The organism is Caballeronia sp. INML3B (assembly GCF_023631305.1).
GTDB lineage: Bacteria > Pseudomonadota > Gammaproteobacteria > Burkholderiales > Burkholderiaceae > Caballeronia > Caballeronia turbans.
The window spans coordinates 337794-776223 of record NZ_JALQDI010000040.1 but is presented as its reverse complement, the minus strand read 5'-3'; the positions used below and the strand labels follow the sequence as shown (position 1 = coordinate 776223).

At 63.6% G+C, this 438430-nt stretch carries 446 protein-coding genes, 1 tRNA gene and 3 riboswitches (1 of these 450 running past the window's edge); of the genes, 217 read left to right on the top strand and 230 right to left on the bottom strand.

The features are described 5' to 3' along the window. Window positions 1–123: 123 nt before the first annotated feature. The 4 genes from folE to NCS58_RS19405 form a co-directional block, all read right to left on the bottom strand. Window positions 124–774 carry a GTP cyclohydrolase I FolE gene (folE, locus tag NCS58_RS19420; protein ID WP_061118026.1) on the bottom strand — a complete coding sequence of 217 codons (651 nt, stop codon included), beginning with the start codon at window positions 772–774 and terminating at the stop codon, window positions 124–126. Window positions 775–855: 81 nt separating this feature from the next. Then, window positions 856–1059: a hypothetical protein gene (locus NCS58_RS19415; protein ID WP_250477459.1), complete on the bottom strand. Its 204-nt coding sequence runs from the start codon at window positions 1057–1059 to the stop codon at window positions 856–858. A gap of 72 nt (window positions 1060–1131) precedes the next feature. Beyond that, window positions 1132–1575 carry a VOC family protein gene (locus NCS58_RS19410; RefSeq protein ID WP_061118028.1) on the bottom strand — a complete coding sequence of 148 codons (444 nt, stop codon included), beginning with the start codon at window positions 1573–1575 and terminating at the stop codon, window positions 1132–1134. A 14-nt stretch (window positions 1576–1589) separates the two neighbouring features. Beyond that, window positions 1590–2021, bottom strand: a complete 432-nt coding sequence (locus NCS58_RS19405; RefSeq protein ID WP_061118141.1) for a nuclear transport factor 2 family protein — start codon at window positions 2019–2021, stop codon at window positions 1590–1592. Window positions 2022–2189: 168 nt separating this feature from the next. Here NCS58_RS19405 and NCS58_RS19400 point away from each other — a divergent pair, with 168 nt between their 5' ends. Beyond that, window positions 2190–2825 (top strand): TetR/AcrR family transcriptional regulator, encoded by a 636-nt coding sequence (locus NCS58_RS19400; RefSeq protein WP_061118029.1) that lies wholly within the window; start codon window positions 2190–2192, stop codon window positions 2823–2825. Window positions 2826–2886: 61 nt separating this feature from the next. Here the strand turns inward: NCS58_RS19400 and NCS58_RS19395 are convergent, their stop codons facing one another. Continuing rightward, entirely contained in the window at window positions 2887–4269 is a 1383-nt protein-coding gene (locus NCS58_RS19395; protein ID WP_061118030.1) for an MFS transporter, read from the bottom strand. Window positions 4270–4598: 329 nt separating this feature from the next. On the opposite strand from NCS58_RS19395, the gene NCS58_RS19390 reads away from it, so the two are divergent. Together NCS58_RS19390 and NCS58_RS19385 are read left to right on the top strand one after the other, a co-directional pair. After that, window positions 4599–5552, top strand: coding sequence for a 2-hydroxyacid dehydrogenase (locus NCS58_RS19390; RefSeq protein ID WP_061118142.1), 954 nt, complete (start codon window positions 4599–4601; stop codon window positions 5550–5552). Window positions 5553–5619: 67 nt separating this feature from the next. Further along, window positions 5620–6516 carry a LysR family transcriptional regulator gene (locus tag NCS58_RS19385; protein ID WP_061118031.1) on the top strand — a complete coding sequence of 299 codons (897 nt, stop codon included), beginning with the start codon at window positions 5620–5622 and terminating at the stop codon, window positions 6514–6516. Here NCS58_RS19385 and NCS58_RS19380 read toward each other — a convergent pair. Both NCS58_RS19380 and NCS58_RS19375 read right to left on the bottom strand, forming a co-directional pair. Then, the gene (locus tag NCS58_RS19380; protein WP_061118032.1) at window positions 6500–7876 is read right to left on the bottom strand and encodes an aspartate aminotransferase family protein; all 1377 of its coding nucleotides are present in this window, start codon (window positions 7874–7876) and stop codon (window positions 6500–6502) included. The two genes, NCS58_RS19385 and NCS58_RS19380, sit on opposite strands and share 17 nt — an antisense overlap. 13 nt (window positions 7877–7889) lie before the next feature. Next, entirely contained in the window at window positions 7890–9224 is a 1335-nt protein-coding gene (locus NCS58_RS19375; protein WP_061118033.1) for a glutamine synthetase family protein, read from the bottom strand. 549 nt (window positions 9225–9773) lie between these two features. Between NCS58_RS19375 and NCS58_RS19365 the strand changes: the two genes are divergently transcribed. From NCS58_RS19365 to NCS58_RS19350, 4 genes are read left to right on the top strand one after another with little or no spacing between them, the layout of a single operon-like run. Beyond that, complete coding sequence (locus NCS58_RS19365) at window positions 9774–11654, top strand: ABC transporter permease (RefSeq protein ID WP_061118035.1); 1881 nt, start codon at window positions 9774–9776, stop codon at window positions 11652–11654. Continuing rightward, window positions 11651–12436 carry an ABC transporter ATP-binding protein gene (locus NCS58_RS19360; RefSeq protein WP_061118036.1) on the top strand — a complete coding sequence of 262 codons (786 nt, stop codon included), beginning with the start codon at window positions 11651–11653 and terminating at the stop codon, window positions 12434–12436. The genes NCS58_RS19365 and NCS58_RS19360 overlap by 4 nt, the downstream gene beginning before the upstream one ends. Then, complete coding sequence (locus NCS58_RS19355; protein WP_061118037.1) at window positions 12433–13140, top strand: ABC transporter ATP-binding protein; 708 nt, start codon at window positions 12433–12435, stop codon at window positions 13138–13140. Before NCS58_RS19360 ends, NCS58_RS19355 begins: the two co-directional genes overlap by 4 nt. 34 nt (window positions 13141–13174) lie before the next feature. Continuing rightward, complete coding sequence (locus NCS58_RS19350; RefSeq protein WP_061118038.1) at window positions 13175–14365, top strand: ABC transporter substrate-binding protein; 1191 nt, start codon at window positions 13175–13177, stop codon at window positions 14363–14365. A gap of 4 nt (window positions 14366–14369) precedes the next feature. Here NCS58_RS19350 and NCS58_RS19345 read toward each other — a convergent pair whose 3' ends face one another. Then, window positions 14370–14942: a DNA-3-methyladenine glycosylase gene (locus NCS58_RS19345; RefSeq protein WP_061118039.1), complete on the bottom strand. Its 573-nt coding sequence runs from the start codon at window positions 14940–14942 to the stop codon at window positions 14370–14372. Window positions 14943–15002: 60 nt separating this feature from the next. Between NCS58_RS19345 and NCS58_RS19340 the strand changes: the two genes are divergently transcribed. Beyond that, complete coding sequence (locus NCS58_RS19340) at window positions 15003–15425, top strand: low affinity iron permease family protein (RefSeq protein WP_061118040.1); 423 nt, start codon at window positions 15003–15005, stop codon at window positions 15423–15425. A 3-nt stretch (window positions 15426–15428) separates the two neighbouring features. Here NCS58_RS19340 and NCS58_RS19335 read toward each other — a convergent pair whose 3' ends face one another. The 14 genes from NCS58_RS19335 to NCS58_RS19270 form a co-directional block, all read right to left on the bottom strand. Beyond that, window positions 15429–17267, bottom strand: coding sequence for a VWA domain-containing protein (locus tag NCS58_RS19335; RefSeq protein WP_250477458.1), 1839 nt, complete (start codon window positions 17265–17267; stop codon window positions 15429–15431). 25 nt (window positions 17268–17292) lie between these two features. After that, on the bottom strand, window positions 17293–17952 hold the full coding sequence (locus NCS58_RS19330) for a TadE/TadG family type IV pilus assembly protein (protein ID WP_250477457.1): 660 nt from the start codon (window positions 17950–17952) through the stop codon (window positions 17293–17295). Continuing rightward, window positions 17949–18458, bottom strand: coding sequence for a TadE/TadG family type IV pilus assembly protein (locus tag NCS58_RS19325; RefSeq protein ID WP_061118041.1), 510 nt, complete (start codon window positions 18456–18458; stop codon window positions 17949–17951). The genes NCS58_RS19330 and NCS58_RS19325 overlap by 4 nt, the downstream gene beginning before the upstream one ends. Further along, window positions 18455–19318 (bottom strand): lipopolysaccharide assembly protein LapB, encoded by an 864-nt coding sequence (locus tag NCS58_RS19320; RefSeq protein ID WP_250477456.1) that lies wholly within the window; start codon window positions 19316–19318, stop codon window positions 18455–18457. Before NCS58_RS19320 ends, NCS58_RS19325 begins: the two co-directional genes overlap by 4 nt. A gap of 11 nt (window positions 19319–19329) precedes the next feature. Beyond that, a complete protein-coding gene (locus NCS58_RS19315; RefSeq protein WP_061118042.1) occupies window positions 19330–20289 on the bottom strand; it encodes a type II secretion system F family protein in 960 nt (319 codons plus the stop codon). Continuing rightward, on the bottom strand, window positions 20286–21260 hold the full coding sequence (locus tag NCS58_RS19310; RefSeq protein ID WP_061118043.1) for a type II secretion system F family protein: 975 nt from the start codon (window positions 21258–21260) through the stop codon (window positions 20286–20288). The genes NCS58_RS19315 and NCS58_RS19310 overlap by 4 nt, the downstream gene beginning before the upstream one ends. Continuing rightward, the gene (locus tag NCS58_RS19305) at window positions 21257–22654 is read right to left on the bottom strand and encodes a CpaF family protein (protein WP_061118044.1); all 1398 of its coding nucleotides are present in this window, start codon (window positions 22652–22654) and stop codon (window positions 21257–21259) included. Before NCS58_RS19305 ends, NCS58_RS19310 begins: the two co-directional genes overlap by 4 nt. Further along, on the bottom strand, window positions 22654–23871 hold the full coding sequence (locus NCS58_RS19300; RefSeq protein ID WP_061118045.1) for an AAA family ATPase: 1218 nt from the start codon (window positions 23869–23871) through the stop codon (window positions 22654–22656). Before NCS58_RS19300 ends, NCS58_RS19305 begins: the two co-directional genes overlap by 1 nt. A 37-nt stretch (window positions 23872–23908) precedes the next feature. Then, complete coding sequence (locus NCS58_RS19295; RefSeq protein ID WP_061118046.1) at window positions 23909–24283, bottom strand: CpaD family pilus assembly lipoprotein; 375 nt, start codon at window positions 24281–24283, stop codon at window positions 23909–23911. A 7-nt stretch (window positions 24284–24290) separates the two neighbouring features. Beyond that, complete coding sequence (locus tag NCS58_RS19290) at window positions 24291–25691, bottom strand: type II and III secretion system protein family protein (RefSeq protein ID WP_061118146.1); 1401 nt, start codon at window positions 25689–25691, stop codon at window positions 24291–24293. A gap of 169 nt (window positions 25692–25860) precedes the next feature. Then, the gene (cpaB, locus tag NCS58_RS19285) at window positions 25861–26811 is read right to left on the bottom strand and encodes a Flp pilus assembly protein CpaB (RefSeq protein ID WP_061118047.1); all 951 of its coding nucleotides are present in this window, start codon (window positions 26809–26811) and stop codon (window positions 25861–25863) included. A gap of 12 nt (window positions 26812–26823) precedes the next feature. Further along, window positions 26824–27333, bottom strand: coding sequence for a prepilin peptidase (locus NCS58_RS19280; RefSeq protein ID WP_061118048.1), 510 nt, complete (start codon window positions 27331–27333; stop codon window positions 26824–26826). Between the two features lie 70 nt (window positions 27334–27403). Further along, window positions 27404–27583 (bottom strand): Flp family type IVb pilin, encoded by a 180-nt coding sequence (locus tag NCS58_RS19275; RefSeq protein WP_061118049.1) that lies wholly within the window; start codon window positions 27581–27583, stop codon window positions 27404–27406. A gap of 115 nt (window positions 27584–27698) precedes the next feature. Beyond that, window positions 27699–27911 carry a hypothetical protein gene (locus NCS58_RS19270; protein ID WP_143756327.1) on the bottom strand — a complete coding sequence of 71 codons (213 nt, stop codon included), beginning with the start codon at window positions 27909–27911 and terminating at the stop codon, window positions 27699–27701. A 46-nt stretch (window positions 27912–27957) separates the two neighbouring features. Here NCS58_RS19270 and NCS58_RS19265 point away from each other — a divergent pair, with 46 nt between their 5' ends. Continuing rightward, a complete protein-coding gene (locus NCS58_RS19265; protein WP_061118050.1) occupies window positions 27958–28455 on the top strand; it encodes a DUF6496 domain-containing protein in 498 nt (165 codons plus the stop codon). On the opposite strand, the gene NCS58_RS19260 is transcribed toward NCS58_RS19265, so the two are convergent. Beyond that, on the bottom strand, window positions 28440–29357 hold the full coding sequence (locus NCS58_RS19260; protein ID WP_250490483.1) for a LysR family transcriptional regulator: 918 nt from the start codon (window positions 29355–29357) through the stop codon (window positions 28440–28442). The genes NCS58_RS19265 and NCS58_RS19260 overlap by 16 nt on opposite strands. A 121-nt stretch (window positions 29358–29478) precedes the next feature. Between NCS58_RS19260 and NCS58_RS19255 the strand changes: the two genes are divergently transcribed. From NCS58_RS19255 to NCS58_RS19215, 9 genes are all read left to right on the top strand, one after another. Beyond that, entirely contained in the window at window positions 29479–30249 is a 771-nt protein-coding gene (locus NCS58_RS19255) for a transporter substrate-binding domain-containing protein (protein WP_061118052.1), read from the top strand. A 10-nt stretch (window positions 30250–30259) separates the two neighbouring features. Next, on the top strand, window positions 30260–31387 hold the full coding sequence (locus tag NCS58_RS19250; RefSeq protein ID WP_061118053.1) for a succinylglutamate desuccinylase/aspartoacylase family protein: 1128 nt from the start codon (window positions 30260–30262) through the stop codon (window positions 31385–31387). Between the two features lie 98 nt (window positions 31388–31485). Beyond that, complete coding sequence (locus tag NCS58_RS19245; RefSeq protein ID WP_250477455.1) at window positions 31486–32376, top strand: alpha/beta fold hydrolase; 891 nt, start codon at window positions 31486–31488, stop codon at window positions 32374–32376. Between the two features lie 176 nt (window positions 32377–32552). Continuing rightward, a complete protein-coding gene (gene uvrA, locus NCS58_RS19240; RefSeq protein WP_250477454.1) occupies window positions 32553–38375 on the top strand; it encodes an excinuclease ABC subunit UvrA in 5823 nt (1940 codons plus the stop codon). Beyond that, entirely contained in the window at window positions 38365–38784 is a 420-nt protein-coding gene (locus NCS58_RS19235) for an ACT domain-containing protein (protein ID WP_061118056.1), read from the top strand. Before uvrA ends, NCS58_RS19235 begins: the two co-directional genes overlap by 11 nt. Before the next feature lie 11 nt (window positions 38785–38795). Further along, window positions 38796–40088 carry a DUF445 domain-containing protein gene (locus NCS58_RS19230; RefSeq protein ID WP_061118057.1) on the top strand — a complete coding sequence of 431 codons (1293 nt, stop codon included), beginning with the start codon at window positions 38796–38798 and terminating at the stop codon, window positions 40086–40088. 711 nt (window positions 40089–40799) lie between these two features. After that, window positions 40800–41279: a nuclear transport factor 2 family protein gene (locus NCS58_RS19225; RefSeq protein ID WP_061118058.1), complete on the top strand. Its 480-nt coding sequence runs from the start codon at window positions 40800–40802 to the stop codon at window positions 41277–41279. Then, window positions 41276–43192 (top strand): amylo-alpha-1,6-glucosidase, encoded by a 1917-nt coding sequence (locus tag NCS58_RS19220; RefSeq protein WP_061118059.1) that lies wholly within the window; start codon window positions 41276–41278, stop codon window positions 43190–43192. The genes NCS58_RS19225 and NCS58_RS19220 overlap by 4 nt, the downstream gene beginning before the upstream one ends. Before the next feature lie 85 nt (window positions 43193–43277). Beyond that, window positions 43278–46016 carry an MGH1-like glycoside hydrolase domain-containing protein gene (locus NCS58_RS19215; RefSeq protein WP_061118060.1) on the top strand — a complete coding sequence of 913 codons (2739 nt, stop codon included), beginning with the start codon at window positions 43278–43280 and terminating at the stop codon, window positions 46014–46016. A 184-nt stretch (window positions 46017–46200) separates the two neighbouring features. Here the strand turns inward: NCS58_RS19215 and NCS58_RS19210 are convergent, their stop codons facing one another. Continuing rightward, on the bottom strand, window positions 46201–46452 hold the full coding sequence (locus NCS58_RS19210) for a hypothetical protein (protein ID WP_061118061.1): 252 nt from the start codon (window positions 46450–46452) through the stop codon (window positions 46201–46203). Window positions 46453–46483: 31 nt separating this feature from the next. Further along, window positions 46484–48796: an FdhF/YdeP family oxidoreductase gene (locus NCS58_RS19205; RefSeq protein ID WP_061118062.1), complete on the bottom strand. Its 2313-nt coding sequence runs from the start codon at window positions 48794–48796 to the stop codon at window positions 46484–46486. Between the two features lie 158 nt (window positions 48797–48954). On the opposite strand from NCS58_RS19205, the gene NCS58_RS19200 reads away from it, so the two are divergent. From NCS58_RS19200 to NCS58_RS19190, 3 genes are all read left to right on the top strand, one after another. Continuing rightward, window positions 48955–50406 carry a PLP-dependent aminotransferase family protein gene (locus NCS58_RS19200; RefSeq protein WP_061118063.1) on the top strand — a complete coding sequence of 484 codons (1452 nt, stop codon included), beginning with the start codon at window positions 48955–48957 and terminating at the stop codon, window positions 50404–50406. Continuing rightward, window positions 50403–50660: a helix-turn-helix domain-containing protein gene (locus NCS58_RS19195; protein ID WP_061118064.1), complete on the top strand. Its 258-nt coding sequence runs from the start codon at window positions 50403–50405 to the stop codon at window positions 50658–50660. The genes NCS58_RS19200 and NCS58_RS19195 overlap by 4 nt, the downstream gene beginning before the upstream one ends. Window positions 50661–50757: 97 nt before the next feature. Further along, window positions 50758–52209, top strand: a complete 1452-nt coding sequence (locus NCS58_RS19190; protein ID WP_061118065.1) for a PLP-dependent aminotransferase family protein — start codon at window positions 50758–50760, stop codon at window positions 52207–52209. 10 nt (window positions 52210–52219) lie between these two features. Here NCS58_RS19190 and NCS58_RS19185 read toward each other — a convergent pair whose 3' ends face one another. The 3 genes from NCS58_RS19185 to NCS58_RS19175 form a co-directional block, all read right to left on the bottom strand. Beyond that, entirely contained in the window at window positions 52220–53356 is a 1137-nt protein-coding gene (locus NCS58_RS19185) for a TAXI family TRAP transporter solute-binding subunit (protein WP_086961029.1), read from the bottom strand. A gap of 192 nt (window positions 53357–53548) precedes the next feature. Beyond that, window positions 53549–55522 carry a zinc ribbon domain-containing protein gene (locus NCS58_RS19180; RefSeq protein ID WP_250538854.1) on the bottom strand — a complete coding sequence of 658 codons (1974 nt, stop codon included), beginning with the start codon at window positions 55520–55522 and terminating at the stop codon, window positions 53549–53551. Window positions 55523–56143: 621 nt separating this feature from the next. After that, window positions 56144–57727 (bottom strand): aldehyde dehydrogenase (NADP(+)), encoded by a 1584-nt coding sequence (locus NCS58_RS19175; RefSeq protein WP_061118067.1) that lies wholly within the window; start codon window positions 57725–57727, stop codon window positions 56144–56146. Window positions 57728–57883: 156 nt separating this feature from the next. Here NCS58_RS19175 and NCS58_RS19170 point away from each other — a divergent pair, with 156 nt between their 5' ends. Further along, window positions 57884–58819 (top strand): LysR family transcriptional regulator, encoded by a 936-nt coding sequence (locus tag NCS58_RS19170; protein ID WP_061118068.1) that lies wholly within the window; start codon window positions 57884–57886, stop codon window positions 58817–58819. A 3-nt stretch (window positions 58820–58822) separates the two neighbouring features. Here the strand turns inward: NCS58_RS19170 and tam are convergent, their stop codons facing one another. Then, window positions 58823–59602, bottom strand: coding sequence for a trans-aconitate 2-methyltransferase (tam, locus tag NCS58_RS19165; protein WP_061118069.1), 780 nt, complete (start codon window positions 59600–59602; stop codon window positions 58823–58825). Window positions 59603–59917: 315 nt separating this feature from the next. Here tam and NCS58_RS19160 point away from each other — a divergent pair, with 315 nt between their 5' ends. After that, on the top strand, window positions 59918–61144 hold the full coding sequence (locus NCS58_RS19160) for a sensor histidine kinase (protein WP_061118070.1): 1227 nt from the start codon (window positions 59918–59920) through the stop codon (window positions 61142–61144). 55 nt (window positions 61145–61199) lie between these two features. Here the strand turns inward: NCS58_RS19160 and ahpF are convergent, their stop codons facing one another. Together ahpF and ahpC are read right to left on the bottom strand one after the other, a co-directional pair. After that, window positions 61200–62786 (bottom strand): alkyl hydroperoxide reductase subunit F, encoded by a 1587-nt coding sequence (ahpF, locus tag NCS58_RS19155; RefSeq protein WP_061118071.1) that lies wholly within the window; start codon window positions 62784–62786, stop codon window positions 61200–61202. Window positions 62787–62933: 147 nt separating this feature from the next. Continuing rightward, window positions 62934–63497 (bottom strand): alkyl hydroperoxide reductase subunit C, encoded by a 564-nt coding sequence (ahpC, locus tag NCS58_RS19150; RefSeq protein ID WP_061118072.1) that lies wholly within the window; start codon window positions 63495–63497, stop codon window positions 62934–62936. 212 nt (window positions 63498–63709) lie between these two features. Between ahpC and NCS58_RS19145 the strand changes: the two genes are divergently transcribed. Then, a complete protein-coding gene (locus NCS58_RS19145) occupies window positions 63710–64405 on the top strand; it encodes an NADPH-dependent F420 reductase (protein ID WP_061118073.1) in 696 nt (231 codons plus the stop codon). A 195-nt stretch (window positions 64406–64600) separates the two neighbouring features. Beyond that, complete coding sequence (gene ribA / locus NCS58_RS19140; protein ID WP_061118074.1) at window positions 64601–65269, top strand: GTP cyclohydrolase II; 669 nt, start codon at window positions 64601–64603, stop codon at window positions 65267–65269. Between the two features lie 9 nt (window positions 65270–65278). On the opposite strand, the gene NCS58_RS19135 is transcribed toward ribA, so the two are convergent. The 4 genes from NCS58_RS19135 to NCS58_RS19120 form a co-directional block, all read right to left on the bottom strand. Further along, the gene (locus NCS58_RS19135; protein WP_061118075.1) at window positions 65279–66013 is read right to left on the bottom strand and encodes a 2OG-Fe(II) oxygenase; all 735 of its coding nucleotides are present in this window, start codon (window positions 66011–66013) and stop codon (window positions 65279–65281) included. A gap of 97 nt (window positions 66014–66110) precedes the next feature. Further along, a complete protein-coding gene (locus NCS58_RS19130; protein WP_061118076.1) occupies window positions 66111–66605 on the bottom strand; it encodes a hemerythrin domain-containing protein in 495 nt (164 codons plus the stop codon). A 120-nt stretch (window positions 66606–66725) separates the two neighbouring features. Further along, window positions 66726–69047 carry an ATP-dependent DNA helicase gene (locus NCS58_RS19125; protein ID WP_061118077.1) on the bottom strand — a complete coding sequence of 774 codons (2322 nt, stop codon included), beginning with the start codon at window positions 69045–69047 and terminating at the stop codon, window positions 66726–66728. 41 nt (window positions 69048–69088) lie between these two features. After that, window positions 69089–70498 (bottom strand): PLP-dependent aminotransferase family protein, encoded by a 1410-nt coding sequence (locus NCS58_RS19120; RefSeq protein ID WP_061118078.1) that lies wholly within the window; start codon window positions 70496–70498, stop codon window positions 69089–69091. A 154-nt stretch (window positions 70499–70652) separates the two neighbouring features. Between NCS58_RS19120 and NCS58_RS34190 the strand changes: the two genes are divergently transcribed. The 4 genes from NCS58_RS34190 to NCS58_RS19105 are packed head-to-tail and all read left to right on the top strand — an operon-like array spanning window position 70653 to window position 73146. Then, window positions 70653–70781, top strand: a complete 129-nt coding sequence (locus NCS58_RS34190) for a hypothetical protein (protein WP_284502295.1) — start codon at window positions 70653–70655, stop codon at window positions 70779–70781. Beyond that, window positions 70778–72355 carry an FAD-binding oxidoreductase gene (locus tag NCS58_RS19115; protein ID WP_086961006.1) on the top strand — a complete coding sequence of 526 codons (1578 nt, stop codon included), beginning with the start codon at window positions 70778–70780 and terminating at the stop codon, window positions 72353–72355. Before NCS58_RS34190 ends, NCS58_RS19115 begins: the two co-directional genes overlap by 4 nt. Further along, the gene (locus tag NCS58_RS19110) at window positions 72352–72723 is read left to right on the top strand and encodes a hypothetical protein (RefSeq protein ID WP_061118079.1); all 372 of its coding nucleotides are present in this window, start codon (window positions 72352–72354) and stop codon (window positions 72721–72723) included. The genes NCS58_RS19115 and NCS58_RS19110 overlap by 4 nt, the downstream gene beginning before the upstream one ends. Window positions 72724–72777: 54 nt before the next feature. Continuing rightward, window positions 72778–73146 carry a DOPA 4,5-dioxygenase family protein gene (locus NCS58_RS19105; protein WP_061118149.1) on the top strand — a complete coding sequence of 123 codons (369 nt, stop codon included), beginning with the start codon at window positions 72778–72780 and terminating at the stop codon, window positions 73144–73146. 56 nt (window positions 73147–73202) lie between these two features. On the opposite strand, the gene NCS58_RS19100 is transcribed toward NCS58_RS19105, so the two are convergent. After that, entirely contained in the window at window positions 73203–73769 is a 567-nt protein-coding gene (locus tag NCS58_RS19100; protein ID WP_061118080.1) for a phasin family protein, read from the bottom strand. A 626-nt stretch (window positions 73770–74395) separates the two neighbouring features. On the opposite strand from NCS58_RS19100, the gene NCS58_RS19095 reads away from it, so the two are divergent. Beyond that, complete coding sequence (locus NCS58_RS19095; RefSeq protein WP_086961010.1) at window positions 74396–74611, top strand: helix-turn-helix transcriptional regulator; 216 nt, start codon at window positions 74396–74398, stop codon at window positions 74609–74611. 43 nt (window positions 74612–74654) lie between these two features. Here the strand turns inward: NCS58_RS19095 and NCS58_RS19090 are convergent, their stop codons facing one another. Beyond that, complete coding sequence (locus NCS58_RS19090; protein WP_061118150.1) at window positions 74655–75593, bottom strand: DMT family transporter; 939 nt, start codon at window positions 75591–75593, stop codon at window positions 74655–74657. Window positions 75594–76151: 558 nt separating this feature from the next. Between NCS58_RS19090 and NCS58_RS19085 the strand changes: the two genes are divergently transcribed. Then, complete coding sequence (locus NCS58_RS19085; protein ID WP_061118082.1) at window positions 76152–76358, top strand: hypothetical protein; 207 nt, start codon at window positions 76152–76154, stop codon at window positions 76356–76358. An 11-nt stretch (window positions 76359–76369) separates the two neighbouring features. Here the strand turns inward: NCS58_RS19085 and NCS58_RS19080 are convergent, their stop codons facing one another. Continuing rightward, window positions 76370–76804, bottom strand: coding sequence for a hypothetical protein (locus tag NCS58_RS19080; RefSeq protein WP_061118083.1), 435 nt, complete (start codon window positions 76802–76804; stop codon window positions 76370–76372). A 293-nt stretch (window positions 76805–77097) separates the two neighbouring features. On the opposite strand from NCS58_RS19080, the gene NCS58_RS19075 reads away from it, so the two are divergent. Further along, window positions 77098–77460 carry a hypothetical protein gene (locus NCS58_RS19075; RefSeq protein WP_250477453.1) on the top strand — a complete coding sequence of 121 codons (363 nt, stop codon included), beginning with the start codon at window positions 77098–77100 and terminating at the stop codon, window positions 77458–77460. Window positions 77461–77512: 52 nt separating this feature from the next. On the opposite strand, the gene NCS58_RS19070 is transcribed toward NCS58_RS19075, so the two are convergent. Further along, entirely contained in the window at window positions 77513–77686 is a 174-nt protein-coding gene (locus NCS58_RS19070; protein ID WP_250490470.1) for a hypothetical protein, read from the bottom strand. Between the two features lie 281 nt (window positions 77687–77967). Here NCS58_RS19070 and NCS58_RS19065 point away from each other — a divergent pair, with 281 nt between their 5' ends. After that, a complete protein-coding gene (locus tag NCS58_RS19065; protein ID WP_061118085.1) occupies window positions 77968–78258 on the top strand; it encodes a hypothetical protein in 291 nt (96 codons plus the stop codon). A gap of 54 nt (window positions 78259–78312) precedes the next feature. Here NCS58_RS19065 and NCS58_RS19060 read toward each other — a convergent pair whose 3' ends face one another. The 3 genes from NCS58_RS19060 to NCS58_RS19050 are packed head-to-tail and all read right to left on the bottom strand — an operon-like array spanning window position 78313 to window position 81557. Continuing rightward, window positions 78313–79341 carry a S1C family serine protease gene (locus NCS58_RS19060; protein ID WP_061118086.1) on the bottom strand — a complete coding sequence of 343 codons (1029 nt, stop codon included), beginning with the start codon at window positions 79339–79341 and terminating at the stop codon, window positions 78313–78315. A gap of 54 nt (window positions 79342–79395) precedes the next feature. After that, entirely contained in the window at window positions 79396–80271 is an 876-nt protein-coding gene (locus NCS58_RS19055; protein ID WP_061118087.1) for a phosphorylase, read from the bottom strand. Next, on the bottom strand, window positions 80259–81557 hold the full coding sequence (locus NCS58_RS19050) for an L-fuconate dehydratase (protein ID WP_250477451.1): 1299 nt from the start codon (window positions 81555–81557) through the stop codon (window positions 80259–80261). The genes NCS58_RS19055 and NCS58_RS19050 overlap by 13 nt, the downstream gene beginning before the upstream one ends. A 160-nt stretch (window positions 81558–81717) precedes the next feature. Between NCS58_RS19050 and NCS58_RS19045 the strand changes: the two genes are divergently transcribed. The 9 genes from NCS58_RS19045 (at window position 81718) to NCS58_RS19005 (ending at window position 90810) form a co-directional block, all read left to right on the top strand. After that, window positions 81718–82446 (top strand): GntR family transcriptional regulator, encoded by a 729-nt coding sequence (locus tag NCS58_RS19045; protein WP_250477450.1) that lies wholly within the window; start codon window positions 81718–81720, stop codon window positions 82444–82446. A 54-nt stretch (window positions 82447–82500) separates the two neighbouring features. Further along, complete coding sequence (locus tag NCS58_RS19040; protein WP_061118089.1) at window positions 82501–83979, top strand: extracellular solute-binding protein; 1479 nt, start codon at window positions 82501–82503, stop codon at window positions 83977–83979. Between the two features lie 54 nt (window positions 83980–84033). Further along, window positions 84034–85182: a carbohydrate ABC transporter permease gene (locus NCS58_RS19035; RefSeq protein WP_061118090.1), complete on the top strand. Its 1149-nt coding sequence runs from the start codon at window positions 84034–84036 to the stop codon at window positions 85180–85182. Next, window positions 85182–86219 (top strand): carbohydrate ABC transporter permease, encoded by a 1038-nt coding sequence (locus tag NCS58_RS19030; protein ID WP_061118091.1) that lies wholly within the window; start codon window positions 85182–85184, stop codon window positions 86217–86219. The genes NCS58_RS19035 and NCS58_RS19030 overlap by 1 nt, the downstream gene beginning before the upstream one ends. A gap of 5 nt (window positions 86220–86224) precedes the next feature. Beyond that, window positions 86225–87343, top strand: a complete 1119-nt coding sequence (locus NCS58_RS19025; protein ID WP_284502293.1) for an ABC transporter ATP-binding protein — start codon at window positions 86225–86227, stop codon at window positions 87341–87343. Between the two features lie 87 nt (window positions 87344–87430). Next, window positions 87431–87940, top strand: coding sequence for a hypothetical protein (locus NCS58_RS19020; RefSeq protein ID WP_061118092.1), 510 nt, complete (start codon window positions 87431–87433; stop codon window positions 87938–87940). Window positions 87941–88245: 305 nt separating this feature from the next. Continuing rightward, complete coding sequence (locus NCS58_RS19015; protein ID WP_061118153.1) at window positions 88246–89010, top strand: ParA family protein; 765 nt, start codon at window positions 88246–88248, stop codon at window positions 89008–89010. Window positions 89011–89035: 25 nt separating this feature from the next. Beyond that, window positions 89036–89719, top strand: a complete 684-nt coding sequence (locus NCS58_RS19010; RefSeq protein ID WP_061118093.1) for an isoprenylcysteine carboxylmethyltransferase family protein — start codon at window positions 89036–89038, stop codon at window positions 89717–89719. 188 nt (window positions 89720–89907) lie between these two features. Then, window positions 89908–90810 carry a LysR family transcriptional regulator gene (locus tag NCS58_RS19005; RefSeq protein WP_250477449.1) on the top strand — a complete coding sequence of 301 codons (903 nt, stop codon included), beginning with the start codon at window positions 89908–89910 and terminating at the stop codon, window positions 90808–90810. Window positions 90811–90813: 3 nt separating this feature from the next. On the opposite strand, the gene NCS58_RS19000 is transcribed toward NCS58_RS19005, so the two are convergent. Both NCS58_RS19000 and NCS58_RS18995 read right to left on the bottom strand, forming a co-directional pair. Further along, window positions 90814–90978, bottom strand: a complete 165-nt coding sequence (locus NCS58_RS19000; RefSeq protein WP_061118154.1) for an FmdB family zinc ribbon protein — start codon at window positions 90976–90978, stop codon at window positions 90814–90816. A gap of 138 nt (window positions 90979–91116) precedes the next feature. After that, window positions 91117–91647, bottom strand: coding sequence for an Lrp/AsnC family transcriptional regulator (locus NCS58_RS18995; protein WP_061118095.1), 531 nt, complete (start codon window positions 91645–91647; stop codon window positions 91117–91119). 138 nt (window positions 91648–91785) lie between these two features. On the opposite strand from NCS58_RS18995, the gene mdeB reads away from it, so the two are divergent. Beyond that, complete coding sequence (mdeB, locus tag NCS58_RS18990; RefSeq protein ID WP_061118096.1) at window positions 91786–94497, top strand: alpha-ketoglutarate dehydrogenase; 2712 nt, start codon at window positions 91786–91788, stop codon at window positions 94495–94497. Here mdeB and NCS58_RS18985 read toward each other — a convergent pair. Together NCS58_RS18985 and NCS58_RS18980 are read right to left on the bottom strand one after the other, a co-directional pair. Further along, window positions 94494–95144, bottom strand: coding sequence for a phosphoribosyltransferase (locus NCS58_RS18985; RefSeq protein WP_061118097.1), 651 nt, complete (start codon window positions 95142–95144; stop codon window positions 94494–94496). The two genes, mdeB and NCS58_RS18985, sit on opposite strands and share 4 nt — an antisense overlap. After that, a complete protein-coding gene (locus tag NCS58_RS18980; protein ID WP_061118098.1) occupies window positions 95141–95953 on the bottom strand; it encodes a crotonase/enoyl-CoA hydratase family protein in 813 nt (270 codons plus the stop codon). The genes NCS58_RS18985 and NCS58_RS18980 overlap by 4 nt, the downstream gene beginning before the upstream one ends. Before the next feature lie 314 nt (window positions 95954–96267). Between NCS58_RS18980 and NCS58_RS18975 the strand changes: the two genes are divergently transcribed. Both NCS58_RS18975 and NCS58_RS18970 read left to right on the top strand, forming a co-directional pair. Beyond that, window positions 96268–97470 (top strand): ammonium transporter, encoded by a 1203-nt coding sequence (locus NCS58_RS18975; RefSeq protein ID WP_061118099.1) that lies wholly within the window; start codon window positions 96268–96270, stop codon window positions 97468–97470. Between the two features lie 217 nt (window positions 97471–97687). Next, a complete protein-coding gene (locus NCS58_RS18970; protein ID WP_061118100.1) occupies window positions 97688–99883 on the top strand; it encodes a hybrid sensor histidine kinase/response regulator in 2196 nt (731 codons plus the stop codon). 6 nt (window positions 99884–99889) lie between these two features. Here the strand turns inward: NCS58_RS18970 and NCS58_RS18965 are convergent, their stop codons facing one another. The 10 genes from NCS58_RS18965 to ehuB form a co-directional block, all read right to left on the bottom strand. Next, window positions 99890–100366 carry a hypothetical protein gene (locus tag NCS58_RS18965; RefSeq protein ID WP_061118101.1) on the bottom strand — a complete coding sequence of 159 codons (477 nt, stop codon included), beginning with the start codon at window positions 100364–100366 and terminating at the stop codon, window positions 99890–99892. Beyond that, window positions 100367–101674, bottom strand: a complete 1308-nt coding sequence (locus tag NCS58_RS18960) for a sorbosone dehydrogenase family protein (RefSeq protein WP_086961014.1) — start codon at window positions 101672–101674, stop codon at window positions 100367–100369. A gap of 55 nt (window positions 101675–101729) precedes the next feature. Next, window positions 101730–101897: a hypothetical protein gene (locus NCS58_RS18955; RefSeq protein ID WP_250477448.1), complete on the bottom strand. Its 168-nt coding sequence runs from the start codon at window positions 101895–101897 to the stop codon at window positions 101730–101732. A gap of 515 nt (window positions 101898–102412) precedes the next feature. Further along, window positions 102413–102790, bottom strand: a complete 378-nt coding sequence (locus NCS58_RS18950; protein WP_061118102.1) for a DUF3175 domain-containing protein — start codon at window positions 102788–102790, stop codon at window positions 102413–102415. Window positions 102791–102799: 9 nt separating this feature from the next. Further along, on the bottom strand, window positions 102800–103423 hold the full coding sequence (locus NCS58_RS18945) for a UdgX family uracil-DNA binding protein (protein ID WP_061118103.1): 624 nt from the start codon (window positions 103421–103423) through the stop codon (window positions 102800–102802). A 9-nt stretch (window positions 103424–103432) separates the two neighbouring features. Next, the gene (locus NCS58_RS18940) at window positions 103433–104992 is read right to left on the bottom strand and encodes an FAD-dependent oxidoreductase (protein WP_061118104.1); all 1560 of its coding nucleotides are present in this window, start codon (window positions 104990–104992) and stop codon (window positions 103433–103435) included. Window positions 104993–105068: 76 nt separating this feature from the next. Then, window positions 105069–105893: an ectoine/hydroxyectoine ABC transporter ATP-binding protein EhuA gene (gene ehuA / locus NCS58_RS18935; protein WP_061118156.1), complete on the bottom strand. Its 825-nt coding sequence runs from the start codon at window positions 105891–105893 to the stop codon at window positions 105069–105071. A 73-nt stretch (window positions 105894–105966) separates the two neighbouring features. Continuing rightward, entirely contained in the window at window positions 105967–106635 is a 669-nt protein-coding gene (gene ehuD, locus NCS58_RS18930; protein WP_061118105.1) for an ectoine/hydroxyectoine ABC transporter permease subunit EhuD, read from the bottom strand. After that, entirely contained in the window at window positions 106632–107315 is a 684-nt protein-coding gene (gene ehuC / locus NCS58_RS18925; protein ID WP_250477446.1) for an ectoine/hydroxyectoine ABC transporter permease subunit EhuC, read from the bottom strand. The genes ehuD and ehuC overlap by 4 nt, the downstream gene beginning before the upstream one ends. A gap of 50 nt (window positions 107316–107365) precedes the next feature. Beyond that, on the bottom strand, window positions 107366–108220 hold the full coding sequence (ehuB, locus tag NCS58_RS18920) for an ectoine/hydroxyectoine ABC transporter substrate-binding protein EhuB (protein WP_061118106.1): 855 nt from the start codon (window positions 108218–108220) through the stop codon (window positions 107366–107368). Window positions 108221–108454: 234 nt separating this feature from the next. Here ehuB and NCS58_RS18915 point away from each other — a divergent pair, with 234 nt between their 5' ends. The 9 genes from NCS58_RS18915 (at window position 108455) to NCS58_RS18875 (ending at window position 118209) form a co-directional block, all read left to right on the top strand. Next, complete coding sequence (locus NCS58_RS18915; RefSeq protein WP_061118107.1) at window positions 108455–109852, top strand: PLP-dependent aminotransferase family protein; 1398 nt, start codon at window positions 108455–108457, stop codon at window positions 109850–109852. An 80-nt stretch (window positions 109853–109932) separates the two neighbouring features. Beyond that, entirely contained in the window at window positions 109933–110898 is a 966-nt protein-coding gene (gene eutB, locus NCS58_RS18910; protein WP_061118108.1) for a hydroxyectoine utilization dehydratase EutB, read from the top strand. Window positions 110899–110902: 4 nt separating this feature from the next. Further along, entirely contained in the window at window positions 110903–111907 is a 1005-nt protein-coding gene (locus tag NCS58_RS18905; protein WP_061118109.1) for a cyclodeaminase, read from the top strand. A gap of 11 nt (window positions 111908–111918) precedes the next feature. After that, entirely contained in the window at window positions 111919–113145 is a 1227-nt protein-coding gene (doeA, locus tag NCS58_RS18900) for an ectoine hydrolase DoeA (RefSeq protein ID WP_061118110.1), read from the top strand. 4 nt (window positions 113146–113149) lie between these two features. Further along, window positions 113150–114172, top strand: coding sequence for a N(2)-acetyl-L-2,4-diaminobutanoate deacetylase DoeB (doeB, locus tag NCS58_RS18895; RefSeq protein ID WP_061118111.1), 1023 nt, complete (start codon window positions 113150–113152; stop codon window positions 114170–114172). Between the two features lies 1 nt (window position 114173). Then, window positions 114174–114656: an Lrp/AsnC family transcriptional regulator gene (locus NCS58_RS18890; RefSeq protein ID WP_061118112.1), complete on the top strand. Its 483-nt coding sequence runs from the start codon at window positions 114174–114176 to the stop codon at window positions 114654–114656. A 256-nt stretch (window positions 114657–114912) separates the two neighbouring features. Next, window positions 114913–116391, top strand: coding sequence for an NAD-dependent succinate-semialdehyde dehydrogenase (locus NCS58_RS18885; RefSeq protein ID WP_061118158.1), 1479 nt, complete (start codon window positions 114913–114915; stop codon window positions 116389–116391). 46 nt (window positions 116392–116437) lie between these two features. Beyond that, complete coding sequence (locus NCS58_RS18880; RefSeq protein WP_061118113.1) at window positions 116438–117856, top strand: aspartate aminotransferase family protein; 1419 nt, start codon at window positions 116438–116440, stop codon at window positions 117854–117856. A gap of 119 nt (window positions 117857–117975) precedes the next feature. Then, on the top strand, window positions 117976–118209 hold the full coding sequence (locus NCS58_RS18875; protein WP_250477444.1) for a hypothetical protein: 234 nt from the start codon (window positions 117976–117978) through the stop codon (window positions 118207–118209). Window positions 118210–118271: 62 nt separating this feature from the next. Here NCS58_RS18875 and pqqA read toward each other — a convergent pair whose 3' ends face one another. Next, on the bottom strand, window positions 118272–118346 hold the full coding sequence (pqqA, locus tag NCS58_RS18870) for a pyrroloquinoline quinone precursor peptide PqqA (RefSeq protein ID WP_008353049.1): 75 nt from the start codon (window positions 118344–118346) through the stop codon (window positions 118272–118274). A 317-nt stretch (window positions 118347–118663) separates the two neighbouring features. Continuing rightward, window positions 118664–118897, bottom strand: coding sequence for a DUF2795 domain-containing protein (locus NCS58_RS18865; RefSeq protein WP_061118114.1), 234 nt, complete (start codon window positions 118895–118897; stop codon window positions 118664–118666). A gap of 118 nt (window positions 118898–119015) precedes the next feature. Between NCS58_RS18865 and NCS58_RS18860 the strand changes: the two genes are divergently transcribed. Next, on the top strand, window positions 119016–119252 hold the full coding sequence (locus NCS58_RS18860) for a hypothetical protein (RefSeq protein WP_061118115.1): 237 nt from the start codon (window positions 119016–119018) through the stop codon (window positions 119250–119252). 12 nt (window positions 119253–119264) lie between these two features. Here the strand turns inward: NCS58_RS18860 and NCS58_RS18855 are convergent, their stop codons facing one another. Beyond that, the gene (locus NCS58_RS18855; protein ID WP_061118116.1) at window positions 119265–122186 is read right to left on the bottom strand and encodes an EAL domain-containing protein; all 2922 of its coding nucleotides are present in this window, start codon (window positions 122184–122186) and stop codon (window positions 119265–119267) included. A 174-nt stretch (window positions 122187–122360) separates the two neighbouring features. Further along, window positions 122361–123419 (bottom strand): GlxA family transcriptional regulator, encoded by a 1059-nt coding sequence (locus NCS58_RS18850; protein ID WP_061118117.1) that lies wholly within the window; start codon window positions 123417–123419, stop codon window positions 122361–122363. Between the two features lie 59 nt (window positions 123420–123478). On the opposite strand from NCS58_RS18850, the gene NCS58_RS18845 reads away from it, so the two are divergent. Continuing rightward, window positions 123479–124168 carry a DJ-1/PfpI family protein gene (locus NCS58_RS18845; RefSeq protein ID WP_061118118.1) on the top strand — a complete coding sequence of 230 codons (690 nt, stop codon included), beginning with the start codon at window positions 123479–123481 and terminating at the stop codon, window positions 124166–124168. A 57-nt stretch (window positions 124169–124225) separates the two neighbouring features. Here the strand turns inward: NCS58_RS18845 and NCS58_RS18840 are convergent, their stop codons facing one another. Both NCS58_RS18840 and NCS58_RS18835 read right to left on the bottom strand, forming a co-directional pair. Beyond that, complete coding sequence (locus NCS58_RS18840; protein ID WP_061118119.1) at window positions 124226–124648, bottom strand: N-acetyltransferase; 423 nt, start codon at window positions 124646–124648, stop codon at window positions 124226–124228. Window positions 124649–124658: 10 nt separating this feature from the next. Then, the gene (locus NCS58_RS18835; RefSeq protein WP_061118120.1) at window positions 124659–125396 is read right to left on the bottom strand and encodes an ABC transporter substrate-binding protein; all 738 of its coding nucleotides are present in this window, start codon (window positions 125394–125396) and stop codon (window positions 124659–124661) included. Window positions 125397–125485: 89 nt separating this feature from the next. Between NCS58_RS18835 and NCS58_RS18830 the strand changes: the two genes are divergently transcribed. From NCS58_RS18830 to NCS58_RS18815, 4 genes are all read left to right on the top strand, one after another. Further along, on the top strand, window positions 125486–125995 hold the full coding sequence (locus NCS58_RS18830) for a cupin domain-containing protein (protein ID WP_250477443.1): 510 nt from the start codon (window positions 125486–125488) through the stop codon (window positions 125993–125995). A gap of 49 nt (window positions 125996–126044) precedes the next feature. After that, entirely contained in the window at window positions 126045–126827 is a 783-nt protein-coding gene (locus NCS58_RS18825) for an IclR family transcriptional regulator (RefSeq protein ID WP_061118122.1), read from the top strand. A gap of 608 nt (window positions 126828–127435) precedes the next feature. Then, complete coding sequence (locus tag NCS58_RS18820) at window positions 127436–129115, top strand: FAD-dependent oxidoreductase (protein ID WP_061115629.1); 1680 nt, start codon at window positions 127436–127438, stop codon at window positions 129113–129115. Beyond that, complete coding sequence (locus NCS58_RS18815; protein WP_061116044.1) at window positions 129115–129324, top strand: DUF2783 domain-containing protein; 210 nt, start codon at window positions 129115–129117, stop codon at window positions 129322–129324. Before NCS58_RS18820 ends, NCS58_RS18815 begins: the two co-directional genes overlap by 1 nt. Here NCS58_RS18815 and mobB read toward each other — a convergent pair. Continuing rightward, window positions 129303–129845, bottom strand: coding sequence for a molybdopterin-guanine dinucleotide biosynthesis protein B (gene mobB, locus NCS58_RS18810; RefSeq protein ID WP_061115630.1), 543 nt, complete (start codon window positions 129843–129845; stop codon window positions 129303–129305). The two genes, NCS58_RS18815 and mobB, sit on opposite strands and share 22 nt — an antisense overlap. Before the next feature lie 173 nt (window positions 129846–130018). Here mobB and NCS58_RS18805 point away from each other — a divergent pair, with 173 nt between their 5' ends. Then, on the top strand, window positions 130019–132541 hold the full coding sequence (locus NCS58_RS18805; RefSeq protein WP_061115631.1) for an adenosylcobalamin-dependent ribonucleoside-diphosphate reductase: 2523 nt from the start codon (window positions 130019–130021) through the stop codon (window positions 132539–132541). A gap of 48 nt (window positions 132542–132589) precedes the next feature. Here the strand turns inward: NCS58_RS18805 and NCS58_RS18800 are convergent, their stop codons facing one another. The 3 genes from NCS58_RS18800 to NCS58_RS18790 form a co-directional block, all read right to left on the bottom strand. Continuing rightward, window positions 132590–132739 carry a hypothetical protein gene (locus tag NCS58_RS18800; protein ID WP_250477442.1) on the bottom strand — a complete coding sequence of 50 codons (150 nt, stop codon included), beginning with the start codon at window positions 132737–132739 and terminating at the stop codon, window positions 132590–132592. Window positions 132740–132771: 32 nt separating this feature from the next. Beyond that, window positions 132772–133143 carry a DUF4148 domain-containing protein gene (locus NCS58_RS18795; protein WP_061116045.1) on the bottom strand — a complete coding sequence of 124 codons (372 nt, stop codon included), beginning with the start codon at window positions 133141–133143 and terminating at the stop codon, window positions 132772–132774. 204 nt (window positions 133144–133347) lie between these two features. Beyond that, window positions 133348–134358, bottom strand: coding sequence for a LysR family transcriptional regulator (locus NCS58_RS18790; protein ID WP_061115632.1), 1011 nt, complete (start codon window positions 134356–134358; stop codon window positions 133348–133350). 218 nt (window positions 134359–134576) lie between these two features. Here NCS58_RS18790 and NCS58_RS18785 point away from each other — a divergent pair, with 218 nt between their 5' ends. From NCS58_RS18785 to NCS58_RS18765, 5 genes are all read left to right on the top strand, one after another. Then, window positions 134577–135395 carry an alpha/beta hydrolase fold domain-containing protein gene (locus NCS58_RS18785; RefSeq protein ID WP_061115633.1) on the top strand — a complete coding sequence of 273 codons (819 nt, stop codon included), beginning with the start codon at window positions 134577–134579 and terminating at the stop codon, window positions 135393–135395. A 79-nt stretch (window positions 135396–135474) separates the two neighbouring features. Beyond that, window positions 135475–136677: an efflux RND transporter periplasmic adaptor subunit gene (locus NCS58_RS18780; protein WP_061115634.1), complete on the top strand. Its 1203-nt coding sequence runs from the start codon at window positions 135475–135477 to the stop codon at window positions 136675–136677. Window positions 136678–136708: 31 nt separating this feature from the next. Beyond that, complete coding sequence (locus tag NCS58_RS18775) at window positions 136709–139909, top strand: efflux RND transporter permease subunit (protein ID WP_061115635.1); 3201 nt, start codon at window positions 136709–136711, stop codon at window positions 139907–139909. Between the two features lie 5 nt (window positions 139910–139914). Beyond that, a complete protein-coding gene (locus NCS58_RS18770) occupies window positions 139915–141414 on the top strand; it encodes an efflux transporter outer membrane subunit (RefSeq protein WP_409241826.1) in 1500 nt (499 codons plus the stop codon). 172 nt (window positions 141415–141586) lie between these two features. Continuing rightward, entirely contained in the window at window positions 141587–141811 is a 225-nt protein-coding gene (locus NCS58_RS18765; protein ID WP_061116046.1) for a hypothetical protein, read from the top strand. A 21-nt stretch (window positions 141812–141832) separates the two neighbouring features. Here NCS58_RS18765 and ppk2 read toward each other — a convergent pair whose 3' ends face one another. Next, window positions 141833–142729 (bottom strand): polyphosphate kinase 2, encoded by an 897-nt coding sequence (gene ppk2 / locus NCS58_RS18760; RefSeq protein WP_061116047.1) that lies wholly within the window; start codon window positions 142727–142729, stop codon window positions 141833–141835. Window positions 142730–142988: 259 nt separating this feature from the next. Between ppk2 and lhpI the strand changes: the two genes are divergently transcribed. Both lhpI and NCS58_RS18750 read left to right on the top strand, forming a co-directional pair. Next, window positions 142989–143921, top strand: a complete 933-nt coding sequence (gene lhpI, locus NCS58_RS18755) for a bifunctional Delta(1)-pyrroline-2-carboxylate/Delta(1)-piperideine-2-carboxylate reductase (protein WP_086960595.1) — start codon at window positions 142989–142991, stop codon at window positions 143919–143921. Between the two features lie 129 nt (window positions 143922–144050). Beyond that, window positions 144051–144362: a hypothetical protein gene (locus tag NCS58_RS18750; RefSeq protein ID WP_061115638.1), complete on the top strand. Its 312-nt coding sequence runs from the start codon at window positions 144051–144053 to the stop codon at window positions 144360–144362. A gap of 94 nt (window positions 144363–144456) precedes the next feature. Here NCS58_RS18750 and NCS58_RS18745 read toward each other — a convergent pair whose 3' ends face one another. From NCS58_RS18745 to NCS58_RS18735, 3 genes are all read right to left on the bottom strand, one after another. Beyond that, on the bottom strand, window positions 144457–144771 hold the full coding sequence (locus NCS58_RS18745) for an antibiotic biosynthesis monooxygenase (protein ID WP_061115639.1): 315 nt from the start codon (window positions 144769–144771) through the stop codon (window positions 144457–144459). Window positions 144772–144811: 40 nt separating this feature from the next. Beyond that, window positions 144812–145183: a DUF1428 domain-containing protein gene (locus NCS58_RS18740; RefSeq protein ID WP_061115640.1), complete on the bottom strand. Its 372-nt coding sequence runs from the start codon at window positions 145181–145183 to the stop codon at window positions 144812–144814. Window positions 145184–145262: 79 nt separating this feature from the next. Beyond that, window positions 145263–145844: a histidine phosphatase family protein gene (locus tag NCS58_RS18735; RefSeq protein ID WP_061115641.1), complete on the bottom strand. Its 582-nt coding sequence runs from the start codon at window positions 145842–145844 to the stop codon at window positions 145263–145265. Window positions 145845–145892: 48 nt separating this feature from the next. Further along, a riboswitch (cobalamin riboswitch) is annotated at window positions 145893–146019 on the top strand. A 28-nt stretch (window positions 146020–146047) separates the two neighbouring features. On the opposite strand from NCS58_RS18735, the gene NCS58_RS18730 reads away from it, so the two are divergent. Further along, entirely contained in the window at window positions 146048–146281 is a 234-nt protein-coding gene (locus NCS58_RS18730; RefSeq protein ID WP_061115642.1) for a CbtB-domain containing protein, read from the top strand. Window positions 146282–146290: 9 nt separating this feature from the next. Then, window positions 146291–147067, top strand: coding sequence for a CbtA family protein (locus tag NCS58_RS18725; RefSeq protein WP_061115643.1), 777 nt, complete (start codon window positions 146291–146293; stop codon window positions 147065–147067). Between the two features lie 54 nt (window positions 147068–147121). Here NCS58_RS18725 and NCS58_RS18720 read toward each other — a convergent pair whose 3' ends face one another. The 4 genes from NCS58_RS18720 to NCS58_RS18705 form a co-directional block, all read right to left on the bottom strand. After that, window positions 147122–147364, bottom strand: a complete 243-nt coding sequence (locus tag NCS58_RS18720) for a DUF1289 domain-containing protein (RefSeq protein ID WP_061115644.1) — start codon at window positions 147362–147364, stop codon at window positions 147122–147124. After that, window positions 147361–148659: a cobyrinate a,c-diamide synthase gene (locus NCS58_RS18715; protein ID WP_061115645.1), complete on the bottom strand. Its 1299-nt coding sequence runs from the start codon at window positions 148657–148659 to the stop codon at window positions 147361–147363. The genes NCS58_RS18720 and NCS58_RS18715 overlap by 4 nt, the downstream gene beginning before the upstream one ends. Before the next feature lie 5 nt (window positions 148660–148664). Next, a complete protein-coding gene (cobO, locus tag NCS58_RS18710) occupies window positions 148665–149267 on the bottom strand; it encodes a cob(I)yrinic acid a,c-diamide adenosyltransferase (protein ID WP_061115646.1) in 603 nt (200 codons plus the stop codon). A 290-nt stretch (window positions 149268–149557) separates the two neighbouring features. Beyond that, entirely contained in the window at window positions 149558–149962 is a 405-nt protein-coding gene (locus NCS58_RS18705; protein ID WP_250477441.1) for a cobalamin biosynthesis protein, read from the bottom strand. Window positions 149963–150070: 108 nt separating this feature from the next. Continuing rightward, window positions 150071–150329, top strand: a riboswitch (cobalamin riboswitch). Window positions 150330–150450: 121 nt separating this feature from the next. On the opposite strand from NCS58_RS18705, the gene cobW reads away from it, so the two are divergent. The 4 genes from cobW to NCS58_RS18685 all read left to right on the top strand — a co-directional run bounded on the left by cobW (window position 150451) and on the right by NCS58_RS18685 (window position 157017). Beyond that, a complete protein-coding gene (cobW, locus tag NCS58_RS18700; protein WP_061115648.1) occupies window positions 150451–151536 on the top strand; it encodes a cobalamin biosynthesis protein CobW in 1086 nt (361 codons plus the stop codon). 5 nt (window positions 151537–151541) lie between these two features. Further along, on the top strand, window positions 151542–155318 hold the full coding sequence (gene cobN, locus NCS58_RS18695) for a cobaltochelatase subunit CobN (protein WP_250477440.1): 3777 nt from the start codon (window positions 151542–151544) through the stop codon (window positions 155316–155318). Beyond that, window positions 155315–156310 carry an ATP-binding protein gene (locus NCS58_RS18690; protein ID WP_061115650.1) on the top strand — a complete coding sequence of 332 codons (996 nt, stop codon included), beginning with the start codon at window positions 155315–155317 and terminating at the stop codon, window positions 156308–156310. Before cobN ends, NCS58_RS18690 begins: the two co-directional genes overlap by 4 nt. 146 nt (window positions 156311–156456) lie before the next feature. Next, complete coding sequence (locus NCS58_RS18685) at window positions 156457–157017, top strand: VWA domain-containing protein (protein WP_086960656.1); 561 nt, start codon at window positions 156457–156459, stop codon at window positions 157015–157017. Here the strand turns inward: NCS58_RS18685 and cobJ are convergent. From cobJ to cobG, 4 genes are read right to left on the bottom strand one after another with little or no spacing between them, the layout of a single operon-like run. Continuing rightward, on the bottom strand, window positions 156993–158645 hold the full coding sequence (cobJ, locus tag NCS58_RS18680; RefSeq protein ID WP_061115652.1) for a precorrin-3B C(17)-methyltransferase: 1653 nt from the start codon (window positions 158643–158645) through the stop codon (window positions 156993–156995). The two genes, NCS58_RS18685 and cobJ, sit on opposite strands and share 25 nt — an antisense overlap. Continuing rightward, entirely contained in the window at window positions 158633–159361 is a 729-nt protein-coding gene (locus tag NCS58_RS18675; protein WP_061115653.1) for a precorrin-2 C(20)-methyltransferase, read from the bottom strand. Before NCS58_RS18675 ends, cobJ begins: the two co-directional genes overlap by 13 nt. Continuing rightward, window positions 159358–159984, bottom strand: coding sequence for a precorrin-8X methylmutase (locus NCS58_RS18670; RefSeq protein ID WP_061116048.1), 627 nt, complete (start codon window positions 159982–159984; stop codon window positions 159358–159360). The genes NCS58_RS18675 and NCS58_RS18670 overlap by 4 nt, the downstream gene beginning before the upstream one ends. Beyond that, complete coding sequence (gene cobG / locus NCS58_RS18665) at window positions 159977–161272, bottom strand: precorrin-3B synthase (RefSeq protein ID WP_250477439.1); 1296 nt, start codon at window positions 161270–161272, stop codon at window positions 159977–159979. The genes NCS58_RS18670 and cobG overlap by 8 nt, the downstream gene beginning before the upstream one ends. 33 nt (window positions 161273–161305) lie before the next feature. Then, window positions 161306–161495, bottom strand: a riboswitch (cobalamin riboswitch). A 76-nt stretch (window positions 161496–161571) separates the two neighbouring features. Between cobG and NCS58_RS18660 the strand changes: the two genes are divergently transcribed. Genes NCS58_RS18660 through NCS58_RS18645 form a run of 4 tightly spaced genes read left to right on the top strand, consistent with a single transcriptional unit; the run spans window position 161572 to window position 164694 of the window. Further along, complete coding sequence (locus tag NCS58_RS18660) at window positions 161572–162783, top strand: bifunctional cobalt-precorrin-7 (C(5))-methyltransferase/cobalt-precorrin-6B (C(15))-methyltransferase (protein WP_061115654.1); 1212 nt, start codon at window positions 161572–161574, stop codon at window positions 162781–162783. A gap of 18 nt (window positions 162784–162801) precedes the next feature. Then, window positions 162802–163560 (top strand): cobalt-precorrin-6A reductase, encoded by a 759-nt coding sequence (locus tag NCS58_RS18655; protein WP_061116050.1) that lies wholly within the window; start codon window positions 162802–162804, stop codon window positions 163558–163560. Next, a complete protein-coding gene (cobM, locus tag NCS58_RS18650) occupies window positions 163557–164282 on the top strand; it encodes a precorrin-4 C(11)-methyltransferase (protein ID WP_061115655.1) in 726 nt (241 codons plus the stop codon). Before NCS58_RS18655 ends, cobM begins: the two co-directional genes overlap by 4 nt. 7 nt (window positions 164283–164289) lie before the next feature. Further along, window positions 164290–164694 (top strand): DUF4186 domain-containing protein, encoded by a 405-nt coding sequence (locus NCS58_RS18645; RefSeq protein WP_061115656.1) that lies wholly within the window; start codon window positions 164290–164292, stop codon window positions 164692–164694. 107 nt (window positions 164695–164801) lie between these two features. Here the strand turns inward: NCS58_RS18645 and NCS58_RS18640 are convergent, their stop codons facing one another. Next, on the bottom strand, window positions 164802–165551 hold the full coding sequence (locus NCS58_RS18640) for a TerC family protein (protein ID WP_061115657.1): 750 nt from the start codon (window positions 165549–165551) through the stop codon (window positions 164802–164804). 291 nt (window positions 165552–165842) lie between these two features. On the opposite strand from NCS58_RS18640, the gene NCS58_RS18635 reads away from it, so the two are divergent. From NCS58_RS18635 to NCS58_RS18625, 3 genes are all read left to right on the top strand, one after another. Further along, a complete protein-coding gene (locus NCS58_RS18635; RefSeq protein ID WP_061115658.1) occupies window positions 165843–167000 on the top strand; it encodes an OpgC domain-containing protein in 1158 nt (385 codons plus the stop codon). A gap of 157 nt (window positions 167001–167157) precedes the next feature. Beyond that, window positions 167158–167331, top strand: coding sequence for a DUF1328 family protein (locus NCS58_RS18630; protein ID WP_086960659.1), 174 nt, complete (start codon window positions 167158–167160; stop codon window positions 167329–167331). 127 nt (window positions 167332–167458) lie between these two features. Then, window positions 167459–169321, top strand: a complete 1863-nt coding sequence (locus tag NCS58_RS18625) for a sigma-54-dependent Fis family transcriptional regulator (protein ID WP_250538852.1) — start codon at window positions 167459–167461, stop codon at window positions 169319–169321. 155 nt (window positions 169322–169476) lie between these two features. Here NCS58_RS18625 and eutC read toward each other — a convergent pair whose 3' ends face one another. After that, on the bottom strand, window positions 169477–170247 hold the full coding sequence (gene eutC / locus NCS58_RS18620; RefSeq protein ID WP_061116052.1) for an ethanolamine ammonia-lyase subunit EutC: 771 nt from the start codon (window positions 170245–170247) through the stop codon (window positions 169477–169479). After that, window positions 170244–171620 (bottom strand): ethanolamine ammonia-lyase subunit EutB, encoded by a 1377-nt coding sequence (locus NCS58_RS18615; protein WP_061116051.1) that lies wholly within the window; start codon window positions 171618–171620, stop codon window positions 170244–170246. The genes eutC and NCS58_RS18615 overlap by 4 nt, the downstream gene beginning before the upstream one ends. Window positions 171621–171760: 140 nt before the next feature. Here NCS58_RS18615 and mnmH point away from each other — a divergent pair, with 140 nt between their 5' ends. Further along, entirely contained in the window at window positions 171761–172828 is a 1068-nt protein-coding gene (gene mnmH, locus NCS58_RS18610) for a tRNA 2-selenouridine(34) synthase MnmH (RefSeq protein ID WP_061115661.1), read from the top strand. Between the two features lie 26 nt (window positions 172829–172854). After that, entirely contained in the window at window positions 172855–173907 is a 1053-nt protein-coding gene (locus NCS58_RS18605) for a permease (RefSeq protein ID WP_061115662.1), read from the top strand. An 18-nt stretch (window positions 173908–173925) separates the two neighbouring features. On the opposite strand, the gene NCS58_RS18600 is transcribed toward NCS58_RS18605, so the two are convergent. The 3 genes from NCS58_RS18600 to NCS58_RS18590 are packed head-to-tail and all read right to left on the bottom strand — an operon-like array spanning window position 173926 to window position 176444. Continuing rightward, the gene (locus NCS58_RS18600) at window positions 173926–174063 is read right to left on the bottom strand and encodes a hypothetical protein (RefSeq protein WP_250477438.1); all 138 of its coding nucleotides are present in this window, start codon (window positions 174061–174063) and stop codon (window positions 173926–173928) included. Further along, window positions 174041–175042: a cytochrome d ubiquinol oxidase subunit II gene (cydB, locus tag NCS58_RS18595; RefSeq protein ID WP_061115663.1), complete on the bottom strand. Its 1002-nt coding sequence runs from the start codon at window positions 175040–175042 to the stop codon at window positions 174041–174043. Before cydB ends, NCS58_RS18600 begins: the two co-directional genes overlap by 23 nt. 4 nt (window positions 175043–175046) lie before the next feature. Continuing rightward, the gene (locus NCS58_RS18590; RefSeq protein ID WP_061115664.1) at window positions 175047–176444 is read right to left on the bottom strand and encodes a cytochrome ubiquinol oxidase subunit I; all 1398 of its coding nucleotides are present in this window, start codon (window positions 176442–176444) and stop codon (window positions 175047–175049) included. A 348-nt stretch (window positions 176445–176792) separates the two neighbouring features. On the opposite strand from NCS58_RS18590, the gene NCS58_RS18585 reads away from it, so the two are divergent. The 3 genes from NCS58_RS18585 (at window position 176793) to NCS58_RS18575 (ending at window position 179946) form a co-directional block, all read left to right on the top strand. After that, entirely contained in the window at window positions 176793–177665 is an 873-nt protein-coding gene (locus tag NCS58_RS18585) for a neutral zinc metallopeptidase (protein WP_061115665.1), read from the top strand. Window positions 177666–177855: 190 nt separating this feature from the next. Next, the gene (gene waaC, locus NCS58_RS18580) at window positions 177856–178869 is read left to right on the top strand and encodes a lipopolysaccharide heptosyltransferase I (protein WP_061115666.1); all 1014 of its coding nucleotides are present in this window, start codon (window positions 177856–177858) and stop codon (window positions 178867–178869) included. A 174-nt stretch (window positions 178870–179043) separates the two neighbouring features. Then, a complete protein-coding gene (locus NCS58_RS18575) occupies window positions 179044–179946 on the top strand; it encodes a flagellar brake protein (protein WP_061115667.1) in 903 nt (300 codons plus the stop codon). A gap of 29 nt (window positions 179947–179975) precedes the next feature. On the opposite strand, the gene NCS58_RS18570 is transcribed toward NCS58_RS18575, so the two are convergent. Both NCS58_RS18570 and NCS58_RS18565 read right to left on the bottom strand, forming a co-directional pair. Then, a complete protein-coding gene (locus NCS58_RS18570; RefSeq protein ID WP_250477437.1) occupies window positions 179976–180629 on the bottom strand; it encodes a DsbA family protein in 654 nt (217 codons plus the stop codon). Window positions 180630–180757: 128 nt separating this feature from the next. Next, window positions 180758–182098: an FAD-binding oxidoreductase gene (locus NCS58_RS18565; protein ID WP_250538851.1), complete on the bottom strand. Its 1341-nt coding sequence runs from the start codon at window positions 182096–182098 to the stop codon at window positions 180758–180760. Between the two features lie 346 nt (window positions 182099–182444). Here NCS58_RS18565 and NCS58_RS18560 point away from each other — a divergent pair, with 346 nt between their 5' ends. Continuing rightward, window positions 182445–182876 carry an OsmC family protein gene (locus tag NCS58_RS18560; RefSeq protein WP_061116053.1) on the top strand — a complete coding sequence of 144 codons (432 nt, stop codon included), beginning with the start codon at window positions 182445–182447 and terminating at the stop codon, window positions 182874–182876. Window positions 182877–182921: 45 nt separating this feature from the next. Here the strand turns inward: NCS58_RS18560 and NCS58_RS18555 are convergent, their stop codons facing one another. Continuing rightward, window positions 182922–183860: a LysR family transcriptional regulator gene (locus NCS58_RS18555; protein WP_061115670.1), complete on the bottom strand. Its 939-nt coding sequence runs from the start codon at window positions 183858–183860 to the stop codon at window positions 182922–182924. 132 nt (window positions 183861–183992) lie between these two features. Between NCS58_RS18555 and NCS58_RS18550 the strand changes: the two genes are divergently transcribed. The 10 genes from NCS58_RS18550 (at window position 183993) to NCS58_RS18505 (ending at window position 191877) form a co-directional block, all read left to right on the top strand. Continuing rightward, on the top strand, window positions 183993–184838 hold the full coding sequence (locus tag NCS58_RS18550; RefSeq protein WP_250538849.1) for a fumarylacetoacetate hydrolase family protein: 846 nt from the start codon (window positions 183993–183995) through the stop codon (window positions 184836–184838). Further along, on the top strand, window positions 184835–185578 hold the full coding sequence (locus NCS58_RS18545; RefSeq protein WP_061115672.1) for an SDR family NAD(P)-dependent oxidoreductase: 744 nt from the start codon (window positions 184835–184837) through the stop codon (window positions 185576–185578). Before NCS58_RS18550 ends, NCS58_RS18545 begins: the two co-directional genes overlap by 4 nt. A 519-nt stretch (window positions 185579–186097) precedes the next feature. Next, a complete protein-coding gene (locus NCS58_RS18540; RefSeq protein ID WP_061115673.1) occupies window positions 186098–187192 on the top strand; it encodes a calcium:proton antiporter in 1095 nt (364 codons plus the stop codon). Window positions 187193–187295: 103 nt separating this feature from the next. After that, window positions 187296–188084, top strand: a complete 789-nt coding sequence (locus NCS58_RS18535; protein ID WP_061115674.1) for an ABC transporter substrate-binding protein — start codon at window positions 187296–187298, stop codon at window positions 188082–188084. Window positions 188085–188158: 74 nt separating this feature from the next. Further along, complete coding sequence (locus tag NCS58_RS18530; RefSeq protein WP_061115675.1) at window positions 188159–189280, top strand: succinylglutamate desuccinylase/aspartoacylase family protein; 1122 nt, start codon at window positions 188159–188161, stop codon at window positions 189278–189280. A 59-nt stretch (window positions 189281–189339) separates the two neighbouring features. Next, a complete protein-coding gene (locus tag NCS58_RS18525; protein ID WP_061115676.1) occupies window positions 189340–189801 on the top strand; it encodes an RbsD/FucU family protein in 462 nt (153 codons plus the stop codon). 114 nt (window positions 189802–189915) lie between these two features. After that, window positions 189916–190065, top strand: a complete 150-nt coding sequence (locus NCS58_RS18520; RefSeq protein ID WP_160147434.1) for a hypothetical protein — start codon at window positions 189916–189918, stop codon at window positions 190063–190065. A gap of 140 nt (window positions 190066–190205) precedes the next feature. After that, complete coding sequence (locus NCS58_RS18515) at window positions 190206–190529, top strand: helix-turn-helix transcriptional regulator (protein ID WP_250477435.1); 324 nt, start codon at window positions 190206–190208, stop codon at window positions 190527–190529. Beyond that, a complete protein-coding gene (locus NCS58_RS18510) occupies window positions 190522–190959 on the top strand; it encodes an SRPBCC family protein (protein ID WP_061115677.1) in 438 nt (145 codons plus the stop codon). The genes NCS58_RS18515 and NCS58_RS18510 overlap by 8 nt, the downstream gene beginning before the upstream one ends. 195 nt (window positions 190960–191154) lie before the next feature. Beyond that, window positions 191155–191877: a hypothetical protein gene (locus NCS58_RS18505; RefSeq protein ID WP_250477434.1), complete on the top strand. Its 723-nt coding sequence runs from the start codon at window positions 191155–191157 to the stop codon at window positions 191875–191877. 84 nt (window positions 191878–191961) lie between these two features. Here NCS58_RS18505 and NCS58_RS18500 read toward each other — a convergent pair whose 3' ends face one another. The 3 genes from NCS58_RS18500 to NCS58_RS18490 all read right to left on the bottom strand — a co-directional run bounded on the left by NCS58_RS18500 (window position 191962) and on the right by NCS58_RS18490 (window position 196272). Further along, window positions 191962–193368 (bottom strand): NCS2 family permease, encoded by a 1407-nt coding sequence (locus NCS58_RS18500; RefSeq protein WP_061115679.1) that lies wholly within the window; start codon window positions 193366–193368, stop codon window positions 191962–191964. A gap of 333 nt (window positions 193369–193701) precedes the next feature. Beyond that, window positions 193702–195369 carry a gamma-glutamyltransferase gene (ggt, locus tag NCS58_RS18495; protein ID WP_409219296.1) on the bottom strand — a complete coding sequence of 556 codons (1668 nt, stop codon included), beginning with the start codon at window positions 195367–195369 and terminating at the stop codon, window positions 193702–193704. Window positions 195370–195510: 141 nt separating this feature from the next. Further along, window positions 195511–196272, bottom strand: coding sequence for an SDR family NAD(P)-dependent oxidoreductase (locus NCS58_RS18490; RefSeq protein WP_061115681.1), 762 nt, complete (start codon window positions 196270–196272; stop codon window positions 195511–195513). A gap of 206 nt (window positions 196273–196478) precedes the next feature. Between NCS58_RS18490 and NCS58_RS18485 the strand changes: the two genes are divergently transcribed. Next, window positions 196479–196946 (top strand): VOC family protein, encoded by a 468-nt coding sequence (locus NCS58_RS18485; RefSeq protein ID WP_061115682.1) that lies wholly within the window; start codon window positions 196479–196481, stop codon window positions 196944–196946. A gap of 15 nt (window positions 196947–196961) precedes the next feature. Here NCS58_RS18485 and NCS58_RS18480 read toward each other — a convergent pair whose 3' ends face one another. Beyond that, window positions 196962–197972, bottom strand: a complete 1011-nt coding sequence (locus tag NCS58_RS18480; protein WP_250490466.1) for a LysR substrate-binding domain-containing protein — start codon at window positions 197970–197972, stop codon at window positions 196962–196964. A gap of 438 nt (window positions 197973–198410) precedes the next feature. On the opposite strand from NCS58_RS18480, the gene NCS58_RS18475 reads away from it, so the two are divergent. The 7 genes from NCS58_RS18475 (at window position 198411) to oxlT (ending at window position 207156) form a co-directional block, all read left to right on the top strand. Then, window positions 198411–200048, top strand: coding sequence for a peptide ABC transporter substrate-binding protein (locus NCS58_RS18475; protein ID WP_250538848.1), 1638 nt, complete (start codon window positions 198411–198413; stop codon window positions 200046–200048). Between the two features lie 39 nt (window positions 200049–200087). Next, complete coding sequence (gene oppB / locus NCS58_RS18470) at window positions 200088–201008, top strand: oligopeptide ABC transporter permease OppB (protein WP_061115683.1); 921 nt, start codon at window positions 200088–200090, stop codon at window positions 201006–201008. 11 nt (window positions 201009–201019) lie between these two features. After that, a complete protein-coding gene (locus tag NCS58_RS18465; protein ID WP_061115684.1) occupies window positions 201020–201910 on the top strand; it encodes an ABC transporter permease subunit in 891 nt (296 codons plus the stop codon). A 3-nt stretch (window positions 201911–201913) separates the two neighbouring features. Further along, window positions 201914–202900, top strand: coding sequence for an ABC transporter ATP-binding protein (locus tag NCS58_RS18460; protein WP_250477432.1), 987 nt, complete (start codon window positions 201914–201916; stop codon window positions 202898–202900). Further along, entirely contained in the window at window positions 202893–203876 is a 984-nt protein-coding gene (gene oppF, locus NCS58_RS18455; RefSeq protein WP_061115686.1) for a murein tripeptide/oligopeptide ABC transporter ATP binding protein OppF, read from the top strand. Before NCS58_RS18460 ends, oppF begins: the two co-directional genes overlap by 8 nt. A gap of 273 nt (window positions 203877–204149) precedes the next feature. Then, complete coding sequence (locus tag NCS58_RS18450; RefSeq protein WP_250477431.1) at window positions 204150–205496, top strand: OprD family outer membrane porin; 1347 nt, start codon at window positions 204150–204152, stop codon at window positions 205494–205496. 346 nt (window positions 205497–205842) lie between these two features. Beyond that, window positions 205843–207156 (top strand): oxalate/formate MFS antiporter, encoded by a 1314-nt coding sequence (oxlT, locus tag NCS58_RS18445; RefSeq protein ID WP_250477430.1) that lies wholly within the window; start codon window positions 205843–205845, stop codon window positions 207154–207156. A gap of 222 nt (window positions 207157–207378) precedes the next feature. Here oxlT and NCS58_RS18440 read toward each other — a convergent pair whose 3' ends face one another. The 6 genes from NCS58_RS18440 to hmpA all read right to left on the bottom strand — a co-directional run bounded on the left by NCS58_RS18440 (window position 207379) and on the right by hmpA (window position 211667). After that, window positions 207379–207555: a hypothetical protein gene (locus tag NCS58_RS18440; RefSeq protein WP_250477429.1), complete on the bottom strand. Its 177-nt coding sequence runs from the start codon at window positions 207553–207555 to the stop codon at window positions 207379–207381. A 158-nt stretch (window positions 207556–207713) separates the two neighbouring features. After that, on the bottom strand, window positions 207714–207854 hold the full coding sequence (locus NCS58_RS18435; protein ID WP_250477428.1) for a hypothetical protein: 141 nt from the start codon (window positions 207852–207854) through the stop codon (window positions 207714–207716). Between the two features lie 75 nt (window positions 207855–207929). Further along, window positions 207930–209159 (bottom strand): NnrS family protein, encoded by a 1230-nt coding sequence (locus NCS58_RS18430; protein ID WP_061116059.1) that lies wholly within the window; start codon window positions 209157–209159, stop codon window positions 207930–207932. Between the two features lie 255 nt (window positions 209160–209414). Then, window positions 209415–209819, bottom strand: coding sequence for a cupin domain-containing protein (locus NCS58_RS18425; RefSeq protein ID WP_086960666.1), 405 nt, complete (start codon window positions 209817–209819; stop codon window positions 209415–209417). Window positions 209820–209835: 16 nt separating this feature from the next. Continuing rightward, window positions 209836–210273 (bottom strand): carboxymuconolactone decarboxylase family protein, encoded by a 438-nt coding sequence (locus tag NCS58_RS18420; protein ID WP_061115741.1) that lies wholly within the window; start codon window positions 210271–210273, stop codon window positions 209836–209838. A 212-nt stretch (window positions 210274–210485) separates the two neighbouring features. Beyond that, window positions 210486–211667 carry an NO-inducible flavohemoprotein gene (gene hmpA / locus NCS58_RS18415; protein ID WP_250477427.1) on the bottom strand — a complete coding sequence of 394 codons (1182 nt, stop codon included), beginning with the start codon at window positions 211665–211667 and terminating at the stop codon, window positions 210486–210488. Between the two features lie 122 nt (window positions 211668–211789). On the opposite strand from hmpA, the gene norR reads away from it, so the two are divergent. From norR to NCS58_RS18370, 9 genes are all read left to right on the top strand, one after another. Next, the gene (norR, locus tag NCS58_RS18410; protein WP_061115743.1) at window positions 211790–213391 is read left to right on the top strand and encodes a nitric oxide reductase transcriptional regulator NorR; all 1602 of its coding nucleotides are present in this window, start codon (window positions 211790–211792) and stop codon (window positions 213389–213391) included. A gap of 457 nt (window positions 213392–213848) precedes the next feature. After that, the gene (locus NCS58_RS18405; RefSeq protein WP_250477494.1) at window positions 213849–214460 is read left to right on the top strand and encodes a c-type cytochrome; all 612 of its coding nucleotides are present in this window, start codon (window positions 213849–213851) and stop codon (window positions 214458–214460) included. 58 nt (window positions 214461–214518) lie between these two features. Next, entirely contained in the window at window positions 214519–215736 is a 1218-nt protein-coding gene (locus NCS58_RS18400) for a cytochrome c (RefSeq protein ID WP_061116061.1), read from the top strand. 14 nt (window positions 215737–215750) lie between these two features. Further along, the gene (locus NCS58_RS18395) at window positions 215751–215921 is read left to right on the top strand and encodes a hypothetical protein (protein ID WP_086960614.1); all 171 of its coding nucleotides are present in this window, start codon (window positions 215751–215753) and stop codon (window positions 215919–215921) included. Between the two features lie 45 nt (window positions 215922–215966). Next, window positions 215967–216533, top strand: coding sequence for a cupredoxin domain-containing protein (locus NCS58_RS18390; RefSeq protein WP_061115744.1), 567 nt, complete (start codon window positions 215967–215969; stop codon window positions 216531–216533). Further along, complete coding sequence (locus NCS58_RS18385; protein WP_061115745.1) at window positions 216523–218148, top strand: b(o/a)3-type cytochrome-c oxidase subunit 1; 1626 nt, start codon at window positions 216523–216525, stop codon at window positions 218146–218148. Before NCS58_RS18390 ends, NCS58_RS18385 begins: the two co-directional genes overlap by 11 nt. Then, window positions 218145–218954, top strand: a complete 810-nt coding sequence (locus tag NCS58_RS18380) for a cytochrome c (protein ID WP_061115746.1) — start codon at window positions 218145–218147, stop codon at window positions 218952–218954. The genes NCS58_RS18385 and NCS58_RS18380 overlap by 4 nt, the downstream gene beginning before the upstream one ends. Window positions 218955–219724: 770 nt before the next feature. After that, on the top strand, window positions 219725–220777 hold the full coding sequence (locus tag NCS58_RS18375; RefSeq protein WP_250538846.1) for an NAD(P)/FAD-dependent oxidoreductase: 1053 nt from the start codon (window positions 219725–219727) through the stop codon (window positions 220775–220777). 9 nt (window positions 220778–220786) lie between these two features. Further along, a complete protein-coding gene (locus NCS58_RS18370) occupies window positions 220787–221497 on the top strand; it encodes an extensin family protein (protein WP_061115748.1) in 711 nt (236 codons plus the stop codon). Between the two features lies 1 nt (window position 221498). Here NCS58_RS18370 and NCS58_RS18365 read toward each other — a convergent pair whose 3' ends face one another. Then, on the bottom strand, window positions 221499–222188 hold the full coding sequence (locus NCS58_RS18365) for an HD domain-containing protein (protein WP_061116063.1): 690 nt from the start codon (window positions 222186–222188) through the stop codon (window positions 221499–221501). Window positions 222189–222374: 186 nt separating this feature from the next. On the opposite strand from NCS58_RS18365, the gene NCS58_RS18360 reads away from it, so the two are divergent. Both NCS58_RS18360 and NCS58_RS18355 read left to right on the top strand, forming a co-directional pair. Then, the gene (locus NCS58_RS18360) at window positions 222375–223343 is read left to right on the top strand and encodes a GlxA family transcriptional regulator (RefSeq protein ID WP_061115749.1); all 969 of its coding nucleotides are present in this window, start codon (window positions 222375–222377) and stop codon (window positions 223341–223343) included. A gap of 116 nt (window positions 223344–223459) precedes the next feature. Continuing rightward, complete coding sequence (locus NCS58_RS18355) at window positions 223460–223981, top strand: hypothetical protein (protein WP_061116064.1); 522 nt, start codon at window positions 223460–223462, stop codon at window positions 223979–223981. Window positions 223982–223988: 7 nt separating this feature from the next. Here NCS58_RS18355 and NCS58_RS18350 read toward each other — a convergent pair whose 3' ends face one another. Further along, window positions 223989–224282, bottom strand: a complete 294-nt coding sequence (locus NCS58_RS18350) for a hypothetical protein (protein WP_061115750.1) — start codon at window positions 224280–224282, stop codon at window positions 223989–223991. A 221-nt stretch (window positions 224283–224503) separates the two neighbouring features. Between NCS58_RS18350 and NCS58_RS18345 the strand changes: the two genes are divergently transcribed. From NCS58_RS18345 to NCS58_RS18335, 3 genes are all read left to right on the top strand, one after another. Then, the gene (locus NCS58_RS18345) at window positions 224504–225121 is read left to right on the top strand and encodes an OmpW family protein (protein ID WP_061116065.1); all 618 of its coding nucleotides are present in this window, start codon (window positions 224504–224506) and stop codon (window positions 225119–225121) included. A 203-nt stretch (window positions 225122–225324) separates the two neighbouring features. Continuing rightward, on the top strand, window positions 225325–225885 hold the full coding sequence (locus NCS58_RS18340) for a hypothetical protein (RefSeq protein ID WP_061115751.1): 561 nt from the start codon (window positions 225325–225327) through the stop codon (window positions 225883–225885). A gap of 58 nt (window positions 225886–225943) precedes the next feature. Then, window positions 225944–226342, top strand: a complete 399-nt coding sequence (locus tag NCS58_RS18335) for a GFA family protein (RefSeq protein ID WP_061115752.1) — start codon at window positions 225944–225946, stop codon at window positions 226340–226342. Between the two features lie 8 nt (window positions 226343–226350). Here the strand turns inward: NCS58_RS18335 and NCS58_RS18330 are convergent, their stop codons facing one another. Then, window positions 226351–227361: a zinc-binding alcohol dehydrogenase family protein gene (locus tag NCS58_RS18330; protein WP_061115753.1), complete on the bottom strand. Its 1011-nt coding sequence runs from the start codon at window positions 227359–227361 to the stop codon at window positions 226351–226353. A gap of 183 nt (window positions 227362–227544) precedes the next feature. Here NCS58_RS18330 and NCS58_RS18325 point away from each other — a divergent pair, with 183 nt between their 5' ends. Continuing rightward, entirely contained in the window at window positions 227545–228375 is an 831-nt protein-coding gene (locus NCS58_RS18325) for an NAD-dependent protein deacetylase (RefSeq protein WP_061115754.1), read from the top strand. Window positions 228376–228378: 3 nt separating this feature from the next. On the opposite strand, the gene NCS58_RS18320 is transcribed toward NCS58_RS18325, so the two are convergent. Beyond that, complete coding sequence (locus tag NCS58_RS18320; protein WP_061115755.1) at window positions 228379–229635, bottom strand: aminotransferase class V-fold PLP-dependent enzyme; 1257 nt, start codon at window positions 229633–229635, stop codon at window positions 228379–228381. A 257-nt stretch (window positions 229636–229892) separates the two neighbouring features. Here NCS58_RS18320 and NCS58_RS18315 point away from each other — a divergent pair, with 257 nt between their 5' ends. Continuing rightward, the gene (locus NCS58_RS18315) at window positions 229893–231587 is read left to right on the top strand and encodes a methyl-accepting chemotaxis protein (RefSeq protein WP_061115756.1); all 1695 of its coding nucleotides are present in this window, start codon (window positions 229893–229895) and stop codon (window positions 231585–231587) included. Window positions 231588–231594: 7 nt separating this feature from the next. On the opposite strand, the gene NCS58_RS18310 is transcribed toward NCS58_RS18315, so the two are convergent. The 5 genes from NCS58_RS18310 to NCS58_RS18290 form a co-directional block, all read right to left on the bottom strand. Next, window positions 231595–232590 (bottom strand): MDR family oxidoreductase, encoded by a 996-nt coding sequence (locus NCS58_RS18310; RefSeq protein ID WP_061116066.1) that lies wholly within the window; start codon window positions 232588–232590, stop codon window positions 231595–231597. Window positions 232591–232649: 59 nt separating this feature from the next. Next, window positions 232650–233087, bottom strand: coding sequence for a PRC-barrel domain-containing protein (locus NCS58_RS18305; protein ID WP_061115757.1), 438 nt, complete (start codon window positions 233085–233087; stop codon window positions 232650–232652). A gap of 178 nt (window positions 233088–233265) precedes the next feature. Beyond that, the gene (locus NCS58_RS18300) at window positions 233266–233481 is read right to left on the bottom strand and encodes a DUF2945 domain-containing protein (RefSeq protein ID WP_061115758.1); all 216 of its coding nucleotides are present in this window, start codon (window positions 233479–233481) and stop codon (window positions 233266–233268) included. 56 nt (window positions 233482–233537) lie between these two features. Then, complete coding sequence (locus NCS58_RS18295) at window positions 233538–233960, bottom strand: DUF1810 domain-containing protein (RefSeq protein ID WP_061115759.1); 423 nt, start codon at window positions 233958–233960, stop codon at window positions 233538–233540. Between the two features lie 10 nt (window positions 233961–233970). Next, window positions 233971–234876 carry an aldo/keto reductase gene (locus NCS58_RS18290; RefSeq protein WP_061115760.1) on the bottom strand — a complete coding sequence of 302 codons (906 nt, stop codon included), beginning with the start codon at window positions 234874–234876 and terminating at the stop codon, window positions 233971–233973. 261 nt (window positions 234877–235137) lie between these two features. Between NCS58_RS18290 and NCS58_RS18285 the strand changes: the two genes are divergently transcribed. Next, a complete protein-coding gene (locus NCS58_RS18285; protein ID WP_250477426.1) occupies window positions 235138–236376 on the top strand; it encodes a glycosyltransferase family 9 protein in 1239 nt (412 codons plus the stop codon). Here NCS58_RS18285 and NCS58_RS18280 read toward each other — a convergent pair. From NCS58_RS18280 to NCS58_RS18270, 3 genes are read right to left on the bottom strand one after another with little or no spacing between them, the layout of a single operon-like run. Next, the gene (locus NCS58_RS18280) at window positions 236336–238105 is read right to left on the bottom strand and encodes a chloride channel protein (RefSeq protein ID WP_061115762.1); all 1770 of its coding nucleotides are present in this window, start codon (window positions 238103–238105) and stop codon (window positions 236336–236338) included. The two genes, NCS58_RS18285 and NCS58_RS18280, sit on opposite strands and share 41 nt — an antisense overlap. Before the next feature lie 19 nt (window positions 238106–238124). After that, a complete protein-coding gene (locus NCS58_RS18275) occupies window positions 238125–238535 on the bottom strand; it encodes a MarR family winged helix-turn-helix transcriptional regulator (protein ID WP_061115763.1) in 411 nt (136 codons plus the stop codon). Between the two features lie 25 nt (window positions 238536–238560). Beyond that, the gene (locus NCS58_RS18270) at window positions 238561–239715 is read right to left on the bottom strand and encodes an HPP family protein (protein WP_061115764.1); all 1155 of its coding nucleotides are present in this window, start codon (window positions 239713–239715) and stop codon (window positions 238561–238563) included. Window positions 239716–239915: 200 nt separating this feature from the next. Here NCS58_RS18270 and NCS58_RS18265 point away from each other — a divergent pair, with 200 nt between their 5' ends. After that, window positions 239916–241787 (top strand): DUF3857 and transglutaminase domain-containing protein, encoded by a 1872-nt coding sequence (locus NCS58_RS18265; RefSeq protein WP_250477425.1) that lies wholly within the window; start codon window positions 239916–239918, stop codon window positions 241785–241787. Between the two features lie 3 nt (window positions 241788–241790). Here NCS58_RS18265 and NCS58_RS18260 read toward each other — a convergent pair whose 3' ends face one another. Beyond that, window positions 241791–243737: an SUMF1/EgtB/PvdO family nonheme iron enzyme gene (locus NCS58_RS18260; protein WP_061115765.1), complete on the bottom strand. Its 1947-nt coding sequence runs from the start codon at window positions 243735–243737 to the stop codon at window positions 241791–241793. A 316-nt stretch (window positions 243738–244053) separates the two neighbouring features. Here NCS58_RS18260 and NCS58_RS18255 point away from each other — a divergent pair, with 316 nt between their 5' ends. From NCS58_RS18255 to NCS58_RS18215, 9 genes are all read left to right on the top strand, one after another. Then, on the top strand, window positions 244054–244494 hold the full coding sequence (locus tag NCS58_RS18255) for a DUF4399 domain-containing protein (RefSeq protein ID WP_061115766.1): 441 nt from the start codon (window positions 244054–244056) through the stop codon (window positions 244492–244494). A 27-nt stretch (window positions 244495–244521) separates the two neighbouring features. Continuing rightward, entirely contained in the window at window positions 244522–244980 is a 459-nt protein-coding gene (locus tag NCS58_RS18250) for a DUF4399 domain-containing protein (RefSeq protein WP_061116068.1), read from the top strand. A 340-nt stretch (window positions 244981–245320) separates the two neighbouring features. Next, complete coding sequence (locus tag NCS58_RS18245; protein ID WP_061116069.1) at window positions 245321–245620, top strand: hypothetical protein; 300 nt, start codon at window positions 245321–245323, stop codon at window positions 245618–245620. Window positions 245621–245937: 317 nt separating this feature from the next. Further along, window positions 245938–247386 carry an efflux transporter outer membrane subunit gene (locus NCS58_RS18240; protein WP_061116070.1) on the top strand — a complete coding sequence of 483 codons (1449 nt, stop codon included), beginning with the start codon at window positions 245938–245940 and terminating at the stop codon, window positions 247384–247386. 249 nt (window positions 247387–247635) lie between these two features. After that, window positions 247636–250161 (top strand): FHA domain-containing protein, encoded by a 2526-nt coding sequence (locus NCS58_RS18235; RefSeq protein WP_061116071.1) that lies wholly within the window; start codon window positions 247636–247638, stop codon window positions 250159–250161. Then, window positions 250139–251512 carry an HlyD family efflux transporter periplasmic adaptor subunit gene (locus tag NCS58_RS18230; RefSeq protein WP_061115767.1) on the top strand — a complete coding sequence of 458 codons (1374 nt, stop codon included), beginning with the start codon at window positions 250139–250141 and terminating at the stop codon, window positions 251510–251512. Before NCS58_RS18235 ends, NCS58_RS18230 begins: the two co-directional genes overlap by 23 nt. 73 nt (window positions 251513–251585) lie before the next feature. Then, window positions 251586–252338 (top strand): peptidylprolyl isomerase, encoded by a 753-nt coding sequence (locus NCS58_RS18225; RefSeq protein ID WP_061115768.1) that lies wholly within the window; start codon window positions 251586–251588, stop codon window positions 252336–252338. Window positions 252339–252358: 20 nt separating this feature from the next. Further along, window positions 252359–255418 (top strand): peptidase domain-containing ABC transporter, encoded by a 3060-nt coding sequence (locus NCS58_RS18220; RefSeq protein ID WP_061115769.1) that lies wholly within the window; start codon window positions 252359–252361, stop codon window positions 255416–255418. Further along, window positions 255415–256728: a sigma-54-dependent Fis family transcriptional regulator gene (locus NCS58_RS18215; RefSeq protein ID WP_061115770.1), complete on the top strand. Its 1314-nt coding sequence runs from the start codon at window positions 255415–255417 to the stop codon at window positions 256726–256728. The genes NCS58_RS18220 and NCS58_RS18215 overlap by 4 nt, the downstream gene beginning before the upstream one ends. Before the next feature lie 152 nt (window positions 256729–256880). Here the strand turns inward: NCS58_RS18215 and NCS58_RS18210 are convergent, their stop codons facing one another. Both NCS58_RS18210 and NCS58_RS18205 read right to left on the bottom strand, forming a co-directional pair. Then, complete coding sequence (locus tag NCS58_RS18210) at window positions 256881–257651, bottom strand: PP2C family serine/threonine-protein phosphatase (protein WP_061116072.1); 771 nt, start codon at window positions 257649–257651, stop codon at window positions 256881–256883. A 105-nt stretch (window positions 257652–257756) separates the two neighbouring features. Further along, a complete protein-coding gene (locus NCS58_RS18205) occupies window positions 257757–258086 on the bottom strand; it encodes a hypothetical protein (protein WP_061115771.1) in 330 nt (109 codons plus the stop codon). A 448-nt stretch (window positions 258087–258534) separates the two neighbouring features. On the opposite strand from NCS58_RS18205, the gene NCS58_RS18200 reads away from it, so the two are divergent. The 3 genes from NCS58_RS18200 to NCS58_RS18190 all read left to right on the top strand — a co-directional run bounded on the left by NCS58_RS18200 (window position 258535) and on the right by NCS58_RS18190 (window position 260604). After that, a complete protein-coding gene (locus NCS58_RS18200) occupies window positions 258535–259035 on the top strand; it encodes a lecithin retinol acyltransferase family protein (RefSeq protein WP_061115772.1) in 501 nt (166 codons plus the stop codon). 36 nt (window positions 259036–259071) lie between these two features. Beyond that, window positions 259072–259320 (top strand): hypothetical protein, encoded by a 249-nt coding sequence (locus NCS58_RS18195; RefSeq protein WP_061115773.1) that lies wholly within the window; start codon window positions 259072–259074, stop codon window positions 259318–259320. A 177-nt stretch (window positions 259321–259497) separates the two neighbouring features. Then, on the top strand, window positions 259498–260604 hold the full coding sequence (locus NCS58_RS18190) for a 4-hydroxyphenylpyruvate dioxygenase family protein (protein WP_061115774.1): 1107 nt from the start codon (window positions 259498–259500) through the stop codon (window positions 260602–260604). 33 nt (window positions 260605–260637) lie between these two features. Here NCS58_RS18190 and NCS58_RS18185 read toward each other — a convergent pair whose 3' ends face one another. Next, window positions 260638–261051, bottom strand: coding sequence for a cupredoxin family copper-binding protein (locus NCS58_RS18185; RefSeq protein WP_061115775.1), 414 nt, complete (start codon window positions 261049–261051; stop codon window positions 260638–260640). Continuing rightward, window positions 261048–262037, bottom strand: coding sequence for a metallophosphoesterase (locus NCS58_RS18180; RefSeq protein ID WP_061115776.1), 990 nt, complete (start codon window positions 262035–262037; stop codon window positions 261048–261050). The genes NCS58_RS18185 and NCS58_RS18180 overlap by 4 nt, the downstream gene beginning before the upstream one ends. A gap of 306 nt (window positions 262038–262343) precedes the next feature. On the opposite strand from NCS58_RS18180, the gene NCS58_RS18175 reads away from it, so the two are divergent. The 9 genes from NCS58_RS18175 to NCS58_RS18135 all read left to right on the top strand — a co-directional run bounded on the left by NCS58_RS18175 (window position 262344) and on the right by NCS58_RS18135 (window position 274629). Continuing rightward, the gene (locus NCS58_RS18175; protein ID WP_061115777.1) at window positions 262344–263015 is read left to right on the top strand and encodes an RNA polymerase sigma factor; all 672 of its coding nucleotides are present in this window, start codon (window positions 262344–262346) and stop codon (window positions 263013–263015) included. Beyond that, window positions 263005–263745 carry an anti-sigma factor gene (locus tag NCS58_RS18170; RefSeq protein ID WP_061115778.1) on the top strand — a complete coding sequence of 247 codons (741 nt, stop codon included), beginning with the start codon at window positions 263005–263007 and terminating at the stop codon, window positions 263743–263745. The genes NCS58_RS18175 and NCS58_RS18170 overlap by 11 nt, the downstream gene beginning before the upstream one ends. A gap of 407 nt (window positions 263746–264152) precedes the next feature. Further along, window positions 264153–265364: an ABC transporter substrate-binding protein gene (locus tag NCS58_RS18165; RefSeq protein WP_409219295.1), complete on the top strand. Its 1212-nt coding sequence runs from the start codon at window positions 264153–264155 to the stop codon at window positions 265362–265364. A 464-nt stretch (window positions 265365–265828) separates the two neighbouring features. Next, window positions 265829–266701 (top strand): branched-chain amino acid ABC transporter permease, encoded by an 873-nt coding sequence (locus tag NCS58_RS18160; protein ID WP_061115780.1) that lies wholly within the window; start codon window positions 265829–265831, stop codon window positions 266699–266701. A 7-nt stretch (window positions 266702–266708) separates the two neighbouring features. Next, window positions 266709–268652: an ABC transporter permease subunit gene (locus NCS58_RS18155; protein ID WP_250538845.1), complete on the top strand. Its 1944-nt coding sequence runs from the start codon at window positions 266709–266711 to the stop codon at window positions 268650–268652. Between the two features lie 143 nt (window positions 268653–268795). Continuing rightward, window positions 268796–269530: an ABC transporter ATP-binding protein gene (locus tag NCS58_RS18150; RefSeq protein ID WP_061115782.1), complete on the top strand. Its 735-nt coding sequence runs from the start codon at window positions 268796–268798 to the stop codon at window positions 269528–269530. Between the two features lie 99 nt (window positions 269531–269629). Then, window positions 269630–270466: a shikimate dehydrogenase gene (locus NCS58_RS18145; protein ID WP_061115783.1), complete on the top strand. Its 837-nt coding sequence runs from the start codon at window positions 269630–269632 to the stop codon at window positions 270464–270466. Window positions 270467–270604: 138 nt separating this feature from the next. After that, window positions 270605–272530: a potassium transporter Kup gene (locus NCS58_RS18140; RefSeq protein WP_250477424.1), complete on the top strand. Its 1926-nt coding sequence runs from the start codon at window positions 270605–270607 to the stop codon at window positions 272528–272530. Window positions 272531–272625: 95 nt separating this feature from the next. Beyond that, window positions 272626–274629: an acyl CoA:acetate/3-ketoacid CoA transferase gene (locus NCS58_RS18135; RefSeq protein WP_061115785.1), complete on the top strand. Its 2004-nt coding sequence runs from the start codon at window positions 272626–272628 to the stop codon at window positions 274627–274629. Window positions 274630–274663: 34 nt separating this feature from the next. Here NCS58_RS18135 and NCS58_RS18130 read toward each other — a convergent pair whose 3' ends face one another. Next, entirely contained in the window at window positions 274664–276172 is a 1509-nt protein-coding gene (locus NCS58_RS18130; RefSeq protein ID WP_061116073.1) for an amino acid permease, read from the bottom strand. A gap of 442 nt (window positions 276173–276614) precedes the next feature. Here NCS58_RS18130 and NCS58_RS18125 point away from each other — a divergent pair, with 442 nt between their 5' ends. Next, the gene (locus tag NCS58_RS18125; RefSeq protein WP_061115786.1) at window positions 276615–277271 is read left to right on the top strand and encodes a peroxiredoxin; all 657 of its coding nucleotides are present in this window, start codon (window positions 276615–276617) and stop codon (window positions 277269–277271) included. A 61-nt stretch (window positions 277272–277332) separates the two neighbouring features. Here NCS58_RS18125 and NCS58_RS18120 read toward each other — a convergent pair whose 3' ends face one another. Next, window positions 277333–277806, bottom strand: a complete 474-nt coding sequence (locus tag NCS58_RS18120; RefSeq protein ID WP_061115787.1) for a bacterioferritin — start codon at window positions 277804–277806, stop codon at window positions 277333–277335. Window positions 277807–278019: 213 nt separating this feature from the next. Beyond that, complete coding sequence (locus NCS58_RS18115) at window positions 278020–278730, bottom strand: FadR/GntR family transcriptional regulator (RefSeq protein ID WP_061115788.1); 711 nt, start codon at window positions 278728–278730, stop codon at window positions 278020–278022. 488 nt (window positions 278731–279218) lie between these two features. Here NCS58_RS18115 and NCS58_RS18110 point away from each other — a divergent pair, with 488 nt between their 5' ends. From NCS58_RS18110 to NCS58_RS18100, 3 genes are all read left to right on the top strand, one after another. Then, window positions 279219–280112, top strand: coding sequence for a ketopantoate reductase family protein (locus tag NCS58_RS18110; protein WP_061116074.1), 894 nt, complete (start codon window positions 279219–279221; stop codon window positions 280110–280112). A gap of 102 nt (window positions 280113–280214) precedes the next feature. Then, entirely contained in the window at window positions 280215–280529 is a 315-nt protein-coding gene (locus NCS58_RS18105) for a DUF4148 domain-containing protein (RefSeq protein ID WP_061115789.1), read from the top strand. Between the two features lie 97 nt (window positions 280530–280626). Beyond that, window positions 280627–281004 (top strand): DUF427 domain-containing protein, encoded by a 378-nt coding sequence (locus NCS58_RS18100; protein ID WP_061115790.1) that lies wholly within the window; start codon window positions 280627–280629, stop codon window positions 281002–281004. A 3-nt stretch (window positions 281005–281007) separates the two neighbouring features. Here the strand turns inward: NCS58_RS18100 and NCS58_RS18095 are convergent, their stop codons facing one another. Then, window positions 281008–281901: a LysR family transcriptional regulator ArgP gene (locus tag NCS58_RS18095; protein ID WP_250538844.1), complete on the bottom strand. Its 894-nt coding sequence runs from the start codon at window positions 281899–281901 to the stop codon at window positions 281008–281010. Window positions 281902–281995: 94 nt separating this feature from the next. Between NCS58_RS18095 and NCS58_RS18090 the strand changes: the two genes are divergently transcribed. Then, window positions 281996–283123: an aminotransferase class I/II-fold pyridoxal phosphate-dependent enzyme gene (locus NCS58_RS18090; protein WP_061115792.1), complete on the top strand. Its 1128-nt coding sequence runs from the start codon at window positions 281996–281998 to the stop codon at window positions 283121–283123. Here NCS58_RS18090 and msrA read toward each other — a convergent pair. The 3 genes from msrA to msrB are packed head-to-tail and all read right to left on the bottom strand — an operon-like array spanning window position 283087 to window position 286191. Then, the gene (gene msrA, locus NCS58_RS18085; RefSeq protein ID WP_061115793.1) at window positions 283087–283800 is read right to left on the bottom strand and encodes a peptide-methionine (S)-S-oxide reductase MsrA; all 714 of its coding nucleotides are present in this window, start codon (window positions 283798–283800) and stop codon (window positions 283087–283089) included. The genes NCS58_RS18090 and msrA overlap by 37 nt on opposite strands. A gap of 23 nt (window positions 283801–283823) precedes the next feature. Next, window positions 283824–285635, bottom strand: a complete 1812-nt coding sequence (locus tag NCS58_RS18080; protein ID WP_061115794.1) for a cytochrome c biogenesis protein DipZ — start codon at window positions 285633–285635, stop codon at window positions 283824–283826. Between the two features lie 40 nt (window positions 285636–285675). Beyond that, complete coding sequence (gene msrB / locus NCS58_RS18075; protein ID WP_061115795.1) at window positions 285676–286191, bottom strand: peptide-methionine (R)-S-oxide reductase MsrB; 516 nt, start codon at window positions 286189–286191, stop codon at window positions 285676–285678. 174 nt (window positions 286192–286365) lie between these two features. Between msrB and NCS58_RS18070 the strand changes: the two genes are divergently transcribed. The 5 genes from NCS58_RS18070 to NCS58_RS18050 all read left to right on the top strand — a co-directional run bounded on the left by NCS58_RS18070 (window position 286366) and on the right by NCS58_RS18050 (window position 292520). Next, window positions 286366–287097 (top strand): response regulator transcription factor, encoded by a 732-nt coding sequence (locus tag NCS58_RS18070; protein ID WP_061115796.1) that lies wholly within the window; start codon window positions 286366–286368, stop codon window positions 287095–287097. Further along, window positions 287094–288629, top strand: coding sequence for a HAMP domain-containing sensor histidine kinase (locus tag NCS58_RS18065; protein WP_061115797.1), 1536 nt, complete (start codon window positions 287094–287096; stop codon window positions 288627–288629). Before NCS58_RS18070 ends, NCS58_RS18065 begins: the two co-directional genes overlap by 4 nt. A gap of 819 nt (window positions 288630–289448) precedes the next feature. Then, entirely contained in the window at window positions 289449–289844 is a 396-nt protein-coding gene (locus NCS58_RS18060; RefSeq protein ID WP_061115798.1) for a hypothetical protein, read from the top strand. Window positions 289845–290102: 258 nt separating this feature from the next. Further along, window positions 290103–291908 (top strand): alpha/beta fold hydrolase, encoded by a 1806-nt coding sequence (locus NCS58_RS18055; RefSeq protein WP_086960622.1) that lies wholly within the window; start codon window positions 290103–290105, stop codon window positions 291906–291908. 186 nt (window positions 291909–292094) lie between these two features. After that, window positions 292095–292520 (top strand): organic hydroperoxide resistance protein, encoded by a 426-nt coding sequence (locus tag NCS58_RS18050; RefSeq protein WP_061116076.1) that lies wholly within the window; start codon window positions 292095–292097, stop codon window positions 292518–292520. 48 nt (window positions 292521–292568) lie between these two features. Here NCS58_RS18050 and NCS58_RS18045 read toward each other — a convergent pair whose 3' ends face one another. After that, window positions 292569–294005: an aldehyde dehydrogenase family protein gene (locus NCS58_RS18045; protein WP_250477423.1), complete on the bottom strand. Its 1437-nt coding sequence runs from the start codon at window positions 294003–294005 to the stop codon at window positions 292569–292571. 162 nt (window positions 294006–294167) lie between these two features. Between NCS58_RS18045 and NCS58_RS18040 the strand changes: the two genes are divergently transcribed. Further along, window positions 294168–294569 carry a VOC family protein gene (locus NCS58_RS18040; RefSeq protein ID WP_061115800.1) on the top strand — a complete coding sequence of 134 codons (402 nt, stop codon included), beginning with the start codon at window positions 294168–294170 and terminating at the stop codon, window positions 294567–294569. 62 nt (window positions 294570–294631) lie between these two features. Here NCS58_RS18040 and NCS58_RS18035 read toward each other — a convergent pair whose 3' ends face one another. The 4 genes from NCS58_RS18035 to NCS58_RS18020 all read right to left on the bottom strand — a co-directional run bounded on the left by NCS58_RS18035 (window position 294632) and on the right by NCS58_RS18020 (window position 297729). Next, window positions 294632–295129, bottom strand: a complete 498-nt coding sequence (locus NCS58_RS18035; RefSeq protein WP_061115801.1) for an H-NS family nucleoid-associated regulatory protein — start codon at window positions 295127–295129, stop codon at window positions 294632–294634. Window positions 295130–295482: 353 nt separating this feature from the next. Further along, complete coding sequence (gene uraH, locus NCS58_RS18030) at window positions 295483–295821, bottom strand: hydroxyisourate hydrolase (protein WP_061115802.1); 339 nt, start codon at window positions 295819–295821, stop codon at window positions 295483–295485. A 41-nt stretch (window positions 295822–295862) separates the two neighbouring features. Further along, on the bottom strand, window positions 295863–296387 hold the full coding sequence (locus NCS58_RS18025; RefSeq protein WP_061116077.1) for a hydroxyisourate hydrolase: 525 nt from the start codon (window positions 296385–296387) through the stop codon (window positions 295863–295865). Between the two features lies 1 nt (window position 296388). Next, a complete protein-coding gene (locus NCS58_RS18020; RefSeq protein ID WP_061116078.1) occupies window positions 296389–297729 on the bottom strand; it encodes an MFS transporter in 1341 nt (446 codons plus the stop codon). Window positions 297730–298014: 285 nt separating this feature from the next. Here NCS58_RS18020 and NCS58_RS18015 point away from each other — a divergent pair, with 285 nt between their 5' ends. Further along, window positions 298015–298962 carry a LysR family transcriptional regulator gene (locus NCS58_RS18015; RefSeq protein WP_061115803.1) on the top strand — a complete coding sequence of 316 codons (948 nt, stop codon included), beginning with the start codon at window positions 298015–298017 and terminating at the stop codon, window positions 298960–298962. A gap of 110 nt (window positions 298963–299072) precedes the next feature. Continuing rightward, window positions 299073–299597, top strand: coding sequence for a 2-oxo-4-hydroxy-4-carboxy-5-ureidoimidazoline decarboxylase (uraD, locus tag NCS58_RS18010; protein WP_061115804.1), 525 nt, complete (start codon window positions 299073–299075; stop codon window positions 299595–299597). A 47-nt stretch (window positions 299598–299644) separates the two neighbouring features. On the opposite strand, the gene NCS58_RS18005 is transcribed toward uraD, so the two are convergent. Together NCS58_RS18005 and hpaC are read right to left on the bottom strand one after the other, a co-directional pair. Beyond that, window positions 299645–300181 carry an SgcJ/EcaC family oxidoreductase gene (locus tag NCS58_RS18005; RefSeq protein ID WP_250477422.1) on the bottom strand — a complete coding sequence of 179 codons (537 nt, stop codon included), beginning with the start codon at window positions 300179–300181 and terminating at the stop codon, window positions 299645–299647. A gap of 90 nt (window positions 300182–300271) precedes the next feature. Then, window positions 300272–300808 (bottom strand): 4-hydroxyphenylacetate 3-monooxygenase, reductase component, encoded by a 537-nt coding sequence (hpaC, locus tag NCS58_RS18000; protein WP_061115805.1) that lies wholly within the window; start codon window positions 300806–300808, stop codon window positions 300272–300274. 429 nt (window positions 300809–301237) lie between these two features. Between hpaC and NCS58_RS17995 the strand changes: the two genes are divergently transcribed. The 9 genes from NCS58_RS17995 (at window position 301238) to NCS58_RS17955 (ending at window position 309020) form a co-directional block, all read left to right on the top strand. Further along, a complete protein-coding gene (locus NCS58_RS17995; protein WP_250538843.1) occupies window positions 301238–302179 on the top strand; it encodes a helix-turn-helix domain-containing protein in 942 nt (313 codons plus the stop codon). Between the two features lie 262 nt (window positions 302180–302441). Next, entirely contained in the window at window positions 302442–303572 is a 1131-nt protein-coding gene (locus NCS58_RS17990) for an amine dehydrogenase large subunit (protein WP_061116080.1), read from the top strand. A gap of 9 nt (window positions 303573–303581) precedes the next feature. Then, window positions 303582–304139, top strand: a complete 558-nt coding sequence (locus NCS58_RS17985; RefSeq protein WP_061115807.1) for a MauE/DoxX family redox-associated membrane protein — start codon at window positions 303582–303584, stop codon at window positions 304137–304139. Next, window positions 304136–304780, top strand: coding sequence for a methylamine dehydrogenase accessory protein MauD (gene mauD / locus NCS58_RS17980; protein WP_061115808.1), 645 nt, complete (start codon window positions 304136–304138; stop codon window positions 304778–304780). Before NCS58_RS17985 ends, mauD begins: the two co-directional genes overlap by 4 nt. A 39-nt stretch (window positions 304781–304819) precedes the next feature. After that, window positions 304820–305341: a methylamine dehydrogenase light chain gene (locus tag NCS58_RS17975; protein ID WP_061115809.1), complete on the top strand. Its 522-nt coding sequence runs from the start codon at window positions 304820–304822 to the stop codon at window positions 305339–305341. Continuing rightward, window positions 305338–305823 (top strand): cytochrome c, encoded by a 486-nt coding sequence (locus tag NCS58_RS17970; RefSeq protein WP_061115810.1) that lies wholly within the window; start codon window positions 305338–305340, stop codon window positions 305821–305823. The genes NCS58_RS17975 and NCS58_RS17970 overlap by 4 nt, the downstream gene beginning before the upstream one ends. Next, entirely contained in the window at window positions 305820–306278 is a 459-nt protein-coding gene (locus NCS58_RS17965; protein ID WP_086960624.1) for a cytochrome c, read from the top strand. The genes NCS58_RS17970 and NCS58_RS17965 overlap by 4 nt, the downstream gene beginning before the upstream one ends. 11 nt (window positions 306279–306289) lie before the next feature. Continuing rightward, the gene (locus NCS58_RS17960) at window positions 306290–307795 is read left to right on the top strand and encodes an aldehyde dehydrogenase family protein (protein WP_061115811.1); all 1506 of its coding nucleotides are present in this window, start codon (window positions 306290–306292) and stop codon (window positions 307793–307795) included. Between the two features lie 10 nt (window positions 307796–307805). After that, window positions 307806–309020 carry a porin gene (locus tag NCS58_RS17955; RefSeq protein ID WP_086960626.1) on the top strand — a complete coding sequence of 405 codons (1215 nt, stop codon included), beginning with the start codon at window positions 307806–307808 and terminating at the stop codon, window positions 309018–309020. Between the two features lie 125 nt (window positions 309021–309145). Here the strand turns inward: NCS58_RS17955 and NCS58_RS17950 are convergent, their stop codons facing one another. Further along, window positions 309146–309637: a nucleoside deaminase gene (locus NCS58_RS17950; RefSeq protein ID WP_061116083.1), complete on the bottom strand. Its 492-nt coding sequence runs from the start codon at window positions 309635–309637 to the stop codon at window positions 309146–309148. A gap of 171 nt (window positions 309638–309808) precedes the next feature. On the opposite strand from NCS58_RS17950, the gene NCS58_RS17945 reads away from it, so the two are divergent. After that, on the top strand, window positions 309809–310027 hold the full coding sequence (locus tag NCS58_RS17945; protein WP_061115812.1) for a hypothetical protein: 219 nt from the start codon (window positions 309809–309811) through the stop codon (window positions 310025–310027). 103 nt (window positions 310028–310130) lie between these two features. Here NCS58_RS17945 and NCS58_RS17940 read toward each other — a convergent pair. From NCS58_RS17940 to NCS58_RS17920, 5 genes are all read right to left on the bottom strand, one after another. Next, window positions 310131–310207, bottom strand: a tRNA-Val gene (locus tag NCS58_RS17940). Between the two features lie 306 nt (window positions 310208–310513). Then, the gene (dhaK, locus tag NCS58_RS17935) at window positions 310514–311503 is read right to left on the bottom strand and encodes a dihydroxyacetone kinase subunit DhaK (protein ID WP_061116084.1); all 990 of its coding nucleotides are present in this window, start codon (window positions 311501–311503) and stop codon (window positions 310514–310516) included. A gap of 22 nt (window positions 311504–311525) precedes the next feature. After that, window positions 311526–312155, bottom strand: coding sequence for a dihydroxyacetone kinase subunit DhaL (gene dhaL, locus NCS58_RS17930; protein ID WP_061115813.1), 630 nt, complete (start codon window positions 312153–312155; stop codon window positions 311526–311528). Window positions 312156–312224: 69 nt separating this feature from the next. After that, on the bottom strand, window positions 312225–314066 hold the full coding sequence (locus NCS58_RS17925; RefSeq protein WP_061115814.1) for a glycoside hydrolase family 15 protein: 1842 nt from the start codon (window positions 314064–314066) through the stop codon (window positions 312225–312227). Window positions 314067–314175: 109 nt separating this feature from the next. Further along, window positions 314176–314400, bottom strand: coding sequence for a hypothetical protein (locus NCS58_RS17920; RefSeq protein WP_061115815.1), 225 nt, complete (start codon window positions 314398–314400; stop codon window positions 314176–314178). A gap of 137 nt (window positions 314401–314537) precedes the next feature. Between NCS58_RS17920 and NCS58_RS17915 the strand changes: the two genes are divergently transcribed. Further along, window positions 314538–316148, top strand: a complete 1611-nt coding sequence (locus NCS58_RS17915; protein ID WP_061115816.1) for a Na+/H+ antiporter — start codon at window positions 314538–314540, stop codon at window positions 316146–316148. 5 nt (window positions 316149–316153) lie between these two features. Here NCS58_RS17915 and NCS58_RS17910 read toward each other — a convergent pair whose 3' ends face one another. After that, the gene (locus NCS58_RS17910; protein WP_250477421.1) at window positions 316154–317677 is read right to left on the bottom strand and encodes a hypothetical protein; all 1524 of its coding nucleotides are present in this window, start codon (window positions 317675–317677) and stop codon (window positions 316154–316156) included. Between the two features lie 399 nt (window positions 317678–318076). Continuing rightward, window positions 318077–318865, bottom strand: a complete 789-nt coding sequence (locus NCS58_RS17905) for a TerC family protein (protein ID WP_061116085.1) — start codon at window positions 318863–318865, stop codon at window positions 318077–318079. 142 nt (window positions 318866–319007) lie between these two features. Here NCS58_RS17905 and NCS58_RS17900 point away from each other — a divergent pair, with 142 nt between their 5' ends. Together NCS58_RS17900 and NCS58_RS17895 are read left to right on the top strand one after the other, a co-directional pair. Next, on the top strand, window positions 319008–319889 hold the full coding sequence (locus NCS58_RS17900; protein WP_061116086.1) for a LysR family transcriptional regulator: 882 nt from the start codon (window positions 319008–319010) through the stop codon (window positions 319887–319889). Between the two features lie 94 nt (window positions 319890–319983). Then, window positions 319984–320394 (top strand): HPF/RaiA family ribosome-associated protein, encoded by a 411-nt coding sequence (locus NCS58_RS17895; RefSeq protein ID WP_250477420.1) that lies wholly within the window; start codon window positions 319984–319986, stop codon window positions 320392–320394. A 10-nt stretch (window positions 320395–320404) separates the two neighbouring features. Here NCS58_RS17895 and NCS58_RS17890 read toward each other — a convergent pair whose 3' ends face one another. The 3 genes from NCS58_RS17890 to NCS58_RS17880 all read right to left on the bottom strand — a co-directional run bounded on the left by NCS58_RS17890 (window position 320405) and on the right by NCS58_RS17880 (window position 322785). Continuing rightward, window positions 320405–321814 carry a hypothetical protein gene (locus NCS58_RS17890; protein WP_086960628.1) on the bottom strand — a complete coding sequence of 470 codons (1410 nt, stop codon included), beginning with the start codon at window positions 321812–321814 and terminating at the stop codon, window positions 320405–320407. A 226-nt stretch (window positions 321815–322040) separates the two neighbouring features. Further along, window positions 322041–322385, bottom strand: coding sequence for a DUF3574 domain-containing protein (locus NCS58_RS17885; RefSeq protein ID WP_250477419.1), 345 nt, complete (start codon window positions 322383–322385; stop codon window positions 322041–322043). 160 nt (window positions 322386–322545) lie between these two features. Continuing rightward, entirely contained in the window at window positions 322546–322785 is a 240-nt protein-coding gene (locus NCS58_RS17880) for a hypothetical protein (protein ID WP_061115818.1), read from the bottom strand. Window positions 322786–323053: 268 nt separating this feature from the next. Here NCS58_RS17880 and NCS58_RS17875 point away from each other — a divergent pair, with 268 nt between their 5' ends. Next, window positions 323054–324061, top strand: a complete 1008-nt coding sequence (locus NCS58_RS17875; protein WP_250538842.1) for a hypothetical protein — start codon at window positions 323054–323056, stop codon at window positions 324059–324061. A gap of 1 nt (window position 324062) precedes the next feature. Here NCS58_RS17875 and NCS58_RS17870 read toward each other — a convergent pair whose 3' ends face one another. From NCS58_RS17870 to NCS58_RS17835, 8 genes are all read right to left on the bottom strand, one after another. Continuing rightward, window positions 324063–326459, bottom strand: coding sequence for a DNA polymerase II (locus NCS58_RS17870; protein ID WP_250477418.1), 2397 nt, complete (start codon window positions 326457–326459; stop codon window positions 324063–324065). A 163-nt stretch (window positions 326460–326622) separates the two neighbouring features. Beyond that, a complete protein-coding gene (gene flhC / locus NCS58_RS17865; RefSeq protein ID WP_061115820.1) occupies window positions 326623–327285 on the bottom strand; it encodes a flagellar transcriptional regulator FlhC in 663 nt (220 codons plus the stop codon). A gap of 18 nt (window positions 327286–327303) precedes the next feature. After that, entirely contained in the window at window positions 327304–327621 is a 318-nt protein-coding gene (gene flhD / locus NCS58_RS17860; protein WP_061115821.1) for a flagellar transcriptional regulator FlhD, read from the bottom strand. 525 nt (window positions 327622–328146) lie between these two features. Then, on the bottom strand, window positions 328147–329235 hold the full coding sequence (locus NCS58_RS17855; RefSeq protein WP_061116089.1) for a purine nucleoside permease: 1089 nt from the start codon (window positions 329233–329235) through the stop codon (window positions 328147–328149). A gap of 95 nt (window positions 329236–329330) precedes the next feature. Beyond that, window positions 329331–331898, bottom strand: a complete 2568-nt coding sequence (locus tag NCS58_RS17850; RefSeq protein WP_061115822.1) for a mechanosensitive ion channel domain-containing protein — start codon at window positions 331896–331898, stop codon at window positions 329331–329333. 153 nt (window positions 331899–332051) lie between these two features. Then, window positions 332052–332975 (bottom strand): cation diffusion facilitator family transporter, encoded by a 924-nt coding sequence (locus tag NCS58_RS17845; protein ID WP_061115823.1) that lies wholly within the window; start codon window positions 332973–332975, stop codon window positions 332052–332054. Between the two features lie 18 nt (window positions 332976–332993). Beyond that, a complete protein-coding gene (gene selD / locus NCS58_RS17840) occupies window positions 332994–334040 on the bottom strand; it encodes a selenide, water dikinase SelD (protein ID WP_061116090.1) in 1047 nt (348 codons plus the stop codon). 40 nt (window positions 334041–334080) lie between these two features. Then, a complete protein-coding gene (locus NCS58_RS17835; protein WP_061115824.1) occupies window positions 334081–334641 on the bottom strand; it encodes a putative glycolipid-binding domain-containing protein in 561 nt (186 codons plus the stop codon). Between the two features lie 219 nt (window positions 334642–334860). Between NCS58_RS17835 and NCS58_RS17830 the strand changes: the two genes are divergently transcribed. Then, the gene (locus NCS58_RS17830) at window positions 334861–335283 is read left to right on the top strand and encodes a BspC domain-containing protein (RefSeq protein ID WP_061115825.1); all 423 of its coding nucleotides are present in this window, start codon (window positions 334861–334863) and stop codon (window positions 335281–335283) included. 5 nt (window positions 335284–335288) lie between these two features. Here NCS58_RS17830 and NCS58_RS17825 read toward each other — a convergent pair whose 3' ends face one another. After that, window positions 335289–335813 (bottom strand): Rrf2 family transcriptional regulator, encoded by a 525-nt coding sequence (locus NCS58_RS17825; RefSeq protein WP_061116091.1) that lies wholly within the window; start codon window positions 335811–335813, stop codon window positions 335289–335291. 408 nt (window positions 335814–336221) lie between these two features. On the opposite strand from NCS58_RS17825, the gene NCS58_RS17820 reads away from it, so the two are divergent. Then, on the top strand, window positions 336222–336440 hold the full coding sequence (locus tag NCS58_RS17820; RefSeq protein WP_061116092.1) for a hypothetical protein: 219 nt from the start codon (window positions 336222–336224) through the stop codon (window positions 336438–336440). Between the two features lie 70 nt (window positions 336441–336510). Here NCS58_RS17820 and NCS58_RS17815 read toward each other — a convergent pair whose 3' ends face one another. The 5 genes from NCS58_RS17815 to NCS58_RS17795 all read right to left on the bottom strand — a co-directional run bounded on the left by NCS58_RS17815 (window position 336511) and on the right by NCS58_RS17795 (window position 339677). Next, on the bottom strand, window positions 336511–337263 hold the full coding sequence (locus NCS58_RS17815; protein ID WP_061115826.1) for an anti-sigma factor: 753 nt from the start codon (window positions 337261–337263) through the stop codon (window positions 336511–336513). Window positions 337264–337298: 35 nt separating this feature from the next. Continuing rightward, window positions 337299–337823, bottom strand: a complete 525-nt coding sequence (locus NCS58_RS17810) for an RNA polymerase sigma factor (RefSeq protein WP_061116093.1) — start codon at window positions 337821–337823, stop codon at window positions 337299–337301. 46 nt (window positions 337824–337869) lie between these two features. Further along, a complete protein-coding gene (locus NCS58_RS17805) occupies window positions 337870–338010 on the bottom strand; it encodes a hypothetical protein (RefSeq protein ID WP_250477417.1) in 141 nt (46 codons plus the stop codon). A 102-nt stretch (window positions 338011–338112) separates the two neighbouring features. Continuing rightward, window positions 338113–338493, bottom strand: a complete 381-nt coding sequence (locus NCS58_RS17800) for a hypothetical protein (RefSeq protein WP_061115827.1) — start codon at window positions 338491–338493, stop codon at window positions 338113–338115. A 185-nt stretch (window positions 338494–338678) separates the two neighbouring features. After that, window positions 338679–339677, bottom strand: a complete 999-nt coding sequence (locus NCS58_RS17795; RefSeq protein ID WP_250477416.1) for an AraC family transcriptional regulator — start codon at window positions 339675–339677, stop codon at window positions 338679–338681. Window positions 339678–339894: 217 nt separating this feature from the next. Here NCS58_RS17795 and NCS58_RS17790 point away from each other — a divergent pair, with 217 nt between their 5' ends. Together NCS58_RS17790 and NCS58_RS17785 are read left to right on the top strand one after the other, a co-directional pair. Beyond that, complete coding sequence (locus tag NCS58_RS17790; RefSeq protein WP_061115828.1) at window positions 339895–340947, top strand: aldo/keto reductase; 1053 nt, start codon at window positions 339895–339897, stop codon at window positions 340945–340947. 195 nt (window positions 340948–341142) lie between these two features. Then, window positions 341143–342324: a 4-hydroxybenzoate 3-monooxygenase gene (locus tag NCS58_RS17785; protein ID WP_061115829.1), complete on the top strand. Its 1182-nt coding sequence runs from the start codon at window positions 341143–341145 to the stop codon at window positions 342322–342324. Window positions 342325–342372: 48 nt separating this feature from the next. Here NCS58_RS17785 and NCS58_RS17780 read toward each other — a convergent pair whose 3' ends face one another. Continuing rightward, the gene (locus NCS58_RS17780) at window positions 342373–344625 is read right to left on the bottom strand and encodes an amylo-alpha-1,6-glucosidase (protein ID WP_061115830.1); all 2253 of its coding nucleotides are present in this window, start codon (window positions 344623–344625) and stop codon (window positions 342373–342375) included. Window positions 344626–345173: 548 nt separating this feature from the next. Between NCS58_RS17780 and NCS58_RS17775 the strand changes: the two genes are divergently transcribed. Next, a complete protein-coding gene (locus NCS58_RS17775; RefSeq protein ID WP_250538841.1) occupies window positions 345174–345731 on the top strand; it encodes a hypothetical protein in 558 nt (185 codons plus the stop codon). A 21-nt stretch (window positions 345732–345752) separates the two neighbouring features. Here NCS58_RS17775 and NCS58_RS17770 read toward each other — a convergent pair whose 3' ends face one another. The 16 genes from NCS58_RS17770 to NCS58_RS17695 form a co-directional block, all read right to left on the bottom strand. Then, window positions 345753–346145, bottom strand: a complete 393-nt coding sequence (locus tag NCS58_RS17770; RefSeq protein ID WP_250538840.1) for a DUF1353 domain-containing protein — start codon at window positions 346143–346145, stop codon at window positions 345753–345755. Beyond that, window positions 346142–346579, bottom strand: coding sequence for a hypothetical protein (locus NCS58_RS17765; RefSeq protein WP_250538839.1), 438 nt, complete (start codon window positions 346577–346579; stop codon window positions 346142–346144). Before NCS58_RS17765 ends, NCS58_RS17770 begins: the two co-directional genes overlap by 4 nt. A 25-nt stretch (window positions 346580–346604) precedes the next feature. After that, window positions 346605–346814 (bottom strand): hypothetical protein, encoded by a 210-nt coding sequence (locus NCS58_RS17760; protein WP_250538838.1) that lies wholly within the window; start codon window positions 346812–346814, stop codon window positions 346605–346607. Beyond that, window positions 346811–347239: a hypothetical protein gene (locus NCS58_RS17755; protein ID WP_250538837.1), complete on the bottom strand. Its 429-nt coding sequence runs from the start codon at window positions 347237–347239 to the stop codon at window positions 346811–346813. The genes NCS58_RS17760 and NCS58_RS17755 overlap by 4 nt, the downstream gene beginning before the upstream one ends. 59 nt (window positions 347240–347298) lie before the next feature. Beyond that, window positions 347299–347610, bottom strand: coding sequence for a hypothetical protein (locus NCS58_RS17750; protein WP_250538836.1), 312 nt, complete (start codon window positions 347608–347610; stop codon window positions 347299–347301). Between the two features lie 8 nt (window positions 347611–347618). Next, complete coding sequence (locus tag NCS58_RS17745; RefSeq protein WP_250538835.1) at window positions 347619–349088, bottom strand: hypothetical protein; 1470 nt, start codon at window positions 349086–349088, stop codon at window positions 347619–347621. A 9-nt stretch (window positions 349089–349097) separates the two neighbouring features. Further along, entirely contained in the window at window positions 349098–349493 is a 396-nt protein-coding gene (locus NCS58_RS17740) for a hypothetical protein (protein WP_250538834.1), read from the bottom strand. A gap of 15 nt (window positions 349494–349508) precedes the next feature. Beyond that, on the bottom strand, window positions 349509–350066 hold the full coding sequence (locus tag NCS58_RS17735; protein WP_250538833.1) for a glycoside hydrolase family 19 protein: 558 nt from the start codon (window positions 350064–350066) through the stop codon (window positions 349509–349511). Window position 350067: 1 nt separating this feature from the next. Next, on the bottom strand, window positions 350068–350445 hold the full coding sequence (locus tag NCS58_RS17730) for a hypothetical protein (RefSeq protein ID WP_250538832.1): 378 nt from the start codon (window positions 350443–350445) through the stop codon (window positions 350068–350070). Window positions 350446–350537: 92 nt separating this feature from the next. Further along, window positions 350538–351425 (bottom strand): FkbM family methyltransferase, encoded by an 888-nt coding sequence (locus tag NCS58_RS17725; protein ID WP_250538831.1) that lies wholly within the window; start codon window positions 351423–351425, stop codon window positions 350538–350540. A gap of 61 nt (window positions 351426–351486) precedes the next feature. After that, window positions 351487–352026: a tail fiber assembly protein gene (locus NCS58_RS17720; RefSeq protein WP_250538830.1), complete on the bottom strand. Its 540-nt coding sequence runs from the start codon at window positions 352024–352026 to the stop codon at window positions 351487–351489. Window positions 352027–352028: 2 nt separating this feature from the next. Next, window positions 352029–353117, bottom strand: a complete 1089-nt coding sequence (locus NCS58_RS17715; protein ID WP_250538828.1) for a phage tail protein — start codon at window positions 353115–353117, stop codon at window positions 352029–352031. A 16-nt stretch (window positions 353118–353133) separates the two neighbouring features. Next, complete coding sequence (locus tag NCS58_RS17710) at window positions 353134–353796, bottom strand: DUF2612 domain-containing protein (RefSeq protein WP_250538825.1); 663 nt, start codon at window positions 353794–353796, stop codon at window positions 353134–353136. A 3-nt stretch (window positions 353797–353799) separates the two neighbouring features. After that, on the bottom strand, window positions 353800–354987 hold the full coding sequence (locus tag NCS58_RS17705; RefSeq protein ID WP_250538822.1) for a baseplate J/gp47 family protein: 1188 nt from the start codon (window positions 354985–354987) through the stop codon (window positions 353800–353802). Next, window positions 354987–355340, bottom strand: a complete 354-nt coding sequence (locus NCS58_RS17700) for a hypothetical protein (protein WP_250538821.1) — start codon at window positions 355338–355340, stop codon at window positions 354987–354989. The genes NCS58_RS17705 and NCS58_RS17700 overlap by 1 nt, the downstream gene beginning before the upstream one ends. Before the next feature lie 2 nt (window positions 355341–355342). Beyond that, window positions 355343–356050 carry a Gp138 family membrane-puncturing spike protein gene (locus NCS58_RS17695; protein ID WP_250538820.1) on the bottom strand — a complete coding sequence of 236 codons (708 nt, stop codon included), beginning with the start codon at window positions 356048–356050 and terminating at the stop codon, window positions 355343–355345. Between the two features lie 5 nt (window positions 356051–356055). Between NCS58_RS17695 and NCS58_RS17690 the strand changes: the two genes are divergently transcribed. After that, complete coding sequence (locus tag NCS58_RS17690) at window positions 356056–356361, top strand: hypothetical protein (protein ID WP_250538819.1); 306 nt, start codon at window positions 356056–356058, stop codon at window positions 356359–356361. A gap of 5 nt (window positions 356362–356366) precedes the next feature. Here NCS58_RS17690 and NCS58_RS17685 read toward each other — a convergent pair whose 3' ends face one another. The 21 genes from NCS58_RS17685 to NCS58_RS17585 form a co-directional block, all read right to left on the bottom strand. Further along, the gene (locus tag NCS58_RS17685) at window positions 356367–357356 is read right to left on the bottom strand and encodes a phage protein (RefSeq protein WP_250538818.1); all 990 of its coding nucleotides are present in this window, start codon (window positions 357354–357356) and stop codon (window positions 356367–356369) included. Next, a complete protein-coding gene (locus NCS58_RS17680; protein WP_250538817.1) occupies window positions 357353–357661 on the bottom strand; it encodes a phage baseplate plug protein in 309 nt (102 codons plus the stop codon). Before NCS58_RS17680 ends, NCS58_RS17685 begins: the two co-directional genes overlap by 4 nt. Beyond that, complete coding sequence (locus NCS58_RS17675) at window positions 357658–358341, bottom strand: phage baseplate protein (RefSeq protein ID WP_250538816.1); 684 nt, start codon at window positions 358339–358341, stop codon at window positions 357658–357660. Before NCS58_RS17675 ends, NCS58_RS17680 begins: the two co-directional genes overlap by 4 nt. Then, a complete protein-coding gene (locus NCS58_RS17670; protein WP_250538815.1) occupies window positions 358338–359948 on the bottom strand; it encodes a hypothetical protein in 1611 nt (536 codons plus the stop codon). The genes NCS58_RS17675 and NCS58_RS17670 overlap by 4 nt, the downstream gene beginning before the upstream one ends. Next, window positions 359945–360085: a DUF6889 family protein gene (locus tag NCS58_RS17665; RefSeq protein WP_250538814.1), complete on the bottom strand. Its 141-nt coding sequence runs from the start codon at window positions 360083–360085 to the stop codon at window positions 359945–359947. Before NCS58_RS17665 ends, NCS58_RS17670 begins: the two co-directional genes overlap by 4 nt. 56 nt (window positions 360086–360141) lie before the next feature. Then, window positions 360142–360540 (bottom strand): phage tail assembly chaperone, encoded by a 399-nt coding sequence (locus NCS58_RS17660; protein WP_250538813.1) that lies wholly within the window; start codon window positions 360538–360540, stop codon window positions 360142–360144. A 2-nt stretch (window positions 360541–360542) separates the two neighbouring features. After that, window positions 360543–360989 carry a phage protein gene (locus NCS58_RS17655; protein ID WP_250538812.1) on the bottom strand — a complete coding sequence of 149 codons (447 nt, stop codon included), beginning with the start codon at window positions 360987–360989 and terminating at the stop codon, window positions 360543–360545. 9 nt (window positions 360990–360998) lie between these two features. After that, complete coding sequence (locus NCS58_RS17650) at window positions 360999–362483, bottom strand: DUF3383 domain-containing protein (RefSeq protein WP_250538811.1); 1485 nt, start codon at window positions 362481–362483, stop codon at window positions 360999–361001. Window positions 362484–362545: 62 nt separating this feature from the next. Next, complete coding sequence (locus NCS58_RS17645) at window positions 362546–363127, bottom strand: LIC_12616 family protein (RefSeq protein WP_250538810.1); 582 nt, start codon at window positions 363125–363127, stop codon at window positions 362546–362548. A gap of 1 nt (window position 363128) precedes the next feature. Continuing rightward, window positions 363129–363503, bottom strand: coding sequence for a hypothetical protein (locus tag NCS58_RS17640; RefSeq protein ID WP_250538809.1), 375 nt, complete (start codon window positions 363501–363503; stop codon window positions 363129–363131). A 2-nt stretch (window positions 363504–363505) separates the two neighbouring features. Continuing rightward, on the bottom strand, window positions 363506–363985 hold the full coding sequence (locus tag NCS58_RS17635) for a hypothetical protein (protein ID WP_250538808.1): 480 nt from the start codon (window positions 363983–363985) through the stop codon (window positions 363506–363508). Continuing rightward, window positions 363982–364365 (bottom strand): DUF4054 domain-containing protein, encoded by a 384-nt coding sequence (locus NCS58_RS17630; protein WP_250538807.1) that lies wholly within the window; start codon window positions 364363–364365, stop codon window positions 363982–363984. Before NCS58_RS17630 ends, NCS58_RS17635 begins: the two co-directional genes overlap by 4 nt. Window positions 364366–364375: 10 nt before the next feature. Next, window positions 364376–364558 (bottom strand): hypothetical protein, encoded by a 183-nt coding sequence (locus tag NCS58_RS17625; RefSeq protein WP_250538806.1) that lies wholly within the window; start codon window positions 364556–364558, stop codon window positions 364376–364378. Window positions 364559–364568: 10 nt separating this feature from the next. Beyond that, window positions 364569–365603 (bottom strand): DUF2184 domain-containing protein, encoded by a 1035-nt coding sequence (locus NCS58_RS17620; protein WP_250538805.1) that lies wholly within the window; start codon window positions 365601–365603, stop codon window positions 364569–364571. A gap of 14 nt (window positions 365604–365617) precedes the next feature. Next, window positions 365618–366109, bottom strand: a complete 492-nt coding sequence (locus tag NCS58_RS17615) for a hypothetical protein (RefSeq protein ID WP_250538804.1) — start codon at window positions 366107–366109, stop codon at window positions 365618–365620. Between the two features lie 12 nt (window positions 366110–366121). Further along, window positions 366122–367435: a DUF2213 domain-containing protein gene (locus NCS58_RS17610; RefSeq protein ID WP_250538803.1), complete on the bottom strand. Its 1314-nt coding sequence runs from the start codon at window positions 367433–367435 to the stop codon at window positions 366122–366124. A gap of 18 nt (window positions 367436–367453) precedes the next feature. Further along, window positions 367454–367633, bottom strand: coding sequence for a hypothetical protein (locus NCS58_RS17605; protein ID WP_250538802.1), 180 nt, complete (start codon window positions 367631–367633; stop codon window positions 367454–367456). A 1-nt stretch (window position 367634) separates the two neighbouring features. Then, window positions 367635–368384 (bottom strand): phage minor head protein, encoded by a 750-nt coding sequence (locus NCS58_RS17600; RefSeq protein ID WP_250538801.1) that lies wholly within the window; start codon window positions 368382–368384, stop codon window positions 367635–367637. Beyond that, window positions 368323–369771, bottom strand: coding sequence for a DUF1073 domain-containing protein (locus NCS58_RS17595; RefSeq protein ID WP_250538800.1), 1449 nt, complete (start codon window positions 369769–369771; stop codon window positions 368323–368325). Before NCS58_RS17595 ends, NCS58_RS17600 begins: the two co-directional genes overlap by 62 nt. A gap of 43 nt (window positions 369772–369814) precedes the next feature. After that, window positions 369815–371224: a PBSX family phage terminase large subunit gene (locus NCS58_RS17590; RefSeq protein WP_250538797.1), complete on the bottom strand. Its 1410-nt coding sequence runs from the start codon at window positions 371222–371224 to the stop codon at window positions 369815–369817. Further along, window positions 371193–371825, bottom strand: a complete 633-nt coding sequence (locus tag NCS58_RS17585) for a hypothetical protein (protein ID WP_250538796.1) — start codon at window positions 371823–371825, stop codon at window positions 371193–371195. Before NCS58_RS17585 ends, NCS58_RS17590 begins: the two co-directional genes overlap by 32 nt. 79 nt (window positions 371826–371904) lie before the next feature. Here NCS58_RS17585 and NCS58_RS17580 point away from each other — a divergent pair, with 79 nt between their 5' ends. Continuing rightward, complete coding sequence (locus NCS58_RS17580; RefSeq protein ID WP_250538795.1) at window positions 371905–372189, top strand: hypothetical protein; 285 nt, start codon at window positions 371905–371907, stop codon at window positions 372187–372189. A 74-nt stretch (window positions 372190–372263) separates the two neighbouring features. Here NCS58_RS17580 and NCS58_RS17575 read toward each other — a convergent pair whose 3' ends face one another. The 13 genes from NCS58_RS17575 to NCS58_RS17515 all read right to left on the bottom strand — a co-directional run bounded on the left by NCS58_RS17575 (window position 372264) and on the right by NCS58_RS17515 (window position 378468). Further along, entirely contained in the window at window positions 372264–372575 is a 312-nt protein-coding gene (locus NCS58_RS17575; RefSeq protein ID WP_250538792.1) for a hypothetical protein, read from the bottom strand. Window positions 372576–372577: 2 nt separating this feature from the next. After that, window positions 372578–372754, bottom strand: a complete 177-nt coding sequence (locus NCS58_RS17570) for a hypothetical protein (RefSeq protein ID WP_250538790.1) — start codon at window positions 372752–372754, stop codon at window positions 372578–372580. Between the two features lie 176 nt (window positions 372755–372930). Beyond that, window positions 372931–373494 carry a hypothetical protein gene (locus NCS58_RS17565; protein WP_250538789.1) on the bottom strand — a complete coding sequence of 188 codons (564 nt, stop codon included), beginning with the start codon at window positions 373492–373494 and terminating at the stop codon, window positions 372931–372933. A gap of 178 nt (window positions 373495–373672) precedes the next feature. Then, window positions 373673–373990, bottom strand: a complete 318-nt coding sequence (locus NCS58_RS17560) for a hypothetical protein (RefSeq protein WP_250538786.1) — start codon at window positions 373988–373990, stop codon at window positions 373673–373675. Then, window positions 373987–374406: a recombination protein NinB gene (locus NCS58_RS17555; RefSeq protein ID WP_250538784.1), complete on the bottom strand. Its 420-nt coding sequence runs from the start codon at window positions 374404–374406 to the stop codon at window positions 373987–373989. The genes NCS58_RS17560 and NCS58_RS17555 overlap by 4 nt, the downstream gene beginning before the upstream one ends. Continuing rightward, entirely contained in the window at window positions 374403–374606 is a 204-nt protein-coding gene (locus NCS58_RS17550) for a hypothetical protein (RefSeq protein ID WP_250538783.1), read from the bottom strand. Before NCS58_RS17550 ends, NCS58_RS17555 begins: the two co-directional genes overlap by 4 nt. A gap of 192 nt (window positions 374607–374798) precedes the next feature. Beyond that, window positions 374799–375344, bottom strand: a complete 546-nt coding sequence (locus NCS58_RS17545; RefSeq protein WP_250538782.1) for a hypothetical protein — start codon at window positions 375342–375344, stop codon at window positions 374799–374801. A 284-nt stretch (window positions 375345–375628) separates the two neighbouring features. Further along, on the bottom strand, window positions 375629–376270 hold the full coding sequence (locus NCS58_RS17540) for a DUF6475 domain-containing protein (protein ID WP_250538781.1): 642 nt from the start codon (window positions 376268–376270) through the stop codon (window positions 375629–375631). Then, window positions 376257–377099 (bottom strand): hypothetical protein, encoded by an 843-nt coding sequence (locus tag NCS58_RS17535; protein WP_250538780.1) that lies wholly within the window; start codon window positions 377097–377099, stop codon window positions 376257–376259. The genes NCS58_RS17540 and NCS58_RS17535 overlap by 14 nt, the downstream gene beginning before the upstream one ends. A 2-nt stretch (window positions 377100–377101) precedes the next feature. Then, window positions 377102–377404 (bottom strand): hypothetical protein, encoded by a 303-nt coding sequence (locus NCS58_RS17530; RefSeq protein WP_250538779.1) that lies wholly within the window; start codon window positions 377402–377404, stop codon window positions 377102–377104. Window positions 377405–377512: 108 nt separating this feature from the next. After that, entirely contained in the window at window positions 377513–377695 is a 183-nt protein-coding gene (locus tag NCS58_RS17525; RefSeq protein WP_250538778.1) for a hypothetical protein, read from the bottom strand. A 1-nt stretch (window position 377696) separates the two neighbouring features. Next, complete coding sequence (locus tag NCS58_RS17520) at window positions 377697–378080, bottom strand: XRE family transcriptional regulator (protein WP_250538777.1); 384 nt, start codon at window positions 378078–378080, stop codon at window positions 377697–377699. Between the two features lie 154 nt (window positions 378081–378234). Then, a complete protein-coding gene (locus NCS58_RS17515; RefSeq protein ID WP_250538776.1) occupies window positions 378235–378468 on the bottom strand; it encodes a YdaS family helix-turn-helix protein in 234 nt (77 codons plus the stop codon). Window positions 378469–378471: 3 nt separating this feature from the next. On the opposite strand from NCS58_RS17515, the gene NCS58_RS17510 reads away from it, so the two are divergent. The 21 genes from NCS58_RS17510 (at window position 378472) to NCS58_RS17410 (ending at window position 389304) form a co-directional block, all read left to right on the top strand. Beyond that, window positions 378472–379293 (top strand): XRE family transcriptional regulator, encoded by an 822-nt coding sequence (locus NCS58_RS17510; protein WP_250538775.1) that lies wholly within the window; start codon window positions 378472–378474, stop codon window positions 379291–379293. Between the two features lie 374 nt (window positions 379294–379667). Beyond that, window positions 379668–379808 (top strand): hypothetical protein, encoded by a 141-nt coding sequence (locus tag NCS58_RS17505; protein WP_250538774.1) that lies wholly within the window; start codon window positions 379668–379670, stop codon window positions 379806–379808. Between the two features lies 1 nt (window position 379809). Continuing rightward, window positions 379810–380151: a hypothetical protein gene (locus NCS58_RS17500; protein ID WP_250538773.1), complete on the top strand. Its 342-nt coding sequence runs from the start codon at window positions 379810–379812 to the stop codon at window positions 380149–380151. A gap of 123 nt (window positions 380152–380274) precedes the next feature. Next, window positions 380275–381075: a phage recombination protein Bet gene (bet, locus tag NCS58_RS34370; protein WP_409241825.1), complete on the top strand. Its 801-nt coding sequence runs from the start codon at window positions 380275–380277 to the stop codon at window positions 381073–381075. 1 nt (window position 381076) lies between these two features. Then, window positions 381077–381706 (top strand): lambda exonuclease family protein, encoded by a 630-nt coding sequence (locus NCS58_RS17490; protein WP_250538772.1) that lies wholly within the window; start codon window positions 381077–381079, stop codon window positions 381704–381706. Continuing rightward, window positions 381703–382005, top strand: coding sequence for a hypothetical protein (locus NCS58_RS17485; protein ID WP_250538768.1), 303 nt, complete (start codon window positions 381703–381705; stop codon window positions 382003–382005). Before NCS58_RS17490 ends, NCS58_RS17485 begins: the two co-directional genes overlap by 4 nt. 109 nt (window positions 382006–382114) lie before the next feature. After that, the gene (locus NCS58_RS17480; RefSeq protein ID WP_250538767.1) at window positions 382115–382315 is read left to right on the top strand and encodes a hypothetical protein; all 201 of its coding nucleotides are present in this window, start codon (window positions 382115–382117) and stop codon (window positions 382313–382315) included. Between the two features lie 20 nt (window positions 382316–382335). Further along, window positions 382336–382482: a hypothetical protein gene (locus NCS58_RS17475; protein ID WP_250538766.1), complete on the top strand. Its 147-nt coding sequence runs from the start codon at window positions 382336–382338 to the stop codon at window positions 382480–382482. 67 nt (window positions 382483–382549) lie between these two features. Beyond that, window positions 382550–383092 (top strand): hypothetical protein, encoded by a 543-nt coding sequence (locus NCS58_RS17470; protein WP_250538765.1) that lies wholly within the window; start codon window positions 382550–382552, stop codon window positions 383090–383092. Further along, a complete protein-coding gene (locus NCS58_RS17465; protein ID WP_250538764.1) occupies window positions 383089–384078 on the top strand; it encodes a phage Gp37/Gp68 family protein in 990 nt (329 codons plus the stop codon). Before NCS58_RS17470 ends, NCS58_RS17465 begins: the two co-directional genes overlap by 4 nt. Then, a complete protein-coding gene (locus NCS58_RS17460) occupies window positions 384078–384299 on the top strand; it encodes a hypothetical protein (RefSeq protein WP_250538763.1) in 222 nt (73 codons plus the stop codon). The genes NCS58_RS17465 and NCS58_RS17460 overlap by 1 nt, the downstream gene beginning before the upstream one ends. A gap of 93 nt (window positions 384300–384392) precedes the next feature. Continuing rightward, window positions 384393–385142 carry a site-specific DNA-methyltransferase gene (locus tag NCS58_RS17455; protein ID WP_250538762.1) on the top strand — a complete coding sequence of 250 codons (750 nt, stop codon included), beginning with the start codon at window positions 384393–384395 and terminating at the stop codon, window positions 385140–385142. Further along, entirely contained in the window at window positions 385139–385333 is a 195-nt protein-coding gene (locus tag NCS58_RS17450) for a prefoldin domain-containing protein (protein WP_250538761.1), read from the top strand. The genes NCS58_RS17455 and NCS58_RS17450 overlap by 4 nt, the downstream gene beginning before the upstream one ends. A gap of 9 nt (window positions 385334–385342) precedes the next feature. Beyond that, window positions 385343–386575 (top strand): phosphoadenosine phosphosulfate reductase family protein, encoded by a 1233-nt coding sequence (locus NCS58_RS17445; protein ID WP_250538760.1) that lies wholly within the window; start codon window positions 385343–385345, stop codon window positions 386573–386575. After that, window positions 386572–386859, top strand: coding sequence for a hypothetical protein (locus tag NCS58_RS17440; protein ID WP_250538759.1), 288 nt, complete (start codon window positions 386572–386574; stop codon window positions 386857–386859). The genes NCS58_RS17445 and NCS58_RS17440 overlap by 4 nt, the downstream gene beginning before the upstream one ends. A 16-nt stretch (window positions 386860–386875) precedes the next feature. Further along, window positions 386876–387517 carry a hypothetical protein gene (locus NCS58_RS17435; RefSeq protein WP_250538758.1) on the top strand — a complete coding sequence of 214 codons (642 nt, stop codon included), beginning with the start codon at window positions 386876–386878 and terminating at the stop codon, window positions 387515–387517. A gap of 10 nt (window positions 387518–387527) precedes the next feature. Continuing rightward, a complete protein-coding gene (locus NCS58_RS17430) occupies window positions 387528–387698 on the top strand; it encodes a hypothetical protein (protein WP_250538757.1) in 171 nt (56 codons plus the stop codon). Window positions 387699–387700: 2 nt separating this feature from the next. After that, window positions 387701–388300, top strand: coding sequence for a hypothetical protein (locus NCS58_RS17425; RefSeq protein WP_250538756.1), 600 nt, complete (start codon window positions 387701–387703; stop codon window positions 388298–388300). Beyond that, complete coding sequence (locus tag NCS58_RS17420) at window positions 388297–388809, top strand: hypothetical protein (protein WP_250538755.1); 513 nt, start codon at window positions 388297–388299, stop codon at window positions 388807–388809. The genes NCS58_RS17425 and NCS58_RS17420 overlap by 4 nt, the downstream gene beginning before the upstream one ends. Continuing rightward, window positions 388806–389069, top strand: coding sequence for a hypothetical protein (locus tag NCS58_RS17415; protein WP_250538754.1), 264 nt, complete (start codon window positions 388806–388808; stop codon window positions 389067–389069). The genes NCS58_RS17420 and NCS58_RS17415 overlap by 4 nt, the downstream gene beginning before the upstream one ends. After that, window positions 389062–389304 carry a hypothetical protein gene (locus NCS58_RS17410; RefSeq protein ID WP_250538753.1) on the top strand — a complete coding sequence of 81 codons (243 nt, stop codon included), beginning with the start codon at window positions 389062–389064 and terminating at the stop codon, window positions 389302–389304. Before NCS58_RS17415 ends, NCS58_RS17410 begins: the two co-directional genes overlap by 8 nt. A gap of 32 nt (window positions 389305–389336) precedes the next feature. Here the strand turns inward: NCS58_RS17410 and NCS58_RS17405 are convergent, their stop codons facing one another. Both NCS58_RS17405 and NCS58_RS17400 read right to left on the bottom strand, forming a co-directional pair. Next, window positions 389337–389945, bottom strand: a complete 609-nt coding sequence (locus NCS58_RS17405) for a DNA ligase (protein ID WP_250538752.1) — start codon at window positions 389943–389945, stop codon at window positions 389337–389339. 4 nt (window positions 389946–389949) lie between these two features. Then, entirely contained in the window at window positions 389950–390174 is a 225-nt protein-coding gene (locus tag NCS58_RS17400) for a hypothetical protein (RefSeq protein ID WP_250489936.1), read from the bottom strand. 107 nt (window positions 390175–390281) lie between these two features. Here NCS58_RS17400 and NCS58_RS17395 point away from each other — a divergent pair, with 107 nt between their 5' ends. The 4 genes from NCS58_RS17395 (at window position 390282) to NCS58_RS17380 (ending at window position 394391) form a co-directional block, all read left to right on the top strand. Further along, window positions 390282–390479: an excisionase gene (locus tag NCS58_RS17395; RefSeq protein ID WP_250538751.1), complete on the top strand. Its 198-nt coding sequence runs from the start codon at window positions 390282–390284 to the stop codon at window positions 390477–390479. A 31-nt stretch (window positions 390480–390510) separates the two neighbouring features. Then, entirely contained in the window at window positions 390511–391599 is a 1089-nt protein-coding gene (locus NCS58_RS17390; RefSeq protein ID WP_250538750.1) for a site-specific integrase, read from the top strand. Window positions 391600–391642: 43 nt separating this feature from the next. Further along, complete coding sequence (locus NCS58_RS17385) at window positions 391643–392437, top strand: sulfite exporter TauE/SafE family protein (protein ID WP_061115831.1); 795 nt, start codon at window positions 391643–391645, stop codon at window positions 392435–392437. A gap of 256 nt (window positions 392438–392693) precedes the next feature. Beyond that, window positions 392694–394391, top strand: a complete 1698-nt coding sequence (locus NCS58_RS17380) for an acid phosphatase (protein WP_061115832.1) — start codon at window positions 392694–392696, stop codon at window positions 394389–394391. Window positions 394392–394394: 3 nt separating this feature from the next. Here NCS58_RS17380 and NCS58_RS17375 read toward each other — a convergent pair whose 3' ends face one another. After that, window positions 394395–394787: a RidA family protein gene (locus NCS58_RS17375; RefSeq protein ID WP_061115833.1), complete on the bottom strand. Its 393-nt coding sequence runs from the start codon at window positions 394785–394787 to the stop codon at window positions 394395–394397. A gap of 156 nt (window positions 394788–394943) precedes the next feature. Here NCS58_RS17375 and NCS58_RS17370 point away from each other — a divergent pair, with 156 nt between their 5' ends. Then, window positions 394944–395840, top strand: coding sequence for an NAD-dependent epimerase/dehydratase family protein (locus tag NCS58_RS17370; protein ID WP_061115834.1), 897 nt, complete (start codon window positions 394944–394946; stop codon window positions 395838–395840). A gap of 57 nt (window positions 395841–395897) precedes the next feature. On the opposite strand, the gene NCS58_RS17365 is transcribed toward NCS58_RS17370, so the two are convergent. The 3 genes from NCS58_RS17365 to NCS58_RS17355 all read right to left on the bottom strand — a co-directional run bounded on the left by NCS58_RS17365 (window position 395898) and on the right by NCS58_RS17355 (window position 401201). Then, the gene (locus NCS58_RS17365; RefSeq protein ID WP_061115835.1) at window positions 395898–397007 is read right to left on the bottom strand and encodes a malate/lactate/ureidoglycolate dehydrogenase; all 1110 of its coding nucleotides are present in this window, start codon (window positions 397005–397007) and stop codon (window positions 395898–395900) included. Window positions 397008–397188: 181 nt separating this feature from the next. After that, window positions 397189–398658, bottom strand: a complete 1470-nt coding sequence (locus NCS58_RS17360; protein WP_061115836.1) for a M20 family metallopeptidase — start codon at window positions 398656–398658, stop codon at window positions 397189–397191. A 98-nt stretch (window positions 398659–398756) separates the two neighbouring features. After that, window positions 398757–401201 (bottom strand): penicillin acylase family protein, encoded by a 2445-nt coding sequence (locus NCS58_RS17355; RefSeq protein WP_061115837.1) that lies wholly within the window; start codon window positions 401199–401201, stop codon window positions 398757–398759. A gap of 141 nt (window positions 401202–401342) precedes the next feature. Between NCS58_RS17355 and NCS58_RS17350 the strand changes: the two genes are divergently transcribed. Next, window positions 401343–401519, top strand: coding sequence for an oxidoreductase-like domain-containing protein (locus NCS58_RS17350; protein ID WP_409219292.1), 177 nt, complete (start codon window positions 401343–401345; stop codon window positions 401517–401519). Window positions 401520–401612: 93 nt separating this feature from the next. Then, window positions 401613–402122 (top strand): DUF1993 family protein, encoded by a 510-nt coding sequence (locus NCS58_RS17345; protein WP_061115838.1) that lies wholly within the window; start codon window positions 401613–401615, stop codon window positions 402120–402122. Between the two features lie 75 nt (window positions 402123–402197). On the opposite strand, the gene NCS58_RS17340 is transcribed toward NCS58_RS17345, so the two are convergent. Continuing rightward, window positions 402198–403490: a virulence factor family protein gene (locus NCS58_RS17340; RefSeq protein ID WP_061115839.1), complete on the bottom strand. Its 1293-nt coding sequence runs from the start codon at window positions 403488–403490 to the stop codon at window positions 402198–402200. Beyond that, window positions 403487–406081 (bottom strand): bifunctional lysylphosphatidylglycerol flippase/synthetase MprF, encoded by a 2595-nt coding sequence (mprF, locus tag NCS58_RS17335; RefSeq protein WP_061115840.1) that lies wholly within the window; start codon window positions 406079–406081, stop codon window positions 403487–403489. Before mprF ends, NCS58_RS17340 begins: the two co-directional genes overlap by 4 nt. A 400-nt stretch (window positions 406082–406481) precedes the next feature. On the opposite strand from mprF, the gene NCS58_RS17330 reads away from it, so the two are divergent. Next, the gene (locus NCS58_RS17330; RefSeq protein ID WP_061115841.1) at window positions 406482–406838 is read left to right on the top strand and encodes a hypothetical protein; all 357 of its coding nucleotides are present in this window, start codon (window positions 406482–406484) and stop codon (window positions 406836–406838) included. Between the two features lie 16 nt (window positions 406839–406854). Here NCS58_RS17330 and NCS58_RS17325 read toward each other — a convergent pair whose 3' ends face one another. Then, window positions 406855–407373, bottom strand: coding sequence for a hypothetical protein (locus tag NCS58_RS17325; protein WP_250477415.1), 519 nt, complete (start codon window positions 407371–407373; stop codon window positions 406855–406857). 159 nt (window positions 407374–407532) lie between these two features. Next, on the bottom strand, window positions 407533–408228 hold the full coding sequence (locus tag NCS58_RS17320) for a response regulator transcription factor (RefSeq protein ID WP_061115843.1): 696 nt from the start codon (window positions 408226–408228) through the stop codon (window positions 407533–407535). A gap of 196 nt (window positions 408229–408424) precedes the next feature. Between NCS58_RS17320 and NCS58_RS17315 the strand changes: the two genes are divergently transcribed. Beyond that, window positions 408425–408877: a response regulator transcription factor gene (locus NCS58_RS17315; RefSeq protein WP_061116096.1), complete on the top strand. Its 453-nt coding sequence runs from the start codon at window positions 408425–408427 to the stop codon at window positions 408875–408877. Between the two features lie 120 nt (window positions 408878–408997). Here NCS58_RS17315 and NCS58_RS17310 read toward each other — a convergent pair whose 3' ends face one another. The 11 genes from NCS58_RS17310 to NCS58_RS17250 all read right to left on the bottom strand — a co-directional run bounded on the left by NCS58_RS17310 (window position 408998) and on the right by NCS58_RS17250 (window position 423367). Then, window positions 408998–409933, bottom strand: a complete 936-nt coding sequence (locus NCS58_RS17310; RefSeq protein WP_061115844.1) for an aldose epimerase — start codon at window positions 409931–409933, stop codon at window positions 408998–409000. 49 nt (window positions 409934–409982) lie between these two features. Further along, window positions 409983–410822 carry an ABC transporter permease gene (locus tag NCS58_RS17305; RefSeq protein WP_404989840.1) on the bottom strand — a complete coding sequence of 280 codons (840 nt, stop codon included), beginning with the start codon at window positions 410820–410822 and terminating at the stop codon, window positions 409983–409985. A gap of 77 nt (window positions 410823–410899) precedes the next feature. Further along, the gene (locus NCS58_RS17300) at window positions 410900–411766 is read right to left on the bottom strand and encodes an ABC transporter permease (RefSeq protein WP_061115846.1); all 867 of its coding nucleotides are present in this window, start codon (window positions 411764–411766) and stop codon (window positions 410900–410902) included. After that, on the bottom strand, window positions 411763–412839 hold the full coding sequence (locus NCS58_RS17295; RefSeq protein WP_061115847.1) for an ABC transporter ATP-binding protein: 1077 nt from the start codon (window positions 412837–412839) through the stop codon (window positions 411763–411765). Before NCS58_RS17295 ends, NCS58_RS17300 begins: the two co-directional genes overlap by 4 nt. An 81-nt stretch (window positions 412840–412920) precedes the next feature. Then, the gene (locus NCS58_RS17290; protein ID WP_409219294.1) at window positions 412921–414024 is read right to left on the bottom strand and encodes an ABC transporter substrate-binding protein; all 1104 of its coding nucleotides are present in this window, start codon (window positions 414022–414024) and stop codon (window positions 412921–412923) included. A 1033-nt stretch (window positions 414025–415057) separates the two neighbouring features. Beyond that, complete coding sequence (locus NCS58_RS17285; RefSeq protein ID WP_061115850.1) at window positions 415058–415750, bottom strand: FadR/GntR family transcriptional regulator; 693 nt, start codon at window positions 415748–415750, stop codon at window positions 415058–415060. Window positions 415751–415903: 153 nt separating this feature from the next. Then, window positions 415904–416854, bottom strand: a complete 951-nt coding sequence (locus NCS58_RS17280; RefSeq protein WP_250538749.1) for a YadA family autotransporter adhesin — start codon at window positions 416852–416854, stop codon at window positions 415904–415906. An 83-nt stretch (window positions 416855–416937) separates the two neighbouring features. Then, window positions 416938–420768 carry an ESPR-type extended signal peptide-containing protein gene (locus NCS58_RS34485; RefSeq protein ID WP_409241827.1) on the bottom strand — a complete coding sequence of 1277 codons (3831 nt, stop codon included), beginning with the start codon at window positions 420766–420768 and terminating at the stop codon, window positions 416938–416940. A gap of 739 nt (window positions 420769–421507) precedes the next feature. Further along, on the bottom strand, window positions 421508–422344 hold the full coding sequence (locus NCS58_RS17260) for a 3-keto-5-aminohexanoate cleavage protein (RefSeq protein ID WP_061115858.1): 837 nt from the start codon (window positions 422342–422344) through the stop codon (window positions 421508–421510). A gap of 183 nt (window positions 422345–422527) precedes the next feature. Beyond that, a complete protein-coding gene (locus NCS58_RS17255; protein ID WP_061115859.1) occupies window positions 422528–422809 on the bottom strand; it encodes a DUF3303 domain-containing protein in 282 nt (93 codons plus the stop codon). 222 nt (window positions 422810–423031) lie between these two features. Next, window positions 423032–423367 carry a hypothetical protein gene (locus tag NCS58_RS17250; RefSeq protein WP_250477414.1) on the bottom strand — a complete coding sequence of 112 codons (336 nt, stop codon included), beginning with the start codon at window positions 423365–423367 and terminating at the stop codon, window positions 423032–423034. Window positions 423368–423625: 258 nt separating this feature from the next. On the opposite strand from NCS58_RS17250, the gene NCS58_RS17245 reads away from it, so the two are divergent. Genes NCS58_RS17245 through NCS58_RS17235 form a run of 3 tightly spaced genes read left to right on the top strand, consistent with a single transcriptional unit; the run spans window position 423626 to window position 426004 of the window. Next, window positions 423626–423916, top strand: a complete 291-nt coding sequence (locus NCS58_RS17245; protein ID WP_061115861.1) for an EF-hand domain-containing protein — start codon at window positions 423626–423628, stop codon at window positions 423914–423916. 13 nt (window positions 423917–423929) lie between these two features. Continuing rightward, window positions 423930–424643 carry a response regulator gene (locus NCS58_RS17240; protein WP_061115862.1) on the top strand — a complete coding sequence of 238 codons (714 nt, stop codon included), beginning with the start codon at window positions 423930–423932 and terminating at the stop codon, window positions 424641–424643. Then, a complete protein-coding gene (locus NCS58_RS17235; RefSeq protein ID WP_061115863.1) occupies window positions 424640–426004 on the top strand; it encodes an ATP-binding protein in 1365 nt (454 codons plus the stop codon). The genes NCS58_RS17240 and NCS58_RS17235 overlap by 4 nt, the downstream gene beginning before the upstream one ends. A gap of 2 nt (window positions 426005–426006) precedes the next feature. On the opposite strand, the gene NCS58_RS17230 is transcribed toward NCS58_RS17235, so the two are convergent. Beyond that, entirely contained in the window at window positions 426007–427398 is a 1392-nt protein-coding gene (locus NCS58_RS17230; protein WP_061115864.1) for a polyhydroxyalkanoate depolymerase, read from the bottom strand. A 209-nt stretch (window positions 427399–427607) separates the two neighbouring features. Between NCS58_RS17230 and NCS58_RS17225 the strand changes: the two genes are divergently transcribed. Then, the gene (locus tag NCS58_RS17225; RefSeq protein WP_061116097.1) at window positions 427608–428261 is read left to right on the top strand and encodes a glutathione S-transferase family protein; all 654 of its coding nucleotides are present in this window, start codon (window positions 427608–427610) and stop codon (window positions 428259–428261) included. Window positions 428262–428338: 77 nt separating this feature from the next. Beyond that, complete coding sequence (locus NCS58_RS17220; protein WP_061115865.1) at window positions 428339–429046, top strand: Crp/Fnr family transcriptional regulator; 708 nt, start codon at window positions 428339–428341, stop codon at window positions 429044–429046. Window positions 429047–429070: 24 nt separating this feature from the next. Here the strand turns inward: NCS58_RS17220 and NCS58_RS17215 are convergent, their stop codons facing one another. Further along, complete coding sequence (locus NCS58_RS17215) at window positions 429071–430060, bottom strand: zinc-dependent alcohol dehydrogenase family protein (RefSeq protein ID WP_061115866.1); 990 nt, start codon at window positions 430058–430060, stop codon at window positions 429071–429073. A gap of 583 nt (window positions 430061–430643) precedes the next feature. Here NCS58_RS17215 and NCS58_RS17210 point away from each other — a divergent pair. Beyond that, entirely contained in the window at window positions 430644–431018 is a 375-nt protein-coding gene (locus tag NCS58_RS17210) for a DUF3564 family protein (protein ID WP_061116098.1), read from the top strand. 15 nt (window positions 431019–431033) lie between these two features. Here the strand turns inward: NCS58_RS17210 and NCS58_RS17205 are convergent, their stop codons facing one another. Next, window positions 431034–431225 (bottom strand): DUF2964 family protein, encoded by a 192-nt coding sequence (locus NCS58_RS17205; RefSeq protein ID WP_061115867.1) that lies wholly within the window; start codon window positions 431223–431225, stop codon window positions 431034–431036. A gap of 269 nt (window positions 431226–431494) precedes the next feature. Here NCS58_RS17205 and NCS58_RS17200 point away from each other — a divergent pair, with 269 nt between their 5' ends. After that, window positions 431495–431992 (top strand): phasin family protein, encoded by a 498-nt coding sequence (locus NCS58_RS17200; protein WP_250477413.1) that lies wholly within the window; start codon window positions 431495–431497, stop codon window positions 431990–431992. A 71-nt stretch (window positions 431993–432063) separates the two neighbouring features. Further along, a complete protein-coding gene (locus tag NCS58_RS17195; protein WP_061116099.1) occupies window positions 432064–432876 on the top strand; it encodes a class I SAM-dependent methyltransferase in 813 nt (270 codons plus the stop codon). Window positions 432877–432883: 7 nt separating this feature from the next. On the opposite strand, the gene NCS58_RS17190 is transcribed toward NCS58_RS17195, so the two are convergent. Continuing rightward, the gene (locus tag NCS58_RS17190) at window positions 432884–435028 is read right to left on the bottom strand and encodes a serine/threonine protein kinase (protein WP_061115869.1); all 2145 of its coding nucleotides are present in this window, start codon (window positions 435026–435028) and stop codon (window positions 432884–432886) included. 456 nt (window positions 435029–435484) lie between these two features. Between NCS58_RS17190 and NCS58_RS17185 the strand changes: the two genes are divergently transcribed. After that, entirely contained in the window at window positions 435485–435706 is a 222-nt protein-coding gene (locus tag NCS58_RS17185; protein ID WP_061115870.1) for a hypothetical protein, read from the top strand. A gap of 36 nt (window positions 435707–435742) precedes the next feature. On the opposite strand, the gene NCS58_RS17180 is transcribed toward NCS58_RS17185, so the two are convergent. Continuing rightward, window positions 435743–438430, bottom strand: partial view of a DEAD/DEAH box helicase gene (locus NCS58_RS17180; protein WP_061115871.1) — the 3' portion only. Its footprint extends 1692 nt past the window's final position; the window shows 2688 of its 4380 coding nt (coding positions 1693–4380); its start codon lies off the right edge, out of view; the stop codon is at window positions 435743–435745.

The following is a 438430-nucleotide window of genomic DNA, read 5'->3' as shown; positions in this document are numbered from 1 at the left end:
GCGACCGGGTCGTCAAATCCCGCCCTAAACGGTACACCGTTCGTTATCTAAGAAAAGACCTTAACTGAACGGCATTAGCCGCGAGGCCCTTTTCTTTTTGCGTGTCCGTTTTGGCTGGCGGCCTTATGTATTCGACACGCTGAACGCGCTCTGATCGCTGACGATGGAAAGAAATTCGCGCCGCGTCGATGGATCGTCGCGAAACGATCCGAGCATGCGCGACGTGACCATCGACACGCCCGCCTTGTGCACGCCGCGCGTCGACATGCACTGATGCGCGGCTTCGAGAATCACGCCGACGCCGAGCGGCTGCAGCACTTCGTTGAGCGTATCCGCGATCTGCGCGGTCATCTTCTCCTGAATCTGCAGACGCTTCGCGAAGGCATCGACGAGACGCGCGAGCTTCGAAATGCCGACAACGCGCTTGTTGGGCAGATACGCAACGTGCGCGCGCCCGATGATCGGCACCATGTGATGCTCGCAATAGCTTTCGAAACGAATGTCCTTCAGGACGATCATCTCGTCATAGCCCTGCACTTCGGAAAACGTACGCGCGAGAATATCGTGCGGATTTTGCGTATAACCCGCGAAGAACTCTTCATACGCGCGCACGACGCGGCCTGGTGTGTCGAGCAGGCCTTCACGCCTCGGGTCGTCGCCGGCCCAGCGCAACAGAACACGCACGGCGGCTTCGGCTTCCTCGCGGGTCGGACGATCGGCTGGGTCAGCTGGCATGTCCGAGCCTGAAAGATGGTTTTTGCGCGGGGCGCTCATCGAAAGCTCCTGTCATCAAGGTGCAATTAGTGCATCTGGCACCCCGCCATTGTTCCACGTTTCCGAAGGTCGATATACGTGTCAGGTTTTTCCGCCTCCATCGATGCCTGAACCCGTGCGCCATGCCTGCTTGCCTTCCTCTGACAACTGGCCGCTGCTGTGATCCTTGTCGGGTTCCGTGCCGGGCTCGGCCATGGGCCCGCCCGGCTGTTCCTGCGAAGTTGGCTGCTTGCCCTTGCGCTGCGCGATGCGGTCTTCCTGAGAACGTCCGGCATAGTTGCTCATGTCACGGCTCCTTTCGAATTGATGCGGTGAAAGGCGCGCAAGACCCGTTCCAGACGGTGCTACAGTTGACGATCACGCGGGCTTGCCTTCCACGCCGCCGAGCACCATCCATGAAACGCCGAACTTGTCGGCCACCATGCCGAAGCGCTTGGCGAAGAACGTTTGGGTCATCGGCATTTGCACCTGCCCGCCGTTGGACAGCGCGTTGAAGTATTTCTCCGCCTGCTGTTCGTCGTTTGCCGTGAGCGAGAGCGATACGCCCTTGAAGTCCGGCTTGCCGCTGCACATGCCGTCGGAACCCATCAGCATGGAATCGCCGATGGTGAACGCCGAGTGCATGATCTTGTTTTCCGATCCCGGCGGAATGCCGCAGCCGCTGGCCGTCTCAGCCTTGCCGGCTTCCGGGTTTTCGCTGTAGCGCATCATCATGACGACTTGCGCGCCCAGACTCTCGCGATAGAACGTGATCGCCTCTTCGCAGCGGCCTTCGAAAAACAAATAGGGTTGCACTTGCATGTCTGCTCCTTGAGTTATGACTTCTCGTCAGGGTCCATATCCATCGTGAGCGGCACTGATGCGTGCTCGTGCACGACGCGCCAGTCACCGTCGATCTTTCTGAAGCACACGGTGGCGCGCACGATGTCCTCCTGCTCGCCCACGGCGACCCGGTTGACGGAGTGCGCATAAGCCAGATCGCCGCTCGCGGCCACTTCCACTTCCCGCATCTCGAACGCAAGCGGGCCTTTCATGCTGTCGAACCAGCGCTGCCAGTTCTCGCGATAGTGCGCGATGCCCTGGATAGACGCGGGCGGCACGACATCGAACACGACGACATCCGGCGCGTAGTGGCTCACGAGTGCCTCGACGTCTTTCGCGAGCACCGCCTGTCGCCACGCTTCGATCAGTTCGCGAATGCGCGCGACATTTTCATCCGACTGCGCACGATCGTTCGGCTTTGTCATGGCTGCCTCCTTCCGTATGACGACCCACATCGCACACGATGCCGCCGCGTCGTGACAATGCAACGGCAAGCACCGAAGCGGAATTATTTTTCTCGTTGTGGACACCGTCCACAAAAAGTAGCAGAGATAATGGACAGTGTCCACATATGGAAAGCCCAACGAATCGAAATGACAAATGGCAAGCCGCGCAGTACTTACCGGCATGGGGATTTGCGACGCGCGCTGATCGAAGCGGGCATCGAACTGGCGCGCGAAGGCGGGCCGGATGCGATCGTCCTGCGCGAGGCGACGCGTCGGGCAGGCGTCGTTCCGAACGCGGCCTATCGTCACTTCGAGAGCCGTCAGGAATTGCTATCGGCGGTGCGCTCGGCGGCGCTGTCGTTCGTCGCGCAGGCAATGGAAGAGGAACTGGCCGCGCGCCCAAAAAAGCGCCGCCGCGCCGATGCGGCGCGCGCGGGATTGCGGGCTATCGGCACGGGTTATCTGCGTTTTGCGCAGACGGAGACGGGTCTTTTTCGTACGGCCTTCGCAGCGCCGCAAGCGGAATGGGCGGAACATGATGAGCCGTATGGCGCAGGGCCGAGCGGACTCGATCCCTTTCAGTTGCTCAGCCGGGCGCTGGATGACATGGTGGACGCGGGCGCACTCGATGCGAAGCGCAGGCCCGAAGCGGAATATCTCGCGTGGAGCGCGGTGCATGGTTTCGCGCTGCTCGTGATCGAAGGCCCGTTGCAGGGATTGAAGCGCGCGCAGATCGAGCCGCTTGCCGGGCGCTTGCTCGATATGGTCGAGAACGGACTTTGAATGCGAGTCTGAGATACGAATCGCGCCGTATCAAGCGGCGCGATTCGTGTGATCGATACGATTACTTCGCGGACTGCGTCTCGCCGGCTATCGGCTCGACCACGCTGAAGAGCAACAACAGGCATAGCGTCGACGTCCCGACCATGTAGAGAAAAACGGCGGTCCAGCTATAGCTGTCGAGCAGCAGGCCGACCGCGAGCGGGGCGCATGCGCCGCCGATCTGCCCCAGCGAGTTCACGATACCGAACGCCGTCGGGTACGTTGCTTTGGTCGCGAGACCCATCGGATATGCGGAGTAACCCGCGAAGCCGATGCCTAGCATGAGGCCCGCCAGCATGAGGGCTGCACCGAGATAAGCGACGCTATCGGGCGCATCTATCAACAGGAACGTCATGATCATCGTGCCGAGCGCGCCGAGCATCATCATGGGCTTGCGGCGGCCGCCGAGCAGGCGGTCCGAGATGATGCCGCCAAGCATGTTGCCCGCGACCGCGCCGATGAAAGGCGCCGAGGCGAGAAAGCCCATCTTCACTGAAGCGAAGCCTTTCACGGTGACGAGATACGTGGGAATCCACGAGATGAAAATATTGCTGATGCCGATCATGCAGCCATAACCGAGCGCGATGCCGAAGATGTTCCACGAGCCGAAGACCTGGCGAATCGTCTCGAGTTGCGGCACGCGCTTCGTGCGATTGATCGCGTCGAGCCGGGGCATCGGCGTCATGTGCGCGCGGGACAGCGACTTGCCGCTATTGCCGCCGACGATTGTTTCATCGGCGATGTAACGGCGCTCGGCGGGCGAGCAGAAACGGTTCTCGCCGGGCGAGTTGGTGACGAAGAACATCCACACCACGGCGAGCAGAATCCCCGGCACCGCGAACACATAGAAGATCTCCCGCCATCCCCACAACTGAATCACGATGATGCATACCGAAGGCACGATCAGCGGCCCGAGCTTCGATGCCGCGATCCACAGGCCGGTGGCCGTGCCTTTTTCCTTCGCGGGAAACCAGCGATTGATGACGTTCGTGCAGCCGATGCCGAGCGGCCCTTCCGACAAGCCGAGCCCCACGCGATACGTCATCAGCAAGATTACCGACGACGTGGTGCCCATCAATCCGGTGAACACGGAAGTGAGGATCATGAAGACCGAGAACAGCAAGCCCGTCGTTTTGTTGCCGAGTCGCTTGTAAAGCAGTCCAACGGGAATCTGCACGAAGCCATACGCGAACGAAAACAGGCTGACGATCAGACCGGCTTCGGTATTGGTGATGTGATATTCCTTCTTCAGATACGGCAGCGCGATGCCGAAGTTGGCGCGGTCCGCACATGCGATGGCCCAGATGCAGAAGATCAGTCCCATCACGACCCAACGGTGTTTCGTGGGCTTCTCCGCGAAAGGTTCCGCCTTCGAGGGCGCAATGATGCCGTCAGCGTTGTTCATCGCGACGCCTCCCGTGGTGCATGCGCTGCGGCTTGAAGGAGGCGAATGAATGGGAAGCGGGTAGGGCGCAGGCTCACGCTGTTGTCTCCGATGTCATTTTCAAGGCTTTATTGTCGATATGCCTTCTTATGCTTCGAATTGTGGGGATGGTGCGCAAGAGCGTCCAATCTTTTATTGCTATTACCTGATTCCCGAATTGAATCGATAAGAACACTGCCGGTCATGCGTCGATACGTGGATCAATTGATAGCCTTTTGGGATTGGACGTGTCCGGCAAAAGCAGACATCATGCGCTCCACATCGGAAACGAACATCATGGAGCACGCGAATTGAAGCCGAGCATTCTGCAACTGAACCCGATCCTCGTACCGGCCATCAACGAAAAGCTGGATGCGCTCTATACGATGCATCGCCTCTTCGAAAAGGAGGATAAGGACGCGTATATCCGTGAGCATGGCGCCTCGATTCGCGGCGTGATCACCGGCGGGCATACGGGCATCTCGAACGATCTCATCGAGCGCTTGCCCGCGTTGCAGGTGATCGCGGTGAACGGTGTCGGCACCGATGCGGTCGATCTCGAATTCGCACGCTCGCGCGGCCTTCCAGTGACGGGCACGTTCGGCGCGCTGACCGAAGATGTCGCCGATCTCGCGATTGGTTTGATCCTCGCCGTGCTGCGCGAGATCTGCCCCGGCAACGATTTCGTGAAGACCGGCAAATGGGTGAAGAACCCGAACCCCGGCGCGATCCCGCTGTCGCGCCGTTTCAGCGGCAAGCGCGTGGGAATCGTGGGCCTCGGCAAAGTGGGTCGCGCGATCGCGCAGCGCGCAGCCGCATTCAACTGCCCGATCGCTTATACCGATATGCGCCGCATGGACGATAGCGACTATCGCTTCGTGCCGGATCTGCTCTCGCTCGCACGCGAAAGCGACATTCTCGTGCTGGCCGCCGCGGCCGATAAGGCCAAAGGCATCGTGAACGCAGCGGTGCTCGATGCATTGGGCAAGGAGGGTTATCTCATCAACATTGCGCGCGGCAAGCTCGTCGTGGAAAGCGACCTCGTCGAAGCGCTGTCGCGTGGCACGATCGCGGGCGCGGGCCTCGACGTGTTCGTCGATGAACCGAACGTGCCGGCCGAACTGTTCGATATGGACCGCGTCGTGCTGCAGGCGCATCGCGCGAGCGCGACGGTGGAATCGCGCACGGCGATGGGCGAGATGGTGCTCGCGAGTCTCGCGCAAGGTCTCGCGGGTCAGCGTCCCGATGGCAGCCTCACGACCTGACGCGTGCGCATGAAGCCGTCCGGGGCGAACATATAATGATCGGCTATCACTTCAACGTCGATTACGAATGCTCGATCTCGGACAAGTGCGTTGCTTCGTCGCTGCCGCGACGGAGCTGAACTTCCGGCGCGCGGCCGCATTGCTCAACATGACACAGCCGCCGCTTTCCAGGCAGATTCATCTGCTCGAAGAAAATCTCGGCGTGAAGCTGTTCGAGCGCGTCGGGCGCACGGTCAGGCTGACCACGGAAGGGCGCGTGTTTCTCGCGGATGCGACGCGCCTGCTCAATCTCTCCGAGCAGGCCGAAAGCACGGTGCGTCGTGCGAGCAAAGGCAAGACCGGGCGCGTGCGCATCGGCTTCACGGGCGCCGCGGGCTATGAGTTGATACCCGAATTGCTCGTCGCGGCGAAGCGGGATTTGCCGGATATCGACGTCGTCCTGCTCGAAATGATTTCCGTCGCGCAGATCGAGGCTTTCGAGGCAAACGCAATCGATCTGGGCTTCATGCGGCCGCTGCCGTCGCGGCAGAAAGTGCAGTTCCTTCTCGTCGACCGTGAGCCGATGATCGTCGCGCTGCCGGCGGGACACGCGTTGTGCCGCTTCGATCGACTCGAACTCGCGCAGTTGAACGAGCAGGCCTTCATCATGCATTCACCCACGCACGGCAAATACTTTCATGACCGCATCGTGAGCATGCTCGTGGCCGATGAAGTGAAGCCGCATTTCACGCAATACATCGATCAGACGCCGACCATTCTGTCGCTCGTTCGGGCGGGATTGGGCGTTTCGATCCTGCCCGCGTCATCGCAACGATTTCACTACGACAATGTCGAGTTCAGGGAAATCGCCGGCAATACCGTGCAGGCCGAAATGAGCATGGCGTGGCGTTCCGATCAGGACAATCCCGCCGTCACGGCCTTCAGGCACATGGCGGCGGACCACTTCGCTACGCGGCGTTCCTGATTTGACGCGCCGTTGCGTCGATCGCGGCTCTGGCTTTGTCGACTATCTCGTCTATCTCGTCGTGCGTGACGACGAGCGGCGGCGACAACAACATCCGATCGTGACTCGCGCGCATCACGAGATTGCCCGCGAAACAGAAGTCACGGCATATCGTGCCGATATCGTCGCCATTCAAAAAGCGCTTCCTCGTCGCACGATCTTCGGCAAGCTGAATCCCCGCAACGAGACCCGCGCCCGCAATCTCGCCGACGATCGGATGATCGCCTAACGCCTCACGCAGGCGCTTCTGGAAATACGGCCCCGCATGGTGCTTGACGTGCGCGACGATGCCTTCGTCGCGCAACAGCTTCAGATTGGCCACCGCGACCGCGGCCGCAACCGGATGCCCCGAATACGTGAAGCCGTGATTGAACTCGCCGCTGTTCACGATGGCATCCGCGATGCGATCCGACAGCCCGACCGCGCCCATCGGCACATAGCCGCTCGTGAGGCCTTTGGCCATCGTGATGACATCCGGCTCGAAACCGAAATGCTCGTGCGCGAACCATTCGCCCGTGCGCCCGAATCCGCCGATAACCTCATCAGCGATCAGCAGCACATCATGCTTGCGGCAGATGCGTTCGATTTCAGGCCAGTAGCTCGATGGCGGAAAGATGACGCCGCCCGCGCCTTGAAACGGCTCGCCGATGAACGCTGCGACGTTCGCCGCGCCCAGTTCGAGGATCTTTTCTTCGAGCTGACGCGCACGCGCGATGCCGAACGCTTCCGCACTCATTGCGCCGCCTTCGCCGAACCAGTAAGGCTGACCGATATGCGCGACATGCTCCATCTTCGAGGGCATCTGCTCGTGCATGTAATTCATGCCACCGAGCGTCGCGCCCGCGATGGTCGAGCCGTGATACGCATTCGTGCGCGCAATGACATGACGCTTCATCGGCCGGCCTTGCACGGCCCAATAGCGATGCACCGCGCGGAGCGCGGTATCGTTGGCTTCCGAGCCGCTGTTGCAGTAGAGAAAGCGATTGAACTTCGCAGGCGTGAGCGCCGCGAGCAGCGCGGACAATTCGATCACCGGCGGATGCGTCGTCTTGAAGAAGGTGTTGTAGTAGGGCAGTTCCTGCATCTGCTTCATCGCGGCGTCGGCGAGTTCGCGTCGTCCATAGCCCACGTTCACACACCACAATCCGGCCATGCCATCGATGATGCGATTGCCCTCCGAGTCCCGGAGATACACGCCCTCGGCCTGTACGATCACGCGGCTGCCCGTTCGATTGAGGGCGCTCATATCGGAGAAAGGATGCAGATGATGCGCGGCATCGAGCGCGCGGTAATGTGCCGTCGAATCGATTCGATCGTTCATGTCGTCGTCTCCTTCAAACGTGCAGCAGCAGATGCTTGCGTTCCCACGAACTGATCACGCGGAAGAACGCTTCGTATTCGGTCTCCTTCAACGCGAGATAGGCGCGCACGAACTTCTCGCCGAACATGTCGGCGAGCGGCTCGCATGCACCCATCAACGTGAGACCCTCATCGAGATTGCGCGGCAACTGATACGGCTGGCGATAGCCGTCGCTCGCGAGCGGCTCGGTCGGCTCCAGATGCTGCGTCATGCCGAGATAACCCGCGGCCAGTGTCGCCGCGATCGCGAGATAAGGATTGCAGTCCACGCCCGGTATGCGATTCTCGATGCGCCGCGCCTGCGGCGACGCATGCGGCACGCGAAATCCCACGGTGCGGTTGTCGTAGCCCCATTGCACGTTGATGGGCGCGGCCATGAAGCGCGATAGCCTGCGATACGAATTGATGTAAGGCGCGAAAATCGGCATGAGCGCGGGCGTGTATTTCTGCAGGCCCGCGACGTAGCTATAGAAGAGGCCCGTCGGTTCGCCTTCTCGATTCGTGAAGAGATTGCGTCCGGTGTCTTCATCGACCACGCTCTGATGAACATGCATCGCCGAGCCGGGCTCGTTCTCCATCGGCTTCGCCATGAAGGTCGCATACATCTTGTGACGCAGCGCCGCCTCGCGCACCGTGCGCTTGAAGAGAAACACACGGTCCGCGAGATTGAGCGCATCGCCATGCATGAAGTTGATTTCCATCTGCGCCGCACCCACTTCGTGAATCAGCGTATCCACTTCGAGTTCCTGCACTTCGCAATACGCGTAGATGTCTTCGAAGAGCGGATCGAACTCGTTGACCGCATCGATCGAGTACGCCTGACGTCCCGTTTCCGCGCGCCCGGTTCTGCCCACGGGCGGCTGCAAGGGCAGATCGGGATCGCGGTTCATATCGACGAGAAAGAATTCCAGTTCCGGCCCGACGACAGGACGCCAGCCTTTCGCGGCGAATTTCCGCAGCACTTCACGCAACACGCGTCGCGGCGAAATTGCGACGGGCGTGCCGTCGAAATGCACGCAATCGTGGATGACTTGCGCCGTGGGATCGACGGCCCACGGAATCAGGCGGATCGTCGCGGGATCGGGCACGCACACCATGTCGGGATCGGTGACGCCGGTGAAGCTGCCATCGACGGGATAGTCGCCCGTCACCGTCTGGATCATCACGGCTTGCGGCAGGCGCATCGATTCGCCCGATTCGAACTTGCTGCGCGGAATGATCTTCCCGCGCGCGGTGCCCGCCATGTCGGGAATGATGGCTTCAACTTCAGTGATGTGATGCTTTCGAAGAAATTCGTCGATGCGTTCCATTGTCGTTCTCGTGTTTTAAAGGCGCGCATGCTTCCACGGCCTTCGCGATGCATCGCAAAGGCGCAAAGAAGGAAGGCGCGCGCATTCACGCGTGCAGACGCACGCGCGCGGACCCGTCAGTCAGGAAGGGAAGAACGGAAGAGGCGCTACGGCAGCAGCGAAGCGGCGCCGACGCAATGGACGGCGATGAACGCGCGAGCGGAAACGGCGTTGCGACGCCGCACGCAGCGGCGCGAGAGGACAGTCAGAACCGACAGGAAGCGGCGATCGGGAAGCTTGCCGCAGCGATCGGCGCAGGAGCCGCGGCTCCGACGTGCCAGAGGGCTTTGGACTTTCACGATAAGACTCGTTTGGCGAGTTGATTTGCAGAGCGATTGCAGATGCCGACAATTGCCCTTCAATGAGCATATACAAGACATAAACGCCGTCAATACGTTTTTTCCATTGGGCGCACATGTGGCGATTTTGCCGAGAAGGGAGCATGTTGCCCAATTCATCGATAATGTCGGCTCTTTCAGCCGATACGCCCACAGCGGCCCACAGAGCCCGATGCTCTCCAACCTGCTCGTCCAACTCGTCAACGGCCTCGCCGATGCCTGCGCGCTCTTTCTTGTCGCGTCGGGTCTCTCCCTGATCTTCGGGGTCACGCGCATCGTCAACTTCGCGCATGGCTCGCTCTACATGCTCGGCGTGTATGTCGCGTATAGCCTGACGAGCCGCTTCGGCGAAAGCGTCGCGGGCTTCTGGGCGTCGGTGCTGGGCGCTGCGCTTGTCGTCGGCGGGATCGGCGCGGCGATCGAAGTGAGCGTGCTCAGGCGCATCTATCGCGCGCCCGAACTGTTTCATCTGCTGGCCACATTCGCGCTGGTGCTGATCATTCGCGATGCGGCGCTCTATCTGTGGGGACCGGAAGATCTGTTCGGCCCGCGCGCGCCGCATCTGGAAGGGGCGGTGCAGATGCTCGATCATGCGCTGCCCGCTTACGATCTCGCGTTGATCGTCATCGGGCCGCTCGTGCTGCTCGCGCTGTGGTATGCGCTCACGCGCACGCGCTGGGGCACGCTCGTGCGCGCGGCCAGCGCGGATCGTGAAATGCTCGGGGCGCTCGGCGTCAATCAGGCGTGGCTCTTCACTGGCGTGTTTTTCGTGGGCGCGATGCTCGCTGGGCTCGGCGGCGCGCTGCAGGTGCCCCGCATGTCGGCGAATCTGTCGCTGGATATCGAAACCATCGGCAATGCGTTCGTCGTCGTCGTGGTCGGCGGCATGGGTTCGATTCCGGGCGCGTTCGTCGCGGCGCTATTGATCGCCGAGATCAAGGCGATGTGCATCGGCATCGGGCATGTGTCGATCGCGGGCATCGACTTTTCGTTGTCGAAGTTCACGCTCGTCGCGGAGTTCGTCGTGATGGCCGTCGTGCTCGTGCTGCGTCCGTGGGGACTTTTCGGCCGCGCACAGGCGATCGCACGAACTGCCGCGCCCGCGGACCGGCCTTTGCGTCCCGCCACGCGCAACATGAATATCGCCGCGGCTGTCGCTGTAACCGCGCTTGCGCTGGCGCCGCTCGCCGCCGATGCTTTCCCGTACATGCCCGTGCTGTTCGTCGAGATCATGATCGCGGTGCTGTTCGCGGCGAGCCTGCACTTCATCATGGGGCCGGGCGGCATGCACTCGTTCGGTCACGCGGCGTACTTCGGTCTCGGTGCATACGGCGCGGCACTGTTTCTCAAAGTATTCGCGCTGCCGATGGAAGCCGCGCTCGTGCTCGGTCCGTTGATCGCGGGCATCGGCGCGATCGTGTTCGGCTGGTTCTGCGTGCGCCTCTCGGGTGTCTATCTCGCGATGCTCACGCTCGCGTTCGCGCAAATCGTCTGGTCCGTCGTCTATCAATGGGACGCCGTGACGGGCGGGAGCAACGGCATACTGGGCATCTGGCCGTCGCCGTGGCTTGCGTCGCCTGTCGCGTTCTATTACCTCACGCTCGTGTTCGCGGTGATCGGCGTGTGGCTGCTGCGCCGCATGATCTTCTCGCCGCTCGGCCTCGCGATGCGCGCGGGTCGCGATTCGCCGTTGCGCGCCGAAGCGATCGGCATCGATGTCGCGCGCGTGCAATGGGCCGCGTTCGTCGTCGCCGCTCTCATCTGCGGACTCGCGGGCTCGCTTTACGCGTTCTCGAAAGGCAACATCTCGCCCGAAGCGATCAGCGTGGGCCGTTCCGTCGATGGCCTCGTGATGGTCCTGCTCGGCGGCATCCAGACGCTCACGGGCCCGATCGTCGGCGCGAGCGTGTTCACCTGGCTGCAGGATAGCGTCGCGCGTCAGACCGACTACTGGCAGGCGCTGCTCGGTGCCACGATCCTCGTGCTCGTCATCGCGTTTCCGCAGGGCATCGCAGGCTTCGTGCGCGAGCGCTTCTTCCCGGAGGCGCAATGACGCTGCTTTCGATCGCGCATCTGTCGAAGTCGTTCGACGGCGTGCAGGCCGTCGACGACGTATCGTTCGACCTTCAGGCAGGGCAGTTGCTCGCGCTGATCGGCCCGAACGGCGCGGGCAAGTCGACGTGCTTCAACATGATCAACGGTCAGCTCAAGCCGGGCGCGGGCGCGATTCGTTTCGACGGCCGCGATATCGCGGGCATGCGTCCGCGCGATATCTGGCGTCTCGGCGTGGGCCGCACATTCCAGATCGCCGCGACCTTCAATTCCATGACCGTGCTCGAAAACGTGCAGATGGCGTTGCTGTCGCGCGAGCGGCGCATCTATCGTCTTTTCGGGCGCGTCGCGTCATTCAGCGAAACCGAAGCGATGGCCTTGCTCGATCTCGTCGGCATGACGGCGCACGCGCAGCGCAGTTGCGCGGTGCTTGCATACGGCGACGTGAAGCGCGTCGAACTGGCGATCGCGCTTGCGAATCGTCCAAAGCTGCTTCTGATGGACGAACCGACCGCGGGCATGGCGCCGCAGGAACGCAATGAACTGATGGCGCTCACCGCGCGCCTCGCGAAAGAGCGCGACATCGGCGTGCTGTTCACCGAGCACAGCATGGACGTGGTGTTTTCGCATGCGGACAAGCTCATCGTGCTCGCGCGCGGCCGCCTCATCGCAGAAGGCGATGCCGAAGCCATCCGCAACGACGCGCGCGTGCGTGAGGTCTATCTCGGCACGGGTGCATCGTTCGCGCCGCGCACGGCGTTGAAGACGGGGGCAGCCACATGACGCTGCTGAAAGTCGACGCGCTCAACGCGTTCTATGGCCGCGCGCAGATCCTGTTCGACGTCGGCTTCGAAGTCGGTCGCGGCGAAGTGGTCGCGTTGATGGGCCGAAACGGCGCGGGTAAATCCACGACGATGAAAGCGGTGATGGGACTCCTGCCGCGCGTATCGGGCACGGTGTCGTTCATGGGCGAGAGCATCGCGGGCATGGCGCCTTATCGCATCGCGCGACGGGGCTTGGGGTATGTGCCGGAAGACCGGCGCGTTTTCGGCGAGCTGACCGTGATGGAGAATCTCGACACAGGCCGCCAGCCGCCGCGCGACGATGCGCCCTTGTGGACGCCAGAAAAGCTCTTTCGCGTGTTCCCGAATCTCGGCGAAATGCGCGGCCGCCGCGCGAGCCGCATGAGCGGCGGTGAGCAGCAGATGCTTACGGTATCGCGCACGCTGATGGGCAATCCGCGCCTCGTGTTGCTCGACGAGCCCTCGGAGGGTGTCGCGCCCGTCATCGTGGAACAGATGGCCGATATGATTCTCGAACTGAAGCGCGAAGGGCTCGCGATTCTTTTGTCGGAACAGAACCTGCACTTCGCGGAACTCGTCAGCGACCGCGTATATGTGCTGGAAAGAGGCCAGATACGCCATGAAGGCGCGATGAACGCATTCGCCCGCGACGATGCCGCGCGCCGCGAATTCCTTGGCGTATGAACGAATCGAATCTAAACAGAGAGGACAGAACCCGATGACGCCACTGCGCTTAACCCTCGCCGCCATTGCAGCGAGTCTCGCATTCGCCGCGCACGCCGACACCATCAAGATCGGCGAGATCAATAGCTACAAGGCACAGCCTGCATTTCTTCTGCCGTACAAGAACGGCTGGAATCTGGCGCTCGACGAGATCAACGCGGCGGGCGGCATCAATGGCAACAAGCTCGAAGTCGTCTCGCGCGATGACAACGGCAATCCCGGCGATACGGTTCGGGTCGCGCAAGAACTCGTCGCGCGCGAGCAGGTGAAGTTGTTGTTCGGCGGTTATCTGTCGAATACGGGCCTCGCGCTTGCGGACTTTGCGAAGCAACGGCGCATCTTCTTCCTCGCGGCCGAGCCGCTCACCGACAAGATCGTCTGGCAGGACGGCAACAAGTACACGTATCGTCTGCGCCCGTCGACGTACATGCAGGTCGCGATGCTCGTGCCCGAAGCCGCGAAGCTCAGGAAGAAGCGCTGGGCGCTCGTCTATCCGAACTACGAGTACGGCCAGTCGGCTGTGGCCACGTTCAAGCGCCTGCTGAAGGCGGCGCAGCCGGATGTGGAATTCGTCGCGGAGCAGGCGACCCCGCTCGGCAACGTCGATGCGGGCGCGGTGACGCAAGCGCTCGCCGATGCAAAGCCCGACGCCATCTTCAACGTGCTGTTCAGCGCCGACCTCGGCAAGTTCGTCCGCGAGGGCAACACGCGCGGACTCTTCAAGGATCGCGCGGTCGTGTCGCTGCTGACGGGCGAGCCGGATTATCTCGATCCGCTCGGCAAGGAAGCGCCGGTCGGCTGGATCGTCACGGGCTATCCGTGGTATTCGATCGATACCCCGGAGAACAAGAAATTCGTCGCCGCCTACGAGGCGAAGTATCACGACTATCCGCGCCTGGGCTCGGTCGTGGGCTATACCGCGATGATGTCGATCGCCAACGGCCTGAAGAAAGCCGGCTCACCCGATGCCGACAAGCTCGCCGCCGCATTCAAGGGCTTGCCCGTCGATACGCCGTTCGGCCCGATCACGTACCGCAAGCAGGACAATCAATCGACGATGGGCGCGTATGTCGGTGTGACGGGCCTGAAGGACGGCAAGGGCGTGATGACGTCGTTCCGTTATGTCGATGGCGCGAGCGTGCAGCCATCGGATGAAGAAGTGAAGAAACTGCGTCCGGCGGACTGACGCATCACGCCTTGGGAAAGGGCTTGCTGACGAACTTCGAACCGGCAAGCCCGAAACGCCAGGGTACGTCCATCGCCTTGGTGATGCCGATGCGCGGTCCGTGCACGATCGGGAAGTCTTCCTCGGGCGGCTCGATATGAAACGGCGCTTCGAGCAGCGACATGCCGTTGTTCCGGTGCGTGATGCCGAGCGCCTGCGCGGCGCGGCCCGGCCCCGAGCATAGAAGCTTGAGCGGCTCCAGTCCGCGCCGCGCACGCATTTCGTCGATGCCGACGAGCGGCTCGATCGCGCGAATCAGCACCCCGGCGCCGTGGCCGGCCTCGCGGCACACGAAATTCAGGCACCAGTGAATGCCGTAGGAACGGTAGACATAGGCATGGGCGGGCGGCCCGAACATGACCGCGTTGCGCGGCGTCGGCCCGGAGAAGCTGTGCGAGGCGGGATCTTCCCGGTCATAGGCTTCCGTTTCGACGATGCGGCCGCCGACACCGTCGACGGTCACGATCGCGCCGATGAGGCGTTGCGCGACGATCTCGGACGGCGCGTGAAAATCGACGGGTTTGGGCTTCTTGTTCACAAGCGGTATTCTAGCCGCGGCCGTGCCACCGCATTCAACCCGACCATCAGGAGACGCCGAATGAAGACTTCTTGGTTCCTCAAGTTCTCGAATGGGCTCGCGCAAGTGGCGGGGCACGCATCGACCTTCGTGACCGCGGTGGTGCTCGTCATCGTCTGGGCCGCATCGGGGCCGCTCTTTCATTTCAGCGACACATGGCAGCTCGTCATCAATACGTCCACGACGATCGTCACGTTCCTCATGGTCTTCCTGATTCAGAACACGCAGAACCGCGACACCGCCGCGATGCAGATCAAGCTCGATGAGCTCATTCGCGCGATCGACAAGGCGCATAACGCGCTGCTCGATCTCGAAGAGCTCGACGAAAAGGAACTCACCGTTTTTCGCAAGCGTTATGAAAAGCTCGCGCAGGAGGCGCGCGATGACTTGCGTTCGGCGAGCAAGGACATCGAGATGCCTTCATTCGACGAAGCGAAGCGGTAGCTGTCATTTCGTGAGACGCAGCACGCCCAGATTGCCGGCGATCTGCTGAAAGATGTTGTCGAGCGTCGTATTGTCCGGCGCGTGGTAATAGTTGCCCGGGCTCGCGCAGTTCTGCATCGTGACCTGTGCGCTCGAGCTGGATGCCGATGCGCCGAACGTAATCGAATAGATCGTGATGCCGCGCGCCTTGATTGCCGTGCAGATCGCCTGCTGGTAGGAGTTGGCGTCGTCGGGATAACCCGCGTTGTTGCCGCTCGAAGCGTCGATGGGACTGCCGCCGTGCAGCTCCGACGAGTCCGTGAGCGCGTTCGACATCGTGGTGCCGTCGGCCCGGATCACGGTCGGCGCCGACAGGCTGTTGGTGCCCACGCCCGAAAGGCCGTTGAAATACAGCGTGTTGGGAATCGAGCCCGCCGCGCCGATCTGGTTGAGGCCGTCGGTGAGGACGATCATCACGCGTTGAAGATTCTGCACGGAGCCGTCGGTGGGCTTCGGCAGACTCGGGTCGGACGAAATCCAGCCGTTCTTCGTGCCGGCTACGTTCTGCGACCACGACGGCTCCAGCATGCGCCAGCCCCACAGAAGGCCGACCGGAATGATCGTCGAGCCCGACGGCGTCATCTTGCTGACGGCCGTGGTGAGCGTGGTGGCGTTCTGCGTGAGGAAGGTCATCGAGGTGGCGAGGCAGCCGGAGTTCTGCGTCAGGTTCTGCCCGGTCGTGTTGGTCTCGTCGAACTGGGTGCCGATGCCGGTGCCCGTGCCGCCGCTCGGGCTGTTGCACTTGTTCGCCGACCCCGACGAGCCGATGGTGAATGGCACGTTCGAGACGGTCGACGACGAACTGCCCGACGTATTGCACGCGCTGTACCGCGTCGACGAACTATAGGTGACCACCTTGAGCTTGCTCGTCGGCACGTTGTAGTAGTAACGCTGGAACTTGCGCGTGTCGAGCGGCGAGTACGCCTCGGGCGAGAGATTGCCGCTGGTGCGCGGCTCGATCGGGCAGCCGCTCCACGCGCCCGTCGTCACGCCGCTCGTGTTGTAGCTCGGCAGCGTCGCGCTGAGCCAGCTGCCGCCGGACGGCAGGGCGCCCGTGGTGTTGACGGTGCTCGCGAACGGCACCAGGCCGATGAAGTTCTTGCTGGTGGAAGTGCTTCCGCCCGGCAGCAGGTCGCCGATCAGCGAGTTGGCCGCAGCCTGCAGTCCGCTCATCTTGGTCGCGCCGGACTTGCCGTTCGCGGGGTCTCTCATGGAGCCGGTGTTGTCGAGCACCATGACGAGTTCGAGCGTGCTCTGCGGCAGCCGCAGGGCTGTGTTGTTTGCCGATACCGTCGAAGTATCCGGCGGTGCCGTTCCGCCGCCGGAACCCGTGCCGGAGTCGCCACCGGATGTCTTGCTGAGAATCTTCGGCGCAAGCAAGGGCAGCGATCCCGACGCCGACAGCGCGATGGTCTGTCCGGTAGCGGGCGCGCCCGATACGGTCGCGGAAAACTGCCCGTCGGGCATGGTGAAGCCCATCATGCCGGAAGGACTGTTCGCGTCGTAGTACGCACGCGCGTCCTTCTGCCAGTTGGAGAGGCTCGTGCCGGTCGGCGTGTTGCCATAGCGCTGGAGATCGACGCCCGCCGACAACGTGGCGGCATCGAGCGCCATCTGCATGCGGCCCTGCGTCATCACGTAGTCGATCGCATCGAGCGCCACGCACATGGACCCGATCATGGTGCTCGCGCACATCGCGAACATCATCGCGACGCTGCCCCCTGCGCTTTGCGGCAGCCGGCTGCATGCGCGCAGCGTCGACGAAATCGTCATGAGCCTGAACCCTTTGCGTTTGAATTCCATGTGGACGTCCGTGACCACGCGAACGTCAGAAGAACGCTCTCGGCGCACGCGGCCGCACATACACGCGGCGGTACACGGTCTGCTGGCCCGGCAGCCCCGAGATCAATTTGGAGCTCATGGTGAACGGGTTGTACGACATGAATACTTCCACGATGATCGCCGAATCTCCCGTGCGAAAAGGCCACGAAGCGGGCAACGGACTCGTGCCCGAAATCCTCGACGCCATGCCCGAGCTCTTGCTGTTGGTCCATGAAGGCGGAGATGCCGACCACTGGACCTTCGGCGTGACGGTCGTCATGGAGTTATCCATGTCCTTGCATTTGCCGCTGGAATCCGGATCGCACACGAAGGTCACGTAGACCATGCCGTTGTCCTTCAACTGATACGGTGCGGCGAGCAGCAACGCGTCCTGCCACAGCGAGGCGTAGCTGTTCGCATCGGCGGTATCGTTGTTGTCGGCGATGATCGAGGTCATCTGACCGATGGTATTGGCGAGCGTGAAGGCCGTACGATCGACCGCGCTGACCGCGCGCATGTACAAGTAGACCTCGGTGAAGCCGAGCATCACGAGCAGCATGAGCGGCACGATGATGACGAACTCGATGGACACGCTGCCGCGATCCGAGCGCAGCACGCGGGTGAGCTTCCGGCAGATCGATCGCACCGTTTCGCTGGTCGTTCTCATTTTTCGTTCTGCACGATGAAATTGCGCTCGAAGATCAGTTCGTTCACGCCGAACATCGCCGGTATGCCGGTGATGCCGGGCATCCTGAGCTGTATGTTGTAGGCGACCACGTCGCCGTATCCGCCCATGTCCTGCGTCGGCGTGTAGGTCGAGCTAGCGACATTGCCGTAGCCGTAGCTGCCGTAGTTCAGTTCGGTGACCGTGATGGTCGCGTTTGCGTTCCTCCATCCACCCAGGATCGTCTCGACGATCCTCTGCGCCTCCTGGGCGCGGCTACCCGTGCTCGGCGCGGTCGTTGTCAGGCCCACACGAGACGCCGCCTGCGCGGCCGCCTGCACCGATGCATCGACGATCATTTCCAGCGCGATCTCGATCGTGCCGATGATGAGGATGACCGCGATAACGGCGACGAACGCGAATTCGATCGACGCGATGCCGCGCTCGTCGCGCAGGATCCGCGTCGCGACGCCCGGCGGTCGTGGAAGGCGGCGCGCGGCGGCTTTCATTTGAGGCGCGTCGTCTGCATCTGGGCCGTCGGAATCGCGGACGGCGCCGCGGGCTGCGCGGACGTGGGCCGGGACATCAGTTCGCGCTGAATGTCGTAGTAACGGAGATTGTCCTCGACCGATGCCTTCGGCAGATCGCGCGACAGGATTTCTGCGGCCGCTTCGCGGTTACCGAGCAGCCCGTAGGCGAGCGCGAGGTCCTGGCGCGCCTGCGGCGGCGCGGCGGGAAAGCGCGTCACGTCGAGCAGCACGTTTGCGCCTTCGCGCGGATCGCCGGAGAGCGTCAGCGACAGGCCAAGATTCACGGAGAGCAGCGGATCCCCGACATTCTTCCTGAGCGCCTCGCGCAGCACGGCCTGCGCGCCCGTGTGATCGCCGCTCAGGTCGAGCGCGGCGCCGAGCCCGGCCGAGGCGAGCGGGTCGTCGGGCGTCAGCGCGAGCAGACGCCGGTAGGTCGAGATGGCGTCGTCGAAGCGGCGCTGACGCATGGCGACGCGCGCGAGTCCGATGAGCGGCGCGGTCGCGTTCGCGTCGGCCTTGCTGGCGCGATCGTAGTAGACGCCCGCGCGCGTGAAGTCGCCGACCGTGTAGAGCGTGTTGCCGAGACCCGTGAGGCCCGCGACCGAGTGCGGGTCCGCCTGCACGGCTTTTTCATAGAGCGAGGTGGCAAGTTCGACATTGCCCGAATCGAGCGCGGTGTCGGCGATGCGCAGCTCGCTCATCGTGCTGGGCGCGGAATTGCGCATGACGGGACGGCTGTCGACGCTCTGGCGGGTGGTCGTCGTGCATGCGCCGAGGGCGATCACGAGCGTCGCACAGCACGCCGCGAGGCCGAGGCGGCGCATGCCGGGAAGTGACATCTGCGTTGTCTTCATTGCTTTGCAAAGACGCTCATGAGTTGTATGACGGCCGGGCCTGCGGCGATCAGCATCACCGCGGGAAGAATGAAGATCATCATCGGCACGGCCATCTTGGGTGCGAGCTTGGCCGCCTTTTCTTCGAGCGACACGATGTGCGCAAGCCGTTCGGTATGCGACAGCGTGCGCAGCGCCTGCGTGATCGGCGTGCCGTAGCGCATCGATTGCGTGAGCGTGGAGATCAGTGCGCGGATCGACGGCAGATCGATGCGATCGGCGAGCGCCTGCAACGCGCGCGTGCTGTCGCCGGACAGCTTCAGTTCGTCGGCGGTCAGCGAAAACTCGCCGGAAAGCGGCGGGCAGATGGACTTCAACTCGTCGGCAACGCGCCGGATCGAGACGCCGAGGCTGTTGCCCGCGTTCGTGCAGATGACGAGCAGATCGAGCGCATCGGGCAGGCACGACGCCATGGCCTTGCGCCGCCGCGCTGCGAAGAAGGCGATCACGTATTCCGGCAGGATCATGCCGACCACGAACACCAGCAGCATCATGATGCCCCGCACCGCCGGATAGCCGCCGACCACGGGAATGTGCGAGCCGAGCATCACCGCGAACGCGGCGCAGATGAGCCCGACGACGAACTTGATCGCAAGCAGCACGGACACCGCCGACTGGCTGCGATAGCCGCTGCGGACCATCTGCGTGCGCAGCTTCGCGCGGTATTTGGCATCGAAGAGCGGCAGCCGGTCGCCCAGGCGCGCGAGGCGCTGCGTGAGGCGCGCCACGGTGCCTTCGTCGTCGTCTTCTTCGGCGAGCGCGCTTTCATTGCGCTGCACGACGGCGGCCTGCCGCGTGCGCTCGGCGATGCGGCCGCGCGTCCCGCCATGCTTGGTCGCCCACCACAGCACGATCGCGACGACGAGCGCGAGCAGCATCAGCAGGTTGATGAGTGTTTCGAGTCTGTCCTGACTCATCGCGCGGTATCCAGTTTCGACATCTTGTGAACGAGGCTCAGTCCCACCGTGAGCGAAATCGCGGCGCACGTCAGCACTTTCTGGCCCGGGGGCGTTTTGAACAGCACCATCAGATACGGGCGGTTGAGCATGAACATGCTGCCCAGAATGAAGAAAGGCACCGCCGCGAGAATCTTGGTCGTGATGCGCGCCTCGCCCGTCAGCGCCTTGGTTTTCTGACGGATCTCGCGGCGCTTGCGCACGATGCCCGCGAGATTCTCGAGCGTTTCGCCGAGCTGCCCGCCGGTCTCGCGCTGCAGCAGCAGGCAGACGCAGAAGAAGGAGAAGTCCGCGATGCCGATGCGCGTGACCGCGGTGGCGAGCACCTCTTCCAGGTCGAGCCCCACCTTGATTCCGTCGCCCATCAACCGGAATTCGCTCCTGAGCGGCTCCGGGCATTCGCTCGACGCGACGCCCATCACGTGTGTCACCGGGACGCCCGCGCGCACGGCGCGCACGATCAGGTCGATGAGATCGGGAAAACCGTCCAGAAAACGGCGCTTGAATCGTTCGACGAGAAACCGGTACGCCTGGATCGCGCCGAGCACGGGCAGGCCGATCAGGAGCACCGGCGTTGCGAGCGCGGGCAGCGGCAGCAGCTTCGACATCACCAGCGCAAGGACCTCGGAAATGACCGCCGTGATGATCACCGCGCGCAGTCCGCTTGCGCCGGCCACCGTTTTGAGGCGCGCGATCTTCGGCGCGAACCAGCGGCTCACGACGTTGTCGTTGCGGCTGAAGGTGAAAAGGTCGGAGTGGTCATGACGGGTCTCGCGTCCGTTCGGGCCGGCCGCGGGGAAGGCGGCCTGCACCCGCGCCTGGATGCGCGCATCGGGGCGCTGTCTGCGCATGTCCTGCACCACGAGCAGCATGATGCCGAGCAGCAGGACGATGGCGAACGCGCAGAAGGTGATCAGATCGACGGAGCTCATGGCCGCATCGCCTCCAGCAGCGCATCTTCGAGACCGTAATAAGCGGCGCGCGCGGCGAAGGCCGGCCGCACGGCGCCCGTTTCGAACACGCCTTTGACTTCCTCGCTGTACGCGCTCGCATCGTAGCGGAAGGTGAAGAGATCCTGAGTGATGATGACGTCGCCTTCCATGCCCACCAGCTCGGTGATGCGCGTGACGCGCCGCATGCCGTCGCGCATGCGCTCGATCTGCACGATCATGTGCACCGCGCTCGCGATCTGCCGGCGGATCGACAGCAGCGGCAGGTTGCCGTTCGCCATCATCACCATCGATTCCAGACGCGTGATGCCGTCGCGCGGCGTGTTCGCGTGGATGGTGGTCATCGAGCCGTCGTGGCCCGTGTTCATCGCCTGCAGCACGTCGAAGGCTTCGGGGCCGCGCGTTTCGCCGAGAATGATGCGGTCGGGGCGCATCCGCAACGCGTTGCGCACGAGATCGCGCTGCGTGACGGCGCCGAGCCCTTCGGCATTTTCGGGGCGCGTTTCCAGACTGACGACGTGCGGCTGCACGAGCTGCAACTCGGCTGCATCCTCGATCGTCACGGTGCGCTCGCCGTGCCCGATGAAGTGCGACAGCGCATTGAGCAGCGTCGTCTTGCCCGAGCCCGTACCGCCCGAGACGATCACGTTCAGCCGGCACGTGCTCGCGAGCTTGAGCACGGTGGCCATCGCGGCCGACATGTTGCCCTGCTGCGACATGCGGTGCAGCGTGATGTTGCGCTTCGAGAATTTACGAATCGAGATCGACGCGCCGTTGATGGCGAGCGGCGGCAGCACGACGTTCACGCGGCTGCCGTCGGCGAGACGCGCATCGACCATCGGGCTGCTTTCGTCGACACGCCGCCCGACGCCCGCCGCGATGCGTTGCGCGACGTTGGTCACGTGCGTGTTGTCGCGGAACTTGCAGTTGGTGAGTTCGAGCCGCCCGTGCCGCTCGACATAGACCTGATCGGGACCGTTGACGAGCACGTCGGTGATGCTGTCGTCGGCGAGCAGCGGTTCGATCGGACCGAGGCCGAACATGTCGTTCAGCAACTCGCCGACGATCTGCCCCTGCTCCGCGATCGTGATGTTCAGCCGCTCGCGCTCCGCCACGTCCAGCACGAGCTGCTCGACGCCCGGCTTCATCTGCTCGCGTGTCTTGCCGACGGCGGCCGAGGGGTTCATCGCCGCGAACACGCCGTTGCGGATCACCTTGAATAGGTCCGAGCGCACCAGCACTTCACCGCCCTCGGGCGCGTGCGCGCGCGGGGCCGGCGCGACCGGGGGCGGCGCCTCGGCTGCCGCCGCGGCTTCGGCGCCGGGCGCCGCGTCCGGATCGGGCGCGGGGCGGGGAACCTGCTTCTGTCCGAACATCAGCCTCTCCTGAGCCTGAGCTTCTGGAAGAACGAGCGCTCGGCGTTCATCTGCTGACCGGTGAGGTCGCCGCCGATGCGCGTGATCATCTGATTGAAGCCGTTCACCGCTTTTTCTTTAGGCGCTTCGCCGAGGTTCTCGGCGGTCGCGAGCGCCTTTGCTTCGAACGGGATTTCGTACAGCACGTTGCGGCCGATTGCCGTCATGAAGTCGTTCGCCTGCACCTTGCCGCCCGTCACGGCGTTCGGGTTGTTGAGCAGCAGCGAGGTCGGCGGATTGTTGTCGCGGTCCTCGATGTGGCGCAGCAGGCGGATCGTCTCCCGTGTGGAATGCACCGAGCGGTCCGCGACCAGATAGACCCGCGCGGCGTGATCGAAGGCTTCCTGCGCGAGCGGGTCCGTCACCGTGCCGATGTCCAGAATCACGTAGTGGAAGCTGTCGCACAGCAGCTCGAGCACGCGCGGCAACGCGCCCGGGCCGAACGGACGCGCGGCGCCGTAATCGTGTTCCGCCGACAGCATGAAGAGCCGGCTGCCCTTGGCGACGAGCGTGCGCTCCACGTATTGCGGATCGAGGCGGTGCACGTTCTGCAGCACGTCGATGAGCCCGTTGTTGCTCTGCAGACCGAGCATCGAATTGGCTGCGCCGCCGTGCAGGTTCAGATCGACATAGGCGACGCGCCGATGCGTGTCTTCCGACAGATGGCGCGCGACGTTGAGCGCGAGCGTCGTCACCCCGACGCCGCCGCGCGAGCCCGTGAACGCAATCGTCTTGCCGGCGCGCGCGAGCATCACCGGGCTCACCTTGCCCTCGGAGACGTTGACCGTGCGCTTGAGCAGCTCGACCGTGATGGGCTTGACGAGGTAATCTCGCACGCCGATCTTGAGCAGGCTGCGAAACAGGCCGACGTCGTTGCGCTCGCCGAGCGCCACGACCTGCACCGACGGCTCGCACACTTCGGCGAGGCGGCCGAGGTCTGACAGCGGCATCACGGAGTCCTGCAGGTCGACGAGCAGGAAGAGCGGCGAGCGGTCGACGCGGGCGAGATACGCGATCGCGTCGTCGACGCTGCCGACGACGATATGCGCGTGCGGCATCGCCTGCTCGAGCACGAAGCTCTTGACGATCTGCTCGGTCTTGCGATCGGACACGAAGGCGATGAAATCCGCGTTGCGCGTGCCGGACTTGCTCTTCGAGAAGGAGAACTCTGTGCTCATGGCTGGCCTTATGTGCTTCTGGCTGTGTTGCGTCGCATCACTTGCTGTCGCGCGAGGTCGATCTGTCGAGCGGAATCACGCGGCCGGTCTCGTAGCGCCGCACCGCGCTCGCCGCCACCGCCGCGTTCGCCGGGCCGAGCGTCTGCGGATGCACGGCGTCTTCGGGGTGGGCGAGTTGCGCGGCGAGATTCGTGTAGGTCGCGCAGCCCCATTGCATGCTCGGGCGGCGGATGCCGGCGTCAGTCAGCAGCGACGGGCGCGCGAGGCTGTCGCAATCGGGCGGCACGGCCGACGTGCCGTCGTAGCCGATCACCGTTTCGTTCGGCATGTTGCGCGGCGGCTTGAAGCAGCCGCCGGCGGCGACGGCGAACGAGCCGGCGAGAAGGAGCGAAAGCAGTCGTGTGTGTTTCATCGCGGGCTCAATAGACGTAGCCGGCCGCGCCGACGAGACGCGGCTGTCCGGCCTGAGCCGGCGCTCCGCCGTTCTGGCGCCGGAAGCTGTATTCGACATCGCTCGACGGCGAGATCAGCGAATCGAGCGGCGTGCGCAGTTTCGACGGATCGGTCGGCTCGACGAGATACGGCGTGACCATGATCACGAGCTCCGTCTTGTTGTTCTGGTAGTTCGTCGACGAGAACAGCTTGCCGAGGATCGGAATCGAGCCCAGGCCCGGCACCTGCGAAACGACGTCGCTCGTATTGCTCTGCAGGAGCCCCCCGATCGCGAAGCTCTGGCCGCTCGCGAGCTCCACGGTCGTGTCCGCGCGACGAACGGAGAGTCCCGGCACGGTGACGCCGCCGGTCGTCACGCTCGCGGTCGTGTCGATCTGGCTGACTTCCGGGCGCACCTTCAGGCTGATGCGCCGGTCCGAGAGCACGGTCGGCGTGAAATCGAGCTTGACGCCGAACTGCTTGAACTCGACGGTGATCGCGCCGTTGGTCTGCGAAACGGGAATCGGAAATTCGCCGCCCGCGAGAAAGCTCGCCGTCTGCCCCGACAGCGCGACGAGATTCGGCTCGGCGAGCACCGTCAGCAGGCCTTCCTGATTCAGCGCGTCGACGAGCGCGCGGATGTCCACGTTGTTCGTCCTGAAGGCGCCGAGGATCGAATAGGCGTTGTTGGTCGGCAGATTGACCGGATAGGTCACGGCGCCGTTGGCGCCGGTGAGCGGCTGGCTCAGGTTGTAGATCGGGCGGCCGCTGAAGATGCCGCCATAAAAGTTGCCGACCGCGTTGCCCATCGCCTGCCAGTTGATGCCGAGCTGCTGCGTGATGTTGCGATCCACTTCGGTGATGCGCACGCGCAACTGCACTTGCAGCGGGCGGTCGATCGTCATGCGGTTGACGAGCACTTCCTTGTCGGCGAGATAGGGCGTCACCGCCTGGACGACGGCGTCGGCATCCGCCGGCGTCGCCGCCTGGCCGCTCAGCATCAGCGAGCCTTGTCCCGTCGCGACCTGCACGTTCGTGTTCGGAAAGCGCGCGGCGAGCATGGCGCGCAAGGTGATCATGTCGCGCGACACGACGATCGTGCGCTGCACGAGCGGACGGTTGTTGGCGCCGAGCACGTAGAGCGTCGTCGTGCCGGTTTTCTTGCCGAGCACGAAAACCGCCCTGGGCGAGGGCACGTGCACGTCCGCGACGGCGGGATCGGCGACGAAGACCGAGACGGCGTTTTCGTTCAGTGGCAACACCGTGCCCTTGCCCGCGTCGAGCACGAGCGCGCCTTGGGCACCGGCGGGCGCCATCGCGTCCGTCATGCCGCCGCGCGCGACGTTCGCGGCGCGCACGGCCGAGGGCGCGCCGGCGTAGGGCGGCATGTTCGCCGGCTCCGCGGCATGCGCGGCGGCGCACCCGACGAGCGACACGCACGCCAGAAGCACGGCGACTGGCGCGCTATCCGCGCGACCCGCGGTGCGAGTCGGACTGAACTGCGTCTTCATGAATGTGAATCCTGGCGATGGCACGCTTTCGAACGGGGGCACGGTGTCAACGCTCCGCGGGCACGGAGGGCAGCGGCGGGACGCCCTGGCCCGAACCGCCCGCCTGGGCAACGCTCGACGTCTCCGACTTCTCGGAGCCGCGGTAGATGGTCACGGTGCGCGGCATGGCCGGCGCGGCGCTCGGCGCGCCCGACTGAGCGGGGCGCGTGCGCGGCAGCTCGCGCACGGCGCGGGAGATGTCGCCGGCCCAGAGAGGCTTGCGCTCGTCGGCGGAAGCGCCGGCGGCCGCCGCCGGTTCGCGGCTGACGGTCGCGAAGCTGCGCAGCGCGAGCGACAGGCTGCCGAGCCGCGCCGCGACCGCCACGACTTCGCCCATGCGCGGCGTGACTTCGAGCGTCACGGTGCGGGCGCGGACCACGGCGACGTCGGCGTCGCCGTCGTTTTTCGGCCGCTTGATTTCGGAACCGACGGCGAGCACGCGCACGTGCTCGACCACCGTCTCGCTCGATACCGCGAGATCCGGGGATTCGGTGCGCCGGTCCATTTGCTGCGTGAGGAGCAGGTCGACGTAATCGCCCGGCTGGATCAGCCCGGCGTTGCCGGACACGTCGTCGACGGCGACCGAGACCGCGCGCATGTCGGGCTTGAGCGTCGCGGCGAGGAAGCCGGGGGCGCTCGGCAGAAAGACGTCGTCGGATACGAGGACGGTGCCGCTCGCGACCGGATGGCGCAGCAGCGCGCCCTTCAGGTCGGGCGCACCCGCGACGCCCGCGACGATGGCGCTGGACGGAATGTCCGCCTTGGGAATGTCCTTCCAGGCGAGGTCCTCGTCGCGCAGCAACAGGCCTTGCGGCAGGTTCGCCGCGCTCACCAGCACTTTCTCGCTCGTCACGACGGGCTTTGCCGTGCGCGACGCGCTCGCAAGGACGACGCGCACGATCAGCGCGACCAGGAGTGCGCCGAGCAGCAGCACGGCAAACTTGATGATGTTGGACATGAGGACGTCGTCCTATCGCGTCGAGATGAGGTGCAGCAGGGCAGGCAGCACGATGACGAGACCGCCGCCGAAGGCGAGCGCCACGCCGTACGGAACGCCGCGCGCCGCGGAGAACATCGCGAGCGCGCGCAGCGGCACGAAGCGCTGAGACGGATTCATGTTGCGGGTGGCGAGACTCACGAGCGACACCACGGTCCCGATCACGGAGATGAGCGTCAGCGTGGCGAGCGAAAGACCGAATCCCACCCAGAGAAAGATGACGGAAGCGAGCTTGGCGTCGCCACCGCCGAGCATCCGCGCGACGAACAGGACCGCGCAGGCCAGAAACACGACGACTGCAAGCAGCAGATGCGAGATCACATCGTCGAGCGACATGCCGGCGATGAGCGCATCGACGAAAAAGAGTGCACCGATCGAGAGGACGATGCTCGTCGGCAGACGTCGGGTGCGTACGTCGATGACAGCGAGCCAGAGTAGGGCGCCCAGCACGACAAGACGAATGACGAGAGACGGTACGGTCACGATGGACTCGATTCGGTTAGGCGATACAGGGGTCCGGGCGTTTGACGGCCCGGACCTGATGCTCGACTGCTTAGGCGCCTGCCGCGCTCTTAACCTTGGTGGTCAGGTTGGTGAAAATGTCCGAGAGGTTGGTGCTGAAGGTCGAGCCGACCAAGGTCAGTGCGACCACGACGATGCCGGCGAGGATGGCGTATTCCATGGCGCTGACGCCACGTTCGTCGCGCACGAAGGCTTTCAGAAGTTTTTGCATATTGCTTCCTTGATGAGTGAGAGTCGGGTTTGCAGTGCCAGGGGGAAGTGCTTACCGTTTGGATCATATCCATGGCCGCCCAGGCCAAACGCGAGAACAAAAGGCAGAACAGGCCTCAATTTGAAACGACCTGGGTGATATGGATAAGCGCGTTAACGGCAAGGGCTTGACGGGCTTTAATCGATTCGAACAAATGCGCCCCGAACCGGACGATTTCGCGGAAAAAGCGCACTGTTTGTCCACCCGCAAGCGATTGCGCGGCATCCCAGACAGCGATGCGACCGGTGCACTCGCTGTTGCGCGCACAGGCCGCGATGTGGGCACGCACGTTGCTCGCGCGTCAAGGGCCAGTCCACTTCATATGGAGGTCCGACATGCCCGAAAAGAAAACCCTCGAGCGCGCAGCGAAGGCGAAGCGCGCAGGCAAGTCCCCGAGCACGCAGGCGGGTGCGTTCGTGAAGGAGCAGATCGATCACATTCGCGAAGGCAAGCACGGCGCGAAGTCGGCGAAGCAGGCCATCGCGATCGGGCTGTCCGAAGCGCGTCGCTCGGGCGTGAAGACGAAGGCGCCGAAGAAGGGCACGACGTCCGAGGCCACGCGCAAGAAGGCCGCGCAGGACACGAAGGCCGCGCATCGCACGAAGCGAAGCCCGAGCACCGAGTCGAAGGCGAAGCGTTCAGCCGTGTCCACGCGCGTGCTCAAACGCGAAAGCACCAAGGCCGCTTCGCACAAGTCCCTGTCGCGTCAATCGCACGCGGCTGCGAGCCGGCGCTCGGCGGCGGATCGGTCAGCGGCGGCGAAGAAAGGCTGGGCGACGCGACGCGCCCGTGCCGCCGGTGCATCGAAGGGCACGCGTCACGCGTCGCGTTGAGCGGGAAGCATCCGCGCGAACGAAACGGCCATCGTTGCCAGTTCTTGCGCCGCGGGCGTGAGAGGGACGCCCGCGCGCCGCAGCAGACATACCGGCGTTTTCGCGGCGCGCTCGGCGATAGGCACGATCTCGACGTGCTCCCGGAAGAACGGATGCCCGGCGAGGCTCGCGGGTTCCAGACCGATATAGTCGCTCGACGCAATGCAGTGCAGGGTGTCGAACACGGCTTCGGTCGTCGCGGCGATGCGCGGCGGCGCGAGCTTCGCGTGCTCGAAGAGCGCCGACAGCTTGTTGCCCAGCGCACCGCCGCCGCGTTGCCGCGTGCTGACCCATTCCGCGTCCTGGAGGGCGCGCAGCGAGCGCGCACGCCCGAGCGGATGCCCGCGCCGCGCGATCACCGCGACTTCGGTGTCGAAGAGCGGGGTGGCGTCCATGTCGTGGATGTCGGCATCGGGGGAGATCAGGGCGAGCGCGAAGTCGAGGCTGCCGTCGCGAACCCATGAAGTCAGCATCCGCGACGTCGCGCTCGTCAGATGCACGTCGATGCGCGGACAGCGCTCGCGATAGCTCGCGAGCAGCGCGGGAAAGAGGCGCATCGTCGCTTCCGCGGCGAGGCCGAGCGCAACGCGGCCCGTCAGTTCGCCGCGCAACTGGCGCATTTCTTCTTCGGTCTTTCTGCACTCGCCGAGAATCAGGTCGGCGCGCAGACGCAATCGCTCACCGACCGGCGTCAGGCGCGCGCCGCGCACGTCCCGCTCGAACAGCGGCCCGCCCGCGAGCGTCTCGAGCTTCTGCAATTGCTGGGTGATGCCGCTTTGCGCGACATCGAGCCGCCGCGCGGCCGCACGCACGCTGCCCGCCTCGGCAACGGCGACGAACATGCGCAATTGCGTCAGAGTCATATCCACGCTCGGCGTCTCCGTCGGGTGATCTCGAAAAGTGATCATGATAAGCAAAATGCGTCTTTTTGAGAGCGTCTTGCGCTCGTACCATCGGTGGCACCAAAACGGAGACGCCGCCTTCATGTACAGACTCAGCTCACTCTTCCTGGCCGCCGCGCTCGTCGCGGCCGCGCCGCTTCAGGCGAAAGATGCCGACGCCCTGCGCCTTGGCATCGATCCCGGCTATCCCCCGATGGACGTGAAGACGCCCGACGGCCACGTCGCGGGTTTCGACGTCGATCTCGGCGATGAAATCTGCCGCCGCATCGCGATGCGCTGCCAGTGGGTGGAACTCGAATTCTCGGGGATGATTCCCGCGCTGCAGGCACGCAAGATCGACGGAATCATGTCGTCGATGGCGATCACCGACAAGCGCATGAAGCAGATCGCGTTTTCCACCAAGCTCTTTCAGTTCCGCTCGCGCCTGATCGCGAAGCAGGGCACGCCGCTCACGGCGAGCGCGCAGGGCTTGCGGGGCAAGCGCATCGGCGTGCAGAGCGGCAGCCAGTTCGAAACCTACGCGCTGAAAAACTGGCAGCCGGGCGGCGTCGAGGTGGTGTCGTATCAGAGCATGGAAGGCGTGCTGAACGACCTGAGCGCGGGACGCATCGACGCCGCGCTGCTCGGTTCGGTGGAAGCGGAGCACGGGTTCCTGAAGACGCCGCGCGGCGCGGGCTTCTCGTTCGTCGGCGAGCCGCTTTCGATGGGCGATCACGGCGTCGGCATGGGCCTGCGCCAGGACGATACGGCGCTCAAGGCGAAAGTCGACAAGGCCGTGAACGACATGCGCGCCGACGGCACGTATCAGAAGATCGCGCGCAAGTACTTCGACTTCGACGTGTACGGCGACTGAGGATTTCTCGATGCAAACCAGACGCCATTCACTCGTTTCCACGACGCTCGGCACCTCGCGCGAGCTCGTCAGCTTTCATTTCGGCGACGCGAAGCGCGACGGCGAGAAGGTCTACATTCAGGCGTCGTTGCACGCCGACGAAACGCCCGCGATGCTCACCGCATGGACGTTGAAGAAGCGGCTCGCCGCGCTCGACGCCGAAGGCCGCGTGCGCGGTGAAATCGTGCTCGTGCCGGTGGCGAATCCGATCGGTCTGTCGCAGCATGTGCTCGGGCAATTTCTCGGGCGCTTCGAGGCGAACAGCGGCCACAACTTCAACCGCAGCTTTCCGATGCCGCCCGCCGCGGCGTTGATCGAGCGCGTGGGCGCGCATTTATCGTCCGCGGATGCCGCGCACAACGCGCGCCTTGTGCGCGGCGCGCTCGTCGAGATGCTCGGCGAAATGACCGCGAAGAACGAATTCGAATCGCTGCGGCTCGCGCTGCTGACGCTGGCGTCACGAGCCGATATCGTGCTCGATCTGCATTGCTCGCTCGAAGCGACGATGCACGTTTATACGAGCCCCGCGAGCTGGCCCGCGATCGAGCCGCTCGCGCGCCATCTCGGCGCGAACGGCGTGCTGCTCGCCACCGATTCCGGCGGGCAGTCTTTCGACGAAGTTCACGCGCTGCTGTGGAACGAACTGCGCGAGCGCCTCGGCGAGAGGACGCCGCTCGGCGCGCCGAATATCGCGGCGACGATCGAACATCGCGGGCAGCGTGATGTCGATTACGACACCGCCGCGCATGATGCCGATGCCATCGTCGATTATCTGATCGCGCGTGGCGTGATCGAGGGCGATGTGAAGGACGCGCCGCCGCTTGCGCAACCCGCGACGCCGCTTGCGGGCAGCCAGCAGTTGATCGCGCCGGTGAGCGGGATCGTCGTGTATCGGGCGACGGTGGGCGCACTGCTCAGAGCGGGCGATCCGGTGTTCGATATCGTCGATCCGGTCACCGATGCGGTGACCACCATCGCCACGGATAACGACGGCGTCTTCTACATGCGCCGCGCGATCCGCTTCGTGTATGCGGGCGCGCCGATGGGGCGCGTGACGGGGAAGAAGGCGATCAGGAGCGGGGTGCTGATCGGGGCGTGAGGGTCCGGCGAGCCGCATCGCCAGCGTGTCGAGCGCGCGCTTGCCTTGCTCGCTAGAATGACTGCTCCCTTCCGCGTTCCCCTTCGAGGAGTCTCGCCATGCTGGACTTCGAACGCCACGCCCGCACGCCGACGCTCGATATCGCCTACGCCGATTCCGGTCCCGCCGATGGCCCCGTCGTCCTCCTGATTCACGGCTGGCCCGACGCGGCCCGCGCCTGGAACGCGGTCGCCGCACGGCTCAACGAAGGCGGCTATCGCACCATCGTTCCGGAACTGCGCGGCGCGGGCGGCACGCGTTTTCTATCCGCCGACACCGTGCGCGACGGCTCGGGGGTCGCGCTCGCGCAAGATGCCATCGATCTCGCCGATGCGCTCGGCATCGCGCAATTCGATGTCGTCGGCCACGACTGGGGCGCGCGCGCCGCGTACACCCTCTCCGCGCTGTTTCCCGAGCGCGTGCGCCGCATGGCCGCGCTCGCGCTCGCGTATCAGCCGCGCGGCGTCTTCAAACTGCCGGATTTCTCTCAGGCGCGGCGCTTCTGGTACCAATGGTTCATGTCGCTCGATGGCGGCCCGGACGCCGTCGCCGCCGATCCCAAAGGCTTCGCGCGCATCCAGTGGGACACGTGGTCGCCGCCCGGCTGGTTCGACGAAGCAGAATTCGCGGCGACGGCGCGCGCCTTCGAGAACCCGGATTGGGTGCCGATCACGCTGAACGCGTACCGGCGTCGCTGGCGCAGCGACCAGCCGTCCGATCCGGCGCTCGCGAAACTGTATGCGCGGCTCGCGACGATCGAGCGCATCGGCGTACCCGCGCTGATGATCCAAGGCGGCGACGATTCCTGCGATGAACCGGCGAGCTCGGAAGGACAGGACGTGTATTTTCCGGCGGGATACCGGCGCGTGATCGTCGATGGCGCGGGGCATTTTCCGCTGCGTGAAGCGTCGGACGCCGTTGCGGATGCCGTCATCGCGCATCTGACGTGACGGCGGATCAGGCGAGCGTCTTGCGCACGGATGCGGACACTCGTAGCACGTTTGGCGACAACTACTGTATGCGTGTACAGTACTGTTCGCTATGGCGGGCGCGCACATCCGAACACTCGTGCGACCTCGCCCACGGCTTTCAGCGAGCCGCCTAACCTATTGAACCGGTTGAAAAATTGGCATCGAACAACGCAATCCGCATTCGCGGCGCACGTCAGCATAACCTCAAGAATCTCGATCTCGACCTGCACACCGGCCAGATGACGGTCGTGACCGGGCCTTCCGGCTCGGGCAAGTCGAGCCTCGTATTCGATACGCTCTACGCGGAAGGCCAGCGCCGCTACGTCGAGACTTTCAGCGCGTACGCGCGCCAGTTTCTCGACCGGATGGACCGTCCGCAGGTCGATCGCGTGGACGGCGTGCCGCCCGCGATCGCCATCGACCAGACGAATCCGGTGCGCAGTTCGCGCTCGACCGTCGGCACGATGACCGAGCTCAACGATCACCTGAAGCTGTTCTACGCTCGGGCCGCCGAACTGTTCGACAGGAAGACGTCGCAGCGCGTGCGCCACGACACGCCCGAAACGATCTACGCCGAGCTGCTCGAACGCACGCGCGCCGACGATCCGCGTCTCGCGATCACGTTTCCGGTCGAATTGCCGGATACCGCGAGCGATGAAGAAGTCGAGCAATGGCTGTCCGCGAGCGGCTACACGCGCGTGCAGGCGAAGCGCCACGTACAGACGGAATCCGGCGCACGGCAGATGCTCGATGTCGTCGCGGATCGCTTTCGCCTGCAGAACACGGAGCGCTCGCGTGCGCTCGAGGCGATCGAAAGCGCGTTGCTGCGCGGCACCGGCCGCGTCGACATTTACGTGCTGAAGGACGAAGGCGAGCCGGAAATCTGGCGCTTCTCCACCGGCTTGCACAGCCCGGAAAGCGATCTGCGCTACGCGGACCCGCAGCCCGCGCTGTTCTCGTTCAATTCGGCGTACGGCGCGTGCGAAACGTGCCGCGGCTTTGGCCGCGTGATCGGCGTCGATTACGGGCTCGTCATTCCGGACGACAAGAAGACGCTGCGCGAAGGCGCCGTCAAGACGCTGCAAACGCCCGCGTGGAAAGAGAACCAGGACGATCTCGTGAAGTACGGCGCGAAGGCGGGCATCCGTCTCGGCGTGCCGTGGAAGGATCTCACGCAGGAAGAGCGCGACTGGGTCATCAAGGGTTCGCCCGACTGGACCGGCAAGTGGCAGAACCAGTGGTACGGCGTGCAGCGCTTCTTCGACTATCTGGAGTCGAAGGCGTACAAGATGCACATCCGCGTGCTGCTGTCGAAATATCGCAGCTATACGACGTGCCCGGTGTGCGCCGGCGCGCGCCTGAAAACCGAATCGCTGCTGTGGCGTCTGGGCACGAAGGAACAGGCCGATGCGGTGCTGTCGCCGTCGGATCGCTTCATGCCGGAAGGCGTCGACTGGACGCGCGCGCAACTCGAGGCGCTGCCGGGCCTCACGGTTCACGATCTGATGCTGATGCCGATCGAACGCATCCGCCGCTTCTTCGATTCGCTGACGCTGCCTTCGACGCTGCTCGACGAAGCGCTCAAGCTGCTGCACGCGGAAGTGCGCACGCGCCTCAAATATCTCTGCGATGTCGGGCTCGGCTATCTGACGCTCGATCGCCAGAGCCGCACGCTCTCGGGCGGCGAAGTGCAGCGCATCAACCTGACGACCGCGCTCGGCACGTCGCTCGTGAATACGCTCTTCGTGCTCGATGAGCCGAGCATCGGCCTGCATCCGCGCGATCTGAACCGCATTGTCGAGGCGATGCACCGGCTGCGCGACGCGGGCAATACGCTCGTCGTCGTGGAGCACGATCCGTCGGTGATGCTCGCGGCGGATCGTCTCATCGACATGGGACCGGGACCGGGCGAGCGCGGCGGTCAGATCGTCTACGACGGCGCCCCCGACGACATTCAAACCACCGACACCCTGACGGGCGCGTATCTCGGCGGCCGCAAGCATGTCGCGCATGCGTCGAACTGGAACCGGCGCGCCGTCGATGCGAACACGCCGCATCTCACGCTCGAAGGCGCGAGCGACCACAACCTGCGGGACGTGACGGTCGATATTCCGCTGCAACGTCTCGTCTGCGTGACGGGCGTATCCGGCTCGGGCAAATCGACGCTGATTCAGGACGTGCTCGCGCCCGCGCTGATGCGTCATTTCGGCAAGGCTACGGAAACGCCCGGCGCGTTTCGCGCATTGAAGGGCGCGGAGCATCTGAGCGATGTCGTTTTCGTCGATCAGTCGCCGATCGGGCGCACGGCGCGCTCGAATCCGGCGAGCTACGTCGGCGCGTTCGATGAAATCCGCAAGCTCTATGCGAAGGCGCCGCTCGCGTTGCAACGCGGCTACAGCGCGAGCATGTTCAGCTTCAATTCGGGGGACGGACGCTGCCCGACATGCGGCGGCTCGGGCTTCGAGCACGTCGAGATGCAGTTCCTGAGCGATGTCTATCTGCGTTGCCCGGATTGCGATGGACGGCGTTATCGCGCTGAAATTCTCGAAGTGAAGATCGAGCGCGGCGGCCGTCAATTAAGCGTCGCCGACGTGCTCGAACTGACCGTGAGCGAAGCCGTCGATCTCTTCGCCGGCGACAAGGAAGTGCTGCGCGTGCTGCAGCCGATCGTCGATGTGGGTCTCGAATACGTGAAGCTCGGTCAGCCGGTACCGACGCTGTCGGGCGGCGAGGCGCAGCGACTCAAGCTCGCGGGTTATCTCGCGGAAACGTCGCAAAGCAAAGGCAGCGAACGCCGCCTCTTCATGTTCGACGAGCCGACCACCGGTCTGCATTTCGACGACATCGCCAAGCTGATGCAGGCGCTGCGGCGATTGCTCGAGCGCGGGCATTCGCTGATCGTCATCGAACATAACCTCGATGTGATTCGCGCGGCCGACTGGATCATCGATCTCGGTCCCGAAGGCGGCGATGGCGGCGGTCAGGTCGTGTGCATCGGCACGCCCGACGACGTGGCCGCGTGCGAGCAGTCGCATACGGGCCGCGCCTTGCTCGATTACGAAGACGCGATGGCGCCCGGCGCGGCGCAAAAGCGCGCGGGCGTGCCGCTGCAACTCGCGGCGGAAGTCGCGAGCGCGCGCCGCGCGTTGCAGGGCGAGGACGTCGTGCGCATCGTCAACGCGCGCGAGCACAACCTGAAGTCGCTCGACGTCGATATCCCGCACAACAAGTTCAACGTCGTGACGGGCGTGTCCGGCTCGGGCAAGTCGACGCTCGCGTTCGACATCCTCTTTCACGAAGGCCAGCGACGTTATCTCGAATCGCTCAATGCGTATGCGCGTTCCATCGTGCAGCCCGCGGGACGTCCCGAAGTCGATGCCGTGTACGGCATTCCGCCGACCGTCGCAATCGAACAGCGTCTGTCGCGCGGCGGGCGCAAGTCGACCGTCGCGACGACGTCGGAAGTCTGGCACTTCCTGCGTCTTTTGTACGTGAAGCTCGGCATCCAGCATTGCATCCACGACGGCACGCCGGTGCAGTCGCAAAGCTCGGAATCGATCGCCGCGCAGATCATGCGCGATTTCAAGGGACAACATGTCGGCCTGCTCGCGCCGCTCGTCGTGAACCGCAAGGGTGTGTACACCGATCTCGCGAAATGGGCGAAGGCGCGCGGCAACACGCATCTGCGCGTGGACGGCGAATTTCTGCCGGTGAGCCCGTGGCCCAAGCTCGACCGGTTCCGCGAGCATACGATCGAATTGCCGGTCGCGGATCTCGTCGTCTCGGCGGATAACGAAGCCGATCTGCGCCGTCTGCTCGACGAAACGCTGGAGATCGGCAAGGGCGTGATGCACCTGTGCGCGCCGCTCGACGATCTGCATGGCTCGTGGCAGGACGGCGCGCGCCGGGGCAAGGAAGAAACCCGCGTGTTTTCGACGAAGCGCGCATGTCCTGTCTGCGGCACGAGCTATCCCGAGCTCGATCCGCGCATGTTCTCGTACAACAGCAAGCACGGCTGGTGCAATACCTGCGTCGGCACGGGCGTGAAGCTCACGCGCGAGCAGCGCGCCGCGTTCGATGACACATTGTTCGCGCAGGACGATCGCGGGCGCGAGCAGAGCATCGGCTCGGTGGAGCAGGAACCGGACGATATCGTCGATCAGCCGTGTCCGGACTGCGAAGGCACGCGTCTGAACGAGGTCGCCCGTGCCGTGACCTTCGGCAACTACCCGATCACGGAAGTCGGGCGCTGGACCGTGAGCGATACGCGTGAGTGGATCTCCACGCTCAGGCTGAAGGGCCGCGATGCGGATATCGCGCGCGACGTGATCAGCGAAATCGAAGGCCGTCTGCAGTTTCTCGAAGAAGTCGGGCTCGGCTATCTGAGCCTCGACCGCGCCGCGCCGACGCTTTCCGGCGGCGAAGCGCAACGCATTCGTCTCGCCGCGCAACTCGGCAGCAATCTGCAAGGCGTGTGCTACGTGCTCGATGAACCGACCATCGGTTTGCATCCGCGCGACAACCTCATCCTGCTTGCAGCGCTGAAGAAGCTGAACGACAAGGGCAATACGCTCGTCGTCGTCGAGCATGACGAGGACACGATTCGCCGCGCGGATCACATCATCGATATCGGGCCGGGCGCGGGCAAGCGCGGCGGCACGGTGGTCGCGCAGGGCAACGTGACGGACCTCGCGGCGCACAAGGCGTCGCTGACGGGGCAGTTCCTCGCGAACCCGATCGTGCATCCGTTGCAGCCGCGCCGCGAAGTGCGTGCCGGGACCGCGAAACGTCCGGCGACGCCCGGGCAATGGCTCACGGTCGAAGGCGCGACGCTGCACAACCTGCGCAACGTGACGGCGAGCGTGCCATTGAATCGCCTCGTCGCGATCACGGGCGTGTCCGGCTCGGGCAAGTCGACCCTGGCGCGCGACGTGCTGATGACCAACCTGCTCGATGCCGTCGGCCGCTCGGTGCTGTCGTCGCCCGCGGTGCGGCGCGCGCGCAAGGCGGCGCAGGCCTCGGACACCGGCAAGCCCGCCGCGAGATCGCGCGCCAGCGTGCTCGCGCGCGAAGCGCCGCGCCCGACGTTCGACGTCACGCACGCGTGGCAGGGCTGCAGCGGCCTGACCGGTTTCGAGACCATCGACCGCGTGCTCGAAGTCGATCAGACGCCGATCGGCAAGACGCCGCGCTCGTGTCCGGCGACGTACATCGGCATGTGGGACACCATCCGCAAGCTGTTCGCCGATACGCTCGAAGCCCGCGCGCGCGGCTATACGCCGTCGCGCTTTTCGTTCAACACGGGCGAAGGACGTTGCCCGGCGTGCGAAGGCCAGGGCGTGCGCACCATCGCGATGAGCTTTTTGCCCGACGTGAAAGTACCGTGCGACGTATGCCATGGACAGCGCTTCAATCCGGAGACGCTCGCGGTGACGTGGCGCGGCAAGAACATCGGCGAAGTACTGACGATGGAGATCGACGAGGCCGTCGAATTTTTTGCTTCGATGCAGAGCATCGCGCATCCGTTGCAGTTGCTGTGCGATGTCGGTCTCGGCTATCTGACCCTCGGCCAGCCTTCGCCGACGCTGTCGGGCGGCGAGGCGCAGCGCATCAAGCTCGTGACCGAGTTGTCCAAAGTGCGCGACGACATCACGCGGCGCGGCCAGAAGCCGCCGCATACGCTCTACGTGCTGGATGAACCGACCGTCGGCCTTCACATGGCGGATGTCGCGAAGCTGATCCGCGTGCTGCATCGGCTGGTGGACGGCGGGCATAGCGTGATCGTCATCGAACACGATCTCGACGTGATCGCCGAAGCCGACTGGGTGCTCGATCTCGGACCGGAAGGCGGCGTGAACGGCGGCACGATCGTCGCGGCGACGGACCCGGACACGCTCGCGACGCATCCGCGCAGCCATACGGGCGCGGCGCTGCGGCCGGTTCTGGGACGCTCGCGGGAGGCCGAGAATGCTGCGTGATCTCGATACGCTGATTGCGTCGATGCAGCCCGAGTTGCAGTCGGGCGTCTACGTGTTCGCTTCGCTGCCGCACGATGCGCTGACGAGCGGCGCGGGCATCGTCGCGACGTTTCGCGAGCGCGAAGGACTGACGGTCGTGATGGAGGAAAGCGCGGCGCAGGCGGCAGGCATCGCGCCGCTGTTTCGCGCGGCGTGGATCACCCTGACCGTCCATTCGGACCTGAACGCGGTCGGTCTGACGGCGGCGTTCGCGCGTGCGCTCGGCGAGGCGGGCATCAGTTGCAATGTGATCGCGGCGGCCTGGCACGATCACATCTTCGTGCCGGTGGACGATGCGGCGCGCGCCATGGATGCGTTATCCGCGCTGCAACGCACTGCTGGTAAGCTTTCGGCCTCTCCAAAACCATGATCACAACATAGATGGAAACGCAGGAAAAAGCGCAGGACAAAGCCGTTGCGCTCAGAAGAATGAAATGGTTCGCCGCTGCGTTGCTCGTCGCGGCGGGTTGCCTTTTTGCGCTCGCGAAGAGCCAGCACGACGCGGGTGTGTGGGCATGGGTATCGTCGTTCGCGGAAGCCGCGATGGTCGGCGCGCTCGCGGACTGGTTCGCGGTCGTCGCGCTGTTTCGCCATCCGCTCGGCGTGCCGATTCCGCACACGGCGATCCTGCCGGCGAACAAGGCGCGCGTCGCGGACAATCTCGCCGTGTTCGTGCGCGACCGGTTTCTCGGCACCGATGCGCTCGTCGCGCGCGTGAATGCGTTCGATCCGGCGAGCCGCCTGTCGATGTGGCTCGCGGAACCGAAGAACTCGGAGCTGCTCGGCCGGAAGGCGGTGACGGCGGTCGGCCAGTTGCTGTCTTTCGTCGACGATGAACGCGTCAAGACCATGCTCTACGACACGCTGCGCCGCCGCGCGGACGCATTCGATCTCGCGAGCGCGGCGGGCAGCGTGCTGTCGACGCTGACGTCCGACCGTCGTCATCAGTTGCTGCTCGATGAAGGCCTGAAGCAGATGGCTGCATGGCTCGACAAGCCCGAGGTTCAGGAGATGCTGGCGACGCGCATCGTCGCGGTGGCGGGCGAGGAGTATCCGAAGCTCATCGGCATGCTGGGTTTCGTCGGGCTGAACGCCGAGGATCTCGGCAACAAGTTCGCGGCTGGTCTGGTGCGCGGTGCGAATCAATGGCTGCACGACGTGAGCAGCGATCCGGAGCACGAGCGCCGCAAGGCCTTCGATGCGGCCGTGGAGCGATTCGTCGGGCGGCTGAAGACGGATGCTTCGTTCAAGGCGCGCATCGACGAACACAAGCGCGAATGGCTCGAGCGGCCCGAATTGCGCGGCTATGTGAACGGGCTGTGGGACGAGTTCATCGCATGGCTCGATGCGGACATCAGGCGGCCGGATTCATCGCTGCACGCGAAGGTCGTGGCGATGGCGGGCGGTTTTGCCGAAGCGCTCGGGAGCGATCCGGCGTTGCGCGATTCGATCAACGAGCATATGCGCGATGCGTTGAAGGCGCTTGCGCCGGAGTTGCGTGACGGGATCGCGAAGCATATCGCCGCAACCGTCAAGCAATGGGACGATGCGACGCTCGTCAGGGACGTCGAGCTCAATATCGGGCGGGATTTGCAGTTCATTCGCGTGAATGGGACGTTGGTGGGTGGGGCGGTTGGAGTGCTTATTCATGCTGTGATGGTTTGGGTGGGGTGAGGTTTTTTCTCTCGCCGGATCCCGTGTTCGTGTCGGTTTATTAGCACTGCCCCTGTGCGGGGCGGCAGTCACTTTCTTTGCTGCTGCAAAGAAAGTGACCAAAGAAAGCAGCTCGTTAAGCCCGCGGTCACACGCAGTTTGGCCACGCGTGCCATGTGATCGTGGGCTGCCTAAGTGTCGCCCTCACAAGACTAATCGGCTTGGCTCGCGCACGGTCTGTCGCCTCGCGCCGCATAGCGAATTGGTTCAGCACCAAAAGGCTCCGGCCCGCTTCGCGGCCGACGGGTCCATCGGGGCGGCGCACGGAGATTGAAACGTTTCTCGCGGTGGTAGAGGATCGCGAAGACGATTAGCCGCCTATCTCACTGCATTTGCCGCACGTCTGTTTCCCTCGCATGCCGGGCGGCAGCGCGTAGCGCTGTGCCGGATGTATGATTGCTGAGCCCACGTGGCAAAGTACTAGCTCGACAGACCGGGCGCGGTTCAAGCCCGGTTGGGCCTCTGAGGGCACTCGCTACCCAGCCCGCGATGGGCTGGCAAGCATGGCCGCTGCGTGTGGCCGCGCGCGTATCAAGCTGCTTTCTCCGGTTACTTTCTTTGCTGATCAAAGAAAGTAACTGCCGCCCCGCACAGGGGCAGTGCCGATAGACCGACACGAATCAGAATTCCACGACGCCAGGCACAAGAGGCCCGACAAGCAAAAAAAAGCACATGCCCAACGCCAACACCGACCTGATCGAACGCTTCTACAAAGCGTTCCAGAACCGCGACGCCGAATCGATGTCCGCCTGCTACGCCCCCGACATCCAGTTCCAGGATCCGGCCTTCGGCGTGCTTCGCGGCAAGGAAGCCGCCGACATGTGGCGCATGCTCCTCGGCCGCGCCGCCGATTTCACGCTCACCTACGACAACATCGCTTCGGTCGGCCAGACGGCAAGCGCGAAAGCCGTCGCGCGTTATACCTATTCGGCGACCGGTCGCCGCGTCGTCAACGAAATCGAGTCGCGCTTCGCGATCCGCGACGGCTTCATCGTCGAGCATACGGACGTCTTCGATCTCTGGCGCTGGAGCCGTCAGGCGCTCGGCGTGAGCGGCTGGCTGTTCGGCTGGACGCCGCCGATGCAGCGCGCGATCCAGCGCAAGGCGCGCAAGGCACTCAGGGACTATCGCCTGAAGGGGTCGACGGCATGACCCGAATCGATCGCCCCGACCAAAGCAATCTCGAAGACGAATGGCTCGAAGCCGATGCATACGGCGGCTTCGCCTCGGGCACCGTCGGCACCATGCGCACGCGGCGCTATCAGGCGCTGCTGCTCACCGCGACGCAGCCGCCCGCGGGACGCGTCGTGCTCGTCAACGGCATCGAAGCATGGCTCGACCTGGACGGCAGGCGCTTCCCTCTGACGATGCAGCGCTACGCACCCGATGTGCTCTACCCGGACGCATCCGCGAGCCTGCTGTCCTTCGACACCCAACCGTGGCCCACCTGGCGATATCGCATCGACGCGGACTCGGTCGTCGTGGCGGAAGTGTTCGTCGCGAAGGAGAGCCGCGAAACCGTGCTGCGCTGGCGTCTCGAGGGGGCATCGAGCGCGGCGAAGCTCGAAGTGCGTCCGCTTCTTTCCGGCCGCGATTATCACGCGCTGCATCACGAGAATCCGAATTTTTCATTCGATGCAACGCTCGAAGGCGAGCGCGTGCAATGGTTGCCGTACGGCGATCTGCCCACGATCTGCGCGACATCCAACGGCGCGTATAAGCACGCGCCCGACTGGTATCGCGATTTCTGCTATGCGCGCGAACGCGAGCGCGGGCTCGATTTCACCGAAGACCTCGCGACGCCCGGCGTGTTCACTTTCGACTTCACGCGCGGCGACGCCGTGATGATCCTGCACGCGCACGCGGGCCGCGAGAAGCCGTTCGAAGACAGCGCGATCGCGCATGCATCGCGTCTGGCGTCGCGGGAAGCGCAGCGCCGCGCGGCGTCCGGCTCGCGGCTCGCGCGCTCCGCGGACGCGTATGTCGTGAATCGCAACGTCGGGCGCACGATCATCGCGGGCTTTCCGTGGTTCACCGACTGGGGCCGCGATACCTTCATCTCGATGCGCGGCCTCCTGCTCGCGTGCGGCCGTCACCAGGAAGCGGAATCGATCCTGCTCGAATGGGCCGACACGATCTCCGAAGGCATGGTGCCGAACCGCTTTCCGGACAGCGGCGGTCTGCCGGAGTACAACGCCGTCGATGCATCGCTGTGGTTCATCGTCGCCGTGCACGACTTTCTCGCGACTGGTTTCGCCCACGCCGCCACGACGAGCCGCCTGCAGCGCGCCGCCGACGCAATCCTGCAGGGCTATTCGTCCGGCACGCGCTTCAACATCGCCGCCGATACGGACGGCCTGCTGCGCGCGGGCACGCCCGGCGTGCAACTCACGTGGATGGACGCGAAGGCGGGCGACTGGGTCGTGACGCCGCGCATCGGCAAGCCGGTCGAGGTGCAGGCGCTATGGATCAACGCGCTTCGGATCGCAAGCGCGTGGAATCCGCGCTGGCAGGCGTTGCGCGATCAGGCGCTGTCGTCGTTCGCCGCACGTTTCGTCGATCCGGACACACACACGCTCTTCGATGTCGTCGACGCCGATCACGAGCCCGGCAAGCTCGATCGCTCGATTCGCCCGAATCAGATCTTCGCGGTCGGCGGGCTGCCGTTTCAACTCGTCGATGGCGATATCGCACGCGCCGTCGTCGCGCAGGCCGAAACTGAGCTTCTCACGCCGCTCGGCCTGCGCACGCTCGCGCCGTCCGACCCCGCATACAAGCCGCACTATGCGGGCGATGTGCTGGGGCGCGACGGTGCGTATCACCAGGGCACCGTGTGGCCGTGGCTGATCGGTCCGTTCGTGGACGCGTGGGTGCGCGTGCACGGCGCGGCGGGCGCGCGCGAGCGCTTTCTGTCGCCGCTCTACGCGCATCTGGACCGCTTTGGCCTCGATCACATCAGCGAGGTCGCCGACGGCGACGCGCCTCACGCGCCCGGCGGCACGCCTTTCCAGGCGTGGTCGCTCGCGGAGCTTCTGCGCATCGAAAAACTGCTCGGCGCGCAGTAGGCGCGCCGCGCGCGGGCCGCCGCCAAAACGCGCTAAATTACGAGTCTTGCCCGCGGCTTCGCACGCCGCCAACGAGGAGAGGCCCATGCCGAAATCGCGCCCCGTCAATCAGATCGATACCGTCGAGGGTTCGAGGCTCCATTCGCAGGAATGCCCGCGCTGGCAGCGCTGGGGGCCGTATCTGAGCGAGCGCCAGTGGGGCACGGTGCGCGAGGACTACAGCGAGTTCGGCACCGCGTGGGAATACTTTCCGCACGATCATGCGCGCAGCCGCACGTATCGCTGGGGCGAGGACGGTCTCGCCGGCTTCGGCGACGACAAGCTCAACTGGTGTATTTCGCTCGCGCTCTGGAACGGCTGCGATCCGATCATCAAGGAGCGGCTCTTCGGTCTGACGAACCAGGAGGGCAATCACGGCGAGGACGTGAAGGAGCTGTACTTCTACATCGACGGCACGCCGACGCATTCCTACATGCGCATGCTCTACAAGTATCCGCATGCGGCGTTTCCATACGCCGATCTCGTCGATGAAAACGCGCGGCGCGGCGCCGACATGCCCGAGTACGAAGTGCTCGACACCGGCGTATTCGACGACGGGCGTTACTTCGACGTGCAGGTCGAATACGCCAAACACACGACCGACGACATCCTGATGCGCGTGACGATCGAGAATCGCGGCGACGTCTCCGCTGCGCTCGACGTGCTGCCGCAGATCTGGGCGCGCAATACGTGGTCGTGGAAGCCGACGCCGGTCAGGCCGTCGCTGAAAGTGGAAACGGTGCCGGGCGAGGGCACGTACGTGCTCGCGCAACAGGGCAATCACGAGCCGATGGTCGTCACCGCATGGTCGCCGGATGCCGCGGACATCGAATGGCTCTTCTGCGAAAACGAGACCAACGTCAGGCGTCTTTTTCACATGGCAGGCGAGGGGCCGTTCAAGGACGGCTTCAACGATTACATCGTGCAAGGCGACGAAGGCGCGATTCGCCGCGACACCGGCACGCGCGCCGCCGCGCATGCTCATCTCGAACTGGAGCCGCACGGCACCGCCGTGGTGTATATGCGCTGGCGCCCCGAGTCGGCTCCGGACGCCGTGCCGCTCGACGTCGAAGGACTCTTCGCGCGCCGCCTCGCGGAAGCGGACGAATTCTACGGCGCGCTGCAACACGATATCGCCGATGCCGATCAGCGGCTCGTGCAGCGCCAGGCGCTCGCGGGCATGCTGTGGTCGAAGCAGTACTATCAATTCGACGTGACGCGCTGGCTCGACGGCGATCCGCTCCAGCCGAAGCCGCCGAAGCAGCGCCGCTCGGGACGCAATGCGGACTGGCGGCATCTGTGCAACGCGGACATCGTGTCGATGCCGGACAAATGGGAATACCCCTGGTACGCGTCGTGGGACCTTGCGTTTCATGCCGCCGCGTTCGCGCTGATCGATCCGGAGTTCGCGAAACGCCAGTTGCTCCTGCTCGTGAAGGACCGCTATCAGCATCCGAACGGCCAGTTGCCCGCCTACGAATGGGCTTTCAGCGACGCGAACCCGCCCGTGCATGCCTGGGCGACGTGGCGCGTCTACGAGATCGACCGCGCGATCACCGGCCGTGGCGACCGCGATTTTCTGGAACTCGTGTTCCACAAGCTGCTGCTGAACTTCTCGTGGTGGGTCAACCGCAAGGACGCCGAGGGCAAGAACGTCTTTCAAGGCGGCTTTCTCGGGCTGGACAACGTGGGCATCTTCGATCGCTCGTCGCCGCTGCCGACGGGCGGCCACATCGATCAGGCCGACGGCACCGCTTGGATGGCCGCGTATGCGCTCGACCTCATGCGCATCGCGCTGGAACTCGCGTATGCAAACAAGGTGTTCGTCGATATCGCGGTGAAGTTCTTCGAGCACTTCCTGTATATCGCGGAGGCGGTGAGCTGCGAGGACAACTGCGATACCGGTCTCTGGGACAGCGAAGACGAGTTCTTCTACGACAAGCTGCGTCTGCCGGACGGGTCCGCCGTGCCGATGCGCATCCGCTCGATCGTCGGGCTGATTCCGCTCTTCGCCGTGCACGTGCTGGAGCCGAAGGTGTATCGCTCGCTGCCCGAGTTGCGCGAGCGGCTGCACTGGTTCCTCGAACATCGCACCGACCTCGCGCGGCTCGTGTCGCGCTGGAACGTCGCCGGGCAGGGCAACAGTGTGCTGCTCTCGCTGTTGCGCGGGCATCGCATGAAGGCGTTGCTCCGACGTATGCTCGACGAAACCGAGTTTCTCTCCGATCACGGTGTGCGCGCGCTGTCGCGCGTGCATCTCGACAACCCGTTCGTCTTCTATCACAACAGCGAGAGCTTCAGCATCCGCTATCTGCCGGCGGAATCGGACTCGCGGGTGTTCGGCGGCAATTCGAACTGGCGCGGTCCGGTGTGGATGCCGGTGAACTATCTGCTGATCGAATCGATCCACGAGTTCCATCGCTATTACGGCGACGATTTCCGCGTCGAGTATCCGACGGGCTCGGGTCAGAAGTTCTCCCTCGCGCAGATCGCCGATGAACTCGCGCGCCGCGTGACCACGCTCTTTTTGCTCGACAGGAACAGCGAACGTCCCGTGATGGCCGCGTATCCGTTGCTTCAGGCCGATCCGCGCTCACGCGATCTCGTGCTCTTTCACGAATATTTTCACGGTGACAACGGGCGCGGCGTGGGCGCATCGCATCAGACAGGCTGGAGCGGACTGGTCGCGCTGCTGTTGCAGCCGCATGCGACGGGGCCGTCCGGCGTCGTGCCGCTCGCGGGCGAAGCCGATGCCGACATTCAGGAGTTCGCCGGGGCGAAGTAGCGCGCCGCCGCGTTTTCCGCGTTTTCACGAAAGTCAATCACGTGGAACGCTGCAACAGAGGTTCGGAGTAATCTGGTGTTGTAGATCTCTCCGACTGCGTAGATTGGTGCAAACACTAATCGACGACAGTTCGGACATCGGAATGAATCACTCCATCGGCGCGTATTCCTTGAGCGGCTACCAGTTAGGCATGGGAGCCTGCAACAGCTCCCATATCGAACACGAGCATTGTCCGCCGCTCATGCTGGTCATGCTGGTCTTCGCCGCCGCCATGCTGGGCGGCGCATGGTTCAGCCACCAGTTCGAGAGTTTCGCCGCCGGATGGATTGCGTGGGTCGCGATCCTTGCCATGCTGGGCGCATTCGTCGATCGCCGGTTCAGCGGCGCGGCCGCGCTCGAACGTCGCATCCGTCATCGTCAGAAGGCGCGTCTTCACGCGCTCTGCAACATGTCGCCCGCGAGCAGTTTCAGGCAGCAATGGCCCGACTGGCGGACGTCAGCAACACGGGAATGGACTTCGACGTCGGCGTACCGGCGCCATCCGCGACCGATGACAACGGCACGAGCGGGTTGGTCTCCGGATAGTACGCACCGAGGCAACCGCGCGGAATGTCGTATTCCACGAGTGTGAAGCCGTTTACGCGGCGCTCGACGCCGTCGTCCCAGACGCTCGTGATATCCACGAGTTCGCCCGGCTCGAAGCCGAGCATGTCGATGTCGTCGCGGTTGGCAAACAGCACGTGCCGCTGTCCGTACACGCCGCGATACCGGTCGTCGAGGCCGTAGATCGTCGTGTTGTATTGATCGTGGGAGCGCGTCGTCATGAGTGTCATCAGGCGCTCGCCGTACAGCGCACGGGCACGGTGGATCGGCGTGTCGAATGCAATCTCGTGCACGATGAACTGGGCCTTGCCGCTCGGCGTGTTCCAGACGCGGTCCCGCGAGGCCACGCCCAGATGGAAGCCGCCGGGCTGCTTCAGACGTTCGTTGTAACGCTCGAAGCCATCGAGCACTTTCTCGATGCCGTCGCGGATCAACGCATAGTCGGCTGCATGCGCGCGCCAGTCGACCTTCTCCGAGCCGAGCGCCGCATGCGCCATGCGCGCGACGATCGCCACTTCGGAAAGCAGATTCTGCGAGGCCGGCTTGTTCATGCCGTATGAGATGTGCACCATGCTCATCGAATCCTCGACGCTCACGCCTTGCGGCACGCCGTTCTGAAGATCGATTTCCGTCCGGCCGAGCGTCGGCAGAATGAGCGCGTCGCGGCCGTGCACGAGATGGCTGCGGTTGAGCTTCGTCGTGATGTGCACGGTGAGATCGCACGAGCGCATCGCTTCCCAGGTGCGCGGCGTGTCGGGCGTCGCGATGGAGAAATTCCCGCCCAGTCCGATGAACACCTTCACCTTGCCTTCGAGCATCGCGTGAATAGTTTCGACGACGTCGTAGCCGTGCTCGCGCGGCGGTTCGAAATCGTAGGCGGCGCCGAGCCGGTCGAGAAACGCCTGCGTCGGCTTTTCCTCGATGCCCACGGTGCGGTCGCCCTGCACGTTCGAATGGCCGCGCACCGGGCATAGCCCCGCGCCGCGCCGGCCGATGTTCCCGCGCATCATCATGAGGTTCGAGAGCAGTTGAATCGTCGGCACGGAGTTCTTGTGCTGCGTGAGGCCCATGCCCCACGTCGCGATGACGGCGCGGCCTTTCCCGTAGATATCGGCGAGCTTGAGCAGATCGTCCATTTGCACGCCGGATTCTTCGAGGATTGCGTCCCAGCGCTCGGCGCGCAGGTCGTCGGCGAACGCGTCGAAGCCGACCGTGTGCTGCGCGATGAAATCGACATCGAGCACGCGTTCGCCGCCGCTCGCGCGGGCCTCGTCGTCCAGTTCGATCACGCGCTTCGCGACGCCCTTGATGAGCGCGAAGTCGCCGCCGACTTTCGGTCGGATGAACACCGAGCTGATCTTCACGCCCTTCGGCGAGAGCATGTCGAGCGTGTGCTGCGGACTCGCGAAGCGTTCGAGGCCGCGCTCCTTCAGCGGGTTGATCGACACGATGGTCGCGCCGCGTTTCGCGCAGTCGCGCAACTCGCCGAGCATGCGCGGATGATTCGTCGCCGGGTTCTGGCCGAAGAGCAGGAGCGTGTCGGCGTGCTCGAAGTCGTCGAGCGTGACGGTGCCCTTGCCGATGCCCACGGTATGCGGCAAGCCGCGGCTCGTCGCTTCGTGGCACATGTTCGAGCAATCGGGGAAGTTGTTGGTGCCGTACATGCGCACGAACAATTGATACAGAAACGCGGCTTCATTGCTCGCGCGGCCCGACGTGTAGAACGCGGCGCGGTCCGGATCGTCGAGCTTTTTCAGGTGCGAGGCGATCAGTTCGAACGCGTCGTCCCATTCGATCGGCACGTAGCGATCGCGCTTTGCGTCATAGACGAGCGGGTCCGTGAGCCGGCCGTGCTGCTCCAGCTCGTAATCGGATTGCGCCATCAGCGCGGAGACGGTGTGCGCCTCAAAAAAGGCCGGCGTCACGCGCTTGCTCGTCGCTTCGGCTGCGACGGCCTTGACGCCGTTCTCGCAGAATTCGAAGGTCGAGCCGTGCTCGCGGTCCGGCCACGCGCAGCCGGGGCAATCGAAACCGTCGGGCTGATTCTGCTTGAAGAGCGTCCGATAGTTTCCGCCCGCCACCTTCTCCTTGACGAGGTTAATGGCGACCTGCTTCAACGCGCCCCAGCCTGCGGCGGGATGCGTGTACGGTTCAATGCGTGGTTCCGGCTTCTTCATGGCGTTCGTTTTCGATCAGGCAAGCGACGACACCAAGATTACTGTGGCCCGAACCGCGCGCGGCGCACAGAAAATATGAAATACGAGGAGTACAGTTGCGGCGTTTTGACCTAGACTGCACGTCACATCCGAAATAAAACGAAAAGGGAGCGCGCGCGTTGAAGCTCTACGAGAAGCTCGCCGATGAAATCGAGGAAGCCGTTCGCCGCGGCGTATTCACGCCGGGCGAGAAGATCGCGTCCGTACGGCAGGCGAGCCAGCAGCACGGCGTGAGCATCAAGACGGTGCTGCACGCCTACGCCATTCTCGAAAGCCGCGGCATTCTGGAGACGCGCCCGCAGTCAGGCTACTTCGTGCGCGCGAAGCCGCAGGCGGGCGCGGCGCACAGCCAGCCGAAGCGCGTGATCGCAACGGCATCCGAAGTCGATGTCAGCCGGCTCGTGCTCTCGACACTGCGCAGCATCGGCGCCCACGACGCCGTGCCGTTCGGCTCGCCGTATCCCGATCCCGCGCCGTTTCCGTGGCGACGCATCAACCAGTACGCGAACGCGATCGCGCGTCGGCATTCGAGCTGGAATCTCATCGACGATCTGCCGCCGGGCAATCCGGAACTGATCCGCCAGATCGCGCGGCGTTACGCGGAAAATGGCGTGCCGGTCGATCCGGACGAAATCGTCATTACCGTCGGCGCGACGGAGGCGATCAACCTGAGCCTGCAGGCCGTCGCGAAGCCGGGCGACACGGTGGCGGTGGAGTCCCCGACTTATTACGCGATGCTGCACGCGATCGAGCGTCTCGGCATGCGCGCGATTGAAGTGCCCACGCATCCGGCCGATGGCATCGACATCGAAGCACTCTCGCAGATCATCGGGCGCGGCAAGATCGCCGCGTGCATGGTGATGCCCAACTTCCAGAATCCGCTCGGCTTCCAGATGCCCGACGAACGCAAACGTCAACTGGTCGATCTGCTGTCGGCGCACGAGATTCCAGTTATCGAAAACGACGTGTATCACGAGCTGTATTACGGCGATGCACGCCCGTCGACGCTGAAGAATTTCGATACCAAAGGCCTCGTGCTGCATTGCGCATCGTTTTCGAAGAGCCTGACGGCGTCGTACCGCATCGGCTGGGCGATGCCGGGCCGGTATCGGGCGCAGGTCGAAAAGCTCAAGTTCCTCAACACGCTGACGACGCCCTCCGTGCCGCAGGTCGCGATCGCGGATTATTTGCGGCAGGACGGCTACGACCGGCATCTGCGACGCGTGCGCAGGCTGTATCGGCAGCAGTCGCGCATCATGAGCGCGATGGTCGAGCGCTTCTTTCCGCCGGGCACGCGGACGTCCGCGCCGCAGGGCGGCTACGTGCTGTGGGTCGAATTGCCGGAACGCGTCGATTCGATGGTGCTGTATCGCGCGGCGCTCGACTGCGGCATCACGGTCGGGCCGGGTTATATGTTCTCGACGCGCAACGCCTTCAGTCACTTCATCCGGCTCAACTACAGTTATCCGTGGACCGCGCAGAGCGAGGCCGCCTTGCAGCGGCTCGGCGAGCTCGTCGGCGAGATCGGCGCGCGCGCGGGCAGGCATAGGAACATGGGAGAACGCGCATGAGCGATGACATCGATCCGGCGCTCGTCGCCGTGCTGGCGCAGTTGTGGCGTGCGCGCACGGAAACGCCCGGGCGCGCGTGGTCGTTCGCCAAGCTCGCGAAACAGGCGGGCTTGCCGATGAGCACGTTGCGGCGGCAGTTGACGGGGCTCGCGGAAAGCGGCCTCGTCGATATGCAGGTAAGCGAGGAAGGGACGGGAAGCGCCTCGCTGAGCGCGGAGGGCGAGTCTTTGTGTCAGACGGTATTCGGAAGCTAGGCGAACTGTCAAAAGGCGCTACGCTTAAGCACTTCCCGCCCGATGATCCGGGCGTACGGGTGCCAATCAACTGTAGTCATGTCGGTCGCTGCTGCCCTTGGACATTCACATCACCCTGCACGGCCGTCGCGATCTCACCGGCCAGATCTACGGCCAACTGCGCGCGGGCATCGTCGAAGGCCGGCTGGCCGCGAACACGCGGTTGCCGTCCACGCGCGATCTCGCCGTGCAGCTCGGCGTTTCGCGCAAGACCACGCTCGACGTCTTCGAGCGGCTCATCGCCGAAGGTTATCTGCGCACGCGCGCGGGCGACGGCACGTTTGTCGCCGATGGTCTCACGCGCCTGCCCTCCGCGCAGGCCGAACCGGTCTCGGCCCGCGCCCGTGCGACCGGCATCTGGCGCAAGATGCCCGAACGCATGGCGATGCCGATGCCGCCCGCCCACGAAACGCTCGACTGCGATTTCAAGGGCGGCGTGACCGACAAATCGCTCTTTCCCTACGAGGCGTGGCGGCGCTGCCTCTATCAGGCTTTGCGCACGCAGGCGCGCGCGGACGGCGGCGTGGCGGGCTATCGCGACCCGGGCGGTGAACAGGAACTGCGGCTCGGCATCGCGCGTTATCTCGGGTTCAGCCGCGCGGTCGCGTGCAACTGGCAGGACGTGATCGTCACGCAGGGCGCGCAGCAGGCGCTCGATCTGCTCGCGCGCGTCACGATCCAGCCGGGCGATGTCGTCGCGCTCGAGGAACCCGGCTATCCGCCGGCGCGTGCGCTGTTCGCGGCGCTCGGCGCACGGATCGCGCATGTGCCGGTCGATGGCGAGGGCATCGTCGTGAAAAAGCTGCCGCGCAATACCCGGCTCGTCTACGTGACACCGTCGCACCAGTTTCCGCTCGGCATGCCGATGAGTCTCGACCGGCGCGTCGAATTGCTCGAGTGGGCCGCGAAGCGCGGCGCGGTGATCGTCGAGGACGACTACGACGGCGAGTTCCGCTTCGAGGGCAGGCCGGTGGAATCGCTGAAAAGTCTGGATCGGGCGGGACTGGTCGCGTATGTGGGCACGTTTTCGAAGACGCTCTTTCCCGATTTGCGGCTCGGCTACGTCGTGCCGCCCGCGACGCTGTCCGAACCGATCTGGAACGCGAAGCAAACCTGCGACTGGCACAGCTGCATGCTGACGCAAACGGCGCTCGGCGCGTTCATGCTCGACGGCGAATACGCGAAGCACCTGCGCCGCATGCACAAGGCGTACGCACAACGCCGCGCGATCCTGATCGACAGCCTGAGCGACGAGCTTGCGCCCTGGTTCGAGCCGCTGCCGTCGACGGCGGGCATCCATCTCGTCGCGCGGCTTGCCGGATCGCTGCGAGAGGACGATGTGGTCGCGGCGGCGCGCGCGGTGTCGGTCGGGCTGTATGGAATCCGCGCGTTCTACGCGGGCGAGCCGGCGCAACAAGGCGTGCTGCTCGGCTATGGCGGAACGGACGCCGCGGCGATCGAACGCGGCATGAAGCGCCTCGCCGCGCTCATGCCGACGCTCGCCCGCTAGCTTCGCGGCATCACTGATCGCACAGCAGCAAGAGCTTTTCCTGTGCGCTGCAACTCGCCTTCTTGGGCTTCTGCGCGGCCGCTTCCGCGTCGCGCGCGGCGACCCTGCGCGCCGGCGCCTGCGATTGCTCCGCCGCCGTGCGCTGCGCGATGCACGCGCGCAGGTGCTTCTCCATCGGCGGATAGTACTTCCAGCCGCGCGTGAGCGGCGGCAGTTCGAGGTGCACCTGTTTCCACTTCGGATGGCCGTTGGCCTGCAGCGTGTCGAAGTTCGTGCACAGCGAATCCGCGAATTTCGACAGCGCGCCGACCGTGCCGCGCAAGCCATAGTCGTAGGTCACGAGGAAGGCCTTCACGGTGAGCGTCGGCGTGTCTTCCTGAATCCAGTTCGGATAGCTCGACGTGCGGATCGTCGCGGGGAAATAGGTCTGCTTCGCGCGCGCGGTTTCGGGCGCGCTGGAATCGAGGCGCAGCAGCTTGATCTGTTTCAGCAGTTCGGGATTCATGTCCTGAAAGAGCTTCGCCGGCTGGCCCGCGACGATCACCGCCACGTCGATCTTGCCGACGATCAGCCGCGCGAGCGAATCCTCGTTGTTGAGATGCTGCTCGTTCGCATCGGCGATCGGCTCGCCGAACATCAGCCGATACAGCGTCTCGGCCGATTGCGCCGTGCCGCTGCCGATCGGCCCGACGCTGATGTTCTTGCCCTTGATCTCGTGGATGAACTTCATCGGCGAGTCCGCGCGCGTCACGAAGTAAATCTCCTCGTCATAGAGCGGCATGATGAGCCGCAACGGCTTGATGATCTTGCCCGCGTCTGCATTGCCGGAGGTCGCCATGTCCATGTACGCCTGATACACGTCCGACTGCACGAGCGCGAACTTCACGCCGGGCTCGTAGCGCATGCGCTGCACGTTTTCAGCCGATCCCTTCGACGGCAGCACTTCCAGCTCGATGCCCGCCGGTTCGGCCACATACTTCGACAAGTCCTGGCCGATCTGGATATACGTGCCGCGTTCCTGACCCGTCGTGATCTTGTAGGGGATCGGATCGGCGGCGAAGCTCGACCCCGCGCCGATCAGCCCGGCGATGGCAAGGAGCGCGAGCGCACCCCGTGCGGCGTTGCGCATGCTTTTTGTGGTGAACATGATTGACCCTTGATCGTAGTTGGACGGGTGCTTTTGAAACTCGCGCGACGCGGATCTCGTCAGCGAAGCGCGCAATTCGCTCATGCCCGGTCACTCACATGCGGCTCGGCGCAAAGGTGCGGGTCCGCGTGCTTGCCGTGCGTGGTTGTTGTCTCTGCGTGTTCTTGTACTTGGGTCGTTCTTTCGGTTTTTTCAGCGCGACGGCTTCGAAGCCGGGTCGCCGCCGCTCCAGCCGTATTGCTTGATGGCGCGCTCGAGCTCCTCGGACTTGTCGGAGTCCAGACGCGAACCCGCCGGCGCGGTGGCGAACTGGGGCGACGCGCTGGCGCTCGCCTGCGTGCCGCGCGGCGACGCGTTCGTCTGCGCGACGGGCTGGCCCACGGCCGGCAGGACGCGCTGCACCGCCGGAGTCTGCGTGACGGGTTGCGCTGCTGCGGCCGCGGGCGGGCGCGGCACGGCGGCTTGCATCGTTGCCGCGGAAGGCGGCAGCGCGCTGCTCTGGTTGCCGGATTGCGGCGGCCGCGGCACGGCGGCCCGCGCGGCCGGCGCCGAAGGTTGCGGCGGATCTTCACCGAGGTAATACGCGCCACGCGGATTGGCCGGGCGAGCGGCCTGCGCGGGCGGCTCATCGCCGAGATAGTAGGGCGCGCGCGGATTTGCGGAACGCGGGCTCGCCGCGGCGGACGGCTGCGCGTCTTCGTCGCCGAGATAGTAGGGCGTGCGCGCCGCCTGCGTGACGGGAGCCGGAGCGGTTCTCGCCGCCGGCTGCGATGGCGCGGGCGCAGCGGCCTGCGTCGTCGCCTGCGCCGAGGGCGCGGGCGCGGCCGCCTGCGTGGGCGCTTGCGCGGCGGGCGCGGGCTTTGTCATCGTCGTGGCGACGGTAGGCGCGGCGGGCGGTGCGATCGTCATCGCGGTGATCGCGGCGGTGGCCGCCTGAGCACGCGCGATCTTCTCGGCACGGGATTCGTAGGCGGCTTCGTCGTCGGTCTGGCGCGCGGCGGCGCTGCGTTGACCCGCACGCCGCTCCACGGGGGGGCGCTGCGCGAAGATGTTCGGCTTCGTCGTTGGCGCGCCCGCTGCAACGTTTGCCTGTGCGGGAAGCGGCGCGGGCGGGGCGGCGGCCGCTGCCGTGTTCGTCGCGTCGGGCGTATTCGCGGCGGCCGGCGGTGGCGTCGTGCCCGGCACCTTTTTGGCGAGCGCCGCCGCTGCCGTCGGCGCGAGCCATCCCGCGTGGGAGACCACGCGTTCGAGCATGGTCTGGGATTCCATGTTGCTGCCGTCGAGCGCGAGTGCCTCGCCCGCGTTCTGCTGCACGCAGGCCCACGCCGAGGTCCGCTCGCAGGCGCGTGCGAGCTGCAACGCGGCGTCACGCTGCGCTTCACGCTTGACCAGTTCGTCTTTCAGGCTTTCGTAGTCCGCACGCGCCTGTTGCTGCGCCGGAAGAACTCTGAGGCGCGCGCGGGCGGTAGCGAGATCGTGTTGATCCAGCGCGGCGCGTACGCCTTGCAGCGTATCGCCGGAGGTGAGTGCGCGCGCATCGGCCAGGACGCGATGTTCGGCGGCAGCCGGCGCGTCCGTCGCGCCGCGCATGAGCGAACCGACCTTGGAGTCGATCGCGCCCGAGACGCTGTGATCGGCTGACGGCGTGCCGCCGCCGTCGGAATCGCCGAGCTGGTAATAGAACATGGCGCCGAGCAGCAGTACGAGCCCGCATGCGCTCGCAATGACCGTCTTCTTCGTGTTCCAGCGCTCGGAGCCGGGCAGGGCATCGGGATCGTTGCCGGAGTCGGCATAGGCGTTGCGTGCCGACTCCTCGGCGCGGCGCGCGCGATATTCCGCCGCCTTCTGAGCGATGCGCTCGCTCGCGCGCTCGGTCCAGCGAGGGCGCAGGCCCGGCTCGACACGCTCGGTGCCATCGGAGCCGATCGCAGAAGACGCCGATGCCGATGCCGATGCCGATGCCGATGCCGATGCGAGCGGCGCGGCCGCTTCTTCGAAAACATTCTTGCGCGGCTTGCCCGAGGCGGTCTCGCGCTGCTGGCCGAACGCGGCGTTGCGGTCGGCGCCGCAATTGGGGCAACTGTCGGCGTTTTTGCGCACCGTGCTGCCGCACCGCTGGCAGACGACGGAGAACATGGATGCGGGGAACGTCAGACGCGTGGTCATGCTGGAGCCCTCGAAGGACATGTGCGTGAGGTTGCCAAAATCGCGTGGCCGCCAATGCGCGCCGGGTCGTCGCGCCTGTACGCAGGAACGCAGTCCCGCAACAGCAATCCTTCGTATTCTCTCACCGCGCGCCATGCGCGCCGGCGGGAACGAATTCCGACTATGGTTCAAGCGCTATCGGACGTCAATTGCCTTTCGCACCTATTTCCGGCCCCCACGACTTAAGCGACTACACCATTGTGTCGTGCCTCGTAGGCCGTCTGGCGCATGCGACGCCTGACCGGGCCGCGCAAAGCGTCTCGCTTCTCTCGCTCACGATATTTCTGACATTTTGGGATCGCGCCGGCGGTTTTGAACCGCCAATCCTTAGCCGTTAGCCGACAAGGCCGCGCGATGGCCGGATAACCCACTGATGCCAAAGCGTTTCCCGCGCTCGCCGAAGCGTTGTTCCGCGCCCACGCCGGGCGTTTAAACACGATTTGATCGAATCGACGGATGCCGATAAGCCATTGATAAGCGATCCGAAGTATTGCGAAAAAATCCGCAGAGTCCGCAAACGACGAAGGCCGCGACGCGAATGTCGCGCCGCGGCCCTCGTCAGGCTGACCGGAAGCCGAAGCCTTACTCGGCCAGTTGCAGCTTGCCGTCGATGCGGCGGTTCAGGCCGAGCGGATTGTCCGTCTTCAATGCGTCGGGCAGGAGCGCGTCAGGCAGATCCTGATAGCTCACCGGACGCAGGAAGCGGTTGATCGCGAGGCTGCCGACGGAGGTCGAGCGGCCATCGGCCGTGGACGGGAACGGGCCGCCGTGAACCATCGCGTGGCCGACTTCCACGCCGGTGCCGAAGCCGTTCACCAGCAGACGGCCGGTGCGGCGTTCGAGCGCGGGCAGGACGCGCTTTGCATCGGCGTAGTCCGCCTCGTCGATGTGCAGCGCCGAGGTCAACTGGCCTTCCAGCGATTCGACCAGATCCAGCATGGTTGCGAGATCCGGGCAACGCACGACGAGGGACGACGCGCCGAAGATCTCTTCCTGCAGTTCGTGGCTTGCGCGGAACGCGTCGGCGGTGGTGACGAACAGCGCCGACTGGCCCTGATTCTCGCCTTTCGCCTCGACGCCGCGCGCGGCGGTCGTCACGCCCGCATGTTCGGCGGCGCGCTCGACGGCGCCCTGATAGGTCTTGCAGATGCCCGGCGTGAGCATCGTCTGCGCGGCGGTTTCCGAAAGCGCTGCTGACGCCGCCGCGATGAACTTGTCGAGATCCGGACCGTCGACGGCAAGCACCAGGCCTGGATTCGTGCAGAACTGGCCCGCGCCGAGCACGAGCGAACCCACGAACGCCTTGGCAATGGCTTCGCCGCGGTTCTTGAGCGCCGCCGGGAACAGCAGAACCGGGTTGATGCTGCTCATTTCCGCGTAGACGGGAATCGGCTCGGTGCGGGCTGCCGCGAGTTTCATCAGCGCCGTGCCGCCGCCGCGCGAGCCGGTGAAGCCGGCCGCCTTGATGCGGTTGTCCTTGACGAGGCCCTGGCCGACGTCACGGCCGCTGTCGAACAGGAGCGAGAACGTGCCTTCGGGCATGCCGCAATCTTTCACCGCTTTTTGCACCGCGCGGCCGACCAGCTCCGCCGTGCCAGGATGCGCCGAGTGCGCCTTGACGATGACGGGGCAGCCGGCTGCGAGTGCCGAAGCCGTATCGCCGCCCGCGACCGAGAATGCGAGCGGGAAGTTGCTCGCGCCGAACACGGCGACCGGGCCGACGCCGATGTGGCGCAGGCGCAGATCGACGCGCGGCAGCGGCTTGCGCTCGGGCTGCGCGGGATCGATGCGCACGCCGAGGAAGTCGCCGTTGCGGACCACGTCCGCGAACATGCGCAACTGGCCGACCGTGCGGCCGCGCTCGCCTTCGAGGCGCGCACGCGGCAGGCCGCTTTCGATCATGCAGCGCTCGATCAGGTCGTCGCCGATCTCGAGGATGTTCTGCGCGATCGTTTCAAGAAACTTCGCGCGCGCCTCGGGCGCGGTTTCGCGATAAACGTCGAACGCGGCCCATGCGAGGGCGCACGCGCGGTCGAGATCGGCGAGCGTCGCGCCGCCGAAAGCCGGTTCGATGGCCGCGCCGGTCGACGCGTTGACGGCCTTGATCGAGCCGTTCGAGCCGAAAACCGATTGCTGACCGATGAGCAGGTTGCCAGTGAGTTGCATGTTGTCTCGTCCTTCCTTTGAATGATCGTGGCGGCCAGTTGTACGATGACTGCCTCATGCCCGACTATACGGCGTTGCGCGTGGCTCGTATACTGAAACCTCTCCATCGCTTGATCGCTTTTAGGAATCACCTCGCGCGCTCCCGCAGGCCGACGAATGAAGAACACGCTCGATGTATTGATGTCGCGGCTGCGCATGAAGCAGTTGCAGTTGCTGATCGCGCTGGACGACCACAAATCGCTGCACAAGGCGTCGAGCGCAATGGCGATGACGCAATCCGCCGCGAGCAAGGCGCTCGCCGAACTCGAATCGATGCTGGAGGCGCCGCTCTTCGAGCGCGCGAAGAGCGGACTGATTCCGAATCCGTTCGGCCGCTGCGTGGTGCGCTACGCGCGCGTGCTGGCCGCCGATCTGAACGCGCTGTGCCAGGAAGTCGCGCAAATCCGCGCGGGCACGGGCGGGCGCCTGACGGTCGGCACGATCATGGGCGCGGTGCCGGGCGTCGTCGCGCCGATCGTCAATGAGATGCACGCGAGGCACCCCGATCTCGCCATCGAGATCGTCGAGGATACAAGTGCGCGCATGCTGCCGATGCTCGACGACGGCCGCGTCGATCTCGTGATCGGCAGGTCGAGCGTGTCGGATCAGCCGTCGAAATATCACTATCAGCCGCTCGCGGACGAGCCGCTTTGCATCGTCGTCGGCCACGCTCACGAGCGCACGGGCGAAGAGGACGTCCGTTTCGCGGATCTCGCCCGTTACCGCTGGGTCACCTATCCGAGCTACATGCCGATGAGCGCGCTGCTCGAGCGCGAGCTCGATCTCGCCGGCCTGCCGATGCCGTCAAACCCGATTTCTACCGCCTCGCCGCTCATGACCGTGACGCTGCTGCAGGAGAGCCCGGAACTCGTGTCGATCCTGCCGGCAAGCGTCGCGAAGGTTTTCGAGCGTCACGGCATGCTGCGCATCCTCCCGGTGCGCATGAAATCGAAGTCGCAGACCTACGGCATCGTCACGCGCAAGGGCGGGGAACTCTCGCCGGCCGCGCGCCAGTTCGTGCAGATGCTGCGCGAGCAGAGCCGGCCGCATTGAGATTCAGCGCGTCGCGACGATGAAGATGCGCGGGAAGGGCAGCAGCACCGTGCCGTCGTCGAGCACCGCGTAGGCCGCTTCCAGCCCGGCGCGATAGCGCTCGAGGAACGCGGTCGTTTCCTGTGCATCGAGCTTTGCGAGGAACGGCCGCAGCCCGCTGCCCTTGAACCATTCGATGACAGCATCGACGCCGCCCGCGAGCGGGTGATGGTACGTGGTGCGCCACACGTCGACGCCCGCGCAATGCGGTTTGAGCAGCGAGTAATACGCATCCGCCCGATAGCGCGCGGTGCGTTCCACGCCTTTCAGCTTGTCGCGCCACGGACCGTCGGCGGCGGTTTCGCGCATCAGCCGATGCGCGGGCTCGTCGAGGTTGTCCGGCATCTGCACGGCCAACTGGCCGCCCTTCGACAATTTGCCGACGAGCGATGGAAACACCGTCTCGTGATCGGGCACCCACTGCAGCGACGCGTTCGCGAGGATCAGATCGAACGGGCCTTCGCCCTGCCACGCGGAAATATCGGCGAGTTCGAATTCGACGTCCCGGAGGCGCTTTCTCGCCGACTCGATCATGTCGCTGGAATTATCGACGCCGACGACGCGCGCGTGCGGCGCGTAGTCGACAAGCGTTTCGGTCGAGTTGCCGGGGCCGCAGCCGAGATCCACCGCCGTGCGCGCCGCCTTTGCCTGCGTCGCGTTCAGGAGGTCCCGCACGGGGCGCGTGCGCTCCGCTTCGAAGAGCGTGTACTGGCGGGCCTGCCAGTCGGCCGAGGATGTCGTCATATCGGGCTCCGGTCGATTGTGTGAAGGGAACAGGCGCAATTCTGCACGTTCCAGCCGATCTGTCGATCGTATGCGTGCCGAAACCTCGTGGCGGAATTTGAAAGGAACACTGAATCCAGTGCCCGATCGAGGCTTCAGGGAAAGTCTCGGAAAGTTCAAGGGAAGACTGGGATATGCACCATCGGCGCGGGCATCGCGCCTATACTGGCGAAGCATTCGCGTGCGGCCGCGGGCGACACCGGGACGTGCTTTCGACTGCATATCACGATCACCGCGCGCCGTCCTCCGGCGCCTTAAGCAATCGGGGGCTCGCAGATGAACGACACGTCGGTCGGCTTGAAGGGTCTCGTTGCCGCGCTGCGCGAGCAACAACACGCACTCACCGAGCGATGGATGAAGCTCGTGTTCGGCGATCAGGAAGTCGAACATTCCGATCAACTCACCTACCGGCAGCTCGCGGATCATCTGCCGAGCATCTTCGAGGAAATCTGCGTCGTGCTGGAATCGCGCAATCTGCGCGACCAGGAAGGCGCGATCGAGCGCGACGCGCGCCAGCACGGGCAATGGCGCTGGCAGCAGGGCTATCGTGTGGACGAACTCGTGCGCGAGCTCGATCTGTTCCGTCAGGCGCTGCTGCTCGCGATCGGCGAGTACGCCAGCACGCACGAGGATTTGTCCCGCGCCGACGAGGAGCACGCGCGCCTCATGACCGACGAGGTGGTGAGCTTCGTCACGCTCGCGTCGATACGCGAGGCGATTGGCGAGCGCGATCGCAAGATCGACGAATACACCGGCATGCTGGAGCGCGCGAACTACGAACTGACGCTGCGGCAGAAACTCATCGGCGATCTCTATGAGACGCGCATGCAGATCGCGCGGCGCGTCGCGCACGATCTGCGCAACTTCCTGAACGTGTTTTCGACGGCGCTGCAGCTCGCCGGGCGCTCGCCCGCGAAGCGCGATACGGCGCTCGGTCTCGCGAACCGGCAGGTCGCCGACATGGCGACGCTCGTCGACGAAATGGTCGAATATTCGAAAGTGCTCGGCGACGATTCGCTGTTCACGGTCGAGCCGTTCGATCTCGTCGGCCTGTTCGACGAACTGATGCAGGCGTGCCGCGTCTCGACCGAGGCGAAGGGGCTCAAGCTCATCGGCCAGTTCGATCCGGCGCTCGGCGCGGTGACGTCGAACCGGCTGAAGGTCAAGCAGGTCGCGCTGAATCTGCTGACGAACGCGATCAAGTACACGTCGTCGGGCGAGATCGTCCTGGCGATCGCGGCGGCGCCCGATGAGCAATGGAAGCTGCGCGTCGCCGACACGGGCGTGGGCATCGGCGCGGCGGATCAGGAGCGCGTGTTCCAGGAATTCGAGCGCGCCGCCGATGACGACATTCCCGGCGCGGGACTCGGGCTTGCGATCGTCAAGGAATTGTCGCGCACACTGGAAGGCGAGTTGCGGTTCCAGTCGGCGAAAGGCCACGGCAGCGTGTTCGAGGTGACGTTCCCGATGGTGCTGAAGCCGAAGCCCGCGCAAACCAGATAAAAAAGGCGAACGGGTTGCCCCGTCCGCCTTCCGGTCACTACGACGCCCGCTACGCTCAGGCCGCCGCTTCTTCTTCGACCACTGCCTCGTCTTCCACCGACGCGCGGATCAGATGATCGAACGCCGACAGCGATGCCTTCGCGCCGTCGCCGGCCGCGATCACGATTTGCTTGTACGGCACCGTCGTCACGTCGCCGGCGGCGAACACGCCCGGCAGCGAGGTCGCGCCCTTCGCGTCGACGACGATCTCGCCGTGCTTCGACAGTTCCACCGTGCCCTTCAGCCATTCGGTGTTCGGCACGAGGCCGATCTGCACGAACACGCCTTCCAGCTCGACATGCTGGCTCACACCTGTCGCGCGCTCCGTGTACGTGATGCCGTTCACTTTCTTGCCGTCGCCGGTGATTTCGGTCGTCTGCGCCTGCGTGACGATGGTCACGTTCGACAGGCTGCGCAGCTTCTTCTGCAGCACTGCATCGGCGCGCAGCTCGTTGCCGAACTCGATCAGCGTGACCGCCGAGACGATGCCCGCGAGATCGATCGCCGCTTCCACGCCGGAATTCCCGCCGCCCACCACCGCGACGCGCTTGCCCTTGAAGAGCGGGCCGTCGCAGTGCGGGCAGTACGCCACGCCGCGGCCGCGATACTCGCGCTCGCCCGGCACGTTGATCTCACGCCAGCGCGCACCGGTCGACAGAATCACCGTCTTCGCCTTCAGCACCGCGCCGCTCGCCAGATGGATCTCGTTGATGCGGCCCGGCACGAGCTTTTCGGCGCGCTGCACGTCCATCACGTCGACTTCATAGCTTTTCACGTGCTCTTCGAGCGCGGTCGCGAACTTCGGTCCTTCGGTCTCTTTCACGGAGACGAAGTTTTCGATCGCCATCGTGTCGAGCACCTGGCCGCCGAAGCGCTCCGCGACGACGCCCGTCGCGATGCCCTTGCGCGCCGAATAAATCGCCGCCGCCGCGCCTGCGGGACCGCCGCCGACGATCAGCGTGTCGAAAACCGGCTTGTTTTCCAGTTCCTTCGCCGCGCGCGCCGATGCACCCGTGTCCAGTTTCGCCAAGATTTCCTTTACGCCCATGCGGCCTGAACCGAAGCTGTCGCCGTTGACGAACATCATCGGCACGGACATGACCTGGCGGTCTTCCACTTCCTTCTGGAACAGCGCGCCGTCGATCGCGACGTGCTTGATGCGCGGGTTGATGATCGCCATCACGTTCAGCGCCTGCACCACTTCCGGGCAGTTCTGGCACGACAGCGAGAAATACGTCTCGAACGCGTAGTCGCCGTCGAGATTGCGAATCTGCTCGATGGTGGCGTCGTCGAGCTTGATCGGGTGGCCGCCGGCTTGCAGAAGCGCAAGCACGAGCGACGTGAATTCATGGCCCATCGGAATGCCGGCGAACCGGATGCCCGCGGGCTTGCCCGCCTCGCCGATGGTGAAGGACGGACGACGCACGCTGGCGTCCTCTTTCTCGACGACGCTGATCTGGTGCGACAGCGAGGCGATTTCGCCGAGCAGGCTTTTCAGCTCGCGCGATTTGTCGCCGTCGTCGAGGAAGGCGACGAGTTCGATCGGCCGGGTGACTTTTTCCAGATACGCTTTTAATTGATTCTTGAGATTGGCGTCGAGCATGGCGATGTCCGTTCCTTGACTTTGGGTGGTGCAGACGCACCTCGCCGCGACGCTGCGTTTATCGCAGCGCCGGACGAAGGCGTCTTTAGGGGTGAACCTGCCGCTGAACCGCGGCAGATCCGATGCAGCGCTCGTAAAAAACGAGACTTAGATCTTGCCGATCAGGTCCAGCGACGGGGTCAGCGTTTCAGCGCCCGGCGTCCACTTGGCGGGGCACACCTGGCCCGGGTTCTTCGCGATGTACTGAGCAGCCTGAACCTTGCGGAGCAGTTCGCCGGCGTCACGGCCGATGCCGTTGTCGTGCACTTCGCACAGCTTGATCTCGCCTTCCGGATTGATCACGAACGTGCCGCGCAGCGCCAGGCCTTCTTCCTCGATCAGCACGTCGAAGTTGCGCGAGATCGCGAGCGTCGGGTCGGCCACCATCGGGTACTTGATCTTCTGGATCGTGTCCGACGTGTCGTGCCATGCCTTGTGCGTGAAGTGCGTGTCGGTCGAGACCGAGTAGATTTCCACGCCCAGCTTCTTGAATTCTTCGTAGCGGTCAGCCAGGTCGCCCAGTTCCGTCGGGCACACGAACGTGAAGTCGGCCGGGTAGAACACGAACACCGACCACTTGCCCTTCAGGCTCTCATCGGTGACGGTCACGAATTCGCCATTGTGATAGGCGGTTGCTTTGAACGGCTTGACTTGGCTGTTGATGATAGGCATTACCAGGTTCCTTTTGGAGTGGTGTTGAAGAAGTAGGTGAACTATACAGGAAAACTATCGCTCCTGCGAAGTGGATTGATTTTATTGTCGGGATAGCTCGGAGCTATCGGCGCCATATTTGTCGTTTTCCCGCATGAGGCATTCTGATTGCGCGCGTCCCTTGCAGGTTCCTCGAGGGCACTTCGTCGCTTCACTTTTATCCAGGAGGCAGTATGAAAATCGGAATTATCGGCGCCGGGAATATCGGTTCCGTGCTCGCGCTGCGGTTCAGCGAGAACGGCCACGACGTGCGCATCGCCAATTCGCGCGGACCGGCGTCGCTCGCGGACATCGAACGCGAGACCGGTGCGACGGCCGTGCAAGCGCGCGACGCGGTGAAGGATGCGGACGTCGTCGTCGTGACGATTCCGCAGGCAAAAGTGCCGAATCTGCCGAAAGACCTGTTTGCGGGCGTGCCGGCGAGCGTCGTCGTCATCGACACGGGCAACTATTATCCGCAGCAGCGCGACGGTCGTATCGATGGCATCGAGAAGGGCACACCGGAAAGCCGCTGGGTCGAGCAGCAGATCGGGCGGCCGGTCGTGAAGGCCTTCAACAATATCTACGCGGATCATCTGCGCAATCGCGGCAAGCCTCCGGGTACGCCCGGGCGCATCGCGCTGCCGGTCGCGGGCGACGACGCGAAGGCGAAAGCCGTCGTGATGAAGCTCGTCGATGAAATCGGCTTCGATCCCGTCGATGCAGGCGAAATCGACGATTCATGGCGACAGCAGCCCGCAACGCCCGTCTATACCGGCGATTTCGACGCAGCCGGCGTGCGCGCTGCGCTGCAAAAGGCCGACCCGGTGCGCAAGCCCGAATGGCGCGCGACGGATAGAAGTCCCGGCAATTTCGAGAATCCGGCGTGACAGAGGGCGTGAGAGCGGGAGTGAGAGAACGCGTTCGATAAGCGGAACGCCCGTACGGGAAAGCGGGGGAAGCGGCGCGTGCCGTGAGACAATCTGCAAACTTTCCCGATGGGCTTTAACATGACCAGCCGGGCTGGCGCGATGAGCACGATCCATCGGGCCCGCGTCCGGCGTCGTGGACTCGCAGATTGACCTATGAAAACCGCTTCTCCCCCGCAGGACGTGCAGGACCCGCAACACCGCTTCGGCGAGTGCGACGAGTGCGCGGATGTCGAACTCGTGGCGACCGCCACCATTCCGACGCGCTACGGCACCTTCGATTCCTACGTCTATCGCGTGAAGCACACGGATGTCGAACACATCGCGTTCGTGATGGGCGACGTGAGCAACGGCGAATCGGTGCTGACGCGCCTGCATTCCGAATGCGTGACCGGCGATGTGTTCGGCTCGTACCGCTGCGATTGCGGGGAGCAACTCGATCTGGCGCTGCGTTATATCGCCGCCGAGGATCGCGGCATCCTGCTGTATCTGCGCGGCCATGAAGGGCGCGGCATCGGCCTCGCAAACAAGATCCGCGCGTATGCGCTGCAGGAGCAGGGGCTCGATACCGTCGATGCGAACCTGCATCTCGGCCTGCCCGACGACGCCCGCGAATACGATTCCGCCGCCGCGATCCTGCGCTCGATGAACGTGAAGTCGGTGCGCCTCATGAGCAACAATCCGTCGAAGTTCGACACGCTGCTCAAGCACGATATTCCCGTGTCCGAACGCGTCGCGCTCGCCATCCCGATGCGCGAGGAAAACGAGCGCTACATCAAGACGAAGCAGGCGCGCTTCGGGCATTACTTCGACGAAAACGAATAACGCCTGCGCTCACTGCGCGTCGTGAAAGATCACGCCGAGCATATGCCGCCGCCCCGATCTCAGGCGGCTCACGCCGTGCTTCATGTTCACCCGGTACGGCCCGCGCGTGCCCTGCACCGGCCGATGATGCACCGCGAAAAACACCGCATCGCCTTGTGAAAGAGGCACGGCTTCTACACGTGACTGCATTCTCGGACGCTGCTCCGTCATCACGAACTCGCCGCCGGTGAAATCCCGGCCGGGCGCGGAAAGCAGGACCGCCATCTGAATTGGAAAGACGTGCTCGCCGTAGAGATCCTGATGCAGGCAGTTGAAATCGCCGGGCACGTAACGTAGCAGGAGCGGCGTCGGCCGTGTCTGCCCCGCGCGGTGACAGCGCTCGATGAACGCGGCGTGCTCGCGCGGATAGCGCGTTTCGACGCCCATCACCTCATTCCAGCGATTGGCGATCGGCGCAAGATGCGGATAGACCGCGCGGCGCGCGCGCTCCAGCGTTTCGGGCAGCGGATAGGCGAAGTACTTGTATTCGCCGCGCCCGAAGCCGTGGCGTTCCATCACGACGCGGCTGCGAAAGATGCCGTCGCGATCGTATAGCGCGGCGAGCGCCTCGCATTCGTCGCGCGAAAAGAGCGCGGGCGCGGTGGCGCAGCCGAAGCTATCGAGTTGCGCTTCGAGATCGGCCCAGTCGAGCGCGTCGATGCGTTCGCCGATATCGTCTGCCGTCGCGCGTTCGAGCACCTTCATGTCGTTTCTCCGGATGGGCGTTAATTGCCTGCAGTGTGCGCCACGCGCGCTGCGCACGCACTCCGGGTCTTGCTGCGCAATTCGGAACGACGCGCCTTCAATGCGCCGTCGCGGTCTCCGCGATGCGCTCCTTCAACGCGGCCTTGCGCGCCGCCATCCTCGCGCCGAGCGCGACGAGATCCATTTGCGTCCTGCGCACTTCGGGGAACAGCGTCGTTTCCTCTTCCTCGATGTGATGCGTCGCGTTCTCCTTGAGTACCTTGAAAGTCGCATCGAAACCGTCGTCGCCCGCCTTCAGGCTCGCGAACCGTTCGATCAGCGTCTTGACCAGAAAATGCTCGACGTAGGCTTCGTCCACATCGATGCGCTGATCTGCGCCGAGCGCCTCCTGGGCGGCGGGATACAGCATTTCTTCTTCGACGATCGCGTGGATCGTGAGCAATTCGCACGCGCGCTGGGCGAGCGTGTTCTTGCGTTCGAAATCGTTGCGTTCCGCGCGCTCGAACGCATCGAACAGTTGTTCGATGGCGCGGTGATCGGCTTCGAGCACGTCGAGCGCATCGATGGGTCGCGGGGTATGAGCGGCAGACATGTGGGTTCTCCTTTAATGGGCTCTCTCGACCCTGCCGGGACATCTTCGTGTCCCTGAGGCGCCTGAGAGCAGCAAGACGAATGCCCGCGATAGACCCGTTAACGGCGGCACCGTGCGCGTCTAGATAGTCGGATTTCCCGATACGCCCAGGTCACGTTGCCGCAGCACTTTCACCTGCCACCACGCGGGTAGCAGGCGCCGGACTTCCGCGCGCGCGAAGCGGTCGTCGATCAGATAGAGCACGCCGCGATCGAGCGGCCCGCGGATCACACGCCCGGCCGCCTGCACGACTTTCTGCAAGCCGGGAAAAAGATACGTGTATGCGTAGCCCTCGCCGAACGCCTCGTGCATGCGCGCTTTCATTTGCTGATTGACAGGATTGAGCTGCGGCAGACCGAGCGTCGCAACGAACGCGCCGATGAGCCGCGTGCCGGGCAGATCGATCGCTTCGCCGAACGCGCCGCCGAGCACCGCGAAACCGACGCCGCGCCCGCCGGCCACGAAACGCGCGAGAAACTCGCGTTGCGCCGCTTCGCTCATCGCGCGGGATTGCTGCCAGCATGGAATCGACGGATGACGGAGCGCGAGCGCCGCCGCGACTTGCGTCAGATACTCGAAGCTGCTGAAGAAGCTCAGGTAGTTGCCCTCGGCGCTTTCGAGCTGCGCGGCGATGAGGTCGGCGATACGGTCCACCGAGCGCGCGCGGTCGCGATAGCGCGTGGACAGGTCGGCGATTGCGCGCACGTCGAGTTGTTCGGCGCAGAAGGGCGATTCGACGTCGATGCGTACGCTCGACTCCGGCAGGCCGAGCGTATCCGCGTAGAAGTGCGCGGGCGTGAGCGTCGCGGAAAAAAGCGCGACGCTGTGGGCGCGCGCCAGACGCGGCGTGAGATGCGGCGCGGGAATCACGTTGCGCAGGCACAGCACGGCATTGCGTTTTTTGGCGTTTGCACCCACCCGGCCAAGCGTGATGTCGAAGATCGAATGCGAACCGAAGCGTTCCGCGATGCGCGTGAAATGCATGGCATCGAAATAGAAGCGCAAGATTTCGGGCGTGAAGACGTCGGGCTGCTCGCCGAGCGTTTCCGTCATCAGCGAGACGGCTTGCCCCAGCGCCGTGAGCAGGCGCGCGGGCGGTTCCGCATGTGCCGCGTATTCGATGTTCGCCGCGTCCTGTTCACGCGTCACTTCGCTCCAGCTTCGCGCGACGCGGCCGAGCGCCTGCTTCAGCAAAACGGGCGCGCCGCGACGCATCGCATTGAAGGCGGCCTGATCGAGCGTCGCGGAATACATGCCGCGCGCCCGTTCGACGAGGTTATGCGCTTCGTCGACGAGCACCGACACGCGCCAGCGATTCGCCTCCGCGAGCGCGAAGAGCATGGCGCTCGTATCGAAGTAATAGTTGTAGTCGCCGACGATCACGTCGCCCCAGCGCGACAGTTCCTGGCTCAGATAGTACGGACAGACTTCGTGCTCTCGTGCGACCTCGGCAACCGACGCGCGGTCGAGCTGCGCGCAGTCGAGGGCGGCGGCACGCGCCCCGGGCAGGCGATCGTAGAAGCCCCGCGCGAGCGGACACGACTCGCCGTGGCACGCGCGATCGGGGTATTCGCAAGCCTTGTCGCGCGCAACGAGTTCGACGACGCGTAACGGCCTGGCGGCGAGCGTCGTCAGCGCATCGAGCGCGAGCTGCCGTCCCGCGCTCTTCGCCGTGAGAAAGAAGATCTTGTCGAGCCGCTGGCCCGGCCACGCCTTCAGCAGCGGAAAGAGCGTGCCGACCGTTTTGCCGATGCCGGTCGGCGCCTGCGCCGCGAGACAGCGGCCGGACACCGCCGAGCGATACACCGCTTCCGCGAGTGCGCGCTGGCCGGGCCGAAAATCCGCGTGAGGAAACACGAGTGCTCTGAGCGCGTCATCGCGCGCCGCGCCGTGCGCCAGCTCCTGTTCTGCCCACGCGATGAAGCGCTCGCACTGCGCCGCGAAATGCGTCGCGAGCGCTTCGGCGGTCTGCGTTTCGACGAGCACGCTCTCGGTCTGATCGACGATATCGAAATACACGAGCGCGACCTCGATGGCGTCGAGCCCGAGCTTGCGGCACATCAGATGCGCATAGACACGCGCCTGCGCCCAATGCAGATGACGATGATTCTGCGGCATCGATTCGAGCTTGCCGCGATGCGTCTTGATCTCTTCGAGACGGTTGAGCGCGGGATCGTACCCGTCGGCGCGGCCGCGCACGAAGAGCGGCCCGTAGGTTTCCGAAAGCGATATTTCCTTCTGATATCCGGCCGGCCGGCGGCTCGTCACCGCGACGTGGCCCGCGACGCCTTCCTGCGCGCTTGGCGTGGGCGTGAAGCGCAGATCGAGGTCGCCCTGTTTCGCGGTGAACTCGCAGAGCGCGCGCACGGCGACGGTGTAGGCGGGCTCGGATACTGTATGCATGTACAGCAGTCTAGCATGGGCGAATCGGCCGCAAAGGCCTTCTACGACGCGGCGCGCAGAAGTTCTCCGAGCGTTTTCACGGCGCCCTCGACCTGCGGCGACCACGGATGGCCGAAGTTGATGCGCACGTAATTCCCGAACGCGTGACGCGCGGAGAAGATCGGTCCGGGTGTCACGTTGATGCCATGTTCGAGTCCGCGCTTGTGCAACTGCATCGCGTCGACATGCTCGGCCAGTCGCAGCCAGAGGAAATAGCCGCCCTCCGGCTGCTGATGCGCGACCTCCGGCGGCAGCCAGCGCGCGATGGCGTGTTCCATCGCACCGCGCTGCGTGAGAAGCGCGCCGCGCAGCTTGCGCAGGTGTTTGTCGAAGCCGCCGTGCTGAAGATAGTCGGCGATGCCCGCCTGAACCGGGATGCTGGTCGAGATGCTCGTCATCAGCTTGAGCCGGCGGATCGCGTCGGCGAAGCGGCCCGCCGCGACCCAGCCGAGCCGGTAACCCGGCGCGAGCGTCTTCGACAGCGACGCGCAATGCATCACGAGACCTGTCGTATCGAAGGCTTTCGCGGGCGGCGGACGATCCGGCGCGAAATGCAGCTCGCCGTAGACATCGTCCTCGATGAGCGGAACGTCATGCTTCGTGAGCAAGCCGACCAGCGCGCGCTTTTTCTCGACGGAGAGCGTCACGCCCGTCGGATTCTGAAAGTTGGTCATGAACCAGCAGGCGCGCACCGGATGCTTGACGAGCGCTTCGGCGAGCACGTCGAGATCGAGCCCTTCTCGCGGATCGACGGGAATCTCGACCGCGCGCAGGCCCAGATGCTCGACCGCCTGCAACGCCGCGTAGAAGCAGGGCGATTCGATGGCGACGACATCGCCCGGCTTGGTGACGGCCATGAGGCTGAGCGTGAGCGCTTCCATCGCGCCGTTCGTGACGATGAGTTCCTCGACCGGCTGCGCGATGCCCATGCCGATGTAACGCAGTGCGATCTGCCGCCGCAGTTGCTCGTTGCCCGGTGGCATGTCGACGACCGTGCTCCACGGATCGAGCATGCGCGCCGCGTGGCCGAGCGACTTCGCAAGACGTGCCAGCGGAAAGAGTTTCGGCGACGGAAACGCGGAGCCGAGCGGCGCGACGTCCGGACGCTTGACCGCATCGAGCACGGAGAAGACGAGGCTGCTCACGTCGATGGCCGCGGGCTCCGCGAGCGGCGTGGGCGAAGTAGCTTGCGTCGCTACCTTCGCGCCCGGTGCGACGTAATAGCCGGAACGTTCGCGCGCGCGAATCAAGCCCCATTCTTCGAGCAGGTAATACGCGCGAAAGACCGTCGACTGGCCGACGCCGTATTGCGTCGTCAGATGCCGCACCGACGGCAGGCGCGTGCCGACGGGCAGCCGGCCCGCGCGAATCTCGGCGGCCATCGTGTCGGCAAGGGCTTGGTAGCGCTTCATCGCGTGACGTGGGTGAAAGTGCGCGCGAGGGCTTTGCGCGGCGCGAAATTGTCTCATACGGCCTCGCGAAGGAATATCGGCACACCGCCGCGCGTTTAATGGACAAGCGGCTTAATCGCCGTGTCCGCTTTTCAAACCTTTCGGAGGTGCTTCCATGAAGCTCGCCAGAATCGCAACAGTCGTGCTCGCTCTGCTCGCCGGTTTGCTCGCGGGATGTCAGACCGATGGCAGTTCGACATCATCCGGCACGACGTCCGGCAGCGGCAGCAGCGGCGGATATTGAGCGCGACGCCGCTGCCGCCGGGCTTGTCGGCGGCGCAGTTCCGGGCGGCGCTCGCGGCCTTCGCGGCGGCGCTCGGCAGCGACGCGGTGTCGTACGATCCGGCTTCGTATCTTGATCCATTCGCACCCGGCGATGCACTCGCGCACGCGCCGTCCGCTGTCGTGCTGCCGAAGGATGTCGAAGGCGTGCGCGCGGCGCTGGCTGTGGCGAACCGGTATCAGGTGCCGCTCTGGACCGTATCGACCGGACGCAACTTCGCCTACGGCGGCGCCGCGCCGCGCATGCGCGGCTGTGTCGTGCTCGATTTGCGCCGGATGAACCGCATCATCGAGATCGACGAAACGCTGGGTTATGCGCTGGTCGAGCCGGGCGTGACGTATTACGAGCTGCATCGTGCGCTCGGGACACCACGGCGGTTCTGGCTCGATCCGCCTGCGGCCGGCTGGGGCAGCGTGATCGGCAACACGCTCGAACGCGGCTATGGCACGACGCCGTACGGGGACCACGCGGCGCATCAGTGCGGCATGGAGGTCGTGCTTGCAAACGGCGATGTCGTGCGCACCGGCATGGGCGCGATGACGTCGAGCCGTGACTGGCAGGTTTTCAGGAGCGGCTTCGGGCCGTCTTACGACGACATGTTCAAGCAGTCGAACTTCGGCGTCGTCACGAAGCTCGGCATCCGGCTCATGCCCGCGCCCGAGGGCTACATGATCTGCCGCTACGCGTTCGCGCGCGAAGACGATCTCGAACGCGTCGTCGATACGCTGCGTCCGCTCAGAATGGACGGCACGATTCAAAGCAACGCGGTCATCGAAAGCGCGGTGCGCTGGGCCGCGGGCGTATCGACGCGGAAAACCTGGTACGACGGCGAAGGCGCGATGCCCGACGACGCCATCGACGCCATGACGCGCAAGATCGGCATCGGGCGCTGGAATCTGCGCTTCTGTTTATATGGACCGCCGTCGCTCGTGAAGGCGCGGCGCGATATCGTGCGGGCGCGTTTTCAGCCGATCGCGGGCGCGACGCTCTTCGAGATGCCGTATCGCGATGCATCCCTCGAACCCGAGGGCGGCGGCGATCGTGCGCAAGTCGGCATTCCCGGACTCGAAGCGTTCAATCTGCTGAACTGGCGCGGCGGCACAGGCGCGCATATCGATTTTTCGCCGATCTGCCCGCCGATCGGACGCGATGCCGTCAAGCAGGTCCGCATGGTTCGCGAGCGCGCCGCGCAATTCGGCTTCGATTACTACGGCGGTTTCACGGCGGGCGAGCGCGCGATGCATCACATCTTCGCGGCGATTTTCGATCGCGACGATCCGAAGCAATCGCACGCTGCCGGCGCGCTGATCGAAACGCTGATCCGCGAGGCGGGCGCGGCCGGCTACGGGCAATATCGGACGCATCTCTCGTATATGGATCTGGCCGCCGCGCAATACGACTTCAACGATCACGCGCTGATGCGACTGTCCGGCACGATCAAGACGGCGCTCGATCCGAACGGGATTCTGTCGCCGGGCAAACAGGGCATCTGGCCCGCGAAGCGTTCGGACGTCGCAAAAGGAGAAGGGCGATGACCACGACGCGGCGCGCGTTTCTCATCGCGGCGGGCACATCGGGATTGCCGTGGATTGCTTTTGGCGGCGCGACGCGGACATCGGCGCGCATCTGGGTCGTCGATGAAGCGTTGCCGCAAAGCCGCGTCCTCGTGCGGCGGGCGCGTCTGACGAACGGGCGCGTCCAATCCCTGTCGGGCGATGCGGGCTGGCTGTGGATCGAGCGCTTGTCTGAAGAAGCGATCTCGTCGCCGCACCCGATCGGCGGATTGACGCGCTTCGCCGACGCGTTCGTGTTGTCGCGACTCGGCGCGGGGATCGGCATGCGCACAACGCACCATCGCGCGTTCGATGACGGCGCCGTGCTCTGGACGCTCGAACGTTGCTGAAACGCGTTCGGTAGAATGAGACGTGTCTCAATATTGCCGCGCACGGATGAAACGATGAACGCCACGGACACCCGCACGATCGCCGACTGGCACGCGCACGTGTATTTCGACGCCGCGAGCCGCGACGCGGCGTGGCAGCTTCGGCTCGTCATCGAGCAACAGTTTGCGACGGAATTGCAAAGCGGCGCATTGCGCCTGGGACGCTTTCACGAACGTCCGGTCGGACCGCATCCGATGTGGTCTTTCCAGTTGGGTTTCGGCGGCGAACTGCTCGCGCCGATGCTCGCCTGGCTCACCCTCCATCACGGCACGCTCGATGTTTTCATGCATCCGAATACGGGCAATGCGCTCGTCGATCATCGCGACTCGGCGGTGTGGATCGGCCGCTCGCATGAACTGGTGCTGAAGAGTCTCGCCGCCTGACACGGGAAAAGAAAAAGGCGGAACGTGTCCGCCTTTCTTCCCGGCATTCGCGAGATTTACTTCTTCGCGCTCGCCGGTTTCGAGGCTACGGTGCGCACGGCCGTCTGGCCCGCGATGGTGGCGTCGTTCTGCGCCGCTTCGACCACTTGTTTCGCAGCCTTTTTGGCGGCTTCGTAAGCCGAATTCGCCGATTGCGTCGCGGCATCGATCGCGTTCTTCCACGCCGAAACGACCGCTTCGCTGCCGACGGGCGCGTTGCTCACGAGGCTTTCAAAGAATGCCTGCACATTACGCTGCGATTTCTCGAGCTGATCCTGCGCCGCTTCCATGTAGCCGCCGCGCACGCCTGTCGTGATCTCATAGACGCTCTGCCAGTACGCCTGCACCCGCTGGGCGCTGTTTTGCAGATGCTGGTTCTGGAGGGCGAATAATTCCTGCGGATCGCGCACGGAAAGCGCTTTGGCGACGAGTGCCTGTTGCTCGTCAAGTGCCGTCCTGGCGGTGCGCACGTTCAGGTCGATCAACTTTTCGAAGCCCCCCACGGCTTGTGCGGCGAGACCGAAAGTCGTGTCGACCCCCGCCTTCTGTGACGCGACTACATTTTCCGGCGCAAGACTGCTCATTCTGGACTCCATTGGGAAGTTGCCAATTGATTTTGCAATTGATTGTGCAGTGCAGCGATTGGTCTATTTTAAGGAAAGCGTGTGGAGTGTCAATTACGTTTTCCCCGCTTGACTTTAAACCATATCGCCCATCATTCAAAAATCAGAGTGGCAATAAGTAAATAAGCAGGCTCATTTAATCCGACAACCTGATCACACATCACATCATACGAACGGTCATTTAGTTTTCGCTGACGGTATTGCGGCAAGCGCATAGATCCCGATCAGGACTGTTATTTTCCATAAGATGAAAGCGCTCGCGGGTGCGCTGTCATTACGACCTATCGTAAACACCTAAGCCAAAACTTGGCTTATGCGTTGTTTCCCCACTTGACGCCTTGATGCGTCAATTGAAAGAATGTCGCACTGCAACACGCGCGACGGAGCACCCAGCGGGGCGAGAACGTAGTCGGTATTTTTGTCACTGCTCCGTCATCGTAAATCCGTAGGATTCACTTTCGCGCGAATGAGCCGGCGCTGAACGGCATAAAGATATAAATCTGAGAGAATTGAAGAAAATGGGGCGACATTCCCAAACCCTTGGCCATCTTGAACGCAGTCACGAAGACAACGCCTTGCGGCGCGCCATGGCCGCACGACTCGACCGCGCCTTGCAAAAGGCGAACGTCAGTTCCGCAAAAGCCGCTGGCTGGCTCGACGTGAGCGAGCACGACGTGCAATTCTGGCGGCGCGGTATCACGGTTCCACCATTCGCGGCATTCAACCGCATCGCGCGGGTGCTGGACATTGATCCGCACTGGCTCTGTACCGGCCAGGCGCTGCACGCGCATTCCGCCAACTGATCGCGGGCGCTTCGGGCGCCCGTTTGTCGCGCTTCCCTGTAAGTCAGACTTCGGTCGATACGGCCGGTGCCGTCTTGCGTCCATGCAGGAGCACGGTGCCGATGCCGCTCGCCGCGATCACGCACATGCCGATCGCCATCCAGACGTCAGGCGCCTGCCCGAACAGCAGCCAGCTGAAGAGCGCCGCGAACGCGAGCTGGCCATAGGAAAACGGCGTCAGCACGGAAAGCGGGGCGCGTTTCAACGCCTGAAGCATGAACCCGTGCCCGACGGTTGCCATCGTCGCCATGAAGACGACGAGCAGCCAGCTCGCCGCCCGCACCTGTGCGAGCGCGGGCAAGGTTTCGGCCTGATCCATCCATACGAGCACGCATAACAGGATGGTGGCGACGAGCGCCGTGAGGAAGTTGGTTGTGATTGCATCGTCGACGCGCGAGAGATGGCTCGACACCACCTGGAAGCACGCGAAGGACGTCGCGGCGCCGATCGGAAAGATAACGGTCCAGCTGAACTGGCTGCCACCCGGGCGCACGACCAGCAACATGCCGATGAAACCGAGGACGACCATCGCCCATTTGCTGCGCGGCACCTCGTCCTTGAGCACGAGCGCGGCGAGCAGCGTGGAGATGAGCGGCGCGAGCATCGCAAGCGACGTCGTGACCGGCAGCGGCAGATGGCGCAAGCCCGCGAACGTGCAAGCGGAGTTGATGAGCAGCAGCACCGCGCGCACGACCTGGAGCCTCACGCTGCCGGAACGGAAGAGACCGAATGCGCGGCGCCGGACTTGCCAGATCCCCATCACGATCATCTGAAACAGATAGCGCACCCAGAGTAGCGCCAGTAGAGGGACTGCGTTGCCGATCAGCTTGACGGTGGAATCGCTTGCCGCGAAGGTCGCTGTCGTCAGGATCATGATCGCGATACCGGCGCCGGTGTTATCGGTATCAATCCGGTATCGCGCCTTGCCCTCTAAGGTTGCCATCGAGTTCTCGTGATGCGCCGTCGCGTGCAGCAAACCGTTGCCCGGCGTTCATGCTGACGGCATGTGTGAAGGAACGGCTTGCAGGCCGTTGCTTCGATTCTCCCGGCATCGCAGACCGCTGGCAAGGCGACAGTAAAGTTCTTTTCCGCCGTGTTGTGCACAGGTCACGATGCGGCAAATGTACTAGACGGTTCGGATAATCGCGTGCGGCTGCGATCGGCACGATCGGTCGGGCGTGCTTTTCGGCGTCATCGCGTCTTCCGAATTAAGACGCAGTTTAAGTTCTTTATTCTCGCCGCCGCCGTCATGTGCGTTGTCGGTCAGCAGTGCCTCTGCGGCGAGGTCCGCGTTATGCCAACGGAATATGAAGCGGCAAGTTGGTGTTGACAAACGAAGCAGTGACAAGAAACCCGGACATCTGCGCAAGCAGTCGCCCGGCTTCAAATGCGCGCAAATAAGGGAAAGCCTGCAAGCCATTATTTCGTGCGAACGCCTTGCGCCTGAGGATTTGCCGCCTACACTTAAAGTAGTTTCTCAACTGCTTCGAGGGAGGCAACAATGAGAACGAGAACTCGCGAAGTCGTGCGCATGCTCGCGGCATTCCGCCATTCGGCGCAGTGTCGAAGGCTGCGCGCCGCGGCGGCGGCGCAGGAAGCACGCGATCTGGCGGATGAGGCGTCCTCCGACGACACGCCCGAAGACGACGAGCGTGCCGAGGCTGAAGCGCATCCCGCCACGCGCAAGCCGCATCCCGGCCTGCACTGACTTGTGCGCGTTCAGACGCCTGCCGGATTTCGGAACGGCGAAAAGCGCCAGTGTCCGCTCGCGTCTTTCACGGCGATCGCGCCATGCTCGTGCAGCACTTCGCCGATGGCGCCAGGTTTGATGTCGTCAGAGATGCGAATGACGAGCAACGTGCGCTGCGGCGTCGTGTCGTCGCTGGACGGCGGTGCCGATGGTCGCTGCGGCAAAGGATCTTGCGGCACGAAACGGTTGCGGGCGCCGATCACGCCCTGATGTTCGCCATGCGCGACGTACTCCGCGTCGTCTTCGTCGTGCGTGGGTGGCAGGAGCGCATCGATGTCGATTTCGCCGCGTCCCGCGCGATACAGATGCGCATCGTCGCGTCGCAAGCCCGCGAGCTGCAATGCGCGAAGCGCGTCATGCCCGTCCCTATAGCAGCCGAACACTCCAACTATGACCTGATTCATCGTCGCCCCCTCTGTCGGCCCGCATCGTTTCACGAACCAAGCAACAGATGTATTCGTGCGCGGTTTTCGATCCATCTCTCGCGCTGTTCGATTCGTCAGATGATCATCAGCAACACGCGTTCCCGCATGAATGTTTTGAAAGGAAGCTTGGCAAACACGGTCTTGCGCAGGTTGCGACCCCAACCCGTATCACCTAAAGTAGCTGAACTTATTTGCCGGATTCGCGCGTCACGCAACGCGCTCTTCGCGAGGTCCGAATGATTGCGAAAGCCTGTGCTTGGGTACTGGTACTGATGGCAGGCTCCGCAGCGGCGGCGCCTTGCTACAACGACGGCGATGTCGTCACGCTCGAAGGCACGGCGACGCGCCAGGCCGCGCACGAGGGAGATGCATCCGCGAAATCCGCGTGGGTGCTGTCGCTGCCAGGCCCCATCTGCGTGCTGAGCGCGAATACCGGCCAAGGCGCGGGCCAAGGCGCGGGCCAGGGCGGGCGGCAGCAGTCGAACGTGTCGGCGGTGCAGATCATCGATGCGACGCCAACCGAGAACGCGCGTATACAGGTAACCGGCAAGCTCGTCACCGGCAATGTCAGCGGCTACTACGCAGTGCCGACTGCGATCTGGGTGCTCAAGCAGCGGGTGCTTTCGGGACAATAGCGCTCCGCGACCCGCACAGGCGAGCGTAAAAACCAGCGAGAAGGACGAACGATCAGGCCGCTTTCGCGTGCGCCTGATAGCGCCAGTATTCGGCGACGACGATATGCAGCGGTTGATCGTCGAGCTTGCGTTCCTCAGCGAATCGCAATATGGCGTCAAGTTGTGCGCCAGTGCAACGGAACGCTCCGCGGCGCGAGGCCGTCTGTTTATTCTTGTGCGTGGTCATGGCAATCCTTTTTAGGACCTTCCCCGACAGGGCAGGATCGTTCGACGGGGCGGCCCATGCGCGCGAACACTGCCTGCTGCTTTCACATTAAGCCGGAGCCGCACAAGCGGCACCGGCTGTTAGCGCACATAGCCGTCAAGACGTGACAGATAGCGCAAGGCGCGGACCCGAATATGTGCTCGGGTTTTCCCTTCGCCGCTGGAATAAACCTTTCGGTCTTGCCGTTTAGCATGTGTGAACCCGCGCGGGAATCCAGATGCGGGACGAGGGAGGAGACGCCTGTGAGCGCCGATCAACATGCGCAAGAGGAACTCGCACACATTGGGCGGATGATCGCGGAACTGGAGCGTGTCGCGACGGAAGGGCACGGCGAACCCATGCGGCATGCCGTCATGCGGCCCGAGTACTGGCAGCGGCGCATCGATGCATTGATCGTCGCGTCGACGAACGAGCCGTTGCGGCGCGATGCGGCTGCGCTGCGCGAGCGCCTGGCGGAGCTGTTCGCCAATGCGCCCGAACGGGACACGGGGCACGCGGGAGAAGCGGCGCGGGAGACCGGCAGCAGAAAATGAAGCGAAGCGACGCGCGTGGCGGCGCGTGTGACGATCACATGCGCCGCCGCAGCGTCAACCCGTCTGCTCGACGGGCGTCACGTCGATATCGAGCTTCTGCGTGCCGCGCAGCACCGCGATCTTCACGGGCTTGTCGATGCGCGATGCATCGAGCGTGCGCTGCAAGCCATCGACGCTGTCGACGGCGATACCATCCACCGCGACGATACGATCGCCCGTGCGCAATCCGCCGAGCGCGGCCGGACTGCCTTTGACGATCTCCATCACATGCACGCCGCTCGCCGAGGCGAGCTCGAAGAAGCGCTGCACGCGCCGCGAGATCGGCGTCGTCGTGCCCGCCACGCCGATATACGCGCGCCGCACGCGCCCGTACGCGAAGATCTGCATGATGACCCACTTGGCCGTATCGATCGCGGTGGCGAAGGAGATGGCCTGCGCGCCGGAAATGATGGCGGTGTTCACCCCGATGACGTGCCCCGCCGAGTTGATGAGCGGCCCGCCCGAGTTGCCGGGATTGAGCGCGGCGTCGGTCTGGATCACGTCGTAGATCATGCGGCCGGAAGTAGAACGCAGCGAGCGGCCAAGCGCGGACACGACGCCTGTCGTCACGGTCTGCGCAAGCCCGAGCGGATTGCCCACCGCGATCGCGATCTGCCCCACGCGCAGACTGCCCGAATCGCCCAGTTCGACATGCGGCAGCGGCTCCGGTGAACCGATGCGCAGCACCGCGAGATCACTCGCAGGATCGTCGCCGACGAGATCGGCATCGAAGCGCGCGCCGTCGGCGAGCGTGACGACGATATGCGTCGCGCCATGCACCACATGGCTATTGGTCAGCAGATAGCCATCCGGCGTAAAGATGAATCCCGAGCCCGTGCCGCCGACGTTACGGCGCGTGCCGCGCGCGTCGGCGAGCTGGCGCTCGACAGAGATGAACACCACGGCTTGCTGCACGCGCTCGAGCGCGCCGATGACCGTGCGCGAATAGGCGTCGAGCAAGGCGGTATCGTCGAGCGGGACGGAGGGCGCGGCGTCCTGCGCCCCGCGCGCAAGATCGTCGATGAATTGAGGCCGGCTTCCCATGTTCGTTGGACTCCCGATGTCTGGATGCGGACATGCGGGGCGCTGCCGTGGTTTTCAAGAGATAGTTGCGTCTGCCAGTAGTTTCATCGGCCCGAGTGTTTCGACGACGTTGCGCTGTGCATCGTCGCGCACGAACAGCGAGCCGGCGAAGCCGAGCGCATTCACCGCGACGCCTTCGACATGCGAGACGCTGCGCGGCACCGCGAGCATCCAGCGGCGCGTGACGAGCAGGTTGTAAGGCGCGCTCTGGTGCGCGACACCGGCGACGTCGAACGGCTGCACGCCGATCGCGTTCATCAGTTGCAGATAAGTTGCGTGCAGGTTTGCGGCGGCATCGTCATCGAGCCATGCTGCCGCGTGCGCGAACGCGAGTTGCGGCGCGCGAAAAACGCCTCTCGTATGCGCGGCTTCGATGAACGGTTCGACGGGTAACGCGTGTCCATCGAGCGGCAGCGGCACGATTTGCAGATGCTTGTGCGGCTGGCTCGATCCGGCGACCGTGCCGCCGTTGTAGAAGCCGAGACCATCGAAGCGGTCGAGGCAGGAGAAGAGCGCGGCGAAGTCATCCTCGCCGACAAGCGAATCCTGCGGCTCGAAGTCCTTCGTCACGATCAGCAGATGATGCGCGAGCACGTTGAACTTGTTGAGCAACAGGAAGTGCCGCTCGCCGATATCGCCCACACGCAACGCTTCTTCGCACGGCGAGAACGGATCGCGCCATGCGCTCGCCGCATCGGCCGCGGACTTGGCCGCGAGCTTCGACGCTTCCTCCTTTCGTGCGAGGTTCGCCGCTTGCCGCACGAGGAAGGGCACGCCGCCGTCTTCGATCACGCTTTGCACGGTATCGAACGAACGCAGCGCACCGCATGCGAGCGCGCGTTCCGTTTGCGTGACGACGTCCTGCCACGAAGGGGCGTTCATTCGCGCCATGCTTCTCCTTTGCCGAACTCGTATCGATCGAGCGATGCCGCGTGCATTTCGATGCTGTAGCCGGGTGCTTGGGGTGGCATATAGCGTCCGCTTCTAATGACGACGGGATCGAGAAAATGCTCGTGAAGATGATCGACGTATTCGAGCACACGACGATCGAGCGAACCCGACACGCAGATGTAATCGAACAGCGAAATATGCTGCACATACTCGCACAAGCCGACGCCGCCCGCATGCGGACACACCGGCACGCCGAACTTCGCAGCCATCAGAAGAACGATGAGCACTTCGTTGAGGCCGCCGAGACGGCAGCTATCGATCTGACAGAAGTCGATCGCTTCCGCTTGCAGCAACTGCTTGAAGATCACGCGGTTCTGGCAATGCTCGCCGGTCGCAACGCCGATCATCGGCGCAAGGCGCCGGCGGATCGCGGCGTGGCCGAGCACGTCGTCGGGACTCGTGGGTTCTTCGATCCACCATGGATCGAACTCCGCGAGACGGCGCATGTTCGCGATGGCTTCATCGACTTCCCAGACCTGGTTCGCATCCATCATCAGCTTGCGGTCGGGGCCGATTTCCTCCCGTAGAATGCGCGCGCGCCGGATGTCTTCGTCGAGATTCCCGCCGACCTTCTGCTTGAAATGCGTCCAGCCCGCGGCGACGCCTTCACGCGCGAGCCGGCGAATCTTGTCGTCGTCATAGCCCAGCCAGCCGGCGGATGTCGTGTATGCGGGAAAGCCCTGAGCGAGCATTTCCTTTTCCCGTTCGCCGCGTGTCGCATGCAGGCGATTCAACAAGGCGAGCGCTTCGGATGGCGTAATGGCATCGGTCACATAGCGGAAGTCGAGGCAGCGCACGAGCTGTTCCGGACTCATATCGACGAGCAGCTTCCACACGGGCTTCTTCTCGCTCTTGGCCCAGAGATCCCACACGGCGTTGACGACCGCCGCCGTCGCGAGATGAATCGCGCCTTTCTCCGGGCCGATCCAGCGCAACTGACTATCCGATGTGAACGCGCGCCAGAAGCCGCCCATGTCGGCGGCGATATCTTCGATAGTCCTGCCGACGACGAGCGGCGCAAGCGCCTCCACCGCCGCGACGACGACTTCAGTGCCGCGTCCGATGGTGAAGGTGAGGCCGTGTCCCGCGAGTCCGGGCGCATCGGTTTCGAGTATCACGTAGGCGGCGGAATAGTCGGGCGCGGCGTTCATCGCGTCCGAGCCGTCGAGCGAACGCGAAGTGGGAAAACGGATATCGCGCACGGAGAGCTTCGTGATGCTGGTCATGTTCATCTCCTCGAAAGGTGGCGTGACGGCGATGCTCAGGGTTTGAACGGAGGCTTTTATACAGGCCTGAATATGCTGCGATGCACGCAAGCGAACGACATTGACAACGCGTGTTCGACCTCCTAGCCTGCTAGCATGTTAGTGCGAAATCAAGGGCGGCGTGAGCTCATCGACGAATGAAAACAGTCTTGCCGCCGACCCTTACCGCGCGTTGCCCCGATTGCACGGTTCAGAGCGCGGCAGCCTCACCGACGCAGTCGAGGAGGCACTGCGCGCGGCCATCGTCAACCTGGCGATGGAGCCCGGCATGATGATCGACAAGCTCGCGGTATGCGAGCGCATGGGCGTGTCGCGCTTCCCGGTTTCGTCGGCACTGGCCAAGCTCGCGGCTGTGGGGCTCGTCGAAGTCTTGCCGCAGCGCGGCACACGCGTCATGCCCATCGTCATGCACGACATACGTCAGCATCTCTTCATTCGCAGCGCGCTCGAAGTGGAAACCGTGCGCACGCTGGCCGCCGCATGTGATGCAGCCACCCTCGATGCGCTCGACGCCAACCTCGAGCGCGAGGCCGACGCAGTGCAGCAAGGCCTGCGGCGCGAGTTCCATTTGCTTGATCTCGCATTTCATGAACTGCTGCTCGATGCGATCAACTTGCCGCGCGTGAAAGAGATCGTGGCGGCGTCGCGCAATGCGCTCGATCGTGCGCGCCGTCTGATGGCGAGTCCCGAGCGCCACGCGCATACGCTCGCCGAGCATACACGCATCGCCGGCGCGATTCGCGCACGCGATGGCGATGCCGCCGCGCGCGCGATGCACGATCACCTGGATGAAGTCGTCGCGGAATTGCGGCGCTTTTCCGCTGAAAGACCGGACCTGTTCAGGGAGTAGGAGACAAGAAAGACAAGCGACACATGTGGTCAACCGCAATGGAGGAGACACACAATGAACCTGTTCAAGCAAGTGGGCGCCGTGGCGGCGCTCGCGGCGGCGTGCCTGGGTGCATCACCGGCAATGGCGGCCGAGGACTTCAAGGGCGTGACCGTCAACGTGATGACGTTCGTCGGTCCGCAGATCGCCGAGCCGCTGCAACGCCGCGCGCCCGAGTTCGAGAAGCTGACGGGTGCGAAGGTGAACGTGTTGACGGTGCCGTTCTCTGATCTTTATCAGAAGCTTTTGACGGATTGGGCCTCGGGCACGAATTCTGTCGATGCGGCGGTCTTCGCGCCGCAATGGATGGTCGATTACACGAAAGGCGCCTTCCTCGAAGACCTCACGCAGCGTGTCGCGAATGACAAGGCATTGAAGGAAGACGACGTGATGCCGTTCTTCGTCGACTTCTCGCAGAAGTACAACGGCAAGACCTATCTCGTCGCGCTCGATGGCGACTTCCAGATGGTCTACTACCGCACGGACATTCTTCAGCAGCTCGGCAAGCAGCCGCCGAAAACCTGGGACGATTACCTCGATATAGCAAAAGCCGCGAACGGCAAGGTCTTCGGCGGCGACGGCAAGCCGGTCGCGGGTTCGTGCATCTCCAAGAAACGTAACGCGCAAGCGTATTGGGCGATCATCTCCATCGCGGGCGGTTATCTGCAATCGAAGGGCACCGCGCAAGGCGCGTTCTTCGATCCGCGCAACTTCAAGTCGCTCGTGAACAACGACGGCTTCAAGGAAGCATTGCGCATCTACAAGGAATCGACGACTTACGGACCGCCCAACGAAATCAACCTCGATGTCGGCGACACGCGCAGCGCGTTCATCTCCGGACATTGCGCATTGACGCTCGACTGGGGCGACATCGGCGTGCTGGCGATCGATCCGAAGCAGTCGAAGGTGATCGACAAGGTCGGCGCGGTGATTCTGCCCGGCTCGCGCAAGGTGGTCGATCGCGATACCGGCAAACTCGTGCCGTGCGACAAGACCACATGTCCCTATGCGATCGACGGCGTGAATCATGCACCGTTTGCGGCTTTCGGCGGCTGGTCGGGCGGCATCAACGCAAAGGCGAAGCCGAAGGTGAAGGACGCCGCTTATGCGTTCCTGTCGTTCATGAGCCAGCCGGCGCAATCGAACGTCGACGTGACCATCGGCGCGTCGGGCTTCAATCCGTATCGGCGTTCGCAATTCACGGATATGTCGGCATGGAAGAAGGCCGGCATGAGCGACGCGGCGGCGAAGTCGTATCTCGGCGCAATCCAGCAGAGCCTGCAAAGCCCGAACATGATCATCGATCTGCGCATTCCGCAGAATCAGCGCTATGAGCAGGTCGTGCTCGATACGGCGGTCGCGCGCTTCGTCGCCGGCGAAATCGATGCGGACGCGACGATGAAGGCCATCGACAGCGGCTGGAGCGAGATCACCGACGATCTCGGCAAGGACGCCCAGTTGCGCGCGTACAAGGCGTCGATCGGCGCGAAGTGATGACGAAGGCGGGCGCGTTCGTTCGTGACGCGCTCGCTTCGCAATGGAGACTCGATGAATACGCCGTCGCATGCATCGTCCGTGGCCGCGAACGAGCCCGGCTCGCGCGCGCGCGTCGCCAACTGGCTCGACCGGCAGGCGCCGTTCGTCTTCGTGCTGCCTACCGTGCTGCTGATTCTCGCGTTCTCGATCTTTCCGCTCGTGACGTCGGCCTATCTTTCGCTCACGCGTTTCGAGCTGGGCGAGGGCGGTTATCAACTGACCTTCACGGGCCTGCGCAACTACGTGCGGCTCTTTTCCGGCAGCCAGCAATATCACTTCACCGGCGTGTTCCGCGCGCCGGGGATAGTTAGCATTGCAACTATCGTGATCGCCGTGCTGGCGGTGATCGTGTGGTTTTATCGCTACTTCAGAAGCGACGGCCGCTCGATCATGGGCACGCTCGGCCGATCGATCAGCGCATCCGCGTTTCTAGCGCTCGTGTGGCTCGCGGCGAACACGCTCGGCGGCGGCGGCGCGCTCGGCAGCCTGATGGTGACGATCTTTTATGTCGTCCTCGGCGTTGCGCTGCAATTTTTCGTCGGGCTCGGGCTTGCCTATCTGTGCACGCTGCCGCTCCAGGGCGGGCGCTTCTTTCGCCTTCTGTTCTTCCTGCCGCTCATGGTGACGCCCGTCGGCATCGCGTACATGTTCCGCATGATGGCCGATACGTCCATCGGACCGCTCGCGCCGGTATGGTCATGGCTCGGCCTCGGCCAGATCGCGTGGGCGGCGGACCCGTGGCTCGCGCGGCTCGTCGTCGTTATCGGCGATACGTGGCAATGGGTGCCCTTCATGTTCCTCGTGATGCTCGCCGCGCTCGAAGGCACCTCGCGCGAGCAGATCGAAGCGGCGCAGCTCGACGGCGCATCGGCGTGGCGCGTGTTCCGCGATGTCACGTGGCCGTCCATTGCGCCTGTCGCCGCGAGCGCGGTGCTGATCCGTCTGATCGAAGCGTTCAAGATCGTCGACTTGCCCAACGTGCTGACGAATGGCGGTCCGGGCATCGCGACCGAATCGATGACGCTGCACGCGTTCATCGAATGGCGCGCGTTGAATCTCGGCGGCGCTTCGGCGGTGGCGTACATGCTGTTCTTCGTCTCGACGATCGCATGCGTGTCCTTCTTTCAGTTCGTCGTGCGGCGCGCGCGGGGAGATCAGTGATGAGCGCGTTGAAACGCTGGTTCGTGCCCGCGCGTCTGGATGAGTTGCCGATCGGCGCCAAGGCGATCGCGTATCTATTGCTCGGATTCTGGTCGCTCGTCGTGCTGTTTCCGCTTTACTGGATGGCGATCACGTCGTTCAAGCTGCCGGTGGATGTATCGACGGGACCGCTCTACATTCCCTTCGTCGACTTCGAGCCGCATCTGGATGCGTGGCATTACATCTTCGTCGATCTCGGGCCGGACACGTATCGCCCTTATATGAATTCGCTGATCGTCGCGACCTGTGGCACGGCGGCTTCGGTGTTTCTCGGATCGATGGCGGCGTATGCGCTCGCGCGCATCGAGTATCGGCCGCCGGTTGCGGCGGTGGGCCTTGGCATCCTGCTGATCGCATTGCTGATCGCGGCGGTCGCGTGGGGGCATGTCGATCTGCGCATCGCGCTGGCCGTCGCGCTCGCGTTGTTCTTCCTCGTATTGCGCCCGATCGTGCGGCGCGCGCGCAAGCATCTGAACAACGACGACATTCTCTTCTGGGTCGTATCGCAGCGCATTCTGCCGCCCGTCGTCACGGTGATCCCGATCTATCTCACCTTCAAGGACGTCGGCCTGCTCGACACGCATCTCGCGCTCATCATCACGTATGCGACAGCGAACCTGCCGATCGTCGTATGGCTGATGTTCGATTTCTTCGACGGCGTTCCGCGCGAGATCGAAGAGAGTGCGCAGATCGACGGCGCGACGCGCTTCTCGATACTCTTCGGCATCGTGCTGCCCCTCGTCGCGCCGGGTCTCGTCGCAACGGGTCTGCTCGTGCTGATCCTCTCGTGGAACGAGTACCTGTTCGCGCTCTTTCTGACGACCGCGAAGGCCCAGACGATGCCGTTGCTCGTCGCCGCGCAGAACGCGACGCGCGGCCCGCAATGGTGGAACATGTCGGTGCTGATACTCATCATGATCCTGCCGGTGATGCTGCTGACGCTTACGCTGCAGCGCTTCATCGTGCGGGGCATTCTCGTAGGAGCCGTGAAAGGATGACGGTCATGGAAAGCGAGGCGGTGAAGGTCGACGACGCCCGCCTGACGAAGATCGCGGCGGCGCGCCAGTCGAAGAGCGTGTCGTTGAGAAGCGTCGGCAAGACGTTCGGCGACACGCGCGTGCTGCGCGATCTGTCGCTCGACGTGCAGGCGGGCGAATTCCTCGTGCTGCTCGGCGAATCGGGCTGCGGCAAGACGACGGCGCTGCGCATCGTCGCGGGACTCGAGTCGGCGACGGAAGGCGCGGTGTTCGTCGGCGATACCGATGTCACGCACCAGTTGCCGCGAGACCGCGATGTGGCGATGGTGTTCCAGTCGTATGCGCTCTATCCGCACAAGACGGTGTTCGAGAACATCGCGTATCCGCTCATCGTGCGAAAGCGCCCGAAAAGCGAGATCGATGCCGCCGTGCGCGAAGTGGCCGCAAGCGTGCAACTGGCGCCGTTGCTGTCGCGTTTTCCGCGGCAGCTGTCCGGTGGACAGCGTCAGCGCGTGGCGCTCGCGCGCGCGATCGTGCGGCGGCCCGCCGCGTTCCTGATGGACGAGCCGCTTTCCAATCTCGATGCCAAGCTGCGCGGCCATATGCGCGCGGAACTCAAGCACATGCAGCACGAACTCGGCATCACGACGATTTATGTCACGCACGATCAGATCGAAGCGATGACGCTCGCGCACCGCGTCGCCGTCCTCGACAAGGGCGCGCTGCAGCAACTCGATACGCCCGCGCGCATCTATTCGGACCCGGCGAATCTGTTCGTCGCGGGTTTCATTGGTTCCCCGCCGATGAATTTCCTGCGCGGCAAGCTCGCGCAAGGGCGCTTCGATGCGCCCGGTATCTCGCTCGCGACGGCGGTTCGTCATGAAGGCCAGGCGACGCTCGGCGTACGCCCCGAAGAATGCTCGCTCGTGGCGCAAGGCGAAGGCGAACTGGAGGGGCGCATCTATTCGGTCGAACTGATCGGCGATCATTCGCTCGTCACGATGAACGTCGGTGAGCAGCAGGTGGTCGTGAAGGTGCCGAATACGTTCGCGGGCGAGATCGGCGGGGCTGCGGGTGTGCGCGTGAATCGCGAGCGCATCTATTTCTTCGAGGAGAGCGGCGCACGCATTCGTTCGAGCGTTTGAAAAACGTAAGCCTTCACGCGTGCCGCAAAGCGTTCTCGTGCGCGTCGTCTATATTGGATTTATGACGATCCGATAGGGAGGTGCGAGATGAGGCGCATCTATTTTTTGCTCCCCAGTGTGGCGAGCGCAAAGGGGATCATCGACGAACTGCTGCTCAAGCGAATCGAATGGCGGCATATTCATGTGCTCGCGCGGGCTCACGAGCCGCTTGAGGACTTGCCGCAGGCGACACTCGTTCAACGCACGGATTTGTTGCCCGCACTCGCGCGCGGAACGGCTGCCGGCGGCGTGACGGGCGCGCTCGCTGGACTTGTGGCAATGGCGTTTCCGCCCGCGGGTTTGACGATTGCCGGCGGCGCAGTCGTTTGCATGACGCTCGCGAGCATGGGCTTCGGCGCATGGGCCGCGACGATGATCGGCGTCGGCATTCCGAATACGCGCTTGCGGCGCTTCGAGCATGCGATCGAAGAAGGCGAATTGCTGATGATGGTGGATGTGCCGAAGGATCGCGTCGAGGAGATCGAGGCGCTCGTGAAGAGTCATCATCCGGAGGCGGATGTCGAAGGGGCCGATCCTACGATTCCTGCGTTTCCTTGATCTCTGTCGATCCAGCGTAAGGCAACGATCTGCTTTGAAGGCGCCACGCGCTTCATCGTAGAACTCGGCGGAGTTCCGTTCAGCCCGGACAGCATTGGAAACGCTTCGCTGGCGCTGAGGTGACGGTCGAATTCGACAGCATGCGGTCGCCGGAAGTCGCCTGGGCAACCGGATCCGGCAGTAGGTAAACAAACCCGAAAGCTCCGTCATTTTGATGCGCTAAGATCACATCCCGGGAACCGATCTACCAGACAGACAGAACGCATAAAAAAACGAGCGTTCATAAACCCAGGATGAAAAACCCGATGCGCCGTGTGGTCTTCAATCAAAAGGGTGGCGTTGGCAAGTCCACCATCGTTTGCAATCTCGCCGCGATCAGCGCCTCCCGCGGCCTGCGCACACTGGTCATCGACCTCGATCCACAAGGCAACGCGAGCCAGTACCTGCTCGGCGCCGAAGCCCGCGACGCCCAGCCGAATCTCGCGAGCTTCTTCGAATCGGCATTGAGCTATAGTTTTCGCGAGCCGGCGTTCGAATCTTTCATCCATTCGACGCCGTTCGACAATCTCGACATCGTGCCGTCGCATCCGAATCTCGAGGGGCTGCAAAGCAAGCTCGAATCGCGCTACAAGATCTACAAGCTGCGCGACGCGCTAAAGGGGCTGCAACAGTACGACGCCGTCTATATCGACACGCCGCCCGCGCTGAACTTCTTCACGCGCTCGGCGCTGATCGCGGTAGAGCGCTGCCTGATCCCGTTCGATTGCGACGACTTCTCGCGTCGCGCGCTCTATTCGGTGCTCGATAACGTGCAGGAAATTCGTCACGATCACAATCCCGACTTGAGCGTCGAAGGCATCGTCATCAATCAGTTCCAGCCGCGCGCGAGCCTGCCGCAGCAACTCGTCGACGAACTGCGCGGCGAGGATCTGCCCGTGCTCAATTCGCATCTGTCGCTCTCCGTGAAAATCCGCGAGAGCCATCAGCACGCGCGCCCGATGATCTATCTCGAACCGCGTCACAAGCTCGCGCAGGAATATGTCGCGCTGCACGAGGAATTGAACGGCTGACCCGGCACGAACAGACCATCGCGCCATGCCCGTCACGTCGAAAGTTGCGATTGCAACCATCGTCGAAGCGGCGGTGTTCATCGCGCTGCTGTTCGGTGCGGCGGGCACGCTCGAATGGGGCGCGGGCTGGGCGTGGATACTCCTGATGTTCGGCGGCGGCGGCGCGGTCACCGTGCTCATCGCGCGGCGCGACCCCGCATTGCTAGCCGAACGCATGCGCTCACCGATGCAGCCCGGCCAGCCGCTTTGGGACAAGGTGTTTCTCGTCGTGATGGGCGCGCTGTGGTGCGCGTGGCTCGTATTGATGGGTTTCGACGCCGTGCGCTTTCGCTGGTCCGTCATGCCGCTCTGGCTCGCGTCGGCCGGCGCTGCGCTCGTGGCCGTGTCGTTCTGGCTCGTCGCGCGCGTGTTTCTCGCGAACACGTTCCTCGCGCCGGTCGTGAGGATTCAGACGGAGCGCGGGCATCGTGTCATTTCGAACGGGCCGTATGCGGTCGTTCGTCATCCGCTCTATGCGGCTGCCTGCATCATGATCCCGGCGAGCGCGCTCGTGCTCGGCTCGTGGTGGGGCCTCGCGTGCTCCATGCTGCTGCTCGCGGGGCTCGTCTGGCGCACGGTGATGGAGGAGCGCGAGCTCGTCGCGCATCTCGAAGGCTATGCCGATTATGCGCAACGCGTGCGCTTTCGGCTCGTGCCCTTCGTCTGGTAGGCGTCCGCCGCACGCAATTTCGGGAATAAAACAGCGTGGCGGACGTTCATGCAGGAGACAGGCGCATTCCGTCGCGCCTCACTTCTCGCCAGATCATGAATATGACGACCGTTCCATCGCAGGCTCCGCATGGATCTCTTGCCCGGAGTTCACCAGGCGCGCCTCCTTCGACAGAAAGTCTCTCCGGCATGGTCGCCTTCGTGCGTGCGGCGGAGTCCGGCAGTTTCGTGGCGGCGGGGCGCGCGCTCGGGCTCTCGGCGTCGGCGGTCGGCAAGAGCGTGATGCGGCTCGAAGCGAAGCTCGGCGTGCAACTGCTCAATCGCACGACGCGCAGAATAGGACTCACGCACGAAGGCGCGCGCTTCTTCGCACGTTGCAAACGCATGCTCGCCGATCTGGAAGAAGCGGAGAACGAACTGTTCCATTCGACCTCTTCGCCGCGCGGCCGGTTGCGCATCAGCGCGCCGTCGCTCGGCAGCCGGCTCCTGATGCCGCTCGTGCCCGACTTCAGGCGGCGTTATCCGGACATCGAACTGGATATCGATTTCAGCGATCGCGTCGTCGATGTCACGCAGGAAGGCTATGACGCCGTGATCCGCACGGGACGTCTCGCCGATTCGCAGTTGCTCGCACGGCCGCTCGCGCAATACGGGCCGGTGGTGGTCGGCTCGCCCGCCTATTTCGCGGGACACGGCGAGCCGGTGACGCCGACTGATCTCGAAGGCCATGCGTGCATCCGTTTCCGTTCTCCGACGAGCGGCCGGTCCGAGCCCTGGCGTTTCGCGCGCGACGATCACACCTTCGCCATCGATCCGCACGCGACGCTCGCATTCAACGACATGGAAGCGGTGCTCGCCGCCTGCATCTCGGGCTTAGGCCTCGCATGCGTGCCGGATTTCGTCGCGAAGAGCGCGCTGGAAGCCGGCTTGCTGCGGGCGGTGCTCGGCGCGCATATGCGTACGGAAGGCGTGTTCCAGATTCTCTGGCCGCCGAGCCGTCACGAAGCGCCGCGACTGCGCGCGTTCATCGATCACGTCGCGCAGCGTCTGGGCGGACTGCCATCACACGAGCTCCGCTTCCGCGCGGCGTGAGGATCAGCTTTTCTTGGTGGTCTTCGCGACGAACGGTGCGGGCGCGTGCGCGACTTTCTCGCTGCCGCACTTGGGGCATTTGAGCTGCACCGTCGCATGCTCGGCGATGTGCTCCGCGTGCTCGAAGTTTTCGCCGCAATCCTGACAACGGTATTGATAAGTCGGCATGTCATCCTCCGCGCGCGACCGGTGATCCGGCGCGAGGCCGCGCCGGTTCAACCCATTCTAGTTCAGCAATGGAGCGTGAAAATCGGGTCGACGATGATCGCGCCAGTAATCGCGGGTCGATCGCTCATTGCGTAACGATCAGGTCCATTCTGCTTCGTCGGAGTTCTGATCGGGCAGGGTAAGCCCGGATGCGGGCAGCGGCAGCGCGGTCTTGTAACGCACCTGTTTGAGCGCGAAGCTCGAACGAATGTTCGAAACGCCCGGCATTTTCGTGAGCCGCTCCAGAATGAAGCGCTCGAGCGCGGCCACGTCGGGCAGGACGACGCGCAACAGGTAATCGGCGTCGCCCGTCATCAGATAACACTCCATCACTTCGGGGCGCTCGCTGATCGCCTGCTCGAAACGCGCGAGCGCATCCTTGATCTGCTTTTCCAGACTCACCTGAATGAAAACATTGATGGAAAGCCCGAGCGCTTCGGGATTGAGCAACGTCACGTGCTGCTTGAAGAGCCCGGCTTTTTCCAGCGCGCGCACGCGGTTGAAGCAGGGCGTCGGCGAAAGATTCACCGCGTGCGCGAGTTCCGAATTGGTGATGCGCGCGTTTTGCTGAAGCTGATTCAATATTCCGATGTCGGTGCGGTCGAGCCGTTGCTTCACACTGGCCGTCATAGTCGAAAGATTCCGGTTTTTGGCATTCTGGAAGAATAAACACACTACCGCAAAGCGCGGCCGCAGCCAAATAAGACGCACATTCTGCGCGTCAATGGATATGCTTGAATCATCTTTCAGCCACAGCGGAGTCGCACCATGACCGACTTATCGAGCGGAACCAACCAGCTTCTTTCTCTTGCCAAGGGACGTGAGGACATCGATCCCGGCGAAACCGCAGAATGGCTGGAGGCACTCGATGCCGTCGTCGCGCATGTCGGGCGGGAACGGGCGCAATATCTTTTCGACAGGCTCGCGGAGCACGCGCTGTCGGTGGGCATCGAATCGGCGCGGGCGCGCGCGACGCCCTACACGAACACGATTCCCGTATCGCAGCAGCCACCTTATCCCGGCAATCTCGACATCGAAGAAAGACTCGCCGCCGTGCTGCGCTGGAATGCGCTCGCGATGGTCGTGCGCGCGAATCGCGCATACGGCGAACTGGGCGGCCATATCGCGAGCTATGCGTCGGCGGCGGATTTGTTCGAAGTCGGCTTCAATCACTTCTTCAAAGCGGCCGATGCGAACAACGGCGGCGATATCGTCTATTTCCAGCCGCATTCGTCGCCGGGTGTGTATGCACGCGCTTATCTCGAAGGCTTTCTCAACGAAGAACATCTGAAGCACTATCGGCGCGAGATCGAGGGACCGGGTTTGTGCTCGTATCCGCATCCATGGCTGATGCCCGACTTCTGGCAATTTCCGACGGGCTCGATGGGCATCGGCCCGATCAACTCGATTTATCAAGCGCGCTTCATGCGCTATTTGCAAAACCGCAATCTGCTGCGCACGGAAGGGCGCAAGGTGTGGGGCTTCTTCGGCGACGGCGAAATGGACGAGCCTGAATCGATCGGCGCGCTGTCGCTCGCGGCGCGCGAACAACTCGATAACCTCGTGTTCGTCATCAATTGCAACTTGCAGCGGCTCGACGGTCCCGTGCGCAGCAACGGACGCATCGTCGATGAACTCGAAGCGCAGTTTACCGGCGCGGGCTGGAACGTGATCAAGGTGCTGTGGGGATCGGACTGGGATGGCCTGTTCGCGCGCGATCGCACGAATGCCTTGCTGCGCGCCTTCGCGCATACCGTCGATGGTCAGTTCCAGACCTTCTCGGCGAACGACGGCCGTTATAACCGCGAGCGCTTCTTCGGCCAGAATCCGGAACTCGCGGCACTCGTCGCGCATATGTCGGATGAAGATATCGACCGCTTGCGCCGTGGCGGCCACGATGTACGCAAGCTGCACGCTGCTTATGCGAAAGCGCTGTCGCATAAGGGCCAGCCGACCGTGATTCTCGCCAAGACGATGAAAGGTTTCGGCATGGGCACGGTGGGACAGGGCCGCATGACGACGCATCAGCAGAAGAAGCTCGATCTCGACGATCTCAAGCAGTTTCGCGATCGCTTCCGTTTGCCGCTCTCGGATGAAGACGTCGAACAAGTCAGGTTCTACAAGCCTGCGGACAGCGCACCCGAGATGCGCTATCTGCATGAGCGCCGCGCGGCTTTGGGCGGTTATCTGCCGCGCCGTCGCGCGAAGGCATCGCAAGGCATTGCGCCGCCCGCGCTCGATTCGTGGGGCCAATTCGCGCTCGACGCATCCGGCAAGGAGATGTCGACGACGATGGCCTTCGTGCGCATGCTCGGCAGCCTGTTGAAGGACAAGACCATCGGGCAGCGCGTCGTGCCGGTGGTCGCGGACGAGGCGCGCACCTTCGGCATGGCGAATCTCTTCAGGCAAGTGGGCATCTATTCGCCGCTCGGCCAGTTGTACGAGCCGGAGGACATGGGCTCCATGCTCTACTACCGGGAAGACACGCGCGGGCAGATTCTCGAAGAAGGCATCTCGGAGGCGGGCGCGGTGTCGTCGTGGATCGCGGCGGCGACGTCCTACAGCGTGCACGATCTGCCGATGCTGCCGTTCTACATCTACTACTCGATGTTCGGCTTTCAGCGCATCGGCGATCTGATTTTCGCGGCGGCGGACCAGCGCTCGCGCGGCTTTCTCATCGGCGCGACGGCGGGGCGTACGACGCTCGGCGGCGAAGGCCTGCAGCACCAGGACGGCACGAGCCATCTCGCGGCTTCGACGATTCCGAACTGCCGCGCCTACGATCCGGCGTTCGCTTATGAAGTCGCCGCGATCGTCGATGAAGGCATGAAAGACATGATGGAGCGCCAGAACGACGTGTTCTATTACGTCACCGTGACCAACGAGAATTACGCACAGCCTTCCGCGCCCGGCGGCTCACTGGATGAAGAAACGCGCGAAGGGATTCTGCGCGGCATCTATCGCATCGGCGGCGACGCAGCCGAAGCCCAGGTTCAATTGCTCGGTTCCGGCGCGATTCTCAACGAAGCGATCGCTGCGCGCACGATGCTCGAGGACGACTGGAACATCGACGCCGCCGTGTGGAGCGTGACGAGTTATACCGAATTGCATCGCGACGGCGCGTCATCCGAACGTCTTGCCCGCCTGAGCGACGACGATGTGAACACGCCGTTCGTCACGCGTGCGCTCGAAGGATCGCGTGGTCCCGTGATCGCGGCGACCGATTACGTGCGCGCGGTGCCGGAACTCATTCGCGCCTACGTGCCGCGCCGCTATGTCACGCTCGGCACGGATGGCTTCGGCCGTAGCGACACGCGGCAGGCATTGCGCGCGTTCTTCGAAGTGGATCGCGTGTCGATCGTCATCGCCGCGTTGAAGTCGCTCGTGGACGAAGGCGTCATCGATAAATCAGTCTTGAAGACCGCGCGCGTGAAGTACGGCAAGACGCAGGAAGCGCACGACGCGCCCTGGATGCGCTAGGCGGCCTTGCGCGCGGCGTCGAGCAGCTCGCGCACTTCGTCGTCGCTTGTCTGATCGAAGTCGATATAGAACTGCCCGACGCCGTAATACTGATGCGGGCGCAGCACGCAGACGAATTCATCGACCACTTCGTCCACGCGCGCTTCGGAATCGAGCGGCGCCACCGGCAGCGCCGCGACGATCTTCGACGGATGCGCATGACGCAGGGACATCGCCGCGGCCTTCATCGTCGCGCCGGTCGCCATGCCGTCATCGACGATGATCGCGACGCGTCCTTCGACATCGAGCGGCGGCTGCGAGCCGCGATACAGCTTCTCGCGCCGGGCAAGCTCGGCGCGTTCTTTCGCGATCACGCGTTCGAGATCGTCCTTCGCGACCCCCGCGTATTGCACGATGCGCTCGTCGAGATAGAAAGCATCGCCGGATGCGATCGCGCCCATCGCGAGTTCGGGTTGCACCGGCACGCCGAGCTTGCGCACGACGAGCACGTCGAGCGGCGCGCCGAGCGCGCGCGCCACTTCATACGCAACCGGCACGCCGCCGCGCGGCAGCGCGAGCACGGTGACGTCGGCGCGGCCGTGATAAGCGCCGAGATGCTGCGCGAGCGCGCGGCCCGCGGCTCTGCGGTTCTCGAATACTGAGTTCATGTTGCCTGTCCTTTCGGACTCGACGCGCGCGAGAGAAAACGCGACGCGCCGTCGAGACCTTCATCGAATATCGAGCGATATCCGTTCGCGCCTTCTCGCTGCAATGCCCGGGCGATGTCGGCGTCGAACGCGTTCTCGTGCACCGAGCGCAGGTCCGCACGCAATGCGGCCTGCGGCAACGCGGCCAGTTCGCACGCAAGCGCTTCCGCCACGCCGCGCGCTTCGCCCTGCGGCGCAATGCGATTCGCAAGGCCGAAGGCAAGCGCTTCCGTCGCGTCGACCGCTCGTCCGGTGAGGATCAGATCGAGCGCACGCGACATGCCGATGAGACGCGGCAGCCGGATCGTGCCGCCGTCGATGAGCGGCACACCCACGCGCCTGCAGAACACGCCGAGCACCGCGTGTTCCTCGACGACGCGCAAATCGCACCACGCCGCCAGTTCGAGCCCGCCCGCGACCGCATGTCCCGCGATCGCCGCGATCACGGGTTTGTTCAGCGCGAGCCGCGTCGGTCCCATCGGGCCGGGGCCGCTGCCGTCGGAATGGATCTCGTTGCGGCGCGCGTCGTCCTCGAGTGCGGAGAGATCGGCGCCTGCGCAGAACGTGCCGCCCGCGCCCCACAGCACGGCGACTCGCAGCGCATCGTCGGCGTCGAAGCGCTCGAACGCTTGGCGCAGCGCATCCGCGATGTGGCGATCCACCGCGTTACGCCGCTCGGCACGGTCGAGCACGACCGTGACGACTCGCGGATCGAGCGCGTGCGGTTCCATGCGCACATGCTCGCCCAGATACTCGATGTGAGAAGACATCGACGGCTCCAGTTTTTCGCGGCTACACACGTCAGGATACTCGCGGCACGACGCATCGGTGCGCCACGTGAAATGCTTTCGTTCACCATGCTAAAAGCTGTCGTGATGAAATATCTGGCGCATATCCGGTGCATGAGATGCAACACGACGGAGCATTGCACCAAGTTCGAGCGGTGCGAAATGACCATTCGCGGCGCACGTTGCACCACGCTTTACCGCGCCAACGCCCATTGCGCACCGTTCCGATGCTGTTTGCGCCAACTTGGCCCGGAACTTGCAAAACCAGCGCCTCTTTCAGACGACCGTTGAAAAACATGCAGGCACTCCAATCCGGAACCAACACTCTTTTTCTGCTGCTGGGCGCCGCAATGGTGCTTGCGATGCACGCGGGCTTCGCCTTTCTCGAACTCGGAACCGTGCGCCGCGAGAATCAGGTGAATGCACTCGTGAAAATCCTCGTGGACTTCGCGGTTTCGACGCTCGCGTATTTCTTCATCGGCTACAACATCGCGTATGGCGTGCAGTTCATGCACAGCGCCGATATCCTCGCCGAGCACAACGGCTACGCGCTGGTGCGCTTCTTCTTCCTGCTGACCTTCGCCGCCGCGATTCCGGCGATCGTGTCGGGCGGCATCGCCGAGCGCTCGAAGTTCAATCCGCAACTGTTCGCGACTTGCGTGATCGTCGGCTTCGTTTATCCGTTGCTCGAAGGGGTGGCGTGGAACGAGCGCTTCGGCATTCAGGGCTGGTTGACGCAGGCATTCGGCGCGCCGTTTCACGACTTCGCCGGCTCGGTCGTGGTCCATGCGTTCGGCGGCTGGGTCGCGCTGCCGGCGGTGCTGCTGCTCGGGCCGCGTCACGGGCGCTATCACAAGGATGGACGCATCGCCGCGCATCCGCCCTCGAGCATTCCGTTCCTCGCGCTCGGTGCATGGGTGCTCGCGGTCGGCTGGTTCGGCTTCAACGTGATGAGCGCGCAGACGGTCGACAAGATCAGCGGCCTCGTGGCGGTCAACTCGCTGATGGCGATGGTCGGCGGCACGCTTGCCGCGTGGTTCGCCGGCCGCAACGATCCGGGCTTCACCTACAACGGCCCGCTCGCGGGTCTGGTCGCGGTGTGCGCGGGCTCGGACCTCATGCATCCGCTTGGCGCGCTGATCGTCGGCGCGGTGGCGGGCGTGCTCTTCGTGCAGATGTTCACGTGCGTGCAGAACCGCTGGCGCATCGACGATGTGCTCGGCGTGTGGCCGCTGCACGGCATGTGCGGCGCGTGGGGCGGAATCGCCGCGGGCGTCTTCGGGCAGAAGGGCTTCGGCGGCATCGGCGGTGTGTCGATGTGGTCGCAGGTCATCGGCACGGTCGGTGCGGTGGCGCTCGCGCTCGCGGGCGGCGCGGCGGTGTATGGCGCGATCAAGGCGACGGTCGGGTTGCGGCTCGATCGCGAAGAAGAATTCAATGGCGCCGATCTCGCGATTCATCGCATCTCGGCAACGCCGGATCGGGAAATGGCGGGGTGACGCGGAGAGCAGCCAGCGCTTTCACGCGCTATCGGAGGTCACAGGCGGCGCTCGCATCGTGATGCGTCGCATCGAATGACGGCAGGAAGGCGAGTGCGATCGACGCACTCGCCGCGCCAAAAGAGCATGCCAGGTCCGGCACGGTCTTTATTCCTCATATCGCTTCCAGCGCGCGCCGGGTAGGATATACCGGTCGATTCCCTCGGAGGCGCATCGCTTGGACTCCACAGAGACCGCGACATTCGATCTGCCGCTGCCCGTGCGCAATTTCGCATCGATGCGAAGGATGCTACTGCTCGTGCTGGGCGCGTCCATCGTGATCCCGCTCGCGTGCCTTTGCATTTATGGCTATTACGATCATCAGCGTCGCTTTGCTGAAGCACAGGAACTGATCGAGCGCCTCACGCGCATTGCAGACGAGCATGCGCTGAAAGTGATCGACCTGAATCAGCAACTGGAGACGCGCATCGTCGATCTGCTCGGCGACAGCGACGACGCGCTCATCAAGCGCCGCGAGGAAGGTCTGCACCGCACGCTCGACGACATGAGCGGCACGCTCGCGCAGATCGCCGCGATTTCCGTCTTCGGCGAAAACGGCGCGCTGCTCGCGAATAGCCGCTGGTATCCGGCGCCGGCCGTGTCGATTGCGGAGCGCGACGATTTCCGGTCCGCGCGTGCCGTCGCGCCCGTCACGTACTTCTCGCTGCCGTTGCGCGGCAAGGTGGCGAGTTCAGATGTGTTCACGACGACGATGGGCCGCATCGCGCGCAACGGGCAGTTTCTCGGCGTCGTGTCGATCGCGTTGAAGCGCGGCTATTTCACCGATTTTTATCGCGAGATCGCGGCGGGCGATCGCGCGCTCGTCATCGGGCTGTATCGCCGCGACGGCAGCGTCCTCGCCCGCTTTCCGGAGAGCGCCGGCAGCACGCAACCGGCAACCAATACGGGCTTTACGCGCGCGTTTCGCAACAACGAACTCTACGGCAGCATGCGCATGCGCTCGAGCATCGATCACGTCGATCGGCTGCTCGCCTTCAGGCGCGTGGGCGACTCGCCGCTCTATGTATCGGCGGGCTACGCGACATCCGTGGTTGAAAAGCGCTGGCGCGACAATCTCGCGCTCGTCGCGGCGATCGCGCTGTTGCCGTGCATCGCGGTGTGGCTGCTGATTGCGTTCTCGATTCGCCGGCTCGATGCCGAACAGGCCGCATGGGAGCGATGGCAGGCCGAAGTCGCGACGCGCCTTTCCATCGAGGCGTCGCGCCGGCAACTGCGGCGCATGGGCGCGCTCGGCAATCTCGTCGCCAACGTCGCGCACGACTTCAACAATTTGCTGATGGTGGTCGGAGCGAACATGGAGCTCGCACGGCGCAAGCGCTTCAACGACGTCGAAAGCGAAGTGCTCGCGGTGGAGCGCGCCACCGCCGGCGCCGAGTCGCTCGCGCGGCGGCTCATGAGCGTCGCGCGCAAGCAGCCGCTCAGGCAGGAATTGATCGATCCGGGCGCCTGGCTGCGAAACGTGCTCGATCTGGTGAAGAAATCGGTGCATCCGTCCGTCATGGTGACGCTGGAGCTGTCGCCCGATCTGTGGAACGTGATGGCCGATCCGGTCGAGCTGGAGCTTGCGCTCGTGAATATCGCGGTGAATGCGAGCGATGCCATGCCGCATGGCGGACGCGTGCTGATCCGCTGCCAGAATGCCCGCGTGCGCGGCGCGGAAACGGATATTCCGGATGGTGAGTACGTGCTCGTCTCGATCACCGATAACGGCGAAGGCATGACCGAGCAAGTCCGGCGGCGCGCGTTCGAGCCGCTTTTCACGACGAAGCAGCGCGGCGCGGGCGCCGGTCTCGGCCTCACGCAGGTGCTCGCCGCGTGCGAGCAGGCGGGAGGCACCGCGCGCATCACGAGCGTGACGGGCTCCGGCACGACGGTGCGGCTCTATCTGCCGCGTCATCATGGGCCGATGCCCGAGGCGTCCAAGGCATGCGTGCCACCCGATGTAACGACGCCGCCGCTCGTACCCGCGACGGACGACGAGGGAGAGCCGCTGCGCGGCACCACGGTGCTGCTCGTCGAGGACAACGCGGATGTCGCGGCGGGCGTGAGGGCGGTGCTCGAAGTGTTCGGCTGCACGGTGCATCACGAGGAAAGCGCGGATGCCGCGTTCGCGCTGTTGGGCGAAGGCTATGGCTTCGACCTCGTGCTGTCCGATGTGCAGATGCCTGGCCGCATGAACGGCATCGATCTGGCCGAGCAGATCATCAAGCGTCTTCCTTCGCAAAAGCTCGTGCTGATGACGGGCTACGCCGACGAACTGGAGCGCGCGAAGCATCTCGGTGTGCCGATCCTCGCAAAGCCATTCGACATGGACGATCTGCTCGATCTGATCGCGCCGGGCGTCCCGCACTGAACGCGTTCAGCGCTTGTCGTGCCCCGGTACGGCACGCGCGCCGACGAGCGGATTGAAGGCCGCGCGCTTCGGCTCCGGTGCTTGTTCGCTTTTCTTGGCGGGACGGGTCTTGGAACGCGATGACGTATCGCCGCCTAGCTGACTGAGCAGGTCTTCGTCGTCTTCCGCTTTCGGTTCTTCGTCGTCTGCCGACGACGATTCGCCGCCCGCAAGATGCGCGACGACCGACATGAAGTCCTTCCTCGCATTCTTCAGCGCGCGCCCCGGCATCATGACGAGCACCACGGCTTCGTGCACGGAATGGCCATCCACGGTTCGCAGCGCGGCATCCTCGTTCCAGTCGATGCCGCTATCCGCATAAGCCGCAACCACGTGATGCAATACGGCAGGCGACATCACACCTGCGTCATAGAGACCAACGATCTGCCGTTCCGCGAGCGCAAAATAGCTCTTTGCTTCCCGAGTCGGCTTCTTCGCGGCCATTCACTTCGTGGCGGGCGCGACCCGCCATACCGTGTTGCCTACATCGTCGGCGACGAGCAACGCGCCTTTGCGATCCACCGCGACGCCGACAGGCCGCCCGAGCGCATGGCCATCCGACGATAGAAAGCCCGTCAGGACATCTTCGGGCGGACCCGAAGGCTTGCCGTTGTCGAACGGCACGAAGATGACCTTGTAGCCGCTTCTCGGCTTGCGATTCCACGACCCGTGCTGACCGATGAACGCCCCGTTGCGATAACGCTCCGGAAACGCGTTGCCGTCGTAGAACGCGAGCCCGAGCGAAGCCGTGTGCGCGCCGAGCGCATAGTCGGGCACGATCGACGATTGCACGAGATCCGCGCGCTGCGGCTTCACGCGGTCATCGACATGCTGGCCGTAATAGCTGTATGGCCAGCCATAAAACGCGCCATCCCTTACCGACGTCAGATAGTCCGGCACGAGTTCGTTGCCGAGTTCGTCGCGCTCGTTCACGACCGTCCACAGCGCGCCGCTCTGCGGCTGCCACGACATGCCGTTCGGATTGCGCAAGCCCGTTGCGAACAGACGCGCCTGTTTCGATTCGATATCCACTTCCATGATCGCCGCGCGGCCGTTCTCGGCGTCGATGCCGTTCTCCGCCGCGTTGCTGTTCGAACCGACCGTCACATACAGCTTCTTGCCGTCGCGGCTCGCGAGGATGTTCTTGGTCCAGTGATGATTGATTTCGCCCGCTGGCAAGTCCATGAACTTCTCGCCGGGCGTCGAGATTTGCGTCGCGCCGTTTTCGTACTTGAAGCGCAGGATCGCATCGGTATCCGCAACATAGAGTTCATCGCCGACGAGCGCCATGCCGAAGGGCGAATGCAGTTTGTCGATGAACACGGTGCGTGTTTCGGCGACGCCATCGCCGTCGGCATCGCGCAGCAGCATGATGCGATCCGGACTTTCCACGCCGGCGCCGGCGCGTTTCTGCACCTTTTTCATCACGAAACCCTTGATGCCGGCGTGTTCGTCGTGCTGGGCGGGTGCGTTGCTTTCGGCAACGAGCACGTCGCCATTGGGCAAGGTCGCGACCCAGCGCGGATGATCGAGGCCCGCGGCAAAGGCGGTGACGTCGAAGCCCGCGGCGGGAATGGGCTTCTGTCCTTGCGCCCACGGCCTCGCGGGCGCGATGTTGACCGTGGGCATCATCGATTTGTGCGGCGCGGGCAGCGTCGGATTCGGGCCGAACCCCTGCGCGTAATCGCCGGCGGTGGTATCGGCGGTGGCCGCGCCGCTCGCGATCATCAAGGCGAGCGCCGTCGCTCGCATAAGTAGCTTTGTTTTCGTTTTCAAACCTGCGCTCCTGACGAGTCGAACGTCCGGTTCAGCCGCCGCCGATGCCTTGCGTCACTTTGCCCGTGCCGCCGCAGGTCTCGCAGTCGGCGCCGTCGAGCTTGCCCGAGCCGTTACAGTCCGGACAGAGATCTTCGCCCGTGCCAGGCGTGCCGGGTTCGGCTTCATCGCCGGGATTGAGAGGGGGTTCCTGAGCCATCGATGTCTCCTTGGGGTTGCGTCATGCGTAGCGGCAGCAAGCGCCGTTCCTCATGACCTTGCAAGGCTTGCATTCGTCTGGCAGTTTTTGCACGCCCGCAGCGTACATCGCGCCGCGCCACCTTCGTACGCGCGGCTGCCGTGTCTGGTACGCGTGATGCTCGAATGTCGATGCGGCGCGAGCCGCGGCTTTCACCACTGCAACGTCATTACGCGTCTTCGATGCGCGATGACACAGCCAGGAGGGCTTTTATGAGCGGAAATCAAAAGCAAACGGGCAATCAGCCGTCTACGCCCAATCAATCGAACCCGTCACACCGGCAGCATGGCCAACAGGAAAAATCGCCGGGGCAGCCGCAACAGGATCAGCAATCCGGTCAGCGGCAGCAGAACCAGCCGTTGCCGCAGCATCAGGGCGGCCAGCGGCAACCTTGATCGTTCTGGAGAAGTGGCAGGAAGCAATGCGCGCGGTTTCGTTTCGACGAGGCCGCGCGCGATCGTTTTCGGGCCTCTTTTTCAGGGCTTGCGTCCGAATGCCTCGCGCAGACGTTTTTTTGCGCGCTCGAGCGTGCTCTTGCGCGACTTGGGCAGATTGCGTCCCGCGCGATTGATATAGAAGTTGAGCATCGACATGGCCGATTGAAACGGCGAGCCTTTGCGTCGCGTACTGCGTGTCGATGACCGTTTGAGCGAATCCGCGATTTCCTGCGCATTGCCTGTCTTGAAGATATCGCGCTGAATATCCATTGCATCGCTCGTTTCCATCACATGATGTGACCAGCGATGCGTGGAACGCGCCGGCTTCTTGCGGGCACTCCCGAGCGAATGCCTTTGCCGCGTGCTGGGCCGCTTGCCGCTGCTTGTCTTCTTCGATGGGGTTTTGCTCGTTGCCATAGTCATACCTCAACGCTCTTTCCGATGATGCGTGGCGAGTCTATGCGCCTCGCGCAACGCGTCGACGATAGCCACGTAGGCGCGCTCGCGCGTTTCGGGATCGGGCGCCCGCAACGCGAACGAAGGGTGATAGGTCGCGACGATTGCATGGCCTTCGTGCTCGATCGCCTGTCCCATCGACGCCTGCAATGTCGCTTTCGAATCGCGCATCACGGACTTGAGCGCGGTCGAGCCGAGCGCGACGATCACCTTCGGCCCGACATCACCCGTCTCGCGATCGAGCCAATAGCGGCATGCGTCGATCTCGCGCTGCGCGGGTGTCTTGTGCAATCGCCGCTTGCCGCGCGGCTCCCACTTGAAGTGCTTCACGGCATTCGTCACGTAGACCTCCCTGCGTGCGACGCCGGCTTCTTCGAGCGCACGATCGAGCATCGCGCCCGCCGGCCCGACGAAAGGCTTGCCCTGCAAGTCCTCCTGATCGCCGGGCTGCTCGCCGACGATCATGATCGGCGCGTGACGCGGGCCTTTGCCGGGGACCGCTTGCGTCGCATGTTCCCAGAGCGCGCAGCGGCGGCATTCGTCCAGCGACTCGGGAGCCTGATCCGGTTCGACGCCGGGCTGCTTCGTGGCCATGTCGGTTTCTCAAGCGTTCGCGACGCGCCGCGCGTCATCGAGCGTGAGCGGCTCGCGCATCGCTTCGGCGAGACGGCATACCGCGGTTTCGTGTTCGCATGCGATCACCGCGCCCACGCGTCCGTCTTTCATCAGGTAGGCAATGAAATGCTGCGCATCGAGATCGCCGTCTATTTTAATGCTATCCGGCTTCTCGACATGCCCGAGATAGTCGAAGGTCTTCTCGTAGTGGAACGTCCAGAAGTAGGGCACGCCGACATATTCCCGCGCGCTGCCCGCCATGTTGTAGGCGGCGACACGCGCATGTTGTTGCGCCACGCGCCAGTGCTCGATGCGCAGTCGCTGATCCGAGCGCGGCAGGGGAAAGCGCGCGATATCGCCGGCGGCGTATAACGCGGGCGCGGCGAGCATGGTTGCGTCGACGTCGACGCCTCCATCGTCCGCGAGCGCGAGGCCCGACAGAAACGACGTCGCCGGCTCGACGCCCGTGCCCGCGATGACGACATCGGCCGCGACCTTGCCGCCCGAATCGAGGATCACTTCGCTGACTGCACCATCGCCTGCGAATGCGCTGATGCGCGCATTCATATGAAACGTCACGCCGTTCTTTTCGTGCAACGATCTGAACATCTCGCCGATGCGCTCGCCGAACTGCCTGGCAAACGGCGTCTTCCCCGGCGCGACGACGGTCACGTCGATTTCGCGCTTCCTCAGACACGAAGCCACTTCCAGCCCGATGAAACTCGCCCCCACGATCACCACGTGCTTGCATCCTTCGAGCGATGCGAGAATCGCGCGTGCATCCTCGCGCGTGCGCAGCAGATGCACATGCTCGAGTTCTGCGCCGGGAATATCGAGTGGCTTCGGAACGCCGCCGGTGCACACGAGCGCAGCTTCGTATTCGATCTTCTGTCCGTTCGCGAGCTCGGCGCGCTTCTCCTTCGGATCGAGACGAACGGCCTGCGATTCGATGCGTTCGATATCGTGCTTCGCGAAGAAATCGTCGTCGAGCAGCGGCGGGACTTCATCGGGCGGCATGTCGCCTGCGAGTGTGAACTTGCTGAGCGACGTGCGATCGTAGGGCTCGCGCGCGTCGTCGCCTGCAAGCACGATGCGTCCGTCGAAGCCCGCTTCGCGCAGCGCCGAGCATGCGGCCGCGCCCGCTGCGCCCGCGCCGACGACGAGCATGGTCCGGCTCGCGTTCGTCTGCTTCTTCGAGACGTCACCGCTGTCGATGGCTTGCGCGGACACGTACACGTCGCCGTCCCTTATCGTGGCTTCGTAGCGTGTCAACGCTTTCAGCGGCGGCGGCTCGACGAGACTGCCGTCGCGCACCTCGAACGTGCCCTTGTGCCAGGGACACACAATGCGCCCGTTGCAGATCGCGCCTTCATCGAGCGGGCCGCCCGCATGGGGACATTGCGCGGTATAGGCGCGCACGTCGTCGCCGTCGCGCACGAGCAGGATGGGGATTTCCTTCGCGTCGTCGCCGGCTTTGACGCATACGCGTGTGCCGCGCTCGATGGAAAGATCCTCAAAGCGCGCGACTTTATTCAGGGTGGGGGACATCGCACTCTCCGGTGGCTGAAGCAACAGGCCATGCGAAGAGCGCGAAGCAATTATCGGACCGCGAGAAAACGCGTGATCAAAGCGCTTCGGTCACCGCGCGCAGAAACTGCCGCGTGCGCTCATGCTGCGGCGCGGAGAAGAACTGCTGCGGCGGCGCCTGCTCGATGATCTTGCCTTGCGAGAAGAAGCACACGCGATCGGCGAAGTCTTTGGCAAAGCCCATCTGGTGCGTGACCATCAGCATCGTCAGACTATGTTCTTCGCCGAGCCGGCGAATCACAGTGAGCACTTCGCCGCACAGTTCAGGATCGAGCGCGGAGGTCACTTCGTCGAAGAGCATGATCTTCGGGCGCATTGCGAGCGCGCGAGCAATCGCTACGCGCTGCTGCTGTCCGCCCGACAACTGCGACGGATAGTGATCGCACTTTTCGGAAAGACCGACCATCGAAAGCAGGTCGCGCCCTCGCTCGGTCGCTTCTTTCTTCGATAATCCGAGCACGCTCATCGGCGCTTCGATGACATTCGCAAGCGCGCTCATGTGCGGAAAGAGATTGAAGCTCTGAAACACCATGCCGATCTTGCTGCGCACCTGGCGAACATGTCGCGGCGATGCGGGCACGAGCTTGCCGCCGCGCATTTCGTGCGTGAGCGGTTCACCGTCCACGTCGATGACGCCATCGGTGAGCGGGTCCAGCGTCATCAACACGCGCAAAAGCGTGGACTTGCCCGAGCCGCTCGGCCCGATGATCGCCACCTTTTCGTTCCGGGCGACATCGAGGTCGAGGCCGTCGAGCACGGTGAGCGCGCCATAGCGCTTGGTGACGTTGCGAAAGCGCACCATGGGCGTGGTCGCGCTGGCGTCGGCCGCTGCGCCGAGCGCCGGGTCGAGGTCTCGTTTCATCTGCTGCTCCTGGAGTTGCATTACCGTGCGCCGTCCAGCGGGGTCTGAGTGGTCGATACGCGATGCTGAACCATCATGGCAGCCTCACGCGCCGTTCGAGATGACGCACGCCCGAAGCGAACGTCACGCTGATGATGAGAAAGAAGATCCCGGTCATGGTGATCGGCTCGAGATAGCGGAACGTCTCGGAGCCGATGTTCTTCGCCTGCTGCATCAGTTCGACGACGGTGATCGCGGAGAGCACCGGCGTGTCCTTGAACATCGCGACGAGATAGTTGCCGAGTGCGGGAATCACCGGGCGAATCGCCTGCGGCAGAACCACGCCGGTATATGTGCGCCACGGCGAGAGCGACAGCGCGCACGATGCTTCCCACTGTCCGCGCGCGACGCCGTTGAGCCCCGCGCGATACACCTCGGACACGTAGCACGCATAGTGCACCGCGATGCCGAGCGTGCCGGCCGTCAGCGCGGACATCGTAAAGCCATAGAGCGGCGCGACATAGAAGAGCACGTACACCTGGATCAGCAGCGGCGTGCTGCGAATGAACTCGATGAAGAACGCGGTCGTCCTGGCGAGCGGCGCGAATTCGCTGCGTCGCATGATCGCGAGCACGAGGCCGAGCACGAGCGCAATCGCGAAGCCGACAAGCGTGATGCCGATCGTGTAGGTCGCCGCGCGCGCGAGTTCGGGCAGGATATGCAGCGCGTATTTCACATCGAAGAGTTGACCCAGCGATGTCATGATGCAGCCCCCGGGACAGTGCGGCGAATGGCGACATGACTGCTTACGCGCCGTTCGAACACGCGCATGACGGCGACGATCACCTGCGCAAGCACGAAGTAGATGAGAAGCGTGAGTCCGAAGACTTCCGCCGTCTTGAAGGTCGCCTCGTCCAGCTGGCGCGCGCGGAACGTGAGGTCCGAGAGCGTGATCAGCGAGACGAGCGAGGTGCCTTTCAGAAGCTCGATCATCAGGTTGGTCGCGGGCGGCAGCGCGTTGATCATCGCCTGCGGCAGCACGATGCGGCGCAGCCGCGCGGCCGCGGGCATGTTCAGCGCCAGCGCCGCTTCATATTGCCCGCCGGGCACGGAGCGCAGCGCGCCGCGCAGGATCTCCGAGCCATAGGCGCCGTAGTGCAGTCCGAGACCGACGATCGCGACGGTGAAAGGCGTCAGTTGCACGTTGAAGGGCGGCAGCGGCAGCACGAAGAAGAGCCAGAATAGCTGCACCAGCAACGACGTGCCGCGAAACACCTCGACATAGACATTGCCGGCCCAGCGCACGGCGCGGTAGGGCGCGGCGCGCAACGCCGTCGCGACACCCGCCATGACGATCGCAAGCAGGATGCTGATGACGGCGATCTGGATCGTGACGAGCGTGCCCTTCATCATCAGGGGCAAAAGCTCATTGAGGTCACTCATGACGGTTCCTCGCGAATGGATGGACGCTGCGCGTCGCTATTGAAGCCCGCTCAACCGGCGCACAGCTCCGGCGCTTTCTTGGTCGTCACGTTGGACTTGTCGAAGCCGAAGGGCGCGACCGTCTTCAGGTGATCGTCGGTGCCGAGCCACTGATGCAGTTCCTTGTTGACGGCGTCGCGAAGATCCGTGTCTTCGGGGCGAAACGCGAGCGCGCCGTAACCGGTGTGCTTCGGATCGTCGTTGAACTGGCTGATCGCTTCGACCTGCGGGCCGCCTTTTCCGGCGAGACCTTTCATCGTCAATGCGGTGCCGACCGCTGCGTCGGCGCGGCGCGCGCGCACGGCCTGCAATTGCGCGGTGGTGTCCGGAACCTGCAGGATCTGGTCGTCCTTGATGCCGGCCTGGCGCGCATAACCGAGTTCGGCCGTCCCTGCCATCACAGCAAGTTTCGTGTCCGGTTGCTTTGCGACATCGGCATAGCTGTGCAGGTTTTTCGGATTGCCCTTCATCGTCAGCAGCGTGTCGGGAATCTGGTATTGCGGATCGGCGAACGCCACTTGCTTGCAACGTTCCGGCGTGATGTACATGCCCGCCGCGATCACATCGAAGCGCCCGGCCTTCAGGCCCGGTATCAGCGCGCCCCATTCGGTGAGCACCGCATCGACCTTCTTCACGCCGAGCTTGGCGAACACTTTCTTCGCGATCTCGGGCGATTCGCCGGTCACGGTGCCATCGGGCGTCGTGTAGGCGAAAGGCGTTTCGTTCGCATAGCCGATACGCACCTCGCCGGTGCGCTGGATGCGCTGCAACGTGGTTTCCGCGCTCGCGCTCGTGGCATAGGCGGCAAGGCTAGCTGCCGCGACGCACGCTGCTGCCAGCATTCCAGACAGTCGCTTCGTGTTCATATCGTTCCCGTAGTGATGGTTTTTCAAGCGTGATCGAGTAGGCCATCCGATGGCGCGAATGCGCGAATCACCGAGAAAACCCTTATCCCGCAGGGCTTTGAATCGACTCGCAGCGCAGCCACCGACGCAGAATACAAAGCCATATATTTGTTCCGATTGCTCTAGGACAATTATTTTCACGCGCGCTTTTGCGCCACTATTGCGCATGGAACCAGGCATGCGAGGAGCAGGCACGTGAATGAAAGATGGCGCGACGCCGTGCGCACGGTGCAAGGCGTGCAGTCCAAATACAAGCGGCTCGTCAAGGCGATGGCGGCCGACATAGAAAGCGGCGCGCTCGCATCGGGCGCACGTTTGCCGCCGCAGCGCGAAGTCGCGTCGGATCTCGCGATCAGCGTGCAGACCGTGACCAACGCGTACAAGGAACTGGAGCGGCAAGGGCTGATTCGTTGCGAAGTCGGGCGCGGCAGCTTCGTCACCGCGCGCGTGACCGAAACGATGTCCAATTACATGCTCGACACGGCCGAGCGTTCGGTGGTCGATTTTTCCATTGCGCGCATCGTGCATACGGCCGAGCACGACGCGATGTGGCGCAAGGTCTGCGCGACGTTGTCGACCATCGACGATCAGCCGTGGATTCGCGCAATCAGGCCGATAGCGGGCTTCGACAGTCATCGCCAGGCGGGCGTCGAATGGCTCGCGTCGCTCAACATGCCCGCGAAGGTGGAGACCCTGCTCGTCACCAATGGCGCCGCGCATGGCATCTTCCTCGCGCTGGCGAGCATCGTCGGGCCCGGCGATACGGTGCTGTGCGAAAGCCTCACGGATCACGGCGTGATCGGCTCTGCAAATGTGTTGGGGTTTACGCTCAAAGGCCTGGAAATCGACGAGCACGGCATTCGCCCGGAGCACTTCGAGGAGGTCTGCGACAGCGAGCGCGTGAGCGCGCTCGTGTGCACGCCGACACTGAACAATCCCACGGTTGCGCTGATGCCCGATTCGCGCCGCCGCGCCATTGCTCGTATCGCGGAGCGCTATGGCGTGTATGTAATCGAGGACGATGTCTACGGTGCGCTGCCCGCCAGGACGCAGACACCCATTGCGAGCCTGATTCCGGAACTCGCGTTTTACTGCACGAGCATGACCAAATCGGTGCTGAGCGGCCTGCGTACCGGCTTCATGACGGTGCCGCGGCGTCTTGCATTGCGCGCGGAAAGCGTGCTGCGCGTCAGTTGCTGGATGGCGACATTGCCGATTGCGGAAGTCAGCGCACGCTGGATCATGGATGGCACGGCGCAACGTCTCGTGCAGATTCAGCGCGAGCGGCTTGCCGCGCGCCAGGGCGTAGTGCGCGAAGTGCTCGGCGACTATGTACTCGGCAGTCATCCGAACGCGCTGTCGGTCTGGCTGCGCGTGCCCGACGAATGGGAAGCGGATCGCATCACGCGCGAGCTGCGCAATCGCAATATCGCGGTGACATCGCCCGATCCGTTTCTCGTGCGCGGCGCGGACCGGCCCAATGCCGTGCGGCTGTGCGTGGGCGCGGAAGTCGGCGAGAGTACGTTCCGCACGGCCGTGGAAACCATGCGCGAGGTCTTCGGCCAGTACCCGCACGTGCACGACTTCAACTAAATGAACTAGGACAATCGAAAACGATTTTTTAGGACATTAGACTGGGTTGCATCGTTACCCAACACGCGACCCAGTCACTCATGTCCGCACTCACGCTCGCCGATGTCTACCGCGCCCGCCAGCGCATCGAAGGCCGCGCGCTCGTCACGCCGCTGGTTCATTCGTTGTCACTCTCGCGCATCGCGGGGGTGCCGGTCCATTTGAAGCTGGAAACGTTGCAACCCACGGGCAGCTTCAAGTTGCGCGGCGCGACCAATGCGCTCGCGCAACTCGCCGAGCAGGGATGCAACCGTGTCGTCACGGCATCGACGGGCAATCATGGCCGCGCGGTCGCGCACGCGGCGCGCGCGCTCGGCATGGAAGCGGCGGTGTGCATGTCGTCGCTCGTGCCGAAGAACAAGGTCGATGCGGTGGCGGCGCTCGGCGCGCGCGTCGTCATCCACGGCAAGAGTCAGGACGATGCGCAGGTGCAAGCGCAACGTCTCGTGCGCGAAGAAGGCTATGCATTCGTGCCGCCTTTCGACGACGAACGCGTGATCGCGGGACAGGCCACCATCGGCCTCGAAATTCTCGAAGCGCTGCCGGATACGGCGAGCATCGTCGTGCCCTTGTCGGGCGGCGGGCTCTTCAGCGGCATCGCGTTCGCGGCAAAGAACATCCGTCCCGGTACGAAGCTGATCGGCGTGTCCATGCAACGCGGCGCCGCGATGCACGCGAGTCTCGCGGCGGGCAAGCCGGTTTTCGTCGATGAACTGGAGACGCTCGCCGATTCGCTCGGCGGCGGAATCGGCCTCGAAAACCGGCATACCTTCGCGATGACGCGCGATCTCATCGACGACGTCGTGCTGCTCGATGAAGTGTCGATCGCGCGCGGCATCGTGCATGCGTATCGCGAAGAGCGGCTCGTCGTCGAAGGCGCGGCCGCGGTGGGCATCGCGGCGCTGCTCGATGGCGCGATTGCGGTGCAGGACGGGCCCATCGCCATCGTCGTGAGCGGCAGCAATATCGATATCGAAACGCATCGCCGCCTGATCGGAGCGGCCTGAACCCATGTCCAACATCGATACCTCCACCGTGCTGCTCGGGCAGGCGCAATTGCGCAAGCTCGTGCCGCTCGACCTCGACGCGATCGAGCAAGTCGAAGCCGCGTTCAAATCGCTCGCGACCGAAGCGGTTGCGATGCCGCCGATCCTGCGTCTCGACATACCCGAGCACGAAGGCGAAGTCGACGTGAAAACCGCTTATTTGCCGCGCTTTCCGAGCTTCGCGATCAAGGTCAGTCCGGGCTTCTTCAACAATCCGTCGCTGGGTTTGCCGAGCCTGAACGGGCTGATGCTGGTGCTGTCGGCGCGCACGGGCCTCACCGAGGCCGTATTGCTCGACAACGGCTATCTCACCGCGGTGCGCACCGCGGCCGCGGGCGCGGTCGCGTCACGCTGGCTTGCGCGCAAGGATGCGAGGCGCGTGGCGATCATCGGCGCGGGCGAGCAGGCGCGTCTGCAATTGAAGGCGTTGCGTCTCGTGCGCGATATCGAGCACGTCACCGTATGGGCGCGCGATGCCGAAAGCGCGCATCGATTTGCGCGTGACTGCGAAGGCTTGCCATGCGATGTCGCGGACAGTGTCAGTCAGGCGCTCAAGCATGCGGATATCGCCATCACGACGACGCCGAGCCGCGAGCCCTTGATTCACGCGCGGGATCTGCATCCCGGCCTGCATATCACGGCGATGGGCTCCGACGCCGAGCACAAGAACGAGATCGCACCGGATGTCTTTGCGAAGGCGCGCTATGTATGCGATCGCGTGCAGCAAGTGCGTGTGCTGGGCGAATTGCATCACGCGATCGAGGCCGGCGTGATCGCTGCCGATGCGTCTTTCCCGGAGTTGGGCGACGTCATCGCGAAGAAGGCGCAGGGCCGCGTAAACGACGATGAAGTGACCGTGTGCGATCTGACCGGCACCGGCGCGCAGGACACCGCGATCGCAACGCTCGCCATTCAGCGTGCGCGCGCGGTCCAGGCAGGAACCATTTTTCACAACGATGTGACCGCTTGATAGAGGGGACGATGTCCGAAATCATGCAACAGAAGAAAGCGGATGAACGCAGGGCGCCCGTGGTACGCCTGCCGTTCGAGCGCGGCGAGTACGACGCGCGCATCGCGAAGACGCGGCGTGCGATGGAGAAGGCGGGCATCGATCTCATGATCGTGACCGACCCGACCAACATGGCATGGCTCACCGGCTACGACGGCTGGTCGTTCTACGTGCATCAATGTGTGCTGCTCGCGATGGACGGCGACCCTGTCTGGTACGGCCGCGGGCAGGACGCGAACGGCGCGAAGCGCACGGTGTTCATGTCGCACGACGATATCGTCGGCTATCCGGATCACTATGTGCAGTCGCCGGTGCGCCATCCGATGGATTACCTGTCGACCGAAGTGATCGCCGCGCGCGGCTGGGACAAGAAGCGCATCGGTGTGGAGATGGACAACTACTACTTCAGCGCGAAGGCGTATGCGTCGTTGACCCAGCATCTGCCGGACGCGAAGTTCGTCGACGCCACCGCGCTCGTCAACTGGCAGCGCGCGGTGAAGTCGGCGCGTGAAATCGAGTACATGCGGGTGGCGGCGCGCATCGTCGAGAAGATGCATGCGCGCATCCTCGACAAGGTCGAGCCGGGCATGAAGAAGAGTGACCTCGTCGCACAGATTTACGAGGCCGGCATCACGGGCGCCGACGGTTACGGCGGCGACTATCCCGCGATCGTGCCGCTGTTGCCGACCGGTGCCGATGCCGCCGCGCCGCACCTCACATGGGACGACTCGGTATTCACCGCGAATGCGGGCACGTTCTTCGAAATCGCCGGATGCTTCAGGCGTTATCACTGCCCGCTCTCGCGCACGGTGTATCTCGGCAAGCCTCCGCAGCATTTCATCGAAGGAGAGAAGGCGGTTGTCGAAGGCATCGAAGCGGGCCTTGCGATGGCGAAGCCGGGCAACAAGACCGAGGACATCGCCAATGCATTCTTCGCGGTGCTGCGCAAGTTCGGCATCGAGAAGGACAGCCGTTGCGGTTATCCGATCGGCGCGAGCTATCCGCCCGACTGGGGCGAGCGCACGATGAGCCTGCGTCCCGGGGACGAGACCGTCCTCGAACCCGGCATGACGTTTCACTTCATGCCGGGCCTGTGGCTCGACGACTGGGGCCTCGAAATCACGGAGAGCATCCTGATTACGGACACCGGCGTCGAGACCTTCTGCAACACGCCTCGCAAATTGTTCGTGAAGGAGTAGCACGATGCGCGCGTCACCGATCAGCCCGACCGTCGACTTCGACGCCGATGGAGAACAGCACGGCTTCCTGAAGCTGCCGTATTCGCGCGACGATTCGGCGTGGGGCGCGGTGATGATTCCGGTCACCGTGATCAAGCGCGGCGACGGACCGACCGCGCTGCTCACGGGCGGCAATCATGGCGACGAGTACGAAGGGCCGATCGCGCTGGCGAAGCTCGCATCGACACTCAGGGCCGGCGACGTGAACGGCCGCGTGATCATCGTGCCGTTCATGAACTATCCCGCGTTTCGTGCGGGTTCGCGCACCTCGCCGATCGATGCGGGCAACCTGAATCGCAGCTTTCCCGGCAAGCCGGACGGCACGGTGACCGAGAAGATCGCGGATTACTTTCAGCGTCATCTGTTGCCGCTCGCCGATTATGTGCTCGATATCCACGCGGGCGGCCGCACGCTCGACTTCCTGCCGTTCGCGGCGATTCACGTGCTGAGCGACGGTACACAGCAATCACGTTGCGAAGCTGCGATGCGCGCGTTCGGCGCGCCGTATTCGATGCGCATGCTCGAGCTCGATAGCATCGGCCTCTATGACAGTGCAGCGGAGGAGGCGGGCAAGGTGTTCGTATCGACGGAACTGGGCGGCGGCGGCTCGTCGACGGCGAAGAGCGTCGCGGTCGCGGAGCGTGGTGTGTACGGATTTCTCGCGTATGCGGGCATCATCGAGAAAGATGTGACGCATGATCAGGCGCGCACGACGACGCTGCTCGACATGCCGGATGGCTCCTGCTACACGACGAGCGAGCATGCGGGCCTGCTCGAAATGTGCCGTGATCTCGGCGACATGGTGAAGGCGGGCGACGTGCTGGCGCGCGTGTACGACATCACGCGCACGGGGGCGGCGCCGGTTGAATATCGTGCGAAGCGTGACGGGTTGCTGGCGGCGCGGCACTTTCCGGGCCTTGTACAAACGGGCGATACCGTGGCCGTGGTCGCGGATATCGTCGAGCGCAACATTGCCGTGAGCGTGTGACTTGATCAAGCTCGACCGCTACGATCTGGCTATTCTGCGGATTCTTGCGCGGGATGGCCGCATTACGAAATCGCGCCTTGCGGAGGAGGTCAATCTGTCGATCTCGCCTGCGTGGGAGCGCGTGAAGAAGCTCGAAGACAGCGGACTCATCAGGGGGTATCGCGCGGATATCGACTGGACCGGTGCGTTCAAGGGCAGCCGCATCGTCGTCGAGGTGACGCTATCGCGTCATACCGCGCAGGATATGCGGCGCTTCGAGGAGCGCGTCGCGGCGGCTTCCGAGATCGTGCAGTGCTATGCCACCGGGGGTGGCGTGGATTACGTGCTGCAGGTCGTGTCGCGGGATATCGATCACTATCAGCGGTTCATTGATTCACTGCTCGTGGAGGAGTTGGGGATCGAGAGGTACTTCACCTATATCGTTACCAAAGTCGTGAAGGATGTGGCTAGTGGGCCGCCGGATTGGGCTGATGATGTGATGTGACTTTGTGGTTTCGCCGGATCCCGTTTCGTTATTGGTTTATTAGCACTGCCCCGCACAGGGGCAACGCTAATAAACCAACGAGAAAACAGGATTCCACGCAAATGCCCCGCCCCAAAAACCCCCAAAAACCCTCAACCCAGACAGAAAAAACAACAACACGCCCAGCCGATAACAAAAAATCCCCCGACCGCACGAACCGTAGACTAGATGCATCGAATCAATCAAGCGAATGCACGCTTCGAGCAAGGAGACGAACATGCTGCTGGGTCATCCCGTTCTATTCAAATCGCTTTGTTATATCGACGGCCGCTGGGTCCATAGCGACAGCGCCGCATCCATCGCAGTGACCAATCCCGCCGATCAAAACGTCATCGGTCATGTGCCGATGCTCGATCGTGCGCAAATCGTCGGCGCAATCGACGCCGCCGATCGCGCATTCCAGTCCTGGCGCTGGATGCCGCAGCAAAAGCGCAGCGCACTGCTGTTGCGCTGGCATGAGCTCATCATGCGTCATCAATCCGACCTCGCGGGCATTCTGTCTCTCGAACAAGGCAAGCCGCTTGCCGAATCGAAAGGCGAGATCGCGTATGCGGCAAGTTTCATCGAATGGTTCGCGAACGAAGCGAAGCGTCTGACGGGCCGCACCATTCCGACCCATATCGACGGCGCGCATCTCGGCACGGTGATGGAGCCGGTCGGAGTCGCCGCGCTCATCACGCCGTGGAACTTCCCTGTGGCGATGATCACGCGCAAGGCCGCCGCCGCCATTGCAGCGGGCTGTTCCGTCGTCGTGAAACCAGCACACGAAACGCCGTTCTCCGCGATCGCGCTGGCGCAACTCGCCGAAGAAGCCGGCTTTCCCCCGGGCGTGTTCAACGTCGTCATCGGCGAACCGCAAATGGCGATGGAAACGCTCGTCAGCGATACGCGCGTGCGCGCCGTGAGTTTCACGGGTTCGACGCGCGTCGGCACTCTCGTCGCGAAGACGGCGGCGCAGGCGGGCATCAAGAAGCTCGCGCTCGAACTGGGCGGCAATGCGCCTTTCATCGTGACCGAAGATGCGGACCTGGAGCACGCCGTGCGCGTCGCAGTCGGCGCGAAGTTCCAGACCTCGGGCCAGGACTGCTGCGCCGCAAATCGCATTCTCGTCGCGCGTTCGCTTTATGAACGATTCGTCGAACGCTATACGGAAGCGGTTAAGGCGCTGAAAGTGGGGACGGCATTCGAAGCCGATGTCGATGTCGGCCCGCTCATGCATCAGGCCGCTTTCGATGCGACCGTCGCGCGTGTCGAGGATGCGAAAGCGCAGGGCGCGCGCATCACCGCAGGCGGCAACGCCCATGCGCTCGGCGGCTGGTTTTATGAACCGACCGTCGTCGCCGATGCCAAACCGGGCATGCGCATATACGACGAAGAGAACTTCGCGCCTGTTTCCGCGATTTCCGCGTTCGATACGCTCGACGAAGCCGTCATGCGCGCGAATGACACGGAATACGGTCTCGCCGCCTACGTGTGCGCGAATCGCATCGACACGATCTTTCAGCTCGTGCGTCGACTCGACTTCGCAATGGTGTCGGTGAACGGCGTGAAATTCACCGGCGCGCCGATTCCCTTCGGCGGCATGAAAGCATCGGGTCTCGGCCGCGAAGGCGGCGCGGAAGGCTTCGAGCCCTTCGTCGAAACGAAATATTTCTGCCTCGGCAATCTCGGCCTGCCGCTCACGAGCGCGGCCTGAAAGAACTATCCTCAAAGACACGCATCATCGAATCAAGGAGAAGCACATGACCCAGCACAATCAATCGCTCGAGCAACTGTTCGCCGAAGACCGCGCGCACTTCATGCATCCGTCGACGCATGCGCACGATCATGCAAGCGGCGCGCTGCCCGGCAAGATCGTCACCGGCGCGAAGGGCATCCGGATCCAGGATCATCAGGGCAAGAACTATATCGATGCGTTCGCGGGTCTCTATTGCGTGAACATCGGCTATGGCCGCACCGAAGTAGCCGAAGCGATCTATGAGCAGGCGAAGAAGCTCGCGTATTACCACACGTATGTCGGTCACTCGACGGATACGATCATCGAATTGTCCTCACGCATCATCGGCTGGTCGCCCGAAGGCATGAAGAAGGTGTATTACGGCATGTCCGGGTCGGACGCGAACGAAACACAGATCAAGATCGTCTGGTACTACAACAACGTGCTCGGCCGCCCGAACAAGAAGAAGATCATTTCGCGCGAGCGCGGCTATCACGGCTCGGGCATCGTGACGGGCAGTCTCACGGGACTGCCGAGCTTCCATCAGAACTTCGATCTGCCGATCGATCGCGTAAAGCACACGGTTTGTCCGCACTGGTATCGCAAGGCGCCGGCCGGCATGAGCGAAGCGCCGTTCACCGCATATTGCGTGGAAGAGTTGGAAAGGCTGATCGCGAAGGAAGGTGCGGATACGATCGCCGCATTCATCGCGGAGCCGGTGATGGGCACGGGCGGCATCATCGCGCCGCCGCAAGGCTATTGGGAAGCAATCCAGGACGTGCTCAGGAAGCACGACATCCTGCTGATTTCCGATGAAGTCGTGTGCGGCTTCGGTCGTCTCGGCTCGAAGATGGGTGCGCAGCATTTCGGCATCAAGCCGGATCTCATCACCGTCGCGAAGGGGCTCACGAGCGCATATGCGCCGTTGTCGGGCGTGATCGTCGGTGAGAAGGTGTGGGATGTCATCGAGAAAGGTTCGCAGGAGTTCGGTCCGATGGGCCACGGCTGGACCTATTCGGGGCATCCGATCTGCGCGGCCGCGGCGATCGCCAACCTGGATATTCTCGAGCGCGAGAACCTCACGCAGAATGCCGCCGATGTCGGCGGGTATTTGCAGCAGCAACTGCATGCAGCGTTCGATGCGCATCCGCTCGTCGGTGAAGTGCGCGGCGCGGGCATGCTCGCGGCGCTCGAATTCATGGCCGACAAGGGCGAGCGCAAGCCGTTCGATGCGGCGTTGAAGGTCGGCCCGAAGGTATCGGCGGCGGCGCTTGAACGCGGCGTGATCGCGCGTGCAATGCCGCATGGCGATATCCTCGGCTTCGCGCCGCCGCTTGTCACGACGCGTGCAGAAGTGGACGAAATCGTCGGCATCGTGAAAGAGGCCGTGGATGCGGTGGCGAACGAAGTGATCGGCTCGGCACTGTCGACGCAGGCAATCTGAGCTTCTCACTGCAGTGGTGCTAACGGAGGCCCGCAGCAGATGCGGGCCTCTTTGTTTTCGCGTAGTGGTACGCGCGTTGCTCTCGTATCTTCGACGTAACAAGCGAAAGGAGACTTACGATGAGCGATAGCGAAGAGAAGCGCCATGAGCAACCGCATTCCGCTCCCAAGCCGAATGCAGCGGAAATCGAGCCGGAGAACCGGCGGCTCGATCAACACCCGCATCAGACGGCGGAAGTGCCGTATGGGTCGGGCAATGAGCCGGAGGTCCCGGGCAAGGGCGGGCTCGATGCGCAGAACGCGGATCTTCCCGATCCGGCGAATAAACATACCGAACCGTTACAGCGCAAATGACGGCTATCCGATAAGCTGAAAAACAAAACGGCCATTTTTATGGCCGTTTTGTCATTTTCGATTTAGCGTGTGGCGATATACATCGTGATTTCAAAGCCAAAGCGCATATCGGTGAAACTCGGGGTTTCCCACTTCATAGAGCCTCCGTGTGCAATGATTGGCCAGACGGATGCCGGGCCATTGCGCGGTTCAACTGCTGCGGGCGCCGTGCAAAGCCGCGCATCCCAAATCGACGCATTCTCATCCTAGCGCGATAAAGACATATGCACGATTGGAAATTGCACCGGCGTTCATTTAATTTATTTATAGCGGTGATGGAAACCCTCGAACACCGTCCGGATGAGGGATAACCCTGTCGGACCTGCCAAGAATAGCTATTGCTCAGACAAGTGTCGGTCGCGCGATGCAACACGATGGATGCCGCATCGCGGAGTACATTTGAAAGCCGCGCATATCACTCCGCACGGGCTGCTTCACGCAGCACGGCGTCTGCGCTATCAAAATTACGATCGGTCATTTTGTTGAGTACGGCGATAACTTCGCCGTCCGCGCCATTGCTTTTGGCCAGCGCCATAAGTTTCTCCTTGCCCATCGGATACTCGGCGCCCTTGAGCGCGCGGGCGATTTCTTGGGGTGGCGGCTCGTCCGGATGCCGATGATTCTGCGAATGCGCGGGATGCTGTGCCATTTACGCCTCCTGTTCGACGCGACGATAACGCTTACGAATCAGCAACGGCTGTACCCGTCCTCGGCGCGCTTGATGCTGTCTCGTCGGCGCGACTCAACGAAAATGGAGGCAGCGCAACATGACTATCTCAGCAGACCGCGTGTCCGACACAGAAATAAAGGTCGGCGACACTATCTATACCTTCGACGCCAAGGCCACCGCCGACAGCTTTCAGCAATGCCTCGGCAACGACAGCGTCGAGACCTGCGCGAAGAATCACGCGCCCGTTTCGACACGCGCCGCGTTCGATGAAAGCGGCGAGCCCAAGGGCGAGCCGGGCAGCATCATCTCGCCGTCGCTGGGCGGCATGCCTTGAAGCGCGGTGCACTCATAGCGCCGCGCTTGCCGTCGTCGAGCGCGGCGCAAGCGATGCGCGTGTGAGCGCGTCGAGCGGCAGCGGCTTGTCGAAGAAATAGCCTTGCGCTTGCGCGGCACCCATGTCGCGAAGCACGGCAAGCGTCGCTGCGTCCTCGACGCCTTCGGCAACGAGCGTCAGATCGAGCGATTCGGCCATGCGGACGATTGCGCGCACGATCGCACGGCTGCGCGGACTTTCGGTGAGTTCGAGAATGAACGACTTGTCGATCTTCAGGCCCGTGAACTGGTACTGATGCACGTAGCTCAACGATGAGAAGCCCGCGCCGAAGTCATCGAGCACGACGGACATGCCGTTGTCCGCGAGGCGCTGCATGGTGCGGCGCGCAAGCGCAGGTTCGGCGACGAGCGCGCCTTCCGTCAACTCGAGACACACGCGCGACGGCGACACGCGATAACGCCGCAACAATGCAAGCACGTCGTCGGCGAATTCCGGACGCGTCATGCTGTAGCTGGAGCAGTTCACATGCACCGGCGGCCAGTGCGCAAAGCGCGCATTGGAGAGGATGGCCGCGACACGCTCCAGCATATACAGATCGAGCCTGCCGATGAGCCTCAAGCCTTCGACCGAAGGAAGAAATTCACCCGGCCCGACGAGGTGACCATCGGGCTGACGCCAGCGGATCAATGCTTCGAGCGCAACGACTTCGCCGCTTTTCACATCGACGATAGGCTGGAAGTAGGGCACCAGTTCGTCGTCGCGTTTGATGGCGTTGCGCAGCGCGCCTTCGCGTTCCACCTGATCCGACACCTGACGTCGCAGTTCCTGATTGAATACGACGAAGCTGTCGCGGCCCGCGTTCTTCACGCGATACATCGCCGTATCGGCATCGCGCAACAGATCGGCGGGCTCGGTATGAAACTGACTGTCCGCACTCACGATGCCGATACTGCACGACGAGAACACGACATGCTCTTCGATATGAAACGGCAGATCGAACGCGGCCAGGATGCGCTTGGCGATCGATACCGCGTCGCGCACGTGCGCATTCGGCGAGAGCACGGCGAATTCATCGCCTCCCAAACGCGCAAGCAGATCGGTCGAGCGCAGGCAGTCGCGCAGACGCGCGGCCGCCTGCACGAGCAGCATGTCGCCGAAGTGATGGCCGAGACTGTCGTTCACGACCTTGAAGCGGTCGAGGTCGATGAACATCACCGCGAGCTGGTCGCCGCGCGTCTGATAGTCGCGCCATGCGCAGCGCAGCTTTTGCATCAGATGGCTGCGATTGGGCAGGCCCGTCAGTGAATCGTGCGAGTTCTCGTAGAGCAGGCGCGCGTTGACATCGTCGAGTTCGCGCGTGCGGGCCTGCACGCGCGCTTCGAGTTCCAGATTCGCGGCATGCAGCGCTTCGGCATCGCGACGGCGCGAGAGCGCGGTGTCGATATGGCGCGACACGAAGGTCAGCAACTCCTGATCGCGCAGCGAATAGCGCACGAGCGGCGAATAGCTTTGCACGGCGAGCACGCCGCGCACGACGTCGCCATCGAAGAGCGGAATGCCGAGCCACGAACGCAGGCGCACTTCGCGATGCTCGATCTCGAATGCGCCTTCTTCGATGAGACGCAACGCTTCCGAATGATCGATGAGGCGGGGACGCCGCTCGTGTATCACGTATTCCGTGAGGCCGCGCTGACCGCGTCGTGGCGCGGGGCGCTCCTGCACGATCTCGTCGACGTAATACGGGAACGACACTTCGCCCGTTTCCGTTTCGAAGAGCGCGATGAAGAAGTTTCGCGCATACAGCAACTCGCCGACGATGCCATGCAGGCTGCGAAAGAATTCCATCATGTCGCCCGGACGGCTCGACAGCTCGGCGATCTGATACAGCGCCGCCTGCAAGTGCTCGGAACGCTCGCGCTCCGCGATGCCATGACGCAGCGCCGCGTTGAGCTTCGACAGTTCGGAGGTGCGGCGCGCGACCTGCTCTTCGAGATCCGCGCGGTGCAGGATTCGGTCGAGCGCCATCGCCACATGGCGCGCGACGACGAGAAAGAGTGCGCGGTCCTCGGCGGTGTAAATGCGCGACACGTCGTAGACCTGCATCGCGAGCATGCCGAACACTTCGTCGCTCGCATTCTTGAGGGGCGCGCCCATCCAGAACTCGGGGCGATCGCCGATACAGTAGAAACGGCCCGCGCGCTCGGCCGCGCGGATATCGGCGGCGGTGATGAAAAGCGGCTGCGCGCTCGTGAGCACTTGGCCGGTCATCGACAGGCGCGCCGGATTCAGAATGTCGTAGTTCTCGGCCGCGACGACATCGGTATCGATCACATCGACGTAATACGGGTACGTGATCTTCCCCGACTTGCGATCGTAGAGCGCCAGATAAAAATTCTCGGCGTCGATGAGCGTGCCGAGCCGTTCGTGCACGCCACGCAGAAAATCGGCGCGCTCGGGCACCGAGCTCGCGAGATAGGCAATCTCATAGAGCACGCGCTGCGTGAGTTGCGCGCGCGCGAGCGCGTCGGCCTGCACGCGCTCGCCGAGCGTGCGCGCGAGTTCGATGAGATGCGCGTCGTCGCGATGCGCGACGGGCGCAAGCAGCCAGCCGAGCACGCTTTCGCCGCGCCCGGTCGGCCAGCAGTGCCAGCCCTGCGCGCCGCAGATCTCCGCGAGCCGTTCCTCGGCGATGCTATGCGGCCATGTCTGCGCGCCGGGCAGCGGCGTATCGCCGCGCCGCTCGAGATGCAATTGCTCGCCCGCGCGATACCACGCCCACTGTTGCGGGCAGCCCATCGCGGCGGCCTCGTGCAACAGGGCGTCGATCGATGGCGCGACGCTGGCGAAGACCTTGTCGTCGGTCGCCGTTACGGCTGCAGGTTCGACCGCGGTTGCGCGGGCAACCTGCGCGTCGTACGCGGGAAACACACTCATCGGCGCTCCAGGCCATTTTGTCGCCACGGCGGGCGGTTCTCGTTCAGCGACTGCGCTCGCACGCCGCCCGGGGCGCGCGCCTCAAGCAAACGTTCTTAATGGGGTAACGGCAGCGAGCTTACAGCCTTGAGTACGCAGGACAAAAAAAGCCGTCGCGCCGGCACGTGCGGGCGTTCATGCGGGTTGCGCGGCGTCGGCGCGGTCGTGCCCGGTGAATCTCTCGCGATAAGCCTGCGGCGACACGCCGAGCGAACGCAGAAAACCACGGCGCATGGTTTCCTCGGTGCCGAAGCCGCAGCGCGCGGCGACGCGCTTCACGGGCAGCGCCGTATCGCCGAGCAGGCGCCGCGCGGCTTCGAGCCGCATGCGTTCGATCGCGCGCGCGGGCGTCGTGCCTGTCTGCGCTCGGTAATGGCGCACGAAGCTGCGCTCGCTCATGCCGACGCGCGCAGCCAGCACGCCGACCGACAGATCCCCCGCCAGATTTTCGGCGATCCACGCATGCAGTTCGCCGAAGCGTTCGCCTGATTTCTGCAGCGACAGCGCCGCGCTGAACTGCGCCTGCCCGCCGGGGCGCTTCAGGAACACGACGAGCTGGCGCGCGACGTCGAGCGCGAGCGTGCGCCCGAGATCGTCCTCGACCAGCGCCAGTGACAGATCGATGCCCGCCGTGACGCCGGCGGAAGTCCACACGTCGCCGTCGCGGATGAAGATGGGATCGGGCTCGACGTGGACCGACGGGAAGCGCGTGGCGAGTTCCGCGCAGCGCGTCCAGTGCGTGACGGCGCGCCGCTCGTTCAGCAGGCCCGCCGCCGCGAGCAGAAATGCGCCGGTGCAGACCGACGCCGTGCGCCGCGCGTGCGCCGAGCGCGCGCGCACCCAGTCGACCAGTTCGCGATCGTGCACCGCTTCGTGCACGCCCCAACCGCCCGCGACGATCAGCGTGTCGCACGCTTCGTTCGGCGCGGGCAGCGCGTCGCCGACGAGCCCCAGTCCAGCCGAGGCGCGCACCGTACCGCCTCGCGCGACGACGCGCGGACGATACGGCGGCGGCAAGCCCGCAGCCTTTGCAAGATCGTTCGCCGATGCGAAGACCTGCAACGGACCGGCGACATCGAGCAACTGGACATCAGGGAAGGCGAGCACGTCGATGGTGCGTGGGGCGTCGGCCGGCATGGCGGTCTCCGGAAACGAAGTTGGCGGAAAACGTGGGGCGTGTGTCAATTTCGCCATAGCCTAGCGGCGTAGCATCGGTTCGTCCACTGCACACACCATCGACCAAGGAGAAGACCATGACGCTACATATCGGCCTGTTGCTGTTCCCGCGCCTGCAGCAACTCGACATGACCGGCCCCTACGACGTTTTCGCGCACATGCCCGACGTGAAGGTGCATCTCGTCTGGAAGAGGCGCGAGCCGGTGAAATCGAGCGCCGGCATGATCCTCACGCCCGACGCGACCTACGCCGATTGCCCCGCGCTCGATGTGTTGTGCGTGCCCGGCGGCTCGGGCGTCGGAGATCTGATGGAAGACGAGGAGACACTCGCGTTCCTTCGCGAGCAGGCGGCGAGCGCGCGTTACGTGACGTCGGTTTGCACCGGTTCGCTCGTGCTCGGCGCGGCCGGCCTGCTGCGCGGCAAGCGTGCGACGACGCACTGGGCCTACCACGAACTGCTCGCGGAGCTGGGCGCCATGCCGGTGCACGAGCGCGTGGTGCGCGACGGCAATCTGTTCACGGGTGGCGGCATCACGGCGGGGATCGATTTCGCGTTGACGCTCGCGGCGGAACTCGTCGGCGAGCACGAGGCGCAGGCGATCCAACTGCAGATGGAATACGCGCCCGCGCCGCCGTTCGACGCGGGCGATCCGGCGCATGCGCCCGCGGCCGTCGTCAGCGATGTGCGCGAACGTTGCGCGCCGTCGCTGGCGGCGCGCGGCGCGATCACGGCGCGCGCCGCAGCGCGACTGAAATTGAATGCGTAATACAAAACGCATCATGCAAGAAGGCTCAATGAATGCAGAATGCAAAACGCCGGGTGTTCAGAATCGCTTCTGCATGAAATAGCGCGCCTGGCCCGCGTGAAAATCGGCAAGCTCGCCGAAGGTCTCGTAACCGCAGCGCGCGTAGAGCGCGCGCGCCGCGGGGTTGACCGTATCGAGCCACGCGGCGCGGCAGCCGCGCTTTCTCGCCTCGTTTTCGGCGGCTTCGAGCGCGCGTGCGCCGAGTCCGGCGCCGCGCGCGTCCTCGCGTATCCACAGCCATTTCACGAAGAGCCAATCCCACGCGGTGTAGCCCGCGAGCCCCCCGAGAAAATCGTCATCGCGATACAGCGACACGGCGAGATCGCGCTGCTGGCTCGGCCCGAGCCGCGCGCGATTGAATGCGGCGAGGGCGCCCGCGACGTCTTGCTCGAAAGTCGCGTCGATCCAGTCGGTCACGGCGACGGTGACGTCTGCGCTCATATCGGATCGCTCAGCTCTGCGCGGCCGGCGCGACCGACGCGCCCTTGATGCCGTGCCGCGCGAGCGCCTCGGCGACGAAGCCTGAGCGTTTGACATCCTCCACGAATTCGCTCAGATAGCGCGCAGCTTCGTCGCTGCGGGTCTTCGACAGGCCCATCGCCTGCTGGATCACCATGAAACGTCCTTCGAGCAGGCGCAAGCCGGGCGTGCGCGCTGCATCGGCTTCGAGTTGCTGCTTCACGCCCGCCGCGACTTCCAGGTTGTCGCGCAAAAACTCATCGACGACGGTCTGCGACAACGCCGTGCGCACGATTTGCGCATGTTTGATCTCGCGCGTGAGAAAGAGATCGTATGCGCTGCCCTTGCCGACCATGATGCGGTTGCCTTCGCGATCGACATCCTCGTTGCGCGTGAGCGGCGACGCATCGCGCACGAGGTAGCAGCCTTCGATCAGCACGTAGGGTGCGGTGAACGCGATGCCCGCGCCGCGCAGCGGATCGATCGCGAAGAAGCCGATATCGGCGCCATCGTTCGTGACCGCTTCGACCGACTCCGCGGCCCGGTCGAACGACGTGAAGGCGACAGGCACGCCGAGCCGCGATGCGAGCTCGCGCGCGATATCCACCGATACGCCGCCCGGCTCGCCGCTGTCGGTTCGATGCGCGAGAATCGGATTGCCGAGATTGATCGATGCGCGCAGCGTGCCTGTCGGCGCGAAGGCGTTCAGCAAGGAAGAGGAGAGAGTCATGGTGTCCGTCGCTTGAATGAAGGAAAGTATTCACACGGGCAATCCGATGCAGAATACGCGAACCACGACCGCTCTGGCAAAGGAACGACATGCAGCGCACACGCATCGACAGCCGGGAATTGATCGCGCGGCTGAAGCTCGAACCGCATCCTGAAGGTGGGTTCTTCCGGGAGACCTATCGCGCGAGCGGCAACGTCACGCGCGAAAGCGAAGGCGAATTGCGCTCGGCCTCGACCGCGATCTATTTCCTGCTCTGTGACGGCGGGCATTCCGCATGGCATCGCATCCGCTCCGACGAAGTCTGGCATTTCTACGCCGGCGATCCCATCGACGTCCATGTGCTCGATGCGAACGGCACGCTCGTCACGCATCGCCTCGGCAACGCGCTCGAGCATGCGGATACCCTGTTTCAGGCCGTCGTCAAAGCGGGCGACTGGTTCGCGGCCGAATGTCACGATGAAGAAGGCGCGGCGCTCGCCGGCTGCACGGTCGCGCCGGGCTTCGAGTTCAGCGAGTTCGAACTCGCCACGCCTGGGACGCTGGAAGCACGCTATCCGCAACATCGCGAGTTGATCGCCAGGCTAGGCCTCAAGCCGTGACGATGCGGTTATCATCGCGCGCATCATCGACAACAACAGAAGGTCAGGCATGAGCGGAGTGCGCCGCGGGATTCAATCGATCGAAGTCGGAGGCGCGCTCTTGCGTGCGCTGGTGGATCATGGCGGCCCGATGCTGCTCGGCGATCTTGCGAGAAAGGCGGGCATGCCCTCGGCGAAGGCGCATCCGTATCTCGTGTCGTACGGCAATCTCGGCCTGATTCAGCAGGACCCCGCAACGGGCCGCTACGAACTCGGCCCGTTCGCGCTGCAAATGGGGCTGATCAGCCTGCAGCGCGTCGATCCGGTGCGTCTCGCGATTGCGGAAGTGGCGAACATGACGCCGCGCATCGAGCATACGGTCGCGCTCGCGAGCGCGGGTAGTTATGGACCGACCATCGTTCACATCCAGCAGGCGAGCGTGCCCATCCACGTGACAATGCGCACGGGCACGGTGATGTCGCTGCTGCAGACCGCGACGGGCCGCGCGTTCGCCGCCTACCTGCCGCCGATGACGGTCGATGCGCTCGTCGCGATCGAGCGCGCGGGCGCGTTGCAGACCGGCGCCGAGCGTCGCGAGTACACGCGCGCGCAGATCGACGCGATGCTCGCCGAAGTGCGCGAGCACGGTATCGCGAGAGCGATCGACGAACCCGTCGCCGGCATCAGCGCGATCAGCGCGCCGGTGTTCGATCACACGCGCCATATCGTGCTCGCGATCACGGCGATCGGACCGAGCGGCTCGTTCGACGGCGCATGGGATGGCGACATCGCGAAGGGACTGCACGCGTGCGCGCAGCGCGTATCGAAGATGCTCGGTTTCGTCGCTGTCTGATTCGGTGCGTTCCGAGCGTCCGTAGGTGGTTCCTCTCGGTTTGACGCCGGATCCCGTTTTGTTATTGGTTTGCTAGCGTTGCCCCTGTGCGGGGCGGCAGTTACTTTCTTTGCTGCTGCAAAGAAAGTGACCAAAGAAACAGCTTCTCCCATCCAAAGTGCTTCATGCCGGCCGCCGCACAGGCGATTGACTTAATGGCCCGGCAATAGCGAGTGCCCCCACAAAACGCCCGGGGCTTGGATCGCGCACGGTCTGTCACCTTGCGCTGGACGACAAACGGGTTCGGCGCGAAATAGCTCCGGCCCGCTTTGCGGCCGATGGGTCAACCGGGTCCGCGTGTGCTCCCTTTTGATGGTTTCCCCCGCGTATCCCTCGGCAGCGGCGCGGTCCTAAAGAAAGTAGGTGCTGCCCCCACAGGGGGAACTATTAGACCGACACGAAAACGGGATCCAGCCGAAAGTTTGCAATCGTCAAGAGCCAGCACCGGTCGACATACGGGTAAACCTAAATTCAACCATATAAAACGACTTGTACAATGATGAACAGATAACCGAGAGCGAAGAAATTCGCGCGTGAGCCGAGCCAGGCTCGACGATGGAGACGATCGAATGTCCGTAAATTACGCCAGTCTGCGCTTTGAATACGAGCGCGCGCCCGAGCACGATGCGCCCGCGTCCTCGCCTTATCCCGTCGCCGTGGTCGGCGCGGGCCCGGTCGGTCTTGCAACGGCCATCGACCTCGCCCAGCAAGGCGTGCGCACCGTGCTGCTCGATAACGACGACACGGTGTCGACCGGCTCGCGCGCAATCTGCTTTGCCAAGCGCACGCTGGAAATTTTCGATCGCCTTGGCTGCGGCGACAGGATGATCGAGAAGGGCGTGAGCTGGAACGTCGGCAAGGTATTTCTGCATGACGACCTCGTCTACACGTTCAATCTCTTGCCGGAAACAGGACATGCGCGGCCCGCGTTCATCAACTTGCAGCAGTACTACGTCGAAGGCTTTCTCGCCGAACGCGCGATGGAGCTGGAGCAACTGCAATTGCGCTGGAAGAGCACTGTCACCGGCGTCACGCAGCATGACGATCACGTCGAATTGCAGATCGAAACGCCCGATGGAAACTATTCGCTCAAGGCGCAGTATGTCGTGGCCGCCGATGGTGCCCGCAGCCCGATGCGCAAGTCCCTCGGTCTCGACAGCCACGGGCGCACGTTCAAAGATCGCTTCCTGATTGCCGACGTGAAGATGAAGGCGCCGTTTCCCACCGAGCGCTGGTTCTGGTTCGACCCGCCGTTTCATCGGAACCAGTCTGTGCTATTGCATCGTCAGCCGGATAACGTATGGCGCATCGACTTTCAGCTCGGCTGGGACGCGGACCCCGTCGCTGAAAAAGCGCCCGAGCGTGTGATTCCGCGCGTGAAGGCGCTGCTCGGCGAAGACGCCGAATTCGAACTGGAATGGGTGAGCGTGTACACGTTCTCGTGTCTGCGCATGGACAGCTTCAGACACGGGCGCATCATTTTTGCGGGCGATTCGGCCCACGGCGTGTCGCCATTCGGCGCGCGCGGTGCGAACAGCGGCGTGCAGGACGCGGACAATCTCGCGTGGAAACTCAGGCTCGTCGCGAACGGCGATGCGCCGCACACGCTGCTCGATACCTACGCGTCCGAACGCGAATACGCCGCCGACGAAAACATCCTCAACTCGACGCGCGCCACCGACTTCATCACCCCGAAGAGCGCGGTATCACGCCTCTTTCGCGATGCGACGCTCAATCTCGCGAAGGATTGCGCATTCGCGCGGCGCATGGCGAACAGCGGGCGTCTTTCGGTGCCCGCGGTGCTGCGCGACTCGACGCTCAATACACCCGACGCGGATGGCGATGCCTTCGATTGCGCGATGATTCCCGGCGCGCCGTGCGTGGATGCGCCCGTGCGCGTCGATGACCGCGACGCATGGCTCTTGCCTCAGACTCACGGCGGCGCGTTCACGGGCATCTATTTCTGCGGACTCGGTCACGGCCCGGAGGTTTGCGCGCAAAGCCTCGCGGCGTTGTCGAAGGCGCCGTTGCCCGTGCGTGCGCTGATCGTCGTGCCGAGAGGCATGACCTGCGCGGTGCCGGGCGTGACCGTGATCGAAGACGTGGAAGGCATGGTCGCGCATCGCTTCGATGCACGGCCCGGCACGTTCTATCTGCTGCGTCCCGATCAACATGTGTGCGCGCGCTGGCGCGCCTTCGATGCCGCATCGGTCGCAGCGGCGGTCAAACGTGCAACCTGCAACGGATGATGAATCGTATGAAGCTCAATCTCGAACTGAATATCGCAGATCACGATGCGTTCTACGAGCGCCTCATCGACGCGCACAACGGACTCTCCGACGAAGCGAGCCAGATGCTCAACGCGAAGCTCGTGCTGCTGCTCGCGAACCATATCGGCGATAACGACGTCTTGAAAGAAGCACTCGCGATGGCGCGTCACGGCCTCGCCGAAAGCTGATCTTTCAGCACGATGCCCACGCGCTCGCAAATGAACGCGCCGATGCCCGCGATGTCATTCAGATCGAGTATCGGCAAGCTCGATTCGATCGCGGCGGCATCATCGGTTGCAATTGCAACGATCTCCACATCGGTCTCGTAAAGCGGATCGCGGCCCGCCGAGGGCCGCACGACTTCGAGCCGCGGCATCGCTTCACGCGCGAATCCCTCGACGATCACGAGGTCCGCGTGAGACAGCCGTGCTGCCAGTTCGGCAAGCGGCGGCTCCGCGTCGCCGTTCAATTCGCGCACGATCGCATACCGGTAAGGCGATGCGATCAGCACTTCCGCGGCGCCCGCGCGGCGAAAGCGCGCACTGTCCTTGCCCGGCGGCTCGAGTTCGATCGAGTGATGACTGTGCTTGATGACATTGACCATGAGGCCGTGTGCGCGCAGCCACGGCAGCAGCGCTTCGATCAACGTGGTCTTGCCCTGGCCCGAGCGGCCCGAAATGCCGAAGAACGGCGGATGACGCGAATTCATGCGTATGGTCGGCTGATTGAACTGGTTTCGATCAGACGAGTTTAACGGGTCGATGGCGAGCGTCGAGAAATCGCGCTATCGTCGGGCATTGCCTTTGCGGCAGTTCATGCCAAGCGCGCGCAACGCCTTTCCGACCCCATCGCGCAAGGCTCAGCAATCAAAGGATCTCCGACATGGCTGAAGACAATCCCAGCACCGCTCTCGCACCGCAGCAGTTCTCCGTCGACGTGATGCTCGAAAAATATGCCAAGGGCGACGAGACGCGCGTCGAGGATATTTACCTGCGCGTGGCGCGCGGTGTCGCGCTTGCCGAGCCGAAAGAGTCGCGCGCGAAGATCGAAGCGGAGTTCGTCGATAACTTCAAGCGCGGCGCGCTCGGCGCGGGGCGCATCATGAGCGCGGCCGGCGCGGGCATCGACGCGACGCTCATCAATTGCTTCGTGCAGCCCGTAGGCGATGCGATACAGAACGTCGACAGCAACGGCTTGCCGGGTATTTACGTCGCGCTGCTGCAGGCAGCCGAGACGATGCGTCGCGGCGGCGGCGTCGGGTATAACTTTTCGGCGATCCGTCCGCGCGGCGCGCGTGTGCATTCGACGGGATCGGCGGCATCGGGTCCATGCAGCTACATGGACGTGTTCGACGCATCGTGCCGCACGGTCGAAAGCGCGGGCTCGCGGCGCGGCGCGCAAATGGGCATTCTCGATTGCTCGCATCCCGATCTGCTCGAATTCATCGCGGCAAAACATACGAAAGGGCGCTGGAACAATTTCAATGTATCGGTCGCGGTGACCGATGAGTTCATGCAGGCCGTCGCCGACGACGCCACATGGCAGCTCGTGCACAAGGCCGAACCGTCACCGGCGCAGCGTGCCGCCGAGGACATGCACCAGCGCGAGGACGGCCTTTGGGTCTATCGCGAAGTGCAGGCGCGCGAAGTATGGAACACGATCATGCGCTCGACTTACGACGTCGCCGAGCCGGGTGTCGTGTTCATGTCGCGCATGAACGACGATAACAATCTGCGCGCGGTCGAATCGATTCGCGCGACCAATCCATGCGGCGAACAGCCGCTGCCCGCATACGGCTGCTGCAATCTCGGTCCGCTCAATCTCACGCGCTTCGTGCACGATCCGTTCGCGCAGATGCGCGGCGGCGCGCCGTCCTTCGACTGGGACGGCCTTGCACGCACGACGCGCACGCAAGTGCGCTTTCTCGACGACGTGCTCGACGTCACGCTCTGGCCACTCGAAGAGCAGGCACGCGAAGCCGCAGCGAAGCGCCGCATCGGCGTGGGCTTTACCGGCCTCGGCGACACGCTCGTGATGCTCGGGCTTCGCTATGACGCGCAGGAAGGGCGCGACTTCGCCACGCGGGTCGCGCGCACGATGCGCGACGAGGCGTACCGCGCATCGGTCGAACTCGCGAAAGAGCGCGGCACGTTTCCGCTCTTCGATGCGAAGCATTATCTGGCAGAGGGCACGTTCGCCTCGCGCCTGCCCGACGACATCAAGCGCGCGATACGCGAGCATGGCATTCGCAACAGTCATCTGCTGTCGATCGCGCCGACGGGCACCGTGAGCCTCGCGTTCGCGGACAACGCATCGAACGGCATCGAGCCGGCGTTCTCGTGGACCTATCAACGCACGAAACGCATGGCGGACGGTTCACGTCAGACCTTCCCCGTCGAAGATCACGCGTACCGGCTATATCGCGAGATGGGCGGCGACGTGAACGCGCTGCCCGACTATTTCATCAGCGCGCTGCAGATGTCCGCGCACGATCACATGGAGATGATGGCCGCGGTGCAACCGTTCGTGGATACATCGATTTCGAAGACCGTGAACGTGCCCGCAGATTATCCATTCGACAAGTTTCAGGATCTCTATTTCGAGGCATGGCGGCGCGGACTGAAGGGGCTTGCGACATATCGGCCGAACGAGACGCTGGGCGCGGTGCTCTCCGTCACGCCCGCCGAGACGCCGAGCGATTCGCCCGACCCCGAACTCGATCTCGATCCGTTGCGCATTGCGATCGATCATCGGCCGAGAGGCGAGTTGCCCGCGATCATCGAGAAGGTCGAGTATCTGACGCAGGCGGGAAAGAAGTCGCTTTATCTCGCGGTCTCGTTCATCGAAGTGACGGGGCGTATCGGCGGCGAGGACGTGACGATCGAGCGGCCCATCGAGTTCTTCATTCCCACGGGGCAGCGCGACGAATCACAGCAATGGATCACGGCGACGATGCGTTCGCTGTCACTGGCCGCGCGCGGCGGTTTCGCGGCGCGCACGCTGCAGGACATGCGAAAAGTGTCGTGGGACCGCGGACAGGTGCGACTCGGCGATGTCGAACGGCTCGACGGACATCGCAGTCCGCGCTGGCACGATTCGGAAGTCGCCGCGTTAGCGTATGCGATCCAGCAGATTCTTTATCGTCGCGGTTTTCTCGACGCAGAAGGAAACCAGGTACCGTCGCGCGTGCTTGCGCGCAAGCGTGCCGATTGCGCGCCGCATCCGGTAGCTGTAGCCGATGAACGCGAGGAGGTATCCGAGGGTATCGCGGGAGGTGAGATCGATCCGCATAGCCTTTCCCTGATGCACGGCCGGAAATGCGCGACGTGTGGTGCAAATGCAGTGATCCGCAAGGACGGCTGCGACTTCTGCACGGCATGCGGCGAAATCGGCGCGTGCGGTTGAGTTGAATAAAAAAGGCGCGGGCTTTTGTCCGCGCCTTTCATGTCTCGCTCAGTGCGAGCGTTCAGTGCTCTCCTGCTTCGTCTCTTGCGCAACGGCCGGCGCATGCGCAGCGTGCTGCGTGAACGGGTGCCACACCGGCGTGAGTGAAGGCAGTTCGTCGAGAAGCGAGAACTGATCGAGTGACGTGTTTTCGAACATGATGGCCTCTTGAATCCTTTCTGACGCGACGATCAGCGCGTCGTCACATTGCCTTGCGCCGCCGAGCCATTGGCGTACTCGACGATCTCGCGGTTGCGCGCTTCCGCCTGCGCCGCATCGCGTGCGCGTTGCTCGCTTTGCGCAGCGACGGCATCGCCCCACATGCCGCGTTCCGGATACGAGTTGCGATTCAATGCCGGCAGGGAGCCGTTCGAATACGCTGCAACGAGTTCGGCACGCACCTGGGCGCGCGTCTTGGGCGTATCGCTCGAGGTCGCTTCCGTCTGCGTCTGGACCTGATACGTGCCTGCGCGGCCGATGCCTTGGCCGCCTTCCGCGAATGCGGTAGTCGTGACGACAGCGGAGATGGCTGCGAGAGAAAATCCCGTGATGAGCTGTTTCATGCTTGCGACTCCTTTCATTCCGATTGCGGCGTGCGGGCAATTGCGAATTGCAATTGGAAAATGAGCACGCTGCGTTGGGAGTGAATGTAGTCGCGCGGCACACGCGGATAAATGCCGTATCCGCGAATAGATTTATCGATTTCGGCGAATAATGGCGCGAGGGCTTGTTGGGCGGGCGTTTGCACCGCCCCGGAAGATAATCGGCTATGCGACGATATCTTCGGTGCCCGCGACTTCAGGCGTGCCGTGCCGCACGATGGTCGGCGATGACGTGCTCGTAGGAAGGCAGCGTTCTTCCGCATCCTTCTGGCCTTGCAGAAGCGGGCAGCGTTCGAACAATTCGGCTGCCCAGTCGACGAACACGCGCACCTTCGGCGACAGATGCCGGTTATGCGGATACACCGCGGAAATCGGCATTGGCAGCGGATTCCATTGCGGCAGCACTTCGACGAGCTCGCCCGCCCGCAGATGCGGCAACGCCATGAAACGCGGCACCTGAATGATGCCGACGCCCTTCAGCCCGCAACTGAGATACGCTTCCGCGTCGTTCACCGCGATCATGCCGCGCATCTTCACTTCGATGGTTTCGTCGTCGATGACGAAATCCATATCCATGACGCGCCCGGTGCGGCTCGAAAAATAATTCACCGCCGTGTGATTCTGCAAATCCTCGATCGTTCTCGGCGTGCCGTTGCGTTCGAGATATTGCGGGGCCGCTACCGTCACGCCCTGAAACACGCCGATACGGCGCGCAACGAGACTCGAATCCTGCAGCGTGCCCACGCGAATCACGCAATCGACGCCTTCCTGAATGAGATCGACCGGCTTGTCGCCAAAGCCCATCATCAACTCGATCTCCGGATAGCGCGTATGGAAATCGCATAGCTGCGGCATCACGATGAGCCGCCCGATCGCCCCCGGCATATCCACACGCAACTTGCCGTGCGGACCCTTTCCGTTGTTCGAGAACGAGCCTTCGGCTTCCTCGATGTCCGCGAGGATGCGCACGCAGCGCTCGTAATACGCGGCGCCATCGGGTGTGAGATTGAGCCTGCGTGTCGTGCGCTGAAGCAGACGCACGTTCAGATGCGCTTCCAGATTCTGAATGATCGTCGTGACGGAGGCGCGCGGCAGATTGAGCGTATCCGCTGCGCGCGAAAAGCTATTGGTGTCCACGACGCGGGTGAATACCTGCATTGCTTGTAGCCGATCCATGTTCTCTCACCTTCTTTACTTAGCGACGCAACTATTTAAGCGAGCGCTAAAAAATAACGGAATGAACGATCGCAAGGGATAACCACGATTGTTCGGTGCGACCGAATTGTGTTGCCGGATTATAGGCATTTATTAAAAAAGGCGCGGACTCCAGAATTCGCAGCATCGCAACTTATGCGTGCAGGCCTTGCAGCACAGGCCTTGCACCGGAAATAACCATGGCATCACTGTTGGATCTGGAGTCGAGCCCCCGCTTGTGCATCGAAGATGTGCACATCACGGGACACACGCAACCCATCACGCTGCGCAGCTATCGTCCCGCATCGGATGGCACGGTGTTGCCCATCGTTCTTTACTTCCACGGCGGCGGTTTTATTCGCGGAGGGCTCGACGACGCGGATATTGCCGCCGCGACGATCGCACGCGATACGCCCGCGTGGGTCGTATCGGTCGGCTATTCGCTCGCGCCGGCGTTTCCGTTTCCGGCCGCGCCCGAGGACGGCTATCGCGCGGCGCAATGGGCCGTCGCGCAGGCCCGCGCGCAGCGCGCCGATCCGCAGCGTATCGGCGTCGCCGGTCATGACGCGGGCGGCAATCTCGCGACTTGCGTCGCTGCCATCGCACGTGATCGCGGCGATATTCGCATGTCCGCGCAAGCGCTGCTCGCGCCGCTGCTCGATCCGAGCATGACGCGTCTCGCCGACGAACGCAAAGTGCTGTGCCCCGATTTCGAAGCATGCGAATGCGCGCAGTGGTATCGCGCGTATCTGCCAAATGCTTCGCAACGCCTGCATCCGTATGCCGCGCCGCTCGAGTCGCGCCGTCTCGGCGGCTTGCCGCCAGCGATCATCGCGAGCGCCGAGCACGACCTCCTGCATATCGAAGCGGAGAAATACGCGGGCGAACTGATCGCGGCGGGCGTGCCGACCGAGGTTACGCGTCATGGCAAGACGTCCCATCAGGCGCTCGCCGCGCATCCCGATGCGCTCGCCGACGTCGTGACGTTCTTCAGAAAACGGCTGGCGCGCGCGAAGTAAATACGGAAGCAAGCGCAAGAAACGGCGCGCATCGCACGCAATACACAACAACAATCTCAACGCAACCGGAGCTCTCACCATGTCTTTCACTCGCAAACGCATCTACGCCGCGCTAGGCGCGACGCTGATCATCGTGGGCGCGGGCGGATATACCGCCTGGCGCGGACACGGCGATTCAGCAATAAACGAAGCCAAGGCTGCCGCTCACAGTCCGACCGCGACGGAAGTCGACGTCGCGGCCGTGGTGTCGAAGACCATCACCGACTGGCAGAGCTATTCGGGCCGTCTCGAAGCGGTCGATCACGTCGACATTCGCCCGCTCGTGCCGGGCACGATCGTCGCCGTACATTTCAAGGATGGCCAGCTCGTGAAGAAGGGCGATGCGCTCTTTACGATCGACCCGCGCCCTTACGAAGCCGAAGTGGATCGCGCACAGGCGCAGCTCGCGGCGGCGCAGGCGCGCAATGGCTACACGTCGACGGATGCGGCGCGCGCAGAGCGGCTGCTCGCCGATAACGCGATCGCCAAGCGCGACTACGACGAAAAGCAGAACGCCGCGCGCGAGGCCGTCGCCAACCTGAAGGCCGCGCAGGCTGCGCTCGAGACCGCGAAGATCAATCTCGCTTACACGCATATCGTCGCGCCGGTGGCGGGGCGCGTGTCGCGCGCGGAGCTCACCGTCGGCAACATCGTGTCTACGGGCGCGAATGCGCCGTTGCTGACGACGCTCGTGTCCGTGTCGCCGATCTACGCATCGTTCGATGTCGATGAACAAACGTACTTGCGCTATCTCGGCCGCGATGCGGGCAGCGCGGTGCCAGTGTCGCTCGGTCTCGCGAACGAAGACGGCTATTCGCGCGAGGGCGTTGTCGATTCCGTCGATAACCGGCTCGATACGACCTCCGGCACGATCCGCGTGCGCGCGCGCTTCAGCAACCCGGACGGCACGCTGGTGCCGGGCCTCTACGCGCGCGTGAAAGTGGGTGGCGGCACGCCGCATCCGGCCGTGCTCGTGGAAGACGAAGCCATCGGCACCGATCAGGACAAGAAGTACGTGATGGTCGTCGACAAGGACAACCGCGTGCAGTACCGCGAAGTGACGCTCGGGCAGACGCATGAAGGCTTGCGTGTCATTTCGAAGGGCCTGCAACCGGGCGAGCGCATCGTCGTCAACGGCTTGCAGCGCGTGCGTCCCAACGACATGATCAAGGCCAACAACGTCGCCATGAACGACAGCGGCGCTGCGCCCGCGCCCGCCGTGAAGACCGCATCGGCACAGTGATGCGCGTCATCCGCAACACACAGAACCCGTCATGAACATATCCAAATTCTTCATCGACCGCCCGATCTTCGCGGGCGTGCTATCGGTGGTCGTGCTGCTGGCAGGCATCATCGCGATGTTCAAGCTGCCGATCTCCGAGTATCCGGAAGTCGTGCCGCCTTCGGTCGTCGTGCATGCGCAGTATCCTGGCGCGAACCCGAAGGTGATCGCGGAGACCGTGGCCTCGCCGCTGGAAGAGCAGATCAACGGCGTGGAGGACATGCTCTACATGCAGTCGCAGGCCAATAGCGACGGCAACCTCACGACCACGGTCACGTTCAAGCTCGGCACCGATCCCGACAAGAACACGCAGCTCGTGCAGAACCGCGTGAATCAGGCGTTGCCGCGTCTGCCGCAGGACGTGCAGCGCCTGGGGGTGACGACGATCAAGTCATCGCCGACGTTGACGATGGTGGTTCACTTGAACTCGCCCAACGGCCGCTACGACATGACGTATCTGCGCAACTACGCGCTGATCAACGTGAAGGACCGGCTCGAACGCATTGCGGGCGTGGGCGAAGTGCAGCTATGGGGCTCGGGCGATTACTCGATGCGCGTATGGCTCGATCCGCAGAAGGTCGCGCAACGCGGCATGACGGCGACGGATGTCGTCAACGCGATCCGCGAGCAGAACGTGCAGGTCGCCGCGGGCGTGATCGGCGGTTCGCCGACGCTGCCGAACGTGCCGCTGCAACTGAACGTGAATGCGCGCGGCCGCCTGCAGAACGAGTCGGAGTTCCGCGACATCGTGCTGAAGACATCGCCGGATGGCGCGGTGACGCATCTGAGCGATGTGGCGCGCGTCGAACTCGCGGCATCGGAATATGGCTTGCGCTCGTTGCTCGACAACAAGTCGGCGGTTGCAATCGCAATCAATCAGCAGCCGGGCGCGAACTCGCTGCAGATCTCCGACGAAGTCCGCAAGACGATGAAGGAGCTGAAGGCCGACATGCCCGCGGGCCTGGAATATCAGATCGTCTATGACCCGACGCAGTTCGTGCGTTCGAGCATCGAAGCGGTGATTCATACGCTCGCGGAAGCAATCGCGCTCGTGGTGCTCGTGGTGATCGTGTTCCTGCAGACGTGGCGCGCGTCGATCATTCCGTTGCTCGCCGTGCCGGTGTCCATCGTCGGTACGTTCTCGCTGCTGCTCGCGTTCGGCTTCTCGATCAACGCGTTGTCATTGTTCGGGATGGTGCTCGCGATCGGTATCGTCGTGGACGATGCGATCGTGGTCGTGGAGAACGTGGAGCGCAACATCGAGGCGGGCTTGTCGGCGAGAGAAGCCACGTATCAGGCAATGCGCGAGGTGAGCGGGCCGATCATCGCGATCGCATTGACGCTGGTTGCAGTGTTCGTGCCGCTCGCGTTCATGTCGGGTCTCACGGGCCAGTTCTACAAGCAGTTCGCGATGACCATCGCCATCTCGACGGTGATCTCCGCGTTCAACTCGCTGACCTTGTCGCCCGCGCTCGCAGCACTTCTGCTGAAAGGCCACGACGAGCCGAAGGACTGGCTCACGCGCGGGATGGACCGCGTGTTCGGCGGCTTCTTTCGCGGCTTCAACAAGGTGTTTCATCGCGGCTCGGACGCGTATGGCAAGGGCGTAAAGAGCGTCATCAATCGCAAGGCCTTGATGATGGTGGTGTATGCCGTGCTGCTCGCCGGCGCCGTGCTGATGGGCAAGGTCGTGCCGGGCGGCTTCGTGCCCGCGCAGGACAAGGAGTATCTGATCAGCTTCGCGCAACTGCCGAACGGTGCATCACTGGATCGCACCGAAGGCGTGATCCGTCAGATGTCGGATATCGCGCTGAAGCAACCGGGCGTGGAAAGCGCGGTGGAGTTTCCGGGCTTGTCGGTGAACGGCTTCACCAACTCGTCGAGCGCGGGCATCGTGTTCGTCACGCTGAAGCCCTTCAAGGAGCGCGTGCATGACAAGGCGCTGTCGGCGAATGCCATTGCGGGTGCGCTGAATCAGAAGTACGCGGGCATCAAGGGTTCGTTCATCGCCGTGTTCCCGCCGCCGCCGGTCCTCGGTCTCGGCACGCTCGGCGGCTTCAAGATGCAGCTCGAGGATCGCGGCGCGCTCGGCTATGCGGCACTTGCCGATGCGACGCAGGCGTTCATCAAGCGCGCATCGCAGACGCCCGAGCTCGGACCGACGTTCTCCAGCTATCAGATCAATGTGCCGCAGTTGAATGTCGATCTGGATCGCGTGAAGGCGAAGCAACTCGGCGTGTCCGTGACGGACGTGTTCGACACGATGCAGGTCTATCTCGGCTCGCTCTACGTGAACGACTTCAATCGCTTCGGACGCGTGTATCAGGTGCGCGTGCAGGCGGATGCGCCGTTTCGCGCGAACCCGGAAGACATCGGCCTGTTGAAGACGCGCAACGCGAATGGCGACATGGTGCCTTTGTCGTCGCTCGTGAAGGTCACGCCGACGTATGGCCCTGAAATGGTCGTTCGCTACAACGGCTATACCGCCGCGGACATCAACGGCGGCCCGGCGCCGGGCTATTCGTCGGGCCAGGCGCAGGCGGCGGCGGAACGCATCGCGGCGGAAGTGCTGCCGCGCGGGATCAAGTTCGAATGGACCGATCTCACGTATCAGCAGATCCTCGCGGGCAATGCGGCACTGTGGGTGTTCCCGATCAGCGTGCTGCTCGTGTTCCTCGTGCTTGCCGCGTTGTACGAAAGCCTGACGCTGCCGCTCGCGGTGATCATGATCGTGCCGATGAGCATTCTGTCGGCGCTGCTCGGCGTATGGCTCACCGATGGCGACAACAACATCTTCACGCAGATCGGCTTGATGGTGCTGGTGGGCTTGTCGGCGAAGAACGCGATCCTGATCGTCGAGTTTGCACGCGAGCTGGAGATGCAGGGCCGCTCGATCGTGCAGGCCGCGATCGAAGCGAGCCGCCTGCGTCTGCGCCCGATTCTGATGACGTCCATCGCGTTCATCATGGGCGTGGTGCCGCTCGTGCTCTCGACGGGCGCGGGTTCGGAGATGCGTCACGCAATGGGCGTCGCGGTGTTCTTCGGCATGCTGGGTGTGACGCTCTTCGGTCTGATGCTGACGCCGGTGTTCTACGTGATCCTGCGCAAGCTGTCCCGCACCGAGCATGTGACGGACAAGCACGGCTCGCATCCGCAGATGCGCGGTATCGGTGCCTCCTACGAGGCGCAATGAGGTCGATGATGAATAAGCTACATGTGTTATCGAGTCTGATGGCTTCGCTGTTGCTGGTGGCGGGCTGCTCGCTCGCGCCCACTTACGAGAAGCCGGACGTGAATGCGCCGTCCGCGTACAAGGAAACGCCGCAAAAGCCGCTCGATGCATCGGAAGCGGGCACCTGGAAGACCGCGCAGCCTTCGGAAGAGATGATGCGCGGCGAATGGTGGACGATCTTCGACGACGCCGCGCTCAACGATCTGGAGAAGCAGGCGCAGGACGCGAACCAGAACCTGAAGGCGGCAGCGGCGCGCGTGAAGGAAGCGCGCGCGATCAACCAGACGGCCCGCGCGGGCCTCTTTCCGACGCTCGACGCGGGTTTCGGCCCGACGCGCGAGAAGCTCTCGCCGGCATCGCAGTTCCTGCCGGCCGATGGCAACGTGCCCGCGCAGACGTTGTGGCGCGCGCAGGCGAGTGCGTCGTATGAAGTGGATCTGTTCGGCCGCGTATCGAACTCGGTGCAGGCCGCGAATGCGGACACGCAGCAGAGCGAGGCCTTGTTCCGCTCCGTGCAATTGGCGTTGCAGGCGGACGTCGCGCAGAACTACTTCAATCTGCGCGAGCTCGATGCCGAGACGGATGTCTTCACGCGCACCGTGCAGTTGCGCGAGGAAGCGCTGAAGCTCGTGCAACGCCGCTACACCGAAGGCGATATCAGCGAGCTCGATGTTGCGCGGGCGAAGTCGGAACTGGCGACGGCGCGCTCGGATGCGATGACGGTGCAACGTCTGCGCGCGGCATCGGAACATAGTCTCGCCGTGCTGCTCGGCAAGGCGCCCGCCGAGTTCTCTATAGCCGCGAACCCGCTCAAGCCGGTCACGGTGCGCGTGCCGCCGGGGCTGCCCTCGGCGCTGCTCGAACGTCGGCCGGATATCGCATCGGCGGAACGCGCGATGGCGGCGGCGAACGCGCGCATCGGCGTGGCGAAGGCGGCGTTCTTCCCGTCGCTGACGCTCACGGGCTCGGGCGGCTTCGAATCCGCGACGCTCGGCGATCTCTTCAAGTGGTCGAGCCGCACGTTCCTGCTCGGGCCGTTCGCGGGCACGGCGCTGAACATCCCGATCTTCGATGGCGGCCGGCGCAAGGGCAATCTCGCGAATGCGCGCGCCATTTATGAAGAGGATGTCGCGAGCTATCGTCAACAGGTGCTCGTTGCGTTCCGCGAGGTGGAGGACAACCTTTCCGATCTGCGCATCCTCGAAGACCAGACAGCGACACAGGACGATGCCGTGAAAGCATCGGTGCGTGCCGCGCAGCTTTCGCGCACGCAGTACACCGAAGGCGCGGTGAACTACCTCGACGTGATCGATGCGGAGCGTACCGTGCTGCAGACGCAGCGCGCGTCGGTCGAGCTGCGTGGGACACAGGCGGTATCGACGGTGAATCTGATCCGCGCACTGGGCGGCGGCTGGGGCGATGCAAAGCCCGCGCCGGTGCCCGAACCGAGTCTCGCTCAGAAGTGACGTGAATATGGCCCCGCATTGCGCGGGGCCAATTCGTTAGTGTTCGCTGAAAAGAAGGATCGGAGAGACGCAGTGGATTGTTCGTCTCCCGGAACATATGTCTTCACCTGGGCGGCGTTTATCCGCGAGGCTCCATTCCTTAGAATTCTGATCATGGGATAGGGAGCCGATGATGAAAGACTTGATCGCAAGACAACTGTATCAGCCGGCGGTGGTGCTGCCACTGCTACTGTTGACGCGCCTGATGGTCACGCTCGACTTCAATCTCGCGCAGGTCATGTTCGTGATGGTGCTCAAGGGTTCGCAGCACGCATATCAGTTCGCGCTGCGTCACACCGTGGCGCGTCAGCGCGGTAATGTCGCCGTGAAGCGCGTTCCCTGCAGCAACTGCTGCTGACGCGAGCCGTATCATCGAACGTCAATACACCTCAGGAACGTACATTTCATCCGGCACGGGTTGCCGCAGATAATCGGGATTGAATACGCGCTCGGGCAGCTTGATCGGCTCATGCTCGATCTCGTGATACGGCACCTGGCTCAACAGGTGATGAATGCAGTTCAGGCGCGCACGCTTCTTGTCGACGGCCTGCACGACCCACCACGGCGCTTCGGGAATGTGCGTGCGCTGGAGCATGACTTCCTTCGCGACCGTGTACGCTTCCCAGCGGCGTCGGCTCTCCAGATCCATCGGGCTCAGCTTCCACTGCTTGAGCGGGTCTTCGATACGCGCCTCGAAGCGCACTTCCTGTTCGTCGTCGGTGATCGAGAACCAGTACTTGATGATCTGGATGCCGCTGCGCACCAGCATCTTCTCGAACTCGGGAACCGAGCGGAAAAACTCCTCATATTCTTCGTCGGTGCAGAAGTTCATCACGCGCTCGACGCCCGCGCGGTTGTACCAGCTTCGGTCGAACAGCACGATCTCGCCCGCCGCGGGCAAGTGCGACACGTAACGCTGGAAATACCACTGCGTGCGCTCGCGATTATTCGGCGCAGGAAGCGCCGCCACGCGGCACACACGCGGATTCAGGCGCTGCGTGATGCGCTTGATCGCGCCGCCTTTGCCCGCCGCATCGCGTCCCTCGAACAGCACGACCAGACGATGCCCCTTGTTCACGACCCAGTCCTGCAGCTTCACGAGCTCGCCCTGCAGACGGAACAGCTCGCGGAAATAGGTTTTGCGCAAGCGCCGTTCTTCTTCCGAGAAGGTCGATTCGCCGTCCAGGAAGCGGTCGTCGACTTCCATCTCGAACTCTTCGTCGTAGCTGTCGATGATGTCGGCGTGGAAGCGGCGCTGTTTTTCCGTCTGATTCATGAAGGGCTCCGTGGGCGTTCCTGGGCTGCCGCCGTCGCGTTTGACCGGTCGCGGCGCGGGCCGGGCGATTATGACGGTATTCGATGGCATTCATACGACAACGGTCGATTCAAACATTGTAGAAAGCCGCGCGTGCGGCCTCAAATCCGGCGCACGGCTTTGTGACACGGCGCCGCGCGCCGTTAGAATGTTCCGGCATTTCGATGGCATGCCAATGGCATTGTCGACCTCATCTCAACATCTACCGCGAGCGAACACGATGACCGCAACGATCCAGAGTTTCGACGAAGCCCAAACCGCGCGCCTCGTGCCTTATGACCGGCTCGTGGACACGCTCGCCGCAACGATGCTCGACTACGCGGCGGGCCGCATCGTGAGTCCGGAGCGCATGGTCGTGCCGATCGAGGGCGGCGTCATGCTGTCGATGCCCGCGAGCGCCGCCGATATCGCGATGCACAAGCTCGTCAATGTATGCGCCGGCAATGGCGCACGCGGCTTGCCGACGATCCACGGTCAGGTCACCGCGTACGACGCCACGACGGGCGTGCCGCAATTCATGCTCGACGGTCCCACCGTGACGGGGCGGCGCACGGCGTCCGTGTCGATGCTCGCGATCCGCGCCCTTCACGTCGTCGCGCCGCGCGAGGTGCTCGTGATCGGCACGGGCAAGCAGGCTGCGTATCACGTCGAGGCGCTCGCCGCCGTTTATCCGGATGCGCGCATTCGCGTACAGGGCTCCCGTCCTGAACGCGCACGCGATTTTTGCGCCGCGCATGCGTCGGCTTCGGGCAATCTCGCCGTGCTCGAAGACACCACGATTCCCGATTCGGTCGATGTCGTCATCGCCGCCACCACGAGCAAGACGCCCGTCTACACGATGCCCGCGCGTGCGGGGCGGCTCGTGATCGGCGTGGGCGCCTTTACCGCCGATGCCGCAGAGATCGCCGCCGCGACCGTCCACGCGAGCGAGCTTTATGTCGATGACCTCGCGGGCGCGCGTCACGAAGCGGGCGACTTCATTCTCGCGGGCGTCGACTGGAACGCGGTGCATGCGCTCGCCGAAGCGCTCGCCGCTCCGAAAAAGGCCGAGCGGCCCGTCGTGTTCAAATCGGTCGGCTGTGCGGCGTGGGATCTCGCGACCTGTCGCGTGGCGCGGGCGGTTTTGTCGGAGGAAAGCTCGCAGGTGCGATAGACCGCACGAGGGAAATGCTGCTTGGAACGCGACTTGCTAATTGTTTGTCTATTGAAAAGAGGGGCGACAGCGTCCCGAGACTAACGGCGCGCAATGTGCGCCACAGCAATCAAGCCAGCGAACTGACCCATGACAAGTCGATATGACAGCAAATGGCACCCGTGGATTCCGGCGCAAGGTGACGGGCGCGAAAGCGCTAAAGGGAAGCGCCCGGCGGCTCCCCAGGCGAGCGCCGCGCCGCCCGCGGGCTACTTCATCTCCGTGCTGGAGCTTGCGACAGGCGAAAAGCTCGGCAACGACGAGCGTCTGCGCGCCGTGGCCATGCTCGAATCGCAGTTCGGCGAGGGCCGGCCGCGCACGCTGAAAGAAGCGGTGCGCATCTGCGCCGCAGCGATCGATTCGTCGACGTTGCAGCGCATGGCACGCGGCGCAAAGGCCTGACGAGAGTTCGCTGAACGCGCGTTTTTTCACATCAGTGTAAAACGCGCGTGCTCACGGAAAAGCGCCCGGTCGTTCGAGGGCACGCTCGGAGCGCTTATTTGACGGTCTGAATCACTTCGAAGCCTTCGAATTCGGGGTGGCCGAGATAGAGTTGGCGCGTCTCGCCGCCGGCGTTGCGATGCGCGGCGCGAAACGCGTCGGATCGTGTCCAATTCTCGAAGGCCGCCTGGTTCGCCCAGATCGTATGACTCGAATAGAGGACGTGGTCGTCCTTGACCGGTCCTTTGAGCAGATGAAACTCGACGAACCCCGGCACATCCTTGAGATGCGTGTCGCGGCTGCTCCAGAGGCGTTCGAAGTCGGCTTCGGCGCCGGGCACGATCTTGAAGCGGTTCATGGCGATATACATGTCGAAGCGTTTCCTTCTCGTCAGGTCAAAAACATAAGAATCAGCTACGCCCCAGTTCCACGAGCGTCGTGAAACCGCCGAAGAACATGCGCTGCGGATCGAATGGCGGATCGCCGGATTCCATCATCGCCTTGAGCCGCGGGTCTTCCATCACCTTCGCGTTGACGCTGTCGCGCTGCTCGCGCGACGCGTAGACGATATACGAGAACGCCACGGTCTCGCCTTCCTTCATTTGCACGCTCTGCGGAAACGACGTGAGCTTGCCGGGCTTGACGTCGTCGGCGATGGTCTCCACGAACTGCAGTGCGCCATGCTCGAGCCAGATCTTGCCGGCGGCCTCGGCCATGGTGCGGTAGGCGTCGATCTTGTCGATCGGCACGGGTACGACGAATCCATCCACGTAATGCGGCATCTGAGTCTCCTGAATCGGTTCGAGAGCGGACCGCGCGTGCGATGCGCTGCTCGTTTGAGCGATGTGTCAGCAACGAAGTTCAGGCCGCTTCATGCGGCGATTCGGCGGTCCATGCGTCGGCGGGCGAGGCGCGTTTGAGCACCGTCGATGAAAGCGGCGCGAAATTCATTCCGTACACGGACTGGAGCGGCATGCCGAGCATATGCGCGAGCGCCACTTTGACGACGATCGCATGCGTGACCACGATGCAGCGCTCGCGCGCATTCAGGCGATCGACGAATGCAAGCCCCTGCGCGACGCGCGCTGCGAGCATGGCAACGCTCTCGCCGCCGTGTCCGCGCGCTTCTGGATCCGCAAGCCACGCGGCGACCTGCTCGGGCTCGCGCTCGGCTGTCTCGCGTATCGAGTGCCCGCGCCAGCGGCCATAGTCGATATCGTCGAACGCGGGCGCGATTTCGAAAGCATCGGCGATCCATTGCGCGGTCTGGCGCGCTACGCGCGCCGGGCTCGCGATCACGCGTGTATCCCGCACGGAGCGCGGCCCCACCCGCAGCGGCGCGAGTTGAATGCGTGCATCATGCTCGGCATGATCGTCGCCTCCGGGAAAGTGGCCGGTTTTCATCGCGCGCGTAGCGGCGTGGCACAACAGAATGAGTTCCAAGGGAGTCGCCGGGCGAATCGGAATCGTTTTACTTTGCCGCCGATCATCATAGAATGGCAAGCTTGCAGTGCGAGGAAGCCGGTGCAAATCCGGCACGGTCGCGCCACTGTATGCGTTCGTCAGCGTGAAAGCGTTGCGCCGCGAGTCAGACCCCGCTGCATGCTCTTCGTCAATCGGGACGCGCTTTTCCCTGGAGAACCACCATGAATGCTTCCAACACGCCGGCCTTTTCCGCTCCGGTTTCCCCGTCGCTCGACGCACCCGTGCCCCTTCCGGTGCGCGAAGTGCTCCCGTGGGCCGTTTTCATCGGCCTTCTTCTGTTGATCGCAATCTATTTCGTCGGCGCGGAGCAGGGCGCGACGTCGATCTTCTCGGGCATGTACGTCCACGAGTTCGTTCACGATGGCCGGCATCTGCTCGGCTTTCCGTGCCACTGAGGACGCGTCATGATTCGCACTTTGCTGATACGCGGCATGATCGCGGGGCTGATCGCGGGCCTGATCGGCTTCGGTTTCGCTCGTGCGTTCGGGGAGCCGTCGGTGGCGCGCGCCATCGCGTTCGAGCAACATCACGAGCAGGCGCACGACCATGAGCATGCCGATGCCGCGAGAGGCGCCGCGCATTCGCACGATCACGGCGACGAAGAACTCGTCTCCCGCGATACGCAAGCGGGTCTCGGCCTCCTGACGGGCGTTGCGGTGTTCGGCACCGCATTGGGCGGTCTCTTCTCGCTCGTGTTCGCGTTTGCTTATGGGCGCCTCGGCGCGTTGCACGCGCGCGGCACGTCGGCGCTTCTGGCGTTGTTCGGCTTCGTGAGCGTCGCCATCGTGCCGTTCCTCAAGTACCCGCCGAATCCGCCGGCGGTCGGCAATCCCGACACCATCGGGCCGCGCACGGCGCTCTTCTTCGGCATGGTGGCCATTTCCATCGCGGCGGCCGTGTTCGCGCTGTGGCTCTGGCGGCGCATGGCGGCGCGACATGACGGCTGGAACGCGACGCTTATCGCCTCGGCCGCGTATCTCGTCGTGATCGTGGTGGCGCAGCTTGCACTGCCGCGCATCGACGAAGTGCCCGCCGATTTCTCCGCGTCGCTCTTGTGGAACTTCCGCCTGGCCGCGATCGGCATTCAGGCGCTGATCTGGACGACGCTCGGTCTCGTGTTCGGCGCACTCGCCGCACGTGAACTGGACCGGCCGGCTGTCAGGAGAATGGCGGCGGCTTGACGCTTCTTGCAGGCTCGATTGTCCGGCCCACGTTTCGATCGAAGCGTGGGCTTTCTATTTCGCGCTTGCCGCACGCCGTGCGAGCAACGCGTCGAATAAATCGAGCTTCGCGGCTTCGTCCATCGATTTGAAGGTCTTGATTTCTTCGCGGCTTCTGAAGCATCCAAGGCATAAGCCCGTTTCCGGATCGAGCTTGCAGACGTCGGTGCAGGGCGAGCCGATGGGTTCCTGCGTCTTTGCGCGCTCGATCGTGAATGCGAGATCGAGCGGCGTGCGAATGTCTTGCGTCGTCGTCATAGTGATTCGCCGCGAAAGAGCGCGGCAGCGGCGGCCGGATTCGACGGCCAGTAAGCGTGCATGTAAGTGGCCGTGACCGGCCCGTGTCGATAGAGCGCTTCGCCCGATGTGCCCGTCGTCGCGTGTTTCGCCTCGAGGACGGCCTGCATCGGCGTGTGCAGAGTCGAGTAATGGAACGTGTGGCCCATCATCGCGCCGTGCGTCGTGTCGATACGCTGCATCGCGAGGCGCGACAGCTTGCGTTGCATTGCGGCATCGCCCGGAAGAATGCCGAGCATCGCGTGCCGTGTGCCTTCGATGTCCGTCAGCGTGTCGAGCAGATAGAGCATGCCGCCGCATTCCGCGACGACCGGCTTCGCTTTTGCAACGTGTTCGGCGATCGACGCGCGCGCGTTCGCATTTACCGCGAGACTTGCCGCATGCAGCTCGGGGTAACCGCCGGGAAGATAGAGCGCATCCGCATCGTGGGGCGCGGATTCGTCGGCGAGCGGCGAGAATGTGCTGATGCGCGCGCCCATCTCGGCGAGCAGATCGACGTTCGCCGGATAGACGAACGAGAACGCTGCGTCGCGCGCAATCGCGATATGCATCCCGTCGAGCAGACGCGGGGGCGCGGGAAGGGTCGTATCGTCGAAATGAACGGGCGGCGGCAGATCCGCGAGCGCGGTTTGCGCGATCGCGTCGGCGGCGCGATCGAGGCGCGCGTCGAGGCCCGCGATTTCGTCAGGCTGCGTGAGACCGAGATGACGCTCGGGCAGCGCGATATCGTCCGCGTTCGACAGATGGCCGCAATAAAGCAGCCCCTCTGGAATGGTCTCCGACAGCATCTGCGCATGGCGCGCCGACGCGACGCGATTGGCGAGCACGCCATGAAACGGCACGTCCGCGCGATAACGCGCGAGCCCGAACGCGATCGCGCCGAAGGTCTGCGCCATGCCGTGCGCGCCGATCACCGCGAGCACGGGCACGTTGAACGCGGCGGCGAGGTCGGCGCTGCTTGGCGTGCCGTCGAAAAGACCCATCACGCCTTCGATGAGAATGAGATCGGCCTCGCGGGCGGCCTGTGCAAGCAAGGCGCGGCACGCGTCGAACCCGACCATCGAGAGATGCAGCGAATACACGCTCGCGCCGCATGCGCGCTCGAGGATCATCGGATCGAGAAAATCCGGGCCGGTCTTGAACACGCGCACGTTCAGGCCACGGCGCGTGTGATGGCGCGCAAGCGCGGCCGTCACCGTGGTCTTGCCTTGATGCGACGCGCTTGCGCCGATGAAAAGAGCGGGGCAGTCGGGCATTGCGTTCAGAACTCGACGCCGCGTTGCGCCTTCACGCCCTGCTCGCGATAGGGGTGCTTCACGAGCCGCATCTCGGTGACGAGGTCGGCGAGTTCGATCAGCGCATCGGGCGCATGCCGGCCGGTCACGACCACGTGCAGCATCGCGGGCCGCGCCTTGAGCACGTCGAGCACTTCATCGAGCGGCAGATATTCATACTTGAGCACGGTGTTCAGTTCATCGAGCACGACCATCTGATAATCGCCGCTTTCGATCATGCGCCGCGCCTCGTTCCAGCCTTTGCGCGCAGTGGCCATGTCGGCCTCGCGGTTCTGCGTGTTCCAGGTATAGCCGTCGCCCATCGTGACGAAATCGCAATGCGCGATCGCGCCGAGGAAATCGCGCTCGGACGTATGCAGCGCGCCCTTGATGAACTGCACGACGCCGAGCTTCATCCCATGACCGAGCACGCGCACGGCCATGCCGAACGCCGCCGTGGTCTTGCCCTTGCCGTTGCCGGTATTCACGATCAGCAGGCCTTTTTCATGATCGGCGGCGGCCTGCTTTTTCTCGTGACCTTCCTTGCGACGCTGGGTCATGCGCAGATGCGATTCGGTATCGGTTTTCACATCGACTCCATTCGAATGGGGTTGCAGCGGGTCTTTGCATGACGAAAGACGGCCGTATCGTACATCAGCAGCGGCCGCGTTTTCGGCTTAATTCTGCGCTAACAGACGGTGGGCATCATGCAGTCACGCAATCACCGACTTCAGGAGCAAGGAAATGGACGCGCTCTATCTCTATCTGGAACTCGTGGCGCTGGCCGTTCTCGTCTGGCTTTGCCGCGATAAGTTCAAGCCACCCGTTGCAAAGCCGCTCGCCGAAACGGCGCGCCCGCGCACCACGGCCAAACCGGTGTTCATGTTCCGTTCGCATCGGGTTCATGCGCCATTGCGACCGCGACAGTTACGCCGCAACCGATCGTCTTTGGCACGATGAGCGTGTGCGCGTTGCCTGCAAGCAGCGCGCATGGCTCGCATACGCCATCGACGTTCATATGTTTCGCCGCGTGATGTGACATCGCCGTGCGAGGCGTGCGCGCGATCTCATCGGCGGTATAAAAGCGCAGCGGCAGGCCATGACGTGCGCAGAAAGCGAGCAAGCCCGCTTCGTTTCGCTTCGCATCGATGCTCGCGACGATCGCGATGTCGCCGAATTCGAGCGTGCCCAGCGCGACGCGCACCGCATGTTCGATCGCATCGGCGCTCGTGTCGCGCCTGCAGCCGATGCCGACGGCGAGCCGCATGATTGCAGGCACATTCATGCGAACGATCGAAGATTTCATGGTGAATGACGAGAGTGCGCTGCGTGGGCCGACATTATGACACCGCGCGAGCGGCGTCATTTCTTGACGCTCGCGCGCGCCGGGCCTAGACTTTCACGCAGTTTTGGTGCTCGCGCGCGGATTCTCTCGTGCGCAGTTAAACGGGAAGCAGGACACGTTCCTTTCGACCGATCGAGCGGACGTCAACCTGCGCTGCCCCCGCAACGGTAAGCGATTCCCCGCGCGCGCGATGTTTTCATCGCACGATCGGGAAGCCGGCTTCGAGGCCACTGCGCGTAGTAACGCGCGGGAAGGCGAAGCGGCGCGGTCGTCAGCCCGGATACCGGCCAGACTTTCACGGAGGATCGCTGTCGCGGGGATGCGGCGCGGCCCATGTTCATTCAAGCGTGTGCTTTCCTTTTTCATGCCGCAGCGTTGCCACGCATCGCGCGACACGAAGCGCACGCATACGAAGCCACGGAGCTACGATGCAAACCCGCAAGATCCCCGTCACGGTCGTGACCGGCTTTCTCGGCAGCGGCAAGACCACACTGATGCGCCATATCCTGTCCAACGCGAAAGGAAAGCGCATCGCGGTCATCGTCAACGAGTTCGGCGAGCTCGGCATCGACGGGGAAATCCTGAAGGGTTGCGGCATCGGCTGCGACGACGAAGCCGGCTCAAAAGACCGCAATCTGTATGAACTCGCAAATGGTTGCCTGTGCTGCACCGTGCAGGAAGAGTTCTATCCGGTGATGGAGCAGCTCGTCGAGCGGCGCGATGGCATCGATCACGTGCTGATCGAAACATCGGGTCTTGCGTTGCCGAAGCCGCTCGTGCAGGCGTTCAACTGGCCGTCGATCAAGAACGCGTTCACGGTCGATGCGGTCGTCACCGTGGTCGATGGCCCCGCTGCCGCAAGCGGCCAGTTCGCGTCGAACCCCGTCGCCGTCGATGCGCAGCGCAAGGCCGATCCGAATCTCGATCACGAATCGCCGTTGCATGAGTTGTTCGAAGATCAGCTTTCGTCGGCGGATCTCGTCATCGTGAACAAGACCGACCTCATGGACGAGGCAGCGCTGCACAAAGTCGAAGCGCTCGTGCGCCCCGAGATCCCGCCCGAAGTGAAGATCGTGCCCGCGCAAATGGGCAGGCTCGACGTGCATACGCTGCTCGGCCTCGGAGCTGCATCGGAAGAAACGATCCATCTGCGGCACGATCATCACGGCTCGCCCGACGAAGAAGGCCATGCCGATCATCATCATGACGCGTTCGATTCGGTCGTCGTTCATGGCAGGGTCGAATCCCGCGAGCAGGCCATCGCGGCGTTGCACACGCTCGTCGAGCATCACACGATCTATCGCGTGAAGGGTTTCGCGGCATTGCCGGGCGCGGCGATGCGGCTCGTCGTGCAGGGCGTAGGACGTCGTTTCGACAGCTATTTCGATCGCCGGTGGCAAGCCGATGAAGCGAAGACGCAAAGCCGCTTCGTGCTGATCGGCGAAGACCTCGATCGCGACGCGCTGCAACGTGCCTTCGACGCGGCGCTCGCAAGCGCCTCCGTGCAGGCGTAACAGCCATGCATCTGCTTCGCACGACACCGGGAGGCTTCGTCGACGATGCGCAAGGCGTCATGCGCATCGAGCAGACACGTGCGCCGATCGTGGTGCTCAGTTCCGCCGACACGACGCTTGCGTTGCTCGCGAGCGTCTTTCCGCGACTCGAAGCGGGCTTTCCCGACGTGCGGCTCGCGAATCAATCGTTTTTACGCCAGCCGGCATCGGTCGATTTCTATGTCGACGACGTGTTGCGTCACGCGAGGGTCGTGATCGTCGATCACCTCGGCGGCGAATCGTATTGGCCCTATGGCATCGAGCGGCTCGTCGCGCTCGCGAAGCAAGAGCAACAGATGCTCGCTATGTTTTCAGGCGATCTCACGGAGGATCCGAATCTCATCGGCAAGAGCACGGCGGATGCGGAGTTTTGCCGCGAGCTGTCGCGCTATCTACGCGAAGGCGGCGCGCGCAATGCGGAAGAATTCCTGCGCTCGATTGCGCATCGCGCGTTCGGTTTCGGGCGCGAACCGCAACCGCCGAGGCCGCTGCCCGCGGTCGCGATCTATCATCCCGAACGCGATACCGCCGCCATCGAAGACTGGCAGGCACGATGGACAGAAGGCGCACCCGTCGCCGCGATCCTGTTCTATCGCGCGCACTTGCAGTCGGGCAATACCGCCGTGTTCGATGCGCTCATCGAAGCGCTCGAGAAAGAAGGCATGAATCCGCTGCCGATCGCAATTTCATCGCTGAAGGAAAGCGTGAGCCGCGAAGTCGTCGAACGTTTATGCGCGGAGCATCGCGCATCGCTCGTGTTGAATACGACGGCCTTCGCCGCGAGCGTGATCGGGCAAGACGAAACGTTCGAAGTCGCGGGCGATGCGCCTGTGCTCCAGGTCATCCTGAGCGGCGGCAATCGCGACGACTGGCAAAAGGACAATCACGGCCTGAACTCGCGCGACGTCGCGATGCATGTGGCGCTGCCCGAAGTCGATGGCCGCATCATCACGCGCGCGATCAGTTTCAAGGGACTCGCTTATTACTGCAAGCATACGCAGGTGGACGTGGTGCGCTATCAGGCCGATGCGGAACGCGTGCGCTTCGTCGCCGAACTGAGCCGCCGCTGGTGCAGGCTGCGCCAGACGCCGAACGCGCAGAAGCGCATCGCGCTCGTGCTCGCGAACTATCCGGCAAGCGAAGGGCGCATCGGCAACGGCGTGGGACTCGACACGCCCGCATCGACCATCGGCATTCTGTCGATGCTCGCGCGCGAAGGCTATCGCGTGGGCGACATTCCAGAGACTGGCGATGCGCTCATCGCCGCGCTGACCGAAGGCGTCACGAACGATCCCATCGTGCGCGACTTGCGGCCCGCGCTGCAAAGTCTTTCGGTCGATGAATATCTCGATGCGTACCGCACGCTGCCCGCCGATGCGCGCGCCGCGCTGGAAAAGACCTGGGGCGCGCCCGAAGACGACCCTACGGTGAGACGCGGCCGCTTCATGATCTCGGGCTATCGTTGCGGCGAAGTCTTCGTGGGGATTCAGCCTTCGCGTTCGCGCGAACGCAACGATTACGCGAGCTATCACGACGCCGAACTCGTTCCGCCGCATTCGTATCTCGCGTTCTATTTCTGGTTGCGTCTGCGCTTTCAGGTGGATGCGCTCGTGCATGTCGGCAAGCATGGCAATCTCGAATGGCTGCCGGGCAAGAGCATCGCGTTGTCGTCGTCGTGCTGGCCCGATGCGATCCTCGGACCGATGCCGCATCTTTATCCGTTCATCGTGAACGATCCGGGCGAAGGCAGTCAGGCGAAGCGCCGCGCGCAGGCCGTAATTATCGATCATCTGATGCCGCCGCTCACGCGCGCCGAGAACTACGGGCCGTTGCAGGATCTGGAGCGTCAGGTCGACGAATACTACGAAGCGCTGATGGTCGATGCGCGCCGCGCGAAGCTGTTGCGCAAGTCGATCCTCGCGACCATCGTCGAGAACAGGTTGCACGAAGAACTTGGCCTCGATGCGCCACGCGACGTCACGAGCGAAGACGCCTTGCTCACGCGCGCCGATGCGTATCTGTGCGAGTTGAAGGAAGCGCAGATTCGCGACGGGCTGCACGTGTTCGGCGTATCGCCGCAAGGCGTGCAGCGCCGCGACACGTTGCTCGCGCTCGGCCGCTTTCCGATCGGCGATGGACAGGGCGCGAACGCGAGCCTCATCACGGCGATCGCGCGCGATCTGCAACTGCCCGATCACTTCGATCCGCTCGACGCCGACTGGGCGGCGCCGTGGAGCGGGCCGCGCCCGCGCGCGCTCGTCGAAGTGAACGATGCGCCGTGGCGTCATCAGGGCGATACGCGCGAACGCCTCGAATCGTTAGCGACGCAACTATTGTCAACTGACGATGCCGCCGCGCCCGGTTCGCATACATCGCTCGTGCTCGAACGCTTGCGCGGCGACGTGCTCGCACGCCTCGACGCATGCGGCCCGCAAGAGCTTTTGCAACTCAAGCGCGGCCTCGAGGGGCGTTTCGTGCCGCCGGGTCCGAGCGGTTCGCCATCGCGCGGCAGGCCCGATGTCCTGCCCACGGGCCGCAACTTCTATTCCGTCGATACACGCGCATTGCCGACGCAAGCGGCCTGGTCGCTCGGGCTCAAGTCGGCGAACGCGCTGGTCGAGCGTCATGTGCAGGATCACGGCGATTTTCCGCGCGCGATCGGCTTGTCGGTGTGGGGCACGGCAACGATGCGCACCGGCGGCGACGATATCGCGCAGGCGTTCGCGCTGATTGGCGTGCGGCCGAAATGGGCGGCGGGCAGCCATCGTGTGACCGACTTCGAGGTTCTGCCGATATCGATCTTCAACCGGCCGCGCATCGACGTGACGCTGCGCGTATCGGGCTTTTTCCGCGATGCGTTCGCGAACCTCATCCATCTCTTCGATGCCGCCGTGCAGGCCGTAGCCGAGCTCGACGACGAGACCGACGACGTCAACCCGATCCGCGCGCGCATCCTGCGCGAACGCGACGAATTGATCGCACGCGGCATCGAAGGCAAGGAAGCGCGGCGGCGCGCGGGCTGGCGCGTTTTCAGCACGAAGCCGGGGGCCTATGGCGCGGGTTTGCAGGAACTGATCGACGCAAGACAATGGCAATCCGACGCGGATCTTTCCGCGGCTTATCAAAGCACGGGCGGTTACGCGTATTCGCAGACGGGCGATGGCGTCGAAGCGCGCGCGACCTTCGGCACGCGGCTTTCGACGCTCGATGTCGTCCTGCAGAATCAGGACAACCGCGAACACGATCTGCTCGACTCGAACGACTATCATCAGTTTCAGGGCGGCATGGTCGCGGCCGTGCGTTATTTATCGGGCTTGCAGCCGCAGGCGTATAACGCGGATCACAGCAATCCCGCCGCGCCGCGCGTGCGCACATTGAACGAAGAGATCGCGCGGGTGGTGCGTTCGCGCGTCGTCAATCCGAAGTGGATCGATGGCGTGAAGCGGCATGGCTACAAGGGCGCATCCGAACTCGCCGCAACCGTCGATTATCTTTTCGGCTACGACGCCACCGCGCGCGTCGTGTCGGATCATCAATACGCGCTCGTCACCGACGCCTATGTGAACGACGCCGACACGCGCGACTTCATCACGCGACACAATCCGCACGCGCTGCAATCGATCTGCGAGCGCCTGCTCGAAGCGATGCAACGCGGCCTGTGGCAGGAACCCGCCGGCTACCGCGAGCAGATAGAACGGCATCTGCTCGATGTCGAACAAAGCATCGAGGGCCGACACAATTGAACCCGCTCACTTTTCCCTTCACCGCGTTAGTCGCACAAGCGCCCTTGCAGCAAGCGCTTTTGCTTGCGGCAGTCGATCCCTCGATCGGCGGCGTGCTCGTCAGCGGGCCGCGCGGCACGGCAAAATCCACGGCGGCGCGCGCACTCGCGGAACTGTTGCCCGAGGGAAAGCTCGTGACCTTGCCGCTCGGCGCAAGCGAAGAGCAGTTGATCGGCACGCTCGACATTCAAAGCGCATTGCGTGACGGCGGCGTGAAGTTTTCGCCCGGCCTGCTCGCGAAGGCGCATCTCGGCGTGCTGTATGTCGATGAAGTGAATCTTCTGCCGAATCCGCTCGTCGATCAGTTGCTCGATGTCGCGGCGAGCGGCGTCAACATCGTCGAACGCGATGGCATTTCGCACCGGCATGACGCGCGCTTCGTGCTGATCGGCACGATGAATCCGGAAGAGGGCGAGTTGCGCCCGCAACTGCTGGATCGTTTTGGTCTGGCTGTGGAGATGAGCAATTGCTTCGATGCGCTCGTGCGGCAGCGCATCGTCAAGTCGCGGCTTGCATTCGATACCGATCCCGATGCGTTTCGCGCGCGGCACGCGACCGAACAGGCGTCGCTGGCCGAGCGCATTCATGCGGCGCGCGCGGCGCTCACGCAATTCGATTTCGACGATGCGGTTCATGCGCGCGTGAGCGAGCTTTGCATCGAGGCGCATGTGGACGGCTTGCGTGCGGACATCGTGATGCTGCGCGCGGCGCGGGCGCTGGCCGCGTTGGAGAATGCAGCGAACGTGGCCGTAACGCATGTCGAGCGTGTCGCCGATGCGGTGTTGAAGCATCGCCGGCGAGAAGCCGGATCGCCTTCACGCGAACCGGCCGGACGTGAACCCGCGCCGCGGGATGCGAGCGCGGCGGAATCCGACTGGGGCTACATGCCGCCGGAGCCGGCCGGAACCGCGAAGGTCAAGGAAGTGAGGTCGCTCGCCGCAAAAAAAGCCTGATCCATCGAAGGCGAGACGCGGATGCCCTCGACGCAGGGCGTCGCCCTCGATGGAACGAATCGCGCACGAAAGGCCGCTACGCTGGGCGCGAGGGTGACGCGAGCGCGTCGATCGACTGGCTGTCCACGTTGCGCGCGAAGCGGTCGATGCGTTTCGAGGCGCGGCATCTTCGCTATCGACGCACGCAGGGCGAGGGCGCGGTGCTGCATTGCTTTCTCCTCGATTGCTCCGGCTCGATGCTCGCGGGCGAGCGGCTTGCGCGCGCGAAAGGCATGCTCGTTGCGTTGTTCGATCGGGCCTATCGCGAGCGCGCGAAGATCGCGCTCGTGTGCTTCGGCGGCGGGCGTGCCGAAGTGCGTCGGCAGCCGGGCGTGGCGCATTGGTTCAATGAACGCTGGGTCGCGCCGATCGGCGGCGGTGGCGGCACGCCGCTTACGCTCGGGTTGGCGAGCGCCGCCACGGTGCTCGAACGCGCGGCAAGACAAAGACCGTCGCAACGGCGCTGGTTGTGGGTGCTGACCGACGGGCGCACGAATGAAAAGCCGCAGGCGCCGGCGTCGGCGGATGAGATCGTCGTCGTCGATTTCGAAGAGGGTTCGATTCCAGCCGGACGCGGCAAGGCACTCGCGCATGACTGGGGCGCACGATACATCACCGCCGATGCGCTGAGCGAAGGCGATGATTACTCATACCATCGCGGCGTATAGACCCAATCACCGACTACACGCGTGGTCGATGAACCGACGATCACCATCGTCCGCATATCGACGAGTTCGCTTTTCAGTTCGCCAAGCGTGACGACGCGCAACGCTTCAGCCGGGCGTCCGATGTCTCTTCCCAGCACGACGGGCGTGTGCGGATCGCGATAACGCTTCACGATGCCGATCGCACGATCGAATTGCCACGGCCGCGCTTTCGACAGCGGGTTATAGAACGCCATCACGAGATCGGCTTCGCCCGCATGCGCGATGCGTTTCTCGATCACGCTCCACGGCTTCAGGTTATCCGACAGCGACAGCACGCAGAAATCGTGGCCCAGCGGCGCGCCTGCACGCGCGGCGGTCGCGAGCGATGCCGACACGCCCGGCACGATGGCGAGTTTCACCGCGCTCCATTCGGGATGCGCCGCGTGGCCTTCGTCCAGTGCTTCGAGCACGGCGGCGGCCATCGCGAAGACGCCCGGATCGCCCGATGACACCACGACCACGCGCCGTCCCTCGCTCGCCAGTTCGAAGGCGTGACGCGCGCGTTGCAGTTCCTCGCGGTTGTCGGTCATGTGCACGCGCTGATCGTCACGGAAAGGACCAGCCATGCGCACATAGGTTTCGTAGCCGAGCACGTCTTGCGCTGCGACGAGCGCGGCGCGTGCGGCCGGCGTCATCAGTTCCGCGCTGCCGGGGCCGAGTCCGATCACGGTCAGCGTGCCGCGCGCACGCCCGATCGATTGCGCGTCGATGGGCGCATCGCTTACGTGCAATGCGATGCGCGGCGCATCGCCGGCGTCGAATGGCGCGGCATCGCAAAAGCGCAGGGGCACATTCAAGGCATGCGCGGCGTCTTCCAGTGATCGCGTCGTCATGTAACGCACAGGCGCTGCCAGGGCCGCGAGCGCAAGCGGCGATAGTCCCTGCGCGCGCATGACCGCACGCATGCGTTCAGCGACATCGTCATCGGGCGATACATGCCCGATCCACGCGAGCACGCAACGCGGATGGATCACGAGATTGTCATCATCGTGCGCAGCGAAGGGCGTGATGCGCACGGCAAAACGCGCATGGTCGGCGCGGGGCAGGTCGGCATCGTCGAGCCAGGGCGCGTGGCCTTCGATGCGCGTGGCGTCGCCCGCGAGCAGACCGGACACGAAGCGCTTGCCTTGCTCGATATCCGCGAGGGCGTAACCTTCGGGCGGCGCGAGCAGACATTGACCGAAGCGCAGTTCGCCGCTCGTCGTGATCGCGGGCGCGACACCGAGCGCAGTGCCGATTTCGCGCGCCAGCACGTTCACGCCGCTCATGCCGCCGAGCAGCGGGACGACCGCGCTGCCATCCTGTGCAACGGCGAGCACGGGTGGTTCGGCGCCCTTGTCGGCAAGAGATGACGCGAGCGCGCGAATCACGATGCCCGCCGAGCACAGCGCGACGACCGGCGTGCCCGATGCATACAGCGCGCGCACGTGCGCCCCGAAGTCGTCATACGCGATGTCCGCGTTCACGCGGCGGGCGAGGCCATGCACGCGCGATTGCTGGAATTTCGCCTGAATGCGCCGCGCCGTGTCGAGCGCCCCCGCACCGAGCACGACGATCGCCATCGGCATGGAAGAGCTCACGCGCGCCATTTCTTCCCCGGCACGACGAGCAGCGAGAAATACGGCGACGCCATCGGATCGACTTCATCGAGCGGCACGATGCGTTGATTGGCCATCGTCGCGCGCTCGACGTATAGCGCGCGTTCATCGAGTCCGAGCTCGCTGAGAACGCGCCGCACCTTCTCGAAGTTGCGGCCGAGCTTCATGATGACGGCCGCGTCCGCCGCTTCGAGACGGCGCTTCAGATCGTCTTCCGGCAACACGCCCGACAGCACCGAGAGACTCTGGTTGCGATACACGAGCGGCACGCCCAGCACCGCGACGCCGCCGAGCATCGAGCATACGCCGGGCACCACATGCGCATCGAAGCGTCCGGCGAGACGGTCGTGCAGATACATGTACGAGCCGTAGAAGAACGGATCGCCTTCGCAGATCACCGCGACATCGCGCCCGGCTTCGAGATGACCGGAGATCGTGAGCGCGGCTTCGTCGTAGAACGCGCTGATGATCGTCTCGTAGCAGAGCGGCGGTTCGAGCGCCTCGGTCGTCACCGGATAGACGAGCGGCAGCCGCGTCTGCGTATCGTCGAGATGCGATTCGATGATGCCGAACGCATTGCCCTTCTTGCCCTTCGCGACGAAATAAGCGACTACGGGAGCTGACTTGAGCAAGCGCAGCGCCTTCAGCGTGATCAGCTCGGGATCGCCCGGGCCGACGCCCAATCCAAAGAGATGCCCGCGCATCATTCGGCCTCCGAAGCAAGTGCGTTCGCCGCCGCTGCCGCCATCGCGCTGCCGCCGCGGCGGCCGAGCAGGGCGACGAAGGGCACGCCGCGGCTATCGGCGGCGAGCATCGCCTTGGATTCCGCCGCGCCGATGAAACCGACCGGAAAGCCCAGGATGAGCGCGGGTTTCGGTGCGCCGGCATCGAGCATGTCGAGCAGATGAAAGAGCGCGGTGGGCGCATTGCCGATCGCCACGATCGCGCCTTCGAGATGCGGCCGCCACAACTCGAGCGCGGCGGCCGAGCGCGTGTTGTTCATCGCGCGGGCGCGTTCGGGAACCGATGGATCGCTCAACGTGCAGACGACACGGTTATCGGCGGGAAGCCGCGCGCGCGTGATGCCTTCGGCGACCATGCGCGCATCGCACAGGATCGGCGCGCCGGTTGCGAGCGCGCGTCGGCCGGCGATGCCCGCACCGCAAGAGAAGCGCAGATCGCTCACGATATCGACCATGCCGCACGCATGGATCAGGCGCACCGCGAGCTTTTCAAGATCGGCGGGAATGGCGGCGAGGTCGGCTTCGGCGCGGATCGTCGCAAAGGACTGGCGATAAATCTCCGCTCCGTCGCGGATGTAGTCAGGCATCGGCATGGCTCCGGGCGAGCCGTCCGGCCGCCTCTTCGATGGTCAGATCGTGCGCAACGGTTCGTGCGCCGCGATGTAGGTCATAGCGCCCCGGCGCGACTGCATAGAGCGTCACCGGGACCGGATGCGCCGCCGCGCACGAACGCTCGCAGCCGCTCAGATGCACTTCGCCTTCATCCGAAGGCAGAAGCGAAGCGAGGCGATGCGCGTCCGCTTTGGTGTCGGCGCGGCTTTTCGCGCAGCCTTCGGAGCCCGCGCACGCGATGAGGCGCGCGAGCGGTTCGCGCGGGTCGATCGCAAGGCCGAGCGCGTGAAGGCGCTGCAGTACGTCATGCGCGTCATGCGCAGCGATGCCGGGTATCAGCACGCTTTGCCACGGCGTCATCGTCAGGCGGCCTTCGGCTTGCGTGTCGGCGATATCGGCGAGGGCTTCGAGCGTGGTCGCGTCGAGGCGTCCGAGGGGTGTTTGCGCGCCTGCGTACCACGTCGCGCGAAACGGCTCCGCGTGGGCGCCGAGGCGCAGCGATGCATCGGCGGGTCCGCGTCGCCAGTTCTGAACGGCTGCATCGACATCGAATGCTTCGAGAAAGCGCGCGACGCCGATACGCGCGAGCAGATCGCGCATACGATGCTCTTCTGGCGTGGCCAGCGCGAGAAACCTGCGCAGCACGCCCGACACGAACGTCACCACATCGCTGCGATGAATCGCGCCGGACGGACGCTGCCGCATCGTGCCCGCGAAGCCGAACGCGAAGCGCGCGCCATCGTCGATTGCGCAAAGCCACAGGTCGTGTGGATGATCGAGCATCGCGAGGCGCTCGCCGGCATCGAGTTGCAGCGCGAACTTGGGCGAGAGCGCATGAAGCGATGCGTCGGCCTGCATCGCGTCGATGATCCGATCGGCGAGCGCGCGCGTGTCGTCGCTCGCGAGCGGACTGAGCATCACGTTGCGGATGTCGTCGGCGCCGGCCGTCGAGGGGCCGAGGCCCGCCTCGAGCGCAATGTCGATCAGCGCGGCGTGGGCGTCGTCGCGGATGCCGCGCAACTGCAGATTCGCGCGATTGGTCACCTCGATCACGCCGGAGCCGCATTCGCGCGCCGCCCGCGCAACGGCCCGCGCCGCGTGCGCGCTCGACACGCCGCCCGCCAGTCGCAGGCGCGCGAGGCCGCCGTCCCGCGCGGGCACGATGCGCATCAGGCCCGGGCACGCAAAAGCGCGCGGCGCGGTCGTGAGCGATGAGCGGTCGAATGAAGTCAAAAGCGTGACCCGTTGGGCTTCGCGCGTCATGAGCGAACCGGTACACCCCGCCCGGTCGGCGTCGCGCGAATGCGGTGAGTCGGCAGGTCTCTTGGCTGGCAGGTCTTCATTCGCGCCGGCCTTCCCGGTAGAAACCAGTGGCAGTGGAGCGCGGACTCGCTGCGTACAATTGCGGGGGCAGCCACAGTTTTCTGTGTTCCCTCTTAGGCCCTGGGTCTCTTCGACTCCGGGCACCGACGGACCTGTATTATGCCCGCTTTTATCGACCATCCAGGCGCTTCAGGGCCGCCGCCCGAAGCGCATTCCAAATCGCATGAAGGAGGCCGCGCATGTCGAACTGGCTGACCGTGGTAGGGATCGGCGAAGATGGCTGGCACGGCCTGTCCCGCGTCGCGCGCCGCGCGCTGCTCGACGCCCAGTCGATTCACGGCGGCGAGCGCCATCTCGCGTTGCTGCCGGCGCGCATTGCCGCGAGCCGTGTGCCGTGGCCTAAACCCTTTTCACTCGACGCCGTGCTCGCCGGACGCGGCGACGGCAAGACCCGCATATGCGTGCTCGCGAGCGGCGATCCGATGTGCTTTGGCGTCGGCGCGACGCTCGCGCGTGAAGTCGCCAACGGCGAAATGCGCGTCATTCCCGCGCCGTCGTCGCTGTCGTTCGCGGCGGCGCGTTTGCACTGGGCGCTGCAGGATGCCGTGTGCGTATCGCTTGTCGGGCGGCCGGTCGCGTCGCTGCTCGCGAGCCTGCATCGCGGCGTGCGTCTGCTCGTGCTGAGCGCCGACGGCGCGACGCCCGCCGCCGTGGCCGCGCTCCTGACCGCGCATGGCTTCGGCGCGAGCCGCATGACCGTCTTCGAGCATCTGGGCGGGGACGAGGAGCGCCGCATCGACGAACGTGCCGACGACTGGCGCGAGCCCCTCGTCGCCGCGCTCAATCTCGTCGCGATCGAATGCCGCACGCACGCCGGGCACGCGGGTCCGCCGCTCACGCCGGGCCTGCCCGACGACGCTTATCGTCACGACGGCCAGCTCACGAAGCGCGACGTGCGTGCCGTGACGCTCGCGCGCCTCGCGCCGCAACCGGGCGAACTCTTGTGGGATGTCGGCGCGGGTTGCGGCTCGATCGGTATCGAATGGATGCGCGCGCATGGCGCGTGCCGCGCGATTGCGATCGAAGCGAACGAAAGCCGGCAGCGTCTCATCGAGCACAACCGCGACGCGCTCGGCGTGCCCGCGCTGCAGCTCGTGAAGGGCGAGGCGCCCGACGCGCTCGACGGCCTGCCCGCGCCTGACGCCGTATTCATCGGCGGGGGATTGACGGTGCCGGGCGTGCTCGATGCGTGCTGGGCGCGCCTGCGTCAGGGCGGGCGGCTCGTCGCCAATGCAGTGACGCTGCAAAGCGAGGCGGCGCTCGTCGAATGGCGCGGGCGGCATGGCGGCGAGCTGACGCGCATCGGTGTCGCGCAGGCGGAGCCGCTCGGCAGCTTCGATACGTGGCGTCAGGCGCTGCCGATCACGCTGTTGCATGCGAGCAAGCCGTGACGAGTCATGCGTAAGGAAATGCCGGGAAACTCGAAGCGCGTGCTGCTGCTCGGCGGCACCGGCGACGCGCTCGCCATCGCGCGCGAACTGCCCGCCGCGCATGTCTACAGTCTCGCGGGCCTCGGGCGCGTGCCGGGCGACCTGACGTGCACGGTGCGCGTCGGCGGCTTCGGCGGCATCGACGGACTTGCCCGCTATCTGCGCGCGGAGAACATCGCGCTCGTCGTCGATGCGACGCATCCGTATGCCGCGCAGATGAGCCGTCACGCGCACGCCGCCTGTGCGCTCGCGGACGTGCCGCTCTGGGCGGTGCGACGTCCCGCGTGGCAGCCGCAGCCGGGCGACGACTGGCGCGATGCCGCCGACTGGCGCGAAATCGTGGCGCGTATCGCGGCATTTCAACGGCCGCTTTTCACGCTCGGGCGCGAGGCGCTCGCGCATCTGCATGAAATTCCCGCGTCGCAGCGCTGGACGGTCCGCTGTCTCGAAGCGCATCCGGGCAACGAACGCGCGAAGATCATCGACGCGCGCGGCCCGTTCGATCTCGAAGGCGAGCGCGCGCTGTTCGACGCGGCGGGCGTCGATGTGGTCGTCAGCAAGAACAGCGGCGGCCGCGCGACCGAAGCGAAGCTCGCCGTCGCGCGCGAACGCGGCTTGCCGGTCGTGATGCTCACGCGGCCGTCGCTGCCGGACGCGCACAGAACGTTCGACGACGCCGCGAGCGCGCGCGACGCGCTGCTGCGCTGGCTCGACTCAATCGACACATCGGAAACATGACGATCTATTTCATCGGCGCGGGGCCGGGCGATCCCGAACTCATCACCGTCAAGGGACAGCGGCTCATCCGCACGTGTCCCGTGATTCTCTATGCCGGCTCGCTCGTGCCGAAGGACGTGCTCGACGGGCATCGCGCGGCGAAGTGCATCGACACGGCCGAGCTCGACCTCGACGCCATCGTCGCGCTGTTGCAGGACGCGCACGCGAACGGGCAGGACGTGGCGCGCGTGCATTCCGGCGATCCGTCGCTCTACGGCGCGATCGGCGAGCAGATCCGCCGGCTCGACGCGCTCGCGATTCCCTACGAAGTCGTGCCGGGCGTGACGGCGACGGCGGCATCGGCGGCGGCGCTGAAGCGGGAACTGACGTTGCCGGGCATCTCGCAGACCGTGATCCTCACGCGCTACGCGACGAAAACGTCGATGCCGGAAGGGGAAAGTCTCGCGGATCTCGCACGTCATCGCGCGACCCTCGCGATCCATCTCGGCGTGCGGCATATCGAGCGCATCGTCGCGGACCTGGTGCCGCACTACGGCGCGGATTGTCCGGTGGCGGTCGTGTTTCGCGCGAGCTGGCCGGACGAGACGCGCATCGAAGGAACGCTCGCGGAGATTGCGTCGAAAGTACGTGCGGCGGGCGTGGAGCGCACGGCGATGATTCTCGTCGGCCGCGTGCTGGCCGCCGACGGCTTCGCGGATTCGACGCTCTACGCGAAGGACTGATCACGCCATGCGCGACCTCGACACCGTGTTCGACGCGCTCGCGAAATCGGCTTTCCGGCGGCGTTTCGCGCTCGGCGTGCGCGAGGGGAAATATCTGCGGGAAAAGGGCGTCGACACGGTGATCGCGCAGGCGCATGAGTTGATCGGCAAGCGGCTCGCGCCGCAAGCGCCGTTGAACGACGGCAAGCAGACGCCGTTTCGCGGGCATCCGGTGTTCATCGCGCAGCACGCGACGGCGACGTGCTGCCGTACGTGCCTCGCCAAGTGGCACGGCATCGCGGCAGGCAAGGCGCTCGACGACGCCGGGCGACAACATGTCGTCGATGCGATCGCGCGCTGGCTGCGCGCGCAACCGCTGCCGGCTGCGAAGGACGCCGCGCCCGACAATCCGCAGCGCGAATTACCTTTCTGATGCGCCGTTCAGCGTGACTCGTCCGGCGGGCAGGACGATGGCGCAACAGGCGCTCCCGCGCACGGCGCCGGGTGAGCGCTAGCCGCGTTCGCGAGCAAGGGCGCCGTTCATCGCGGGCCCGGGGCTCGTCGTCCCCTCGCCCGGCGAGACAGCATGTTCAGCCCCTCGACCAGCGCCGAGAACGCCATCGCCGCGTAGATGTAGCCCTTCGGCACATGCGTGCCGAATCCTTCGGCGATCAGCGTCATCCCGATTACGAGCAGGAAGCCGAGCGCGAGCATCACGATCGTCGGATTGCGCTCGATGAAGCGCGACAGCGGGCCTGCGGCGAAGAGCATCACGGTCACGGCGGCGATCACCGCGACGAACATGATCGGAATGTGCTCGGTCATGCCGACCGCGGTCACGATGCTGTCGATGGAAAACACGAGGTCGAGCAGCAGGATCTGGCCGATCGCCGACAGCGGCGTCAGCGACTTGGCCGATTCGGCGCCGGCATGACCGTCGTCGTCGTGCGTAACGTGGTGATGGACTTCGGTCGTCGCCTTCCAGACGAGAAACGCGCCGCCCGCGATGAGAATCAGGTCTCGCCATGAGAAGCCGTGACCGAACGCTTCGAAGATGGGCGTTGTGAGCCGCACGATCAGCGCGACGGTGCCGAGCAGCCCGAGCCGCATGACGAGCGCGAGCGCGATGCCGATGCGCTGCGTGCGCTCCCGGTGCGCCGCAGGCAGCTTGTTGGTCAGGATGGAAATGAAGATCAGGTTGTCGATGCCGAGCACGACTTCCATGACGACGAGCGTTGCGAGCGCGGCCCAGGCGGCGGGATCGGCGAGAAGGGCGACGAGATAGTCCATGGTCCGGGGAATGATTCGACAGGTGAGGGCGAGATATTAGCCTGATCGCCGCCCATAGTGAAAGGAACTTGAAAACTTCATGCAAATCGTGATGCTCAAGCCGCGGTGACAAGCCCACCCGTCGTCGCGCTGTGGTCGTTATCGGTCGCAAATACCGGAATTAAAACGATTATTTGCGCCTGTTCTGATGATGCGCCGCCGCATTTACGGGTAAACTCCTATGCTTTCGTGCCGCGTGTCCGTGGCCGCCGTCCAACTTCCTGTCGCCAGGACACACCGAACTCAAGCCGCATGCAGGGAAAATCACAACGTCTCGTCGAGCTGGACTTCTTCCGCGGACTGGTGTTGCTCATCATCGTCGTCGATCATATCGGCGGCAGCATGGTGTCGCGCTTCACGCTTCATTCGTTCGCGCTGAACGACGCCGCCGAAGTCTTCGTGTTCCTCGGCGGTTTCGCCACGGCGACGGCGTATGGGTCGCTCGCGCAGCGACGCTCCGAAAGCGTGGCCCGCGTGCGCTTCCTCAAACGCGCGTTCGAGCTTTATCGCGCGTTTCTGGTCACCGCCTCGCTGATGCTCGTCGCGTCCTTCCTGCTGCGGCCGTTTTTCGGCCACGCGCCGAATCTCGCGCTGCATGACCTCGACAGCCTGATGTCGCAGCCGCTTTCGTCGATCGCGCAGATTCTCACATTCGAGCGCCAGCCGTATCTTGCCGCCGTTCTGCCGATGTACGCGCTCTTCGCGCTCGCCGTGCCGCTCATGCTGCCGCTCGCGCGCAGCAAGCCCTGGCTGTTGCTGGGTCTGAGCCTCGCGTTGTGGGCCTTCGCATCGCAGATTGGCGAATACATGCCGTCCGTCGATGACAACCTGTGGGATTTCAATCCCGCCGCGTGGCAGTTGATGTTCGTGCTGGGCGTTTTGGCGCGCTGCCAGCCGGTTTACCGGCGAGTGAGCACGAACCGCTTCGGCTGGATCGTGAGTGCGGGCGCGGTCGCGTTGATCGCGGGCATGGCGTACTACAAGCTGCTCGTGCTGCCGCCCGTGCTGGATAGCGCTTTCAAGCGCGATCTGGCCGGACCGCGCGTCGTCAATTTCCTGGCCATCGCGTGGATTGCAGCGAATCTGGCGCGTTACGGCGTCGTCAAGGCCGTGGCGCGTCGTTTGCCGTGGGTCGGCGCGTTGGGGCGTGACGGCATGGTGTCCTTCGTTGCGGGGACGGTGATCTCGCTCGTCGTCGATTCGATCCTGTTCACCCTCACCGATGGCCTCGTCAACGTGCCAGCCGGCCTTGCCGCCGATGCCATCGCGATCGGCGCGCTGCTCGCCGTGCCGCACGCGCACCGTCGGGTCGCGACGTGGCTCGGCACGCGACAGCCGGCGCCGGTAGCCACTGCCGCGCGTGCGACCGTCGCAGCAACCGCCGACACTCGGGCGCGGGCGGTACGCTGAGAACGCTATTCAGACGGGCAGTTCGCTGCCCGCTTTTTTCTGAGCCGATGCGCAACTAACTGTCGAATTTTCTCGTCGCACGCGACAAAAATCGACGATGACCGTCATGGCATGCAGCTTGCACGCTGAAGGCAGTTCAACACACAACGGACTCGTCATGCTGAAGCTCGCCATCCTGTTCGCAATCATTTCCGTCGTCGCCGGTTTCTTCGGTTTTACACGTGTGTCATCCGGCGCGGCGGGCATCGCCAAGATTTTTTTCTTCATCTTCTTGATCCTGTTCGTCGTGTTCCTGGTCATCGCGATCACGGCGGGTTCGCTCGTGCTGTAGCGCCGGGAACGTCGGAAACGCCGTGCGGGCGCGTCTGCGTGCTTCCTCGCATCGACCCGCACGCCGCGACGGTGTTACATTGCCGCGAGAGACAAGCGAGCGACAGTGAACCGGAAAGGAGGAGGCGATGCAGCATGCCATCGGCGCGGCCTTGCAGCCTGCGCAATGCGACGTCATCCGTCATTCGCACGAGCGCTCCGCCACATTCGGGTTGTGCGAGACGATGCGCCCGGATTACGCCGTGCTGTCGGGCGCGGAACTCGCCGTCAAGGTCGGCGAGAGCCGCGCGCTCTTTGCGCACGCACTGCCGGTGATGGAAACGCTGTATGCGCAGATCGCCAATACGCACAGCATGATCGCGCTGACGGATGCGAGCGGTCTTATCCTGCATTCGCTCGGCGACGACGATTTTCTCGCCCGTGCCGAAAAAGTCGCGCTGAGGGCGGGCGCGGTGTGGAGTGAAGCGCATCAGGGCACCAACGCCATCGGCACGACGATCGCGGAGCGCACCGCCGTCACCGTTCATGGCGACCAGCATTATTTGCGCGCCAATCATTTCCTCAGTTGTTCGAGCGTGCCGATCCTCGATCCGCACGGCAATCTCTCCGGCGTCCTCGATGTGACTGGCGACCGGCGCGGCTATCACCAGCACACGATGGCGCTCGTGAAGATGTCCGGGCAGATGATTGAGAACCGCCTGATCGCGAGCGCGTTCGGCGACGGGTTGCGCATCCGCTTTCCCAGCCGGCCCGAGTTTATCGGCACGCTGATGGAGGGCCTCGCCGTATTCGATCTCGACGGCCGCCTTCTGTGCGCGAACCGCAGCGCGCAATTCCAGCTCGGGTTCGAACTGGCGCATCTGCGCTCACAGACGCTCGAGGCGCTGTTCGGCGAGCGCGTCGACTCGCTGATCGCGTGCGCGGGCGACGCACCGTGCCGTCTCGAACTGCATAGCGGCGTCGCGGTGTTCGCGAGTATCGAATTTCATGCGCGTCCGGCATCCAGCGTGTCGCCTGCGACAACCGCGATGGCCGTGCGCGAGCAAAGCGGGTCGAGCCTCGCCGATCTCTGCACCGGCGACGCGCAGATGAACGACATCGTGGCGCGCGTGCGGAAGGTCATCGGCAAGAACATCGCCATTTTGATCGGCGGGCCGACGGGCGCCGGCAAGGAAATGCTCGCACGCGCGATTCACCGCGATTCGCCGCGCCGCACGGGGCCGTTCGTCGCGGTGAACTGCGCGTCGTTGCCGGAGACGCTGATCGAATCGGAGCTTTTCGGCTATACGCAGGGCGCATTCACGGGCGCGGCGAAGCGCGGCGCGATCGGCAAGATCGTGCAGGCGAACGGCGGCACGCTCTTCCTCGATGAAATCGGCGATATGCCGTTCGCGATGCAAAGCCGCTTGCTGCGCGTGCTGCAGGAACGCGTCGTCGAGCCGCTCGGCGCGGCGCGCGCGGTGCCGGTCGATTTCACGCTCGTCTGCGCGAGCAACCGCCGGTTGCGTGAGTGCGTTGCGCAGGGGACGTTTCGCGAGGACCTGTATTACCGAATCAATGGCCTTTCGGTGACGCTGCCGCCGCTCGCGGAACGGACGGATCTGCGCGCGGTCGTCGACGAGATGCTGCGCCACGAGCGTTTCGCGGGCCGCATCGTCGGCATCGATGACGACGTGCTCGCGCTCTTCGCGCGTCATCCGTGGCCGGGCAACTTCCGGCAATTGAGCAATGTGCTGCGCACCGCGTCGGCCATGCTCGACGATCACGACACGCATATCGGTGTCGAACATCTGCCGCATGATTTTCTCGATGAGCTCGGTGAAGGCGGTTTGATCGAAGACGCGCCGCTGCCGGTGAGCGGGGCGCGTCTCGTGGATATCGAAGCGAGCGCGGTGGCCGCGGCGCTCAGGGCGCACGGGGGCAATGTGTCGGCGACGGCGCGGGCGCTCGGCATCTCGCGTACGACGTTGTATCGGAAGTTGCGGGTTTGACGACGCTTCGGTTTTTTTTGCTCGGCCAGCGAGATTGCCGTGGATGGCTGGTTTTTTTCGCCGGATCCCGTTTTCTTTGTGGTTTATTGGCGTTGCCCCGCACAGGGGCAGTGCTAATAAACCAATACGAAAACGGGATCCGGCGAAACAAAAACCTAACCCTCAACAATCCCATCATCCCGCGCGGGTAACGAGCCGCTATGATCCTTCAGACCGACACCTGTGAGCTTCAACCTGCGCGCTTCATTCAACAGCCACATCAGCCTGAAGGCCGCATTCTCGTAATCGAGTCCTTCGGGCCGCACGTTCGAGATGCAGTTGCGCTCGGCATCGTGGCGCCCGGCGCGCGGCGCGTAAGTCACATAAAGCCCGAGGCTGTCGGGCGAACTGAGTCCCGGCCGCTCGCCGATCATCACGACGACGATCCTCGCCCGTAAAAGCTCACCGATGCGATCGCCCAGCGCGACACGCGCCTGCGTCGCGATCACGACGGGCGCCACCTTCCAGCCGTCGAATGTTCCGCGCAGACACATAAGCAACGGTGCGACATGACGTTGCGCAGCAAAAGCCGACAAGCCATCGGCGGCGACGAAGACGAGTTCGGGCGGATCGTCGGTCGCGGCGGAGTGCGCGCTCAAACGGGCAACGCTCGCCTCGTCGAGCATGCGGCCGAGATCCGGGCGACGCAGATAATGATCGCGATCCGGCGCGGCGCTTTGCACGTCCAGCGTCTCGAAACCGGCGGCGCGCAGTGTCGCGCCCAGCGCGGCCGTATCGAGCGGCTGATGCACCGCGTCGCGCGCCTGGGCATGCGCCAGTTCGAACGCGAGCAAGGGCGCGGTCGGCAGACTGCTGCCCGCGCGGCCGAGCGCGATGCGCGCGTTGGTGAAGCGCCGCAGCGCGTTCCATGCGTCGGCGTCCGTCATGAGTCGATCCATTCGAGCAGAGGTTGCGCGGGCGCCGCGAGAAGGCTGCCGTGACCATCGGTGACGCGCATCTTCGCAAGCCATGCTTCGAACTCCGGCGCGCGCTTCAGGTTCAGCACGCGGCGGATGTAGAGCGCGTCATGAAACGACGTGCTCTGGTAGTTGAGCATGACATCGTCCGCGCCCGGCACGCCCATGATGAAGTTGACGTTCGCCACGCCGAGCAGCGTGAGCAGCGTGTCCATGTCGTCCTGATCCGCTTCGGCGTGATTGGTGTAGCAGATGTCGCAGCCCATCGGCACACCGAGCAGCTTGCCGCAGAAGTGATCTTCGAGTCCGGCGCGGATGATCTGCCGGCCATCGAAAAGATACTCCGGGCCGATGAAGCCGACCACCGTGTTCGTCAGAAGCGGTCTGAAGCGCCGCGCGAGCGCGTATGCGCGCGCTTCGCACGTTTGCTGATCGAGCCCGTGATGCGCATTCGCCGACAGTGCGCTGCCTTGTCCCGTCTCGAAGTACATGACATTGTCGCCAACTGTGCCGCGCCGAAGCGACAGCGCCGCATCGTGCGCTTCCTCCAGCAGCCCGAGCGATACGCCGAAGCTCGCGTTCGCCCGCTCGGTGCCCGCGACCGACTGAAACACGAGATCGACGGGCGCGCCTTGCTCGATCGCCGCGAGCGTGTTGGTGACGTGCGTGAGAATGCACGATTGCATCGGCACGTCGTAGCGCTGGCGGAAGTCGTCCATCATCGCCAGCAACTTGCCGATGGCGGCGGGCGAATCCGAGGCGGGATTCACGCCGATGACCGCATCGCCGCAGCCGTAAAGGAGGCCGTCGAGCATGGATGCGGCAATGCCCTTCGGATCGTCGGTCGGGTGATTCGGCTGCAGGCGCACCGACAGATGTCCGGGCAATCCGATGGTCGTGCGAAAGCGGGTGACGACCGGGCGCTTCCTGGAAGCGAGAATCAGGTCCTGGTTGCGCATCAGCTTGGAAACGGCCGCGGCCATTTCCGGCGTGACGCCCATGGTGATGCTTTCGAGCGCGGCGGTGTCGGTGCTGTCGGCGAGCAGCCACTCGCGGAATTCGCCGACGGTCAGATGCGCGATCGGTGCGAAGGCCTCGCGCGAGTGCGTATCGACGATCAGGCGCGTGACTTCGTCGTCTTCATAGGGGATGAGCGGCTCGTCGAGAAACGCGGCGAGCGGCACCTGCGCGAGCGCCATTTTCGCGGCGACGCGCTCTTCCTCCGTCGCCGCGGCGACGCCCGCGAGTTCGTCGCCGGAGCGGCGCGGGCTGGCACGCGCGAGCAGCGTCTTCAGATCGTCGAAGCGGTAGCGGCGCGCGCCGATCGTCTCGTGATAGCTCATCGCTTCCCCCGGATGGATCGATTGATGCACTTTAGCCGCTTCGCGCGCGCCGCGCCGCGCTCAAAAATGCGCCGTCGGGCCGAAATCCGCCTGCATGCGATAATTTTCCGCTTGATTCAGCCAAAACCCGCCCGCAGCCCGTGAAAAACCTGCTCGTTTCCATCGATCGTCTGAGCGATTTCGACGAAATCGTCGACGTCCGCACGCCGCTCGAATTCGCCGAAGACCGCATTCCCGGCGCGATCAACGCGCCCGTGCTCAGCAACGAGGAGCGCGTGATCGTCGGGACGATGTACAAGCAGGTGTCGCCGTTCGAGGCGACGCGCGTCGGCGCGGCGATGGTCGCGCGCAACATCGCAACGCATCTCGACACGATCTTCGCCGGCAAGCCGCGCAACTGGCGGCCGCTCGTCTATTGCTGGCGCGGAGGAAAACGCTCGGGCTCGATGACGACGTGGCTCAACATGATCGGCTGGCAGGCGCGCCAACTCGACGGCGGCTACAAAAGCTACCGGCGCGACGTGATCGAGCGGCTCGGCACGCTGCCCGGGCGGTTTCGCTATATCGCACTGATCGGCCATACCGGCAGCGGCAAGACGCGGCTATTGCAGGCGCTCGACTCGGCGGGCGCGCAGACGCTCGATCTGGAAGCGCTCGCGGCGCATCGCGGATCGCTGCTCGGCGCGCTGCCGGGGCGCGCGCAGCCGTCGCAAAAAGCATTCGATTCGGCGCTCGTGCACGCGCTCTCGGGTTTCGATCCCGCCAAGCCGGTTTTCGTCGAGGCGGAAGGGCGGCGCATCGGCTCGATCACGATGCCCGATGCCGTGCTCGACAATCTGCACGTGGCGTCGTGCGTGCAGGTGGAAGCGCGCCGCGAGGACCGCATCGCGTTTCTGTTGCAGGACTACGGCCATCTCTTCGACGATCCCGCGTTCTTCAAGGCGCAGTTGACGAAGCTCGTCGCACTGCATAGCCGCGAGCGCGTGGCGCACTGGCATCGGCTGATCGATGAGAACGCGCGCGCCGCGCTCTTTGCCGAACTGATCGACCACCATTACGATCCCGCGTACCGGCGCAGCAATCAGGCGCTCTACACGCAATTGCCGCACGCGGCGCACGTGCTGTTCCGTCCGAACGACGCCGACAACATCGAGCAGGCGAAGGCCCTTCTCGCGCAACTTGCCGAGACGACGCCCGCGCTCGGCTGACCCATTTTCACCCCACGAAACAAAAAATTATGACCACGCTCCGACAACCGCGCGTCGCCCTCGGCTGGATGGTGTTCCTGCTGATCGCCGTCGCAGGCCTCTTCTACGTGAAATGGTTTCCCTACTACAACCGCGCGTTCGTCGCGGCGAGCCAGCATTCGATCGGTAAGTCAATTTTGATGGGCACGTCCGCCAGCGCGCCGGAACCTTCATGGCAAGCTGCGCTCGACTACGCGATGGCCTACGGCAAAGCGATCTGGCAGGCCATGGTGCTCGGCCTGCTGCTCGGCTCCGCGGTGCAGGCGCTGATTCCGCCGCGCTGGGTCGCGCGGGCGCTCGGCGAGCACAATTTCGGCAGCGTCGTGAATGGCGGCCTCATGTCCTTGCCGGGAATGATGTGCACGTGCTGCGCGGCGCCGGTCGTCGCGGGCCTGCGCGCGCGCGAGGCGGCGCCGGGCGCGGCTGTCGCGTTCTGGCTCGGCAATACGGTGCTCAATCCGGCGGCGCTGGTCTTCATGGGCTTCGTGCTCGGCTGGCAATGGACCGGTTTGCGCCTCGTGCTCGGCGTTCTGATGGTGTTCGGCCTTGGCTACGCGGTGAACCGCATGGTGACGCCGGCGCAGGCGGCAGCGTCGCGTCAGGCGCTCGCGAAGCTGATCGAAGAAGACGAGCCCGGCACTGCGTTCTCCCGCTGGGTCAAGATCCTCGGCCGCATGACCTTGCGGCTCGTGCCGGAGTACATCGTGCTCGTGCTGCTGCTCGGCGCGGCGCGCGCGTGGCTCTTTCCGCACATCGGGCCGGATATCGGCAATGGCATGCTGTGGATCGCCGCATTTGCCGTCGCGGGCACGCTTTTCGTGATTCCGACGGCGGGCGAGGTGCCCATCATTCAGGCGATGCTGTCGCTCGGCATGGCGACGGGCCCGGCCGGCGCGCTCCTGATGACGCTGCCGCCCGTCAGCGTGCCGTCGCTCGCGATGCTCGCGCGGTCGTTTCCTCCACGCGTGCTCGCGTTCGTGGCGGCCGCGGTGGTGGTGTTCGGGATCGTGGGCGGGCTGATCGCGGCGGCGTGGTTCTGAGCGGGCGGGCTTCGCGCGTCAGTGAATCGCGGCTCCCGCCCGGATCAGCAACTTGAACGGGAGCGCGAGCAGCATCGTGCCGCCGACGCCCGCCATCCACAGCGCGACGAACCAGAAAATCTTCCGTGCGCGTTCAGTGGTAATGATGTTCGCCATGACGTACCTTTCCCCTGAAGACCCAATAACCGAACGTCGTATAAGCGACGATCACGGGCAGGATCACCGCCGCGCCGATGATCGTGAAGAGCTGGCTCGAACGGGGCGCGGCCACGTCCCAGATCGACACGCCGGGGAAAATCTCGTGCGGTGAAATGCTCGCGACGAGTCCCGCGTAGCCGAGCAGCACGAAGCCGAGCGCCACCGCGAACGGACGCTTCTCGTGACGCGACTGAATCGAGCGGCGCATCGCCCATGCACAAGCCGCGACGAGCACCGGCACCGGCAGCAGGCGGTAGAACAGCGGCGAATCGAACCAGCGCGACGCGATGCCCGCATCCTGCAGCGGCGTCCAGACGCTGACCACCGCGATCGTCGCGAGCTGCAAAAGCGTCAGCGGCCATACCACGCGATACATCCGCCGCTGCAGATCGCCTTCGGTTTTCGCGATCAGCCAGCACGCGCCGAGCAGCGCATACGTGACGACGAGCGCGCCGCCCGTGAAGATCGAGAAGGGCGAGAACCAGCCGAAGGGATCGCCGGCGAAACGGCCATCGGCGACGGGAATGCCGCCCAGGAACGCGCCGAGCGCCACGCCCTGAAAGAAGGTCGCGCCCGCCGATCCGCCGATGAACGCGAGATCCCACATGGGCTTCGTGCGCTGCGCCTTCGCGCGGATCTCGAACGACACGCCGCGGAAGATCAGGCACACGAGCATCAGCACGAGCGGCAGATAAAGCGCGGACAGCACGGTCGAGTAGACCATCGGGAAGGCGGCGAAGAGTCCCGCGCCGCCGAGCACGAGCCAGGTCTCGTTGCCGTCCCAGACGGGTGCGACGGTGTTCATCATCACGTCGCGATCACGCTGGTCGGGGAAGAACGGAAAGAGAATGCCGATGCCGAGATCGAAGCCGTCGAGCACCACGTAGAGGAAAAGACCGAACGCGATGATCGCGGCCCAGGCGAGTGTGAGGTCCATATACTTAGGCTCCTTCGATGGACTGATGCGGAAGGCTGAGCGGCCGGCGCGCGCTGCCGTCGGATGTGGGCGTGTGCGACCCCGGCAACGCGGGACCGTGACGCAGCAGCTTGAGCAAGTAGTAGATGCCGGTGCCGAACACGATCGTGTAGACGATGACGAACGCGAGCAGCGACACGCCGACTTGCTGCGCGGTGACCGGCGACACGGCATCGGCCGTGCGCATCACGCCGTACACGACCCACGGCTGGCGCCCGGCTTCGGTCGTGACCCAGCCCGCGAGCAGCGTGATGAATCCGGTCGGGCCCATCGCCAGTGCAAAGCGATGGAACCAGCGCGCATCGAACAGCCTGCGCTTGCGATGCAGCCACCACGCGGCAACCGACATCACGATCATCAGCACGCCGAGACCCGCCATCACGCGAAAGCTCCAGAACACGAGCGTCGAATTCGGGCGGTCCTGCTTGGGAAACTCCTTCAGTCCGCGAATCTCGCCGTCCCAGCTATGCGTGAGGATCAAGCTGCCGAGATGCGGAATCGATACGGCGTACTTCGTGGTTTCGGCTTCCATGTCGGGAATGCCGAAGAGATTGAGCGCGGTGCCGCCTTTCTCGGTGTCCCAGATGCCTTCGATCGCCGCGATCTTGGCCGGCTGATGTTCGCGCGTGTTCAGGCCGTGGGCGTCGCCGACGAGCGCCTGGACCGGCGTCAATGCGAGCAGCAGCCAGAGCGACATCGAAAACATCTTTCTGATGGCCGGATCGCGCCGGCCTTTGAGCAGATGCCACGCGCCGGTAGCGGCGACGACGAGCGCCGCGACGATGAACGCCGCAATCGCCATATGCGCGAGCCGGTACGGGAAGGACGGGTTGAAGATGATCGCCCACCAGTCCACCGGCACCACATGGTCGCCTTCGATGCGAAAGCCCTGCGGCGTCTGCATCCAGCTATTGGACGCGAGAATCCAGAACGTGGAGATGATCGTCCCGATGGCGACCATCAGCGTCGCACCGAAGTGCGCCTTCGGACCCACCTTGTTCCAGCCGAACAGCATGATGCCGAGGAAGCCCGCTTCGAGGAAGAAGGCGGTCATCACTTCGTACGTGAGCAGCGGCCCGGTGATGGGACCGGCGAAGCTCGAAAAGCCGCCCCAGTTGGTGCCGAATTCGTACGCCATCACGACGCCCGACACGACGCCCATGCCGAATGCGACAGCAAAGACCTTCGACCAGAAAAGACACAGCTCCTTGTAGACCGGCTTGCCGGTTTTGAGCCAGGCGCCCTCGAGCACCGCGATGAAACTCGCGAGTCCGATGGAAAGCGCAGGAAATATGATGTGGAAAGAGACGGTAAACGCGAACTGGATCCGCGCCAGATCGAGTGCTTCGGGAGTCGAATGCATGATGACTTGTGCCTTGAAGTTCACACCAGACGTGTAACGGGGCGGAGCTTAGCGCTATTTCGAGAAAGTGTTGCGCTGCGTCAGTGAATGTGCATTGCGCGCAAATGCCGCGGTTTCAAGGGGTTAGCGGTGCTATGAGGTTGATTCCTCGATTATTTCGGGGCGACGGCATAGTGCAGTGCGGCACGAGCGCGCACACGCTTTCGCGACAATCGACCGCACTGATCGCACGCCGCACGATGAAGCGCTGAGAAACAACTTTTACGTTGAAGCGGCACGAGACGTGCGGCGGGCGCGGGTACCATAATGGCTTTTGACCACGCGCACCGCGCGGGTAGGAGAAGCATCATGCGCCTCGATGACCAGCCAGAAAGTCAGAACGTAGAAGACCGGCGCGGCGGAGGCGGCTTGCGCATCGGCGGCGGGTCGCTCGGCATCGGGACGATCATCGTGGCGCTTGCAGCGTCGTATTTCTTCGGCATCAATCCGATGACGATCATCAACGGCGCGCAAGTCTTGCAGGGCAACGCGCCGCAACAACAGGCCGCGCCGCGCAACGCGCAGCCCGCCAACGATCCCGGCGCCGTGTTCGTGCGCCGCGTGCTCGGCAACACGGAACAGACGTGGCAGCACATCTTCCGGGCGCAATTGAATCAGGATTATCCGGCGCCCAGGCTCGTGATGTTCTCGGGCGCGACGCAGACCGCGTGCGGTACGGGACAGTCGGCGATGGGCCCCTTCTATTGTCCCGGCGACCGCAAGGTGTATATCGATCTTTCGTTTTATCGCGAGTTGCGCGACCGCTTCGGCGCGGGCGGCGACTTTGCGCAGGCGTACGTGATCGCGCATGAAGTCGGGCATCACGTGCAGAACGTGCTCGGCATCATGGGTAAGGTCGATCAGGCGCGCTCGCGGATGACGCGCGAGCAGGCGAATGGGCTGTCGGTGCGCGTCGAGTTGCAGGCGGACTGCTTCGCGGGCGTCTGGGCGGCGGTCGCGCAACGCGACAACGCGAAGCTGATCGAACCGGGCGATTTCGAGCAAGGGCTGAACGCGGCTGCCGCGATTGGCGATGATCGTCTGCAGCAGCAGTCGCAAGGGCGTGTCGTGCCCGAAGCGTTCACGCACGGCACGAGCGCGCAGCGCCAGCGCTGGCTGCGGCGCGGCATGTCGTCGGGCGACGTCGGCCAGTGCGACACCTTCTCGGCGCGCTCGCTCTGATCGTCATCGCGCGCGGCGACGGGCATGCCCGATTGGACTATTCTGGAACCGTCGCCGCGTCCGCTTACGCACGACGCTTACAAACGCTGACAGTGCCTTTGTCTCAAATTCATTAGAATCGCTGGTTTTCCGGTCCTGGCACAGCGTGTTGCTGTGCCGAAACATGCACCGGAGCATTCCCGTACCATCCATGAAGCGAATTCTGATCGTCAAAGTCACGTCGCTCGGCGATATCGTCGAGACGCTCCCGGTCGTGTCCGATCTGCGGCGCGCGTTTCCGTCCGCCAAAATCGACTGGGCAGCGGACGCCGCCTTCGCCGATATCATCCGCTGGAATCCGGGCGTCGACCGCGTGCTGAGCGCACCGCTGCGCAAGTTCAAGAAGGCGCGCAGCTGGAACGATCTCAAGGAGATCGCGGCGTCGATCGGCGAGTTGCGGGCAGAGAAGTACGACGTTATCGTCGATATTCACGGCGTGTACAAGAGCGCGATCATTGCGTTCATCGCCCGTGGGCGGCGGCGCTACGGCTACCAGAATCAGGATCTCGGCGAGCGCGGCGCGGCGTTCGCGTACAACGCGCGCTTCGGCCCTCGGCCGCTCACCGACGCGTGGCGCGGCATGCGCGTGAGTGTCGCCGACGCACTCGGCTATCAACTCGACGACACGCCGGACTACAACATTCGCCTTCCGGCTCTCACACGCGAACTGAATATTCCGCGTGACGCGCGTTTTGCGATGCTTTTTCACGCGACGTCGGCAGATGTGAAGAAGTGGCCGAAGGAGCATTGGGGCGAGGTGGGCCGCTGGCTCGCCGCACGTGGTTACTCGATCGCGCTGCCGTGGGGCACGGAACGCGAGCAGGGCGAAGCGCAAGCCATTGCAGCGCTCGTGCCGGGCGCCGTCGTTCTGCCGAAGCTATCCGTAGTCGAATGCGCGCACTGGATTCAGGCGTCGGAACTCGTTGTCGGCACGGACACGGGGCTCGTGCATCTCGCGCATGCGCTGCAGCGTCGCACGGTCATGCTGTTCGCCGCGACCTCGCGCGAACATTTCGGCGTAGACGATCCGGGGCGTTCCATTTCGGTCGGCGAAGAGGGCGCGCCACCCGATGTGCCGCAAGTACTCGCCGCGATCGAGAGCGTGACGAATGCGCGCTCCACGCCGCTCTCTCGTTCAGCCGAGTCCGGCGCGACGATTCGCTGAGAACGCATTCGCATCAAAACGTTTATGCGCATAAACCGGCGGCCGCCGCTAACCGGTAGGAAGTCCATTTGGCGATAAAAACCTAAGTGCGCCAACGTAAAATTTGCCAGGCGGCACTTGACGGCAAACTCGGCAAGCACGACGATTGCGAAAAACTTAAGAATCGTCCGAAAGATGACCGCCGAAACCGCCGTGGACGCGCGCCAGTCGCTGGTGCGCCTTGAAGCTTCCGAGATTCCGCTCAACGCCTGCCTCGAATGGCCGATCGTCGCCGCCGATGGCGCCCTGCTCTTCGATGCGGGCGCCACCGTGCCCGACACTCACTCGCTCGAATTCATGTTCCGCCATTTCGAGCCGCACCGCGCGCTCCGGGAGCCGGCACCGAGCGTGGCTGAAGACGACGCCGTCAAGGACGGACCGCTGACGCTCGAAGACATCGGTCTCACCATCGGCGCGCGGGTCGGGTTGCGCGGCACCGGCGGTACGGGCTCCGCAATGTACGCGAGCCGGGTGATCGGATTCTCGACGCCGCGTCGCAATGGAGAGCGCTCGCTATTCGTGACGCAACCGTTGATGGCCGGGTTCGATCCGCTCGATTTGACGCTCGGCGAGCAAGTCGATCTGGTCGCGCTCACGGGGCGGGGCGTGTTCCGCTTCGCCTGTACCGTCGATGCCACCTGTCGCGAGCCGTTCAACTACGCGGTGCTGTCCGCGCCGGGCGCGATCCGCAGATTGCGCACGCGCAAATTCGCGCGCATGCCGACGCGGCTTGCCGCGCACTTTGTGGCCGATGGTGAGCCGCAGACTGCGCGGCAACTGGGCCGTGTCAGCGACATCAGCCCTTACGGGATGTCCTTGACCGTCGCCAATCCCGCCGCGCAAGTGGGCGGTCGTCTGCACCTCGCGTTTCAGTTCAAGACCGATGGAGTCGACGTGAAGATCGACACCATCGCGATCGTGCGTCATGTGGGCTCGACCGATCCCGTCGACGGCAGTGCGGCCTACGGGCTCGAGTTCGAATCGCTCGAACCGGCGCAGCGCATCGCGTTGAAATCGTTCATGGCCGAGCACAGCTAGGCTCGCGCGCGACCGACCGCGAAGGCGGTTCAGACCCCCGGAAAGCCGTCCGGAAAGAGCCGCTCGACGGCCGCCTCGAAATGCTGGATCGGCGCGGCGCCGCGCAGCGCGATCGGCGGCGGCGGTTCCTGGCCGGGCGCGGCCTCTCGCGAGAGCACCGCGAACGGCACGCCGCTCACGCCCAGCTTCTTCGCGAACTCTTCATCTTCGATCACGAGATCGGTGTACGTGCCGTCATCGAGCGCTTCTTCGAGCATCTCCGGATCGACACCGCAGGTTGCCGCGATGTCGAGCAGCGAGTCCGTGTCGCCAATATCGATGCCTTCCTCGAAATACGCCTTGAAGATCGCCCGATGCACGAGATCGAAGCGGCCGGATTCACGCGCGAACATGGCCGTCTCGAAGGCCTTGCGGCTGCGCGGCGTGACCGGCGGCAAGCGCATCGTCACGCCGCGTTCTTCCGCGAGCGGACGGACCGAGTTTTCCCAGGACTCGACGATCTTCTCGTCGTTCGGATCGACCAGCGGCGCGGGCTCGGGGCGCAACTCGAACGCGTGCCAGCGGATCTCGACCGCATCGCCGTAGGCATTGCGGAACTGATCGAGCACGGGCGTCTCGAGATAGCAGAACGGACACACGAAGTCCGACCAGACGTCGATGTAAAGGACAGACGTGGATGCCATGTAAGCCTCAAAAACGAACGGCGCGTGTGCGCCGTTTAACTGAACCGGGCGAACGCCACGAGACGGCGGCGTCCGCAAAACCGGTATGTTAGCGCGTGCCGACCGCAGGCGCGCGCATGCCCGATGTATCAGAAGCCGCCGTCCATCTCGATCTTGCTGCCATCGAAGAATCGTGACAGGCGAAACGCGCGCGGATCGACGAGCGGTGCGTCGTTGGCGACGAGGTCCGCCATCAGCCTGCCCGCAGCCGGCCCGATGCCGAAGCCGTGCCCCGAGAAGCCCGTCGCGATGAAGAGCCCGCGCTTTTCGTCGACGGCGGAGATGACCGGCACGGCATCCGGCGTCACGTCGATGTATCCGGCCCACGCCTGTTCGATGCGCAGTCCGGCAAGCGCCGGAAAGAGCGCGCGGAACTCCGTGAACGCGGCCTTGTTGAAGGCCTCGACGGGCGCGGGATCGAGTGTGCGCGAGGTCTCGAAGACGGTCGGCCGATCGAGCGGCCAGCGGCGCGGCCGGCGCAATTCCTCGAAGAACCGCGCATTCAGTGCGAGCTTGGTCGAGCCGAACTGGCTTTTCAGCGCAGGCAGGAACTTCGTGAACAGGCGAAAACTGTCCGGCGTGATGTCGTGATAGCTATGAAACGCGTTGGCGATCGTGTAGCCGCCGTCGAGACGCTTGCGGTATCCCATCTCCTGATTGCATGCGCTCACGTCGGGGCCATTCTCCAGCGGCGACGTGCGCATCACCGATGAGCGCACCATGAGTTGCGGCACATCCACGCCGATGCTGCCGGCGAAATATCGCGTCCATGCGCCGCCCGCGACGACCACGCTCCCGCACGCGATGCGTCCGTACTCAGTGACGACGCCGCTGATCGCGCCGCCGTTCGTCTCGATGCCGCGCACCGCGCAGGGCGTCAGCACTTTCACGCCGCGTTCGCGCAATGCGACGGCCATCGCAGGCACGGCGCGTTGCGGCTCGGCGCGGCCATCGCTCGGGGTGTAGATGCCGCCCGCGAAGCGCCGCGCGGCGCCCGACATCAACGTGCCGGTCTCATCCGGCGAAACGATGCGCGAATCGAGCGCGTCGCGGCCGACGAGCGCCACGGCGCGCGCGAGCCATGCTTCGTGATCGGCGAGCGCTTTCGCATCGTCGGCGGCGTAGAGGATGCCGCATTGGCGAAACCCTGTGTCGATGCCGAGTTCGGCATCGATGTGTCGCCAGAGCTTGAGGCTTTCCAGACTCAGCTCGAGCTCGCGCAAGTCGCGGTGCGTCGCGCGGCACCAGCCCCAGTTGCGGCTCGACTGCTCGCCGGCGATGTACCCCTTTTCACATACGGCGACAGACAGGCCTTTCTCGATTAGCGCACGCGCGGTGCTGATGCCGATGACGCCGCCGCCTACGATGACGACATCGACGTGACTGGGAAGCGTGCGATCTTCGGGGATGCGTTCGGTGGGTGGACCCATGTGAGGTGGTGTTCGTTATCGTGTGGTTGCGGCGTGTCGATCCGCGGGTCAGAGGATGCTAAGTGAAGCAAGCGCTTTTGACCATACGAATGAAATCGACCAGCGGCAGCCGGACCCCGAGAATCCTCGCTGCACAAGGCAAAGCGGGCGGCATAGTCCGAACGCCATAGGCCGGTGCGCAAGCTCTCTGCGCCCGCTGGCGCGATCCGCTACGATGCAAGCGACGCGCTCGGAGCGTGCCGGTCCGGGCACGGCGCATGCGAATTACCAAGACGTGCATTACGCGTGCGCCGACATCGCGCGGCGCCGTTCATCGCAGTTCCACTTCATCTTCTGGAGAACTCTCGTGCAAAAGACAGCATCGGCAAAATGGAGCGGCGGCATCAAGGACGGCAAGGGTTTCATCTCGACGCAAACCGGCGTGCTCAACGAAGCGCCGTACGGCTTCAAATCGCGCTTCGAGGAAGGTCCGGGCACGAATCCGGAAGAACTGATCGGCGCGGCGCATGCGGGCTGCTTCACGATGGCGCTTTCGCTGCAACTGGAGATGGCCGGCATGAAGGCCGAGAGCCTCGAAACGAAATCGACGGTCACGCTGGAAAAAGACGGCGAAGGCTTCACGATCACCGCCTGCCAGCTCGATCTGAAGGCGAAGATTCCCGGCGCGGATAAAGCCGCCTTCGACAAGGCCGCGCAGGCCGCGAAAGAAGGCTGTCCGGTGTCGAAGCTCTTCGCGGGTAACGCGAAGATCACGCTGAACGCGGAACTCGTGTCGTAATCGGGCGGGCAGTCGGACAGAAATGCAAAGGCGCGGACGGGCACATCACCCGTCCGCGTTTTTTACGCGCGTCAGTTCTTCGATGACGAGGCGCGCGGGCGCCGGCAGCGTCGCGCCTTTCCTCGTCACGACGCCATACGGCTCCGTGCGCGATCGCACGGCGATTGCGAGCCGCCTTGCAAGTCCGTGATCGGCGAGAAAGCTCGCCATATCGAGCGGCATCATCGCGACGAGCGTGGGGTCGCGTTGCAGCAACAGGACGGTGGTGATGGTCGATGCCGTCTCGATCGGATGCAACGGCAGCGGCAGGCCCGCTTCCTTGAACTCGCGCTCGCAGAGGCTGCGGATCGGCATGATGGCCGGATAGACGATCCATCGGCTGGACGCCAGTTCGCTCAGTTCGACTCGCGGCGCATCGACGAGCGCATGCGCGACGCCCGCGACGATCGCGAGCGGCTCATCTCGCAATTCGACGTAGTGATATTGATCCGGCTGGCGCGCGACGCTCGCCCGGCAGATCGCGACATCCAGTCTGCCCTGATCGAGCAGGGCCAGAAGCCGGGCGCTCGTGTCTTCGACCACTTCGACGGTAAGCAGAGGCTGACGCTCGCGCAGGCGCGCGAGCGCATCGACGAGCACGCCCGAGACCGCACCCGTGATCGCGCCGATCGCGAGCCGCCCGCCCGTGCCTTGCAGAATCCCCGCCATTTCCTCGCGCAGGTGCGCAACGTCCATGTGAATCAGCCGCGCATAGCGGATCACGCAGCGACCGAGTTCGTTGGGCTGGATGCCTTGCGGCGAACGCGTAAAGAGCGTTGCGCCCAGCGTGGCTTCGATTTCGCGCAGCGACTTCGTGGCGCCTGGCTGCGTGAGCGCCATTTCGTCGGCGGCGCGATGAAGCGATCCATGATCGTCGAGGGCGATCAGGAGGCGCAGTTGCTTGAGCCGCAGGCGCGCGGCGATGGAATCGGCATTCGGCAGCATGGCTGAGAGCGGCTAGGGGACTACGAGAAGATAACTGAAAGTTATCACCCAGGCAGCAGCTTTCATTATCCAGGCGTGAGCCGCTTCTCTACATTGTGGGCTTCTGTCCAACCGTCAAGGAAACACCGACTCATGAAGCTGCTTAGATACGGCGCGCCCGGCCGGGAACAGCCCGGCATTCTCGATTCCAGCGGCGCGATCCGCGACCTGTCCGGCGTAATCGGCGATATTGCGGGCGACGCGCTGCTGCCCGAATCGCTCGCGCGCCTCGCGAAGCTCAATGTGTCGACGCTGCCGGTCGTGCCTTCGGGCGAGCGCATCGGCCCGTGCGTCGGGCGCATCGGCAAGTTCATCTGCATCGGGCTGAACTATGCCGATCATGCGGCGGAATCGAATCTGCCCGTGCCCACCGAGCCGGTCGTGTTCAACAAGTGGCTGTCGGCGGTCGTCGGCCCCAACGACGACGTGCGCATTCCGCGCGGCTCGAAGAAGACCGACTGGGAAGTGGAACTGGGCGTCGTGATTGGCAAAGGCGGCGCATACATCGAGGAAGCCGATGCGATGAGCCACGTCGCCGGTTATTGCGTGATCAACGACGTGTCCGAGCGCGAGTATCAGATCGAGCGCGGCGGCACCTGGGACAAGGGCAAGGGCTGCGACACGTTCGGCCCGATCGGGCCGTGGCTCGTCACCGCCGACGAAGTGCCCGATCCGCATAAGCTGCCGCTCTGGCTCGAAGTCGATGGCAAGCGCTATCAGAACGGCAACACCAGCACGATGATCTTCAAGGTCGGCGAAATCGTGTCCTATCTGTCGCGCTTCATGAGCCTGCAACCGGGCGATGTCATCTCGACGGGCACGCCGCCGGGCGTCGGCATGGGACAGAAGCCCGAAGCGGTCTATCTGCGCGCCGGGCAGACCATGCGCCTTGGCATCGAAGGGCTCGGCGAACAACGGCAACGGACGGTCGACGCATGAACCAGTACGACTTCACGAATCGCGCGGCCGTGGTGACGGGCGGCGCGCAAGGCATCGGCTACGCGGTGGCGGAGCGTCTGCGAGAAGGCGGCGCACGCGTCGCGCTGTGGGACCGCGATGAAGGCGCGCTGTCCGAGGCGCGGGTCTGTCTGGGCGATGTAGAGACCATGCACGTCGATCTGACCGATCGCGATGCGGTCGCCAACGCCACTTCGCGCACGCTGGATCGCTTCGGCAAGATCGACGTCCTCGTGCACAGCGCAGGCATCGCGGGCGCGAACGCGACGGTCGCCGACTACGCGCCGGAAGAATGGTCGCGCGTGATCGACGTCGATCTGAACGCCGCGTTTCACGTCAATCAGGCAGTCGTCAGGACGATGATCGCGCGCGGCTACGGACGCATCGTCAATATCGCGTCGATTGCGGGCAAGGAGGGCAATCCGAACGCATCGGCGTACAGCGCGGCGAAAGCGGGCGTGATCGCATTGACGAAGAGTCTCGGCAAGGAAACCGCGGGCCTCGATATCGCGGTGAACGCCGTGACGCCGGCCGCCGCGCGCACGAAGATTTTCGATCAGATGAAGCAGGAGCATATCGACTACATGTTGTCGAAGATTCCGCGCGGGCGCTTCGTCGAAGTGAAGGAGATCGCGGCGATGGTTGCATTCCTGGCGTCGTCGGAAAATTCGTTCACGACGGGCGCGGTGTTCGACTTGTCCGGAGGACGCGCGACTTACTGATAGCGGATAGCGTCGCACCCGACACAAGATCGAAGGCACGTGGATTGCATAGCCGCGCCGCGCGACTTCGCTCCGGTCCACCGCGAAGTGTTCGGGCGCTTCGTGCCGCTTTTCGTCGCGTGCTTCGTGTTCTCGTAGTCAGAAGGGCGACGAACTCGTTCGCCGCCCTTTGGTTCGATCACATCTCTTTCCCGCAACGCCTCCCGCAAGGCGGCGTGACCGACGGCGAGGCGCACGGCCGCAATCGGCACCTCCGCCGGTTCGCGCGCTGTCCGGCGGGCGTGCCGGCGCGAGGAGCAAGTCTCTCGAGTTTCCCGGCATAACCGACCGTGCACACGGGCGAACGCGCCACGCCGCGTTTTCGCTATCATGCCGATGGGTCTGCGGCCCCTTGTCACGGCAGTCACTTCGCACGCCCGGCGCCCGAGCGGGTCCGATTCATTCGGCGCGATTTGCAGACCTTGCGGCCACATCGCATTGAGCCGACGATCCCATTCACCCGATCCGCCCGGAGCGCCGATGAAACTCAAGCTGGACTGGACCCTCGCCACCCCGATTCTCGCGCTCGTCGTGCTGGCCGCCGCCGCGTTCATCCACAGCACCGTGATGATCGTGCTCGCGGCGATTGCGCTCGCGTTCGCCGTGTTCGCGGCCGTGCATCACGCGGAAGTGGTGGCGCACCGCGTCGGCGAGCCGTTCGGCACGCTGGTGCTCGCCATCGCGGTCACGGTGATCGAGGTCGCGCTGATCGTCTCGGTGATGCTCTCCGGCGGCCCCGAAAAAGCCGGACTGCCCCGCGATACCGTGTTCGCCGCGATCATGATCTGCAGTGGCGCGATCGTCGGCTTGTGTCTGCTGATCGGCGGCTTGCGGCATCACGTTCAGGACTTTCAACTGCAGGGCGCGGCGGCCGCGCTCGCGATTCTCTGCGCGCTTTCCGTGCTCACGCTCGTTTTGCCGAATTTCACGAGCACGGTCGTCGGTCCTGCGCTGTCCACATCGCAACTGATTTTCGTCGGCGTGATCTCGCTCGTGCTGTATGTGACGTTCGTGTTCGTGCAGACGATCCGCCATCGCGATTACTTCCTGCCGTTCACCCCGCCCGTCGCCGCCGGCGCGCACGACGAAGACGACGCGCCGCACGCGCCCCCGCCGAGCAACGGCGAGGCGTGGCTTGCGCTCGGTTTTCTGATGTTGTCGCTCGTGTCGGTGGTCGGCCTCGCGAAGCTTCTTTCGCCGGCGGTCGAGGCGGGCGTCGCGGCGGCGGGCGCGCCCGAAGCCGTGGTCGGCATCGTGATCGCCGCGCTCGTGCTCCTGCCCGAAGGCCTGGCCGCCGTGCGCGCGGCACGCCTGAACCGGCTGCAGACGAGCCTGAATCTCGCGCTCGGCTCGGCGCTCGCGAGCATCGGCCTGACGATTCCGACGGTCGCGGTCGTGTCCATCGTCATCGGCCAGCCGATTTCGCTCGGGCTCGCGCCCAAGGAAATCGTCATGCTGGCGCTGACGCTGCTCGTGTCCGTCATCACGCTCGGCACCGGGCGCTCGACGGTCCTGCAAGGCGTCGTGCATCTCGTGATATTTGCGACTTTCCTGTTTCTTTCGGTCGTGCCTTGACCGGCGTCGTGCGGCCAATCGTGTGCTTTTGTTACCATTCACGGTTTTTCGCGCGTTCGCGCGCGATGGTTCGCCGTCTCATCGAAAGTCCAGAAGGAAAAGCATGTCATTCAAGAAGTCCGCATCATTGGCGGTGCTGGCCGCACTCGCCGCTGTGTCATTCTCGGCGCACGCCAAAGAGATCACGCAAATCCGCTTCGCCGTCGATCCCTCCTATCCCCCGTTCGAATCCAAGCAGGCCGACGGCAAACTCGCCGGTTTCGACATCGACCTCGGCAATGCGCTTTGCGCGCAGATGAAGGTCAAGTGCGTGTGGGTCGAAAACAATTTCGACGGCATGATTCCCGGCCTGAAGGCCCGCAAGTTCGACGCCGTCTTGTCCGACATGGGCATCACCGAAGAGCGCCTCAAGCAGATCGATTTCACCGAGCCGCTCTACGACACTCACGCGCAACTCGTCGCGCGCGCCGGCTCGGGCATTCTGCCGACGCCTCAATCGCTCAAGGGCAAGCGCGTGGGCGTCGAGCAGGGCACGGTGCAGGAGCGTTACGCGAAGGTGAAGTGGGAGCCGCAGGGCGTGACGGTCGTGCCGTACGGCGATCAGGAACAGGTCGAGGCGGATCTCGTCGCGGGCCGTATCGACGCAATGTTTACCGACGCCGCGCAAGCCGCCATCGGCTTTCTGAAGAAGCCGCAAGGCAAGCCGTTCGCGCTCGTCGGGCCGATCGTGGAGGATAAGGCGATCATCGGTCCGGGCACGGCCATCGGGCTGCGCAAGGGCGACGCCGATCTGAAGAACGGCCTGAACAACGCGTTCGTCGAAATCAGGAAGAACGGCACGTTCAAGCGCATCATGGCGAAGTACTTCGAGACGGATATCTCGATCCACTAATCGCCGTCCGACGCATTCGACCGCAAAGGCATCGCTCGCGATGCCTTTTCTTTTCGACGAGAGAACTTTCGCAGATGCAGATTCATCACCATCCGCTCGTCGGTGCGTCGCTGGGCACCGGGCGGGCGATCACGAGCTATCGGTTCGGTCCGCAGGACGGCGATTTGCCCAAGGTTTATATCCAGGCGTCGCTGCATGCGGACGAATTGCCCGGCATGGTCGTCGCGTGGATTCTCAAGCAGCACTTTGCCGGATTGGAAGCCGCGGGACGTCTGGGTGCGCGCGTGGTGCTCGTGCCGGTCGCGAATCCGGCGGGCCTGAATCAGCACTGGTTCGGCGCGCAGATGGGCCGCTTCGAGATGCGCTCGGGTCAGGACTTCAACCGGCGCTTTCCCGAGTTCGGCGCCGGACTCGCGTTGCAACTGAAAGACCGTCTCGCCGATGACGAAGCGCACAACGCGCGCGTGATCCGCGCGGCGCTTTCCGATGCGCTCGCGGCGCGCCGGCCCGCGACCGAACTGGAGTCGCAGCGCCTCGAACTGATGAAGCTCGCGTGCGATGCGGATCTCGTCATCGACCTTCATTGCGACTGGGAAGCCGTTGCGCATCTTTATACGACGCCTGACGCGTGGCCCGCGATCGAGCCGCTCGCGCGCTATCTCGGCAGCGAGGCGCAGTTGCTCGCGGACGTGTCGGGCGGCGAGCCGTTCGACGAGGCGTGCACGGCGGCGTGGCGCTATCTGCGCGGCGCGTTCGAAGATCGTTTCCCGATTCCGATGGCCACGCGCTCCGTCACGCTCGAACTGCGCGGCGTGCGCGACGTGTCGCACGACATGGCTGCGCGCGATGCTCAGGCCATTGTCGATTATCTGACGCATATCGGCATGATCGCGGGCGAGGCGCAGGAACCGCCGCCGCTGCGTCATCGCGCGACCCCACTCGCCGGATGCGAATACGTGCACGCGCCGGTGTCGGGCGTCATTCTGCATCGGCGGGATATCGGCGAGACGGTGCGCGCGGGCGACGTCATCGCCGACGTGCTCGACCCGCTCGATGACCGGCTCGTGCCGCTCGTCGCGCAGACCGAGGGCGTGCTGTACGCGCGGCACTGGACACGTTTCGCGACGGCGGGAATGCTGGTCGCGCGCATCGCGGGCGACGGCGCGGCGCGGCAGGGCGACTTGCTCGTGCCCTAGCGGCGCGGCGGCGCGTACCATAAATCGACTGGGCCTAACGTCATGGAGAACAAGAAAACATGCTGAAGAATATCGATCCGCTGCTCAACGCCGACATCCTGCACGCGCTTTGCGCGATGGGCCACGGCGACGAGGTCGTGATCTGCGACGCCAACTTTCCCGCCGATTCGGTCGCTCGTCAGACCGTGCTCGGCCGCGTGCTGCGGCTCGATGGCGTTGGCGCGCCGCGCGCGGTGCAGGCGGTGCTCTCGGTGCTGCCGCTCGATACCTTCGTCGATCATCCCGCCGAGCGGATGGAAGTCGTCGGCGACGCGGCCGCGCTGCCCGCCGTGCAACGCGAGGCCCAGCGCGAGATCGACGTCGCCGAAGGTCGCGCCGTGCCGTTTGCGTCGGTCGAGCGCTTCGCGTTTTACGAGCGCGCGAAGAAGGCGTATTGCGTGATCGCCACCGGCGAGACGCGCGGCTACGGCTGCTTCATTTTCAAGAAAGGCGTGCAACTCGCGCCGGACGTGCCGCAGTAAGTCTGACCGGCGACCTAGGGGATACCCTGTTGCATTTTTGTGAAATTGTTGCAATGCAGCGTAAACGGCGTATAGTTAGGGTTATTCCCTAGCTACTTACCCTGAGAGCCGCTCATGAAAACCACTGCACAACAATCCCTGCTCGTTTCGTTCGGTTCCTGGCTGCGCGCGTCGAAGGCTGCGGTGCGTCGCGAGTGGAACCGTGCGCTGCAACTGCATCTGCAAAACTGCGAGATTCTCGTCGAATCCTATCGCCGCAAGTAAGCACCGCGCGACTGCATCCCGGTCAGAGCATCGAACAACGCCCCGGAAGCGCAAGGCTTCCGGGGCGTTGTTGCATTCGGGCCGCTGCTTTATCGAACGAAGCCGCTTGACATGCAACCAAATGGTTGCATAATGCGCTCATGGATGACGATTCGGTTTTTCGCGCACTCGCGGACGCCAGCCGCAGGCAACTACTCGACAGGCTTCATCAAGCTAATGGGCAGACGCTCGGCGAACTATGCGATGGCCTTCGCATGACACGACAGGCCGTGTCGAAGCATCTGGCGATACTCGAGGCCGCGAATCTTGTGTCGACGCAGCGTCACGGCCGCGAGAAGCGTCATTTCCTCAATCCGGTGCCGATCCACGAGATCGCGCAACGCTGGATCAGCAAGTTCGAGCGTCCGCGCCTGGACGCTCTGTCCGACCTCAAACGCACGCTTGAAGGAGACGATCATGAGTAGCGACACCTTTGTATATGTGACCTACATCCGCACGACGCCCGATAAATTATGGGAAGCATTGACGACGCCGGAACATATAAAACGTTATTGGTTCGGCATGCACCAGGAATCCGACTGGCAGGCCGGTTCGTCATGGAAGATGCTGTTCTCCGACGGGCGCGTCGCGGACGCGGGCGAAGTGCTCGAAGCCGAGCCGGGCAAACGCCTCGTGCTCAAATGGCGCAACGAGTTTCGCGAGGATCTGAAGGACGCGGGCTATTCGCGCTGCACTTACGAACTGGAGCAGCAGGGCGATGCGGTCAAACTCACCATTACGCACGTGAGCGACAGCAAACCGTTCATCGAGGCCGTGTCGGGCGGGTGGCCAAAGATTCTGTCGAATCTCAAGTCGTTGCTGGAGACGGGGCAAGTGGCGCTCGTCGACAAGTAGAAGCGCCCGAGCAACGCGTGCTGGCGGCCCGTGTCGCCAGCGCGCAGGTAATTCGAAAATTTACAGAAAGCCTGGATCGTGAGGATTCCTCTCAGAGATAATCGTACCGGTTCGCGCGAGCGGACGGTCTCGACTCCATGCCGCCGCGCCACGTGGTCGGCATGACAAAAAATCTCGAATAAGAGGGCGCACACGATGTACTTCATAAGCAAGCTGGAGAACGGCTATTTGCAACTCGTCAGAATCATCTTTCTGGTGCTCGCGACACTGGCGTTGATCGTCGCGGTCGTGGCTGGCGTGCCGGCCGCGATGAATTACAAAGCGAAGGCAGTGGCCGTACCTTCGGATATCTCAGTCAGCGCGTCGGCGTTCCATCTGGAAAACGCAGAACCAGCCGCCGATCAGCATGAAACCGACGCCGCGCCGACAGACCCGGCGGAAAAGGAAAGAGCCGCGCTCGTCGACGGCGTGCATACCGTCCTGCTCAAGCATGGAAAGCGTCTCGTGGGGACCGGATTCGCCTTGGAGAAGAGCGACCTGCAAGGACTCGTCGGTTCATGGATGGACAATCCCGATCGCGGCGCAAACTTCGGGAAAGCGGAAACGAAGTATCTGGACGACGTGCTGTCGCGGGCCGACGTGGGCAAGAAAGTCAACGGCTCGCAAGACCAATTCTTCTCGGTGGTCAGTTCGGCCATCACGCAGTTCAGTTCCGAGTGGGAGACGCAACACGCCGCCATCGCGTTGAAAAAGACCGCGGCGGAGGAAGAGGCTTCCGAAAAGCGTATTTCGGCGCTTCAGTCGCTCAGCGTAGTCGCCGGTGCGACAGCCCTGTTCATTACGCTGGTGCTTTCGCTGATCATGTTCCGTGTCGATCGCAGCATTCGCAAGATGGCCGGCACGCGCGTCGCTGGCTGACGGGCCCGCGGGCTTCAGAGAAAAAACGGCGCGCTGTCCTTTCGGACAGCGCGCCGTTTGCGTTTCAAACGATGCAGCCAGCGTTCAGATCGCCCAGCCGCCGAGATAGAACACCGCGAGCACGACCGCAATCGCCACGGTGCCGACATTCAGCTTGCGCCACTCACCCGCGACGATGCGCCCGATCACGAGCGTGGTGAAGCCGAGCATGATGCCCGTCACGATATTCGCCGACAGCACGATGTACACCGCGCAGACGAGGCCCGACATCGTGTCGACGGTATCCTCGAAATGCAGCTTGCTGACATTGCCGAGCATCAACAGACCGACGTACATGAGCGCGGGCGCCGTCGCATAGGAGGGCACGAGCGCGGCGAGCGGCGAGAGGAACATCACCACGAGGAACAACACGCCGACGACCGTGGCCGCGAGGCCCGTCTTCGCGCCTGCCGCGACGCCCACCGACGATTCGATGTATGCCGCCGCCGGCGCGCCGCCGAAGCACGCGGAGAAGATCGAGCTGAGCGAATCGGCGGTCAGCGCGCGGCCGCCGTTGACGATGCGACCGTTCTTGTCGATCTGGCCCGCCTGGCCGGCCACGGCGCGGATCGTGCCGGTCGCGTCGAACACGGCGGTCATCACGAGCGCCAGCACGCTCGGAAGCACGGCCATCGACAATGCACCCTTGATGTCCATCGCGCCGATCAGCGAGGCATGGCCCGGCGCCGACAGCGACGGCAGCGCGAAGATGCCGTGAAAGCGCACGGACGGATCGAAGATCAGGCCGATTGCCGACAGACCGACCACGACGAGCAGGATGCCGCCCGGCACGCGCCGGCGCTCCAGACCGAAGATCGCGGCGAGACCGGCGACCGACATCAGCACCGGAAACGCCGTGATATGCCCGAGCGAAACCGGCATGCCGGGCGCGGGATTCTTGATGATCAGGCCGACATCGTTCGACGCGATCAGCAGCAGAAACAGGCCAATGCCGATGCCCGTGCCGTGCGCGACGCCCGTCGGCAGATTGCGCAGGATCCACGAGCGCACGCCGGTGACGGAGATCGCCGTGAACACGACGCCCATCAGGAACACCGCGCCGAGCGCGATCGCCGGCGGGAGTCCCTTGCCGAGCACGAGGCCGAAGGCCGTGAACGCGGTCAGCGAGATCGCGCAGCCGATGGCGATCGGCAGGCGCGCCCAGACGCCCATCAGGAGCGAGCCGAATGCGGTGGTGAGACACACGGCGACGAACACCGCGCTCGTGTCGAAACCCGCCTTGCCGAGCATGCCCGGCACGACGAACACGGAGTAGACCATCGCGAGGAACGTCGTGACGCCCGCCACGACCTCACGCTTTTCCGTGCTGCCGGTTTGCGAAATGCCGAAGTAGCGATCGAGAAATCCGCCGCTCGCGGCCTGCTCGCTTTCGTCTCGTTCCGTGGAGGTGATATCGATGTCGCCAAGCTGCTGGGCGGGGGATTCCATCATGAGCTGCTCCTTTATCAGCACGCTGAAACGGCAACCGTGCGCCGCGCTCGTGGCGGGGCGGGCACTGCGGGGCCATCGTCAGGGTCGTCTCGTATGTAGTTCTGGATGATGCCGAGTGACGTGCGCTTGCGGCTGCACTCGGTCAGGACAGAGACTAGGGGAACAGAACGCGGGGTCCAATCCCATGAAAAACATGCCGGTCATGCCGAGGGGCTTATATGCCCGGAATCGCTCGCGGGGCGGGGCTTTGGCAAGACCGGCACGACGCCGGACTAGGGCAAACGCTAGTCCGGCGCGGTCCGCTATTTTACTTGCTCGCCGTTGTGCGGCGCATTACTGGATGACGCGCGACACGCCGCGTCCGCGCGGGTCGGACATCGGCTCGGGCTTGTCGCCGTCTATGCGGATCGCCTGAATGTCGCCGTTGAAGCCTTGCATCGTGAACTTGTAGCCCTTCTCCTCGAGCTGCTTGATGACCTCCGGATCGAGCTGATGGAACGGCTCCTGAAAGATCGTGTTCGGCGGCAGCAGCTGATGATGGAAGCGCGTCGCGCCCACGGCTTCGGCGAGCGGCATGTTGAAGTCGTAGACGTTGGTGATGACCTGGAAGATCGACGTGAAGATGCGCGATCCACCCGGCGTGCCGATCACCATCGCGACCTTGTCGTCCTTCGTGAGGATGGTCGGCGTCATCGACGAAAGCGGGCGTTTCTTCGGCGCGATGGAGTTCGCATCGCTTCCGACGACACCGAACATGTTCGGCACGCCCGGCTTCGACGCGAAGTCGTCCATTTCGTCGTTGAGCACGACGCCCGTGCCTTCCGCGACCACGCCCGAGCCGAAGTAGCCGTTGATCGTGTAGGTGTTGGATACCGCGTTGCCCCACTTGTCGACCACCGAGAAGTGCGTCGTCTCCGCTTTCTCGGGCATCGACGTGCCGAGTCCCGGCTGGACGCTCTTCGTGTCCGAAGGCGTATCGGGATTCACTTCCTGCGCGCGCTTCAGGATGTAGTCGTCGTTGATGAGCTGCGCGACCGGCACCTTGTAGAAATCGGGATCGCCGAGATATTGCGCGCGGTCCGCGAAGACGCGCTTTTCGATTTCGGAGACGAGGTGAATGTACTGCGCGGAATCGAGCGGCACGTCCTGAAACTTGTCCTTGATATCGGCCTTCATCTTCAGCAACTGCACGAGGCCGACGCCGCCCGAACTCGGCGGCGGCGCGGTGATCACGCGATAGCCGTTCCAGCTCGCGGTGATCGGCTGACGCCACACGGCCTTGTAGTCCTTCAGGTCGCGCGCGGTGATGAGGCCGTGGCCTTCCATCGACCGGGCGATCAGGTTGGCGGTCTCGCCTTCGTAAAAGCCTTTCGCGCCTTTGTCGGAGATGCGCTGCAGCGTCTTCGCGAGGTCGGGCTGCTTGAACACCTGGCCCGCCTTCATGCCGCCGAAGTAGAGGTCGAAGTTGGTCTTGCCGGCGAAATCCTTCGAGGCGTCGTCGCGGCGCTTGATCAATTGATCGTCGACTTCGAAGCCGTCCTGCGCGTACCTGATGGCGGGCGCGAGCACCTGCTTCCACTTCAGCTTGCCGAAGCGCTTCTGCGCTTCCCACATGCCGTCGACCGTGCCGGGCACACCGACCGCGCGGTGCCCGTAGAGACTCATGCCCTTGATGACCTCGCCCTTGTCGTCGAGGTACATGTTGCGCGTGGCGGCAAGCGGCGCGCGCTCGCGGTAGTCGAGAAAGTACGGGCGATGATCGACGTAGAGCGTCATGAAGCCGCCGCCGCCGATATTGCCCGCCTCCGGATACGTCACGGCGAGCGTGAAGGCGATGGCGACGGCTGCATCGACCGCATTGCCGCCCTGCTTGAAGATCTGCTCGGCGGTGTCGGCGGCGTATTTGTCCGCGACGGCGACCGCCGACGCGGTCAGAACGGCCGGCTGGTTGTCGGCGGTTTTCGCATAGGCCGGCGCTGTCTCGACGAAACCCGCCGTCATGAGCGCCGACGCGACGATGGCGCCGAGCGCGAGGGACCGGATGCGCGGTTCTTTTTTCAAAAGCATCTCCTGTATTTCTCCTTTATTGCATGCGACGAAAGAGCAGACGTTTTATATACCACGAGCGCCGCGGTGCGACGATCAGGGCATCAGCTGCCCGCCGTTTACGTCGATGATCTGCCCCGTCACATAGCGCGACATCGCCTCGGACGCGAGGTAGAGGAACGCGCCGCTGCAATCGTCGGGCTCGCCGATGAAGCCCATCGGAATCGACTTGCGGAACGATTCGAGCTGCTCGGGCGTCGTGAAGCGTTCCTGGAACGGCGTCTGAATCACGCCCGGCGCCACCGCGTTCACGCGGATGCGGTCAGGCATCAGTTCCTTCGCCATGCCTTTCGTGATCGTGCTGACAAAGCCTTTCGATGCCGCATAGAGCAGCGCGCCGGGGCCGCCGCCGTTGCGCGCCGCCACCGACGTCACGTTGATGATCGACCCGCCGCCGCCCGAGCGCAGCGACGGCAGCGCCGCGCGCGTGAACGCGACCACCGAGCGTGCGTTGATGTGCATGATCTCGTCGAAGAGTTCGTCGCTCGCGGATGCGATCGGCTCGCGCTTCACGAGGCTGCCCGCATTGTTGATGAGCACGTCGATCTTGCCGAAGGTATCGACGACTTGCGCGACGGCGGCGTCGATTGCCTTCGAGTCGCGTACGTCCGCGCCGACCGTGATGGCCGTGACGCCGAGCGCGCGCACGTCCTTCGCGACTTCCTCGGCCTTGTCCTTCGAACTGTTGTAGTGCACCGCGACATTCGCGCCATACTGCGCGAACGCCCTTGCTGCCGCCGCGCCGATGCCGGTGCTCGCGCCGGTAATGAGGATCGTTTTGCCTTTCAGATCGTGCATGAGTGCTCCGTGTGGATGGGGTTTGAAGCGACTACGACAAGCAAGAGTATGAAGCGAAGCGCGAATGCGCGTTCGAGGCGAGGCCGCCGGAATTGGCCCACAGCATGCCCGAGACGCGGAGCCGGATCAAGGCCGGGCACCATCGGCGGTGCATGCGTGTCGAAGCAGACGCGGGCAGGGCGTCCGCGACATTCCAGGAGAGTGACATGGCCTCGCAAGTCGATCCGATTCCACATGACCGTCGTGGCGTGATTCCCTACATGGCGGTAGCGGGCTGCGCCAGCGCCATCGACTTCTACACGAAAGTGTTCGGCGCGACCGAAACGTTCAGGATCGAGCAGCCGGACGGACGTATCGGACATGCGGAGTTGATAATCGGCGGCAACGTCATCTACCTGTGCGACGAGTTTCCCGATCACGGGACGATCGGGCCGCTCTCGGTCGGCGGCACGCCCGTGATGCTGCATCTCTACGTGACGGACGTCGACGCGGTCGCGCAACGCGCCACCGACGAAGGCGCGACGATCCTGCGCCCGGTCGAAGACCAGTTCTACGGCGACCGCGGTGGCAAGCTGCGCGATCCGTTCGGGCACGTCTGGTGGATCGCGACTCACATCGAGGATGTCTCCGCCGGGCAGATGCGCGAGCGCGCGCGAAAACTGCTCGGCGGCTGAACGGCGCGCAGGGCGTCAGTCGGCGCTCGAAGAAACCGCGTCCGGTGTATCACTTGCGGCGTCATCGTGCGGCGCGTCGTTTTGGGGGACTCGCTTCGGGGCGTCCCCCGAGAGGACTTCCTGCGGGGCCTCGAACGAATAGTGCTCGACGACGCGCTTCACCGAATTGCGGAACGACGCGACAAGGTCCGAGCGAATTCCGCTGCTCGGATACGACAACACATATTCATACTCGATGTCGGTCTCGAACGGCCGCACGACGACACCATGCGCGCGCCAGACCTTCGCCCCGAAGGGCTCGACGATCGAAATGCCAAGGCCGCCCGCGACCATCGCATAGCGGGTGTGGGCCGTGTCGGTGAAGACCGTATAACGCGGCCGGTCCTCGGTGGATGAAATGAGCGATTGCTCGGCTTCGTAAGGCTGGCGCGAATTCGGCAACCAGCCGATCAGCTTCTCGCCGCGCAAGTCGGATGGTCGAACGATCTTCTTTTTTGCGAGCTTGTGCGTGGCGGGCATCGCGCAGGAAGCGCGCGCCTTGAGCAGCGTCTCGACCTCGATGCCCGCGACCGCCGGAAACGCGAGGCTCAGCGCGATATCGGCCTTGTGATTCTGCAGGTTCACGAGCACCTCGGGCACCTTCACCGAGTCCACCTTGATCGGCACGCCAGGGTGCCGCTCGGTGAAATCGGCGAGCACGGGCGGCAGGAGCGTCGTTGCGAGCACGGGCATGCACGCGACCGTGAGGCCATCGGACGCTTCCTCGCGGATCATGTCGGCGACCTGCTTCAGGCGCTCCAGGCCGAGAAAGTTCTCCTCGACGGATTTGTAGAAGCGCAGCCCTGCGGTCGTCGGATTCAGACGGCCGCCGATGCGCGAAAACAGGCTGAAACCGAGATCGGCTTCGAGGTCGGCAATCAGCCGGCTGATCGCGGGTTGCGTCACATGGAGTTTTTTTGCTGCACCGACACTGGTGCCGGTCATGATGAGGCTGCGAAAAGCCTCGATCTGGCGAAAACGGATCATCTTTCGGACGGCATTGAAGCGGCAGTTATACGGCGACGCAATCTTATAGGAAACAAGCACTTGCTGCCTTAAGGCCAGCTATGCAGCAAAAACCGCAAAGTGCCTCGATTCAACAAATTGAACGACTATTCGAAAAATTTAGTGACTATAAGCACATGTGAGTGGCATCTGACTTATTGATGCGAAATACTCGCCGCCAGCCTGAAGCGCGAATGAAAGCGTCCCGCAAAAGAATCGTCCGCCAGGCGCGTGATCTGTACGTGACTTCGCCGCAGCGACGCGGTGGCATCAAGAAAGCTTTTCGTTAGATTTGCCAAGTTTGCGGTCAGCTTGTTTATCCTACTTGCGATAAACACCCCTTACACGAAGGACTGCGAACGTACGCAAGGAAAACGAAAGTCAACAACCAATAGTCGAGACAAAGAAAGAGGATTCCCCATGACGTTTTTTGCTGTTCCCCACGTATCGATCCGACGCCCGAAGCTCGCCGCCGCCGCGACGCTGCTGGCCCTCTCCGCGCTGCACGCGACGGCCGCCATCGTGCCGACTGGCGTTACGCTCGCCGCGAAGCAGGAACTCGTGCGCAACAACGGCTCCGAGGTCGAAACGCTCGATCCCGCGCTGGTCGAAAGCGTGGTGGCGGCCAACGTTTCGCGTGACCTGTTCGAGAGCCTGACCGCCACCGACCCGGACGGCAAAGTTGTGCCGGGCGTCGCGGAAAAGTGGGAACAGAAGGACGCGACGACCTGGATCTTCCACTTGCGCAAGAACGCGCGCTGGTCCAATGGCGATCCCGTCACCGCAAACGATTTCGTGTACGGCTGCCAGCGCTTCGTCGATCCGAAAACGGCGTCGTCGTATGCGAGCGTGTTTGGCCCCTTCGTGCAAAACGGCGCGGATATCGTGGCGGGCAAGAAGCCGGCGAGCGCGCTCGGCGTGCGCGCCATCGACGCGAACACGATCGAAGTCAGGACTGACGGCCTCGTGCCGTTCCTGCCCGAACTGATGTCGAATCCGAACTTCGGGCCGGTTCATCGCGCGACGGTCGAAAAATTCGGCAAGGACTGGACGAAGCCAGGCAATCTCGTCAGCAACGGCGCCTTTCAGCTCAAGGACTGGCAGGTCAACAGCAAGCTCGTGCTGACGAAGAACGCGAACTACTGGGACAAGAAGAACGTCCAGTTGACGCAGGTCACCTACCTGCCGGTCGAGGACGAGAACACCGACGTCAAGCTGTTCCAGTCCGGCGAGAACGACATGACGTATCAGTTGCCGACGGGCACGTACGCGAAGTACAGCCAGCAATTTCCGAAGGACATCCGCAACTCGCTGATTCTCGGCACGCGCTACTACAGCTTCAACAATCGCGATCCGCTGCTGAAGGACGTGCGCGTGCGCAAGGCGCTCTCGATGGTCATCGACCGCGATCTGCTCGCGCAGCGCGTGACCGCCGATGGCCAGACGCCGCTGTACGGCCTGCTGCCGAAGGGCGTGAGCGGCGCGGACGTCTCGAACTACGAATGGTCGGCCTGGCCGATGGCGAAGCGCGTCGAGGAAGCGAAGAAGCTGCTGGAACAGGCGGGCGTGAAGCCGGGCACGAAGCTGCGTTTCGCGATGAACACGAGCGACTACAACAAGAAGATGGCGATCTTCGTCGCGTCGGAATGGAAGACGAAGCTCGGCCTCACGATGGACATCGAGTCGATGGAGTTCAAGGTGCTGCTGAAGAAGCGCCATGAAGGCGACTATCAGATCGCGCGCAATGGCTGGGTGGCCGACTACAACGACGCGACGACCTTCCTTACGCTCGTGCAATGCAAGTCGGAGCAGAACGATAACTTCAACTGCAACCCGAAGGCCGACGCACTCATCAAGAATGCGGCCGGAACCGCGGATCTCGCGAAGCGCGCGCAATTGCAGACTGAGGCCGCGAAGCTCGTGATGGACGACTACCCGATGCTGCCGCTGTTGCAATACGGCTTGCCGCGTCTCGTGAAGAGCTATGTCGGCGGCTACTCGCTGAAGAACCCGATGGATCACTACGGCAGCAAGGATCTCTACATCGTCAAGCACTGACATCGCTGAATTCACTGCCATAGGCGAAGGGGAACGCTCATGTGGTCCTACACGTTGCGGCGCGTGCTGCTCACGCTGCCGACGCTGCTGATCGTCGTGACGATCTGCTATCTGCTGCTGCATGCGACGCCCGGCGGACCGTTCGACGGCGAGCGCAAGGTATCCGCCGAAGTGCTTGCGAACCTGCAGGCGAAGTACCACCTCGGCGAGCCGCTGTGGAAGCAGTATCTGTTTTATCTCGACGGTCTCATGCACGGCGATCTCGGCGCGTCGTTCCGCTATGCCGACTGGAGCGTGAACGACCTCGTGCTGCGGGCGCTGCCGGTGTCGCTCACGATCGGGGGCGTGTCGATGCTCCTCGCGATCGTGATCGGCGTGGCGCTGGGCGTCGCGGCGGCGCTCTATCGCAACAGCATCGCGGACTATGCGCTCATGCTCGTCAGCAACGCGGGTAACGTGTTCCCGTCGTTCGTGCTCGGGCCGGTGCTGATCCTCGTTTTCGCGATCCTGCTGAAGTGGCTGCCCGCGGGCGGCTGGAACGACTTCCAGCTGCGCTACATGGCGCTGCCCGTCGCGCTGCTCGTGATGATCAACGTGGCGACAGTCGGCCGCGTGACGCGCGCGAGCCTGATCGAGGTGCTGAACACGAACTACATCCGCACCGCGCGCGCAAAGGGACTGCCAATGCGCACCGTCGTGCTGCGTCATGCGCTGAAGCCGACGCTGATTCCGGTCGTTTCGGTGATCGGGCCGCTCGCCATTTCGTCGATTACGGCCGCGGTCGTCACGGAATCGGTGTTCTCGCTGCCGGGCATCGGCAAGCTGATCGTGAACGGCGCGGCCAATCGCGATTACACGCTCGTGCTCGGCCTCGTCGTGCTGGTCACGGTCGTGGCGGTGGTGCTCAACCTGCTGGTCGATCTCGCGTATGCGTGGCTCGATCCTAAGATCCGTTATTGAAAGGGCGCGCGATGAAATCTGCTTCTCTTGCACCCATGCTCGAAAAGGCCGTCGCGGGCCGCAGCCCGTGGCAGGACGCGCGCGCGCGTTTCCTGCGCAACAAGGCCGCCGTCGTGAGCCTGATCCTGCTCGTTCTGGTCACGCTCGCGTGCATCGTCGGGCCGTGGCTCCTGCCGAACGAATTCGACTCCACCGACTGGAACGCGACGAGCGCGGCGCCCACGCTCGCGAACTGGCACCTCTTCGGCACCGACGACACCGGCCGCGATCTGCTCGTGCGCTGCCTGATCGGCGGCCGCGTCTCGCTGATGATCGGCGCGCTCGCCACGCTCACGTCCGTCACGCTCGGCATCGTGTGGGGCGCGATCGCGGGCTTCGTCGGCGGACGCGTCGACAACGCGATGATGCGCATCGTCGACATGATGTACGCCATCCCGTACCTGCTCATCGCGATCCTGATGGTGACGCTGCTCGGCCGCGAGTTCTATCTCGTCGTCGTCACCATCACCATTTTTTCGTGGATGGACATGGCGCGCGTCGTGCGCGGCCAGACGCTTTCGATCCGCTCGAAGGAGTATGTCGAGGCGGCGCGCGCGATCGGCGTGCCGACGCGACGCATCATCGCGCGGCATGTGGTGCCGAATCTGCTCGGCATCGTCGCGATCTACACGACCGTCACCGTGCCCGCCGTCATCCTCACGGAATCGGTGCTGTCGTTTCTCGGACTCGGCGTGCAGGAGCCGATGACGAGCTGGGGCGTGCTGATTCAGGACGGCGTCGGCGTGATGGAATCGTCGCCGTGGATCTTGCTGTTCCCGGCGGCGCTGTTGTCGATCACGCTTTACTGCATCAATTTTGTCGGCGACGGGCTGCGCGACGCACTCGATCCGAAGGACAGGTGAGCCATGCCGTTACTCGAAGTCAATGACCTGCAGGTCGAGTTCAGGACGCACGACGCCACCGTGCGCGCCGTGAACGGCGTGAACTTTTCGCTGGAAGAGGGCGAGACGCTCGGCATCGTCGGCGAATCGGGCTCGGGCAAGAGCCAGAGCGTGCTTGCCATGCTGGGCCTCATCGCATCGAACGGGCGCGCGCGCGGACAGGCGATGTATCGCGGCGAGAATCTCATCGGCATGTCGGATCGCGCGATGAACCGCATCCGCGGCAATCGCCTTTCGATGATCTTTCAGGATCCGATGAGCTCGCTCAATCCGTATCTCACGATCGAGCGGCAGATGACCGAAGTGCTGGAACTGCACAAGAACGTCACGCGCCGTGAAGCGAAGAAGCGCGCGATTGCGATGCTCGAAGCCGTGCGCATTCCGGAGGCGGCGCATCGCATCGGGCAGTATCCGCACGAGCTGTCCGGCGGCATGCGCCAGCGCGTGATGATCGCGATGGCCCTGCTGTGCGAACCCGAAGTGCTGTTCGCCGACGAGCCGACCACCGCGCTCGACGTCACCGTGCAGGCGCAGATCCTGCAATTGCTGCGCAACCTGCAACACGATTTCGGCACGTCGATCGTATTGATCACGCACGATCTCGGCGTCGTCGCCGGGTTGTGCGAAAAGGTGATGGTGATGTACGGCGGCCGCGTGATGGAGCAGTGCGATGCCGCCACGTTGTTCGCGAAGCCTTCGCATCCGTACACCATCGGCCTGTTGCGCGCGCTGCCGCGCCTCGATCACGAGGGTGGTGAGCTGACCGGCATTCCGGGCAATCCGCCGAACATGGCGCATCCGCCGGCGGGCTGTCCGTTCCACGAGCGCTGCGCCGATGCCGGCGACGAATGCGCCGTCGATGCGCCCGCGCTGAAGGCCGTCGGACCGGGCTGGCTGCGGGCCTGTCATCGTCCGGTTCATCAAGTCACGAAGGAAACGAGCCATGTCTGACGCGACGATCCTCTCCGTGCGCGACATGCGCGTGCATTTTCAGGTGAAGTCGAAAAACCGCCTGCCGTGGGCGCCGCGCCGCACGCTGAAGGCCGTCGACGGCGTGAGCTTTGATTTAAAGGCGGGCGAGACGCTCGGCGTCGTCGGGGAATCGGGCTGCGGCAAATCCACGTTGTCGCGCGCGATCCTGAACCTCATTCCCGCGACGGCCGGCGACATCGTATGGATGGGCGCCACGCTCTCGGGTGCATCGGCGCGCGAATGGCATCGCGTGCGCGGCGACGTGCAGATGATCTTCCAGGACCCGCTCGCATCGCTCGATCCGCGCATGACGATCGGACAGATCATCGCGGAGCCGCTCGTCGAGCATCGGCCTGGTATCGCAAAGCGGGACATGGACGAACGCGTGCGCGCGATGATGGCGAAGGTCGGCCTGCGCGAGCAGATGATCAACCGCTATCCGCATGAGTTTTCCGGCGGGCAGTGCCAGCGCATCGGCATCGCGCGCGCGCTGATCGTCGAGCCGAAGCTCGTCATCTGCGACGAACCCGTGTCGGCGCTCGATGTGTCGATTCAGGCGCAGATCGTGAATCTGCTCAAGTCGCTGCAAAAGGAGATGAAGCTCGCGCTCATCTTCATCGCGCACGATCTGGCCGTGGTGCGTCACATCTCCGATCGCGTGATGGTGATGTACCTCGGCCGCGTGATGGAGCTCGCGGAGAAACATGCGCTCTACGGCACGCCGCGCCATCCGTACACGCGCGCGCTGTTGTCGGCGGTGCCGGTGCCCGATCCGTCGGTCGAGCGCGCCAAGACCGTGCAGATCCTGTCGGGCGACATTCCAAGCCCGATCGATCCGCCTTCGGGCTGCGTGTTCCATACGCGCTGCCCGATGGCACAGACGCGCTGCTCGCGCGAAGTGCCGGCGCTGCGCACGTTCGGGGCGGATTCATCGGCGGCGTGCCTGTTTGCTTGAATGGCGATTCGCGCCAATCCGCGCCAATCAGAAAATCAACGATATTCGAGGAAGACACACCCGCAATAAATAAAGTACACGCGTCGCCCGTCCTTTGCTCCGTTTGCTCATCCGCCTGTACGCCTCGACGCTTCTAGCGTCGCCGGGCGAGGTGTTTCGCAATCCTTCGTTTCGATCAAGCCGTCAGCAGTTGAATCAAAATAAGTGGAGATCTTTTTCGTGACAAAACAAAAACGTTCACTAGCGCTATCGATTTTGTTGTTCAGCGGTTTCATGGCCGCGACAGTCGCCGCGCACGCCGATGAAGCCGAAACTCAGCCTGTTTCGCGTCACACCGAAGCGCCGCCGGATTCGCCGCCCAACACCGAAGCGGACGCGCCGGTGAGCAGTCAGGCGAAGTCGAAGGGCTTCCTCGAGGATTCGCACTTCAACGTGCTGATGCGCTCCTTTACCGAGCATGACGAATTCAAGGGCGCGGGCAAGAAGGACGCGTGGGTGCTCGGCGCGCAGGCCGTCTTCGAATCGGGCTATACCAAGGGCCTGATCGGGCTCGGCGGCGACGTGTCGCTCTTCGGCGCGTTCAAGCTGAACGGCGGCAACGGGGCGGGTAATCGCGTGCACGTGGGCACGGACGGCGGCGGATCGAATCAATTGGCGTGGGCCTATCCGGGCGTGTGGGACGTCAAGGCGCGCGTGTCGAACACGGTGCTCAAGTACGGTCAGCAACTCTTCGACAACCCGTTTCTCGTACCGCACGACAACCGCGCGTTGCCGCCGACTTATCGCGGCTTCTCGCTTGCGAGCGATGAAATCAAGAACCTGACGCTCAAGGCCGGCACGGTGGATGGCGTGCTCGCGCGCGGCATGACGACCGTCACCGGCCTGACGACCGAATACGGCGGCACGCACGTCTCGCAGTTCACGTACTTCGGCGGCGACTGGACGCACGGTGACGATACGTCGGTGTCGCTGTATGGCAGCGTCGCGAACAACGTGTGGCAACAGTACTACCTGACGGCGACGCAGAGCATCGGCGATCCCAAGACCGTGCGCTGGACCGGCTCGCTGAACTACTACTACACGGGCGCGATCGGCGACAAGCGGCAAGGCGCGATCAACAACAACGCGTATTCGCTGGCACTTGCCGGCACGCACGGCGCGCATACGGTGCAGGTCGCGTTCCAGCAGATCGTGAGCGATCAGACGTTCGACTACATGGGCCAGTCGGCGGGCGACTATCTCTCGAACTCGCTCGACGTGGACTACAACCAGCCGCATGAAAAGTCGTTGAGCCTGTCCTACACGCTCAACATGAAGCAGTACGGCGTGCCGGGACTCAAGTTCACGATGTGGGGTGCATATGGCTGGGACGCCGATGGCAGTGCGATGGCCAACAGCGGCACGGCTCAGGCGGCCAACTATCTCGTCAACGGTGAACCGATCCACGGCACGCACTATGAAATCGGCGTGATTCCGAGCTATACGATTCCGGATGGCAAGTTCAAGAACACGTCGGTCAAGTTCTACTACATGCACCATCACAGCAATAGCGCCTACTACCCGGACGGCACCAGCGATGTGTACCGGCTGATGGTCAACGTGCCCGTCAACATCTTCTGAAATTGTCGAAACGCGGTAAAGCGTAAACCCTACAGAAATACCCGTTTACATTACGTTTAACTTTCATTTATAAAGGAAGGGCGTGCTGCGGATTGCCATGTCTCGCCCACGCTCATCGCCCGGCAGGCCTGTTTCTGCCGGGCTTTTTTTTGTCTGCGCGGTTGTTCCTCACTGCAGCTTTCATGCGCTTTCGAAGCAAGATCCGCTTAGTGAAAACCCCGCCATTTCTTTCGCTTGACTTACTTGATATATCACATACTGTGTATATGCGATGCGACATGAAATGCGTCGCGTGAGGCGCCGTTCGGCGTCCGAATACACAAGGCAATTTGCCAAGGAGACAGGCATGGGAATGAACCAGATGGACCGCGACGACAAGGCGTCGCGCCTGGCGTCGCCGTGGGTGCAATTGGTTTTCGGCGTGATTTGCATGGCGATGATCGCGAACATGCAGTATGGCTGGACGCTCTTCGTCAACCCGATCGACGAGAAATATCACTGGGGCCGCGCGGCCATTCAGGTGGCGTTCACGATCTTCGTCGTGACGGAAACATGGCTCGTGCCCGTGGAAGGTTATCTCGTCGACAAGTACGGGCCGCGGCCGGTCGTGGTCGGCGGCGGCCTGCTGTGCGCGATCGCATGGGCGATCAACTCGGTGGCGTCGTCGCTGCCGCTTCTGTACTTCGCGGCCGCTGTCGGCGGCGTCGGCGCGGGCGCGGTGTACGGCACGTGCGTCGGCAATGCGCTCAAGTGGTTCCCGGCGCGACGCGGACTGGCTGCGGGCATCACGGCGGCGGGTTTCGGGATGGGCTCCGCCGCGACGGTCGTGCCGATCGCGCACATGATCAAGTCGAGCGGCTACGAAGCGACGTTCCTCTGGTTCGGTCTGGGGCAGGGACTCGTGGTGTTCCTGCTCGGCATGGCGCTCTACGCGCCGCCCGCGCAGATGATCGCGTCGGTGAAGAGCGCGGTCAAGGCGGCGGTCTACAACGCGAGTCCGAAACAGGTGCTGGCATCGCCGATCTTCTGGGTCATGTATCTGATGTTCGTCATGATGGCAGCCGGCGGACTGATGGCGACGGCCCAGCTCGGGCCGATCGCGAAGGACTTCGGGCTGCACGATTCGCCCGTGTCGATACTCGGTCTGACGCTGCCCGCGTTGACCTTCGCGCTCACCATCGACCGCGTGCTCAACGGCCTGACGCGACCGTTTTTCGGCTGGGTGTCGGATCGCATCGGGCGGGAAAACACGATGTTCGTCGCGTTTGCAATCGAAGCGGTGGGCATCGTCGCGCTGTCGAAGTACGGGCACAATCCGACGGCGTTCGTCGTGCTGACCGGCATCGTGTTCTTCGCGTGGGGCGAAATCTACAGCCTTTTCCCGGCGACGTGCGGCGACACGTTCGGTCCGAAGTTCGCGGCGACCAACGCGGGTCTGCTTTATACGGCGAAGGGCACGGCTGCGTTGCTCGTGCCATTCTCGAGCGTGATCACGACGACGACCGGAAGCTGGCACGCGGTGTTCATGCTCGCGGCGGGCATGGCGGCGATATCGGCGCTGCTCGCGCTCTTCGTGCTGAAGCCGATGCGTAACGCGCATTCGCAGAAGCACGCGCGCGCGGCGTCGCTGGACATGTCCTACACGGCGGTGAAGGAGTGATGCGTACGGCGTGAGGTCGGCTGGGCGGGCGACCCGGCGTGTCGCCCGTTTCTAGTTATCGAGCTCGCGCTTTCCGCGGCTTGCGACTGATGATGCGGCGCTCGAGGCCGCGTTGCGGATGCGCGTTTCGTCTTGCCGCCGGCAGGTGGTCTCCTCGCTCCCTTATCCCCGTGATTCGAGCGATCCTGCGGCAGCAGGATGGGCGTTCAGCGCCGTCGCGGGCTACGGCGACGCGCGAAACGAAAGCAGATGACGCCGCGGATTCGACACGCCTCGAAGCGCGGCGCAGAACGCCAGGCGGGGCACGCGTGTATCGATGCTGGCGATCCCCGCCCGCAATGCCAGCGCGCACGCCGGCGACACGAGAGCGAGAAGAACCAGACTTACGTGAGCGCTCATGCTGTCTCCAGTCGATGTCGGCGCTAGATGTCGCCGACGGTTGTCCAATGAACGTAGTGTCGTCGCGAAGGGCGCGCGGGCCAACCCGGCTCGCGCGGGGAACGCACGATTATTCAGGAGACGGATGAAGCGAGCCCCGCATATGGAGGGACGGTGAATCAGAACCGCGTGCCGACGCTACAGCCGCCGAAGCCGCCGCCATTGGTGGCGAAGGCGCTGCAACCGAGAAGGCCGCAGCCGGAAAGCGTGAGCGCAGCGACGGCGAGCGCCACGGCGCAAATATGACGAAGGTGCTTCATGGTGACATCGGAATGGGAAAGCGGGATGCGATTCTCGCGGAACCGGCGCATCCCGATGTCAAAACGTGTTGCCTCTCAACCCGGCTTGCCATCCGCACGCGGTCTGAATAGCGGCGCAGCGTACGCCGCGACGTACAGCGCGAACGCGAGCACCCAGCAGATGCCCGCGGCGAAGATCCACGTCGAATGCCATGCAGGCGCGGCGAGCGGCCCGAGCACGCGCAGCGCGCCTGCCGCGATCACGAGCGCATAGCACGCGATATCGCGCTTGTCCGCGACGAGCGGGCGTCCCGTATGTCCGCGTGCGGTGCGTGTGATCATCGCGATGATCGCGCCGCCGATCGCGCCGGCCGCGAACGCGTGCATCGCGAGGCCATGGGGCACGCGCGTCCATCCTCGCGAGGACGCAGCGAGCAGCGCGAAGCCGAGCGGCAACCACGCATAAGCCAGATGCAGAATCGCGAGAATGGGCCGTCCGCGCACGGCGTACGAGCGCCAGCCGATCATCCGCGCGAGATGCACCCCGCACGCCAGCAAGGCGAGCGGCGCGACGATCGCGCCATCGAGCGCGAGGGCATCGGCGAAAAACGCCGCGAGCGTGAGCGGCGCGACCGTCGCCTCGACGATGCGCCGGCGCCGCGCGACGAAGCCGGGGATCGCGTTGGCGGTAAACATCGGGATCACGCGTCCACCGATCACGCTGACGAGCAATACGACGATGCCCGCGGATGCATACACGGCGCGCATCGAGAGATCGGCGCGCGTATCGATCGCGAAGCCGTGAAACAGGGCGTTCAGCGCGCCGAACGCAAGCAGCACGACGGCGAGGAAATAGTTGCGCCGGTTGCCCGCCTTCATGAGCACGCGGAGCAGCAGGAGTGCGGCGAGGGGCAAGAACGCGCTATCGACGATCGCAGCCGGCAGCGCGGGACCGCTCCACACGAGCACGCGCCCGGCAAGCCACAGCAGCGTGAGCGCTGCGAGCACCGCGCCTTTGGCCGTGTCGCGTCCGGTCCAGGCGCGCACGGCCGTCAGCAGAAAACCGGCGATGATCGCCGCCGCGAAGCCGAACACCATTTCATGCGCGTGCCAGCCGATCGGGTCCGCACGCAGCAGATAGCCGCCGGAAAGCGGCACGCCCGACAGCACGAGCAACCACACCGTCAACGCGACTGCGCCGAACGCCGCGCCGCACAAATAGAACGGCCGGAAGCCGAGATTGAATAGCGCGCCGCGCTGATAATGGCTCGGCTCGCGCTTTTGCGACGCCGCGACAAAAACGGTGCTGGGTTCTGCGATCTTCATGACATCCTCACGATGGAACCGCCGTGCGCGCGAGTGCGCGCACGGGTAACCGATGAACAGGTTCGCGCCGGCGAACATCGGCAACGCGAGCGCTAGCTTCACGCATGCGAGCGTCCCCAAGGCCAGGCCGAAGCTGCACCGGCGCGTCACAGCCGCGCCGGGACACACCACGCTTGCCCGAGCCCGCAGAGCCCGGGCACGATGCTCAAGAGCCAAGCGGCAACGCGCGGACGGTTCACGATGTCATCGCCTCGATCAGTGCGGAATCGGCTGCTTGACCGGATCGTTGTCGCCGACGATCGCGAACACGAGCAGCTTCGCCGGCTTCGTCGCGCTCGCATTTTTCGACACGATGTGATGCGCGCCCGGCGGCTCGTACCATGATTGCCCAGGACCATACGTCTTCGCGGCGGAACCTTCGAGCTGCGATGTGACGTGGCCTGCGAGCACGTAAGCGAAGATCGACCCCGGATGCATGTGCGCTTCCGATGCCTGTCCCGGCTTGTACGAGACGGTCGCCATGAGCACGTTCTTGCCGGCTGCCTCGGGAATGGCCTGCTTCATCACCGGCGCGACGACCTCCGCGCCCTTCGTATCGTGCGCGCCGGCATTCGCCGCACCGATCATCAGCGCAGCGGCCAGAACGAAAGATTTGCGCATGCTCATGTCCATGTCCTCATGCAGGCGTCTTGCGGAACGCGATGGCGAAGCGGTTCCAGCTATTGATCGCGGAGATGAGAAGTGTCAGGTCCACGATTTCCTCGTCGCTGAAGTGCGGCTTCACGGCTTCCCACACGCTGTCGGGTACGTGATCCTGCGACACCAGCGTCAACGCTTCTGTCCATGCGAGGGCGGCGCGTTCGCGATCGGTGAAGAACGGCGTCTCGCGCCACACGACGACCGTCGCCAGACGCCGGTCCGTTTCGCCGCCCTTGCGCGCATCGGTCGTGTGCATGTCGACGCAGAACGCGCAGCCGTTGATCTGCGATGCGCGCAGGCGCACCAGTTCGGTCAGCGATTTTTCGAGCGCCGACTTGGCGATGCGCTCTTCGACACCGACGAGCGCCTTGATCGCGGCGGGGCTGGCCTTGTAGAAGTCGAGACGGGGTTCCATTGACGTATCCTCTTTGCTTGGTTCGGAAAGCGCGCCAGAGCGGCGCGGCAAGAGAAGATTAGGCCTCGGAGTGGCTGTTTGAAATGACCGGTTTTATGGAATTTCAGGTAGCCACCGCATCGGCGCCGGACTGCTTTCCGCTCGAATCAGGACGCAAAAAAACCCACGGCGGCACGCGCCGCGGGTCCACAGGCGCAGCCTCGCGCGCGGAATCAGTCGAGCGCGGCGGCGGGGCCGAAGAACTCGTAGCGGCTCTGCGCCTCGGGCACCCCGAGCACCTTCAGATGCTTCTTCACCGCCTTCATGAACGCCTTCGGGCCGAGGAAGTACGCATCGACATCACGGTTCTTCGGTAGCCACGCGTCGAGCAGCTTTTCGTTGACGAAGCCGATGCCATGCGCTTCGTGATCGCCGTCGCGCTTGTGCTCGTAACAGTAGAAGCGCTCGAGCTGCGGGTGACGCGCCGCCAGCTCTTCGATGACCGCGCGGAACGCATGGACGCCGCCGTGCCGCGCCGAGTGGATGAAGTGCACCGGGCGCCTGGTTTCGAGCGCGGCCTGAAGCATCGCGAGCGTCGGCGTGATGCCGACACCGCCGCTGATCAGCACGAGCGGCTTCTCGCTCTTTTCCAGCCTGAAGTCGCCTGCGGGCGGATAAAGCTCGAGCACGTCGTTTTCGCGGACGTTCGCATGCAGAAAGTTCGACACCTTGCCGTTCGCCTCGCGCTTCACGCTGATGCGATAGTCGCGGCCGTTGGGCGCCGCCGAGAGCGAATAGTTGCGACGCAGTTCCTCGCCGTCGATGACAAGGCGCAGGCCGATGTACTGGCCCGGATGGAAGTCGAGCAGGGCGCCGCCGTCCTCGGGCACGAGATAGAACGACGTGATTTCGTCGCTTTCCTGCTCCTTGCGAGCGACGACGAACCGCCGCGTGCCGCGCCATCCGCCCGGCGCCTTTTCGCGCTCGCTATAGATGCCTTCCTCGAGCCCGATCAACAGATCGGCGAGTTGCCCGTAGGCGGCGGCCCATGCCTCGATGACGGCGTCGGTGGCGATTTCCTCGCCGAGCACTTCTCGGATCGACGCGAGCAGGCAGCGCCCGACGATCGGATAATGCTCCGGCAGGATGTTCAGCGCGACGTGCTTGTTGATGATCTGACCGACCAGGCCGCCGAGCTTCTCCAGTTCGTCGATATGCCGCGCATACATCAGCACGCCGTTGGCGAGCGCGCGCGGCTGCGCGCCGCTTGCCTGGTGCGCCTGATTGAACATCGGGCGAACTTCGGGGTATTCGGTGAGCATCTTGTTGTAGAAGTGCCTGGTGAGCGCCTCGCCGCCGCTTTCCAGCAGGGGGACGGTTGCCTTGACGATGGCTCGGTGTTCGGCTGACAGCATTCTTCGGTTCCTCATGATGAAAGGCGGAAGCGGGCGCTTCCGCGTCGCAATCCTCGGGCAAGACCAATACACGTTCCGTGCCAGAGTAGAATTGGCGTTAAATCAATCGTTTATCGAAATTCATGGTCGATTCGACTCTGGTCCAAAAGACTACAGAAGTAGTCGCAATGACTTCAAGGGTGCTGCTCGACGCCCTCGTGCCGCTGATCGAGGACCTGTCGAGCGAGATGCCCGACACCGAGCGCTACCGTCGTTTGCTGCACACGCTGCGCGCGCTCTTTCCGGGGGACGCCACTGCGCTTTTGCGGCTCGATGGCGACACACTCGTGCCGCTTGCCATCGACGGTCTGTCGAGCGATACGCTCGGCCGGCGGTTTCGCGTCAGCGAGCATCCGCGATTCGCGCGCATCCTCGCGCGCGAGGCGCCGACGCGGTTTGCCGCCGGCTCCGACCTGCCGGATCCGTACGATGGCCTCGTGAAGGGCGTAAGCGGCCATCTCGAAGTGCACGATTGCCTCGGTTGTCCGCTCATCATCGACGGGCGCGCGTGGGGTCTGCTGACGCTCGACGCGCTCGATCCTGCGCGCTTCGACGGTATCGACATGGCATCGCTCCAGGCGTTTCTCAGTCTCGCGGCGGCGACCGTGCGCGTGGCCGAGCGCATCGACACGCTCGCGAGACGAGGCGAGGCGGAGCGTCAGCGCGCGGAGGTGTATCGGCAGGCGAACGGGCCGCGGCGGCGAGAAATGATCGGCAGCAGCGGGCCGCATAACCGCTTGCTGGAGGAAATCGCGATCGTCGCGTCGAGCGATCTGACCGTGCTGATCACCGGCGAGACGGGCGTCGGCAAGGAGCTCGTTGCGAGCGAGATCCACGCGCTGTCGCCGCGCGCGGACAAGCCGCTCGTCAGCCTCAATTGCGCGGCGCTGCCGGATACGCTCGTCGAGAGCGAGCTCTTCGGGCACGTGCGCGGCGCTTTCTCGGGGGCGTCGTCGGATCGGCGCGGCAAGTTCGAGCTCGCCGATGGCGGCACGCTCTTTCTCGACGAAGTGGGCGAACTGCCGCTGCCCGTCCAGGCGAAGCTGCTGCGCGTGCTGCAGAACGGGCAGTTGCAGCGCATCGGCTCGGACAACGAGCACAAGGTCGACGTGCGGCTCATCGCCGCAACCAATCGCGATCTCGCCGAGGAAGTGCGCGAAGGGCGCTTTCGGGCGGATTTCTATCATCGCCTGTCGGTGTATCCGCTCGTGGTGCCGCCGCTGCGCGAGCGCGGGCGCGACGTATTGCTGCTCGCGGGTTACTTCCTCGAAGAGAACCGCTCGCGCCTCGGCCTCCTGAGTCTGCGTCTTTCCGCCGACGCGCAGGCCGCGCTGCTCGCGTATCGCTGGCCCGGCAACGTGCGCGAACTGGAGCATCTGATCGGGCGCAGCGCGTTGAAGGCGCTCGCGGCGCATCGGGAGCGTCCGCGCATCCTCACGCTCACCGCCGCCGATCTGACGCTCAACGGCGATGGCGCGACAGCCACGGTTAGCGCGCCGCGGGCGGAGGCATCGCCGTTGCCCGCGCCGGGCACGGACTTCCGCGACGCGGTGACCGCCTACGAACGCACGCTCATTCTCGATGTGCTGAAGCGTCACAACCAGAACTGGGCGTCGGCGGCGCGCGAGCTCGGTCTGGATCGCGCCAATCTCAATCGCCTCGCCCGGCGCCTCGGCCTCAAGTGAACGCGCCGCAACTCATTACCCGTCTCGAAATAATCGACCTGATCGTTCAAAGCTGCTGTATGCAATCCCCAGCGGGTTGATCTGGCGCAATTGCCCATCTCAAAAATGTGCGATTCATTGTTCGAGCGCAAATAACGATGCGTTGTGTCATGCGCATCGACGTCGTGCATTGAGACAATCTCCAGACTGGGAAAAAGAGGCCGTCTCTTCTAAGATCAGAAAAGCCAAGCGCAACCCATCGGCATCAAGAACATCGCAGCGCCTTGAAAAACCGCGTCGGACGCATGCCTCACACGCCCGGCAAATCGAACACGGCAAAGACAACGGGGGTTACGTGCGAAACGTGGCAAAGCTCTGCGCTTTCTTCTTGTCCGCGCTTTTCGCGTTTTTCAGCTTCGGCGTACTCGCGGCGGACGCCCCCGCGCGAGGCGCGGCGCTCGAACGCGCCCCCGATACCATGCAGGCCCGCGTGATGGGTTGTGCGGCCTGCCACGGCGCGCACGGCGAGGGCACCGACAACGACTATTTCCCCCGCCTGTCCGGCAAACCCGCCGGTTATCTGTACAACCAGCTCCTCGCGTTCCGCGACGGCCGGCGCAAATATCCGCCGATGAACTACCTGCTCGCTTATCTGCCCGACGCGTACCTGAAGCAGATGGCCGATTACTTCGCGGGCGAACGCCCGCCGTTCGCGCCGCCCGCGGCCGTGAGGGTCGACGAGAAAACGCTCGATCTCGGCAAGACGCTCGTCACGAAGGGCGATGCATCGCGCAATGTGCCCGCCTGCGTGAGTTGCCACGGCGCGGCGATGACGGGCATGGAGCCCGCGATTCCCGGCCTTCTCGGCCTGCATGCCGACTATCTCAGCGCGCAACTCGGCGCGTGGCGTTACGGCACGCGCTCGACCGTCGCGCCGGATTGCATGGGGCAGGTCGCGAAACTGTTGAACGACCGCGACATCACCGCGATAGCGGCCTATCTCGCGTCGCTGCCCGCGCCGGCGAATCCGGTGCCGGTCGCCGCCGGCTCGCTCAGGATGCCGCTCGCCTGCGGCAGCGTCCATAACTAACCGAGACCCCAACGTGCTCCGTTTTCGACATTTCCGAGCGCTGACCGTCGCGGTCTTCATTGCGGCGTGCGCCGCGCCGATCGGCCAGGCCGCGGCGCAAGGCGCGGATGCCGCCACCGTCAAGCGCGGCGAATATCTCGCGCGCGCGGGCGACTGCATCGCGTGTCATACGCTGCCCGCGGGCAAGACGTTCGGCGGCGGCCGCCCGATGGACACGCCCTTCGGCACGCTCTATACGCCGAACATTTCGTCGGACAAGGAGACGGGCATCGGCAAATGGACCGCCGAAGAGTTCTTCGCGATGATGCACACGGGCAAGTCCCGCGACGGCTCGCTGCTCTATCCGGCGATGCCCTACACGTCATACACGAAAGTCACGCGCGCCGACTCCGACGCGATCTACGCATTCCTGATGTCCACGCCGGCGGTGCATCAGCCGAACCGGCCGCACGAGCTGCGTTTCCCCTTCAATCGTCGTGAGCTGTTGCTCGGCTGGCGTTCGCTTTTCTTCCGCGAAGGCGTGTATGAGCCCGATGCGTCGCAATCGGCCGAATGGAATCGCGGCGCGTATCTGGTGGAAGGCCTCGGACACTGCTCGATGTGCCATACGGCCATCAACGCGCTCGGCGGCAACGTGAAATCGAAGGCGTTCGAAGGCGGCCTGATCCCGATCCAGAACTGGTATGCGCCGTCGCTCACGTCGAACAAGGAAGCGGGTCTGGGCGACTGGAGCCTCGACGACATCGTCGGTCTTCTGCATGCGGGCGTGTCGAATCGCGGCGCCGTGTACGGGCCGATGGCCGAAGTTGTCTACGACAGCCTGCAATATCTGACCGAGGAAGATGTTCGCGCGATGGCCGTCTATCTGAAGGCGCTGCCCGCGCGCTCCGGCGACAAGTCGGCGCCGCCGAGCCAGGCGGCCGTCGAAGAAAAGACGAGCCTCTCGCCGCTCGGAAAGAAGATCTACGACGCGCAATGCGCCGAATGCCATGCCGCGCAGGGCCAGGGCAAGCCACCCGACTTTCCGCCGCTCGCGAACAATCAGTCGATCGTGATGAGTTCGGCCGTGAACCCGATTCGAATGGTGCTGAACGGCGGCTATCCGCCCGGCACTTTCAAAAACCCGAAGCCCTACGGCATGCCGCCGTTCGCGCAGTCGCTCTCGGATGTCGAGGTCGCGGCCGTGGTCACGTATATCCGCACCGCGTGGGGCAACCGCGGCACGCCGGTCAGCGTGAAGGAAGTGAACGAGCTGCGTTCGGCGCCACTTTACTGAGCATCGACGACACCATGACTGAAGACCCGAATGAAATCGCGAGGCAGGACGCGAAGCTCGACGAGATCGTGAAGCGCGGCCCATCGGGCGCGATTGCGCTCGCGGGCATCTCGACGGCGATCGTCATCGGCCTCTGGTTCGTCTTCTATTTCGCCGTGTTCCTGCCGCGTGGCGTGATTCAGTGATCTCAGCGACCTCAACGATTCGGAAGGTTCACTAAGGCATCGCATATGGCCATCAATCCAAGCTCGCACGACATCGCCGAACGGGTCGAACGGCGTTGGGCGATTCTCGTGCTCGCGATCGTCGTCGTGCTCGTCGGCATGGTCGTTTATACCGGCGTGCACTGGTCGATGATGCCGCCGTCGCGCGTCGAGACGATTCGCCCTGAAACGCTGCATGTGTCGGGCGAATTCATCGAAAGCAATCTCGGCGCCGCGCCCGAGGCGGATGGCTCGGTGACGGTGCGCATCGTCGCGCAGCAGTACTCGTTCACGCCGCAATGCCTGGTGGTGCCGGCGGGCGTGCCGGTGACCTTCCGCGCGACGAGCTCGGATGTCGTGCATGGCTTTCTGATCACCGACACGAATATCAATTCGATGCTGGAGCCGGGCTATGTCTCGACGTTCAAGACGACTTTCGACAAGCCCGGCGAGCATCTGATGCCCTGTCACGAGTACTGCGGCACCGGGCATCAGAACATGTGGGCGCACGTGAAGGTGGTGGACCGCGCCGAATTCATGCAGATGGCCGACAAGATGCCGGCCAATTCGCGGAGAGTGTCCTGTGTTCAATAGCAAGCGCCTCGTACTCGCGCATTTCTGGCTGGCTTTCATCGCCTTCGGCGTCGCGCTTTTGCTCGGCGCATGGCAGATGCTCGTGCGCAGCCCGTTGCATCCGTGGCTGCAGAATCCGGAACTCTACTATCGCTCGGTGACGGAGCACGGCACCGTGATGGGCTATGCGTTCCCGACGCTCATCGCGATGGGCTTCGGCTACGCGGTGAGCGAGCTTGCGCTGAAGCGCCCGCTCGTCGGCCTGCGCTGGGCGTGGCTCGGCTTCTGGCTGGTCGCGGTGGGCGCGGTCACGGCGACGGTGCCCGTCGCAATGGGCCTCGCGTCCGTGCTCTACACCTTCTATCCGCCGATGATCGGCAACGTGTTCTATTACATCGGCGTCGTGTTCGTGGTGGTCGGCTCGTGGGTGTGGGTCGCGCTGATGTCGGTGAACCTCGCGTCGTGGAAGCGCGAGAACGCGGGCAAGCCGGTGCCGCTCGCGATGTTCGCGACCGTCGCCGGTGCCTATCTGTGGGGCTGGACGGCGGTGGGCGCGGCGATCGAAGTGCTGTTCATGATCCTGCCCGTCGCGATCGGCTGGAAGTCGACGATCGACGCGGGCCTCGCGCGCGTGTTCTTCTCGTGGACGTTGCACGCGATCGTCTACTTCTGGCTGATGCCCGCGTACATCGCGTACTACACCATCATTCCGCGTGCGATCGGCGGCCGTCTCTACAGCGATTCGATGGCGCGCATCTCGTTCATCCTGTTCCTCGTCGTGTCGATGCCCATCGGCATTCACCACCTTTTCGCCGATCCGCAAGTGGGCTCGGGCTTCAAGTTCATGCACTCGGTGTTCACCGCGCTCGTCGCGGTGCCGACACTGCTCACCGTGTTCACGATCTGCGCATCGGTGGAGATTGCAGCGCGGCTGCGCGGCGGACGCGGGCCGCTCGGCTGGATTAAGGCTTTGCCGTGGGACAACCCGATGATGCTGGCCGTCGCGTTCTCTTTCGTGATGCTCGGCTTCGGCGGGGCGGGCGGGCTCATCAACATGAGCTATCAGCTCGACTCGACGGTCCACAATACGCAATGGGTGACGGGGCACTTTCATCTGATCTTCGGCGGCGCGATCGTCATCATGTATTTCGTGATCGCGTACGATCTGTGGCCGCATCTGACCGGGCGCGCACTCGAGAGCGTGAAGCTGATGCGCTGGCAGTTGTGGCTATGGTTCATCGGCATGATCGTGCTCACGTTCCCGTGGCATTTCGTCGGCATTCTGGGGATGCCGCGGCGCATGGCGTTCTACGACTACAGCGATCCGGCGATCGCCGCGCAAGCGGTCTATGTGGTGATCTCAGTGCTGGGCGGGCTGATTCTGGTCGTATCGGCGGTGCTGTTTTTCATCGTCCTGATCAAGGCGCATCGCGCGCCGCGCACGGCGATCGAGGAGTTCCGCTTCAGCCGCGCGGTGCATGAGCCGCGCACGCTTCCCGTGGCGTTGAACAGTTTTGCGCTGTGGCTCGTGCTGATGATCGGCCTTACGCTCGTCAACTACGGCTACCCGATTGCGCAGTTGCTCGCGCGTTCGGATACGGCGGTGCCCGCAGTGCCGATCGGAGCGCAGCGATGAGCGACGAACGCCTCTTCACCTTCCGCAACCGCTGGTTCGCCGTCAGCGTGTTGGGGACGATCGGCATCGCCGTGGTGTCGGCGCTGATCGGTTTCGTATGGCTGCCTTCCGTGCAGCGCGACGCGCCGTTCACCGGTATCTGGAATGCGATCTGCAGCGCGGCGGGCGTGCCGCGCGAGTGGTATGCGGGCGGCGCGGCCGTCGAGCCGAAGGTGAAGCTCACGGGCGTCGAGATCACCCCGCAGTTGCTCACTAACGTAAGCGCGAATTCGATCGGGCGTGGCGCGACGCTGGCCTTGCGCTGCACGATGTGCCACGGGGAACGCGGCATGAGCGACGCGAATTCGCCGAATCTGGCGGGGCAGTATGCGTCGGTGATTTACAAGCAGCTGATCGATTTCCAGAAGGGCGCGCGCACCAACGCGGTGATGTCGCCGATGGCGATGAACCTGAGCGATCAGGATATGCGCGATCTCGCGGCGTATTACGCGAATTTGCCGCGGCCGCCGGCGCAGCGGAAGGTGAGCGACGCGCTCGCGCCGGCGATCGTCGCGCATGGTGCGCCGATGCGCAATATCGCGCCATGTGCGGCGTGTCATGGGGGCATCGATAACAAGGCCGGTAGCCCTTGGCTCGATGGCTTGCCGGCGGCTTATACCAAGTCGCAATTGATCGCGTTTGCCAATGGCACGCGGACGAACGATGTTAACGAGGTGATGCGCAATGTTGCGCGCAACATGACGCCGGAGGAGATCGATGCGGCGGCGATGTATTACGCGCGGGAGTTGAATGCGAATGCTAAGTGATTTGTTTTTGGGGTTGACTTTGATTTCGCCGGATCCCGTTTTCTTTGTGGTTTATTAGCGTTGCCCCTATGCGGGGCGGCAGTCACTTTCTTTGCTGCTGCAAAGAAAGTAACCAAAGAAAGCAGCTCGAGACGCCCGCGGTCACACGCAGTTTGGCCACGCTTGCCAGCCGATCGTGGGCTGCCTAAGTGTCGCCCTCACAAGACTAATCGGGCTTGGCTCGCGCACGGTCTGTCGCCGCGCGCCGCACAGCGGAGCGGTTCAGCACCAAAAGGCTCTGGCCCGCTTCGCGGCCGATGGGTTCATCGGGTTTGCGCGCGCTTCGTCGCTAACGCATCCATCTCATTGCATGTGCGATAGGTTGGTTTCCCTGGTAGACCCGTCGGCAGCGCGCAGCGCTGTGCCGAAGCTATTTGGTGCTGAACCAGCAAGTGGAGTGGTGCGATGAGACAGACCGTGCGCGATCCAAGCGCGGTTGGGCCTATGAGGGCGACACTTAGGCAGCCCACGATCACATGGCAAGCATGGCCAAACTGCGTGTGACCGCGGGCCTATCGAGCTGCTTTCTTTGGTTACTTTCTTTGCAGCAGCAAAGAAAGTGACTGCCGCCCCGCACAGGGGCAGTGCTAATAAACCAACAAGAAAACGGGATCCGGCGAAAAAAAATCGCCGCTAAGCAAACAGGGACTTCATTGCCCCCGCAAAAACCTTTCTGTATCGTGACCCGAAGAATGCTGAAAAATTCAGCAAGCAAAGGAAAGCGAACCGAAATGGAATCTCAAAGCGAAGCGATAAAAACCGACGTATTGATCATAGGCGCCGGCCCGGTAGGCCTATTTGCCGCCTTCGAGGCAAACGTGATCGGCCTCACGTGTCAAATCGTCGACACCCTCGGGCGCATCGGCGGCCAATGTATCGAGCTCTATCCCGACAAGCCGATCTACGACATTCCCGCGATTCCTTCATGCACCGCACGCGAGCTCGTCGATCGCCTGCTCGAGCAGATCCGCCCCTTCGATGTGCCGATCCATCTCGATCAGCGCGTGCAGTCCGTCACGCAGCGCGAAGACGATCATCGCTGGACGGTCACGACCGAACGCGGCATGACCGTCGACTGCGCCGCGATCCTGATCGCGGCCGGCAACGGCGCGTTCGTGCCGCAGCGGCTGCAATTGCCCGAGGTCGCCGCGCTGGAAGGCAAGGACGTGCACTACAGCGTCTCGCGCGTGGCGGATTTCGCGGACAAAGAGGTCATCGTCGCGGGCGGCGGCGATTCTGCGCTCGACTGGGCGCTCGCGTTGAAGGACATCGCGAAGAAGCTCACGCTCGTGCATCGGCGCAGCGGCTTTTCGGCGGCGGCGAACTCGGTTGCGACGATGAAGCGCGCGGTGGACGCGGGCGAGATGGCATTCGTCATCGGCATGATCGAATCGCTCGATGCGCCCGATAACACGCTGCGCGGCGCGCGCATCAAGCAGGTGGAAGGTTCGACGGATGTTGCCGCCGACAAGATCGTCGCGCTCTATGGTCTCGTCTCCGAACTCGGCCCGATCGCCACCTGGAACCTCGATGTGCGCGGCGGGCGCATCGAAGTGGATACGTCGAACTATGAATCCTCTCGGCCGGGCATTTTCGCGGTCGGGGATATCGCCAACTATCCGAACAAGCAGAAGCTCATTCTGTCGGGCTTCCATGAAGCGTCGCTCGCGTTGCGCAAGGCCTATTCGTATGCGTATCCCGAGAAGAAGCGCGTGCACGTGCATTCGAGCTATGACGCGAAGCTCGCCGAACGCGTGAACGCCGCGCACGCAACCGGCGCGTAAGCGCTTCGCATGATCGCGCGCATCGTCGCGTGGTTGCTGCTCGCGTCGCTCGTGGGCGCGGCCGCATTCGGCTACGCGGTGTACTCGAAGCGCATCGTGCTGTCCGAGCGCTACGATCCCTTCGCCCCGCTCGACGTGCGTGCGCCTCAAGGTCCGCTCACGCGCTTCAGGCTATGGCGCACGATGCACGACGCGCCACTCTGCGACGCCGCGCTCGCGCGCTCCGGTCTCGTGTATCGCGCGATGGCCGATGCAACAGGGCCGGGCGGTTGTGCGCTCAAGGACGTAGTGCGCGTCACGCAGATGGAAGACCTGCGCATCAGTTCGCCCTTTCTCGCGACGTGTCCGCTCGCGCTCGGCATCGCCTATTTCGAGCATCAGTATCTTCAGCCCGCCGCGCTCGACATCTACGGCGAGCGCGTCGCGCGCATCGAGCATGTCGGCAGCTATGCGTGCCGCAACGTGAATCATCAGCAGGACGCTGCGCTGAGCCAGCATGCGAGCGCGAACGCCATCGACCTGACGGGCTTCGTGCTCGAAGACGGACGCCGCATCACGCTCGCGCGCTGGAGCGATGCGGCCTCTCCCGATGGACAGTTCCTGCGCCGCGTTCACGAAGGCGCGTGCCATGCGTTCGCCACCGCGCTGGGCCCCGGTTACAACGCGCTGCACGAGACGCACTTTCACGTCGACATGGGACCGTATCGCATGTGCCGCTGACCTACGCGTGGCGGTGCGCCGGGTCGCGGCACGCCGCATGATCGTGAGGCTGATCGTTCCACGCCGACCCGAGGATGATGCTGCAGAAGTTCAGCCGCCTGTAATTCGGGTCCTTCAACGCGAGCACGTCGGCCTTGACATTGCCGAAGGTCGATTCGGGCTTGCCGATCGTGCCTTTGGCGAATGCGTCGATGATGCCTTCCTTGAAGTTCGCCTCGCGCGGATGCGCCGCGACCACGAGGCGCCGCTCATCCGCGCTGAACTCGTCGTAGGCGAGACCGAGCACATCCATCTCGACGCCCGCCGTGACCAGCGCGACCACCGGCTTCTTGTACTGCGGAATGCCGGGCGTCGTGTGCAGCGCGATCGCGTCCCACACCTGCTCGATCTCGTATTCGCCGATGCCATGCCGACGCAGGAAATCGCGCGCCGCATTCGCGCCATCGACTTCGAAGCGGTCGTGCGCGCTGCTGTACGCTTCGGTGAGGCCCATGTCATGGAACATCGCGCCGATATACAGCAGTTCGGGATCGTACTTCAGTTGCTTGCGCTCGCCCGCGAGCGCGCCGAACAGGAACACGCGGCGCGAATGGTGGTAGAGCAGATCGGGCTCGGTATCGCGCACGAGTTGCGTGGCTTCGCGCGCCATCTGGCTGTCGGGAATCCTGATGCCTGCGATGATTTCGCTCATGAGTATGGCTCCGTGATGTGGGTCGATCGACGACGCGGATGCGGGTGCGTTGCTAAAATCGCGCAGCGCGTCGGATGGCTTTAGTCTCGTCAAAACGCCTTCACGTCTCAATCGAAACGGCGCGTCGAACCCTGCCAAGCGCACGCCGTCTTCTGCCATGCGCGCTCATCACGGACCTTCCATTCGATGCCTACAGTCGCAATCGCAATCTTCCAGGGCGTGCAGGCGCTCGATGTGGCCGGTCCCGTCGATGTGTTCGCGGAAGCGAACGGCTTCATTGCCCAATCGAACGCATATGAGATCACGCTCGTCGGTCCCGCAGAGCGCATCGTGCGCGCGTCGAACGGCACGCGTCTCGTCGCGGACCTGTCTTTCGACGAAGCGCATCGGCGCTATGGCACCGCGCTCGTCGCGGGCGGCCCGGCGCTTCCCGCCGATGCGCCGGATTCGCGGCTGACGGCCTGGCTCGCCGATGTCGCCTCGCACTGCGAGCGCTACGGCTCGATCTGCACGGGCGCATTCGCGCTCGGACACGCGGGCCTGATCGACGGCCGCAATGTGACCACGCACTGGCAGAACGCGCCGCGCCTCGCGGAGCGCTTTCCGCGCGCACGCGTCGAGCTGGACCGCATCTACATGCGCGACGACAGGCTCGTCACCTCGGCGGGCGTGACGGCGGGCATCGATGTCGCGCTCGCGCTCGTCGCGGAAGATCATGGCGCGCAGGTCGCGCTCGCGGTTGCAAAGCGCCTCGTCGTCTTCGCGCAGCGACGCGGCGGGCAATCGCAATTCAGCCCGTACTTGAGCGCACCCGCCGATGAGACTTCGCCGGTCGCGAAAGTGCAGGCGTATGTGATGGAGCACATCGGCGAGCGGCTGTCGGTCGCGCAACTGGCGAGCGTCGCCGGCATGAGCGAGCGCAACTTCGCGCGCGCCTTCGTGCAACTCGCGCAGATGACGCCGCATGAGTTCGTCGAACGGGCGCGCGTCGACGCGGCCCGCAATATGCTCGAGAGCAGCGACACGCCTCTGAAAACCGTCGCATACGAGTGCGGCTTCGGCACGGCCGATCGGATGCGGCTCGTTTTCACGCGGCGGCTCGGCGTGTCGCCGAACGACTATCGGCTGAGCTTCCGCACGCGCTTCACGAAGTAATTGGCGCGCTTGTACGCCGACGCCTCACGCCGAGTTCGCTAAACTTCGTGATGATGCGGTACGTGCAGCAGTGCGCGCGCGCCGCCGAATCCACCCTCGACATATCGGAACAGCGAATGACGAAACAAGAGACCGCCACGCAGGATCCCTACGAACGACGCGCGCTGCTGCTGCATCTCGGCGACGTGATGGAGTCGGTGTTTTGCCTGAGCCAATGCGCCGACGAATACGCGAGCATCGGCGAAGCGGTGAAGGGCAACGACGCGCTTGCTGGCTTCACGCTGCTCGGCTTCATCGACGAGAAGATGACGCCGCGCGATTTCATCCGGCGCGCATCGGGCGCGTTCTTCGTCTGGCCGAAGGCGCTTCTCGACGAGACGCTGAATCGGCAACTGCTCGCCAACACCGTCAGGCACGATCTCTTCGCAGACAACGCGAAGGGTTGGGGCGCCTATGTGGAAGAGCGGCGCAAGGACGTGCCGTGGTTCGGCGAGGAGCTGCCCGAAACCGCGAAGAGCGCGGCTCCGGCGCATGAAGCGCAGGCGCCGGCTCGGCAGAAGCAGAAGAGCAAGGCCGCGTCCGAAAAGCCATCGCGCTATTCGACATGGCCGTGGCCCGACAAGCCAGGCGACGCGTAATCGAAGGCTATTGCTTCTTGCTCATGCCGCTCGCGCCCGCATCGAAGCCGAGGCCGTTGGGCCGGTCGGGCGCGGCGCCCTTGCCCGATGATGTCTTGCCCGGCCGCGTCTTCAGTGCATCGCTGGCGTTCGCGGCCGCTGCCGCAGGCGGCGTGACGTTTTTCTCCTGATACGCGGGCGTGCTGTCGTATTCGAGCTTGTTCGGTTTTTGCGGCGCCTGCTGAGCGCTCGCCACGACGGCGAGCGTGCCACCGAGCAGACCCCCCGTCATGCGCCCGAGCGTGCCGAGTGTGGGTCTCATCTGCTGCCTCCCTTTGTACTTTAACTTTATCTAGCAAAGCGCGGACCCGCGGTTTGCGGCGTTCGAGCGCAGGCTTGTCGTCGCTCAAACCTCGTCGCCGCTGACGAGCGCGCGCGATCATGCCTTGCGCGCGGTCAATGGCGTGTGCGCCCCCGCCCGGGAAAATTCCCGCTTTTAACGCGGGAAAGATAGAAATGAAAAAAGTCTTCGGGGCAGTGGTGATGGCGTGCGCCTCCTTGTTTGCAGGCGTGGCACACGCGGCGGGCGATGCGCCGTCGAGTGATTCGATGGGCGGCATCCACGCCGGCGACGTGCTGGTGCGCCTGCGCGCGATCAGCATCCAGCCCGATGTGACAGCGGGCGGCGCACTCGGCACGCTCGGCGTGGACGTGAACAATGCGATCGTGCCGGAACTCGACTTCACCTACATGATCCGCGATGACATCGGCGTGGAGCTGATCCTGGCTACGTCGCGGCATCAGGTGACGTCGAGCATCGGCGGGCTGGGCGGCGTGAGCGTGCTGCCGCCGACGTTGCTCCTGCAATACCACTTCAATCACGCGGGCCGCGTGCGTCCGTATGTCGGCGCGGGCGTGAACTACACGTATTTCTACAACGACAAGCTGAAAGCGGGCGATACGCCGGTGTCGATCCGGCACAGCAGCTTCGGCCCGGCGCTGCAGGCGGGCGTCGACGTGCAGGTGGCGAAAAATCTCTTCGTCAACGCGGATCTGAAAAAGATCTGGATGCGCACGAGCGCGTCGGCGGACGGCGCCGATCTCGGCTCGCTCAAGATCGATCCGTGGGTCATCGGTATCGGCGTCGGCATGAAGTTCTGACATGTGCGCTTTTCCGGCGAGTGTGCGCCGCGCCGCCTTGTGTCTGGAAATTGGCGGAAGATACCGGTGCTTCTGGCGTGGACGGTTTCGCGGGCGCGGTATCCTTGGCAGCAGGCCCGGCGCAGACTCGCGCCGCTCGCGCATGCGCGAACGGCGTGCGACCTGCAACGACTAATAAAACCGCATCGGGGAACTGCAAGCCAATGAGACCTTCCACTTACGCGGGAATCGCCTTGCTCGCGGCGTGTGGCGCCGCTTTCGCGCAACAGCCGCTCGCCGTGCCCGGACGCAGCCAGAGCGCGTGGCAGCAATCCGTCGATAACGCCGCCTGCTACGGCTACGCCAATCAGACGACGAAAGTGAACGTGGCGCGCGAGCCGCAGGCGCCGCCGCGCGATGCCCAGCGTGAAACGCGCGTGCTCACGCCGCCGCGCCCCGTCGAGCCGCCCTTGCCGTCGGGCGCGTCGGGCGCGATGGCGGCGTCCGCTGCTGCGCCGGCATCGGGCGCATCGGCGGCGATCGCGGCGTCGAGCTTGCCGCCGGGAAGGGTCTCCGGTGCATCCGGGCTGCCCGGCGCATCTGGTCCGATGCCCGGCATGCCCGCGATGCCCGCATCGATGGCGGCCGGCGCGTCCGGCGCATCGGATGCGATTTACGGCGGCGACATGAAGATGCCGCCGCTGCCGCCGCCCGAGCCGCCGATGACGCGTTACTGGCGCGCTTACAGCGAGTGCATGCAGAATCGCGGCTACTTCACGCGATGAATCGTCGAAGCGCGCCCGATCGATCGCGGGCGTGCGTCGATTGCGGGAGCAACGACGGATGAACTCTCGGCCGATTCACGAAGGCGGATGCGCATGCGGCGCCGTGCGCGTGCGTGTCGCGGGCGAGCCGAAGGAAGTGAATCTGTGCCACTGCATGACCTGCCGGCGCATTCACGGCGCGCCGTTCGGCGTCTATGCGATCTTTGCGCGCGACGCGTTTCAGGTGTCGGGCGACACGGTGGCGTGGGAGAGTTCGACCACAGGCAAGCGGCACCATTGCCCGACGTGCGGGTCGCCGGTCTATCTGGCGTTCGACGGTGTCGACGAAATCGAAGTGCCGACCGGCATCTTCGACGAAACCGGTCTCTATCCGCCGCAATACGAAATCTGGTGCAAGAGCGCGGAGCCCTGGCACGACGCGCAGGGACGGCCGCGTTTTGCGCGCGGCGCGCCCTGATCAAACCATCAGCATTCGACGATCGCCTTCACGACGCCCGCCTTCGGATCGAGCAGCGACGAGAAGCGCTCGGGCACGTCGCTCAGCGTCAGTCGATGCGTGTTGAGCGCATCGGTCGGCACTTCGCCTTTGCGCATTGCCGCGAGCACGGTCTCGAAGTCCTCCGGCGTCGCGTTGCGGCTTGCGAGCAGCGTCGCCTCACGTTTGTGGAACTCGGGATCGGCGAACGAGATGCGATCCGGCACGATCGAGACCAGCACGTACTTTCCGCCGTGCGCGATGAACTCGAAGCCGCGTTCCATCGCGCGCGAGTTGCCGGTCGCATCGAAGACGACATCGAAAAATTCGCCATTCGTGAGCGCCGACAGAGCTTGCTTGTCCTGCTCGCCGATCTGCACGGTGGCATCCACTTTCAGTTCCCGCTTGCAGAACGCGAGGCGGTCTTCGCGCGTGTCGAGCGCGGTGACGTTCGCGCCGCGCAGGCGCGAGAACGTGATGGCCGCCATGCCGATCGGCCCTGTGCCGACGACCAGCACGCGCTGGCCCGGCGTCACGTCCGCGCGACGCACGGCGTGCGCGCCGATCGCGAGGAATTCGACCATCGCGGCCTGATCGAGCGTGACGCCCTCGGCCTTATGCACGAACTGTGCGGGCAAATTCAGGTATTCGGTGAACGCGCCATCGCGATGCACGCCGAGCACCTGGATGTTCACGCAGCAATTGGTCTTGCCCTGACGGCACGCGATACATTCGCCGCACGAGAGATAGGGCATCACGTAGACCGTGTCGCCCGCCTTCAGGCCGCTCGCCGGATCCGCTTCCTCGATCACGCCGGACAACTCGTGGCCCATCACACGCGGATACGACAGATAAGGCTGATTGCCGGTGAAGATGTGCAGGTCCGTGCCGCACACGCCGACGCGCTTCACGCGCAACAGCACTTCGTTCTCGCCGCGCTGCGGCTTCTCGCGCTGTTCGGCTTTCAGGGTTCCGGGCGTTTCGCAAATGACGGTCAGCATGCTTTGTCTCGTGATGTCGTTGGAGTGGGGCGTTCGACAATCTAACGATGCCGGTCGATTTGGTCAAGCCAATTTCATTAATGCGAAAGTGGTAAGGCCAGAATCGCGGCCAGCGGCGGGCGCGGTTTCGCCTTATATTTTCATCACAGCGAACCCCGCAAAAACACGTAAAAAGGACTGCACGTGCAGCAGCTTCATGAATTTGTCGAGCGGCATCCGCGGCTTTTCGTGCTGTCGGGCGCGGGCATCAGCACGGAGTCGGGCATTCCGTGCTATCGCGACCGCGAAGGCCAGCGCACGGGCCGCGCGCCGATCCTGCTGAAGGATTTTCTCGGCTCGGACTACGCGCGGCGCCGCTATTGGGCGCGCAGTCTCATCGGCTGGCCGATCGTGCAGAACGCACAGCCGAACGGCGCGCATCACGCGTTGCGGGCGCTCGAGGCGCGCTCGCGGGTGCATCGGCTCGTCACGCAGAACGTCGACGGGCTGCACACGCGCGCGGGCAATCCCGATGTGATCGAGCTCCACGGCAATATCGGGCGGGTGCGCTGCATCGATTGCGGCGAGCGACATACGCGCGCAGCGGTGCAGCGCATGCTCGAAACGGCGAATCCCGATTTCGTCGGTCATACGGCGCCCGCGGTGCCGGACGGCGACGCGCACATCGAGGATCTCGACTTCGCATCGTTCGACGTGCCCGGCTGCACGCGCTGCGGCGGCGTGCTCAAGCCCGACGTGGTGTTCTTCGGCGAGAGCGTGCCGCGCGCGCTCGTCCACGACGCGGCGCGCTCGCTGGAAGCCGCCGACGCGATGCTCGTCGTCGGCTCGTCGCTGATGGTGTACTCGGGCTACCGCTTTTGCGAGTGGGCCGCGAAGAGCGGCAAGCCGATCGCGGCGATCAACATCGGCAAGACGCGCGCCGATGCGCTCCTCGCGCTGAAAGTCGAAGCGCCGTGCTCGGAGGCGCTCGAACGCTTGATCGAGCGCCTCGACGCGCGGCCGGTGGCGGGCTAGCGGCTACTTCAGCTCGCGCGAGAGCGCTGCGATGCCTTCGAGCAGGCGCGCCGCGTCCGACATGCGCGTGAAGAGGGCAGGCGTCACGCGCACGACTTCGCCCGCATCCGGACCGGGGCGCGTCACCGTGAACACGCCGAAGCGCTCGCGCAGCGCCGCGACGATCGCATCGCAGCCCTCTTTCGTCGCGCGTCCGTGCAGGCGGAAAGCGGTGATGCCTGCGGTCATCGCGGGATCGTCGGGCGTCATGATCTGTACGCCGGGAAGTTCGCGCGCCGGCTTTGCCCAGGCATCGCGCAATGCACGCAGGCGCGCCTCCTTCGCCTTGGCCCCGATCGACAGATGCACGTCCAGCGCCGCCGGCAGCGTGAACCACGCGGCGAAGTTGGGCGAGCCGGTATGCACGCGCGCGCGGATATCGTCGGCGGGCCAGGTCCGGTCGCCCAGATACGGATCGATCGACGCGACGTGTCCACGGCGGATATAGATCGCGCCGCAGCCGAGCGGCGCGCCGATCCACTTGTGCAGATTCAGCGCGGCGAAGGGCGCGTTCAGGTCCGGCACGTCGAAGTCGAGCTGCCCCCACGAATGCGCTGCATCGACGATCACGTCCGCGCCGGCTTCCTTCGCCATCGCCGATATGTCCGCGACCGGCAGGACGAGTCCCGTCGCGAAGCACACGTGCGAGAGCAGCACGAGCCGCGTGCGCGGGTGCGCGCTCAAGGCCCTGGCGTAGGTTTGCAGCACCGCCTCGCGCGTCGCCGGCTCGGGCATCGTGATGCGCACGGGCGTGACGCCGCGCCGCTCGCGCAGCCATTCCATCGCGTCCTTGCCGCAGGGATAGTCGAGATCGCTGTAAAGCACGGTGTCGCCAGGAGAGAGCCGGTTGTAGCCGCTGATGAGCGCGAGCAGCGCTTCGGTCGCGTTGCGTGTCAGCTCGATTTCCTCGACCGCGCATCCCATTTCCTTCGCGACGCGCTCGCGCAGACCCTGATACAGCGTCATCAGATGCGGGCGAATCAGCAGCGTCGTCTCGCGATTCACGCGTTCGGTCCAGTGATGGAACATCGCCTTGACCGGCTCGGTCATCGCTCCCCAGAAGCCGTTCTCCAGATTGATCAGCGCGTCCGACTGGCGCCACAAGGCGCGTACCGCGTCCCAGTAGTTTTCGTTCGTGGCGAGGCCGGTCGCCGGCGTGGGCGGGAGCGCCGCGAGCGCGGCTTCGAAATCGGGCGTGCGGTAGTCGAGGAGGTCGGGCATCGGAATCGGAAGTCGATGAGGGTGGAAAAAATTACTTGGCGTGATCATGCTTCATGGCACGGGCTTACCGCTGCGCCCGGACAAAATGCGGACTATTTGCATCTTTCGCCTTCAGAGCTCAAACCGGCGGGCCGTAATCAGCAGGAAGAGCGTCACGCGCCCGGTGCGGCGAAACGTCCGCTCGTGCGGGGCAGTCCGCGCGAAGCGCGCGCACGACGCCGTATGTCCCTTGAACGGACCCTGAGAGAACCTGAAACATGAACCTGAAGAACATCACGATCAAGAACAAGCTGGTTGCTGGATTCGGTATTCTGGCCGTATTGGTGGTGCTTGTGGCAGGCATGTCCCTGCGCGCGCTATCCGTCGCGTCAGACGGCTTCGCGCACTACGTGAACGGCATCAACGCGCGCGCCGACGTGGCCAGCCAGCTTCGCACCGCCGTCGACCGGCGCGCCATCGCCGCGCGCAATCTCGTGCTCGTCACGAAACCTTCCGATATCGATCTCGAGAAAGCCAACGTCACGCGTGCGCACGAGGACGTGCAGGCGCGCCTGAAGCAACTGAACGACATGATCGCCGCCGCGACCGATACCAGCGAAAAGGCGAAGAGCCTCGTCGCCGAGATGGGACGCGTGGAGACCCTGTACGGGCCGGTCGCGACGAATATCGCCGGACTTGCGCTCGCGGGCAAGCGCGACGAGGCGATCCAAAAAATGGACGACGAATGCCGCCCGCTGCTCGCGCAACTGGTCAAGGCCACCGACGATTACGCGACCTACACCGCCGCGCGCCGCGAGGACATCGTGCGCGCTGACGCGGCCAGCTATCGGATGCAACGCAACGTGCTGATCGCGCTCTGCGCGGCCGCGGCGCTCTTCGCGGTCGGTGCGGGCATCGCGATCACGCGCTCGATCACGACGCCGATCGGCAAAGCGGTCGGCATCGCGCAGACGGTGGCGCGCGGCGATCTGACGAGCCATATCGTCGCCGATGCGAAGGACGAAACCGGCGACCTGTTGCGCGCGCTCGCGACGATGAACGCGCGCCTCACCGAAACCGTGGGCCGCGTGCGCGAAGGCAGCGGCGCGGTCGGCGGCGCGGCGAAGGAGCTCGCGACCGGCAACACCGATCTGAGCCAGCGCACCGAAGAGCAGGCCGCTTCCTTGCAGGAGACGGCGGCGAGCATGGAAGAGCTCACGTCGACGGTGCGCCAGAACGCCGCGAACGCGCAGCAGGCGAGTTCGCTCGCGTCGAATGCATCGGATATCGCGAGGAAAGGCAGCGATGTCGTCGGCCGCGTGGTTGCGACGATGAACGGCATCAGCGACAGCTCCGACAAGATCGCGGAGATCACGGGCATCATCGAAGGCATCGCATTTCAGACGAACATTCTCGCGCTCAACGCGGCGGTCGAAGCGGCGCGGGCAGGCGAGCAGGGCCGGGGCTTCGCGGTCGTCGCAAGCGAAGTGCGCAGTCTCGCGCAGCGCTCGTCGACGGCGGCGAAGGAGATCAAGGAACTGATCGCGGCCTCCACGGACAAGGTGCGCGACGGTTCCGTGCTGGCGGGCGAAGCAGGCACGACGATGACCGAGGTGACGCAGGCCGTCGCGCGCGTGACGGACATCATGCAGGAGATCGCGGCGGCTTCGGCGGAGCAGGGACGCGGCATCGAGCAGGTGAATCTTGCCATCACGCAGATGGACGAAGTCACGCAGCAGAACGCGGCGCTGGTGGAAGAAGCGGCCGCGGCGGCATCGTCGCTCGAAGAACAGGGACGCAGGCTCAACGAAGCGGTCGCGTTCTTCACGGTGGACGCGCCGGCATCGACGTTCACGCGCTCTGAGACGCACGTGGCCCGCGCGCCGGTTGCGAAGTCCGCACCTCGCGTTGCCCGGGTCGCTCAGATTGCGGTCGCGAAGCCGGCGACCACCGACGGCTGGAGCACCTTCTGACGCCGGTTCAGGCGTTCACATCGACGATGACGCGGCCCTTCACTTCGCCGCGCAGCAAGCGCGCGGCGACATCGGGCGCATCCGCGAGCGCGACGGTGGTCGCGACGCTTTCGATGGTCGCGACCGGCACTTCGTCGGCGATCGCCTTCCACGCCGCGACGCGCCGCTCGCGCGGCACGTAGACACTGTCCACGCCCAGCAAGGCGACGCCGCGCAGGATGAACGGCGCGACGGACGCCGGCAGATCCATGCCTTGCGCGAGCCCGCACGCGGCAACCGCGCCGCCGTAGCGCAAGCTCGCGCAGACGTTCGCGAGCGTATGACTGCCGACGCAATCGACGGCCGCCGCCCAGCGTTCCTTCTGCAGCGGCTTGCCCGGGTCCGAAAGCGTCGCGCGCTCGACGATATCCGCCGCGCCCAGCTCGCGCAGCCGCGCGGCTTCCTCGGGGCGGCCGGTCGACGCGATCACGCGAAAGCCGCGCTTGGCCAGAATCGCGACGGCGAAGCTGCCGACGCCGCCGTTCGCGCCCGTCACGAGCACGTCGCCGTCTTTCGGGCCGATGCCATGTTTTTCGAGTGCCTGCACGCACAGCATCGCGGTATAGCCCGCGGTGCCGACGGCCATCGCCTGGCGCGTCGTGATGTTCGCGGGCAGCGCGATCAGATGGTCGCCCGGCACGCGCGCCTTCTGCGCGAGCCCGCCCCAATGCGTTTCGCCCGCGCCCCAGCCGTTCATCACGACCTTGTCACCGGGCTCGTAATCCGGATGCGAACTCGCCTCGACGACGCCCGCGAAGTCGATGCCCGGCACCATCGGCCACATGCGCACGACCGGCGCCCGGCCGGTGATCGCGAGGCCGTCCTTGTAGTTCAACGTGGAGAAGTCGATGCGCACGAGCACGTCGCCGCCGTCGCCGGACAAAGCCAGGCGCGATTCGTCGATCGACTGAATGGACGCGACCGTGCGGTCGTCCTGTTTGTCGAGCATGAGGGCTTTGAACATCGTCGGATTCCGGAGGAGGTTGAGCGAAAGAGGCGGCGCGCGGCCGCCTCCCGGCAAGCTTAATGATGCTCGAATTCCGCGCGCGGCTTCGGCGTCGCCTTCACCTTGTTGTACTGGAACTCGGGCAGCGCCTTGATCGCGTCCTTGGTCGCGCCCGCGAGCACGAACTGGCCGTTTTTGACGTCGAGTTGATCGATGGGAATCGCGACGTCGTGGCGCGCCACGCCGAGGAACTTGTTCGCGGCGATGATCGCGAACGAAACGGATTTGTCCGGCGCGACGATGATGTCATTGATCACGCCGACGCGTTGTCCCTGATCGTTGACGACGGGTTTGTTGAGGACGGATTTCTTGATGCTCCAGCCATCGATGATGGCCGTCGAGACCTCGACCGATACGCCGAGCGGTTGCGTGCCCGCGACTTGGGCGAAGGATGCCGTGGAAGTCAGGCCGAGTGCCGACGATGCAACGAGCAGTGCCACGAGTTTCGATTTCATTGTTTCGATTCCTCAAAGGATTAGGAAAGCCGTCAATGGAAATGCGCGATTCAAGCTTCCGGCGCGGTAGAAGTTTGAACGTTAATCGTGGATTATGCAGGAACGGTGTCAGCTTGCGCCGCGCGCACTGCAATAGTGCGAACGTGCGGCGCGTGCTGCCGCGGGATTTGAAACGGAATCAATGCAATAGCCGCGTGAGCGCGTCGGCCCTGTGCACGGCGCGCTTGCCGCTCTTGTCGCTTTCGACTTCGAAGTGCGGATCCTCGCGCGACGCGTTGACGGTATGGCCGTCGAGCGTCGTGCGCTCGGTGACGATGCGCACGATATGCCCCGTCGTTTCGCCTTGCGGCGTGTTCCAGCGGACGTGATCGTGCAGCTTGAAAGACTTGCGCATGGCGCTTGGCTCCTGAAGGAACGTGGACGTTTCAGAAGGCGCAACCGCCATGCCCGTCATCGCAGGCGTGCGAGCGTGGCTTCGTCGTCCTGGCCGCCGAAATAGCGGCGCAGCGCTTCCTGAAAGACCCCGGGGTCGTCGGCCGTGTGCGCGAAAAGGGTCATCGACGAATGAAATTTCATGTCGTCCGGATAGCCGAAGATGTCGCCGACGCTGCGCCCCTGCACGCCGCCGACGATGCGCGTCAGCTCGACGAGCCGCGCGCCCAGCACGGGATGCGCGAGATACGCCCGGGCTTCGTCGCGCGACGAGATCGCATAGCGCTGCGCCATCGCGCTGTGCCCGAGGCCGGCGATCTGCGGAAACACGAACCACATCCAGTGCGTGCGCTTGCGGCCGGCCGAGAGTTCGGCGCGCACGTCGTCGATGACGCTCTCCTGCGCGTCGACGAAACGCTGAAGGTCGTAGGGATCGCTCATGGTTCTCTCCTTAAGGGAGCGCGTCGGCGATGCGCTGTCTCATCGCCGCGTCGGGATAAATGCCCATGCCCGCGCGCGCGTTGTCGATCATGTATTCGCGCCGTCCCGTGCCGGGAATGACGCAGGTCACGGCGGCGTTGCCCAGCACGAATTTGAGCAGAAGCTGTGCCCACGACGCGCAGCCGAGTTCCTGTGCGAACGCGGGCAAGGGCCGGTTGCGCAGGCTCGCGAGCAGCGACCCGCCGCCGAACGGCTGATTGACGATCACCGCGACGCCGCGCTCGGCGGCGAGCGGCAGGAGGCGCGCTTCGGCGTCGCGGTCGTTGGCGGCGTAGTTGATCTGCATGAAATCGACGCGCTCCGAGCGCAGCACGGCCTCGACTTGGGCAAATGCGCTCGACGTGTAATGCGTGATGCCGATGTAGCGGATCTTGCCCGCGGCTTTCCAGTCGCGCAGAGTGGCGAGATGCGTGCGCCAGTCGAGCAGGTTGTGAATCTGCATGAGATCGATGCGATCGGTCCGCCAGAGGCGCATCGACTGCTCCATCTGCGCGATGCCGGCCTCGCGTCCGTCGGTCCAGACCTTGGTGGCGATGAACGCCTTGTCGCGCGCGTGCGACTCGGCGAGCAGCGCGCCCGCGACGGCTTCGGAGGAGCCGTACATCGGCGATGAATCGATGACCGAGCCGCCCGCGGCGAAAAGCGCGCCCAGCACGTCGGCGAGCTCGCGGCGACGGGTTGCGTCGTTGCCTGCGTCGAAGGTGCGCCAGGTGCCGCAGCCGACGATGGGCAAGGGCTCGCCGGTTGCGGGGATCGGGCGCTTGTTCATGGGTTGGACGGGCGGTTTGGCTGCAAGGGCGGTTTGTGCGGCGAGCGCGGCGGCGGTGAGGCAGAGGAAATCTCGGCGGGTGGTCATGGGCGGTGAGCGCGGGTTGTGCGATTCGGCTGGGGGAAAAGGCATGTCGCGAATTCCTGCTCGATGACGGTCCGTTCGATTCTTTCGCCGTGAGGAACGCACGATGACGCAAGTTCGTTCCTGCTTTCAGGCCGTTGCGTCTACGTTTGAAGCTATGCTTTTTTGCGTTTCGGACGTTTCGAGGAATTAGCATACCTCGCTCTCGCCAGCGATCTCAGTCCACAATAATCCGCCATGACCCGCCGAAACGATCTGCAAAACATGCAGCCCCTGGAACTGATTCGCACGCTGCGTCTGGCTGGCCGCGCCGCCGAAGCCCGCGCCCTTTGCGCGCAGTTGTCCGCCTGCGACGATCCCGGCTGCGTGATCGCCCAGCTTGGAATCGATTTGAGCTATCTCGGCATGTATGCCGACGCCGAAACGCAACTGAAACGCGCATTAGCGAACGAGTCGCTCTCTTACGTCGATCGCTATATTGTGATCGACGAGTTGTGCGGCGTGCAATTCATCCTCGGCAAGTTTCACGAAGCGCACGAGGGATACCGCGCGCTGCGCGGGCGTGAGTATGCCCAAGCCTTTCACCGTCTGATTATCGGAGATGATCCCGTCTGGCAGGGCGTAGGGGCTGACGATTTCCTCAGCATGGAAGAACCTGTCGCGGGCAAACGGATATTCATTTGCGGGGAGGGCGGTTTCGGCGACTTCGTGCATTTCTCGCGCTACATCGATCTCCTTCTTCGGGACGGGGCGCGTGCGGTCGTCGTGGAGCACATCCCGGCATGGGAAGGCATTTTTCGCCAGAGCGACGACGTGACATTGTCGAAGGCGACAGCCGAGCAGCGCGCGATCGAAATCGAGCGCTGCGATCGCATCACCTTCGGCTTCAGTCTTTACGCGCGATATCAGCGCTCGCCGTACTTTCCTGCGGAGAATCCCGGGGCGCGCATTGCCATCGATCCAGCCAGGGTGTTGTCCGACGAGGCGAGCGCGCAGTTGAGCGTCGAAACGACGCTCCCGAAAATCGGCCTGATCTGGAAAAGCGCGAGCGGCGTGCGTCACGAGCCGTATCGCTCGATTCCGCTGGAGCGCCTCGAATCTGTGCTAACAAGCGGCACCTGTCGTCTCTATTCGCTGCAGGTAGGCGAGATCAGCGAAGAAGAGCGCGCCGTCATGAACCGCCACGGCGTGACCGACATGGCGCCGCATCTCTCGACCTTCGGCGACACCGCTCGCGTGCTCGAAAAGCTGGATCTGCTCATCACCATCGACACGGGCACGGCGCATCTCGCTGGCGCGCTGAATCGCCCCGTCTGGGTGCTGCTGCCGCAGGCATGCGATCCACGCTGGCTCGACTGCCAGCGCTTTACGCCGTGGTATCCGTCGATGCGCCTCTATCGTCAGACCGAGCTCGGCAACTGGGCCCAGCCGCTCGCGGACATGCAGGCCGACCTCGCCGCGCTCAGTGCTTCCGTAGCGCCGTCGTCCGCCGAAAGCCCCTGAAACGCTCGCGCCGATGTTCCTCGTCGAAGTGCGCGCGCGCGGGCTTGACGAGATCGCTGCGCGAAACGATGCCGACGAGCCGCAGCGACTGCTCGTCCGCGACCACCGGAAGGCGCTCCAGTTCATGCACGGCGAGGCGCGTCGCGGCGAGCCGGCACGGCTCACCCGGCAGCGCGAACACGGGCGCGCCACGCTGAAGCTGCTCCAACGCCTCGCCGATGCCCACACTCGCCTGCCCATCCGTCAGCGTCCCGAGCGCCGCCCGATCGAGCATCCCGACGAGCGCGCCGTCTTGCACGACCGGATATGCGCGATGCACCTGATGCGGTCCGAAGTGCTTCGCGAGCACGTCGCTCAAAGGCGTGGCGGCATCGACCGTCAGCACGTCGCGCGTCATGACTTCCTCGACGTGATGACGCTCCAGCGGATCCACGCCGTATTCCCGATAGATGTGATACCCGCGCCGCGCGATCTTCTCGGTCATGATCGAGCGCTTCATCGCGACCGTCGCGAAGCCGTGCGCGACGAGCGTCGCGGCGAGCAGCGGCAACAGCGCGTTCGCATCGTGGGTGAGGCCGAACGCGAAGACGATCGCGGTGAGCGGCGCGCCGAGTGTCGCGCCGAGCGTCGCGGCCATGCACACGAGCGGCCAGAGCGCGGCGTCATGGCCCGGAAGGATCGCGCCGAGCACGGTGCCTAAGCCTGCGCCGAGCATCAGGAGCGGCGCGAGCACGCCGCCCGAGGTCCCCGAGGCGAGCGCGATGACCCAGCTGATCGCCTTCACGGCGAGGATCGACAGCGCCACCTGAATCGCGATGTGCTGATGCAGCAAGTCGCCGATCACGTCATAGCCGACGCCGAGCGCGCGCGGCTCGATGTACCCGCCGATGCCGACGAACACCGCGCCGATCGCAGGCCACCACATCCAGTGGATCGGCAGCTTGCCGAATACGTCTTCGAGCTTGTAGAGCGCCGCCGACAGCCCCGATGCCAGCGCGCCCGACAGCAGCCCGGCCACGAGGCACGAAAGCAGCGAGATCATCTGCGGCGGCTGCGTGTCGAGCGGAAAGAGCGCGCCCGTGCCGAACACCGCGGCGCGCGCGAAACCCGCGACGGCGCAAGCGAGCGCGACCGGCAAAAAGCTGCGCGGACGCCACTCGAAGAGCAGCAGTTCGACCGCGAGCAGCACCGCCGCGACCGGCGTGCCGAACACGGCGGTCATGCCCGCCGCCGCGCCCGCGACGAGCAGCGTCTTGCGCTCGGCGGCCGTCACGTCGAAACATTGCGCGATCAGCGACCCGAGCGCGCCGCCCGTCATGATGATCGGGCCTTCCGCGCCGAACGGCCCGCCGCTGCCGATCACGATGCCCGACGACAACGGCTTCAGAATCGCCACCTTGGGCGACATGCGGCTTTTGCCGAACAGAATCGCTTCGATGGCTTCGGGAATGCCATGGCCGCGAATCTTCTCCGAGCCGAAGCGAGCCATCATCCCGACGATCAGGCCGCCGATCACCGGAATCGCGATTACCCAGGGCCCGAGCGTGTTGAGCGCGGGCGAGCGGTCCGCGATCGAGAACGTGCCGAAGAAAAACAGGTTCGTGAAGAGATGGATGAGCCCGAGGAGCAGGACGGCCGCGAGCGTGGCGATCCCGCCGATGACCGCGGCGAGCCCGCAGATTTTCAGCAGCCGGTCGTTGACCGAAAAGTCGCGTTTGTGATGGTCCATGATCAGCGCTCCAGGATATTCAAAGATCGATGCGCGGCACGCGGAACGCGCCTTCGAGCGACTTCAGCTCCGCGCGATGCAGCGCGGCGAGCCGTTCGAGCACGTCTTCGCCGCGCGCTTCGAGATGCACCCGCACCTGACGGCGATCCTCGTCGCTCGGCGCGCGGCGCACGAGCCCGGCCGCCTCGCAGCGCGTGACGAGCGCCACCACGCCGTGATGATGCGATTGCAGCCGCTCGGCGAGTTCGCCCACCGTCGCCCAGTCGCGGCCCGGATAGCCCTTGATGTGCAGGAGCAGCAGATACTGCAGCGGCGTGATGCCTTCGTCCTGCGCGGCGCGCTCGGAGAAGCGTTCGAAGCGGCGCATCTGATAGCGGAATTCGGACAACTGCTCGAAGTCCGGCTTGTTGAGGTTGCGCGGGGTTGTCATCGGATTCCAGTCAGCGCGGGGCGGTTCAGGCGCTTTTGCGCTCGCCCGCGAACGATTGTCGATAGAGGCCGGAGATCAGGTCGGTCTCGGTGATCATGCCCGCAAGCTGATCGTGCGCGCCGACCACCGGTACGTGGTGGTGCCCGAAGTGCGCGAACATCGGCACCAGCTCGGCGATCGCAGTGTGCGTCTTCACCGTGCAGACGTCCGTCGTCATCAGCGAGGCGACGAGCGGCGGTGTCGTCGACGGGCCGCGCATGACCCGCTCGATCGCGCGCCTCATGCCCTCGACGATGCCGCCGCCGCGCACCGGCGCGAGATCCGCGCGCGTGACGATGCCGCATACGCGGCGCGTCGCGTCGATCACCGGCAGTGCCTTGACGTGATGTTTGTCGATGAGCGCGAGCGCCGCCTGTGCGCTCGTATCGGGCGTCACCGACACGACCGCGCGCGACATGATGTCCGCGCACGTGAACTCGGTAAAACGGCGCGCATAGGCCTGCAACTGCGTCTCGCGAAGAAGCGCTTCGAGATCGTCCGGATCGACATCGAGCATTTCGCTGCGGCGCGAAAGCACGGCTTCGAGATCGGCGCGCGTGAACGAGGCGGCGTCGGGCGGCGCGTTCGCGGGTTGCGGCGCGGCGTGCCCGTGCGGATAGCGATGGCCCGTCAGCGCATGAAACACGATCGCCGACGACAGCAGCGCCGCCGACTGGATCGCCACCGGCGCGACCACGAATCCGAAGCCGAGCGCATGAATCGACGGTCCGCCGAGCACCGCGGTCAGTGCGACCGCGCCCGAAGGCGGATGCACGCAGCGCAGCGCGAACATCGCGCAGATCGCGAGACAGACGGCGAGCGCGGCGGCGTCGATCGGATCGTGCACGAGCATCGCGCAGGCGACGCCGACCGTCGCCGACACGATGTTGCCGCCGATGATCGACCACGGCTGCGCAAGCGGACTCGCCGGCACGGCGAAGAGCAGCACGGCGGAGGCACCCATGGGCGCGATGAGATAGGGAGTGGCCGAGGCATCGCCGATCAGGAGATGCGCGAGCCCGCCCGTCAGCGCAATGCCGATCAGCGCGCCCAGACCGGCGCGCAGCCGCTCGGTCCAGCGCAGCGTGACGGGCGCGGGAAGAAAGCCATGCAGCCAGCGAAGCAATGCGATACGCGACACTTTTTTCAGCGTTCCGGGAAAGTCAGTGGAGGGTCACACTGGCCGGCCGGGTCGATGGCGCGAAAGCAAGCGTGCGACGACCGCAAAATTATATCGCAATATGATACAAATTGTCGCGCGTCGTGGTGCGTCGCGGCTGAACGGACGCGCGCGTCCTCCTGTACGATCACTTATCTCCCGCAGGTCGCGGACACTTCTACATGGCTCGTCGCTTCATTTCCGGTCTGGCGTGCGTCATCGTCGGCGCGTGCACGTGGTCGTGCGCGGCCGCCGCAACGGACGACGATCCGTCGACCCTCGTCAGCGACGTTCACGAGTTCGTCGTCGCCGCCGATGGCTCGCTGACCGAAGACGACACCGCCGTGCTGCGCGCGAATACGTCGGCGGGCGTCGACGAGATCGCGCAGCGTTACGTCTGGTACGACAGGAGCGTGTCGAAGGTGGATATCGTCGAGGCGTATTCCGTCGATGCGAACGGCGCGCGCCACGACGTCTCGCCCGGGCAGATCCGCGATATTCAGGAGCCGCGCTCGGCGGGCGCGCCCACGTTTCAGGACGCGAAACTGCGCGCGGTGATCTTCCCGGCGGTGGGCATCGGCTCGACGGTGCATTTGCGCGCCCGCAAGAGCCAGGCGGCGGCGGTGATTCCCGGGCAGTTCAACTATTACGTCGATCCGGGGCAACGGCCCGTGTTGCAGCAGCGGCTCGTCTTCGATCTGCCGGCGGACAAGCCGCTTTTCGCCGATGCGCGCGGCTATGTCGCCGAGCCGCCCGTCACGGAAAACGGCCGCACGCGTCATGCGTTCACGTATCGGCGCGAGCGTATCGCGCGCATCGAAAGCGGCTCGGTGGGTTATGCCCAGTACGGCGACCGCCTGATGGTCACGACCTTCCCCGATTACGCGAGCTTCGCGAAGCGCTATCGGGAAGCGGCCGCGGACCCGGGAACGGACGATCCCGCCATCCGCGCACTCGCGCAATCGCTCACGCAGAACGACACCGACGACCGCGCGAAAGCCAGAACGCTCTACGACTGGGTGCGCCACACGATCCGCTACGTCGCGATGTTCATCGGCCAGAGTCCCGCCGTGCCGCATCGCGTGACCGAAGTGCTCGCGAACCGCTACGGCGATTGCAAGGATGACGTCGCGCTCTACGGTGCGCTGCTCGATGCCGTCGGCATTCGCAACGAGCCCGCGCTGATCGGCCTCGGCTCGGTCTATACGCTGCCGTCGGTGCCGGGCTACGGTTCGGGCGCGATCAATCACATCGTCACGTGGCTGCCGGATCTGAACACGTATGCGGACAGCACCGCGTCGAGCGTCGAGTTCGGCTTTCTGCCGCTCGCGGACATGGATCGCCCCGCGCTGCTCGTGAACACCGGCGTGCTCGCCCGCACGCCCGCGACCCAGCCGCTCGCGCGCACGGCGCGGCTGCAGATCGAGGTCGCGCCGCAAGGCGAGGCGAGCTTCGCGTACTGGGTGGAAGATTCGGGATGGAGCGCGGAGATCGAGCGGATGAACCTGCGGCTCGCGAACGCGCAGCGGCGCGACCAGATCGCGGCGGACCGGCTGCGCTACACGAACCTGCGCGGCGCGGGCGCCCTGACGACGAGCGATGTCGATGCAACCGGCGGCCCATTCGCGACGACCTTGCGCGGCACGCTCGACGATGTCGTCTGGCCGACCGGCACGACGGCGTTGCCCGCGCTCACGAGCCTGTCGGGCGGCATCGCGACGGCGACGCGCAACTGGCTCGCCGAGCGCACGCGCACGCAGCCGTATCTGTGCATCGGCGGCACGTTCGACGAGGTCTCGCAGATCACGCTGCCGAAAACGATGCGCGTCGCCGAGGTGCCCGTCGATCAGGATCTGACGAGCGATTTCTTCCGCTACCGCTCGCGCTATCTTTTCGATCCGTCGACCAACGTCGTCCAGATTTCGCGCACGCTGGAAGCACGCTTCGGCAAGCAGGTCTGCACGCCCGACGAATTCCGGGCGGCGCTTCCCGCGCTGAAGACAATCGAGCGGGATGCGCAGGCGCAGATCATCGTCAAGGCAGCCGGCCGGTGAAGCTCACTCCATGTCCCGCGCGACGCGAAAGCCGTTCTGCGACTGCCGCACGCTCGAACTGTATTTGAAGCGCGTCGCCGACTGCATGTAGGGCGCGCCTTCGCGCCACGAGCCGCCGCGAATCACGCGCACGGAGCAAGACGGATCGTCCCAGGCGCGGCCATCGACGGGCGCGTTCCTGTACGAGCTATGCCAGCAATCGGCGACCCATTCCCAGACGCTGCCGTTCATGTCGTACAGGCCATAGGGATTCGCCGCGAACGATCCGACGGGCGTCGGCGCATCGGGTTTGTACGGGTCGCCGCAATCCTTGCAGTCGGCCGTGCCCTTCTTCATCTGATCGCCCCACCAGTACGTGGATTGCGTGCCGCCGCGCGCGGCGTATTCCCATTCCGCTTCCGTCGGCAGGCGATACGGCTTGCCGCCCACCTTGCTCAGCCATTTGACGTAGACCTGCGCGTCGTCCCAGCTCACGTTGCGCATCGGCGCGTTGCCGGGCGGCGGTGTCGCCGACTCGCCCTCCGCCGCCACGCGCGTGCACGCGCCCGCATCGGCGCAGGCGTTCCATTGCTCGACCGTGACTTCGTATTTACCGATGGCGAACGCCCGCCCGATCGACACCCGATGCGGCGGCTTCTCGGCCGGATCATCGTTGTTGCTGCCCATCGTGAAGCTGCCGGACGAAAGCGGAATCAGGATGGGGCATGCCGGGCAATCCTTGATCTCGCCGCCGCTCGCCGTCTTCGCCGCAGGCTTCGTGGTGATGGCGGCGGGCGGCGCGGTCACAGCGGCGGCGGGCGCGGCCGGCGGGCTCGGGCGAGGCTTTTCCGGCGCGGCCGCGGTCGCCGGCGCGGATGGCGGAGGCTTCGGCGTCGGGGCGGCGGGCGTCGCCGTCGCCGCCGGGGGCGCCGCTGGCGACGATGCCGCTGGTTTAGCGTTGCCCGCCGCGCGCAGACGCTCGATGCGCGCCTTGGCGAGCGTGGCGAAACGCCCGTTCGGATATGCCTTCAGATACGCCTCGTAATCGCCCGGATAGGTGCTGTCCTTGATCGATTCCCAGAACGTCAGTTCGTACTGCTCGTTGCTGTCCTTAGGAAGGATGCCGCGCGTGCGCACGGCATTGGCGGAATCGGCGGGAAAGATGGCGTTCGCGTCCGCGATGCGCGCGTTCACCGATGCCTCCGCGATCGGAAAGCCCGCATCGAGCGTCGACGCGATCCACGGCCGCTGCCCGCCGCGCGATGCCTGCGTGACATCGGACGCAGCCGCCGCGAACGTCGACGACGTTACCGGTGAACGCGTGCCCAGCGCGCGCAAGAGCGCCGCGGTATAGCGTCCGTTGCGCTCGCCTTCTATCGCGGCATCGCCGGGCGCGGCGGCATAAGCGACGAGCGTGCGCGGCGGCAGCGTCCACGTCCGCGCGTTCGCTTTCTCGAAAGGATCGGTGAGGCACATGTCGAGCACGACGATGTTCGCCGCGCCCGGGCGCACGCGCGTCATGCGCTCGACGATTTCTTTCGCGGAGAGCGCATCCCGCACGAGCGTCGCGGGACGGCGCTCGCGTGCGCCGAGCGGCACGAGCAACGCGTCGCCGCCCGCTTGAAGTCCGTGGCCGGCGAAATAGACGAGCGCCGTATCGTTCGGGCCAAGGTGCGCGGCGAAGGCATCGAGTGCCTCGCGCATTGCCGCTTCATCGAGGTTCGTGCGGTGCGTGACGTGAAAGCCGAGGGCGCCGAGCGCTTTGCTTATGTCATCGGCATCGTGCGATGCGCTCGCGAGCGGATGGTCGACATAGTCTGCATTGCCGATCACGAGCGCGAGATGCCTGGGCGCGTGCGCGGTCGTCGCGGTAGAAGGAGAAGACAGCGCTGCGACAGACGCCGCGCTCGCTGGTGCGGGGGCGAGGCCGATCGTCAGCAGCACGCCCGCGATAAGAAGAGTTCGCCACATATTCACACCCTGTCCGTCCGGCTTTGAGTGGAGGGCATCGTGCTGCATTCGGGCCCGATGCCGAGGCTCTGCGTCCAGCACTACCAACGATAGCACGCACTCACGCGCCGCTTAATCCCCTGAAGGGAGGTATCCGTCATGAGGGCTGAAGGACACCCCTGTGTACGTATCTTTTTTAAACGTTACGTCCTAATCTAAAAGCCAACGACGGTGCATCACGCAACCCGCATCACGCTCCGGGCACGAGCGTTCGCACGTGCAAGGAACGTTTTCCCTGGCCCATCCGCGAGGCCTTTCAACGAGAGGCGTGCATAACATGCTGAGAAGAACCGTGCTTGGCGCGCTGGCTTCCCTGGCCGCACTGGCCGCCGATTCGTCGTTCTCCGCCGCCGCGCGTGCGCGCACGCCCGCTCCGCCGAACGCCGAGGCGTACATCATCTGGCCGCCGGACGGCGCCGTGATTTCGGGCGGCAAGCTCTGGGTGCGCATGGGCTTGCGCAACATGGGCATCTGTCCGAAGGGCGTCGATCTTCCGAACGTGGGGCATCACCATCTGCTGGTCGATGCGGATCTGCCGCCGCTCGATCAGGAGATACCGTCCGACCGCAACCATCTGCATTACGGCGCGGGCGAAACCGATGCGCGCCTCGAACTGCCGCCGGGCAAGCACACCCTGCAGTTGCTGATGGGCGACTACAACCACATTCCGCATGATCCGCCGGTGTATTCGAAGAAGATCACGATCACCGTGAAATGAGCTGTGCACTTGCCGAGGGCACATGACATGAAAAAACGATCCGCTGACGCACTCGCGCTCGCGCGTTCGCTCCTCGTTGCGGCCGCGCTGGCGACGGCGATCGCCGCGCCTTGCGCGTTCGCCGGGCCGACGCCCGCGCCCGCCAACGCCTATGCGTACATCGGCTATCCGAACGACGGGCAGACCTTGCCCGCGGGCAAGCCCTTCAAGGTCTGGTTCGGGCTGCGCTTCATGGGTGTCGCGCCGCGCGGCGTGAAGTTTCCGAACACGGGGCATCATCATTTGCTGATCGATGTCGACTTGCCGCCGATGGATCAGGAGATTCCATCGGATCGCAATCACCTGCACTACGGCGCCGGCGAAACCGAAACGATGCTCGAACTGCCGCCGGGCAAGCACACGATTCAGCTTCTGATGGGCGATGACAAGCACATACCGCATAACCCGCCTGTCTATTCCAAGAAGATCACGATCTACGTCAAATGAGTTCGGGCGCCGAGTGAGGCACTGAGCGGCGCCTTTCCCGATTTCTTTTATCGACTTCGATTCCGCGCGCTGTATGGCGGAGGGAAACGCTCGTGAGTGCAATCCGTAGGGGTGTCGCTTGACAACCGACAGTGCAATAGCGAAGTGTTGGGGGAACAGCACCACGAAGGCGCGGATGCCGGCGCAGCATCGAATGATCGAAGCCTTGCACAGCAACGCACACGGCGAAAAGCAGCCGACGCCCGATGTAATTGGCACACCCTATGCATTACATGGTCGCGAGCAGACAAGTTGCTCGAAGCCACCACCGAAACGCGCGACGCGCACCCAAGGAGCGGAAATGAAGACGCTGATCATCAAGGACCTTCCCGTCACCGAAGAACTGGACAGCCGCGCGATGTCCGCGGTGCGCGGCGGCTATGCGACCCTGTTCCCCGGTTATATCTCGATGAACGGGGCGACGCTCTCGATGCCGTTCAACCCGCAGCAGATCATCAACCAGACGCAGACCACGTTCAACCAGAACGGCAGCAACATCGCGTTCGCCGAGGCGCTGAAGTCGCAATCGACGGTCGCGCCGACGCAGGACGCGAAGAACATCGCCAACGTCAACTTCGGTGTGGCGGGCAACCTCGCGTGAGGCGAACGCCGCGAGGAATGAACCGGATGCCGGTGCGGTAAGCATTCATGCAGTCATGCAGTCGGCAGTAAAAGCGGGGCACGGGGAGCTCTGCTGTAACACCGCCCGCGACATCGGGCGCTGCGGTTCGGCCGGGGTCGCATCCCGCCGGACCGCGTCACGAAGCGCGACGTGCCACAGAGCACGCGCGCGCCACGTGACTTAACCCGTATGGAGTCCCGGCGCGCCGTGTGATTTACTTGAAGGACCGAACGGCCGGCGCCGCGCTTCTCACCCATCAAACTGACCGTCGGTGCGCGTTCACCGGGAGCGAGATCGTGCGAGCCTTGTTGCCATCGTTGCGCGTGACCATCAGGCGCGAGTGGGCCGTGCTGCCAGGGCTGATTGCCGCTGTGTTGCTGTCCGGCTGTATCGACTTGAAGGTGCCGACTTATCAGCGGCCCGACACACCCGAGAAAACCGCCTTCACGAAGATCGACGCAGCGAAGGTCGCCGCGGCCGACACGATACAGCCCGACTGGTGGAAGCAGTTTCACGATCCGACTCTGGACGCGCTGGTGGAGAAGGCCATCAACGGCAACTTCGATATCAAGGTGCTGGCCGCACGCATCCAGGTGGCAGGCGCGCAGATCGGCGAGGCGCGTGCGGGCGCGTTGCCGTCGATGGATCTCGGCGCGGGCGCGAGCTTCGAAAAGACGACCGGCCAGCCGTTCTCGAAACAGTACAACCTCGCGACGCAGGTGAGTTGGGACATCGACATCTGGGGCTCGGTCCAGAAGGGCGTGCAGGCGCAGAAAGCCGAATTTCGCGCAACCGAAGCGGACTGGCGCGCGGGCTATCTCGAACTCGTCGCGCTCGTATCGACGACATACTTCCAGATACTCCAGTTCGACGATCAGATCGAGCAGCAGAAGCAGACCATCGCAACGAACCAGCAGATCCTGACGATCTTCGAAGGCATGCAGAAGAACGGCCTCGTGCCGAAGACGCAGGTGCTCACGCAGCGTGCGGAACTGAATCGTCTGACGCGCGAGTTGCTGGAACTGCGCCGCTCGCGCGACCTCGCGAATAACGCGCTCTCGACGCTGATCGGCGTGCCCGCGGGCGAGTTCAGAATGCCCGACGGCAAGCTCCAAAAGCGCGTGCAGATTCCCCCGGTGCCGGGCGGACTGCCGTCGCAGTTGCTCGCGCGCCGTCCCGATCTCATCGCGGCCGAATATCGCGTGCTCGAAGCCTACGACCTCGTCGGGCAGGCGAAGCTCGCGCAACTGCCGACCATCAACCTGACCGGGCGTGGCGGCACGGCGAGCTTTCAGTTGACCGATCTGTTGAAGATGTTCACGTTGAGCTTCGTGCCGAGCATCAATATCCCGATTCTCGATCCGTCGGTGCGCGCGCACGTGAAGACGACCGAAGCGCAGACGACGGTCGCGGAACAGCAATATCGCAGCACGGTGATGAACGCCTTCGAGGAAGTGGAGAACGCGCTCGTCAATCTCGATTCGCACACGAAGCAGCGCGTCGAGTTGCAGCAGGAAGTCGATCAGTTGACGGTGGTCGCCGCGCAGATCGACGCGCAACTGAAAGAAGGCGTGATCTCGCAACTCCAGGTGTTCGAGACGGAGCGCACGCTCCTCGCGGCGCAACTCGCGCTGCTCGCGAACCATCAGCAGATTCTTTCCGACACCGTGACGCTCTATAAGGCGTTAGGCGGCGGCTGGCCGATGATCGATGTGCAAAGCGCAAGCAAGGACACGACGAAGTGAAGCGCTTCATTCATTGTCTCCTTCGCAATGATATGAATAACTAACGATCGTTCCAGGATGGCTCGCCATTTGCGTGACGAACCGGTGCCGCACGATTGACTACGACGATGCGTGACTTAAACTCTCAACAGCCGCCGGTGACGAATGACTTCCATGACGGCGCGGACCAACCTGTCCATGCGCCCGACGATGCCGGGCATTCCTCTGGCGCGTCGGCGGCAGCGGCTGGACGTACCTCGTGACATGGACATGGCTCAAGGCTTCTCCATAGCGGAACCACAGCCGGGCGTGGGCGAGGCATTCGACGTCATCCTGAAGCCCATGCCGGGTCCCGAGCTTGCCGGCGAGATGGCCGACAGGCTGACGGAAATCCGCATCGACGAAAATCTCTTTGCGATCGGCCGCGCCGAAGCGCCGTTCGACACGAGCCCGCCCGAAGCCGTCGCGCAACTCTCGCGGCGGCACGCGCGCATTTTCATCGAGCACGGGTTCGTCTATATCGCCGATCTGGCCAGCAAGAACGGCACCGCCGTGAATGGCACGCCCGTGCGCGACACGCCCGCGCGCGTGAGAAACGGCGACATCGTTTCGTTCGGCAGCCGGCTGTCGTATCGCGTGCAGTTCGCGCCGCGCACGCGGCGTGTGAACATGCCGAAGCCGATCGGCATCACGCTCACGCCGCAGCGCAACGATCTCGGTCTTCATCCCGTCGAGCTCGCCCAATTTCCGTTTCTCGTCAGCAAGACCGACGAGACCTTTTCGCGCTATCGCGAGCAGTATCCGCATCAGGTCAATTACGTGTCGCGGCGGCACGCGCATGTGTTCATCAAGGGCGGCGCGCCGTTCGTCGAGGATCTCGGCAGCACCAACGGCACCTTCGTGAATGGCGAGCGGCTCGGCGCGTCGGCGGTCGAGCTGAAGAACGGCGACACCGTCGCGTTCGGCGGCACGCACTTCGCGTACACGGTGCATCTGCACGGCGAAGAGGGCGAGTCGACGCTCACCGAAATGGTCGCACAGGCAGCGCAGACCCACGACGACGAGCTTGAGAGCGACAAGACGACCTTCGTCGGCTCGGCGCACTCGTTCCTCGATATCTTTTGCGTCGATCAGGCCGCCGCGCGCGAGGACGAAGTCAACGAGGAGGCGCAGCCGAAACCCGCAATCGAAAGCCGTCATGACACGCGCGCCGCAAAGAAGCGCAGCAAGTTCGCGCTCTTCGTGGCCGAACTGCATCGTGCGCTCGCAAGCGATGACCGACGCGCCGCGCGCCGCACGCGCATCATCATCGTGTGCGTGCTGGCCATGCTCGTCGCGGGCGGCACGGCGCTCTTCTATAGCGGCTCGCCCGAGCGTCACGCCAAATCGCTGATGTCGCACGGCGAGTTCGGCGAGGCGGCGACCGTCACGAACGACTATCTGAATACGCATCCGCAAGACGCGCAGTTCACGTCGATGAACACCGAGGCCGTGCTCAAGTCGAACGTGCCGCGCTGGCTCGCCGCGCTGAAAAAGGGCGATTTCGCGAGCGCGGACGCGATCATCGCGCAGATGCGAACGCTCGCCGCGCACAACGCCGATGTGCATTCGCTCGTCGACGAGCTCGAGTGGATCGGCAAGCTGGAGAGCTTCGTGATGAGCCGCGGCGGCGCCGAGGCGCCGATCCGCATGTACGCCGACGAGCCGCGCATCGGCGCGATCCTGAAGCACTGGGAAGCGGATGCGGCGGGCCATCAGCGCGATCTCGACCGCATCGCGGGCTACGTGCCGGAGTTTCGCGATCCGTATGCGCTCGCGCTGAGTCATCTGCGCAAGCTGCAAAGCGACGATTCCGTGTATCTCGCGGCCATCGACAGGCTCGATGCGAGCATCGTCAAGAGCCTCGGCCAGGACGATCCCGATGCGATCAACGCATCGCTGAAAGAATACGCGGACAAGTACCCGCGCCTCGCGGGCCTCGATCGCGTGCGCGCCGATCTCGATGCCTATACCGGCCTGCGGCGCGGTCTCGACGCCGCAAGCCTCGCGCCGCTCGCGGGATCGGTCAGCAAGACGAATTTCTCGACGCCGCCGTTCAAGGAGAAATTCAGGCAGATGAGCGCGAGCCAGCTGCCGCCACCCGATATGCTCACGCAATACGCGAGCGTCGCCGATGCGTGGAACCGCGGCCAGAGCGCGCAGGCGATCGACGGCCTGCAGAAGCTGCCGCAAGGTTCGTGGTCGCCGACCGTGCAAAAGGAGCTCGCCCACAAGAAGGCCGTGGCCGCCCAGTTTGCGGATTTACAGAAGGCGCGCGGGACGAAGGGCTATGAAGATGCGTTGCTGTCGTTCTACGAAACACTGGATCTCGATGCCGACCCGTTCTATGCGAAGGCGGTCGCGCCCGATGTCGCATCGCTGAAAGACAAGGCGACGGCGCGCGCGCAGGCCTTGATGACGCAGGCGCAGACGCTCTGGCAGCAGTATCGGACGAATGGCGGCATCGGCGGGTCCCAGCGGCTCGAATCGGGCGTGTCCGATACGTTCAGGACCCAGGCGCGGCTTTTGTCGGACGCAGAGGATGCGGCCACGCGCGGCATGCGCATCTTCAGGCAAGTGAAGGCGGACAGCGCGACGGCGAAGTGGACCGCGCTCGCCAATGAGATCGACACCGAGGCGGATTTGCAGCGGCGCTCGCTGCAGGATCTGCGCATGGTGCTCGAACCGGGACTTCTCAATACCAAGCTGAGTCTGATCGGCGGAGGCACGCGCAGTGAAGAGAGACACACACCTTAAGCCGTTGTCGGAGGCGCTCGGGGAACACGGCGCAGAAGGCATCGCGATACTCACGGCCGAGCCGCTCGGGCTCACGCAAGGGCTCGTCTTCGCGATGGTGGCGCTCGTCGCTTCGGCGCTCGTGTGGTCGTTCGTCGGCCATGCCGACGTGATGGTCAGCGCCCAGGGCACGCTCGCGCCGGAATCGGAAGTGCGGCGCTTCTATGCACCGATCGACGGCGAACTGGCCGACCTCTATATCGCCGAAGGGCAGCCGGTGCGCAAGGACGATGTCGTCGCGCGCCTGAACGCGCGTGGTGCAATCGAGGCGGCCAGCAACGCGCTCGAAGCGCAACTGAAGCTCGACGATGCCGAGCGCGAGTGGAAGCAGTTTCCCGAGAAAAAGCTGCTGATGGAGCGCAAGATCGCCGCGCTCAAGGACCAGATGGATGTGGAGGAGCATCAGCATCAGCAGCGTGTGGCGGAAGGCACGAGCAAGCTCGCGGAAGGCCAGAAGGCGCAGTTGCAGGAAGCGCGCAGCACGCTCGAAAACGCACGCCGCGCGCGCGATGCGGCCAAGGTGGAACTCGACCGCTTTCAACGTCTGCTCGCGCTGCCGGGCGGCGGGGGCGTGGCGGAGGCGCAGGTCGATGCGAAACGCAATGCGTATCTGGAAGCGGACGGTGCATATCGCGTGGAGCAATCGCGGCTCGCCGAACTCGATTTCCGCCTGAGCCACGATTTCACGCAGGCGAAGCGTCAACTGGAAACGAGCGGTCAGGAGGCGACGACTCTGCGGCTGCAGTACGAAGCCGCGATGCGCGAAGTCGCGAGCACGGAAGACAAGTTGCGTCTGCAACTACAGACGGCGCGGCTCGTCGCGGATGCGGCCGCGCGCATCAGGTTCGAGAACATCGACAAGGACAATTTTCTGCTGATTCTCGCGCCGGTGTCGGGCGTGGTCACCGACGTCACATCGACGCAGCCGGGCGACAAGATTCAGGCGAACACGCCGCTCGGCGGCATCGCGCCGGCGAATGCGAAGCCGGTGCTTAAGATCGAGATCGCCGAGCACGACCGCGCGTTCCTGCGCGAAGGGCAGCGCGTGAAGCTCAAGTTCAACGCGTTTCCCTATCAGCGCTATGGCGTGATCGACGGCACGCTCGCGTTCATCTCGCCCGCGACCAAGCCGAGCCCGTCGACCAAGCAACCCGTCTATGAAGGACGCGTGACGCTCGATCGCGATTTCTATCAGATCGCGGACACGAAGTATCCGCTGCGCTACGGCATGACGGCGACCGCGGAAATCGTAGTGCGCGAGCGGCGCCTGATCGACCTCGGGCTCGATCCATTCCGCAGTGTGGCGGGATAGGAATGGAGGGTTACACGAGCGCCGCAACGCGGACATGATGCGCAATTCAACATAGAACTGAACGGAGAACGACATGACGGCGATTGTGCGTATCGACGACGAAGTGGTCGACGTCGGCGAATTTGTCAGGTTATTGAAGCTGAACGGCCAGTTCGACGGTCTCATCGAGCAACTCGTGCGCGACAAGCTGACCGTGCGCGCGGCGAAGAAGTCGGGCGTCGCCGTGAGCGACGAGGAAATCCAGAACCGCGCCGATCAGTTTCGCCGCATTCGCGGGCTGCATCGCGCGGCGGACATGAACAACTATCTCGACGCGCTGCACGTGAGCCTCGACGAGTTCGAGGTCTATATCACCGACACGCTCTATCAGGAAAAGATGCTCGACAAGGTCGGCACCGAGCGCGAGATCGAAGAATACTTCCAGCTCAACTCGCCGAAGTTCGACAGCATCGAAGTCAGTCACATCCTGCTCGATACCGAGGGTAGCGCGAAGGAGATGATCTCCTATCTCAACGACGATCCCGAGAGCTTCGCCGAGATGGCGCGCGAGCATTCGCTGGCCGACACGCGCGACGCGGGCGGCGTGATCGGCCGGGTGATGCGCGGTCAGATGAAGCCGGACGTCGAGGCGAAAGTGTTCAACGCGGAAGTCGGCGATCTGCTCGGACCGTTCATTTCCGCGGATGGCGCGTCGTATGAAATTTTCGCGGTGACGGCGAAGTATCCCGCGAAGCTCGACGAAGACGTATCCGCGGAAATCCGCCGCCTGCTGCGCGAAGAGTGGATGCTGGCGCGCGCGCAGGAACATGTCATCGAAGCACGTTGACTGACGGAACGCGACAGAACATGGACGCGCCATCGAGCCTGGATTCCCCCGCCGACTTTCTGTCGTCGGTCGAGATTCTTTCGCCATTCACGCGCGAAGAGATCGAGCATCTTGCGGCCAATGCCGAGTCGCGCCGTTTCGGCTTCGGTGAGACTGTATGCAATGCGGGCGATGCGGCCGACGGGCTCTATATCGTGAAGGCAGGGTCCGTGCGCATCTTCACCGAGGAGCACGGCAAGGAAATCAGCATGGGGGTCAAGAAGGAGCGCGAGACCTTCGCCGATATCGCGATGCTGCGCGATTACCGGCACGAGTCGTCGGTGCGCTCCTCCGGCAAGACCGAGCTGCTGTATATCCCGCGCGCCGCGATCGATCCGGTCATCGCGAAGAATCCCGCCGCGCTCGCGTTCGTGACGAGCTACGTCGCGATCAATTCGGCGGGCGGCTTCGTTGCGAAGCTCTTCGATCTGCGCGGCAAGCTCAACAAGGCGGAGCTCGAGGAATGCGTGCGCAGCGTCGGCGTGAAGCGCGTCGCCGAGGGCAAGGAGATTCTCAAGCAGGAATCGCGCGACGACCGGCGTCTTTATGTCGTGCGGCAGGGCGAAGTGCGCATCGTGCGCGAAGAGGGCGGCGAAAAACATGTGCTCGCCACGCTCGGCCCCGGCGAGATCTTCGGAGAGAAGGCCTGCGTGATGCGTCAGGAGCAGATGGCTTCGGCAATCGCCAGCGCCGATACGCGCCTGCTCGTGATCCCCGAAAAAACGGTGCATTTCATCATCGAGCGCAACGTGAAGCTGCGCGAAGTGCTCGAAGAGCGCATCCGCTTCACCGAGCGCGAACTGCAGCGCCAGAAGAAGCTTGCCGAGCGCCGCAAGTTGCCCGCGATGCTCGACCTGCACACGAAGCCCGAACTGGGCGAGCGTGTGATCAAGCGCTTCGCGTGGGTCGAGCAGGCCGAAGAGATGGACTGCGGTGCGGCCTGTCTCGCGATGATCTGCCGTCACTACGGCATCAACATGACGCTCGGGAAGCTGCGCGAACTCGCCAACGTGACGACGTCCGGCGCGACGCTCGATTCACTCGCCCGTGCGGGCGAATCGCTTGGCTTCACGACGCGCGGTGTGCAGTGCACGTTCGAATCGCTGCGCGGCTTCGAGATGCCGTTCATCGCGCACTGGGAGGGTTATCACTACATCATCATCTACGGCGTGTCGAGCGAGAACGTGTGGGTCGCGGACCCGGCGATCGGCTTCAGGAAGATGACGGTCGGCGAGTTCGAGCGCGGCTGGAGCGGCACGTGCCTGCTGTTCACGCCGGGCCAGGATCTCACGCAAAGGGCCGTGTCGCGCTCGCCGTGGCTGCGTTTCGTCGGTTATCTGAAGCCGTACAAGAAGATCCTGCTGCATCTCTTTCTCGCCACATTCGTGATTCAGGTGCTGGGCGTGATTCCGCCGCTCATCATCCAGAACATTCTCGACGGCGTGATCGTGCATCAGAACGTCAACTTGCTGCACGTGCTGATCGGCGGGCTCGTCATCGCGAGCCTGTTCACGCAACTCATGACGACGATCCGCGCTTACCTCGCGAACTTCATGGTCCGCAACATGGATTTCGCGATGATGTCGCAGTTCTTCAGGCATACGTTTTCGCTGCCCTTTGGCTTCTTTGCGAAGCGCAAGACCGGCGACGTGTTCGCGCGCTTTCAGGAGAATCACACGATCCGCGCGTTCCTCACGGAATCGACCGTATCGACCGTGCTGAACCTGCTGATGATCTTCATCTACTTCACGATCATGTTCCTCTACAACGTGAAGCTCACGTTGCTGCTGATCGCGTTCGTGATTCCGATGATGGTGCTCACGATCGTCGCGACGCCCCGCATCAAGCAGAACGCGCGCGAGACCTTTTCGGCAGGCACGGATGCGCGTTCGTATCTGATGGAAGCGCTCGGCGGCGTGGAGACGGTGAAGGGCATGGGCATCGAGCGCCCGGTGCGCCTGAAGTGGGAGAAGAAGTACGCGAAGTCGCTGGAAGTGCAGTACAAGTCGCAGCGCTTCAATATCGCCGTGGGCCTCTGCAGCCAGTTGCTGAACGCGGCGACGACCATCGGCGTGCTGTGGGTCGGCGCGAATCTCGTGCTCGCGCGCGAACTGACCATCGGGCAACTGATCGCGTTCAACGCCTACATGGGCAGCGTGCTGGCGCCGCTGATGGGTCTCATCAACTTGTGGAGTCTCTTGAACGACGCGGGCGTCGCAATGGAGCGCCTGGGCGACGTGCTCGACATCGAGCCGGAGCAGAAGCCCGAAGACATGCAGCAGCGCGTGATGCTGCCGGATTTGCAGGGCGATATCAGCTTCAACGGCGTGTATTTCCGTTATGGCGAAGGCGACGCGCCCTACGTGCTGGAGAACATCAGCTTCGATATCAAGCCGGGTGAGCTGATCGCGATCGTCGGGCGCAGCGGCTCGGGCAAGACCACGCTCGCGAAGCTGCTCGTCGGTTTCTATGCGCCGAGCGAGGGCAAGATGACTGTGGATGGCTACGATATCAACGTCGTCGACAAAGGTTTTTTCCGCGCGCAGATAGGTTATGTGATGCAGAGCAATCTGCTGTTCTCGGGGACGATCGCCGAGAACATCGCGAGCGGCGACGAAGCACCCGACAGGCGGCGCATCGAGGAAGTCGCGAAGATGGCCGACGCGCATGCGTTCATCGTCAAGATGCCGCTCGGTTATGAGCAAGTGGTCGGCGAGCGCGGCGTGGGGCTTTCGGGCGGACAGATTCAGCGGCTATGCATTGCGCGCGCGCTGTATCACGACCCGCGCCTGCTCGTGTTCGATGAAGCCACGTCCGCGCTCGATACGCAATCGGAAAGCAATATTCTCGGCAACATGCAGGAGATATTGAAGGGCCGCACGGCCGTGATTATTGCGCACCGGCTCTCGACCATCATGCGCGCCGACAAGATTCTCGTGCTATACGAAGGCGGCATCGTCGAGCAGGGCAAGCACGACGAACTCGTCGCGCGAAAGGGCATGTACTACCAACTCGTGCAAAAGCAACTGAGCGCAGCATGAAAATACTCGACCAACCGGAAGGTGACACCAGCGCGCCCGCGTCATCGGCGATTTCATATGCGGGGCTCATCGAGAAGATCGAGATCCTGCGCTCGACACTCAGATGGACCTCGCGTCTCGAGCGGCCCGAAATCGAGAAGCTGCTGCGGCAGGCGAGCACCTTGCGCGACGAAGTCATGCAACTGTCGCACAAGGAGCGCTTCGTGCAGGCGGCTGCCGCGGAGCCGAAGCGCGACCTGCCGGCGGGCGCGCGGCGTCAGGCGCTGATCGAACGCAGTTTCGTGTTCGAAGGCACGTTCGGCGATAACCCGAAGCTGCTCGAAGCGCTGGAAATCGCGGAAAAAGCCGCGCCGACGGATCTGCCCGTGTTGATCGACGGCGAGAGCGGCACCGGCAAGGAACTGATGGCGAAGGTCATTCACGCCAACGGCTCGCGCGCGGACAAGCCGTATATCTCGGTGAACTGCGGCGCGATTCCCGACAATCTGCTGGAGTCGGAACTGTTCGGGCATCGCAAGGGCGCGTTCACGGGCGCGTCCAACGATCGCAAGGGCAAATTCGAAAGCGCGCATACGGGCACGATCTTTCTCGATGAGATCGGCGAGTTGCCTTTGTCGGGACAGGTGAAGCTGCTGCGTGTGCTCGAAGCGCACGAGATTCAGCGCGTGGGCTCGGATGAGCCGATCGGGGTGGACACGCGCATCGTCGCGGCGACGAATCGCAACTTGCGCAAGTTCTGTGACGAGGGGCGCTTTCGCGAAGACCTGTTCTATCGGCTGAGCGTGATTCATCTGACGCTGCCGGCGTTGCGCGAGCGGCGCGACGAGATTCCGCTGCTGCTCGCCTATTTCGGCGATGAAGCCGCCGCGACCCTGAAGCGCAGGCCGGTGAAGCTGTCGCCGAGGCTGCGCGACTTTCTGCGCAACTATGACTATCCCGGCAATATCCGCGAGTTGCGGAACGTGGTGTACCGGATCGCGTGTCTTGCGGGCGATATGGCCGACATCGATCATCTGCCCGTCGATATCCGGCCGAAGTCATCGCTCTCGCTGGCAATGGGCGGGCCGGCCGCAAGCGGCAACGTCATCGCGACGGCGAGTTCGCTGGCGGAAGCGAAGCGCGTCGCAAGCGATGAGGCAGAGCGCGCGTTTCTCGAGCGCGGGTTGCAGGAAACCGGCGGGACGGTCGCCGAGCTTGCCAGGCGGTATGAGATGAACCGGTCGCATCTGCAGATGCTTCTGAAGAAGCATGGGCTGCATTCGAAGGAGTTTCGAGCGGCGGCGCAGAAGAACAAGGAAGCGGCAGAGTAGCGGCCTGACCGCCCAAAGCATCTTGGCGTCGAGTGCTTGTCCGCGTCATTGGCGGATGTGATCCGTATCATCTCGGCGCGCGGTCGGCGAAGATGAAGGACGCCGACGTCGATTTTTTGCAGACTCAGCAACGGCGTCATTCCTGAACGCCGCTAAACCGACGGATTCACCTGCGTCTTGTCCGGCGCCGTCAAATCCTCTGCATGCACGACGACGACTGATATATTGTCGCGCCCGCCGCGCGCCAGCGCGATCTCCAGCAGCCTTTGCGCCGCCATCTCGCAATTCCCCGGCGCGAGTTCGCTGATGATCTCCGCTTCGCTCACCTCGTTCGACAAGCCGTCGCTGCACAGCAGGAACGTATCGCCGTCGTTCAATGCGAGCGTGTTTTCGTCGAGTTCGAGCACGTCGAGCGCGCCGACCGCACGCGTGATCAGATGCTGCGCCGGATGATGCAGCGCTTCCTCCGCCGTCAATTGACCGCGCGCCTTGAGTTCCTCGACATGGCTGTGATCGCGCGTGAGCTGCACGAGGCGCCCCTGCCGTAGCAGATAGATGCGGCTGTCGCCGGCCCACATGTAGCCGCATGCGCCATCGCGCGCCGCGAGCAGCACCACCGTGCTGCCGATGCGCGATACCGTCCGCCGCGCCGCTTCCGCGCGCAACTCATCGTTGACGTCGAGAAGCCGCGTGCGCGCATCGTCAATCACGCCCGTAAGGTCGTTCGCCGCCGATACCCTCGCCAGGCTCTCGATCACCATGCGGCTCGCAAGATCGCCGACCGCGTGTCCGCCCATGCCGTCGGCCACGGCCCACAAGCCGCGCTCGGGGGCGTCGAGCAGCGCGTCTTCGTTGATCTGCCGCACGCAGCCGGTGTCGGTGCGGGCGGCGGAAGTCCATCGAAACTCAGTGTTGAAGGTCACGGCAACCTCCGGAATCCTGGGTGGCGCGGCGTCGGCCGCGCGTCGCGGACGGTCCCGCTCATTGTGAACCAACGCGCGCCCGAAGCGAATCTTGATATGCACCGTTCAACCCGCGCGATTGCCTGCCACCGAGCTCGGATTGACCGTAAGCGTTGCGCCGTTGCCCGTGTTGCTGACCGCGACGTTCTGAAACTGATTGACCATCTGCCCGACCGTGATGTTGGTGATGTTGTTGGTGACTTCATAGACGTTGTTGGTCACGTCGATGAGAGTCACCACGGCGCCGCCTGCCCCTGCGCCGCCCGACGGACGATCCACGTAGGGCGTGATCCAGCCGTACACCCACGGCGCACCGCCTCCGCCGCTGATGGCCGACATCGCCGCGTGATCCAGCTCGCGGTCGTATTCAAGATCGGTGACGGTGAGGGCGCACATGTCGTTTTCTCCGGGATGGGCCTGTGAGCAGGACGTCCGGAGTCAATGCAAGGCCCATGCCGATCCGCGGCCGCCCTAGCGTTTTTCCGCGCGTGGCCGATCGGGCGGCGTTCTCGCGGCATGGGCCGCATCGCGAGGGGTGACATCCGTTGGGTCCTCGCCAACAAGCGATGTTGGCGCAGTGCTGAACAACCAACACATGCCGGCGCTTCCCACGCTCGCAGGCACGCGGCCGGGCGAGACGCGTTCTGGCGCATGCAACCCAACAAACACACTTCGAAAGTGTTGGCTGGCCAAGCACACAACCTCGTTGCGAATCGGCAGCGAACAATGGTTAATCTAGCAAAATCAATAAGTTATGAGGGCTGGCAGGGAAGATGCAAATGACATGGCAACCCGGCGCCAAACAAACACCCTGGCGCCAAGCAGAAAAGCATCGGAGCCAGCCATGTCAACCAACCAGCAATCCGGAGTGATCGACCAGCAAGCCGCCGCGAGCGGTTTCTCGCTCGACGACGAACCGGCGCTCGGCACCGAACTCGTCACGCGCCGCTCGGGCTACGAACACCACGGCATCTATGCGGGCAACGGCATGGTCATCCACTATGCCGGCTTTGCGAAGTCGCTGCATCGCGGCCCGGTCGAGGAAGTCACCGTCGCGCAGTTCGCCGCAGGCCACGAAGTCACGATCCGTCAGAACCCGGCCGCGAAGTTCGTCGGCATGGAAGCGGTGCGCCGCGCGCGCAGCCGCCTCGGCGAAGACCAATACCACCTGCTGACCAACAACTGCGAGCACTTCGTCACGTGGTGCCTCGACGGCCGCGCCCGCAGCCGTCAGGTGCAAGCGTGCTTCGTGCATCCGCGCGCCGCGCTTCGTGCGGTGTCGGGACTGTTCCGCGCCTATGTCGCCGCCGAGCGCCGCCGCATGAACGCGGCGCTCGCAGCCTGAACCGCACGTCCTGCCATCGATTCCGGGGAGACCATCATGCAAACCATCGAAAACTCGCTGCACTGGGCTGTCGACAAGTGGCTCGCCCCCACACCCGCGCGTCCGGCACGCGTCGTGCGTCTGTGCCGCTCGCATGTCACCGGCGCGCGCTATGTGTGCATAGAGGCGCAGCATCCGGGCGGCCCGCTCGCGATCATCTTCTTCCGCCATGACGACGGCACCTGGAACGTGTTCCCGCCGCAGGCGAAGCGTCCGTCGATGAGCGCGCAGCGGCTCGCCGCCTGAAGCGCGTACGATCAAGCCGGCGCGCGTCGGGCTGCCCCGGCTTTGACACGGCAATCCCGCTGCCGCTACTCTAGGTGGACCCATCGCGGCCATTGAAGTCGCCGGGTCGCACGGATGCGGCAGGTCGTGGTAGTTTTGCGTCCGTGAACCAGATCGTACATTTTCGAGGTATTGCCGATGACCCAGCCCGACTCCTCTTCCTCCGCCCGCGCGACGCCCGAATCGACCCTCGGCGACAATCCGCTCGGCATCGCGGGGCTGGAGTTCGTCGAGTTCTCCAGTCCCGATCCCGAGGGGCTCGCCAGGCTCTTCGAGACGCTCGGCTTCGTGCCTGTCGCGCGGCACGTCAGCAAGGCGGTCACGCGCTTTCGCCAGGGCAGCATGAATTTCCTGCTGAACGCCGAGCCGGATTCGTTCGCGACGCGCTTCGCCCAGTCGCATGGCGTGGGCATCGCCGCCATCGGCATTCGTGTGCTCGATGCGCAGGTCGCCCATGAGCGCGCGCTCGAATTCGGCGCGTGGGATTTCGAAGGCGAAAAGATCGGCCCGAACGAACTCGCGATTCCGGCGATTCAGGGCATCGGCGACTCACATATCTATTTCGTCGATCACTGGCCGGGCAAGAACAGCGGCGAGGCGTCGATCTACGATATCGACTTTCGTCCGCTTGATTCGTCATGCGCGGGCGCGGGCGCTGAACCGTCGAGCACCGGCCTCCTGGAGGTGGATCACTTCACGCAGACCGTCGGCGCGGGCCGCATCCAGGAATGGCTCGATTTCTATCGTGAAGTCCTGCACTTCTCGGAGATTCATCAGGTGCACCCGGACTGGCACGTGTCGCAGGATTCGGCGGTCACGCTGTCGCCGTGCGGCTCGATCCGCATTCCGGTCTATGAGGAAGGCACGTATCGCACGGACCTGATGCAGCAGTATCTGCCCGATCACGAAGGCGAGGGTGTGCAGCATATCGCGCTGGCATCGGCCGATATCTTCGCTTCCGTCGATGCTTTGATGGCGCGCGGCGTGCGCTTCCTGCAGCCGCCTGCGCGCTATTACGACGAGATCGGCGAACGGCTTCCGGGCCACGGCCTCGACATCGACAAGCTGCGCACGCGCGGCATTCTCGTCGACGGCGAAATTCTCCCCGATGGCACGCCGCAGCTTTTCCTCCAGACCTTCGTCGAGCGCCAGCCCGGCGACATGTTCTTCGAGATCGTCGAGCGGCGCGGGCATCACGGATTCGGCGAAGGCAACCTCGCCGCGATCGCGAAGGCGCGGGGCTGACCGGACCACCACGCGCGCCGCGGCGGGCGGCGTTCATTGCACGACGATCGTCCCCGTCATGTGCGGATGCAGCGAGCAGAAATACTTGTATGTGCCCGGCTTGTCGAACACGTGTGAGAAGCTCTCGCCGCTGTCGAGCGGATCGGACTTGAAGCTCTTTCCTTCATCGGCGACGGTGTGCAGCATGTCGTCGTGATTCACCCACGTCACCTTCGTGCCGGCCGGCACGGTGAGCGCCGGCCGACTGAACGCGAAGTTGTCGATGGAAATGGTCGGCGCGTTCGCCACGGCGACCTGTTGCGCTGGCTCCTGCGCGCAGGCCGTCGGAATCGCGGCGCTGATGACGCCCTTCACGACGAGCGCAAACGCGGCCTTGCGCAGGAACTTGCCGGCGAGCGGGCGCAGATTGGCAGGCGAGACGTAGCTCGCGATCGTGGCGGCGTTCATGATTGCGCGGCGGCGAGCGCCGTGTCGGTGATGGCAAGCTGCCCGCGTCCCGCGACATGCGTGACCTCCCGCAAGCCGAGCATCGTGCGCAATTGCTCCGCCGGCACCTTCATGGGCCCAGGGCCGGACGGCGCGCCGGGCGCGGGTTGCGGAAACGCGGTCGACATCGCCGAATAGAAACGCATCTCTCCCTCCACTTTTTGCGCCACCTGATGAACGTGGCCATTCAATACCGTCACCGAGCCGAAGCGTTTCAGTAGCGCGAGCGCCTGCGCGCTGTCGTCGGTGCCCCAGCCCCATTGCGGATACAGCGCCCAAAGCGGGATATGCGCGAACACGACGATCGGCGTGCTGCTCGATTTGCCCTGAAGGTCGGCCTTGAGCCACGCGAGCTGCGCATCGCCGAGAAAGCCGAGGCCGCCGCCCTTCAGGTCGATCACGTTGGTGAGGCCGATGAAATGCACGCCGGCCTGATCGAAGCTGTACCAGTGGCGCGTGCTGTCCTTGCCGTACTGCCCGGAAAAGCGTTCGAAGAACGGATTGCCTTCCTCGACCAGCACGTCGTGCTCGCCCGGCACGTAATGCACGTCCATGCCCGCCCGGCCGATGATCTGCGTCGCCGTGTCGAACTGCGCGGGCTTCGACATATGCGTGATATCGCCCGTGTGGATCATGAAGGCGGGGCGCGTGCTCATCGTGCTCACGCGGTTGACCGCTTCTTCGAGCGTGCTCGTCGGCTCGGTGTTCGGGTCCTTGTTGAAGCCGATATGGCTGTCGCTGATCTGCACGAAGCTGAACGAGCTCGTCTTCTCTGCAGCCTCCGCCGACGAAATCAGCCGCGAAACGGGCACGCCGCCGCTCACGGTCCAAATGACGCCGGCACCCGCCCAGGCCATGCAGGAGAGGGCGGTGCGGCGGCGTTTGCCGTGCTCGTCGAGTTCGTCGCGTTCCGGCGCGGGCGGCAGTGCGGTCGGGTCGGGTGTCATGATGGTTCCTCTAGGGATTGCGGCCGCGGTTCTTGTCGTTCGAATCGGCAAAGTCGCGCCCACGGCGGCTCGATGCATGGGCGCGAGGCCGGCGACGTCCGCTCGCTCGGGCGAGGTCGCTTGGGCATCCGTTCATCGAACCGGCGAAGGGGGCGGGATATTCCCGCTATATTTTTTCGAGTCGCTGCCGCAAATGGGAATAAACCGTCCGCGCGGGGAGTAACGGAGGGGAAGGCGCGGAAAAGCAATGCCAGCCGCGCCCGAAGGAATGTTTTCCGAACGTGGCTGTAAAAGGAGACTCGCGCGATGTGGCCAGGCAGGTCGAGAGAAGACAAGTCCGGGCGCCGCGGCCAGGCGGGCGCCGAGGCGATGCACGCGCGCTTCGAGGCGACGGTGATGCCGCACCTCGACGCCGCGTACAACCTCGCGCGCTGGCTGTCGGGCAGTGCGAGCGACGCCGACGATGTCGTGCAGGAAGCGTATCTGCGCGCGTTCCGATTTTTCGGCGGATTCGAGGGCGGCGAGGAAGCGAACGCGCGGGCATGGCTGCTCGCGATCGTGCGCAATACGTGGTTCACGGAATGGCGGCGGCGCGTGCAGCTCGCGGACGCGACGCCCTATGACGAAGAGCTGGGCGGCGACGAAGCATTGCCGGGCTGGTCCGAGGAAGGCGCGGCCGACCCGGAGACGCTCGCCGTGCGCCGCGACGAAGTTCATCTGGTGCATCGCGCGCTGGAGGCGCTGCCGATCGTCTTTCGCGAAGTGCTGGTGTTACGTGAGCTCGAAGACATGAGTTACAAGGAAGTCGCATCCGTGACGGGCGTGCCCATCGGCACGGTGATGTCGCGGCTCGCGCGCGGTCGCAAGATGCTGGCGGGGGCGGTACGCGCGGCACAGGGCGGGCAGGACAAGCCGAGCGTGCGCCTCGTGCGCCGTGCGGGACCGGGACATGCAGAGGAGTCGGGAAATGGACAATAACGACACCGCCTCGCTCGATACGAGGCTCACCGATGGTTCGCTCTATCAGCGCGCACCCGCGCATCTGCGGGCGCAAGTGCTCGCGCGCGTGCGGGAGGAAGCCGAGCGGGACGCCCGCAAACGTGAGCCGGCGCGCGCCGGCAAGCGCGGCTGGAGCGACCTGCTGGCTGCGCCCTGGCCGTTTTTCGGCGGCGCATTCGCGGGCGCGACGCTCTGCGCGCTCGTGCTCGGCACGATGCTGTGGTTCCAGGCGGCGCCGCTCATGACCGGCGTAGCGGGCGCTTCGCCCATTGCGCAGGAGATCGTGTCGAGTCATGTGCGCGCGTTGATGTCGGACCGTCCGATCGACGTGCTTTCCAGCGACAAGCACACGGTGAAGCCGTGGTTCAACGGCCGCATCGACTACGCGCCGCCGGTGATCGATCCGGCGGGGCCGGGCTTCGCGCTCGTCGGCGGGCGGCTGGATTACATCGATCATCGGCCGGTGGCGGTCGTGGTGTATCGCTACCTGAAGCATCCGATCGACGTGTACGTGTTTCCGGAGCGCAAGGGCGACGTGAAGAGCGACGCGAACGACAAGGCGTTCTCGCCGGTCGTCACGCAGTCCGACGACGGTTACGCGCTTGCGCGCTGGAACCACGACGGCATGACGTTCTGGGCCGTCACCGATGCATCGGGCGCGGTGCTGCGCCAGTTCGCTCACGCGATCGAAACCGGTGCGCCGCGCTAAAGAGGTGCATGAAGAAATTCGCTGAAAGAACCTGAGAGTGCGCAAGGTTGCGCGCGGCGATCCTCCGGGAACCCGCGCGTTTTTTATTCGATGCTTTACGCGTATACCCGCTGTCTCTTCGCTTGCCCGTGACTTAAAAAACGCTTCGGGATGCTGTCCAAATCGCGCCTTCGCAATGCCTGTTTTCGCGCCGGTTCATCGCTCTGCACCCTTACGAGGCGTCAGGTGTGCGCTAACGCTCGTGCTCTTCGGGTATGTCCGAATATGGTCATATCCTTACATTTTTCTACACTCGCTCACAGCCTATGTAATCGATAACGCGTAATGCATTTAAAAAGCATTGCTGGCATTTCCCGCGTTGCATGGGACTTCAAATAACGAATCAGGCGACGGAGACACACATGGGAATGAAGATGAAGCTCATTGCGAGCACGCTCGCGTTCGGCGTTTTCTCGTTGGCGCACGCGGCCGATCCGATCAAGATCGGCGTCGATGGGCCGTTCACGGGCGGTTCGTCTTCCATGGGTGTCAGCATGCGCGACGGCGTGCGTCTCGCCACCGCGGAGATCAACAAGTCCGGCGGCGTGCTGGGCCGTCAGATCGTGCTCGTCGAGCGCGATGACGAAGCGAAGAACGAGCGCGGCGTGCAGATCGCGCAGGAACTCATCAACAAGGAGAAGGTCGTCGCGGTCGTCGGCTACATCAATACGGGTGTGGCGCTCGCGTCGCAGCGTTTCTTCCAGGAAGCGAAGATTCCCGTCTTCAACAACGTCGCGACCGGCACGGTGGTGACCAAGCAGTTCGACGATCAGCCCGATAACTACGTGTTCCGCAACGCGGCCGCCGACCGCATCCAGGCGCCGATGATCGTCGAGGAAGCGGTGACGAAGCGCGGCTTCAAAAAGGTCGCGATTCTCGCCGATTCGACCAACTACGGCCAGCTCGGCCGTGAAGATCTGGAGAAGGCGCTGGCCGCAAAAGGCGTGAAGCCCGTGGCCGTCGAAAAGTTCAACATCAAGGACGTCGACATGACGGCCCAGTTGCTGAAGGCGAAGGAAGCGGGCGCCGAAGCCGTGCTGACTTATGGCATCGGGCCCGAGCTTGCACAAATCGCGAACGGCATGGCCAAGCTCGGGTGGAAGGTGCCGCTGATCGGCAGCTGGACGCTTTCGATGGCGAACTACATCGACAACGCGGGCACGAACGGCGAAGGCGCGCGCATGCCGCAGACCTTCATTCAGGAAGCGAATACGCCCAAGCGCAAGGCCTTCATCGATGCGTACCTGAAGGAATTCAAGCCGAAGAACGATCGCATCGATTCGCCAGTGTCGGCGGCGCAAGGTTATGACTCGGTGTATCTGCTCGCGGCCGCGATCAAGCAGGCGGGCACGACGGACGGCCCGAAGGTTAAGGACGCGCTCGAAAGCCTGAACACGAAGGTCGAAGGCGTCGTGATGGTCTACGACAAACCCTTCAAGAAGGGCGATCACGAAGCGATCTCGCCGAACGTGCCGGTGATCGGCGAAGTGAAGAGCGGCCGCGTGGTCTATGCGTATGACGACGACAAGAAAGGCGGCGGGACTTTGCGTAGCAAGCAGGCTACTACTGCTTCTAATTGACCTTAGCACGCCCCTGTGCGGCGCGGCAGTCACTTTCTTTGCTGCTGCAAAGAAAGTAACCAAAGAAGGCAGCTCGATATGCCCGCGGTCACACGCAGTCTGGCCATGCTTGCCATGTGATCGTGGGCTACCTGAGTGTCGCCCTCACAAGAATACCGGGCTTGGATCGCGCACGGTCTGACAAGCCAGCAGTCATAGGGCGCTGGTTCAGCACGCGCTGCCGACAGGTATGGAAGGGACAACATCGGTCTGTACATGCAGTGAGATGGGCGCGTTACTGAAGAGGTACGGGCGGACCCGATTGACCCATCGGCCGCAAAGCGGGCTGGAGCCGTTTGGCGCTGATCCTTTCTTTGCTGCTGCAAAGTGACTGCCGCCCCGCACAGGGGCAGTGCCAATGGAGCGACACGAATTCAGGATTTCACAGAAGCGCAAACCGCATCGCACCCAAACGCAAGCCTCCCATGATCCTTCTGCAACTCATCTACAGCGGCATAGCCCTCGGCATGATCTACGCCGTGATCGCCTTCGGCTATCAACTCACGTTCGCCACATCGGGCACGCTGAATTTCGGTCAGGGCGATGCGCTGATGCTCGGCGCACTCGTCGGCCTCACGCTCGTCTCGGCGGGCGTCAACTACTGGCTGATGATTCCGCTCGTATGCCTCTTCGGGCTCGTGCAGGGCGCGTTCGTCGAGCGCATCGGCGTGCGGCCCGCCATCAAGATCAAGTCCGAGTTCGGCTGGATCATGTCGACGATCGCGCTCGGCATCATCTTCAAGAACGTCGCGGAAAACGTGTGGGGCCGCGACGATCTGCGCTTTCCGTCGCCGCTGCCCGAAGCGCCGCTCAACGTGTTCGGCGCGAACGTGCTGCCGATGGAACTGCTCGTCGTCGGCGGCGCGCTCGTGATGATGCTCGCGGTCGAGTTCTTCAACCGCAAGACGATCTTCGGCAAGGCCGTGGTCGCAACCGCGAACGATCGCGATGCGGCGTCGCTCATGGGCATCAACACGGGGCTCGTCATCACCTTCTCGTATGCGCTTTCGTCGCTGACCGCTGCATTTGCAGGGGTTTTGATCGCGCCGCTCACATTGACCGGCGCGACGATGGGCGCGGTGCTCGGCCTCAAGGCGTTCGCCGTGGCGATCATCGGCGGCCTGTCGAGCGGCATGGGCATCATCGTCGGCGGGATGATTCTCGGCATCGCCGAAACGACGACCGGCTTCTACATTTCCACCGGCTACAAGGATGTGCCGGGACTCGTGCTGCTCTTGATCGTGCTCGCGGTCAAGCCCGCAGGTCTCTTCGGCAAGATGGCGATCAAGAAAGTCTGAGGCGGCGATGAAAGCAAAGAACTGGATTGCGGCGCTGGCCGGACTTGCCGCGCTCGCGATATTTCCGGTGGTGTCGGGCAACCCGTACTACATCCACCTCGTCGAAACGATCATGATCTACGCGATCCTGCTGTTCGGGCTCGATATCGTGGTGGGTTATACCGGCCAGGTATCGCTCGGTCATGCGGGGCTGTTCGGCGTGGGCGCATACACGGCGGGCGTGCTGTTCATGAAGCTCGGCATGCCGTTCTACGTGACGGCGCCGCTTTCGATTCTGGTGACGGCCGGCTTCGGTGCGATCCTCGCCTTGCCCGCGCTGCGCGTGTCCGGCCCTTATCTCGCGATGGTCACGCTCGCGTTCGGCACGATCATCCAGATCCTCATCAACGAGATGGATTTCCTGACCAACGGGCCGATGGGCCTCAAGATCCCGAAGCCGATGTTCGCGGGTCACCGGCTCGACGAGGTGCAGTATTACTGGCTCGTCGCGGCCTTGCTCGTCGTGTCGCTTATCGTCGTGCATCGCGTGCTGAAGTCGCATCTCGGACGAGCGTTCGAGGCCTTGCGCGACAGCCCGATCGCATCGGACTGCATGGGCGTGTCGGTCTATCGGTACAAGGTGTATGCGTTCGTCATCAGCGCGGGCTTCGCGGGACTCGCGGGCTGTCTGTATTCATATTCCGAGCAGTACATTTCGCCGAACACGTATAACTTCGAGCTGACGATCCTGTTCCTGCTCGCGATCATCATGGGCGGACGCAAGACGCGCACGGGCGCGATCATCGGCTCGACGGTCATTGTGATGTTGCCGAAGTTGCTCGACGATATAGCGACCTTTCGCGTCGTCGCGACCGCGCTGGCGGTGATCGTCGTCGCGGGTGCGGTGCTCGCGCTCGCGCGCAGGACCACGACGCCGCAGCGCGTGGCGGTGCCGATCATCGGCACGGCGGGTCTTGCGGTGTTTTCCTTCCGGATCGAGGCCTTGACTGACTGGCGCCTCACCATCTTCGGCCTGATGATCCTGCTTGTCGTGTATTACTTGCAGGACGGCATCGTCGGCTTCGTACGCAAGACGCTGAATCTGGGCCGCGTGCGTGTGACGAAGGTCGATACCGATGCACTCGCGACCGACACGCGTGAGGACGATGCGGTGTCGGCGGTCGGAACGCACGGCACCGACGCGATCCTCGACGTGCGCGGCGTACTGATGCAGTTCAGCGGCCTGAAGGCATTGAACGACGTGGACCTCACGGTCAAGCGCGGCACGATTCACGGCTTGATCGGCCCGAACGGTTCGGGCAAGAGCACGATGATGAACGTGCTGACGGGTATCTATGTGCCGACGGCCGGTGCGATCGAATACGAGGGGCAGTCGCTTGCGGGGCGGACGTCGTCGAAGATTGCGCTGTCGGGTATTGCGAGGACGTTTCAGAACGTGCAGCTCTTTGGCGAGATGACGGCGCTGGAGAATGTGCTGGTCGGCTTGCATCACACGTTCAGGTCGAACTTCGCGGATGTCGGCGTGATGAGTCCGCGCTATCGGCGTGAAGAACGCGCGGCGCGTGAGCGGGCGTTCAACATGTTGCGCTTTGTCGGGCTGGAGAATGTTGCTGCGGAGGAAGCGCGCAATCTTCCTTACGGCAAGCAGCGTCTGCTCGAGATCGCGCGGGCCTTGGCGCTCGATCCGCAATTGCTTTTGCTCGATGAACCGGCGGCCGGTTTGACCGCGCCGGATATTCGCGAGCTTGTCGCGATCATTCGCAAGGTGCGAAATCATGGCATTACGCTTGTGTTGATCGAGCATCACATGGATGTGGTGATGAGTGTTTGCGATACGGTTTCCGTGCTCGACTTCGGGCAGAAGATTGCTGAAGGGAAGCCTTCCGAGATTCAGGCTAATGAGAAGGTAATCAAGGCTTATTTGGGGGGGCAGGCTGCTCAGGTGGCTTGATGTTTTCCTTATTCGTGTTGGTTTATTAGCGTTGCCCCACGCGGGGCCGAGCAAATAGACCGACACGAAAACAGGATTTTCACGAAAGCAATAGACGCCCACGCGACCGCCAGAAACCCCGCGGAAACAACAGCGAAAACACCATGCTGACGATAAAAAACCTCCACGCCGGCTACGGCAAAGTAAAAGTCCTCCACGGCATCTCCCTGAACGTGCCGAAGGCAAAGGTCGTAACGTTGATCGGCTCCAACGGCGCGGGCAAGACCACAACCATGCGGGCAATCTCCGGCATGATCAGGCCGACAGAAGGCGAAATCACAATGGGCGTCGGCAGCAACACAAAGCGCATCGACTCGCTCGAGTCGCACAGGATCGCGCGCCTCGGACTGGCGCATTCACCCGAAGGACGCCGCGTCTTCGCAACGATGTCCGTTACCGACAATCTGCTCCTCGGCGCGTTCCCGCGTCTCACATGGTCACGCCCGAAAGGCGACATCAACGCCGATCTCGAACGCGCGATCGAGCTGTTTCCGCGCCTGAAGGAACGGCGCAATCAACTGGCAGGCACGCTGTCGGGCGGCGAACAGCAAATGCTCGCGATGGCGCGCGCGATCATGCTCAACCCCGACCTCGTGCTGCTCGACGAACCGTCGATGGGCCTTGCGCCCATTCTCGTCGAAGAAGTCTTCCGCATCATCGAGCGGCTGAAGGCGGATGGTGTCACGATGCTGCTCGTCGAGCAGTTCGCCGCCGCAGCGCTCAATGTCGCGGATTACGGCTACGTGCTGGAAAATGGCCGCGTCGCGACACACGGCCCGGCCGAGCAGTTGCGCAACGATCCATCGGTGAAGGCCGCCTATCTCGGCGCGAGTCACTGACACTCGAGCAAATGCCGCACTGCGGCAACCGCAAGCCGAACTATCATGGTGACGGGCGCGCGCGAACACGCGAGCGCGACATCCTCACAAGGAGCTGCCATGATCAGCGGCAAGACCACTCTGATTGCTCACCTCGGCTACCCGACCGAAGCGTTCAAGGCGCCGATGATCTACAACCCATGGTTCGACAAACAGGGCATCGACGCAGTCGTCGTGCCGATGGGCGTCAAGCCCGAGGATTACGTCGCGTTCCTGCCGCATCTGTTCAAGCTGACGAACATTCGCGGCGCGCTCGTCACCATGCCGCACAAGATCACGACCGTCGGCCTCATGGATGAAGTCAGTCCGACCGCGCGCATCGCCGGGGCCTGCAATGCGATTCTCAAACGGTCGGACGGCACGCTCGTCGGCGATCAGTTCGACGGCGCAGGCTTCGTGCGCGGCGTCGAGCGCAAGGGCCGCAAGCTCGCAGGCGCACGCGTGCTCGTGCTCGGCAGCGGCGGCGTCGGCTCGCCGATCGCGGCATCGCTCGCGGCGGCGGGCGTCGCGGAACTCGCGATCTTCGATACCAACACGGCTTCGGTCGAAGGACTTGCGTCGCGCCTGCGCGAGCACTATTCCGAGCTGATCGTAAGAACCGACACGAAAGATCCCGAGGGCTTCGACGTGATCGTGAACGCGACGCCGCTCGGCATGAAGGAAACAGACCCGTTGCCGTTCGATATCGACCGCATCGCGCCGGGTACGTTCGTCGGCGAAGTGGTGATGAAATCGGAGTACACGCCGCTGTTGCGCGCGGCGAAGGACAAGGGCTGCGCCGTGCAGGTCGGCACGGACATGCTTTTCGAAATGATCCCGGCATATCTGGAATTCTTCGGCTACGGCACCGCCACCGCCGACGAATTGCGCGCGGTCGCGCAGATCAAATACGCGTAACGAAGCTCGCGCGGACATGAACGCGCATCGTTTCTATACTTCGATTGACCCAGCTTTGATCGACACAGCAGCGCAGACGCTCATCCTCTGACAAATAGGCCGCCTACGCGGCGGCCCGGAAAAAGGCAGGGAGGAATCATGGGATCGACTGCACCCGGCATTCCGGCCGACGACAAGCACGCGCCCGAGCCGCACGGCCATCCGGCGTTGCTCGGGCTCTCGCTCGCGGCGCTCGGCGTCGTCTATGGCGACATCGGCACGAGTCCGCTCTATACGCTCAAAACCGTGTTCGATCCAGCGTCCGGCCTGCCGTTGCAGCCCGCGAACGTGATCGGCATCGTGTCGCTGATCTTCTGGTCGCTCACGGTCATCGTCTCGCTCAAATACGTGACGCTGATCCTGCGCGCCAACAATCACGGCGAAGGCGGCATCATGGCGCTGCTTGCGCTCGCGGCGTCATCGGTCGAATCGAAGAAGCGGCTGAAACACGTGCTGTTGCTCGTCGGGGTGATGGGCGCGGCGCTCTTCTATGGCGATGGCGTGATTACGCCGGCCATTTCCGTGCTGAGCGCGGTGGAAGGGCTCGAAGTGGCCGCACCGGGCTTGCAGCCCTATGTCGTGCCCGTGACGCTCGTCGCGCTGATCGCGCTCTTCGTGATGCAGAAGCACGGTACATCGGGCATCGGCGCGGTGTTCGGGCCGGTGATGGTGCTGTGGTTCGTCATACTCGCGGTGTCGGGTGTCATGAACATCAAGGACGCGCCGCAGATCCTCCTCGCGCTCAATCCGCTCGCGGGGCTCGAATTCTGCGCGCATCATCGCTGGCTCGCGTTCGTCGCGCTCGGTGCCGTCGTGCTTTCGCTCACGGGCGCGGAAGCCCTCTATGCCGACATGGGCCACTTCGGCTCGCGGCCGATCCGCCTCACGTGGTTCGCCGTCGTCTTTCCGGCGCTCGCGCTCAACTATCTCGGTCAGGGCGCGCTGCTGATCGCCGATCCGAGCGCGTTGCAGAATCCGTTCTACCGGCTGTTTCCATCGTGGATGCTCTATCCGATGGTCGTGCTCTCGACCATCGCGACCGTCATCGCGTCGCAGGCCGTCATCTCGGGCACCTATTCGATGACCAAGCAGGCCATGCAGCTCGGCTTCCTGCCGCGCATGAGCGTCGTGTACACGTCGGCGAAGGAGATCGGGCAGATCTATGTGCCAGGGATCAACTGGACGCTGCTGCTCGCGGTGGTCGCCGCCGTGCTCGGCTTCGGCTCGTCGACGGCGCTCGGCTCCGCGTACGGCATCGCCGTCACCGGCACGATGCTCATCACGACGGTGCTGACCTTCTTCGTGATCCGCTACGCGTGGCGCTACAACTGGGCGCTGTGCGTCTTCGCGACGGCGTTCTTTTTCGTCATCGACGCGATGTTCTTCTCGGCGAACTGCCTGAAAGTCAGGGAGGGCGGCTGGTTCCCCGTCGCCATCGGTCTCGTGATGTTCACGGTCATGGCGACGTGGGGGCGCGGCGCGCAAATGATGATCCAGGAAGCCCGCGCGCGCGCGGGCGCGACGCCCCTCAAGCCGTTCCTCAAGAGCCTCATCGCGCGCTCGCCCGCACGCGTGGAGGGCACGGCCATCTTCATGTCGAACGATCCGAGCGGCGTGCCGCATTCGCTGCTGAACAACCTCATGCATAACCGCGTGCTGCACGAACACACGGTGTTCCTGACGGTCACGACCGAGCCGGTGCCGTGGGTCGACGAGACGCGCCGCGTGTCCCTCGAGGCGCTCGGCAACGGCTGTTTTCAGGTGACGGTCAGCTACGGCTTCAAGGACGAAGTCGATCTTCCCGCCGCGCTGGAGAAGTGCCGGTCATCGGGGCTCAAGTTCGATCGCGCGACGATTTCGTATTTCCTTTCGCGCGCCACCGTGGTGCCCACGCCGGGCACCGGCATGGCGTTATGGCGCGAACGGCTCTTCGCGATCATGCTGCACAATGTGGGGAACGTGGCGGCCTATCTGCGATTACCGGCCGATCGCGTGATCGAGCTTGGCGCGCGGGTCGAGATATGACGGCGGAAATCGGCTGATTCGCGTGCATTCGACGCAAGCAGTCGGCGAAGGATTGCGCGAGACTCATGACAGAAAATCGGCACCGAGGAGACGCCATGACCGCCAGCAGCACGCCAGGCCGCCATTCTTTTCCCTCGACCGTGCGCCTCGTCGAGCGCGGCAAGATCGTCTCTGCGCGCGAGGCCGTGCGCCTGATCCGCTCGGGCGATACGCTCGCGACGAGCGGCTTCGTGGGCATCGGCTTCGCGGAGGAAGTGGCGATCGCGCTGGAGGCGCGCTTTGTCGAAGGCGATGATCCGATCGCTGATCTGACGCTGGTCTATGCGGCAGGTCAGGGCGATGGCCGTGGCAAGGGCCTCAATCATCTGGCGCACGAAGGCTTGATCAAGCGGGTGATCGGCGGTCATTGGGGACTCGTGCCGGGCCTGCAGAAGATGGCGATCGAGAACCGCATCGAAGCGTACAACCTGCCGCAAGGCGTGATTTCGCAACTCTTTCGCGATATCGCTGCGCATCGGCCCGGGCAGCTTTCGACGGTCGGCCTCGGCACGTTCGTCGATCCGCGCAACGGCGGCGGCAAGCTCAACGCGCGCACCACGGACGATCTCGTGCGGCTCATGCCCATCGACGGCACGGACTATCTGTATTACAAGACCTTCCCGATCGATGTGGCGATCGTGCGCGGCACCACGGCCGATCTCAACGGCAACGTCACGATGGAAAAGGAAGCGCTGACGCTCGAAGCGCTGTCCATCGCGATGGCCGCGCGCAATTCCGGCGGCATCGTGATCGCGCAGGTCGAGCGGCTGGCGGAATCGAACACGCTCAATTCGCGTCAGGTGAAGATTCCCGGCGTGATGGTCGACTGCGTCGTGCTCGCGAAACCCGATAATCACTGGCAGACCTTCGGCGAGCAATACAGTGCGGCATTCTCGAGCGAACTGCGCGTGGCCGCGAGTTCGGTGCCGCCGATGGCCCTCACTGAACGCAAGATCATCGCGCGGCGCGCCGCATTCGAGCTGATGGCCAACAGCGTCGTCAATCTCGGTATCGGCATGCCGGAAGGCATTGCGAGCGTCGCGAACGAAGAGCAGGTGATCGACCTCTTCACGATGACGACCGAGCCCGGCGTGATCGGCGGGATTCCGGCGGGCGGCCTCAACTTCGGCGCGGCGACGAATACGCAGGCGATCATCGATCAGCCTTATCAGTTCGATTTCTACGATGGCGGCGGCCTCGATATCGCGTTCCTCGGCCTTGCGCAGGCTGATCGCGAGGGCAATCTCAACGTGAGCAAGTTCGGGCCGAAGCTGGCCGGTGCGGGCGGTTTCATCAACATCAGCCAGGCCGCGAAGAAAGTCGTGTTCGTGGGCACGTTCAACGCGGGCAAGCTCGATATCGCGATCGACGAAGGCAAGCTCAGGATTCGCCGCGAAGGCGATTGCCGGAAGTTCGTCGATGCGGTGGAGCATCGCACGTTCAGCGGCCGTTATGCGGCCGAGCGCGGGAAGACGGTGCTGTATATCACCGAGCGCTGCGTGTTCGAACTCACGGACAAGGGCCTCGCGCTCACGGAAGTCGCGCCCGGCATCGATATCGAGCGGGACATCGTCGCGCAAATGGGCTTTACGCCGATCATGGATACGCCGCCGCGTCTGATGGACGAACGCATCTTCCGCGATGCGCCGATGGGCCTGCGCAACGTGCTGCTGCGGCTCGATCTCTCGGAACGCTTCAGCTACGACGCGGAAAAGAATCTCTTCTTCATCAACTTCGAAGGCCATGAAGTGAAGACGCTGAACGACGTCGAAGCCATACGCCGCGAAGTCGAAAAGCAATTGGCGGGTGCCAGGACGAAACCGCATGCAATCGTGAATTACGATAACTTTTCGATTCGCCCCGACATGCTCGACGCGTATTCGGAGATGGTAACGAAGCTCGTCGATGGTCATTATGACCGCGTGACGCGCTATACGACGAGCAGCTTCCTGCGCCTGAAGCTCGGCGACGCATTGAAGCGCCGCGGCGTCGCGCCGTATATTTACGAAAGCCCGGAAGAAGCGCGCGAACACGAATCGAAACGCGCGTCGGATTCGTGACAAAGGGCCGCGCTGAATGCGGCCCTATTGCGGATCATCCTCGCGCGGTGCGTTGCTGCGGAGTCTCGCGCTGATTGCGCAGGCGGCTATGGCGTATGCCGTAACCGAAGTAGATAACGACGCCGATCGCCATCCATACGATGAGTCGTATCCATGTATCGGCGGGCAAGCCGGACATCAGGAAGAGCGACGAGAGCGCACCGAGCGGCGCGACCACATACACCGCCGGCGTTCTGAATGCGCGCTCGAGATTCGGCTGCGTGATGCGCAGCACCAGCACGCCGATGCACACCACCATGAACGCGAACAGCGTGCCGATGCTCACGAGCTCGCCGACGAGCCCGATCGGCAAGAGCCCCGCCAGAATCATCACGATGATGCCGGTGAAGATCGTCGTGATGTAGGGCGTATGAAAGCGCGGGTGGATCTTCGATGCGAAAGGCGGCAGGAGGCCGTCTCTCGCCATCGAATAGAAGATGCGCGGCTGCGACAGCAGCAGTACGAGAATCACCGACGTGAGGCCGAAGATCGCGCCCAGCTTCACGATCGGCGAGAGCCAGCGCATGCCGATCGCATCGACGCCGACCGCGATCGGATCGGACACGTTGAGCTTGTCGTAAGAGACGATACCCGTCAGCACATACGACACGAGCACGTAGAGGATCGTGCAGATGGTGAGCGAACCGAGCAGGCCGATCGGCATGTCGCGTTTCGGGTTGCGCGTTTCCTGCGCTACGCACGACACCGAATCGAAACCGATATAGGCAAAGAACACGACCGCCGCGCCGCGCAGCACGCCGCTCATGCCGAACACACCCGATTCGCCGGTATTCGGCGGAATGAACGCGCCCGTCGGGTTTTGTGCGGTGACCCAGTGGCTCGTATCCACATACGCGATGCCCGCCGCGATGAATGCGAGCACGATCAGCACCTTGATGATGACGATGAAGCTGTTCACGCGCGCCGACTCGCGTATGCCGATGACGAGCAGGATCGTGATGAGCCCGACGATCACCATTGCGGGCACGTTGAGAATCGCGCCGGCATGGCTCCAGCCGTGGCCGGGATCGTAGGCGAAGGGCGCTTTCGCAAGCCGCTCCGGTATGTCGATGCCGAGCGAATGCAGAAAGCTCACGACATACCCCGACCAGCCGATGGCGACCGTCGTCGCGCCGACCGCATATTCGAGGATCAGATCCCAGCCGATGAGCCACGCGATCAACTCCCCCATGGTCGCGTAGGCGTATGTGTAGGCGCTGCCTGACACCGGCACCGTGGAAGCCATTTCGGCGTAACAAAGGCCTGCGAGCGCGCAGACGATTGCGCCGAGCACGAACGAAAGGATGATCGCGGGCCCGGCGTTGGCCGCGGCCGCGTGGCCCGTCAGCACGAAAATCCCCGCACCGATGATGCAGCCTATGCCGAGCATTACGACGTCGAGTGCGCTGAGCGAACGTTTCAGCGAGTGGCCGCCGTGTTCCTGAAGCACTTCTTCGCTTTCGGCCGCTTCGCTTTGCAGCGAAGCAACGGACTTTCTTTGCATGACAGTCACGTTCGCCTCCTGTGCGGCGCAGCGAGGCCGCGCCACGTGGCGCGACGAAGTCTGTCGCCCGTTCAAGTGCGGGATGATGCACGCCTGCTGCTTCACACCTGCACGTTCGTTCTGACGTATTGTCGTTTCGTGATAGCAGATTTTGCCGGGGAATTCGAGCGCCGCTAAGCGATTTGCGTGCAACGATGCGTTTTACGAGAACGCCGGTTCACGCCGAGCGGCCTGGCAGCAGGAAACATGCCGCGCTCCCCCGCGAGGTTTGGTGTCATCGGCGCAGCGCAAGACCCCACGGCAGTCAAGGACATACCCCAAGTGCGCCGGACCTCGATGCGCGGCGAACTATAATCAGTTCGACAGTTGCGATTTTCAACCCGGAATCCGTTCCTTTTGCACGCGGAGCGTTCACCGGACTTTCCTCACGTGGAGATTTGATATGGCTATACGCATTGGTGATGAAGCCCCCGATTTCACGGCAGAGACGACCGAAGGCACGATTCGCTTTCACGAGTGGATCGGCGACAAATGGGCGATCCTGTTTTCGCATCCGAAGGACTTCACGCCCGTCTGCACGACCGAGCTCGGTTACATGGCCAAGCTCAAGCCGGAGTTCGACAAGCGCGACACGAAGGTGATCGGTCTATCGATCGATCCGGTGACGAATCACTCGCAGTGGGCGAAGGATATCGAGGAGACGCAGGGCACCGCGGTCAACTATCCGATGATCGGCGACGCGGATCTGAACGTCGCGAAGCTCTACGACATGATCCACCCGAACGCGAGCGGCGGTAGCCCGCGCACCGCGAACGACAACGCGACGATTCGTGCCGTGTTCATCGTCGGCCCGGACAAGAAGGTGAAGGCGACGTTCACGTATCCGATGAGCGCGGGCCGCAACTTCGACGAAGTGCTGCGCCTGCTCGACGCGCTGCAACTGAACGCGAAGCACACGGTCGCGACGCCCGTGAACTGGAAGCCGGGCGACGACGTCATCATCCCGACGTCCGTGTCGGACGAGGACGCGAAAAAGAAGTATCCGGACGGCTTCAAGACGCTGAAGCCTTATCTGCGCACGGTGGCGCAGCCGAAGTAACGCACGCGTGTCAGTGCGAAGAGGCGCCGGTCCGCACACGCGGGCCGGCGTTTTTTTCGGCTCAGTTGTGACCGCTGCGGCGTTCAGGCGACGTTTCGACTTCGCCGGGCCTGCGCAACATCTTGTCCACTTCGCCCGCGTGCATCTCCTCGACCTCGATCATCTGCCGCGCGTATTCCTCCAGCGCGACGGAGCGATCTTCGACGAGCTTCAGCAAGTCGCGATAGAGATCGAGCGCGACGTTCTCCGCCTGCAGGGATTCGCGCAGGATCGTCGCGATGTCGAAGGTGTGATTGTCCAGCAGCGGGCCGATTTCAAGCGATGGATACGCACCGAGCGTCGTGATCCATTCGCCGGCCTGATGCGCATGCATGAGCGATTCGTCGGCTTGTGCGCGCAGCCACGACACGATCGGTATGCGCCCGAAGCCGAACACGAGAAACGAATAGTGCGTGTAGCGCACGACGCCCGCCAGTTCGGATTCGAGAATCCTGTTCAGGACGCCGACGACCTTTTCCTTTTCGAGCTCTGCCATTCCTGCCTCCGTGTGTCCAACGCCAGGCGCTCCGTGTCACGGGGAGGCCATGACTCGTCGCATGCCGCGGCATCACTCATTGTAGTCACGCGCAGGGCGCATGCGAGGCGAAACTGCGGCAGTGGAGCGCGCAAGATGCGCTCCCGGAACGGCTGTGGAGGCGATGCGGGCGGTCTCGCGACCGCGGCACCGGCATGGCGGAAAACCCTGCGTTCAGGCGATTTCTTCGACCCAGAGCGACGCCGTGCGCGCAAGGACCTGCGACATGGCCGTGCGCGCGCCGTCGCCATCGGCCGTTTCGATAGCCCGCACGACCCGGCCGTAATCGCCGAGCTGCGAGTCGGGCACGCGCGGCAACGCATGCGGCTGCGCGCGCAGGGCGGCTTTCAGCGTACGGATGCCGACGCGCACGACGCTGCCCATCTGGCGCAGCACTTCGTCGCCGCTCGCATCGACGATAGCGGCCTGCAGCGCCTCTTCGGCGGCGGACTGCAAGGGTTCGGACGGGCTCGCATGCAGGAGGCGCTGGAAGGCCGCGTTGATGGCGATGCGCTGATGCCGGTTCGCGCGCGTCGCGGCGAGCGCGGCGGCGGGCGGATCGACCAGCGAGCGAAACTCGATGAGCCTGCGTATGCAGTCCGGATCGTGCAGCGCACGCATGCGCCACTCGGCGACCTCGGGATCCATGATGAGCCATTCCCGCGCGGGCTTGATGCGCGTGCCTGTCTTGGGTCGCACGTCGAGCATGCGGCGCGAGATGAGAATGCTCAGCGCCTCGCGCATGATGGTCCGGCTCACGCCGTGCTGCTTCGAAAGAATGACTTGTGGCGGCAGCACGTTGTCCTGGTATTCGCCGCTCACGATGCCCGCAACGAGCTGATTCACCACGCGCTTGACGAGCGATGCTTCATAGCCATGATTCATGTTTTTGTTCTCGTGATAACGCCCACGCTTGTGGCTTTCCGCTACTCGTCGCCGAGCGGCAGAGCCAGCGCTTGTCTAAGTTCACGGCGTGCCGGTGCGCCGCGCGCCCGGACGCTCGCGCAGTGCTCCCCCCCGGCACGCCGTGTATTTGGTCCCCGGATTCACCTTGTCGATGCGGCATGCGCCGCCTAACCCCGCAGCGGTCGGCATTGTTTGGACAGCATCGTCGATCCGCTGAAAGAAGCGTATCTCTGCGTGCCCTGTTTTAACAATATGGCGCACCGCTAATTCGACTGACTATCGTGCGTCCGCCCACAAAATCTCGCGGGCACGCAGCGCCGCGCGAATGGCCTTGAAACACGCAAGCGTTTGCGCGTCGTCGGTTATGCGAAGCATCGAACACACCGGTCTCTTTCGGTCGATGCAGTGCCTGTGTGTTACCTTTTCGAGCCACAGCAATGCAACAAGGAATGAAGGAGAAGCGAAACATGAAAGTCGCCGTCATGGGTGCGGGCGCGGTCGGTTGTTACTACGGCGGCATGCTCGCGCGTGCGGGTCACGAAGTCGTGCTGATCGCGCGGCCGCAGCATGTCGCAGCGATCGAACGCGACGGCTTGCGGCTCGACACACAGCATTTCGACGAGCGCGTGCGCGTGGCCGCGAGCACCGACGCGCGCGCGGTGCAGGGCGCGCAACTCGTGCTCTTCTGCGTGAAATCCACCGATACCGACAGCGCGGCACAGGCGCTCGCGCCGCATCTCGAACGCGACGCGTTGCTGCTGTCGTTGCAAAACGGCGTGGAGAATGCGCAGCGTCTGCGCGAACTGTTGCCGCAGGAAGCGGCGGCCGCGGTCGTGTATGTGGCGGCGGAGATGGCGGGGCCGGGGCACGTGAAGCACAACGGGCGCGGCGAGCTCGTGATCGAGCCGTCGACGAAAAGCGAGAATGTCGCACGCGCTTTCGTCGAGGCCGGCGTACCGACCGAGATATCCACGAACGTGCGCGGCGCGCTATGGGCGAAGCTCGTGCTCAATTGCGCCTACAACGCGCTGTCCGCGATCACGCAACTGCCGTACGGCAAGCTCGTGCAGGGCGAGGGCATCACGCGTGCGATGCGCGATGTGGTCGACGAATGCCTTGCCGTTGCGAAAGCCGATAACGTGATCATTCCGGGTGACGTCGATGCCGCCGTGCGCCGCATCGCCGAGACGATGCAGAACCAGTACTCGTCGACCGCGCAAGATCTGGCGCGTGGCAAGACGAGCGAGATCGACCATTTGAACGGCCTGATCGTGCGGCGCGGCGAGGCGCTCGGGATTCCGACGCCCGCAAATCGCCTGCTGCATGCACTGGTCAAGGCGATCGAAAGCAAGGCTTCATAGCCGCAATCCGGGGTGGGAGCGCGCAGGCGGGCACGGCCGATGCTGTGTTATGCAGCACGCACAGAAAACACCGTGCGCAGCCCAACATACCGGAGGTTCGCCATGAAATTGTTCGTCAAGGCCGTGGCCGTCGCAACTGTAGCGGTGGCGCCGGCGCTTTCTTTCGCGCAAACCGATTCATCGCTTACGCGCGACCAGGTGAAGCAGGATCTGCGGCAGGTCGAAGCCGCGGGCTATGATCCATCGCGCGCGGATCAGACCTCGTATCCGTCGGATATTCAGGCCGCTGAAAGCCGCGTATCACGTCAGAACGGCGGCTACGGCGGGACCGTCCCCGGCGCGTCGGCCTCGGGCACGCGCAACACGATGCCGCCTTTGGACAACGACGGCACGAAGCCAATATATTTCGGCCGTTGACCGCTCGGGCCGGGGATGCATTCTGCACGTTTGACGCAACGACGCTACCATCGATTCTTCCGCGTGCATTGTCGCGTTCATTCGCAGGAAGACACTCATGGATAAAGCCGTCAAGATTCCCGGCCCCGATCATCCGATCACGATCGAAGCTAGTCCGTTACGCGTGACCGTGAAAGCAGGCGGGCGTGTCATCGTCGATACGACCGAGGCGCTGTCCTTGCGCGAGGCATCGTATCCCGAAGTGCTGTACGTGCCGCGCAAGGACGTCGACATGACGCAACTCGAGCGCACCGCTCACACGACATACTGCCCTTACAAAGGCGAGTGCAGCTATTACAGCATTGTGTCGGGTGGACAAAAATCGGCCAACGCAGTGTGGTCCTATGAGTCGCCCTACGATGCGGTTGCGCCGATCAAAGATCATCTTGCTTTCTATCGCGATCGCGTCGATTCGTTCGAAACGCGCGACGCATGACCCTCAGTCGAGGAACGTTTTTGCGCGGTGCTTCAGCATCGCGCTGAAGTTGTCGAGCCAGCCGAGGGAAAGACGCCAGCTTTGCCAATAGAGATCAACATCGAAGCGTGAACCGGGCGACACTTCCACGAGTGCGCCGCTATCGAGTTGCCGCGCGACGAGCCGGCTTGGACACATACCCCACGCAAGTCCGGACGTGCACGCGCGCACGAAGCCCTCGCCGTGCGGCACGACATGCGCGGGCGGCTCGATATCCGCGCGGCTCACACGTTTGATGAAGCGCTTCTGCAATTCATCCTTTTCGTTGAAGTTGACGCATGGCGCGCGGCGCAGCGCGTCGCGCGTGAGGCCATCGGCGAAATGGCGCGCGAAGTATGCGGGTGAACATACGGCGCGATAGCGCATGCGCCCGAGCTTCATCGAACGCCAGCCGGGCACGGGTTCGGCCTGCGTCGTGATCGCGCCTTGCACGTCGCCTTCGCGGATGCGCCGCGCGGTGTGATCCTGATCGTCGACGACGAGATCCAGTATCAGTCCCCGCTCGATGCAGAAGTCCGCCGCGGCATCGATGAACCAGGTGCTCATGCTGTCGTCATTCACCGCGATGCGCAGCTTCGCGCGCCGCTCGTTCGGCGTACCCGGCAAAGCCGGCATGCGCCCGCCGAGTTCCGCTTCGAGCAATTGCACGCTTTCGGTATGGCGGCACAGCAGCGCACCGGATGCCGTTGCTTCGCAGGGCTGGCCACGCTTCACGAGCAGGCTCCCCACACGCTCCTCCAGCAGTTTTACGCGCTGGGACACCGCAGACGGCGTGACGTTGAGCTCGCGTGCGGCGCGCTCGAAGGATCCCGTGCGTACGACGGCGAGCAGCGCATCGAGCAGAGCGTAGTCGAGCATTAGCGTTCCTTAATCGAAATAAGAAAGTTTAGTTTTTTGAATGGGGGATCAGAGCGCAGACTACGGCTTTCTTCGATTCCGATCAAGCGACGCCATGCAACCCAATCCCTTCAAGCTCGAACGCTATTTCGCACGGCACGAATTCACCGCGCGCCATCTCTTGTGCAGCTCCGATCCCGAATCCATGTCGGTCGGCGAATTGTTGGCGTACGAACCCGATGCAATCGACGGATTGCGCGATACCTGGCTCGGCTACACCGAGTATCCCGGCGCGCCCGCGCTGCGACGCGAACTCGCGACGTTGTACGAGCACATCGACGAAGACGAAATCATCGTGCACACGGGCGCGCAGGAAGCCATTTATTCGTTCATGCACACGATGCTCGCGCCGGGCGATCACGTGATCGTGCATATGCCGGGTTATCAGTCGCATTACTCGGTGGCCGAGGCCATGGGCGTGCGTGTGTCGCCGTGGAAGGCGCGAGAGGAAGCGGGCTGGGCGCCCGATCCGGACGAACTCGAAAGGCTAGTCACACCGGCTACGCGTGCGCTCGTGATCTGCGCCCCGCACAATCCGACCGGCTATCTGCCGCCGCGCGAAGTGTTCGATGCGATCCTCGCGTTCGCGCAAAAGCACGGGCTGTGGCTCTTCAGCGACGAGGTGTATCGCGGGCTGGAGCACGATCCAGCCGATCGCCTGCCCGCCGCGTGCGACGTCTACGAGCGCGCGATCTCGCTCGGCGCGCTTTCGAAGTCGCACGGGCTCGCGGGTCTGCGTCTCGGATGGATCGCGACGAAGAGCGCGCAGGTGCTCGCGCGCATGAGCACGTTCAAGGACTATCTCACCATCAGCAATAGCGCGCCGAGCGAGTACCTTGCGGCGATCGCGGTGCGCCACACCGATGCGCTCATCGCACGCAATGTGTCGATCGTACGCGCCAATCTGCATACGCTCGACGACTTCTTCGCGCGTCACGCGGACCGCTTCGAATGGCATCGTCCGCGCGCGGGCACGATCGGCTTCGTGCGACTGAAGCGCGGACACGCGGAGCAGTTCTGTGCCGAACTGCTCGCATGCACGGGCGTGCTGCTGCTGCCTTCGACGCTGCTCGATCACGGCGACGCGCATGTCCGCCTCGGCTTCGGCAGACGCAACCTGCCCGAGGTCGTCGGGCTTCTCCACGCCTATTTGGAAGCCACCGCCACGAGCACCGCATCCTGACGATACGCCGCCGGGAACATCTGCTTCAGGTTTGCTACCTTCGGCAGATCGTTGATCGCGATATACGGGCTTTCCGGATGTTCCGTCAGGTAGTTCTGGTGATAGCCTTCGGCCGGATAGAAGCCCTTGTAGTCTTCGACCCGCGTGACGATCTTGCCGCTATAAACGTGCGCATTGTCGAGTTGCGCGATATAGGCATCGACGATATCGCGCTGCGCCGCATTCGTCGGAAACACAGCCGAGCGGTATTGCGTGCCGTGATCCGGGCCCTGGTAGTTCAACTCGGTCGGGTTGTGCGCGACAGAGAAGAAGATCTGCAAAAGCTTGCCGTAGGTGACCTGTGCCGGATCGTACGTGATGCGCACCGATTCTGCGTGGCCCGTGTCGCCTTCGCTGACGCGGTCGTATTGCGCGGTATCGGCTCGGCCTCCCGCATAACCGGACATCACTTCCTTTACGCCGCGCACGTGCTGAAACACGCCTTGCACGCCCCAGAAGCAACCGCCTGCGAACACGGCGGTTTCCGTATGCACGGCGCCCGCGGTTTCGTCGTGCGCGGGCGGCGGGATCTTCACGGCTGCCTCGCTCGAATGCGCGACGCGCTGCAATGCGAACGCGCCCGCGAACAGCACGGCCACGCTTGCGGCCTTGAACGTCTTGCTGGTGGTCTTGAACATCTTTGCTCCTTCGTGTGTCTCGTTCAACCGAACGTGAACGCGTACGCTTCGACCCCAGGGTCGAGAAATTCGATCGTGAATGTGCGATCCGCAACAGGCCCCGTTTGCCGCACGAGTTGATAGAGGCGCTGCTCTGTCACCGTGCCGCTTCCGTCGGCCTCTACGTCGCTGCCGTGCGATGTGCCGGGTGCCGCGCCGTCGATGCTCACGCGAAAGCGCACAGGCGTGCCGTCCTTCGACGGTCCGAGCACGAGATGCAGATCGCGCGCGTGAAACCGATAGACGATACGGCCCGTCGCGCCTTCGAGCGTCGCGTGCTCCGCGCCGACTTTCCAGGCGCCCGCGAGGCCCCAGTCATTGACGTCGAGTGCTTTCGGCGCGGCATAGTCGTGAAGGCGATCCGGCGTTTCGCCGCCCGGCGACATGAACTGCTGCGCGCGCTCGTAGCCGATATACGTTTCCGGCGAACGCATGTCCTTATTATCGGCCTGCATCATCGCGCCCTCGCCGATGGCATCGTCGTGGCTCTTCGCGGTCATCGCCACGGAAGGCGCGGCGCCGTGTCCCGCTTCGGCCAGCAGTTGCTGAATTACATGCTCGGAGTGCGCATAGTCGCCCTCACCGAAATGGTGATAACGGATGTTGCCCTGCGCATCGATGAAATAATGCGCCGGCCAGTATTGATTGTTCAGCGCACGCCAGATCGCATAGTTGTTGTCGATCGCGACGGGGTAATCGATGCCGAGATCGTGGACCGCCTGCTTCACGTTGTCGACGTTGCGCTCGAACGCGAATTCCGGCGCATGCACGCCGATCACGACGAGCCCCTGATCGCGATACTTCTGCGCCCACGTCTTCAGATACGGCAGCGTGCGCAGGCAGTTGATGCACGAGTACGTCCATACATCGACGAGCACGACCTTGCCGCGCAACGCTTCCTTCGTGAGCGGCGGCGAGTTGATCCACTGCACGGCACCGTCGAGCGGCGGAAGCGTGCCCTCAACGGGCAACGGCGCGGGGCTCGCGGACTTCGGCGGCTCGGTGCTCGCCCGCATCATCGCGGCCCCGTTGTTGCCGGCGTCGGCGGACATCATCATCGCGCCATTGTTCTTCGTCGAAAGCTTATCGACGAGTTGCTGTTCGATACCGGATGTCGCCACCGTCGAGATGCGAGCGAGCGCGCCGGTGTCGAGTCCGAGCGCGATCGCGACGACGCCGAGCAGCATCGCCGCACCGATGCCACGCCGCACCCATTCGCCGGCACCCAGCGAGCGCTTCATCGCGGCGAACACGCGTTTGCCGATCAGCAACGCGACCGCGAGCGAACTCCCTGCGCCCGCCGCATAAGCGAGCAGCAACAGCGTGGTGCCGACGCTCGCGCCGTTGAGCGCCGCGCCCGTGAGCACGAGACCGAGAATCGGGCCCGCGCAAGGCGCCCACAGCAGGCCCGTCGCAATGCCGAGCACGAACGATCCGCCGAAGCCCGGCTTGCCGTCGCCGCGCTGCGCGAGGGCGGTGAGACGATTGCCCGCGCTGACGAGCGGATGCATCACGCGCTCGGCGACGCCAGGCAAAAGCAGCGTGAGACCGAATACGGCGAGCAGCACGATGGCGGCCCAGCGGCCGTATTGATTGGCCTGCGTGACCCAGCCGCCACCCACGGCCGCAAGCGTCGCAACCACGGCGAACGTCAGACCCATGCCCGCGAGCAGAGGCAGGCCGCTCTTCACGAACGGCTGGTCCGCGCGCGAGAACACGAAAGGAAGCACGGGCAGGATGCACGGACTGAGAATCGTCAGCGCGCCGCCGAGATAGGCAAGGACGATGAGCAACATGATGATGTCGGGTCGGATTTGGTCGTGTTGTGAACGCGGTTCAGGCCGCGCCCGGCGTGAAAGTCATTGCGACGCCGTTCATGCAGTAGCGCAGGCCCGTGGGCTTCGGTCCGTCGTCGAAGACATGGCCCAGATGACCGCCGCAGCGCCGGCAATGCACTTCGGTGCGCTCGACGCCGAACGAGCCGTCGATACGCGTCGCAACCGCATGATCGAGCGGCGCCCAGAAACTCGGCCAGCCCGTGTGACTATCGAACTTGGTGCGCGACGAGAACAGCGCCAGGTTGCATCCCGCGCAATTGAACATGCCCGTGCGATGCTCGTCGTTCAGCGGACTCGTGTACGGGCGCTCTGTTCCTTCGCGTCGCAACACGTCGAACTGAACCGGATTGAGCAGGCGGCGCCATTCGTCATCGGTATGGACGATTTCGAAGCGTTCCTGCGACGGCGTCTGCGTTTGCGGGCCGGCGGCGAGCGCGCGCAGGCGTCCGCCCAGAGCGAACGCGGCGGCGGCTGCCGCGGTGCCCGTCAGGAGAAAGCGGCGGCGGGTTTGCATGATGCGTTCCTCGTCATCGAGTGGGTTAGACGCATCGTAGTTGCGCGCGCATCCCCGAGTCCTCACCGAAAGTTAAATTAAATGTGATACTTCGGCGCGCGCTTTTCTGCACAATGGCACAGACGCTCGTCCATTTCTTCCGCTAACAGGGCGAGCATCATTCGACATTCGCTCATGGATCATCCGAAACGCATTCTGATCGTCGAAGACGACGTGCATATCGCCGATGTGCTGAGTCTCAACTTGCGCGACGAGCGCTATGAAGTCGTGCATAGCGCCGATGGCGCCGAAGGGCTGCGCTTGCTGGAGCAGGGCGGCTGGGACGCGCTGATTCTCGATCTGATGCTGCCCGGCGTCGATGGCCTCGAAATCTGCCGCCGTGCGCGGGCCATGACGCGCTATACGCCGATCATCATCACGAGTGCGCGCTCCAGCGAGGTGCATCGCATACTCGGTCTGGAACTCGGCGCGGACGACTATCTCGCGAAGCCGTTCTCGGTGCTCGAACTCGTCGCGCGCGTGAAGGCGCTGCTGCGCCGCGTCGATGCCGTTGCGAAGGACTCGCGGCTCGACGCGGGGCGTATCGAAGTTGCGGGCATCGCGATCGATCCGCTCGCGCGCGAGGCATGGGTCGATGGCGCGCGCATCGAACTCACGCCGCGCGAATTCGATCTGCTGTATCACTTCGCGCGTCATCCGGGCAAAGTGTTTTCGCGCATGGATCTGCTCAATGCGGTGTGGGGCTATCGACATGAAGGCTATGAGCACACCGTCAACACGCATATCAACCGGCTGCGCGCAAAAGTAGAGAGAGATGCCGCTGAGCCGAAGCGCATTCTCACGGTATGGGGCCACGGCTACAAGCTCGCGGCGCAATCGCCCGAGGGCGAGGACACCGCGCCGTGAAGCTCACGCTGTCTCAACGGCTCTTCGCGGTGTTTTGCGTGCTGCTGCTCGCGTGCTGTGGCGCGTCGGCATGGCTGCAGATCCGCGCGAGCGACCTGCGCGAGAAGGAGGTCATTCAAAGCCTTTCACGCGGACTTGCGGCGCACATCGCCCATGACGGCGCGCTCGCCGACGCGAACGATATCGACGCGCCTGCCGTGCGCCGTCTCTTCAGTCAGTTGATGGTGGTGAATCCGAGCGTCGAGGTCTATCTGCTCGATGACACGGGGCGCGTGCGCGCCGACGATGCGCCGGCCGGACACCTGAAGCGCAACCACGTCGATCTCGCACCGGTTCGCAAGTTCCTCGATGGCGCGGCCCTGCCGATCCTGGGCGACGATCCGCGCAGCGACGACAAGCGCAAGGTGTTCAGCGCCGCGCCGCTCGCCGCGCCCGGCAAGCCGCCCTTCGGCTATGTCTATGTGGTGCTGCTCGGCGAGGAGCACGACGCGCTGGCGGCGAAGGCATCAGCGAGCGCGGTCTTGCGCACCACGCTCGCATCGATGGGACTCGTCACCTTGCTCGGGCTCGTCGCGGGCCTGGTCGCGTTCGGGCTCGTTACACGGCCGCTGCGGCGACTCACCGAGGCGATGCGCAAATTCGACGCGCGCGGCGCGCCTGCGGATCCGCCTTTGCCTTCGGCGCCGCGAAAGGGCGCAGCCGACGCCCGTGAGAACGAACGCGACGAGATCGTCGTGCTGGAAAGCGCATTCGCGCAGATGGCCGAGCGCATCGCCGAACAGTGGCGCGCGCTCGGCCGGCAGGATCGGGAGCGTCGCGAGATGGTCGCGAATATCTCGCACGATTTGCGCACGCCGCTGTCGTCGCTTCATGGTTATCTGGAAACGCTGTCGCTCAAGTCCGACACGCTTCCCGATGCCGACAGACGCCGCTATCTGTCGATCGCGCTTGCGCAGAGCGCGAAGGTGGGTCATCTCGCGCAGTCTTTGTTCGAGCTCGCAAAGCTCGAACATGGCATGGTCGCGCCGGAAGCCGAGCCGTTCTCGCTGGTCGATCTCGTGCAGGACGTATTCGAAAAGTTCGAGCTGGCCGCGCAGTCCAAAGGCGTGCGTCTCACTGCGCAGATCGCCCCGCGCTTGCCGAGCGTCATTGCGGACCTCGGCATGATCGAACGCGTGCTCACGAATCTGCTCGACAACGCGATCCGTCATACGCCTGCAACCGGCACGGTGGATGTGACGCTTGCACATGGGCGCGAGCATGCCGAGAGAGTCGAGGTGACCGTCAGCGACACAGGGACAGGCATTGCGCCCGCGATGCGGGAAGCGCTGTTTCAGCGCCCGTTTGCATCGGGCGGTGCGCATCGCGGCGGGCTCGGCTTGCTCATCGTGCAACGCATGCTGCAATTGCACGGCAGTGAGATTCGCATGATCGATACCCAGGGCACAGGCACGACGTTTCGCTTCGAATTGCCCGCCGCTGTCGCGCAAAGCGGCGAAGGCTCGCCGCATGCGCACGGATGGCGCGGATAAAAAAAAGCCCGGCATTGCTGCCGGGCTGAATGGGACGGTCATCGCCTGCGCCTGATCGCGCAGTTGGAATGCGCGTGCGGCGTTGCCCGGTCTGACCATCCGCGTGGACGTTTGAATGAAAGCCGAGTCGCAGCGGGCTGCAAGGCAGAGCCATCGAATTGCCATACTGCCTGCGCCTTGTGAGACGTTTTAGTCCTACAGGCTTAAACCAATCTTAAGGACTGTGCGCACGGAGCGGCGCGTATGGGCACGAAACCCCCTATACGGTCAATCGTTTCTAATGCGTCGCTTTCCGTGCCATTGCAAATAAGCGTGTTCACTTATCGGCTAAAACGGTCGGGAAAAAATGCCGAATGACAGCAGCATGAAAAACGCGGCGTTCATCCATACCGGAAACTCACCTTGGTTTCCTTCAATATGTTTGCTAGCATGTAATCGGATCGCAGCCGTTTCTTGATTCTTCGGTCAATAAGTGCGGCGCTGTGGCGTGGAAGTCAATAAGGCCGTCGAGGCCAACAATAGTCGGAGCGCGCCAGGTCGCCGTTTCGCGTTGCATCGCTGCATAAGAAATGAATTCCGCATGTCGGCCGCTGAACGGTCGACTGGTAGTTTTGCGCCGAGCGCTGCAGTGCATCGCAATAAAGATAAGCACCGACGTTTAACGCATTTCACATTTTGTGCTATTTACGCGCTTTCTTTGAGCGCCGGAAATATCTCTTGGCGCCGCAGGTGATTTCCAGACAACCGGTTATCGTCATCGATTCTCAATGACGGTGGAATGTCGCACGCATACGATCCTTGCACAATGCAGGAGGAAACGTGGATACGGAACTGAGTCAACGGCTTGCGAAATCGTTATGGCGTTGTGCATCGCACGGGCAGGTGCTGACTTATCAGCGTTTTCATGCGCAATGCGACAAGACGGTGCCGCTGCCTCAGCGCTACGCCGCGCTCGAGTCGGCGATCAAGACGCTCGGCGATGTGAGTGACATCGACTACGGCGTGCTCATGGCGCTCGACAATGGCTTGCCGGGCGCGGAGTTCTTCCAGCGTTATCTGCGTTATCGTCATGGTGAATATGTAATGCAGATGGGCGACCCGAAATATCATCGCCAGACGCTCGCGCGCAAACGCACCCTCGTCGCACGCGAACGCGATCGCGTGTACGCGCACGCCCGCATGGTGGAGGAGGCGAGGGCCAGACAGGCGGCATGAGCTTCGCTCAGACAACGAAAGACTCAAGGCTCGGCCTCGTCCATTACTTCGAGGCGAGCCTTCGTCGGCTCGACATTGCGTTCACCAACTTGACGCGATGCCGACGAACCGTCCAAACAAAGTGAGCGCCAGCAAACACAAGCCATGCCTTATGCGCCAATAGATAGTTCCCTGGAGCATATTCGCTCTCGGATGCCGCTTTACGAAGGAGCCGCTTAATATAATCGTCTCAATACCTCGACACGAGGGCGAGATCGAATGAGACCGGTTGTATTCGGGAACCGCTTCGGATGGCTGCACGCGGGAAGCGGCACGCGCGGCGTGGTGCTTTGTAACACGTATGGCCACGAATACGTGTGGACATACAGCGGCATGCGCCACCTCGCGGATGCGTTATCGGCGCGCGGCATGTGGGTGCTCCGTTTCGACTATCGGGGCACGGGCGACTCGGCGGGCGCCGATCTCGCACCGGATCAATTCGAATCGTCGGTCGAAGACATCCACGCGGCCGTCGACTGGTTCAGGACAGAGACAGGCATCGAACACGTCACGTTATGCGGTTTTCGCGTGGGCGCGGCATTCGCGCTTGCTGCGGCACTGCGCCGACCCGTCGACGAACTTGTACTGCTCGCGCCCGTCACGAGCGGGCGCGTGTATATGCGCGAACTGAACATCGTGCGCAAAACATGGCTCGAATTGCTTGCGCCGCCCTTGCGCGAGATGCAGCAAGACGATGTCCGGTTCAACGTGCTTGGTCAGATGTATGGCGACGAATTCAGGGACTCGCTGCAAGCTATCGACCTCGTCGCGAGCGTGAACGGCACGGCAAGCGCGCCGGCGCGTCGCGCGTTGATCATGAATGTCAAGGCGGGCGGGACGGACCCTTTGCGCGACGCCCTCGCTGACAAGGGCGTCGAAGCAGAGGCGCGTCCGTTCGAAGACCTGACGGGCTTCATTCAGGAAACTGCCTTCAACGCAGTGCCGCGCGCCGCGTTCGCCGAGGTCGTGGCGTGGATCGCGGGCCGCGCCGCGCCGGTAGCTCATGTGGCGTCCATGGCCGATGCCGATAGCTGGCCCGCGCTGAACATTGAAACCCCCGAGGCGATCGAGCGTCCGGTGCGTATCGGCGACGAAGGGCTTTTCGGCATCCTGTGCGAGCCGCGCACGGGTTCGGCGCGCGGGCCGGTGTACCTGATCGCGAATACGTCGGCGAGTTCGCGCGTGGGCGACAGCAGGCTATCGGTACGCATTGCACGCGAGCTCGCGAGACGTGGCGTGGCATCGCTGCGTTTCGATGCGCGTGGCCGCGGCGATAGCCCGGCAGCGCCGGGCAAGGTGCAATCGGACACGGCATTCGGCCGCATCTACAACCCGATCGCGACCGACGACACCGCGGCCGCGGCACGCTGGCTCGCACGCCAAGGTTATAAGTCGATATTCGCGTTCGGCGTTTGCTCAGGCGGGTATCACGCGCTCAAGGCGGCGGTCATCGAAAAGGCGATCAATGGCGTCGTCACGGTGAATCTGCCGACGTTCAAACGACCAGCGGACGTCGCGCCCGATGGCTTGCGTCAATCGACGCGCAATTCCATGGCAGGTTATGCATTTTCGATGCTCGATCCGCAGAAATGGAAAGCTATCCTGCGTGGCGAAAAACAGTTGACGCGTGTCTTGCGCTTTGTGCTCGGCTATGTGATGACACGCGCGCGTTCACGTATCGTCGATGTGCTGAGGCTCGATCGTCTGAGCCAGACGCCGCCCGAACTCGCCACGGAGCCCGGTCCGATTATTCGCGCGCTCGATGCAAAAGGCGTGAAGACGGTGCTCGTCTATGGCGCCTACGATGCGGGGCTGGATCTGATCGCCGCGCATTTCGGCAAGCACGGCGCGCGCCTTTCGCGCTTTCCGTCCGTGCGCATGATGATCTTTCCGGACCTCGACCATTCGCTCTTCATGACGGCCGGCTCGGCGCACGTCGTCGCGCTGTGCGAACGCATGGCCAAGGAAACAAACGCGCCCATAGCCGATGCGGCTTTTCCCGGCAGAGAACCCGTCGTGTTGTGACCGAGAGGAACGCGCCTTGATGCGTCGCAATACGTCGCGTCAGCGAACTCGCCGCGTCTTGAGTATCCTTCGAGGTTGGAACCCGCCCTTCGCGGGCAGTGTCCCATCGGGAATCCATGTCGGCGGATGTCGAACGGCGCGTTCGCGTCGCGAGGGCCGCTCAACACAATGCACAGGAGTCTGGCGATGTCGATCGAAAAGGTTCTATACCGTGCGCATGCTCATGTCACCGGCGGACGCGATGGCCGCGCGACCGTACCCGAAAGCAATCTGGATCTTCGGCTGACGACTCCGAAAGAACTCGGCGGCGGTGGCGGCGATGGCACGAATCCCGAACAGCTGTTCGCCGCGGGCTATAGCGCGTGCTTCATTGGCGCGATCAAGTTCGTTGCCGCACGCGACAAGATTACGCTGCCCAAAGACGTTGCCATCGACGGCAGCGTGGGCATTGGACAAATCCCGAACGGCTTCGGCATCGAAGTCGAACTGAAGATCTCGCTGCCAGGCATGGATCGTAACGAGGCGCAGGCGTTGATCGACAAGGCGCACGTCGTGTGCCCTTATTCGAACGCGACCCGCAACAACATCGATGTCAAACTGACGCTGGCATAGGCATGTCGAACGCCCGAGCGTGCTTTGGAAGGGACGCTCGGGCGTGCGTCACCACGTTTCTCGCATCACCATCAGACGCGCTTCGGTCATGTCCTCAATCGCATAGCGAATGCCTTCCCGGCCGAGTCCCGAATCCTTCACGCCGCCATAAGGCATGTTATCGACCCGGAAAGAGGGCACGTCGTTGATCACGACCCCGCCAACTTCAAGTGAATTCCATGCTTCATGCGCATGCGCGAGTGAATCCGTGAAAATGCCCGCCTGCAAGCCGAAATCGCTGTCGTTCACGGTATCGAGCGCGTCGTCGAAGTTATCGAACTTTTCGAGAATGGCGACAGGCCCGAACGCTTCCTTGCGATAGAGATCCGAATCTCGTCCGACGTTTTCGAGAAGCGTCGCTTCGAACATCGCGCCATCCACCTTGCCGCCAGCGATGATCTTCGCGCCGGCCTTCACGGCGTTTTCCATCCAACCGGCGAGGCGTTTCGATTCCGACTCGGAAATCATCGGTCCGACGAAGGTCTTCTCGTCCTTTGGATCGCCCATCCGGAGCGACTTCGTTTTCTCGATCAGCTTTTCACGCAAGTCATCGTATAGAGACGCGTGCACAAGAATGCGTTGCACGCCGATGCAACTTTGCCCGGACTGATAGAAAGCGCCGAACGCCAGCCGGTCGACTACATAGTCGAGCTTGCCGCCCTGATCGCTATCGACGATCGCGGCGGCGTTTCCGCCGAGTTCCAGAATGACCTTCTTCTTGCCTGCTTTCGCCTTCAGTTCCCAGCCGACCGCGGGCGAACCGGTGAAGGAGAGGAGCTTGAAACGCTCGTCGGTGGTGAACAGATCGGCGCCGTCGCGATGCGCCGGCAGTATCGAGAATGCGCCCTTGGGCAGATCCGTTTCCGCGAGCACCTCACCGATGATCAACGCGCCGATCGGCGTGCGGCTCGCAGGCTTCATGACGAACGGCACACCAGCGGCGATTGCGGGCGCGACCTTGTGCGCGGCAAGATTCAAAGGAAAATTGAAAGGCGAAATGAAGGAGCAGGGACCGATCGGCACGCGTTTTACATAGCCGTGATAACCCTTTGCGCGCGGCGAGATCTCCAGATTCAGTATTTCGCCGTCGATCCGAACCGACTCTTCGGCTGCGACCTTGAACGTATCGATAAGACGCGTAACTTCGCCGCGCGAATCGTTGATCGGCTTGCCGGCTTCGATGCATAAGGCCATTGCCATTTCATCGGAGCGCTCGCGAAACCGCTTCACGCAATGCTCGAGCACCGCCTGACGTTTGAACGGGGGAAAGGCGCGCATGTCGGGCATCGCGGCGACCGCAAGGCCGATTGCCTCGTCGATGGCGTGCGCATCGGCAAGTGCCACGCGTGTGGCGACTTCACCGCTGAACTTGTCGGTCACCGCAAGATCGGTATTGGCGGCTACCGGCTCGTTGGCGAGGTAATAGGGATAAGTCGGCTTCAGCATGAACGGTCTCCTGTCGGGGGACGACGCGTTGTCGATATCGTTCAGATTACCGCTTAAACGCCGCGCGTGCAGGCAACACCGACTGTGGAATGAGATAGCATGCGAACGGAACCGAACGAAGCGTGCATGCGCGCTTCATGTATCCGACATGAGGAGGAAACGATGCTGACTTCTGGAATCGATCACGTGGGCCTCGCCGTCCGCAATCTCGACGCGACCCGAGACTTCTTCGTTCAGTGTCTGGGCTGGAAGATCGCCGGCGAGCGGCCCGAGTACCCAGCCGTGTTCGTATCCGACGAAAAGTTGTTGGTTACGCTATGGCAGGTGAAAGACGACCCGGCGCCAATAGCATTCGACCGGCGAAAGAATATCGGGCTTCATCATCTTGCGCTGCGTGCAGCGGATGAAGCCGCGCTCGCGACGATTCTCGATCGCGTGTCGGCATGGCCTGGCGTGACGGTGGAATTCGCGCCGGAACCGCTAGGGGCAGGGCCGAAACGCCATATGATGATCTATGAACCGGGCGGCATTCGGATCGAATTCGCGTTCGATCCACGCGTTTAGATTAAATGGATTGTAAAAAACAGCGGAGTCTTGAACGAACTCCGCCGTTTATCTATTCATCTTCAGCCGATCAGGAAAGGCGTGCGATCTTCGACGGATGCAAGCCATGCGGGTGCACGTCCACGTCCGCTCCACGTTGCACCTGATTGCGGATCGCGATAGAGCGCGGGTTGGGGACCGCGCGGCTGTCCCTTTCTTTTGCGCTTGACTGCGGCGCGCGCCTTGCCTTCAGCCTTGGTCGCCGGCGCACTCGCGCCGACCGCGAACTTGCTGCGGTCCTTGGCTTTGGCGATCCAGCCGGGTGCACGTCCGCGCCCGCTCCAGGTCGCGCCGGTTTTCGGATCCTGATAGGCAACCGTGCTTTGTTTTTTTGCCGGGGCCGATCGGCCTGCCTTCTTGCGCGTGCCAGAATATTGTTCGATGTCCGCGACGGTCAAACCATGGCTCGACATCAAATCATGAATCTTTTTCAGCACGCTTTCAGATTCTTTAGCGATGAGCGCATCGGCTTTCGCTTGAAGTGCTTCGATACGTGCCTGAATACTTTCTAGCGTCGACATGACTTACCTCTAATAAATTGTCGTCTGCACTATGCCACGGACGTGCGTGACGCGCTAGAGGAAATTCGTGTCAATACATGGCAAATGACATTCACGGAAAGTGTTTTAACGCGATAACCGTGCGACGCACATTGAGGTATCTATTGCTATCCCGCCAGGAAAGTTGTTCAGCATCTTTCTTAAAGCAGCTGTCTGTTCGAGTTCTTTGAACGATCGTCGACATTTGCGTCTTATGACCAAAGGCGTTGCGATCGACCGGTGAGCGAAACGCGCTTGGCATCGATGGACATTGCGCTAATTTCGATGTTGACGCACGCCATAAACGGCGTGAAGCGCAATGCACGCGCTGCGCTTCAACTTCCGCGATAGGTTCCGAAGCTCCACGGCGAACACAGCAGCGGCACGTGATAGTGCTGCGCGGCATCGGCAAGTGTGAAGCGCACTGGGACGACGTCGGCGAATACATCGGGGGTCTTGAAGTAGTCCGCTACCCAGAAACGCAATTCGAAATCGCCTGCACGCGCCTGTGCGGCCGGCAGGATCGGTGAATCCGTGCGCCCATCGCGATTGGTGCGCGTGCGCGCGAGCAGCGTGGGCGGCTGCGTGCCGATGTCGAACAATTCGATCTGCATGCCCGCGGCGGGCTTGCCGAGCGCGACGTCGAGCACATGCGTAGTGATGCCTGCGGCCATGATGATGTGTCTCCTGATCTGGCGTTTCGTTTGTGTTCCGCTCAACTGCCGCGGTAGTAGTTGTAGCTCCACGGCCCGAACAACACAGGCAGGTGAATGCGCTGGTTGATGTCGATGATGCGAAAGCGCAGCGGGATCTTCGAAAGGAACAACGGTTGCGGCAGATTCGCCTTGCGCGCGGCGAAGTATTCGTCTGCATGCAGCAACAGTTCATACGTGCCTGCGCGATACGTATCGCCGATCAGAAGCGGCGGCTCGCTGCGGCCGCTCGCTGCGAGCGTGATCGTCTGCAGAAGCTTCGAGCGTCCGTCTTCGATTGCGAACAAGTCCACACGCATGCCCGCGGCGGGCGTGCCGTGCCATGTATCGAGACCGTGCATCGTGAGACGCGGACTCAGGCCGTCCTGTTGCACCGGACCTGTCGTCTGGTTCGGCGCGGGCGACGCTGGCGCATCGGCGGAGAGGGCGGTCTTCGCCATCAGCATGCTTGCGCCCAACGAGACCGATTGCAGGGCAAAGCGTCGGCGGCTCACATCGAAAGCCGGAGAAGTGTCTTTGTCGCGCATGTCATGCACCTTGTTTGTTGCCGAGCTTGCGGATGCCGACGATAACCAGCACCGCAGCCAGAATTTCGATGACGGCCACGAGATAGAGACCGGAGGTCAACTTGCCCGTCGCGTTCTTGACGAGTCCCATGACGTAGGGCGCGCCGAAACCCGCGAGATTGGAGACGGAGTTGATGAGCGCCACGCCGATTGCCGCTGCGCTGCCCGCGAGATAGCGATTGGGCAACTGCCAGAACACGGGGATCGCGCTCATCGTGCCGATCAGCGATGCCGTCATGGCCAACAGCGCGATAACCGGCGAAATCTTGTCGAGGCCCATCAGCACGGCAAGCACCGCCATCGATATGCCGCCGACGATGGCCGCCCCGCTGAAGTGCCAGCGCACTTCATTGCTGCGGTCCGAGTGCGCACCGTTGATGATCATGCCGGCCGCGCCGCACAGATAGGCCACTGCCGCGATCCAGCCGACGGCCATCGGCGTGCTCACACCTACGTCCTTGATGACGGTCGGAATCCAGAAGGTGAGCGTCGAGTTCGCGCACAGCAGGCAGAAGAAGATCGCGATCAGCAGCCACACCTTCCGATTCGTGAAGAGCGATCGCCAGTCGTGTCCACGCTCGCCCATTGCGGCATTGTCGCGTTGCAGGGCATCGAGCACTACGCGTTTTTCATCGTCGTTGAGCCAGCGCGCCTGCTCGGGCTTGTCCGTCATGTAGAAGTAGGCGAACACACCGGCGAGCACCGACGGAATGCCTTCGATGATGAAGAGCCACTGCCAGCCATGCATGCCGTGCACGCCGCCCATCGACGTCATGATCCAGCCGGCGAGCGGACCGCCGAGCACCCCCGCTATCGCCGATGCCGACATGAACGTGCCGAAGGCCCGCGCGCGCCGCTGCGACGGATACCAGTACGTGAGATAGAGAATGACGCCCGGATAGAAGCCCGCTTCGAAAGCCCCAAGCAGGAAGCGCAGGATATAGAACTGCGTAGGCGTGGTGACATGCGTCTGCAGCATGCAGATGATGCCCCAGCAGATCGTGATGCGCATGATCGTCTTCTTTGCGCCGATCTTCTGCAGCAGCATGTTCGACGGCACTTCGAACAGGAAATAGCCGAGGAAGAATATGCCCGCGCCGAGTCCATATACGGCTTCGCTGAAATGCAGCGAGTCCAGCATCTGCAGCTTGGCAAAGCCGATGTTCACGCGATCCAGCCACGCGAGCACCCATAGCACGCCGAGAAACGGCAGCAGGCGCCATGACACCTTGCGATAGACGCTCGCTTCGGCGCTTTCGGCCTCGCTCGCGAAGACCGGCATCTCCTGTTTGATGAGCGACATGGTTTCTCCTTTCCAGTCGGTTTGCGTCGCACGGACACTGTCGTGCATTCGGTGGAAGCAAGTATAGAAACGGCCAAAAAATCGGGAACGGGCGGCGAGCCAATAGGCCCCATAGCAACGCGTATATGGGTTGCGAAGCCTTGTCTGGCGGGCCTTGGCGCCGCTCGTTGCGGTGTTTTTTCGTACCTATGGATTACCCTAGCGCCGCCTGCAACAAGCGGTTCTTGCAATGCCGGCTGGCAGAATAGCGGCGCGGCCACGCGAACCATAGAGACAGCACTCACCATGAATCGCACCGACGATCCATTCGATACCTATCTGTTGCGCGTTTTGTGCACGCTGATCGGCGAGCGCAGCGTGTCGCGCACGGCCATTCGTATGAACCAGTCGCAACCGGCTATCAGCTCCGCGCTCAAGCGGTTGCGCGCGATCTTCAACGACCCGCTGCTCACGCGCGAAAAGAATGTGATGGTGCCGACCGAGCGCGCCATTCAACTCGCACAAAGTGCGCAAGCCGCATTGAGCGCGCTCGATAACCTGCTCGTATCGGACGATCATTTCGATCCTGCGACCACCGAACAAAGCTTCACAGTGGGCATGCCCGACTATCTGGCGCCCCCCTTCTTTGCGCATGTCGTGCGCGAATTCAGGCGCGCTGCACCGCATGCGCGCCTCGTCGCCGTGCCGCTCTCGGCCGCATTCAACTATGAACAGGGGCTCTCGGAGGGCTCGCCGGATATCGTCATCGGCAACTGGCCCAATCCTCCCGAGCATTTGCATTTGTCGGTATTGCTCGAAGATGACGTCGTGTGTGTCGTTGCCCGCGACAGCGTATATGCGAAGTCAGGCAAATTCGATGCCGAGGACTATCTGAGCGCGTCGCATATCGTGCCGACGCCGTATTCGCGCGATCAGCGCGGCGTCGTCGATACCGGGCTCAGCACCATGCGCGTGCATCGTGACAACCGCGTGAGTTGCCCATACTTCAATCTCGCGCCCAGCCTCATACCGGGCACCGATCTGATTCTCACGACAGGCCGGCATTTCGCCAACTATCACGCGCAGCATCTGCCGCTCGCCGTGCTCGATCCGCCGATCGAATTTCCGTTCATGCGGTTCTATCAACTCTGGCATCCGTCGCGGCATCGTTCGGCTTCGCACGTGTGGTTGCGCGGCATGCTGACGGCGGCCGCGCAGGAGCTGCGCGCGCTGCGCGACATGCATCGCAGTTAGCGCTATCGCGTTCTGTTATGCGGTCAATAGGATAGGGTGTCTCGCCGCCCGATCGCGCGCTTTCTATACTCGGCACGAATCGCCATCGATGCCTTATAGGAGAGCCATTCATGTCACAGACAATCAATCTCGAACCGATCAACGCGTTCGATCACACGGCCTTCGTCGGCGCCTTCGCGAGCGTGTTCGAACATTTTCCGCAGGCGGCGGAGGGCGCCTGGAGCGCGCGTCCATTCGCATCCGCCACGGGATTGCACGACGCGATGATGAATGTCATCCGCAATCTTGACGACAAGAGCCAGCGTGCCTTTCTGAACCTGCACCCGTTGTTGTCAGGCGCGAATATTCGCTCCGGAACGATGACGGCGGATTCGGATGCCGAGCAAAAAAGCGCCGGGCTCGATGCGATGTCGGCCGAACAGGACGCCTTGCTCGATCGTCTCAATGCCGCCTATCTCGAGCGCCACGGCTTTCCGTTCATCATCTGCGTGCGGCATTACACGCGCGAGGGCATCTTCAGCGCGCTGGAGCGACGTATCGGCCGCAGCACGCAGCAGGAGCTGGATGAGGCTTTGGCGCAAATCGCGTCGATCACGCGTGCGCGCTTGAATGCGCGTCTCTGCGCGCTCAAGTGACGGAAATGCGGCGGCGGGTCTGACGTTGCATCAGGCCCGCGCGCCTATCACTGTGCCGCGTTCCATGTCTGCGCGGTCGTCCGCCACTTGCCGTCGGCGCCCTTGGCGAGCACCTTGAGGACCACGCCCTTATATGACGTCTTCTTGCCGTCCTTTTCCGCGACGGCGGTCCAGTTCGCGGTTTGATACATCAGATTGCCGACTCGCTTCGCACTGACGACATCGATCGTGTGATCGCGAAAGCCCGCATCAAACAGGCCTTTGTAGAACTTCTCGACGTCGGCACGTCCCTGAACGGTTGTTCCGTTTCCGGGGGACACCACGGCCTTTTCGTCGTACAAGGCGCCCAGCGCCCGAGCATCTCCCTTGTTAAAGGCCGCATTCCAGGCGGTATTCGCATCGTCTATTACCTTGTCGTGCTGCGCGAATGCAGTTTGCGACGCGATCAATGCGAACAGCACGCCGGCACCGAATTGCCTTAAGGATTTTTTCATCACGTATCTCCAAGTGGCGAACTCGCAGACCTGGGCGATGTGTGACTGCGTGCGGGTGATGAAAAACGCAAGCACCGATTCCGGTGTCATTTTTCGAATTTGCTTACAGTCGCCCGTCTGCGCGTGGAGTATAGGCAGCGGTCTTCCTGTAATCAATTAACGCAGAATCGGCGATACCTTTCACTGGGCGGCGCACACGCGCGGCACGCGATGAAAGTTGCGGTCGAAATAAATCAGGCTGTCGCCGTCGTCGCGCACGCGGATCGCGGTCGTTTCGACGAACATCACCGAATGCGATCCGACTTCTTTTGCCTCGACGATGGTGCCCTGCAGGCTCGCCAGCGCATCGCGTAATACCGGCACGCCGTTCATGCCTTCATCCCACACCGGCAACGAGAAACGTTCTTCCATGGAGAGTTGCGTGAGACCGGCGAAGTGCCGCGCGATCTGTTCGAGATGACCGGGCAAGACATTGATGCACACGTTACGATTGTTCACGAATGCGGCATGCATCGCGCTCGACCGGTTGATGCAGACGAGCAGCGTCGGCGGCGCATCCGTGACCGAGCATACGGCGCTGGCTGTAATGCCGCAGCGTCCATGCGTGCCCGTCGTCGTGATGACGTTCACCGCGGCCCCGAGATGAGCCATTGCCTGTCGAAACTGCTTGCGTACCTGTTCGATATCGGCAGAGTCGGGGCGGGGCAGCGCGGACATGGAGCGTCTCCTGTTCGTTTCGTGTTTAACTTCGTGTATAGCAAACCGTGAATCGAACGTACGCGCTGAACCGCACAAAGATGATCGGCACGATCCGCTAAATGCCACGCGTGGTTACCGACCGCACTAAAGCTTTGGCTACCTCACGTAACCGAGGCGATTTTGCCGAGAAGCCCCATAAGTCGCTGCAAATGGCGGCGAGCGACGCAATCCGTCAGGAAACCGTGCGCCCCGGCATCCGGCGCAAGTTCTAAAGTGGTTTGTGAAGTACGCGCGGGCGCCTACGCATGGGCGCGCCTGTTTTTCAATCGTGCATTCCTAGAATTGTGCAACGAGCGACAGAAGCAAAAAATTAGAAAGCTTGACGCCAAAAAATCGAAAACCTATAAGCAGTCGCATCGATATCGACGCAAGTAGCAGGAGCAGGGCATGTACGCCAACTATGAAACCTTTGAGGACGCCGACCGCCACGCGCATGCGCTGACAGGTTGGGAACAGCGCTATGACCAGGTGGGCGAAGGCGCGTTTCGCAGCACGGTGAAGCAGGTTTCGGTGGCGGGCGTGCAGGTTTTTCAGGAATCCGCGAACGTTCGTATCGTGCAGCGCGGGCAACTTCCGCCGGGGTTCGTCACATTCGGGCTCGTGCTCGGCGGCGGCGCACCGTTCTCGTTTCAAGGCGTGCGGGTCGACGAACACGCGCTCGTCGCCGCGCCTGGCGGCAGGGAATTTTTGCTGCATTCGCCACCCGACATGTCGATGCTCGGCGTCGCCGTGAATACGAGTCTGCTCGCATCGGCAGCGGACGCGGCGGGTGTCGATGTCCAGGACGAGATTCTCGGTCGCCACGTGCTGAGCATCCCTGCCGCAGCGGGCTGGCGGGCGGGAAAGCGCATCATCGCGGCGGTGGAGACCGTTCTCTCAGACCCAGATCCGTTTTCTTCGGGCGATGGCGCGCGTCGCTTCACGCACACCGTGACGGAGAGCATTCTGAATCTGCTCACGTTCCATGTTCCGACGCGCGAAGACCGGCTCACTTATGCATGCCGTGCCGACGTCGTGCGACGCGCTCATGATCTGGTGCTTGCTCGCCCCGAGCAGCCTATCTCGGTGCTGGATCTCTGCGAAAAGCTGCGCGTGAGCCGGCGCACCATTCAAAACAGCTTTCAATCGGTCACGCAGATGAATCCGGTAAGTTATCTGCGAGCCGTGCGTCTTGCACAAGTGAGACGGCTCCTGACAACGACATCGCAAGGCGAAGTACCGGTGCGCGAAGCCGCGATGCGCTGGGGATTTACCAATCTCGGCCACTTCGCGAGCGATTATAAGAGCCTGTTCGGCGAACTTCCCTCTCAAACACTGCGCGCCCGCTAACGCAGGCGCAATACATTCCCTTCCTGCCGATCGCGAGCCGCATTGCCGCGCTCGGCAATCGGCATTTCCTTTCCGAGGCTTGCATCAAGAGTCGCCTGAATACGCCTGTCGCGCGCATCGCTGTCGGCTCCCTTTCGAATACTCCATTTCGGCACGCACGCGCTGCCGGTTACGAAGTGCTCTTTTTTATTGTCATCTTTAGAGTCGTTTCGACGATAAACGAGGAGGAGCACAGATGAAGGTGAGACGGCTGGCCACCGCCATGGGGGCCTTGTTCTATGGACTGCTTGCGTGTCAGTTACACGCGGGTGCGGCCGAAAAGCCGGAAGAACTGACGGTGGCGAAAGTGCCGCCGTATAGCCCGCATCGCGTGTTCGTGACGGATGTCTCGTTTGCGAGCATGACCGATGCACGAGTGCATGTGTTCGACGGCGACACCAAACGATTCGTCGGCGAGATCGATGCCGGTTTCGCGCCGGGCTTCACGATCTCGCCCGATCACAAGACGAGCTATGTGGCGACGACGTACTTCGCGCGCGGCAGCCACGGCCCACGCACGGACGTAGTCGAGATCATCGATAACACGACGCTCGACGTAACCGGTGAAATCGTGATCCCGCCCAAGCATGGCCAGACCGTGCCGACGCCATATCTCACGATTCTTTCGGAAGACGGCAGCCGCCTGTATGTGTCGAACATCACGCCGTCGACGTCGGTCACCGTCATCGATACGGCCGCGAAAAAGGTGCTCGGTGAGATCGATACCGACGGCTGCGTGCTCGCCTATCCGAGCGGCAATGATCGCTTCTCGGCGCTGTGCGAAAGCGGCAAGGCGCTCACGGTCAGGCTCGACGCCACGGGCAAGGAAGCGAGCCGGAAGCTCTCCGAGGCGTTCATCGACGTCGATCACGATCCTGCCTTCGTCAACGCCGTGCGCGACGGTAACAAGTATGTGTTCACGACCTTCCACGGCAATGTGCGCACGGCCGACTTCTCCGGCGATACGCCGGTTTTCGGCGCATCGTGGTCCTTGCTGAGCGATCAGGAGCGCAAGGCGGGCTGGCGTCCGGGCGGCTTGCAGCAGACCGCGCTGAGCACGGCCAGTCACCGTCTTTACGTGGCCATGCACAAGGGCGCGGACGGCTCGCACAAGGACCCGGGCACGGAGATCTGGGTCTACGACACCGAGAGCAAAAAGCGTGTGGCGCGCTGGGATCTCGCGAAGCAGAAGATCGACCCGCTGCTCGCGATTCAGGTCAGCACCGACGACAAACCGCTCTTTTACGGCCTTACGCCGACCTCCGATCTCGTCGTGATGGATGCGATGACAGGCAAGCGCCAGCACGTCGAAAAGCAGCTCGGCGCGACGTCGACATTGCTGCTCAACCCGTGAGGTGACGCGATGATCGATCCCGTCATTCTCATGGTGTGCATCGCGTCCGCGACGATCATCGCGCTCGCGAGCGCTGCGCCGAAGTGGCGCGAGCCGTCGCGCTTTCGCGCGTCGCTCGAAGCGTTCGCGTTGCTGCCTTCGTTTGCGCTCACGCCCTTGTCGTTCGCGTTTCCTGCGCTGGAGGCTGCGGGCGCAATCGGCTTGTTGTTCGCCGATACGCGCACGCTCAGCGCCATGGTGCTGATCGCGTTGTTCACGCTCTTCGGCGCGGCGCTCGCGATCAACGTGTTGCGTGGTCATACCGATATCGATTGCGGCTGCTCGGGCTTCATCGCCGCGCGTGCAACGGAACGCGCGCCGAAGTCGATCGGCTGGTGGCACGTCGCGCGCGCGTTGATGCTCGCCGCGCTCGCATGCGCCGCGCTCGCACCCGCGACTGCTCGCGAGCTCATGTGGCTCGACTATTCGAGCGCAGGCGCCTGCACGCTTTTTGCCGTCGCCGCGTGGTTCACGCTCGATGCGCTGCTGGTCAATCTTCCCAAGCTCGATTCTCTGAGGAATTCATGATGCAAACCGCCCTGATGATTTCGGCCGCACTGTCGTGGGCCGCATTGCTTGCGCTCGGCGCGATCTGTCTCGCACTCGTTCGCCAAGTCGGCATTCTCTATGAACGCATGATGCCGGCGGGCGCACTCATGATCGACAAGGGCCCGGCGGTCGGCGCGATCGCACCGGTGTTCGAGTTGGGCGATATCGCGGGCCGCGCGGTGAAGGTCGGCGGCTTGTCGAACTCGAGGCGCAACACGCTCGTCTTCTTCCTCTCGCCGACGTGCCCCGTGTGCAAGAAGCTGCTGCCCTTGCTGCCGTCGATTCAGGCACGCGAAGGTGCAACCGACATCGTGCTTGCAAGCGATGGTGAATTCGAAGAGCACGCCGCCTTCTATCGAAAGACCGGTCTTTCGCAATATCCGTATGTGCTGTCGCAGGAACTCGGCCTTTCTTATCAGATCGGCAAGCTGCCTTATGCCGTATTGCTCGATGAAGAAGGCAAGGTCCGCGCGAAGGGTCTCGTTAATACGCGTGAGCATCTGGAAAGCCTGTTCGAAGCAAAAGAACGGGGTGTCGCTTCGTTGCAGGAGTTCGTGCACGGCAAGCACGACGATCACGCACATCACGAACATGAAGGGCAAGTCGGGCAGCACGCCTGAAGACGCCGACAAATCATTCATTCCTACAGGTGAGCGTCCATGAAATGGCTTGATTCATTCTTCGAACATAAGGCGCGCGGCGTTGCACAGCGAAGTTCCCGGCGCAGTGCGATGGCGAAGCTCGGCAAGGTGCTGGTCGGATCGGCAATGGTGCCGCTGCTGCCAGTGGATCGCACCGCGTATGCGACGGAACCGAAGAAGCCGGGCGCGTCGGCTAGCGACGATCCGACGAGCTGCGACTACTGGAAGTATTGCGCGATCGACGGCTGGCTTTGCAGTTGCTGCGGCGGCACATCGAGCAGTTGTCCGCCGGGCACGACGCCGTCGCCGATCACGTGGATCGGCACATGCCGCAATCCGCACGATGGCTCGGACTACATCGTGTCGTACAACGACTGCTGCGGCAAGACGACTTGCGGACGTTGCTTCTGCAATCGCAACGAACGCGAAAAGCCGCTCTACAAGTTATCGCTCAATAACGACATCAATTGGTGCATGGCGAACGGCAATTCGAATTACCACTGCTCGGTATCGGTGCTATTGGGAGCGGCGACGCAATGAACACAGCAAGTGTTTTGATGGCGGCGCTCGCTGCCGGCGCGATGAGTTTTGCATCTCAATCATTCGCGCAAACGATGCATTATCCCGGCGGCAAAGCGACATTCGACGGCAAGTGCGCCGTCTGCCACCAAGCGGGCGGCAAGGGCATGGACGGACTCGCGCCGCCGCTCGTCGACTATCCGGGTAAATACGCGGGCTCGCCCGAGGGCCGCGCGCAATTAGGGCATACCGTGCTCTATGGCATGTTCGGTCCGATCAAGGTCAAGGAGAAGAACTACAACTTCAAGATGCCAAGCTTCGCATCGCTATCCGATGAAGAAATCGCCGACGTGCTGAACTACGTCGTGTTCGATCTGAACGCGCAGCATGGTTCGGCCAAGCCCTTCGACGTGGCAGAGGTCAAGGCATGGCGCGCCGGACCGCTCGATCAGACCGCCGTGCATCAGCATCGCGAAGCGGTCGTGAAGGGCCTCGGGCTATGAAGCCGCGCGCGGTCCTCGCCGCTGCGATGCTTGCCGCGCTCTTCATCGCGGACGCATCGCAGGCGCAGGCGTACGACGCGGCGCGGGCGCGTCAGGACTGGGTGCTCAATTGCATGGGATGCCATACCGCCGATGGTTCCGGCATCCCCGGCAAAGTGCCCGCATTGCGTAACTCGCTCGGCCATTTCGTCTCGTTGCCCGAGGGCCGTCAGTTCGTGATGCGCGTGCCGGGCGCCGCCAATTCCGCTTTGAACGATGCCGAACTCGCGAACGTCCTGAACTGGCTGCTCGCGACGATGAACGAGCAATCGCGGCCTGCATCGTTCAAGCCTTATACGGCGGAAGAGATCGCCGCGTATCGCCGTCCCGCGCTCACCGATGTTGCGCGCACGCGCATGAAGCTCGTGAAGGAACTGCAGGAGAACGGCGTCAACGCCGTCCCCGAACACTACTAGGAGACACTGTGATGAATAACAGCCAGCATCTCGCGATGCTCGATTCGACGCGCACGTTCATCGCGTCGGCGCAGCAAATGTTGATCGACGGCGCATGGGTGAACAGCGCAAGCGGCGCCACGCTCGATGTGATCAATCCCGCCGATGGCGAACTGCTCGCCCGCGTCCCCAGTGCCGATGAGGCCGATGTGGATCGCGCGGTGCTTGCCGCACGTCGCGCATTCGACGACTCCGCATGGTCGCGCATGAAGCCGACTGATCGCGAACGCCTGTTGCTGCGGGTCGCCGATCTGATCGAAGCGAATGCGCGCGAGCTCGCGGAGATCGAGTCACTCGATAACGGCAAGCCGGTAACGGTCGCGCAAGGGCTCGATGTATCGATGGCCGCGCAATGCTTCCGTTATATGGCCGGCTGGGCGACGAAGATCGAGGGCAGCACGCTCGAAGCATCGATCCCGTATAGCCCGTCGAATGATTTCTTCGGTTATACGCGCAAGGAGCCGGTGGGTGTCGTCGGCGCGATCATTCCGTGGAATTTCCCGTTGTTGATGGCCTCGTGGAAACTTGCGCCTGCGCTTGCGACAGGCTGCACCGTCGTGCTGAAACCGGCGGAAGACACGCCGCTGTCCGCATTGCGCCTCGCGATGCTGATCCAGGAAGCGGGCATCGAGAAGGGTGTCGTGAATGTCGTTACGGGACTCGGCCGCACGGCAGGCGCGGCGCTCGCGCGTCATCCCGGCATCGACAAGATTGCGTTCACGGGTTCGACGCCGACCGGCAAGGCAATCGGTCACGCGGCGCTCGACAACATGACGCGCATGTCGCTCGAACTCGGCGGCAAGTCGCCGGTGATCGTGCTGCCCGATGTCGATATCGACAAGGCGGCGGAAGGCGTCGCCAATGCGATCTTTTTCAATTCGGGACAAGTGTGCACCGCCGGTTCGCGCGTCTACGTGCACGAGAAAGTATTCGATCGTGTGATGGAGCGCGTCGCGGCCATCGCTCAATCCTTGCCGATGGGGCCGGGCCTCGATGCATCGACGCAGATCGGTCCGCTCGTGTCGGCGCGGCAGATGGATCGCGTGCTCGGCTATATCGAAGCGGGACGCGATGAAGGCGCGCGTGCGATCGCGGGCGGTGCGCGCAAGGGGGGCGCGGGTTTCTTCGTGAAGCCGACCGTGCTCGTCGATACGGATCATTCGATGAAGGTGGTGCGCGAGGAAATCTTCGGGCCGGTGCTCGTCGCGATGCCGTACGACGATATCGACAGCGTGGTCGCGAAAGCGAACGACACGCCGTATGGACTCGGCGCGAGCATCTGGTCGAACAACCTCTCGGCGATTCACAAGCTCGTGCCGCGCATCAAGGCGGGCACCGTATGGGTCAATTGCCATTCGCTCCTCGATAACGCGATGCCGTTCGGCGGTTTCAAGCAATCGGGCTTCGGACGGGAGCTCGGACGCGCGGTGATCGACATGTACACCGAAACCAAGTCGGTGCTGATCAATTACGCGTGAGGACGCTCGCATGACAACTCGCACGATCGCGCGGCAACTCGTTTCGACGGCGGCGCTCGCCGTATGCGCGAGCGCATCGGCGCAAAGCACGGTGACGCTTTACGGAACCGTCGATGCCGGGCTGACCTACACGACCAATCAGCAGATCACCAGCGCCGACGGCAGCGTCGGTTCTGGGCATAACTTCGCATTTTCTGGCGGCAATCTCGTGCCTTCGCGTTTTGGATTTCTCGGCGTGGAAGATCTGGGCAGCGGCTTGCAAGCGAAGTTCAACCTTGAGAACAGCTTTTATACCGGAACAGGAGGCCTGGTTCAGGGTGGGGCGTTGTTCAATCGTCAGGCCTGGGTGGGTCTGGCGCACGAGCAATTCGGCACGTTGTCGCTCGGGCGTCAATACGATTCGTATTCGGATTTCCTCGGGCCTTATGTGTCGAGCAATTCATGGGCGACGCTTTACGGCTCGCACATCGGCGACGTCGACAACCTGAACGAAGCATTCAACTTCAACAACGCAATCAAGTACACGAGCCCCGACTGGAATGGCTTTTCTGTGGGCGGCACGTATAGCCTCGGTGGTGTCGCGGGTGACTTCGGGCAACGGCGCGGCTATTCGTTCGCAGCAGCTTATACGCGTCTGCCGGTCTCGATCAGTGCGGGCTATCTGAATCTGCACAATCCGCTCGATGCGGCTTTGGGTGGCGCAAACGGCTATATCGGCGATTTTGCCTGCTCCAATCCGTCAGCGCTCTATTGTCAACTACAGAATGCGGAAGCGCTGAAGGCTTATGGCGCGGGCGCATCGTATGCGATCGGGCCGGCGACCATCGCGCTGACCTATACGCATAGCCGCCTCGAGCATAGCCAGTACTTTGCCGATAGCGCCAATCCGCAGGGCCGCAATATTGCGTTCGATATCGGCGAAGTGAACCTGACTTACGCGGCTACGCCGTTTTTGCAACTGGGGCTCGCCTATATCTATAACAATGCGAAACCCGACGGCGGTTCATCGACGCGTTTTCATCAAGTGAACCTCGGCGCGAATTACGCACTTTCGAAGCGCACCGCGTTGTATGGTGTCGCCATCATGCAGAAGTCGGTGGGGGCGGGACTCGGTATCGATCCGGCAACGGGCGGGCCTGCGAATTACGCGCAGATTCCCAATCTGGCTAACTCGAACAGCGATCGACAACTGTCTGTGACGCTCGGCATACGGCATAACTTTTGAGTATTTCCGAGGGCGTGCGTCGACCCCGGCCGGGATGATTCCGCGCCGGGCTTTTTTGCTTGTGTCTTCGCGTGGATCGTTCAATCTTATGGATGCGCATCGGCTGCGGGCATTCCGATGAAGATCTACTGCTGAACGTTGGCCATTCGATAGCGCGCCACGTGAAGCGCCTTGATGCGTTCGGCGAACTCCTCGACGGGACCATCGACGACTGTATTTTCGATAACTTCCTGTATCGTCAGCGGACGCACACGCCCGGGTTGTGCGCCGAGTTCCGCACGCCAGCTCGTGAATTGCGCGGTTGACGCCGCATAGACGATGCGCCCCAGCCCGACCCACGCGTGCGCCGCCGCGCACATGGGGCAATGCTCGCCGGAGGTGTACACGACCGCGTCCTTGCGCTCCGCTTCCGGCACGTTCTGCGCCGCCCATTTCGCAATCGCGAATTCCGGGTGCCGCGTTTGATCGCCGTTGCTCACGCGATTGCGGTCTTCGAAAAGCACGCGCCCGTCCTTTGCGACGAGCATCGAGCCGAAGGGCTCGTCGCCGTTATCGAGCGCTTCCTGCGCCAGTTCGATGCAGCGGATCAGGTGCTTCTTGTCGGTATCGTCGATCATGGTGTGTCCTCCCTGGTTGACTGAACGATACACGGATGCTTCTGCGCTGCGCCAGCGGCGCATTTCCTTTCACATCTGGTGCGGTTCGAAAGCCTCGAACGAACGACTATGGCGGGCAGGGCGGTATAAAATCGGGATGTACTACTCTCGCGCTCCGATGCGCACGCCGCCATGGAAACTCCTTCGGGCAAAGAAGCCTCCCGCAAGCGGATGTCGCCCCGCATGCTCAATGTACTGACGGCACTCATCGGCATCGCTACGCTGGCGTTGGGCGTGGCGTGGCTGATCTATACGTGGATCGTCCATCTGGAAATCCCGTATTTCGCCATTCCACTCGTGCTCACGGTGCCGGTGATCGTCGCGGTGGCGTTCCGAAATTGCTGGGACTGACGCGCGGCCGAATCGCCGTTGCCACGCGGCTGCCAGAAAAGGTTGCGCGGAAATGAAAACGCACCGCGGCGATATAGATCGCCGCGGTGCGTCTGAATGTCGTTGGTAGGCTCGATTGGACTCGAACCAACGACCCCCACCATGTCAAGGTGGTGCTCTAACCAGCTGAGCTACGAGCCTACGGAAGCCGCGAATTATAGGGGAAACTTTCGCGTTGTGGGAGTTCTTGGGTGAAATTTTTTGATCCGGTTTTGGGAGGCGTTGTTCGACCTGGAACCGGTAGCCGACCGTCATCCCGAACGTTAAATTTATTTTACATAACACAAATTATCGTATTTTTCTGGTGTTGCGGCTTTATCCTAATGTCGTGTTCTGGCTATTTACAGATTCGGGTTGTTTACCGGTGGCAAGCTCGCGACTGTTCGCCCAGCGGGAGCCCGCCAATTCACCACGCAATCGCCCATCCGCAGCCCGTTCAACGCTTCCTCACATCCCCCAGCGCAACGCCGCCGTGTGCACCGGACTATCCCAATGCCTCGCCATCTCGTCATCGAGCGTGCAAAGCGTGATCGACGCTCCCGCCATTTCCAGCGACGTCGTCAGCGCGCCCACCTGAGAGCGCGCCACGCTCAACCCGCGCCAAGCGAGCCACGTCCGCGCCGCGTGATAGAGCAGATAAAGCTCCGACAACGGCGTGCCGCCGAGCCCATTGACGAGCAGAAGCAACGACGCATCCGCCGCTGGCTTCAGATCGTCGACGATCGCCGTAAGCAATTCATCCGCAATCGCGTTGGCGGTTTCGAACTTCGCCCGTCTGCGTCCCGGCTCACCGTGAATGCCCACTCCGATCTCGATCTCATCGTCGCCGAGCGTGAAGGTCGGCTTGCCCGCAGCAGGCACCGTGCAGCTCGAAAACGCCACGCCCATCGATGCAATCCGCGCCGTCACGCGCTCGCCGAACGCCCGGCACGCTTGCAGATCGGCACCGGTTTGCGCGAAGCTGCCCACGAGTTTCTCGACGATCACCGTGCCCGCCACACCGCGCCGTCCGGTCGTGAAGCTGGAGTTCTCGACGGCGACATCATCGTTGACGAGCACCGACGCATTCGGCATCTCGCACAGCTCGGACGCCATCTCGAAGTTCATCAGGTCCCCTGAATAATTCTTCACGATGAACAGCACGCCCGCGCCCGTATCCGCCGCCTGCGCCGCCGCCATCATCTGATCGGGCGTCGGCGATGTGAAGACCTGCCCGGGGCATGCGGCATCGAGCATGCCGTGTCCGACGAAGCCGCCATGCAACGGCTCATGCCCTGATCCGCCGCCCGAGATGATCGCGACCTTGCCCGGCTTCAGCACTCGGCGCACGATGTAGAGCGGATCGAAGTTGACCGTCACGAGATCCGCATGCGCCGCAGCGAAGCCCGCGAGGCTTTCAGTCAGGTAATCATCGACGCGATTGACGAACTTCTTCATGTCCGCTGCTCCATTTTTGTGGTCAGGCATCGCCTTGCGCGAGCCGCGCGCAGACCGCTTCGATCATGAGCTGGCTCGATCGCGCGCCCGGATCGACATGGCCGCGCGAGCGCTCGCCGAGGAACGACGCGCGCCCCTTCGTGGCGAGCATGTCGCGCGTCGCGAGCATGCTTTCTTCCGCAATGCGCGGCAGCGCTTCGAGGATCTCCTTCTTCGAAGCGAGCGCATCGGCCATCGCGGTGAAGCGTTCGGCGACAGGAATGAGCACGTCCATCATCGTCTTGCTGCCGATGCCCGTCTTGCCGCGCTGGCCCACGGCATCGACGCCCGCCGCGAACGCGCGCGCGACAGCGGCGACGCCGGCATCGTCGGTCGGTGTCTTCGCCATGCCTGTCAGCATCGAAAAGAAGAGCGGCCCGGACGAGCCGCCGACGGTCGACAGCACTTTCGTCGCTGCAAGCTTGAGCGCGGGCGCGAAGGACTCGCCTTCGATTTGCTCGCGCATGCCGGCGAGCGCCCCCATGCCGCGCAGCAGGTTGATGATGTGATCGCCGTCGCCGATCGCCTGATCGAGCGAGGCGATTTCATCGGCGTGTTCCTTGAGCGACGCATGCGCCGCGTCGATGCACGTCATGACCGTCTTGCCGTTCATCCCCTGCCCTCCGTTCATGCTCAGAGTGAGCTGAAAGGATACAGCGTCGCGACGGCTCGCGCAGACCGATCAGGTCCAGGGCACATGCACCCGATCGAGATTCCTGTCGAGCTGGTATGCCGCGCTGATGAGCGCGAGATGCGTCAACGCCTGCGGGAAATTACCGAGCGCCTCGCCGCTCGTCGCCACTTCCTCAGAGAAAAGCCCGACATGGTTCGCGTACGCCAGCATCTTCTCGAAGACGAGCCGCCCTTCGTCCACGCGTCCCGCGCGCGCGAGCGCCTCCGCATACCAGAACGAGCACGCGGAGAAGCCGCCTTCCGTGCCGGGCAAGCCGTCGAGTGTCGAACCGCGCGTGTAGCGGAAGATCAGCGGATCGACGCGCAACTCGCGACCGATTGCATCGAGCGTGCCGATCCAGCGCGGATCCTTCGGGCCGATGAAGCGCACGAGCGGCATCATCAGCGCAGAGGCGTCGAGCGTGGCGGAGCCCGGCGTCTGCACGAAGCTCCCGATGTCCTCGTTCCAGAACTGTTCGTGGATGTCCCGATGAATCTCGTCGCGCGTGCGGAACCAGATCGCGAGCGGCGCGGGCAGCGAGCGCTTCTCGGCGAGCCGCAGTGCGCGATCCAGCGTCACCCAGCACATCAGGCGCGAATGCAGGAGCGCGCGCGTGCCGTTGCGGAATTCCCAGATGCCGTTATCCGCCTCGCGCCAATGTTCGACGACGTAATCGACCGTGCGCGTCACATGCCGCCAGCCCTCGTACGAAATGGCCGCGCCGTACTTGTTGTAGAGGTAGACCGAATCGAGCAGCGCGCCGTAGACATCGAGCTGGATCTGATCGCGCGCCTCGTTGCCGACGACCATCTTTCCCGGCACTTCGCCCACGAGGCTCGTCAAGGCGCTTTCCGCGAGCGCGTCGTTGCCGTCGACCGAGTACATCACGCGCAACTTGCCGTGCGCGCTGCAATCGCGGCTGCGCTCGGCGATCCATTTCATGAAGCGCTCGGCCTCGCCGGTATAGCCGAGGCGCAAGAGCGCATACACGGAGAACGCGGCGTCACGTATCCAGGTGAAGCGGTAATCCCAGCGGCGCGAGCCGTCCTGCGCCTCGGGCAGGCCGAAGGTCGGCGCGGCGACGATCGCGCCGAATTCCTCCGAGCTCAAGAGCTTCAAGGTCAGCGCCGAGCGCAGCACGACTTCGCGATAGCGCCCGCGATACGTCGAGCGCGACGACCATGCTTTCCAGTAATCGATGGTGTCGGAGAGGATCGCATCGTGGTTCGCCTCGATGTCGGCGAGCCCGTCCGCCCCGCCGAGCGCGAAGCATGCGCAATCGCCCGCCTCGAATTCCAGCGTGGCGCGTGCGCCCTGCTCTTCGACGGCGAGCGGCACGTTCGCGATGAGGCGCAAGGGCGGCGAGCCGTCGGCGCAGATGAATTCGATGCCCTTCTCCACGGCATGCGCCGTGTGCTTCGCGCGCGCGTAGTCGAAGCGCGGGTCGCAGCGCACGTCGAGCGTCATGCGCCCGAACACGAGCCGCACGATGCGCAGCACGCAGTTCGGCACCTCATCGGCGCGGGCGGCATTCGATGCGACCGGCATCAGATCGAGCAGCTCGCACACGCCCTCGTCGGTCATGAAACGCGTGAGCAGCACATTCGTTTCGGGCAGATACATCTGCTTGACATTGGCATGCGGCGCGCGCGGCGTGATCGAGAAAACGCCGCCACGCTCCTCATCGAGCAGCGCGGCGAAGAGCGTGGGCGAGTCGATGCGGGGAAAGCACATGAAGTCGATCGCGCCGCACAGCGACACGAGCGCGGCCGTCTTCATGTTGCCGATCATGCCGCGCCCATCGACGAGCAACGCGGCGGCGTGTGGAACCTTCTGGGGATGGTGTCCCATCGCGATGTGCTCCCGACGAGCTTTGTTGGCATCGTCAGGCGGCGAGCAAGTCATATTCCTGTCGTGCGCGACAGGTTCGGTGCCTGTGACAAAGAATGGACGCCGCGTGTCAGCGCGCGGCGGTTCGATCGCCCTGCGTCGATTCGGGCGGTTTCGGCGCATTCCCGAAGTTCGCCGCGCTCGCCCCGCCGTCTTGCGCGGCGAGCGCGGAGGGCGTCGGCACGGGCGCATCCGCATGACGCGATCTGCCGAAGCTCGCGATATACAGCACGGCCGCCACGGCAACGCCTACCAGCACCGCCGCCACCGCCACGCCCGACGACTTTCGTCTCATTTTCACTCCCTTTCGGATACGATGACCGCGGCTCGCCGCCCGGCCCCGCGTCGATCGTAGCAGCGCCATGCGTGGCGCCTGCGTGGGGCGCCGCGCATTTCGGCATAAGAACTCAACGCAACCCGAGGAAAAAATTCATGCACGCCGCCACGGCATTCAATCTGGTGCTCGTCTCGCTGATCGCGATCATCGCGCTCGAAGTGCTCGCCAAGCGCTTGCGGCTGCCGCCTGCGGCCGCGCTGCTCGTCGGCGGCGTCGCGATGGCGTTCGTGCCGGGCTTGCCGCACATCGAACTCGACCCGGAGCTCGTCCTCGTCGTGTTCCTGCCGCCGCTCCTCATGTACGGCGCGTACTTTTTCGTGTGGGACGACTTCAAGCGCAATCTGAGCGGGATCCTGCTGCTTGCGATCGGCGCGGTGGCCTTCACGACGCTCGTCGTCGGCATCGCGGTGCATCTCGTCGTGCCCGAGCTGCCGTGGGCCGCGTGCTTCGCGCTCGGCGCAGTCGTCTCGCCGCCCGATGCGGTCGCCGCCAAGGCCGTGCTCGAGCGCGTCGCGTTGCCGCGTCGCCTGATGGTGCTGCTCGAAGGCGAAAGCCTGCTCAACGATGCGGCCGGCCTCGTGCTGTTCCGCTTCGCGCTCGTCGCCGCGATGAGCGGCGTGTTCAGCGCGCCGCGCGCCGCCGCGAGCTTCGCGGGACTGGCCGTTGGCGGCGTCGTGGTCGGGATCGTCGCGGGCTTCATCGCCGTCAGGATCATGCGCGCGCTCGAGGACGACTATCTCGTCATCACCACGTCGATGCTCACGTCATGGGTCAGCTATATCGCGGGCGAAGAGCTCGGCGTGTCGAGCGTCATCGCGACGGTCACGTGCGGCATGGTCGTCGGCTGGCATCAGCACGAAGTGTTCACGGCGGCGCAGCGCATGCGCGGCACGGCGTTCTGGCAAGTCGTCGTGTTCGTGCTGGAGGCGCTCGTCTTCGTGTTGATCGGCTTGTCGCTGCGCGGCATCGCCGTGCGGCTCGGCGGCGTCGGCGATGCGTTCTCGCTGCTCGGGCCTGCGACGGCCGCGGTGATCGCCGTCGTGATCCTGTCGCGCTTCGTATGGGTGTTCGGCGTCGAGGCGGTGAAATGGATCGCGTGGTCCGTCACCGGACGCAAGCGCGCGGACGCCGACGAAGCCGGCGTCGCCGTTCCCGACTGGCGCGCCGCTACCGTCGTGAGTTGGGCCGGCATGCGCGGCGTGGTGACGCTCGCCGTCGCGCTCTCCTTGCCCGAGACGATGCCTGGCCGCGATCTCATCCTGTTCGCCGGCTTCGCGGTGATCCTCGTCACCGTGCTTCTGCAAGGCGCGACGATCGGCCCGCTCATCGCCCTGCTCTCGTTGACGCGCGGCCATGAGCGCTCGTCGCGACATCTCACCGAACCGCAGGCATGGGCGCGCATGGAGTCGGCGCAACTCGCCGCGATACAGCCGCTCGTGCACGACGCCGACGGCAATGTGATCCATCCGCGTCTGCTCGAGCAATACACGTATCGCGCGGGGCTCACGCAGCGTTTTCGGGACATGGAGGAATTTCCGACGGACGCGCGTCACGCGCATTACGACGTCGTGCTCGCCGCCATCGCGGCCGGGCGCGCGGAGCTGCTGCGCATGCATCGTTCCGGGGAGATTCACGATGAGCTGCTGCATTCGCTGGAGCACGACCTCGATCTACAGGAGATCATCGCGCTCCATTCACGCGGTTGAGCGCGCTACTTGCCGCTATCGCGCGCATGCGACGGCGCGACGAGCGGCGTCTCGCCGGCTGATTCGTCGCACTGCATCCACGCATAAGCGGTGAGCTTCGCGCGCGCGTTGTTCCTCAGGCGAATGAGCCATTCGCCCGCCGCCGCGCGGCGCATGCCGCTGCGCGCGGCGGTCGGCGCGAGCGCGACGAGGATCATGTGCCCGTCGCCGCGCGCACCCCGGCCGAGATGCACGACGGTGCAGATCGCTTCGCCGCCACGCGTGTATATGCCGATATCGCCTAGCGTGAGCCAGGCGCTCGCGATCCCGTCGGGCGGCACGATCTGCACGTCGACAGCGGGCGCGCCGGCATCGCTCGAGCACCAGATCTCGGCGAGGCTCGGCGCTGCGGAATGCGCACGCACGGGCCAGCGCAACGCCGACTCCGCGCGATCCTCGATCGTCAGCGCCCCGCGGCAGTGCGACAGATCGACATTGCCCGATGGAAGCACGACAGAGCAGGCGCCGGTATCCATTAACTCGTCGAGCGCGCTTTCGATGAGCGAACTGCCGTCCTGCTGCCACGCGACATTGCCGGCGTTCAGGCTGACGAGCGCATGACACTTCGCGCCGCCAATGTCCTGTGCGCGCTGCACGACATAGCGGACGGCGTCGAGCACTTCGGCATCGGGACAGGGGCCGAACGCGTTGCGCATCGTGCGGCAGCGTCGTTTGAGCTGTACGCCGATCATCGGCAAGGGCGCATCGCGAATGCCATCGACATGGACATCGCCAGGCTCGGCGCGCGAAGAATGGCAGCCCGCACGCTCGGCGACCGGCGGGCCGTCATGCGCGAAACGCATGACGTGTGCGCCGCCCGCCGTTTGTGCTGTTTCGGCATGAAGGCGTGCATCGTTCAACATCGCGTCCATCTGATGTTTGAGCCATTCGCTCCCGTAGCCTAGACCGGCTGCCGGTTCGGCCGCATCGTTCTGATCCCAGAAACATCGAAAGCGCGTGCGCGTGCCGGCTGCATCCTCCGAGAATCGCGCATGCGTGAACGCGATATCTTCATCGCATACGCCGACGATCGCGTGACCCAACCCCTCGCGCAGGGGCGCATGCACGGCCGGCGCTCGATCCACCGGTGCATCGACGTGCGACGTGATGACCAGCGCTTCCGTGAAGCGTTCGAACTTGCCCGCGAGGTCGGTGTGCAGATGCGCGTAGAACTCGCGCGTCACGTGAGCCGTGCAGAAGCGCGTGGCCTCGAGCGTGGCGGGCGGATCGCGATAGAGCGCGGACATCCAGATCCAGTGCTGCCAGCCGTTGCGCTCGATGGTCTGCGCGAACTGCTGCGCAGTATCGCCGCCCTGCTTCATCTCGATGGCAATCGGCACACGGCCGCTCGGCATGCCGCCCAGGTCGCGATAGTGCGTCGCGTGAGCCCACACGATATATGGATCGATCCGCGCGACGGATGCGAGCGCCTGCGGCGCGATGGGCTCGAACCCCTCGCTCACCGTGCCGATCTCCCAATGCGGACTCATGCTTCCCTCCTGTCGCCTGCGTTCCGCAGAAGCGAGGCCGCGGGTATTGGCCTGATTCATCGCACGCAGGTTCTTCTTATGTTTTCTGTCGATGATTGATCGCGGTGTCCGCGACGCGCGATTTCATCGGTGGATATTTCGGGAACCGAAAGGAATCGGGCGTGCGCTATCGCATAACGTAGTCACTTGCCGTGCGAGAAGCAAGCCGAATTCCCGCTTGCAACGAGGCGAACCGAGGGGCGGCGCACAGTGAGGCGAAGGCGCGTGAAGGTTCGTTTCATAGCGGGAAGCGTGGCGAATTTCTTCAGTTGCTTCAGGCTGATAGCGCGCCGCTCCCCTGTTTGTGCACAGGTTTGTGCACGGAAACTGTGGATAAGCGCGGCGCGCGCCGATCGAAGGTCAACCGGACGCACCGTCCAGATGCGCACGGTTTTCCGTCTGCACATTCGCCTCCCGCTTGCCCTTCACGCGCCGTGCAAACAGATTCAACCCTTCGACGAATCCGGCAAATCCCATCGCCGCGTAAATGTAGCCCTTCGGCACGTGCGTTCCGAAACCCTCGGCTATCAGCGTCATCGCGATCACGAGCAGGAACGAGAGCGCGAGCGTCACGACCGTCGGATTGCGTTCGATGAAGCGCGAGAGCGGTTGCGCGGCGAAGAGCATCGTCGCGACGGCGAAGATGACGGCGATGAACATGATCGGCAGGTGATCGGTCATCCCGACCGCCGTGATGATGCTGTCCACGGAAAACACGAGGTCGAGCAGCAGGATCTGGCCGATTGCCGACCACGCTGTCATGCTGCCGAGACTCGACGCGACACCGGGCGTCTCGTCGTGATCCTTCCTGACGTGATGGTGCATCTCCTTGGTCGCTTTCCAGACGAGGAACAGGCCGCCCGCGAGCAGGATGAGGTCACGCCACGAAAACGCATGCTCGAACACGGAGAACACCGGCGCAGTCAGCTGCGCAATCCACGCGACCGTGCCGAGCAGCGCGAGCCGCATCACGAGCGCGAGCATGATGCCGATGCGCTGCGTGCGCGCTCGTTGCGCGACGGGCAGCTTGTTGCTGAGAATGGAAATGAAGACGAGATTGTCGATGCCGAGCACGACTTCCATCACGATCAGCGTGACGAGGGCGGCCCACACGGCGGGATCGGCGGCAAGCGAGAGAAGATATTCCATGAGTGCGGACAGGTTGGATTGAAGACGTATCGCGCCCATGATCGACTCATCGCACGATCGAAAAAATCAGCGATAATCGAATCGATACTTCGGCTTTTTCGAAGTGTCGAATATCAACCGAAACGGCGAGGACGCGCGACTCATGCTCAACTATCGACATTTGCATTACTTCTGGGTCGTCGTGAAGGAAGGCGGGTTTGCGCGCGCGGCGGAGCGGCTCGATATGGCGGTTCAGACCATCAGCGCTCAGGTGCGCGAACTGGAAAAATCGCTCGGGCATCAATTGCTCAAACCGGCCGGACGCGGCGTCACCATGACCGAGGCGGGACAGGTTGCGTTCGCACGCGCCGAGGAGATCTTCCAACTCGGCCAGTCGATCCAGGACGAAGTGCGGGAGGCGGCGAGCGGCACGCTCGCACGTCTTGCCGTCGGGCTGTCGGACGGCATTTCGAAGCTCGCCGCACATGCGCTGCTTGCGCCGGTACTCGACAATCCCGCGCTGCGCCTGCTCTGTCACGAAGGCGAAACGGACGAACTGCTCGCCGAACTCGCGTTGCATCGGCTCGATCTGGTGCTCGCGAGCCATCCGGCGCCGCACAATCACAATTTGCGCCTCACGAGCGAGCGGCTCATCGCTTCGCCTGTAGATTGGTACGGGCCGGCTTCCATCGTGCGCAAGAGCGCGATCGATCACTTCCCGGAGAGCCTCGCCTCGCTGCCCATTCTTCTGCCGACCGGGCATTCGTCGCTGCGCGCGCGGCTCGATCGCTGGCTGGAGACGCAAGGCATCGTGCCGCGTATCGTCGGCGAATTCGAGGATAGCGCGCTGATGGCCGTGTTCGGCGCACGCGGTCTGGGCGTGTTTCCACTCGCGGAATTCGGCGCGGGCGATGCGCCGCTGCTGCGCGGCCTGCGCTGGCTCGGCCGCTCGCCGGACGTGAAAGAGGAAGTGCATGCGATCGTATCGCGGCGCGGGCGGCATCATCCGTTGACGCAGCAGGTTCTTTCACACGCCGGGGCGTGACTTCGGTTTTTTCGAAGCTTGCGTCCCGTTGGTTCTGCTTTTTCGTGACACGGCGACGCCTTACGCTGATCTCACGTTCAACAAGGAGGCGTCAATGAAAGTCCTGTTCAAGTCCCGCGATCCCGAAGCCATTGCGATGCACGCGCTCGCGAAGGCCCGCAGCGAATTCGTCTTTCGGCGCCTCGCGTGGCTGATTTCAAAGGCGACCGTCAGCTTGTCCGACATCAACGGGCCGCGCGGCGGCGTCGACAAGCGCTGTCAGGTGGAAGTGCAACTGAATCGGGAAAACAAGGTCGTGGCGACCTCGATCGCGCGCGACTGGCGCGGAGCGATCGATCTCGCACTCGCTCGCGCCGTGCGCACGCTGGTGCGCAGGCGTGAGAACATCAAGCCGACGCGCCGGGTCCCCGCGCGCGGCTTCGCGTGGAATCTCGCGCAGGAGCCTGTGCTACAGGAGGCGGTCGATCCGCGCGAGCGTCTCCTGAGGAAAATGGCCGGCGCATAAGCCTCGAATATCAGGCTGGCGTGTGGATCGCGAGCAGCGTGCGCGGAATCGCGGCAGGCGCCGCGCGCGTCGATTCCCGTTCGATGACTTCGAAGCCGCCGTCCGGCACGGCGTTCATCGACATATACAAGGTCCGCATTTCGGCACTCAGGCCGTGGAAATGGCACAGGAACGTGGTCCGGTCGGCGTAGTACCACGGTGTGTTGAGATCCCTGAAGCTGACGAGTTCCGGCGAGTCCATTTCGGGACACAGGCCGTGCGCGATCAGTTGCTCCATGAATATGTACTGGTCGCCGTGACTCGAGAACGTGTACTTGACGTCTTCGATCTCATGCACCTTCGCGAGCACGGCATCGAGCGCGCGGGCGTTTTCTTCCGTGTTGCGAAAGCCCATCACGCCCGAGTTGAATCGCCAGCCGCAGATGTCCGCTGTCAACACGCGCTCGCGCCCTTCAGTGAACTTCTCGAGCTTCACGGTCTGATTCATCGCGATGATATCCGCGTCCATCCAGAAGACCCATTCGTGCTGCGGCAGATACTTCTTCAGCAGGAACGGCTTGGCCCAGTTGCCGCAGGCGTCACGCCCGAAATCCGGCGGCACGTCGCGATGCACGTACAGCGTATAGCCATGCTGCTCGCAATACGCGCGCATGCTCGCTTCGCCGAAGCGCGCATAGCTCGCGATGTTCGGCGTATAGAGCATCACGACCGCAATGGGGCGCCCCGGCTGATACACGGAAAGCGACTCATGCATATCGCTCGACAGCGGCGCCGCGCTTTCGAAAACCCGCAACTCGCCCGACGCGTGGCACGCATTCACATGCCGTGCAAACATGGCGCGCCAGAGCGGGCCGTACTTGCTGTAAAGACGCGGCGTGTAGACGAGCGAGACGGCGGTGATTTCCCTGCCGCACAGGTCCGGGTGCTGGCCCGACCACATCGACGCGACAGGAACCACGCCGTTCAGATCCTCCCAGTCGGGCACGGTCGGCAGGTTTTCGAGCAAGACTTCCTCGGTGACGAATTTGCCGTATTCGAAGTATCCGCGGCATTGCGCGGCGAGTCCGCGCGCGACGCGGCGGTTCTCTTCCGTGTTTCTCAGCACGAACATTTCGGTGTTCACGCCGAAATGTCCTCGGGTCAACAGGACGTCGCGGCCGGCCATGATCTGGTCGAAGTCGTGAAAGCGAAGGAACAGCGCGTTTTCCGTGGCAAAGATGACCAGTTCCCCCTCCTCAGCCTCCCGCAACATGTCGCTCACCAACTGGTACTTGTAGAGCGTGCGCAGCTCGATCGAATCGACGCAACTCGACATCGCCTCGAAGCGATGTTTCACGTTCATGCGGCGGCAATATTCATCGTGGTTGTCGCGCGATGCAGCGGCGTTGCGATCGGAGAAACAACTGACCAGGGTCACCATGGGGTTTGACAATCGAAGGTGGAAATCGGGGTAAAGGCATGCGGGCCGTCTGCCAGCATGAAGTGTGCGAGGATATCCGGCCTGGTTCGCGTGCTTGTAAATTATTGAGTCAACCGCGAGGATCGACGTTAAGAACTGGTCGATTTCAGGAGTTTTTGAGGCAATTCCGAGGCGCCGCGTGGCGCGCAATCGGACGGTCGAACCGGCTGGCGCGTGATAACGATTTCTAAAAAGAGGCACACGCCATATGTCGCAGGCGCAGCGTCGATTCCTGCTCGAAGCGTGCGCGATAGAGCTCGCGAATTTCGCCGATGGCCTCATTGCTCGCTTTGTCGTCCGGATGGGCGAGGCTCAACACCCAGGTCGATTCGTGCACCATCGAGCCATCCGCCGCGCGCCATTGACCGCTCGCGCGCCATGTCGTGAAGCCTTGCGGGAAGCGCGGCGTGACGTCGGTGCGCAGGAAGTCGTCGAATTGTTCGGGCGTGACGAGGTCCGTCGGCTTTGCGGTTCCGAAATAGATGAGCTCATTTGCGACGTGCAACTCGCCCGTCGCGCACGTTTCTTTCATCGGCGTCGCGCAGGCCGGAAGCATCGTCGTGAGTATCAACAGCGAAAGAGTTCGACGCCTGGACATGACGGCATGGAATGAACGAAGTGCTCCGTGTCAAAAGCGGCGCGCGCGGTCCCAGCCAAGCCGCACGCGGGCGACGCCCGCGCTCAACGCTTTTTCAACCCGGCACCGCGACGCGCGGCTCCCGCGCCGTCGGACGGCCGTCGAGCTCCGCCTTGCCGCACTCGATGGCGAAATTTGCGGCGGCCTGCGCCGTCGGAAACGCGCGAAGCGGCCCGATCGCGCGCCGCACGCCGCCGGGCCGCTCTATCAGCAGCGTCGCCAGGAATTCGCCGGACACGTGCCGGATGATGACCGAAAGCTCACAGCCTCGATATTCGATTGGAGTGGAGTCCACCGCTGACCTCGCTTGCTGAATTCATTGCCGGGATGGAATCAATCTACGCAAGCTGAACGAAAGACGTAACCCCGCGTGTGAGTGGCTGCGAACGTAGGCCGAGCGAATGTCGGTCGGGGGCGACGGCGCCGCAGACGCGCAAACGTTTTCCGTCACGCTCGACTGGATAAGAACGACTCCGATTTCTGCACGAACTCTCTTAAATCGGTATCCTGCTCGAACAGGCCTATACGAAAGATGCCGGACCCTCCCGAATCCGACCTCGCCGATGACAACCGCCAGCAATGAACGCAGTTGCAAGACCGCCGCCGGCTGGCTGATCGCGTGCGCGGCACTCGCCATCGCGACCAGCACGGCTCACGCTCAGGAGTTCTCCTTGCTCGCCGGCCCGCTCAGGAGCAACGGCCACAACACCTATTCCTGGGAAGCCAGCTATCGTGAAGGGCTCGGGCGCTATGCGGCCTGGAGTTTTTCCTGGCTGAACGAAGGCCATATTCCCGACCATCATCGTGACGGGCAAGCCTTCCAGATCTGGGGGCGCGTGCCGCTCTGGAATGACCGGCTGGAATTGTCGGCGGGTGCGGGGCCGTATCGCTATTTCGATACGAGCCAGGCGCAGGCCGGCGGAGACTATTCGAACACGCACGGCTGGGGCGGCATGTTCACGCTGCGCGCAGCGTATTACTTCGATAACCGCTGGATCGCGGAGATGAAGCTGAACCGTGTGCAGGCGTTCGGCGGCCCCGACACGACCGCGCTGCTCTTCGGCATCGGCTATCAGCTCGACGCGCCCGAAGGACGCGGTTCGCGCGCGCGTCCCGTGCCGCGCACGACGAACGTCACCAGCAACGAAGTCACCGTGATGCTCGGCACGACGATCCTGAACAGCCCCGACTCGGAAACGAATCTGGCTGAAAGCATCGAGTACCGGCGTGGACTGTGGCATTACGTCGATTTCACCGCGTCGTATCTGCACGAAGGCGGACACTCGCAGTCGCGCCGCGATGGCGTCGCGGCCCAGCTATGGGCGACCCGCGCATTCTTCGACGACAGGCTCACGCTCGGCGTCGGCGCGGGACCGTATCTGTCGATCACCCAAAACGACGACCTGCCGCAAAACCGCACCGGCGATGGCCGCTTCTCGGGCCTCGTGTCGGTATCGGCGAGCTACCGGTTCACGGATCGCTGGCTCGCGCGCGTCACGTGGAACCGGATGGTCACGCGTTATGACCGCGATGCGGACATCATCGAGGCGGGTTTCGGCGTGCGCTTCTAACCTAGAACAGCTCTTTCTGGCCGGACATCAGCGCGATGAAGTCGTCGCGCAAGAACGGCAGGATGCCGTCCGCGACCGGCTGAAGCTGCTTGCTCACATAGTGCTCGTAATCGATCGGCGCGTGGCGCGCCTCGACCGGCTCGGGACCGGCCGTCGTCATCACATAACTGATCCAGCCGCCGTTCTGATATTGCAGCGGACGGCCGGCCCGCGCGTTGTGTTCATCGGCGATGCGCGCGGCGCGCACGTGCGGCGGCACGTTGCGCTGATAGTCGCCGAGCGTGCGGCGCAGTCGCTTGCGATACACGAGCAGTTCGTCCAGCTCGCCGCGCCGCGTGCGCCCGACGTAATCGCGCACATACGCTTCATACGCCTCGCCCTTGAAGACGCGCATGTAGAGCTCGCGCTGAAAGCGCTGTGCGAGCGGCGTCCAGTCGGTGCGCACGGTTTCGAGGCCTTTGTAGATGATTTCCTCGCTGCCGTCCGCGCGCATCGTCAGTCCCGCGTAGCGCTTCTTGCTGCCCTCTTCCGTGCCGCGGATCGTCGGCATCAGGAAGCGCCTGAAATGCGTTTCGAATTGCAGTTCGAGTGCGCTGTCGAGTCCGAAGGCGTCGTTCAGATGCTCGCGCCAGTATTCGTTCACATGCGCGACGAGCGCCCGGCCGATGCGCGCCGCGTCGTCCTCATCGCGCGCGCGCCGCAGCCACACGAAGGTCGAATCCGTATCGCCGTAGATCACGCTGTATCCGCGCGCCTCGATCAGCTCGCGCGTGCGATGCATGATTTCGTGACCGCGCATCGTGATCGACGACGCGAGGCGCGGATCGAAGAAGCGGCAGCCGCTCGATCCGAGCACGCCGTAGAACGAGTTCATGATGATCTTGAGCGCCTGCGACAGCGGCTTGTTGCGCTGCCGTTTCGCCGCTTCCCGCCCTTCCCACACTTGCGCGACGATCGCGGGCAGGCAATGCGTGTCGCGGGAAAAGCGCGCGCCGCGAAAACCCGGCACCGTGTCGGCGTCGTCCGGCATGGCCGTGCCTTGCGCGAGCCCGGCCGGATCGATCAGAAACGTGCGGATGATCGACGGATACAGGCTCTTGTAGTCGAGCACCAGCACGGAATCGTAAAGGCCGGGGCGCGAATCCATCACGAAGCCGCCGGGGCTCGCTTCCTCCGGCACATCGCCGAGATTCGGCGCGACATAGCCGAGCCGGTGCATCCGCGGCATATACAGATGCGTGAACGCCGCAACGGAGCCGCCGCTGCGGTCGGCCTGCAGGCCCGTGACGGTCGCGCGCTCCAGCAGAAACGGCAGCAGCTCGGTCGTCTCGAAAACTTTCGTGACGAGTTCGCAGTCGCTCAGGTTGTAATGGGCGAGCGCGGGCTTGTCTTCCTTGAAGCGTCGCTCGATCTCGTCCATGCGCGCGTACGGACTGTCGATCGCCTTGCCTTCGCCCAGCAGCGACTGCGCGACGTATTCCAGGCTGAACGACGGAAAATTCCACGTCGCCGAGCGCAACGCCTCGATGCCGTCGATCACGAGCCGTCCTGCGATCGACACGAAGAAGTGATTGCGCTTCATGCCATGCTCGCGCCATTCGACCGGGCTGCCATCGCGGCCGAGCGTGAGGGGCACGCCGTAGTCGTCGGCGTGTCGCTGGAGAATGCGCAGGTCGAACTGCACCACATTCCAGCCGATGATCGCGTCCGGATCATGATCCGCGATCCACGCGTTGAAACGGCGCAGCATCTCGGCGCGGCTTTCGCAATAATCGAGCACGAAATCGGTTGGCCCGTACACGCCGTTCGGCGGACCGAGCATGTAGACCTGACGCGCGCCGCAGCCTTCGAGCGCGATCGAATAGAGATCGCCTTTCGCGCTCGTTTCGATATCGAGCGACACGACTTTGAGCGACGGCCGGTAATCCGGCGCGGGCTTCAGTTCGCTGGAAATGTAGCCGTCGCCTTCGACCTCTTCGGCGCCTTCGAACGACACCGGCGCCGTGATGAACCGCTCCATCAGGTAGCGTTCATGAGGGCGGATATCGGCTTCGAATACATTGACGCCGGCGCTTCTGAGGTTCTTCTCGAGCGCAAGCAACTGACGATAGTGCGGGCAGTAGAGGCCGAGTACCGGCTTCTGGCGAAAATCCCTGAGCGGCAATTCACGCAGATAGGCGTCCCGCACGCCGGCGACGATCGGCTCGGCCTTCGCACGATCCTCCGCGCGAATGAACGCGACGCTCGTCTGTAACGCGATGCGGATTTTTCTCGGGCCGTCATCGGTGGCGAGCCAGAAATCGACTTCCGTCCCGGCCGCGGTGTCGCGCCAGTGCCGAGTCAGCAGAAAACCCTGTTGTGCGGAAGCCAAGCCGATATCTTCGAGAACGCGTGCCATCGAAGCATTTTACTTGGCGGCCAAACAAAAGAGCCCGGCGCACCAATGGCTCCGGGCCCACGAATTCGGGAAAGCGAAAGAGAAGTAAAACACGGTAGCGGCAAGCCGGTCATCCACCATCCTCGCGGATAGTCCCCGGAGGATGGCCAGCGGCCGCTACCGCCTAAGCAGCCTGTGCGACCAGGCTTGCCCGTTGCGGCTGCAACGCCGCCACGTTACCGAGTGCCGTGTGCTCCGCATGCTCCGGCACTTCGTTCTTCGACATCACTACCTCCAGCGCGGCTTCTTGACTGGCCTGTTTCGCGGCCGCCGCTTTCTTGGTCTTCCCCGCGCGTGACGGCGGCTGGCAGGCCCCGCACACCACGTTGTTCTGCAAATCATGTTTGTGTGCGACGAACTTCCCGGTGCAGCGGCAGCAGGGTGTCATCTGCAGCATGCCGGCGTCGAAAAAGCGCACAAGAGTCCAGGCCCGCGTAAGGTCGAGTACCGCCTCGGCGCCGCTATGGGTGCAGTGCTCGAGGTACAGCCGATACCCTTTGGTCAACGCATCGAGATGCGAACAGCCAGCTTCGTTCTTCAGGAACGTATAGGTGTTATAGAAAAGCGATGCGTGGATATTGGCGAGCCACGTCATGTACCAGTCGGCCGAGAACGGCAGCATGCCCTTCGGCGGCGATACCCCCTTCACTTCGCGATAGAGGCGAATCATGCGATCGCGCGAGAGCGTGAGTTCGCTCTCCAGCACTTGCATGCGCGCGCCGAGCTCGATCAGCGCAATTGCGCGGAACACTTCCTGGGCGTCTTCGGTGAGGCTCTTCTTCAGCATGGCTCGCTCCGTCGTCCCTTAAGCGAACTGTTCGGCCGGCTGGCCAGCCAGCAGGATCGCCGCGTGCGTCGGCGCGATGTCCGCGTTCTTCGCGGGTTGCGTCAAGGCCGACAGCATCGTGTGATCGTTGAAGCGGAAAGCGCAAAGCAGGTTATCCGACGACGCGAGCTTGACGACCTGCGCGAGCGTGAGGCCTGCGAGCAGATCGGCGAGTTCCGCCGACAGACCGAGCCGGAACATGCCGATGGCCCGGTCCTCGCGCAAGAGACGCTGCGCGAGCATGATGTAAGACAAGTTGATTTCCCGGATTGATTCCAGCGTTTCGCGACCGTTCATGGTTGCAACTTCCAGTAAATCCCCGAATTTCCCGCCGGCTTTTTGCCGATATCTTTTTTGTGCCTCACCGAGCTAGTCCTGCCCGGCTACGTACTGCGTAATCTTTGTTTCAGTGCGTTACATCTTGTAACAACCACTGTGAAACGGATTCTAAGTACGGTCTGAATCTAAAGCAAGCGGTCTCAATAATATTTTGTTGCAAACAACACTTTAGATCGGTAATTGTTTCAGTCAGGTCATTTCAACCGACTCTACCGCTCACGCTCTATTCATCTTATGTTTGAGGCGTTTGGTTGGCCAAGCTGGGTTTTGGTCGGAATAATCGCCTGCCGCCAGCAATAACGGGGGATTGCCGGAGTCGGTTGACGTCTTGAGGCGCTATTTTTGCGATGATCCATCAGACGAAAAACGCAAAAAATAACGGCCTAAACGGTCTTTACCGGTTGCCGCGTGATCAGGTAATAATTGCCAAACCGGTGTTACGGCAGTGTTACGGCCTGTCTTACCCGGTTGTAACGTAACGCTTTACCTTCGCGGGACGCCTTTACTCCATGCGTCCCAATGTGTAACAACCTCTTGTACAAAAGGATTGCCGGTCCGATACAGATTCTCGATGGCCGGTGCAAAGCCGCCCTGCGCGGCGTAATTGAGCAGATTGTCGACGGCGGGCTGTCCCTTGTATGGACGATCGAAATCGGAACCGGCGCGCAGCACCGCCACGCGCGACAGGTCCACCCGCTGCACGCTCGCCGCCCGCTTGAGCGCCTCATAGGTGGCGTTGTCTTCCTGTTGCGTCGTGCAGTAGACGCCGCGACCGTCCGTCAGAAGCCGCGTCCACGCGCGCGCCCGTTCGCCGATGTATTTGCCCGACCACCACGTATCGCCCGCGAGCGTGTCGCACTGGATCACGCGCGGTGGCCGGTTCGCCGGCGCGTAGTTGAATTTCGCGCGCGCGGCTCGGGCCTGGTCGCTGTCGGAGAGCGAGACGTTGCGCGAGATCGCGTAGGCGGTATCGGCGAGCGTGGCGTTGAGCGCAAAGACTTCCGTGCGATAGTCGGGCGCCGGTTTCTCGTTCGGCCCCTTCGTGTTGATGCCGATGAATCCGCTGGGCCAGCGGGCGGGCTTCTCGCGCGCGTCGAGTTCCCATTGCGGGCCGAAATCGACGAGATACTTCGCCCACGCCGCCGAGCCGACCGTGCCTTGCGCCGGATCGATGCCCGCGATGCCCGCGACCAGAAAGTAGGCGTTGCGCAAGTCGAGGCGCTCGGAGAACGCGAGCGCCATCATCGACGCGGCCGCGTTGGTGTGGCCCATGCCGGTCGTGATGACGCACACGTCGTCGCGATTGCAATGCACGTCCGGATAATCCGGCGACAATCCCGCCACCTTGATCGCGTCCCACGGTCCGAGCTTGTCGAGCCACACTTTGCCTTCGGGCGCGAACATCGTGACGATCATGACCTTGACTGGGCGCACGCCGCTCGCGCTATCGGACGAGCGCGGCGCGGATGCGCATCCCGCGAGGCCCGACGCACCCGCGGCGATCGCGACGGCGACAACCGCCCTGCGCAACGTGTTCGATGTCTTTTTCGATTCCGATGCGGCGACTCTCATGGCAGTCATGGCAGGCGTGATCCTCGTGAACGTTCGACCTTCGAAAAAAAATCGCGCCCGTCAGAGGGCGCGATCGGGGCCGAACGATTATAGGATCACGTGCCGCTTTGCGAACTGCGCGGCGGCGGCGCATTCGAGGCGACGTTCGCCGGGCCGGCGGCCTCGCTCGTCGGATGCTGCGCGGCCTTCGACGGTTCGCCGCGCTGATCCGCGCCCGCTTCGTCCGCGTCTTGAACGCCTTCTGGATTCCCTTCCTGAGTGCCGCCATTGACGATCACAAAGTTGCGCTGCGGATTCGCGATCTCGATGCCGCGCGCCGTAAACTCGTTGAGAATGCGCCGGTTGAACTCGCGCTGCACCGGCCAGCGCGCGCTGTCGCGGCACTGGATCTGACCTGCGAGTGTGACGGTCGAACCGTCGACGGCATCGACGCCCCAGAAGCTGAAGTCGGAGAGAATACCGTCGCGGAAGGCCTCGTCCTCGCGCAGCGCGGCGCCGATTTCCTTCAGCGTGGAAATCGCGAGATCGACATCCTGGCCGAGCGCGATCGACACGCGCACGGCTGCATTGCCGATGCCGCGATTCGTGTTGTTCACCGTCGACACCGAACTGAACGGCACCGTGTAGAGCGAGCCGTCGCCGCCGCGCAGACGCACCGTGCGGATCGACAGATACTCGACCGTGCCCGACACGCCCGCGAGCGTCACCCAGTCGCCGACCTGCATCGCGTTTTCCATCAGCAGGAAGATGCCCGTGATGAGATCCTGCACGAGCTTTTGCGAGCCGAAGCCAAGCGCCACGCCGAAGATGCTCGCGCTCGCGAGTAAAGGCGCCGTGTTCACGCCGATCTCGGAGAGGCCCGTCAACACGACGACCATCGCGATCACGATGAAGAGGCCGGAGCGCATCATCGGCAGGAGTGTGCGCAAGCGCGCGGCGCGCAGACGTTCGCCGCTCGCGGTCCATTGCTCCAACCGCTGCTCGACGGCGATGTTCGCCGCCTCCCACACCAGCACGGCGAACACGGCCGCGACGACGATCGTGAGGAGCGCCGATGCGAGCCGGTTGCCCACACCGCCCGACGTGAGCAGATGCAGCACGTTGACGTGCCAGACTTCCAGAAGCGCGACGATCGTGACGACGGAAATGAGCGCCTGCACAATGCGCCGCAACGTCGGGTAATAGCGATAGGCGCGGCGGCGCACGATGGAATCGCTCGTGACGTCATCCTCATCGCCGTCATGAAAGACACGGCCGAGTGCGCCGAACGCGACGATTGCCAGCACGCGCGCGCCGACGAGCACGAGCAACGACACCCCGCCCAGATGAAAGAGCGTTCTGTAGCCGTTCTGCACGTCGAGCGCCCACACGAACCACAGCGCGATCACGAAGAAGATCGCGACACCCGCCCAGACATCGGCGACCCAGTTGCCGACGAGCCTCACCGAGCGATTCGTCCGCGCGCGTTCCCGGATACGCTCGGCCACCGACGTGCGGCTCTCGAAGATCACGAACGCGATCATCAGATGCACGATCAGCAGCACGAACTTCAGGATCGCGATGCGCGCGTCGCCGGACAGGCCGAGCGGCTCGGCGGCATTGGCAAGCGCGATGCCCGCACCCGCGATACACACGATGCGCTGCACCCAGCGATGCAGATACGCCGCATAGAAATCGCTTACCTGAAAGAGGCGCAGGCCGGGCGCACGCGGCGCGACGAAGAAACCGCTCACGATCACGATCGCGCGGCAGACCAGATAGACGTCGATGAGCGAGCCCGCGACGCGCGCTTCGGGCGTGTTGTCGTCGATGAAGATCGACATGAGCAAGGTCACGACGCCGATGAAAACGACGAGCGGAACCAGAGAAAGAAAGCCGTACAGGAGCGCGCTCGGCAGACGTTGCAAGAGCGTCCAGTGACGTGCGGCATGGCGCTGGCCGCGCGCGCTGTCGGCCTTGCGCTCGGCGAGATGGATGGCGGTCGCATCGCCGCTGCGCGCGGCGTCGTCCTCCGCGCGCTCCGCCGCGCGTTGTTCGCGCACGAGGCCGGGATCCTGTGCCTCGGCATCGGCGACGCCGCGCGCCGCGATCCGCGCGCGCGGACGCTTGAGCAGCCGCAAGCACAGAAATTCGAGCAGCAACGCGGGCAACAGCGACGCAAGCACCGTCCACACGACATGGCCGATGAGCGCGCGCCCTTCGTCACTCGACGTTCGGTCGCGCCACCACGACGCCACGGAGCCGAAATCGAGCAGCGCGACGGTCGAGTGCCGCAGGCCCGCGCCGATCTGCACGAGCCAGTGCCCGGCTTGCCGCGACAATTGCGAGGCGAGACCGTTGGCGGTCAGCGAATGAGCGAGCACGCTCGACGCGCCCGATGCCGGCGCCGCAGCCGCCGCCGACGCGGACTGCGGCGCGCTCGCGGGCGCGGGCGCGGCCAGCGCGCCTGCCGCCGCGATGGCGCGCAGCGTATCGGCGACTTGCGAACGGCGTGCGGGATCGTTGAGCACCGAGAGCGCATCGCGCGCCTGCTGCGGCGTCAGCGCGAGACCCGGCTGCGACGCGTGCTGCGCGGGATCGGCTGCGGCGAAGGAAGATGGGGAAAAGACCGGAAGAACGCTCGACACGAGGACGAGCAGCACTGCAAGGAGCAATTTGCGCATGGGTCGGATGAAGATCACGAAATGTCAGGGACTCGATGCGGACGACGCGCATGACGTATGTTAACGCGATGCGGTCGATGCGGCAGAAGCGGTCCTGAACGACCCTTCTCCCGGTAGCATGCGGCGCTCCTGCCCTTCCCCCTCGTTCGGACCTTACAGCGCCGGCTCGCCGCGATCGCGCGCGATATCGGGTTCGAAGAACACCCAGCGCACTTGCGGAAAGACACGCTGCAGGTCGTCTTCGATGATATTGATCGCATCGATCATCGCGCGGCCGCTCGCGTAGTCGATCATCTCCGCCTGCACCGCGACGACGACATGCTTGCCCCATTGCAGCGTGATGAGGCTGATGATGCGCGTGATCTCGGGACGCGCGCGCAGGTGCGCATCGATGGCCTTTCGCACTTCGGGGCTCGCGGATTCGCCGACGATCATCGACTTCACTTCGCGCGCGACGAGAAACGCGATGATCATCAACAGCACGCCGACGCCGATCGAGCCGGCGGCATCGTATGCCGTATTGCCGGTGAGCATCGTCATGAGCACCGCGGCGAACGCGATGGCGAGACCGAGCAGCGCCGCGACATCCTCGCCCGCGACCACGAGCAGTTCCGATTCCCGTGTTTCACGGAACCATCGCCATAAGGTCTTGTTCGGCGCACCCTTGCGAATCTCGCGGATCGCGCCCGCAAGCGAAAACGCTTCGAGCACGACCGAAATGCCCAGAATCACGAGCGCGACGATCGGATTCGACAAGGGCTCATGATGCATCAGCCGATGCGCGCCCTCGTACACCGAAAACGCGCCACCGACGAAGAACAGCAAAAGCGCGACGATCAGCGCATAGAAATAGATCTCGCGCCCCGAGCCCAGCGGATGCAGCGCGTTCGCGGGCGCCCGCGCGCGCTTCAGACCGAGGAGCAGCAGCAACTGATTGCCGCAATCGGCGGTCGAATGGATCGCTTCCGCGAACATCGCGCCCGAGCCGGTAAAGGCCGCCGCCCCGAACTTGCAGACGGCGATGCCGAAGTTCGCGGCGAGCGCGTAGAAAATGGCCTTAGGGGATTCTTCCTTCATGCGCTTGTTTTTATTGGTTCAGATCACGTCGACGCGGGCTGCGCCATCCACCATCTCGCCGATGACCGTCGCATCGTTGAAACCGTCCGCGCGGAAGATCGCGAGCACGTCGTTCACGGCTTCCGGCGCGCACGACACGAGCAGTCCGCCCGAGGTCTGCGGATCGGTGAGCAAGGCGCGGGCCTCGTCACCTTCGATGTTCAATGCGATGTCATTGCCGTATGCGCTCCAGTTGCGACCCGACGCGCCCGTGAAGATGCCCGCGCGCACGAACTCGCGTACTTGCGGCAGCCACGGCAAGTCGGCGTAGCGAATCCGCGCCGTAAGTTGCGCGCCGCGTGCGAGTTCGAGCGTGTGACCGAGCAGGCCGAAGCCCGTGACGTCAGTGAGCGCATGTACGCCGTCGAGTTGCGCGAGTTCCGCGCCGGGGCGGTTGAGCTTGGTGGTCGCGTCGATCATCGCCTTGTAGCCGGCCGCATCCAGCTTGTCCTTCTTGAGCGCGGCCGACAGCACGCCGACGCCGAGCGGCTTGCCGAGCACGAGCACGTCGCCCGCGCGCGCGGCCGCGTTGCGCTTCACGCGCGACGGATGCACGATGCCGAGCGCGGCCAGTCCGTAGATCGGCTCGACGGAATCGATCGAATGACCGCCCGCGACCGGAATGCCCGCTTCGGCGCAGACCGCTTCGCCGCCCTTCAGCACTTGCGCGATGACCTCGTGCGGCAACACGTTGATCGGCATGCCGACGAGCGCGAGCGCGAGAATCGGCTTGCCGCCCATCGCGTAGACGTCGGAAAGCGCGTTGGTTGCGGCAATGCGCCCGAAGTCGAACGGATCGTCGACGATCGGCATGAAGAAGTCCGTCGTCGCGACGATCGCCTGCTCGTCGTTGAGCTTGTAGACGGCGGCATCGTCGGCGGTGTCGTTGCCGACGAGAAGATTCGGAAACGCAGGCAGCGGCGTGGCGCGCCTGAGCAGGTCGGCCAGCACGCCGGGCGCGATCTTGCAGCCGCAGCCGCCGCCGTGGGACAGGCTCGTGAGACGGGGTGAAGTCGTATCGTTCATCATTTGTTTCTCGGATCAGGGCAAGCAATGAACCGCATTATTACGCGACGCGCTTGAAGAGTCCGGGATAGTCGAGCACGAGGCCGTTCTCGTCGACGGTGATATCCGCCGTGAAGCCCGTGTCGAGCCCTTCGTAACGGTAGCGATGATTCGGCTCGATGCACGTGTACGCCTGCTCCACCACGCTCACGCTCAATTCGGGCACGCGCACATAGACGACGCGAATCACGCGGCGCTCGCCGCGCGCCAGTTGCAGACGGCGAATCGGCAGTGTGTTGGTGAACGGCGTCGCGGTGATGTCCACGTCGATGCAGCCGCGAAGTGAGTCTTGTGGTTCACCGTTCGCGTCGCTCCACGCATGCGCGTCACCGTTGTTGCCCTCTCTGCGATGCAGGTCGAGCGATGCGCCGCCCGCCAGCTTCAACGCGAGACGCGTGACCTGCCAGCGCGCATCGCATTCGATGCGATAGACGAGGCCGAAGGCATGCGCCTCGTCTTCACCCACGATCGCGCTCTCGATCACGATTGCGTCCGCCGCTTCGTTCAGAACGAGATGCTCGAGGCCCGTGCCGTCCTGTTTCGCCCATCGCGCCGCTTTCATCGCGCGCCTCCTCGTGTGTTCGTCCCTACTGAAGGATACAACGCGCCGCACAAGGCTTTCGATCAGCATTCGACATGCGCGATGTGCTCGACGTCACAAAACTTCACACGGTATACTTCGCGCCATTCCTGCGCAGGCGCGCGCACCGCACTCACAGCGCCGTTCACGCGATCCGCGCTCTGCCGAACGTCTCTGTCGTCCCTTTTGATCGCCCATCGCATGAAGACCATTCTTGCTCCCGCATTGCTCGCGCTCGCGCTGTCCGCGTCGATGTTTCAGCTCGTCCAGGCGCAGGAGACGCCGGACCTGCCCGAGGATTACTCGTATCTGACGAAGCTCCACGTGCCCGATGCCGTCGCGCAATGCGTCGCTGCGTTCGACCGCTGGGTGGAGAACGCGCCGAAGTACGACACGCTCATCGTGCCCGACCGGCGCGTGCTCTCCGCAAAGATCGACGACGATACTCCGATCTTCAGTGTCGGCGACCCGATTCCGGTCGACAAGGTCATCGTGATGCGCGCGTTCGCGAAGGCGCGCGGCAAGGCGCAGTGGACGCGCGTGGACAGCCGCTGCGGCGTGCGCGATGGTCGCGTGGTCGGCGTTTCGCTCACGCCGAACATCAAACCGAAGATCGTTCGCTGAGCTCTCTAGTCCTTCGCCGCGCGCCGCTGGCTGGTGCGCTCGTCGAGCCACTTGACGACCTGCGGTCCGAAAGTGCGCGGCGCCTTGGCATGCACGCGTCCCGCGAGATCCGCTAGCCGGTCCGCCGCGAGCGCCTCGCGCATGCGCTTCTCCGCGTTTTTCATCACCGCGTGAACGGCGCAGACACCGCTCGTCGCCCAGGGCGGCGCGTCGTCGCCGAACACTGCGCAGCGCGCTCGAATCTCCCGGCAGTCGAAGAGCGGCTTGTCGCCGTCGATCGCGTCGACGACATCGAGCACGCTGATTTCCTTCGACGGCCGCGCAAGCGCAAAGCCCCCGCGCGCACCTTCCGTCGCGACGACGAGCCCCGCCTTGTGCAGCTTCGTGAACAGCTTCGCGACGTACTCCGCGGGCACGCCCTGCAATTCCGCGAGATCGCGCACGCTCGCCTCGCGCACGCCGTGCGGCGGCTCTGCGAGATAGAGCATGCAGTGCAGCGCGTACTCGACGCCCGTGCTGATGTGAGACATATCCATTCCGACATTGTGAATCGGAGTTCAGGATAGCGCGCCGTCCCTTCGCGCGCAACGGCGAGACGCGCGCTGCAGCGTCTTTACAGGCGCCCGTGGCAAATATTTCAGGTTACACGTTTGCTTACAAACGAACACGGCTTGTCATTTTGCGAACCGCTAAATTGATCTCCATGGATTCACACGGAGAAAGCCATGAAGAAACTAGCGATCCTTGCAGCGTTGGGCGTGTTGCTGAGTAGCGCGCTTTCGGGCTGCATCGTCGTGCCGGACGGTGGCGGGTATCACCATCATCACGATTACTACCGCGACTGAGCCCTCGCGCAAGACGCGCTGAATTACAACGAAACTGCTACCTCATGACTCGCGGTTTCGACTGCAAGCAACGACCAAGGAGCAAATATCATGATGAACAAGACGAAGAAGAGCCTGCTGATCGCTTCCCTTGCTGCCGCGCTGGGCATGGGCCTCGCAAACGTCGCATCCGCCGAGGTGCACCACAATCCGCCGCATCGCGTGACGGTCGGCTGGCACGGTGACCGCTACTGGGACGGCCATCGCTATTGGCAGCGCCACGAATGGGAGCGCCATCATCATGTCGCGCCGCCTCCGCATCGCTACTACTAAGCGGTTCCAGCCATAAAAAAAGGCCGCAGCGAAAAAAAAATCGCTGCGGCCTTTTGCATCGTTCGCCGGTTCACCAGTTTTTGGGATCGCCGCCGAGCTCCTTGCATGTGTCATACGCAATCGCCTGCAGCTTCGCCTCGCCGATCTGACCCGAGAGCGCATAGCCGACGCGATCCCACGCCCAGTAGAACGTCGTGCGCTGCCCGTCCTTGAGGCTTCTGATCTTGCTGTCGTTGCGCCTGATCGTCGCCGTCGTCATATAGAGCGTGAGCCGCTCGCCGGTGGCGTTCTGATACATGAACTGCGCGGCCGGGCCCTCCTCGTCAGGCAACAGGCGCCCGCCGACGAGCTGAAAGCCGTATTCGGCCAGCGACGGAATCGTCACCGCGCGATTCAACCGCTTCGACAGCCACGTAACGAGATGATCCTGTTGCGACGCGGCCACCTCCACCGCATGCCGCTGCTCGGGCGCGTACACGGCATAGGCGATATCCGCCCGCTCCGCGAAGCGCGCACTCTCGCCGAGCGAGGGCAGGAGCATGTGCATCAGGAATCCGCACGCGACCCCGACGACCAGAAAGCACGCCGCGATCAGATAACGCTCGCGCGCGGGCGGCCGCAAACGCACGACCTGCGGCTCGCCCTGATCGGCGAAGAGCGCGCGCAACGCGTTGTCCTGCGCGCGATATGCGGCGGCGGTCGCCTCGCTCGCCGGATCTGCCGCGATGCGCTGCGCCACGGCGTCGCGTTCGTCGCCCTGGAGTTCTTCGTCGATGAAGGCGGACAACGCCTGCAGATCGCGATCCGGCCTGGGAGGTCCCATACGGTCGCCGCCTTCGGGTGGACGGTCTTGGCTGCTCATGATCGGCTCACCACTTTCAGTGACGACGGCGACGTCTTGCGGCCGGGTTCTTCGCCGAGCAGAACACGCATGTGCTCCCGCGCTCTCGACAAGCGCGACATCACGGTTCCGGTCGGCACGTTCAACACCACGGATGCCTCCTGATAACTCATTTCCTCGACGCACACGAGCAGCATCACTTCACGCTGCTCGACGGGCAGACAGTAGAGCGCGCGCTGCACGTCGCGCAGCACGAGGCCGTCGACTTCACCGCGCGGCGCGGCCATCTGCCGCCAGGGCGCGGTTTCATCGTCCACTGCAATATCGCGTCGGCCGCGCAGCTGATCGATATACAGGTTGCGCATGATCGTGAATAACCATGCGCGCAAATTCGTGCCGGCATGAAACGATTTGGCGCGATTGAGCGCGCGCTCGGTCGCGTCCTGAACGAGATCGTCCGCCCACGCGCGATCGCCCGTCAGCCCGCGCGCGTAGCGGCGCAGCTGGGGCAGATGCGCGAGAAGGTCGCTCTCGAAGCTCAAGGCCGTGCGCCCGCGCGCGTGACGCAAGCGTCAGAGGCGTTCGCCATCAGTAGCTGCCTCCGCCGGCCGGCCCGCTCGGCGCCCCCGACGAATTCGGCGCACTTTGCGTACCGCTCGCGCAACCCGCCGCGCCCAGCGCAAGGCTGAGCACGATCAGGAGCGCCGTCACTCCGATCGATCGTTTCATGATCGTTACCTGTTGATTCATAGACCGGCAGGCTCGCCGATTTATTCCGCGAGCCGGCCGCTTCCCAAGTTTGTTGCGCGTGCGTTGCGCGAAACGCGACGTTCAGGGCTTCACGACGTGCCAGACGTCGCGGAAGTTATCCCCGTTCTTGTCGCCGGGCTTCGTGTCTTTCGCGAAGCGATAGACGCGCTTGCCATCGTAGGCCCACTGCTTTCCGCCGTCGGCGGCTTCCATGGTCCATTTGCCGCTCGGCTTGTCGGCGTCGCTCGCCATCGCCGCCGGCCACGCCTGCGCGCAGCCGCCGGTGCAGGCGCTCGCGCCGCCTTTCGTGTCCTTGTCGAAGGTGTAGAGCGTCATGCCGTTTTCATCGACGAACATGCCGTTCGCTTCCTTCGGCACCGCAGCATAGGCGGATGAAGCAAGCGAAGCGAACGCGGTGACGACTGTTGCGGCAGCGGCGAACATCTGGATGCGCTTCTTCATTTCATCTTTCCCTTTTTGTAGAAGTATCCGTAGAACGTTCGGAAGCGCTGCACTATTCCGCGGACGATGAAATAAACCGATGCGGCAGCGCCGTCGCATCGCCAGTCGGCAATCCATTCAAGACCATTCGCGCGCGCCTTGCCAGAGATTCATCGAAATTTCGCAGCGGGCCGCGAAACCGGCGCTCAGGCGCCGACCGCGGCGGCGGTCGCATCGCGCCAGCGACGCGTGTCGCGCAGCGGCGGCGCGCCGAAGAGCCGGCTGTACTCGCGGCTGAACTGCGAGGCGCTTTCATAGCCCACGCGATGCGCGGCCGTGGCGGCATCGACGATATCGAGCATCATCAGGCGGCGCGCCTCCTGAAGCCGCAACTGCTTCTGATATTGCAACGGGCTCATCGCCGTGACGGCCTTGAAATGGTGATGCAGCGACGACACGCTCATGTGGACGTCCCGCGCAATGTCCTCGACACGCAGCGGCTGATCGAAGTGCTGGCGCAGCAACTGGATGGCCTTCGCGATACGCTGGGTCTGACTGTCCTGCAGCGCAATCTGGCGCAGCCGCGCGCCCGAGCCGTTCATCAGCAGGCGATAGAGAATCTCGCGCTTCACGAGCGGTGCGAGGATCGGCACGTCTTCAGGCGTATCGACGAGACGCAGGAGGCGCAGCACCGCGTCGAGCATCGAGTTGCCGAGGCGGTTCACATAGAGACCGCGCGAGGCGTCGGCCTGCGTCGCGGGCGGCAGATTCTCGTCCTGGATCAGCGACGTGATTTCCTCGACGTCGAGTTCGAGCCGCATGCCGAGATACGGCTCCGACTCGCTCGCCACCGACACCTGTCCGCACACGGGCAGATCCACCGACGACACCAGATAGTGCATCGGATCGTAGATATAGACTTCGTCGCCGACCATGAGACGCTTGCTGCCCTGCGCAATCAGCGCGAGCGCGGGCGTCTGGATGCCGTGCTTCGGTCCGCCCGGATTCATGATGCGATGCAGGGCTAGCCCCGGCACCGGCGTTTCGACGGAGCCTTCGCAACCGGCGGTGAAGCGGTCGAGCAACGCGACGAGATCGAGCCGCGCCTGATCCAGCCCGGGATCGGCCGCGCCGACGTGGCGCATCTCCTTCGGCTGGTCGTGACTGTCTTTTCCGGCGAGGCCGGGGGTGTCGTTCAGGGCCATGATGAAAGGACGATTTCGAGATAGGGAGAACTCTGGCTAGCTTACTCGCGCGGGCGCGTGATTGCTTGCGAGCGACCGCAGCGTTTGCAGGAACAGGCAAGGATTGAACAGGATCAGGCTATGAACCGGCCGCGCGCCAGGACGATACTGCATTGCCGGCCGGATCGCTTGCGCAGTTCGGGCGATGCCGCGCCTTTCCAGTCATTCGGGAGCAACCATGCGCTACAGGAAATTCGGCAATACCGGTCTTTTCGTCTCTGAACTGTGCCTGGGCACGATGACGTTCGGCGGCGGAACGGGCGGAATCTGGGACAACATCGGCCAGTTGCAGCAGGCGGACGCGGACAAGCTGATCGGCCGCTCACTCGATGCGGGCATCAATTTCATCGACACCGCCGACGTCTATGCCGACGGCCAGTCGGAAATCATCACCGGTCAGGCGCTGAAAAACCTGAAGGTGCCGCGCGAGAACGTAGTCGTCGCGACGAAGATCCTCGGCGAGACCGGGACGAAGGGGACGAACTCGCGCGGCGCGTCGCGCTATCACATCATCGACGGGGTGAAAGCGAGCCTGAAGCGCTTGCAACTGGATCACGTCGATCTGTACCAGATTCACGGTTTCGATCCGGCGACGCCGATCGAGGAAACGCTGCGCGCGCTCGACAATCTCGTGCAGCATGGCCATGTGCGCTATATCGGCGTGTCGAACTGGGCGGCGTGGCAAATCATGAAGGCGCTCGGTATCTCGGAGCGGCTGGGTCTTGCGCGCTTCGAGTCGCTGCAAGCGTATTACACGATCGCCGGCCGTGATCTCGAGCGCGAGATCGTGCCGCTCTTGCAAAGCGAGAGCGTCGGCCTGATGGTCTGGAGTCCGCTCGCGGGCGGCCTGCTCTCGGGCAAGTACACCCGGGAAGGCGCGAAGGAAGAAGGCAGCCGGCGCACCAAGTTCGATTTCCCGCCGGTCAACGTCGAGCGCGCGTATGACTGCGTCGACGTGATGCGGCGCATGGCCGAGGCCAAGGGCGTGTCGGTCGCGCAAATCGCGCTCGCATGGCTGCTGCATCAGAAGGTCGTCTCGAGCGTGATCATCGGCGCGAAACGCATCGAACAGCTCGACGACAACATCGCGGCGACGAAAGTCCGGCTCAACGACGACGAACTCGCGGCGCTCGACGAAGTCAGCCAGTTGCCCTCGGAATACCCGGGCTGGATGCTCACGCGGCAGGGCGAATATAGGCGCAACCAGTTGAAGGAGCAGTCGGCCGAGTGAGATTGACCGACATGCGGACGGCCCTCCTGGCCGTCCGCGTGTCGTAGGGATTTACCCGTAAATCTGGCGGATTACGCCCATTTTCGGCCCTTTATCTCGAAACCAGATAGACCCTATCCTCCGTATCGCGTTGCGGCATAAGGCCGCTCTGCCGACACTGTACGCACAACATCACCACTGCCTCACGGAGACAACATGCGTACTCAAGTCGGCATCGTCGGCGCGGGCCCCGCCGGGCTTCTTCTTTCTCATCTGCTGCATCTGCGCGGCATCGAATCGGTCGTGCTCGAAGCGCGCAGCCAGGACGCCATCGAATCGACGATCCGTGCCGGCGTGCTCGAACAAGGCACGATGGACACGCTCAATCAAGCCGGTCTCGGCGCGCGCATGCAGGCCGAAGGCGCGCTGCATCACGGGTTCGAACTCGCGTTCGAAGGTCAGCGCCGCCGCATTGCGCTGACGGAGCTGACCGGTCATTCGATCACGGTGTATGCGCAGCACGAAGTCATCAAGGATCTGGTTGCGGCGCGACTCGCGGCGAACGGGGAGCTGAAGTTCAACGTGTCGAACGTGTCGCTGCACGATTTCCAGGACGGCAGCGATCGCAAGCCGCGCATCAAGTATCAGCACGAAGGCCGCGACGAAGAGCTGGAATGCGACTTCATCATTGGCTGCGACGGCTCGCAGGGCGTCGCGCGCCAGTCGATTCCCGAGGCAGTCCGGCAGGACTATCAGCGCATCTATCCGTTCGGCTGGTTCGGCATTCTGGTCGAAGCGCCGCCTTCTTCCGACGAGCTCATCTATGCACGGCACGACCGGGGCTTCGCGCTCATCAGCACGCGCTCGCCGGGCGTGCAACGCATGTACTTCCAGTGCGATCCGAAAGATACGGTCGACGCCTGGTCCGACGACCGCATCTGGGCCGAGTTGCACGCACGCGTCGATAGCGCCGATGGCTGGCAGATCACCGAAGGCAAGATCTTCCAGAAGAACATCGTCGGGATGCGCAGCTTCGTGTCCACGCCGATGCAGTCGGGCAAGCTCTTCCTCGCGGGCGACGCCGCCCACATCGTGCCGCCGACCGGCGCGAAGGGCCTGAACCTCGCGGTGTCGGACGTGCGCGTGCTGAACGCCGCACTCGAAGACTTCTACAAGGAAGGCGGTACCGAGAAGCTTGCGCGTTACACCGAGACGGCGCTCAAGCGCGTCTGGCGCGCCGAGCATTTCTCGTGGTGGATGACTCGCATGCTGCACAAGCTCGACGACACGTCCCCCTTCGAGCAGCGTCTGCAGGTAGCCGAACTGGAGCACGTGACGACGTCGCGCGCGGCCGCTACCGCGCTCGCGGAGAATTACGTCGGCAGCGTGGCGGTTTAACCGGTCATCGCGCGCACAGCGCCATCATGGCGCTGTGCGCTTGCCGCATCAGAGCACCGCAACCACGCGCACGTCCCCTTCCACCGACGGAATCACCTGCCCGCCGACGCGCCGGAACGTGATCGTCGCCGTCTTGTCGCCGAGACGCAGATCGCCGATTTCCAGCCAGTCGATGCCTTCGGGCAACGCCGGCCGGTCGATGCGCACTTCATCGTTGACGGCATCGACGGTCATGCCAAGGCACGCCTCCAGCACCATGAAAGGCGCGCCCGCCGCCCACGCCTGAGGCAGACAGGCGACCGGATAAGCGATCGGCCGTTCGCCGCGCTGCCGCGTGAATCCGCAGAACAGCTCAGGCAGACGCATATCGAAGGTGACGGCGGCCTCGAACAACGCTTGCAGCAGGCCCACCGCCGCACCGCGGTCGCCGTAACGCGCGAGACCGCGTGCGCACAATGCAGTGTCGTGCGGCCATACGGAGCCGTTGTGATACGACATCGGATTGAAGCGCGGTTGCCCCGCCGCCAGCGTGCGCACGCCCCAGCCGGTGTGAAAGAGCGTCGATTCGAGCTGACGTGCAACGGCCTCGCCGCGCTTGCGATCGACGAGATCGAATGCGAGCAGATGCCCCGCATTCGACGACAGCACGCGGCACAACTCCCCCTTGCCGTCGAGCGCGATGCCGTAGAAGTCCATCTCCGGCATCCAGTACATCTCCTCGACGCGCTCGCGAATGTGGCGCGCGCGGCGCTCGAACTCACGCGCACTTTCGTCTTCGCCGCGCTCGCTGGCGAGGCGCGCCATCGTTGAAAAGGCCGTCGACGCATACGCTTGCACTTCGACGAGCGAGATCGGTCCAACCGGGAATTTCCCGTCCGCGTGGAACACGGAATCCTGGCTGTCCTTCCAGCCTTGATTCGCGAGACCGTTCTCCGATGCGCGCTGATAATCAAGCAGACCGTACGGATTCTTGTCGCAATGGCGCGCGACCCATTGCGCCGCGAGTTGCAGCGCCGGCCATATTTCGTCGATCAGTGCGCCGTCGCCGGTGCGCTCGGCATAGGCGCCCGCCAGCACGATGAAGAGCGGCGTGCTGTCCACGCCGCCGTAATAAAGCGCGAAGGGCACCTCGCCGGTCGCCGCCATCTCGCTCTTGCGTGTCTCGTGCATGATCTTGCCGATTTCGGCATCGCGGAACGCCGAGTCCTCGCGGGCCTGATGAGCGGCGAGAAAGCGCAGCACGCCGCGCCCGAGCGTGGGTTGCAGCCAGAGCATTTGCAGCGAGGTGATGATCGCGTCACGGCCGAACGCCGTCGAGAACCACGGAATACCCGCGTAGGGATAGGGGCCGGTTTCGAGGTCGGTCGTGAGCAGGCCGAGATCGGCGAACGAACGGTCGATCCATTCACTGAAAAGCGGATTGCTGGAACGCACGCGCGCGCTCGCGCGGCGTCTGTCGCGCATGCGCCGATGCGCTTCGACGAGCGCCTCGCGAATCGCCGGGCGGCCCGACTCCGGCGCGCATTCGGCAGCTTCGGCAGCGTTGCGCTTGCTTTCCTCGCTGGCATCCGAAAGCGCATGCGTGACCGCCGTCACTGACAAATACACCGAGATCGCGGTCTCCGACTGAATATGCAACGCGTAGTCAGCGCGCGTGGGCGACAGCACGTCCGGCGCGGGCGTGAACTGGATGCGCGCCGTGCGCTCCACTTCGTCCAGGCCGATATAGCGCAACACGACCTCACCGTTCTCGACCATCGGCGGCCGCAACGCGCCGCGCTTGCCGCGTTTCGCGCCGCGCACCTCGAACATGTCGAGAAAGTCCGCCGCGAAGGAGATCGAAAGCGGCACGGTGGACGGCTCGGTGCCGTAATTCGTGAGCACGATGCTCTCGTGCAGCACGTGCCCGGACAGCACACGCTTGCGCTCGACGTGAATCACGCCTTCCGGCGTTTGGGCCCCGCCTATCGGCGGAAGCGGGCGGTTGGTCAGATGCGCCGTGAAAACCGCGTTGTCGCTCGACACGCTGCCGGAAAGCAGCGACGGCGCGCGTCCGCCGAACGTCAGCACGAGCTCCGAAAGCACCCGCGTGTCGTTGACGAAAAGGCCGTCATCGCCGCCACGGATGTCGCCGTTCGCGTCGTAGACAGCGAATGTGTTGCCGGATTTCAGGACGAACTGGCGTTCGCTCGGCATGTTGGCATGCTCGGTCGGGATGAACGCGTCATCCGTGAGCCGTGGCTGCGACTCCTGCGATTGTTGTTGCTGTTGCTGCTCTTGCGACTGTTCCTGTGTATTCATTGCGCCTTCCTGAAAGTGTTCTGAAGGGTTTTCCTGAGCCGCTCTGGAACGCGTTCGAAGCTCCCGGCACGCCGCGACCGCCCGGTCGGGCATCGCTCTCATGCAGCAAGTGAGCCGCTTACCCGCTATCATCGACGGCTTTTCGACCCACCCACGCCTGACGGGTTCTCCGCGCGCAATGTCATTTCCTCATGTCGGAACATAGGCTTCTCAGCCTTATGTGACAATGGCTTTAGGCTAAAATAAGACGCTTTCGAAAAGCCCGAATTTGCACATTGACGCCCAGTGTAATCAATGACTTGCACACGCGTTTTTGACGAAAATGGCGCCTCAAATCCGACTAGGATTGCGCCACTGCCGGCGCTGCGAGCACTGGTGCTGAGACGTGGCGGACGGGAACCACGAGTTTTGCGTTCGTGGCGGCGGCATGCAGGTAACCTCGGCGCCTGAGATGGATGTGCACTTTGGGCGATGGCGATCGGCGTCGACGATGACGTTACGTCACGAAGACAGGAACGGTCCAGATCTTTCGCGGAGAAATAGGACGGATGGCAGACGGGGCAATAGTCGGAACGATTGTTGGTGGATTGATCGGCTTTCTGAGTTCGGCGGGGAACGACGTTCTGAAAAATCGTCGCGAGTCGAGAGCGTTGGCACACTCATTCCGAGGCGCGATAACCTCGCTTATAGAGATCGCCGAAGCGAGGAAGTACGACGCGGTTCTTCAATCTCACATTCAGCATATTCAGGCAGGCAATCCAAAAATTGTGCTTCGAATTAGGGCATCTCGCGATTACGTCGAAATATACAAGCGCAACGTCGACAAACTTGGGGCGTTGAAGGGCGATCTTCCAGAACTAATTCCTGCCTTCTACACGTACGTCAATTCGTTGCTGGAGGATGTTGACTGCCTCGCCCGCGGAGATTGGGATAGCGAGGGCGACGCCTTCTTTCTTACCGCTTACATGACGATGCGAGAGATGCTTCAAAAAGTGCGAGACCTGGCACAAGCTATTCGAAACGAAGTGGATCTCCGGTACCCAGAGAAGACTTGGGCGACACGGACGGCCGAGCTTATTTCAGCATCTCGTCGGCCACCGGAATAATGGATTGCATGGACAGTAATGCTAGGGCGCCACGGATTCGTTCGGCTGCCAGTGACTTGCGCCGCCGACGCGTACGCCAGCCCACATCAGCCACGCCCGCCAGATGGGAACGCCGGTCAGCAGCGACGCTTCCTTCAGCACGGCGTCGGCGACATCGCGGGTTACCGGGTGCATCGTATACAGCCAATCATGCACGACCGATGCCTTACGCGCTGAGTCACCCGCGAGCAGGAAGACGAGCGGCAGCCGCGGCACCGACGCCAGATCCGTCTGGAATCCGGCTGGCACGGTGAACGTCTGCCCTGCGACGTCGGACTGGTAGACGAGCGGCGCGCAGAGAATCCACTTGCCATCGTCGGAATTGTCCGCTGTGCGCAGATCGAGCGCATCGTTCGGCGGTACGAACGCGCTCATTGCGCGCTCGCGATCGCCGTTGCGATTGCGACCTGCGCCGCGGTAATCGCGATCTCGGCCGCCGTCTTCTGCGCCTGGTCGAGCGGCGACAGATCGATGATCCGAATGAGCGACGGAATCGCCTGATTCGCGAGCGCTTGAACGTCGGCAATCGAGAACGTGACCGGCGCACCGTCCGCCGTGTTGCTCGCGAATGCGCATACCCTTGATGTCGCCGCCGACGCCTGCAAGAGCTGCGCGATCGCATCGGCCGACAGTTGCGACTGCATTGCGAGCATCGAGCTCATGAACGGCTGCACGACGGCGCACTGCTTCACGACCTGCTTCTGCAGATTAGCGAGCGCGTCGCTTGCGGGGACGGTCGTCACGGTCGAGCATGCGGAGAGAAAGAGCGCGACGAGGCCTGCCGCGAGCAGCATGATGGTGCGTTTCATGGTGATTTCCTTCGAGGGTGGAGAGTTACTTGCCGAGCTTTGCCGAGACGCCGAGGCCGGCGAGGAGAGAAGCAGCGCCGACGCCATACGCCTGCATGTCGAACGGCTTGCCTGTTACGACGCTGAAAACTTCGAGAGCGAGTCCGACAACGACCGCGACGGCGGACCATGCATAGGCTGGCTCGAGCGTCACGTTGTCGTCACCGGTGACCAGCTGCAATAGTCGACGGATCATGCTTTCACCTCGTCCGGCGAGAACACGAAGTCCGCGCGCTGGTTGCGCTGCATTACGAAGATCGGATACGGCAGCATGTGGATGCCATGATTCCTGCCGCGGTGATGCTTCGCGCAGAGCACGAGCATGTTGTATTCGGAGTCGATGAAGTCGCTCGGCTCCTTGTAGGTCGACCAGTCAAAGGTCGGATGCATCGCGCGCATCTTGTCGAAGTCGATTCCGTTTGCATCTGCCCATTCGGCGTGGAAGTGATGCACCTCGCGCTGATCCTTCGAGCCGCAGACCCAGCACGGCGTATCGAGCACGGCGATCAGGTGATGCTTCGTTTTTCGGAACAGCGCCGACTCCGCGCGCGGCGCGTGATCCGGATAGAAGACGTCGATCTGTAGCGTCTCGTGCTGCTCGTGTTCATGTGCAATTTTCATGGCCGGAAATGAAAAAGCCGCCCGAAGGCGGCTGTCAGTCTGAGGTCGAGAAGCGGTTGTTACGTGACGCTGAGAAGCATGCGTGTGCCTACGGACACTGCGATCGTGCGGCTGTCGGTGGCGCCGCTGCTCGTGGTGATGGTGATCGTCACCATGTAGGTCACTCCGCTCGCTCCTCCGCCGAGCCAGAACGTGACGACGCCAGCGGACGTCGATGTCACCTTTCCGGCCGGGTTCACGTTGATTCCGGCGTCGGCGGTAACTGTGGCGTCCGCGATCGTCTCGCCGGACGAGAGCCATGCGGACCAGTCGATGTCGTACGGAAGAATCGCGGCTGGCGCTTTAGGCGGCAGCGGTTGAACAAAGCTCATGAAGCTCCTTATGCTGTAACGCGCCGTGACTCTGCCGGCACGACAAACCTGCGCGATTCTATGGCGACGGTCACACGCCGCGAATCGGCATCCACGACGCCGCGCCGCGACTCCGTCGAGACATTCAACGAGCGCTGTTCCGATAGCACCGATACCCGCGTCGCGCCGTGCACGACCGCGACAACGAATGACGCGCGGATGTCGCCACTCAAACTGTCGAGCACGCCGGCCAGAGCTGCTGTCATGGCCGGAACGTCTTGAACCTGAGCCGCGAACGCTCCCGCCACTCCTGCTAGCTCGCCAACGAGCGCGGCTCCGAGGTGCTCATCTGCCGAAACGCCGCCAGAAACGCCGACGAGCGCGCCAGATAACGAACCCGTCAGTTTCAGGGAGGCCGAGATTGATCCGCTGACGCCCGCAAGCACGCCGGCTATCTCCGCCCCTACACTGTCGATGACGCGAGCCGCGATACTGCCTGTCAGGCCCGCAAGCGCCCCACTCATCGAGGCCGAAATTACCTCGACCGCCTGGACCGCTCCGCTTACCCCCGACAGCGTGCCGCTCATAGCAGTGGCTAGCGTTTCGCTCGCCGAGAATGCGCCCGAGACGCCCACCAGACCACCGGACAGTGCCGCGCTGATCGCTTCGCTTACAGAGATCGCGCCGCTAACTCCCGCAAGCGTCGCGTTCAGTGTCGCGGGCAGCGTCTCGCCTGCTGCGATCGCGCCGCTCGCGCCGGCAAGCGCGCCCGAGATAGACGCCGCTATGCTCTGCGATGCGGACAGCGAGCCGGTCACGCCCGATAGACCGCCGGCCATCGCAGCGGAGAAACGCTCAGACGCCGAGATCGAACCCGTTACACCAGCGAGCGTGCCCGCGAGTGTCGCGCTCAGGCTTGCCGCTGCCGCAAGATACTTGACCGCATGCAGCATGACGTTGAACGAAGAACCGACGTTCGTCGTGATCGTCGCTTTAATCGTCAGCGTCTGAGATGCTGAATTCGCCGCCCAGGTGATCGTCGTGCTGTAGAACTTCTGGTTGCCGCTGCCGGTCGTGCCGGGTGAGACGGTGTAGGCGGTCGCACTGCCGTCGGATAGGGTCGCGGTGAGTGTGCACGCGCTTGAATACGCCGCCCAATAGATCGTCGCCGTTCGGCTGGTCGTATCGGCGGGCAGGACGATTTGATAGCCCTGCCCCGTCGCGGTCGTGTTGTCGACGTAGATGCCGCCAGCCAGCGCCGTCGCCGATGCCGTGGGCGTGCCATCCGTCCACGTCATTTTCGGGCCGTCTGTGTAGCCCGTCCACGTCACACCTGAACCGATCAACGTCGGCAAGCCGATCGTCGAGCCGCCGCCCGATCTCCGATTGACCGATGTGGCCGACTGCGGAAACTGAATCCAATCCGTCTGAACCGGCGATGAGAGATTGAAGGTCTCAGTGCCGGCGAGGACGGTATTCGAGCCGGTCAGAGTGCCCACAATGCGCCCTTATGCGTTGCCTTCGGTGAGCGTGCCCGAGCTCACGGTGACGGTCGCGTTCGCGACAATCGACGTTGTCGGCATCTGCACGATGCCGGTGTTCGCCGTGGTCGTGCTCACATCGAAGTCGGCGACAAACGTACCCCCCGACGTCGTAAGACGCGCCCATGTAGCCGTCCCGGTCGCGGACGCGGTCGCATTGCCGATCGCGCCGAACGTCAGCACGCCATTCGAGACGGTGCCGAGCGTCGCCGCGCACGTGTGCGCCGAGAGCGCTGTCGTCGCCGTGCCGCCGGTGGCGGGCTGCGTGCCGCCGTAGAGCGTGAGCACCGCGTTCGCGCCCGCCGCGTTGACGATCTGCGTGAGGCGGTTATTGCGAACGGTCGCGGAAAGTCCGATTTGCATGAAAGATCCTTTGGCTCAGATGCCGATTGCTTTCTTCGCGGCTCCGTACAGCGCGAGCCGTTGCTGATACCCATTCGGCATTGCGGAACTTGTCGCGCTGCCAACGTTGATCACCTTGCTGATCTGTAGAAACTTGTCAGCGTCGGCGTATCCGTTCAGGCCATGATTTGCCCACCACCAGCCCGCCGAGCTCGCCGCGTTCGCCGGCTGCTCGAGCAGCTCGGGATGAGTGATCAGGTCGAGATCAAGGCCGATGCTCGCGAGCTGGTAGTTCCGCCGCCCGGTGATCTGGATGAGGCCCCGGCCCATGAAGCGCTTTCCGTCGCCCGGCTGGTTGTTACCGAGATCAGTCCGCCCCTCATAGCGCGTCTGCGCGGGCGTTGGCCCCCAGATTTCGCGGGCATAGACGAGACCGCCCGACTCATGGCCGATCTGCGCGAGGAACGCGGCCACGCGGCGCGGCGTGTTAATCGCGAAGCGGTCGCACGTCGCCTGCAGATGCGGCAGCCATTGCGCAGCACGAAGCTGCGTCGCGCCGGTGCCGGCGGACACGATCGTCGAGTTGAGTTCCATGTCAGTCCAGATTCGGCCACTTGCCGTGAGCGAGCGCCCAGATAACTCCGCCGACCGTCAAGAACGGCCCGAGATAGATCGCTGCGCTGCGAAGGAAGCGCGCCATGCGCGCGAAGAACGTCGCGCTCTGCCCCGCGCGATTGAAGATGTCGATCAGTGCCCGCGTGTTGCTTTCAATGCGAAGGGATCGCTCATCCGCCGATTTCGTCAGCGCCGTGTTCTCCTCAATGGACTTGTGGACGGCCTCGAAGCGACGGTCAATCTGCTCTTGGAAGTCCTCGAACCTCTGATCGATCATCGCGAACCGCTCCTCGTTGCTGGGTCGGCGCTCCAGGTGCGCGGGTGGATTCAAAAGTTGGCCCCGTAAAAGAAAAGCCACCCGTAGGTGGCTTGTTGGAAATCGCTTTGCCGGTTATCCGAGCATGAAAAAGCCGCCCTAAGGCGGCTTGCGAATGGTGCTGGAGTCGTTGCCTAACCGCAGATGACGTTGGCGGGAAGGTTTGTAAAGAAGAAGTCCGGATACTTCTCATCTATGAGGCGTAGGCCGAGCTCGCCTATCACTGGAAGCACCCGGTCTTTTTGCTCCTCGTATATCTCGATTTGCAGAATCACATGGTTATTCGCCACGAGATTGCGCATACCGAGCAGCGCCTTATCCTCATGGCCCTCAACGTCCATCTTGATGACGATGTGGGCGCCTTCAAAATGAAAAACATCATCGACTGCGAAGGCCTTTACCGGGCGCGCTGTCATGTTCTGCTCGTCGGCCGAGACGATACGTGTGGCGCCTCGGTTCTTGTCAGCGTGTGAATGACTGCTTTGCATCATCAACACGCCGGGGGCGTCGCTGATCGCGCCATGATGCGCGGTCACCACATCATCGAGCTTGTTCAGAAAAATATTCGCTTGCAGTTGCGCGAAATTGTACCGGTCAGCGTCTACTGAGTGAATGACCGGGAAGATGCCGGTGCTGTGCATCATCAGCGTGTAATAACCCCAGTACGAACCGAGGTCGAGAAACACCGCGTCACGCTTTCCACGGAACACTTCGGCCAACTGCATGAGGCGTCGCACCGTCGCACCTTCCCACTCGCCGGTATGAATGACCATGTGATCGACGATCGACGAGTCATCTAGAAGCAGGCGGAAGCCGTTTATCTCGTGAATGTCGACCTCATGCTTGGGCGCGGTAACTGGCGCGAGCGGCGTCATTACTTGCGTCAGCCGGTCGATCGAATGCTCTATGGAGGTGAGGCCGTCGCGCAGATTTGACAGATGGCGAAGATCGTCGCCGATACCGATCAAAATCGAATATACCTTGATAGCTTGTCTGAACGGCGTAATCTGCGCCAGTCTCATCTTTTTCCTCGATGTCAATGTGGCGGCACTGTAAGGCCGCGCACATTGTACCGAAGCTACCTTACGCCGGAGCGGTCGGCCATGTCGGCGACGCGAGCGTCAGATCGACACGATTTACAGCGACGCGGTAAACCTTCCACGCCTTGAGGAGCGCCGTTTCGGTATCCGTCGCCTCACCGAGATCGACCGCGTCCTGCAGCGGCGCGATGGCGGCCGTCGCGACCGCAAGGAAATTGTCTCGTCGTCCCGTATTGAACGCAAGAATTTGATCGGCGGTCATCGCGGGCGTTTCTGCAACGGGGCCGATAAAAGTTGTGCCGTCATATTTGAATCCTGTGGCGACCGTTACACCGTCTTTAATTTCGATCGCCGCAAATCCGTCCGGAATGAGCCAGCCTGATGCAGGGACGGCTGGCGTTACTTCCTCATATGTGGCATCGACGGCGGGTGTCAGTTGTTTCCCGTCTTCATCGTATGTCGCGGGGATAGCAGGCGTCACTTCCTTATAGGTCGCATCGACGGCGGGCGTGTACTGAGTACCATCCCACACCACGATATTGACGACCACGCCGTCTTGGACTACCGCGTAATTTTTATCCACGATTAGAATGCTCCGCCGAATTCATAAATAACAGCTACGCCTGCTTGACCAGTACCGCCCGATCCGGCTGAGCCGTTGTTCACGCCAATGGCGCCGGAGCCACCCGAACCACGTCCCGTTCCCCCTTGACCATTTACAACGGCGGTATTATTCGCCGTGGATGGCTGACCGCCGCCGCCAAACCTGCATGAACCGCCATAACCCGACAATCCGGCGAGCGTGGAAATGGCAAACCCATTTCCGCCATTCTGACCGACCACCAGCAAGCCGAAGCCGGATGCGGTGCCACCGGTGCCCCCGTTGCCACTATTGGACACGGTTGTAATTAGGGCACCCACCTGACCGCCTACGCCTCCCGCCGCCGTCAGCAGCGCGCCGAATGTCGTGTTGCCGCCATTGCCGCCCGCCCCACCGGACGGAATCCCCGCCGCACCAATAGTTACGGTTTGCGCGGTCGGGTTCGTTACGACAGCTTCGACATATCCGCCGGAGCCGCCTCCGCCGCCCATGTTAAGCGTCCCGGAGCCACCAGCTTGTGCGCCGCCGCCAGCGCCGCCGCCGCCTTGCAACATCACAAGCGCAAACTTAGTTTTTGCGTTAGGCGTCCAGGTTTGCGTGGACGTGATGACCGTAGACGTAATGAACTGTCCCGTCAGTTGACCGGCGGCCAACGCTTGCGTGCTAATTGATGCATTTGCTACCGCAAAAGCTCGGGAAGCACTACCTCCGATACCAGCGAGATTGGCCTGCGCGTACTGCAGACTTACGGCATTCGTTGAGGTGGTCGGATCAGCGACATTAAATAGCTGCGATGCTGATCCGTTGACGGCAGCCGTAGACGCCTTCAGGTTTGCAAGAAGAGTCGCGGTGGTGCCATCATCAACGGAATTCACACCCGTTCGGTCGGCAATGAACTGCGCAAGAACCGCAGCCATGATGCTCGACTGCCGCCACGTTTTGTTCAGTGCGGCGGACTGAGCGACTCCGGACGAATAGCCGTTGGCGATGGCTGAGAGTGCTGCGTATGCAGACTGCGACAGAACGTTCGCAGATCCGCCAACCGCGAACGGAAGGAAATCATTCGTTGCCATTTATGCTCCGTGATGGTCAGGCAGCGACGCCCCATGCGCCGACGTCGAAACCGGAAATCAGATTGTTCTCGACGTCGAAACCGAACAGCGGGCCGCCTGGATTCGATGTCACGAAATAGCCGTCGATGTGCACGGCTTCGGGCTTCAGCGGGATATATCCGCCGCGCAGCAACGCAAGGAAGATCGCGCTCGGCACTTCTCCGGCAATGCCATACGTGATGGACATGTCACCGTTGTCTTGAAGGAAGACATACGTGCTGCTGTCGAAGATGCTGTTTAGGATCGCGGCCGATGTGCCGAGCGTGCCGTCCCAACTGTTCGCACCGATCTTTGCGCGGATCAAGAGCCGATAGGTCTCGTCGTCGAGTGACACCACGCCCGTCGTTGGGTCAAACGGCCCTTGCCACACGCCCTGATCGAACCCGAGTCCTGACGTATCGAGCGAGAAGTAGACGCCGGTGAGCGGCGTGTTGACGGTTCGAGTTACGCCAACCCACAGCCCAACAGCGTCGAGCTGCACGCCAACCGCTGAATCGAGATCGAACGAAGACGGTGTCGCGGCGAGCTGGTTCTGAATGTCGACGAACGCCTGCGCGACGCCGCCGACCATCGCCATGAAATTAGGCTTGTCGGCGTGTTCAGATGTGACGAGTCCGGTGTAATCGGTAACGTCGGCCATAGTTCAGGACACCGTGAGAGTCACACTAGCCGGCGCGCACGTCGCAGACTGATTGAAGGCCAGAGGTACATCAGGAGACCCTGCGCCGCCCGGACCTGTAAGCGTCAGAGACGTGATCTTGAACGTGTTGCCGCCGCTCACGCCCTTTGCTGCCGCGATGCACGAGTCCCACTCCACAGCGCCCGCAGCCCCGCCACCGATCGCGACAGAATTTACATAGTCGGAGATCGCCTGCTGAACGGCCGCGCCGACTACGGATGAATAGCCGGATAGCGCTTTCAGCGAGACCGCTACGGTGATCGCTTGCGTCGTCGGACGGTAAAAGTTGATTGGATGCGGGATGCCGTAGACATCTGTCACAGTGACATTCGTCGTTCCGTAGGTGCCGCCGCCTGGTGTCTTCTTTGCTGCGATGGCGTTTGCAATCGCGGTCGAGTCTCCACCCTCCACGACCAGCGAAATCGTGTGCGGCGGCAACGTGTTTGAATCCGTCAAGTTCGTGTCGTTCTCGTATGCCGCGTATCGCGTGACGCCAGAGACTCCAGCGACGGCGCCGATGATGCCCGCCAGCACTGTGAGAGAGGGAATCGCAACCGACGTCGCCTGACGCTTGCGCAGCGCTGCATCTGTCTCGACAGGCGCGCCGGGATCCGCGTCGCTCGCTGCCGTTGCCGACTGCCAGCCGCGCGTCGGCGTCGAGATCTGCAGCGCCGTGCCCGAGGCGAGCGTTACAGCGCCGTCCGTTTGGCACGTTGCCGTCGCCACAATTGAGCCGCCAGAAGGAACCAGCACGCTCGCCGGAAGCGCCCATTGATTGGTGCCGTCCGAGACGATGCCGTTCGTGATCGGTGTGCCGGCCTGACCGACGAGCGTTACGTCGACGGTCGATTGCGACGATACATTGCGCGCGATGCCATTGATCTTGACGACGCTCGACAGATTCGCGCCTTGCGCCGTCGCGGGCGAGAATGCGTTATAGCAGGCAACGGCACCGTTATTGCAGTCGTTGATCGCGGAGGCGATCGTCGCAATCCACTGGCCGTCCTGGCTGTCAGGCGTCACGACGGCGTCGGAGCCATAGATGCTCTGAAAAGTCGCGATCAGGCTTTGATAGACATCGTTGAACGAGGGGATAGAGATCCCCGCGCTCGTGATCGTCGGGCCGAGCGTTGCGAGAGGGTAAGTCGCCATCAGAGAGCCGCCGTGATTGTCGTTTGGCCGTAGATCGTGTCGATGGTCGCCGCCACCGTGAAGGCGCGCGTCGAAGGATCGACGACGCTCGCGTAGTCAGCGATGCCGGTCACGCCCTGCGTTTCGAGGATGCGTTCTTGCACTGCGAGGTCACGCGTCGCCGCTGTTCCGGTGCCGAGGATCTCAGTCGCGTACGGCGTGCCCTCCGTCGTATCGAGAAACCACTCGCCCGTCGAGAGCTTGAGCCGCGTCAGCACGAGCTGCGCGACAGCCGATGGCGAGTCGACGAGGAAGTTCGCCGAGCCCTGGCCGAACGAGTAGTCGCCGTTTTCGTCGAGAGTGCGATAGCGCATGATCAGTTCGGCGGGTTCGTATTGCTGCCTGCACCGTTTTCGTGGTGCGTGTGTGTGCTAACGCTCTTGCCGGCCGCGGTGACGTCGTTGACGACCGTGATCGGACCTTGCAGCGTCGCGGGGTATTTCGTCGAGCCGGTGCCCTGAGCCAGTTGGCCGTTCAAAGTGATCGTCGGAGCATCGACTTCGAAGCCGCCGGGTGCCACGACTTTTACCGCCTTTGATGACGGGTTCAATTCGATGTACGCGCTGCCGTCGTTGCTGCGAAGCTGCACTGCACTCGTGCTCACTCCGTCTATCTTCATTGCCTGCGAGAACGGCCCGAGAATCGCGAATCCGTCCGACAGGTCATGCATCCGAAGCTCGGCCTGCACCTGAACACCGCCGGACTGCCACCACGCATCGATGCAGCGCGACGCGAACACGATCAGCGCCTCGTCGCCTGACGCGACCGGGAACGTCAGCGTGCAGCCGCCGCCGCGCGGGAAGCACACTGGAACGTCGACAAGCAACGGAAGCGTGACCCACGAAGTGCTACCATCCTGCGCGCGCACCTGTGCCTGAATGGCGGGTTGCGCGGTGCAGGTCAATGCGCTAGCGTCGAAGCTCTGGATGATCGCGGGGAGCGCCGTCCAGAGTCCCGCCTGATTGCCGCCGAGCGCGGCGCGCAGCGCGTCTTCAATGCTGGCTGTCCGTTCAATTTGGAGCATATCGAATGAAGAAGTTGATCGCTTTCACTGCGCTGCTGCTTAGCGCTGCGATAACGAACAGTCACGCCGCATCCGAACCGGGAAGTGATTCCTGGAATAGATGCCTGCAGCGCGGAGTTCAGAAAGAAGGCTACAACGCGACCGGCGCCGCCAAGGACGCGGACGTTATCGTTCATCTTCTGATGACGGTTTGCCCCGATGAAACGATGGCTTGGAATAGTCAGTGCATGGCGTCCGGCCGCAGTCAGCAAAACTGCCAGATGGAAGAAATGCTCACCGCTTCTAAAGCAATTCGCACATACGGAAAATAGTTCTGTCAGCCAGCGGCATCGACCGAGGAGCTTTGCGCAGCACTGATGTCTACTGCAAGGCAGATCATGTCGACATACCATTCGTTACCCCGAGTGTCTCCGACAAACTCTGCCTGCATCACACGGTACGTGCCTTCCTTTGTTGTTGGCGAAGCCGCTGGATTTGCGTTTTGTGCAAAGCTCAACCCTGACTGCTGAGACGTGATGCGCGTGATGTCACCCTCCCCGATTCGCACAAGGCAGCCGATTCGAATCAGGGGGTTGAGCAGCGCTCTGACGACTACGCCTCCCTCCGTGGCAACCGGCACGCCGACGAGGCCTGTTGTTGACGACAGAACCACGGCCTCACCAGGCCGATAGCCAGTGATAGGGACGACGGTCAGTTCGCCATTTTGGATGCTCCATCGAAGCCCCGTGTTCCTTGCCCAATCACGGGCGTAGTCCCTCGCAAGGCCAAACAGCACCTTGCCGCGCGCCAGAGTATTCGCAACGCCCTGAGCGGCGCCAATGATTCCCGGAGCATCAGTTGCAAACTTCATCGAATAAGGGGACGGCGACGCTGCATCCGTCGACTGCGGAGCTCCAGGCGCCTGCGCTTTGACGATCGCGCTGACGATGTCCTGCTGCGAAGCTCCCGCTGCAATCGTCTTGTTCAGGAGCGCGCCGTTGTACCAGATGTCGCCGTCTGCCGCCCAGATGTCGACGAACGAATCTACGTTGCGCTCCTTGCCCGATCCGGTTTGCTTGATTGATCCGAAGAAGATTGCGCCGAAGTTGCCTTGCTGGTAGCCGGCCTGTAGAACGATCGTCGAATATTCCTTTCCTATTTTCTCGGCTGTCTGTTTGCTGAGGTTGTAGACACGCACGTGCACGGTGTTCGGCGTCTGTTTGTCAGAGTTTTGCGTCTCGAACCTAAAGCGCAGTTCGGACAGGTCGAGAAATGTTTTCCCGTCTCCGACGAGAAGTTGCGCCTTTCGAATCCACTGATCGCTCATGATGTCAGGAAGTACAAATGCCCGGTCGAGCCGAGGTTACCGAACGTCGGGACGGCGTCCGGGTCATTGTCCGTCTGCACCACCAGTTGCCCGGTGAAGCCGAGATATGCGTATTGCCCAAGCAGATCGACGCCCGTCACGAGCGGGACACTCCCGACCATCGGGTTGCCCGTCGCGTCCGCAATGTCGAGCATCCACGCGGCGGCCGGCACGTTCCAGCGGATCGTCATCTTGTAGGTGACGCCGCCGAGCGCGATACTGAACGTCTGCGGTTTGGCCGACAGCGGAATCTCGTATGCGGTCATGGAAGTGCTGTTACGTTGATGTTCGGCGCCGGGACTGGCGAGGTCACCCCTGCGTCTTCAGGCGACGCGGTGCTCGCCGGGTTCGACATGTTGCTCGAATCAGGAACCGTCACCGTCTGGGTCTGTGCCATCAAAATCTGACGCATCACGATGCGTATCAGCATCGAGTTCTCGGTGTCCTTGTCCGTGGTTGTGGACAACGATTTGATGATCATGTTTTTGTACGGGCGCTTCCCGGTATAGACCGTGAATAGCGTTCGAGCCTGATATGCGGAGAGCAGGTTGTCGTACGCCTTCTGAACCGGTGAGACGCCACCACTCAGCAGGTTGATGACGCCCGCCCCGAATTCGACAGCGCCGATGAGCGCGCGCGCGGCGCTGCTCTGCGCGGCGACCGAGCCAGCCACAGCGCCGAGCAGGCTCGTCGAATTTGGGCTGTTCGACCATCCGGCTGTGATGATCAGGTCCGCCGGACGCACGAAAGCATGATCGGCGATGACCGTGCCCTGCTCGACCGGATGCTCGGTCACTTCGAGCTCGTCCTGGTGGACTTCCTCAATGGTCGCGTGCGCAACGATCGACGACCCGCCGTCCTGCGCGACGAGCTCACGCTTCGGCTTCATTGTCAGAAGCTGAAGCCCGAGCTGCGCGCCCGATTCGATGAAGCCGAGAACGCTCACACGTATGCTCCTGTCATGTTGCGAACGAGATCGGCATTCACGCGCGACTGCTCACCGGCGACCGAGCGCCCGGTGCCGCCCGGATCGGGCGAGCCGTGCACGTGCACGTCAGTCTTCTGATTGAAGGTCACAGACTTTGACGCGGCCTGCGCGGAGTTCGTGCCGAGCTTTCCGTATGCCGAGCCGTTCTCGTGCTGGAAGATAGACCCAGCGACGCCCTGCAACTGATCGCCCGACAGCACGGTGTCAGCCGAGACGCCCAGTTGCTTAGCGACCGCCGCGATATATGCCTGCGTGTCGTTCTCATTTGCCGGCGCCCAGCGCGAAACAATTTTGCGGATCGTATTGAAGCCGCGCGCGGTATAGCTGCGCAGGAGCTTCGCCGTCGCTTCGATGCCAGTTCGCATGTCGGAGAAGACTGCGAAGCCGCCGCTGTCTGCGCCGATCGCGCCTGCGCTGCGCGCGAAGTCGCCGTATCTGATGTTGCCCGGGTTGTTGTTCCGGATGCCGCGAGGCGCACCTCCCCAGTTGTTGTCTCCTTTCCCGAGATCCAACTGAGCTGATTCTGTTTCCCGGCCGCCAGACGGAGCCGCGCCGGCCCACTGCTGGAACGCGTACCGCTTGCGCTTCACCCATGCGATGAAGGCGCTGTCGTTCGGGTTCGCGTCGGGAGGCGCATCGCCTTGCGCGGCCTGGGCCGCCTGCGAATCGCTGCCGCCAAACCAGCTCGCGACGCGCGCGACGCTGCCGACGATGTTGCCGATTACCTCAGCGACCTTTCCCGCCTTATCGAGGAAGACATCGACGTCCTTCCCGACCTTCTGCCAGTCAATGTCGCGCACCCACTTTGCAACCGCTTCGAGCGCGGTCGCAATCTTGCGTGCGGTCTCATCCGCGTGCCCAAATGCCCACTTCTCGAACTCCGTCGCGATCTGCGCGAGGACAGGAGCGAGATGCTCCTGCAACAGCACCCAGAAAATATGAATGTCGTTGGTCAGACTGCGGATCGAGTTGTCGAACGACATCCCGGCCTGCGCGGCACGCTCGGGATTCAAATGAAACGCGCCGAGCTTTTTCTGATACTCCGCCTGCGCCGCCTGGAGCTTCGGCAGCCCGTTTTCGAGCATCAGCAGCGTGTCGGGATCGATCCCGAACAGGCCCGCATACTGCGCCGCGATGTACGGCTGCATCTGCTTCATCTTGCCGATGAAGCTCTCGAATTGCTCGAGCGGGCCGTTGCCGGTGACGCCGAGCTGCGTGAGCAGCCCGTTCATGCCCGGATTCAAGCGCAGCGTGCGCGTGAATCCTTCAAGCGACGCCTGCGCCTGATCTGCTGTCAGCCCGATCTGGCCGGCGGCATACCGCAGCGCCATGATGTTGCCGACCGTCTCGCCGGTACGCTGCGATGCGTAATACAGGCGCTCCATCTCTCCCGAGATGATTTTCACGCCGGCAACGACAGCGGCTGCCGTTGCGACGACCGCCGTGCCGAGCTTCATCACCGTCTTGGTGACGCTCTGGAGCGACAGCGTGAACTTGCGCAGGCTCGTCTCGTCGGTCTTATAACCGATCGAGACGAGAAACTCCTTGATGACTTCTTCGTTCATCGCTTCGTCCGTTCCATGTGTTCCTGCACGCGCGTTTCGTTCTCGCGCTTGACCGAGAGCGCGTCATTCAGCAGCGCGATGTCGCACAGATCCAGCGTGCCGTCGATCAGGGACTCGTACTTAATGAGCCCCTCCATGACCGGCAGCAACAGCCAGTCTTCGCCATCAGGAAGGGAGACGAAGCTGATCCCGCTCAGGCCGCCGCGGTCAACGTCGACGGCCCGCCGGGAAAAAAACTGCCGAGGTTTTGCTGGATGACCGCGACCGCGAGACGAAGCATCGTCGGCAGGTCGATGTCCTGAAACATCAGGCCGCCGCCCTTGACCATGACGTTCTGCCAGCCTTCGCCCTGCTGGCGCTGCACGACCATGAGGCACGTGTCGAGCACGTAGTCGGTGTCCTCGTCGGACATCTTTGCGAGCGCTTCCGCGATCGGGCTGACGAGTTCGGCGAAACCCTTCGCCTCCGCTTTCAGCGCACCACCGAGGCCCGCGAGCAGCGGCGCGAGCCGCCGCGCGACGTGGAACTGCTTCTTCGCATCGAGGCGGCCGATCCTGTAGGACTGGCCGTTGATGTCTACGATTCCGCTCATGGTCAGACGCCCGCGGCGAGTGCCGGATCGATGATGCCGGCGTTGAATTCCCATTCGATCATGCCCGCTTCCTTGGCGAAATCGTTCTTCGGGAACTTGGCGAACGCGACGCCCTGGCACGTGTACACATCACCGCGCACGGTGTCGGTCGCCGTGAAAATGTTCTGCGCCCAGTTCGCCGAGCTTGTGCGCTGGAAGTTGTACATCGCCGACAGGAGAGCGTTGGTCGGCGAGGTCTTTTGCAGGCGCACGGTCAGCTTGCCGGCCTTGCTCGGGTTGAGGCTGTGCATCGGCGTGCCATCGGCGCCGATCTTCATGTTGTCGGCATCCTCGGAGAACTCGACCGTGAAGCCTTCCTCCGAAATGCCGCAGCCGGCGCCGAGCGAAATTGCGCCGCCGGGGCCGATCAGCGACGCATTGAAATTCAGAAACGAGTACGTTGCGCTCATCTAAACCCCTTACTGGTTGACGGTGACAGCGATGTCCGCGCTGTGGATTGCGCCGGCTTCCTTCGCTGCGATCTGGAACTTGACCGACTTGCGCGCGGCGCGATCCGCCTGGCTCTGGTTTGCGATAGGCGGCGCAAACACGTAGAAGCCCTTCGGCATGTAATCGCCTTGGCTCAGCGTGCCGAACCCGCCGGAATTCCACGTGCCCGGCGCGAGGAAGCCGTTCGTGACGTACTGCGCGCACACTTGCTCGAGCGTCGTCGCGATCAGGTGATTGCCCGCGTCGGTCTGCGGAATCTTCGTCGTGCTCGTGTAGAGCAGGTTGAAGACAGCGTTCTGCAGGTCGATTGCGAAGTTGTCCGCGCCGATCACCGAGTCGATGAAATCGCCCGAGCAGCAGACGCCCTGCTCGATGATCGCGGTGTTGTTGTCGTAGGCGACGAACACGTTGCAGTTAAACGCTTCGAGCGCGTTCGCCTGCGTGCTGTTCAGGTTCTCCGCGGTGATGCCGGGTTGCTGCTTGAACTTGAGCGTGATGACCGTGTTGTTGCCGGTGTAGTCGGTCGTCAGGATGCGCGCGAGCAGCGAGGCGGCCGCGTACGCGTTCGAGCTCGAATACTGGACGGCCGTCTTCTTGTAGCCGAGGCCCATCAGTTGATAGGCGATGTTCGTCGTGTCGCTAGCGACGAGCACGCCTGCTTCCTGCGTGGTGACGCCGTAGAAGTGCTTCGTCGACGCGGCTTCGATGTAGGCAGCGACAGCGAGGTGATCCGCGTCAACAGCGCTCGGCACGGTCAGCGCGTACCACTGCTGCCCGTAGTTCGCGTCGAACAGCGTCACCGCCGAGACCGCAGATTCTGCGGCCGCGCCTGCAGCGACATACGCGCCGGAGGTCGTCGACGTCAGTCCCATGAGACCCGAGATGTCCGTGCCCGACGTGGGGGCCTGCGCGAAGCTCACGGACGACGTCGCGCCGGTCGTCGCGCTCGTGATCTCGAAGCGGTTGAACGTCGAGTTCCAGACGCAGATGCCCGCGCTTGCGAGTGCGGTCGTCACCGCCGAGGCAACGCCGTTCAGGTTCGTGACGCCGGTCAGGCTGATGCCCGACAGCGTCTTGAGCGTGCCGTCGATCGTGATCTTCATGCCGCCGGACGAGACCGCGGTGAAGTTCGACAGCGCCTGCTGCGCGGCCGACAACGTGCCGCCGAGCAACTGGCCGGCGGCGGCCGTCTTCGCCCACCGGCCAACCATGACGGTCGTCGGCTGCGGCGCCTGCTCAAACCAGAGCACGGCGGCTTTGTATTCTTCGGCGGACGTGCCGAAGTCGGTCGCCAGGTCGTCGATGCTTTCGTACGTGCGGAAGCGCGACACGAGGTCGATGACGTTGGACGTGCCGAGGATCAGCAGCGTCGAGGTGTTTTGAGCCTGCGCAGCGGACTGCGTGAGCGTGATCGCGACCTTGACCAGTCGGCTGATCGGCAGAGTGTTCGCCATGTGTGCGTCCCGAAAAGAAAAAGCCCGCACGCGGCGGGCCGATGAATCCGATGTGAATGGGCTTACTGCTCGACGACGAAGTCTGTCGTTTCAGGGTCGCGGTCGATCGTGCCTTGCGCGGACAGCAGATTGAGCACGCTGTACGTGCGCTCGACCTGACGACGCACGCGAAATTTCAGGTCGAAGCGTCGCTGCCACTGCTGATTGAGCATCTCGGGCGCGGGGATCACTCGGCCGACGTCGACCAGCCCCATGCCGTCCAGCACGAGCATGCCGTGGTTCTGTGCGACGAAGATCCCGTCGCGTGCCTGCGCGGCGTATTGCATCGCGGCTGGCCCATAGAAGCTGGCGAGCAGCGTAAGGATCTCGTTGCGGTAGAGCTTGTCGGTGCCGTCCGTATCAGGCACGTGGACAATCGTCGGCGCGAAATCCTGATCGATGTCCGTGATGCCGATCGCGCACCAGTTCTGGTTCGGCTCGGGCATCTTCGGCACGGTAGGCTGCCAGCGCGGCCGCACCATGGCGCCGGGCAAACCCGTCAGCCCGACAACCAACTGCTGAAAGACTGCGTCGAGCGCGGCATCTTCGAGCGGCGGCGACGGCACGTCCGGCTGGAGATAGCCGCCGGTGCTGGAATCTGTCATGTCAGCCTCCCGAGAACGGGATCAGCGCGCACTGCGCGGCCACGAATCCCTGCCCATACGTCGACCAGTCGCGCACGTTGACGACGGTGTATTGCCTGCCCTGCCACGTCACGACGTCAGCATCGAAGCCGGTTTTCCCGTCGATGAGTTGGAAGCGCGTGTGAATCGTGATCGAGCCATCGATGCGCGCGCCGTCCGCGCCGCGCATCAGTTGATCGCCGGTGTCGTTCGTGACGACGCCGGAGAACGCCGAAACCGTCGGCGTGTTGACAGCCATGCCATCGTCGCCTACCGTCTGCGCGCTCCGCGTGCATGTCAGCGAGTTATCGACGAAATCCGGATCGGTCAGCAGGTCGGAGACGTCGAGCAGAGGCATGGTCAGGTCTTTTTGCGGACCACGTAAGTGATCGAGTTGCGAAGCTGGCCGGTATCGACCAGCGTATTCGTGCGAGTGACGCCGCGCGCGCGCCGCGCCGCAAGCGTCGAGTCAGCCAGTTTCGGCTGGATGTTGCTGTTGATCTTCGCGCGCGCCGCGTTCTGCCCGATGAGGCCTGCGGAGTGCAGCGTTTGATCCGCCTGATCTTGACCGTTCAGCGCAGCCTTCGCGCCCTTGCCGAGCCGGTCGGCGATGCGGTCCTGGGCATCACGCACACCAGGCACGAGCCACGGACGAGCCGGGATGTTCGCCTCTGGTGCACCGTTCTCTTGGATGTAACCGATCTGCGCGTTGCTGATCGGCTCGTCATCCTTGCGCTCGGGCGCGCTGTCGGGGATGCCGACGAGCACGTCCTTTGTCGCGAGATCGCTGACGGCCTTGATCACAGCCGCGACCTTATCGCGAGTGACCTTGACCGTCATAGCTGCATCCCGCCTGCGCCCATGAGGCGCGCCATGCCTAGAAAGCGCGTCCCGTAGGATGTCAGGTTCCAAAAGCCCGCATCGGCAAGGCTGGCCGCACCAGTGTCGTAACTGGCGCTCACCTTGTCGACAGCCTTCGACGACAGCGGCCCGGAGGATTGCCCAGGAATGCCGCCGCCTGCCGCCGCCTGCTGATCGCGAGCGGCGATCGCGAGGTGATGCGCCGTGACGAGCTCAATCCCGATGTTGGTCAACTCGCCCCAGCGGCACTCGTTCACGAGCGACGATCCGACCGTCAGCCACAGCGTGACCAGAGAATCGGGGTATCGCGTCGTGTCGGAGAACTCGGGGAAGTCTTGTCGAAATTGGGCTGGTGTCACGGCTCATTCCTCACTTGGCGTCCGCCTCGGTTTTCGCAGCCTTCGCCTTCTCTTCCTTCGGCGTGTCGGCATGAGCCTTGACGTACCAGTGCTCGGCGGTCGAATCGTCGACGGTATGATTGCCCACCGCGAACTCGCGGTGTTCGCCGTCAACGTTCAGGCGGAAGGCGGTATGGACGTGAATCTTTGCCATGCTCGCCTCCTTAGATACCGTCACGGTAGCCGATCGTCTCCGGATACACCACTTCCACCACGCCCAGACGGCCGAAATAGGTCGTCAATTGGCGGATGTCGCGGTATTCCAGCGGCGTGCGCTGCAGCGGCACCATCGGGAAGCGGACCTTGTCCTCTTCCTTCGTGTATGCAGCCATGCGGTCGGCGTTCGCGGTGCCGCGCTGATACAGCCACTTTAGCGGCTGGATGTTCAGCGGACGACCGTTGATCGAGTTCGAGATCGTGTTCTGCTTCAGGTACTCGAGCACGCTGATGTTGCCGGCGCTGGAAACCTTCATGCTGACGATCAGGCCGAACTTGGCCGGCGGCAGACGCAGTTCGCTCGGGCAGATCGAGTATGCCGAAGCAGCCCACACGCTGGTCAGGAGCTCGTTCACGTCCGCGAGGATCTGGTCGGCCGTCGCGGTCGCCCAGCCGCCGGTCTGCGCGTTCGACAAGTTCGTCACGGCTGCGTTGTTCACCAGGCCCGTCACGCCCAACACGCCATCGCCGATGTAGACCTGCTCGTCGATGTCCATGTTGTGCTTGAGCTGCATGCCGGCGAACTTCTGCTGATCCACCGGGCGGCCGAGCTTCTGAGCCGATTCCAGTTCGGGAATCGTCCAGCCGATCTGCATGCCCCAGAGGGTCAACGGGTTGGCCGTCTTGCCGATGTCCAGCGCGATGCCGGCGATCGCCGTCGCATCCTTGCCGATCCACGACTTGCCGTTCGGCGAGGCGCCGCCGGCCGCCGCGAACGACGAGTTGGTGAACGACGACGTTTCGTCAGCAATCGACACATCCTCGCGGAGGTCGATGTCGCGCGACCACGTCACCGACGCCAGCGGCATGTGCAGACGCTGATCGAGGCGTTCGAGTTCGCCGATCAGGAACGAACCGGTGCTGTCGATCGTGCGCGAGTCGAACGTGAGCATGCTGTCACGCGTGCGCGAGCGGGTGATGACCGCCGGAGCGCCGACGATTGCCATTGCAGCCATCGCCAGCGGTTTGATGATTTTGCTCATGTGGTGATGGCCTCTTAGATGTTGAAGGCGATTTCGACGTTGCCGTTCGCGTCGCCAGCGTTCGTGAACGTCGCGCCGGTGATGGCGATCGTGTTGGTGGAATCCGACGCTGCTTCGATGCCGCCGATCGGCTTGCCAGCAGCGGCGTTCGCGACGCGGACATAAACCTGGCTGCCGAGCGCCGGCGTGCCTGCGTTGTTCTTCACGGTCATGTAGCCGCGGCGCAGGACGTTGGCGATGCCGGTCGTGGGCGGCGTCGAGGTGCCGAGCGGGTCTTGCGAGCCGCCGGTCGGGTACGGGCGCACGAGCGCGCCGTAGACGGCGGCCGCCGTGTCACCGGCGCCGATCGGCTGGAACGTGCCGCTGACGATCTTGCCGAAAAGTCCGAAGCCCGCGAACGGTGCGCTGGAGTTCAGCGGGATCGATTCGACCGTTGCTACCGATGCGCGGCTCAAGTCGCCGGGAATGCCCGAAGGCATGCGATACAGAATTGCGTTGCTTGCCATGAGGCATTCTCCTTAATGAGCGGACCGATCGGCCCAGAATTCGCGGTTGCGCTTGTTGAGGTCGGCGACCGTCGAGCGCTTGCCGAAGTCCTTCGTCGTGACCGACGAGTCGTGCGCGCGGGCGTTGTTCTGCGCCTTCATCAGTTCCGACGCGCCCATGAATGCGGCGTGCACCAGTGCGACGGGCATCTTTTCGAAGTCCGCCGTCTTGCCGCCGACGAACGGCGCGATCGCGGCGCGACCTGCCTCGGTCTGATACGCCAGATCGAGTGCCTTGCGCTGGCACTTGCAGAGCGAGGCGGCCTGGTCGGCGGTGCTCGCCTTCGAGTCGAGCGTCGGGAGCTTGATGCCCGGCGAGAGGATTTCGGCGCGCGAGAGGATCGTCTTGGCGGAGTCGCCGGTGTAGAGGTCGACTTCGGCCTCGTTCAGCTTGCCTGCCGTTTCGGGCTTGGTCAGATCGCCTTCGTCGCCGGTCTTCTTGGCCGCGGCCTCTTCTTCCTCGCGCTTCTTGCGCTCCTCTTCCGACTCTTCGTCGCGCGCTTCGATCTTCGCCATGCGCGCGTCGAGCGCCTTCACGGTGCTGAGGATCTGGGCGAGCGCGTCGCCGGTCTTGCCTTCCTTCTCCTTCGCTTCGCGAGCAGCCTTTTCTTCCTCCGACTCTTCGTCGTTGGCCTTGGCTTCTTCGAGCGCCTCCTGCATCGCCGCTTCATCGCCCGCCTTGAACGCGGTCATGATGCGGTCCCACACGGTGCGCTTGCCCTTCGGCTTGCTGTCGAATGTCTTCATTTCATCAGGTTCCTTATCTCCGATCGCGCAACGCGGGCCGCAACGCCCACGCTCCACGAGGGCTACGTGGTTGACAACGATGTTCCGCTGAACCCCGCGGCCGGGTGACACCTGTTCGTAGTCGGCCTCGTACCCAAGGCTGACTTCTTCGATTCCGTCTTCCTGAACGGCCTTGATGGCCTCGGCCTCGGTCACCAGCAGGTCGGCAACGATCAGATCGTCTTCGATACCGGAGCCGCGCCGCACGTTGAACATCGTTCCGCGCGAGAGCGCGCCGAAGTTCGACGGGTCGACGAAGTCGGTCGGATGGTCGAGCGTGACGGGCTTGCCGACGCAGCTCGCGAGCGTCTCGTCGCGAAACACTTCCTCGGGCGTGCGGCTGATGCGGATCAGGCCATCTGGACCGGGCTCGACGGGCACCTCGCCGGCGCCGTAGAGCATCTCGCCGGTGCGCGCGACGGGCACCTCTTCGCAAAGCAGGAAGCCTTCGGGCGTCAGCGATCGCTTCGGCCCGAGCTTCTGGATGGTGTAAAAGCGCATGGATTTCCTCGCGCGCCCTTATTTGTAAGGGATTCGCTCGTTGATGAGGCCGGCCAACTCAGTCACCCATTCGACAGGGATCAGAAGCTGAGCCTCGCTGTAACGCTCGATCGCGCCGAGAATCTCTTTCAGCCGGCGCTCGTCGTGAATGTATTTCGGCACAAGCCCGAGCGGTGGTTTGCGTTCGCGTTCGCACATATCAGTCAGGAATGACCGGTTCCGGATAGCACCGGCAGTTGTAGATCTGGCCGGCGTGCGTGACCGTGCCATCGGATAGCCGCGGCGGCGTATCCCATCGCACGTACTTGCCGTTCATCTCGCGATGCGAATGGCGCACGTCCGAGTCGTTCGACGTCCGCCAGATGTAGCCTTCCGAGCCGATGTGCTCGGCGCGCGCCTGCGTCAGCACTGAGGCGGTGCGGGCGACCTCGGTCCGCGCGATCAGGTTGGCGCGATTCTTCGATACCAGGCCGGACCGCTGAATCTCTTTCGAGATCTCTTTCGCGCGCGTGCTGTCCTCGATGCCTTTCAGCGTCAGGTCGTGCACGCGTTGCGCGGCGTCGAGCGGCAGGCTCTTGATGAGCGTCACCTGCTCGGCGAGCAGCGCGCGCATGATCTCGCCGGTTGGCGCCGTGCGAAGCTCATCGCGCAGCGCGCGCGACATCTCTTTCGCCTGCTCAGCCCATGCAGCCTCATCGCGCCGATTGACGTCGAACAGCATGCGCGACGCTGTCGCCTCGGCCCACGGCGTGAGCGCTTCGGCATATCGCCGCAGCATGTCGGTCATCGTCGGCACGACGGACGGATCGCCCGGCGGGAAGCCGTTGATCAGATCGCCGACCTGTTGCGCGACACGGCGCAGCTTCAGCGCGTATTGCGTTTCCGCTCTACGCGTTTGCGGCTGGCTGCTTCGGCTCCGGCTGCGTTTCTTGTCCTGCGTTCGGAGCATTGGGGTCAATCTCGGTCAGGTCCGGCAGTTCGTCGTCCGCCTCGTTGATCATCTCGTCGGTGATGTTCGACCACACGCCGGTGATATGGCTCGACTGGCGCAGCTCCTTCAACGCGGTCTGCTGGCTGATCAGGCCGTCGTCGTACGCCTTCGTGACCGTGTCGGTGTTCTTCTGCGCGATGTCCGCTTTCTCGCTGTCGGACAGTTGCCACAGCGGGTTGAACCCGAACTGGAAACCTTCCGGCGGCTCGGTGCCGAGCTCAGAGCGCACAATCACCTCGAGCAGCCGAGTCAGAGGAAGGCGAAGCCTGCGCTCTTGCTGCTGCTTGATGTTGTCGTAGTAGTTGCGGACGTCCGACTCGCCGGTTGCACTCAGGCCCGCGGGCGACTGACCGAACAGGCGAACGAGCGGAATTCCGGTCGCGCCGGAAAGCTGCTGCCCGAACTGCAGAAGCACGTTGTCGAGACCGGAAAACGAATACTGGTGAGACTCGAACGTGTCCTTCGCGTCGATGAGAGTCACGCCCTCGTTCGACTGAAAGCGCCGGATCATGTCGACGTTCTTGATCAGCGCCTCGAGCGCCGGGCCGCCCATGCCGATCACTTCGCGCAGGCCATCGACGGCGAGCGTGCGGAGATGCGCCTTGTAGACGAGCTGCGCGGCGCCTGCCGTCGTGCTGTCGAAAGCGATCAGCCGATCGAACAAGCGCTCGACGACCGATTGACCCCACAGGTTCTCGCTGATCTTCTGCCAGTACGGCAGTTCGACGCCGTCGAGCCGGATCACGCGGCTGTAGTGGATGCGCTGACGCGCGAGCGCCATCGAATCCGCGACGATGTCGTAAAACTTCGGTTGCCCGAGATCCGGGCCGAAATCGGTCACGAGATCGTTGAGCGACGGCTGAACAAGCCACCGGTCGAGCACGAGAATGCCCTTGAACTGATCCTGTGCGATCGAATCAAGATTCAGCGGCGTGCGCATGCTCTGGCCGTCGATCATCATCACGCCGATGGCGCCGCCGTAGAGGCGCGACCACCTGACCGTGTCGTTGATGCGATCCCAGATCGCCATGCGCTCGAACGCCGCGTGGATCCTGTCCATCTGATCCGGCGGCAGGTCCGATTCGATCTCGATGCCCGCGCGCGTCATGTCGTCGGCGACGCAGTCCACGACCGCGCCCACAACCCACGACGACCTGTACATCGCTTCCAATTGGATGCGATTGCGACTGATGAAGTCGAAGCCGTAGCCCGAGCCGGACGTCTGATTGTTCGTGCCGTAGCCGACGCGCGCTTCGAAGTTCTGGAAGCTGTCGCCGGCCACCCATCGCTTGGCGCTTTCCACCTTCGCCGCCCGCGCGACAGTATTTCCTCGTTTGCGTGTCATGTAAGAAAAATCCTTGCTTGCCACGCGGGAGGCGTCAGCATGTTTAACCAGCCAGCCTCGACCAGACGTCGAGCGCACCGGCGTTCGGCGGGAAGCACATCACGAAGGCGTCAGCCAAGTTTGGAGACGGCACCGGGCCGCCCTCGCGGTTCGCTTTGGCGAGATCCTTCTTGCTTTCCACCTTGACGCGGCCGTTCTGGTCGTAGTCGCGCTTCGGCGTTGCGAGCTCGTCGATCAGGCGATCGAGGAACGGCGTCTCGCTGGAGATGCTGATCAGTTGGTCGTCGGCGAACTTCTCGCCGTTGCGCACCGCGTTGAACGTGTTGCGGAAGCGGTCAGCGACCAGCCACCACGCCTGCGCCTTGATGTTCGAGAACATGTCGCCGTTCTTGATGCCAGGCTGATAGTTCCGATCTGGCTCCCACACGGCGCCGCCGGCGTTGAACTTGTCGTAGCGCACCATGAAGGTTTCGCCTTCCGCGCGCCGCGCCTCGTTGATCTCAGCGAACTTGGAGCCCGCCGTTGCACCGACGCCGATCGAGTCGTACGTGACGGCGGCCTCGCGCTCCTTCGCAGCGTTGTACGTGCGCTTGCACGACTTCATCAACTCGTCTTCGCCAGCCTTCCATTCGTCGACCCAGTCGACTACGGAGCCGTGTGCATAGACGTTCGCGCACTTGTCCGAGCCGCTGTCCGCGACGTCGAAGCCGATGCGCTTGATGCCGCGCGCCTCGAAACCGAGCACCTTGTGCGCGTCGATCGCGGCCATGATCCAAGAGCGCTTGATGATCGAGCCTTCGTCGTCATCGCGCGGCACACCCAGGTAGATGTGCTCGAAGTCCTCGTAATCCTCAGCCCTGGCCGCCTCGATCAGTTCGAGCATCGTGCCGGAGAGGAACGGGTTCTCCGTATAGTTGATCTGTCGGACGATCGTCTTCGGCGGCGGATTCTTGACGAACCGCTTGTAGACAAAGTCCGTAGAGAGCTTCGGGTTGAAGATGATCCAGAACTGCGAACCGGATTTCCGGAGCGTCGGATTAAGGATTTCCCACTGCTCCTCGGTGAGGTTGTGCGCCTCCTCGATCCAGCAAACGTCGATGCCTTCGAGCGATTTGATTTCATCGATCGAACGCCACAAGCCGTAAAACAGGAACTCGCTTCCCGTCACCCGGTTGATGATCTTGTCGCGCTGGATGTCGAAGCGATCCAACAGGCCGAAGCGCTCGATCTGCACCTTCAGCAGCGAATACACCGACTCGGCGATCTTGTTCTGGAACTGCCGCGCGCAGAGGAATCGGATTTTGTACGTGTTCGTCAGGAAGACAGCGAAGCCCGCTGCATCCCATGACTTAGAACTCGCACGCCCGCCGTGCAGCACGCGGTTACGCGCCGGAGCCAACCAGAACTTGCGTAGCGCCGGGTTAAGCGTCGCCCTCTTCGTCTGAGCCTGCATAGAAGTGATCCAGCCCCGCGGGCGCTTCGGTTCCGCCGCCGTCGTGCGCGCCGGTGATGCCGTACGCCTCACGCTCCAGGCCGATCAGGGTTTTGAGCGTCTCCGAAAGCTGCTTCATGCTGCTGACGCGGCCGGTGCTAGAGATGACCTTCTGATAGAGGTCGTTCCGCTTGTCGTTGCCACGCTCATCTGGCGAGCGGAGCATTTCGCCGAGTTGCTCGAACAGTTCGCGGTTCTCGGTGACGCTCTCCAGTTCTCCGAGCAGCGCCATCGCCAGGCGGCGAGAACGCGCGATGTCGGAGCGATGAGCCAGCCGAATGTTCGCGATGACCTCGGCGTTACCCTCGACGATCACCCTGTCGGTTACCGCCTGTTCGTTGGTAACCTCAGTGGTAACCGTGCGCGTGGTAACCAGCGCCTCGGCCTTTGCCTGTATGCGTTTGGCGAGATCGCGGTCCCATCCGTCGCGCTTGGCGCGCTTCGAGATCGCAGCGTGTGAAATTCCTTGGGAGGCGGCGATCTCCCGCACCGACAGGATGCCGGCCCGGTAATCCGCTTCGATGCGCTCCCAGTCCGGCGCGGTTTTTTTTTGCTGCGCCATGATTTCAGCCCTCAGGACTTGCCCTAACATTGGTTCCACTCGGCATCAGACCGGGTGCAACCATCAAACGAGGAACAACATGGCAAGATTTATCGTCCGCGTGGAACTCCACAACGCGAACTGGAACGAGTATCAACTTCTGCACGCAGCGATGACGCTCCACGGGCTCGGTCGCCAGATCACATCGTCGGACGGGGTGAGGTACGACCTTCCGCCCGCTGAGTACTATGGTGATTTGAATATGACCCGTGCCGATGTGCTGGCCCGCGTGAAAATCGCAGCTGGATCGGTGAAACCCGCCTATTCGGTTTTGGTCACCGAGAGTATTGCCAGCGACTGGTTCAACCTTCCGATCTCCCAGTAAAAGAAACGCCCGCCCGGAGTTACCCGGCGCGGGCGCAAACTCTCATCCGAGAGCGAGGAAACACGAGGACGTGTTCAGCAGGTAACTATCATCGGGTTGACTGGGTACGTCACACCCGGACCGGGCTGCAACCAATACGGCTGCTGCATCGGCGGAATGACCGGATGCGACGGCTGGATCGACCGCCTCAGTATTTCTTCGAGCGATTTTCCTGCGGCCGGGTCTTTCACCGGATCAGAGGGGCCGGTTTGAACTGGCGGCGTCACCTTCTTGAACACCGTATCGAGGTGCTCACGAATCGACTTCCACTGCTCAGGCGTCGGAGCGGCACCGTTGCCAAGCTCAACAAAGCCTTGCAGCCAGTAGGAGAACTGTTCGGGCGTCATGCTCAAGCCTCCGGCAGATACGTGCGCAGCTCGTCGAACTGATTCGCGAGATGCACGCGCGCTTCTGCCGACAGAAATCGGAAGTTGCCGATGAACGTTTCGAGCTTGTCGACGATGGCGCTCGCTTCGGCGCGGCGGCTCACGGTAGGCTCGGTGCTGCAGGGTGCGGCGTCGGACATGTGATGCTCCATATGGCGAGAGCAGAAACCGCATCTTCCGCGATTGGATTCGCTACGCGAGCGGAAGGGGTGGCGCTCTCATGCGCGCCCACTGCCCCGTATGCGTTGCCGGGTTCCTGCCCTGAGCAGAAAGCGCACATCAGAACGCAAAAAGCCCGCTCAGTGGCGGGCTTCTGTCAATCGACCAACTCGGCATTCTGTTGAGGCACCGATCCCTCCCTAGGGGGATCCGTAAGCTCACGCCGAAGCGGAATCGATAATCTGAGTAGCATTTTAGCGAGATTCTCAGGGTTTACAAGCGTTTTCTTCATCGACGCTTCTGCTTCCGAAAGAATCAACTCCCACGGCCGGCCGCGCAGGTTGACGCCGTGCGACTTGCGCATGCGGGTGATCACTTGGACGTCGCTCATCCCCCAGACATAGTGATACTTGAGGATGAACTTGTGCACCGGGTGCTGCATGAGGGACCACGCACGCTCGACGAGCCAACCGTCGATCTCGTCCTTGGACAATGCCGGCGGTGCCCACGCGTATTTCGACTCCGAGTCTCGGATCGAGACATACCATCGCGCCCACTGTGCGCAGACTCCCGACTGAAACTTCGGAAGGCGCACCACTCGGGCCCAGTTGTCCAGCCGCTCACCGAAAGTTTCGAATTGCATCAAGCCCCCGTATCGTATTTCGCGCAGCGTTTTGACTTCCAGTCGTCCCGCCAATGCTTCGAGATGTCCTTCTTGCACGCCATGTAGCTGACGTCAAAGACGCGCTGTTCGACGAAGTGACGGCACCCTCTGCACGTGCGCGCCTCACGTTCTTCGATGATCACAGCCGGGTCTCGATAGTCACCGCGCCGCATGCTTTTCTCTCATTTAGGACGCCTATATTTTACTTGAATTATCGTATGTAATCAATTGATTCTTATGAATTTACGACCTGTAGAGCGCCTTTTTCCATCAGCGCCATGTAGGTCTTCGCGACCATCTCAAGCACGAAGGCTCTGCGCTCCAACTTGTTCATCGTGCGCCCTTGGTCGAGATCGGTATGACAGACGGTGCAGAGCGCCGCGAGCATTGCGTCTGATACCTTCAGTGCCATGCCCTTGCCTTCGTTCCCATGCGCGGCCTGCGTGTAGCCGACGCGGCCACAGCAGACGCACGGCAGTTCCGCGACCGCGCGCCGGAGCTTCTCGCTCCGGAAGGTCTGCGGCTTCGGGATACCGATGAGGCGCGCGGTCATCGATCGAACTCCACACCGAGCTCGCCTGATCCATACGCCTGCACCTGCTCGATGAACTCCGAGAACTCGCCGACCGACATCTGCGTCGTGGACTTGCGCCGGGTGACGATCTCGCCATCGGGCAGCACCAGCTCGTCGAGCACGCCGAACTTGCGCGCGAAGAACTCGTGCCACGCGTCCTTATCGAACTGGCGGCCGTCGACCCATGCCTTCTCAGCGATCTGCTTTAGGATGCCGCCCCAGTAGAAGCGGTTCTGCTGCGCGTTGCGCTGCTTCTCTTCGGCCGTGACTATCACACGGAGCGGCTCGCCGCGCTCGGCGTACGCGCCGCAGTTCGCCTTCAAGAAAGCGACGAGGTGATGCCCGACGCCGGGCGTGTGCATCAGGAACTCGCGGTATAGGACTGGCGTGCTCACCCCTTCCTCCTCAGTCGGTCCCACGCTTCAGCATCCAGCGGCCCCTTCTCGTGCAGATAGCGCATCTCGACGGCCGGTCCTTTTGCCGCGAGCAGAGCCGCCTGCGCGGCCTGCCACGTCTGCCAGTGCTTCTCTTTCACGGTGGCGAGGAGGCAGCCGCCGGCCTCCTCGTAGTGCCTTTCAAATTGCTCTCGACTCACTGCGCACCTCCATGCTGCGAAAGAGCCGCCATCGCGGCGAGGCAGAGAACGCCCCACAGGACGGGGAAAAAGACGCTCATGGCGTTTGCGTTCGCGGCGATCATCGCGTCACCTGCTGCGGTTGTACGGGCGCGGACCAGTCGCGACGCTTGACGCCCACTACGGCGAAATACGGATCGAAGTCGGCCGGGATCATGCGGCCCTCCCGAAAAGTGCTTGAGTGATCGGATCGATGACGCGCGGCGCCTTGCGCTTCCGAGCTGCGTAGCGCTGCTTCATGATGTCGATCTCGACTGGGTCGAGTCGGCTCAGGAAACGCTCTGTACGCTGCTTCTGCGTCATGGGCCTTGGCTTCGGCTGGCTTTCGCCTTTGCCGATAAGGTAGATCGCCTGCCACTGCCCGTTGCAGCCGGTCTGACGCCAGATCGGGATGTGCGCGCGTTGCTCGCTGACTAACCGGGTGAGAAGGTCGCGGGCGTGGCTGAGCTCGATGTCGATCTCCTTGAACACGTCTCGCGCCGTGCGCGGCTTCCCGTCAGACATCAGCTTCTCAATCTCGAAAAGCATCTTCGAGTAGCTGCGATTCTTGAGGCCCAGCCCTAGTTTCCTGGCCATGCGGAAGGCGTATTCCGCACCACGGCCCGGTAGTCGGTGCATCTGATGCTTCATTGGGATCGGCGACTGCCACATCTCACGCAGCGTCGCGATTTCTTCGTCTGTCCACTTTGCGCCCATCACTTACCCCTTCCTCGTAAGACACTCAATCGCCTGTTCCGGCGTCTCAACTACGTACGCTTCGCCCTTCCATGCCCCGAACCACACTGCCTCGTCATCCGTGAGCTTTCGCTTGCTTGGCGGCTGCTTCGGGTCTTTTACCTCCAGCAGGACGTTTCGCCCCGCCAGCGCCGCCAACAGATCCGGACATCCCTGCCCTACTGCATGCAGGTGTTGAACGCTCGCCCCGATTGCCCGGAGCGCCTTCACGATCTCCGCCTGGTTCCCATCGACTCGTGCCGCTCGTCTCAAACCGACGCCTCCAGTCGAAGGCGTGCGGCCTCAGCAGGGACCATCTGCGTGAAAGCGATGAGCGGCTTCTCCGTCCCTCCGCTCAGCACTCGCTTCGCTTGCTCGGCGTTTCCGATCAGAACTGGTGCACCGCTCTCGAAGCCTTGGCGGTTGTTTTGCGCTTCGGCCATACCGATGAGAACCGGCGGGTAGTCGGGCGTTTCGCTGCGCATCTTGTAGCCGCGGTAACGGTTGACGAACTCCTTAGCAACGAACGGCCACTCGTCCGCATCCTTCCCTCCGACCAGAACCCAGCCGCCCATGTCGAGAATCACGCGATGGATGATCGGATCGTCGAAGACCACGCTGACGTAGGTTCCGCGCTGGCGGATCGCCGTGTCGACCTTCGACCATGCGACCATTCCCGAGTCCTGCGTCGAGCCTTCGAGCATGCGCACGATGTCGGCGGGCTTCGGCATGAACTGGCCGTTGTCGGGGTTCACGCAATGGCGGTTCAGAGCATCCGCGACGGCCGCGAAGTCATACGGCTTCATCGCTTCGAGCCAGACGCTTCCGGCGAACTTCGAATAGTCCTGGCGGTAGAACGCGTAGACGTTGCCAACCAGTTCAAAAAATTGGGCGTGGTCAGTGGGTCGCATGAGCGGCGGCCTCCTGTGCGAGTTCAAGGGCAATGGATCGGTTGCGGGCCTCGAGAGCCTCCTGGCGGTTCTGGCCTGCAGCAGGTGCGCGCATCGGTGCTTGTGCGCCGGCGGCGCTGATGCGCGCTGCGTCGTCGGCCCAGCGCTGCACGATCGCCACCACGTAGGCAGGCGAGATGCGCTCGTTCGGTTTGGTGCGCTTCGCTTCCTCGGCGGCAGCGCGAACCGTCTCAGCCGTCACGCCTTGCTCTGCGAGAGCTTGCAGACGGGGATCGCTCGGGTTCGATTGAATGCCGCAGGAGCGCATGGCGACGGAAAGGTCCACAGCGCGCGTTCCGGAATTCGCTTGCGCGATCCCTTCCGATTCACCAGACGCGCTGTTAGAACCTATGGTTTTATTCTTCTCTTCCTCTTCTCTTTCTCTAGCTAACGCACCTGTAACGCTTCCCTGTTCTTCCTGTAACGCTGCTTGCGTTACATCAGCGTTACCCCTATGTGCGGAAACGCGCTTTGCTGTAACGGCGCGCTTCTTCGCAGATGCGCCGTTGTGCTCTTCGAAGCGTTTCAGCACGACGCCCTGCGGATCGTCTTCAAGCCAATCGATCTCGATCAGAGCCGCAGCGAAGCCGGGAATGCCAGTCTTCCGATCAATCGAGCGCGGCGTGAGGCCCGGCATGCATCCGTCTTCAGAGTGCTGATCGGCGGTGGACCAGAGCCAGTACAGCCCGCCGATCACGGTCGCCTCATTCGCATCCGTGAGGTCGCACAGGCGCGCAACGCGGGGGTCATCCCACAGGTTGCTGCGCATCTTGATCCAGTCGCCAGCCATGGTTATGCCTTGGGCATGCCGAGGAGTTCCTGACGCTTACCGGTGTGCAGATCGCGAACCGAGCCGCGAACCTGCAGGCGGCCGGCATCGATCAGCGCGCGGACACGGCCGCACACGCTGGAGAGCTTCAGATTGGTCTGCGCGGCGATTTGCTCGCGCGTGAGAAGAGTCGCGTCCGCGTCGAAGCAGTCCATCACCATTTGCTGGGTGTGGCAGAGCTGCTTGACGGTCAGCGAGTGAAAAGACTCCGACTGCGTGTCGGAGACGCGGCGCCCGGAGCGCGCGCTGTAATGCTCTTGGTTCATGGGTGCCCCTGTAGGACTACTAAATCGGAACATAAGGAGCCTCCCTAAGAAGCCGCTTGTGTGTCGATTCATCCCATCTCGATCGCCGGCACGAGGCCGGCGAATCGTTCAATGCCCTTGCTGCGTTTGCTGCATCAGCTGCCCGATCTGCTTGAATGCCTCGAACAGGATCGGGTCGGCTTCCCGTTGCTGCTTGAGATCCTCCCGTATCGCCTTTTGGTCGTTTCCGACTCGTTTCTGTGCTGCTTTTATGGCCCCGTCTACCTTCGCCAGCGCTTCCTCGTCTGTCATGTCACCTCTTGTTGGCGATCATCCTCTCCAAAATGGTCAACTCGGCACGGTCCGCCAACCACTGACTGATCGCCCGGTTGCCTACCACACGCTCAAACTCGTCGACCTTCTCCGCCGGCAAGTCAGCCCGCTTCTTCCCCTTCGAGTCATACGCCTGCGCGTTCACCATATTGGTGACGTGAGGGGCATACAGCCCACACACTTCCGCGAGCGTCCTTTTCGTCATGCCGCGAATCGACCTGTTTTCCCAGGCGAGCCACACGGCATCACGGAAAGATCCGCATTGAGCGATCAATTCGTCAGGCAGAAAGCGCGGTGCATCCGAGACGCCATCGCGCTGAAGTGCTTGTGCAGCGGCCTTGTGCGGCGTTTGTTGTGTCTGCATCAGTTCCTTCCACTTAGAAAAATACAATCGTGTTACTACTTGGATTACTGGTTACCCCTGTTGCCAAATTTAGGGGTCGTTGACCCCTAGGTACTGCATGAAACTTACTCAGAAGCGTTTTCGTTCGATGATGCGATCGCGTCGCCAGATGAAGTCAGGCGGCCTTCTTGGATCTTCGGTAGAAGCTCCAGTCGATGCGGCCGTTGAGAGCCTCGCTGCGCTCCCCGGTAGCGCGCTCGACAGCGGAGCAGTGCTCGGGAGGGACGCGCCCGTTCTTGCGCCACTCTTGAATAACCTGATAGCTGGACAGGCCGAGCTCGCGAGCCATCGCGGACAGCGACCCGAAGTGGCTGATGGCGCGCTCGATGGATTCGTTCTTGGTCGTCATGGCGTGGATGAAAGTGAAATGCTCAAGACACATTCTATGCAAGCAGCGCTTGCATTGCAAGCGAAAACTGTATTGGCACAAGGAACACTTGCGCCTAGCATCTCGCCCATGGACATTCATCAGCGAATCAAGCAATTACGTTCGGCTTCCGATCTTTCGCTAGAAGGGTTGGCGGCGGTTCTCGGCGTCTCGTGGCAAACGGTCCAACAATGGGAGAACGGGAAGACAAAACCGAGTATTAAGCGGATACAGGGACTAGCCGATGCACTGAAAACGACCAAGGAATACCTTCTATTCGGGGAATCAACTGACGTAAAATCGGGTCAAGCTAGTACACCTTTTGTCGATAGCGACGCAGAAAGTACCGATTCGGAGAGAAATCCTCCGGTTCCTCTGCGCTACTCGGTTGACACAAAGAACTTCCGGCGCGTCTTTGTGGTGGGTCGTGCGCAGGGTGGCTTGCCTGAACGAATTTGGACTGATGGGGATTTCCCGGTGGGAGCAACAGATAAGTATTCAGAGATCGCGACGAGCGATCCCCATGCATTCTTAGTGCCGATCGTCGGTGATTCGATGGTGCCGCGGTACAACCCGGGCGAGTTCGCCCTGGTGGAGCCGGAGACCGAGCCGGAATTAGAGGACGATGTCCTCGTTCGCCTGTCGAGCGGCGAGACTATGCTGAAGCGGCTCTTGGCGCGCCGTGGTGGGATCCGGCTGGGTAGCTACAACACTCAGGACACGCAGACCTACCAGCCTGAGGAAATCACGTGGATGTATTACGTAGCGCACCCGGTGCCGGCCAGAAAGATCAAATCACGCATGTGATGCAAAAATACAACACGACCGGGACGCAGATAGTCTCAGTCTTCTAATAAATGTTGCAACGCCCGCCTTGAGCGGGCTTTTTTGCGCCCACTTATGCAAGAGACGCTTGCATTGCAAGCACGACTTGTATAAAGTACGAGTCATGCGCTGAACGAACAGCGCGGCGGCGAAAGCCGAACGCTCTTTAACACTGATGACTGATGAATAGGCGTGTAATCGCCCTGCCCATGGCCCGGACGGCAGAACGTAAAAGTACCGGAAATGGCTGCCTGATGAGCGGCTACCGAAAGGCGCCCACTGGCTGTGGCGAGGTAACAGTCAGGGTTTTACCAGTGCGCCACGAGTTGACGCACCGCTAAAACACGGAGACCAAGATGTCACAGGCAGCACAGGACTTGCTCGAGCTGCGCCGGCTCGCCGAAGGCGGCGCCGGTGCCCTCACCGAACACCTGCTGCGCGAGACCGCGCTGAACATCATCGCACCGGGCGTGCGAGACCAACGAGAAGGAGGTTGATATGGGAGCAGTAACCCCTTTTCTTGCGACGCGGGCCGGCGAGTTCGTGATCGACAAGGAGCTTGCAGCACTGGACCGCGAAGAGGCCGCTAGCCTTGAGCGTGGCGAATACGTCAATAAAAGGTCCGACGAGATTTACGAGCGGCGGATCGCGAACCTTAGCGATGAGGATTTCATCATCGCAATTGAGCGAATCACAACGCTTCGAACCGAAGTCGCGCTGCTGAAGCACAAGGTCTTTTCGGACGAAACGAAGCTTGGCGCTGAGCTGCGCGGCATGATCAAAGGCGCCCTGCTTTGCGACTGCATCGACATCGCGATCGCCGAGTCGAAAGCACTCTGAATTTGCAGTAACGAGCGACAGAGGTTTGATCGATGAGCGTTCCAAGAGCGCTTATTTTTCAGCCCTTTGTGCGTAGGAGTACTTACCCATAACGCCCCGCTGAGTCTGGGGCAAGGAGAAACCATGAGCAACATCGTCGCAAGCAACATGACCACCACGCTAGCCTCGAAGCTGGCGCAACGCTTCGGCCTCGAAGCCAATCCGGAAGTGCTCGACATCCTGAAGGCGACCGCTTTCAAGGGGCAAGTGAGCGACGCACAGATGAGCGCCCTGCTCGTGGTCGCCACGCAATACGGCCTGAATCCTTGGACGAAAGAGATCTACGCCTTTCCGGACAAGAACAACGGCATCGTCCCGGTCGTCGGCGTCGACGGCTGGTCGCGGATCATCAACGAGCACCCGCAGTTCGATGGCCTCGATTTCGAGCAGGACGCCGAGTCGTGCACTTGCATCATCCACCGCAAGGACCGGTCGCACCCGATCAAGGTCACCGAATACATGGAGGAATGCAAGCGCGGCACCGGGCCGTGGACGTCGCACCCGAAACGGATGCTTCGCCACAAGGCAATGATCCAGTGCGCGCGCCTCGCGTTTGGCTATGTCGGCATCTACGACCAAGACGAAGCCGAGCGCATCGTTGACATGGGCCCGGCGCATGAAGTCAAGCGCACGCCAGCTGAGACCGCCGCTGCAGCACGGCCGACAGCAGAGCGCACCGAGCGTCACGGAGTTCTCATCGCCGAGCTGGAGTTCATTGCGAAGGAAGGCGGACAGGACGCGCTCGCGAAAGCATGGGCCGGCGGCCCGCTCGCGAACGGTGACGCGCTGACAGCGATGGACCGAAAAGCGATTGGCGCTGGCGAGTTGAATCGCCTGAAAGCGATGGCAGGGGCTGAAGACGTGACCGTGAACGAGGGTGAATGAGATGAGCGAGCAAATCGAGCAAAGAACCGAGGCATGGTTTGCGCAGCGCGCAGGCAAGATCACCGCCTCCCGCTTCATAGACGTCATCAGCGTGACTAAGGCGGGAAAGCCTACGGCGGCCCGCGAACGCTACATGCGCGAGATCGTGTTCGAACGCCTGAGCGGCACACCGAAGCACTCGGTCGGCGCGCTGTCTCTCAGGTGGGGAACAGACGTGGAGCAGTTCGCCCGCGAGGCGTACGAAGTCGAGTCCGGCGACGTCGTGACCGAGACGGGCTTCGTGACGCATCCGGACTACCCCTTCATCGGCGGATCTTGCGACGGCCTGATTGGCGAAGACGGAATCATCGAAATCAAGTGCCCGCATGACGAGCAGGTGCACATCGAGACATGGCTCAACGGCATGTCGCCGGATCACCGTCCGCAAGTGCAGGGGAACCTCCTCGTGACGGGCCGCAAGTATGCGGTCTTCATCAGCTATGACCCGCGGCAGAACGAACGCTTCAGGCTGTATCACCAACGGGTCGAGCGCGACGAAGAGTTCATCCAAGAGGTTCTTTTGCCGGGGCTGCTCCAGTTCGAAGCCGAGGCCAACGCGATGATTGATCGGCTCGAAAGGATTGCATCGTGAAAGCACGCTTTGATGTGAACGAGTTCAGGTTAGGCCGCGCATGCGGCCTACCTAGAGGCGAAGCGGCAACTTCACGAAGGAAACACTCTATGAGCGAGATCGCAAACAAACGCGCGCTTCTGGAAAGCGCGAACGCACTGATCAAGACGAATCAACCGACGATTGAGCACCTGAGTGCAGTTGCGGACGCTCTCGCTCGTGTCGCCAGCGACCTGATCGGCGCGGAGTGCACGGCGCTGTTGCGCGTGCGCCGCGGCACTGTCGAGGCAGCCATCGAACGGCTCGGGAGCGCAGCGTGAGCACTGTGGAAATCAGAAAAGCAGCGGCGCTTCAGGGCGCGGTGCTCGTCGCCTCACTCGTCGGCTTCACGACGACCTTGATCGTCATCCTCTCTCCGGGGTTCATGCAATGAAAACGCCCGCTCGAAATACGGATCTGCGCCACGTCGACACGTCGTCCCTGCTCTCTCCTGTCGAGCGCCTCGCCGCGCGCAACGCGGGACGGCTGCAGAAGCTCCCGCGCCAGCCGGTCAAGGTCGCAATCGGAAAACTCTGGGTGCCGCCGAGCGTCGCCCGCCAGTTCGCCTACTTGAACGTCGGCGCCAAGTAACTCCCGCAAAGGCTCACCAAATGACCGGCTATCTCGCCATCGCAGCGATATGGATGTTCTTCGCCACCCTCGTCTGCTTGTTCATCCACGGCGCGAAGAAAACGAAGCGCTCCATGAAGGCGATCGACGAGGCTCGCCGGGGCATCAAGTGGCCTGCACCGCACTAGATAAACCGATGACGCGTGCGACAGGAGCAGCGTCATCAACTCAGATTCGAACAAGAACGAGGACACCATGACCACGCCGTATCAGATCGAACTGCTACAGCACACGCTCGGCTTGCGCGTGGACCGCCGCGAGTCGTTCCGCAATCACTTCGTCGCCGGCGACGGGCACACAGATATGCCGCACCTTGAAGCGCTCGAGCGCGCCGGGCTGATGGAGCGCCGCCGGTCGCCTCGCTTTCTCGCAGACGGCGACATCGTATTCGCTGCCACCGATGCGGGACACCAGGCCGCACTCGCCGCGCTGCCAGAACCGGCCAAGCGCACGCGCTACGAGGATTATCTCGATGCGGACGGTTGCGCTGGTAACTCGTTCGGCGAATTCCTGTGCGGCCTCCGCCTTCCCGAGTACGAGACCCGCCGAGACTTGCGGCGCGACGAGCGTTACGGCGTCGTGACGATCACTGAATACCGCATGTTCCGCCGCTACGACTATTGGACGCGCGACGTTCAGGGCGGCTGGTGCCGGACGAAAAAGGAAGCGAAGGCCAGCTACAAGGAAGAACTCGCCGCGTTCCGCAAGCGTGCCAAGGCAACCGGAGAGAAAGCATGAGCGGGAATAGCTCGATCGAGTGGACGGATCACACGTTCAATCCATGGGAAGGCTGCCAGAAAGTCGGACCGGGCTGCGATCACTGCTACGCCGAGACGCGGAATGCGCGCTACTCCGGCGGCACGGCAATCAACTGGGGGCCGGGCGCGCCGCGGCGCCGCACGTCGCCGGCGAACTGGCGCAAGCCGCTCCAGTGGAACAAGGCGCACGCTGAGTTCTTCGCGCAGCACGGCCGGCGCCAGCGCGTCTTCTGTGCGTCGCTCGCGGACGTGTTCGATAACGAAGTGGATCCGCAGTGGCGCCGCGATCTGTTCGATCTGATCGAACTCACGCCGAATCTTGACTGGCTGCTGCTGACGAAGCGCATCGGCAACGTACGGCGGATGCTGCCGACGATCGGATGGCTCGGCGCGCGCGATAACGTCTGGCTAGGCGCGACGATCGTAAATCAGGAAGAAGCTGATCGCGACATTCCGAAGCTGCTCATGACGCCCGCGCGTCGACGCTTCCTGTCGATGGAGCCGCTGCTCGGACCTGTCGACCTGAGCCGCATCGACATCGACGGCCACTCGGAGATCTACCCGTTGACCGGCACCCGCGACTGCGAAGACGACAACGGCAACGCAGCGCCCGACCTCCCCGCGCTGGACTGGATCATCGTCGGCGGCGAAAGCGGCCGCGACGCGCGCCCGATGCATCCCGTGTGGGCGCGCGACATCCGAGACCAGTGCGCACAGGCTGGCGTGCCGTTCCTCTTCAAGCAATGGGGCGAGTGGGCGCCAGGCGAAAACGCCCCGGGCCCGATGAAGCGCACCGAGCAGGCCGCGTGGTGGTGGGCCAATTCGTGGGACATGCGCCCGGTGACGCCGCGCGAAAGCATGGAAATGCACAGCGACGATGAACCGGACGTCTGGTGCTTCGGCAAGAAGGCCGCTGGCCGCGTACTCGACGGCGTGACGCACGACGATTTTCCGGAGGCCGCCTAGTGCTGGCCGCCGATCCTCGCGGCACGACGTCGAGCATCAGACGCACCGCCGTTGAATGCTTCGTCTTCAGACTCGAAACGAAGGCCGCTGTCGTATCGCTTTTCGATCACGCCCTGACCGCTGTGATCTATCTCCACGATCGTGTAGGTGAAGCCACCGCTTCGCAATGGCAGCACTGCAACTCGGATTTCGACATCACCGACTCTGATCGGATGGCGTGACATAGCAGGCTCCGGATGTAGGCGCAAATCCTACCACGGGCGAAATACTGGTTTCCCGGCGCCCTGCGCCGGATAACGATTAAAGAGGACAGCATGAGCGACTTGCTCAACAAGGTGCACGCGGGAGATTGCCGGGAGGTCATGGCAACGTGGCCCGCAGCATTCGCCGATGCGTGTATCACCGATCCGCCCTACGGCGACACGAGCCTTGCGTGGGATCGGCGCTGCGAAGGCTGGCTCGTGCAAGTCGCACGCGTTCTGAAGCCTTCTGCCTCCATCTGGGTGTTCGGCAGCATGCGATTCGTCGCGACGCTGTTCGACGAGATGGACGCGCACGGCTTTAAGTACGCGCAAGACATCGTGTGGGAGAAGCAAAACGGCTCGGGATTCCACGCCGATCGCTTCCGCCGCGTGCATGAGCATGCCATCCATTTCTATCGCGGGGCGTGGGCCGATCTCCACAAGGACCCACAGTTCACGAACGATGCCCGCGCGAAGACTGCGCGTCGCAAAACGCGCCCGACGCATACCGGCCATATCGAAGCCGGGCATTACGTCAGCGAGGACGGCGGCCCTCGTCTCGTGCGCAGCGTGATCGATGTCGCGAATGAGCATGGACGCGCGTTGCATCCGACGCAGAAGCCGCTCGGCATCCTGGCGCCGCTGATCTCGTATTCGGTACCACCCGGCGGGATCGTCGTCGATCCATTCCTCGGCAGCGGATCGACAGCCATCGCAGCGCGCCAGCTTGGGCGACAGTTCGTCGGCTGCGAGCTCAATCCGGATTACGTCGGGCTGCTGGATGAGCGCTCGCGTCAGGTCGATTTTCTGGAGTCAGCATGATCCGCCTATCCCACCCCTACCTCGCGCTGCTCGAAGCACTCGACAAACTCGGCCGCGCGAAGAAAGCCACTGACGCCCTCATCCACGCCGCTTGCGTGGCCTTCGTGGAAGTGCTCTCGCACATAACCGGCGAGCGCGTCACGGTCTGGATTGGCGAAACACCTATTGCGCGCGGCGACAAAGCCGCCTGAGAGACCGAGATGCAACTTCAGACAGACATTTTCGCGGCGGGCGCGCAGCGCTTGCAGATGACCGAGTCGATCGAACTCACGATCCAGTCGATGCAGGCCTACGGCCCGGATCACGATCACTGGGGCATCGCATGGTCGGGCGGCAAGGACAGCACGGCGACGCTCACAGTGATCTGCTGGCTGCTCGATACCGGGAAGATCAACCGGCCGAAGACGCTTACCGTGTTTTATGCGGACACCCGACAGGAACTTTCGCCGCTCGCTATCTCGGCCGAGAAGATCATGGACGAGCTGCGCGAGCGCGGTATCACGATCGAAGTCGTGCGCGCGCCGATGGACAAGCGGTTCATGGTCTACATCCTCGGGCGTGGCGTTCCGCCGCCGAATAACAACACCCTGCGCTGGTGCACCCGTCAAATCAAGATCGATCCGATGGAAGAAGCGCTGCGGCAGCGCCTCGATGGGATCGACGGCGGGATTCTGATGATCACCGGCGTGCGCCAGGGCGAAAGCGCGATCCGCGATCGCCGAATCGAGATGAGCTGCGGCAAGGACGGCGCCGAGTGCGGACAGGGCTGGTATCAGCAGGTTCTGCCGAACGCGCGCGGCCTGCGTGGCCGAATCGCGACGCTGGCGCCCCTGCTTCATTGGCGCGTGTGCCACGTGTGGGAATGGCTACGCCACTGGGCGCCCGAAGAAGAATTCGGCGACTGGTCGACGCGAGCGATCGCGGACGCGTACGGCGGCGACGAGGCAGAAGAACTGAACGCTCGAACGGGCTGCATCGGCTGCCCGCTCGCGCAGGAAGAGAAGGCGCTGGAAACCGTGCTGCGCAGCCCGAACTGGTCGTATCTTGCGCCGCTGCGCGGCATCAAGCCGCTGTGGCGCGAACTGCGTGAGCCGCAGCATCGCTTGCGCAAGCCGGGCCTCGAACTGCTGAAGGACGGATCGTACGCGAAGAACCCGCAACGACTCGGCCCCCTCACGTTTGATGCTCGCCTGATGGGCCTCGATCGGATCCTGTCGATTCAGGACGAGTGCAATCGCGCCGCGCGCGAGACTGGCCGACCGCTCATCAACCTGATCGACGCAGAGGAAGAGGCGCGGATCCGCGCGCTGATCGCCGCGGAGACGTGGCCCCAAGGATGGGAAGGCGACGAGCCGACGGGCGACGTGATTCTCGACGTGGTCTATGCGAACGGCGCAGTGCAGCCGCGGCTTTTCAGCGAGGAGGATGCATGAACGCACCAACGACCCAGCAAGAACTTCGGCTTCTTCTCGACGGCGGATTCGACGCCGTCGGCTATTGGTCGACTCGACCCGTGAAGATCTGGGTCGTCGAGGTCAGCCGCCGCATCAACTACGAGACGAAGACGCACACGATGTACGTCCGCTCGCGCACCCGCGACGGCGCCGAGCAATGCGCGCGCGAGAACACATACATCCGCGGCAACGTGTCGGCCCGCGCGCGGCTCGCGACGCCGCGAGATCTGGGCTGCGTTTCCTCCCCGCCCTTTAGCGATTAACTTTGGAAGACTGATAATGGACAAGAAAGCAGAGTTTCAAGCATTCAGCGAGTGGTCATTCAAAAAGGAAGGTGAAGCGATCGGCCGCATGGACGGAAGCGACGCTGCATGGGCCGGATGGGAGGCCCGCGCCCTTCTCGCCACCCCCGCCCCTCTCTCAGATGAACCTGTGGCGTTCGACAAAGCGCTGAAAGAGACATACGGCATGGTTGACGCGTTCAATCCACCTCCCGCTGGCACGTATTACAGGGGGCAGCATGACGGGATTATCGCTGCACTGAAAACTATCGCCGATAACTTCAAGCGGCATGCCGCGCCTACTCCGAGCGACAAGCAAGAACCATTTGCATGGATGCGCCCTGATGTACTCGACCGTCTTAAAAGCACAATTGCCTATTCGGCGGGGACGGAGCTTCTCAAGAATCGGAAAGATGGCTATGTGCCGATTTACGCCACCCCTCCCGCCACTCCGAGCGACAAGCAAGAGGCGGATGAACTGAAGCAACGCTATCAGGAAGGCCACCATGACGGCTACAGCGAGGGACTTGAGGCCGGTCGCCGAGAATACTCCGCATCCATCAGTGCCACGATGAAAGAACTGACCGAGCGGATTGCCGAGCTTGAGCGCGATATTCACTATTCGCAAAAACTACGTTGAGGATTCGAAAATGACCATCACGAAAGACGAATGGATTGAACGAGCCGTCAAGCGATATATCGATCGTTCTGACCTTGCCGAAGAAGACGCGCGCACGTCTGCGGAATCTCTGTTCGGCCTCCATCCGGATACATCCCCGGAGGACGCGGTGGACGAAGACATGACCTACTGGGGCGAGTGACCATGACTGACGAACAAATCATGTCGCTGTGGAATGAATGCCGAGTGAATGGCGACTTCACGGTATCCGCAGCGGCGCTCGCGTTCGCGCGAAAGCTTCTCGCCACCCCCGCCCCTCTCTCAGATGAACCGGTGGCGGAAGAAAAATTGATGGAAGTTGCCAACCGGGTTGCATCGGAATTCCGCGAACTCGCGTCCAAGCTGCCGCCTGCCGTTCTGGCTAACTTGTTCGCCGCCCCTACCGCCACTCCGAGCGACAAGCAAGAGGCGGTGATAGGAAGCGAATGGCGCGCGATTTTCAACGAGGTTCGCACCGGCGCATCGTTCGAGCAATTCTGCGAATGGATGCGCGAGGAAATCGCCGCACCTCTCGCCCAGTCCGCAGAGCAAGATGTGCTCGCCAAAGTCCTGTTTGCGCTGACCGAGCGGCAGAAAGGAAACGTCATTCGTAGCGAGGATGAGTACGTTGACGAGGCTCGTGTAGTGCTAAAGGGAGCACGCGAGAAACTGAAGTCCGCAGAGCAAGACAGGATTGATGCGGAGCGGTGGCGAAATGCCATGAAGCACATTGATTCACTGAGTACCAAGGGAGCCAGCAAATGACTGATAACGAAATCCTTGACGAATTCGAGCGACGCGCCATCAGCATTCCGCTGCGCGTTGACGGCTGTCCCAACCTCAACGGCGTGCGAATCATCGAAGGTGTGCGCGCCCTCGAAATACGCGTATTGGCGGAGAGGAAGGAGCCGGTCGCTCAGATCATTCGACGCACGACGTACTCTGGGCTTGACGTCTGGGACATCAAGATCTTCGACAAGGATATGCAACACGGAACGAAGCTATTCACCCACCCCGCGCCGGATGATGCAAGCCAGTGGCAGCAGATCGAGACTGCGCCGAAGGACCGTGAAGTCTGGACGTTCAATGGCGAACAGGCGCGCATGAAATGGTCGGAGGGACCAGATTGGGCGCTATGGATTTGGGCCGACGAGCTTCTGAGCGATGCAGACCCGGAACCCGACCAGCCGACACACTGGATGCCCTTGCCGAGCGATCCGCTCGACGCCGACATCGACCGAGCAAGGCAATCCGGGGAGGAAGGGAAATCGTGACTGACGCTGAAATTGCCGACGTGATCGATGAGTTCAACGACATTGACGGATATGACTTTATCGGACTGGTGCGAGCCGTCGAGCGCCGGACGTTGGAGCGGGCCAAGCAACTTTGTGAGGCGCGCGCTGAACGTGCAGGTGTCAGAACGATGCTGGGTTACGGCGTGCACATTGGCGCACATCATTGCGCGGTAGAGATCGACGAAGCCATCCGTGGCCTGATAGACGCGCAGAGCGGCGAGGAGAAGAACCGTGGCTGATCAAAAGAATCCGTGCGACCTGCCGTGCACGAAGTGTGGCAGCACCGATGTTATGCGCCGCTTCTGGCCGAAGGGCGAGCAGCGTCAGGCGAAGAAATACGACGGCTTCATGAGCCGGTTCGTGTCCGTGAGCTGCTGGAGCGCTACCGCGCAGCGCGATCATATCGTCCACCACTGCCGCTGCTGTCAATTCGAATGGTCGACGCCACCGATGACAGCAAGGAAAGCAGCGTGACCCGCAACATCCGATTCATGCGCGGGACGCGCTCAGACCGTTCCCCAACCAAGCGCCTCGCGGCGCGAGTAATCCGGGTTCTTGACCTTAATCCAATCGCGGGACCGGCCGCGTTGATACGACGCGTCGAGCCGCTTGGCGACCATTCCTTCCAAATCATGCGCCGCAGCTTGATCGAAAACCCATCGGCCTTCGCCGACTATGCCGGTGGCGACGATCATCGTCTTCGTATCGTCGAACAGGTCGCGCAGGTGACCTTTGCGCTCCTCGAGCGGCAGGCCGCGAAGATCTTCGTCGCCGATACAGAGCGCGTCGAAGAAGTAAAGGCGCGCGGGATGGCGAGCGGCCGCAGCTCGCACGGCGCCGGCCGTCTTCGTAACAGCGCGGCGGCGCAGCCATTCGAACGACGACCGGCCGTTTGGCTCGTCGACGGTCAGCTCAGCGTCGAGAACGAAATCGCCTGGGATGCCCGCGACCGCCGCGACCACGTCGGGAAACGAGCCACCCAGCTGATTGCAGTTTCGGCTCAAGAGTTCGACCAAGCCGCCCGACTTGCGCACGAGGCAGCGGTATCCGTCGTACTTGAGCTCGAAGATCCAATGCGCATCATTGAACGGGCGCTTCCCGAGCGTGGCGAGCATCAAGTCACTGCATTGAATGCTCGGCAAGGGCATCGGTTCGACGTCTCCACGCAGACAGGAAGGCGAGCTTCGCCCATGCAAACGCATCGGCCCCGACATTCTCCTTCCGGAGGCCGGTGTATGCGCAGAAGTATTCGAAGTCCTCTTGCCCTGTGTGGCCCCGTTCGTTACGCGGCGGCAGCGCGCTTGAAACGAGTTCGAGCAGTTCGTGAGGGTTTCCGTAGCTCATGGCTGTCTCCTTCTACCTTGAAACTCTCTGAGCAACGAGCGGGCCATGAGGCAGTTCAGAGAACGCCGGTGCAATCTTGCGCGTAACGCGCACCCTTGAGAACTATCATGCCAAGACTGATAACGTTAGCCGAATGGAGCGAGATCACGTTCGGAGACCGGAAGCCGCATCGCAACACGCTCGCAAAATGGGTGAGCGATGGCTTGATTCGTCCGTACCCGAGGAAAATCGGGCGCGCGTATTTCGTCGAACCGAATGCAGAATACGTGGATAAGGACGCGGAGATGCTCGCGAAAATGCTGTAACAGGCGGTATTGGCGAGAAAAGAGGAAGAAGATGAACGCGAGAAGAAGACAGGCCGCGCGCCGTAATTGGCCCGCAAACCTGTATCAGAACAGCACGGGGTACCTCTGGTTCAGAAATCCCGAGAACGGAAAAACCGTCGGACTCGGGACCGATCTCCAGTCGGCGATCAGGCAAGTGAAGCGCGCGAATCTAGAACTCGCCAGAAGAAAAGAGGAACGCGATTTACTGTCCATTACGGACGAGCAAGGTGCGATCACTCTGGCCACTCATTGCGATGCATACGAAAAAGAATATGCAGTCGGAAAAATTAATACGGTCAGTGCGATTAAATCGCAGCTCCGCGCTATACGAGCGAGCGACCTTTCGAAAAAACAGATCGACAAGTTTTCACCGAAAGACGCCGCAGACATGATTAAGGCAGCAGTTGAAAACCGCGGCGCGACGATGGCAGTTCGAATCAGAACGCGACTGAAAGACGTTTTCCGCGACGCGATTTTGAACGGCCTTGTCGAAAAAAATCCCGTCGATGCCGTACTTACGCCGAAAGTGAAGGTGACACGCGCGCGCCTGCAGATCGACGATTTCTGGCGCGTGTACGAGCAAGGCGAGCAGTGGCTGAAGAATGCTATGCTCTTAGCCCTTTTGACCGGGCAGCGCCGCGAAGACATCTGCCGGATGCGGTTCGACGACGCGAAGGACGGCTATCTGTGGGTCGAGCAGTCGAAGACCGGCGCAAAGCTGAAGATTCCCCTGACAGTTGGCGTCGCCGGGCACACGCTGGAAGGCTTGATCAGTCAGTGCCGCGACTCGGTCGTGAGCAAGTATCTTGTCCACTTTCAGGTCGGACGGTTCCATTCGAAGGCGGGGACCGCTTTGCGGCCGGGGACACTGACCGAGTCGTTTGCCGAGGCGCGCGACAAGGCGCAGATTGAGACGCCGGAGGGCGCAACACCGACGAGCTTTCATGAGATCCGATCGCTTTCGGCCCGGCTGTATTCGCAGGAGATAGGTAAGGATTTCGCCCAGGCGATTCTGGGTCACCGGTCAGCGGCAATGACCGAACTGTACAAGGACGTCCGCGGTCAGCAGTGGGTAGAGATTCGGACGAATTTTGGATGAATTTTAAACGGCCCCGCCCAGCAAGGGTTTGCGGGCGGACTGCATGTCATTTCCGCATATCGACTTACTTTATTCTGCTTCGGGGCTCGCGGTGGGCTTTCTCGTCGGCCTGACGGGCGTGGGCGGCGGTTCGCTAATGACACCGCTGCTCGTCCTGCTGTTCGGCATCCACCCGGCGACCGCCGTCGGCACCGACCTGCTCTACGCGGCCGCGACCAAGACCGCCGGTACGCTCGTGCACGGCATCAAGGGTTCGGTCGACTGGCGCATCACCGGCCGTCTCGCCGCGGGCAGCGTGCCGGCGGCGGCCATCACACTGTATTTCCTGCACGCGCACGGCATTGAATCGCGCGACACCGCGCGGCTCATCCAGCTGATACTCGGTACGGCGCTACTCATCACCGCCATTTCGTTGGTCTTTCGGCCGCAACTCGCCCGCTTCGCGTACAAGAAGGGACGTGGCCGGCCCGAGCACCCCGTGCGCACCGCCGCCTGGACGGTTCTCACCGGCGCGATTCTCGGTGTCCTGGTTTCGATTACGTCCGTGGGCGCGGGCGCGATCGGGGTGACCGTGCTGCTTCTGCTGTATCCGCGTCTCGCGACGGTGCGCATCGTCGGCTCCGATGTGGCCCACGCGGTGCCGCTCACGCTGATTGCCGGCGCCGGCCACTGGATGCTCGGCTCGGTCGACTGGGCCCTGCTCGCCTCGCTCCTCGTGGGTTCGATTCCGGGCATTGCCATCGGCAGCATGCTCTCCTCGAGGGCGCCCGAAGCGCTGCTGCGTCACGTGCTTGCCGCGACGCTGGTACTCGTCGGAGCAAAGCTCGTGTTCAGTTGATGTTAGTCACGCTGCTTCGCGCTTTCCAGTCGGCCGAACGACATAGGCCGATTCGCACAATGTTCCTGTTTTTCTCCTATGCCGTTTGGCCGGGTTTCGCGCTGCGGGGCGATGCGGCATCATGCCCACTCAGTTGAGCCGCGAGCAGCATAGCGGCCAGGCCGGGGCGCCGGGTAATGGGCGCGTCATCTTTCGGCGTCGATAATGCGGGCGCGCGTCATGGGACGTGTGCGGCATGTTCACGAGGAGTCAGGCGATGAATGAGAAGGACCATCCGCAGAACGAGCTTCCCTCCAGCATCGATACGCCAGCCGGCGACGCGCCGGCGGACCCCGCGCGGCGGCGGCTGCTTGCGGCTGGCGTGGGTCTCGCAGGACTGTCGCTCGGCGGGTGCAACCTGTTCGAAAACAAGCCGTCCACGCCTAAAACCGCAGCCGATGTCGCACTCGACCGCACGCTCACGGCGAAGGTTCAGCACATCGTCGTGATTTACGCGGAGAACCGCAGCTTCACCAATCTCTACGGCAATTATCCGGGCGTGCAATATCCGCTCTCAGCCGTGCCCGCGTCGCAGTACACGCAACTCGATCGCGACGGCCTCACGCCCATGCCCACGCTCCCGAAAATCTGGGGCGGGCTCGTGCCGCAAGCGCAGGAAGTCGGCGGCAAGCGCTTTGCGATTTCCGAGCAGCAGATCACCGGTCTGCGCAACGCGCCCTTCCAGATCATGGACGCGAACGGGGCGCCGCTTCCCAATTCGGTCATCACGCGGGATCTGGTCCACCGGTTTTATCAGAACCAGATGCAGATCAACGCGGGTCGTAATAATCAGTTCGCGGCGTGGGGCGACTCGGGCGGCCTCGTGATGGGCCATTACCAGAACTCGCCTGAGACGCTGAAGCTGTGGGGGCTCGCGCAGCAATACACGCTCTGCGACAACTTTTTCATGTCGGCATTCGGCGGCTCGTGGCTGAACCATATTTTCCTGATCTCGGCGCAGGCGCCCTTCTATCCGGACGCGAAAGGCAGTCCGGCGGCAAAGTTGCTTGCAGTGATCGAAGGCGACGACCCCACCGGATCGCGCCTCAAACTCGCGCCCGATTCGCCGAAATCGGCGCTCGAAGGTCCGCCGAAGTTCGTGCGCGACGGGGCGCTCACCGCCGATGGCTATGCGGTCAACACCATGTTCCCGCCCTATCAGCCGAGCAATGTGCCGCCCCCGCAAGGTGGCGATCCGCGTTACGCGGACCGGGCGAACGCGCTCGTGTTGCCGCCGCAGACTTACGCGACCATCGGCGATCGCCTGTCGGACAGGAACATCGACTGGGCGTGGTACAGCGGCGCCTGGCAATACGCGCTCGAGCACCGGGACACCGGCGCGGTGCCGGACTTCCAGTATCACCATCAACCGTTCAACTACTTCGCGAACTACGCACCGGGCACCGCCGCGCGCACTCAGCATCTGCGCGACGCGGGTCTGGGCGACGATCCATCGACGAACAAGCTGCTCGCCGACATCGACGCGGGCCGCCTCCCCGCCGTCACCTTTTACAAGCCGCAAGGCAATCTCAACATGCACGCGGGCTATGCGGATGTCGCTTCCGGCGACCGGCATATCTCGAACGTGATCGAGCACATCCAGCGCGGGCCGCAGTGGGAAAACACGGTGGTGATCGTCACCGTCGACGAGAACGGCGGCTGGTGGGACCATGTCTCGCCGCCGAAGGGCGATCGCTGGGGCCCGGGCTCGCGCATTCCGGCGCTCGTGATCTCCCCGTTCGCGAAGAAGGGCTACGTCGATCACACCGTGTACGACACGAACTCGATCTTGCGCTTCATCTCGCGCGTGCATGACCTGGCACCGCTCGACGGCGTGGCCTCACGGGATCGTGCCTTCGCCGCGAACGGCCAGGCGCCGCTCGGCGACCTGACGAAATCGCTGGACCTTGCGTAGCGGCTAGCCGCGCTCGATCCAGGCCCGCGCCGAGATCTCCAGCAAATAGCCGTAGTGCAGCGCGCCGACCGGCACGACGGCGCGCGCCGGTTTCCACGCGCCGAAGTGGCGCGCGTAGATTTCGTTGAACGCTTTCCAATGATCGACGCCGACGAGATACACGGTCACTTCGATGCAGTCTGCGAGACTCGCGCCTGCCGCTTCGAGCACGGTGCGCAGATTCGAAAGAGTCTGTTCAGCCTGCTCTTCGAACGGGAGATCGCCCGTATGCGTGCCGTCTGGACGGATAGGCAACTGGCCGGACACGCACACGAGATTGCCGGCGCGGGTCGCGTGGCTGTAGTGTCCCGCCGGAATCGGCAGGCCGGGAGCGTTGATGGTTTCGATCGGAGGCATCGTCGGTTCGGGTGGAGTGACAAACGGTGAGATGGGCGTCGACGGCGGATTATTGATTCGGAGTCAAGTTTCATTTGAGACTATCGCTCTTTTTGCGAGAGTCCAAGCGGCTCATACTGTGCTCATCGTAGTTCGAACATTCAACGGAGCACAAACATGAACATTTTCATCACTGGCGCGGGCGGGTTTATCGGCGGTTCGATCGCGGCGGGCCTCGCGCGTGACGGTCATCGGGTGCGCGGTCTTATCCGGCGCACGGAACAGGCCGAGGACCTGAAGCGCCTGAACATCGAACCGGTGATCGGCAGCCTGGACGACACCGACTTGCTGACCGCCGAGGCGCGCGCCGCCGATGCTGTCATCAACGCCGCGAGCAGCGATCATCGCGGCGCCGTCCAGGCGCTGATCGGCGCGCTCGAAGGCACGAACAAGCCGTTCCTGCATACGAGCGGATCGAGCATCGTCGGCGATGCGTCGGGCGGCGAGGCATCGGACAAAATCTACTCCGAGGACGACCTGCCCGAGCCGACGCCCGACAAGGCGCCGCGCGTGGCGATCGACACACTGGTGCTCGATGCCGCAAAACGCGGCGTGCGCTCGACCGTGCTCTGCAACACATTGATTTACGGCCACGGCGCCGTCCCGAATACGGCAAGCGTGCAGTTGCCGCGACTGGAGCGTCAGGCGAAGAAGAGCGGCATCGTGCGCCACGTGGGACGCGGCCTGAACATCTGGTCGAACGTGCATATCGACGATGTCGTCGATATCTACCGCCTCGCGCTCGAAAAATCGCCGGCGGGCACTTTCTACTTCGTCGAAAGCGGCGAGGCGCAGTTCCGCGACATGACGGCCGCCATGGCCCGCGCCCTCGAACTGCGTGGGCCGGAAGACTGGCCGCTCGAGGAAGCGATCAAGGAATGGGGTTATGAAATGGCGTCGTACGGTCTCGGCTCGAACAGCCGCGTGCGCAGCAAGCGCACGCGCGAGACGCTCGGCTGGCAGCCGAAACGCACGTCCGTCATCAAATGGATCGATGACGACATGGCCGCCTGATCGCCGATGACGCGGCAAATTGGCTTGACCAATTTGCCGCGCGTGCGACATCACGCGTTACTTCAGCGCAGCCGCAAACTTCTCGATATCCGCTTCCGGCATGCCCGACTTCGTCGCGGAATCGCGGATCTGCTTCCACGTCGTCGGATCGATTGCGATGCCGTTCGCCGTGCGGTCCGCGCGACGCGCCTCCTCCGGCTCGCCCGGCGCGTAGATCGCGTCCACGCCCGCCGCCCGCGGCGAAGCCTTCATCCATTCGAGGAACGCTTCGGCCTCGGCCTGCGCGGCGGGGGCATCGAACGCGTTCGGATCGACGATCACCGAGGTCATGCAGTTGATGATCGCGCTCGACTTCTCCAGCGTCTCCTCGTGCGTCGTATAGCCGCCCGAGAGCGCCCCGCCGAAAATCTCGCACAACGCGGCGAGGCCCGAACCCTTGTGCAGTCCGAACGCCGTGAGCGAACCGAACGGCTCTTCGTGCATCACCTTCGGTTCGATGGTCGGCTTGCCTTCGTGATCCAGCAGCATGCCCGGCGCGACCTTCACGCCCTTGTTGTACGCCACCCGCGTCTTGCCGTAAGCGATGCCGGCGGTCGCGAAGTCGAGCACGAGCGGGCTCTTGCCCTCGCGCGGATAGGCTGCGCAGAACGGGTTCGTGCCGAAACGCCGGTCGATGCCGCCGAAGGGTGCCACGAGCGGATCGCCCGCGACGTTCACGAAGTGGAAAGACACGAGCCCCGCCTTCGCGCACTGCTCCGCCCAATGACCGATGCGCCCGATGTGATGCGCATTGCGCAAGCCCACCGCGCACACACCGAGCTTCTTCGCGCGCTCGATTCCATGTTCCATCGCTTCGTAGGCGACCACTTGCCCGAAGCCCTTGCGGCCATCGACGGTCAGCACGGCGCCCGCATCGCGCACGATTTGGGCGTGCGTGTTGAGCTTCAACTGGCCCTCGCCGAGCGACGCGACGTAGCGCGGGATCATCCCGACGCCGTGCGAATCGTGACCCGACAGATTCGACATCACGAGGTGGTCCGCGACCAGTTCCGCCTCGCGCGGCGCGCTGCCGGCTGATTCCCAGATCGCGCGGACATAGGCGTGCAGCGTGTCGGCGGCGATGCGCTGTTCGGTGGCATAAGGGGTGGACGTGGGGGATGCATTCATTGCGGCACTCGTCTCCGTAGTTGATGGCTCGCGCGTTTCGAATTTCGAGGCACGCGCGGGCCTATCACTTTACAGACGATCAACTGGCCTTACCAGTTTGTTTTTACGAAATCGCTGAAAACCGGCCAAAAAAAGCCCGGACAGACCGGGCTTTCCATACCGTCGACCGGTCGATCGAGATTCAGGGCGCCGCCGCAATCACTTCCGCAACCGAGGCCGTCAGCTTTTTCGCATACGGAACGTGCAGGAATTCGTTCGGTCCATGCGCGTTCGATTTCGGGCCGAGCACGCCGCACACCATGAACTGCGAACGCGGAAACCCTTCCTTGAGCGTGTTCATGAGCGGGATCGTGCCGCCCTGCCCGATGTACGCGACGTCCGCTCCGAAGTGGCGCTTCGACGCTTCATTCAGCGACGAACGCAGCCACGGCGCGAGGTCCGGCGCATTCCAGCCCGTCGCGGCGCCCGCTTCCGGCTTGAACGTCACCTTGGCGTTGTACGGCGGATCCATTTCGAGCAATCGCTGCAACTTCACGACCGCCTTGGCCGCGTCGACGAGCGGCGGCAGGCGCAGCGACAGCTTGAACGCCGTGCGCGGCGCGAGCACATTGCCCGCGTCCGCGAGCGGCGGCAGGCCCGCCGCGCCCGTCACGGTGAGCGACGGACGCCAGGTGGAATTGAGGAGCGCTTCGCGAGGATCGGTCGTCGTCGGCAGCACGCTGCTACCGTCCGCCCCGCAGCTCCACGGCAGCTTCTTCCAGACATCGTCACCGAGGATGCGCGCGGTCATTTCAGCTTCGCGCCGGCGCAGCATCGGAATCGGGCAGTGAAAGCTCTCCGGCAAGAGATTGCCCGTGCTCGCATCTTCGAGGCGTTCGAACAGTTGCCGCATGATGCGGAAAGTGGACGGCGCGATGCCGCCGTAGCCGCCCGAGTGGATTCCCTCTTCGAGCACCTGCACTTCGAGATCGCCCGCGACGAGACCCCGCAGCGACGTCGTGAGCCACAGCTGATCGTAGTTGCCCGCGCCGGAATCGAGACAGATCACGAGGCCGACATCGCCGAGCCGGTCACGCAGTGCGTCGATGTAAGGCAGAAGATCGTAGCTGCCCGATTCCTCGCACGTCTCGATGATGCCGACACAGCGCGGCCGCTCGACGTTCTGCGCATCCAGCGCCGCGAGCGCGGTGATGCTGGCGTAGGTGGCATAGCCGTCGTCAGCGCCGCCGCGGCCGTAGAGCTTGTCGTCCTCGAGCTTCGGGGTCCACGGGCCGAGATCGCTGCGCCAGCCTTCGAACTCCGGCTGCTTGTCCAGATGGCCGTACAGCACGACCGTCTCGTTGCTGCCGGCGCGTGTGGCGGGCGTTTCGAAGAAAATGACCGGCGTGCGCCCGGGCAGGCGCACGATCTCGACCTTGAGACCCTTCACCGGCTGCGTGTTGATCCAGTCGACCGCATCCGTGACCACGCGCTCGATGAAGCCGTGGCGCGCCCAGTCGCTATCGAACATCGGGCTCTTCGCGGGCACGGCGATGTAGTCGGTCAGTGCGGGCACGATCTCGTCGTTCCATTTGCGATCCACGAACTCGCGCAGCGCGGCGGAATCGAGCCGTACTGCTTCGTCGTGTTGCGTGCTGTCGCCGTTAGTCATGACCCTGTTTCCCTTCGAGGCAAACTTCAATCATAGACGGGATTTGCCCCCGGCTGGAGCGGCGACGGGCCGTGCATGCCCCTTTTTGGGGTGATTTTCTAGCGTGCTGGCTTGCTCGCCGCGCCATCGCGCGTTCCCGACACGACGACGCGCGTCGCCGCCGGGTCGGAATCGATCGCCTGTTCGGAAAACCGAAAGCGCGACCAGCGCTTCGCCGCGAACGCGCGCGTCGCATCGCCCGAGTGCGGCGAGGCCGGATCATCGGATTCGGCGTGCGAGAGCATCGTGTCGGCTTCCACGCCGTTCTCGCCGAACGTGACGACCTGCACGTAGCTGTCGCCCTGGCCGTTGATGTCCATCGGATAACCCTTCGCATCGAGCGGACGCCGCGCGCAGACGATCGTGAAGTAGCCCGCCTCGTCGCAGCCGCCAAAAAGCGGCACGCGCGCGCCGTTGCGGGTCGTGTAGAGCATGTCGCCGCGCCGCGAATCGAGTGCAAAGCCGTTCAGCGTCAGCGCGAGTGCCGCGCCGCCGAGCGCCTGGCGCAAGTCCTGAAGGACCGCGGGGTTGTCGGCACTGAAGCCTGCCGGCGTCGCGAGCGGCTTGTTCGGATCGAAGCCCGACGCGTACAGGCGTTCCGGCGCGATCCGCGTCGCGCGTGACCAGAACTCGTCCCAGAGATTCGCGCCGCGCGCGTCGATCTCCGCCGTGCCATTCCACTTGCGCAGCACCTCGCAGGCCTCGTGCAGCGGGCCGAGCGCTTCGTTGACCGTGCAGACCGCATCGAGCAGCGGCTGGCGGTAGAGGCGCTCGGACATCGAGTTCGTTTCCAGCACGGCGGATTCGAGCGCGTCGCGCGTCACGCCGCCGCGCTCGCGCTGCAGGCGCGCGGCGAGCAGATGGCCGTAACGCGTGCGCAGCGACTGCTCGACGCGCGTCGCGCCCGCGATGCGCGGATAGCCCGACATCGGCGCGTTCGCGTTGGTGAGCCAGTAGCTGTCGTTGAAGTTGCCGACGTAGTCGCCGCGAACGATGTTCGGCAGTTGCTCGACGGGCAGCGCGCCCGGCTGCACGCTCGTCGAATCGACGCGCCACGCGCACGCGCTCTTCGAGCCGTCGAGGAACGGCACGCCCGGCACACGGGCCGCGAACGCGCGGCCGGCCGGAGTCGTGCACGACTGCGCGAGCGCGTCGGGCACGTTCGGGATCGGGCCGATGTCGGCGAACCAGACGCGCTCGTCGCCGCGCCCGATCGCGAAGGTGTTCGCCCACGGCATCGCGGCGTAGCGCTTCTGGATCGCCATGAAGTCGCCGAGCGAGCGCGCCTGATTCCACGCGAAAAAGTTCTGGAACGCGCGCGTGTTGTCGATGTTCACGTCGGCGAGCGCATACGTGCGCTCGCCGCTCCAGCCGAGTCCCTGTGCCATCGCGGACAAATCGACGACCGGACCGTAGCGCGTCTTGTACAGCGTGCGCGACACGGATTCGTAGGTGCCGTCGGCGCGCCGCGAGCGCACCGTGAGCGGCACGGGCGTCATCGCTTCGCTCTCGCCATCGACGAGATACCGCGTCGGATCGGCGGGATCGAGCGTCAACTGGAAAATGCCGAAGCGCCGCGCGCTCGACACCGTATGCGTCCACGCGATGTTCTCGTTGAAGCCGAGCACGATCAGCGGCACCCCGAGAAACGACACGCCCGCGACGTTCAACTGGCCGGGAATCGTCAGTTGCGCCTGATAGAAACGGTCGGGGCCGCGCCAGAACCAGTGGGGATTGCCGAACAGGATGCTGCGTTTGTCGCGCGTGATCGGCGCGCCGAACGCAAGCGCATTGCTGCCGATGCCCGCATGCTCGCCGATGGGAAAGCGCAAGGATTCGAGCGTGGTTTGCGCTGCGTCAGAGGTGGTAGCCGGCTTCGGCGGATGGGCGGTGGCGATCGATGTCACGAAGCGCGCCGAGCCGCCCGCGAGATTGGCCGCGATCAGGCGAAGGTAGATGTCGTCGGCGTTGATCTTGCCGAGCCACGGCTTGCCGCGGCACGCTGCATGCGCGTTCGGGAAGCTGCCCGCGTTCAGATCGGCGAGATAGCGGTTGTAGCCGTTCGCGAAGCCGTCGATCAGATTGCGCAGTTCAGCCGGTTGCGCGAGACGATAACGTTCGACGGCCGCCTGATCGCCGATCAGACGAAAGAAGAAATCCGCGTCGATATTGCGCGGCTGGCCGAAGGTCGCCGCCGCTGACGGGCGCGCGTCCGGACCGAACCAGGCCGAGCGCTCGCCGCGATACGTGACGAAGCCGTCCGCGAGCGTGCACAAGTTGTCCTGCGCCTGCGCATAGCCGAAACCGAAGCCGAGGCCGCCCCAATCGGCTGCGCGGATATGCGCAATGCCGTCCTGCGTGCGGCGGATCTCGGCGCTCCAGGCGTTCTGCGCCCCCGAATTCGTCTGGCCGGGTCCGACCGGCGTTTCCGGCGGCGCGACGCAGCCGGCCAGAAAGGCGCTCAGAAGCGCGCCGGAGATCGCAAGGCTGACGATCTGGTTCATCGCGTGGGTCCCCCGGTCCGATCGACGTGATGACGGGTGCTTACCGCCCCGCCGCGCAGTATCGCATCGCGGGCAGCGCGATACGCCGCCAAAGTCTAGCCGCTCGCGTCCGCCGTGGCGAAGCCGATGCACAATGAAGCGATGAACGATCCTTCTCCTCACACCGACGATCCGCGCCCGGTGCCACCCGAGCGTCCGCTGCCGGAAGACTGCTGCCAGAGCGGCTGCAACGCGTGCGTTTTCGATCTGTATCAGGAGGCGCTGGCGCGCTATCAGGCGGAGCTGCGCGCGTGGGAGGCGCGGCACGCCGCACGGTGAATCGATCCTGCCGGTTCGAGCAGGCAAATGGGCGCGGCGCTATGCTTGTGTCCCCTGTCGGTATCCAAACCAGAACACAAGGAGCGCACTTCCATGTCTCTCACGATGTATCGCGCATCGATTCCCGTATTCATTCGCGGACTCGAGGTATGCGCGGATCTGCTGAAGAAAGGCGCCGTCTTCGCCGATGAAAAAGGCCTCGCTCACGCCGACGTGATCAATGCGCGCCTCGCGCCCGACATGCTGCCGCTCGCCGCCCAGATCCAGCGCGCGAGCGACACGGCGAAGCTGTCGGCGGCACGTCTTTCCGGCGTCGACGCGCCGCGCTTCGAGGACGACGAAGACAGTTTTCCGGCGCTGCAGGCGCGTATCGAGAAGACGATCGCGTTCCTGAAGAGCATCGACAAGGCGTCGCTTGCCGGCTGCGAGACTCGCACCGTCACACTGAAGTTTCCGGATTTCTCGCCGTCGTTCTCGGGTGACGATTATCTGTTCGGCTTCGGGCTGCCCAACTTCTATTTCCACGTCGTCACGACGCACGACATCCTGCGCCATCTAGGCGCGCCGATCGGCAAGCGGGATTATCTCGGGCCGCTCAAGTGATTTGAACGCGGCGCTCGATGAGCCGCTCGATCGGACGATCGAGCGGCCGAATCAAGGCGCTTTTGGGTACTACCCCTACCCCTGCTGCGCCGCGATCTGCTTGCGCCAGCCCGCGAGAATCCGCCGCGCGAGCGCATCGTAGTCGCCGCCGAAGTGATGATCGCCCGGCAGCTTCACCACTTCGATACCCGTCTTCGTCAGTTGCGGACACAGCGTGTCCTCTTCCTTCTCGCCGTAGATGCATTGCACCATCGACGGCGGCAGCTTGTTCAATTCCGGCCGCACCTTGAGCGCCTTTTCGCTTGCGCGCATGCCGAGCCAGCCGGTGACGCGGATCTGAAAATCCGCGGCAGGCGAAAATCCCATCAGCGAGATATACGACACCTGCGCGCGCACTGCGTCCGGCAGACGGTTATACGCGAACGGCATCACATCCGCGCCGAACGAATAGCCGACGAGCGCCACATGGCTCGTATGCCAGCGCGCGCCGTACGCGCGGATCACGCGGGCGAGGTCGTCGGCCGTTTGCTGCGGCGTCTTCTCGCTCCAGAAGTAGCGCAGCGAGTCGATGCCGATCACCGACACGCCATCGCGTTGCAGCGCGAGCGCCATTGTCTTGTCGAGATCGCGCCAGCCGCCGTCGCCGGAAATGACGATCGCGAGCATATCGGTGGGTTGCGCGGCGCGCAGCTCGATCAGCGGGAGATCGGAGACGTCGCCGCCGGTCGTGGGCCCGGCCTTTCTGAGATGCGGCCCCGTCATCGCGACGAGCGCGGTGGCCTTCGTCTGACCCGGTTGCAATGCCGCGCGCTCCATGAAACCCGGCAGACCCTTCGCGTGGATGATGGTCGGGTCCGGCGGGCACGGCTTGAAGCGCGCGTCGAGTTGCGCGTCCGCCGAGAGCGACACGGCGCCCGCGACGGTGTTGTCGGGCGCCTGCTTCAGCGAGCTTTCCGCGAGGATCGCGCCCTGCCCCGTGCCGACCAGGATCGGCGAAAAATAATGATTCGACTGGACGGTGCGTTCGAGCTGATGGCTCATGTTCTCCGCATCGCCGACGAGGTTATGGCACGACTTCTCCGTCTTGTCGGCGGCGACTCGCGCGGCATAGCGAGGCGTATCGACGCCGATCACCATCGCGCCCCTGGCGGCGAGCGCGGCGGCGGCCTCCTGATCGGCCGGCGTCCAGCCGCTTTGCTCCGAGAACAGCACGACGAAGCCGGTCATGTCACCAGTGGGCTTCGTGAGCGTCACCTGGCCGTAACGTCCGCCGGAAATCGATTCAGCGGCATGCGCCGCACTGAACATGGACACACCACAGACGGCGGCCACCACGACCGCCGCCGCTTTCTTGCAAAAGAATTTCATGAACGCCAACCGCCCGCGAGGAGCGAAAGATCCGCCAAAGTGAAAAATACGCCGACCGAACCGGACGCCGCCAGATAACGCGGCTCCCAGCGCGGCTGGAACTTGCTTTTGAATCCGCGCAGTCCGCGGAAGTTGTAGAAACGCCCGCCGAAGCGCCAGACGAGCCCCGCGAACCGATGCCAGTGCGAGGCCAGCGGCGTCGGTTCCATGCCCGACAGCGGCGCAATGCCCAGCGACAGCGATTTGAACCCCGCTTCCTTCAGATGCAGCGCGAGCTTGGTGAAGAGGTATTCCATCGCGTAAGACGAGGCGGCCGAAACATGGCGCATCACGCCGACGGTCGCTTCGGTGTTCATGTCGGTCGTCATGAAGGTGACGAACGCGACCGGCGCGCCCTGCTGGCGCACGAGCAGCACCGACTGCGCCGCGAGATATTCCTCGTTGAACGCCGCGACCGAGAAGCTCTTCTCTCGCGCGGAGCGGCTGTCGAGCCAGTCGTCGGAGATTGCGCGCAGCATCGGCATGCTTGCCGCGATCCGCTCCGGCCCGATGACTTCCGTATCGAAGCCATCGCGCTCGCCGCGCTTGAGCGCATAGCGCAAATGCGAGCGATGCGAGCCCTTCAGATCGAACTCGGAGAGCGCGACGTGCGCCTCCTCGCCGAGCTTCATCAGCGTGAGGCCGGCGTCGAGATAGAGCGGCAGAGCATCGGCGCGCACCTGATAAAACGCCGCGCGGCCGTTGTGCGCGTGCGCGAGCTCGACGAACTTGCGGATCAGCTCCGCCCACTCGCGGCGCGGACCGACCGGATCGTGCAGCGCGGCCCACGTGCGGCCGTGCTTCGCGTACATCAGGAAAGCTTCGCGCGACTCGGAGAAGAGGAAGCTCTTGTCGCCCATCATCGCGAGGCCGGCGTCGCTGCGTTCCTGTGCGCGGAAGATGCGCGCGGCATCGGCGAGATCCTGCGGGGCGGGCTTCACGAAGCGGCCCGCCGCCGGACGCAGCAGTTGCCACACGCCGAACGCCGACGCGAACACCGCCGCCGCGAGCGTCGCGCGCAGCGCACGCGGGGCGCGCTCGTCGAAGGCGAACTGCCACCAGAGATCGCCGCTGTACGGCACGTCGCGGAATGCGAAGAGCATGATCCACACGGCGAAGGCCATCACGACGCCTATCGAGATCAGCCATGTCGCGGTGAAGCGCTCGGCGAAGAGCGACGAGCGGCGGTTGAAGCGCTCGCGCGTCAGGACGAGGAGCACGACGAGAAACGCGAGGACGCCGACTTCGACGAACGCGAGACCTTTGGCGAGCGACAGCGCGAGGTTCGTCACAGCGAGCACGAGCGCGAGCCACCAGGCGGCATCGAGGCGGCGCATCAGGCCGCGCGCGACGAAGAGGAGCAGCACGCCGAGCACCGAGCCGAGCAGTTGCGAGCTTTCCAGCACCCACAGCGGGACGATGGTCTGCAACAGCGCAATGCGCATCTTGAATGCCGGCGTCGCGCCCGAGATGACGAGCATCGAGCCCGCCGCGAACGTGACGATCGACAGGAACAACGGCGCAAGCTGCGACACGTGACGCCGGCTCAGGAGGCCGAAGCGGCCCTTGAGCGCACGCCCTTCGAACGCGGCCATCACGCCCGCGGAAAGGATCAGCGGCAGGCCGAAATAGATCGCGCGATACGCAAGCAGCGCGGCCAGCACATCCGGCGTCTGCGCACTGTTGCCGAGCGCGAACACCATTGCCGCCTCGAACACGCCGACGCCGCCCGGCGTATGACCGATCATGCCGAGCAGCATCGCCGCCGAGAAAACCGTCATGAATTCGCCGAAGCCGACTTGCGCGTTCGGCAGGAGCGCCCAGAGCGCGAGCCCGGCGCCGAATACATCGATGACGGCGAGCGCGGCCTGCGCGACGAAATCGCGGCGCGCCGGGACGGTGAACGACAGCCATTTCCAGCGCGAACGCAGCGTGCGCGGCTCGCCGCCGCAAACGACGGCCATCGCGGTGAACACGGCGAGCAGCGCCGCGCCCGTCACGCGCAGCACGGCCGGCGGCACATGCATCATGCCCGAGAGCGTGCCCGCGCCGAACAGCATGCCGGCGGCCGCCATGAAGGCAAGGGAGAGCGCCAGCGTGACGCTCGTGAAAATCGTCAGGCGGCCGACTTGCGCCGGCGTGACCTCGGCCGCGCCGTAGACGCGGCAGCGCACGGCGCCGCCTGTCAGGGCACCAAAGCCCGTTACGTTGCCGAGCGCCGAGCCGACCGTCGCGCCGACCCACAGCAAGGAACGCGGCACCGCTACGCCGATGTGACGCAGCCCGACCGCGTCCCGCCCGACGAGCGCGGCAAAGCTGAGCCCGGTCGCGAACAGCGCGGCCATCCAGGCTTGCGGCGTCATCATGCGCAGCGAGTGGATGACCGACTTGTAATCGACCGAGCGCGAAAGATGCTGGAAGACGACCAGCAGCAGCACGCAGATGACGACCGTCAGCACGGGCGCGGCGAGCCGCTGAAGATCGAAGCCGCCGGACGAACGTCCGATCGGAGAAATGGCGCGAAGCCGGGCAAGCAACTTTGTGCGAGACATGCGTTCTATCAAACTGGCTCCCGCTGCGCATCGGCCGCGAGCGATCGATGGCAACGTTACATCACGGTTATCGGGGTCCGCGCACACACGCGGTCGGAGAGCGCCACTTCGGCGCCTGCCGCTCGCGCTCGCGCCATACAAAAGGCTTCAATGTGTGAAACGCCTGTATAACGGCGGTGGTTGACCCGACTTGACTAATATTGGGAAAACTACGGATCGAAAGCTTTCGATTAGACCTGGCGCGGTTCCCGGACGGCTCGACCGGCACGAATGACCGATCGCGCGCGCTTTACGGTTTGTCAGGGAAGCGGTTAGGATCGACGGCCGCGCAGCTTGCGGGCATCGACCTGAGCACGGGACGGTAGCTTAAGCGGTTACTACAAAAAAAGGCATCGGAATTATGAGAAAACACATCGAAATCTTGTTTGCCGCCATCGGCGCATCCGTGCTGAGCGCGTGCGTTTCGACCGACGACGCCCTGCTCAAGACCGTGCCCTTCGGGTCGGGCACGTCGCAGTACAAGCCATACGACTTCGTTCGCTGCGTGAAGGAAAAATGGACGCCGATCGCGCCGCGCGTGCGCGAATATTCGCCGAGCGCAGATACGCTGGCCGTTTCGGTGCCCGGCGGCGGCAGGACGAGCCAATCCGTGGTGCTGGTGATCGCGCAGGCGTCCGCGAACGGCACGGGCTACACGATCTACGGCGATGTCGCAGCCGCGGGCCGCTACGTCACGGCGACGCACACGTGCGACTGAGCCGCCGTATTCGTGATCAGGAAGGCTTGCCGTTGCGCATGTCGACGCCGGCCAGATGCGTGCCGACGACGCGTCCGATCAGATAGCCGTCCGATGCGCACGCGTTGACGCGCTCCTTGCCGTCCCACTGGATCTTGTACTGATCGTCCAGGGAATGGACCGTCGACGGGTCGAACTTGCGCCGGGCCTTGCCGCCATTGCGCACTTCCTCGCTGACGAGGCGGTTCCAGGTGAGCGCGTAGCCGTAGCGCACGCCGTCGGCAAAGGCGCCGTCGTCGCAGACTTGAGATGGGGGCGTCGTCTTGAGCATCAGATGGTAGCCGTTCGCGCTGCCGACCATGATGCGCTGCTCGCCCGGCGGCGCCGGCGGTGCGGGCGGCCTGGCCGGAGCCTGAGCCGCTTGCGTGGCCGATGCCGCCGACGCCGCCGCGGTGTCGGTGCCGTTCTGCTGCGGAAGCGGCGCGCATGCGCCGAGAAGCAGCGCCGCTGTCACCGCGATGGCCGTGCCGGCGCCTTGCATTTTTATGAACGTCATCCTGCGAATCACCTACGCTGACCCCATCTCAAATATAGTCCGGGCTCTACCTTACCATCCCAGGCGCATTCCTCGGAACGATGAGAAAAAGGCGGCGCAGATGCGACGACGCGGACGCCTTTCAGGCTGACCGCGTCGAAAAGAAGAGGAATGGAAGGGTCAGGACGCCGACGACGTGTTGCTCATCGGCATTTCGATCCCGCGCCGCGCCATCTCGACGATCAGAAACGTTCGCCGCGTGACGTGAAAGCGCGCGAGCAGATCGCTTGAATATTCCTTGGCAGTGTTTTCGCTGATGTTCATCTTGCGCGCGATAGCCTTGTTCGACAGGCCTTGCAGCAGATAGCGCAGCGTCTCGGTCAGGCGAGGCGGCAGATCGAGCGATTCGACCGTCACGCCTGCGTGCGGCGAAACCGGCTTCGGGCTGTGGCCGCCCTTGCCGAGCACGGTGTTCGGCAGGTAGACGCGCCCGTTGAGAATCGTCTTCAGCGCTTCGCGGAAGACGCCCGCGCCCTGCTCGCTGCCCTTCGAAATGAATCCGCACGCGCCGTTCTTGATGCATTCGAGCACCGTGTCGCGGTCGTCCTGCGCGGAAAGCATGATCGTCTGGATCTCGCGCTCTTCCTCGCGAATCCAGTTGAGGAGGTCCATGCCGGTCGCCTGGCCGCGCAAGTGGTAGTCGAGGAACATGAGATCGTAGGTGTTGGCGGAAAGCTTGGCCTTCGCCTGCTCGAACCCATCGGCTTCGTCGATTTCAAGCAAAGGCTCGTTCGCCAGAATGAGGCTTTTCATGGCGCTCCTGGTGAGCCCTTCGTCCTCTACTAGCAACACAGTTTTGAAGTAGCCATTTTCCATTGCGAGGCTCCGAGAACGGTTCCGATATTACGCGCGCCGCGCGCGGCGACCACCCCCCTTTCGCAGGGATACATTCGGCAGTCTCACAAAATCCACCGCATCCCCCTCCCGTGCCGGGTTTAGCGGCCGGTACGTTCGGTCGACACTGGTCGCAGTCGAATCAACCACGTAACGCAATACGAGAATGGAGGATGAGATGTCAAGCCGTCTGGCCGACAACGAAAGCGAATTCGCGTTGTGGCGTATCAAGCGGGCCCGCACGGCGGACACATCGCGCCGTGTGCTGATCGCCCATCAAGACAAGTCGATCGGCGATTCCCTCGCCGTGCAACTTCGGCTCAAAGGCTTGCAGGTCATCCATTCGCAGGATATGAAATCCGTGCGCGCGCTGGTGCATAGCTGGCAGCCACAGGCGCTGCTTCTCGATACGCGTCTTGACAACGATTCCGGCTATGTCTTTCTGCGCACGCTGCGCATGGACGCGGACGTCACCGGGCGGCTCCTCGTCGCGATGAGCAACGTGTGGCCCGCCGACCCGGTTCAGACGCTCAAGGAAGCCGGTTTCGATGCCCACTGCCGTCGGCCTTGCGCGACCTGGCGCATCGTCGATCTCGTCGAGTCGTTCTTTTCCATGCCGCTCACGCGCTGAGTCCCGAATCCGGAGGTGCCGCCATGAACAGAGATGCTTGCCTCGTCGTCGGGGGCTGGTTGCCGGCGCATGCGTCGCGCCTTCCCGCGGTTCGCGAGCGCGCCTGCGTGGAAGCGCGCGTCAGGCGTCGCCGCCGTCGCGCCGGGCCGGGGTCTCGCCGACTGCCATCGCGAGCGACGCCCGTATTTCACTACCTGGCCCGATGAGCGCGATGCCGGTTTCGGGCAGCCCTTGCGCCGCGAGGTTGAAGCCGTCGCTCACGTGCGAGACCGGTTCGACGCACAGATAACCCGCCCCGGCCGGACAATGCACGACGACGTGCTTCAGCGTGTCGTCGGCTTTCAGTTGGAGCGAGCGGCCGTCCGGGTAACGCAGCGTGGCGCGGCCGTCCCATCCACCCAGATAGCGCGTGTAGCCTTCCCTTTCCCGCACATGTCGATGCGCGGGCGCCTCGACCGTCGGCTCGATGGCGATCTCCGCTTCGTGACGCCAGTGCGTCGTCGCATGGAGTTCGGCTTCCTGGGCGCCGAAGTATGGGTGAAAGCCGAGGCCGACCGGCATCGGGCTGGACGACCGGTTCGCGATGCGCATCGACAAGCGCGCGCCGTGCGCATTCGCTTCGATCAGTTGCACGGCCTCGAACGCCCAAGGCCAGCCATGCTCGCCCTCGCCGTGCACGTAGCGCAACGCGACGCAATCCGCCTCCTGAAGCTCGACGCTCCATGCCGCGAACTGGCCGAAGCCGTGCAGCGCGTGCACCATGCCCGGAAACGTCGCGAGTTCGACGAGGGAACCGTCCGGCGCGGCAAAACGCGCATCGCGCACGCGATTCGAAAACGGCACGAGCGGATAGCTGCCGCCTTTGGGCCATGCGTCGCACGGCCAAGTGACGGCCGTCACCGGCACGAGCCAGTCCTGCCATCCGCGCGCGCCTTGCGTGGCGAAGCGCGTAATGCGCCCGCCCGCCGCCGGCGCGATTTCGACGACATGCGGCCCGCTCGAAATGCTCAGGCGCGGCCCGGCGTTCAGCGGTACGACTTCACGAAATTTCGTCACGACACGACTTCGATAGGAAAAGAACCCGCGCAGCCGCGCGGGCACGATGTCACTGTTTCTGTTCCTTCACGCGCGACACGAGTTGCGTCGGGCTCACGAACTGCAGCGCGATCAGCACCCACACCATCGTGATGGCCATGTAGATCATCGCCATCGCGTCGATGGATTGCGGCGCGCGCACGCCCGTTGAGAAGACGGCGTAATAGAGCGCGACGACGAGCGTCTGGGTCGTCGGCCCCGCGGTGAAGAACGTCAGCTCGAACATGCCGATGGTCCGCACCAGCACGAGCAGCCCCGCGGCCAGCATGCCGGGCACGAGCAGCGGCAGCAGCACGTAGCGGAAGTAACGGAACGTGTTCGCGCCGAAGATGCGCGCGGCCGATTCGAGGTTCGGATCGATCTGCTCGATGAACGGCGTCATCACGAGAATGACGAACGGCAGCGCAGGCACCAGGTTCGCGAGGATCACGCCGGTCAGCGTGCCTGCGAGATGGAACTTGTACATGACCGTCGCCATCGGGATGCCGTAGGTCACGGGCGGCACCATCAGCGGCAGCAGGAATACGAGCATCGCGAAACGCTTGCCGGGAAACTGCACGCGGGCGAGCGCATAGGCCGCCGGCACGCCGAGTACGATGGAGAGCAGCACCACCGCCCCCACCACTTCGAGCGTCACGAGCAGCACGCTCGAGAGCTGAAAATCGCTCCACGCCTGCGCGTACCAGTGCAGCGTGAAGCCCTGCGGCAAGAGCGTGCCGAACCAGCGCGTCGCCACCGAATTCACGGCCACGGTCGCGATCAGCAGCAGCACGTTGACGAGGAAAAAGCCCATCGTCGCCCAGACGAAGAACTTCCATAGCCTGTCGCGCAGGCTCACTTGCTGTTTCATGTGCTTGCCGGTGCCGTTCGCGGTTTCGGTCGGGGCGCCGGCCTGCCAGCCGGACGCCGCGCGGTTATCGGTCGTCATTATCCCTTGCCTCCCGTCACCGGACCGGTATAGAAGAAGCGGCGCGCGCCGAGCATGCCGCCCACGACGAGCAACTGCACGAAGCCCATCACGATCGCAATGGTCGATGCGAGCGCGTAGTCGTAGTTTTCGAACGCGGCTTCGGAGGCGGCGATCGAGATCACGCGCGTCGGACCGGCCGGCGCACCGAGCAGCACCGCCGACGGAAACACCGAGAACGCCTGCACGAACGAGAGACAGGCGGTCATCGTGAGACCCGGCAACAGCAGCGGCAGATAGATCTGACGGAACTGCTGCCACGGGCTCGCGCCGAGCGTCGCGGCGGCGCGCGCGAGCGTCGGGTCGATGCCGGTCACATACGACAGCGTCAGCAGAAACGCGAACGGAAACCCTGACACGATCAACGAAATCAGCACGCCCCAGTAGTTGTGCGTGAGGCGCACTTCATCGCCATAGAGATGGAGTGCCTGCAATGCCTGCGGAAACCAGCCGTTCGGGCTGAAGTACGTCAGCATGCCGTCGGCGATGAGCACGGTGCCGAGCGTCACCGGCACGACGAGCAGCGTCGTGACGAACTTCTGCCACGGCGAGGTGCGGCGCAACGCGAACGCGACCGGCACCGACACACCGACGTTGATGATCGTCGCGGGCACGGCGAGCTTCAGCGTGACGATGATCGTCGGCCACATCGACGAGTCGGTGAAGAACGTGATGTAGTTTGCCCAGACGCTGCCGCCGTTCATCGGACTGAACGAGAGCATCAGCCCGTAGGCGAACGGATAGATGAACAGCGCGAGGATGAAGAAGAGCGCCGGCGTGACGAGCCAGCCCTTCGGATCGCGTTGCTGCGCCGGAAGCGCGATCATTTGTCTTCTCCGTACACGAGCGTTTTCGAAGGCGCCACGCGCAGCGAGATGCGCTCGCCTTCGCTGCATTCGCCCGCGATGCGCGCCCAGAGCTTGCCGAACGCGGAATTGACGATGATGAGCGAATCGCGGCCGCCGTACTCGACGACTTCGACGTGCGCATCGAAGGCGTTCTCGGCGCCGGGCGTCGAACGCTCCATGTCTTCCGGGCGCAGCGCGACGCTGACGCGCTTGCTGTCGAAGCCTTCCATCGGCGTGCCGACGAGCCGCACGCCGTTCGCGTTCACCGCGACCGCCTCGCCCTGCGTGCCTTCGAGGGTGGCCTGCACGACGTTGCGAAAACCCATGAAGCGCGCGACATGCAGATTTTTCGGCCGCGAATAGACTTCCTTCGGCGAGGCCACCTGCTGGACGACGCCTTCCTTCATCACGACGATGCGATCGGCCATCGACAGTGCTTCGTCCTGATCGTGCGTCACGTAGATCGTCGCGCGCTCCAGCTTGCCGTGGATGCGGCGGATTTCGGCGCGCATCTCGATGCGCAGCTTGGTGTCGAGGTTCGAAAGCGGCTCATCCATCAGAACGAGCGGCGGCTCGATGACGATCGCGCGCGCGATCGCCACACGCTGCTGCTGGCCGCCCGACAGTTGACCGGGAAGCTTGGCATCGTGGCCGATCAGTTGCACGAGCTGCAAGGCGGCCTTCGCGCGCTTGGTCGCTTCGGCCTTCGGCATGCCGCGCATCTTGAGGCCGAAGCCGACGTTGTCCAGCACCGACATGTGCGGAAACAGCGCGTAATTCTGAAAGACCATGCCGAAGCCGCGCTTTTCGGGCGGCAGCACGTCGATACGCTTGTCGTCGAGCCAGATGCCGCCGCCCGTCAGCGGTTGCAATCCGGCGATGCAGTTCAGCGCGGTCGACTTGCCGCAGCCCGATGGCCCGAGCAGCGCGATGAACTCGCCGCGCTGGATATTCAGATCGAGCCCCTTCAACGCCGCGAGCTGCTGCCCTTCGGCGTTGGTGAAACTGCGCGAGACCGAGTCGAGGCGCAACTGCTCAAAAGTGTGCTTCATGACAATTTCCTGCGCTTTTTTGTACAAGCGGCGACGCGCCCTGGCAGGAGCGTCGCCGTCTCATCACAGCGTTACGCCAACTTACTTGGTCTTCGCCGCGCCGATTTCCCGGTCCCACTTCTGGAAGGCCGCCACCATCGACTGCGCATTGAGCGGCAGCACGTGCGGACGGTCGGCCAGCAGCTTCGCGTACTCGGGCCGGCCGAACTTCTGGATGACTTCCTGGCTCTTCGCGGGCGCCATCGAGAGCGGCACGTCCTTCACCGCCGGGCCCGGATAGAAGTAGCCATCGTCATAGGTCAGCGCCTGCTGCGCCGGCTCGAGCATGAAGTTCATCAGCTTGTAGAGCACGTCGAGCTTTTCCTTCGGCACGCCCTTCGGGATCACCATGTAGTGGGCATCGTTCACCCAGGTCATGTTGTCGAACGCGGCCACCTTGAACTCCGCGGGCACGATGCCGAGCGCGCGCGGGTTGATGTCCCAGCCGGTCACCGTGACCGTCATGTCGCGCGTGCCTTCGCCCAGTTCCTTCATGACGGCCGATGTGCCGCCCGGGTAATACGGGATGCAGTCGTTCAGCTGCTTGAGGAACGCCCAGGTCTTGTCCCAGCCGTTGATCGGGTCCATCGGGTCCTTGTCGCCGAGCACGTACGGCAGGCCCATCAGGAAGGTGCGGCCCGGACCGGAGTTCGCCGGGCGCGCGTAGATCAGCTTGTTCGGATGCGCCTTGCACCACGCGAGCAGTTGATCCGGCGTCTTCGGAACGTCGGTGACCTTGGCCGGGTTGTATTCGAGCAGCGGCCCCGCGGGCATGTAGGTCACTTCGAGGCCGTAGCCCTGCGCGATGTCCTGCATCTTGCGCGGGCCGGGTGCGTACTTGTCGAGCACGCCGGGGAACGCCTTCGCGTTATCGGGGAGCAGTTTCTCCCACAGGCCTTGCTGGATGCCGGCCGCGAGTGCGTCGGTGCCGGTGACGACGAGGTCGATGTCCGAGCGGCCCGCCGCCTGCATCGCCTTGATCTTGCCTGGCAACTGCGGCGCGGGCGCGTTCGTGAAGGTGATGCTGGAAACGAGGTCCGGATATTTCGCCTTGAACGCTTCGAAGCCCTTTTGCGTGAGCTGCAGATTGCCCGCAACGTCGACGATGTTGATCGATACGGGATCGGCCGCGTGTGCCGCGCTCATGCCGAAAACCGCGCTAACTGCGACGCAAACCGCCGCCAGCTTCACTGACAGTCCTACCTTGAAAGCCATGTTGTCTCCTCACTTCTCTCGCAACCAGGGGTCGGGAAAAGGTCCGGTCGTATCGTCGATGTTGTTGGTTCGGGTCGATCGCCGGCCTGTTTGTGCTTCGTTCTGATTCGTTTGTGCGCCGCTTGCTTGGCACCTTGAATGTAGCGGGTCTCTGTACGCGTGCGTCCTCATGGCGACCGGATGCTGAAAAATAGCTAACAGGGTCATAGGATGTCAAGCAAATCGGGGCTGCTGAGGCTGTTACCGAAACAGCGTGAGCGTGGTTTTTCCTCTGGCGATAGCGCTTTGCAAGGTCTCTCGGGAGATACCCCAACGGCCTGTTTAACTCGAATTTAACCGGTGTTTCCTTAGGAGTTACCGGGTGTTTTCCTGGTCGGCGTGATGTTCGACTTGAGTTCAGGAGGATGCCGCGCGGATACGCAATATGGGCGCGCGCATGTCGACGCAAGATCGTCCGCATGCGTTGGTCTGTACTCGACGCGCCTCGTGATGCCCGCATGTTTCCAAGCGCGCGCGCTGATCGCCGCTTCCTCGGATTTGGACGCTGAATTCTTTGTCGCCTGAAGCGTGTCTTTAATAGAAGTGCCGGTGAACCTTGATCGACTCTTCTGAACGTAGCCGAACGGCCTTCTCGCATCGCCCTACGGTCTCGATGCACGCGGTGCGATGGACAGTCCGCACGAGGGATGTGTGCCTGAGTGAGCCTCACCCCTTCTGTCTCGGCCATGGAGGCGAGTCAAGCAACTCGCCATGCTCGCTGCGGGCACGTGATCGTGGTCCCAGCTCTTGCCAGGACGGAGCGCGCTCACCGCCCCGTCGGCTGCGATGCGGATTCATGAAGCTCGCCGAAGGACAGATAGCTGGCGGTCTACATCGACGTCAGTTTAAGTTGTCAAACAACTTTGTTGCGGCGGGCATGACTTCGGCCGTCGACACGCAGGTTGTGTGACAACTGTGACGACGACTAGTCGCCGAACATCCTGACGATCGCGTTCTCGAGATGCGCCTTCATCGCTTTCCCGGCTCGAGCGGCGTCGCGCGCGCGAATTGCTTCGAGCACTTCCAAATGTTCGCGCTGGACGACGCGCTGCCGCTCGATCGTCTTGACGAACGAAAGATTGCGCGACAGATTCATGCTGACTTCGACCTGTTCTTCGATGAACGACAAGGCAGTGATGAAGAACTGATTCTTCGACGCTCGCGCAACCGCGAGATGGAACGCGAAATCGTCTTTTGCGCCGATGCCCTGCCGCGTTTCGACGACGCGCTCAAGCTGGTCCCATGCATCCTGGATCGCGCGGATATCGTCATCGTCAGCCTTGAGGGCGGCGAATTCCGCTGCCCCGGACTCTGTCACGATCCGAAATTCGTAGCAGCGGCGGATGTCCGACAGCGTTTCGAGCGGCGCGAAACGGCGCATGTCCGCATCAGGGCGGCGTCCGACGGTGGTGCCTGAGCCGCGCCGCGTCACGATGATGCCGTCCGCGCGCAGCCGTGCGAGGGCTTCGCGCACGGTCGGGCGAGAGGTCGCGAACCGTTCGGCGAGCGCGTGTTCGGTAAGGAGCCGATCGCCCTCCTTGAATTCGCCTTCCACGATGCTATTGAGGATGTCGCTGTAGATCCGGTCGGCGAGTCCGGAGGACTTACGCTCGTTCATGTTCGCGCTTGTCGTGCTTGTCAGGGTGGAGACCGATTGTAAGGCAGATTATTTGCGCGGTGATACGTCGCGGGGACAAGCCGAGCAACGCAAAAGCGGTCGACGCAGCAGCTGCGTCGACCGCCCCGATCACTCGGCTGCTACGTCAGGCGCTTACCACTGATGACCCGCGCCGATGGTAAACCCGATATTGCCGGAACTGCTGGTGTTACCCGACGCCTTCACCACCCACCGATCGTCCTGCGTCACGTACGAGATACCGATCGCCGCGCCGGATGCGCTCGCGTAACGCGCCCCCGCGACGGCCACCATGGTCTTCCCCGGAGCGGTAGGCTGCGGCAATCCGGCTGCGGCCATCGCCGCGGCGATACCACCGTAAGCCGTGCTGGCGACGTTGTTGATCTGGCTCTGCACGCCAGCGATGCGCGAATCGGTGTAGCTCTGCGCCTGCGCCGATGCCAGGTTCAATTGTCGGACGTTGACCGCGTCGGTGTCTTGCGTGCCGTTGGCGACGTTCGTGATCTGACGTTCGTTGCCTGCGGATCCGACCGATACCGTGTTCGCCCGGTCGGCCACCGAACTCGCACCGAGCGCGACCGAATTGTCCGCCCTCGCGTTCGCGTTCGCGCCCATCGCGGTAGCGTGGGCGCCGGTAGCGCTGGCAACCTCGGTGTTGCGATCCCCGTCGGCCGCGAACAACGGATTGCCGCCGCTCTCGGCGATGTTCGTCACGCGGTCGAGCGCGGCGTTCATCTGGTTCACGTTCACGGCATCGGTGCCCGCAACGCCCGCCGCGACGTTGTGAATCGTCGTCGCGCCGGTGCCATTGCCGAGCGTCAGGTTCGAATAGTCGGCTTTGCCATCCGTACCCGTGTCATACGTCACGGCTGTTTTCGACGAGCCGTCGCCGTCGATCAGGCCCGCTTGCTTCAACTGCGACACATTGACGGCGTCCGTGTCCTCCGTGCCGGCCGCCACGTTCGTGATCTGACGCGACGCGTTTGCCGAGCCGACCGAAACGGTATTCGGACGATCCGCCACGGAGTTCGAACCCAATGCCACCGAGTTGGCCGCCGTTGCCGACGCGCTGCCTCCGATTGCCACCGAGTCCGCGCCCGTCGCGGACGAATCCGGCAGCGTCGAATTGGCGTGGAAGTACTTGATCCCGCCGCCCGTCGTGATGTTGTTCAGCGTGTCGTTGATCGTGGCGATGCCCGCCGTGTTCTGCGTAACGCGGCCGTCGAGGTTAGCGAGCGCGTCGCCGTGTTGTTGAACGTCGAATTGTCGATGAACGTATAGGTCGGCTTGGTGATCTTGCCGTCGGCGTCAACGGATGATCCGCCGCCCAGCGCGTCCGCGGCGCTTTGCGCGGTCGCAAAGAGTTGCGAGCCGTTGATCGCTTCGTGGCTCGTCTGGTCGACCTTCCCGTTGGCCACGTTGTCGATCGTTACCTGCGCTTGTGGATCCTGCGCATGCAGCGTGACTCTGCTGCGCGTCGGATCGTCGTAGGTCACTACGTTTGCAAGGCTCGACGAGATCGTCGAGGTCAATTGCGAGACGTTGACGGCATCGGTCGCATCCGAGCCGGCCGCGACGTTCGTGATGCGACGCTGCGAGGTCGCCGAGCCCACCGATACCGTGTTCGGCTGATCCGCCAACGAGTTGGAGCCGAGCGCAACGGCGTTATCCGCAGATGCGATCGCGTTGCCGCCGATCGCCACCGCATCGACGCCGAGCGCGGAAGAATCCGGAAGGGTCGAATTGGTATGGAAGTACTTGATGCCGCCGCCGTTGTTGATCGTGCTCAGCGTCGTGTTGATGATGCTGATGTCCGATGTGTTCTGCGTGACGCGGCCGTCGAGGTTGGTGAGCGCGTCGCCGACGTTGTCGAACGTCGAATTGTCGGTGAACGTGTAGGTCGGCTTGGTGATCTTGCCGTCGGCGTCAACGGATGATCCGCCGCCCAGCGCCTCCGCGGCGCTTTGCGCGGTCGCAAAGAGTTGCGAGCCGTTGATCGCCTCCAGGCTGGTTGCATCTACCGTCCCAGGCGCGACATTCTTGAGCGTAACCGGCGAGCCCGGTGTGCCGAACGTAACGCTCGTGTGACCCGGATCATCGTACTGGACGGTGTTGTCCAAGGCGACCGACAGCGAATGGACTCCCGTCGACAACGAGACGACTGCGGTCGAAGTCGAGGTCGAAAGCGTAACGATGCCGGTTGACAGCGTTGTCACAGCCGTGGAGGTGGATGCGGACAGCGTGTCGATACCCGTCGACAGAGACGCGATGCCGGAGGTTACCGTGCTGAGGCCGGTGGAAAGCGACGCGACGCTCGATGTCACCGTGCTCAAGCCTGTCGACGTTGAGGTCGACAGCGAGTCGAGGCCGGAGGTCACCGTGCTGAGGCCTGTGGAAAGAGAATCAACGTTCGATGTCACCGTGCTCAGGCCTGTCGAGGTCGAGGTCGACAACGAGTCGAGGCCCGAGGTCACCGTACTCAAGCCCGTTGAGGTCGAGGTCGACAGCGAGTCGAGACCGGAACTTACCGTGCTGAGACCCGTGGAAAGAGAATCAACATTTGATGCGACTGTACTCAATCCTGTCGACAGGGAACTTACATTGGACGTAACCGTGCTGAGTCCCGTGGACAGCGAGTCCACGTTAGACGTCACCGTGCTCAGTCCGGTGGAAAGCGAAGCGACGCTCGAGGTCACCGTGCTCAGGCCCGTCGAGGTTGAGGTCGACAGCGAGTCCAGACCAGATGTCACCGTGCTGAGCCCTGTGGAGAGAGAATCAACATTAGATGTAACCGTGCTCAAGCCTGTCGAGGTCGAGGTGGACAGCGAGTCGAGACCGGAGGTCACCGTGCTCAAACTGGTCGAGGTCGAGGTCGATAACGAGTCGAGGCCTGAGGTCACCGTGCTCAGGCCGGTCGAGGTTGAGGTCGACAGCGAGTCCAGACCGGAGTTCACCGTGCTGAGCCCTGTGGATAGCGAACTCACGCTAGACGTGATGGTGCTCAAACCCGTAGACAGCGAGGTCACACCGGACGTCACCGTGCTCAGCCCGGTGGAGAGCGAAGCGACGCTCGAGGTCACCGTGCTCAGGCCCGTCGAGGTTGAGGTCGACAACGAGTCCAGACCAGATGTCACCGTGCTGAGACCGGTGGAAAGAGAACCAACATTCGATGTAACCGTGCTCAAGCCCGTCGAGGTCGATGTCGACAACGAGTCGAGACCGGAGGTCACCGTGCTCAAGCCCGTCGAGGTCGATGTCGACAGCGAGTCCAGACCGGAGTTCACCGTGCTGAGCCCTGTGGATAGCGAACTCACGCTAGACGTGATGGTGCTCAAACCCGTAGACAGCGAGGTCACACCGGACGTCACCGTGCTCAGCCCGGTGGAGAGCGAAGCGACGCTCGAGGTCACCGTGCTCAGGCCGGTCGAGGTTGAGGTCGACAGCGAGTCGAGACTGGAGGTCACCGTGCTCAAACTCGTCGAGGTCGAGGTCGACAACGAGTCGAGGCCTGAGGTCACCGTGCTCAGGCCCGTCGAGGTCGAGGTTGACAATGAGTCCAGACCGGAGGTCACTGTGCTGAGACCTGTGGAAAGAGAATCAACTTTCGAAGTAGCCGTGCTCAAGCCCGTCGAGGTCGATGTCGACAGTGAGTCCAGACCGGAGTTCACCGTGCTGAGCCCTGTGGATAGCGAACTCACGCTAGACGTGATCGTGCTCAAACCCGTAGACAGCGAGTTCACACCGGACGTCACCGTGCTCAGCCCGGTGGAGAGCGAAGCGACGCTCGATGTCACCGTGCTCAAACCCGTCGAGGTCGATGTCGACAGCGAGTCGAGACTGGAGGTCACCGTGCTCAAACTCGTCGAGGTCGATGTCGACAACGAGTCGAGACCGGAACTTACCGTGCTGAGCCCCGTGGAAAGTGAATCAACGTTCGAGGTAACTGTGCTCAAACCTGTCGACAGCGAGCTCAGGCCGGTGGAAAGCGAAGCGACGCTAGACGTCGCCGTGCTCAAACCCGTCGACGTCGAACTGGACAGTGAATCGAGGCCCGAGGTCACCGTGCTCAGGCCCGTCGAGGTCGAACTCGACAGCGAGTCCAGACCGGAACTTACCGTGCTGAGACCCGTGGAAAGTGAATCAACGCTCGAGGTAACCGTGCTCAATCCCGACGAGGTTGAACTCGATAACGAGTCCAGACCTGAACTCACCGTGCTGAGACCCGTGGAAAGAGAACCAACATTCGACGTGACCGTGCTCAAGCCGGTCGAAACCGAACCCGACAGCGAGTCGAGACCTGAACTCACCGTGCTCAATCCCGTCGACAACGAACTCACGTTCGACGTCACAGTGCTCAAGCCAATCGAAACCGAAGTCGACAGTGAATTGACACTTGAATTCACCGTGCTCAGACCCGTCGAGAGCGAATTCACTCTGCTTGACGCCGTGCTCAGGCCTGAGGACATCGAACTGGACACCGTGAAGAGCTGAGAGCCATTGATCGCGTCCAAGCTAGCGGCATTCACAAGTCCGGGCGCCAGTCCCGTGATCTTGTCCCGGTTCATGTTGATCTGCGCGTATGCGTTGATCGTGGTCATACTGGTGCCGGGATCTGTGACAATGGTCAGCTGGTCGGCACCCGCGGTACCGAACACAAGCGTGTTGGAGTCCGTAGCGACGGCATAAGCGCCCACCAGCGCAGCCTGGTCAAACGCGACAAAGCCCACTCCAGTCTTGCCACCGCTGTCACACGCTGCGCCGCCCTGCGGACCGCTAGCCGTCGATGAGAAGCAGTTCACATATGCGTCCGCGTCGAAGACACCATTTACATAGCTATTCGCATCCACCGCGTGCGCCGTTCCGCCCGCAAACGTAGCCATCGCGGAGGCAGCCACAACCGCCGATCGCTTCGTGCTCTTCCCCTTGGTCCGAGCAAATTCATGCGCAACCACCCACTCTCCAGACGCCTGACTCCACACCACCTTATACGTTTTGTTCACTCGAAACCTCGTAGATTCAATCGCTCAACATTCACGACTCGGCATGAAGCGCCCGCTCGCCAGGACAGATAAATGAAACAGCTTGTGATTTCTTGCATTTAGTTTGCGGCCGGTCGGCCAGCATTCGAATTCAGGATCTTCAGTGGCGTAGATATGACCAAATAGTTAGATTTACTAACGTTACAAGACGTAACATTGGTATATCTATACGCTCCCGCCACAATGGAGGTCCGCAATTCTTGGCCTTCGCGGCGGGCGTTTCAATTCATAAATTCTGAAAAAACCTCTATTCCGATTAAGGAATCCAAAATGTTTCAAAATCCGAAGGCCTTCAGTCGAACTTTCTTACTTGCAAAAAAACTGACGCGAGGCAACTAACAAGGCTAATTGAGTGCCAAATGGAATCGTCGGGAAACCGTCTTGAATAAGCCTGGGAAGCGATATCAACGAATTTTATTTCGGTTGTACGTTCGGGTTTCGTGCTGCGCAGAAGGCTAAGCGGAGCCGACTTTGCTCGATCCGCACGTCGATGCGTCGGAGCCCTCGGGCGCGGGATCGCTGGCGGGGAAGCTGCGTCGGCCATCGATGAAAGCGCGGGCAGGACGCTGGTCGCGTCGTCGCCAATGGACATGCAGACGCGTACCCGCATCGGCGGCGTCACGATCCGCGCAGGTGAAAAGACAAACAAAAAGCGCGCCGTGGTTTCCCGACGGCGCGCCTCGACCCGCATGGACAACACTCAAATCGACAACAACTTCCGCGCCTCCTGCGCCGTCGCCACCGGCCTTCCATACTCCGCGCACAGCGACGCCACCCGACTCACCAATTGCGCATTGCTTTTCGCGAGCGTGTCCTTGTCCCAGCGCACGTTGTCTTCCAGCCCCGTGCGACAGTGCCCGCCCAACTGCAGCGTCCAGTGATTCACTTCGAGCTGATGACGCCCGATGCCCGCAGCGGTCCACGTCGCATCGGGCAAGTTCTTCTTCAACTGCTCGACTTCGAATTCGAGAATCTCGAGCCGCGCGGGCAAGGCGTTCTTCACGCCAAGCACGAACTGAACGTGCACGGGTGACTTCAACAAGCCCTGATTCACCAGATCGACGGTGTTATAGAGCATCGCCAGATCGAAAATCTCGATCTCGGGCTTCACATTGTGATCGAGCATCATCTGCGCGAGCGAGCGTACGAAGTCGGGCGGATTCTCGTAGACGATCGTCGGAAAATTGACCGAGCCCGTCGCCAGCGACGCCATGTCAGGCTTCAAGTCGAGCATCGCGCCGCGCTGCTCGAACGAGCGTCCGCGCCCGCCCGTCGAAAACTGGATGATGATGTCCGGGCAATGCTTGCGGATGCCCTCCTGCAAGTCCGCAAACCGATGCCGGTCCGAGCTGGAGCGTTCATCTTCATCGCGCACATGCAGATGCACGAGCGTCGCGCCCGCTTCATACGCCTCATGCGTACTCTCGATCTGTTCGGCGATCGTGATCGGCACGGCGGGATTGTCCTTCTTGCGGGGGACCGAGCCGGTAATGGCAACCGATATCACGCACGGTTCTTTCGTAGGGGATTGGGTCACGCTTCGCTCCTTGAAGGCGCCATTCTTGCGGCAACAATGCAGGATCGCGAACGGCGCTCAGATTTGAACTAACTAGTACGTTTGTGATAGTGACGCATTGTCCGTTCCGCTGCCAGCCAAACAAACCCTGACTCACCGGCCTGTGCATCGCTGTTCGTACGACGAATCGGCCGGCGTGTTCGTCTACTGTCGCTGCGCATATTCCAACAGCATTTTGCCGACCTGCTCGTCGGTGATCGCCGGTTTGATGTCGAACATGAACAGATCGGCCCACTCGTGCGCCCAGCACGCGAGCGGCTCGATGTCGTCGCATTCGCATACGGCGACGCCCCAGATGGAGCCGATCGCATGCCAGCGTCCAAGCAGCTTGATGCCCTCGGGCGGCGCGCCGCGGGTTTGAATGAATCGCTCGGCCGCCTGGCGTTCGACCTCGGGCTGCGCAGTCCAGTTGACGATGAATAGCATGGCTCGATCCTCCTGTTGGAACGCCATGAAACGGCGCGAAGCGCCGGGTCGCCGCCGCATCGGCCCATCGGGTCGACGCGGTTCATTCAGTATAGGAGGCAGGCGCGCATTGCATCGCCGCGTATCGCTGCATATCGGTTGCATATTGCAGTACGCATTGGGCGCGGCCGGGATGCACTATGCTCCTGCCACCGGATTACGCAAACGCGAGCGTGGCATCGGTCAATGCATCACGACGACGGGCGTCGCGAGCACCGGTTGCGCATACGTGATCCTGACGGACGGCGGGACCACATACGGCGACACCACGACGACCGGCCTCGGCGGAGGCGGAGGCACGGCGACCGCCACGGGCGCGACGACTACGGTGCGCGCGGGCACGTAGTAATAAGGCGGCCTCGGCGGCGGCGCGTAGTAGTACACCGGACGCGGCGGCGGCGCGTAGACGACGGCCGGCGCGACATAGGAAACCTGCACGCTCGTTCCAGCCGCTGCGGTTTTGGCGCAGGTCAGGCTGATGGCGGCAACGGCGGAGACGCTAAGCAAACGGATGTTCATGGTGAAGTCCTCATGCATCGTGGAACATGGAATTCGGCAGCGTGAACGAAACACGTCTGCCGGCGATGAGAACGATAGCGAAGCGTCGCGCCAAGCGTGAGCCGTAACTTATGTCGCCGCATGTCGGCAAAAGCGTGCGGATCCGCGCATGAAATCCGGCGACATGATTCGTAGCATCCGTGAGATTGCGTTCGCCGTGCGGCTCAATAGAATGGCATCACCGTCGACGTTCATTCGTATCCGGCCAGGGAGAAAGCCATGCGAAAAATTCTTGTCATGCTTGCGGCATGCGTGGCGTGCGCCGCGTTCGCGCAAACCGCGACCCAGCCGATGGGCGCGAGTCCGCGCGTGGAACACGCGCTCGGGCAGTTGCAGACCCGCTTCTCGAGCGCGAACACGACGCACGACGGCAAGCTCACGCGCGAGCAGGCGTCGGCCGGCATGCCGATGGTGGCCAGGCACTTCGATGAGATCGACACACAGAAGAACGGCTACGTGACGCTGCCGCAGATCGAAGCCTTCATGCGCGAGCACGCCACGCAACGCTGATCCGGGAGCATCCATGGAAACCCTGCCGAAGATCATCGTGCTCGACGACGAAGCCGAGTTGCGCAACATGCTGCAGCGTTTTCTGAGTACGCAGGGGTTCGAGGTCCGCGTCGTCGAGAACGGCAAGCGGCTCGACCGCTACCTTCAGCGCGAGCCTTACGACCTGCTCGTGCTCGACTGGATGATGGAGCCCGAAGACGGCCTCTCGGTCTGCAAGCGCCTGCGCGCCGAAGGCCAGACGCTGCCTATCCTGATGCTCACGGCCAAGGGCGATCCGGTCGACAAGGTGATCGGCCTCGAAACCGGCGCCGACGATTACCTCGCCAAACCCTTCCTGCCGCAAGAACTCGTCGCTCGCGTGCGCGCGCTGCTGCGCCGCCAGAAAATCGCCGCCGGCGATCCGACGCACACGCAGCAGGTCGTCCGCTTCGGCGAATTCCGCCTCGATCTCGCGAGGCAAAAGCTCTATCGCAACGGCGAGCCGTTCGATATCCATTCGGCGCAGATGCAGTTGCTCCATGCGCTCGGCTCGTCGCCGAACCGCGCGGTGAGCCGCGACAACCTCATCGCCCGCACGCGCGGCCGCGATCACGATGCGCTCGATCGCAGCATCGACGTGCAGGTGCTGCGGCTGCGTCAGATCGTCGAGGAAGACCCGGGCAAGCCGCGCTTCATCAAGACCGTCTGGGGCGTCGGCTACATGCTGCTCGCCGAAATCGAATCGTGAGCGCCGTGCGTCGCGTCCATTTCGTGCCGCGCTCGCTCTTCGCGCGCAACATCCTGTTGCTGGTCGCGCTCGTCGCCGTGAGCCAGGTATGCGCGATCGCGGTGCTGCTGCACTTCATCCAGACGCCGCGCATCGAGCGGGCGGCGGCGACGTTCGCAAGCTACATCGTCACGCTCGACACGCTTTTGCAAACAACGCCACCCGACGCCGCGCAAACAGTCGCCGCGCACCTCGACCTGCGCCGCGACTTGCCCGCCGGCGCGCACGAGACGGCGCCGGGATCGCGCTTGCGCTTCTATCAAACGTATCAGCGTCAGACGTTCATCGAGAGCCTGCGGCAGCACTTGCCCGCCGGCATGCTCGTGCGCTGGCAAGGCGGCGAAACGGCCGACGACGGCCAGCAACGCTTGTGGATCCGCGCGCATCTGTCGGGCGAGCCGCGCTGGCTTGCGTTGCCGGTGCCCGAAGCGGCACACGACGACGGCCTCGTGACCGCCCTCCTTCTGTCGCTTGGACTCGGCGCGCTCGCGTTCGCGACGGCCTATGTGATCCAGCGCCACCTGAACCGCCCGCTCGCGCATCTCGCCGATGCCGCGCGGCTCGTTTCCGCGGGCGGCGAGCCGGGCGTCCTGCCGACGGACGGCCCCACCGAAATCGCGCAAGTGAGCGGCGCGTTCAACCGCATGACGGCCGCGCTGAAGGAAGCCGAAGCGACGCGCGCGCTGATGCTCGCAGGCATCTCGCACGACATCCGCACGCCGATGACCAAGCTGCGCCTCGCCATGGCGATGTCCTCCGTGCCTGCGAAGGATGCGGCGTTCGCGGCATCGGCGGAGGGCTATCTCGACACCATCGACACGATTCTTCAGCAGTTCATGGATTACGCGGGCAGCGGCGCGAAGGAGACGCCCATCGTCGGTGATCTGAATGCGCTGATCGCCAGTCTCGCTGCCGATTTCGCGGGACTGGGACACGAGTTCGCGCTCGATCTCGGCCACATCGAACCGTTCCCGTTTCGCCCGATCAGCATGTTGCGCATGCTCATGAACCTGATGCAGAACGCGGTGCTGTACGGCGTGACCGGGCTGGAAGTGCGCACGTGGACCGACGCGCGGGCGAATGCCGCGTGCATCGTGATCGCGGATCGCGGCAAGGGACTCGGCGAACAGGATCCGGAAGCGCTCAAGCAACCGTTCAAACGCGGTGGCGGCGAAGGCCAGCCGAAAGGCACGGGCCTCGGTCTCGCGATCGTCGAGCGCATCGCGCGGCTGCATGGCGGCACGCTCGAGCTGCGCGCACGCGAAGGCGGCGGAGCGGAATCGCGCATCGTGCTGCCGCTTTCCGGCGCGGCGGCGAGCTGACGCTATTTCGTGGCGTGTGCGTCGTCGGGATCGGCGATTGCCTGCTTCGCGCCGCCCTCTTTCGCCGCTTGCGCCTGCTCCTCGACGACCGTCGATTCGCGCGCGAGCGGTGCGATCGCCTGCAACGGGACCATCGGCTGCGCGCGCGCGTTGACGCCGGCGGGACTCGGCTCGTTGTCGTGGATCAACGCGCGGATGCGCGGATAAATCTGCCGCTCCCAGCGCTTGCCGTTGAATACGCCGTAGTGCCCGACGCCCGTCTGCACGTGATGCGCCTTCAGGTACGGCCGCAGCTTGTCGCACAGATCCTGCGCGGCGAGCGTCTGGCCGACTGCGCAGATGTCGTCGCGCTCGCCCTCGACGGTGAAGAGCGCAGTGCGCCGGATCGCCGACGGATCGACCTTGCGGCCGCGCACTTCGAGTTGCTTCAACGGCAACGCGTGCCGCTGAAACACCGTATCGACGGTCTCCAGATAGAACTCCGCGGTGAGGTCCATCGTCGCGAAGTATTCCTCGTAGAAAACACGGATCACGTCGGCCTGAGCGGGATCGCCCTTCGCGCGCTGACGATGCATCTCCTCGAACGATTCGAGGTGGCGCGCGAGATTCATCGACATGAACGCGCCCAGTTGCATGAAGCCGGGATAGACGCGCCGCATCGCGCCCGCGAAGCCGAACGGCACCATCCCGATCAGGTTGCGCTCGAACCATTCGATCGGCTTGCTCTTCGCGAGCTCGTTTACGCGCGTGGGATTCACGCGGGTGTCGATCGGACCGGCCATCAGCGTCATGCTCGCCGGCTCAGCGGGATGCCGGTCCTCGGCCATCAGTGCGACCGCCGAGAGCGCCGCGACGGTCGGCTGACACACCGCGAGCAGATGCGCGCCCGGCCCGATCGTTTCGATGAAGTCGATGATGTGCTGCACGTACTCGTCGAAGCCGAAGCGGCCGTGCATCAGAGACACGTCGCGCGGATTGCGCCAGTCGGTGATATAGACGTCGTGGTCGGCGAGCATCGTGCGCACGGTGCCGCGCAGCAACGTCGCGAAGTGGCCCGACATCGGCGCGATGAGCAGCACGCGGGGCTGCGCAACGGCCACATCGGCCTTGCGGAAATGCAGCAGGTCGCAGAACGGCGTGCGCGCCGTCACCTCTTCCACGACGCGCATCGGCTGGCCTTCGACGTCCACTTCCGCAATACCGAACGCCGGCCGCGCGTGCGTGAGTCCGGCAAGCTCGATCAGTTCGCAGATCGCGTTAAGGCCGCGGCCTTGCGGCGTTGCGCCGATCTCCTTCCAGACCCGCAGCGCGCCGCCCGCGAGCGAGGCGGCGTGGCGTATCGGCAGCATCGAATCGGACCAGGCCTGATAGCCCGCGTAAGCAAAGGGATTCATCTCTCTTGCACGCGGGCCGCGCATGCGTCGAATTGGAGCAACGAAACAAGGCAATACGTATGCCAGTCGACCGTGGCGACGGCTCACCCGACCGAGCGACTGGCATACCCTTTGCACCGCTACCGTTCACGAGCGCGTTTTGCCGCCTTTCGGTGCCCGCACGCGCCGCGCTCGATCCGTCTTGGTGCACGACGCGCGAGGAGAACCTCATGGCGAACGCCACGCTTACCATCAGCAGCAAGAACTATTCGTCCTGGTCGCTGCGCGGCTGGCTGCTCACGAAGTTCAGCGGACTGCCGTTCGAGGAAGTCGTGATGCCCGCGGACGATCCCGGCGCGCGCGCCGAGCTGCTGCTGCTCTCGCCATCGATTCTCGTTCCGTGTCTCTTTCACGATGGCATCAAGGTCTGGGACACCCTCGCGATCGGCGAGTATCTGAACGAAGTGCGCCCCGGCGCCCGCCTGCTGCCGAAGGAACGTGCCGAGCGCGCGCATTGCCGGGCGATCTGCGGCGAGATGCATTCGGGCTTCGCCGCATTGCGCTCCGCCTTGCCGATGAACCTCAAGGCGCACTTTCCCGGCTTCAAGGTGTGGGCGCGCGCGCAGACCGACATCGAGCGCATCGTGACCATCTGGCACGAGTGTCTCGCGCAATACGGCGGTCCGTATCTTTTCGGCGAACGCACGTGCGCGGATGCGATGTTCGCGCCGGTCGTCACGCGCTTCGTCACCTACGACGTAAAGCTCGACGCCGATATCGTCGCGTACGGCGAGCGCATTCTCGCCATGCCGGAAATGCGCCAGTGGATCGCCGATGCGCAGCAGGAAGCCGAAGAGATCGACGAACTGGACGTCGAATTCTGAACGTCGCGCCGCAGACGCACCGGGTTTTCCTTTCCTTCATCCGTGAACCATACTGAGTCTGTAGGAGGAAACCCGTCATGGAACCGTCGATCCACCCAGACGCCTCGGTCAGGCGCGCCGCGCCGACGCTGCACGTCCGCTTCTCGGACACCGACGCCATTCCGTTTCCGACCCGTACCGTCGAGCGCGGCGACGCGCTTTATTGCACGGGCGAGCCGCTGCGCAGCCTCTATACGGTGCAAGGCGGCTGCTTCAAGGCCGTCGCGACGTATCCCAGCGTCAGCGACGACAGCGCTCCGCACACGCAGGTCACGGGTTTTCACTTCGCGAATGAAACGCTCGGCCTCGACGGGGTGTGCACGGGGCGGCACGAAAGCGACGCCATCGCGCTCGAGCCAAGCGTCGTGCGGATCATGCCGGTCGGCATACTCGAACCCCTGTGCCGCGAGTACGCGGCCATGCAGCACGAGCTGCTCGCGATCATGAGCGCGGAAATCGTGCGCGCGTCGCGTCTCGCGCTGATGCTCGGCACGATGCCCGCGCGCGAGCGCGTCGCCGCGTTCCTGCTCGATTTCTCCGAGCGCCTCGACGCGTGCACTGCTCCAGCCCGCGAACATGCGAACGAACTGATCCTGCCGATGACGCGTTCGGACATCGGCAGCTATCTCGGACTCGAACTGGAAACCGTGAGCCGCATGCTGTCGAAGCTGCAACGCGAGGGCGCGATCGGTCTCAACGGGCGGCAAGTGCGCATCGTCGATCGCACGATGCTCGAACACCACTGACGAACGTTCGTCGATTTTCCCGGACTACGCGCGGACCGTCAGCACCGCCGCGCCCGTGAGCCTGCCTTCGCGAAGATCGGCGAGCGCGCGGTTGGCTTCGCCGAGCGGATAAGGTGTCGTGTGCAGATCCAGATGAAACTGCCCGGCGATGTCCATGAACGCGCGCCCGTCCTCGCGCGTGAGATTCGCCACCGACATGACGCGGCGCTCGCCCCAGAGCAGGTCGTACGGAAATGCAGGAATGTCGCTCATGTGGATGCCGCCGCACACCACGGCGCCACCCTTCGCGACCGCCTTGAGCGCCGCCGGCACGAGCGCGCCGGCCGGCGCGAAGATGAGCGCGGCGTCGAGTTCGTCGGGCGGCGTTTCGTCGCTGCCGCCCGCCCAATGCGCCTTCAGAGTGAGCGCGAGCCGTTGCGCGGCGGTATCGCCGGGACGCGTGAACGCATAGACCGAGCGACCCTCATGGTTCGCCACCTGCGCGACGATATGCGCGGCCGCGCCGAAGCCATAGATGCCGATGCGCTGCGCATCGCCCGCCATCGCGAGCGTGCGATAGCCGATGAGTCCCGCGCACAAGAGCGGCGCCGCTTCGACATCCGAATATCGCTGCGGCAGATGCAGGCAGTAACGTGCATCTGCGACGACGCGGTCCGCATAACCGCCGTCGATCGTATAGCCCGTGAAGCCGGGTGTATCGCATAAATTCTCGCGGCCCGCTGTGCAGTAGCGGCAATGTCCGCACGTGTGACCCAGCCACGGCACGCCCACGCGATCGCCGGGCGCGAAGCCCGTCACGCCGTCGCCGAGTCGCGCGACCGTCCCGACGATCTCGTGCCCCGGAATCACCGGCCGCTTCGGATGCGCGAGCTCGCCGTCGATGACATGCAGATCCGTTCGACACACGCCGCACGCATGGACGTCGATGAGCAGTTCGCCTGCATGCGGCGTGGGATCCGGCAGGTCGAGCATCTGTAAAACGGGGGCATTGCCGTCGAAAACCATTGCGCGCATGGATACGTCTCCTGAGTTCGTTGCTACTGCATGCATGCCGTGATATTGCAGCGCAGCGCTTTTGTTTTAGCGCGCATCGGCGCAGCGCGTGTGTCGGCGTCGCCGTGGGGCGCGCGAGGCCGACGTGGTGCACATGTGCACGACCAACGAGCGTCGTTCTAGCCCCCAATCGCCCGATGATGCGCCGCATTCATCGAGTTGGACTCAGGCCCACATGCGTCGATATGCCTCCGATGCTTGTCTCCAAAGCGTCAGATTGTCGTACTAAACTCAACCCATGCAGTGCCGATGTGAAAGTGCGCGGCGAACATGTTTCGGCATCGGTCTTGCTTTATCGGTTCGACTGTCTTTGCTGTTGCGGCACAGCAAGTTTCAGAGCGCCTCGGCGATGGAACCCATTACATGCGCCGCGCTTAAAACTTATCCGCCGCGCGCAGTTCGAACCTTGATCGCGGTCTCCGCAGACCGCGCTGTAACGCCTCAACAATACGCGCGGTGCAAGCCGCCATTCAACCGACGGCGCTCATGGCCAGCGCGAAAGCGCTGAGCGTCTCGTCCATCGAATCGTTTCATGGAGGATGACATGCGTATCACGGTCAAGCTGGATGGCTTCGAAGGCGCTCAATCGGCGGCTTTCGCCATCCTGTGGCTCGACAAGGAAACCCGCCGCTGGTCGCGCGAGGGTCACCAGGCGGTGGAAGTGCCGGACTGGGGCGGCCTGCGTTCGGGAAAGAACGGCACGATGATTTGCGGCCAGAAAGTCGGCGACCCGATCTGCGTGCTGGAGCGCCTCGACGTCGACGCACCGGATGGTCCGAGCGAAGGTCTCGCGGGGCGCGTGCTGTGGTATGCGGACGGCGCGGCGACGAAGAGCACCGGACGCTGGCACGTGCAGTGCATCGACCGCGAACAGATCAAGGCGGAGCACGGCGTTTTCGCCGGCGAAGAGGGAGGCTGATCTGAACGCGCAATCTCAGGGCTCGTCGCCCGGCAACGGCGTAAGCATCACGACGAACGACGCAGCCCCGATGAGAATTGCGAGCACGCCGTAGTACATCACGGCCGTCTCGTCGAAGAGCAGGCCGCGCAGCGCCGCATCGATGCCGCCCAGCGTCACGAACACGGCGCCCAAGGCCGCGACAATGCGCCCTTCACCCCTGATCATGATGTTCTCCCGACCGTCGGGCGGCGCCGGCCCGACTCACCGCATCGCGCTCGTGTCGATGTCGCGCCGCCATGATTCATGGTCGTTTGCGCGGCTCGGCATGGCTTGACCTGTATCAACCTCGCCAGTACTCCGCTGCGCCGCCTCGTCACGCGCGCCGGGCTGCGCAAGAAAACGCCCGTTCTGGTGTTTTCCCTTGCCCGTTTCCAACGCTTATATTGGTAGTATCAGGTGCCGGCTGCAGGTTGGCATGATTTCGCGGACGGCGCATGCTGCTCGGGCCATCCTCGCCTTTGCCCGCAAGAATGGCTCGCATTCGACCGACAGAATCCTGGGGAGGCACGATGAATCAAAATTTCAGCGACCCGTTCAGCCAGTTTGCCGCCATGTTCCAGCAGTACCAGCTTCCAGGGTTCGATGTCACCGCGATCATGGAATCGCGGCGCAAGGACGTCGAAGCGCTCGCGGCGACCAACCGCGTCGCGTTCGGCGGCATGGAAGCGCTGCGCGACAAACAGGTCGAAATACTGCGCCGGACTTTGAGCGATCTGGAAACCATCGCAAAACAACTCGCCAACACGTCGACTCAACCTCCGTTCAATGCCAATGAAGTCGTGCAACGCGCGCTGCACAACGCACTCGCCGACATGCAGGACATCGCGCGCACCACTCAGCAGACCCAGGCGGAAGCCTATGCGCTCGTGAGCAAGCGAATGGAAGACGCCCTGAGGGAACTGAAAGCTTCAATCGAGAAGCCCAAGACCTAGCCTCGCGCGTCCTTGACGAGGCCCGGCCTCCGGCAATGGCAAGCCGCGTGCGCGGCGAGCGGAGGTGCGTCATGCAATTCGATGAATTCGCGGCGTTCGAGAAGAACGGCTGGGAGCATGTTGTCCCCTCGTACGAGGATTACTTTGGAAGGCTGACCGTTCAGTCGCATCCCGCGCTGCTCGATGCGCTCGCAGTCGGTCCGGGTACGCGCATGCTCGATGTCGCCGCGGGCCCCGGCTATCTCGCCGCGGCGGCGATCGAGCGCGGCGCGACCGCGGCGGCCGTCGATTTCTCCGCGTCGATGATCGCGCATGCGCGCCAGCTTCATCCCGAGATCGAATTTCAGATCGCCGACGCGGCCCATCTCCCGTTCGACGACGAAAGCGTCGATGCCGTCGGGATCAGCTTCGGCATGCTGCATTTTCCCGAGCCCGAACGCGCACTCGGCGAAGCGGCGCGCGTGCTGCGCGCGGGCGGCCGCGTCGCGTTCACGGCGTGGGCGCTGCCTGAGCGTGCGGTCGGCTTCGGCATGGTGCTCGACGCGATCCAGCTTCACGGCAAGCCCGATGTCGGCATGCCGCCCGCGCCGCCTTTCTTCCGTTTCAGCGATCCCGGCGAATGCGTGCGCGTGCTGACCGAAGCGGGCTTTGTCGATGCGCGCGCCGTCGAAGTCGAGCAGACCTGGCATCTCGTGCTGCCCGAAACGCCGCTCGACGGATTGATGCACGGCGGCGTGCGCATGGCGGCGCTGCTGCGCGCGCAGTCGAGGAGCGCGCTCGCCGCGATCGAGCAGGAAGTGAAAACGCGCGTGAAGGCCTACACGGCGCACGGCGAGCTGCTCATCCCGATGCCTTGCGTGCTGGCCTCCGCGATCAAGCCCTGAGCCGCTGTTATTTCCTGGCCTGCGTCGTGATCTGGAAAATATCGACGGCCACGCGGTCGCGGCCGTACTTGCCCGCGAGCGCGGAGAGGCGCTTTTCTACGGCGCGCAGATATTCGGGCTTCGCCTCGCTGTCGGGGCGCGCCGAGTCGAAGAGCGGCGCGGGCGTGACCGTCAGCACGATCATCTCCGAGCCGAACGGCTTGCCGACGACCCAGTCGCCCATCGTGCCGATGGTCGCCGTGTAGTTCGCCGGCGCCTGGTTGTCGCGCGAGCGCGAATTGGGCACCAGATGCACGACGCTGCCATCGAGCATGTAGTAGTCGACGCTGACGTAGGACTCGAACGCGGGCGTCATCAGATCGACGATCAGCGGATCGCCTTCGGTGAGGCGCGTCGCGCGCGAACGCGTATGCACCGACGCCGGCCTGCCCGACTGCCGGTTGGCCGTCCAGAACGGGCCGAACACCTTGAGCAGGTCGCATTTGTCGTCGGCGACCTGCTGCACGCCGAAGTTCGTGGTCTTCACGCCTGGCACGCGGCCGAGCGCCTCTTTCAGGCGCGCGAGACCGAACTTCTGCGACACGAAGCCCTGCACGTCGACGGTCTGATCGTGCACCGACGCGACGAGCGCCGAACACGGCACGCTCGCGAGCACAGGCGTGACGGCCGCCATCGTGAGCTGGGGAACGGGCGTCGGCGGCACGGCGGGCGTGACCGCCACGCTGGAAGCCGGCGCCGCGGTCTCGGGCGCGTGCGGCGTCACCGCGCCCGTGGCGCTGCCCTCGGACGACCGTGACGGCGCTTCGCGCGCGGCTTCCTCGCCTGCGCCCGACTGCTCGTAGAAGTAGTAGCCCGCCCCCGCGATCAACGCCGCCACGACCGCCGCCGCGCCGATCGCGAGCTTCGGCGCGCCGCCCTTCTTCGCCTTGCGGCCCGTGGTCGGGCCGGCGTGCTCCTCGGCGATCTCTTCGAGGAATTGCACGACGCTCGGCGTGCGCGCCTCGCGCTCGAACGCGAGCGCGGCCTTCAGCGCCTTCCACTGCCTGTTGCCGAGATGCTCGGGGCGCTGCGGCTTCATGCCCGCGCTCTTCGCCTGCAGCGCGGGCACGCGGTCGAACGGGTGTTTGCCCGTCAGCAGTTCATAGGTGATGCAGCCGAGCGCATAGATATCGTCACGCGGATCAGGTTCGCGATGCTCCATCATTTCCGGGCTCGCGTACGCGGGCGTCATCGCGCCGAGGCTGCCGGGATCGAACACGGTCGCCTCGGTCTCTTCCTCGGGCCGTTGAATGACGCGCGAAATGCCGAAGTCGATCACCTTCACTTCCGACGTGTCCGTCAGAAACACGTTGGGCGGCTTGAAATCGCAATGAACGAATCCGCGCTCGTGCGCGTAGGCGAGCGCGTTGGCCATGCCCTTGAAGATCGGGAAGACCTCGGAGAACGGCATGCCCTTGAAATTCGGGTTCCGAAGCAATCGGGACAGCGGCTGGCCGGAGAGATATTCCATCGTCAGATAGACGATCTGGCCGTCGCGATCGAAGTCGTATACGGTGACGATGTTCCGGTGCGCGAGCTGTTGGGCCTTGCGCGCTTCACGCTGCAGCGCGATCAGCGATTTCGGATTGCCGCGGAACTGGAGATTGAGCACCTTGATCGCGACATACGGCCGCCGGTCCGACGCTTCCAGCTTGCGCAGGTCGAGCGCCTTGTAGACGGTGCCCATCCCGCCGATGCCGAGACATTCTTCGAGCACGAAGCGGCTGTTGAGCGTGTCGCCGACGCCTTTCATCTGCTGATCGTGATCGGCGATCACCTGCGTCGCCTGGCTGCCGGTGCCGCTGCTCGGATCGCGCGACGGCGGCGGCGCAAAGCCCGGTGATGTTTGCAGACGCGTCTCGTCGCGGCTCGCGGGGCCCGTGGGGGAATCGGCTTCCGGGTGCATGCGCGCCGCGTGCTCGATGCGGCGGCGGATAGCCGCATAAATGTCGGGCGGCAAGGGTCGCGCCGCGTGCTCCTCGTCGAGGATCTCCATGAGCCGCTTTGCCGGAGTCTGCTCGGTCGCCAATGCGCCGTCCACTCCCGCAAAGAACTCGTCGCGCGACCCGCCGTCGCCCCGATAAGTACGAATCGCTTGCGCAAAACTTGTCATCTGTGCGTCGCGATGCGGCTCCGAATCGATCGAACTTACTTGTCGTAACAAAACCCCGGTGCTCGTTCGATACTAGCCTTCGCCTGACGCTTTCGCAAATGGCGTTTGCGATCATGCGCGGCGTCGCGCACATGTCGTTCGGAGACCGACATATCGGCGGCGAGTGTCGGCGCGGCGCAGGCAGATCCCGCGCTTAATCAGCCTCCCCAATGCCGGCGGCGTCGAATAAAACGTCGGCAAATCATGGTCTTACGCGATTTTTGGCGTTACATCGCGCTTTGGCACGGCTTTCGCATTCGCTAGAGGCGAACGTCTTTGCGGCAGAAGGCTCGCGCCTTTCGCCGCCATTGGCGTTTGCCGTCCGATGTATGGCGCGCCGGATCGTGGAGTCGGTCCGGTGCGGCAAGCCGGATTGTCTATACTCGACTACGACTCCCCACTCTGGAGGAAACATCCATGGCCGTCCTCAAAATCAGGGATCTCGCCGACAGCGTCGAACTCGACAGGCAGGCGATGCACACGATCGTCGGCGGTGCGCGCGATGGCGTGCGGGCGTCGTTTCGCTTCCGGCCGGCGTCGAACGTGAATCGTGTCGTCGACTATCCGGGCGTGCCGGTGAAGGACGTGCCGGCCGTGCAGACCGGGCCGTTCACGACCAGAATCGTCGCGAAGAAGTGACGTCGCCTTCAGCGAGGGACCGCCTCCCTCGCTGCGTCAATGGCGCACCGGCAAGCCGGTGCCCGTCATCCCGCTACCGAACGACGTACCGAGCGAGCGCGCCGAGCGTTTGACGAGCGCGAGCCGCACGCGCTCGCGCCCTTCTCCTTCGACATCGCCGAAATAACGTGTCTTGCCGGCGACGACCGCGCCGACCGGCAGGCCGTCGAGATACAGCACGCGATTGCCCGCGAGCGCCGGCACTTTCTCGCCCGGCAGCAAGGTGCCGACGAGATTGAGCGGATCGACCGCCGAGAGCGCGACGAACGCGCCGTCCTTCGGCCGTTTGCGCATGTCGCGCAAAAGGGGCACCGCGTCGGGCAGCGCGAACTGCTCGCCCGCGAGCCCGGCGACGAAACGCCCGCCGCGGATCTCGCCGCGCGCCTCCAGCCGGTGATAGACGCGCAGCAAATCGCGCCACGGCGGCAGCCATTCGGCCTCGCGCTCCAGCAGCCGCCAGAACACGACGCCATATCGGCGCAAGAGCGTCAGCGCGACGTGCTCGAGATCGCCTTCCTCGCGCGTATCGTCCTGCTTTGCGCGGCGCAGCAGTGCCCAGCGCCCGGCATCGTCCATTCCGCCGATAAAGAGCCCGCCGCGCCTCGGACGACGCGCGAACGCGTTGCGCTTCGCCGCTGGCGCGAGGAGCGCGCGCAGGCCCGCGAAGCTGTCGGCATTGACGAGTCCGAGCGCGACGAGTTCGCCGAGCGCGTCTTCGAGTTCGGTGCGCAGGAGCCGCACGTCGCCGAGAAGCTCGTCGAAGAACATCGCGCCGTGGGCTTTCAGCGCATCGAAGACGCGTTCGGCCCGCGACGAAAGCTGCGGCGCTTCGTCCGGGCGCATGAGCGCATTCCACGCGCCGAGGTGACGGCGCGGCAGCAGCACGATCGGCGTGCCGCGCACCGGGCCGCCCGACGCGCGCGAACGTCCCGCCGGGCGCGTCCACACGAGCTTGCCGGCTCGGCAGAGATCGTCGAGCCAGATTCCCGAATAATCGGCAATGCGCGCCGGCAGGATTTCGTCCTCCCATGCGACGGCGGGCGCCTCGAATCCTTCGAGCTGTTCCAGCACGGCACCCAGCGCGTCGCGGCCCTCGCCTTGCGCCTCGGGCGCGACGCGCTGCCATTCGAGCAGAAAGCGCATGAAATCCTGCCGCTCGACGGGCTCGATCTCGCGGCGCAGCCGCCGCACCGTATAGCGATGAATCCGCGCGAGCAGATGCCGCTCGCACCATTCGTCGGCCTGAGCGCCCGGCGTGAAGCGTCCGCGCATCACGTAGCCCTGCGCTTCGAGCCGCGTCAACGCCAGCGCGATCGCCGAAGCGGGCAGCGCGAGCGGTCGCGCGATCTCGGGCACCGTCAGCGGTCCGAAGCCCGACAAGCGCGCGCGCACGATCTCGACGAGCGCATCGTCGGACGCCCAGGCGTCGTCGAAGCCGGGCGGCGGGTGCAGCGCGGGGTGCATCGGCGCGTGCCCGTAGACGGCGCGCACGCACGCGAGACGCTCGACGGGCGTCCACAACGCGTCGTGCTCCGCGACTCTCAGGCGCGTCGCGCGGCCGGAGCGCGCCAGCGATTCGAGCCATGCGGGCCATTGGGGACTGCGCTGCGCTTCGGTTTCGGCGATGCAGGCGAGCGTCGTCAGCGCCTCGTGCATTTCATCGGCGCTCGTGACCTCTGGCCACGCCTCGTCGCGCACGCTCGCGATCGCTTCGGGATCGAGCGCGCCGAGATCGTCCGCCGAGCGCGGATCGGTCCAGCGGCGCGCGAGCACGGCCTGCGTGCGGCGTTCCTCGATCGGCGCATCGTCGAGGAACGCGTAGGGACGCGCCGACAGAATTTCGGCCGCGAGCGGCGACGGCGCGGGCAACTCGCGGGTGACGAGCCGCACATCGCCCGTTTCGATGCGTCGCAAAAGCGCGAGCCACGCGTCGCTGTCCATCGCGTCGTGCAGGCAATCGTCGATGGTCTGCTCGACGAGCGGATGCGCAGGCACGTCGCGCTCGCCCGCGATGTTCTCCGCGCACGCAACCTGGTCCGGAAACACCGCCGCCAGCAGGTCCTCGCTTTTCATGCGCTGCAATTGCGGCGCGACCTTGCGCCCGCCGCTGTAGCGCGGCAGCGCGAGCGCGTTGGTCGCGTTCCAGCGCCAGCGCACGCCGAAAAGCGGCGCGTCGAGCAGCGCCTGGATCAGGACGTGTTCCGCCGTCGCTGATTTCAGATAGCGCCAGACGTCGTCGAGCGCGAAGCTGTGGCTGCCCGTCAGCGACAGCACGATCGCATCCTCGGTGGCCGCCGCCTGCAATTCGAAGTTGAACGTGCGGCAAAAGCGCTTGCGCAGCGCGAGACCCCACGCGCGATTCACACGGCTGCCGAACGGCGCGTGAATCACGAGCTGCGTGCCGCCGGATTCGTCGAAGAAGCGCTCCATGACGAGCGTGTCCTGCGTCGGCAGCACCGAGAGCGCGGCACGCGAGCGCGCCAGATAATCGACGATCTGCCGCGCCGGTTCGATGCCGATGCCCGTCGCGTCCGCCAGCCACGCGACGGTTTCGTCGACGCTGCCTTGCGCGAGCCGCACGTCGATCTCGCCGCGCAGCCTCGATATCGCGTGAGACAGCTCGTCGCTGCGGCCCGGCGCTTCGCCGAGCCAGAACGGAATGTTCGGCGGCTGGCCATTGGCGTT

Bases quoted from the DNA above. Each gene is read 5' to 3' on its own strand.
- folE (WP_061118026.1), bottom strand. From the start codon at position 774: ATGAGCGCCCCGCGCAAAAACCATCTTTCAGGCTCGGACATGCCAGCT.
- NCS58_RS19415 (WP_250477459.1), bottom strand. From the start codon at position 1,059: ATGAGCAACTATGCCGGACGTTCTCAGGAAGACCGCATCGCGCAGCGC.
- NCS58_RS19410 (WP_061118028.1), bottom strand. From the start codon at position 1,575: ATGCAAGTGCAACCCTATTTGTTTTTCGAAGGCCGCTGCGAAGAGGCG.
- NCS58_RS19405 (WP_061118141.1), bottom strand. From the start codon at position 2,021: ATGACAAAGCCGAACGATCGTGCGCAGTCGGATGAAAATGTCGCGCGC.
- NCS58_RS19400 (WP_061118029.1), top strand. From the start codon at position 2,190: ATGACAAATGGCAAGCCGCGCAGTACTTACCGGCATGGGGATTTGCGA.
- NCS58_RS19395 (WP_061118030.1), bottom strand. From the start codon at position 4,269: ATGAACAACGCTGACGGCATCATTGCGCCCTCGAAGGCGGAACCTTTC.
- NCS58_RS19385 (WP_061118031.1), top strand. From the start codon at position 5,620: ATGCTCGATCTCGGACAAGTGCGTTGCTTCGTCGCTGCCGCGACGGAG.
- NCS58_RS19380 (WP_061118032.1), bottom strand. From the start codon at position 7,876: ATGAACGATCGAATCGATTCGACGGCACATTACCGCGCGCTCGATGCC.
- NCS58_RS19375 (WP_061118033.1), bottom strand. From the start codon at position 9,224: ATGGAACGCATCGACGAATTTCTTCGAAAGCATCACATCACTGAAGTT.
- NCS58_RS19365 (WP_061118035.1), top strand. From the start codon at position 9,774: ATGCTCTCCAACCTGCTCGTCCAACTCGTCAACGGCCTCGCCGATGCC.
- NCS58_RS19360 (WP_061118036.1), top strand. From the start codon at position 11,651: ATGACGCTGCTTTCGATCGCGCATCTGTCGAAGTCGTTCGACGGCGTG.
- NCS58_RS19355 (WP_061118037.1), top strand. From the start codon at position 12,433: ATGACGCTGCTGAAAGTCGACGCGCTCAACGCGTTCTATGGCCGCGCG.
- NCS58_RS19350 (WP_061118038.1), top strand. From the start codon at position 13,175: ATGACGCCACTGCGCTTAACCCTCGCCGCCATTGCAGCGAGTCTCGCA.
- NCS58_RS19340 (WP_061118040.1), top strand. From the start codon at position 15,003: ATGAAGACTTCTTGGTTCCTCAAGTTCTCGAATGGGCTCGCGCAAGTG.
- NCS58_RS19335 (WP_250477458.1), bottom strand. From the start codon at position 17,267: ATGGAATTCAAACGCAAAGGGTTCAGGCTCATGACGATTTCGTCGACG.
- NCS58_RS19330 (WP_250477457.1), bottom strand. From the start codon at position 17,952: ATGAGAACGACCAGCGAAACGGTGCGATCGATCTGCCGGAAGCTCACC.
- NCS58_RS19325 (WP_061118041.1), bottom strand. From the start codon at position 18,458: ATGAAAGCCGCCGCGCGCCGCCTTCCACGACCGCCGGGCGTCGCGACG.
- NCS58_RS19320 (WP_250477456.1), bottom strand. From the start codon at position 19,318: ATGTCACTTCCCGGCATGCGCCGCCTCGGCCTCGCGGCGTGCTGTGCG.
- NCS58_RS19315 (WP_061118042.1), bottom strand. From the start codon at position 20,289: ATGAGTCAGGACAGACTCGAAACACTCATCAACCTGCTGATGCTGCTC.
- NCS58_RS19310 (WP_061118043.1), bottom strand. From the start codon at position 21,260: ATGAGCTCCGTCGATCTGATCACCTTCTGCGCGTTCGCCATCGTCCTG.
- NCS58_RS19305 (WP_061118044.1), bottom strand. From the start codon at position 22,654: ATGTTCGGACAGAAGCAGGTTCCCCGCCCCGCGCCCGATCCGGACGCG.
- NCS58_RS19300 (WP_061118045.1), bottom strand. From the start codon at position 23,871: ATGAGCACAGAGTTCTCCTTCTCGAAGAGCAAGTCCGGCACGCGCAAC.
- NCS58_RS19295 (WP_061118046.1), bottom strand. From the start codon at position 24,283: ATGAAACACACACGACTGCTTTCGCTCCTTCTCGCCGGCTCGTTCGCC.
- NCS58_RS19290 (WP_061118146.1), bottom strand. From the start codon at position 25,691: ATGCCGCCCTACGCCGGCGCGCCCTCGGCCGTGCGCGCCGCGAACGTC.
- cpaB (WP_061118047.1), bottom strand. From the start codon at position 26,811: ATGTCCAACATCATCAAGTTTGCCGTGCTGCTGCTCGGCGCACTCCTG.
- NCS58_RS19275 (WP_061118049.1), bottom strand. From the start codon at position 27,583: ATGCAAAAACTTCTGAAAGCCTTCGTGCGCGACGAACGTGGCGTCAGC.
- NCS58_RS19265 (WP_061118050.1), top strand. From the start codon at position 27,958: ATGCCCGAAAAGAAAACCCTCGAGCGCGCAGCGAAGGCGAAGCGCGCA.
- NCS58_RS19260 (WP_250490483.1), bottom strand. From the start codon at position 29,357: ATGACTCTGACGCAATTGCGCATGTTCGTCGCCGTTGCCGAGGCGGGC.
- NCS58_RS19255 (WP_061118052.1), top strand. From the start codon at position 29,479: ATGTACAGACTCAGCTCACTCTTCCTGGCCGCCGCGCTCGTCGCGGCC.
- NCS58_RS19250 (WP_061118053.1), top strand. From the start codon at position 30,260: ATGCAAACCAGACGCCATTCACTCGTTTCCACGACGCTCGGCACCTCG.
- NCS58_RS19245 (WP_250477455.1), top strand. From the start codon at position 31,486: ATGCTGGACTTCGAACGCCACGCCCGCACGCCGACGCTCGATATCGCC.
- NCS58_RS19235 (WP_061118056.1), top strand. From the start codon at position 38,365: ATGCTGCGTGATCTCGATACGCTGATTGCGTCGATGCAGCCCGAGTTG.
- NCS58_RS19230 (WP_061118057.1), top strand. From the start codon at position 38,796: ATGGAAACGCAGGAAAAAGCGCAGGACAAAGCCGTTGCGCTCAGAAGA.
- NCS58_RS19225 (WP_061118058.1), top strand. From the start codon at position 40,800: ATGCCCAACGCCAACACCGACCTGATCGAACGCTTCTACAAAGCGTTC.
- NCS58_RS19220 (WP_061118059.1), top strand. From the start codon at position 41,276: ATGACCCGAATCGATCGCCCCGACCAAAGCAATCTCGAAGACGAATGG.
- NCS58_RS19215 (WP_061118060.1), top strand. From the start codon at position 43,278: ATGCCGAAATCGCGCCCCGTCAATCAGATCGATACCGTCGAGGGTTCG.
- NCS58_RS19205 (WP_061118062.1), bottom strand. From the start codon at position 48,796: ATGAAGAAGCCGGAACCACGCATTGAACCGTACACGCATCCCGCCGCA.
- NCS58_RS19195 (WP_061118064.1), top strand. From the start codon at position 50,403: ATGAGCGATGACATCGATCCGGCGCTCGTCGCCGTGCTGGCGCAGTTG.
- NCS58_RS19185 (WP_086961029.1), bottom strand. From the start codon at position 53,356: ATGTTCACCACAAAAAGCATGCGCAACGCCGCACGGGGTGCGCTCGCG.
- NCS58_RS19180 (WP_250538854.1), bottom strand. From the start codon at position 55,522: ATGACCACGCGTCTGACGTTCCCCGCATCCATGTTCTCCGTCGTCTGC.
- NCS58_RS19175 (WP_061118067.1), bottom strand. From the start codon at position 57,727: ATGCAACTCACTGGCAACCTGCTCATCGGTCAGCAATCGGTTTTCGGC.
- NCS58_RS19170 (WP_061118068.1), top strand. From the start codon at position 57,884: ATGAAGAACACGCTCGATGTATTGATGTCGCGGCTGCGCATGAAGCAG.
- tam (WP_061118069.1), bottom strand. From the start codon at position 59,602: ATGACGACATCCTCGGCCGACTGGCAGGCCCGCCAGTACACGCTCTTC.
- NCS58_RS19160 (WP_061118070.1), top strand. From the start codon at position 59,918: ATGAACGACACGTCGGTCGGCTTGAAGGGTCTCGTTGCCGCGCTGCGC.
- ahpF (WP_061118071.1), bottom strand. From the start codon at position 62,786: ATGCTCGACGCCAATCTCAAGAATCAATTAAAAGCGTATCTGGAAAAA.
- ahpC (WP_061118072.1), bottom strand. From the start codon at position 63,497: ATGCCTATCATCAACAGCCAAGTCAAGCCGTTCAAAGCAACCGCCTAT.
- NCS58_RS19145 (WP_061118073.1), top strand. From the start codon at position 63,710: ATGAAAATCGGAATTATCGGCGCCGGGAATATCGGTTCCGTGCTCGCG.
- ribA (WP_061118074.1), top strand. From the start codon at position 64,601: ATGAAAACCGCTTCTCCCCCGCAGGACGTGCAGGACCCGCAACACCGC.
- NCS58_RS19135 (WP_061118075.1), bottom strand. From the start codon at position 66,013: ATGAAGGTGCTCGAACGCGCGACGGCAGACGATATCGGCGAACGCATC.
- NCS58_RS19130 (WP_061118076.1), bottom strand. From the start codon at position 66,605: ATGTCTGCCGCTCATACCCCGCGACCCATCGATGCGCTCGACGTGCTC.
- NCS58_RS19125 (WP_061118077.1), bottom strand. From the start codon at position 69,047: ATGCATACAGTATCCGAGCCCGCCTACACCGTCGCCGTGCGCGCGCTC.
- NCS58_RS19120 (WP_061118078.1), bottom strand. From the start codon at position 70,498: ATGAAGCGCTACCAAGCCCTTGCCGACACGATGGCCGCCGAGATTCGC.
- NCS58_RS34190 (WP_284502295.1), top strand. From the start codon at position 70,653: ATGAAGCTCGCCAGAATCGCAACAGTCGTGCTCGCTCTGCTCGCCGGT.
- NCS58_RS19110 (WP_061118079.1), top strand. From the start codon at position 72,352: ATGACCACGACGCGGCGCGCGTTTCTCATCGCGGCGGGCACATCGGGA.
- NCS58_RS19105 (WP_061118149.1), top strand. From the start codon at position 72,778: ATGAACGCCACGGACACCCGCACGATCGCCGACTGGCACGCGCACGTG.
- NCS58_RS19100 (WP_061118080.1), bottom strand. From the start codon at position 73,769: ATGAGCAGTCTTGCGCCGGAAAATGTAGTCGCGTCACAGAAGGCGGGG.
- NCS58_RS19095 (WP_086961010.1), top strand. From the start codon at position 74,396: ATGGCCGCACGACTCGACCGCGCCTTGCAAAAGGCGAACGTCAGTTCC.
- NCS58_RS19090 (WP_061118150.1), bottom strand. From the start codon at position 75,593: ATGGCAACCTTAGAGGGCAAGGCGCGATACCGGATTGATACCGATAAC.
- NCS58_RS19085 (WP_061118082.1), top strand. From the start codon at position 76,152: ATGAGAACGAGAACTCGCGAAGTCGTGCGCATGCTCGCGGCATTCCGC.
- NCS58_RS19080 (WP_061118083.1), bottom strand. From the start codon at position 76,804: ATGAATCAGGTCATAGTTGGAGTGTTCGGCTGCTATAGGGACGGGCAT.
- NCS58_RS19075 (WP_250477453.1), top strand. From the start codon at position 77,098: ATGGCAGGCTCCGCAGCGGCGGCGCCTTGCTACAACGACGGCGATGTC.
- NCS58_RS19070 (WP_250490470.1), bottom strand. From the start codon at position 77,686: ATGACCACGCACAAGAATAAACAGACGGCCTCGCGCCGCGGAGCGTTC.
- NCS58_RS19060 (WP_061118086.1), bottom strand. From the start codon at position 79,341: ATGGGAAGCCGGCCTCAATTCATCGACGATCTTGCGCGCGGGGCGCAG.
- NCS58_RS19055 (WP_061118087.1), bottom strand. From the start codon at position 80,271: ATGGCGCGAATGAACGCCCCTTCGTGGCAGGACGTCGTCACGCAAACG.
- NCS58_RS19050 (WP_250477451.1), bottom strand. From the start codon at position 81,557: ATGACCAGCATCACGAAGCTCTCCGTGCGCGATATCCGTTTTCCCACT.
- NCS58_RS19040 (WP_061118089.1), top strand. From the start codon at position 82,501: ATGAACCTGTTCAAGCAAGTGGGCGCCGTGGCGGCGCTCGCGGCGGCG.
- NCS58_RS19035 (WP_061118090.1), top strand. From the start codon at position 84,034: ATGAATACGCCGTCGCATGCATCGTCCGTGGCCGCGAACGAGCCCGGC.
- NCS58_RS19030 (WP_061118091.1), top strand. From the start codon at position 85,182: ATGAGCGCGTTGAAACGCTGGTTCGTGCCCGCGCGTCTGGATGAGTTG.
- NCS58_RS19025 (WP_284502293.1), top strand. From the start codon at position 86,225: ATGGAAAGCGAGGCGGTGAAGGTCGACGACGCCCGCCTGACGAAGATC.
- NCS58_RS19020 (WP_061118092.1), top strand. From the start codon at position 87,431: ATGAGGCGCATCTATTTTTTGCTCCCCAGTGTGGCGAGCGCAAAGGGG.
- NCS58_RS19015 (WP_061118153.1), top strand. From the start codon at position 88,246: ATGCGCCGTGTGGTCTTCAATCAAAAGGGTGGCGTTGGCAAGTCCACC.
- NCS58_RS19010 (WP_061118093.1), top strand. From the start codon at position 89,036: ATGCCCGTCACGTCGAAAGTTGCGATTGCAACCATCGTCGAAGCGGCG.
- NCS58_RS19005 (WP_250477449.1), top strand. From the start codon at position 89,908: ATGGTCGCCTTCGTGCGTGCGGCGGAGTCCGGCAGTTTCGTGGCGGCG.
- NCS58_RS19000 (WP_061118154.1), bottom strand. From the start codon at position 90,978: ATGCCGACTTATCAATACCGTTGTCAGGATTGCGGCGAAAACTTCGAG.
- NCS58_RS18995 (WP_061118095.1), bottom strand. From the start codon at position 91,647: ATGACGGCCAGTGTGAAGCAACGGCTCGACCGCACCGACATCGGAATA.
- mdeB (WP_061118096.1), top strand. From the start codon at position 91,786: ATGACCGACTTATCGAGCGGAACCAACCAGCTTCTTTCTCTTGCCAAG.
- NCS58_RS18985 (WP_061118097.1), bottom strand. From the start codon at position 95,144: ATGAACTCAGTATTCGAGAACCGCAGAGCCGCGGGCCGCGCGCTCGCG.
- NCS58_RS18980 (WP_061118098.1), bottom strand. From the start codon at position 95,953: ATGTCTTCTCACATCGAGTATCTGGGCGAGCATGTGCGCATGGAACCG.
- NCS58_RS18975 (WP_061118099.1), top strand. From the start codon at position 96,268: ATGCAGGCACTCCAATCCGGAACCAACACTCTTTTTCTGCTGCTGGGC.
- NCS58_RS18965 (WP_061118101.1), bottom strand. From the start codon at position 100,366: ATGGCCGCGAAGAAGCCGACTCGGGAAGCAAAGAGCTATTTTGCGCTC.
- NCS58_RS18960 (WP_086961014.1), bottom strand. From the start codon at position 101,674: ATGCGAGCGACGGCGCTCGCCTTGATGATCGCGAGCGGCGCGGCCACC.
- NCS58_RS18955 (WP_250477448.1), bottom strand. From the start codon at position 101,897: ATGGCTCAGGAACCCCCTCTCAATCCCGGCGATGAAGCCGAACCCGGC.
- NCS58_RS18950 (WP_061118102.1), bottom strand. From the start codon at position 102,790: ATGGCAACGAGCAAAACCCCATCGAAGAAGACAAGCAGCGGCAAGCGG.
- NCS58_RS18945 (WP_061118103.1), bottom strand. From the start codon at position 103,423: ATGGCCACGAAGCAGCCCGGCGTCGAACCGGATCAGGCTCCCGAGTCG.
- NCS58_RS18940 (WP_061118104.1), bottom strand. From the start codon at position 104,992: ATGTCCCCCACCCTGAATAAAGTCGCGCGCTTTGAGGATCTTTCCATC.
- ehuA (WP_061118156.1), bottom strand. From the start codon at position 105,893: ATGAAACGAGACCTCGACCCGGCGCTCGGCGCAGCGGCCGACGCCAGC.
- ehuD (WP_061118105.1), bottom strand. From the start codon at position 106,635: ATGACATCGCTGGGTCAACTCTTCGATGTGAAATACGCGCTGCATATC.
- ehuC (WP_250477446.1), bottom strand. From the start codon at position 107,315: ATGAGTGACCTCAATGAGCTTTTGCCCCTGATGATGAAGGGCACGCTC.
- ehuB (WP_061118106.1), bottom strand. From the start codon at position 108,220: ATGAACACGAAGCGACTGTCTGGAATGCTGGCAGCAGCGTGCGTCGCG.
- eutB (WP_061118108.1), top strand. From the start codon at position 109,933: ATGTCCGCACTCACGCTCGCCGATGTCTACCGCGCCCGCCAGCGCATC.
- NCS58_RS18905 (WP_061118109.1), top strand. From the start codon at position 110,903: ATGTCCAACATCGATACCTCCACCGTGCTGCTCGGGCAGGCGCAATTG.
- doeA (WP_061118110.1), top strand. From the start codon at position 111,919: ATGTCCGAAATCATGCAACAGAAGAAAGCGGATGAACGCAGGGCGCCC.
- doeB (WP_061118111.1), top strand. From the start codon at position 113,150: ATGCGCGCGTCACCGATCAGCCCGACCGTCGACTTCGACGCCGATGGA.
- NCS58_RS18885 (WP_061118158.1), top strand. From the start codon at position 114,913: ATGCTGCTGGGTCATCCCGTTCTATTCAAATCGCTTTGTTATATCGAC.
- NCS58_RS18880 (WP_061118113.1), top strand. From the start codon at position 116,438: ATGACCCAGCACAATCAATCGCTCGAGCAACTGTTCGCCGAAGACCGC.
- NCS58_RS18875 (WP_250477444.1), top strand. From the start codon at position 117,976: ATGAGCGATAGCGAAGAGAAGCGCCATGAGCAACCGCATTCCGCTCCC.
- NCS58_RS18865 (WP_061118114.1), bottom strand. From the start codon at position 118,897: ATGGCACAGCATCCCGCGCATTCGCAGAATCATCGGCATCCGGACGAG.
- NCS58_RS18860 (WP_061118115.1), top strand. From the start codon at position 119,016: ATGACTATCTCAGCAGACCGCGTGTCCGACACAGAAATAAAGGTCGGC.
- NCS58_RS18855 (WP_061118116.1), bottom strand. From the start codon at position 122,186: ATGAGTGTGTTTCCCGCGTACGACGCGCAGGTTGCCCGCGCAACCGCG.
- NCS58_RS18850 (WP_061118117.1), bottom strand. From the start codon at position 123,419: ATGGCGAAATTGACACACGCCCCACGTTTTCCGCCAACTTCGTTTCCG.
- NCS58_RS18845 (WP_061118118.1), top strand. From the start codon at position 123,479: ATGACGCTACATATCGGCCTGTTGCTGTTCCCGCGCCTGCAGCAACTC.
- NCS58_RS18840 (WP_061118119.1), bottom strand. From the start codon at position 124,648: ATGAGCGCAGACGTCACCGTCGCCGTGACCGACTGGATCGACGCGACT.
- NCS58_RS18835 (WP_061118120.1), bottom strand. From the start codon at position 125,396: ATGACTCTCTCCTCTTCCTTGCTGAACGCCTTCGCGCCGACAGGCACG.
- NCS58_RS18830 (WP_250477443.1), top strand. From the start codon at position 125,486: ATGCAGCGCACACGCATCGACAGCCGGGAATTGATCGCGCGGCTGAAG.
- NCS58_RS18825 (WP_061118122.1), top strand. From the start codon at position 126,045: ATGAGCGGAGTGCGCCGCGGGATTCAATCGATCGAAGTCGGAGGCGCG.
- NCS58_RS18820 (WP_061115629.1), top strand. From the start codon at position 127,436: ATGTCCGTAAATTACGCCAGTCTGCGCTTTGAATACGAGCGCGCGCCC.
- NCS58_RS18815 (WP_061116044.1), top strand. From the start codon at position 129,115: ATGAATCGTATGAAGCTCAATCTCGAACTGAATATCGCAGATCACGAT.
- mobB (WP_061115630.1), bottom strand. From the start codon at position 129,845: ATGAATTCGCGTCATCCGCCGTTCTTCGGCATTTCGGGCCGCTCGGGC.
- NCS58_RS18805 (WP_061115631.1), top strand. From the start codon at position 130,019: ATGGCTGAAGACAATCCCAGCACCGCTCTCGCACCGCAGCAGTTCTCC.
- NCS58_RS18800 (WP_250477442.1), bottom strand. From the start codon at position 132,739: ATGTTCGAAAACACGTCACTCGATCAGTTCTCGCTTCTCGACGAACTG.
- NCS58_RS18795 (WP_061116045.1), bottom strand. From the start codon at position 133,143: ATGAAACAGCTCATCACGGGATTTTCTCTCGCAGCCATCTCCGCTGTC.
- NCS58_RS18790 (WP_061115632.1), bottom strand. From the start codon at position 134,358: ATGGATCGGCTACAAGCAATGCAGGTATTCACCCGCGTCGTGGACACC.
- NCS58_RS18785 (WP_061115633.1), top strand. From the start codon at position 134,577: ATGGCATCACTGTTGGATCTGGAGTCGAGCCCCCGCTTGTGCATCGAA.
- NCS58_RS18780 (WP_061115634.1), top strand. From the start codon at position 135,475: ATGTCTTTCACTCGCAAACGCATCTACGCCGCGCTAGGCGCGACGCTG.
- NCS58_RS18775 (WP_061115635.1), top strand. From the start codon at position 136,709: ATGAACATATCCAAATTCTTCATCGACCGCCCGATCTTCGCGGGCGTG.
- NCS58_RS18770 (WP_409241826.1), top strand. From the start codon at position 139,915: ATGATGAATAAGCTACATGTGTTATCGAGTCTGATGGCTTCGCTGTTG.
- NCS58_RS18765 (WP_061116046.1), top strand. From the start codon at position 141,587: ATGAAAGACTTGATCGCAAGACAACTGTATCAGCCGGCGGTGGTGCTG.
- ppk2 (WP_061116047.1), bottom strand. From the start codon at position 142,729: ATGAATCAGACGGAAAAACAGCGCCGCTTCCACGCCGACATCATCGAC.
- lhpI (WP_086960595.1), top strand. From the start codon at position 142,989: ATGACCGCAACGATCCAGAGTTTCGACGAAGCCCAAACCGCGCGCCTC.
- NCS58_RS18750 (WP_061115638.1), top strand. From the start codon at position 144,051: ATGACAAGTCGATATGACAGCAAATGGCACCCGTGGATTCCGGCGCAA.
- NCS58_RS18745 (WP_061115639.1), bottom strand. From the start codon at position 144,771: ATGTATATCGCCATGAACCGCTTCAAGATCGTGCCCGGCGCCGAAGCC.
- NCS58_RS18740 (WP_061115640.1), bottom strand. From the start codon at position 145,183: ATGCCGCATTACGTGGATGGATTCGTCGTACCCGTGCCGATCGACAAG.
- NCS58_RS18730 (WP_061115642.1), top strand. From the start codon at position 146,048: ATGAATGCTTCCAACACGCCGGCCTTTTCCGCTCCGGTTTCCCCGTCG.
- NCS58_RS18725 (WP_061115643.1), top strand. From the start codon at position 146,291: ATGATTCGCACTTTGCTGATACGCGGCATGATCGCGGGGCTGATCGCG.
- NCS58_RS18720 (WP_061115644.1), bottom strand. From the start codon at position 147,364: ATGACGACGACGCAAGACATTCGCACGCCGCTCGATCTCGCATTCACG.
- NCS58_RS18715 (WP_061115645.1), bottom strand. From the start codon at position 148,659: ATGCCCGACTGCCCCGCTCTTTTCATCGGCGCAAGCGCGTCGCATCAA.
- NCS58_RS18705 (WP_250477441.1), bottom strand. From the start codon at position 149,962: ATGAATGTGCCTGCAATCATGCGGCTCGCCGTCGGCATCGGCTGCAGG.
- cobW (WP_061115648.1), top strand. From the start codon at position 150,451: ATGCAAACCCGCAAGATCCCCGTCACGGTCGTGACCGGCTTTCTCGGC.
- cobN (WP_250477440.1), top strand. From the start codon at position 151,542: ATGCATCTGCTTCGCACGACACCGGGAGGCTTCGTCGACGATGCGCAA.
- NCS58_RS18685 (WP_086960656.1), top strand. From the start codon at position 156,457: ATGCGTTTCGAGGCGCGGCATCTTCGCTATCGACGCACGCAGGGCGAG.
- cobJ (WP_061115652.1), bottom strand. From the start codon at position 158,645: ATGGCGCGCGTGAGCTCTTCCATGCCGATGGCGATCGTCGTGCTCGGT.
- NCS58_RS18675 (WP_061115653.1), bottom strand. From the start codon at position 159,361: ATGATGCGCGGGCATCTCTTTGGATTGGGCGTCGGCCCGGGCGATCCC.
- NCS58_RS18670 (WP_061116048.1), bottom strand. From the start codon at position 159,984: ATGCCTGACTACATCCGCGACGGAGCGGAGATTTATCGCCAGTCCTTT.
- cobG (WP_250477439.1), bottom strand. From the start codon at position 161,272: ATGACGCGCGAAGCCCAACGGGTCACGCTTTTGACTTCATTCGACCGC.
- NCS58_RS18660 (WP_061115654.1), top strand. From the start codon at position 161,572: ATGTCGAACTGGCTGACCGTGGTAGGGATCGGCGAAGATGGCTGGCAC.
- NCS58_RS18655 (WP_061116050.1), top strand. From the start codon at position 162,802: ATGCCGGGAAACTCGAAGCGCGTGCTGCTGCTCGGCGGCACCGGCGAC.
- cobM (WP_061115655.1), top strand. From the start codon at position 163,557: ATGACGATCTATTTCATCGGCGCGGGGCCGGGCGATCCCGAACTCATC.
- NCS58_RS18645 (WP_061115656.1), top strand. From the start codon at position 164,290: ATGCGCGACCTCGACACCGTGTTCGACGCGCTCGCGAAATCGGCTTTC.
- NCS58_RS18640 (WP_061115657.1), bottom strand. From the start codon at position 165,551: ATGGACTATCTCGTCGCCCTTCTCGCCGATCCCGCCGCCTGGGCCGCG.
- NCS58_RS18635 (WP_061115658.1), top strand. From the start codon at position 165,843: ATGCAGGGAAAATCACAACGTCTCGTCGAGCTGGACTTCTTCCGCGGA.
- NCS58_RS18630 (WP_086960659.1), top strand. From the start codon at position 167,158: ATGCTGAAGCTCGCCATCCTGTTCGCAATCATTTCCGTCGTCGCCGGT.
- NCS58_RS18625 (WP_250538852.1), top strand. From the start codon at position 167,459: ATGCAGCATGCCATCGGCGCGGCCTTGCAGCCTGCGCAATGCGACGTC.
- eutC (WP_061116052.1), bottom strand. From the start codon at position 170,247: ATGACGGACGCCGACGCATGGAACGCGCTGCGGCGCTTCACCAACGCG.
- NCS58_RS18615 (WP_061116051.1), bottom strand. From the start codon at position 171,620: ATGAGCTATCACGAGACGATCGGCGCGCGCCGCTACCGCTTCGACGAT.
- NCS58_RS18600 (WP_250477438.1), bottom strand. From the start codon at position 174,063: ATGGCGAACATCATTACCACTGAACGCGCACGGAAGATTTTCTGGTTC.
- cydB (WP_061115663.1), bottom strand. From the start codon at position 175,042: ATGGACCTCACACTCGCCTGGGCCGCGATCATCGCGTTCGGTCTTTTC.
- NCS58_RS18590 (WP_061115664.1), bottom strand. From the start codon at position 176,444: ATGCATTCGACTCCCGAAGCACTCGATCTGGCGCGGATCCAGTTCGCG.
- NCS58_RS18585 (WP_061115665.1), top strand. From the start codon at position 176,793: ATGCGCCTCGATGACCAGCCAGAAAGTCAGAACGTAGAAGACCGGCGC.
- waaC (WP_061115666.1), top strand. From the start codon at position 177,856: ATGAAGCGAATTCTGATCGTCAAAGTCACGTCGCTCGGCGATATCGTC.
- NCS58_RS18575 (WP_061115667.1), top strand. From the start codon at position 179,044: ATGACCGCCGAAACCGCCGTGGACGCGCGCCAGTCGCTGGTGCGCCTT.
- NCS58_RS18570 (WP_250477437.1), bottom strand. From the start codon at position 180,629: ATGGCATCCACGTCTGTCCTTTACATCGACGTCTGGTCGGACTTCGTG.
- NCS58_RS18565 (WP_250538851.1), bottom strand. From the start codon at position 182,098: ATGGGTCCACCCACCGAACGCATCCCCGAAGATCGCACGCTTCCCAGT.
- NCS58_RS18555 (WP_061115670.1), bottom strand. From the start codon at position 183,860: ATGCTGCCGAATGCCGATTCCATCGCCGCGCGCCTGCGGCTCAAGCAA.
- NCS58_RS18550 (WP_250538849.1), top strand. From the start codon at position 183,993: ATGAAGCTGCTTAGATACGGCGCGCCCGGCCGGGAACAGCCCGGCATT.
- NCS58_RS18545 (WP_061115672.1), top strand. From the start codon at position 184,835: ATGAACCAGTACGACTTCACGAATCGCGCGGCCGTGGTGACGGGCGGC.
- NCS58_RS18540 (WP_061115673.1), top strand. From the start codon at position 186,098: ATGAAACTCAAGCTGGACTGGACCCTCGCCACCCCGATTCTCGCGCTC.
- NCS58_RS18535 (WP_061115674.1), top strand. From the start codon at position 187,296: ATGTCATTCAAGAAGTCCGCATCATTGGCGGTGCTGGCCGCACTCGCC.
- NCS58_RS18530 (WP_061115675.1), top strand. From the start codon at position 188,159: ATGCAGATTCATCACCATCCGCTCGTCGGTGCGTCGCTGGGCACCGGG.
- NCS58_RS18525 (WP_061115676.1), top strand. From the start codon at position 189,340: ATGCTGAAGAATATCGATCCGCTGCTCAACGCCGACATCCTGCACGCG.
- NCS58_RS18520 (WP_160147434.1), top strand. From the start codon at position 189,916: ATGAAAACCACTGCACAACAATCCCTGCTCGTTTCGTTCGGTTCCTGG.
- NCS58_RS18515 (WP_250477435.1), top strand. From the start codon at position 190,206: ATGGATGACGATTCGGTTTTTCGCGCACTCGCGGACGCCAGCCGCAGG.
- NCS58_RS18510 (WP_061115677.1), top strand. From the start codon at position 190,522: ATGAGTAGCGACACCTTTGTATATGTGACCTACATCCGCACGACGCCC.
- NCS58_RS18505 (WP_250477434.1), top strand. From the start codon at position 191,155: ATGTACTTCATAAGCAAGCTGGAGAACGGCTATTTGCAACTCGTCAGA.
- NCS58_RS18500 (WP_061115679.1), bottom strand. From the start codon at position 193,368: ATGATGGAATCCCCCGCCCAGCAGCTTGGCGACATCGATATCACCTCC.
- ggt (WP_409219296.1), bottom strand. From the start codon at position 195,369: ATGACGGCGGGTTTCGTCGAGACAGCGCCGGCCTATGCGAAAACCGCC.
- NCS58_RS18490 (WP_061115681.1), bottom strand. From the start codon at position 196,272: ATGCACGATCTGAAAGGCAAAACGATCCTCATTACCGGCGCGAGCACC.
- NCS58_RS18485 (WP_061115682.1), top strand. From the start codon at position 196,479: ATGGCCTCGCAAGTCGATCCGATTCCACATGACCGTCGTGGCGTGATT.
- NCS58_RS18480 (WP_250490466.1), bottom strand. From the start codon at position 197,972: ATGATCCGTTTTCGCCAGATCGAGGCTTTTCGCAGCCTCATCATGACC.
- NCS58_RS18475 (WP_250538848.1), top strand. From the start codon at position 198,411: ATGACGTTTTTTGCTGTTCCCCACGTATCGATCCGACGCCCGAAGCTC.
- oppB (WP_061115683.1), top strand. From the start codon at position 200,088: ATGTGGTCCTACACGTTGCGGCGCGTGCTGCTCACGCTGCCGACGCTG.
- NCS58_RS18465 (WP_061115684.1), top strand. From the start codon at position 201,020: ATGAAATCTGCTTCTCTTGCACCCATGCTCGAAAAGGCCGTCGCGGGC.
- NCS58_RS18460 (WP_250477432.1), top strand. From the start codon at position 201,914: ATGCCGTTACTCGAAGTCAATGACCTGCAGGTCGAGTTCAGGACGCAC.
- oppF (WP_061115686.1), top strand. From the start codon at position 202,893: ATGTCTGACGCGACGATCCTCTCCGTGCGCGACATGCGCGTGCATTTT.
- NCS58_RS18450 (WP_250477431.1), top strand. From the start codon at position 204,150: ATGGCCGCGACAGTCGCCGCGCACGCCGATGAAGCCGAAACTCAGCCT.
- oxlT (WP_250477430.1), top strand. From the start codon at position 205,843: ATGGGAATGAACCAGATGGACCGCGACGACAAGGCGTCGCGCCTGGCG.
- NCS58_RS18440 (WP_250477429.1), bottom strand. From the start codon at position 207,555: ATGAGCGCTCACGTAAGTCTGGTTCTTCTCGCTCTCGTGTCGCCGGCG.
- NCS58_RS18435 (WP_250477428.1), bottom strand. From the start codon at position 207,854: ATGAAGCACCTTCGTCATATTTGCGCCGTGGCGCTCGCCGTCGCTGCG.
- NCS58_RS18430 (WP_061116059.1), bottom strand. From the start codon at position 209,159: ATGAAGATCGCAGAACCCAGCACCGTTTTTGTCGCGGCGTCGCAAAAG.
- NCS58_RS18425 (WP_086960666.1), bottom strand. From the start codon at position 209,819: ATGCGCAAATCTTTCGTTCTGGCCGCTGCGCTGATGATCGGTGCGGCG.
- NCS58_RS18420 (WP_061115741.1), bottom strand. From the start codon at position 210,273: ATGGAACCCCGTCTCGACTTCTACAAGGCCAGCCCCGCCGCGATCAAG.
- hmpA (WP_250477427.1), bottom strand. From the start codon at position 211,667: ATGCTGTCAGCCGAACACCGAGCCATCGTCAAGGCAACCGTCCCCCTG.
- norR (WP_061115743.1), top strand. From the start codon at position 211,790: ATGGTCGATTCGACTCTGGTCCAAAAGACTACAGAAGTAGTCGCAATG.
- NCS58_RS18405 (WP_250477494.1), top strand. From the start codon at position 213,849: ATGCAGGCCCGCGTGATGGGTTGTGCGGCCTGCCACGGCGCGCACGGC.
- NCS58_RS18395 (WP_086960614.1), top strand. From the start codon at position 215,751: ATGACTGAAGACCCGAATGAAATCGCGAGGCAGGACGCGAAGCTCGAC.
- NCS58_RS18390 (WP_061115744.1), top strand. From the start codon at position 215,967: ATGGCCATCAATCCAAGCTCGCACGACATCGCCGAACGGGTCGAACGG.
- NCS58_RS18380 (WP_061115746.1), top strand. From the start codon at position 218,145: ATGAGCGACGAACGCCTCTTCACCTTCCGCAACCGCTGGTTCGCCGTC.
- NCS58_RS18375 (WP_250538846.1), top strand. From the start codon at position 219,725: ATGGAATCTCAAAGCGAAGCGATAAAAACCGACGTATTGATCATAGGC.
- NCS58_RS18370 (WP_061115748.1), top strand. From the start codon at position 220,787: ATGATCGCGCGCATCGTCGCGTGGTTGCTGCTCGCGTCGCTCGTGGGC.
- NCS58_RS18365 (WP_061116063.1), bottom strand. From the start codon at position 222,188: ATGAGCGAAATCATCGCAGGCATCAGGATTCCCGACAGCCAGATGGCG.
- NCS58_RS18360 (WP_061115749.1), top strand. From the start codon at position 222,375: ATGCCTACAGTCGCAATCGCAATCTTCCAGGGCGTGCAGGCGCTCGAT.
- NCS58_RS18355 (WP_061116064.1), top strand. From the start codon at position 223,460: ATGACGAAACAAGAGACCGCCACGCAGGATCCCTACGAACGACGCGCG.
- NCS58_RS18350 (WP_061115750.1), bottom strand. From the start codon at position 224,282: ATGAGACCCACACTCGGCACGCTCGGGCGCATGACGGGGGGTCTGCTC.
- NCS58_RS18345 (WP_061116065.1), top strand. From the start codon at position 224,504: ATGGCGTGCGCCTCCTTGTTTGCAGGCGTGGCACACGCGGCGGGCGAT.
- NCS58_RS18340 (WP_061115751.1), top strand. From the start codon at position 225,325: ATGAGACCTTCCACTTACGCGGGAATCGCCTTGCTCGCGGCGTGTGGC.
- NCS58_RS18335 (WP_061115752.1), top strand. From the start codon at position 225,944: ATGAACTCTCGGCCGATTCACGAAGGCGGATGCGCATGCGGCGCCGTG.
- NCS58_RS18330 (WP_061115753.1), bottom strand. From the start codon at position 227,361: ATGCTGACCGTCATTTGCGAAACGCCCGGAACCCTGAAAGCCGAACAG.
- NCS58_RS18320 (WP_061115755.1), bottom strand. From the start codon at position 229,635: ATGCCCGACCTCCTCGACTACCGCACGCCCGATTTCGAAGCCGCGCTC.
- NCS58_RS18315 (WP_061115756.1), top strand. From the start codon at position 229,893: ATGAACCTGAAGAACATCACGATCAAGAACAAGCTGGTTGCTGGATTC.
- NCS58_RS18310 (WP_061116066.1), bottom strand. From the start codon at position 232,590: ATGTTCAAAGCCCTCATGCTCGACAAACAGGACGACCGCACGGTCGCG.
- NCS58_RS18305 (WP_061115757.1), bottom strand. From the start codon at position 233,087: ATGAAATCGAAACTCGTGGCACTGCTCGTTGCATCGTCGGCACTCGGC.
- NCS58_RS18300 (WP_061115758.1), bottom strand. From the start codon at position 233,481: ATGCGCAAGTCTTTCAAGCTGCACGATCACGTCCGCTGGAACACGCCG.
- NCS58_RS18295 (WP_061115759.1), bottom strand. From the start codon at position 233,960: ATGAGCGATCCCTACGACCTTCAGCGTTTCGTCGACGCGCAGGAGAGC.
- NCS58_RS18290 (WP_061115760.1), bottom strand. From the start codon at position 234,876: ATGACCACCCGCCGAGATTTCCTCTGCCTCACCGCCGCCGCGCTCGCC.
- NCS58_RS18285 (WP_250477426.1), top strand. From the start codon at position 235,138: ATGCAGCCCCTGGAACTGATTCGCACGCTGCGTCTGGCTGGCCGCGCC.
- NCS58_RS18280 (WP_061115762.1), bottom strand. From the start codon at position 238,105: ATGGACCATCACAAACGCGACTTTTCGGTCAACGACCGGCTGCTGAAA.
- NCS58_RS18275 (WP_061115763.1), bottom strand. From the start codon at position 238,535: ATGACAACCCCGCGCAACCTCAACAAGCCGGACTTCGAGCAGTTGTCC.
- NCS58_RS18265 (WP_250477425.1), top strand. From the start codon at position 239,916: ATGGCTCGTCGCTTCATTTCCGGTCTGGCGTGCGTCATCGTCGGCGCG.
- NCS58_RS18260 (WP_061115765.1), bottom strand. From the start codon at position 243,737: ATGTGGCGAACTCTTCTTATCGCGGGCGTGCTGCTGACGATCGGCCTC.
- NCS58_RS18255 (WP_061115766.1), top strand. From the start codon at position 244,054: ATGCTGAGAAGAACCGTGCTTGGCGCGCTGGCTTCCCTGGCCGCACTG.
- NCS58_RS18250 (WP_061116068.1), top strand. From the start codon at position 244,522: ATGAAAAAACGATCCGCTGACGCACTCGCGCTCGCGCGTTCGCTCCTC.
- NCS58_RS18245 (WP_061116069.1), top strand. From the start codon at position 245,321: ATGAAGACGCTGATCATCAAGGACCTTCCCGTCACCGAAGAACTGGAC.
- NCS58_RS18235 (WP_061116071.1), top strand. From the start codon at position 247,636: ATGGCTCAAGGCTTCTCCATAGCGGAACCACAGCCGGGCGTGGGCGAG.
- NCS58_RS18225 (WP_061115768.1), top strand. From the start codon at position 251,586: ATGACGGCGATTGTGCGTATCGACGACGAAGTGGTCGACGTCGGCGAA.
- NCS58_RS18220 (WP_061115769.1), top strand. From the start codon at position 252,359: ATGGACGCGCCATCGAGCCTGGATTCCCCCGCCGACTTTCTGTCGTCG.
- NCS58_RS18215 (WP_061115770.1), top strand. From the start codon at position 255,415: ATGAAAATACTCGACCAACCGGAAGGTGACACCAGCGCGCCCGCGTCA.
- NCS58_RS18205 (WP_061115771.1), bottom strand. From the start codon at position 258,086: ATGTGCGCCCTCACCGTCACCGATCTTGAATACGACCGCGAGCTGGAT.
- NCS58_RS18200 (WP_061115772.1), top strand. From the start codon at position 258,535: ATGTCAACCAACCAGCAATCCGGAGTGATCGACCAGCAAGCCGCCGCG.
- NCS58_RS18195 (WP_061115773.1), top strand. From the start codon at position 259,072: ATGCAAACCATCGAAAACTCGCTGCACTGGGCTGTCGACAAGTGGCTC.
- NCS58_RS18190 (WP_061115774.1), top strand. From the start codon at position 259,498: ATGACCCAGCCCGACTCCTCTTCCTCCGCCCGCGCGACGCCCGAATCG.
- NCS58_RS18185 (WP_061115775.1), bottom strand. From the start codon at position 261,051: ATGAACGCCGCCACGATCGCGAGCTACGTCTCGCCTGCCAATCTGCGC.
- NCS58_RS18180 (WP_061115776.1), bottom strand. From the start codon at position 262,037: ATGACACCCGACCCGACCGCACTGCCGCCCGCGCCGGAACGCGACGAA.
- NCS58_RS18175 (WP_061115777.1), top strand. From the start codon at position 262,344: ATGTGGCCAGGCAGGTCGAGAGAAGACAAGTCCGGGCGCCGCGGCCAG.
- NCS58_RS18170 (WP_061115778.1), top strand. From the start codon at position 263,005: ATGGACAATAACGACACCGCCTCGCTCGATACGAGGCTCACCGATGGT.
- NCS58_RS18165 (WP_409219295.1), top strand. From the start codon at position 264,153: ATGAAGATGAAGCTCATTGCGAGCACGCTCGCGTTCGGCGTTTTCTCG.
- NCS58_RS18160 (WP_061115780.1), top strand. From the start codon at position 265,829: ATGATCCTTCTGCAACTCATCTACAGCGGCATAGCCCTCGGCATGATC.
- NCS58_RS18155 (WP_250538845.1), top strand. From the start codon at position 266,709: ATGAAAGCAAAGAACTGGATTGCGGCGCTGGCCGGACTTGCCGCGCTC.
- NCS58_RS18150 (WP_061115782.1), top strand. From the start codon at position 268,796: ATGCTGACGATAAAAAACCTCCACGCCGGCTACGGCAAAGTAAAAGTC.
- NCS58_RS18145 (WP_061115783.1), top strand. From the start codon at position 269,630: ATGATCAGCGGCAAGACCACTCTGATTGCTCACCTCGGCTACCCGACC.
- NCS58_RS18140 (WP_250477424.1), top strand. From the start codon at position 270,605: ATGGGATCGACTGCACCCGGCATTCCGGCCGACGACAAGCACGCGCCC.
- NCS58_RS18135 (WP_061115785.1), top strand. From the start codon at position 272,626: ATGACCGCCAGCAGCACGCCAGGCCGCCATTCTTTTCCCTCGACCGTG.
- NCS58_RS18130 (WP_061116073.1), bottom strand. From the start codon at position 276,172: ATGCAAAGAAAGTCCGTTGCTTCGCTGCAAAGCGAAGCGGCCGAAAGC.
- NCS58_RS18125 (WP_061115786.1), top strand. From the start codon at position 276,615: ATGGCTATACGCATTGGTGATGAAGCCCCCGATTTCACGGCAGAGACG.
- NCS58_RS18120 (WP_061115787.1), bottom strand. From the start codon at position 277,806: ATGGCAGAGCTCGAAAAGGAAAAGGTCGTCGGCGTCCTGAACAGGATT.
- NCS58_RS18115 (WP_061115788.1), bottom strand. From the start codon at position 278,730: ATGAATCATGGCTATGAAGCATCGCTCGTCAAGCGCGTGGTGAATCAG.
- NCS58_RS18110 (WP_061116074.1), top strand. From the start codon at position 279,219: ATGAAAGTCGCCGTCATGGGTGCGGGCGCGGTCGGTTGTTACTACGGC.
- NCS58_RS18105 (WP_061115789.1), top strand. From the start codon at position 280,215: ATGAAATTGTTCGTCAAGGCCGTGGCCGTCGCAACTGTAGCGGTGGCG.
- NCS58_RS18100 (WP_061115790.1), top strand. From the start codon at position 280,627: ATGGATAAAGCCGTCAAGATTCCCGGCCCCGATCATCCGATCACGATC.
- NCS58_RS18095 (WP_250538844.1), bottom strand. From the start codon at position 281,901: ATGCTCGACTACGCTCTGCTCGATGCGCTGCTCGCCGTCGTACGCACG.
- NCS58_RS18090 (WP_061115792.1), top strand. From the start codon at position 281,996: ATGCAACCCAATCCCTTCAAGCTCGAACGCTATTTCGCACGGCACGAA.
- msrA (WP_061115793.1), bottom strand. From the start codon at position 283,800: ATGTTCAAGACCACCAGCAAGACGTTCAAGGCCGCAAGCGTGGCCGTG.
- NCS58_RS18080 (WP_061115794.1), bottom strand. From the start codon at position 285,635: ATGTTGCTCATCGTCCTTGCCTATCTCGGCGGCGCGCTGACGATTCTC.
- msrB (WP_061115795.1), bottom strand. From the start codon at position 286,191: ATGCAAACCCGCCGCCGCTTTCTCCTGACGGGCACCGCGGCAGCCGCC.
- NCS58_RS18070 (WP_061115796.1), top strand. From the start codon at position 286,366: ATGGATCATCCGAAACGCATTCTGATCGTCGAAGACGACGTGCATATC.
- NCS58_RS18055 (WP_086960622.1), top strand. From the start codon at position 290,103: ATGAGACCGGTTGTATTCGGGAACCGCTTCGGATGGCTGCACGCGGGA.
- NCS58_RS18050 (WP_061116076.1), top strand. From the start codon at position 292,095: ATGTCGATCGAAAAGGTTCTATACCGTGCGCATGCTCATGTCACCGGC.
- NCS58_RS18045 (WP_250477423.1), bottom strand. From the start codon at position 294,005: ATGCTGAAGCCGACTTATCCCTATTACCTCGCCAACGAGCCGGTAGCC.
- NCS58_RS18040 (WP_061115800.1), top strand. From the start codon at position 294,168: ATGCTGACTTCTGGAATCGATCACGTGGGCCTCGCCGTCCGCAATCTC.
- NCS58_RS18035 (WP_061115801.1), bottom strand. From the start codon at position 295,129: ATGTCGACGCTAGAAAGTATTCAGGCACGTATCGAAGCACTTCAAGCG.
- uraH (WP_061115802.1), bottom strand. From the start codon at position 295,821: ATGGCCGCAGGCATCACTACGCATGTGCTCGACGTCGCGCTCGGCAAG.
- NCS58_RS18025 (WP_061116077.1), bottom strand. From the start codon at position 296,387: ATGCGCGACAAAGACACTTCTCCGGCTTTCGATGTGAGCCGCCGACGC.
- NCS58_RS18020 (WP_061116078.1), bottom strand. From the start codon at position 297,729: ATGTCGCTCATCAAACAGGAGATGCCGGTCTTCGCGAGCGAGGCCGAA.
- NCS58_RS18015 (WP_061115803.1), top strand. From the start codon at position 298,015: ATGAATCGCACCGACGATCCATTCGATACCTATCTGTTGCGCGTTTTG.
- uraD (WP_061115804.1), top strand. From the start codon at position 299,073: ATGTCACAGACAATCAATCTCGAACCGATCAACGCGTTCGATCACACG.
- NCS58_RS18005 (WP_250477422.1), bottom strand. From the start codon at position 300,181: ATGACACCGGAATCGGTGCTTGCGTTTTTCATCACCCGCACGCAGTCA.
- hpaC (WP_061115805.1), bottom strand. From the start codon at position 300,808: ATGTCCGCGCTGCCCCGCCCCGACTCTGCCGATATCGAACAGGTACGC.
- NCS58_RS17995 (WP_250538843.1), top strand. From the start codon at position 301,238: ATGTACGCCAACTATGAAACCTTTGAGGACGCCGACCGCCACGCGCAT.
- NCS58_RS17990 (WP_061116080.1), top strand. From the start codon at position 302,442: ATGGGGGCCTTGTTCTATGGACTGCTTGCGTGTCAGTTACACGCGGGT.
- NCS58_RS17985 (WP_061115807.1), top strand. From the start codon at position 303,582: ATGATCGATCCCGTCATTCTCATGGTGTGCATCGCGTCCGCGACGATC.
- mauD (WP_061115808.1), top strand. From the start codon at position 304,136: ATGATGCAAACCGCCCTGATGATTTCGGCCGCACTGTCGTGGGCCGCA.
- NCS58_RS17975 (WP_061115809.1), top strand. From the start codon at position 304,820: ATGAAATGGCTTGATTCATTCTTCGAACATAAGGCGCGCGGCGTTGCA.
- NCS58_RS17970 (WP_061115810.1), top strand. From the start codon at position 305,338: ATGAACACAGCAAGTGTTTTGATGGCGGCGCTCGCTGCCGGCGCGATG.
- NCS58_RS17965 (WP_086960624.1), top strand. From the start codon at position 305,820: ATGAAGCCGCGCGCGGTCCTCGCCGCTGCGATGCTTGCCGCGCTCTTC.
- NCS58_RS17960 (WP_061115811.1), top strand. From the start codon at position 306,290: ATGAATAACAGCCAGCATCTCGCGATGCTCGATTCGACGCGCACGTTC.
- NCS58_RS17955 (WP_086960626.1), top strand. From the start codon at position 307,806: ATGACAACTCGCACGATCGCGCGGCAACTCGTTTCGACGGCGGCGCTC.
- NCS58_RS17950 (WP_061116083.1), bottom strand. From the start codon at position 309,637: ATGATCGACGATACCGACAAGAAGCACCTGATCCGCTGCATCGAACTG.
- NCS58_RS17945 (WP_061115812.1), top strand. From the start codon at position 309,809: ATGGAAACTCCTTCGGGCAAAGAAGCCTCCCGCAAGCGGATGTCGCCC.
- dhaK (WP_061116084.1), bottom strand. From the start codon at position 311,503: ATGAAGAAGTTCGTCAATCGCGTCGATGATTACCTGACTGAAAGCCTC.
- dhaL (WP_061115813.1), bottom strand. From the start codon at position 312,155: ATGAACGGCAAGACGGTCATGACGTGCATCGACGCGGCGCATGCGTCG.
- NCS58_RS17925 (WP_061115814.1), bottom strand. From the start codon at position 314,066: ATGGGACACCATCCCCAGAAGGTTCCACACGCCGCCGCGTTGCTCGTC.
- NCS58_RS17920 (WP_061115815.1), bottom strand. From the start codon at position 314,400: ATGAGACGAAAGTCGTCGGGCGTGGCGGTGGCGGCGGTGCTGGTAGGC.
- NCS58_RS17915 (WP_061115816.1), top strand. From the start codon at position 314,538: ATGCACGCCGCCACGGCATTCAATCTGGTGCTCGTCTCGCTGATCGCG.
- NCS58_RS17910 (WP_250477421.1), bottom strand. From the start codon at position 317,677: ATGAGTCCGCATTGGGAGATCGGCACGGTGAGCGAGGGGTTCGAGCCC.
- NCS58_RS17905 (WP_061116085.1), bottom strand. From the start codon at position 318,865: ATGGAATATCTTCTCTCGCTTGCCGCCGATCCCGCCGTGTGGGCCGCC.
- NCS58_RS17900 (WP_061116086.1), top strand. From the start codon at position 319,008: ATGCTCAACTATCGACATTTGCATTACTTCTGGGTCGTCGTGAAGGAA.
- NCS58_RS17895 (WP_250477420.1), top strand. From the start codon at position 319,984: ATGAAAGTCCTGTTCAAGTCCCGCGATCCCGAAGCCATTGCGATGCAC.
- NCS58_RS17890 (WP_086960628.1), bottom strand. From the start codon at position 321,814: ATGGTGACCCTGGTCAGTTGTTTCTCCGATCGCAACGCCGCTGCATCG.
- NCS58_RS17885 (WP_250477419.1), bottom strand. From the start codon at position 322,385: ATGAAAGAAACGTGCGCGACGGGCGAGTTGCACGTCGCAAATGAGCTC.
- NCS58_RS17875 (WP_250538842.1), top strand. From the start codon at position 323,054: ATGACAACCGCCAGCAATGAACGCAGTTGCAAGACCGCCGCCGGCTGG.
- NCS58_RS17870 (WP_250477418.1), bottom strand. From the start codon at position 326,459: ATGGCACGCGTTCTCGAAGATATCGGCTTGGCTTCCGCACAACAGGGT.
- flhC (WP_061115820.1), bottom strand. From the start codon at position 327,285: ATGCTGAAGAAGAGCCTCACCGAAGACGCCCAGGAAGTGTTCCGCGCA.
- flhD (WP_061115821.1), bottom strand. From the start codon at position 327,621: ATGAACGGTCGCGAAACGCTGGAATCAATCCGGGAAATCAACTTGTCT.
- NCS58_RS17855 (WP_061116089.1), bottom strand. From the start codon at position 329,235: ATGAGAGTCGCCGCATCGGAATCGAAAAAGACATCGAACACGTTGCGC.
- NCS58_RS17850 (WP_061115822.1), bottom strand. From the start codon at position 331,898: ATGCGCAAATTGCTCCTTGCAGTGCTGCTCGTCCTCGTGTCGAGCGTT.
- NCS58_RS17845 (WP_061115823.1), bottom strand. From the start codon at position 332,975: ATGAAGGAAGAATCCCCTAAGGCCATTTTCTACGCGCTCGCCGCGAAC.
- selD (WP_061116090.1), bottom strand. From the start codon at position 334,040: ATGAACGATACGACTTCACCCCGTCTCACGAGCCTGTCCCACGGCGGC.
- NCS58_RS17835 (WP_061115824.1), bottom strand. From the start codon at position 334,641: ATGAAAGCGGCGCGATGGGCGAAACAGGACGGCACGGGCCTCGAGCAT.
- NCS58_RS17830 (WP_061115825.1), top strand. From the start codon at position 334,861: ATGAAGACCATTCTTGCTCCCGCATTGCTCGCGCTCGCGCTGTCCGCG.
- NCS58_RS17825 (WP_061116091.1), bottom strand. From the start codon at position 335,813: ATGTCTCACATCAGCACGGGCGTCGAGTACGCGCTGCACTGCATGCTC.
- NCS58_RS17820 (WP_061116092.1), top strand. From the start codon at position 336,222: ATGAACAAGACGAAGAAGAGCCTGCTGATCGCTTCCCTTGCTGCCGCG.
- NCS58_RS17815 (WP_061115826.1), bottom strand. From the start codon at position 337,263: ATGGGACCTCCCAGGCCGGATCGCGATCTGCAGGCGTTGTCCGCCTTC.
- NCS58_RS17805 (WP_250477417.1), bottom strand. From the start codon at position 338,010: ATGAAACGATCGATCGGAGTGACGGCGCTCCTGATCGTGCTCAGCCTT.
- NCS58_RS17800 (WP_061115827.1), bottom strand. From the start codon at position 338,493: ATGAAGAAGCGCATCCAGATGTTCGCCGCTGCCGCAACAGTCGTCACC.
- NCS58_RS17795 (WP_250477416.1), bottom strand. From the start codon at position 339,677: ATGGCCCTGAACGACACCCCCGGCCTCGCCGGAAAAGACAGTCACGAC.
- NCS58_RS17790 (WP_061115828.1), top strand. From the start codon at position 339,895: ATGCGCTACAGGAAATTCGGCAATACCGGTCTTTTCGTCTCTGAACTG.
- NCS58_RS17785 (WP_061115829.1), top strand. From the start codon at position 341,143: ATGCGTACTCAAGTCGGCATCGTCGGCGCGGGCCCCGCCGGGCTTCTT.
- NCS58_RS17780 (WP_061115830.1), bottom strand. From the start codon at position 344,625: ATGAATACACAGGAACAGTCGCAAGAGCAGCAACAGCAACAACAATCG.
- NCS58_RS17775 (WP_250538841.1), top strand. From the start codon at position 345,174: ATGGCAGACGGGGCAATAGTCGGAACGATTGTTGGTGGATTGATCGGC.
- NCS58_RS17770 (WP_250538840.1), bottom strand. From the start codon at position 346,145: ATGAGCGCGTTCGTACCGCCGAACGATGCGCTCGATCTGCGCACAGCG.
- NCS58_RS17765 (WP_250538839.1), bottom strand. From the start codon at position 346,579: ATGAAACGCACCATCATGCTGCTCGCGGCAGGCCTCGTCGCGCTCTTT.
- NCS58_RS17760 (WP_250538838.1), bottom strand. From the start codon at position 346,814: ATGATCCGTCGACTATTGCAGCTGGTCACCGGTGACGACAACGTGACG.
- NCS58_RS17755 (WP_250538837.1), bottom strand. From the start codon at position 347,239: ATGAAAATTGCACATGAACACGAGCAGCACGAGACGCTACAGATCGAC.
- NCS58_RS17750 (WP_250538836.1), bottom strand. From the start codon at position 347,610: ATGAGCTTTGTTCAACCGCTGCCGCCTAAAGCGCCAGCCGCGATTCTT.
- NCS58_RS17740 (WP_250538834.1), bottom strand. From the start codon at position 349,493: ATGCAAATCGGACTTTCCGCGACCGTTCGCAATAACCGCCTCACGCAG.
- NCS58_RS17735 (WP_250538833.1), bottom strand. From the start codon at position 350,066: ATGGAACTCAACTCGACGATCGTGTCCGCCGGCACCGGCGCGACGCAG.
- NCS58_RS17725 (WP_250538831.1), bottom strand. From the start codon at position 351,425: ATGAGACTGGCGCAGATTACGCCGTTCAGACAAGCTATCAAGGTATAT.
- NCS58_RS17715 (WP_250538828.1), bottom strand. From the start codon at position 353,117: ATGGCAACGAATGATTTCCTTCCGTTCGCGGTTGGCGGATCTGCGAAC.
- NCS58_RS17710 (WP_250538825.1), bottom strand. From the start codon at position 353,796: ATGGCCGACGTTACCGATTACACCGGACTCGTCACATCTGAACACGCC.
- NCS58_RS17705 (WP_250538822.1), bottom strand. From the start codon at position 354,987: ATGGCGACTTACCCTCTCGCAACGCTCGGCCCGACGATCACGAGCGCG.
- NCS58_RS17700 (WP_250538821.1), bottom strand. From the start codon at position 355,340: ATGCGCTATCGCACTCTCGACGAAAACGGCGACTACTCGTTCGGCCAG.
- NCS58_RS17695 (WP_250538820.1), bottom strand. From the start codon at position 356,050: ATGCTCCAAATTGAACGGACAGCCAGCATTGAAGACGCGCTGCGCGCC.
- NCS58_RS17690 (WP_250538819.1), top strand. From the start codon at position 356,056: ATGAAGAAGTTGATCGCTTTCACTGCGCTGCTGCTTAGCGCTGCGATA.
- NCS58_RS17685 (WP_250538818.1), bottom strand. From the start codon at position 357,356: ATGAGCGATCAGTGGATTCGAAAGGCGCAACTTCTCGTCGGAGACGGG.
- NCS58_RS17680 (WP_250538817.1), bottom strand. From the start codon at position 357,661: ATGACCGCATACGAGATTCCGCTGTCGGCCAAACCGCAGACGTTCAGT.
- NCS58_RS17670 (WP_250538815.1), bottom strand. From the start codon at position 359,948: ATGAACGAAGAAGTCATCAAGGAGTTTCTCGTCTCGATCGGTTATAAG.
- NCS58_RS17665 (WP_250538814.1), bottom strand. From the start codon at position 360,085: ATGGAGGGGCTCATTAAGTACGAGTCCCTGATCGACGGCACGCTGGAT.
- NCS58_RS17660 (WP_250538813.1), bottom strand. From the start codon at position 360,540: ATGAGCGGAATCGTAGACATCAACGGCCAGTCCTACAGGATCGGCCGC.
- NCS58_RS17655 (WP_250538812.1), bottom strand. From the start codon at position 360,989: ATGAGCGCAACGTACTCGTTTCTGAATTTCAATGCGTCGCTGATCGGC.
- NCS58_RS17650 (WP_250538811.1), bottom strand. From the start codon at position 362,483: ATGGCGAACACTCTGCCGATCAGCCGACTGGTCAAGGTCGCGATCACG.
- NCS58_RS17645 (WP_250538810.1), bottom strand. From the start codon at position 363,127: ATGACAGATTCCAGCACCGGCGGCTATCTCCAGCCGGACGTGCCGTCG.
- NCS58_RS17640 (WP_250538809.1), bottom strand. From the start codon at position 363,503: ATGCCTCTGCTCGACGTCTCCGACCTGCTGACCGATCCGGATTTCGTC.
- NCS58_RS17635 (WP_250538808.1), bottom strand. From the start codon at position 363,985: ATGACGGTCAAGGTCACTCGCGATAAGGTCGCGGCTGTGATCAAGGCC.
- NCS58_RS17625 (WP_250538806.1), bottom strand. From the start codon at position 364,558: ATGGCAAAGATTCACGTCCATACCGCCTTCCGCCTGAACGTTGACGGC.
- NCS58_RS17620 (WP_250538805.1), bottom strand. From the start codon at position 365,603: ATGAGCAAAATCATCAAACCGCTGGCGATGGCTGCAATGGCAATCGTC.
- NCS58_RS17615 (WP_250538804.1), bottom strand. From the start codon at position 366,109: ATGGCAAGCAACGCAATTCTGTATCGCATGCCTTCGGGCATTCCCGGC.
- NCS58_RS17610 (WP_250538803.1), bottom strand. From the start codon at position 367,435: ATGCGCTTTTACACCATCCAGAAGCTCGGGCCGAAGCGATCGCTGACG.
- NCS58_RS17605 (WP_250538802.1), bottom strand. From the start codon at position 367,633: ATGTGCGAACGCGAACGCAAACCACCGCTCGGGCTTGTGCCGAAATAC.
- NCS58_RS17600 (WP_250538801.1), bottom strand. From the start codon at position 368,384: ATGCTCCGAACGCAGGACAAGAAACGCAGCCGGAGCCGAAGCAGCCAG.
- NCS58_RS17595 (WP_250538800.1), bottom strand. From the start codon at position 369,771: ATGACACGCAAACGAGGAAATACTGTCGCGCGGGCGGCGAAGGTGGAA.
- NCS58_RS17590 (WP_250538797.1), bottom strand. From the start codon at position 371,224: ATGCAGGCTCAGACGAAGAGGGCGACGCTTAACCCGGCGCTACGCAAG.
- NCS58_RS17585 (WP_250538796.1), bottom strand. From the start codon at position 371,825: ATGGCGCAGCAAAAAAAAACCGCGCCGGACTGGGAGCGCATCGAAGCG.
- NCS58_RS17580 (WP_250538795.1), top strand. From the start codon at position 371,905: ATGGCAAGATTTATCGTCCGCGTGGAACTCCACAACGCGAACTGGAAC.
- NCS58_RS17575 (WP_250538792.1), bottom strand. From the start codon at position 372,575: ATGACGCCCGAACAGTTCTCCTACTGGCTGCAAGGCTTTGTTGAGCTT.
- NCS58_RS17570 (WP_250538790.1), bottom strand. From the start codon at position 372,754: ATGTCCGACGCCGCACCCTGCAGCACCGAGCCTACCGTGAGCCGCCGC.
- NCS58_RS17560 (WP_250538786.1), bottom strand. From the start codon at position 373,990: ATGACCGCGCGCCTCATCGGTATCCCGAAGCCGCAGACCTTCCGGAGC.
- NCS58_RS17540 (WP_250538781.1), bottom strand. From the start codon at position 376,270: ATGCGACCCACTGACCACGCCCAATTTTTTGAACTGGTTGGCAACGTC.
- NCS58_RS17535 (WP_250538780.1), bottom strand. From the start codon at position 377,099: ATGGCTGGCGACTGGATCAAGATGCGCAGCAACCTGTGGGATGACCCC.
- NCS58_RS17530 (WP_250538779.1), bottom strand. From the start codon at position 377,404: ATGAACCAAGAGCATTACAGCGCGCGCTCCGGGCGCCGCGTCTCCGAC.
- NCS58_RS17525 (WP_250538778.1), bottom strand. From the start codon at position 377,695: ATGACAGACGAGGAAGCGCTGGCGAAGGTAGACGGGGCCATAAAAGCA.
- NCS58_RS17520 (WP_250538777.1), bottom strand. From the start codon at position 378,080: ATGCAGACACAACAAACGCCGCACAAGGCCGCTGCACAAGCACTTCAG.
- NCS58_RS17515 (WP_250538776.1), bottom strand. From the start codon at position 378,468: ATGACGACCAAGAACGAATCCATCGAGCGCGCCATCAGCCACTTCGGG.
- NCS58_RS17505 (WP_250538774.1), top strand. From the start codon at position 379,668: ATGTCACAGGCAGCACAGGACTTGCTCGAGCTGCGCCGGCTCGCCGAA.
- NCS58_RS17500 (WP_250538773.1), top strand. From the start codon at position 379,810: ATGGGAGCAGTAACCCCTTTTCTTGCGACGCGGGCCGGCGAGTTCGTG.
- bet (WP_409241825.1), top strand. From the start codon at position 380,275: ATGAGCAACATCGTCGCAAGCAACATGACCACCACGCTAGCCTCGAAG.
- NCS58_RS17490 (WP_250538772.1), top strand. From the start codon at position 381,077: ATGAGCGAGCAAATCGAGCAAAGAACCGAGGCATGGTTTGCGCAGCGC.
- NCS58_RS17480 (WP_250538767.1), top strand. From the start codon at position 382,115: ATGAAAACGCCCGCTCGAAATACGGATCTGCGCCACGTCGACACGTCG.
- NCS58_RS17475 (WP_250538766.1), top strand. From the start codon at position 382,336: ATGACCGGCTATCTCGCCATCGCAGCGATATGGATGTTCTTCGCCACC.
- NCS58_RS17470 (WP_250538765.1), top strand. From the start codon at position 382,550: ATGACCACGCCGTATCAGATCGAACTGCTACAGCACACGCTCGGCTTG.
- NCS58_RS17465 (WP_250538764.1), top strand. From the start codon at position 383,089: ATGAGCGGGAATAGCTCGATCGAGTGGACGGATCACACGTTCAATCCA.
- NCS58_RS17455 (WP_250538762.1), top strand. From the start codon at position 384,393: ATGAGCGACTTGCTCAACAAGGTGCACGCGGGAGATTGCCGGGAGGTC.
- NCS58_RS17450 (WP_250538761.1), top strand. From the start codon at position 385,139: ATGATCCGCCTATCCCACCCCTACCTCGCGCTGCTCGAAGCACTCGAC.
- NCS58_RS17445 (WP_250538760.1), top strand. From the start codon at position 385,343: ATGCAACTTCAGACAGACATTTTCGCGGCGGGCGCGCAGCGCTTGCAG.
- NCS58_RS17440 (WP_250538759.1), top strand. From the start codon at position 386,572: ATGAACGCACCAACGACCCAGCAAGAACTTCGGCTTCTTCTCGACGGC.
- NCS58_RS17435 (WP_250538758.1), top strand. From the start codon at position 386,876: ATGGACAAGAAAGCAGAGTTTCAAGCATTCAGCGAGTGGTCATTCAAA.
- NCS58_RS17430 (WP_250538757.1), top strand. From the start codon at position 387,528: ATGACCATCACGAAAGACGAATGGATTGAACGAGCCGTCAAGCGATAT.
- NCS58_RS17425 (WP_250538756.1), top strand. From the start codon at position 387,701: ATGACTGACGAACAAATCATGTCGCTGTGGAATGAATGCCGAGTGAAT.
- NCS58_RS17420 (WP_250538755.1), top strand. From the start codon at position 388,297: ATGACTGATAACGAAATCCTTGACGAATTCGAGCGACGCGCCATCAGC.
- NCS58_RS17405 (WP_250538752.1), bottom strand. From the start codon at position 389,945: ATGCTCGCCACGCTCGGGAAGCGCCCGTTCAATGATGCGCATTGGATC.
- NCS58_RS17400 (WP_250489936.1), bottom strand. From the start codon at position 390,174: ATGAGCTACGGAAACCCTCACGAACTGCTCGAACTCGTTTCAAGCGCG.
- NCS58_RS17395 (WP_250538751.1), top strand. From the start codon at position 390,282: ATGCCAAGACTGATAACGTTAGCCGAATGGAGCGAGATCACGTTCGGA.
- NCS58_RS17390 (WP_250538750.1), top strand. From the start codon at position 390,511: ATGAACGCGAGAAGAAGACAGGCCGCGCGCCGTAATTGGCCCGCAAAC.
- NCS58_RS17385 (WP_061115831.1), top strand. From the start codon at position 391,643: ATGTCATTTCCGCATATCGACTTACTTTATTCTGCTTCGGGGCTCGCG.
- NCS58_RS17380 (WP_061115832.1), top strand. From the start codon at position 392,694: ATGAATGAGAAGGACCATCCGCAGAACGAGCTTCCCTCCAGCATCGAT.
- NCS58_RS17375 (WP_061115833.1), bottom strand. From the start codon at position 394,787: ATGCCTCCGATCGAAACCATCAACGCTCCCGGCCTGCCGATTCCGGCG.
- NCS58_RS17370 (WP_061115834.1), top strand. From the start codon at position 394,944: ATGAACATTTTCATCACTGGCGCGGGCGGGTTTATCGGCGGTTCGATC.
- NCS58_RS17365 (WP_061115835.1), bottom strand. From the start codon at position 397,007: ATGAATGCATCCCCCACGTCCACCCCTTATGCCACCGAACAGCGCATC.
- NCS58_RS17360 (WP_061115836.1), bottom strand. From the start codon at position 398,658: ATGACTAACGGCGACAGCACGCAACACGACGAAGCAGTACGGCTCGAT.
- NCS58_RS17355 (WP_061115837.1), bottom strand. From the start codon at position 401,201: ATGAACCAGATCGTCAGCCTTGCGATCTCCGGCGCGCTTCTGAGCGCC.
- NCS58_RS17350 (WP_409219292.1), top strand. From the start codon at position 401,343: ATGAACGATCCTTCTCCTCACACCGACGATCCGCGCCCGGTGCCACCC.
- NCS58_RS17345 (WP_061115838.1), top strand. From the start codon at position 401,613: ATGTCTCTCACGATGTATCGCGCATCGATTCCCGTATTCATTCGCGGA.
- NCS58_RS17340 (WP_061115839.1), bottom strand. From the start codon at position 403,490: ATGAAATTCTTTTGCAAGAAAGCGGCGGCGGTCGTGGTGGCCGCCGTC.
- mprF (WP_061115840.1), bottom strand. From the start codon at position 406,081: ATGTCTCGCACAAAGTTGCTTGCCCGGCTTCGCGCCATTTCTCCGATC.
- NCS58_RS17330 (WP_061115841.1), top strand. From the start codon at position 406,482: ATGAGAAAACACATCGAAATCTTGTTTGCCGCCATCGGCGCATCCGTG.
- NCS58_RS17325 (WP_250477415.1), bottom strand. From the start codon at position 407,373: ATGACGTTCATAAAAATGCAAGGCGCCGGCACGGCCATCGCGGTGACA.
- NCS58_RS17320 (WP_061115843.1), bottom strand. From the start codon at position 408,228: ATGGAAAATGGCTACTTCAAAACTGTGTTGCTAGTAGAGGACGAAGGG.
- NCS58_RS17315 (WP_061116096.1), top strand. From the start codon at position 408,425: ATGTCAAGCCGTCTGGCCGACAACGAAAGCGAATTCGCGTTGTGGCGT.
- NCS58_RS17305 (WP_404989840.1), bottom strand. From the start codon at position 410,822: ATGAAACAGCAAGTGAGCCTGCGCGACAGGCTATGGAAGTTCTTCGTC.
- NCS58_RS17300 (WP_061115846.1), bottom strand. From the start codon at position 411,766: ATGATCGCGCTTCCGGCGCAGCAACGCGATCCGAAGGGCTGGCTCGTC.
- NCS58_RS17295 (WP_061115847.1), bottom strand. From the start codon at position 412,839: ATGAAGCACACTTTTGAGCAGTTGCGCCTCGACTCGGTCTCGCGCAGT.
- NCS58_RS17290 (WP_409219294.1), bottom strand. From the start codon at position 414,024: ATGAGCGCGGCACACGCGGCCGATCCCGTATCGATCAACATCGTCGAC.
- NCS58_RS17285 (WP_061115850.1), bottom strand. From the start codon at position 415,750: ATGAACGAGCGTAAGTCCTCCGGACTCGCCGACCGGATCTACAGCGAC.
- NCS58_RS17255 (WP_061115859.1), bottom strand. From the start codon at position 422,809: ATGCTATTCATCGTCAACTGGACTGCGCAGCCCGAGGTCGAACGCCAG.
- NCS58_RS17250 (WP_250477414.1), bottom strand. From the start codon at position 423,367: ATGAACATCCGTTTGCTTAGCGTCTCCGCCGTTGCCGCCATCAGCCTG.
- NCS58_RS17245 (WP_061115861.1), top strand. From the start codon at position 423,626: ATGCGAAAAATTCTTGTCATGCTTGCGGCATGCGTGGCGTGCGCCGCG.
- NCS58_RS17240 (WP_061115862.1), top strand. From the start codon at position 423,930: ATGGAAACCCTGCCGAAGATCATCGTGCTCGACGACGAAGCCGAGTTG.
- NCS58_RS17230 (WP_061115864.1), bottom strand. From the start codon at position 427,398: ATGAATCCCTTTGCTTACGCGGGCTATCAGGCCTGGTCCGATTCGATG.
- NCS58_RS17225 (WP_061116097.1), top strand. From the start codon at position 427,608: ATGGCGAACGCCACGCTTACCATCAGCAGCAAGAACTATTCGTCCTGG.
- NCS58_RS17220 (WP_061115865.1), top strand. From the start codon at position 428,339: ATGGAACCGTCGATCCACCCAGACGCCTCGGTCAGGCGCGCCGCGCCG.
- NCS58_RS17215 (WP_061115866.1), bottom strand. From the start codon at position 430,060: ATGCGCGCAATGGTTTTCGACGGCAATGCCCCCGTTTTACAGATGCTC.
- NCS58_RS17210 (WP_061116098.1), top strand. From the start codon at position 430,644: ATGCGTATCACGGTCAAGCTGGATGGCTTCGAAGGCGCTCAATCGGCG.
- NCS58_RS17205 (WP_061115867.1), bottom strand. From the start codon at position 431,225: ATGATCAGGGGTGAAGGGCGCATTGTCGCGGCCTTGGGCGCCGTGTTC.
- NCS58_RS17200 (WP_250477413.1), top strand. From the start codon at position 431,495: ATGCTGCTCGGGCCATCCTCGCCTTTGCCCGCAAGAATGGCTCGCATT.
- NCS58_RS17195 (WP_061116099.1), top strand. From the start codon at position 432,064: ATGCAATTCGATGAATTCGCGGCGTTCGAGAAGAACGGCTGGGAGCAT.
- NCS58_RS17190 (WP_061115869.1), bottom strand. From the start codon at position 435,028: ATGACAAGTTTTGCGCAAGCGATTCGTACTTATCGGGGCGACGGCGGG.
- NCS58_RS17185 (WP_061115870.1), top strand. From the start codon at position 435,485: ATGGCCGTCCTCAAAATCAGGGATCTCGCCGACAGCGTCGAACTCGAC.